This is a genomic window from Achromobacter sp. Marseille-Q4954, assembly GCF_943737025.1.
GTDB lineage: Bacteria > Pseudomonadota > Gammaproteobacteria > Burkholderiales > Burkholderiaceae_B > Achromobacter > Achromobacter bronchisepticus_A.
In genome coordinates this window covers 1-451,856 of record NZ_CALSFQ010000002.1, presented here as the reverse complement: position 1 = coordinate 451,856, position 451,856 = coordinate 1, and the positions used below count along the sequence as shown (strand labels likewise).

At 66.2% G+C, this 451,856-nt stretch carries 417 protein-coding genes and 5 pseudogenes (1 of these 422 running past the window's edge); 192 read left to right on the top strand and 230 right to left on the bottom strand.

All coding sequences use genetic code 11. The features are described 5' to 3' along the window. The 3 genes from NGK62_RS20140 to NGK62_RS20130 form a co-directional block, all read right to left on the bottom strand. A protein-coding gene (locus NGK62_RS20140) for a LysR substrate-binding domain-containing protein (RefSeq protein ID WP_054454135.1) crosses the window boundary here: on the bottom strand, window positions 1-798 show its 5' portion. Its footprint begins 153 nt before the window's first position; 798 of the gene's 951 nt are visible here — the first part of the coding sequence; it begins with the start codon at window positions 796-798; its stop codon lies off the left edge, out of view. 80 nt (window positions 799-878) lie between these two features. Continuing rightward, the gene (gene recG / locus NGK62_RS20135; RefSeq protein WP_059375855.1) at window positions 879-2,969 is read right to left on the bottom strand and encodes an ATP-dependent DNA helicase RecG; all 2,091 of its coding nucleotides are present in this window, start codon (window positions 2,967-2,969) and stop codon (window positions 879-881) included. Between the two features lie 39 nt (window positions 2,970-3,008). Next, window positions 3,009-3,395, bottom strand: coding sequence for a Rid family detoxifying hydrolase (locus NGK62_RS20130; RefSeq protein ID WP_013393965.1), 387 nt, complete (start codon window positions 3,393-3,395; stop codon window positions 3,009-3,011). 210 nt (window positions 3,396-3,605) lie between these two features. Between NGK62_RS20130 and NGK62_RS20125 the strand changes: the two genes are divergently transcribed. Next, on the top strand, window positions 3,606-3,773 hold the full coding sequence (locus tag NGK62_RS20125; RefSeq protein ID WP_251879995.1) for a YhfG family protein: 168 nt from the start codon (window positions 3,606-3,608) through the stop codon (window positions 3,771-3,773). 135 nt (window positions 3,774-3,908) lie between these two features. Here NGK62_RS20125 and NGK62_RS20120 read toward each other — a convergent pair whose 3' ends face one another. Next, a complete protein-coding gene (locus tag NGK62_RS20120) occupies window positions 3,909-4,823 on the bottom strand; it encodes a LysR family transcriptional regulator (RefSeq protein WP_251879993.1) in 915 nt (304 codons plus the stop codon). A 98-nt stretch (window positions 4,824-4,921) separates the two neighbouring features. Between NGK62_RS20120 and NGK62_RS20115 the strand changes: the two genes are divergently transcribed. From NGK62_RS20115 to NGK62_RS20105, 3 genes are read left to right on the top strand one after another with little or no spacing between them, the layout of a single operon-like run. Next, the gene (locus NGK62_RS20115; RefSeq protein ID WP_251879991.1) at window positions 4,922-6,280 is read left to right on the top strand and encodes an acyclic terpene utilization AtuA family protein; all 1,359 of its coding nucleotides are present in this window, start codon (window positions 4,922-4,924) and stop codon (window positions 6,278-6,280) included. Further along, window positions 6,277-6,660: an AtuA-related protein gene (locus NGK62_RS20110; RefSeq protein ID WP_118932475.1), complete on the top strand. Its 384-nt coding sequence runs from the start codon at window positions 6,277-6,279 to the stop codon at window positions 6,658-6,660. Before NGK62_RS20115 ends, NGK62_RS20110 begins: the two co-directional genes overlap by 4 nt. A 34-nt stretch (window positions 6,661-6,694) precedes the next feature. Continuing rightward, complete coding sequence (locus NGK62_RS20105) at window positions 6,695-7,657, top strand: Bug family tripartite tricarboxylate transporter substrate binding protein (protein ID WP_251879989.1); 963 nt, start codon at window positions 6,695-6,697, stop codon at window positions 7,655-7,657. A 134-nt stretch (window positions 7,658-7,791) separates the two neighbouring features. On the opposite strand, the gene NGK62_RS20100 is transcribed toward NGK62_RS20105, so the two are convergent. Both NGK62_RS20100 and NGK62_RS20095 read right to left on the bottom strand, forming a co-directional pair. Further along, window positions 7,792-8,583 carry an SDR family oxidoreductase gene (locus NGK62_RS20100; RefSeq protein WP_251879987.1) on the bottom strand — a complete coding sequence of 264 codons (792 nt, stop codon included), beginning with the start codon at window positions 8,581-8,583 and terminating at the stop codon, window positions 7,792-7,794. 207 nt (window positions 8,584-8,790) lie between these two features. After that, window positions 8,791-9,567 (bottom strand): ferredoxin--NADP reductase, encoded by a 777-nt coding sequence (locus NGK62_RS20095; protein ID WP_059375840.1) that lies wholly within the window; start codon window positions 9,565-9,567, stop codon window positions 8,791-8,793. 336 nt (window positions 9,568-9,903) lie between these two features. Between NGK62_RS20095 and NGK62_RS20090 the strand changes: the two genes are divergently transcribed. The 3 genes from NGK62_RS20090 (at window position 9,904) to NGK62_RS20080 (ending at window position 13,545) form a co-directional block, all read left to right on the top strand. After that, window positions 9,904-10,947: a Fe(3+) ABC transporter substrate-binding protein gene (locus NGK62_RS20090; RefSeq protein WP_059375838.1), complete on the top strand. Its 1,044-nt coding sequence runs from the start codon at window positions 9,904-9,906 to the stop codon at window positions 10,945-10,947. Between the two features lie 145 nt (window positions 10,948-11,092). Then, complete coding sequence (locus NGK62_RS20085; RefSeq protein WP_118932476.1) at window positions 11,093-12,763, top strand: ABC transporter permease; 1,671 nt, start codon at window positions 11,093-11,095, stop codon at window positions 12,761-12,763. Between the two features lie 5 nt (window positions 12,764-12,768). After that, window positions 12,769-13,545, top strand: a complete 777-nt coding sequence (locus NGK62_RS20080) for an ABC transporter ATP-binding protein (RefSeq protein WP_118932485.1) — start codon at window positions 12,769-12,771, stop codon at window positions 13,543-13,545. A 15-nt stretch (window positions 13,546-13,560) separates the two neighbouring features. Here NGK62_RS20080 and NGK62_RS20075 read toward each other — a convergent pair whose 3' ends face one another. The 3 genes from NGK62_RS20075 to NGK62_RS20065 all read right to left on the bottom strand — a co-directional run bounded on the left by NGK62_RS20075 (window position 13,561) and on the right by NGK62_RS20065 (window position 16,336). Beyond that, window positions 13,561-14,538 (bottom strand): Bug family tripartite tricarboxylate transporter substrate binding protein, encoded by a 978-nt coding sequence (locus NGK62_RS20075; RefSeq protein WP_059375831.1) that lies wholly within the window; start codon window positions 14,536-14,538, stop codon window positions 13,561-13,563. Window positions 14,539-14,626: 88 nt separating this feature from the next. After that, window positions 14,627-15,532, bottom strand: a complete 906-nt coding sequence (locus tag NGK62_RS20070; protein WP_059375827.1) for a pirin family protein — start codon at window positions 15,530-15,532, stop codon at window positions 14,627-14,629. 105 nt (window positions 15,533-15,637) lie between these two features. Further along, on the bottom strand, window positions 15,638-16,336 hold the full coding sequence (locus tag NGK62_RS20065; protein WP_059375824.1) for a pirin family protein: 699 nt from the start codon (window positions 16,334-16,336) through the stop codon (window positions 15,638-15,640). 171 nt (window positions 16,337-16,507) lie between these two features. On the opposite strand from NGK62_RS20065, the gene NGK62_RS20060 reads away from it, so the two are divergent. Next, window positions 16,508-17,422: a LysR family transcriptional regulator gene (locus NGK62_RS20060; protein ID WP_251879985.1), complete on the top strand. Its 915-nt coding sequence runs from the start codon at window positions 16,508-16,510 to the stop codon at window positions 17,420-17,422. A gap of 18 nt (window positions 17,423-17,440) precedes the next feature. Here NGK62_RS20060 and ntrC read toward each other — a convergent pair whose 3' ends face one another. The 5 genes from ntrC to rdgB form a co-directional block, all read right to left on the bottom strand. Next, window positions 17,441-18,934: a nitrogen regulation protein NR(I) gene (gene ntrC / locus NGK62_RS20055; protein ID WP_251879983.1), complete on the bottom strand. Its 1,494-nt coding sequence runs from the start codon at window positions 18,932-18,934 to the stop codon at window positions 17,441-17,443. After that, the gene (glnL, locus tag NGK62_RS20050; protein WP_059375818.1) at window positions 18,934-19,998 is read right to left on the bottom strand and encodes a nitrogen regulation protein NR(II); all 1,065 of its coding nucleotides are present in this window, start codon (window positions 19,996-19,998) and stop codon (window positions 18,934-18,936) included. The genes ntrC and glnL overlap by 1 nt, the downstream gene beginning before the upstream one ends. Before the next feature lie 183 nt (window positions 19,999-20,181). Next, window positions 20,182-21,594: a type I glutamate--ammonia ligase gene (glnA, locus tag NGK62_RS20045; RefSeq protein ID WP_059375815.1), complete on the bottom strand. Its 1,413-nt coding sequence runs from the start codon at window positions 21,592-21,594 to the stop codon at window positions 20,182-20,184. 184 nt (window positions 21,595-21,778) lie between these two features. Then, window positions 21,779-22,999, bottom strand: coding sequence for a radical SAM family heme chaperone HemW (gene hemW / locus NGK62_RS20040; protein WP_251879981.1), 1,221 nt, complete (start codon window positions 22,997-22,999; stop codon window positions 21,779-21,781). A 37-nt stretch (window positions 23,000-23,036) separates the two neighbouring features. Further along, entirely contained in the window at window positions 23,037-23,660 is a 624-nt protein-coding gene (gene rdgB / locus NGK62_RS20035; protein WP_251879979.1) for an RdgB/HAM1 family non-canonical purine NTP pyrophosphatase, read from the bottom strand. A gap of 206 nt (window positions 23,661-23,866) precedes the next feature. Here rdgB and NGK62_RS20030 point away from each other — a divergent pair, with 206 nt between their 5' ends. Continuing rightward, complete coding sequence (locus NGK62_RS20030; RefSeq protein WP_251879977.1) at window positions 23,867-25,720, top strand: EAL domain-containing protein; 1,854 nt, start codon at window positions 23,867-23,869, stop codon at window positions 25,718-25,720. A gap of 150 nt (window positions 25,721-25,870) precedes the next feature. On the opposite strand, the pseudogene NGK62_RS20025 reads toward NGK62_RS20030, so the two are convergent. Then, window positions 25,871-27,304: pseudogene (locus tag NGK62_RS20025) on the bottom strand (methyl-accepting chemotaxis protein); the annotation flags it as partial. A gap of 212 nt (window positions 27,305-27,516) precedes the next feature. On the opposite strand from NGK62_RS20025, the gene NGK62_RS20020 reads away from it, so the two are divergent. After that, a complete protein-coding gene (locus NGK62_RS20020) occupies window positions 27,517-28,677 on the top strand; it encodes an acyl-CoA dehydrogenase family protein (protein WP_059375802.1) in 1,161 nt (386 codons plus the stop codon). Window positions 28,678-28,693: 16 nt separating this feature from the next. Continuing rightward, on the top strand, window positions 28,694-30,070 hold the full coding sequence (locus NGK62_RS20015; protein ID WP_251879974.1) for an MmgE/PrpD family protein: 1,377 nt from the start codon (window positions 28,694-28,696) through the stop codon (window positions 30,068-30,070). A gap of 65 nt (window positions 30,071-30,135) precedes the next feature. Here NGK62_RS20015 and rph read toward each other — a convergent pair whose 3' ends face one another. Then, window positions 30,136-30,870 (bottom strand): ribonuclease PH, encoded by a 735-nt coding sequence (rph, locus tag NGK62_RS20010; protein WP_054454085.1) that lies wholly within the window; start codon window positions 30,868-30,870, stop codon window positions 30,136-30,138. A gap of 180 nt (window positions 30,871-31,050) precedes the next feature. Between rph and NGK62_RS20005 the strand changes: the two genes are divergently transcribed. Further along, window positions 31,051-31,983, top strand: a complete 933-nt coding sequence (locus NGK62_RS20005) for a YicC/YloC family endoribonuclease (RefSeq protein WP_059376168.1) — start codon at window positions 31,051-31,053, stop codon at window positions 31,981-31,983. A 149-nt stretch (window positions 31,984-32,132) separates the two neighbouring features. Further along, window positions 32,133-32,369 (top strand): addiction module antidote protein, encoded by a 237-nt coding sequence (locus NGK62_RS20000; RefSeq protein ID WP_205736592.1) that lies wholly within the window; start codon window positions 32,133-32,135, stop codon window positions 32,367-32,369. Window positions 32,370-32,447: 78 nt separating this feature from the next. Here NGK62_RS20000 and NGK62_RS19995 read toward each other — a convergent pair whose 3' ends face one another. Both NGK62_RS19995 and NGK62_RS19990 read right to left on the bottom strand, forming a co-directional pair. Further along, complete coding sequence (locus NGK62_RS19995; RefSeq protein WP_133304578.1) at window positions 32,448-33,962, bottom strand: amino acid permease; 1,515 nt, start codon at window positions 33,960-33,962, stop codon at window positions 32,448-32,450. 182 nt (window positions 33,963-34,144) lie between these two features. Beyond that, window positions 34,145-35,644, bottom strand: a complete 1,500-nt coding sequence (locus NGK62_RS19990; RefSeq protein ID WP_370127645.1) for an AMP nucleosidase — start codon at window positions 35,642-35,644, stop codon at window positions 34,145-34,147. Between the two features lie 309 nt (window positions 35,645-35,953). Between NGK62_RS19990 and NGK62_RS19985 the strand changes: the two genes are divergently transcribed. After that, entirely contained in the window at window positions 35,954-36,553 is a 600-nt protein-coding gene (locus NGK62_RS19985; protein WP_059375793.1) for a C40 family peptidase, read from the top strand. Window positions 36,554-36,655: 102 nt separating this feature from the next. On the opposite strand, the gene NGK62_RS19980 is transcribed toward NGK62_RS19985, so the two are convergent. After that, window positions 36,656-37,426 (bottom strand): SDR family oxidoreductase, encoded by a 771-nt coding sequence (locus tag NGK62_RS19980; RefSeq protein ID WP_059375790.1) that lies wholly within the window; start codon window positions 37,424-37,426, stop codon window positions 36,656-36,658. Window positions 37,427-37,759: 333 nt separating this feature from the next. Here NGK62_RS19980 and NGK62_RS19975 point away from each other — a divergent pair, with 333 nt between their 5' ends. The 5 genes from NGK62_RS19975 (at window position 37,760) to NGK62_RS19955 (ending at window position 42,680) form a co-directional block, all read left to right on the top strand. Next, on the top strand, window positions 37,760-38,464 hold the full coding sequence (locus NGK62_RS19975; RefSeq protein WP_059375787.1) for a c-type cytochrome: 705 nt from the start codon (window positions 37,760-37,762) through the stop codon (window positions 38,462-38,464). Beyond that, window positions 38,461-39,378 (top strand): c-type cytochrome, encoded by a 918-nt coding sequence (locus NGK62_RS19970; RefSeq protein ID WP_059375780.1) that lies wholly within the window; start codon window positions 38,461-38,463, stop codon window positions 39,376-39,378. The genes NGK62_RS19975 and NGK62_RS19970 overlap by 4 nt, the downstream gene beginning before the upstream one ends. A gap of 102 nt (window positions 39,379-39,480) precedes the next feature. Then, the gene (gene gmk, locus NGK62_RS19965) at window positions 39,481-40,113 is read left to right on the top strand and encodes a guanylate kinase (RefSeq protein ID WP_251879972.1); all 633 of its coding nucleotides are present in this window, start codon (window positions 39,481-39,483) and stop codon (window positions 40,111-40,113) included. Window positions 40,114-40,157: 44 nt separating this feature from the next. Next, a complete protein-coding gene (gene rpoZ, locus NGK62_RS19960) occupies window positions 40,158-40,361 on the top strand; it encodes a DNA-directed RNA polymerase subunit omega (protein WP_006219679.1) in 204 nt (67 codons plus the stop codon). A 21-nt stretch (window positions 40,362-40,382) separates the two neighbouring features. Then, on the top strand, window positions 40,383-42,680 hold the full coding sequence (locus NGK62_RS19955) for a RelA/SpoT family protein (RefSeq protein ID WP_054454071.1): 2,298 nt from the start codon (window positions 40,383-40,385) through the stop codon (window positions 42,678-42,680). Between the two features lie 47 nt (window positions 42,681-42,727). Here the strand turns inward: NGK62_RS19955 and glnQ are convergent, their stop codons facing one another. From glnQ to glnH, 3 genes are all read right to left on the bottom strand, one after another. Then, window positions 42,728-43,456: a glutamine ABC transporter ATP-binding protein GlnQ gene (gene glnQ / locus NGK62_RS19950; RefSeq protein WP_059375777.1), complete on the bottom strand. Its 729-nt coding sequence runs from the start codon at window positions 43,454-43,456 to the stop codon at window positions 42,728-42,730. Beyond that, on the bottom strand, window positions 43,453-44,109 hold the full coding sequence (glnP, locus tag NGK62_RS19945) for a glutamine ABC transporter permease GlnP (protein ID WP_054454065.1): 657 nt from the start codon (window positions 44,107-44,109) through the stop codon (window positions 43,453-43,455). Before glnP ends, glnQ begins: the two co-directional genes overlap by 4 nt. Before the next feature lie 143 nt (window positions 44,110-44,252). Beyond that, window positions 44,253-45,005, bottom strand: coding sequence for a glutamine ABC transporter substrate-binding protein GlnH (gene glnH, locus NGK62_RS19940; RefSeq protein WP_054454063.1), 753 nt, complete (start codon window positions 45,003-45,005; stop codon window positions 44,253-44,255). A gap of 167 nt (window positions 45,006-45,172) precedes the next feature. Here glnH and NGK62_RS19935 point away from each other — a divergent pair, with 167 nt between their 5' ends. After that, the gene (locus tag NGK62_RS19935) at window positions 45,173-46,207 is read left to right on the top strand and encodes a C45 family autoproteolytic acyltransferase/hydrolase (protein WP_251879970.1); all 1,035 of its coding nucleotides are present in this window, start codon (window positions 45,173-45,175) and stop codon (window positions 46,205-46,207) included. A 73-nt stretch (window positions 46,208-46,280) separates the two neighbouring features. On the opposite strand, the gene NGK62_RS19930 is transcribed toward NGK62_RS19935, so the two are convergent. From NGK62_RS19930 to nudC, 3 genes are all read right to left on the bottom strand, one after another. Further along, window positions 46,281-49,904 (bottom strand): hydantoinase B/oxoprolinase family protein, encoded by a 3,624-nt coding sequence (locus tag NGK62_RS19930; protein ID WP_251879968.1) that lies wholly within the window; start codon window positions 49,902-49,904, stop codon window positions 46,281-46,283. Between the two features lie 60 nt (window positions 49,905-49,964). Next, window positions 49,965-50,474: a winged helix DNA-binding protein gene (locus NGK62_RS19925; protein WP_059375770.1), complete on the bottom strand. Its 510-nt coding sequence runs from the start codon at window positions 50,472-50,474 to the stop codon at window positions 49,965-49,967. 138 nt (window positions 50,475-50,612) lie between these two features. After that, a complete protein-coding gene (gene nudC / locus NGK62_RS19920; protein ID WP_118932038.1) occupies window positions 50,613-51,383 on the bottom strand; it encodes an NAD(+) diphosphatase in 771 nt (256 codons plus the stop codon). A gap of 270 nt (window positions 51,384-51,653) precedes the next feature. On the opposite strand from nudC, the gene NGK62_RS19915 reads away from it, so the two are divergent. The 4 genes from NGK62_RS19915 to NGK62_RS19900 all read left to right on the top strand — a co-directional run bounded on the left by NGK62_RS19915 (window position 51,654) and on the right by NGK62_RS19900 (window position 55,827). Further along, a complete protein-coding gene (locus NGK62_RS19915) occupies window positions 51,654-52,628 on the top strand; it encodes a TRAP transporter substrate-binding protein (protein ID WP_059375768.1) in 975 nt (324 codons plus the stop codon). A 7-nt stretch (window positions 52,629-52,635) separates the two neighbouring features. Continuing rightward, complete coding sequence (locus tag NGK62_RS19910; protein WP_013394009.1) at window positions 52,636-53,136, top strand: TRAP transporter small permease; 501 nt, start codon at window positions 52,636-52,638, stop codon at window positions 53,134-53,136. Beyond that, window positions 53,129-54,430 carry a TRAP transporter large permease gene (locus NGK62_RS19905; RefSeq protein WP_059375756.1) on the top strand — a complete coding sequence of 434 codons (1,302 nt, stop codon included), beginning with the start codon at window positions 53,129-53,131 and terminating at the stop codon, window positions 54,428-54,430. The genes NGK62_RS19910 and NGK62_RS19905 overlap by 8 nt, the downstream gene beginning before the upstream one ends. A gap of 326 nt (window positions 54,431-54,756) precedes the next feature. Next, window positions 54,757-55,827 (top strand): porin, encoded by a 1,071-nt coding sequence (locus NGK62_RS19900; protein WP_059375752.1) that lies wholly within the window; start codon window positions 54,757-54,759, stop codon window positions 55,825-55,827. A 57-nt stretch (window positions 55,828-55,884) separates the two neighbouring features. Here NGK62_RS19900 and NGK62_RS19895 read toward each other — a convergent pair whose 3' ends face one another. The 13 genes from NGK62_RS19895 to NGK62_RS19835 all read right to left on the bottom strand — a co-directional run bounded on the left by NGK62_RS19895 (window position 55,885) and on the right by NGK62_RS19835 (window position 69,271). Then, entirely contained in the window at window positions 55,885-56,592 is a 708-nt protein-coding gene (locus tag NGK62_RS19895) for an ABC transporter ATP-binding protein (RefSeq protein WP_059375749.1), read from the bottom strand. A gap of 4 nt (window positions 56,593-56,596) precedes the next feature. Beyond that, on the bottom strand, window positions 56,597-57,319 hold the full coding sequence (locus NGK62_RS19890; RefSeq protein ID WP_251879966.1) for an ABC transporter ATP-binding protein: 723 nt from the start codon (window positions 57,317-57,319) through the stop codon (window positions 56,597-56,599). Further along, window positions 57,300-58,289: a branched-chain amino acid ABC transporter permease gene (locus NGK62_RS19885; RefSeq protein ID WP_251879964.1), complete on the bottom strand. Its 990-nt coding sequence runs from the start codon at window positions 58,287-58,289 to the stop codon at window positions 57,300-57,302. Before NGK62_RS19885 ends, NGK62_RS19890 begins: the two co-directional genes overlap by 20 nt. A 1-nt stretch (window position 58,290) precedes the next feature. After that, window positions 58,291-59,142, bottom strand: a complete 852-nt coding sequence (locus NGK62_RS19880; protein WP_054454041.1) for a branched-chain amino acid ABC transporter permease — start codon at window positions 59,140-59,142, stop codon at window positions 58,291-58,293. Window positions 59,143-59,190: 48 nt separating this feature from the next. Then, a complete protein-coding gene (locus NGK62_RS19875) occupies window positions 59,191-60,438 on the bottom strand; it encodes an ABC transporter substrate-binding protein (protein WP_251879962.1) in 1,248 nt (415 codons plus the stop codon). 229 nt (window positions 60,439-60,667) lie between these two features. Beyond that, entirely contained in the window at window positions 60,668-61,474 is an 807-nt protein-coding gene (locus tag NGK62_RS19870; protein WP_059376159.1) for a putative hydro-lyase, read from the bottom strand. Window positions 61,475-61,581: 107 nt separating this feature from the next. Continuing rightward, on the bottom strand, window positions 61,582-62,487 hold the full coding sequence (locus tag NGK62_RS19865) for a LysR family transcriptional regulator (RefSeq protein ID WP_059375739.1): 906 nt from the start codon (window positions 62,485-62,487) through the stop codon (window positions 61,582-61,584). A 78-nt stretch (window positions 62,488-62,565) separates the two neighbouring features. Next, window positions 62,566-63,915 carry an amidase gene (locus NGK62_RS19860; RefSeq protein WP_118932041.1) on the bottom strand — a complete coding sequence of 450 codons (1,350 nt, stop codon included), beginning with the start codon at window positions 63,913-63,915 and terminating at the stop codon, window positions 62,566-62,568. 83 nt (window positions 63,916-63,998) lie between these two features. Beyond that, on the bottom strand, window positions 63,999-64,682 hold the full coding sequence (locus NGK62_RS19855; RefSeq protein ID WP_054454032.1) for a DUF2848 domain-containing protein: 684 nt from the start codon (window positions 64,680-64,682) through the stop codon (window positions 63,999-64,001). A 74-nt stretch (window positions 64,683-64,756) separates the two neighbouring features. Continuing rightward, entirely contained in the window at window positions 64,757-66,040 is a 1,284-nt protein-coding gene (locus tag NGK62_RS19850; protein WP_059375736.1) for a TRAP transporter large permease, read from the bottom strand. Beyond that, a complete protein-coding gene (locus NGK62_RS19845) occupies window positions 66,037-66,657 on the bottom strand; it encodes a TRAP transporter small permease subunit (protein ID WP_059375734.1) in 621 nt (206 codons plus the stop codon). Before NGK62_RS19845 ends, NGK62_RS19850 begins: the two co-directional genes overlap by 4 nt. 239 nt (window positions 66,658-66,896) lie before the next feature. Next, window positions 66,897-67,943 (bottom strand): TRAP transporter substrate-binding protein, encoded by a 1,047-nt coding sequence (locus NGK62_RS19840; RefSeq protein ID WP_059375731.1) that lies wholly within the window; start codon window positions 67,941-67,943, stop codon window positions 66,897-66,899. A gap of 422 nt (window positions 67,944-68,365) precedes the next feature. Continuing rightward, complete coding sequence (locus NGK62_RS19835) at window positions 68,366-69,271, bottom strand: LysR family transcriptional regulator (RefSeq protein WP_059375727.1); 906 nt, start codon at window positions 69,269-69,271, stop codon at window positions 68,366-68,368. An 87-nt stretch (window positions 69,272-69,358) separates the two neighbouring features. Between NGK62_RS19835 and NGK62_RS19830 the strand changes: the two genes are divergently transcribed. Further along, a complete protein-coding gene (locus tag NGK62_RS19830; RefSeq protein WP_059375724.1) occupies window positions 69,359-70,318 on the top strand; it encodes a DMT family transporter in 960 nt (319 codons plus the stop codon). Window positions 70,319-70,415: 97 nt separating this feature from the next. Beyond that, on the top strand, window positions 70,416-71,606 hold the full coding sequence (fabV, locus tag NGK62_RS19825; protein ID WP_059375722.1) for an enoyl-ACP reductase FabV: 1,191 nt from the start codon (window positions 70,416-70,418) through the stop codon (window positions 71,604-71,606). 9 nt (window positions 71,607-71,615) lie between these two features. On the opposite strand, the gene serB is transcribed toward fabV, so the two are convergent. Together serB and NGK62_RS19815 are read right to left on the bottom strand one after the other, a co-directional pair. Beyond that, window positions 71,616-72,329: a phosphoserine phosphatase SerB gene (gene serB, locus NGK62_RS19820; RefSeq protein ID WP_251879959.1), complete on the bottom strand. Its 714-nt coding sequence runs from the start codon at window positions 72,327-72,329 to the stop codon at window positions 71,616-71,618. 14 nt (window positions 72,330-72,343) lie between these two features. Then, complete coding sequence (locus NGK62_RS19815; protein ID WP_059375717.1) at window positions 72,344-73,252, bottom strand: LysR substrate-binding domain-containing protein; 909 nt, start codon at window positions 73,250-73,252, stop codon at window positions 72,344-72,346. Window positions 73,253-73,495: 243 nt separating this feature from the next. Between NGK62_RS19815 and NGK62_RS19810 the strand changes: the two genes are divergently transcribed. Genes NGK62_RS19810 through NGK62_RS19800 form a run of 3 tightly spaced genes read left to right on the top strand, consistent with a single transcriptional unit; the run spans window position 73,496 to window position 77,238 of the window. Further along, window positions 73,496-74,572: an ABC transporter ATP-binding protein gene (locus NGK62_RS19810; protein ID WP_059375714.1), complete on the top strand. Its 1,077-nt coding sequence runs from the start codon at window positions 73,496-73,498 to the stop codon at window positions 74,570-74,572. Window positions 74,573-74,585: 13 nt separating this feature from the next. Then, a complete protein-coding gene (locus NGK62_RS19805; RefSeq protein ID WP_059375712.1) occupies window positions 74,586-76,232 on the top strand; it encodes an ABC transporter permease in 1,647 nt (548 codons plus the stop codon). Between the two features lie 22 nt (window positions 76,233-76,254). Then, window positions 76,255-77,238, top strand: coding sequence for an ABC transporter substrate-binding protein (locus NGK62_RS19800; RefSeq protein WP_059375707.1), 984 nt, complete (start codon window positions 76,255-76,257; stop codon window positions 77,236-77,238). Window positions 77,239-77,327: 89 nt separating this feature from the next. Here the strand turns inward: NGK62_RS19800 and NGK62_RS19795 are convergent, their stop codons facing one another. Beyond that, entirely contained in the window at window positions 77,328-78,005 is a 678-nt protein-coding gene (locus NGK62_RS19795; RefSeq protein ID WP_054454006.1) for an ABC transporter ATP-binding protein, read from the bottom strand. Here NGK62_RS19795 and NGK62_RS19790 point away from each other — a divergent pair. Then, window positions 78,004-78,651 carry an arylesterase gene (locus NGK62_RS19790; RefSeq protein WP_059375705.1) on the top strand — a complete coding sequence of 216 codons (648 nt, stop codon included), beginning with the start codon at window positions 78,004-78,006 and terminating at the stop codon, window positions 78,649-78,651. The genes NGK62_RS19795 and NGK62_RS19790 overlap by 2 nt on opposite strands. Before the next feature lie 24 nt (window positions 78,652-78,675). Here the strand turns inward: NGK62_RS19790 and NGK62_RS19785 are convergent, their stop codons facing one another. Then, window positions 78,676-80,637, bottom strand: coding sequence for a SurA N-terminal domain-containing protein (locus NGK62_RS19785; RefSeq protein ID WP_059375703.1), 1,962 nt, complete (start codon window positions 80,635-80,637; stop codon window positions 78,676-78,678). A gap of 346 nt (window positions 80,638-80,983) precedes the next feature. Between NGK62_RS19785 and NGK62_RS19780 the strand changes: the two genes are divergently transcribed. The 3 genes from NGK62_RS19780 to NGK62_RS19770 all read left to right on the top strand — a co-directional run bounded on the left by NGK62_RS19780 (window position 80,984) and on the right by NGK62_RS19770 (window position 84,037). After that, complete coding sequence (locus tag NGK62_RS19780; protein ID WP_059375699.1) at window positions 80,984-82,276, top strand: M20/M25/M40 family metallo-hydrolase; 1,293 nt, start codon at window positions 80,984-80,986, stop codon at window positions 82,274-82,276. A 108-nt stretch (window positions 82,277-82,384) separates the two neighbouring features. Then, window positions 82,385-83,134, top strand: coding sequence for a glycerophosphodiester phosphodiesterase (ugpQ, locus tag NGK62_RS19775; protein ID WP_118932047.1), 750 nt, complete (start codon window positions 82,385-82,387; stop codon window positions 83,132-83,134). Window positions 83,135-83,146: 12 nt separating this feature from the next. Beyond that, on the top strand, window positions 83,147-84,037 hold the full coding sequence (locus tag NGK62_RS19770) for a 23S rRNA (adenine(2030)-N(6))-methyltransferase RlmJ (RefSeq protein ID WP_059375695.1): 891 nt from the start codon (window positions 83,147-83,149) through the stop codon (window positions 84,035-84,037). Window positions 84,038-84,110: 73 nt separating this feature from the next. Here the strand turns inward: NGK62_RS19770 and NGK62_RS19765 are convergent, their stop codons facing one another. The 3 genes from NGK62_RS19765 to NGK62_RS19755 form a co-directional block, all read right to left on the bottom strand. After that, a complete protein-coding gene (locus NGK62_RS19765; RefSeq protein WP_251879957.1) occupies window positions 84,111-85,547 on the bottom strand; it encodes a dihydrolipoyl dehydrogenase in 1,437 nt (478 codons plus the stop codon). Window positions 85,548-85,763: 216 nt separating this feature from the next. Further along, window positions 85,764-86,492 (bottom strand): glutathione peroxidase, encoded by a 729-nt coding sequence (locus NGK62_RS19760; protein ID WP_054453993.1) that lies wholly within the window; start codon window positions 86,490-86,492, stop codon window positions 85,764-85,766. Window positions 86,493-86,668: 176 nt separating this feature from the next. Beyond that, the gene (locus NGK62_RS19755; RefSeq protein WP_059375690.1) at window positions 86,669-86,869 is read right to left on the bottom strand and encodes a heavy-metal-associated domain-containing protein; all 201 of its coding nucleotides are present in this window, start codon (window positions 86,867-86,869) and stop codon (window positions 86,669-86,671) included. A 124-nt stretch (window positions 86,870-86,993) separates the two neighbouring features. On the opposite strand from NGK62_RS19755, the gene cueR reads away from it, so the two are divergent. Continuing rightward, on the top strand, window positions 86,994-87,386 hold the full coding sequence (gene cueR / locus NGK62_RS19750; protein ID WP_059375687.1) for a Cu(I)-responsive transcriptional regulator: 393 nt from the start codon (window positions 86,994-86,996) through the stop codon (window positions 87,384-87,386). A gap of 22 nt (window positions 87,387-87,408) precedes the next feature. On the opposite strand, the gene rlmD is transcribed toward cueR, so the two are convergent. The 7 genes from rlmD to surE all read right to left on the bottom strand — a co-directional run bounded on the left by rlmD (window position 87,409) and on the right by surE (window position 94,195). Next, window positions 87,409-88,896, bottom strand: coding sequence for a 23S rRNA (uracil(1939)-C(5))-methyltransferase RlmD (rlmD, locus tag NGK62_RS19745; RefSeq protein ID WP_251879954.1), 1,488 nt, complete (start codon window positions 88,894-88,896; stop codon window positions 87,409-87,411). A gap of 185 nt (window positions 88,897-89,081) precedes the next feature. Then, window positions 89,082-89,834 (bottom strand): TorF family putative porin, encoded by a 753-nt coding sequence (locus tag NGK62_RS19740; RefSeq protein ID WP_059375682.1) that lies wholly within the window; start codon window positions 89,832-89,834, stop codon window positions 89,082-89,084. A gap of 358 nt (window positions 89,835-90,192) precedes the next feature. Next, window positions 90,193-90,798, bottom strand: coding sequence for a hypothetical protein (locus tag NGK62_RS19735; protein WP_059380094.1), 606 nt, complete (start codon window positions 90,796-90,798; stop codon window positions 90,193-90,195). Between the two features lie 181 nt (window positions 90,799-90,979). Beyond that, a complete protein-coding gene (locus tag NGK62_RS19730) occupies window positions 90,980-91,759 on the bottom strand; it encodes a 3'-5' exonuclease (protein WP_118932050.1) in 780 nt (259 codons plus the stop codon). Then, window positions 91,756-92,610: a peptidoglycan DD-metalloendopeptidase family protein gene (locus tag NGK62_RS19725; RefSeq protein WP_118932051.1), complete on the bottom strand. Its 855-nt coding sequence runs from the start codon at window positions 92,608-92,610 to the stop codon at window positions 91,756-91,758. Before NGK62_RS19725 ends, NGK62_RS19730 begins: the two co-directional genes overlap by 4 nt. A gap of 17 nt (window positions 92,611-92,627) precedes the next feature. Next, window positions 92,628-93,452, bottom strand: coding sequence for a protein-L-isoaspartate(D-aspartate) O-methyltransferase (locus NGK62_RS19720; protein ID WP_059380091.1), 825 nt, complete (start codon window positions 93,450-93,452; stop codon window positions 92,628-92,630). Beyond that, a complete protein-coding gene (surE, locus tag NGK62_RS19715; RefSeq protein WP_059380090.1) occupies window positions 93,437-94,195 on the bottom strand; it encodes a 5'/3'-nucleotidase SurE in 759 nt (252 codons plus the stop codon). The genes NGK62_RS19720 and surE overlap by 16 nt, the downstream gene beginning before the upstream one ends. A 190-nt stretch (window positions 94,196-94,385) precedes the next feature. Here surE and plsY point away from each other — a divergent pair, with 190 nt between their 5' ends. Further along, a complete protein-coding gene (gene plsY / locus NGK62_RS19710; RefSeq protein WP_059380089.1) occupies window positions 94,386-95,027 on the top strand; it encodes a glycerol-3-phosphate 1-O-acyltransferase PlsY in 642 nt (213 codons plus the stop codon). A gap of 51 nt (window positions 95,028-95,078) precedes the next feature. On the opposite strand, the gene tsaD is transcribed toward plsY, so the two are convergent. Then, window positions 95,079-96,110 carry a tRNA (adenosine(37)-N6)-threonylcarbamoyltransferase complex transferase subunit TsaD gene (gene tsaD / locus NGK62_RS19705; RefSeq protein WP_118932052.1) on the bottom strand — a complete coding sequence of 344 codons (1,032 nt, stop codon included), beginning with the start codon at window positions 96,108-96,110 and terminating at the stop codon, window positions 95,079-95,081. A 110-nt stretch (window positions 96,111-96,220) separates the two neighbouring features. On the opposite strand from tsaD, the gene NGK62_RS19700 reads away from it, so the two are divergent. The 3 genes from NGK62_RS19700 to NGK62_RS19690 all read left to right on the top strand — a co-directional run bounded on the left by NGK62_RS19700 (window position 96,221) and on the right by NGK62_RS19690 (window position 99,281). Further along, on the top strand, window positions 96,221-97,513 hold the full coding sequence (locus NGK62_RS19700; RefSeq protein WP_059380087.1) for an NCS2 family permease: 1,293 nt from the start codon (window positions 96,221-96,223) through the stop codon (window positions 97,511-97,513). A gap of 209 nt (window positions 97,514-97,722) precedes the next feature. Beyond that, window positions 97,723-98,739 carry an LLM class flavin-dependent oxidoreductase gene (locus NGK62_RS19695; protein WP_054453967.1) on the top strand — a complete coding sequence of 339 codons (1,017 nt, stop codon included), beginning with the start codon at window positions 97,723-97,725 and terminating at the stop codon, window positions 98,737-98,739. Between the two features lie 167 nt (window positions 98,740-98,906). Beyond that, the gene (locus tag NGK62_RS19690) at window positions 98,907-99,281 is read left to right on the top strand and encodes a thioredoxin family protein (protein ID WP_013394055.1); all 375 of its coding nucleotides are present in this window, start codon (window positions 98,907-98,909) and stop codon (window positions 99,279-99,281) included. A 30-nt stretch (window positions 99,282-99,311) separates the two neighbouring features. Here the strand turns inward: NGK62_RS19690 and NGK62_RS19685 are convergent, their stop codons facing one another. The 5 genes from NGK62_RS19685 to NGK62_RS19665 form a co-directional block, all read right to left on the bottom strand. After that, complete coding sequence (locus NGK62_RS19685) at window positions 99,312-99,899, bottom strand: IMPACT family protein (RefSeq protein ID WP_251879952.1); 588 nt, start codon at window positions 99,897-99,899, stop codon at window positions 99,312-99,314. A 27-nt stretch (window positions 99,900-99,926) separates the two neighbouring features. After that, the gene (locus NGK62_RS19680; protein ID WP_118932053.1) at window positions 99,927-100,733 is read right to left on the bottom strand and encodes a transporter substrate-binding domain-containing protein; all 807 of its coding nucleotides are present in this window, start codon (window positions 100,731-100,733) and stop codon (window positions 99,927-99,929) included. A gap of 18 nt (window positions 100,734-100,751) precedes the next feature. After that, window positions 100,752-101,525 (bottom strand): ABC transporter permease, encoded by a 774-nt coding sequence (locus NGK62_RS19675; protein WP_054453964.1) that lies wholly within the window; start codon window positions 101,523-101,525, stop codon window positions 100,752-100,754. Beyond that, complete coding sequence (locus tag NGK62_RS19670) at window positions 101,522-102,520, bottom strand: ABC transporter substrate-binding protein (RefSeq protein ID WP_059380084.1); 999 nt, start codon at window positions 102,518-102,520, stop codon at window positions 101,522-101,524. The genes NGK62_RS19675 and NGK62_RS19670 overlap by 4 nt, the downstream gene beginning before the upstream one ends. A 73-nt stretch (window positions 102,521-102,593) precedes the next feature. Beyond that, window positions 102,594-103,364, bottom strand: a complete 771-nt coding sequence (locus NGK62_RS19665) for an ABC transporter ATP-binding protein (protein WP_059380083.1) — start codon at window positions 103,362-103,364, stop codon at window positions 102,594-102,596. A 275-nt stretch (window positions 103,365-103,639) separates the two neighbouring features. On the opposite strand from NGK62_RS19665, the gene NGK62_RS19660 reads away from it, so the two are divergent. The 7 genes from NGK62_RS19660 to NGK62_RS19630 are packed head-to-tail and all read left to right on the top strand — an operon-like array spanning window position 103,640 to window position 109,513. After that, on the top strand, window positions 103,640-104,881 hold the full coding sequence (locus NGK62_RS19660; RefSeq protein WP_251879950.1) for a CaiB/BaiF CoA transferase family protein: 1,242 nt from the start codon (window positions 103,640-103,642) through the stop codon (window positions 104,879-104,881). A gap of 48 nt (window positions 104,882-104,929) precedes the next feature. Continuing rightward, window positions 104,930-105,895: a Bug family tripartite tricarboxylate transporter substrate binding protein gene (locus tag NGK62_RS19655; RefSeq protein WP_251879948.1), complete on the top strand. Its 966-nt coding sequence runs from the start codon at window positions 104,930-104,932 to the stop codon at window positions 105,893-105,895. A 10-nt stretch (window positions 105,896-105,905) separates the two neighbouring features. Then, the gene (locus tag NGK62_RS19650) at window positions 105,906-106,385 is read left to right on the top strand and encodes a MaoC family dehydratase (protein WP_059380080.1); all 480 of its coding nucleotides are present in this window, start codon (window positions 105,906-105,908) and stop codon (window positions 106,383-106,385) included. Beyond that, entirely contained in the window at window positions 106,382-107,164 is a 783-nt protein-coding gene (locus tag NGK62_RS19645; protein ID WP_251879946.1) for an enoyl-CoA hydratase/isomerase family protein, read from the top strand. The genes NGK62_RS19650 and NGK62_RS19645 overlap by 4 nt, the downstream gene beginning before the upstream one ends. Before the next feature lie 5 nt (window positions 107,165-107,169). After that, a complete protein-coding gene (locus NGK62_RS19640; RefSeq protein ID WP_251879944.1) occupies window positions 107,170-107,565 on the top strand; it encodes a Zn-ribbon domain-containing OB-fold protein in 396 nt (131 codons plus the stop codon). Then, window positions 107,562-108,719 (top strand): thiolase family protein, encoded by a 1,158-nt coding sequence (locus NGK62_RS19635; protein WP_251879942.1) that lies wholly within the window; start codon window positions 107,562-107,564, stop codon window positions 108,717-108,719. The genes NGK62_RS19640 and NGK62_RS19635 overlap by 4 nt, the downstream gene beginning before the upstream one ends. A 17-nt stretch (window positions 108,720-108,736) precedes the next feature. Then, complete coding sequence (locus NGK62_RS19630) at window positions 108,737-109,513, top strand: SDR family NAD(P)-dependent oxidoreductase (protein ID WP_059380077.1); 777 nt, start codon at window positions 108,737-108,739, stop codon at window positions 109,511-109,513. 51 nt (window positions 109,514-109,564) lie between these two features. Here NGK62_RS19630 and NGK62_RS19625 read toward each other — a convergent pair whose 3' ends face one another. Continuing rightward, complete coding sequence (locus tag NGK62_RS19625; protein ID WP_059380076.1) at window positions 109,565-111,169, bottom strand: ABC-F family ATPase; 1,605 nt, start codon at window positions 111,167-111,169, stop codon at window positions 109,565-109,567. Between the two features lie 235 nt (window positions 111,170-111,404). On the opposite strand from NGK62_RS19625, the gene NGK62_RS19620 reads away from it, so the two are divergent. The 3 genes from NGK62_RS19620 to NGK62_RS19610 are packed head-to-tail and all read left to right on the top strand — an operon-like array spanning window position 111,405 to window position 114,921. Beyond that, on the top strand, window positions 111,405-112,982 hold the full coding sequence (locus tag NGK62_RS19620) for a CHASE2 domain-containing protein (protein WP_251879940.1): 1,578 nt from the start codon (window positions 111,405-111,407) through the stop codon (window positions 112,980-112,982). A gap of 6 nt (window positions 112,983-112,988) precedes the next feature. Beyond that, entirely contained in the window at window positions 112,989-113,345 is a 357-nt protein-coding gene (locus NGK62_RS19615) for a hypothetical protein (RefSeq protein ID WP_251879938.1), read from the top strand. Window positions 113,346-113,352: 7 nt separating this feature from the next. Next, entirely contained in the window at window positions 113,353-114,921 is a 1,569-nt protein-coding gene (locus NGK62_RS19610) for a M48 family metalloprotease (RefSeq protein ID WP_059380073.1), read from the top strand. 36 nt (window positions 114,922-114,957) lie between these two features. On the opposite strand, the gene NGK62_RS19605 is transcribed toward NGK62_RS19610, so the two are convergent. From NGK62_RS19605 to NGK62_RS19560, 10 genes are all read right to left on the bottom strand, one after another. Further along, window positions 114,958-115,995 (bottom strand): LD-carboxypeptidase, encoded by a 1,038-nt coding sequence (locus NGK62_RS19605; RefSeq protein ID WP_251879936.1) that lies wholly within the window; start codon window positions 115,993-115,995, stop codon window positions 114,958-114,960. Further along, window positions 115,992-116,483 carry a tRNA adenosine(34) deaminase TadA gene (tadA, locus tag NGK62_RS19600; protein ID WP_059380071.1) on the bottom strand — a complete coding sequence of 164 codons (492 nt, stop codon included), beginning with the start codon at window positions 116,481-116,483 and terminating at the stop codon, window positions 115,992-115,994. Before tadA ends, NGK62_RS19605 begins: the two co-directional genes overlap by 4 nt. Window positions 116,484-116,493: 10 nt before the next feature. Next, entirely contained in the window at window positions 116,494-117,342 is an 849-nt protein-coding gene (locus tag NGK62_RS19595) for an HAD family hydrolase (RefSeq protein WP_059380070.1), read from the bottom strand. Between the two features lie 111 nt (window positions 117,343-117,453). Next, window positions 117,454-117,933, bottom strand: a complete 480-nt coding sequence (locus NGK62_RS19590) for a hypothetical protein (RefSeq protein WP_118932060.1) — start codon at window positions 117,931-117,933, stop codon at window positions 117,454-117,456. A gap of 130 nt (window positions 117,934-118,063) precedes the next feature. Next, window positions 118,064-118,405 (bottom strand): monovalent cation/H(+) antiporter subunit G, encoded by a 342-nt coding sequence (mnhG, locus tag NGK62_RS19585; RefSeq protein WP_059380068.1) that lies wholly within the window; start codon window positions 118,403-118,405, stop codon window positions 118,064-118,066. Further along, window positions 118,402-118,683, bottom strand: coding sequence for a K+/H+ antiporter subunit F (locus NGK62_RS19580; protein ID WP_013394078.1), 282 nt, complete (start codon window positions 118,681-118,683; stop codon window positions 118,402-118,404). Before NGK62_RS19580 ends, mnhG begins: the two co-directional genes overlap by 4 nt. Continuing rightward, window positions 118,680-119,162: a Na+/H+ antiporter subunit E gene (locus tag NGK62_RS19575; RefSeq protein WP_059380067.1), complete on the bottom strand. Its 483-nt coding sequence runs from the start codon at window positions 119,160-119,162 to the stop codon at window positions 118,680-118,682. Before NGK62_RS19575 ends, NGK62_RS19580 begins: the two co-directional genes overlap by 4 nt. Further along, window positions 119,162-120,793 (bottom strand): monovalent cation/H+ antiporter subunit D, encoded by a 1,632-nt coding sequence (locus NGK62_RS19570; RefSeq protein ID WP_059380066.1) that lies wholly within the window; start codon window positions 120,791-120,793, stop codon window positions 119,162-119,164. The genes NGK62_RS19575 and NGK62_RS19570 overlap by 1 nt, the downstream gene beginning before the upstream one ends. Continuing rightward, on the bottom strand, window positions 120,790-121,134 hold the full coding sequence (locus NGK62_RS19565) for a Na+/H+ antiporter subunit C (RefSeq protein ID WP_013394081.1): 345 nt from the start codon (window positions 121,132-121,134) through the stop codon (window positions 120,790-120,792). Before NGK62_RS19565 ends, NGK62_RS19570 begins: the two co-directional genes overlap by 4 nt. Further along, window positions 121,134-124,049 (bottom strand): monovalent cation/H+ antiporter subunit A, encoded by a 2,916-nt coding sequence (locus NGK62_RS19560; protein ID WP_251879934.1) that lies wholly within the window; start codon window positions 124,047-124,049, stop codon window positions 121,134-121,136. The genes NGK62_RS19565 and NGK62_RS19560 overlap by 1 nt, the downstream gene beginning before the upstream one ends. 559 nt (window positions 124,050-124,608) lie before the next feature. On the opposite strand from NGK62_RS19560, the gene NGK62_RS19555 reads away from it, so the two are divergent. Together NGK62_RS19555 and NGK62_RS19550 are read left to right on the top strand one after the other, a co-directional pair. Then, window positions 124,609-125,589: a Bug family tripartite tricarboxylate transporter substrate binding protein gene (locus NGK62_RS19555; RefSeq protein WP_059380100.1), complete on the top strand. Its 981-nt coding sequence runs from the start codon at window positions 124,609-124,611 to the stop codon at window positions 125,587-125,589. 457 nt (window positions 125,590-126,046) lie between these two features. Next, the gene (locus tag NGK62_RS19550) at window positions 126,047-126,928 is read left to right on the top strand and encodes a hypothetical protein (RefSeq protein ID WP_059380064.1); all 882 of its coding nucleotides are present in this window, start codon (window positions 126,047-126,049) and stop codon (window positions 126,926-126,928) included. Between the two features lie 34 nt (window positions 126,929-126,962). Here NGK62_RS19550 and NGK62_RS19545 read toward each other — a convergent pair whose 3' ends face one another. From NGK62_RS19545 to NGK62_RS19495, 11 genes are all read right to left on the bottom strand, one after another. Further along, window positions 126,963-127,928, bottom strand: coding sequence for a Bug family tripartite tricarboxylate transporter substrate binding protein (locus NGK62_RS19545; protein WP_251879931.1), 966 nt, complete (start codon window positions 127,926-127,928; stop codon window positions 126,963-126,965). Between the two features lie 41 nt (window positions 127,929-127,969). Then, window positions 127,970-129,112: a CaiB/BaiF CoA transferase family protein gene (locus NGK62_RS19540; protein ID WP_059380062.1), complete on the bottom strand. Its 1,143-nt coding sequence runs from the start codon at window positions 129,110-129,112 to the stop codon at window positions 127,970-127,972. Window positions 129,113-129,136: 24 nt separating this feature from the next. Then, a complete protein-coding gene (locus NGK62_RS19535; RefSeq protein WP_251879929.1) occupies window positions 129,137-130,192 on the bottom strand; it encodes a hypothetical protein in 1,056 nt (351 codons plus the stop codon). Further along, window positions 130,185-130,868 carry a TetR/AcrR family transcriptional regulator gene (locus tag NGK62_RS19530; RefSeq protein ID WP_059380060.1) on the bottom strand — a complete coding sequence of 228 codons (684 nt, stop codon included), beginning with the start codon at window positions 130,866-130,868 and terminating at the stop codon, window positions 130,185-130,187. The genes NGK62_RS19535 and NGK62_RS19530 overlap by 8 nt, the downstream gene beginning before the upstream one ends. Further along, window positions 130,865-132,046 (bottom strand): acyl-CoA dehydrogenase family protein, encoded by a 1,182-nt coding sequence (locus tag NGK62_RS19525; protein ID WP_059380059.1) that lies wholly within the window; start codon window positions 132,044-132,046, stop codon window positions 130,865-130,867. Before NGK62_RS19525 ends, NGK62_RS19530 begins: the two co-directional genes overlap by 4 nt. 159 nt (window positions 132,047-132,205) lie before the next feature. Next, window positions 132,206-133,087, bottom strand: a complete 882-nt coding sequence (locus NGK62_RS19520) for a DMT family transporter (protein WP_059380058.1) — start codon at window positions 133,085-133,087, stop codon at window positions 132,206-132,208. A gap of 373 nt (window positions 133,088-133,460) precedes the next feature. Continuing rightward, on the bottom strand, window positions 133,461-136,085 hold the full coding sequence (locus NGK62_RS19515) for an AAA family ATPase (protein WP_059380057.1): 2,625 nt from the start codon (window positions 136,083-136,085) through the stop codon (window positions 133,461-133,463). Beyond that, window positions 136,082-137,209, bottom strand: a complete 1,128-nt coding sequence (locus NGK62_RS19510; protein WP_251879927.1) for a metallophosphoesterase family protein — start codon at window positions 137,207-137,209, stop codon at window positions 136,082-136,084. The genes NGK62_RS19515 and NGK62_RS19510 overlap by 4 nt, the downstream gene beginning before the upstream one ends. Before the next feature lie 40 nt (window positions 137,210-137,249). After that, on the bottom strand, window positions 137,250-139,043 hold the full coding sequence (locus NGK62_RS19505; RefSeq protein WP_251879925.1) for an acyl-CoA dehydrogenase family protein: 1,794 nt from the start codon (window positions 139,041-139,043) through the stop codon (window positions 137,250-137,252). 72 nt (window positions 139,044-139,115) lie between these two features. Next, window positions 139,116-140,342 (bottom strand): CaiB/BaiF CoA transferase family protein, encoded by a 1,227-nt coding sequence (locus tag NGK62_RS19500; RefSeq protein WP_251879923.1) that lies wholly within the window; start codon window positions 140,340-140,342, stop codon window positions 139,116-139,118. A gap of 31 nt (window positions 140,343-140,373) precedes the next feature. Beyond that, entirely contained in the window at window positions 140,374-141,342 is a 969-nt protein-coding gene (locus NGK62_RS19495) for a Bug family tripartite tricarboxylate transporter substrate binding protein (RefSeq protein WP_059380053.1), read from the bottom strand. A gap of 183 nt (window positions 141,343-141,525) precedes the next feature. On the opposite strand from NGK62_RS19495, the gene NGK62_RS19490 reads away from it, so the two are divergent. Next, complete coding sequence (locus tag NGK62_RS19490) at window positions 141,526-142,410, top strand: LysR substrate-binding domain-containing protein (protein WP_251879921.1); 885 nt, start codon at window positions 141,526-141,528, stop codon at window positions 142,408-142,410. A gap of 84 nt (window positions 142,411-142,494) precedes the next feature. Here the strand turns inward: NGK62_RS19490 and NGK62_RS19485 are convergent, their stop codons facing one another. Beyond that, the gene (locus NGK62_RS19485) at window positions 142,495-143,796 is read right to left on the bottom strand and encodes a D-amino acid dehydrogenase (protein ID WP_251879919.1); all 1,302 of its coding nucleotides are present in this window, start codon (window positions 143,794-143,796) and stop codon (window positions 142,495-142,497) included. A 135-nt stretch (window positions 143,797-143,931) separates the two neighbouring features. Here NGK62_RS19485 and NGK62_RS19480 point away from each other — a divergent pair, with 135 nt between their 5' ends. The 5 genes from NGK62_RS19480 (at window position 143,932) to NGK62_RS19460 (ending at window position 146,460) form a co-directional block, all read left to right on the top strand. Continuing rightward, on the top strand, window positions 143,932-144,399 hold the full coding sequence (locus tag NGK62_RS19480) for an Lrp/AsnC ligand binding domain-containing protein (protein ID WP_013394098.1): 468 nt from the start codon (window positions 143,932-143,934) through the stop codon (window positions 144,397-144,399). Between the two features lie 127 nt (window positions 144,400-144,526). Then, window positions 144,527-145,186: a DUF502 domain-containing protein gene (locus NGK62_RS19475; RefSeq protein WP_251880907.1), complete on the top strand. Its 660-nt coding sequence runs from the start codon at window positions 144,527-144,529 to the stop codon at window positions 145,184-145,186. Window positions 145,187-145,221: 35 nt separating this feature from the next. Then, window positions 145,222-145,467, top strand: coding sequence for an RNA-binding S4 domain-containing protein (locus NGK62_RS19470; RefSeq protein WP_251879917.1), 246 nt, complete (start codon window positions 145,222-145,224; stop codon window positions 145,465-145,467). A gap of 32 nt (window positions 145,468-145,499) precedes the next feature. Further along, window positions 145,500-146,075, top strand: coding sequence for a restriction endonuclease (locus NGK62_RS19465; protein ID WP_059380048.1), 576 nt, complete (start codon window positions 145,500-145,502; stop codon window positions 146,073-146,075). 13 nt (window positions 146,076-146,088) lie between these two features. Further along, window positions 146,089-146,460, top strand: coding sequence for a DUF2784 domain-containing protein (locus NGK62_RS19460; RefSeq protein WP_251879915.1), 372 nt, complete (start codon window positions 146,089-146,091; stop codon window positions 146,458-146,460). Between the two features lie 8 nt (window positions 146,461-146,468). Here the strand turns inward: NGK62_RS19460 and NGK62_RS19455 are convergent, their stop codons facing one another. The 3 genes from NGK62_RS19455 to NGK62_RS19445 all read right to left on the bottom strand — a co-directional run bounded on the left by NGK62_RS19455 (window position 146,469) and on the right by NGK62_RS19445 (window position 150,369). Continuing rightward, entirely contained in the window at window positions 146,469-147,596 is a 1,128-nt protein-coding gene (locus tag NGK62_RS19455) for an acyl-CoA dehydrogenase family protein (protein WP_251879913.1), read from the bottom strand. A gap of 130 nt (window positions 147,597-147,726) precedes the next feature. After that, window positions 147,727-149,544, bottom strand: coding sequence for a glycoside hydrolase family 15 protein (locus NGK62_RS19450; RefSeq protein WP_059380045.1), 1,818 nt, complete (start codon window positions 149,542-149,544; stop codon window positions 147,727-147,729). Window positions 149,545-149,547: 3 nt separating this feature from the next. Beyond that, window positions 149,548-150,369 (bottom strand): glucose 1-dehydrogenase, encoded by an 822-nt coding sequence (locus NGK62_RS19445; protein ID WP_251879911.1) that lies wholly within the window; start codon window positions 150,367-150,369, stop codon window positions 149,548-149,550. 125 nt (window positions 150,370-150,494) lie between these two features. Here NGK62_RS19445 and NGK62_RS19440 point away from each other — a divergent pair, with 125 nt between their 5' ends. After that, on the top strand, window positions 150,495-151,571 hold the full coding sequence (locus tag NGK62_RS19440; RefSeq protein WP_251879909.1) for a sensor domain-containing diguanylate cyclase: 1,077 nt from the start codon (window positions 150,495-150,497) through the stop codon (window positions 151,569-151,571). Between the two features lie 61 nt (window positions 151,572-151,632). On the opposite strand, the gene NGK62_RS19435 is transcribed toward NGK62_RS19440, so the two are convergent. From NGK62_RS19435 to NGK62_RS19410, 6 genes are all read right to left on the bottom strand, one after another. Then, a complete protein-coding gene (locus NGK62_RS19435; RefSeq protein ID WP_054453885.1) occupies window positions 151,633-153,363 on the bottom strand; it encodes an ABC transporter substrate-binding protein in 1,731 nt (576 codons plus the stop codon). Between the two features lie 116 nt (window positions 153,364-153,479). Next, the gene (locus NGK62_RS19430; protein WP_059380042.1) at window positions 153,480-153,788 is read right to left on the bottom strand and encodes a DUF2160 domain-containing protein; all 309 of its coding nucleotides are present in this window, start codon (window positions 153,786-153,788) and stop codon (window positions 153,480-153,482) included. 19 nt (window positions 153,789-153,807) lie between these two features. Then, entirely contained in the window at window positions 153,808-154,620 is an 813-nt protein-coding gene (locus tag NGK62_RS19425; RefSeq protein ID WP_059380041.1) for a carbohydrate ABC transporter permease, read from the bottom strand. Next, a complete protein-coding gene (locus NGK62_RS19420) occupies window positions 154,613-155,503 on the bottom strand; it encodes a carbohydrate ABC transporter permease (protein ID WP_118932070.1) in 891 nt (296 codons plus the stop codon). Before NGK62_RS19420 ends, NGK62_RS19425 begins: the two co-directional genes overlap by 8 nt. Next, complete coding sequence (locus tag NGK62_RS19415; RefSeq protein ID WP_059380039.1) at window positions 155,500-156,588, bottom strand: ABC transporter ATP-binding protein; 1,089 nt, start codon at window positions 156,586-156,588, stop codon at window positions 155,500-155,502. Before NGK62_RS19415 ends, NGK62_RS19420 begins: the two co-directional genes overlap by 4 nt. Next, entirely contained in the window at window positions 156,588-157,673 is a 1,086-nt protein-coding gene (locus NGK62_RS19410) for an ABC transporter ATP-binding protein (protein WP_059380038.1), read from the bottom strand. Before NGK62_RS19410 ends, NGK62_RS19415 begins: the two co-directional genes overlap by 1 nt. 211 nt (window positions 157,674-157,884) lie before the next feature. On the opposite strand from NGK62_RS19410, the gene NGK62_RS19405 reads away from it, so the two are divergent. Further along, window positions 157,885-158,676 carry a DeoR/GlpR family DNA-binding transcription regulator gene (locus NGK62_RS19405; RefSeq protein WP_013394120.1) on the top strand — a complete coding sequence of 264 codons (792 nt, stop codon included), beginning with the start codon at window positions 157,885-157,887 and terminating at the stop codon, window positions 158,674-158,676. Between the two features lie 5 nt (window positions 158,677-158,681). After that, entirely contained in the window at window positions 158,682-160,280 is a 1,599-nt protein-coding gene (locus NGK62_RS19400) for a glycerol-3-phosphate dehydrogenase/oxidase (RefSeq protein WP_118932072.1), read from the top strand. Between the two features lie 49 nt (window positions 160,281-160,329). Here the strand turns inward: NGK62_RS19400 and NGK62_RS19395 are convergent, their stop codons facing one another. The 3 genes from NGK62_RS19395 to curA form a co-directional block, all read right to left on the bottom strand. Further along, window positions 160,330-160,929, bottom strand: coding sequence for an HD-GYP domain-containing protein (locus NGK62_RS19395; protein WP_059380037.1), 600 nt, complete (start codon window positions 160,927-160,929; stop codon window positions 160,330-160,332). A gap of 166 nt (window positions 160,930-161,095) precedes the next feature. Beyond that, entirely contained in the window at window positions 161,096-161,776 is a 681-nt protein-coding gene (locus tag NGK62_RS19390) for a type 1 glutamine amidotransferase domain-containing protein (protein WP_251879907.1), read from the bottom strand. Next, the gene (curA, locus tag NGK62_RS19385) at window positions 161,773-162,822 is read right to left on the bottom strand and encodes an NADPH-dependent curcumin/dihydrocurcumin reductase (protein WP_251879905.1); all 1,050 of its coding nucleotides are present in this window, start codon (window positions 162,820-162,822) and stop codon (window positions 161,773-161,775) included. Before curA ends, NGK62_RS19390 begins: the two co-directional genes overlap by 4 nt. A gap of 165 nt (window positions 162,823-162,987) precedes the next feature. Here curA and NGK62_RS19380 point away from each other — a divergent pair, with 165 nt between their 5' ends. The 10 genes from NGK62_RS19380 to NGK62_RS19335 all read left to right on the top strand — a co-directional run bounded on the left by NGK62_RS19380 (window position 162,988) and on the right by NGK62_RS19335 (window position 173,073). Then, window positions 162,988-163,704 (top strand): TetR/AcrR family transcriptional regulator, encoded by a 717-nt coding sequence (locus tag NGK62_RS19380; RefSeq protein WP_059380098.1) that lies wholly within the window; start codon window positions 162,988-162,990, stop codon window positions 163,702-163,704. Window positions 163,705-163,706: 2 nt separating this feature from the next. After that, entirely contained in the window at window positions 163,707-164,675 is a 969-nt protein-coding gene (locus tag NGK62_RS19375; protein ID WP_059380034.1) for an HlyD family secretion protein, read from the top strand. After that, window positions 164,672-165,637: an ABC transporter ATP-binding protein gene (locus NGK62_RS19370; protein ID WP_251879883.1), complete on the top strand. Its 966-nt coding sequence runs from the start codon at window positions 164,672-164,674 to the stop codon at window positions 165,635-165,637. The genes NGK62_RS19375 and NGK62_RS19370 overlap by 4 nt, the downstream gene beginning before the upstream one ends. Then, window positions 165,634-166,779, top strand: coding sequence for an ABC transporter permease (locus NGK62_RS19365; RefSeq protein WP_059380032.1), 1,146 nt, complete (start codon window positions 165,634-165,636; stop codon window positions 166,777-166,779). The genes NGK62_RS19370 and NGK62_RS19365 overlap by 4 nt, the downstream gene beginning before the upstream one ends. Window positions 166,780-166,785: 6 nt before the next feature. Beyond that, on the top strand, window positions 166,786-168,267 hold the full coding sequence (locus tag NGK62_RS19360) for an efflux transporter outer membrane subunit (RefSeq protein ID WP_251879881.1): 1,482 nt from the start codon (window positions 166,786-166,788) through the stop codon (window positions 168,265-168,267). A gap of 131 nt (window positions 168,268-168,398) precedes the next feature. Continuing rightward, window positions 168,399-169,121, top strand: a complete 723-nt coding sequence (locus tag NGK62_RS19355) for a response regulator transcription factor (RefSeq protein ID WP_251879879.1) — start codon at window positions 168,399-168,401, stop codon at window positions 169,119-169,121. A 118-nt stretch (window positions 169,122-169,239) separates the two neighbouring features. Further along, window positions 169,240-169,722 carry a YbaK/prolyl-tRNA synthetase associated domain-containing protein gene (locus NGK62_RS19350; RefSeq protein WP_059380030.1) on the top strand — a complete coding sequence of 161 codons (483 nt, stop codon included), beginning with the start codon at window positions 169,240-169,242 and terminating at the stop codon, window positions 169,720-169,722. A gap of 25 nt (window positions 169,723-169,747) precedes the next feature. Further along, complete coding sequence (locus NGK62_RS19345; RefSeq protein ID WP_251879878.1) at window positions 169,748-171,727, top strand: FUSC family protein; 1,980 nt, start codon at window positions 169,748-169,750, stop codon at window positions 171,725-171,727. Window positions 171,728-171,730: 3 nt separating this feature from the next. Further along, window positions 171,731-172,519, top strand: coding sequence for an NRDE family protein (locus NGK62_RS19340; RefSeq protein ID WP_059380028.1), 789 nt, complete (start codon window positions 171,731-171,733; stop codon window positions 172,517-172,519). Between the two features lie 119 nt (window positions 172,520-172,638). Continuing rightward, complete coding sequence (locus tag NGK62_RS19335) at window positions 172,639-173,073, top strand: carboxypeptidase-like regulatory domain-containing protein (protein WP_059380027.1); 435 nt, start codon at window positions 172,639-172,641, stop codon at window positions 173,071-173,073. Window positions 173,074-173,079: 6 nt separating this feature from the next. Here the strand turns inward: NGK62_RS19335 and NGK62_RS19330 are convergent, their stop codons facing one another. Further along, the gene (locus NGK62_RS19330; protein ID WP_251879876.1) at window positions 173,080-174,057 is read right to left on the bottom strand and encodes a glycerophosphodiester phosphodiesterase family protein; all 978 of its coding nucleotides are present in this window, start codon (window positions 174,055-174,057) and stop codon (window positions 173,080-173,082) included. A gap of 11 nt (window positions 174,058-174,068) precedes the next feature. Then, on the bottom strand, window positions 174,069-174,443 hold the full coding sequence (locus tag NGK62_RS19325) for an MAPEG family protein (RefSeq protein WP_054453844.1): 375 nt from the start codon (window positions 174,441-174,443) through the stop codon (window positions 174,069-174,071). Window positions 174,444-174,638: 195 nt separating this feature from the next. Between NGK62_RS19325 and NGK62_RS19320 the strand changes: the two genes are divergently transcribed. Continuing rightward, window positions 174,639-175,442, top strand: coding sequence for a CPBP family intramembrane glutamic endopeptidase (locus NGK62_RS19320; protein ID WP_251880905.1), 804 nt, complete (start codon window positions 174,639-174,641; stop codon window positions 175,440-175,442). 16 nt (window positions 175,443-175,458) lie between these two features. On the opposite strand, the gene NGK62_RS19315 is transcribed toward NGK62_RS19320, so the two are convergent. The 4 genes from NGK62_RS19315 to NGK62_RS19300 all read right to left on the bottom strand — a co-directional run bounded on the left by NGK62_RS19315 (window position 175,459) and on the right by NGK62_RS19300 (window position 179,516). Continuing rightward, window positions 175,459-176,511: an alkene reductase gene (locus NGK62_RS19315; protein ID WP_059380023.1), complete on the bottom strand. Its 1,053-nt coding sequence runs from the start codon at window positions 176,509-176,511 to the stop codon at window positions 175,459-175,461. Window positions 176,512-176,560: 49 nt separating this feature from the next. Beyond that, window positions 176,561-176,908: an ArsR/SmtB family transcription factor gene (locus tag NGK62_RS19310; protein WP_059380022.1), complete on the bottom strand. Its 348-nt coding sequence runs from the start codon at window positions 176,906-176,908 to the stop codon at window positions 176,561-176,563. A gap of 158 nt (window positions 176,909-177,066) precedes the next feature. Then, window positions 177,067-178,476: an amidase family protein gene (locus NGK62_RS19305; RefSeq protein WP_251879874.1), complete on the bottom strand. Its 1,410-nt coding sequence runs from the start codon at window positions 178,474-178,476 to the stop codon at window positions 177,067-177,069. Between the two features lie 53 nt (window positions 178,477-178,529). Beyond that, entirely contained in the window at window positions 178,530-179,516 is a 987-nt protein-coding gene (locus NGK62_RS19300; RefSeq protein ID WP_059380020.1) for a Bug family tripartite tricarboxylate transporter substrate binding protein, read from the bottom strand. Between the two features lie 128 nt (window positions 179,517-179,644). On the opposite strand from NGK62_RS19300, the gene NGK62_RS19295 reads away from it, so the two are divergent. Then, window positions 179,645-180,613: a LysR substrate-binding domain-containing protein gene (locus tag NGK62_RS19295; RefSeq protein WP_251879872.1), complete on the top strand. Its 969-nt coding sequence runs from the start codon at window positions 179,645-179,647 to the stop codon at window positions 180,611-180,613. Here NGK62_RS19295 and arfB read toward each other — a convergent pair. After that, window positions 180,579-180,995 carry an alternative ribosome rescue aminoacyl-tRNA hydrolase ArfB gene (gene arfB / locus NGK62_RS19290; protein WP_059380019.1) on the bottom strand — a complete coding sequence of 139 codons (417 nt, stop codon included), beginning with the start codon at window positions 180,993-180,995 and terminating at the stop codon, window positions 180,579-180,581. The genes NGK62_RS19295 and arfB overlap by 35 nt on opposite strands. Before the next feature lie 93 nt (window positions 180,996-181,088). Between arfB and queE the strand changes: the two genes are divergently transcribed. The 7 genes from queE (at window position 181,089) to NGK62_RS19255 (ending at window position 187,504) form a co-directional block, all read left to right on the top strand. Then, the gene (queE, locus tag NGK62_RS19285; protein WP_059380018.1) at window positions 181,089-181,721 is read left to right on the top strand and encodes a 7-carboxy-7-deazaguanine synthase; all 633 of its coding nucleotides are present in this window, start codon (window positions 181,089-181,091) and stop codon (window positions 181,719-181,721) included. Between the two features lie 28 nt (window positions 181,722-181,749). Further along, on the top strand, window positions 181,750-182,193 hold the full coding sequence (queD, locus tag NGK62_RS19280) for a 6-carboxytetrahydropterin synthase QueD (RefSeq protein WP_013394146.1): 444 nt from the start codon (window positions 181,750-181,752) through the stop codon (window positions 182,191-182,193). Between the two features lie 186 nt (window positions 182,194-182,379). Further along, window positions 182,380-182,856 (top strand): MarR family winged helix-turn-helix transcriptional regulator, encoded by a 477-nt coding sequence (locus NGK62_RS19275; RefSeq protein ID WP_059380017.1) that lies wholly within the window; start codon window positions 182,380-182,382, stop codon window positions 182,854-182,856. Continuing rightward, a complete protein-coding gene (locus NGK62_RS19270) occupies window positions 182,853-184,904 on the top strand; it encodes an FUSC family protein (protein ID WP_059380016.1) in 2,052 nt (683 codons plus the stop codon). The genes NGK62_RS19275 and NGK62_RS19270 overlap by 4 nt, the downstream gene beginning before the upstream one ends. After that, window positions 184,901-185,113: a DUF1656 domain-containing protein gene (locus tag NGK62_RS19265; RefSeq protein WP_013394149.1), complete on the top strand. Its 213-nt coding sequence runs from the start codon at window positions 184,901-184,903 to the stop codon at window positions 185,111-185,113. The genes NGK62_RS19270 and NGK62_RS19265 overlap by 4 nt, the downstream gene beginning before the upstream one ends. Window positions 185,114-185,115: 2 nt before the next feature. After that, window positions 185,116-186,030: an efflux RND transporter periplasmic adaptor subunit gene (locus NGK62_RS19260; protein ID WP_118932085.1), complete on the top strand. Its 915-nt coding sequence runs from the start codon at window positions 185,116-185,118 to the stop codon at window positions 186,028-186,030. A gap of 52 nt (window positions 186,031-186,082) precedes the next feature. Next, window positions 186,083-187,504, top strand: coding sequence for an efflux transporter outer membrane subunit (locus NGK62_RS19255; protein ID WP_251879870.1), 1,422 nt, complete (start codon window positions 186,083-186,085; stop codon window positions 187,502-187,504). On the opposite strand, the gene ypfH is transcribed toward NGK62_RS19255, so the two are convergent. Continuing rightward, window positions 187,505-188,209 (bottom strand): esterase, encoded by a 705-nt coding sequence (gene ypfH / locus NGK62_RS19250; protein WP_251879868.1) that lies wholly within the window; start codon window positions 188,207-188,209, stop codon window positions 187,505-187,507. A gap of 185 nt (window positions 188,210-188,394) precedes the next feature. Here ypfH and NGK62_RS19245 point away from each other — a divergent pair, with 185 nt between their 5' ends. The 4 genes from NGK62_RS19245 (at window position 188,395) to NGK62_RS19230 (ending at window position 195,481) form a co-directional block, all read left to right on the top strand. Beyond that, a complete protein-coding gene (locus NGK62_RS19245; protein WP_118932088.1) occupies window positions 188,395-189,930 on the top strand; it encodes an amino acid permease in 1,536 nt (511 codons plus the stop codon). A 216-nt stretch (window positions 189,931-190,146) separates the two neighbouring features. Then, window positions 190,147-190,851 carry a translesion DNA synthesis-associated protein ImuA gene (imuA, locus tag NGK62_RS19240; RefSeq protein WP_251879866.1) on the top strand — a complete coding sequence of 235 codons (705 nt, stop codon included), beginning with the start codon at window positions 190,147-190,149 and terminating at the stop codon, window positions 190,849-190,851. Further along, on the top strand, window positions 190,781-192,250 hold the full coding sequence (locus NGK62_RS19235) for a Y-family DNA polymerase (protein ID WP_187774107.1): 1,470 nt from the start codon (window positions 190,781-190,783) through the stop codon (window positions 192,248-192,250). The genes imuA and NGK62_RS19235 overlap by 71 nt, the downstream gene beginning before the upstream one ends. A 6-nt stretch (window positions 192,251-192,256) precedes the next feature. After that, window positions 192,257-195,481, top strand: a complete 3,225-nt coding sequence (locus NGK62_RS19230) for an error-prone DNA polymerase (RefSeq protein ID WP_251879864.1) — start codon at window positions 192,257-192,259, stop codon at window positions 195,479-195,481. A gap of 16 nt (window positions 195,482-195,497) precedes the next feature. On the opposite strand, the gene NGK62_RS19225 is transcribed toward NGK62_RS19230, so the two are convergent. Beyond that, a complete protein-coding gene (locus NGK62_RS19225) occupies window positions 195,498-196,784 on the bottom strand; it encodes an SGNH/GDSL hydrolase family protein (protein WP_118934285.1) in 1,287 nt (428 codons plus the stop codon). Between the two features lie 101 nt (window positions 196,785-196,885). Between NGK62_RS19225 and NGK62_RS19220 the strand changes: the two genes are divergently transcribed. After that, on the top strand, window positions 196,886-197,791 hold the full coding sequence (locus NGK62_RS19220; protein WP_118934283.1) for a LysR family transcriptional regulator: 906 nt from the start codon (window positions 196,886-196,888) through the stop codon (window positions 197,789-197,791). On the opposite strand, the gene NGK62_RS19215 is transcribed toward NGK62_RS19220, so the two are convergent. From NGK62_RS19215 to NGK62_RS19190, 6 genes are all read right to left on the bottom strand, one after another. Further along, window positions 197,788-198,930, bottom strand: a complete 1,143-nt coding sequence (locus NGK62_RS19215) for a YgeY family selenium metabolism-linked hydrolase (RefSeq protein ID WP_118934281.1) — start codon at window positions 198,928-198,930, stop codon at window positions 197,788-197,790. The genes NGK62_RS19220 and NGK62_RS19215 overlap by 4 nt on opposite strands. Window positions 198,931-198,987: 57 nt before the next feature. Further along, window positions 198,988-200,319: an MFS transporter gene (locus NGK62_RS19210; protein ID WP_088140813.1), complete on the bottom strand. Its 1,332-nt coding sequence runs from the start codon at window positions 200,317-200,319 to the stop codon at window positions 198,988-198,990. 147 nt (window positions 200,320-200,466) lie between these two features. Further along, window positions 200,467-201,420, bottom strand: a complete 954-nt coding sequence (locus NGK62_RS19205) for an N-carbamoyl-D-amino-acid hydrolase (protein ID WP_118934278.1) — start codon at window positions 201,418-201,420, stop codon at window positions 200,467-200,469. Window positions 201,421-201,438: 18 nt separating this feature from the next. Further along, entirely contained in the window at window positions 201,439-202,695 is a 1,257-nt protein-coding gene (locus tag NGK62_RS19200; protein WP_251879861.1) for a M20 family metallo-hydrolase, read from the bottom strand. Continuing rightward, the gene (locus NGK62_RS19195) at window positions 202,692-203,939 is read right to left on the bottom strand and encodes a diaminopropionate ammonia-lyase (protein WP_251879859.1); all 1,248 of its coding nucleotides are present in this window, start codon (window positions 203,937-203,939) and stop codon (window positions 202,692-202,694) included. The genes NGK62_RS19200 and NGK62_RS19195 overlap by 4 nt, the downstream gene beginning before the upstream one ends. A gap of 19 nt (window positions 203,940-203,958) precedes the next feature. Beyond that, on the bottom strand, window positions 203,959-204,807 hold the full coding sequence (locus tag NGK62_RS19190) for a MurR/RpiR family transcriptional regulator (RefSeq protein ID WP_082400960.1): 849 nt from the start codon (window positions 204,805-204,807) through the stop codon (window positions 203,959-203,961). Window positions 204,808-204,995: 188 nt separating this feature from the next. Here NGK62_RS19190 and NGK62_RS19185 point away from each other — a divergent pair, with 188 nt between their 5' ends. Further along, window positions 204,996-205,382: an I78 family peptidase inhibitor gene (locus NGK62_RS19185; protein ID WP_059380390.1), complete on the top strand. Its 387-nt coding sequence runs from the start codon at window positions 204,996-204,998 to the stop codon at window positions 205,380-205,382. Between the two features lie 37 nt (window positions 205,383-205,419). Here the strand turns inward: NGK62_RS19185 and NGK62_RS19180 are convergent, their stop codons facing one another. The 8 genes from NGK62_RS19180 to NGK62_RS19145 all read right to left on the bottom strand — a co-directional run bounded on the left by NGK62_RS19180 (window position 205,420) and on the right by NGK62_RS19145 (window position 212,886). Next, the gene (locus NGK62_RS19180; protein ID WP_118934272.1) at window positions 205,420-206,385 is read right to left on the bottom strand and encodes a LysR family transcriptional regulator; all 966 of its coding nucleotides are present in this window, start codon (window positions 206,383-206,385) and stop codon (window positions 205,420-205,422) included. A gap of 45 nt (window positions 206,386-206,430) precedes the next feature. After that, window positions 206,431-207,165 carry an amino acid ABC transporter ATP-binding protein gene (locus NGK62_RS19175; RefSeq protein ID WP_118934270.1) on the bottom strand — a complete coding sequence of 245 codons (735 nt, stop codon included), beginning with the start codon at window positions 207,163-207,165 and terminating at the stop codon, window positions 206,431-206,433. 11 nt (window positions 207,166-207,176) lie between these two features. After that, entirely contained in the window at window positions 207,177-207,866 is a 690-nt protein-coding gene (locus NGK62_RS19170; RefSeq protein ID WP_013394168.1) for an amino acid ABC transporter permease, read from the bottom strand. Continuing rightward, a complete protein-coding gene (locus NGK62_RS19165) occupies window positions 207,859-208,548 on the bottom strand; it encodes an amino acid ABC transporter permease (protein ID WP_118934268.1) in 690 nt (229 codons plus the stop codon). The genes NGK62_RS19170 and NGK62_RS19165 overlap by 8 nt, the downstream gene beginning before the upstream one ends. 120 nt (window positions 208,549-208,668) lie before the next feature. Next, window positions 208,669-209,490 carry an ABC transporter substrate-binding protein gene (locus NGK62_RS19160; RefSeq protein WP_165867950.1) on the bottom strand — a complete coding sequence of 274 codons (822 nt, stop codon included), beginning with the start codon at window positions 209,488-209,490 and terminating at the stop codon, window positions 208,669-208,671. 51 nt (window positions 209,491-209,541) lie between these two features. Beyond that, window positions 209,542-210,795 (bottom strand): aminotransferase class I/II-fold pyridoxal phosphate-dependent enzyme, encoded by a 1,254-nt coding sequence (locus NGK62_RS19155; RefSeq protein WP_251879857.1) that lies wholly within the window; start codon window positions 210,793-210,795, stop codon window positions 209,542-209,544. Further along, window positions 210,792-211,472, bottom strand: coding sequence for an RraA family protein (locus NGK62_RS19150; protein ID WP_118934265.1), 681 nt, complete (start codon window positions 211,470-211,472; stop codon window positions 210,792-210,794). Before NGK62_RS19150 ends, NGK62_RS19155 begins: the two co-directional genes overlap by 4 nt. 625 nt (window positions 211,473-212,097) lie before the next feature. Beyond that, on the bottom strand, window positions 212,098-212,886 hold the full coding sequence (locus NGK62_RS19145; RefSeq protein WP_251879855.1) for a phytanoyl-CoA dioxygenase family protein: 789 nt from the start codon (window positions 212,884-212,886) through the stop codon (window positions 212,098-212,100). A 61-nt stretch (window positions 212,887-212,947) separates the two neighbouring features. Between NGK62_RS19145 and NGK62_RS19140 the strand changes: the two genes are divergently transcribed. After that, on the top strand, window positions 212,948-213,238 hold the full coding sequence (locus NGK62_RS19140) for a hypothetical protein (protein WP_059380392.1): 291 nt from the start codon (window positions 212,948-212,950) through the stop codon (window positions 213,236-213,238). 165 nt (window positions 213,239-213,403) lie between these two features. On the opposite strand, the gene cysS is transcribed toward NGK62_RS19140, so the two are convergent. Together cysS and NGK62_RS19130 are read right to left on the bottom strand one after the other, a co-directional pair. Next, complete coding sequence (gene cysS / locus NGK62_RS19135; RefSeq protein WP_251879853.1) at window positions 213,404-214,807, bottom strand: cysteine--tRNA ligase; 1,404 nt, start codon at window positions 214,805-214,807, stop codon at window positions 213,404-213,406. Between the two features lie 364 nt (window positions 214,808-215,171). Beyond that, complete coding sequence (locus NGK62_RS19130; RefSeq protein WP_251879851.1) at window positions 215,172-216,374, bottom strand: GGDEF domain-containing protein; 1,203 nt, start codon at window positions 216,372-216,374, stop codon at window positions 215,172-215,174. Between the two features lie 329 nt (window positions 216,375-216,703). On the opposite strand from NGK62_RS19130, the gene NGK62_RS19125 reads away from it, so the two are divergent. Further along, the gene (locus tag NGK62_RS19125) at window positions 216,704-217,759 is read left to right on the top strand and encodes an RNA methyltransferase (protein ID WP_118934257.1); all 1,056 of its coding nucleotides are present in this window, start codon (window positions 216,704-216,706) and stop codon (window positions 217,757-217,759) included. 72 nt (window positions 217,760-217,831) lie between these two features. On the opposite strand, the gene NGK62_RS19120 is transcribed toward NGK62_RS19125, so the two are convergent. The 7 genes from NGK62_RS19120 to NGK62_RS19090 form a co-directional block, all read right to left on the bottom strand. Continuing rightward, a complete protein-coding gene (locus NGK62_RS19120) occupies window positions 217,832-218,605 on the bottom strand; it encodes a M15 family metallopeptidase (RefSeq protein WP_251879850.1) in 774 nt (257 codons plus the stop codon). A gap of 65 nt (window positions 218,606-218,670) precedes the next feature. Beyond that, window positions 218,671-218,850 carry a hypothetical protein gene (locus NGK62_RS19115; RefSeq protein ID WP_251879848.1) on the bottom strand — a complete coding sequence of 60 codons (180 nt, stop codon included), beginning with the start codon at window positions 218,848-218,850 and terminating at the stop codon, window positions 218,671-218,673. Then, the gene (locus tag NGK62_RS19110) at window positions 218,834-219,217 is read right to left on the bottom strand and encodes a cytochrome c (RefSeq protein ID WP_251879846.1); all 384 of its coding nucleotides are present in this window, start codon (window positions 219,215-219,217) and stop codon (window positions 218,834-218,836) included. Before NGK62_RS19110 ends, NGK62_RS19115 begins: the two co-directional genes overlap by 17 nt. Window positions 219,218-219,396: 179 nt before the next feature. Further along, the gene (locus NGK62_RS19105) at window positions 219,397-220,236 is read right to left on the bottom strand and encodes a hypothetical protein (RefSeq protein ID WP_059380397.1); all 840 of its coding nucleotides are present in this window, start codon (window positions 220,234-220,236) and stop codon (window positions 219,397-219,399) included. A 60-nt stretch (window positions 220,237-220,296) separates the two neighbouring features. Further along, a complete protein-coding gene (locus NGK62_RS19100) occupies window positions 220,297-220,908 on the bottom strand; it encodes an LON peptidase substrate-binding domain-containing protein (protein WP_059380398.1) in 612 nt (203 codons plus the stop codon). A gap of 9 nt (window positions 220,909-220,917) precedes the next feature. Beyond that, window positions 220,918-221,325 (bottom strand): carboxymuconolactone decarboxylase family protein, encoded by a 408-nt coding sequence (locus tag NGK62_RS19095; protein ID WP_059380399.1) that lies wholly within the window; start codon window positions 221,323-221,325, stop codon window positions 220,918-220,920. A gap of 105 nt (window positions 221,326-221,430) precedes the next feature. Next, window positions 221,431-221,775, bottom strand: coding sequence for a GFA family protein (locus NGK62_RS19090; RefSeq protein ID WP_118934253.1), 345 nt, complete (start codon window positions 221,773-221,775; stop codon window positions 221,431-221,433). An 89-nt stretch (window positions 221,776-221,864) separates the two neighbouring features. Here NGK62_RS19090 and NGK62_RS19085 point away from each other — a divergent pair, with 89 nt between their 5' ends. Continuing rightward, window positions 221,865-222,293 carry a VOC family protein gene (locus NGK62_RS19085; protein ID WP_059380401.1) on the top strand — a complete coding sequence of 143 codons (429 nt, stop codon included), beginning with the start codon at window positions 221,865-221,867 and terminating at the stop codon, window positions 222,291-222,293. A gap of 54 nt (window positions 222,294-222,347) precedes the next feature. Continuing rightward, complete coding sequence (locus NGK62_RS19080; protein ID WP_059380402.1) at window positions 222,348-223,787, top strand: MFS transporter; 1,440 nt, start codon at window positions 222,348-222,350, stop codon at window positions 223,785-223,787. Window positions 223,788-223,838: 51 nt separating this feature from the next. Here the strand turns inward: NGK62_RS19080 and NGK62_RS19075 are convergent, their stop codons facing one another. Beyond that, window positions 223,839-225,029, bottom strand: a complete 1,191-nt coding sequence (locus NGK62_RS19075) for a M20 aminoacylase family protein (RefSeq protein ID WP_118934251.1) — start codon at window positions 225,027-225,029, stop codon at window positions 223,839-223,841. A 57-nt stretch (window positions 225,030-225,086) separates the two neighbouring features. Continuing rightward, window positions 225,087-226,145, bottom strand: a complete 1,059-nt coding sequence (locus tag NGK62_RS19070) for a Bug family tripartite tricarboxylate transporter substrate binding protein (protein WP_240633411.1) — start codon at window positions 226,143-226,145, stop codon at window positions 225,087-225,089. A 141-nt stretch (window positions 226,146-226,286) separates the two neighbouring features. On the opposite strand from NGK62_RS19070, the gene NGK62_RS19065 reads away from it, so the two are divergent. Then, entirely contained in the window at window positions 226,287-227,000 is a 714-nt protein-coding gene (locus tag NGK62_RS19065) for a GntR family transcriptional regulator (RefSeq protein ID WP_251879844.1), read from the top strand. A 26-nt stretch (window positions 227,001-227,026) separates the two neighbouring features. On the opposite strand, the gene NGK62_RS19060 is transcribed toward NGK62_RS19065, so the two are convergent. Beyond that, on the bottom strand, window positions 227,027-227,860 hold the full coding sequence (locus NGK62_RS19060; RefSeq protein ID WP_373429128.1) for an IclR family transcriptional regulator: 834 nt from the start codon (window positions 227,858-227,860) through the stop codon (window positions 227,027-227,029). Window positions 227,861-228,052: 192 nt separating this feature from the next. Here NGK62_RS19060 and NGK62_RS19055 point away from each other — a divergent pair, with 192 nt between their 5' ends. Both NGK62_RS19055 and NGK62_RS19050 read left to right on the top strand, forming a co-directional pair. Then, window positions 228,053-229,690 carry a GMC family oxidoreductase gene (locus NGK62_RS19055; protein WP_251879842.1) on the top strand — a complete coding sequence of 546 codons (1,638 nt, stop codon included), beginning with the start codon at window positions 228,053-228,055 and terminating at the stop codon, window positions 229,688-229,690. Between the two features lie 86 nt (window positions 229,691-229,776). After that, window positions 229,777-231,117, top strand: coding sequence for an MFS transporter (locus NGK62_RS19050; RefSeq protein ID WP_251879840.1), 1,341 nt, complete (start codon window positions 229,777-229,779; stop codon window positions 231,115-231,117). A 56-nt stretch (window positions 231,118-231,173) separates the two neighbouring features. On the opposite strand, the gene NGK62_RS19045 is transcribed toward NGK62_RS19050, so the two are convergent. The 3 genes from NGK62_RS19045 to NGK62_RS19035 form a co-directional block, all read right to left on the bottom strand. Then, window positions 231,174-232,184 (bottom strand): aldo/keto reductase, encoded by a 1,011-nt coding sequence (locus tag NGK62_RS19045; RefSeq protein ID WP_059380577.1) that lies wholly within the window; start codon window positions 232,182-232,184, stop codon window positions 231,174-231,176. A 683-nt stretch (window positions 232,185-232,867) separates the two neighbouring features. After that, window positions 232,868-233,920 (bottom strand): serine hydrolase domain-containing protein, encoded by a 1,053-nt coding sequence (locus NGK62_RS19040; protein ID WP_251879838.1) that lies wholly within the window; start codon window positions 233,918-233,920, stop codon window positions 232,868-232,870. A 24-nt stretch (window positions 233,921-233,944) separates the two neighbouring features. Then, complete coding sequence (locus tag NGK62_RS19035) at window positions 233,945-235,141, bottom strand: pyridoxal-phosphate-dependent aminotransferase family protein (protein ID WP_251879836.1); 1,197 nt, start codon at window positions 235,139-235,141, stop codon at window positions 233,945-233,947. 222 nt (window positions 235,142-235,363) lie between these two features. On the opposite strand from NGK62_RS19035, the gene NGK62_RS19030 reads away from it, so the two are divergent. From NGK62_RS19030 to NGK62_RS19000, 7 genes are all read left to right on the top strand, one after another. Next, entirely contained in the window at window positions 235,364-236,098 is a 735-nt protein-coding gene (locus NGK62_RS19030; RefSeq protein ID WP_373429148.1) for a GntR family transcriptional regulator, read from the top strand. Between the two features lie 88 nt (window positions 236,099-236,186). Continuing rightward, a complete protein-coding gene (locus NGK62_RS19025) occupies window positions 236,187-237,758 on the top strand; it encodes an ABC transporter substrate-binding protein (RefSeq protein ID WP_059380105.1) in 1,572 nt (523 codons plus the stop codon). Between the two features lie 65 nt (window positions 237,759-237,823). Next, a complete protein-coding gene (locus NGK62_RS19020; protein ID WP_054456461.1) occupies window positions 237,824-238,741 on the top strand; it encodes an ABC transporter permease in 918 nt (305 codons plus the stop codon). Window position 238,742: 1 nt separating this feature from the next. Continuing rightward, window positions 238,743-239,651, top strand: a complete 909-nt coding sequence (locus NGK62_RS19015) for an ABC transporter permease (RefSeq protein ID WP_251879834.1) — start codon at window positions 238,743-238,745, stop codon at window positions 239,649-239,651. Between the two features lie 2 nt (window positions 239,652-239,653). Beyond that, window positions 239,654-240,643, top strand: a complete 990-nt coding sequence (locus NGK62_RS19010) for an ABC transporter ATP-binding protein (protein ID WP_251879831.1) — start codon at window positions 239,654-239,656, stop codon at window positions 240,641-240,643. Then, window positions 240,640-241,611 carry an ABC transporter ATP-binding protein gene (locus NGK62_RS19005; protein ID WP_059380107.1) on the top strand — a complete coding sequence of 324 codons (972 nt, stop codon included), beginning with the start codon at window positions 240,640-240,642 and terminating at the stop codon, window positions 241,609-241,611. The genes NGK62_RS19010 and NGK62_RS19005 overlap by 4 nt, the downstream gene beginning before the upstream one ends. Then, window positions 241,608-243,002, top strand: coding sequence for a M20 family metallopeptidase (locus NGK62_RS19000; protein WP_251879829.1), 1,395 nt, complete (start codon window positions 241,608-241,610; stop codon window positions 243,000-243,002). The genes NGK62_RS19005 and NGK62_RS19000 overlap by 4 nt, the downstream gene beginning before the upstream one ends. Before the next feature lie 47 nt (window positions 243,003-243,049). Here the strand turns inward: NGK62_RS19000 and NGK62_RS18995 are convergent, their stop codons facing one another. Beyond that, a complete protein-coding gene (locus NGK62_RS18995; RefSeq protein WP_251879826.1) occupies window positions 243,050-243,946 on the bottom strand; it encodes a LysR family transcriptional regulator in 897 nt (298 codons plus the stop codon). A gap of 112 nt (window positions 243,947-244,058) precedes the next feature. Between NGK62_RS18995 and NGK62_RS18990 the strand changes: the two genes are divergently transcribed. Beyond that, entirely contained in the window at window positions 244,059-244,454 is a 396-nt protein-coding gene (locus NGK62_RS18990; protein ID WP_118933935.1) for a hypothetical protein, read from the top strand. 70 nt (window positions 244,455-244,524) lie between these two features. Here NGK62_RS18990 and NGK62_RS18985 read toward each other — a convergent pair whose 3' ends face one another. Next, window positions 244,525-245,070: a TetR/AcrR family transcriptional regulator gene (locus NGK62_RS18985; RefSeq protein ID WP_251879824.1), complete on the bottom strand. Its 546-nt coding sequence runs from the start codon at window positions 245,068-245,070 to the stop codon at window positions 244,525-244,527. A 152-nt stretch (window positions 245,071-245,222) separates the two neighbouring features. Here NGK62_RS18985 and NGK62_RS18980 point away from each other — a divergent pair, with 152 nt between their 5' ends. From NGK62_RS18980 to NGK62_RS18970, 3 genes are all read left to right on the top strand, one after another. Next, window positions 245,223-245,681: a hypothetical protein gene (locus NGK62_RS18980; protein WP_059380112.1), complete on the top strand. Its 459-nt coding sequence runs from the start codon at window positions 245,223-245,225 to the stop codon at window positions 245,679-245,681. 119 nt (window positions 245,682-245,800) lie between these two features. Then, complete coding sequence (locus tag NGK62_RS18975) at window positions 245,801-246,376, top strand: hypothetical protein (protein ID WP_059380113.1); 576 nt, start codon at window positions 245,801-245,803, stop codon at window positions 246,374-246,376. Between the two features lie 129 nt (window positions 246,377-246,505). After that, window positions 246,506-247,483, top strand: a complete 978-nt coding sequence (locus NGK62_RS18970) for a tripartite tricarboxylate transporter substrate binding protein (RefSeq protein WP_251879822.1) — start codon at window positions 246,506-246,508, stop codon at window positions 247,481-247,483. Between the two features lie 28 nt (window positions 247,484-247,511). Here NGK62_RS18970 and NGK62_RS18965 read toward each other — a convergent pair whose 3' ends face one another. From NGK62_RS18965 to NGK62_RS18955, 3 genes are all read right to left on the bottom strand, one after another. Continuing rightward, window positions 247,512-247,829: a hypothetical protein gene (locus tag NGK62_RS18965; RefSeq protein WP_251879820.1), complete on the bottom strand. Its 318-nt coding sequence runs from the start codon at window positions 247,827-247,829 to the stop codon at window positions 247,512-247,514. Further along, window positions 247,819-248,337, bottom strand: coding sequence for a 2-thiouracil desulfurase family protein (locus NGK62_RS18960; RefSeq protein ID WP_251879818.1), 519 nt, complete (start codon window positions 248,335-248,337; stop codon window positions 247,819-247,821). The genes NGK62_RS18965 and NGK62_RS18960 overlap by 11 nt, the downstream gene beginning before the upstream one ends. A gap of 103 nt (window positions 248,338-248,440) precedes the next feature. After that, a complete protein-coding gene (locus NGK62_RS18955) occupies window positions 248,441-248,707 on the bottom strand; it encodes a hypothetical protein (RefSeq protein WP_118933939.1) in 267 nt (88 codons plus the stop codon). Between the two features lie 97 nt (window positions 248,708-248,804). On the opposite strand from NGK62_RS18955, the gene NGK62_RS18950 reads away from it, so the two are divergent. Further along, window positions 248,805-249,599 carry an AraC family transcriptional regulator gene (locus tag NGK62_RS18950; protein WP_251879816.1) on the top strand — a complete coding sequence of 265 codons (795 nt, stop codon included), beginning with the start codon at window positions 248,805-248,807 and terminating at the stop codon, window positions 249,597-249,599. A gap of 26 nt (window positions 249,600-249,625) precedes the next feature. Here the strand turns inward: NGK62_RS18950 and NGK62_RS18945 are convergent, their stop codons facing one another. After that, window positions 249,626-251,368 carry an NYN domain-containing protein gene (locus NGK62_RS18945; RefSeq protein ID WP_251879814.1) on the bottom strand — a complete coding sequence of 581 codons (1,743 nt, stop codon included), beginning with the start codon at window positions 251,366-251,368 and terminating at the stop codon, window positions 249,626-249,628. A gap of 101 nt (window positions 251,369-251,469) precedes the next feature. Here NGK62_RS18945 and NGK62_RS18940 point away from each other — a divergent pair, with 101 nt between their 5' ends. The 3 genes from NGK62_RS18940 to NGK62_RS18930 all read left to right on the top strand — a co-directional run bounded on the left by NGK62_RS18940 (window position 251,470) and on the right by NGK62_RS18930 (window position 254,113). Then, window positions 251,470-252,039, top strand: coding sequence for a GNAT family N-acetyltransferase (locus NGK62_RS18940; RefSeq protein ID WP_251879812.1), 570 nt, complete (start codon window positions 251,470-251,472; stop codon window positions 252,037-252,039). A gap of 221 nt (window positions 252,040-252,260) precedes the next feature. Then, on the top strand, window positions 252,261-253,151 hold the full coding sequence (locus NGK62_RS18935; RefSeq protein ID WP_059380121.1) for a motility protein A: 891 nt from the start codon (window positions 252,261-252,263) through the stop codon (window positions 253,149-253,151). After that, complete coding sequence (locus NGK62_RS18930) at window positions 253,148-254,113, top strand: OmpA/MotB family protein (RefSeq protein ID WP_251879810.1); 966 nt, start codon at window positions 253,148-253,150, stop codon at window positions 254,111-254,113. Before NGK62_RS18935 ends, NGK62_RS18930 begins: the two co-directional genes overlap by 4 nt. Before the next feature lie 46 nt (window positions 254,114-254,159). On the opposite strand, the gene NGK62_RS18925 is transcribed toward NGK62_RS18930, so the two are convergent. Further along, window positions 254,160-254,612: an Lrp/AsnC family transcriptional regulator gene (locus NGK62_RS18925; protein WP_059380123.1), complete on the bottom strand. Its 453-nt coding sequence runs from the start codon at window positions 254,610-254,612 to the stop codon at window positions 254,160-254,162. A 100-nt stretch (window positions 254,613-254,712) separates the two neighbouring features. On the opposite strand from NGK62_RS18925, the gene NGK62_RS18920 reads away from it, so the two are divergent. Further along, a complete protein-coding gene (locus tag NGK62_RS18920; RefSeq protein WP_251879808.1) occupies window positions 254,713-255,345 on the top strand; it encodes a LysE family translocator in 633 nt (210 codons plus the stop codon). Window positions 255,346-255,362: 17 nt separating this feature from the next. Here NGK62_RS18920 and NGK62_RS18915 read toward each other — a convergent pair whose 3' ends face one another. Next, window positions 255,363-257,099: a SulP family inorganic anion transporter gene (locus NGK62_RS18915; RefSeq protein ID WP_251879807.1), complete on the bottom strand. Its 1,737-nt coding sequence runs from the start codon at window positions 257,097-257,099 to the stop codon at window positions 255,363-255,365. A 158-nt stretch (window positions 257,100-257,257) separates the two neighbouring features. On the opposite strand from NGK62_RS18915, the gene NGK62_RS18910 reads away from it, so the two are divergent. Both NGK62_RS18910 and NGK62_RS18905 read left to right on the top strand, forming a co-directional pair. Beyond that, complete coding sequence (locus NGK62_RS18910) at window positions 257,258-257,686, top strand: SgcJ/EcaC family oxidoreductase (protein WP_118933946.1); 429 nt, start codon at window positions 257,258-257,260, stop codon at window positions 257,684-257,686. 115 nt (window positions 257,687-257,801) lie between these two features. Next, the gene (locus NGK62_RS18905) at window positions 257,802-258,155 is read left to right on the top strand and encodes a YciI family protein (protein WP_059380126.1); all 354 of its coding nucleotides are present in this window, start codon (window positions 257,802-257,804) and stop codon (window positions 258,153-258,155) included. Window positions 258,156-258,204: 49 nt separating this feature from the next. Here the strand turns inward: NGK62_RS18905 and NGK62_RS18900 are convergent, their stop codons facing one another. Continuing rightward, window positions 258,205-258,357: a hypothetical protein gene (locus NGK62_RS18900; RefSeq protein ID WP_251879804.1), complete on the bottom strand. Its 153-nt coding sequence runs from the start codon at window positions 258,355-258,357 to the stop codon at window positions 258,205-258,207. Between the two features lie 201 nt (window positions 258,358-258,558). Between NGK62_RS18900 and NGK62_RS18895 the strand changes: the two genes are divergently transcribed. The 6 genes from NGK62_RS18895 (at window position 258,559) to NGK62_RS18870 (ending at window position 263,208) form a co-directional block, all read left to right on the top strand. Further along, window positions 258,559-258,969, top strand: coding sequence for a YciI family protein (locus NGK62_RS18895; RefSeq protein WP_059380127.1), 411 nt, complete (start codon window positions 258,559-258,561; stop codon window positions 258,967-258,969). A gap of 37 nt (window positions 258,970-259,006) precedes the next feature. Next, window positions 259,007-259,546, top strand: coding sequence for an SRPBCC family protein (locus tag NGK62_RS18890; protein ID WP_251879802.1), 540 nt, complete (start codon window positions 259,007-259,009; stop codon window positions 259,544-259,546). 18 nt (window positions 259,547-259,564) lie between these two features. Next, window positions 259,565-259,972 (top strand): VOC family protein, encoded by a 408-nt coding sequence (locus tag NGK62_RS18885; protein ID WP_059380129.1) that lies wholly within the window; start codon window positions 259,565-259,567, stop codon window positions 259,970-259,972. Beyond that, on the top strand, window positions 259,969-261,246 hold the full coding sequence (locus tag NGK62_RS18880; RefSeq protein WP_059380130.1) for an RNA polymerase sigma factor: 1,278 nt from the start codon (window positions 259,969-259,971) through the stop codon (window positions 261,244-261,246). The genes NGK62_RS18885 and NGK62_RS18880 overlap by 4 nt, the downstream gene beginning before the upstream one ends. 50 nt (window positions 261,247-261,296) lie before the next feature. Beyond that, window positions 261,297-262,166: an AraC family transcriptional regulator gene (locus tag NGK62_RS18875; RefSeq protein ID WP_251879799.1), complete on the top strand. Its 870-nt coding sequence runs from the start codon at window positions 261,297-261,299 to the stop codon at window positions 262,164-262,166. 82 nt (window positions 262,167-262,248) lie between these two features. Further along, on the top strand, window positions 262,249-263,208 hold the full coding sequence (locus NGK62_RS18870; RefSeq protein ID WP_251879797.1) for a DMT family transporter: 960 nt from the start codon (window positions 262,249-262,251) through the stop codon (window positions 263,206-263,208). 11 nt (window positions 263,209-263,219) lie between these two features. Here NGK62_RS18870 and NGK62_RS18865 read toward each other — a convergent pair whose 3' ends face one another. Then, on the bottom strand, window positions 263,220-263,894 hold the full coding sequence (locus NGK62_RS18865; RefSeq protein ID WP_251879796.1) for an HAD family hydrolase: 675 nt from the start codon (window positions 263,892-263,894) through the stop codon (window positions 263,220-263,222). 70 nt (window positions 263,895-263,964) lie between these two features. Next, window positions 263,965-265,143 carry an MFS transporter gene (locus NGK62_RS18860; protein ID WP_118933948.1) on the bottom strand — a complete coding sequence of 393 codons (1,179 nt, stop codon included), beginning with the start codon at window positions 265,141-265,143 and terminating at the stop codon, window positions 263,965-263,967. A 107-nt stretch (window positions 265,144-265,250) separates the two neighbouring features. On the opposite strand from NGK62_RS18860, the gene NGK62_RS18855 reads away from it, so the two are divergent. Continuing rightward, the gene (locus NGK62_RS18855; protein ID WP_251879794.1) at window positions 265,251-266,189 is read left to right on the top strand and encodes a LysR family transcriptional regulator; all 939 of its coding nucleotides are present in this window, start codon (window positions 265,251-265,253) and stop codon (window positions 266,187-266,189) included. Here NGK62_RS18855 and NGK62_RS18850 read toward each other — a convergent pair. Continuing rightward, window positions 266,156-266,947, bottom strand: coding sequence for a DUF169 domain-containing protein (locus NGK62_RS18850; protein WP_251879792.1), 792 nt, complete (start codon window positions 266,945-266,947; stop codon window positions 266,156-266,158). The genes NGK62_RS18855 and NGK62_RS18850 overlap by 34 nt on opposite strands. A gap of 173 nt (window positions 266,948-267,120) precedes the next feature. Between NGK62_RS18850 and NGK62_RS18845 the strand changes: the two genes are divergently transcribed. After that, window positions 267,121-267,870, top strand: coding sequence for an SDR family oxidoreductase (locus NGK62_RS18845; RefSeq protein ID WP_054456432.1), 750 nt, complete (start codon window positions 267,121-267,123; stop codon window positions 267,868-267,870). 48 nt (window positions 267,871-267,918) lie between these two features. Here NGK62_RS18845 and NGK62_RS18840 read toward each other — a convergent pair whose 3' ends face one another. Together NGK62_RS18840 and NGK62_RS18835 are read right to left on the bottom strand one after the other, a co-directional pair. Beyond that, complete coding sequence (locus tag NGK62_RS18840; RefSeq protein WP_251879790.1) at window positions 267,919-268,698, bottom strand: HEAT repeat domain-containing protein; 780 nt, start codon at window positions 268,696-268,698, stop codon at window positions 267,919-267,921. Next, window positions 268,695-269,225 carry a MarR family winged helix-turn-helix transcriptional regulator gene (locus tag NGK62_RS18835; RefSeq protein ID WP_251879788.1) on the bottom strand — a complete coding sequence of 177 codons (531 nt, stop codon included), beginning with the start codon at window positions 269,223-269,225 and terminating at the stop codon, window positions 268,695-268,697. The genes NGK62_RS18840 and NGK62_RS18835 overlap by 4 nt, the downstream gene beginning before the upstream one ends. Before the next feature lie 126 nt (window positions 269,226-269,351). Between NGK62_RS18835 and NGK62_RS18830 the strand changes: the two genes are divergently transcribed. Then, the gene (locus NGK62_RS18830; protein WP_059380138.1) at window positions 269,352-269,867 is read left to right on the top strand and encodes a GNAT family N-acetyltransferase; all 516 of its coding nucleotides are present in this window, start codon (window positions 269,352-269,354) and stop codon (window positions 269,865-269,867) included. A gap of 39 nt (window positions 269,868-269,906) precedes the next feature. Further along, window positions 269,907-270,365 carry a bleomycin resistance protein gene (locus NGK62_RS18825; RefSeq protein WP_165867927.1) on the top strand — a complete coding sequence of 153 codons (459 nt, stop codon included), beginning with the start codon at window positions 269,907-269,909 and terminating at the stop codon, window positions 270,363-270,365. Between the two features lie 43 nt (window positions 270,366-270,408). On the opposite strand, the gene NGK62_RS18820 is transcribed toward NGK62_RS18825, so the two are convergent. The 3 genes from NGK62_RS18820 to NGK62_RS18810 all read right to left on the bottom strand — a co-directional run bounded on the left by NGK62_RS18820 (window position 270,409) and on the right by NGK62_RS18810 (window position 274,213). Continuing rightward, window positions 270,409-272,388, bottom strand: coding sequence for a TRAP transporter large permease (locus tag NGK62_RS18820; RefSeq protein ID WP_251879786.1), 1,980 nt, complete (start codon window positions 272,386-272,388; stop codon window positions 270,409-270,411). After that, the gene (locus NGK62_RS18815) at window positions 272,385-273,008 is read right to left on the bottom strand and encodes a TRAP transporter small permease subunit (RefSeq protein WP_059380141.1); all 624 of its coding nucleotides are present in this window, start codon (window positions 273,006-273,008) and stop codon (window positions 272,385-272,387) included. The genes NGK62_RS18820 and NGK62_RS18815 overlap by 4 nt, the downstream gene beginning before the upstream one ends. 80 nt (window positions 273,009-273,088) lie before the next feature. Continuing rightward, the gene (locus tag NGK62_RS18810) at window positions 273,089-274,213 is read right to left on the bottom strand and encodes a TRAP transporter substrate-binding protein (protein ID WP_059380142.1); all 1,125 of its coding nucleotides are present in this window, start codon (window positions 274,211-274,213) and stop codon (window positions 273,089-273,091) included. Between the two features lie 264 nt (window positions 274,214-274,477). Here NGK62_RS18810 and NGK62_RS18805 point away from each other — a divergent pair, with 264 nt between their 5' ends. Next, window positions 274,478-275,215 (top strand): hypothetical protein, encoded by a 738-nt coding sequence (locus tag NGK62_RS18805; protein ID WP_251879784.1) that lies wholly within the window; start codon window positions 274,478-274,480, stop codon window positions 275,213-275,215. Here the strand turns inward: NGK62_RS18805 and NGK62_RS18800 are convergent. From NGK62_RS18800 to NGK62_RS18785, 4 genes are all read right to left on the bottom strand, one after another. Next, window positions 275,202-275,867: an NHL repeat-containing protein gene (locus NGK62_RS18800; RefSeq protein WP_251879782.1), complete on the bottom strand. Its 666-nt coding sequence runs from the start codon at window positions 275,865-275,867 to the stop codon at window positions 275,202-275,204. The two genes, NGK62_RS18805 and NGK62_RS18800, sit on opposite strands and share 14 nt — an antisense overlap. 35 nt (window positions 275,868-275,902) lie before the next feature. After that, window positions 275,903-277,132 carry a helix-turn-helix domain-containing protein gene (locus tag NGK62_RS18795; RefSeq protein WP_118933265.1) on the bottom strand — a complete coding sequence of 410 codons (1,230 nt, stop codon included), beginning with the start codon at window positions 277,130-277,132 and terminating at the stop codon, window positions 275,903-275,905. Window positions 277,133-277,243: 111 nt separating this feature from the next. Continuing rightward, complete coding sequence (locus tag NGK62_RS18790; RefSeq protein WP_251879780.1) at window positions 277,244-278,632, bottom strand: ATP-binding protein; 1,389 nt, start codon at window positions 278,630-278,632, stop codon at window positions 277,244-277,246. Continuing rightward, a complete protein-coding gene (locus tag NGK62_RS18785) occupies window positions 278,629-279,291 on the bottom strand; it encodes a response regulator transcription factor (RefSeq protein WP_059379509.1) in 663 nt (220 codons plus the stop codon). The genes NGK62_RS18790 and NGK62_RS18785 overlap by 4 nt, the downstream gene beginning before the upstream one ends. Window positions 279,292-279,430: 139 nt before the next feature. On the opposite strand from NGK62_RS18785, the gene NGK62_RS18780 reads away from it, so the two are divergent. The 10 genes from NGK62_RS18780 (at window position 279,431) to NGK62_RS18735 (ending at window position 289,617) form a co-directional block, all read left to right on the top strand. Further along, on the top strand, window positions 279,431-279,568 hold the full coding sequence (locus NGK62_RS18780; protein ID WP_251879778.1) for a hypothetical protein: 138 nt from the start codon (window positions 279,431-279,433) through the stop codon (window positions 279,566-279,568). Further along, complete coding sequence (locus NGK62_RS18775) at window positions 279,565-280,506, top strand: LysR family transcriptional regulator (protein WP_251879776.1); 942 nt, start codon at window positions 279,565-279,567, stop codon at window positions 280,504-280,506. Before NGK62_RS18780 ends, NGK62_RS18775 begins: the two co-directional genes overlap by 4 nt. A 129-nt stretch (window positions 280,507-280,635) precedes the next feature. Continuing rightward, window positions 280,636-281,469 carry a DUF3348 domain-containing protein gene (locus NGK62_RS18770; protein WP_059379512.1) on the top strand — a complete coding sequence of 278 codons (834 nt, stop codon included), beginning with the start codon at window positions 280,636-280,638 and terminating at the stop codon, window positions 281,467-281,469. A gap of 10 nt (window positions 281,470-281,479) precedes the next feature. Beyond that, complete coding sequence (locus tag NGK62_RS18765; protein ID WP_251879774.1) at window positions 281,480-285,169, top strand: DUF802 domain-containing protein; 3,690 nt, start codon at window positions 281,480-281,482, stop codon at window positions 285,167-285,169. Next, window positions 285,166-285,816 carry an OmpA family protein gene (locus NGK62_RS18760; protein WP_054456414.1) on the top strand — a complete coding sequence of 217 codons (651 nt, stop codon included), beginning with the start codon at window positions 285,166-285,168 and terminating at the stop codon, window positions 285,814-285,816. Before NGK62_RS18765 ends, NGK62_RS18760 begins: the two co-directional genes overlap by 4 nt. Next, window positions 285,806-286,456, top strand: a complete 651-nt coding sequence (locus tag NGK62_RS18755; RefSeq protein ID WP_251879772.1) for a DUF2894 domain-containing protein — start codon at window positions 285,806-285,808, stop codon at window positions 286,454-286,456. Before NGK62_RS18760 ends, NGK62_RS18755 begins: the two co-directional genes overlap by 11 nt. A gap of 80 nt (window positions 286,457-286,536) precedes the next feature. Next, on the top strand, window positions 286,537-286,782 hold the full coding sequence (locus NGK62_RS18750; protein WP_054456412.1) for a ParD-like family protein: 246 nt from the start codon (window positions 286,537-286,539) through the stop codon (window positions 286,780-286,782). Beyond that, window positions 286,783-287,574 carry a type I methionyl aminopeptidase gene (gene map / locus NGK62_RS18745; protein WP_054456411.1) on the top strand — a complete coding sequence of 264 codons (792 nt, stop codon included), beginning with the start codon at window positions 286,783-286,785 and terminating at the stop codon, window positions 287,572-287,574. A gap of 104 nt (window positions 287,575-287,678) precedes the next feature. Next, window positions 287,679-288,899: an MFS transporter gene (locus NGK62_RS18740; RefSeq protein WP_251879770.1), complete on the top strand. Its 1,221-nt coding sequence runs from the start codon at window positions 287,679-287,681 to the stop codon at window positions 288,897-288,899. Between the two features lie 94 nt (window positions 288,900-288,993). Beyond that, window positions 288,994-289,617, top strand: coding sequence for a glutathione S-transferase family protein (locus NGK62_RS18735; RefSeq protein ID WP_251879768.1), 624 nt, complete (start codon window positions 288,994-288,996; stop codon window positions 289,615-289,617). Between the two features lie 12 nt (window positions 289,618-289,629). On the opposite strand, the gene sodC is transcribed toward NGK62_RS18735, so the two are convergent. The 4 genes from sodC to NGK62_RS18715 form a co-directional block, all read right to left on the bottom strand. Then, complete coding sequence (sodC, locus tag NGK62_RS18730) at window positions 289,630-290,154, bottom strand: superoxide dismutase family protein (RefSeq protein WP_054456408.1); 525 nt, start codon at window positions 290,152-290,154, stop codon at window positions 289,630-289,632. A 604-nt stretch (window positions 290,155-290,758) separates the two neighbouring features. Beyond that, window positions 290,759-292,078: a DUF445 domain-containing protein gene (locus tag NGK62_RS18725; protein ID WP_373429127.1), complete on the bottom strand. Its 1,320-nt coding sequence runs from the start codon at window positions 292,076-292,078 to the stop codon at window positions 290,759-290,761. A 52-nt stretch (window positions 292,079-292,130) separates the two neighbouring features. Beyond that, window positions 292,131-293,519 carry a GntP family permease gene (locus NGK62_RS18720; RefSeq protein ID WP_118933272.1) on the bottom strand — a complete coding sequence of 463 codons (1,389 nt, stop codon included), beginning with the start codon at window positions 293,517-293,519 and terminating at the stop codon, window positions 292,131-292,133. 139 nt (window positions 293,520-293,658) lie between these two features. After that, window positions 293,659-294,588, bottom strand: coding sequence for a LysR family transcriptional regulator (locus NGK62_RS18715; RefSeq protein WP_059373077.1), 930 nt, complete (start codon window positions 294,586-294,588; stop codon window positions 293,659-293,661). Between the two features lie 203 nt (window positions 294,589-294,791). Here NGK62_RS18715 and NGK62_RS18710 point away from each other — a divergent pair, with 203 nt between their 5' ends. The 6 genes from NGK62_RS18710 to NGK62_RS18685 are packed head-to-tail and all read left to right on the top strand — an operon-like array spanning window position 294,792 to window position 303,443. Next, the gene (locus tag NGK62_RS18710; protein WP_251879766.1) at window positions 294,792-296,912 is read left to right on the top strand and encodes a 3-hydroxyacyl-CoA dehydrogenase NAD-binding domain-containing protein; all 2,121 of its coding nucleotides are present in this window, start codon (window positions 294,792-294,794) and stop codon (window positions 296,910-296,912) included. A 25-nt stretch (window positions 296,913-296,937) separates the two neighbouring features. Beyond that, window positions 296,938-298,119, top strand: a complete 1,182-nt coding sequence (locus NGK62_RS18705) for an acetyl-CoA C-acyltransferase (protein WP_059373081.1) — start codon at window positions 296,938-296,940, stop codon at window positions 298,117-298,119. Between the two features lie 9 nt (window positions 298,120-298,128). After that, complete coding sequence (locus tag NGK62_RS18700; protein ID WP_251879765.1) at window positions 298,129-299,325, top strand: acyl-CoA dehydrogenase family protein; 1,197 nt, start codon at window positions 298,129-298,131, stop codon at window positions 299,323-299,325. A 9-nt stretch (window positions 299,326-299,334) separates the two neighbouring features. Next, complete coding sequence (locus NGK62_RS18695) at window positions 299,335-300,468, top strand: acyl-CoA dehydrogenase family protein (protein ID WP_251879763.1); 1,134 nt, start codon at window positions 299,335-299,337, stop codon at window positions 300,466-300,468. A gap of 15 nt (window positions 300,469-300,483) precedes the next feature. After that, window positions 300,484-302,415 carry an acyl-CoA synthetase gene (locus NGK62_RS18690; RefSeq protein WP_251879760.1) on the top strand — a complete coding sequence of 644 codons (1,932 nt, stop codon included), beginning with the start codon at window positions 300,484-300,486 and terminating at the stop codon, window positions 302,413-302,415. Window positions 302,416-302,459: 44 nt separating this feature from the next. After that, the gene (locus NGK62_RS18685; protein WP_059373090.1) at window positions 302,460-303,443 is read left to right on the top strand and encodes a tripartite tricarboxylate transporter substrate binding protein; all 984 of its coding nucleotides are present in this window, start codon (window positions 302,460-302,462) and stop codon (window positions 303,441-303,443) included. A 20-nt stretch (window positions 303,444-303,463) separates the two neighbouring features. Here the strand turns inward: NGK62_RS18685 and NGK62_RS18680 are convergent, their stop codons facing one another. After that, window positions 303,464-304,078, bottom strand: coding sequence for an ABC transporter ATP-binding protein (locus tag NGK62_RS18680; RefSeq protein WP_118933278.1), 615 nt, complete (start codon window positions 304,076-304,078; stop codon window positions 303,464-303,466). 312 nt (window positions 304,079-304,390) lie between these two features. Between NGK62_RS18680 and NGK62_RS18675 the strand changes: the two genes are divergently transcribed. Beyond that, window positions 304,391-311,941: an autotransporter-associated beta strand repeat-containing protein gene (locus NGK62_RS18675; protein WP_251879758.1), complete on the top strand. Its 7,551-nt coding sequence runs from the start codon at window positions 304,391-304,393 to the stop codon at window positions 311,939-311,941. 132 nt (window positions 311,942-312,073) lie between these two features. On the opposite strand, the gene NGK62_RS18670 is transcribed toward NGK62_RS18675, so the two are convergent. Next, a complete protein-coding gene (locus NGK62_RS18670; RefSeq protein ID WP_059373096.1) occupies window positions 312,074-312,670 on the bottom strand; it encodes a short chain dehydrogenase in 597 nt (198 codons plus the stop codon). Between the two features lie 130 nt (window positions 312,671-312,800). Between NGK62_RS18670 and NGK62_RS18665 the strand changes: the two genes are divergently transcribed. Next, window positions 312,801-313,691 (top strand): LysR family transcriptional regulator, encoded by an 891-nt coding sequence (locus NGK62_RS18665; protein ID WP_118933280.1) that lies wholly within the window; start codon window positions 312,801-312,803, stop codon window positions 313,689-313,691. Window positions 313,692-313,734: 43 nt separating this feature from the next. Here the strand turns inward: NGK62_RS18665 and gcvA are convergent, their stop codons facing one another. Further along, a complete protein-coding gene (gcvA, locus tag NGK62_RS18660) occupies window positions 313,735-314,652 on the bottom strand; it encodes a transcriptional regulator GcvA (protein ID WP_251879757.1) in 918 nt (305 codons plus the stop codon). 149 nt (window positions 314,653-314,801) lie between these two features. Here gcvA and NGK62_RS18655 point away from each other — a divergent pair, with 149 nt between their 5' ends. The 6 genes from NGK62_RS18655 (at window position 314,802) to NGK62_RS18630 (ending at window position 320,753) form a co-directional block, all read left to right on the top strand. Further along, the gene (locus NGK62_RS18655) at window positions 314,802-315,476 is read left to right on the top strand and encodes a cupin domain-containing protein (protein WP_251879756.1); all 675 of its coding nucleotides are present in this window, start codon (window positions 314,802-314,804) and stop codon (window positions 315,474-315,476) included. Beyond that, window positions 315,473-316,585: a flavin monoamine oxidase family protein gene (locus NGK62_RS18650; RefSeq protein WP_251879755.1), complete on the top strand. Its 1,113-nt coding sequence runs from the start codon at window positions 315,473-315,475 to the stop codon at window positions 316,583-316,585. Before NGK62_RS18655 ends, NGK62_RS18650 begins: the two co-directional genes overlap by 4 nt. Further along, a complete protein-coding gene (locus tag NGK62_RS18645; RefSeq protein WP_251879754.1) occupies window positions 316,582-317,652 on the top strand; it encodes an alcohol dehydrogenase catalytic domain-containing protein in 1,071 nt (356 codons plus the stop codon). The genes NGK62_RS18650 and NGK62_RS18645 overlap by 4 nt, the downstream gene beginning before the upstream one ends. A 25-nt stretch (window positions 317,653-317,677) precedes the next feature. Continuing rightward, window positions 317,678-318,901: an MFS transporter gene (locus NGK62_RS18640; RefSeq protein WP_251879753.1), complete on the top strand. Its 1,224-nt coding sequence runs from the start codon at window positions 317,678-317,680 to the stop codon at window positions 318,899-318,901. A gap of 57 nt (window positions 318,902-318,958) precedes the next feature. After that, on the top strand, window positions 318,959-319,987 hold the full coding sequence (locus NGK62_RS18635) for a MerR family transcriptional regulator (RefSeq protein ID WP_059373637.1): 1,029 nt from the start codon (window positions 318,959-318,961) through the stop codon (window positions 319,985-319,987). Window positions 319,988-320,066: 79 nt separating this feature from the next. Then, entirely contained in the window at window positions 320,067-320,753 is a 687-nt protein-coding gene (locus NGK62_RS18630; RefSeq protein ID WP_059373109.1) for a GntR family transcriptional regulator, read from the top strand. A 16-nt stretch (window positions 320,754-320,769) separates the two neighbouring features. On the opposite strand, the gene NGK62_RS18625 is transcribed toward NGK62_RS18630, so the two are convergent. Next, on the bottom strand, window positions 320,770-321,654 hold the full coding sequence (locus NGK62_RS18625; protein ID WP_251879752.1) for a LysR family transcriptional regulator: 885 nt from the start codon (window positions 321,652-321,654) through the stop codon (window positions 320,770-320,772). A 153-nt stretch (window positions 321,655-321,807) separates the two neighbouring features. Between NGK62_RS18625 and NGK62_RS18620 the strand changes: the two genes are divergently transcribed. Then, the gene (locus NGK62_RS18620; RefSeq protein WP_251879751.1) at window positions 321,808-323,319 is read left to right on the top strand and encodes an MFS transporter; all 1,512 of its coding nucleotides are present in this window, start codon (window positions 321,808-321,810) and stop codon (window positions 323,317-323,319) included. Between the two features lie 26 nt (window positions 323,320-323,345). On the opposite strand, the gene NGK62_RS18615 is transcribed toward NGK62_RS18620, so the two are convergent. The 9 genes from NGK62_RS18615 to NGK62_RS18575 form a co-directional block, all read right to left on the bottom strand. Further along, on the bottom strand, window positions 323,346-324,629 hold the full coding sequence (locus tag NGK62_RS18615) for a cystathionine gamma-synthase family protein (RefSeq protein WP_059373115.1): 1,284 nt from the start codon (window positions 324,627-324,629) through the stop codon (window positions 323,346-323,348). Between the two features lie 290 nt (window positions 324,630-324,919). Further along, window positions 324,920-325,933, bottom strand: a complete 1,014-nt coding sequence (locus NGK62_RS18610; RefSeq protein ID WP_059373117.1) for a response regulator — start codon at window positions 325,931-325,933, stop codon at window positions 324,920-324,922. A gap of 34 nt (window positions 325,934-325,967) precedes the next feature. After that, window positions 325,968-326,978, bottom strand: coding sequence for a chemotaxis response regulator protein-glutamate methylesterase (locus tag NGK62_RS18605; RefSeq protein ID WP_059373119.1), 1,011 nt, complete (start codon window positions 326,976-326,978; stop codon window positions 325,968-325,970). Beyond that, complete coding sequence (locus NGK62_RS18600) at window positions 326,975-329,233, bottom strand: hybrid sensor histidine kinase/response regulator (protein ID WP_118933286.1); 2,259 nt, start codon at window positions 329,231-329,233, stop codon at window positions 326,975-326,977. The genes NGK62_RS18605 and NGK62_RS18600 overlap by 4 nt, the downstream gene beginning before the upstream one ends. Next, a complete protein-coding gene (locus tag NGK62_RS18595; protein ID WP_223283417.1) occupies window positions 329,230-329,883 on the bottom strand; it encodes a chemotaxis protein CheW in 654 nt (217 codons plus the stop codon). Before NGK62_RS18595 ends, NGK62_RS18600 begins: the two co-directional genes overlap by 4 nt. Window position 329,884: 1 nt before the next feature. Continuing rightward, window positions 329,885-331,168 (bottom strand): CheR family methyltransferase, encoded by a 1,284-nt coding sequence (locus NGK62_RS18590; RefSeq protein WP_251879750.1) that lies wholly within the window; start codon window positions 331,166-331,168, stop codon window positions 329,885-329,887. Then, complete coding sequence (locus tag NGK62_RS18585) at window positions 331,165-331,701, bottom strand: chemotaxis protein CheW (RefSeq protein ID WP_118933288.1); 537 nt, start codon at window positions 331,699-331,701, stop codon at window positions 331,165-331,167. Before NGK62_RS18585 ends, NGK62_RS18590 begins: the two co-directional genes overlap by 4 nt. Further along, entirely contained in the window at window positions 331,701-333,320 is a 1,620-nt protein-coding gene (locus NGK62_RS18580; RefSeq protein WP_059373124.1) for a methyl-accepting chemotaxis protein, read from the bottom strand. The genes NGK62_RS18585 and NGK62_RS18580 overlap by 1 nt, the downstream gene beginning before the upstream one ends. 248 nt (window positions 333,321-333,568) lie before the next feature. After that, window positions 333,569-335,050, bottom strand: coding sequence for an amidase (locus NGK62_RS18575; protein ID WP_251879749.1), 1,482 nt, complete (start codon window positions 335,048-335,050; stop codon window positions 333,569-333,571). A gap of 217 nt (window positions 335,051-335,267) precedes the next feature. Between NGK62_RS18575 and NGK62_RS18570 the strand changes: the two genes are divergently transcribed. Further along, complete coding sequence (locus tag NGK62_RS18570) at window positions 335,268-335,675, top strand: group III truncated hemoglobin (RefSeq protein ID WP_059373127.1); 408 nt, start codon at window positions 335,268-335,270, stop codon at window positions 335,673-335,675. Here NGK62_RS18570 and NGK62_RS18565 read toward each other — a convergent pair whose 3' ends face one another. The 9 genes from NGK62_RS18565 to NGK62_RS18525 all read right to left on the bottom strand — a co-directional run bounded on the left by NGK62_RS18565 (window position 335,676) and on the right by NGK62_RS18525 (window position 347,151). Next, the gene (locus tag NGK62_RS18565; protein WP_251879748.1) at window positions 335,676-337,946 is read right to left on the bottom strand and encodes an ATP-dependent DNA helicase; all 2,271 of its coding nucleotides are present in this window, start codon (window positions 337,944-337,946) and stop codon (window positions 335,676-335,678) included. Then, window positions 337,943-339,586 (bottom strand): VRR-NUC domain-containing protein, encoded by a 1,644-nt coding sequence (locus NGK62_RS18560; protein ID WP_251879747.1) that lies wholly within the window; start codon window positions 339,584-339,586, stop codon window positions 337,943-337,945. Before NGK62_RS18560 ends, NGK62_RS18565 begins: the two co-directional genes overlap by 4 nt. 69 nt (window positions 339,587-339,655) lie before the next feature. Beyond that, window positions 339,656-340,168 (bottom strand): P-loop nucleotide/nucleoside kinase family protein, encoded by a 513-nt coding sequence (locus NGK62_RS18555; RefSeq protein ID WP_251879746.1) that lies wholly within the window; start codon window positions 340,166-340,168, stop codon window positions 339,656-339,658. Between the two features lie 256 nt (window positions 340,169-340,424). Then, window positions 340,425-341,738 (bottom strand): cytochrome c, encoded by a 1,314-nt coding sequence (locus NGK62_RS18550; protein ID WP_251879745.1) that lies wholly within the window; start codon window positions 341,736-341,738, stop codon window positions 340,425-340,427. Between the two features lie 12 nt (window positions 341,739-341,750). After that, on the bottom strand, window positions 341,751-343,526 hold the full coding sequence (locus NGK62_RS18545) for a GMC family oxidoreductase (protein WP_059373138.1): 1,776 nt from the start codon (window positions 343,524-343,526) through the stop codon (window positions 341,751-341,753). A 3-nt stretch (window positions 343,527-343,529) separates the two neighbouring features. Continuing rightward, window positions 343,530-344,243 (bottom strand): gluconate 2-dehydrogenase subunit 3 family protein, encoded by a 714-nt coding sequence (locus NGK62_RS18540; RefSeq protein WP_059373140.1) that lies wholly within the window; start codon window positions 344,241-344,243, stop codon window positions 343,530-343,532. A 323-nt stretch (window positions 344,244-344,566) separates the two neighbouring features. Then, window positions 344,567-345,289, bottom strand: coding sequence for an arylmalonate decarboxylase (locus NGK62_RS18535; RefSeq protein ID WP_251879744.1), 723 nt, complete (start codon window positions 345,287-345,289; stop codon window positions 344,567-344,569). 32 nt (window positions 345,290-345,321) lie between these two features. Further along, the gene (locus tag NGK62_RS18530; protein ID WP_251879743.1) at window positions 345,322-346,281 is read right to left on the bottom strand and encodes a Bug family tripartite tricarboxylate transporter substrate binding protein; all 960 of its coding nucleotides are present in this window, start codon (window positions 346,279-346,281) and stop codon (window positions 345,322-345,324) included. A 93-nt stretch (window positions 346,282-346,374) separates the two neighbouring features. Further along, window positions 346,375-347,151 (bottom strand): GntR family transcriptional regulator, encoded by a 777-nt coding sequence (locus NGK62_RS18525; protein ID WP_118933295.1) that lies wholly within the window; start codon window positions 347,149-347,151, stop codon window positions 346,375-346,377. 177 nt (window positions 347,152-347,328) lie between these two features. On the opposite strand from NGK62_RS18525, the gene NGK62_RS18520 reads away from it, so the two are divergent. The 4 genes from NGK62_RS18520 (at window position 347,329) to NGK62_RS18505 (ending at window position 349,787) form a co-directional block, all read left to right on the top strand. Next, the gene (locus NGK62_RS18520) at window positions 347,329-347,895 is read left to right on the top strand and encodes a hypothetical protein (protein ID WP_251879742.1); all 567 of its coding nucleotides are present in this window, start codon (window positions 347,329-347,331) and stop codon (window positions 347,893-347,895) included. Between the two features lie 154 nt (window positions 347,896-348,049). Beyond that, a complete protein-coding gene (locus tag NGK62_RS18515) occupies window positions 348,050-348,646 on the top strand; it encodes a hypothetical protein (protein ID WP_251879741.1) in 597 nt (198 codons plus the stop codon). Beyond that, a complete protein-coding gene (locus tag NGK62_RS18510) occupies window positions 348,643-349,224 on the top strand; it encodes a hypothetical protein (RefSeq protein ID WP_251879740.1) in 582 nt (193 codons plus the stop codon). The genes NGK62_RS18515 and NGK62_RS18510 overlap by 4 nt, the downstream gene beginning before the upstream one ends. Continuing rightward, a complete protein-coding gene (locus tag NGK62_RS18505; protein WP_059373162.1) occupies window positions 349,221-349,787 on the top strand; it encodes a hypothetical protein in 567 nt (188 codons plus the stop codon). The genes NGK62_RS18510 and NGK62_RS18505 overlap by 4 nt, the downstream gene beginning before the upstream one ends. Window position 349,788: 1 nt before the next feature. Here NGK62_RS18505 and NGK62_RS18500 read toward each other — a convergent pair whose 3' ends face one another. Then, on the bottom strand, window positions 349,789-351,063 hold the full coding sequence (locus NGK62_RS18500; RefSeq protein ID WP_251879739.1) for a hypothetical protein: 1,275 nt from the start codon (window positions 351,061-351,063) through the stop codon (window positions 349,789-349,791). Window positions 351,064-351,170: 107 nt separating this feature from the next. On the opposite strand from NGK62_RS18500, the gene NGK62_RS18495 reads away from it, so the two are divergent. After that, window positions 351,171-351,626: a GNAT family N-acetyltransferase gene (locus NGK62_RS18495; RefSeq protein ID WP_251879738.1), complete on the top strand. Its 456-nt coding sequence runs from the start codon at window positions 351,171-351,173 to the stop codon at window positions 351,624-351,626. On the opposite strand, the gene NGK62_RS18490 is transcribed toward NGK62_RS18495, so the two are convergent. The 3 genes from NGK62_RS18490 to NGK62_RS18480 all read right to left on the bottom strand — a co-directional run bounded on the left by NGK62_RS18490 (window position 351,619) and on the right by NGK62_RS18480 (window position 355,501). Next, the gene (locus tag NGK62_RS18490; protein WP_251879737.1) at window positions 351,619-353,232 is read right to left on the bottom strand and encodes an ABC-F family ATP-binding cassette domain-containing protein; all 1,614 of its coding nucleotides are present in this window, start codon (window positions 353,230-353,232) and stop codon (window positions 351,619-351,621) included. The two genes, NGK62_RS18495 and NGK62_RS18490, sit on opposite strands and share 8 nt — an antisense overlap. 162 nt (window positions 353,233-353,394) lie before the next feature. Further along, entirely contained in the window at window positions 353,395-354,522 is a 1,128-nt protein-coding gene (locus NGK62_RS18485; protein WP_118932179.1) for an alpha-hydroxy acid oxidase, read from the bottom strand. 7 nt (window positions 354,523-354,529) lie between these two features. After that, the gene (locus NGK62_RS18480; RefSeq protein ID WP_251879736.1) at window positions 354,530-355,501 is read right to left on the bottom strand and encodes a Bug family tripartite tricarboxylate transporter substrate binding protein; all 972 of its coding nucleotides are present in this window, start codon (window positions 355,499-355,501) and stop codon (window positions 354,530-354,532) included. Between the two features lie 143 nt (window positions 355,502-355,644). Between NGK62_RS18480 and NGK62_RS18475 the strand changes: the two genes are divergently transcribed. Beyond that, complete coding sequence (locus NGK62_RS18475; RefSeq protein ID WP_251879735.1) at window positions 355,645-356,559, top strand: LysR family transcriptional regulator; 915 nt, start codon at window positions 355,645-355,647, stop codon at window positions 356,557-356,559. A gap of 12 nt (window positions 356,560-356,571) precedes the next feature. Here NGK62_RS18475 and NGK62_RS18470 read toward each other — a convergent pair whose 3' ends face one another. From NGK62_RS18470 to NGK62_RS18450, 5 genes are all read right to left on the bottom strand, one after another. After that, the gene (locus NGK62_RS18470; RefSeq protein ID WP_251879734.1) at window positions 356,572-357,093 is read right to left on the bottom strand and encodes a helix-turn-helix transcriptional regulator; all 522 of its coding nucleotides are present in this window, start codon (window positions 357,091-357,093) and stop codon (window positions 356,572-356,574) included. Between the two features lie 4 nt (window positions 357,094-357,097). Then, a complete protein-coding gene (locus tag NGK62_RS18465) occupies window positions 357,098-357,373 on the bottom strand; it encodes a hypothetical protein (RefSeq protein WP_251879733.1) in 276 nt (91 codons plus the stop codon). A 249-nt stretch (window positions 357,374-357,622) separates the two neighbouring features. Continuing rightward, on the bottom strand, window positions 357,623-358,036 hold the full coding sequence (locus NGK62_RS18460; RefSeq protein WP_059373177.1) for a PaaI family thioesterase: 414 nt from the start codon (window positions 358,034-358,036) through the stop codon (window positions 357,623-357,625). 221 nt (window positions 358,037-358,257) lie between these two features. Next, window positions 358,258-359,391, bottom strand: coding sequence for a thiolase family protein (locus tag NGK62_RS18455; protein WP_251879732.1), 1,134 nt, complete (start codon window positions 359,389-359,391; stop codon window positions 358,258-358,260). 24 nt (window positions 359,392-359,415) lie between these two features. Continuing rightward, window positions 359,416-360,216 carry an SDR family NAD(P)-dependent oxidoreductase gene (locus NGK62_RS18450; protein ID WP_251879731.1) on the bottom strand — a complete coding sequence of 267 codons (801 nt, stop codon included), beginning with the start codon at window positions 360,214-360,216 and terminating at the stop codon, window positions 359,416-359,418. A 136-nt stretch (window positions 360,217-360,352) separates the two neighbouring features. Here NGK62_RS18450 and NGK62_RS18445 point away from each other — a divergent pair, with 136 nt between their 5' ends. The 3 genes from NGK62_RS18445 to NGK62_RS18435 all read left to right on the top strand — a co-directional run bounded on the left by NGK62_RS18445 (window position 360,353) and on the right by NGK62_RS18435 (window position 364,091). Beyond that, entirely contained in the window at window positions 360,353-361,306 is a 954-nt protein-coding gene (locus tag NGK62_RS18445) for a GlxA family transcriptional regulator (protein ID WP_251879730.1), read from the top strand. An 89-nt stretch (window positions 361,307-361,395) separates the two neighbouring features. Continuing rightward, window positions 361,396-363,009 carry an NAD(P)/FAD-dependent oxidoreductase gene (locus tag NGK62_RS18440; RefSeq protein ID WP_059373186.1) on the top strand — a complete coding sequence of 538 codons (1,614 nt, stop codon included), beginning with the start codon at window positions 361,396-361,398 and terminating at the stop codon, window positions 363,007-363,009. A gap of 155 nt (window positions 363,010-363,164) precedes the next feature. Next, window positions 363,165-364,091 (top strand): hypothetical protein, encoded by a 927-nt coding sequence (locus NGK62_RS18435; protein ID WP_251879729.1) that lies wholly within the window; start codon window positions 363,165-363,167, stop codon window positions 364,089-364,091. A 66-nt stretch (window positions 364,092-364,157) separates the two neighbouring features. On the opposite strand, the gene NGK62_RS18430 is transcribed toward NGK62_RS18435, so the two are convergent. The 6 genes from NGK62_RS18430 to NGK62_RS18405 form a co-directional block, all read right to left on the bottom strand. After that, on the bottom strand, window positions 364,158-364,394 hold the full coding sequence (locus NGK62_RS18430) for a tautomerase family protein (protein ID WP_047351050.1): 237 nt from the start codon (window positions 364,392-364,394) through the stop codon (window positions 364,158-364,160). A gap of 52 nt (window positions 364,395-364,446) precedes the next feature. Continuing rightward, window positions 364,447-364,794, bottom strand: coding sequence for a hypothetical protein (locus NGK62_RS18425; protein ID WP_052952275.1), 348 nt, complete (start codon window positions 364,792-364,794; stop codon window positions 364,447-364,449). 84 nt (window positions 364,795-364,878) lie between these two features. Further along, entirely contained in the window at window positions 364,879-365,295 is a 417-nt protein-coding gene (locus NGK62_RS18420) for a VOC family protein (RefSeq protein ID WP_251879728.1), read from the bottom strand. Between the two features lie 85 nt (window positions 365,296-365,380). Then, complete coding sequence (locus NGK62_RS18415; RefSeq protein WP_251879727.1) at window positions 365,381-366,589, bottom strand: hypothetical protein; 1,209 nt, start codon at window positions 366,587-366,589, stop codon at window positions 365,381-365,383. 59 nt (window positions 366,590-366,648) lie between these two features. After that, a complete protein-coding gene (locus tag NGK62_RS18410; protein WP_251879726.1) occupies window positions 366,649-367,656 on the bottom strand; it encodes a hypothetical protein in 1,008 nt (335 codons plus the stop codon). 23 nt (window positions 367,657-367,679) lie between these two features. After that, complete coding sequence (locus tag NGK62_RS18405) at window positions 367,680-368,237, bottom strand: hypothetical protein (protein ID WP_251879725.1); 558 nt, start codon at window positions 368,235-368,237, stop codon at window positions 367,680-367,682. A gap of 184 nt (window positions 368,238-368,421) precedes the next feature. On the opposite strand from NGK62_RS18405, the gene NGK62_RS18400 reads away from it, so the two are divergent. Beyond that, window positions 368,422-369,234, top strand: coding sequence for an aminoglycoside adenylyltransferase family protein (locus NGK62_RS18400; RefSeq protein WP_251879724.1), 813 nt, complete (start codon window positions 368,422-368,424; stop codon window positions 369,232-369,234). A gap of 45 nt (window positions 369,235-369,279) precedes the next feature. Here the strand turns inward: NGK62_RS18400 and NGK62_RS18395 are convergent, their stop codons facing one another. The 5 genes from NGK62_RS18395 to NGK62_RS18375 are packed head-to-tail and all read right to left on the bottom strand — an operon-like array spanning window position 369,280 to window position 374,347. Further along, window positions 369,280-369,999, bottom strand: coding sequence for a GntR family transcriptional regulator (locus NGK62_RS18395; RefSeq protein WP_059373200.1), 720 nt, complete (start codon window positions 369,997-369,999; stop codon window positions 369,280-369,282). Next, window positions 369,996-371,663 (bottom strand): GMC family oxidoreductase, encoded by a 1,668-nt coding sequence (locus tag NGK62_RS18390; protein WP_251879723.1) that lies wholly within the window; start codon window positions 371,661-371,663, stop codon window positions 369,996-369,998. The genes NGK62_RS18395 and NGK62_RS18390 overlap by 4 nt, the downstream gene beginning before the upstream one ends. Continuing rightward, the gene (locus NGK62_RS18385) at window positions 371,660-372,658 is read right to left on the bottom strand and encodes an ABC transporter substrate-binding protein (RefSeq protein WP_251879722.1); all 999 of its coding nucleotides are present in this window, start codon (window positions 372,656-372,658) and stop codon (window positions 371,660-371,662) included. Before NGK62_RS18385 ends, NGK62_RS18390 begins: the two co-directional genes overlap by 4 nt. Before the next feature lie 34 nt (window positions 372,659-372,692). Continuing rightward, window positions 372,693-373,550: an ABC transporter ATP-binding protein gene (locus NGK62_RS18380; protein ID WP_251879721.1), complete on the bottom strand. Its 858-nt coding sequence runs from the start codon at window positions 373,548-373,550 to the stop codon at window positions 372,693-372,695. 29 nt (window positions 373,551-373,579) lie between these two features. Next, window positions 373,580-374,347 (bottom strand): ABC transporter permease, encoded by a 768-nt coding sequence (locus NGK62_RS18375; RefSeq protein ID WP_251879720.1) that lies wholly within the window; start codon window positions 374,345-374,347, stop codon window positions 373,580-373,582. Window positions 374,348-374,428: 81 nt separating this feature from the next. On the opposite strand from NGK62_RS18375, the gene NGK62_RS18370 reads away from it, so the two are divergent. Beyond that, complete coding sequence (locus NGK62_RS18370) at window positions 374,429-375,595, top strand: mandelate racemase/muconate lactonizing enzyme family protein (RefSeq protein WP_251879719.1); 1,167 nt, start codon at window positions 374,429-374,431, stop codon at window positions 375,593-375,595. A gap of 57 nt (window positions 375,596-375,652) precedes the next feature. Here NGK62_RS18370 and NGK62_RS18365 read toward each other — a convergent pair whose 3' ends face one another. Next, window positions 375,653-376,567 carry a LysR family transcriptional regulator gene (locus NGK62_RS18365; RefSeq protein ID WP_118932191.1) on the bottom strand — a complete coding sequence of 305 codons (915 nt, stop codon included), beginning with the start codon at window positions 376,565-376,567 and terminating at the stop codon, window positions 375,653-375,655. 226 nt (window positions 376,568-376,793) lie between these two features. Between NGK62_RS18365 and NGK62_RS18360 the strand changes: the two genes are divergently transcribed. Then, window positions 376,794-378,008 carry an MFS transporter gene (locus tag NGK62_RS18360; protein ID WP_502802975.1) on the top strand — a complete coding sequence of 405 codons (1,215 nt, stop codon included), beginning with the start codon at window positions 376,794-376,796 and terminating at the stop codon, window positions 378,006-378,008. Between the two features lie 318 nt (window positions 378,009-378,326). Here NGK62_RS18360 and NGK62_RS18355 read toward each other — a convergent pair whose 3' ends face one another. The 6 genes from NGK62_RS18355 to mads1 all read right to left on the bottom strand — a co-directional run bounded on the left by NGK62_RS18355 (window position 378,327) and on the right by mads1 (window position 391,333). Further along, complete coding sequence (locus NGK62_RS18355) at window positions 378,327-380,297, bottom strand: ATP-binding protein (protein ID WP_251879718.1); 1,971 nt, start codon at window positions 380,295-380,297, stop codon at window positions 378,327-378,329. A 67-nt stretch (window positions 380,298-380,364) separates the two neighbouring features. Then, window positions 380,365-383,451, bottom strand: coding sequence for a TrlF family AAA-like ATPase (locus NGK62_RS18350; protein WP_251879717.1), 3,087 nt, complete (start codon window positions 383,449-383,451; stop codon window positions 380,365-380,367). Window positions 383,452-383,591: 140 nt separating this feature from the next. After that, the gene (locus NGK62_RS18345; RefSeq protein WP_251879716.1) at window positions 383,592-386,276 is read right to left on the bottom strand and encodes a TnsA endonuclease N-terminal domain-containing protein; all 2,685 of its coding nucleotides are present in this window, start codon (window positions 386,274-386,276) and stop codon (window positions 383,592-383,594) included. Further along, window positions 386,266-388,215: a site-specific DNA-methyltransferase gene (locus tag NGK62_RS18340; RefSeq protein WP_251879715.1), complete on the bottom strand. Its 1,950-nt coding sequence runs from the start codon at window positions 388,213-388,215 to the stop codon at window positions 386,266-386,268. Before NGK62_RS18340 ends, NGK62_RS18345 begins: the two co-directional genes overlap by 11 nt. Continuing rightward, a complete protein-coding gene (locus NGK62_RS18335) occupies window positions 388,215-391,124 on the bottom strand; it encodes an ATP-dependent helicase (RefSeq protein WP_251879714.1) in 2,910 nt (969 codons plus the stop codon). The genes NGK62_RS18340 and NGK62_RS18335 overlap by 1 nt, the downstream gene beginning before the upstream one ends. Beyond that, on the bottom strand, window positions 391,121-391,333 hold the full coding sequence (gene mads1, locus NGK62_RS18330; protein ID WP_251879713.1) for a methylation-associated defense system helix-turn-helix domain-containing protein MAD1: 213 nt from the start codon (window positions 391,331-391,333) through the stop codon (window positions 391,121-391,123). Before mads1 ends, NGK62_RS18335 begins: the two co-directional genes overlap by 4 nt. 115 nt (window positions 391,334-391,448) lie before the next feature. Between mads1 and NGK62_RS18325 the strand changes: the two genes are divergently transcribed. Next, a complete protein-coding gene (locus NGK62_RS18325; protein WP_502802974.1) occupies window positions 391,449-394,712 on the top strand; it encodes a sacsin N-terminal ATP-binding-like domain-containing protein in 3,264 nt (1,087 codons plus the stop codon). On the opposite strand, the gene NGK62_RS18320 is transcribed toward NGK62_RS18325, so the two are convergent. The 5 genes and pseudogenes from NGK62_RS18320 to guaB form a co-directional block, all read right to left on the bottom strand. Next, complete coding sequence (locus NGK62_RS18320; protein WP_251879711.1) at window positions 394,669-394,908, bottom strand: DUF2274 domain-containing protein; 240 nt, start codon at window positions 394,906-394,908, stop codon at window positions 394,669-394,671. The two genes, NGK62_RS18325 and NGK62_RS18320, sit on opposite strands and share 44 nt — an antisense overlap. After that, window positions 394,905-396,145: pseudogene (locus tag NGK62_RS18315) on the bottom strand (TraB/TrbI/VirB10 family type IV secretion system protein). Before NGK62_RS18315 ends, NGK62_RS18320 begins: the two are co-directional and overlap by 4 nt. A gap of 2 nt (window positions 396,146-396,147) precedes the next feature. Then, window positions 396,148-396,912, bottom strand: a pseudogene (trbG, locus tag NGK62_RS18310) (P-type conjugative transfer protein TrbG); the annotation flags it as partial. A gap of 90 nt (window positions 396,913-397,002) precedes the next feature. Continuing rightward, window positions 397,003-398,595 carry a glutamine-hydrolyzing GMP synthase gene (guaA, locus tag NGK62_RS18305; RefSeq protein WP_251879710.1) on the bottom strand — a complete coding sequence of 531 codons (1,593 nt, stop codon included), beginning with the start codon at window positions 398,593-398,595 and terminating at the stop codon, window positions 397,003-397,005. Between the two features lie 118 nt (window positions 398,596-398,713). Then, window positions 398,714-400,174 (bottom strand): IMP dehydrogenase, encoded by a 1,461-nt coding sequence (gene guaB / locus NGK62_RS18300; RefSeq protein ID WP_059373216.1) that lies wholly within the window; start codon window positions 400,172-400,174, stop codon window positions 398,714-398,716. Window positions 400,175-400,364: 190 nt separating this feature from the next. On the opposite strand from guaB, the gene NGK62_RS18295 reads away from it, so the two are divergent. Next, the gene (locus NGK62_RS18295; protein WP_251879709.1) at window positions 400,365-401,006 is read left to right on the top strand and encodes a DUF2239 family protein; all 642 of its coding nucleotides are present in this window, start codon (window positions 400,365-400,367) and stop codon (window positions 401,004-401,006) included. A 91-nt stretch (window positions 401,007-401,097) separates the two neighbouring features. On the opposite strand, the gene NGK62_RS18290 is transcribed toward NGK62_RS18295, so the two are convergent. Then, window positions 401,098-401,691 (bottom strand): LysE family translocator, encoded by a 594-nt coding sequence (locus NGK62_RS18290; protein WP_059373220.1) that lies wholly within the window; start codon window positions 401,689-401,691, stop codon window positions 401,098-401,100. Between the two features lie 118 nt (window positions 401,692-401,809). Here NGK62_RS18290 and NGK62_RS18285 point away from each other — a divergent pair, with 118 nt between their 5' ends. Next, entirely contained in the window at window positions 401,810-402,760 is a 951-nt protein-coding gene (locus NGK62_RS18285) for a GlxA family transcriptional regulator (RefSeq protein WP_251879708.1), read from the top strand. Window positions 402,761-402,868: 108 nt separating this feature from the next. Continuing rightward, the gene (locus NGK62_RS18280) at window positions 402,869-403,249 is read left to right on the top strand and encodes a DCC1-like thiol-disulfide oxidoreductase family protein (protein ID WP_059373224.1); all 381 of its coding nucleotides are present in this window, start codon (window positions 402,869-402,871) and stop codon (window positions 403,247-403,249) included. 58 nt (window positions 403,250-403,307) lie between these two features. Here the strand turns inward: NGK62_RS18280 and NGK62_RS18275 are convergent, their stop codons facing one another. Continuing rightward, window positions 403,308-403,577 (bottom strand): hypothetical protein, encoded by a 270-nt coding sequence (locus NGK62_RS18275; protein ID WP_059373226.1) that lies wholly within the window; start codon window positions 403,575-403,577, stop codon window positions 403,308-403,310. Window positions 403,578-403,699: 122 nt separating this feature from the next. Further along, complete coding sequence (locus tag NGK62_RS18270) at window positions 403,700-404,419, bottom strand: carbonic anhydrase (RefSeq protein ID WP_251879707.1); 720 nt, start codon at window positions 404,417-404,419, stop codon at window positions 403,700-403,702. Window positions 404,420-404,612: 193 nt separating this feature from the next. On the opposite strand from NGK62_RS18270, the gene NGK62_RS18265 reads away from it, so the two are divergent. The 15 genes from NGK62_RS18265 (at window position 404,613) to NGK62_RS18195 (ending at window position 418,061) form a co-directional block, all read left to right on the top strand. Next, entirely contained in the window at window positions 404,613-404,798 is a 186-nt protein-coding gene (locus tag NGK62_RS18265) for a hypothetical protein (RefSeq protein WP_251879706.1), read from the top strand. 164 nt (window positions 404,799-404,962) lie between these two features. Next, window positions 404,963-405,454: a hypothetical protein gene (locus tag NGK62_RS18260; protein ID WP_251879705.1), complete on the top strand. Its 492-nt coding sequence runs from the start codon at window positions 404,963-404,965 to the stop codon at window positions 405,452-405,454. 2 nt (window positions 405,455-405,456) lie between these two features. Continuing rightward, window positions 405,457-406,056, top strand: a complete 600-nt coding sequence (locus tag NGK62_RS18255; RefSeq protein WP_059373233.1) for an OmpA family protein — start codon at window positions 405,457-405,459, stop codon at window positions 406,054-406,056. A 130-nt stretch (window positions 406,057-406,186) separates the two neighbouring features. Beyond that, window positions 406,187-406,513 carry a 7(1) septoil knot domain-containing protein gene (locus tag NGK62_RS18250; protein WP_251879704.1) on the top strand — a complete coding sequence of 109 codons (327 nt, stop codon included), beginning with the start codon at window positions 406,187-406,189 and terminating at the stop codon, window positions 406,511-406,513. Between the two features lie 306 nt (window positions 406,514-406,819). Further along, window positions 406,820-407,050 carry a hypothetical protein gene (locus NGK62_RS18245; protein WP_054456318.1) on the top strand — a complete coding sequence of 77 codons (231 nt, stop codon included), beginning with the start codon at window positions 406,820-406,822 and terminating at the stop codon, window positions 407,048-407,050. Window positions 407,051-407,125: 75 nt separating this feature from the next. After that, the gene (locus tag NGK62_RS18240) at window positions 407,126-407,383 is read left to right on the top strand and encodes a hypothetical protein (RefSeq protein WP_059373237.1); all 258 of its coding nucleotides are present in this window, start codon (window positions 407,126-407,128) and stop codon (window positions 407,381-407,383) included. Between the two features lie 217 nt (window positions 407,384-407,600). Further along, window positions 407,601-408,578: a LysR family transcriptional regulator gene (locus tag NGK62_RS18235; RefSeq protein WP_059373239.1), complete on the top strand. Its 978-nt coding sequence runs from the start codon at window positions 407,601-407,603 to the stop codon at window positions 408,576-408,578. Further along, window positions 408,575-410,038, top strand: coding sequence for a SidA/IucD/PvdA family monooxygenase (locus NGK62_RS18230; protein ID WP_251879703.1), 1,464 nt, complete (start codon window positions 408,575-408,577; stop codon window positions 410,036-410,038). Before NGK62_RS18235 ends, NGK62_RS18230 begins: the two co-directional genes overlap by 4 nt. After that, entirely contained in the window at window positions 410,035-411,009 is a 975-nt protein-coding gene (locus NGK62_RS18225; RefSeq protein WP_054456315.1) for an ABC transporter permease, read from the top strand. The genes NGK62_RS18230 and NGK62_RS18225 overlap by 4 nt, the downstream gene beginning before the upstream one ends. Next, entirely contained in the window at window positions 411,006-411,923 is a 918-nt protein-coding gene (locus NGK62_RS18220) for an ABC transporter permease (protein WP_059373243.1), read from the top strand. The genes NGK62_RS18225 and NGK62_RS18220 overlap by 4 nt, the downstream gene beginning before the upstream one ends. Beyond that, window positions 411,920-412,927 (top strand): ABC transporter ATP-binding protein, encoded by a 1,008-nt coding sequence (locus NGK62_RS18215; protein WP_251879702.1) that lies wholly within the window; start codon window positions 411,920-411,922, stop codon window positions 412,925-412,927. The genes NGK62_RS18220 and NGK62_RS18215 overlap by 4 nt, the downstream gene beginning before the upstream one ends. Further along, a complete protein-coding gene (locus tag NGK62_RS18210; protein ID WP_251879701.1) occupies window positions 412,924-413,937 on the top strand; it encodes an ABC transporter ATP-binding protein in 1,014 nt (337 codons plus the stop codon). Before NGK62_RS18215 ends, NGK62_RS18210 begins: the two co-directional genes overlap by 4 nt. Window positions 413,938-414,002: 65 nt before the next feature. Continuing rightward, window positions 414,003-415,574, top strand: a complete 1,572-nt coding sequence (locus NGK62_RS18205) for an ABC transporter substrate-binding protein (protein WP_054456311.1) — start codon at window positions 414,003-414,005, stop codon at window positions 415,572-415,574. A gap of 3 nt (window positions 415,575-415,577) precedes the next feature. Then, the gene (locus NGK62_RS18200) at window positions 415,578-416,873 is read left to right on the top strand and encodes an acyl-CoA thioesterase/bile acid-CoA:amino acid N-acyltransferase family protein (RefSeq protein WP_251879700.1); all 1,296 of its coding nucleotides are present in this window, start codon (window positions 415,578-415,580) and stop codon (window positions 416,871-416,873) included. A gap of 18 nt (window positions 416,874-416,891) precedes the next feature. Further along, a complete protein-coding gene (locus NGK62_RS18195; RefSeq protein WP_251879699.1) occupies window positions 416,892-418,061 on the top strand; it encodes a CMD domain protein in 1,170 nt (389 codons plus the stop codon). An 87-nt stretch (window positions 418,062-418,148) separates the two neighbouring features. On the opposite strand, the gene NGK62_RS18190 is transcribed toward NGK62_RS18195, so the two are convergent. Continuing rightward, complete coding sequence (locus NGK62_RS18190) at window positions 418,149-418,778, bottom strand: LysE family translocator (RefSeq protein WP_251879698.1); 630 nt, start codon at window positions 418,776-418,778, stop codon at window positions 418,149-418,151. Between the two features lie 36 nt (window positions 418,779-418,814). Next, window positions 418,815-419,219 (bottom strand): VOC family protein, encoded by a 405-nt coding sequence (locus NGK62_RS18185; protein WP_251880901.1) that lies wholly within the window; start codon window positions 419,217-419,219, stop codon window positions 418,815-418,817. Between the two features lie 230 nt (window positions 419,220-419,449). On the opposite strand from NGK62_RS18185, the gene NGK62_RS18180 reads away from it, so the two are divergent. Next, window positions 419,450-420,307 (top strand): class I SAM-dependent methyltransferase, encoded by an 858-nt coding sequence (locus NGK62_RS18180; RefSeq protein WP_251879697.1) that lies wholly within the window; start codon window positions 419,450-419,452, stop codon window positions 420,305-420,307. Between the two features lie 47 nt (window positions 420,308-420,354). Here the strand turns inward: NGK62_RS18180 and NGK62_RS18175 are convergent, their stop codons facing one another. Beyond that, window positions 420,355-420,567: a hypothetical protein gene (locus NGK62_RS18175; RefSeq protein WP_251879696.1), complete on the bottom strand. Its 213-nt coding sequence runs from the start codon at window positions 420,565-420,567 to the stop codon at window positions 420,355-420,357. Window positions 420,568-420,863: 296 nt separating this feature from the next. Here NGK62_RS18175 and NGK62_RS18170 point away from each other — a divergent pair, with 296 nt between their 5' ends. Next, window positions 420,864-421,187: a hypothetical protein gene (locus tag NGK62_RS18170; protein ID WP_251879695.1), complete on the top strand. Its 324-nt coding sequence runs from the start codon at window positions 420,864-420,866 to the stop codon at window positions 421,185-421,187. Between the two features lie 188 nt (window positions 421,188-421,375). Here the strand turns inward: NGK62_RS18170 and NGK62_RS18165 are convergent, their stop codons facing one another. The 4 genes from NGK62_RS18165 to NGK62_RS18150 form a co-directional block, all read right to left on the bottom strand. Then, window positions 421,376-422,191 carry a restriction endonuclease gene (locus tag NGK62_RS18165; protein WP_251879694.1) on the bottom strand — a complete coding sequence of 272 codons (816 nt, stop codon included), beginning with the start codon at window positions 422,189-422,191 and terminating at the stop codon, window positions 421,376-421,378. A 129-nt stretch (window positions 422,192-422,320) separates the two neighbouring features. Next, window positions 422,321-423,043: a hypothetical protein gene (locus NGK62_RS18160; RefSeq protein ID WP_251879693.1), complete on the bottom strand. Its 723-nt coding sequence runs from the start codon at window positions 423,041-423,043 to the stop codon at window positions 422,321-422,323. Beyond that, a complete protein-coding gene (locus tag NGK62_RS18155) occupies window positions 423,043-423,969 on the bottom strand; it encodes a hypothetical protein (protein WP_251879692.1) in 927 nt (308 codons plus the stop codon). Before NGK62_RS18155 ends, NGK62_RS18160 begins: the two co-directional genes overlap by 1 nt. After that, the gene (locus tag NGK62_RS18150; protein ID WP_251879691.1) at window positions 423,966-424,277 is read right to left on the bottom strand and encodes a hypothetical protein; all 312 of its coding nucleotides are present in this window, start codon (window positions 424,275-424,277) and stop codon (window positions 423,966-423,968) included. Before NGK62_RS18150 ends, NGK62_RS18155 begins: the two co-directional genes overlap by 4 nt. 102 nt (window positions 424,278-424,379) lie before the next feature. Here NGK62_RS18150 and NGK62_RS18145 point away from each other — a divergent pair, with 102 nt between their 5' ends. Further along, complete coding sequence (locus NGK62_RS18145) at window positions 424,380-425,045, top strand: DUF4145 domain-containing protein (RefSeq protein WP_251879690.1); 666 nt, start codon at window positions 424,380-424,382, stop codon at window positions 425,043-425,045. Window positions 425,046-425,240: 195 nt separating this feature from the next. Then, on the top strand, window positions 425,241-426,158 hold the full coding sequence (locus NGK62_RS18140; protein ID WP_286012431.1) for an HNH endonuclease: 918 nt from the start codon (window positions 425,241-425,243) through the stop codon (window positions 426,156-426,158). 394 nt (window positions 426,159-426,552) lie between these two features. Here NGK62_RS18140 and NGK62_RS18135 read toward each other — a convergent pair whose 3' ends face one another. After that, complete coding sequence (locus tag NGK62_RS18135) at window positions 426,553-428,979, bottom strand: AAA family ATPase (protein WP_251879688.1); 2,427 nt, start codon at window positions 428,977-428,979, stop codon at window positions 426,553-426,555. A 312-nt stretch (window positions 428,980-429,291) separates the two neighbouring features. Here NGK62_RS18135 and NGK62_RS18130 point away from each other — a divergent pair, with 312 nt between their 5' ends. Continuing rightward, window positions 429,292-429,621 (top strand): YciI family protein, encoded by a 330-nt coding sequence (locus NGK62_RS18130; RefSeq protein WP_251879687.1) that lies wholly within the window; start codon window positions 429,292-429,294, stop codon window positions 429,619-429,621. An 83-nt stretch (window positions 429,622-429,704) separates the two neighbouring features. Here NGK62_RS18130 and NGK62_RS18125 read toward each other — a convergent pair whose 3' ends face one another. The 3 genes from NGK62_RS18125 to NGK62_RS18115 all read right to left on the bottom strand — a co-directional run bounded on the left by NGK62_RS18125 (window position 429,705) and on the right by NGK62_RS18115 (window position 432,623). Further along, complete coding sequence (locus NGK62_RS18125) at window positions 429,705-430,505, bottom strand: hypothetical protein (protein ID WP_251879686.1); 801 nt, start codon at window positions 430,503-430,505, stop codon at window positions 429,705-429,707. A gap of 97 nt (window positions 430,506-430,602) precedes the next feature. Continuing rightward, the gene (locus tag NGK62_RS18120) at window positions 430,603-431,583 is read right to left on the bottom strand and encodes a Bug family tripartite tricarboxylate transporter substrate binding protein (RefSeq protein ID WP_251879685.1); all 981 of its coding nucleotides are present in this window, start codon (window positions 431,581-431,583) and stop codon (window positions 430,603-430,605) included. 113 nt (window positions 431,584-431,696) lie between these two features. Next, window positions 431,697-432,623, bottom strand: a complete 927-nt coding sequence (locus NGK62_RS18115; protein WP_119451312.1) for a LysR family transcriptional regulator — start codon at window positions 432,621-432,623, stop codon at window positions 431,697-431,699. A gap of 92 nt (window positions 432,624-432,715) precedes the next feature. On the opposite strand from NGK62_RS18115, the gene NGK62_RS18110 reads away from it, so the two are divergent. Continuing rightward, window positions 432,716-434,983 (top strand): PHP domain-containing protein, encoded by a 2,268-nt coding sequence (locus tag NGK62_RS18110; protein WP_251879684.1) that lies wholly within the window; start codon window positions 432,716-432,718, stop codon window positions 434,981-434,983. A gap of 153 nt (window positions 434,984-435,136) precedes the next feature. Next, complete coding sequence (locus tag NGK62_RS18105; RefSeq protein WP_251879683.1) at window positions 435,137-436,051, top strand: hypothetical protein; 915 nt, start codon at window positions 435,137-435,139, stop codon at window positions 436,049-436,051. 121 nt (window positions 436,052-436,172) lie between these two features. Here NGK62_RS18105 and NGK62_RS18100 read toward each other — a convergent pair whose 3' ends face one another. Next, window positions 436,173-436,790 carry a cysteine hydrolase family protein gene (locus tag NGK62_RS18100; protein ID WP_251879682.1) on the bottom strand — a complete coding sequence of 206 codons (618 nt, stop codon included), beginning with the start codon at window positions 436,788-436,790 and terminating at the stop codon, window positions 436,173-436,175. A gap of 151 nt (window positions 436,791-436,941) precedes the next feature. On the opposite strand from NGK62_RS18100, the gene NGK62_RS18095 reads away from it, so the two are divergent. From NGK62_RS18095 to NGK62_RS18085, 4 genes and pseudogenes are all read left to right on the top strand, one after another. Continuing rightward, entirely contained in the window at window positions 436,942-437,892 is a 951-nt protein-coding gene (locus NGK62_RS18095) for a GlxA family transcriptional regulator (protein ID WP_251879681.1), read from the top strand. Window positions 437,893-438,025: 133 nt separating this feature from the next. After that, a pseudogene (locus NGK62_RS32430) lies at window positions 438,026-438,319 on the top strand (MarR family winged helix-turn-helix transcriptional regulator); the annotation flags it as partial. A gap of 111 nt (window positions 438,320-438,430) precedes the next feature. Then, the gene (locus tag NGK62_RS32425) at window positions 438,431-438,949 is read left to right on the top strand and encodes a GNAT family N-acetyltransferase (RefSeq protein ID WP_502803182.1); all 519 of its coding nucleotides are present in this window, start codon (window positions 438,431-438,433) and stop codon (window positions 438,947-438,949) included. A gap of 60 nt (window positions 438,950-439,009) precedes the next feature. Continuing rightward, on the top strand, window positions 439,010-439,921 hold the full coding sequence (locus tag NGK62_RS18085; protein ID WP_251879679.1) for a DMT family transporter: 912 nt from the start codon (window positions 439,010-439,012) through the stop codon (window positions 439,919-439,921). 24 nt (window positions 439,922-439,945) lie between these two features. Here NGK62_RS18085 and NGK62_RS18080 read toward each other — a convergent pair whose 3' ends face one another. The 3 genes from NGK62_RS18080 to NGK62_RS18070 form a co-directional block, all read right to left on the bottom strand. Next, window positions 439,946-440,518, bottom strand: coding sequence for an HD domain-containing protein (locus NGK62_RS18080; protein ID WP_251879678.1), 573 nt, complete (start codon window positions 440,516-440,518; stop codon window positions 439,946-439,948). A 28-nt stretch (window positions 440,519-440,546) separates the two neighbouring features. After that, window positions 440,547-441,191, bottom strand: a complete 645-nt coding sequence (locus tag NGK62_RS18075) for a hypothetical protein (RefSeq protein WP_059373295.1) — start codon at window positions 441,189-441,191, stop codon at window positions 440,547-440,549. Between the two features lie 245 nt (window positions 441,192-441,436). Next, on the bottom strand, window positions 441,437-441,808 hold the full coding sequence (locus NGK62_RS18070; RefSeq protein ID WP_251879677.1) for a hypothetical protein: 372 nt from the start codon (window positions 441,806-441,808) through the stop codon (window positions 441,437-441,439). A gap of 173 nt (window positions 441,809-441,981) precedes the next feature. On the opposite strand from NGK62_RS18070, the gene NGK62_RS18065 reads away from it, so the two are divergent. Continuing rightward, entirely contained in the window at window positions 441,982-442,488 is a 507-nt protein-coding gene (locus NGK62_RS18065; RefSeq protein WP_059373299.1) for a hypothetical protein, read from the top strand. A 14-nt stretch (window positions 442,489-442,502) separates the two neighbouring features. Here NGK62_RS18065 and NGK62_RS18060 read toward each other — a convergent pair whose 3' ends face one another. Continuing rightward, a complete protein-coding gene (locus tag NGK62_RS18060; protein WP_251879676.1) occupies window positions 442,503-443,228 on the bottom strand; it encodes a hydrogenase maturation nickel metallochaperone HypA in 726 nt (241 codons plus the stop codon). Between the two features lie 96 nt (window positions 443,229-443,324). After that, window positions 443,325-444,317, bottom strand: a complete 993-nt coding sequence (locus NGK62_RS18055; protein WP_118932135.1) for a DUF4917 family protein — start codon at window positions 444,315-444,317, stop codon at window positions 443,325-443,327. A 391-nt stretch (window positions 444,318-444,708) separates the two neighbouring features. Between NGK62_RS18055 and NGK62_RS18050 the strand changes: the two genes are divergently transcribed. The 3 genes and pseudogenes from NGK62_RS18050 to NGK62_RS18040 form a co-directional block, all read left to right on the top strand. Beyond that, a complete protein-coding gene (locus tag NGK62_RS18050; RefSeq protein ID WP_251879674.1) occupies window positions 444,709-446,718 on the top strand; it encodes a DUF4034 domain-containing protein in 2,010 nt (669 codons plus the stop codon). Window positions 446,719-446,720: 2 nt separating this feature from the next. Beyond that, a complete protein-coding gene (locus NGK62_RS18045) occupies window positions 446,721-448,568 on the top strand; it encodes a M48 family metallopeptidase (protein WP_251879672.1) in 1,848 nt (615 codons plus the stop codon). Between the two features lie 657 nt (window positions 448,569-449,225). Beyond that, a pseudogene (locus NGK62_RS18040) lies at window positions 449,226-451,634 on the top strand (autotransporter outer membrane beta-barrel domain-containing protein); the annotation flags it as partial. Window positions 451,635-451,856: the final 222 nt, after the last annotated feature.

Below are 451,856 nucleotides of genomic sequence, written 5' to 3'. Positions count from 1 at the left end.
AAATGGCAGATAGCGCAGCAGGCTGTTGGATGGGGGCTGTTCCGGCACCGCGGTCACGGGCAACACGGTCACGCCAATGCCGGCCGCGACCATGTGGCGGATGGTCTCCAGCGATGAGCCTTCGAAGGTGCGCTGAATGCCATCGCTGGCCGCCGAAAAGCGCGACAGCTCGGGACAGACTTCCAGCACCTGGTCGCGGAAGCAATGGCCGCTGCCCAGCAGCAGCATGGTCTGCTGCTTCAGGTCCTGGGCGTCGATCGCCTGGCGCCGGGCCAGCTCGTGGTCATTGGGCACGGCCACCACAAAGGGCTCGTCGTACAAGGGTTGCATGACCAGGCCGGCCTCGGGCAGCGGCAAAGCCATGATGGCGCAATCGATCTCGCCCTGCCGCAGCAGTTCAACCAGCCGCACCGTGAAATTCTCTTGCAGCAACAGCGGCATCTGCGGCGTGCGGCGGATCTGCTCCGGCACCAGCCGCGGCAACAGGTACGGACCGATGGTGTGAATGACGCCGACGCGCAAGGGGCCGGCCAACGGGTCGTGTCCCTGGCGCGCGATCTCCTTGATGCTGGCGCTTTCTTCCAGCACCTTCTGTGCCTGCGCCACGATGCGCTGGCCGATGGGGGTGACGCCGACCTCGGCGCCGCCGCGCTCGAACAGCGTCACGCCCAATTCGTCTTCCAGCTTGCGTATCGCCACCGAGAGCGTGGGCTGGCTGACGAAACAGGCCTCGGCCGCCCGGCCGAAATGCCGTTCGCGCGCGACGGCGACGATGTACTTGAGTTCGGTGAGAGTCATGGTGGACTACGCCCCCGGGGGTTATGCCCCAGCCTTGTGGCTGGCGCTTGCTAGATTGAGATTGGCGGCTGGCTGCATGGTCAAGTGCGCAGGAAATCCTCGCGTCCGCGCATCCAGCGCGCCAGGTGCGCCTCGACCGCGGCCGGATGCTCGGCGCGCAGCCAGACCGCCGCATCGCGTGCGTCTTCGGCGATGGCCGCGTCCGTTTCCAGGTCGGCGAAGCGCAGCAAGGCCATGCCGGACTGGCGCGTGCCCAGGAACTCTCCGGGGCCGCGTTGTTCCAGGTCGCGGCGGGCGATTTCAAAGCCGTCCGAGGTCTCGAACATGGCCCTCAGGCGTTCGCGCGCCACTTGCGACAGCGGCGTCTGATAGAGCAGCACGCATACCGATTCGGCGGTGCCGCGCCCGACCCGGCCGCGCAGCTGATGCAGCTGCGCCAGGCCGAAACGCTCGGCGTGCTCAATCACCATGAGCGAGGCGTTCGGCACGTCCACGCCCACCTCGATCACGGTGGTGGCGACCAGCAGGTCGACTTCGCCATCTCGGAACGCCTGCATCACGGCGGCCTTTTCGGCTTGCGGCAACCGGCCATGCACCAGTCCGATGCGCAGGTCCGGCAAATCGGCGCGCATGCCTTCGTAGGTGTCCACGGCGGTCTGGAGTTCCAGGGCCTCGCTTTCCTCGACCAGCGGGCAAACCCAGTAGGCCTGCTGCCCGCCGCGCGCGGCCTGGGCAATGTGGGCGATGACTTCCTCGCGCCTTGCGTCCGACACAAGCTTGGTCAGCACGGGGCTGCGCCCAGGCGGCAGCTCGTCGATGACGGACACGTCCAGGTCGGCGAAAAAGGTCATGGCCAACGTGCGCGGAATCGGCGTCGCGCTCATGTTGAGCTGGTGCGGCACATTGCGCCCGCGCACGGTTTCACCCTTGCGGGTCAGCGCCAGGCGCTGCCCGACGCCAAAGCGGTGCTGCTCGTCGACGATGGACAGGCCCAGGCGATGGAATTCGACGTTGTCCTGGATCAGCGCCTGCGTGCCCACGATCAATTGCACGCTGCCGTCAGCCGCGGCCGCCACGGCTTCGCGGCGCGCCTTGGCGGCGAGGCTGCCGCTCAGCCAGGCCACGTTCACGCCCAGCGGCTGCAGCCAGGACACCAGTTTGCGGAAGTGCTGCTCCGCCAGGATTTCGGTGGGCGCCATCAGCGCGACCTGCGCGCCGCTGGCGATGGCCTGGGCGGCGGCGATGGCCGCCACGACCGTCTTGCCGCTGCCCACGTCGCCTTGCAGCAAGCGGTGCATCGGATACGGCTTGGCCAGGTCTGCGGAAATTTCCTGAACCACGCGCTCTTGCGCGCCGGTCAGCTTGAACGGCAAGGCTTCGTACAATCTGGCGACCAGGCCCCCAGCCTCATTGCGCACGGGCAACGATTCCGCTTCCTTGACGCGGCGCGCAGCGCGCGCGGCCGCCAGCGACAGTTGCTGCGCCAGCAGTTCATCGAACTTGATGCGCCGCCAGGCGGGATGGACGCGATCCAGCAAGGCCTGCTCGGACTCGCCCTGCGCTGGCGTATGCAGCGCGCGGATGGCCGGTTCGAACGGCGGCAGGTCGTAACGCGCCCGCGCCTCGTCGGGCAAGGTGTCGGACAGGTCGGCGCGGTCCAGCGCCTGCGCGATGGCACGGCGCAACGTCAGTTGCGGCAGCCCTTCGGTGCTGGGATAGACGGGCGTCAGCGCCGTGGGCAACGGCGCATCGGCATTGGTCATGCGCGGATGCACCATCTCGCGCCCGAACAGGCCGCCACGGACCTCGCCGCGCGCACGCAGGCGCTTGCCCACCGTGACTTGCTTCTGCTGGCTGGGGTAGAAATTCAGCCAGCGCAATTGCAGTTCGCCGCTGTCGTCCGCCAGGGTTGCGGTCAGCTGGCGCCGGGGCCGGTAGAGAACCTCGGACTTGGTGATCTCGCCCTCGACCTGCCCGGCAAAACCGGGCCGCAGGGCGCTGATCGGCATGATGCGGGTTTCGTCCTCGTAGCGCAGCGGCAGGTGCAGCACGAAGTCCTCGGGCAGCACCAAACCCAGGTTACGAAGCTTGCGCTCCGTATCCGTCATCGCTTTGCCGGCGCCTTTGTTGTCGGCGCCGGATCGCTTGGAAGCCGCGGCTGCGGCCGGCATGGAGAAACGAACCCCTGGATTGAAAAGTCCGGACGGGCCTTACAGGACCAGAATGGCTTCGACCTCGAACTGCGCGCCCTTGGGCAGGCTGGCCACGCCGATGGTCGAGCGCGCCGGGAACGGCTGGGGAATGATCTCGGCCATGATGGCGTTGGCGGCCGTGAACTTGCCCAGGTCGGTCAGGAACAGCGTCAGCTTGACCACATTGTCCAGCGTGCCGCCGGCAGCCTTGATGACTTCCTGCATGTTGGCGAAAGCCTGACGCACCTGCGCATCGAAGTTCTCGGAGACCAGATCGCCAGTGCCCGGCTCCAGGCCGATCTGGCCCGAGAGATAGACAGTCTTGGTGCCGCTTACGGCAACCGCTTGCGAGTAAGGGCCTACCGCGGCGGGCGCGGTGTCGGTATGGATGATTTGCTTGCTCATGGGCGGAATCCTTCGAAAGTCGGATAGAAACTACAACTATCGAAGTTTATCCAGCAATAGACTTTTGCGAAAGTGGCTGAATGCCGTAGGGTGGCTGCAAGACGGAACATATATGAAATGCTTCCCGCAAGGCTGGGCCAGCCAAGTCCAATGCGCGCTTCGGCATAATCGTCTGGATACCCCCGCAGCTTCTCAAATGAGGCGTCTCCCTTGAAAAACACCAACCTCCAAGCCAAGCTGGACTATTGGGCAAAGGTGCGCCGCTCCAACTACGCAGCGAGCCTGCGCCTGGAAGGTTACCCAGTCACGCCCGCCCACGCGCAGCGCGAACTGCCTTCCCGCGAAGCCGTGTTGCGCGCCTATCGCAAGCCTGCCTGACATTGGACAAGTACGGCACCGGACAGGATCCGTACTGCTACCCCGGCAGTTTCACGCTACGCAACCGACTGAACATCCGGGACGATTCGTTGCTCGCGCAGGCTGAGCAAGATCTTTCCGAGATCGCCGCCATGACTAGCCAACTCCATGGCATCCCGGGCTATCGATATCCCCCCGATGCTCCCGCAGCAGGTCATACAAGGCCTGCGCCGCCACCGATAGCGTGCGGCCCTTGCGCCGCACCAGGTAGAGCGGCCGGGTCAAGGCCTTGCCGGCCAGCGGCACGATGCGCAGGTCGGCGCCGCCGAAGTGGAACAGCGTCATCGCCGGCACCACCGAGATGCCCAGCCCCGCGCGCACCAGCCCCGTTACCGTGGCCAGGTGTTCGACCTCGAACACCGGCGCGGGCGCGTCGGCGCCCAGGGCGGCGTCCAGATGCTTGCGCACGCTGCTGCCGCGCGCGAGCTGGATCATGGGATAGCGCAGGATGTCGCGCAGCCGGGCGCGGCCCGCGTCCGCCAACGGATGGTCGGCGCGGCATACGAGGAAGTAGCGGTCGGCATGCAGGAACTCGCTGTCCAGATCGTTCATGTCTGGCCGCCGCGAAGCCACGGCGAAGTCGACCTGCCCTGCCTGCACCAGATCCAGGCAGGGATCCAGCAGCGCATCGCGCAGGTCCACCGTGATGCCTGGATAGGCTTCGCGAAAGCGCGCCAACAGCCCCGGCAGCCAACCCGCGGCTAGCGAAGGCAAGGCCGCCAGCGCCACCCGCCCACGGCGCCTGGCGGCATGGTCGCGCAGGTCCTCCATGACCAGGTCCATGTCGGCCAGCAGCCTGCGCGCAGTCGCGTCCAGCACCTGCCCTTCGACCGTCAGTTCCACATGGCGCGTGTTGCGGTCGAACAGGCGCAAGCCCGCGCTGTCCTCCAGTTGGCGGATCAGGGCGCTGAAGGCCGGCTGCGTCAGGTGGCAGCGCTGGGCGGCCCGGGTGAAGTGTTTTTCTTCGGCCAGGGCCACGAACGCGCGCAATTGGCGAGCAGACAGATTCATGGGTTTTCTCTATGAATTGATCCGATCTTTCTATTTTACTGATGAGCCGCGCATGCCTATAGTGGGCTTAGACACCTAGACCCCTGCCCTGATTCCGTATGTCCCTAGCCCCCCTCCACATAGGCTGCGCCTCCGGGTTCTCCGGCGACCGCAGCGACGGCGCCGCCGCCGTGGTGCGCACGCTGATCGCCCGCGGCGGCGGCGTGCTGATTTATGAAACGCTGGCCGAGCGCACACTGGCGCTGGCCCAGTTGGCCCGCAACGAAGATCCGGAGCGCGGCTACGAACCCTTGCTGGACGAGCTGGTCGGCCCGGTGCTGGCCGATTGCCTGCGCCACGGCATCCGCATCGTCGGCAACTTCGGCGCGGCAAACCCGCGCGCCGCGGCGCGGCGCATTGCCGCGCTGGCCCGGCAGCAAGGCCTGCCCGCGCCGCGCATCGCGGTGGTGCACGGCGATGCGCTGTCCGGTGATGCGCAACGCGAACTGCTGCGACTACGCCTTGGCGGCGCGCTGGACGGAATGGACGTGGTCAGCGCCACCGCCTACCTCGGCGCCGCCGAGATCGCAGAGGCGCTGCGGGCCGGCGCGCAGATCGTGGTCGCGGGCCGCGTGTCGGACCCATCGCTCACGCTGGGTCCGGCACTGGCCCATTTCGGCTGGTCCATGGACGATTGGCCGCGGCTGGGCCGCGCCACCATGGCCGGCCACATGCTGGAATGCGGCCTGCAGGTTACCGGCGGCTACTTCTGCGTGCCGGGCCTGAAGGACGTGCCGGACGTGCATGCCGCGGGCTTTCCCATCGCCGAGATCGATGCGGACGGCGAATTCGTGATCGGCAAGGCAGACGGTACTGGCGGCATGGTCGACGCCCGCACGGTCAAGGAACAACTGCTGTACGAGGTGCACGATCCAGCGCGCTACCTGACGCCGGACGTCGTCGCCGACCTGAGCCGCGCCGAGGTGGTCGACCTGGGCGGCGATCGGGTGGCGGTGCGTGGCATCACCGGCCACGCGCGTCCGGCGGAACTCAAGGTCAACGTCTGCTACCGCGGCGGCTGGCTGGCCGAGGCCGAGATCTCCTACGCCGGGGTACAGGCCGAGGCGCGCGCCCGCTTGGCCGCCGATATCGTGCGCAAGCGCCTGGACCCGGCCCTGCGGCTGCGCGCCGACCTCATCGGCGCCATCAGCATCCTGGGCGACGACGCCGGCAGCATGCTGTCGGCCCTGCCCCCCGGCCATGCGCGCGACGTGCGGCTGCGCATCGCGGCCGAACATCTGGACCGCAAGCTGGCTGAAAGCGTGCTGCGCGAAGTGACCGCGCTTTATACCTGCGGCCCGGCCGGCGGCGGCGGCGTGCGCACCGCGCTGCGCCCGCGCCTGAACATGCTGTCCTGCACCCTGCCGCGCGACGCCGTGCCCAGCGGCTGGACCTTCCTGGAAGAAGCCCCGCAATGAATCCGCCGCTGATCTCAGTCCCCCTATATCGCCTGGCGCACAGCCGTTCCGGCGACAAGGGCGACATCTCCAACCTGAGCCTGATCGCCTGGGACCCGGAATGCTACGACGTGCTGGCGGCACAGGCTACCGAAGCCCGCGTCGCCGCCTGGTTCGCCTACCGCCGCCCCAGCCGCGTCACCCGCTACATGCTGCCCACGCTGCACGCCATGAACTTCGTGCTGGAAGGCGTGCTGGACGGCGGCGTCAACGATGCCCTCAACCTGGATACGCACGGCAAGAGCCTGTCATTCAGATTGCTGGACATGACGGTCGAGGTCAGCCCGGCGCTGGCCGCCCGGCTGCCTGACATACCCGGTGACCGCCCCGCGGCCGCCTGATTTCGATTCCTATAAAAATCCACAGGAGACACACATGCGCATTGCTTCCAAAGGCCGGCTGGCCTTGCTGCTGGCCGCCGCCCTGCCCTTGAGCGCCATGGCCCAGTTCCCCGCCAAATCCATCACCTTCATCGTGCCGTTCGCGGCCGGCAGCGCCACCGACCAGATCGGCCGCGCCATCGGCCAGGGCGTCACCGAACAGACCGGCCAGGCCGTGGTGATCGAGAACAAGCCCGGGGCCAGCGCGATGATAGGCGCCGCCGCCGGCGCCCGCGCCGCTCCTGACGGCTACACCGTGCTGATCACCACCAACACCACGCACGCGGCCAATGAACACCTCTACAAGACGCTGACCTACGATCCGGTCAAGGACTACGCGCCGCTGACCCTGCTGGGCAAAGGCGGCCAGATCATGGTGGTCAATCCCAGTTCGCCGGCCAAGACGGTCGGCGACTTCCTGGCCCAGGCCAAGCAAGCGCCCGGCAAGCTGAGCTTCGGCAGCGGCAGCTCCAGCAGCCGCATCGCCGGCGAACTGCTGCAGCAGATGGCGGGCGTGCAGCTGCTGCACGTGCCGTACAAGAGCAACCCGCTGGCGGTCACCGACCTCCTGGGCGGCCAGATCGATATGATGATCACCGACACCGCCACCGGCCTGCCGCAGGTCAAGTCAGGCAAGCTGCGCGCGTTGGGCGTGACCGGCCAGGCGCGCTCGCCGCTGGCGCCGGACGTGCCCACCATCGCCGAAGCCGGTGTCCCGGGCTACGAAATGGGCTACTGGTTCGCCGCGTATGCGCCTGCCGGCACGCCACCGGATGTCGTCAAGCGCCTGAATGAATTGCTGGTCAAGGCCACGGCAAGCGCTCCCGCCAAGCAGTTCTATGCGCAGACGGGCACGGACGCGGCAAGCTCCACGCCGGAAGAACTGGCGCAGTTCCAGCAGGCCGAGTCGAAGAAGTGGGGCGAGATCATCAAGAAGGCAGGCATTCAGCCTGAATAGGCCGGGACGCCTGCGGGCGGCGGTGCGCGCTCGCGCCGCCGCCCGTCGCCAGCTGGGCACGCCGCTGCCGAGGGCCGGTCATTCACACCGTCTAGCCCGCGAACTGATCTGCTCGATACGTCACCGCTGGCCGCTCAGAACGTGCCGGGATAGGCGCCGCCGTCCGCCAGCACATTCTGGCCGGTGATGTAGCCCGCATGGACGCTGCACAGGAAGGCGCAGATGGCGCCGAACTCCTCCGCGTTGCCAAAGCGGCCAGCCGGAATCGCTGCCTGGCGCTGGGCGCGCACGGCTTGCGCATCCTGCCCCGTTTTGGCTGCCGATGCCGCCAGGGCCGAGCTCAAGCGATCGGTGGCGAAAGCGCCCGGCAGCAGATTGTTGATCGTGACGCCGCGGGCCGCGATGTCGCTGCGCGCCACGCCCGCCACGAAACCGGTCAAGCCGCTGCGCGCGCCATTGGACAGGCCCAGGATGTCGATTGGCGCCTTGACCGCGCTGGACGTGATGTTGACGATGCGCCCGAAGCCGCGCTCGGCCATGCCGTCCACCGAGGCCTTGATCAACTCGATCGGCGTGAGCATGTTGGCGTCGACCGCGTTCAGCCACTGCTCCCTGCCCCAATCGCGGAAGTCCCCGGGCGGCGGCCCGCCCGCGTTCGTGACCACGATGTCGTAGTCGCGATGCGCGGCGAACACGGCCTCGCGGCCTTGCGCGGTGGTGATATCGGCAGCCACGGCCTTGACGAAGGTCTTGCCGTCCGGCCGCGCCTGCAGCAGTTGCTGCCGCGCGGCCTCAAGGGCGTCGGCGCCGCGCGCAACGATCACCACGTTGACGCCCTCGCGCACCAAGGCCAGCGCGCAGCCGTAGCCCAGGCCTTTGCTTGCGCCACCCACCAGCGCGGTCCTGCCCGTAATGCCCAGATCCATTTCTCGCTCCTTGTCGTTGTTTGCAATCGATTGGCGCATGGCGGATTCGGCGATCCGCGCCTTGAGCCTTGTATTGTCGCGCCCCATCAGCGCCGCGTGCTTCTCGTTGCGGGGGCTGCACTTGAAAATGACGTCCTACGGCCTCGGAAAACAAAAAACCCATCGCATCGCTGCGATGGGTTTTTGGCTTGGCGCCAGCGGCGGGACTTATTTGTCCACGAATGCGCGCTCGACCACGTAGTCGCCCGGCTGGCCCACGCCCGGCGATACCGTGAAGCCGCGCTTGTCCAGCATGGCGCTGATGTCGGCCAGCATATGGGGGCTGCCGCAGATCATGGCGCGGTCGGTTTCCGGATTGATCTGCGGAATGCCGATGTCGGCGCACAGCTTGCCGTTTTCCATCAGTTCGGTGATGCGGCCTTGGTTGCGGAACGGTTCGCGCGTGACCGTCGGGTAATACACGAGCTTCTCGCGCACCACGTCGCCGAAGAATTCGTTGTTCGGCAATTCCTTTTCGATGAAGTCGGCGTAGGCCAGCTCGCTGACCCAACGCACGCCATGCACCAGGATGACCTTGTCGAAGCGTTCGTAGACGTCCGGATCCTTGATGATGCTCATGAAAGGCGCCAGGCCCGTGCCCGTGCCGAACAGGAACAGGTGCTTGCCCGGCTTCAGGTCGTCCACGACCAGCGTGCCCACGGGCTTGCGGCTGACCAGGATGGTGTCGCCTTCTTTCAGATGCTGCAGGCGCGACGTGAGCGGGCCGTTCTGCACCTTGATGCTGAGGAACTCGAGGTTCTCTTCATAGTTGGCGCTGGCGATGCTGTAGGCCCGCAGCAAGGGCTTGCCTTCAACTTCCAGTCCGATCATCACGAAGTGGCCATTGTGGAACCGCAAGGCCGAGTCACGCGTCGTGGTAAAGGAAAACAGGGTGTCGTTCCAGTGGTGCACGCTTAGTACGCGCTCAGTGTTGAAAGCAGCCATGTCGTATCAAATAAGGGCGGCCGCCCCGGGCTACGCGCCCGGCTTGCGCCGCTGGGTCATTCCGCACCGCACAAAAGACGCGGCCGGCATTAGGGTTGACCCTATTCTACAGGGTCTCGATGATAACTGCTCTCATTATTCCGTAATACCCTTATGCCGTATTGATGGGGATCAAGCTTGCAGCCTGCCTGACTTACGACCAGTTGAACGCCGCTTTGCTTCCTGTTATCGTCGCGTTCTCATTTGATAATCATTTTCGTTAGCAGACAGTTTTGCGCGGCGGGAAGGCCTGAAGCCTCGGGAATCCCTCTGCAGCCCTAGCCGGAGCACCTCGTCATGACCAAGCGTCCCCAATTGAACTCGCTGCTGCGCGCCCTGGCGCTGGCCGGCGCCGCCGCCTTCGCCGTGTCGGCCAACGCCGCCGAGGAAGTCAGCCTCTACACCACCCGGGAACCCAAGCTGATCCAGCCGCTGCTGGACGCCTTCACCAAGGAAAGCGGCATCAAGGTCAACACGGTCTTCGTCAAGGACGGCCTGCTGGAGCGCGTCAAGGCGGAAGGCGCCAAGTCGCCCGCCGACGTGCTGATGACCGTGGACATCGGCAACCTGCTGGACCTGGTCGATGGCGGCGTGACCCAGTCGGTCAAGTCGCAAACCCTGGAATCCGTCATCCCCGCCAACCTGCGCGGCGCCGACGGCAAGTGGTACGCCCTGTCGCTGCGCGACCGCGTGCTGTACGTGGAAAAGGACCTGAAGCTGGAAGCCTTCCGCTACGAAGACCTGGCCGATCCCAAGTGGAAGGGCAAGGTCTGCATCCGTTCGGGCCAGCATCCCTACAACACCGCGCTGGTCGCCTCCATGATCGCGCATGACGGCGCCGAAGCCACCGAAAAATGGCTGCGCGGCGTCAAGGCCAACCTGGCCCGCAAGGCTGCCGGCGGCGACCGCGACGTGGCCCGCGACATCCTGGGCGGCATCTGCGACATCGGCCTGGCCAATGCTTATTACGTCGGCCACATGAAGAATGCCGAGCCCGGCACCGACGCCCGCAAGTGGGGCGATGCCATCAAGGTGATCCGCCCGACCTTCGCCAACGCCAAGAGCGGCGGCACGCACGTGAACGTCAGCGGCGCCGCCGTTGCCGCCCACGCGCCCAACAAGGCCAACGCGGTCAAGCTGCTGGACTTCCTGGTGTCGGAACCCGCCCAGGCCCTGTACGCCCAGGCAAACTATGAATACCCCGTCCGCAAGGGCGTGAAGCTGGACCCCGTGATCGCCAGTTTTGGCGAACTGAAGGTGGACCCGCTGCCGCTGACCGAGATCGCCAAGCATCGCAAGCAAGCCAGCGAATTGGTGGACAAGGTCGGTTTTGACAACTGATAGGCCCATGGAACGCCACGCCCGCCGGCTTGGCGAAACCATGCGGCAGTGACAAACGCGCGGGCTGCGCATAAGCTCACGCGTAGGGCCTGCTCCCTTCTATTGGGGGAGCAGGCCTTGCCATTGATGCAATCGACTTTGAAGCATGCACACAGATTCTTTGCCCCGGCCGCTGCGTCTGCGCTGGACTGAACGCGGGGCCGGCTGGCTGGCCGGCGCCGCCCTGATCGCGCTGGCCGTATTGGCGCCCGTCCTGACGCTGGGCTGGTGGGCGCTGGGCGGCGAACTCTCGCATTGGCAGCATCTCGCCAATTACGTATTGCCGCAGGCGCTGGCCAATACCGCCATCCTGCTGGCCGGCGTGGGCGTGCTGGTGACGCTGCTGGGCACGGGCGCGGCCTGGCTGGTGACCGCGTACGACTTCCCTACCCGCCGCGTGCTGACCTGGGCGCTGCTGCTGCCGCTGGCGGTGCCGACCTACATCATCGCCTTCGCCTATCTGGACCTGCTGCATCCCATCGGCCCGATACAGACCGCGATCCGCGCGCTGCTGGGCTATGACAGCCCGCGCCAGTTCCGCCTGCCCGACCTGCGTTCCATCTATGGCGCAATTTTCGTGCTGGGCTTCGTGCTCTACCCTTATGTTTACCTGAGTACCCGCGTCATGTTCATGACGCAGGCCGCCAGCCTCTTGGAAGCGGCCCGCACGCTGGGCGCCGGCCGCCTCGCCGTGTTCTTCCGCGTCGCCCTGCCGCTGGCCCGGCCCGCCATCGTGGTCGGCGTCAGCCTGGCGCTGCTGGAAACGCTGAATGACATCGGCGCTTCGGAATTCCTGGGCGTGCAGACGCTGACCGTGTCGGTCTACACCACCTGGGTCACGCGTTCGGACCTGGCGGGCGCGGCGCAGATCGCGCTGACCATGCTGGCGATCGTGATCGGGCTGATCCTGCTGGAACGCCATGGCCGCAAGCGCCAGCGCTACGCCAACACGCAGCGCATGCGCCCGATGCAGCCGCGCCGCCTGCGCGGTCCGGCGGCGGCCGTTGCCGCGGCGCTGGGCTGGATACCGGTGCTGATCGGTTTTGTCGCGCCGGCGCTCTATCTGGTCGTGGAGACCTACAAGCGCCTGCATCTGGTGGGCGGCGTTTCCCATCAGTTGTTGAACGGCTTGAGCAATACCCTGATCGTGGCCTTCAGCGCCACCGTCGTCACCCTGCTGTGCGGGCTGGTCGTGGCGTGGGCCGGACGCACGCTGCGCGAAAGCTCGGGCTTCAACCCGGGCCGCGCCTGCGCGCGCATCGCCAGCCTGGGCTATGCCGTGCCCGGCACGGTGCTGGCCATCGGCCTGCTCACGCCGTTCGTCTGGATCGATACCGCGGTCGCCAAGGTCTTCGGCGGCACGGGACTGTTCCTGATGGGCTCGATGGGCGCGCTGGTCTGCGCCTACGCGATCCGTTTCCTCGCAATTTCCACCGGCGCGCTGGAAGCCGGCCTGGCCCGTATTCCGCCGTCACTGGAGCAGGCTTCGCGCCTCTTGGGCGAAAGCTCGGCCGGGACCTTGCGCCGCGTGCATCTGCCGCTCTTGCGTCCCGCGCTCGCGGCCAGCGCCCTGCTGGTGTTCGTGGACGCCATGAAGGAACTGCCCGCGACGCTGTTGCTGCGGCCCATGAATTTCGACACGCTCGCAACCTGGCTCTACGCCGAGGCGGCCCGCGGCACCTATGAAGAAGGCGCCGTCGCCGCGCTGGCCATCGTGCTGGCCGGCCTGTTCCCCGTCATCCTGCTGGCGCGCACCAATCTGAAAATGGGACATTGATCATCGTGCCCGATCTGTTAGAACTCGATCACCTTTCCCTCGCCTACGACACGCCGGCGGGACTCAAGCCCGTGGTGCAGGACCTGACGCTGGGGCTGCCCGTGGGCCATATCGGCTGCCTGCTGGGCGAGTCCGGCTGCGGCAAGACCACGGTGCTGCGCGCCATCGCCGGCTTCGAGCCGGTGCGGGCCGGACGCATCCTGCTGGATGGCACCGTCATTTCCTCGCCCACCGTGCAGGTCGCGCCCGAGCATCGCCGGGTAGGCATGATGTTCCAGGACTACGCGCTCTTCCCTCACCTGACGGTGGCGCTGAACGTGGCCTTCGGTCTGCGCAAGATGGCGCGCCCGGAGCGCGCCCGCCGCGTCGAAGAAATGCTGGAGCTGGTGGGTCTGGCCCATGCCGCCAACAGCTATCCGCACGAGATTTCCGGCGGCCAGCAACAGCGCGTGGCGCTGGCGCGCGCGCTGGCCCCCTCGCCCGACCTGCTGCTGCTGGACGAGCCCTTCTCGAACCTGGACGTGGACACGCGCGAGCGCCTGGCCTTCGAGGTGCGCGACATCCTCAAGACCACCGGCCACACGGCCATCCTGGTCACGCACAACCAGGCCGAAGCCTTCGCCATCGCCGACCGCATCGGCATCATGTCCAAGGGCAGCATCGCGCAGTGGGACACGCCCTATAACCTGCACCATCATCCCGCCAGCGACTTCGTGCGCGATTTCATCCGCCGCGAAGCGCTGGAAGAGCGGCGCGAGCAGGCCTACGCCCGCGGCCGCTGAGGTCATCCCGGCCGCTCAGTCGGCCGACAGCTTCACCTTTTGCGACAAGGCCTTGAAAGCCTCGTGCTGGCTCTGGGTCAGGCGCTCCACTTCCTGCGGCGTGGAACCATAGGGCATGAAGCCGGCCTGTTCCAGCTTGGTCTTCACTTCCGGCAGGGCCAACGCCCATTGGAAGGCTTCGCTGAGCGCCTTGGTCACTTCGGGCGACATCTTCGCCGGCCCATAGACCGCGAACCACGGATCGACCACGGCTGCCTCGTAGCCCAGCTCGGCCAGCGTCGGCACGTCCGGCAAGGCGGGCGCACGCTTGCTGCCCGTCACCGCCAGCGCATGCACCTTGCCCGCCTTGATATGCGGCAGCGACGCCGGCAGATTGTCGAACATCACCGGCAGGTGGCCGCCCAGCAGGTCGTTCAGCCCCTGCGCGCTGCCCTTGTACGGAATGTGCTGCATGCCGGCGCCGGTCAGCTGGTCGAACATCACGCCGGCCAGATGCATGGAGGTGCCGGTGCCCGGCGTGCCGAACGAGGTGCCCGGATGCTGCTTGGCGTAGGCGACCAGATCCTTGACGCTGTCGACCTTCAAGGCCGGGCCGACTTCCAGCACCACGGTGGACGCGCCCAGCATGCTGACGCCCGTGAAATCCTTGGTGGGATCGAAAGGCATCGACGGGTAGACGAAGGGATTCAGCGCATTGGTCGAGATGGCCCCGAAGCCAATGGTGTAGCCGTCGGGCGCGGCCTTGGCCACGGCGTCCATGCCGATGTTGCCGCCCGCGCCGGGCCGGTTTTCGACGATGACGGGTTGGCCCAATTTTTCCGCCACCTTTTGCCCGGCGGTGCGCGCCACCAGGTCGGTGGTGCCGCCGGCGGTGTAAGGCACGATGAAGGTGATGGGCTTGGCCGGATAGCCGGCGGCGAGCGCCGCCGAAGCGCCCTGGATCAGCGCCACCGCGGCCAGGCCGCGCAGCGCGTTGAATGTGTAGCGATGCATGTTGTCTCCATCCCGTGTTGTTGGGTTCGGAGGCGCATCATACCGCCGGCCGCGCGGCGCTTGCGCGCGGCCGGGCTTGAGCGTTGACTCAGGCGCGCGGTTCGGGCAGCGGGATGTACTCAGTCTCGTCGCCCGGCACGACCTGGTCGAAGCGGCTGCGCTGCCAATCCTGCTTGGCCTGTTCGATGCGGTCCTTGCTGCTGGAGACGAAGTTCCACCACACGAAGCGCGGCCCATCGAGAGGTTCGCCGCCGATCACGGCAAAGCGCGCCGCGGTCTTGGCGCGGATCTGCACGGGGCGGCCCGGCGCAAACACGACCAGGCGGCCGCTTTCGAACTCCTGGCCGTCGATCTCGACCGTGCCCTGCGCCAGATAGGCGGCGCGCTCTTCATGCTCGGCCGGCAGCACCGTGGTCGCGCCCGCCTGCAGTTGCAGATCGCCATAGAAGAGCGGCGACAGCGTCTTCACCGAAGACGTCTTGCCGAACAGCGAACCCGCCACCACCTGGGCGCGCACGCCCTCGCCTTCGATGACCGGCTGGGCATCCAGACCATAGTGGGTGAAGCCCGGATCGGTTTCCTCATGTTCCTTGGGCAGCCCCACCCAGATCTGCAGGCCACAGAGGCGCTGCGCCGCCTGGCGGCTTTCGGGCGAGGAGCGTTCCGAGTGCACGATGCCGCGGCCGGCCGTCATCCAGTTGACCTCGCCGGGCAGGATGGTCTGGGTGTGGCCCGCTCCGTCGCGATGCACCATGGAGCCTTCGTACAGATAGGTCACCGTGGACAGGCCGATATGCGGATGCGGGCGCACGTCTATGCCCGTACCGGCGGCAAATTCGACCGGACCCATGTGGTCCAGGAAGACGAACGGCCCGACGGTGCGGCGCTGCGCGGAGGGGATGGCGCGGCGCACGGAAAAGCCGCCCAGGTCGCTGGTGCGCGGCACCACGACGGATTCAATCTGGCTTTCGCCGGCTTCGGACAAGGTGGACATGATCGGACTCTCCGGGTGGTGGGGACTAAGGCCATCTTAAGGCCTGCCGCCTGCATGAAAAAACTGCGGCGGGCGGACTTGGTTCAGTCCGCCCGCCTTGGCGCATTACGCCAGGTCGAACACCAGGACTTCGGCCTGCTTGCCGCCCGACAGCTCGACGCGGGGCTCGCCGGTGATGGCGAGCGCGTCGCCAGCCGACAGTTCAACCCCGTTGACCGTCAGGCTGCCGCGGGCCACGTGCACCCAGGCGCGGCGGCCGGCGGCCAGATCCAGGGCGGCCGATTCGGCGCCGTCGAACAGCCCGCCATAGAGGCGCGCATCCTGATGGATCTTCATCGAGCCATCGGCGCCATCCGGCGACACCAGCGCTTGCAGCCGGCCACGCTTCTGCTCATCGCTGAAACCGCGCTCTTCGTACTCCGGCGCGATGCCGGTGACGTCGGGCTCGATCCAGATCTGCAGCATGTGCGTTTCGCGGTCCGCCAGCGGGTTGAACTCGGAGTGCATGACGCCGCGACCTGCGCTCATGCGCTGCACGTTGCCGGGCTGGATGGTCGAGCCGCTGCCCATGCTGTCCTTGTGGGCGATCGCGCCGTCCAGCACATACGTGATGATTTCCATGTCGCGATGGCCATGCGTGCCGAAGCCGCGGCCGGCCGCGATGCGGTCGTCATTGATCACGCGCAGGGCGCCGAAGCCCATGTGGGCAGGATCGTAGTAATTGGCGAAGGAAAACGTGTGGAACGAGTCCAGCCATCCGTGGTTGGCATGACCCCGTTCAGCGGCGCGGCGAGTGGTAAGCATTGCGGACTCCTGTTTCAATAATGTGAATGGTTGTGCAGCCCTGCCATCATTTCTTGGGAAGCCGCTGCACCACCGGCATGAGTGGTATTGTGCGCGTGCGGACCGGCCTGTTTGGCGCTATATTTTGACGGAATCATTCAAATTTTTTGAATACCTGTGCCGGAAGCGACCATGCAAGCCATCACCCCCGAACTGCTGATCCTGGTGGACGCCATCGCGCGCCACGGCAGCTTTGCCAAGGCCGCCCGCGAACTGGGCAAGGTGCCTTCGGCCGTCACCTATTCCATCCGCAAGCTGGAAGATGGCCTGGACGTGCTGCTGTTCGACCGCTCCGGGCACCGCGCGCTGCTGACGCCGGCGGGCGAAACGCTGCTGAAGGACGGCCGCCACGTGCTGCAATCGCTGGACGATCTGGCCTGCCGCGTCAAGCGCATTGCCACAGGCTGGGAGGTGGAGCTGCGCATCGCCGTCAGCGCGGTGCTGCCGCGGCGGCCGCTGTATGACCTGATCGAAGAGTTCCAGGCGCTGGGCAGCGCCACCACGCTGCGCTTTTCCAGCGAGGTGTTGAGCGGCAACTGGGACGCCCTGACCTCAGGACGGGCCGACCTGGTCATCGGCGCGGGCGCGGCGGGCGAGCCCACCGGCCCCTATCGCTCGCAAGCCATGGGCCAATCCCAATTCGGCTTCTGCGTGGCCGCGCACCATCCGCTGGCGTCACTGCCGCAGCCCTTGAGCCGCGCCGACATCACGCGTTATTGCGCGGTGGTGGTGGCGGACACGTCGCGCAACCTGGCGCCGCAGACGCGCGGCATCCTGGCCGAGCAACCCACCCTGGTCATGCCCACCATGCAGGCCAAGATAGACGCCCAGGTGCGCGGCCTGGGCTGCGGCTACCTGCCGCTGACCCTGGCCGCGCCGTATCTTGCGCAGGGCCTGCTGGTGGTGTGCGAGACAGACGAAGGCATGTCCCTGACGGAACACCTGACCTACGCCTGGCGCTCGGAGCCGCCGGGCGAAGCCTTGAAATGGTGGCTGCAGAAACTGAAGTCGCCGCGCCTGTGCGAGAGCCTCTTGGGGATAGGATAAGGCGCGCGGCCGCGCGCCCTATTCGTCTTCGATGCCCAGTTCGCGCAGCTTGCGCGTGATGGTGTTGCGGCCTATGCCCAGGCGGCTGGCGGCTTCCACGCGCCGGCCGCGGCTGGCGTCCAGCGCGCTTTGCAGCAGGATCTTCTCGAACTGGCGCGTCAGCGTGGCCATGACCGCGGGCTCGCCGCGTTCCAGCCGGTACTGCGCATCGCGCAGCAGCGAATCCTGCCAGTTGCGCGGCGAACCGGCCTCCACGGGCGCCGCGGTCGGAACCACCGTGCCCACGCCGGCCATGGACACGGCCGGACGCGACAAGGCGGGACTCGGGTGCTGCTGGTGTTCCATGGCGCGGATTTCCGGCGGCAGGTCCGCCGGCTCCACGGTCTGGCCAGGCGCCATCACCGTCAGCCAGTGGCAGAAGTTCTCCAGCTGGCGCACGTTGCCCGGGAAGTCGAACTTGGACAGCACGGCTAGCGCTTCCGGCGTCAGGCGCTTGACCGGCACCCCCAGAGCGCGGGCGCTGGCGGTGAGGAAGCGGCCGGCCAGCGCCGGTATGTCCTCCACCCGTTCGCGCAAGGGCGGCAGGCGCAGCCGTATCACGTTCAGGCGGTGGAACAAATCTTCGCGGAACAGGCCCTGCTCCACGCGCTGTTCCAGCGGCTGGTGGGTGGCGGCGACGATGCGCACATCGACACGCACCGGCTGCGCGCCGCCGACGCGGTAGAAGCTGCCCTCGGCCAGCACGCGCAACAGGCGTGTCTGCAACTCGATCGGCATGTCGCCGATTTCGTCCAGGAACAACGTGCCGCCATGCGCTTCCTCGAAGCGGCCGCGGCGCAAATTGTTGGCGCCCGTGAACGCGCCGCGTTCGTGGCCGAACAGCTCGGCCTCCAGCAGGTCGCGCGGAATGGCCGCCGCGTTCAGTGCCACGAAGGGACCGCCGGCGCGCACGCCATGGCCGTGCAAGGCGCGCGCCACCAGCTCCTTGCCAGTGCCGGACTCGCCGGTGATCAGCACGGTGACCTTGGACTGCGCCAGCCGGCCGATCGCGCGGAACACTTCCTGCATGGCGGTGGACGAGGACTGCGTCATCATCCACCGCTCGTTGTTCTGCGCCGACTCGCCTTGCCCTTCGGGGTTTTCAGGCTCGGCGGACTCCTGCATGGCGCGCTGGATCAGCGCCACCGCCTCGTTCACGTCGAACGGCTTGGCCAGGTAGTCGAAAGCGCCGCCCTGGAACGCGGACACGGTGCTGTCCAGGTCGGCAAACGCGGTCATGACGATGACCGGCAGGCCAGGATTGCGTTCCTTCAGCTGGCGCAGCAGCTCCAGGCCGTTGCCGCCAGGCATGCGGATGTCGGACACCAGCGCGGCGGGCGCTTCGCGCGACAGCGCTTCCAGCACGTCGGCCGATTGCGAAAAACTGCGGGTGGGCACCCCGGCGCGCGCCAGGGCTTTTTCCAGGACCCAGCGGATGGCCTGGTCATCATCGACGATCCATACGGGTTTCATCAGTGTGCGGGCTCCATCGGTAGGACCAGGCGGAACTCGGTGCGGCCGGGCCGGGATTCAAATTCGATGATGCCGCCGTGCTGCTGCACGAAATCCTGCGCCAGGCTCAAGCCCAGGCCGGTGCCTCCGGCGCGGGCCGTGACCAGCGGATGGAAGATGCGGTCACGGATCTGGTCCGGCACGCCGGGACCGTTGTCGATGATGGACAGCACCAGCGCCAGACGGTGCTGGCGGTGGGCCAGCATCACCTGCCGCGCCACGCGCGTGCGCAGCGTGACGACGCCAGGTTCGGTCTGCGGCCCGGGCGGCCTGGCGACCAGTTCCTGCGCGGCGTTGCGCGCCACGTTCAGCACGGCCTGCATCAAGCGGGCGGCGTCGCCCTTCAGGTCCGGCACCGAGGCGTCGTAGTCGCGCAGCAGCGTGACGTCATTGCGGAATTCGGCCTGGATCAGCGCGCAGACGCGTTCGCAGATCTCATGGATGTTCACCGGCCGCGCGTTCAGCGGCACACGTTGCGGGCCGCTCAGGCGGTCCACCAGCGCCTGCAGGCGGTCGGCTTCGGAAATGATGACCTGGGTGTACTCGGCCAGGGCCGCGCTTGGCAGTTCGGCTTCGAGCAATTGCGCGGCGCCGCGCAGGCCGCCCAGGGGATTCTTGACTTCATGCGCCAGATTGCGCAGGAGCTCGCGGTGGGCTTCGATCTCGTCAACCAGCCGGTGGTTGCGGTCGGCCAGCACGCGCTGCTCGATCTCGCGGGTTTCTATCAGCACGGGCCAGCGCTGGCCCGTCAGTCCGACGGTCGTCACGGACACTTCCACGGATTCGGCGGCGCGGCGCAGCGAGGCCAGTTGCCTGACGTCAGCATAGCGCCCGGCGGCGGCGCGATCGATGGAGGATTGGATGTTTTCCGGACTGTCGAACAGCGTGGCGGCGGAATGGCCGCTTAGTTGCTTGCGCGAGCGGCCGAACAGATCTTCGGCGGCCGCATTGGCGTATTCGATATGACCGCGTTCGTTGACCAGGAAAACGGACGTGGCTAGCAAATCGAGAGCTTCTACATTCATTTTCTACATACCCGAATGTGAGGGGACGGCGGAACGCGACGGCCGCGCCGGAAGCCGGCGCCCTGCCCGCCAGGCGCAGCGCCTGGCGGACAGCACGTCGAACCGCGATCTGGCGGTGCGCGTGCTGCGGGCCCTGGTTTCTGCCTGCATCATCGCGCCACCTCCAGCTACTGCCTCAGGACATCAGAGGCTGTAGTACATGTCGAACTCGACCGGGTGCGGCGTCATGCGCAGACGGTTCACATCGGCCATCTTCAGGTCGATGTAGGCGCTGAGCATGTCGTTGCTGAACACGCCGCCGCGGGTCAGGAACTCGCGGTCGTTGTCCAGGGCTTCCAGGGCCTGTTCCAGCGAGGCGCAGACGGTCGGGATCTTCGCGTCTTCTTCCGGCGGCAGGTCGTACAGGTTCTTGTCGGCGGGATCGCCGGGGTGAATCTTGTTCTGCACGCCGTCCAGGCCGGCCATCATCAGGGCCGAGAAAGCCAGGTACGGGTTGGCCAGGGGGTCCGGGAAACGCGCTTCGACGCGGCGGCCCTTCGGGTTGCCGACGTACGGAATACGGATCGAGGCCGAACGGTTGCGGGCCGAGTAGGCCAGCTTCACCGGCGCTTCGTAGTGCGGAACCAGGCGCTTGTACGAGTTGGTGCCGGGGTTGGTGATGGCGTTCAGCGCGCGGGCGTGCTTGATGATGCCGCCGATGTAGTACAGCGCGAATTCCGACAGGCCGGCGTAGCCGTTGCCCGCGAACAGGTTCTGGCCGTCCTTCCAGATGGACTGGTGGACGTGCATGCCGGAGCCGTTGTCGCCAACGATGGGCTTGGGCATGAACGTGGCGGTCTTGCCGTAGGCGTGAGCCACGTTGTGAATCACGTACTTGACGATCTGCGTCCAGTCGGCGCGCTGCACCAGCGTGCTGAACTTGGTGCCGATTTCCAGCTGGCCGGCGCCAGCCACTTCATGGTGGTGCACTTCGACCGGCACGCCCATCTGTTCCATCAGCAGGCACATTTCCGAACGCATGTCCTGGAAGGAGTCGACCGGGGGCACGGGGAAGTAGCCGCCCTTGACGGTGGGACGGTGGCCGGTGTTGCCGCCTTCGAACTCCAGGCCCGAGGACCAGGGCGCTTCTTCGGACTTGATCTTGACGAAGGTGCCGGACATGTCGCTGTTCCAGGTCACGCCGTCGAAGACGAAGAATTCGGGTTCCGGACCGAAGTAGGCGGTGTCGCCCAGGCCGGAGGACTTCAGATAGGCTTCGGCGCGCTTGGCCAGCGAACGCGGGTCGCGGTCATAGCCCTTCAGGTCGGACGGTTCGACCACGTCGCACGACAGGATCAGGGTCGGCTCCTCGCGGAACGGATCCAGGTTGCCGGTGGACAGGTCGGGGATGAGCAGCATGTCGGAGGCTTCGATGCCCTTCCAGCCCGGGATCGACGAACCGTCGAAGGCCTGCCCGCTTTCCAGCTTGTCTTCGTCGATCTGGCTGATCGGCACCGAAATGTGATGCTCACGGCCAATCGTATCGGTAAAGCGGAAATCCACGAATTTGACTTCGTTGTCGGCGATCTGTTTCAGGACATCTTTCGGGCTTGCCATGTCATCTCCATTAGATAAAAAGGTCGAGGGCTTTGCCCGTCGACTGGCATAAAAGAGGGAAGCAATAAGCGTGCCAGGTTTCCTCTCCGGGATTCCCCGGGGAAGTTGGCTCGATCATGGGAAAATGTAGCACCATCATGGTGCAAATAGTGGGGCATGAATGCCCCACTATGGTGCAACAACACTACAGGAACATTTCCTGCAGGTCGTTGAGGAATCTCCAGCCCAATGGCGTCGCCCGCAGACGGGTCGGATCGGCGTCCAACAGCCCGCGCTTGGAGGCCGCCTCCAATTGGTGCGCAATGGCGGCCAGCGACAGGCCGGTGCGCTCATTGAAGGCAGTGGCGGCGACGCCATCCTTCAATCGCAGCGCGTTCAGCATGAACTCGAACGGCAATTCGTCCGGGCCGACCTGGCGGCTTTCGGCGATGTGGCTGCCATCCCGAGCCATGGCGGCCTGCATCCAGGAGTCGGGGCCGCGCAGCCGCGCTTCGCGCAGGATGCGGTCATGGAACGACAGCTTGCCGTGCGCGCCGGGACCCAAGCCGACGTAATCGCCGAACTCCCAGTAATTCAGGTTGTGGCGGCAGCGCGCGCCGGGCTTGGCATAGGCCGAGACCTCGTAGCGCGCCAGGCCGGCCGCGGCCAGCTCGGCTTCCACCGCGTCCTGCATGGCGGCGCTGGTGTCGTCGTCGGGCAGATCCTCGGGCGGGAACTTGGCGAAGACGGTGTTGGGTTCCATCGTCAGGTGATAGAGCGACAGGTGCTCGGTGCCGAAGGCCACGGCCTGCCGCAGATCGGCCACACAGGCGTCCAGCGTCTGGCCGGGCAAGGCGAACATCATGTCCAGGTTGACGCGCGAAACCGCCCGCTGCGCCATCTCGATCGCCGCCCTCGCCTGCGCGCTGTCATGGATGCGGCCCAGCTTCTTCAGCTGCGCATCGTCAAAGCTCTGGATCCCCAGCGAGAACCGCGTCACGCCGCTGGCGGCATAGTCGCGGAAACGCCCGGCCTCGGCCGTGCCGGGATTGGCTTCCATGGTGATCTCGGCATCGGGCCACAAGTTCAGACAGGCGCGCAGCATCGCCAGCAGTTCGTCCAGACCTTCAGACGACAGCAGGCTGGGCGTGCCCCCGCCTATGAAGACCGATACCACCTGCCGCCCCCAGATCGAAGGCAGCGCCTGCTCGAGGTCGCTGCGCAGGGCATCCAGATAGGCGCGCTCCGGGATCTCGCCCGGCGCCGCATGGGAATTGAAGTCGCAATAAGGGCATTTGCGCACGCACCAGGGCACGTGCACGTAGACGGACAGCGGCGGCAGGCTGGTCAGCGTGGCGCCGGCCGGCAGTTTCAGGCGCGACGGTTGCGCGCCCATGTCGTTGCGGATGGGAATGATGATGGACATGCGTAATTCCTGAACCGGGCGCCGCGCGGCGCCCTCGTCAAGCCTGGTTCAGCTTGCTCAACAGTTCGCGCAGCGCGCGGGCGCGATGGCTCAGCCGGTTCTTGTCCTCGGGATCCAGCGCCGCGGCGGTCAAGGCCTGGTCGGGCAGGTAGAAATGCGGATCGTAGCCAAAGCCGTTGGCGCCTTCGGGCTGGTCGATGATCTCGCCGTGCCACAGGCCTTCGCCTATCAGGGGCCGCGGATCGTTCTCGGAACGCACCAGCGCCAGCACCGCCACGTACCAGGCGCTGCGGTCGGCCACGCCGGCCAGATTGCGCACCAGCAGTTCGTTATTGGCCTGATCGGATTTTTCGCCGCCGAGCATCTTGGCGTAGCGCGCCGAATACACCCCAGGCGCGCCATCCAGCGCCGCCACGCACAGGCCGGAATCGTCGGCCAGGGCCGGCAGCCCGGTCAGGCGGCTGGCATGGCGCGCCTTGGCCAGCGCGTTCTCGACGAACGTCACGTGCGGTTCTTCGGCTTCGGGTACGCCCAGTTCGCCCTGGGGCACGAGATCCATGCCCAGGGGCGCGAACAGCGCGGAAAACTCGCGCAACTTGCCGGGGTTGTTGGAGGCCAGCACCACGCGGCGCAGGGAATCGGGAATCTTGGGAGCAGTCATGGAGCAAATTGTATAGGGCGCGGGCCCCCTGCGCCGCCTGCCGGCGTCATGCCCGTGCCAGTCGAATGGATATACCTTGCGCCGGGGTTGACAGTGATACTGACCCTAATTGAATATGGCGCGCCTGCCGTCGGCGAAACAACGCGGACATATTTTGTTGTCAACATGATCAAACTTGTCACTGATAGTATCTGAACGCACCGGCGATGGACCCCATTCACGCTTTGCCCCGGCCGGTAGCGGCCCGCGCGCCCTCAGCCTCCCTGGACGGCGCGTCAGCGCACGTGAGCCTGGCTGGCATCCTGCGGGAACGGCTGCTGCGCCCGCGCTTCCAACCCGTGGTCGATCTTTCGCACAGCCGCATCTACGGCCATGAAAGCCTGATCCGCGGCCCGGTCGACACCGCCCTGCACTTTCCCGACGCCTTATTCGCCGAGGCCCGCCGCCAGGGCCTGCATCCGCAGCTGGAGCTGGCCAGCTTCCGCGCGGGCGCGCAGGGCTTTCACCAGCACGACGCCGCCGGAATGCTGTTCCTGAACCTGTCCGGTTCGGCGCTGCTGCACTACTGGACTCTCTGGGGCGAGGAAATGCCCGAGCGCCTGCTCAAGAATTGCTCGCTCGCGCCTTCCAGCATCATCGTCGAACTCACCGAGCAGGATCCGCTGTCCGAACACATGGGCGAGCTGTCCAGCGCATTTGCCTGCCTGCGGGCGCATGGCATGCGTGTCGCGCTGGACGACTATGGGGTGGGCAACTCCAATCTGCAGCTCTGGGCCGAGATGCAGCCGGACCTGGTCAAGATCGACCGCTATTTCTTCGCCGGCATCGGCCAGGACGAACGCAAGCAGAACATGGTGCGCGCCATCCTGAAGGTGGCGCAACATCTGGGCACCACCATCGTCGCCGAAGGCATCGAGACAGCCGAGGACCTGGCCGTGGTGCGCGAGCTGGACATCCGCTACGCGCAAGGCTGGCTGCTGGGCCGGCCGGAAGAAATGCTGCTGACCGAGTTGGCGCCGCCGCTGCGCGATTCGCTGCGCCTGCGCCCGCCCGCCACGGCGCCGGCGCGCGGCGTCGGCGGCACGGCGGCCAGCCTGCGCGTCGAAGCGCCGGCGGTGCGGCTGACCGGACACACCAATGACGACGTGCACCGGCTCTTCATCGAACACAAGGAAATGCACGCGGTGGCGGTGATCGACGACGATAACCGGCCCGTCGGCATCATCAACCGGCGCGACTTTTCGGAACATTACGCACAGCGCTATACCCGCGAGCTGTTTGGACGCGACGCCTGCTCCACCTTCATGAACGCCGAACCGGTGCTGGTCGATCTGGACGTGTCCATCGACCAGTTGAGCCACGTGCTGATCTCCGAAGACCAGCGCTACTTGATGGACGGCCTGATCATTACCCGCGAGGGCCGCTACGACGGCCTGGCCACCGGCGAAACGCTGGTGCGGTCAGTCACCGAAATGCGCATCGAGGCGGCACGCTACGCCAATCCGCTGACGTCCCTGCCCGGCAACATCCCTATCAGCCGGCACATCGCCACCCTTCTTGAAGACGGCGACGATTTCACCATCTGCTATGGCGACCTGAACAATTTCAAGCCCTTCAACGACGTCTACGGCTATTGGCGCGGCGACGACATGATCATGCTGACCGCCGAAGTCATCAAGCGCCACTGCGATCCGCAGCGCGACTTCGTCGGCCATGTGGGCGGCGACGACTTCGTGGTGCTGCTGCGCAGCCCCGACTGGATGGCGCGCGCCCAGCGCATCATCGCGGAGTTCAACGACCGCGCCATGGACCTGTACGACGAAGCAGGCCGCCGCAACGGCGGGATCGAAGCCGAGGACCGCTACGGCGTGCCACGCTTCTTTCCCTTCGTGACGCTGGGCGTGGGAGCCCTCACCGTCACGCCATCGCTATGCGAGCGCATCCGCCCTGAGGACATCGCGTCGGCCGCGGCTCACGTCAAGCACAAGGTCAAGCACGGGAACCTGTCGCTGGTGGCCGAGCGCTACACCGGCGGCATCCTGCCGCAGCTGGACAGCTGAATCCTGTCCGGCCGCGCCGTCGGCCGGCGGGGCGATCTGGAACACCGCCACCGCCCGGCGCAAACCTTGCGCCTGGGCTTCCAGCGCCGCGGCCGCGGCCGCGGTCTGCTCCACCATGGCGGCGTTCTCCTGCGTCGACCGTTCGATATCCGCCACCGCATGGTTCACCGAGGCAATGCCCGCCGCCTGCTCGGCCGTCGCGCTGGAGATCTCGGCCACGATCTGCGTGACCCGGTCCACCGATTGCACCATGTCGCGCATGGTGTCGCCGGCCAGGCTGACCTGACGCACGCCGGCTTGCACGCGCGCCGCGGAATCCTCGATCAGCCCCTTGATTTCCTTGGCGGCCTGCGCGCTGCGCTGGGCGAGCGAACGCACCTCGCCCGCCACCACTGCAAAGCCCTTGCCCTGCTCTCCCGCGCGCGCCGCTTCCACCGCGGCATTGAGCGCCAGGATGTTGGTCTGGAAAGCGATGCTGTCGACCACGCCCACGATCTCGCCGATGCGGCGGGCGCTCTCGGCGATGCCTTGCATGCTCTGCACCACCTCTTCCACCGCCGCGCCGCCACGTTGCGCCAGTTGGGTCGCGCCCAGTGCCTGGCGGCTGGCCAGGTCGGCGTTGCCGGCGGTCAGTTGCACCGTATGCGCCAGCTGCATCATGTTGGCCGAGGCTTCCTGCAGCGAGCCGGCCTGGCGCGCGGTGCGGTCCGACATGTCCGCCCCGCCCGCGGCGATCTCGCCCGAACCGGTATGGATTTCCTCGACGCCGTGGCGCACCGAAGCCACGGCCGCCGACAGGCCCTTCTGCATGCGCCGCATGGCGCTGTACAGGACGCCGATCTCGTTGTCGCCGCGCATGGCGATCGCGCCCGTGAGATCGCCGTCGGCGATGCGGTCGAAATGCGCGCCGGCTTCGTTCAGCGGCCGCAGGATGCTGCGGCGGAACGCCAGCCGGATCAGCACTGCCAGCAACAGCACCAGCGCCAGCACCCCGGCCGCCACGCCGATTACCCGCTGCAGCGTGAGGCTGGCGCTGGCCACCGCGGCCTGGCCCTGATCGCGGGCGTAGGTCTGGTAGGCGTCAGCCTGCTTGACGTAGGCGGCGCCGCTGGCGGGCAGCACCTTGTCCACCAGGCGGTTCACCTCGATGCCGTTCCAGCCCTTGATCGCCGCATGCATGGGCGCCAGCGTCTTGTCCGCGAAGGCGGCGTAGGCCGCCAGTACCGCATCGAACAACGGCGCGCCCTCGGCGCTGATGTCGGGATTGGCGCGCAAGCGTCCCAGGCTGTCCGCGGCCTGCTTGAAGAGCGCCTCGGCGTGCGCCAGCGACTCGTTGCGCGCCTCTTCCAGCCCGCCTTCCATCGCCGTCTTGGCATCCGTTAGCGCGGCCCGCGCCTGGAACAGCCGGCTGGTCATGTCGGCCAGATCGCCGGCCCGTTCGATGCTGCCCCGGCCCAGCGCTTCGATATCCGTCCGGTTTTCCCGCAGCACCGAGATTCCCGCCGCTGCCGCCAGCGCGAACAGCACTACGAACAACGCAAGAATGGCCGACAACGCCGTCGTGACCCTGATGTTTTTCCGCATATCCGTCCATACAAAACCTGCCGCCAGCGGCGGCGTTCGCATGGATTATGGACACCCAGTTTGGCAATTTCTTGACACAACCCGGGCACGGGGATGACAAACTCCCGTCATGAAACCGAACCCCGTATTAAGCAATTGTGAATTGGCAGGGGCGGCCGCTTACGGCACATTCAACGCTGTACCGATCCATCACCCATATAGAAAACAGCATCATGCCCAACGCCTCCCACGCCTATCAGGACATCCGCGAAGCCGTGCGCGACCTCTGCGCCCAGTTCCCCTCCGAATATTTCCGCAAGGTCGATGAAGAACGCGGCTATCCCGAAGCCTTCGTCCGCGCGCTGACCGAAGCGGGCTGGCTGGCCGCGCTGATTCCGCAGGAATACGGCGGCTCCGGCCTGGGCCTGACCGAAGCGTCGGTCATCATGGAAGAAATCAACCGCAGCGGCGGCAACTCCGGCGCCTGCCACGGCCAGATGTACAACATGGGCACGCTGCTGCGCCACGGCTCCGAGGCCCAGAAGCGCGAGTACCTGCCGCGCATCGCCGCCGGCGAACTGCGCCTGCAGTCCATGGGCGTGACCGAACCCACCACCGGCACCGACACCACCAAGATCAAGACCACCGCGGTCAAGCGCGGCGACCGCTACGTCATCAACGGCCAGAAGGTCTGGATCTCGCGCGTGCAGCACTCGGACCTGATGATCCTGCTGGCGCGCACCACGCCGCTGGACCAGGTCACGCGCAAGTCCGAAGGCATGTCCATCTTCCTGGTGGACCTGCATCACGCGGTGAAGCATGGCATGTCGATCCGCCCGATCCCCAACATGGTCAACCACGAGACCAACGAGCTGTTCTTCGACAATCTGGAAATCCCCGAAGAGAACCTGATCGGCGAGGAAGGCAAGGGCTTCAAGTACATCCTGGACGGCCTGAACGCCGAACGCACCCTGATCGCCGCCGAATGCATCGGCGACGGCTACTGGTTCGTGGACAAGGTCACCGCCTACGCCAAGGAGCGCATGGTGTTCGGCCGCCCCATCGGCCAGAACCAGGGCGTGCAGTTCCCCATCGCCCGCGCCCACATCAACGTCGAAGCCGCCAGCCTGATGCGCTACGAGGCCTGCCGCCTGTTCGACGCCCACGAGCCCTGCGGCGCCCAGGCCAACATGGCCAAGCTGCTGGCCGCCGACGCATCCTGGGAAGCCGCCAACGCCTGCCTGCAATTCCATGGCGGCTTCGGCTTCGCCACGGAATACGATGTAGAGCGCAAGTTCCGCGAAACCCGCCTGTATCAGGTCGCGCCGATCTCGACCAACCTGATCCTGTCCTACGTGGCCGAACACATCCTGGGCCTGCCCCGCTCCTTCTGACCGGATCCCGACATCCATGACCGCTGCCAAAGACACCCCGCACCTGAGCGCCGAACTCGCGGCCTTTGCCGCCAATCTGCGCTATGAAGACATTCCAGCCCCGGTGCTGCGCCGCGCCGAGGATCTGCTGCTGGACTGCCTGGCCTCCATTCTGGCGGGCGCTTCGGCCCGCGCGGTGCAGGCCATCGACCGCTATGCCGCCGCCATGGGTCCGGCCGACGGCCCCAGCGAAGTCCTGATCACGCGCCGCCGCACCACGCCGCTGTTCGCCGCCATGGTCAACGCGGCGGCCGCCCACGTGGTCGAGCAGGACGACGTGCATAACGGTTCCGTGTTCCACCCCGCCGCCGTGGTTTTCCCGCCGGCGCTGGCGGTGGCCCAGGCGCTGGGCCGCTCGGGCCGCGACCTGCTGGTCGCCTCCGTTGCGGGCTACGAAGTGGGCATACGCGTCGGTGAATTCCTGGGCCGTTCGCACTACAAGATCTTCCACACCACTGGCACCGCCGGCACGCTGGCCGCGGCCGTCACCACCGGCCGCCTGCTGAACCTGTCGCCCGAGGAAATGCTGCACGCGCTGGGCTCGGCCGGCACGCAGGCCGCGGGCCTCTGGGAGTTCCTGCGCGACGCCGCCGACTCCAAGCAATTGCACACCGCCAAGGCCGCGGCCGACGGCATCACCGCCGCCTATCTGGCGCGCGAAGGTTTCACCGGCGCGCGCCACATCCTGGAAGGCCCTCAGGGCATGGCGGCCGGCATGTCCACCGACGCCGATCCCAGCCGCTTGTGCGACCGCCTGGGCGAGCGCTGGGCGCTGGCCGAGACCTCGTTCAAGTTCCACGCGTCCTGCCGCCACACCCACCCGGCGGCCGACGCGCTGCAGCAAGCGCTGCACGACAACAATCTGACCGAGGCCGACATCGAGCGCGTCGTGGCCCACGTGCACCAGGGCGCCATCGACGTGCTGGGCCCGGTAGTCAATCCGCAGACGGTGCACCAGTCCAAGTTCTCGATGGGCACCGTGCTGGCCCTGATCGCCCGCCAAGGCCGCGCCGGCCTGGCCGAGTTCGACGCCGGCCTGGACGATCCGGGCGTGGCCACGTTCCGCGGCAAGGTCGAAATGGAGCTGGATCCCGAGGTCGATGGCGCCTACCCGCAGCGCTGGATCGGCAAGATCACGGTCTACACGCGCGACGGCCGCAAGCTGCATGGCCGCGTGGACGAACCCAAGGGCGATCCGGGCAACACCCTGAGCCGGGCGGAAATCGAGGACAAGACGCTAAGCCTGGGCCGCTACGCGGACGCCGCCACGGAGCAAGAACTGCGCGGGCTGATCGCGGCGATCTGGAATCTGGAAAAGGCGGAAAAAATGGAGACGCTGCTGGCGCCGAAATAATGCCAGCAGGCGGGGCTGCGGGTTGGCCGCGGAGTGCGCGTCCAACCCGTTTTGTTTGCCGCCGATCAGGCCAGCGCCGCGCGCTGCGCCCGCACCAGGCCGGCGATGCCGCTTTCGGCCAACACCAGCATCGTGTCCAGTTCCGCGCGGGTGAAGGTGGCGCCCTCGCCCGTACCCTGCACTTCCACGAAGGCGCCGCTGCCGGTCATGATCACGTTCACGTCGGCGTCGCAGGCCGAGTCTTCCTCGTAATCCAGGTCCAGCACCGCGCGGCCCTGCACCAGGCCGACGGACACCGCCGCGACCGCATCGCGGATCGGGTTCGCGGCCAGGTCGCCGCGCTGCATCAGCAACGCAACGGCGTCGGCCGCCGCCACCCAGGCGCCGGTAATGCTGGCGCAGCGCGTGCCGCCGTCGGCCTGCAGCACGTCGCAATCCAGGTGCAGCGTGCGCTCGCCCAGCGCCTTCATGTCGAACACGGCCCGCAGGCTGCGGCCGATCAGACGCTGGATTTCCTGCGTGCGGCCGCTCTGCTTGCCGCGCGCGGCCTCGCGGTCGCCGCGCGTGTGGGTGGCGCGCGGCAACATGCCGTATTCAGCCGTTACCCAGCCTTCCCCCTTGCCCTTCAGAAAAGGCGGTACTTTCTCAAGTACGCTGGCCGTGCACAGCACATGGGTGTTGCCGGCCTTCACCAGCACCGAACCTTCGGCGTAGCGCGTGAACCCGCGCTCCAGGCTGAACGGCCGCAATTCGTCGACGGCGCGGCCCGAGGGACGGGCGATGGCGGGGGTAGTGGTCACAGGCAGACTCCAGACGTGGCTTAGATCCGCCGCATTGTACGGGGTGGCGCCGCAGGAAAACGCCGCTTGGAGTATCCTGCCGCGATATAACCGGTACAAATGGAATGGCCCGCGCCGAAAACCGGCTGGCGCGCAGGCCCGCCGGTTCCCAATAAAAAGCATTACCAGGACACGCACATCATGATTCGCAGCATGACCGCTTTCGGCAACGCCCGCGCAGATCTCGAGCAAGGCACGCTTGCGCTCGAATTCCGCAGCGTCAATAGCCGCTTCCTCGACCTCTACTTCCGCCTGCCCGACGAACTGCGCCACGTGGAAACGCCGCTGCGCGAACTGCTGACCGCCAACCTGGCGCGCGGCAAGGTCGAAATCCGCGTCTCCTACACGCGCAACGCCAACACCGACCTGTCCAAGCTGGAACCGGCCTGGCTCGAAAGCCTGGCCGAACAGCTGCAAGCCGCGCGCCGCATCCTCCCCGACATCGCCGCCCCGCGCCTGGTGGAACTGTTCAACTGGCCCGGCCAGCGCGCCAACGACGCGCTCGACCCGCAAGTCTGGGGCGCGGCCTGCATGCAGGCCGCCCAGCAGGCTCTGACCCAACTGCAGGAAGGCCGCGAACGCGAAGGCGAACGCCTGGCCGGCATGATGCGCGAATGCGCCGACGGCGTGGCGCGCATCGTCGAACTGGTGCAGGCGCACCTGCCCCAACTGCTGGCCGACCACCGCGACAAGCTCGCTTCCAAGCTGCGCGAAAGCGTGGAATCCGCCTTCCCCGGCGGCTTCACCCACATTTCCGGCGCGGAACTGTCGGAACGCCTGTCCCAGGAAGCCAACCTGTTCGCGCTGCGCATCGACGTGGCCGAAGAACTGTCGCGCCTGCGCTCGCACCTGGAAGAACTGCGCCACCTGCTGGGCGACGGCGGCGGCAAACCCGCCTCCGGCAAGAAGAATGCAGGCAGCGCAGGCAAGCGCCTGGACTTTCTGTTCCAGGAAATGAACCGCGAAGCCAACACCCTGGGCTCCAAGGCCGGCAGCATGGAAGTCACCCGCGCCGCCATGGACCTGAAGCTGCTGATCGAGCAGATGCGGGAACAGGCGCAGAACATCGAATAGCGGAATACGCGGCGGCGCCTCTGAGTGGGCGCCGGATCCTGGCGTAAAAAAGGCAGCCCTTACCTGCTGGATGGATGATCCAGTGCGTAAGGGCTGCTTTTCGTCTGGTTTTCGAAATGAGAGAGGCCGGACAACCGTCCACATCTGCCGTGCTGTACTTTGAAGCTTGCCTCGCGGAAGACCCAGGTGACGGCAGTCTGATCCGTGCGGCTCTGGGCGACATCGCCCGGGCACGCGGCATGAGCCAGCTTGCCCGCGAGACGGGTCTGTCCCGTGAAGGGCTGTATCAGGCCCTATCGGCCAAAGGAAACCCGGAGTTCAGCACCATCATGAAAGTGATCCGCGCCTTGGGACTCAAACTGCATGCGGAGATTGAACACGCTTGAGAGACTTGCGCAGGCCGCGTCTTTGAGCGCGGCCTGCAACGGGGCAGCGCCACGACGGCCTGCCCATCACCCGCGCGCCTATCCCCTCGCCTCACCCGCCGCGGGTTCCCCCCGCAACGCTGAATCCAAATAGGCGCTACGCGCCCGCGCATCCGGGAAATGCATGTCGCGGTAGTTCACGAAACGCGAGCCGCGCGCCAGCCGGTAGCCGGCCCAGATCAGCAGGAACAGCGGAATCCCGATGTACGTCGCGACCACGCCGCCCCAATCGATCTTGTCCTGCAGGAACGCCTGGTAGTTCTGCCCCAGGGTGATGATCAGGCACAGCACGAAAGCGAAGATCGGTCCGAACGGGAAGAACGGCGACACATAGGGCAGATCGGCCAGATTGTGGCCCTGCTTCACGTAGCCGCGGCGAAAGCGGTAGTGGCTGATAGCGATGCCCAGCCAGGCGATGAAGCCGGTCATTCCGGAAGTGTTCAGCAGCCAGATGTAGACGGCGTTGGGGCTGAAAATAAAGGTAAAGAAGCACAGCGCCGCCACCACCGTGGTCGCCAGCAGCGCCCACAGCGGCACGCCGCTGCGCGAAATGCGGCCGAAGATGCGCGGCGCCTTGCCTTCGCGGGCCAGGCTGTAAAGCATGCGCGTGGCCGCGTACATGCCGGAGTTGCCCGCGGACAATACCGACGTCAGCACCACCGCGTTCATGACCGAAGCCGCCCCCAGAAGACCGGCACGCTCGAATATCAGGGCGAAGGGACTGACGCTGATGTCCTCGACCTCGTTGCGCAGCAGGTGCGGATCGGTATAGGGAATCAAAAGGCCGATGACCAGGATGGCCGCCACGTAGAACAGCAGGATGCGCCAGAACACCTGGCGCACCGCGCGCGGCAGGTTGCGCGCCGGGTCCTTGGATTCGCCAGCGGCGATGCCGATCAGCTCGGTACCCTGGAACGAAAAGCCCACCACCATGGCCACGCCGATCAGCGCGGCGAAGCCGCCCGAGAACGGCGCATCGCCCACCGTCCAGTTGGCCAGGCCGCCGGTTTCTCCGCCGCGGATGATGCCCAGCAGCATCATCACGCCCATGGCCACGAAAGCCAGCACCGCGATCACCTTGATCAGCGCGAACCAGAACTCCGCCTCGCCGAAGCCGCGCGCCGACATGGCGTTCAGGCCAAAGGTGATCGCCAGGAACAAGGCGCTCCAATAGAAGCCTGGCACGTCGGGAAACCAATAGGCCATGACCAGCTGCGCCGCCACCAGGTCCACCGCCACGGTCACGGCCCAGTTGTACCAATAGTTCCAGCCCAGGGCGAAGCCGAAGCCGTCCTCGACGTAACGCGCGCCGTAGGTGGAAAAGGAGCCGGAAACCGGCATGGCGGCGGCCAGTTCGCCCAGGCTGGTCATCAGGAAATAGACCATGATGCCGATGAGCACGTAACCCAGCAGCGCCCCGCCGGGGCCGGCCTTTGCAATGGTCGCGCCGGAAGCCACGAACAGGCCGGTGCCGATGGACCCGCCCACCGCAATCATGGTCAGGTGGCGCGCGGACAGCGTGCGACGCAGTTCCGAAGGCGGGTTCGCCTTCACCTCGCGCGTGCCGCCCGAGCGACGTTCATCGTGTTCCGATGGTGCCAAAATGCATTTCCTTCAGGTCATGAAGGCACCCGCGCGCAGCGCCAGGTGCCTGGGAATTTCCAAGCAACCGGCGAGAATAGCGCAAGAGGCCCCATCCGGTGAAATCGGGCGGCCTCGGGGACAGATCGACGAACCTATTGAAACGCTGTTTCCATGAAGGTGCGCAGCTTGCGCGAATGCAGGCGTTCCGGCGGCATGTCGCGCAACCGCTCCAGGGCGCGGATGCCGATTTCCAGATGCTGATTTACCTGGCGGCGGTAGAAGGCGCTGGCCATGCCGGGCAGCTTCAGCTCACCGTGCAGCGGCTTGTCCGACACGCATAGCAAGGTGCCGTATGGCACGCGGAAACGGAAGCCGTTGGCCGCGATGGTGGCGGACTCCATGTCCAGCGCGATCGCGCGGGACTGCGCAAAGCGCTCCACCAATTCCAGATGATCGCGCAGTTCCCAGTTGCGGTTGTCGATGGTGGCCACCGTGCCCGTGCGCATGATGCGCTTGAGGTCCCAACCCGACAGCCCCGCCACCTCTTCGACCGCCTGCTCCAGCGCCACCTGCACCTCGGCCAGCGCCGGAACCGGCACCCAGGTCGGCAGGTCGGCGTCCAGCACGTGGTCCTCGCGCACATAGCCGTGCGCCAGCACGTAGTCGCCCAGGCGCTGCGAATCGCGCAGGCCGGCGCAGTGGCCCAGCATCAGCCAGGCGTGCGGGCGCAGCACGGCGATGTGGTCGGTAATGGTCTTGGCGTTGGACGGTCCCACGCCGATGTTCACCAGCGTGATGCCGGAATGGTCGCCGCGCACCAGGTGATAGGCCGGCATCTGCGGCAGGCGGACCGCCTGGTCCTCGTCGCCCGGGCCGCTTTCGCCGCGGCGCGTAATGCGGTTGCCTGGCTCCACCAGCATTTCGTAGTCTTCGTTGCCGCTGGCCATGAGCGCGCGGGCGCGGGCGCAGAACTCGTCGACGTAGAACTGGTAGTTGGTGAACAGCACGAAATTCTGGAAATGCGCCGGCGCGGTCGAGGTGTAGTGCTGCAGCCGGTGCAGCGAATAGTCCACGCGCTGGGCCGTGAACGGCGCCAGCGGCTTGGGTTCGCCCTCCTTGCCGCGCCAGGAACCGTTGACGATGGCGTCGTCCGTCACCGCCAGGTCGGGCACGTCGAACAGGTCGCGCAAGGGGCGCTTGAGCGCCTCCAGGTGCTCGCCCTCGACGTAGGCGCCCTCCGGGAAGGCGAAATGCAGCGGAATGGGCGAATCGGACTCGCCGACTTCGACCGCCACGCGGTGGTTCTGCAGCAGCTGGCTGACCTGCTCTATCAGGTAGTCGCGAAACAGCGCGGGCTGGGTGATGGTGGTCTGGTAAATGCCCGGCTCGGCGACGTGGCCGTAGGACAGCCGGGTATCGATCGGGTCGTAGGTTTCCACCACGATGCGGATGGCCGGGTAGTAGGCGCGGGCGCGCTCGCGGCCGTTGGTCGAGCCTTTCAGCACTTCACGGAAGGCGGCGCGCAGGAATGCGGTATTGCGCGCATAGATTTCGATCAGGCGCTCCACTGCCGCCACCGCATCCTGGAACGGCTCGAAAGGCAAGGCTTCCGGCCGGCTCATGGAAGACAAAGGGTGCACTGCGTTCATCATCGAGCTTTACTCCGCTTCTCATCTTATCTGTAACCGCGGCCGCTGCCGGCTTGCCGGGCCGCAGGGCCGATTGCGACGATTATGCCCGAGCCCGCGCAAGATGAAGTGTCATATTCGACGGCCCGGGAAGCTGCGCGCGCCGTAACTTCCGCCGACAAGAATGCTGCATTGCACTACAAATGTAATGAAACATTATTCCATTACAATCACATGGCAGTCCGGGGTTTTACGTCCCGGTGTTGCCCCTTTCCGCCGGCTTGCCTGTCCAGGCAAAGCCATGCCGCCCACTCCGATTCTTGAAGTGACGTAATGACGCCGCCCACGCGAAAAGCCCGAATTGCCCAACTCCGCATTCCCGTATTCCTGTCAGCGCCCATCATCGCCCTGACTCTCTCCTGGATTCCCGACGCCGCCCAGGCGTCCATCCGCTCCGAGCAGGCCCGCCCCTCGCTCACCGGCCTGCGCCTGGCGCAGGAACCCACCGTCCCCACCCTGCGCGACCGCGTCGTGCAAGCCGGCCTGGATGCCATCGGCACCCCCTATAGCTGGGGCGGCGACGATGCCGACGGATTCGATTGCAGCGGACTTGTGCTGCACGTCTTCCGCGAAATCGCCGGCCTGGAGCTGCCCCGCACGGCGCGCGCGCAACGCACCGCCGGCGAATCCGTCGCCAACAAACAGGAATTGCGCCCCGGCGACCTGGTGTTCTTCGCAACGCGCGGCCGCGGCGTGACCTCGCACGTCGGCATCTACATCGGCCAGAACAAGTTTGTCCACGCTCCGCGCCGCGGCACCAAGGTGCGTGTGGATGAAATGAAGAATTCGTACTGGAACAAGCGCTACGTCGGCGCCCGGCGCTATCTGGATATGCAACCGGGCCAGATGCTGGCCCAGGCTTCCGCCCGCTGACGGAAATGATCGGGGCGGCGCTGCCGGCGCGCCCCGGGGGGTGGCACCACAGCCTGCCGCGGCCAGTCCATCCAGGACGCGCCGCCGCAGGCTTGCCGCGTTTCAGCCCCGGCCCACGAAGGGCATATTGGTCGCCATGATGGTCATGAACTGCACGTTGGCCTCCAGCGGCAGGCGTGCCATGGCGGCCACCGCCTGCGCCACGTGCGCCACGTCCATGCGCGGCTCCACCTTGGTGCTGCCGTCGGCCTGCAAGATGCCTGCGGCCATGCGCTCGGTCATGTCGGTGGCGGCATTGCCGATATCGATCTGGCCGCAAGCAATGTTGTAGGGCCGGCAGTCCAGCGAAATCGACTTGGTCAGCCCGGTCACCGCGTGCTTGGTGGCGGTGTAGGCAATGGAGAACGGACGCGGCGCATGCGCCGAGATCGAACCGTTGTTGATGATGCGTCCGCCGCGCGGATTCTGCGCCTTCATCACGCGGATGGCGGCTTGCGCGCACAGGAACATGCCGGTCAGATTGGTGTCGACCACGTCACGCCAGACCGACACGGGCAATTCTTCGATCGGCATCGCCGGCGCGCCGCGGCCGGCATTGTTGAACAGCACATCCAGCCGGCCATACTCACGCTGCGCGCTGTCGAAGAGTTCACGCACGGCCTGCTCGTCGGATACATCAGTGGGCACCACCAGCGCCCTCACGCCGTCCTCGCCGGCCGCGGTGCGGGTGGCTTCCAGCGGTTCGCGGCGGCGGCCGGCCAGCACGACCCGATAACCTTGCGCCAGGAATTCCAGCGCCACCGCGCGGCCTATGCCGGTACCGGCGCCGGTGACCAGCGCCACGCGCGGGTGTTCGATCTCGTTCGCTTGCATCGGATTCTCCTTGTTATCGATCGGCGGAATGCTACCCCAATCATTCTGGCCATGCTGCAAGCGAAGGTTCCAGCCGTGACACATTCGAACGCGTCACACGCAAGCAAAAATTACCCGGCATGGACGAACTGCCGAACGCGCCGGAAGACGCGTTTTTCCTGAAGCGATCCCGACCGGCGGATCCGCGCCCGGGCCGCTTTTTCTCGCAGAAAAAAACCGCGCAACGCATGCCATAGGGTCGACAATTCCGTGTTGATCCGTCACAAGTCTTTATATAATTCCTGGCAATTAGCTTATTACCAGAAATCCAATAACACCCACGGAGCAGGTTCTATGACCCCACGGTCCCTATCCGCCGCACTGATCCTGAGCGCGCTGCACGCCGCCTCGGCCGGTGCGCAAAGCGCGCCCGACGGCAAGCAGATCAGCACCCAGGGCGCCAACGGCGCGCCCGCCTGTATCACCTGCCACGGCGCCCGTGGCGAAGGCAACCCGGCTGCCGGCTTCCCGCAACTCGCCGGCATGGGCAGCGCCTACCTCGAAGAACAGCTCGAAGCCATGGCCAATGGCTCGCGCGTCAGCCCGGTCATGGCCGCCACCGCCAAGGCGCTGGACCCGGCTCAGCGCAAGGCCGTCGCGCAATACTACGCCTCCCTGCCCTCCGCGCAGGACATCGACAAACTGGCCGCGACCGCCATGCATCCGGCCAATCCGGCCGATACCGGCGCCTGGCTGGCTACGCGCGGCGCCTGGGACAAGAACGTGCCGGCCTGCAACCAATGCCACGGGCCGGGCGGTATCGGCGTAGGCGCGAATTTCCCCGCCTTGGCGGGCCAGCCCGCCGCCTACATCGCCGGCCAACTGCGCGCCTGGCAGCAAGGCCAGCGCCCGCCGGGTCCGCTGGGCCTGATGCCGGCCGTGGCCACGCGCCTCTCCAGCGCCGAGATCGACGCCGTGTCCGCCTATTACGCAGGCCTGCCCAAGGCCGCCGACCAGCTTGCCGCGCAAGCCAACACCGCCGCGGGAGCCCAGCAATGACCCCCATCAGCCTGCGCCTGCTGTCCGCCGCCTGTCTGTTCGCATCCGCCGCCGCGTTTGCGGCCGAACCCCGCCCGTCCTTCACGCCGCCGTCGGCCGCGTCCATTCCCGATAACGATTTCGGCAAAGCCGTACGCGAAGGCGAGCAGATCTTCCTGCACACGCCCCAAAAGGCCGCCAAGTTCGTCGGCAACAACCTGAACTGCGTCAGCTGCCACCTGGACGCCGGCCGCCGGCCGGACTCCGCGCCGATGTGGGCGGCCTATGTGCTCTACCCCGCCTATCGCGCCAAGAACGGCCACGTCAACACCCTGGCCGAACGCCTGCAAGGGTGCTTCCGCTTCAGCATGAACGGCAAGGCGCCCGCCGCGGACGATCCCACCCTGACCGCGCTGCAGACCTACATGTTCTGGCTGGCCAGCAAGGCGCCGACCGGCGTGGTGCTGGAAGGCCAGGGCTATCGCAAGCTGCCCGCACCCGCCAAGAAGGCGGACTACCTGCGCGGCAGCGAGGTCTACGCGCAGTATTGCGCGGTCTGTCACGGGGCCGAAGGCCAGGGCCAGAAGAACGGCAAGCACTGGGTGTTCCCCGCCCTGTGGGGCGCGGACTCCTTCAACTGGGGCGCGGGCATGCACCAGATCGGCAATGCCGCCGGCTTCATCAAGGCCAACATGCCGCTCGGACAGGCCGGCATGCTGAGCGACCAGGAAGCCTGGGACGTGGCCTACTTCATGAACGCGCACGAACGTCCGCAGGATCCGCGCTACACGGAGTCTGTGGCCGCGACCCGGGCCAAGTACCACGACTCCGACGATTCGCTATACGGTATCGAGGTCAACGGCCATCTGCTGGGCAGCGACTCGCCGCCAGCCGGCGGCAAGCTGACCCAGGCCGCCGCCAAGGCTGGCGGCTAAGTCCGGCAGGCGCAAATCACGTGGCCGGCTTGCGGGTTCCCCCCTGCCCGGCCGCGTGATTTGTTATTCTTCGTGTCTTAGCATCACACGCCCGCCACATTCATGTCCGCCAATCCCGGAAACGTCTTCATGGTCGTCGCGCCCAGCGGCGCCGGCAAGTCCAGCCTGGTCAAGGCCTTGCTTCAGCAAGACCCCTCCATCCTGCTCTCCATCTCTTGCACCACCCGCGCGCCCCGCCCCGGCGAGGAAGACGGCCGCGAGTACCGCTTCGTGTCCACGGACGAGTTCAAGCTCCTGCGCGAAGGCAACAACCTGCTGGAATGGGCGGAAGTGCACGGCAATTTCTACGGCACGCCGCGAGACCGCATCGACGAAGCCACCCGCGCCGGCCGCGACGTGCTGCTGGAGATCGACTGGCAAGGCGCGCGCCAGGTGAAGCAGCGCTTCCCCGGCGCGATCGGCGTGTTCGTGCTGCCGCCGTCCATTGACGAACTCGAAAGCCGGCTCAAGGCGCGCGGCCAGGACGAACCCCAGGTGATCGCGCGTCGCCTGATGGCGGCGGGCGGCGAAATCGCCCACGCGCCTGAATGCGAATATGTTATTATTAATCAAGAATTTAGCGTGGCCTTGTCGGAATTGACTCAAATAGTCAGCGCCGCCCGGCTGCGCTTTTCGTCTCAGGCCGCCCGCCATAGCCAGTTGTTCTCGCAGTTGGGCATCCCGGCCGAGCACTGAGCCGAACGCATTCTCCCCATCCTCCATCAGCACCAGGTGTCCTAATGGCTCGCATTACCGTCGAAGACTGTCTGAATCAAATCCCCAATCGTTTCAAGCTCACGCTGGCCGCAACGTACCGCGCCCGCGAGTTGGCGCAAGGCCATGCCCCGCGCCTGGACAGCAAAGACAAGCCCACGGTCACTGCCCTGCGCGAAATCGCGGGCGGCCTCACCGGCGTGGAAATGCTGCGTAAAGTACCCACCTGATCGTTTCCGGGGGCGGCAAGCATGGCTTTTCCCGGGCTGAAGTACGCTTCATCAGGTCTGCTTGCCGCACTGCGTGCCGGCTCCCGTCTCGGGCGCCGCACGGGCAAGAAAGACAAGACTCCCCCCACGCCACCGTCCGTCGCCGCGCAAGAAGCGGCGGACGCGACCGCCTCGCCGGTCGCTTCGCTGGCGCCGCTGACCGAAATCATCGGCAGCTATCTCGACAAGAAAGACGTAGAGCGCGTGCGCGAGGCCTATCGCTTCGCGGACCAGGCGCATCTGGGCCAGTTCCGCGCCAGCGGTTCGCCCTACATCTCTCACCCCATCGCCGTCACGGAAATCTGCGCAGGCTGGAAGCTCGACGTCAACGCGTTGTCAGCCGCCCTGCTGCACGACGTGATGGAAGACCAGGGCATCGCCAAGCACGAATTGGCCGAGAAATTCGGCCCTGAAGTCGCCGAACTGGTCGACGGCCTGTCCAAGCTCGACCGCCTGGACTTCGCCACCAAGGCCGAACAGCAGGCCGAGAGCTTCCGCAAGATGCTGCTGGCGATGGCGCGCGACGTGCGCGTCATCCTCATCAAGCTGGCCGACCGCCTGCACAACATGCGCACGCTGGACGCGGTCAATCCGGAAAAGCGCCGCCGCATCGCGCGCGAAACCCTGGACATCTACGCGCCGATCGCCCATCGCCTGGGCCTGAACCTGCTGTTCCGCGAATTGCAGGACCTGTGCTTCGCGGCCATGTACCCGAACCGCTACCAGGTGCTGTACAAGGCGGTGCTGGCCGCGCGCGGCAACCGCCGCGAGGTCATCACCAAGATCGCCGATTCGGTGCGGGCCTCGCTGCCCGCCGCAGGCATCGAAGCCGAGGTCACCGGCCGCGAGAAGACGCTCTACGGCATCTACCGCAAGATGGTCGACCAGAAGAAGTCGTTCTCCGACGTCCTGGACATCTACGGCTTTCGCGTCATCGTGCACACCCTGCCCGAGTGCTACCTGGCACTGGGCACGCTGCACCAGCTCTACCGGCCCGTACCCGGCAAGTTCAAGGACTACATCGCCATCCCCAAGGTGAACGGCTACCAGTCCCTGCACACGACCCTGGTCGGCCCCTACGGCACGCCGGTGGAGTTCCAGTTCCGTACCCGCGACATGCATCATGTGGCGGAAGAAGGCGTGGCCTCGCACTGGCTCTACAAGGGCGCGGACCTCACCCTCAACGACCTGCAGAAGCGCACCCACCAGTGGCTGCAGTCGCTGCTGGACATCCAGAGCCAGACCGGCGATTCCGGCGAATTCCTGGAGCACGTCAAGGTCGATCTGTTCCCCGACGCGGTCTATGTATTCACGCCGCGCGGCAAGATCATCTCGCTGCCCCGCGGCGCCACGCCGGTGGACTTCGCCTACGCGATCCACACCGACATCGGCAACCAGGCGGTGGCCGCCAAGGTCAACGGCGAATTCGTGCCGTTGCGCACCGAACTCAACAGCGGCGACACGGTGGAAATCGTCACCTCCCCCGCTTCCCGTCCGAACGCGCAGTGGCTCAACTATGTACGCACCGGCCGCGCCCGCTCTGAAATCCGCCACTACCTGCGCACCGTCAAGTACGAAGAGTCCGTGGCCTTTGGCGAACGCCTGCTGGGACAGGCGCTGCAGGAGCTGCACATGCCCCTGCCCGCCACCGACGACCCGGCCTGGCAGAAGCTGGCGCGCAGCACCGGCGCCAGCTCGCGCGAGGAAATCCTGGCCGACATCGGCCTGGGCAAGCGCCTGGCCGCCGTGGTGGCGCGCCGCTTCGCGCCCGAACACCAGCTGGTCGCGACCACGGCCGCGGCGGTGGACGAGCTGACCTCGGCGCGCAGCGCCCCCATCCTGATCCAGGGCAATGAAGGCCAGGCGGTGCAATTGGCGCCTTGCTGCGGTCCGCTGCCAGGCGACCCCATCATCGCCGGCATGCGCATGGGACACGGGCTGGTGGTGCATACCGCCGATTGCCCGGTGGCCATGCGCCAGCGCCTGCGCGAGCCGGAACGCTGGATCAACGTCGCCTGGGATCCCAACAACACCGCCAAGCACCTGGCCACGCGCCTGGACATCGTCACGCGAAACGAGCGCGGGGTATTGGGGCGGCTGGCGGCGGAGGTCACGGCGGCCGACGCCAACATCGTGCACGTCACCATGCACGACGACGCGGTCGCTACGGTGTCGCTGCATCTGACGATCCAGGTCGACAGCCGCAAGCACCTGGCGCAAGTCATCCGCGCCATCCGCCACGTGCCGCAAGTGCAGAAGATCGTGCGCGTGAAGGGTTGAGCCGTTCTTCAGTGCAGGGCTGAAACGCCAGCCCTGCACTGCGCACCTCAGGTCACGTGCTGCAGAAAATCCTTGAGCCGCTGGCTGGGCGGATTGCTGAGCAATTCGCCCGGCGGACCGTCATGGGCGATCTTGCCGGCGTCGATGAAAATCAGGCGGCTGCCCACCTTGCGCGCGAACTCCATTTCATGCGTGACCACCACCATGGTCATGCCCTCTTCGGCCAGGTCGCGCATGACCTTGAGCACTTCGTGACGCAGCTCCGGATCCAGCGCCGAGGTCGGCTCGTCGAACAGCATCAGCTTGGGTTTGATGGCCAGCGCCCGCGCGATCGCCACACGCTGCTGCTGGCCGCCTGAAAGCTCGGACGGATAGTGGTTCATGCGCTCGGCCAAACCGACCTTGGCCAGCAGGCTTTCGGCCAGTTCACGCGCCTCGGCGCGGCTCTGGCCGCGCGTGTGGATCGGGCCGAACATGACGTTTTCCAGCGCGGTCATCTGCGGGAACAGATTGAACTGCTGGAACACCATGCCCGCCTCGCGCCGGATCTCGCGCACTTGCGCGGCCCCGCCGTTCACGCTCAGTCCGTCCACCAGCAAGTCGCCGCCATTGATGGTTTCCAGCACGTTGATGCAGCGCAGGAAGGTGGATTTGCCGGAGCCCGACGGGCCGACCACCACCACGACCTCACCCGCGTCGATGTTCAACGAAATGCCGTTGAGCACCATGGACTCGCCGAAGTTCTTGGTGACGTTGTGGAATTCAACCATGCTCATAGTATGCGCATCCTTCTTTCAATCAGATGCAGGCCCAGCGCCATCAGGCCGGTCAGGATCAGGTAGACGATCGCCACCGCCGACCAGATCTCGACGGCGCGGAAGTTGCTGGCCATGATTTCCTGGCCCTGCCGCGTCAGCTCGGCCACGCCGATCACGATGAAGAGCGAGGAATCCTTGAGGCTGATGATGCACTGGTTGCCCAGCGGCGGAATCATGCGGCGGAACGCCACCGGCCCGATGATGTGGAAGAGGATCTTGTGGAACGGCAGCCCCATGGCCTGTCCGGCTTCCTTCAGGCCCTTGTGCACGGACAACAGCGCGCCGCGCACGATCTCGGAAATGTAGGCGCCGGAATTGATGATGAGCGTGACGATCGCCGCCCACTCCGCGTCCACCCGGATGTTCGCCAGCAGCGGCAAGGCGAAATAGATGAACATCACCTGCACAACGATGGGCGTGCCGCGGATGACCGCAACGTAGACCTGTGCGATGGCCGACAGGATGGGATGCCCGTAAGCCCGTGTCACGCCGGACAGCGCGCCCAGCAGAAAGCCGCCGAACAAGCCCCAGAACGTGATCTTGATGGTCATCAGCGTACCCTCGAGCAGATTGGGTAGCGCGTCCCTGATTACAGTCCAGTCAAACTCCACGATATTCCCCCTATGGCGCGGCGCCGCGCCGTAGCGCGGCGGGAGCGGCGCGGGACCCTGCGCCCGACTGCGGCGTAGCGTCCGGCATCAGCCGGTGCAGGCCGATGCCGGGCGGTCCCGGAATGCAATGCGGACCCGGATGCTCAGGGCTTCTTGCCGAACCACTTGGTATAGATGGCGTCGTACTGGCCGTTGGCCTTCAGCGTGGCCAGCGCCTTGTTAACCTGCGGCACCAGATCGCTGCCCTTGGGGAAGGCGATGCCGTAGAAGTCGCCGCTCTTGACCGAGCCGACCACCTTCACGCGTCCCTTGCCTGCGGTATTGGCGTAGTACTGGACATTGGGCGTATCGTGCACCGCGGCGTCCACGCGGCCGGTGGCCAGTTCCAGATAGGCGTTGTCGATGTTGGGGAACAGCTTGAGCTTCGCGTCCGGCACCTGCGCCTTCAGGAAGTCCACGGTGGCGGTGCCGGTCTTGACCGCGACGGTCTTGCCGGCCAGGGACTTGGCGTCCTTGATGTCCGTATTCTTTTCGCCGACCAGGATGGCCAGGCCGCTTTCGTAATAGGGATCGGAGAAGTCGATGACCTTCTTGCGGTCATCGCGGATCGTGATGCCGGCCAGCGCCGCATCGATGTTCTTGGTCTGCAGGCCCGGGATGATGCCCGCGAAGTCCATCGGCTGCAGCTTGTACTTGAGGTTGAGTTCCTTGGCGATGGCCGCCCACAGATCCACGTCGAAGCCCACATAGGTATTACCCTGCTTGAACTCGAACGGCACGAAAGCGGTATCGGTGGCCACCACCAATTCCTTGCCTTGGGCATGCGCGCCTGAGACAGCGCCGAACATGGCCACGGACAGGCCGACCAGTGCGGCGGCGACTTTGCGTTTGATCATGAAACTCTCCTCTTGGGGACCAGTCGGCACCCCGGGGTTGTTGTAGGGGCATGATTCCTGGGCTGCGCCGGGGTCTCCGGCACGGCTTACCGCCGATCTTAACGCATACGTCCCCACCCGGCAGCGGCCGGAAAATTTACAATCCGCATGACACCCGGAGGATTCCCATGGCCTACAAACATGTACGCATTGCCGGAAACCGGCATCAGACCGGCCTCGCGCTGGGCAAGCTGGCGCGGCCCCTGATGGCGACCTACCTGGACCAAAGCCGCACCTGGGACGCGCTGCGGCCATGGCGCGGCCACGCCTTCCTGGACGAGTTGGCGCAGCAGGCGCAAGCCGCGCTGCCGGCGATCTGGGAAGAATTGGAAGGCATGGCCGAGGGCTTGCACATGCCGATCGAGGACGTGCTGCTGTGGAACTGCCGCGGCGACCTGCTGCACAGCACCACCGACGGCTGCACCTCCGTCGCGCTGAAAGCGGCCGACGGCACACGCTGGATCGCGCACAACGAGGACGGCGATCCCTACCTGCGCGGGCGCTGCCATCTGGTCGACGTGGCGCTGGACGACGCGCCCGGCTACCTCAGCTTCTACTATCCCGGCTCCCTGCCCGGCCATACCTTCGGCGCCAATCGCGCCGGACTGGTGCAGACCATCAACAACCTGCGCATCCGGCAGCGCCATCCGGGCGTGCCGCGCATGCTGATGGCGCGCGCCGTGCTCGACTGCACGACGCTGGACCAGGCGCTCGCCCTGATGCGCGACCTGCCGCATTCCGGGGGCTTTCACCACACGCTGGGCGCGGCCGGCGACGCCCGCCTGCTTAGCGCGGAAGTGGCGCCAGGCGAGGTTTCCATCCTGGAAATCGGCACGCGCTACGGCCATGCCAATCACATGGTGCATGCCGACATGGGGGGCATCGCGCAGATCGTCACCGACTCGTCGCGGGCACGGCAAAACCGCATCGAAGGCATCGTGGACGGCTGGTCCAGCGCCACCGCCAGCGCGGATCTGCTCGCCGCCTTGCATAACACCGAAGGCGAGCTGCCGATACTGCGAACCTCGCCGGACGATCCGGATGACGAGAACACGCTGGCGACGGCCGTCTTTGAAATTGGGGAAAGCGAAGTGACCTTGCGGGTATACGACCGGAAGGCCAAGGCGGAGATCGCGCTGGACGTAATGTCGGATGCGGAGTGAGATAGCCGCGTGACCCATCAACAAAACGGCCGCGTCATCACTGACGCGGCCGTTTTGTTTCCGTGCGGACGGATTACGCCGCCCCGTAGCCCCCGCCTCCCGGCGTTTCGACGACGAAGATATCGCCCGGACGCAACTGGGCGCTGTCCTGCGGACCCAGCTCCTGGACCGACCCGTCGGCGCGTTCGACCGAGTTGCGGCCCATGGTGCCGGGCTGCCCGCCCGCCAGGCCGAACGGCGCATACAGGCGGTTGTTCGACAGGATGGCGGCCGTCATGTCCTCCAGGAAACGGATGCGGCGCACGCCGCCGTCACCGCCCGGGTAGCGGCCGGCGCCGCCCGAGCCCTTGCGGATTTCGTAGGACTCCAACCGCACCGGGAACCGGAACTCCAGCACTTCGGGGTCCGTCAGGCGCGAATTGGTCATGTGCGCCTGCACCAGCGAGGTGCCGGCGAAACCTTCGTCGCGGGGACCCGCGGCGTCGATGCGCACCGGACCCGCGCCCGTGCCGCCCGAGATGGTCTCGTAGTACTGATGACGCGCATTGCCGAACGTGAAGTTGTTCATCGTGCCCTGGCTTGCGGCCAGCACGCCCAGCGCGCCGTACAGCGCGTTGACGATGCACATGGAGGTTTCCACGTTGCCCGCCACCACCGAGGCCGGCGGATTCGGGCGCAGCATCGAGCCTTCCGGCAGGATGATGGACAGCGGCACGAGGCAGCCGTCGTTCAGCGGAATATCGTCATTGACCAGCGTGCGGAACACGTACAGCACCGCCGCCACGGCGATGGCGCCCGGCGCGTTGAAGTTGTTGTCCAACTGGTTGGACGTGCCGGTGAAATCCACCACGGCGCTGCGCGCCTCGGTATCCACCTTCACGGCGACGCGGATCACCGCGCCGTTGTCCAGCGGGTACTCGTAGCTGCCGTCCTTCAACACCGAAATCACGCGGCGCACCGCTTCCTCGGCGTTGTCCTGCACGTGTCCCATGTAGGCGCGGACCACGTCCAGGCCGAAGTGGTCGCACATGCGCAGCAACTCCTGCACGCCCTTTTCATTGGCGGCAATCTGCGCGTGCATATCGGCGATGTTCTGGTCCGGATTGCGCGCCGGCCAGCGGCCCGAGCCCAGGATGCCCCGCGCCGCGGCCTCGCGGAATTCGCCGTTCTTGACCAGCTGGAAGTTGGTAAAGAGCACGCCCTCGTCTTCCACCGTCTTGGAATCCGGCGGCATGGAACCCGGCGTGGTGCCGCCAATGTCGGCGTGGTGGCCGCGCGAACCGACGTAGAACAGGATCTCGCGCCCCTCGCGGTCGAACACCGGCGTGATGACCGTGACGTCGGGCAAGTGCGTGCCGCCGTGATATGGATCGTTAACCACATAGGCATCGCCAGGCTGCATGCTGCCGGCGTTGGCGCGCATGACCGTGCGCACCGATTCGCCCATGGAACCCAGGTGCACCGGCATGTGCGGGGCATTGGCGATCAGCCGGGCCTGCGCATCGAAGATCGCGCAGGAGAAGTCCAGGCGTTCCTTGATGTTGACCGAATAAGCCGTGTTCTGCAGGCGGTAGCCCATCTGCTCGGCGATCGACATGAAGAGGTTGTTGAAGACCTCCAGCATGACCGGGTCGGCCTGCGTGCCGATGGCGCGGCGTTCCGGACGCGCTTCCACGCGACGGATCACGAAGTGGTCCTGCGCCGTCAGTTCGGCCTGCCAGCCGGCCTCGACCACCGTGGTCTGGTTGGGTTCGGAAATGATGGCGGGTCCCGCCACCACGTCGCCGCCCGCCATGTCCTCGCGCACGTACAGAGGCGTATCGCGCCAGGCGCCGCCGCTGTACATGCTGACGACGCGGCTGGGAGCCAGCGCGCCGTCGCGCACGCGCGCGCTGGCGGCTTCGCCGACGCGTTCGCCGCCGCCCGTGGCTTCGACCGATATGGTTTCCACCACCAGTTCGCGGTTGGGCATGAGGAAGGAATAGCGCAGGCGGTAGGCCGCTTCGAATTCCTTGCGCGCCTGTTCCAGGTCGGTGTACGCCACTTCCAGCGAGGTATCCGTGCCGCGGTACTTAAGGTGCAGGCGGCGTTGCACGCTGATGTCGCTTTCGGCAACATGCTGGCGGCGCAGTTCGCCCACCGCCTGGCCAGCCAGCTCGTCGAGCTCGCCCTTCAACGCCTGCATCAGTTCGGCATCGAGCACCTTCTCGACCGTCTTCTGGCGCATGTCGGTCTGGTCGGCCAGGCCCATGCCGTAGGCCGACAGCACGCCGCCCAGCGGGTGCGCGAACACCGTGGTCATGCCCAGCGCATCGGCCACCAGGCAGGCGTGCTGTCCACCCGCGCCGCCGAACACGGTCAGCGCGTACTCGGTCACGTCATGGCCGCGCTGCACCGAGATGCGCTTGATGGCTTCGGCCATGTTGCCCACGGCGATTTCCAGGAAGCCTTCGGCCAGCTGTTCGGGACTCATTTCGCGGCCGGTGGCGGCACGCACTTCGTCGGACATGGCCGTAAAGCGCGCCACGACCGCCTCGCGGTCCAGCGGCTCATTGGCTTCGGGACCGAAGACCTTGGGGAAAAAGTCGGGTTGGATCTTGCCCAGAAGGACGTTGCAGTCCGTCACCGCCAGCGGGCCGCCGCGGCGGTAGCAGGCGGGACCCGGGTTGGCCCCGGCCGAATCGGGGCCCACGCGCAGACGCGCGCCGTCGAAATGCAGGATCGAGCCGCCGCCCGCCGCCACGGTGTGGATGCTCATCATGGGCGCGCGCATGCGCACGCCGGCCACCTGGGTCTCGAATTCGCGTTCGAATTCGCCCGCGTAATGCGACACGTCGGTGGAGGTCCCGCCCATGTCGAAGCCGATGACCTTGGGAAAGCCCGCGATCTCGCTGGTGCGCACCATGCCGACGATGCCGCCGGCAGGACCCGACAGGATGGCATCCTTGCCGCGGAAACGGTGCGCGTCGGTCAAGCCGCCGCTGGATTGCATGAACATGAGGCGGATGCCCGGCAGTTCGCCGGCCACCTGGTCGACATAGCGCTTCAGGATGGGCGACAGATAGGCGTCCACCACCGTGGTGTCGCCACGCGACACGAACTTGATCAGCGGGCTGACCTCGTGCGAGGCCGACACCTGCGGGAAGCCCACTTCACGCGCGATGCGGGCCGCGATGCGCTCGTGCTCGGGCGCATGCCAGGCGTGCATGAAGACGATGGCCACGGCGCGGATGCCGCTGTCGTAAGCGGCCTGCATGGCCGCGCGCAGCGCGTCCTGATCCAGCTCGCGGATCACTTCGCCGTCGGCGGCCACGCGCTCGTCCGCTTCCACCACGGACTCGTAGAGCATCTCGGGCAGGACGACGTTGCGGTCGAACAGGCGCGGACGGTTTTGGTAGGCAATGCGCAGGCCGTCGCGGAAACCCCGGGTCGTCACCAGCAAGGTGCGCTCGCCCTTGCGTTCCAGCAAGGCGTTGGTGGCAACGGTAGTACCCATCTTCACGCACTCGACCTGATTGGCGGGCACGGGCTGGCCGGGCGCGATGCCCAGCAGCTTGCGGATGCCGGCCACGGCCGCGTCGCGATACTGCTCGGGGTTCTCCGAGAGCATCTTGGCCGTGGTGGTCGTGCCATCGGGGCGCCGCGCCACGATGTCGGTAAAGGTGCCCCCACGGTCAATCCAGAATTGCCACTTCATAGCTGTCCTTGCAAACAAAGGGTCGCCGCGGCGCCTGCGGCCGCGCACGGGTAAACGGAATCAGAGAGAGGTCGCCGCGCGGGCCGCCTGGTCGTACAGGCCGGACAACGCGCGCAGCGTATGCGCCAGTTGGCGGCTGTAGTCCAGCCCGCCCCCGCCCGGCGCGTCCAGGCCGGCGGTCAGGCATTGTTCGCGGACCTCGGCATAGCGCTTGAGTATGGCCGCGCCTTCCGGGGTCACGCTGTAAAAGACTTCCTTGCTGCTGCGCTCGCCCTTGACCACGCCCAGGCGGTCCAGCTTCTTAAGCGCGTAGCTGACGATGTGCGTGTCCTCGACATTCAGCGTGAAGCAGATGTCGGCCAGCTTTTTGGGGCGCTCACGGTGATAGACATGATGAAAGACCATCACGTCGGTGGGCGTCAGATCGGGCAGCCCGGCCGCCGCCATGCAGCGCACGGTCCAGCGGTCGAAGGCATGGCTGGCGATCATCAGACCGAATTCCACTTCGGAAAGGTCAGGCGCGCTGCCGCCGGCCAAATGGGCCGACGATGCAATCAAAGTGGGGGTCATGGAAGACGCAAGCCGAGTTTATATGAGCGAAATACTAATAATTTATCTATATTTCATCAATAAAAAATACGGACGAGACGCCAAAAATCCCCTCTTTCGAGGGAATACCCCTAGTAGACTGCAAGCGAAACGACGGTTTTAAGGCGCCGACCAGCCCATGGGCAGGTTCGCCCGGATCAACCATCCCGCGATGGAAATCCGCGGCGCGATCTCGGGCATGGGATCGCCCGGACCGAACCAGCGCGCATCGGCGATCTCGTCTTCCTGCACGCGTATGTCGCCGGACACGTAGTCCGCCGTGAACGCGACCATGAGCGAATGCGGAAACGGCCAGGACTGGCTGCCGAAATACTGCAGGTTGCCGACCTTCAGGCCGACCTCCTCATGGACCTCGCGGTGGATGGTCTGTTCGATGCTTTCGCCGGGCTCGACGAAACCGGCCAACGCGGTATAGCGCGAGGTCGCGGTGGTGGTGTGGCGCGCCAGCAGGATGCTGTCGCCCTTGCGGATCAGCACCATCATGGCGGGCGAAATGCGCGGGTAGGCCGAGAAGCCGCAGGACGGGCAACGCAGACAGAATTCGGTGGGCACCCGCTCTGCCGGCGTACCGCAGACGCCGCAGAACCGGTGCGTGCGCGCCCATTCGGCGATCTGGTAGGCGCGTCCGGCCAGCGCCATGCGTTCGTCATCCAGCACGCCAAAGAGCGAACGCAGCTTCCTGAAGGCGTAGCCCTGCGGCGGTTCCACGCCAGGTTCGACATGCACCGTGCGGCAGGGCGAGCCGGGCATGGCCCAGATCGGCTGCAAGGCCGCGGCCGCCACGCCTATCTGCACGCACAAGGCGGTATCCGGCAATACGGCGGACGTCTCTTCAACCAGCAACTCATCACGACGGAAAACGAAATTCACACACGCCTCGGCACCATGCATTCGATACGCAATGTTAGAAGAAAAACGGCTGCCGCAATGCGTTTGCGCAAAGATTGAACCTTCAATGATCGACGCTGCGCACGCCTGTTAGGAATAACCCGTAAAGACGCGATTTCGCGCGCCCCGCCGCCGCATAGCAACATAGAATGGCACGGCTTTTCAGCTGCGCGTCATCGCCGCAGCGCTCTCTTTTTCGCAATGCCTATCGGGCACAACCCGGCTTCACCATTCGCAAAGAAGGACCACCCCATGCACAAGAAGATTTCCCTGTTGGCAGGCAGCATCGTCCTGGCGTTCAGCGCCGGCGCCCAGGCTCAAACGAAATGGGATCTGCCCACCGCCTATCCGGCCAGCAACTTCCACGTTGAAAACCTGACCACCTTCGTCAAGGACGTGGACACGCTGTCCGAAGGCAAGCTGAAGATCACGCTGCACAACAACGCCTCGCTGTACAAAGCGCCCGAGATCAAGCGCGCGGTGCAGGGCAACCAGGCGCAGATCGGCGAGATCCTGCTGACCAACTTTGCGAACGAAGATCCGATCTACGAACTGGACGGCCTGCCCTTCCTGGCCACCGGCTATGACGCGTCGTTCAAACTCTATCAAGCGCAGAAGCCCTTCCTCGAAAAGAAGCTCAACGCGCACGGCATGACGCTGCTGTACGCGGTGGCCTGGCCGCCCCAGGGCATCTTCGCCAACAAGGACATCAAGCAGATCAGCGACATGAAGGGCCTGAAGTGGCGCGCCTACAGCCCGGTGACGGCCAAGATCGCCGAACTGGTCGGCGCGCAGCCCGTTACCGTGCAGCAGGCTGAACTGGCCCAGGCCATGGCCACCGGCGTGATCGATTCCTATATGTCCTCGGCCTCCACCGGCTACGACACCAAGACCTACGAGTACATCAAGAAGTTCTACGACACCCAGGCCTGGCTGCCGAAGAACGCCATCATCGTCAACAAGAAGGCGTTCGACGCGCTTGACCCCGCGACCCAGGCCGCCTTGAAGAAGGCCGGCGCGCAAGCCGAAGAGCGCGGCTGGAAGCTGTCGCAGGAAAAGAACAAGTGGTATCAGGCGGAACTGGCCAAGAACGGCATGGAAACCATCCAGCCCACGGTCGAGCTGAAGGAAGGCCTGTCCGTGATCGGCAAGCGCATGCTGGACGACTGGCTGAAGAAGGCTGGCGCCGATGGCCAGGCCATGATCGACGCCTACAAGAAGCAGTGATATTTCCATGCGCCGCTTTCTAGATGGTCTTTACGGCGCGGCCGGCCTGCTGGCCGGCCTGTGCACGATCGGCGTCCTGGTGTCGGTGCTGGCCGCGATCATCGCGCGCCAGCTCAGCATGAACATACCCGGCACGGACGCCTATGCCGGGTATTTCATGGCCGCCGCCGGGTTCCTCGCCCTTGCCAGTACGTTCAAGCACGGCGAACACATCCGCGTGACGCTGCTGCTCAATTCGCTCAAGCCCGCCGCAGGCCGCAAGCTGGATATCTTCGCCCTGGCGGTCGGCTGCCTGCTCGCGTCCGCCTTCGCGTTCTTCAGCGTCAAGCTGACCTACGACTCCTGGCAGTTCAACGACATCTCCACGTCCAACGACGCGACGCCGCTCTGGATACCGCAACTCAGCATGGCCGTGGGCACGGTGCTGTTCCTGGTCGCCCTGATCGACGAGCTGATCCGACGCTCACGCGGCCTGTCCGCCGCCACTTCGCAGCAAACCCATGAATGAACTACTCGTCATCACCCTATTGGTCGTCTCGATCTTCGCGCTCCTGGGCTGCGGAGTCTGGGTCGGCCTGACCCTGGCGGGGACCGCCTGGATCGGCATGGAGATCTTCTCCAGCCGGCCCGCGGGCGATGCCATGGCCGTCACCATCTGGGGCGCGTCCTCCAGCTGGACGCTGACCGCCCTGCCGCTTTTCCTGTGGATGGGCGAAATCCTGTTCCGCACGCGGCTGTCCGAAGACCTGTTCAAGGGACTCGCCCCCTGGCTCAACCGCCTGCCCGGGCGGCTGCTGCACACCAACGTGATCGGCTGCGCGATCTTCGCGGCGGTCTCGGGCTCGTCCGCGGCGACCTGCGCCACGGTCGGCAAGATGACCATCCCGGAACTGACGCGCCGCGGCTATCCCGAGGACAAGATCCTGGGTACGCTGTCGGGCGCCGGCACGCTGGGCCTGCTGATCCCGCCGTCCATCATCATGATCGTGTACGGCGTGGCGGCGGACGTGTCCATCGCCAAGCTGTTCATCGCGGGCATCGTGCCGGGCATCCTGCTGGCCCTGCTGTTCATGGGCTACATCGCCTGGTGGGCGATCCGCAATCCCGGCCAGGTGCCGGCGGCCGACCCCGGCCTGTCGCTGCTGGAAAAGCTGTCGCGTTCGCGCCATCTGATCCCGGTGATGCTGCTGATCGGCGCGGTGCTGGGTTCCATCTATACCGGCATCGCCACCGCCACGGAAGCGGCGGCGGTCGGCGTGGTGGGCGCGCTGATCCTGTCTGCGCTGCAGGGATCGCTGAACCGCTCCGCCTTCATGCAATCGCTGCTGGGCGCCACCCGGCTGTACTGCATGATCGCGCTGATCCTGGCGGGCGCGCAGTTCCTGACCCTGGCCATGGGCTATATCGGCCTGCCGCGCGCGCTGGCTGAATGGATCGGGGGGCTGGGCCTGTCGCAGTTCGGGCTCATCATGGCGCTGATGGTGTTCTTCATCGTCCTGGGCTGCTTCCTGGACGGCATCTCCATTGTCGTGCTGACCATGGGCGTGCTGTTGCCCACCGTGCAGGCCGCCGGCATCGATCTGATCTGGTTCGGCATCTTCATCGTGTTCGTTGTGGAAATGGCACAAATCACGCCGCCCGTTGGGTTCAACCTGTTCGTTCTGTCCGGCATGAGCGGCAGGGAACTGCCCTACATCGCGCGCGCCTCGCTGCCGATGTTCTTCCTGATGATCCTGGCGGTGCTGCTGCTCTATGCCGTGCCCGGCATAGCGACGTGGCTGCCGCTGCACATGACGCTGTAGCGCGGTGCTGACATGAAAACCCCGTTTCTGAAACGGGGTTTTTTTTGGCCTCCGGTCTCGCCTCCCCCTGTTTTTTCGTGTTGTAAACCAGGGAAAACTCCAAAAAACAACAGGTGCCGCTCACGCCCCAGTTTTTCTAGAATTCCCTGGCGCTGCTACGTTGCAACATTACGGCGTATATGTGCATATGCGGCTATCGCCCGGACCCGCGCTTACCGTAAGCGTCGGTGCGACGGCCCAGCGCCTGACGATCCGCCAGGCGCGAACAGCCGGGCCAAAAGCCCGGCGCCACTAATAAATAGCGCTACCCAGGAGGAGCCCCCAGCATGAAACGCATTCCCCTATCCCTCGCCCTTGCAAGCCTGGGCCTGGCCGCCGGCGCGGCCCACGCCGAAACCAGCGTCACCCTGTACGGCATCGCCGACGTCAGCATCCGCTACCTGAGCACCAGCGCCGGCAGCGTCGGTCAAGACGGCAGCCGCGTGTCGATGGAGAACGGCGCCATATCCAACAGCCGTTGGGGCCTGCGCGGCTCCGAAGACCTGGGCGACGGCAACCGCGCCTTCTTCCGCCTGGAAAACGGCTTCAACATGCAGAACGGCCGCGGCTCGGATCCGTCCAAGACCTTCAGCCGCCTGGCCTACATCGGCCTGGACGGCGGCAACATCGGCGCGCTGACCCTGGGTCTGCAGAACACCCCGATGTTCGACCTGCTGGCCGACTACTTCGACCCGCTGACCGTCGGCAACTACGACCAGAACGCCTGGCTGCCCGCCGCCATGTCGCGCGTGCGCACCAACAACATGACCAAGTACTCCAACACCATTGGAGACCTGGCGTTCGTGCTGTCCTGGGCCAACGGCGACGACTACAAGGACCACAAGGCCGGCCAGCAGTACGGCGCCAGCCTGCGCTACACCGTCGGCAAGCTGGGCCTGGGCGCAGCCTACCAGCAGACCTACGATGGCACGGATTCCGATCTGCGCCAGCGCGTCTGGAACCTGAACGCCTCGTATCAGTTCGACGGCGCCAAGGTCTTCGCCGGCTACTACAACGGCCGCGACGAAACCGGCTGGGTCAACGCCGTGATGGGCGGCAACCAGGCGCCCGGCCTGGACCGCAAGGACAATGGCTACTTCGCCGGCGCCACCTGGCAGGCCACGCCGCGCTGGGCCATCACCGGCGCCGCCTACTACGACCAGAGCAAGAACGTGGTCGAAGACGGCGACAAGGGCAAGCGCTACGCGCTGGTCGCCGTGGCCGAGTACTCGCTGTCCAAGCGCTCGCAGATCTACGGCACCGTCGACTGGAACAAGGTCAACGACGCCGCCAGCGGCGAAATCGCCGGCAAGAGCAGCCAGCTCGGCGCCGCAGTGGGCTTCCGCCACATCTTCTGATGACTGTCCGCGCCGGACGCCTTGCGCGTCCGGCGCAGTTTCGTCACGCTCCCTTCCTTACATCCCCAGATAGGCCTTGCGCACCTCGTCCGAGGCTGCCAGCTCCGCCGCTTCGCCCGACAGCGCCACCCTGCCGCTTTGCATCACGTAGGCGCGCGCCGCGACTTCCAGCGCCTGGGCCATGTTCTGCTCCACCAGCAAGACCGACAGGCCGTCATCGCGGTTCAAGGCCGCCAGCGCGTCGAATACCTGTTCCACCAGCAAGGGCGACAGGCCCAGGCTGGGCTCGTCGATCAAGAGCAGGCGCGGTCCGCTCATCAGCGCCCGGCCGATGGCCAGCATCTGGCGCTCGCCGCCCGACATGGTTCCGGCCAGCTGCGTGCGACGTTCCTTCAGGCGCGGGAACAGGGTGTAGACGCGCTCCAGGCGTTCCCCGTACACGCGCTCATCGCGCACGGTGTACGCGCCCAGGCGCAGATTCTGTTCCACGGGCTGGCGCGCGAACACGCGCGCGCCCTCGGGAATCATCGAGATACCCTGCGTCACCAGCCTGTCCGGCGGCGTGCCGGTGATATCCCGGCCTTCGAAAATCACCCGGCCGCTCTTGGGCTTGACGGAGCCGACGATCGCCATCAGGGTGCTGGACTTGCCCGCGCCGTTGGCGCCCAGCAGCGCAGCGATCTCGCCCGGCCTGACCTCCAGCGACAGGCCGCGCACCGCCTGCACGCCGCCGTAGGCCACGCTCAGGTCTTCCACTTTCAGCATCGCATCAGGCACGGTGCCTTCTCCCCAGATAGGCTTCGATCACGGCCGGATTGCGCACGATTTCCTGCGGCGCCCCCTCGGCGATCATCTGGCCGAAGTTCAACACCAGCACCCGGTGCGCCAGCCGCATGACCACCTCCAGCACATGCTCCACGATGATGAGCGTGACGCCCGACGCGTGGATGCCGCGCAGGATCTCGGCCAGGGCGATGGCCTCGGCCGGGTTCAGTCCGCCCGCCACTTCGTCGAGCAGCAGCATGCGCGGCTCGGTGGCCAGCGCCCGGGCCAGTTCGACCCGCTTCTGTCCCGCCACATTGAGCTCGGCCGCCCTGACGTCGGCGCGTTCGGCCAGGCCCACCAGTTCCAGCACGCGGGCCGATTCGCGGCGCGCGTCCTGCAGGCGCGGATGGCGCAGCAGCGCGCCGACCATGGCGTTCTCCAGCACCGTCATCTGCCCGAAGCTGCGCGGGATCTGGTAAGTGCGCACCAGCCCCATGGCGGCTACCTGTTCGGGCCGCCGGCCTATCATCGACTGGCCGTCGAAAGTCACCGAGCCGGAGGTGGGCTCATGATGCCCGACCAGGCCGTTGAACAAGGTGCTCTTGCCCGCTCCGTTCGGGCCGATGATGGCAACGATCTCGCCCGCCTCGACCGACAGCGAGATGTCCTTGTTCGCGACCAGCCCGCCGAATTGCTTGGTCAGGTTCTTAACGTCCAGCAGAGCCACGGCGCCTCCTCAATGTCACCAGCCCACCCGGCAGGAACAGCGTGACCAGCAAGATGGCCAGGCCGAAAATCAGCAGATCCAGGCCCAGGCCCGAACTGCCCCACAACACGCGCGTGCCCTCGGACAGCGGCAGCAGCACCGCCGCGCCCAGCCACGGGCCGATCAGCGTGCCGACCCCGCCCAGGATGGTCACCAGCACGACCTGCACCGACATCGTCAGGTTGAACATGGATTCCGGGTCGATGAAGCCCACGTACATGGCAAAGAAGCCGCCCCATACGCCGGTCATGCCCGCCGACATCACGAATGCCAGCATCTTGTAGCGGTCCGCGGGCACGCCCAGGCTGCGCGAGGCCGCCTCGTCGCCGTTGATGGCACGCCAGTAGAAGCCGGTCTTGGAATGCACCAGGAAGAAGGTGGCGCAAAAGGTCAGGAAGGCCAGCCCCACCGCGATCCAGTAGTACGGCACCTTGCTGCGGAACAGCAGCATCCAGGCGGCGTCGCCGATGGGCGCCTCCAGGCCGACCGCGCCGCCCGCCCATTCCCAGTTGATCATCAGCAGCAGGCCGATCTGCAGCAGCGCGATGGTGGCCATGGCGAAGTAATGGCCGGACAGCCGCAGGGTGGGTCCGCCCACCAGCCACGCCAGCGCGGCGCTGATCACCCCGCCCAGCGGGATGCCCAAAAGCGGCGTGAGCTTCAGATGGTGCAGCAGCAGCAAGGTGGTGTAGCCCCCTACCCCCACGAACACGCTATGGCCGAAGGAGATCCGCCCGAGGAAGCCGCCCACCAGGTTCCAGCAGGCGCCCAGCGCGCCGAACATGATGGCCAGCAGCAGCACCTGCAGGGTGAAAGCATCCTTCACCACCAGCGGCACCAGGGCCATCAGGATGGCCGCGACGGCAGCGGCCAGGGCCGGCCATTTGGGCACGCCGGCGGACACGGTATCGATCTTGTCTGTCTTGTTCATCTCACCACCGCCCGAACAGGCCGCGCGGCCGATACCAGAGAACCAGGATGAACAGGATGAAGACGCTCACGGTCTTCAACGCTGGGGCGACGAAGTAGCCGGTCATGGCCTCGATGATGCCGATCAGGATCCCCGCGATGAAGGCGCCAGGCAACGACCCGAAGCCGCCCATGCACACCGCCACGAAGGCCAGCAGGCCAAACACCGTGCCCACCGAGGGAAATACATAGAAGAAGGTGGTCAGCAAGGCGCCGGCCAGGCCGACCGCCGCGCTGCCCAGCATCCAGACCTGGGCGTTGACCCGGTCGGGCGAAATGCCCACCAGCGCCGCCACCTGGCGGTCTTCCGCCACCGCCTGCAGAGCATGGCCCCAGCGCGTGCGGTACACCAGGATGAACAGCGCGACCACCACCACCAGCGCGATCAGGCCCGTCACCACTTGGGGTCGGCCCAGCGAGATGCCGGCAACCGTGACGCTGCCCGACACCAGCGTGTCCGGCAGGCTGCGATAGTCGGGGCTGAAGGCGATGAAGGCTATCTGGCGCAGCACCAGCCCAAGGCCGAAGGTGGCCAGGATGACCGCCATCGCCGGCCCCTTTTGCAGGCGGCGGATGATGAGGGCATAAGTCAGGAAGCCGACGAAGGCGAGCAGGACCGCCACCAGCGGCGCCGACAGCGTGGGATCGATGTGGCCCAGCGTGTAGAGCCAATAGGCGGCATACATGCCCAGCATCAGGAACTCGCCATGGGCGAAGTTGATGACGTCGGTGATGCCCCAGATCAGCGCCAGCCCCACCGCCACCGCGGCATAGATCAGGCCGTTGAACAGGCCTGCCGAGAGAGCTTCGAACATGGAGTGCTCCTCGCGGCGGGCCCCGCGGCCCGCCGCGTCAGACTATGTTTACTTCCAGGTGAACGGCAGCGTGGGCAGGTTCTTGTCGGTACGGTATTTTTCCGGCCACACGGTCTGGTAGGCCGCGCCCTTGAGCTCCAGGATCAGGCCCGAACCCTTGGTGTTCTGGCCCTTGGCGTCGAACTGCACCCCGGCCCAGGGCATCGCGACCTGCGCCTCGCCCAGATCGGTGGCGGCCAGCGCCTTGCGGATCGCCTCGGGGTCGGTCGAACCGGCCCGGTTGATCGCGTCGGCCAGCACCAGCACGCCCTGCATCGAACGGGCGTTGTTGCCGTTCAGGTCCTTGCCCGTCTTGGCCTTGTACATGTCGTTGATCTTTTTCAGCCCGGCCTTGGATGCCGCCACGTCATTGCCCCAGACGTCGCGCGTCAGCACGCCCTGGACCTGCGGCCCCACCTCCTGCACGAAGCGCGAATCGATGAAGCCCGCGTCGTTGGCCAGGAACACCGGCGGCGCGTATTTGCTTTCGCGCATGGTGCGCACGAACAGCATGGCGTCCGAGGTATAGCTGGCGAAGATCGCCACATCGGGCTTGGCGCCCGCCAGTTTCTGCACTTCCGCCGTCACCGAGGCCGAGCCGGCGCTGTAGGCGATGTTGGCGACCAATTGGCGGTTGTATTGCTTGGCGAACTTCTCGACCGCCTTGTAGGTGTTCACGCCGAAGTCGGTGTTCTCGTACACCACGGCGATCTTGGCGGTCGGCACCGCCTTGATGCCATCCAGGAACTGCATCATGTTCTCGACGAAGGTATCGTCGTTGGGCGAGGTGCGGAAGAACCACTTATAGCCGCGCTCGGTCAGGTCCGGGCTGCTGGATTCGCCATTGACGTAGGGTATGCCGCGCTGCTCGGCGATGCGGCTGGCGGTCTTGGTCACGGCGGACTGGTAAGCGCCGGTCAGGGCCACTACCTTTTCCTGGTCGATCAGGCGTTGGGCGTCGGCCAGGCCCACTTCGGGCTTGCCCTGGGAATCGCCGAACACCACTTCGATCTTGGCGCCGCCCAGCGCCGGCAAGCCGCTGCCCGCTGCCAGCGGTATGCCTTCCAGCTCGGGATGCGGATTGTTGATGATCTCGACCGCCAGTTCGACGGCCGCCTTGATTTCAGCCCCGGTGGACGCCAAGGCGCCCGATAGCGGATAGATTGCGCCGATGCGCACGGCCTGTTGCGCCTGCGCGGGAACGGCGCACATCAGCGCCAGGCTCGCGGCGACACCCGCGATGAGCTTCATCTTCATAACTGGACTCCTGGATTGGACCGGCTGGGTGTGAAAGCAATGCATGGCCGCGTTGGCGGCGGCACGAGACCCTCCGGCAAGCCGGAAGGCCCCAGATTCAAAGCGGTTGTCGCCATTTCCCCTTGTCCTTTAATGGATCGTTTTGGTGGCACAACTGGTACTGCAGCGCGAGTAGAGACTTCTAACCGCTACCCGCTTACGCGCTACTGAGAAAGCGGATGGTTGGCGGTCAGAACACCGCCATCCGGCTGTTGATGAGGTCCGTGACCAGCATATGGCCCGGCGCGTGGGTAATGCAGAATTCCGGCTTGACCGCTGCGACCACCGACTGCGGCGTTACGCCGCAAGCCCAGAACACGGGCATTTCCCCTTCGCGGATTTCCACCGGATCACCATAGTCCGGGCGGTTGATGTCGGCAATCCCGATCAACGCGGGGTCGCCGATATGCACCGGCGCGCCGTGGACCGAGGGAAAACGCGAGGTGACCTGGATGGCGCGGATGGCGTCCGCCGCCTTCAGGGGACGCATGGACACGACCAACGGACCGCCGAACACGCCCGCGGCATGGGTCGGGACGCTGGTGCGATACATGGGCACGTTGCAGCCCTGCTCGATGTGGCGCACGGGCAAGCCGTTGTCCAGCATTGCTTCCTCGAAGGAGAACGAGCAGCCGATCAGGAACGACACCAGATCGTCGCGCCAAATATCGCGCACATCGGTAGGCTCGGCCACCAGCTCGCCGTTCTTCCATACCCGGTAACGCGGGATGTCGCTGCGGATGTCGATGTCCTGGCCCAGTTCCGGCAAGGCGGGATCGCCGGGCTCGGACATGGCCAGCAAGGGACAGGGCTTGGGATTGCGCTGGCAGAAATGCAGGAAGTCCGCGGCCAGCGCGCGCGGCAGAATGGCGAGGTTGGCCTGGACGTGGCCCGGCGCCAGATTGGCGGTCGGGCCGGTCAGCTTGCCGCTGCGCGCGTCCAGCCGCGCCTGCCGGGCCAATTCGACGCTGGCGCGCGCCGCGGGTTTGGATTGCATGCCTATCCCCTTGATGATGATGCAGGTATTGGGGCATTGCACAGGAACCGCGGGCCAGCGTCCAATCACAAGTTGCGATAGACCCCGATCAAAAATATTTATCAGGGTTATGCCGGATGGCGCAGCGCCTCTTCCCGCGCGATCTGCTGCGCCGCCTCAGCCACCGCGCGCGGAATCTGGCTGTCCGGCCCCTGCATCCAGCAAGCGGTGTAATGCAGCGGCGGCAAGGCCGGCGCCTTCACGTCCAGGATGCGCAATTCGCCCTGCGCCAGCTCCTTGTGCAGGATGACGGGCGCGATGACCGCGGTGCCGATGCCGTCCTGCGCCATCCGCACGATGACGCTGAGCGCCGAACTGCCGTACATGCGCGGCGCCTCGACGCCCGCCTGCTGCAACAGCTGGCGCACGGCGCGGTGCGGATCGGTGGTGGAGGGATAGGTGATCACCGGCCATTCGGCCAGGCGCTTGAGCGCGATCGGCTGGCGCCCGACCTTGAGCTTGGGGCTTGCCACCCAGGACAGCGGGTAATTGCAGAGGTAGAGATTCTCGATGCGGGGCTCTTCCATCGGCCCCAGCAGAAATGCCAGGTCGATCTGGCGTGAGGCGAGCTGCGTCTTCAACACCGTGGTCGTATCCACCTGGATCTCGACCATCAGCGCCGGATAGGCGTCATGCAGATATTCCATCAGGGTTGGCAGCCAGGTATGGACGATGGTTTCCGATACCCCCAGCCGCAGCATGCCGCTCATCACGCTCTTGGCGCGCGCGGCCTCCTGCATGTCGCGCCGCATCTGCAGCATGCGCTCGGCATGCGACAGCAGCTCGCGCCCCTTGCCTGTCAGCTTGATGCCACGCGTGTCGCGGTCGAACAGGCGCACGCCCAGATCGGATTCCAGCGACGCGATGCGCTGGGAAATGGCCGGCTGGGTGGCATTGAGCTTCTCGGCCGCCGCCCGGAAACCGCCCAGGGTGGCGACCCAGAAGAACGTTTCGATATTGCGCAGATCGATCATGGCGGCGGCATCCGGCTATGCAGCCGCCATCTTAGCGCCCAGGACGGACCGGCGGCCGCCGCCCGTCCCGGCTGCGCCTCACTGGCCGGCGTAGAGCGCTTCCACCGCCAGGCCGATGCTCAGGATACGGCGGTCCGCGCCGTTGCTGGCCGCGATCATCAGGCCCACCGGCGCCGTGCCGGCGGCATGGCAAGGCAGCGACAGCGCGCAGCCATCCAGGAAATTGATCAGCGTCGGGTTGCGCAGGATCAGGCCGTTGGCGGCGTAATAGGCATCATCGGAGGCCTGCAGGTCGGCCACCGCCGGCGCCACGATGGGCGTGGTCGGCATGATCAGGGCGTCGTAGCCGGCAATGCGGCGGTCCACCGCCGCGACCCAGGCTTCGCGCGCATCCAGCAAGTCCAGGTAGTCGGCCGCGCTCATGTCCTTGCCGCGCATGATGCGCGACACCACGCGCGGGTCATAGCGCTTGCCGGCGCGGGCGATCAGGTCGCGGTGCCAGGCCCAGGCTTCGGCGGCGGTAAAGCCGCCCTTGGCGTTGATGGCGGCCAGTTCGGCGAATTCCGGAATCGCGATCTCTTCGACCAGGGCGCCGGCGGCCTTCAGCCGGCTCACGGCGGCTGCGAAGCTGTCGGCAACATGCTTGTCCATGGCGTCCAGCGCCAGCGTGGTCGGGATGGCCAGGCGCAACCCGCGCAGCACGGCCGCTTCCGGCGCCGGGCCGCCGTCGCCGGACAGGATGGCGTCCAGTTCGGCGCAGCAGCGCACGCTGGCGGCGATGGGGCCGATGGAGTCCAGGTTGGCCGACAGCGGCAGCACGCCTTCCATGGAGACGCGCCAGGCGCTGGGCTTGAAGCCCGTCAGGCCGCAAAGCGCGGCCGGAATGCGCACGGAACCGCCGGTGTCCGAACCAATGGCCGCGGCCGACATGCCGTCGGCAACCGACACCGCGGCGCCCGAGGACGAGCCGCCCGGGATGCGGCCGGTGGCGCGGTCGTAGGGGTTCAGGGGCGTGCCGTAATGGGGATTGATGCCCAGGCCCGAATAGGCGAATTCGGTCATGTTGGTGCGGCCGATGATGACCGCGCCTGCCGCGATCAGACGGCGCACGACTTCAGCGTCGGCGTCGGCCGCCGGTTCGCCTTCACGGGCCACCGAGCCAGCCATCGTGGTTTCGCCTTCGATGTCGAAGAGATCCTTGATGCTGATCGGCAAGCCCTCGATCGCGGAGCGGACGATGCCGGCGGCGCGCAGCGTGTCGGAAGCTTGCGCCTGCGCCAACGCGGATTCGGCGTACAGGCGGGTGAACGCGCGCGCGCCCTCGCCCGCTTCGTCCTGCGCGCGGGCCAGCGCCGCCTGCGTCAGTTCCACGGAGGTGCTGCGGCCCTCTTGCAGGGCCTGGGTCAGATCGTTCAAAGTCGGAACCATAGTCATCCTAGTGCCGTCTTGCGGCTTGAGTGCAAACGGGCGCGCCCGCGGGCGCGCCTGGCGATCGGCGCCTGGGGCCAGAATCAGGCCACCACGGGCAGCGTCTCGACATGATAGCGGTGGCGCAGGCTGCGCTGGCGCCGCGGATCGTGCAATTCCATGGTGAAGTCGGCCGCAGCGCGGATGCCGCCGATCGCGCCCACCGTGCCGCAGGTCATGCCCGCGCCGGCCGGCAGCACCGTGGCGCCGCCGGTATAGCCCGCGATCAGGTCCTGCGGCGTGCGCAGCGACGCCAGCGGGCCTTCCTGGTACAGCACTTCCACGCCGTTCTCGACGATGTAGGAACGGATGATGAGCTCGTCCCAGTAGTCCGCCACGTCGGCCAGGCGCCAGGCGCTCGTGGCCACGGGCTTGACGCAGACCTGCTTGGACATCGCCACGCTGTAGGTTTCCAGCTTGCGGTCGGTATGGTCGGAGGCGATGCTGACGTACATTTCGCCGTCCACGGAGAATACGAAGGTCTCGACTTCGCCCGAGGAATCCTCGCCCAGGGCCTGCACGGTTTCCTTCTGCGTCAGTTGATTGTCGGCAATGCGGTAGTACAGCGGCACGCTGCTGGGACGCGGCACGCCGATGGCGGCCAGCTCTTCGATGTGATGCTCGATCGCGGCCATGTCGCGGCCGGCCCAGCCGGCGACGATCAGGGTGTTGAACTCCACTTCCACCTGGCGGGGTTGCGAGTCTTCGATCTGGAATACGGCTTTCATGTCTGTCCTGCTGAGAATTAGGGAGTGAAGGACGCGGCGGTTCGCCGCGCCCCGGAACGTCTAGGCAATAAAGGTCAGCCGAATACGCGCGGCAGCCACAGCGCCACGTCCGGCCAGAAGGCCAGCAGCGCCAGCATCACGAACATGGCGGCCACGAACGGCAGGCTGCCGACGATGACCGCGCTCATGGAACCGCTCTTGCGCAGGCTTTGCACCACGAACAGGTTCAGGCCCACCGGAGGCGTGATCAGGGCGGCTTCGACCAGGATGATGATGACGATGCCCAGCCAGATGGGATCGAAACCCAGGCCGATCATGATGGGCGCCACGATGGGGATGGTCGTGATCATCATGGACAGGGTTTCCATGAAGCAGCCCAGCACCAGGTAGAAGATCACCACGATCAGCAGCATCCAGCCGGGCGACAGGCCCAGGCCCGTGATCGACTTGGTCAGCGCATCGGTCAGGCCGGTCGCGGACATGACGAAGTTCAGGAAGCTGGCCGCCACCACGATCAGCATGATCATGGCCGTGGAGCGCATGGTGCCTTCCATGACCTCGCGCAGCATCGACCACGACAGGCGGCGGAACCAGGCCGCCAGGATGAAAGCGCCCAGCACGCCCAGCGCGGCGGCCTCGGTCGGCGTGGCCAGGCCGGCGTAGATGGAACCCACCACCAGGAAGAAGATCCCCATGGGCGGCGCCAGATGCACCAAGCTGGCGAAACGCTGGCCCCAGGTCGCCTGGATCTTCTTGCCGCCCCAGGACGGCTTGGCGACGCAGGCGATGACCACCGTCAGCATGAACAGCGCGGCCATCGCGAAACCCGGGATGATGCCGGCCAGGTACAGCTTGGGCACGGAGGAGTTCGTCAGCACGCCGTAGATGACCAGGTTGATCGAGGGCGGGATCAGGATGCCCAGCGTGCCGCCGGCGGCCAGGCTGCCCAGGAACAACGGCTCGTTGTAGCCGTACTTGCGGATCTGCGGGATCGCCACGGTGCCCACCGTCGCGGCGGTCGCCACGCTGGAGCCGGAGGTGGCCGAGAACAGCGTCGAGGCGCCGATGTTGGCGTGCATCAGCCCGCCCGGCAGCCACGACAGCCACAGGCTCATCGCGCCATACATGCGTTCGGCGAATCCTGCGCGCAGCAGCACCTCGCCCAGCATGATGAACAGCGGAATCGCCACCAGCAGGAATTCGTTGTTGGTGCTCCAGGAAACTTCGCCGATCGCGCGCGTCAGCGGCAGCATGGAGAACAGCGGGTCCAGGATCAGGCCCAGCACGCCCAGCGCCGCGCCCACCGGAATCGACAGGCCGATCAAAACCAGGAGCAGTATCAATGCGGTGGAAATCATGCGGCCTCTCCCTTCACCATGCGCTCGCCGGCGGCGGCTTCCTCGTCGGCCTCTTCCTGCGCCGAACGCACGCCGCAAATGCTCCTGACCAGTTCGATATCACCCGTGACCAGCGCGGCGGAAGCGCGCGCCAGCATCAGCGCGACCGTGACGCACATCCAGGCCAGGCCCAGCGCCCACAGGCCCTGCGGAATCCACAAAGGCGTGGCCAGCGGCGTATTGGCCGCGGACTTCTGCGCCCAGGAGGTCTGCACCACCTCGAACGCGTAATACGTCAGGTACACCATGAAAACCGCCAGGGCCACCATGGAGATCCAGTCCAGCACGGCGGCGACGCGCACCGGCATGTACTGGTAGACCACGTCCACGCGCACGTTGGCGCGCTGCAGCGTGGCGAATGCCAACGCCCAGGAGGTGCTGATGGCGAAGGCATAGCTGGACAACTCGTCCGCGCCGCCAGTCGTGAAGCCCAGGAACTTGCGGGCCAGCACATCGAACGAGATCAGCAGCACGCTGGCCACCGTCAGCGCGCCGCCGGCCCACACGGCCAAGCGCGAAAAGCTCTCGGCGCGCCGCAATAGCCCGCCCAGCAGGCGGAAGTGTTCAGATTGAGTCATGAGTCAAACCTTTGCAGGGCCAGGCACACATCGCCGCCTCTGCGATTAACGAACGATCCCATACGTATGCCACGCAGCCGGCTATGCCGATCTGCAGCAACTCCCCCATCAGGGGGCCACGAAGCCAGCTCAGCCGATCTGCAGCGCCCCTCCCCGATCCGGATGCCGCGGATCCGGCTCCGCCGGTCCGCAGGCATGCCCCCCTGGGGGGGAAGCGCGCAGCGCTTCGGGGGGGGGCCCTACTTCATAGCGGTCAGGCCCAGCGTCTTGCCGACGGTGGCGTTGAAGTCCTTCACGCACTGGGCCGAGCAGCGCGCGGCCCACTTCGGCAGCACGGCCTCTTCGGTGACCTTCTTCAGCAGCGCGCGGTCAGCGTCCGAGGGCTGGACCAGGACCATCTTGCCCTTGACCGGGAACGGGCAAGCGGCGGCGCCCGTGTTGCAGTCATAGCCTTCCTGGGTCTGGCGCGCGGCGGCGTCCCAGATGTTGTCGACCAGCGTCTTCACATTGGTCTGCAGGAAAGTGCGCACGTTGGGGTCCAGCTTGTCCCAGGCCTTCTGGTTGACGGCGTGGATCTGCTGGTTCCAGTTGATCGGCAGCGCGACCAGGTGGGTCGACACTTCGTACCACTTGGCCGAATAGCCGGACAGCGAACCCGTGATGGCGCAATCCACCACCTTATTCTGCAGCGCGGGCACCACTTCGCCGAAGGCCATGGTCACGCTGGAGCCGCCCAGCGCTTCGACGAACTCGGCGGTGGTGCGGCTGCTGGTGCGGACCTTCTTGCCCTTGATGTCGGCCAGGCTCTTGATTTCGGCGTTGCAGAACAGCACCTGCGCGGGATACGTGGAAATGCCCAGCAGCTTGACGTTGCTGCCTTCGCCATAGAGCTTGGCGTAGACCGGTTCGAACGCGTCGGTGACGGCGCGCGCGGTCTTGACGTCGGGCGCCAGGCCGGCCAGGTCGATCGCTTCGTTGATGGGGTTGTCGCTGGCGAAGTAGGCGAGCGTGGCGGTGCCGAATTCGACCACGCCCTGAGACATCAGGCGCAGCAATTCGGGGCCCTTCAAGCCCATTTCGTTGAAGCCCTTGATGTCGGCCGTGACCTGGCCCTTGGACAGCTCGGGGATGGTCTTGGTCCAGAACGGCTTTTCGTAATCGTTGTAAGCAGTCAGGTTGCTCAGGCCGCCCACGACTTTCAACTGGGTCTTGGGGAGGTCCTGTGCCTGGACGGCGCCGGCCAACAGGCTGGCGGCGACGGCGGCGAAAACTAGCGACTTCTTCATGGACAAAACTCCTGGCTGGCGGGATGGTATGCCGCGCGCCGGATCCCGTTATCCTGGCGGCGCGCGGTGGCAATCAATGAGTCTGGAGATCAGCCGCGCAGCGGCGCGCATCGCGCCTGCGCGGCATGGCTTGCCGCCCGGTTCCGGGAATGGGACATACGCTGGTTCATGCTTTCCCCCCGCTCTAGGCATCCAGGCGATCGTTATTGATGTGGCACCATTGCAGCGTCAGGGGCGCGGAGCGTCCAATCGTATGTTGCGATACGGGGGTATAAATTTTTCTTTGGTCTCGTGCGCCACGCCCCCCGCGTTTCGCGCAAACGACGCAATGGCGGGGCTTAGCGGGCAGCCGGGCGCGCCGCAACGCGGCCGCGTCGCAAGGCCGCCACGGCCGGCGGCGCAGCCCCTGCTGGGGTAAACACCTAGAGCGGAGTCCCGTCCGCGGCCTGCTCGGCCACCTTCTGCGCCATCTGCGCGATAACGCGGACCGCGTGGCTATCCGGCCCCTGCACCCAGGTGGCCGTGAAGCTCAGTTCCGGCAAGGGATCGGCCTCCACCCGCAAGATGCGCAATTCGCCGCGCGCCAGCTCCTTGCCCAGGAACACCGGCGCGATGACGCTGGTGCCGATGGCGTCCTGCGTCATCCGCACCACCATCGACATCGACGCGCTGCCGTACATGCGCGGCGAACTCACGCCGGCGCGCGTCAACATATCGCGCACCACGCGGTAAGGCGCGCTGTTGGAGGGATAGGTGATGATGGGCAGCTTGCCTATCCGCTCCAGCGTCAGCGGCTCCGGCCCCAGGTCCAGCACCGGGCTCGCCACCCAGGCCAGCGGATAGGTGCATAGCGGCAGGTTCTCGACCCGCGCTTCCAGCACCGGTCCCATCAGGAAGGCCAGATCGATCTGCCGCGACATCAGATGCGAGCGCAGCACGTGGGTCGTGTCGACCTCGATTTCCAGCACCAGCGCCGGATAGTTGGAATGGATCAGTTCGATCAGCGTGGGCAGCCAGGTCTGCACGATGGTCTCGGCCACGCCGATGCGCACCGTGCCGCTCATGACGTTTTGCTCGCGCGCGGCTTCGAACATGTCGCGCCGCACCTGCAACATGCGCTCCGCGTGCGACAGCAGTTCATGCCCCTTGGCGGTCAGCTTCACGCCGCGCGCTTCGCGCTCGAACAGGAGCACGCCCAGGTCGGCCTCCAGCGAGGCGATGCGCTGCGATACCGCTGGCTGCGTGGTGTTGAGTTTCTCCGACGCGGCGCGAAAACTGCCCAGCGTGGCCACCCAGAAAAAAGTTTCGATGTTGCGTAGTTCTATCATGAGCCTGTTCCCCCGGCGCGATGAGCGTATCATGGCAGCCGCCCGGTACCTGCAAACCGGCGTTTCAGCCACCAAAGGAGTTTGTCGATGACCCCGGCCGATGACGGTCGCACGCGCCGCGCAGCGCCCGCTTCCAGCGGCCCGATGATGGGGGTGCTGTTGCTGGTGCTGTCGATGTGGACGCTGTCGTGCCTGGATGCCAGCGGCAAGTGGGTGATGAATGCGGGCGTGCCGCTGCTGGTGCTGTCGTGGTTCCGCTATGCCGTGCACCTGGCGCTGGTGCTGGCCCTGGTGCTGCCCGCGCGCGGCCTGGGCGTATTCCGCAGCAAGAAGCCGCGCGAACAGATCCTGCGCGGCGGCTCGATGTTCCTGGCCACGCTGATGTTCTTCACCACGCTGAGCTACATCCCGCAGGCCGAGGCCACCGCCATCAACTTCCTGGCGCCGCTGCTGGTGCTGTCGGCAGCGCCCTGGGTCCTGAAGGAACCCGCCCGCCTGTCTCGATTCGTGGCCGCGGGCATCGCCTTCATCGGCGTGATCATCGTGATCCGGCCGGGCGGCGGCCTGGATCCGGTGGGCACGGTGTTCGGCCTGCTCACGGCCTGTTGCTTCGCCGTGCAGTTCATCGCGACGCGGCGCGTGGCAGGCGACGATCCATTCACCTCGCTGATCTGGAGCGGCGCGGTCGGCACGATATGCCTGACCTTGGCCCTGCCCTTCATCCTGCCGCCCGCCCTGCCCGTCCTCAAGGCGCTGGCGCCGCTGGATTGGGTCGTGCTGATCTCCACCGGCATCACCGGCGGGCTGGGCCATCTGTTCCAGATCGCCGCCTACCGCCGCGCGCCCGCTTCCACCCTGGCGCCCTTTGTCTACCTGCAGATCATCAGCGCCACCTCGGTCGGCTGGCTGGTCTGGGGCCACTTCCCCGACCCGTTGACCTGGCTGGGCATCGCCATCATCTGCGCCAGCGGCATCGGCATCGGTTTGATCGAATGGCGCCGCAGTCGCGCCCAGGCCGCGCCGCTGGCCCGGGCCGACGCACGCTGAGCCGGCAGCGCGCCGGCGCCTCCTCCCGTACAATGCGGGTCGCTTTTTGCGCTTTCGCGCATGGGCGATCCAGGCATTTCCCCGAATCGAGGCTCCCATGATCATCAAGCCCCGCGTGCGCGGTTTCATCTGCGTCACCACCCATCCGGCCGGCTGCGCCGCCAACGTCCGCAACCAGATCGCCTACACCCGCGCCCAGGGGCCGATAGCTGGCGGGCCGAAACGCGTGCTGGTGCTGGGCGCATCGACCGGCTATGGCCTCGCGGCGCGGATCAGCGCGGCCTTCGGCTGCGGCGCGCAGACGCTGGGCGTGTTCTTCGAGCGGCCGGGCGACGCGGCCAAGGCCGGCACGCCGGGCTGGTACAACACGGCGGAATTCCACGAGCAGGCCCATGCCGCCGGCCTTTATGCGAAGAGCATCAACGGCGACGCCTTCTCCGACGAGATCAAGCGCAAGACCATAGACCTCATCAAGCAGGACCTGGGCCAGGTCGACCAGGTGATCTATAGCCTGGCCGCCCCGCGCCGCACGCACCCGAAGACCGGGGAAGTGTTCAATTCGACCCTCAAGCCCATCGGCCAGGCGGTCAACCTGCGCGGCCTGGACACCGACCGCGAAGTAGTCAAGGAATCCGTGCTGGAGCCCGCCACCCAGGCCGAGATCGACGCGACCGTCGCCGTCATGGGCGGCGAAGACTGGCAGATGTGGATCGACGCGCTGCTGGAAGCCGGCGTGCTGGCCGAAGGCGCCAGCACCACGGCGTTCACCTATCTGGGCGAGAAGATCACCCACGACATCTACTGGAACGGTTCCATCGGCGCGGCCAAGAAGGATCTGGACCAGAAGGTGCTGGAGATCCGCGCCAAGCTGGCCGCGCGCGGCGGCGACGCCCGCGTGTCGGTGCTGAAGGCGGTGGTGACACAGGCCAGCTCGGCGATCCCCATGATGCCGCTGTACCTGTCGCTGCTGTTCAAGACCATGAAGGAAGCCGGCACGCACGAAGGCTGCATCGAACAGGTCTACGGCCTGTACCGCGACAGCCTCTGCGGCCAGACGCCCATCCTCGACCAGGACGGCCGCCTGCGCGCCGACTACAAGGAGCTGGATCCCGAGGTGCAGGCCCGCGTGCAGGCGCTGTGGGGCCAGGTCACCAACGACAACATCTACCAGCTGACCGATTTCGCGGGCTACAAGCAGGACTTCCTGCGCCTGTTCGGCTTCGAGATCGAAGGCGTCGACTATGAAGCCGACACCGATCCGGCCGTGGCAATCCGCGGCCTGGCCTAAGCCCCGGCGCTAGCGCGCCATCAACTCCAGCAGGCGGTCCAGGCCGCCTGCGTCGATTGCGACATTGACCTCCTCGCGCACGGCCGGCTTGGCGCGGTAGCCCACCGACAGGCCCGCCGCGCGCATCATCGGCAGGTCGTTGGCGCCGTCGCCCACGGCGATGGCGCGTTCCGGCCCCACACCCAGCGCCGCGCACACTTCCAGCAGCTTGCGGCGCTTTTCCTCGCCGTCGCAGATATCGCCCCACGCTTGCGGCAGCAGCCTGCCGGTCAAGCGGCCGTCAACGATTTCCAGCACGTTGGCGCGCACGTCGTCCAGCCCCAGGCGCACCCGCAGCCGGTCGGTGAAGCAGGTGAAGCCGCCGGTCACAAGCAGGCAGGTCAGGCCCGCGTCCTTGCACGCCGCGATCAGCGTTTGCGCGCCTGGATTGATGCGCACACGCTGCTCATAGACCTCGTCCAGCGCCGCTTCCGGCATCCCCGCCAGCAGCGCCACGCGCTCGCGCAGGCTCTGCTTGTAGTCCTTGATCTCGCCGCGCATGGCGGCTTCCGTCAGCGCCGCCACCTCGGCCTTCTTGCCCATCAGGTCCGCCATTTCGTCCAGCGTCTCGATCGAGATCAGCGTGGAATCCATGTCGAAGGCGATGAGCTTGTAGTCCGCGAGCGCAAGGGGAGGCGCAATGCCGCGCCAAAAGAGGCCGGGTATCGTGGAGCTGGAATGCATGAGGAATCCTTGGTCTATGCGGTATGTGAGGGGTCGCGCCTTTGCTCGCGCAACCACTCGATGAACAATAGCGCCGACGCGGCGGCCGGGCCATCCTGGCGGTATAGCGCGTGGATGCCGGCGTTCGGCAGCTGCGGGCCGTCGAACAGCGGGCGCAAGCGATCGGCGCGGATGTCGTCTTCCAGCAGGCACCAGGGCGCCAAGGCGATGCCGAGGTCGTTCATGGCGGCCTGCATGCACAGGAACTGGTGGTCGAACACCGGCCCCGGCAATTGCGCGGGCACGTCCACCTTGGCCAACGCGAACCAACGCGGCCAGTGGTCCATGCCGCCCGCGATCTTCAGCAGCGGATGCCCCAGGCAATCCGCGGGCGCAGCCAGTCGGTTGCGCTCGATGAAGCGCGGCGACGCCACCGGCACGTGGAAATCGTCCAGGCAGTGCACGCAGGCCAGGTCGGAGTGCGCCATGTAGCCATGGCGGATCAGCACGTCGCTGCCGGTGTCGCCGCCGCGGTCCAGGAACGACCGCCCTTGCGTGGTGAGCTGCACGTCCACGCCCGGATGCCGGGCCTGGAACGCCGACAGGCGCGGAATCAGCCACTTCATGGTCAGGGACGGCGTGGCGCAGACACGCAGCACGCCGCCGTAGGCGGGCGATTTCAGCTTGGCGGTCGCGGCCGCGATGCGCTCCAGGCTGGCCTGGATTTCCGGAAAGTAGGCCTGGGCGCATGGCAGCAGCGCCACGCCGCGCGCCTCGCGCGCGAACAGAGGCTGCCCCACGTACTCTTCGAGTATGCGGATCTGCTGGCTGACCGCGCTGTGCGTGATGCTCAGTTCGTCGGCGGCCGCGGTGAAGCTGCGCAGACGCGCCGCGGCTTCGAACACGCGCAAGGCCTTGAGCGGCGGCAGGCTCTGCCCCGCCATTTCAGTTGCGGTCCGCCCGCGCGCCGGCCTGGCGCCGCGTAGTGCTGCTCTTTCCCACGGTTTCCCTTGTCGTCTATTTTTCATTGGCGCGGCTTGCGCGCGCCTGTGTCATCCAGCCGCATTCTAGGTGATAGCCCGCGCGCCGACCTCTTAGAAAAACTAACGACTACCCTTAAAAAACACCGCTGGTCGGGCGCGCAGCGCGTTTCTATGATGCCGGCAACCTCAGGCAGGAAGCGAAACATGGCATCAATCACCGTAGACGGCATCGTCAAGACTTTCGGCGGGCAGCAAGTGCTGCGCAATCTGTCGCTGCACATCCCCGACGGCGCGTTCTACACGCTGCTGGGACCCAGCGGCTGCGGCAAGACCACGCTGCTGCGCTGCATTGCGGGCTTCTATGCCCCCGACGGCGGCCGCCTGTTGTTTGACCAGGACGACGTGACCCACGTGTCCGCGCACCGCCGCGACATCGGCATGGTGTTCCAGGACTATGCGCTGTTCCCGGACAAGACGGCTTTCGACAATGTGGCTTACGGCCTGCGCGCCCGCGGCGTGGCGCGCGCCGAGATCACGCGGCGCGTCAACGAAGCGCTGGACAAGGTCGGCCTGCTGGCACTGGCCGACCGCTATCCCGCGCAGATGAGCGGCGGGCAGCGCCAGCGCGTGGCGCTGGCGCGCGCGCTGGTGATCCGGCCGCGCGTGCTGTTGATGGACGAGCCGCTGTCCAACCTGGACGCCAAGATGCGCCTGCAGATGCGCGACGTGATCCTGGACCTGGTGCGCGAGGCCGGCATCACCACCGTATTCGTGACGCACGATCAGGAAGAAGCGCTGGCGATGTCCGACCGCATCGCCATCATGGACCGCGGCGACATCGCCCAGCTGGGCACCCCGGAAGAACTCTACGGCACGCCGGTAAACGCCTACGTGGCGGACTTCATCGGTTCGGCCAACGTGATCCCGGTGCCGGCCCGCAACGGCCAGGCCGGCGCCCCCGCCGGCCATGTGCGCTACGAGATCTGCGGGCTGGGCTTTGACGGCGTGCAAGGCAGCGACCAGCTGGACGGCAAAGGCGTGCTCATCGCCCGCCCTGAAGAGCTGGCCTTGATGGCGCCCGCCCCTTACGTGCCCAATACCTTGCCTGGCAAGGTGCTGCGCCGGCAATACCTGGGCTTCAAGACCGCCTACCGCATCGCGCTGGACAACGGCTCCGAGATCCGCGTCGAGCTGCATGCCGGCAACATGGTGGCGCAGTTCCAGCCCGGCGAAGCCGTACAGGTGCTGATTCCCGCCGACAGCCGCGTCGTCAACGCCTGAGGACGCGCCGACCATGAAAATCAAATGGTGGCCCTGGGGCATCCTGACGGCAATCAGCCTGGCTCTGCTGCTGTTCTTCGTGCTCTATCCGCTGGCCGTGCTGTTCAGCAACAGCGTCACCGGGCAGGATGGCGGCTTCACGCTGGAAGGCTTCAAGGCCCTGCTGGCCGACTCTCAATACATCGAGGCCTTCGGCAATACGCTGATCCTGGGCCTGGCGGTCACGGCCTGCACCGTGCTGGTGGGCGTGCCCTTCGCCTACATGGTGGCGCGCTTCGACTTTCCGTTGAAGAACCTGGTGGCGATCCTGCCGGTGCTGACCATCGTGATCCCCGAGATCATCGTGGGCCAGTCCTGGCTGCTGATCCTGGGCAACAACGGCATCCTGACCAACCTGCTGGGCGACGCCGGCATTTCGCTGCCCTCGTTCTACGGCTGGACCGGCATGGTGTTCTCCATGACGCTGGTCTACTACACCTACATCTACCTGGGCGTGCTGGCGGCGCTGCGCGGCTTCGACGGCCAGCTCGAAGAAGCGGGCCTGAGCCTGGGTACGCCGCCGCTCCTGACCAAGCTGCGCGTGCTGGTGCCGGTGCTGCTGCCCGCGGTGCTGGTCAACGCGCTGGTGGTGTTCACGCTGGTGGTGGGCAACTTCGCGCTGGCCATGCTGCTGGGCAGCCGCGTGCCGCTGCTGTCGGTCATGACTTACAACACCTTCGTCAGCGAAATGGGCGGCAGCCCAACGCTGCAGAGCGCGATGTCGGTCGTGTCCATCGCCATCGTCGCCATCGTGCTGTTCTTCCAGAAGCGCGTGGTCGAACGCAAGGTCTACACCATGACGCAGGGACGCGCGCCGGCCGCTACCCGCGTGCGCTCGTGGACCGCCCTGCTCTATACCAGCGGCGTGGGCCTGATCATCTTCATTTCGCTACTGCCGCTGATCGTGGTCTTCATCGCCGCCTTCACCAAGACCAGCGGCCCGGTCATGCAATGGGGCCAATGGTCGTTGGCCAGCATGCAGCGCGCGCTGCATGGCGCGCCGGAGCCCATCCTGAACTCGCTCAAGTTCGCCTCGCTGGCCACGGTGCTGGGCGTGGCCTTCGCGGTGCTGGTCAGCTACCTGACGATCAAGAAGCGCAGCGCGTCCACCCAGGTGCTGGACTACATCGTGGTGCTGCCCCTGACCATTTCGGGCACGGTGCTGGGCATCGCGCTGGTGCAGACCTTCAATACCGGCTGGCTGGTGCTGGCGGGTACGTCGGGGATCATGGTGCTGTGCTACACGGTGCGGCGCCTGCCCTTCGCGGTGCGCAACGCCTCGTCGGTGCTGTTCAACATTCCCGAGTCGATCGAGGAAGCCTCGATCAGCCTGGGCGTGTCGCCGCTCATGACCTTCTTCAAGGTGATCCTGCCCGCCATGAAGGCGTCCATCATCTCGGCTGCCATCCTGATGTGGCTCACCACCATTTCCGAGCTATCGGCTTCCATCGTCGCCTACAGCGGCGGCCTGGAGACCATGCCCATCGCCATCTTCCGCCAGGTCGACGGCGGCAGGCTGGGCATGGCGTCGGCCTACGGCGCGGCGCTGGTCACGGTCATCGTGCTGCCCATCATCGTGTCCGTCAAGGCGTTCCGCATCAAGCTGTTCTCCGGTAAATAACCCACTCGCACAGAGGCTAACCATGCAATTCAAGCACCTACTTCAGTACAGCGTCCTGGCCGCCGCCCTGACCGCCGGCGCCGCCCAGGCCCAGAATGTCGTGCTCTATTCGTCCAACAACACGGAGACGATCGAAACCGCCCTGGACGCGGTGAAGCAGAAGTCGCCGAAATTGAACGTGCAGCCCGTCACCGGCGGCACCGGCACGATGATGAAGCGCATCGAGGCCGAAGCGCAGAATCCGCGCGGCGACCTGTTCTGGAGCGGCGGCTTCGGCACGCTGGGCGCTTACCGCCAGCACCTGCAGCCCTACCGTCCGGCCGACCTGGACAAGATCCCCACCGAATTCCGCGGTCCGGACGATCTGTGGGTGGGCACCAACGTGCACGTCATGGTGATGATGGTCAACGAGCGCCAGCTCAAGGGCCTGCCCGCGCCGGCCACCTGGTCCGACTTGATGCAGCCGCAATGGAAGAACAAGTTCGCCATCACCGACCCGTCCAAGAGCGGTACGGCCTACATGCTGGTGTACGGCCTCTTCAAGCAATTCGGCCAGGAAGGGCTGGACAAGATCGCCGCCAACGCGGTGGTCACCGCATCCTCCGGCACCACCTACAAGGGCGTGGCCGCGGGCGAGTATGCCGTGGGCATGACGCTCGAGTACGCCGCCCAGGAATACGTGGCCGGCGGCCAGAAGGAGATCAAGCTGGTCTACCCGACCGAGGGCAGCTACCTGGCGCCGGAAGGCATGTTCATCATCAAGGGCGCGAAGAACATGGATGCCGCCAAGGCACTGTACGACGGCCTCTTGAGCAAGGAGTCGCAGGAAGCCCAGCTGGTGAAGAACTTCCGCCGCCCGACGCGCACGGACGTGGCCGTGGCCAGCCTGACCACCCTGCCCGACCTGAAGACCATCAAGATCTTCCCGGTCAGTCAGGATGCGGCCGCGAAGGAGTATGAAGCGGTGGTGGCGGCCTGGAACCAGGCCGTAGCCAAGGCGAAATAGATAGGCCCCCACGCCGCGCCCCTTCGGGGCTAGCTGCCCCCCGAGGGGGCTGGCCCACCTTGGGGCGGCCCGGCGGTGGGCCGGCGGCATCAGGCGCCGTTGACCATCCGCCCCGCGGCTAACACCAGCTGACGCCCGCAACGGGCGGCCAGCTGCGGATCGTGGGTCACCAGCACCAGCGTGGTGCCGTGCTCGCGATGCAGGTCGAACATCAGATCGATGACCGTCACGCCGGTGGCAGCGTCCAGACTGCCGGTGGGCTCGTCCGCGAACAGCAGGTCCGGCTGCACCACGAAGGCCCGCGCGAGCGATACGCGCTGCTGCTCGCCGCCCGACAAGGTGCGCGGATAGTGATGCAGGCGCTTGCCCAGCCCCACCCGTTCCAGCATGGCCTGCGCCGCGTCTCGGGCGGATTGCCCGGCCAGTTCCAGCGGCAGCATCACGTTTTCCAGCGCCGTCAGGTTGGGCAGCAGCTGGAATGACTGGAACACGAAACCCACATGATTGGCGCGCAGGCGGGCGCGGCCATCCTCGTCCAGCGAGAACAGGTCCTGCCCGGCCAGGCGCACGCTGCCCGCGCTGGGAACATCCAGGCCCGCCAGCAGTCCCAACAGGGTGGACTTGCCCGACCCCGAACTGCCAGTGATGGCCACGGCGCTGCCCGCCTCGACCGTAAAATCGATACCTTCCAGGATGGAGAGCGTGCCGCCGGCATCGGCCACCTGCTTGCCCAGCCCTTTCACCTCGATCGAATTCTTGTTATCCATGCGCCTATTTTCCCGTCTGCTACTCATGACCGCCATGGCGACCGCCGTCGTGGCGCCCGCCCACGCTCAGACCGCCGCCGCGGCCCAGGGTTCCGCGCCCCGCACGGTGTTGGTCCTGGGCGACAGCCTGTCGGCCGAATACGGCATCAAGCGCGGCACCGGCTGGGTGCCGCTGCTTTCCGCCCGCGTAGCGGAACAATACCCCAAGTACCAGGTCGTCAATGCCAGCATCAGCGGCGACACCACCAGCGGCGGCGTGGCCCGCCTGCCTGCGTTGCTGCGCCAGCACGCGCCGGCCGTGGTGGTGCTGGAGCTGGGTTCGAACGACGCGCTGCGGGGCCTGCCCCTGAACATGACCGAGCAGAACCTGCGCACCATGGCCCAGGCCGCCCGCAAGGCCGACGCGCAGGTCCTGATCGTCGGCATGCAGATCCCGCCGAATTACGGCCGGGACTACACCCAGCGCTTCGCGCAGGTCTTCCCCACGGTCGCCAAAGACGAAAACGCCCGGCTCGTGCCCTTCCTGATGGAAGGTATCGCAACGAACCGGGCGATGTTCCAGGCTGACGGCATCCATCCAAACGAGGATGCCCAACCCTTGCTACTGGACAACGTGTGGCCGACGCTGCGGCCACTGTTGAACTGACGCTGTTGAGCCGAGTCTGGCTGATCAGCCGGCTGCCGGCTGATCGCCGCGGATGACCGCGGCAGCGGCGGGCAGCACCTGCACCTTGTACTCTTCGCGCAGCATGCGCAGCATGGCTTCGTTTTCAGCCTGGCCCCAAGCGCCGGACAACTGCTGCGCCAGGCGCTCCTTGTCGGCCGGATCGACCGTGCCGGCCTCGACCTTTTCCAGGCGCGCCAGCGTGTAGTCCGAACCCGATTGCACACCGGCGTAGGCCGGCAGCGTGGCGGCGGGCAGGCGCATGACGGCGTCCAGCACCGGACGCGGCAGATCCTTGGGATCCTGGCGCGACACGACCACCGGCGCGCCGAAACCTTCCGGCGCGGCCGCGGGGTTGGCGCGGTCGGCGGCCAGCGCGGCTTCGCCCGCCTTCTTGGCGGCTTCGGCCGAACGCTCGTCCAGCAGCTTGGCGCGGATGGTGTCCGAGACCTTGTCCAGCGGCGGCACGTGGGCCGGCTCGACGGCGGCCACGCGCAGGGCCAGCATGGTGTCGGGCGAGAGTTCGATCACGCCGGAGTTCTGCTTTTCACGCAGCACGTCGGGCGAGAACAGCACCTGGCGCACGCGCGGGTTGTCCAGCAGCGCGGCGTCGGGGCCGGCTGCGGCCGAGCCCGGGCCGGCCTTGTCGGCGGGCAGCAGGCCTTCGCGGGTCACGCCGGAAGCGGTGCGCAGCTTCAGGCCGACGGTGTCGGCGGCGGGCTGCAGGCTGTCGCGCTGGTCATAGACCTGCTTGTTCAGCTGGCTGGCCATTTCCGAGAAACGCACGGCGGCGAGCTGCTTGCGGACTTCGGCGGTGATCTGGTCCTTGACCTCGGCCAGCGGCTTGATGGCGGCGGGCTGGATTTCGGTGACCTTGACCACGTGCAGGCCGGACGGGGTTTCGATCACGCCAGACACCTGGTCCTTGGCTTGGCCGAAAATTGCCTTTTCCAGCGGACCGGTCAGCATGCCGGGCGCGAGCCAGCCCAGGTCGCCGCCATTGGAAGCCGAGCCCGCGTCCTGCGAGTTCTTGCGCGCGAGTTCGGCGAACTGCGCCGGATCGGCGGCGGCCTGCTTGGCGAGGTCTTCGGCCTTGGCACGGGCAGCCTTGCGGGCGTCTTCGGACGCGCCGGGAGCCAGGTTGATCATGATGTGGCTGGCGCGGCGGCGTTCAGGCTGGCCGAAGCGGTTCTTGTTCTGCTCGTAGTAGGACGCGAGATCCTCGTCCTTGACCTGCACGCCTTGCGTGGCGGCGGCCTCGTCCAGCACCAGGTACTGGACCTGGACCTGTTCGGGAATCTGCAGCTGCTGCTTGTTGGCGTCGTACCAGGCCTGGATATCGGCCGGGCTGACGGTGACTTGCGAGCGGTAGTCGGCGGCGGCGAAGCGGCGCAGTTGCACCGTGCGCTGCTGCGTCAACGCCGTTTCCAGCGCAGCCACGACCTCGCCGGGCGCGCGGGCCGACTGGCCAACGGGCTCCAGCACGCGCGCGACCGCCAGGTCACGGCGCAGGCCGGCTTCGAACGAGGTCGGCGACATGCCTTGCGCAGCTAGCACCTGGCGATAGCGCTCGGGCGAGAAGCGGCCGTTGTCCTGGACTTCCGGAATCGCGGCAATGGTGTTGCGCAGCGTTTCGTCGGACACCGAGAAACGGTTGTCGACCGCGACGTTGGCCAGCAGACGCTGATTGATCAGCTGGTTGAGCAGGCCTTCGCGCAGTGCCGGCGTGTCGATGACGGCCGGATCGAACTGGGCGCCCAGGCGCTGGCGGAACTGCTCCAGCTGGTTGCGGTGCGCTTGATCGAACTCGGCCCGCGACACGGGCTGGCCATTGACCGTGGCCAATTCAGGCTCGGCGCGCATGAAGCTGTCATAGCCTTGAATACCGACCAGGAAGAAGGACGGCACAATCAGAAGCAGCAGGATGAACTGCATCCAGCGCCGATGGCTGCGAATAAATTCGAACATGGAATCCCTGTTGCCGCACCCCAGGCGCACGCCCGAAGCCGCAAGAAAACGCATAAAAAAAGGCGAACCAGATTCGCCCTGTTCCCATACCGGTCAATACCGGATCAGCGGGCGGATTTTACCATTTCTCATTCGCCGCGCAGCCTAGGGATCTTTCGAATGCCATCCGTGGCTGCCCTCCGGGTTCGGCGGCACGAAACCGGGGACCGAGTCAACCCGGGGAAGCACCATTTCCAGCCCCTTGCGTCCCTCGTATCGTGGCCTGTCAGGGTAAGCCCGCATTACCGCTGACGCCGCGTCCCCAAAGGATGTGGCCCCTTCCACGCACGCTCAGAGGTACACACTGATGCCGTACACATCTCCCCGCCTGCAACTCCTGCGCACCTGCATCGCCCTGGCCTTCGTCGGCGCCGCCCCCGCCGCGCTGGCCGCGCCCGTCGCCGCTGTCCACGAAGCCGCCCAAGCCCAGCAGCAAGGCATGCTGGACACCATGCGCGACCTGGTCGGCATCGAGTCGGGCAGCAAGGACGTCGAAGGCGTTGAGCGCATCGCCGTCCTGATCCGCGACCGGCTCAAGGCGCTGGGCGGGACCGTCGAGATCATCCAGCCCGCCGACGTGTTTCGCCTGGACGACACGCCGGAAAAGGTCGGCCCCATGGTCCATGCGGAATTTAAGGGCAAAGGCCAGAAGAAGATCATGCTGATCGCCCACATGGACACCGTCTACCGCAACGGCATGCTCAAGGACCAGCCCTTCCGCATCGACGGCGACAAGGCCTACGGCCTGGGCATCGCCGACGACAAGCATGGCGTGGCCGCCATCATCCATACCCTGACCCTGCTGCAGAAGCTGGGCTTCGAGGACTACGGCACCATTACCGTGCTGATCAACGGCGACGAGGAAATCAGCTCGCCCGGCGCGCGCAGCACCATCACCCGCCTGGGCGCCGACCAGGACGCGGTGTTCTCGTTCGAAGGCGGCGGCGCGGAAGCGCGCCTGACGCTGGCCACCAGCGGCATCGGCGCGGCCTACCTGACCGTACAGGGCAAGACCTCGCATGCCGGCGCGCGCCCCGAAGGCGGCGTCAACGCCCTGTATGAATTGGCCCATCAGCTGCTGCAGCTGGACAAGCTGTCCAAGCCCGAGGAAGGCTTGAAGCTGAACTGGACCGTGGCCCAGGCCGGCACCAACCGCAACGTCATTCCGGGCCAGGCCACCGCCCAGGCCGACGCCCGCGCGCTGCGCGTCTCCGACTTCGACGCGCTGTCGCGCACGTTGGAAGAACGCGCACAGAAGAAGCTGCTGCCCGAATCCAAGGTCAGCGTGAAATTCGAGGTGCGCCGTCCGCCCCTGGAAGCCACGCCCGCCTCGCGCGCCCTGGCCCAGCACGGCGTGCAGATCTATAAGGAAATGGACCTGCCCATGAAGGTCGTGGACCGCGCCAGCGGCGGCGGCACCGACGCCGCCTTTGCAGCGCTGAAGGCGCGCGGCCCGGTGATCGAAGGCATGGGCCTGAGCGGCTTCGGCGCGCATTCCAACGACGCCGAGTACATCCAGATCAACAGCATCGTGCCGCGCCTGTACCTGGCGGCGCGGATGATCATGGACGTGTCGCAGGACAAGGCGCCCATGAAATAGGCCTATGGACCCGCCGCGGCGTTCTCGCGCGCCGCGGCATGGCCGAAACCGGCGTGCAGAAGGAGTATCCTTGCAACCCTGACCAAAAGAACCCGAAGCAACACCCAAATGAGCGCAAAACTCCCCTCCTGGCCCTACTCCCGTTACATCGCGCACCGCGGCGGCGGCCGTCTGGCCCCGGAGAACACCCTGGCCGCCATGCGCGTGGGCGCCGAGCACGGCTTCACGATGTTCGAATACGACGTCAAGCTAAGCAGCGACAACGTGCTGGTGCTGATGCACGACGACGACGTCGACCGCACCTCCAACGGCCGGGGCCCCGCTGCCGCCAAGACCTACGCCGAGCTTGCCCAGCTGGATTTCGGCAGCTGGCATTCAGCCGCCTACGCTGGCGAGCCGCTGCCCACCTTCGCCGCCGTCGCCCGCTACACGGTGGCCAACGGCATCGCCAGCAATGTCGAGATCAAGCCCTGCCCGGGCCGCGAAGCCGAGACCGGCCGCGCCGTGACGCTGGCTGCGCGCCAGCTGTGGCAAGGCGCGGCCGAACCGCCGCTCCTGTCCTCGTTCGCGGAAGAAGCGCTGCAGGCCGCCCTGGAGACCGCGCCCGAATTGCCGCGCGCGCTGCTGGTGGAGAAGGTGCCCGCCGACTGGCGCGAACGCCTGGCCAAGTACGAGTGCGTGGCCCTGAACATCAATCAGAAGGACGCCACCCCTGAGCTGATCGATGCCGTGCATGCCGCCGGCTACCGTATCGCCGCCTGGACCGTCAACGACCCGGAGCGCGCCCGCCTGCTGCTCGACTGGGGCATCGACGGCATTTTCACCGACGAGCTGGCCGCGATCCGGCCCGCCGCCTGAGGCAGAACGCCCGTGTTCAGTTACCGCCACGCCTTTCACGCCGGCAACCACGCCGACGTGCTCAAGCACGCCATCCTGATCCACACCCTGGATTACTTCAATAAAAAGGACGCGCCCTACTGGGTCATCGATACCCACGCCGGCGCCGGGCTCTACAGCCTGGATAGCGATTGGGCCGCCAAGACCTCCGAGTTCGCCGACGGCATCGGCCGCCTCTGGGAAGCCGAAGACCTGCCTCCCATCCTGGCCGAGTACGTCGCCCGGATCCGCGGCTACAACACCAACGGCCGCCTCAGGCGCTATCCCGGCTCGCCCTGGCTGGCGCTGGACGCAATGCGTCCGTCCGACCGCCTGCGCCTGTTCGAGATGCACCCGACCGAGATCGACACGCTGGTCGGCAACCTGGAACACCAGGGGCGCGCCGCGCAGCGCCAGACCACGATCTACGGCGACGACGGTTTCGAAGGCGTCAAGGCGCTGCTGCCGCCGCCCACGCGCCGCGGCATGGTGCTGATCGATCCTTCGTACGAAGACAAGAACGACTACCGCCGCACGTTCGTCACCATCAAGGAATGCATCAAGCGCTTCGCCACCGGCACCTATGCCGTCTGGTACCCGCTGGTGCAACGCCGTGAAGCTGGCGAAATGGCCCGCCACCTGGAAAACCTCAAGGTCAAGAGCTGGCTGCATGCGACGCTGACCGTCAAGAAGGCGACCATCGACGGCTACGGCCTGCATGGCAGCGGCATGTTCCTGATCAATCCGCCCTGGACGCTGCACGACGCATTGAAGCAGGCCATGCCGTATCTGGCCCGCACGCTGGGGCAGGACGAGCGGGCTGGATTCACGCTGCAGTTCCGCGAGAATCCGTTCCCGGTGCCGAAGAAGCAGTCGGACGACTGATCCGGCGCACAAGCAAAAAGGCCACGACGTTTCGTGGCCTTTTTGTTGGGGTCGCGCAGGATGCCTCGGGCGTTCAGGCCGTCTCGCTCTGCGGCTCTTCGCGCTGCAGCGCTTCCTGCGCTCGGGCCAGCTTGGCCGCCGCATCGCGCAGCGCGGTGCGCAGGCCTTCCTCGATCACGGGATGATAGAACGGCATTTCCAGCATGCGCGCCACGGTCAGCTCCTGCTGCACGGCCCAGGCCAGCAGGTGGCCGATGTGCTCGGCGCTGGGACCGACCATTTCGGCGCCCAGGAAGCGACCCGTTTCGATGTCCGCATAGACGCGCAGCATGCCGCGGTTCTTCAGCATGACGCGCGAGCGGCCCTGGTCGCTGAAGTCCACTTCGCCGATCACGAAGGTGCCCGGCACCAGCCGTGCGTGGCCCTGCCCGGCCATGGCGATCTGCGGGTCCGAGAACACCACCGCCAGCGGCGCGCGGCGCAGGCCCTTGCGCACTTCGGGGTAGCGGGCCGCGTTTTCGCCGGCGATGCGGCCTTCGTCGGCGGCTTCGTGCAGCAGCGGCGCGTCGGCGTTGGCGTCGCCCGCGATGAAGATGGGCGCATTGCCCGCCTGCATGGTTTCGCGGTCGAATACCGGCACGCCATGCTTATCCAGTTGCAGCGAGGTGTTTTCCAGGCCCAGTCCGTCGACGTTGGCGCGGCGGCCGGTAGCCACCAGCGCGTAGTCGAAGCGTTCGGTGCGTTCGGTATTGTCCAGCGCCACGTAGCGCACTTCCACTTCGTCGCCGACCCGGGTCGTTTCCAGCACGCGGGCGTCCGGATCCAGATAGAACTCGCGCTGGAAGATCTTGCGCGCCGTATTGCGCACCTGCGGATCGCTGATGCCGGCCAGGCTGCCGCTGACGCCGAACACGCGCACCTCCACGCCCAGGCGCGCCAGCGCCTGGCCCAGCTCCAGACCGATCACGCCGGGACCGAATACGGCGACGCGGCCTGGCAGATCATCCCAGGCGAACACGTCGTCGTTCAGCACCAGCCGGTCGCCCAGCGCACGGAACGGCGGCGGCACCGAGGGCCGCGACCCGGTGGCGATCACCACGCGGGATGCATGCACCTCGGTATGCTCGTCCACCTGCAGCACCGTGTCCGCCACGAAGCGCGCATAGCCGCGCAGCTTGTCTTCGGCGGGAATGCTCTCCACGCCTTCCAGCACAAAGCCGACAAAGCGGTCGCGCTCGCGCTTGACGCGGTCCATCACTTCGGCGCCATCGACCGTAATCTCGCCGCCCACGTGCACGCCGAACGGATCGGTGTGAGCCGCGTTGTGGGCCGCTTCGGCGGCAGCGATCAGCAGCTTGGACGGCATGCAGCCGACGCGGGCGCAGGTCGTGCCGTACGGGCCGCCTTCGATCAGCAGCGCGCGCAGCCCCGCGGCGCGGGCGGCGCGGTAGGCGGCCAGGCCGGCCGTGCCGGCGCCGATGACGGCAATATCGGTATGCAGAGTTTTCATGACTGGGTATCCCCCGATGTGGCGTGGAGCAGGAATTCAAAGGCTGGTTCCGCCTTTTTTCGCACCCTCTGGACGTGGGCAGTCCCGCAGCGCCCGAGGGGCCGCGCGCAAAGGTGCGTAAAAAGGGAAACTTGTGACGGGAGCAGCAGGCGGCGGACCGCCTCTGCGCCCTGCCCGGCCCCAGGGCAGACCCGGGGCCGGTGGCGTTGCAGACGCTTAGGCGAAGTGCGCCTTCAGGTCTTCCAGGCCGCCGATCAGCGCGCCGTTGATGAACACCTGCGGGGCGGTGCCCTTGCCCGAGACGGCGCCGATCACGCGGCCACGGACCTTGTTTTCCAGCGGGATCTCGATCGGGGCGTAACCCTTGGCATCCAGCAGCGCCTTGGCTTCCACGCAGAACGGGCAGCCCGGCTTGGAGAACACGACCACCTGGTCGGGCTTCTTGGCCGACGGGGCGAAGTGCGCCAGCATGGTGTCGGCGTCCGACACTTCAAACGGGTCGCCTTCCTTTTCCGGCTCGATGAACATCTTCTGGACCACGCCGTCCTTGACCAGCATGGAGTAGCGCCAGCTGCGCTTGCCGAAGCCCAGGTCGCTCTTGTCGACCAGCATGCCCATGCCTTCGGTGAACTCGCCGTTGCCGTCGGGCAGCAGCGTGATGTTGGCCGATTCCTGATCCTTGGCCCATTCGTTCATGACGAAGGTGTCGTTGACCGACACGCAGACGATGCTGTCCACGCCGGCGGCGAAGAAGGCGGGAGCCAGCTCGTTGTAGCGCGGCAGGTGGGTCGACGAGCAGGTCGGCGTGAAGGCGCCGGGCAGGGAAAAGACCACGACGGTCTTGTTCTTGAACAGGTCGTCGGACGTGACCTTCTTCCAGGTGTTGTCCTCACGGACCGGGAACGTTACGTTCGGAACACGTTGGCCTTCGCGGTTTTGCAGCATTCAAATCTCTCCTTGGGGTAGCGGGGTTGTTTGATTAACCACCATGGAAAGAATGATAAATCCTTGCTATCAATTATTCAAATTTAATAAATTCAATGAATCAATAGATTTTGGCAATGAACAAATAGCTAGCGCGAGGTCGAACCTATCATAGCCCGGCCTCGCGCCTGGAGGCATTACACCGGCAGCGGCTGGTAGCCGGCGTCGCGGATCGCGTCCTCGATCTTGCCGGCGTCATCGGCCCCGGTCACGGTCACGCGGTGGGTGGGCAAATCGATTGTGACAGTCGCGCCCGGCGCCGCCTGGTTCACCGCCGCCGTGATGGTCTTGGCGCAATGGCCGCAGGTCATGTCAGCCACTTGGAACTCGATGCTCATAGTTATCTCCATAGGATTCAAGGGTGATGGACTGCGTTTCGTCCACCATGGAAAACAGCTTAAACCTTCCTATGATGGCAAGGTCAAGCGTAGAATCGCACTCAGGCCACACAGGAGCAGAGCAATGAATATCGGAGAGGCATCCAAGAGTTCGGGCATTTCCGCCAAGATGATCCGTTACTACGAAAGCATCGGCCTGATCAGCCCTGCCGGACGCACGGATTCCGGCTACCGCGTGTACAGCGAACACGATCTGCATACGCTGCACTTCGTGCGCCGCGCGCGCGACCTGGGTTTCTCGGTGGAACAGATGAACGAGCTGCTGGCGCTGTGGAAGGACCGCAGCCGCGCCAGCGCCGACGTCAAGCGCATCGCGCTGGAACACGTGCAGGAACTGGAGCGCAAGGCCGAGGCGCTGCGCGACATGGCGGCGACCCTGAAGCATCTGGCCGAGCACTGCCAGGGCAATGATCGGCCGGACTGCCCGATACTGGAAGGCCTGGGCTGCAAGCACTGAAGCGGCCCAGGCCTCGCGGCCATCAGTCCTGGGCTTCGGCCGCGACCTTGGCGTGATAGGCGTCGGTGGCCGCCTGCTTGGCGGCCGCCTTCTCGGCGGCGGCCGCGGCCTTGGCCTCTTCCGCGGCGGCCGCTTCCGCCGCCGCCTGGATGGCGCGCTGGCGGGCCCGTTCCCGCACGACCTGGATGCCCTCGGCGTCCAGCGATTCGAACACCGCGATGGACTCCACATGGCCCGTGTGCGGGAACATGTTGATCACGCCCGCGCTCTTCAACACGTAGCCGCCTTCATGCACCATGATGGCCGCGTCGCGCGCCAGCGTGGCCGGGTTACAGGACACGTAGACGATGCGCACGGGGCGTTCGTGCGCCTCCAGCTGCGACAGGGCCTGCGCCACGGCATGCGCGCCTTCGCGCGGCGGATCGATCAGCATGCGGTCGAAATAGCCCAGGCCGCGCAGCCATTCCACGTCCACCTCGAACAGGTTCAGGGTGGCGAAGCTGGTGCGATCGCCCAGGCCATGGCGCGATGCCGCGTCGAAAGCGCGGTCGGTCAGCGCCTTGCTGCCTTCCACGCCCACGGCTTCCCTGCCCTGCGTCGCCAGCGGCAGCGTGAAGTTGCCCAGCCCGCAGAACAGATCCGCCACGCGGTCGGTCGGCTGCACTTCAAGCAGCTTCAGGGCGCGCGACACCATGGCGCGGTTGATGGCGTGGTTGACCTGAGTGAAATCGGTGGGCCGGTACGGCATGCGCAGGCCGAATTCCGGCATGGTGTAGGCCAGCGTGTCGCCGTGCTCGCGCTCCAGCGGGTGCACGGTTTCCGGACCCTTGGACTGCAGCCACCATTGCACGTTGTGCTTGGCGGCGAAGGCGCGCAGGATGGCGATGTCGCCGTCGGTCAACGGCAGCAAATGGCGCAGGACCAGCGCGGTCACGCCCTCGCCCAGCGACACTTCGATCTGCGGCATGCGGTCCGGCGCGGACATGGAACCGATCATTTCGCGCAGGGGGATCAGCAGGTCGCTCACGTGGCGCGGCAGCACATGGCATTCGCGCATGTCGGCCACGTAGCTGCTCTTGCGCTCATGGAAGCCGACCAGCACGCCGCCCTTCTTGGGCACCACGCGCACCGACAGGCGGGCGCGGTAACGGTAGCCCCAGGTCGGGCCTTGCAGCGGCGCCAGGATGCGCGCCGGACGCAATTTGCCGACGTGCCAGAATGTATCTTCCAGCGAACGCTGCTTGATCGCCACCTGCGTGCTGGGCTCCAGATGCTGCATGGCGCAGCCGCCACAGACGCCGAAATGCGGGCAACGCGGCGTCACCCGCTGCGACGAGGGCCGCAGCACCTCGTCCACGCGCGCGATCTCGTAGGACGGCTTGCGGCGCAGCGTAACCGTGGTGACCCGTTCGCCCGGCAAGGCGCCTTCCACGAAGACGACTTTCCCGTCGCGGCGGGCGATACCCCTGGCTTCCAGGTCCAGGGATTCAATACTCAAAACGTCAGACATCTCACGCAGTCCAGAAGAATTACACGCAACCGGCTATTGTAAAAGGACTGCGGCCATTCCTGGAAATGGCCATGCGGGGCCGGAACGGCCTTCCGATGAAAAAAGGGCTTGCCGCGGACGGCGGACACCGCCAATCCTTGGCAAGCCCGAAAGCCGGCGCCGCCAGGCGCCGCCACGGATATCGGTCAGAAGGAACGCGCCACCGAGAAAACCGCGCCCAGGCGGCCCGAGGGATGGCCGTACTTGGTCGGCAGCCAGTTGTCCTTGGTCGCGCCCACCGCGGCCAGGCCCAGGATCCAGCCCTTCAGGTCCTTGGTCACGCCGAGCTTGTAGTCGACGTAATGGCCGATGGAGTCGCCGTCCATATTGGTCTGGTTCTTGAGCTTCTGGTAGCCCAGGTGGCCGACCAGGCCCCAACCGTCGCCCAGATCGAAATTGGCCGTGCCGTCCAGGTACCAGGTGCCCTTGCTGTCCGGCGTGCTGAAGAAGTCGCTGGGCGTGTAGGAGTACTTGAGGCTGTAGTTGCCGTAGGACGCGCCCAGATAGAGGTCGGTGTTGTTGTAGTTTCCGCCCTTCGGCGAGCTGGAACCGGGGTAGTAGTAATGCAGCACGCCCGCGTCCAGCGTGAAGCCGCCGCCCACGTCGCCCTTCCAGCCGCCATAGAAATCCATTTCCAGGTTGCCGTCGGTGAAGACGAAATCGGACACGTTCGAGTTCCAGTTGCCCAGATAGAAGCCGGAACTGTGGGTCAGGTCGAAGCCCAGCTGCACGGCAGGCCGGAAGTCGGTCTGCGAGTAGCCGCGGAAACGGTAGTCGCTGACGATGGCGGCGTTGCCGCTGAGCGAGAATCCGCCGCCCAGATCGGTGGGTTCGGCCTGCGCCGTCGCGGCGAAACAAGCGGCGAGCGCAAAGGGCACGGCTAGCAACGTCTTCTTCATGGTGCGGAGTCCTGATCGGATTTGTCGAGTGGGCGGATGGCCGAGGCGCATCCCAAGGACCGGCGGTGCAGCGTTTGAAACCGGTTCCTACTCCACAAAGCAATGTCCGTGCCAGGTCTGGCGCAGGCCGATACGGCGGCGCATGCGTCGCTGGCGGCACCCGCCCCGCACCAGAACAGTGCGGACGCGAGCGCCGGCGCACGCCCCTATGCGTCAAAACGGGGAACCCGCTCCGGATCGGCTCGCATGGCGGGCCGCCGCTAGCCACCATCCGGGACGCCAAATGAAAAAACCCCGGCACGCGGTCGCGTGTCCGGGGTTGCTGGCGTGGGCCGGCCAGGACGGCCGGCCACACGGCTTAGTTGGCGGCAGGCTTGGCCGGCGCGGCGGCGGCAGGCGCTTCAGCCTTGCCCTTGCCGTGGCGTCCTTCCATGCGGGCATGGCGCTCCTGCATGCGATCCTGGCGTTCCTTGACGAACTTGGTCACCTGGCCTCGCTGGGTGTCATTCAGGCTGTCCCAGACCGCAAGCCATTGGTCGCGCACCTGCTTGGCCTGGGGACCGAAGGCATCACGCGATTTTTCGGACTGCTCGACCAGCGCGCGGGGATCCAGCTTGCCGCTGTCCAGCTGCGCCTTCAGCAGGTCGTGGCGCTTGTCGCCAGAGGCGCGCATGGCTTCGTGCAGGCTGCGTTGGCCGTCCTGCGCGGTCTTGAACAAGGCCTGCTGCTTGTCGTCCAGCTTCAGCTCGGCGACCTGGGCCTTGGTCACGGGACCCAGGCCGGGAATGAAGAGGCCGTCGCGCATGCCTTTGTGGAAGCCGCCGCGCTGGCCATCGTGCATGGCGGCGGGACCGCCGTCAGCGGGAGGAGGAGGCGCAGCCATGACGGAGCCGGCCACCAGGCCGCCCGTCGCGGCGACAAATGCAAGAGCGGCCAAATTGGAGCGGATAGCGAATCGGGACATGTAGGTCTCCTGAAAGTGAAGAAAGCGAGGCCATTGTGCGATTGGCCCGGTTTCATCCAGGTTTCGCTGGCGCAAGCAATGTTTCAGTCGATTGCGCAGGCGCCAGACGCAAGAACGGGGCCGCACGGGCCCCGTTCGATCCTGTCCGCCGGGAGGACGGATCCTCCGGCCAAGACACCGCTCAGTTGGCGTCCCAGGCCGCCATGTATTCCTTCCAGTGCGGCGCATCGCTGGCGCTGAGGGTGTCCCGCACCAAGGCGATTTCCGTTTCGTACGAAGTGCGGTCGAGCTCGCCGCGCAGGAAGCGGAAACGGCAATACACCAGCCAGGTGTTGACCACGTCGGTTTCGCAATAGGCCCGCACCTCGTCGGCGCGGCCCTGGCTCCAGGCTTCCCACACCTTGCTGCCGTCCATGCCCAGCTTGCCCGGAAAACCGCAGAGCTTGGCGAGTTCGTCCAGCGGCGCGTTGGCGCGGCCGTTGTACTTGGCCAGCAGGTCCATCAGGTCCAGGTGCCGGGAGTGATAGCGCGAGATGTAGTTGTTGAACTTGAAGTCGCGGTCTTCCTCGCCCATGTCCCAGTAACGCGGCGCGGGTACGCCCTGGATCAGGCTGCGGTAATGCAGCACCGGCAGGTCGAAGCCCGAACCGTTCCAGCTCACAAGCTTGGGCGTGTAGCGCTCGATGGTCTTGAAGAAACCCGCCAGCAAGGCTGCCTCGGGATCGTCGGGCTGGCCCAGGGTCTTGACGCGAAAGCCCTGGTCGTCGCGGAACACGCAGCCCACCACCGCCACCTTGTGCAGATGCAGCGGCAGGAAATCATGGCCCACGGCCTCGCGGCGCGCGGTCAGGGCGCGTTCGACCACTTCCTGGTCGGGAACGTCAGCCCCCCAGCCGTTGAGCTTGCGCAGCCCCTCGGCGTCGGGGATGGTTTCCAGGTCGAAGACGAGAGTCGGCGTCATCGCGCGGGCAGATACTGCATGGGATCCACCGGCTGGCCTTGGCGGCGGATTTCGAAGTGCAGGCGCGGCGAGGTGGTATCGCTTTGGCCGAGTTCGGCGATCTTGGCGCCGCGCTTGACGTTCTGGCCGGTCTTCACCAGCACCGCGCGGTTGTGCGCGTAGGCGGTGATGAAACCGTTCTGGTGCTCGACGATGATCAGGTTGCCCAGGCCGCGCACACCGTTGCCGCTGTACTTGACCAGGCCGTCCGCGGCGGCGGTGACCGGATCGCCCAGCGCGCCGGCGATGTCGATGCCCTTGCTGCTGTTGTTGAAGCCCTGCACGATCTGGCCGCTGGCAGGCCAGGCCCAATTGATGACGGCCGCGTCGGCCGCGCGCGTGGCGGGCTTGGTTTCGACCGGCGCCGTGGGTGGCGGCGTGGTGGTTTCAGTGGTGGGCGGCGGCAGGGTTTCCGGCTGGTCCAGCGGACGCGGCTGCGGCTTGGTGCCCGCGACCGGCGCGGTCTGCGCCCCGCCGCTGGCGCTGCCGGACATCTTCAGGACCTGGCCGACCGAGATCTGGTTGGGATCGCTGAGGTTGTTCCAACGCTTGACGTTCTCGACATCCACATTGTTGGCGCGGGCGATCTTGTAGAGCGTGTCGCCCGGTTTCACCACATAGGTGCCGCCGGTCTGGGTGGCCGGCGCGGGTTGCCCGCCGGTCATGTCGACCACCGGAGCGCGAGTACCTTTGGAAGCGCAGCCAGCCAGGATGGACAGGCTGAGAGCCCCCGCGATGAAGAGCGGGCGGCGCAGGCGCGTCATGGACGCGCCCAGGGTGATATCGGTCAGTTGCAACTGCCCGTTGAGCATACGTTTCTCCTGTTTGCTCAAGATTGTATTCCGGCCCGTAGCGGCACAAAGCGCACGGCCTCTAATTCAGTGCGTTTCCAGCTGGCCGCGCCTGTGCGTTCGATAAGAACCAGGCGCTGGTTGGCGCCCCCTTCCGGAGCGATCAGGCGGCCACCCGGCGCGAGCTGCGAGAGCAGCGCCTGCGGGATGGCAAGGCCAGCGGCAGCCACAACGATAGCATCGAACGGCGCCACGCCGGGCAGACCCAGCATGCCGTCGCCGTAGATCAAGCGGATCCTGGTGGTGAGCCGCAAGGCGCGCAGATGTTCGCGCGCAAGTTCATACAGTCCGCGGATGCGTTCGATGGAGTGAACCTCGCGCACGAACTGCGCGAGTACCGCCGCCTGGTAGCCGCAACCCGCGCCGACTTCCAGCACGCGGGTGGGCGTGCGGTCGTCGCAGGCGGCGGCGATCATGCGCGCCACCACCCAGGGCTGGGAGATGGTTTGCGAATGGCCGATGGGCAGCGCGGCGTCTTCGTAAGCGCGGCTGGCCAGCGCCTCGTCGACGAACAGATGACGCGGCACCGCGCCCATGGCGTTGAGCACGCGTTCGTCGGTGATGCCCTGCGCGCGCAGGCGCTCGACCATGGCCTGGCGCAGGCGGTCCGAGTTCAGGCCCAGATTGCTGCCCGATGCGGGCGTGGGCGCCTGGGTCTGGCGTTGCAGCGTGGCTGCAGAAATGCGGGTGTTGCTGTTGGCGGGCGTGACGCCGGGACTGAGCCGGCCCGAGTCGTAGCGCACCGGACCGGTACGCCCGGGCACGGGCTGGGTCACGTCCGGCTGGCTTACGCGTTTACGCATAGCGGCTCCGCCCAGGTCCGGATCTCGTCGAGCTGGCTGTGCTGGGTCAGGTCCAGGCGCAGCGGCGTGACCGACACCGTGCCCTGCTCGACGGCATGAAAGTCCGTACCCGGCGTGGCGTCGGCAGCCAGGCCCACGGGTCCGATCCAATAGACGGTATCGCCATATGGCGTGGTGGTGCGCACCACCGGCTGCGAAGGATGGCGCTTGCCCAGGCGCGTGACCGCGAAGCCGTGCATGTCTTCGAAGCGGCGGCTGGGGATATTGACGTTCAGCAGCACCGGCGCGGCCAGCGGCTGGGCCAGGTGGCGCTCGACCACCAGGCGCGCGGCGCGCGCGGCGGAATCGATGTGCGCCCAGCCCTTCTCGGCCAGCGAGAACGCGATGGCCGGGATGCCGAACAGATAGCCTTCGCTGGCGGCCGCCACGGTGCCCGAATACAGGGTGTCGTCGCCCATGTTGGCGCCGTTGTTGATGCCGGACACGACCAGGTCGGGCCGGGTATCCATCAGGCCGGTGAGCGCCACGTGCACGCAGTCGGACGGGGTGCCGTTGACGGCGATGAAGCCGTTGGAGGCGGTGCGCACCGACAGAGGCCGGTTCAGCGTCAGCGAGTTGGACGCGCCGCTATGGTTGGTCTCGGGCGCGACAACGGTGAGATCGCCCAGGCCTTGCAGCGCGTCAACCAGCGCCTCGAGCCCAGGGGCCGAATAACCATCATCGTTCGAAACCAGAATTCGCATTGTGCATCCGAAAGAAAATAAAACGCGGGTGAACGCGTCGGATTGTACCGTCCGCGGCCGGCATCCGTGCGATCGGCTGGCAGACGGGGGCCGCCGCCCCGCTCGATAACCCGTAGCCGGACCCGGCCCCGGGCGCGGTAGAATCCGCAGCCATTACGGCAACAACACAACAACAACGGACCCTCTCTCCATGGCGATAAACGACCCCTCCCTGGTCTTCAGCGCTGCGCTCATCCTGCTGGCCTACCTGATCGGCTCCGTGCCGTTCGCGGTGGTCGTCAGCAAGCTCATGGGCCTGCAAGACCCCCGCAGCTACGGCTCCAAGAACCCGGGCGCCACCAACGTGCTGCGCACCGGGAACAAGACCGCCGCCGCGCTGACGCTGCTGGGCGACGCCGCCAAGGGATGGTTCGCAATCTGGCTGGCCGAAAAGCTGGCTCCCGGGATCTCCCCCGTCGCGCTGGCGCTGGTGGCGCTGGCCGCCTTCCTGGGCCATCTGTACCCGATATTCCTGCGCTTCAAGGGCGGCAAGGGCGTGGCCACCGCGCTGGGTGTGCTGGTGGCGATCCAGCCCTGGCTGGCGGTCGCCACGGCGGCCACCTGGCTCATCGTCGCGGTATTCTTCCGCTATTCGTCCCTGGCTTCGCTGGTGGCGGCCTTCTTCGCCCCTGTCTACTACGTGTTCGGCTCCGGCCTGGCCTGGTATGCGCAGCCGTCCATGGGCGTGGCGCTGGCGGCCATCGGCGTGCTGTTGTTCTACCGCCACCGCGCCAATATCACGCGCCTGGTCCAGGGCACGGAAAGCCGCATCGGCGGCGGCAAGAAGAAATAAGCGCGAAACGAATGCGCTTCGGGGCGGCCGGCAAGGCCGCCCTTTTCATTTTCAGGCGATGTCGGCCAGGTCCCAGCGCGGCTTCACAGTGAAGCTGTGCGCGTCCGGATCCAGGGTCGCCAGGCCCGCCTTGACCCGCTCGGCGGCCGCAAAGGCGATCATGGCGCCGTTATCGGTGCACAGCTCCAGGGGCGGGAAATAGGCGCGCGCCTTGAGCGGCTTGAGCGCCGCGTCCAGCTTGGCGCGCAGCAGCTGGTTGGCGCCCACGCCCCCGGCCACCACCAGGCGCTTCAGGCCGGTCTGCTTCAGCGCCTTGATGGCCTTGGCCGCCAGCACTTCCACGATCGCGGCCTGCGTGGCCGCGGCCAGGTCGGCGCGGGTCTGTTCGTCCAGACCGCCCGCGGCCTCGGCGGCCTTGACGCGGGTCAGCACCGCCGTCTTCAGGCCACTGAAACTGAAATCCAGGTCGCCGCTGTGCAGCATCGGGCGCGGCAGATCGAAACGCGCGGCATCGCCGCTGGCAGCCAGCCGGGACAGCGCCGGACCGCCCGGATAGCCCAGGCCCATCAGCTTGGCGGACTTGTCGAAGGCCTCGCCCGCGGCGTCGTCCAGCGTTTCGCCCAGCAATTCATAGCGCCCCACCCCGTCCACGCGCATCAGCTGCGTGTGTCCGCCGGACACCAGCAAGGCCACGAAGGGAAATTCCGGTCGCGGATCCGCCAGCATCGGCGACAGCAGATGGCCTTCCAGGTGATGGATGCCGATGGCGGGCAGATGGCGCGACCAGGCGAATGACTGCGCGACGCTGGCGCCCACCAGCAAGGCGCCGGCCAGGCCGGGGCCGGCCGTATAGGCCACGGCGCCGACATCCGACATTTGCAGGCCCGCGTCTTCGAGGACCTGGCGGGTCAGCGGCACGACGCGGCGGATATGGTCGCGCGAGGCGAGTTCCGGCACCACGCCCCCGTATTCCTGGTGCATGGCGATCTGGGTATGCAGCGCGTGCGCGAGCAGGCCCCGTTCCGTACAGACGGCTGCGACGCCGGTTTCGTCGCAGGAGCTTTCAAAGCCGAGAATAATCATGGCGGCAGAGTTTACAACTGATGCGAAAATACGCCCTTTCATGAAAAACCGGCGGGCAACCCGGCCCGCCCACAACAACCCGCAATCCTGCAAACACATTGGGGACTCGAATGCTCGAGAAGCTATTCAAGCTGCGTGAACACGGCACGACAGCGCGTACGGAACTGGTCGCCGGCCTGACGACCTTCCTGACGATGTCGTACATCATCTTCGTCAATCCGGACATCCTGTCGTCGACGGGCATGGACCGCGATGCCGTGTTCGTCGCCACCTGCCTGGCCGCCGCGCTGGGCTCGCTGGTGATGGCGCTGATCGCCAACTGGCCGATCGGCATGGCGCCGGGCATGGGCCTGAACGCCTTCTTCGCATTCACCGTGGTCAAGACCATGGGCTACACCTGGGAGCAGGCGCTGGGCGCCGTGTTCATCTCGGGCGTGATCTTCCTGTTCCTGACGTTCTCGGGCATCCGGGTCTGGCTGGTCAAGGGCATTCCGCATTCGCTGCGCAGCGCCATCGCCGCCGGCATCGGGCTGTTCCTTGCCATTATCGCGCTATCCAGCGCCAACATCGTGGTCGCGCATCCCGCCACCAAGGTCACGCTGGGCGACCTGACCCAGCCGGGCCCGCTGTTCGCCATCCTGGGCTTTTTCATCATCGCCGCGCTGGATGCGCTGCGCGTGCGCGGCGCGATCCTGATCGGCATCCTGGTGGTCACGGTGCTGTCGATGGCGCTGGGCTACAACGAATTCAAGGGCATCTTCGCCGCCCCGCCCAGCCTGGCGCCCACGCTGATGAAGCTGGACATCCTGGGCGCGCTGCACAGCGGCTTCGTGCACGTGATCCTGGTGTTCGTGCTGGTCGAAGTGTTCGACGCCACCGGCACGCTGGTGGGCGTGGCCAAGCGCGCGGGCCTGATGCCCGAGAACCGCCCCAACCGCCTGGGCCGCGCGCTCTTTGCCGACAGCAGCGCCATCGTGGCCGGTTCGATGCTGGGCACCAGCAGCACCACCGCCTACGTGGAAAGCGCCTCGGGCGTGCAGGCCGGCGGCCGTACCGGCATGACCGCCCTGGTCGTCGCGGTGCTGTTCCTGGCTGCGCTGTTCATTTCGCCGCTGGCGGGCGCCGTGCCGGCCTACGCCACCGCGCCCGCCCTGCTCTACGTGGCCGGCCTGATGATGCGCGAACTGATCGACATCGACTGGAACGACGTCTGCGAAGCCACGCCGGCAGCGCTGACCGCGCTGGTCATGCCGTTCACGTACTCGATCGCCAACGGCATCGCCTTCGGCTTCATCAGCTACGTGGTGCTGAAGACGGCCACCGGCAAGATCCGCGACGTGCATCCCGCGACCTGGCTGGTCGCCGCGCTGTTCGTGATCCGCTACGCCTTCTTCCCAGGCTAGGCCAGGCCGCCAAAGCCGCCCTACAGAGCGGGCCAATCGCAGGAATAGCGGAAATCAATCAACCCGCCGCACCATAAGGTTGCTGGCGGGTCCGCTTGATTTCACCGATACACTCCCCATGTATAACGGCATATGGAGTCCGCCTTGCGCCTTACCCGCTTTGTTTCCGCCCCGCTGTCCTGTTCCACCGTGTACACGGAGGTTTCCGCATGAGCAGCCTGGCACGCATCCCTTTTTCCGTACTGGACCTGGCCCCGATTGTGCAGGGCCGCGACGCGGCTGACGCCTTCCGCAACACGGTTGCGGTCGCGCAGCACGTGGAACGCCTGGGCTACAAACGCTTCTGGCTGGCCGAACACCACAACATCAACGGCGTGGCCAGCAGCGCCACGGCGGTGCTGATCGGCCACGTGGCCTCGCACACCAGCACCCTGCGCGTGGGCTCGGGCGGCGTCATGCTGCCCAACCATGCTCCGCTGATCATCGCCGAGCAGTTCGGCACGCTGGAAACGCTTTACCCTGGCCGCATCGACCTGGGTCTGGGCCGCGCACCCGGCAGCGACGGCGCCACGCAGCACGCCTTGCGCCGCGGTCCGCGCAGCGGCTTGGAATTCCCTGCGCTGGTCGAAGAATTGCGCGGCTTCCTGGCGCCTTCGCGCCCCGGGCAACCGGTGCGCGCGATTCCCGGCGAAGGCCTGGACATTCCGATCTGGCTGCTGGGTTCCAGCGATTTCAGCGCGCGGCTCGCCGCGGAGCTGGGGCTGCCCTTCTCCTTCGCGGGGCATTTCTCGCCTGAAGGCATGGCCGCCATGCGCCTGTACCGCCATTTGTTCAAGCCGTCGGCAACGCTGGCGCGGCCCTACGCCATGATAGGCGTGCCGGTCGTGGCCGCCGAAACCGATGAGGCCGCCAGGCGCCAGGCCACAACCCAGCAGCTGAAATTCCTGTCGCTGGTGCGCGGCAACCGCCTGCAGCTGCAGCCGCCCGTGGACAGCATGGACGGCCTGTGGAACGAATGGGAGCGCGAGGCGGTCCATCAAAGACTGGGCGCCGCGATCGTGGGCGGCCCGGATACCGTCCGGCGCGAACTGGAAGCGCTGGTCGCCGAGACCGAGGCCGACGAAGTCATGATCGTCTCGGATTTCTACGATATCGCCGACCGCCTGCGGTCCTTCGAGATCGTCGCGTCGTTGAAAAACGGCGCCCCGGCAAGCACCGCGGCCTGAGGGCCGCAGCCCGCGCCCCTGGCGCCAACCATTGCGACGCGGCCATTACCCGCTCTACTATCGTTCTAAAGCACCGAACGCCGCCGCAACGCCCCATCGGGTCCGGGACGGGCATACCCCGGGCCTCTGAGACCGCTTTTTACGCCGCTCGCCGGCAAGGATTCAAAATGAGTATTGTTGAACTCACCAAAGACAGCTTCCAGGAAGCCATCACCCCCGACGGTACGCTGATCGTCGATTTCTGGGCGCCGTGGTGCGGCCCCTGCCGCGGTTTCGCGCCGGTCTTCGAGCAGGCCGCCACCGAGCATCCCGACGTCACCTTCGCCAAGGTCAATACCGACGTGGAACAGGAACTGGCCGGCGCACTGGGCATCCGCTCGATCCCGACCCTGATGGTCTTCCGCGAGAAGGTCCTGCTGTTCTCGCAACCGGGCGCCCTGTCGGGCGGCCAGCTCAATGAGCTGCTCGCCAAGATCAAGGAAGTGGACATGGAAAAGGTCCATCAGGAAATCGCGGCTGCCCAGAACGGACAGGACGCCTGAAAACGCTACGCTGGCCCGTGCCCCCTGGGATCAGGACTCGACTTCCCAGGCCGCACGGCCGCGCGTGATGTTGGCGGCGGTCACTTCCAGGTCCGCCACCGCTGCGCGCGGCACCGTGAACCGTAGCGCCACCCCTTCTTCGTTGAAATCTTCTTGCAGGATGGCCGCGCCTGCCTGAGCCAGGCGCGACTTCAGCAACGCCAGTTCGCCAAAGCCGCAAGCGCAGGCGACGGTTGCAAGATCCACGATCTCGGTCCGGTCCCCAAGCCGCAGGCAGTTGGCCGCGCAGCCCCCGTAGGCGCGCACCAGTCCGCCTGCGCCGAGCTTGATGCCCCCGTACCAGCGCACTACCAGCACCGCCACGCGATCCATGTTCTGGCCTTCAATGGCTTGCAGGATGGGACGGCCAGCCGTGCCTCCCGGTTCGCCGTCGTCATTGAAGCGGTATTCCTGGCCGATGCGGTAGGCCCAGCAGTTGTGGGTCGCTTCCGCGTCGCTGTGCTGGGCAAAGAAGCGCATCGCTTCGTCCACGCCGGACACCGGCGCCGCATACGCGACGAAGCGGCTTTTCTTGATGTCTTCCTGGTAGGTGCAAGGGGCGGTCAGCGTGTGCGTCATGACCGGCATTGTATGTGCCGGCAGCCCCTAGCCGTGGCAGTCAGGGACTTCCTGATCGAGGTACACGTCGAAGGCCACATCGCGCGCCCACTTCGCGGTCATGGCCTTCCAGGCGCCCGCACGATCCCAGGCGCGCATTTCCTGGCTCAGCCAGTTGCGGCTGGCGGAGTCGGCGGCCGGCAGCAGCCACACGCGCTCGCGCCGGGCGCCATCGGCCGCCAGCGTCGAGGAAAATTTCTTCCATTCCGGAAAGCGCACCAGCGGCTCCCAGACCGCGTCGTCGACCAGGCCGATGTCGCAGTTGCCTTCGCGCACGGCGACCAGCGCATCGGACGGCACGCGGTAGGTGCGCACCACGGCGCCCCAGCTTTCGGCCAAGGCGCGGGAAGCGGTTGCGGCCTCGGCCATGCAGACGCTGCGGCCGCGCACGTCGGCGGGCCGGCGCAGGCTGGTATCGCTGCGGATCACGGCCTTGGGACGCGCGGCATAGCCCGTGGCCTGCGTCGCGACGGTGTCCGGTTGGCCCGACTCGCCGTCGGCCAGGGCCAGATCGACCTGTCCCGCCGCCAGCGCGGCAGCGGCCTGCTCCTGCGGCAATTGCACCAGGCGCACCGGCAGTCCGAGGCTCTGCCCCACTCTGTCCGTCATTGCCGCGTCCAGGCCGTCCGGCGTGCGGATCTTGGCGCCGGCCGCAGGCGGCGGCGCCAGGTAAGGCACGCCCACCACCAGCTCGCCGCGCGCCCGAGCCGCCGCGAAGGCGTCGGACTGCGCCTGTGCGAAACCCGATGCAACCAGGCAAGCGCCGAGGACCAACAGACGGATGCGGCCGATCATGCGGGACTCCTGTCGCCCTTAAACGTACTGATAGCGCAGCAGGCGGTGCTTGAGGTTTTCAAGCACGAACTGATCGATCAGCGCGGCCAGCACGGCGATGACCAGGATGTTGGTCATGACGCCGGTCATGTCGGCGATTTCGCCAGAATAGGCCAGCGAACGGCCCAGCCCCTTGCCGAAGCCGATCAGCATTTCCGCCGAGATCAGCGCGCGCCAGGCATTGCCGAAGGCGAGCTGCGCGCCGGTGATGAGCTCGGGCATGACGGCCGGCAGGTAGACCCGCTTGACCAGCCCCCAGCGCGTGGCGCCCATCACGCGCGCCGCCGACACGTGCACGCGCTGCACGGATTCGGTGGCGTTCATGACGCTGAGCGCGGCCGGGAAGAAAGCCGACAGCGCCACCACCACGATGATCGGCGTATTGCCGAAGCCCATCACGATCAGGAACAGCGGCACCCAGGCGATCGACGGAATCGACTGCAGGATGACGATGGCGCTGCGCAGCACTTCGCGAAAGAAGAACAGCACCGCCGCCACCAGGCCGAAGCCGATGCCGGCCGCCAGCGCCAGGCCGTAGCCCGCGCCCAGCCGTCCCAGCGTGCCCAAGAGGCTCTGGTGGAAGGACTGCTTGCCCAGGTCTTCGACCAAGCGCTCGACCACGGCGGGCACGCCCGGCATCAGGAAGTCCGGCAGCGCGAACGCCGCCAGTTGCCACAAGGCCAGGATGAACAACACGCCCAGAACGCCCGCGAAGTGTTTGCGGGCGCCGGTGACTCGGGTAGATGCGCTCAAAGCTTGCGAGCCTCTTGCCAGGACAGGTCGACGATGCTGGAGACGTCATACGGCTTGCCGTCGCGGGTCTTCAGCGAACCCTGGGCCTGCAGGATGTCGGCGATTTCCTGCATGCGGCGGGTGTCCTTGTCGGTCAGCTTGGGCGTGAAGACCTGCGTGCCGATGGCCTCGGCAATGACGGTTTCGCGCGGCAGCTCGCCACGGGTCAAGGTCTTCAAGGTGGGCTCGGCGATGAAGTACGACGCGATCAGCTTGGAAGCCTGCGCGGGTTCCTTCTGCAGCAGCTGGATGGCCTGGTTCTGCGCATCCAGCGCCTTCCAGACGTCGTCCTTGCGCTTGGCCAGCGTTTCGCCGGAGGTGATCACCACCATGCACGGGAACGGCCAGGCCTGACCGACTTCATAGATCTGCTTGACCGGCGCCACCAGCTGCGCAATGCGGTCGTAGGGTTCGAACAGGAAGGCCGCGTCCACGCGCTTGCCCACCAGCGACTGGACCGCCACGGCCGGGCTTACGCCCATGACGTTGACGTCGTCCGCGCCCAGGTTGCCCTGCTTGAGCACCACGCCCTTCAGGACCACGTCGGCGGTGCTGCCTTCGGCCTGGGAAGCCAGGGTCTTGCCCTTCAGCCCCGCGATGTCCTTGATGCCGGAGTCTTCACGCACGATCAGCGAGTGGTAGCCCTGCTGCGCACCGCCCACCACCTTCAGGTCCGCGCCCTTGGAAGCCCAGGCCACCGCGTTGGTGAAGCCCAGCACGCCAATGTCCAGCTGGCCGCCGACAATCGCCTTGATCAGGTCGGTGCCCGACTTGAACTCGATCAGTTCGGAATCCAGGCCGGCCTTTTTGTAATAGCCGCCCTCTTGCGCGACGATGGCTTGCGCATCGTCCATCACGCGCAGATAGCCCACGCGGAATTTCTCGGCCGCCATCGCGGGGGCCGCCGCCAGCAGCGCCGCGGCCAGCGGCAGGGACAGCCATTGCTTCAGTTTCATGGGAAGTGCTCCAAGGTATGCAGAGCCGGCCGGCGCGCACGCGCCGCCAGCAAGAATCCAGAGATCCGGGGGGTCAGGCCGCCAGGGCCAGGTCGGCGTGTTCGCCGGAACCGTCCACCGCGATGCCGAGCAGGCGCAGGATCTCGCGCTTCTCGGCCGCCAGGCCGGACAGGTCATGGGTCTTTTCGCGGTGCGCGAGGTTGAACTCGCGCAGCACGCGGGCCGGGCGCGGGCTGAAGACGATGATGCGGTCGGCCAGGAACAAGGCCTCGTCCACGTCGTGGGTCACCAGCAGCACGGTGGGCTTTTCCTGGGCGATGAGCTGGCGCAGCACATCCTGCAGGCTCAGGCGGGTCAGCGCGTCCAGCGCGCCGAAGGGCTCGTCCATCAGCATGGTCTGCGGCTGCGCGATGAAGGCCCGCGCCAGGGCGGCGCGTTGGCGCATGCCGCCGGACACCTGATGGGGGTAATAGTGTTCGAAGCCGGCCAGGCTGACGCGCGCCAACCACTGGCGCGCGGCTTCGCGGGCGCGGGATTTGGGCGTGTTCTGGAATTCCAGCGCCAGCGCCACGTTGTCCTCCAGCGTCAGCCAGGGGTACAGCGCGTGCTCCTGGAACACCAGGGTACGGCTGGGATGGGGGCCGGCGACCGCCTTGCCGTCGGCCAGGACGCTGCCTTCGGTGGGCTTTTCCAGGCCGGCCGCCAGATGCAGCAAGGTCGACTTGCCGCAGCCCGACGGGCCTACCAGGGCGACCAGTTCACCGGTCTTGATTTCGCTGGTAAAGCCGTCCACCACCGGCAGTTCGCCGAAGTGCTTGTGGACATGGTCGAAGGTCAGATTCATGGAACGTATCGTGGCGGGCCAAAAACGAGCCTCCAATCTAACAATTCGTTATATGAATCCAAACGATCAATATTGAATGTCTTAACTTCTTTTCGTAATAAAGAACCCATCCAGGGCATTCTGCCGCGATTGGCTACAAGCGCTGAATGGCCGCCCTGATTCCGCCGCCGATACTCAAGTCGAATCGATAACGCGCAAAACGATATTGGACCCACGCCCCTCCGGTCATTAAGGTGGATCCCAGACATAACGGGGCCCACCCCGATCGGAGCGACATGGAGCGAGACAACACCGCCGCCGCGCAACCGCGCGGCGCGCTATCCCATCTGAAGATCCTGGACCTGACGCGCGTACTGGCCGGCCCATGGGCGACGCAGACGCTGGCCGACATGGGCGCGGACGTCATCAAGGTGGAGCGCCCCGCGCACGGCGACGACACGCGCGGCTGGGGGCCTCCGTTCCTGACCGGCGCCGACGGCGCGGAGACCCGGGACTCGTCCTACTTCCTGAGCGCCAATCGCGGCAAGCGGTCCATTACCGTGGACATCGCCACGGCCGAAGGCCAGGCGCTCATCGCGGAACTGGCGAAGGACTCCGACGTGCTGGTCGAGAACTACAAGGTCGGCACGCTGGCGCGCTATGGCCTGGACTACGACAGCCTGCGCGCCATCAATCCGCGCCTGATCTATTGCTCGATCACCGGCTTCGGCCAGGACGGACCCTACGCGCCGCTGCCGGGTTACGACTTCGTGTTCCAGGGCATGAGTGGGCTGATGAGCATCACCGGCGACCCCGCCGGCGAGCCGATGAAATCCGGCATCGCCATCACGGATCTGCTGACCGGCGTCTACGCCAGCACGGCGATTCTTGCCGCGGTCGAGCACCGCCACGTCAGCGGCGTCGGGCAGTACATCGACATGTCGCTGCTGGACTGCGTGATCACGATCTCGTCCTACCAGGCCATCAATTATTTCCTGTCCGGGCGGGTGCCCCAGCGCATGGGCAATGCCCATTCCAACATGGTTCCGTACCAGGTGTTCGCCTGCAAGGAAGGCTCGGTCATCGTCGCGGTCGGCAACGACGGCCAGTACCGCGCCCTCTGTGGCGCCATCGGCCGCGCCGACCTGGCCGCCGACGAACGCTACGCCACGGCCGGCGGGCGCAACCGGAACCGCGACACGCTGATACCCCCGATCGCCGAGGCGATGCTGGCGCGCACCATGCAGGAATGGGTGCAGATACTGCAGGCGGCGAACGTGCCCTGCGGGCCCATCTACAACATCGAACAGGTATTCCAGGATCCGCACGTGCGCCATCGCGGCATGCAGCTGTCGCTGCCCCATGCCGCCGGCGTGGACACCCCGGCCGTGGCCAATCCCATCCGCATGCGCGACACGCCCATCCGCTACGGCCGCGCCGCCCCCACCCTGGGCCAGCACACCGACGACGTGCTAAGCGAACGGCTAGGCCTGGACCAGACCCGCATCGCGGAGCTGAAAGGCCGCGGAATCATCTGACCCAGCCGCCGGGCAGGCGGCCACGACAACAACCCAGGAGACACCACCATGCGCATCACCACCGCCGCAGTCTGCGGCGCCTTGACCCTGGCTGCCCTTGTGGCCGCCCCCGCATCGGCCCAGGATGCGCCCGTCCGCTTCATCGTGCCTTACCCGCCGGGCGGCGCCGCCGACCAGATCGCGCGCCTGGTGGCGCAGGAAATGAGCAAGGGCGGCGGCGCGACCATCATCGTGGAGAACAAGCCCGGCGCGGCCGGCATGATCGCCGCCGATTACGTCGCCCGCGCCAAGCCCGACGGCAAGACCTTCTTCGTCGGCTCCAACGCCCCGCTGGTGGTGAACCAGGCGCTCTACGCGAAGATGACCTACGACCCGGCCAAGGACTTCGTCCCGGTCTCGGGCATGGCCAAATCACCGCTCTTGCTGGTGGTCCGCCATGACCTGCCGGCGCGCGACGTCAAGGCCTTGATAGCCCTGGGCAAGCAATCCCCCGGCAAGCTGACCATGGGCTCCGCCGGCACCGGCAATATCACCTATCTTGCCGGCGAATACGCCGTCAGCAAGTTGGGCTTCCAGGTCACGCACGTGCCATACCAGGGCAGCGCGCCCGCCATCGTCGGCCTGATGGGCAGCAGCACCGACATGATGTTCGACGCCCTGCCCTCCAGCATGACGCAGGCGCAGGCTGGCAAGATCCGCCCCTTCGCCGTGCTCGACGACAAGCGCTTCGCCGGCCTGCCCGACGTGCCCACCGCCAGCGAACTGGGCTATCCCGGCATCGATGCCAGCGCCTGGTTCGGCCTGGTTGCGCCCGCCGGCACGCAGGCCGCCGTGGTCGACCAGATGAACCGCGGCGTCAACCAGGCGCTCGCGCAGCCGGAACTGCAGCGCAAGCTCACCAGTATTGGAGCGGTGGCCATGCCGGGCAACGCCCAGGTGTTCGCCGCCTTCGTCCAGGCCGAGCGCGACCGCTGGCTGCCGGTCGCCCGCGACCTGGGCCTGAAGGCCCAGTAAAGAGGCCGCCATGATCACCTTGGACTCCATCGAGGCGCTGCGCGCCTTCTCCGGACAGCCTCCCGCGCTGACTCCCTGGCAGACGGTCGACCAGGACACCATCAACCGCTTCGGCCTGGCCACCGGCGACACGCAGTGGATCCATATGGACCCGCAGCGCGCGCAGGCCGAATCGCCCTACGGCGCGGCCATCGCCCACGGCTTGCTGACGCTCTCGCTGCTGCCCAGCCTGTATGCGTCGGCGATGCGCTTTCCGAACCGCAGGCTGGCGGTGAACTACGGTTTTGACCGCGTGCGCTTCACCCAGGCGGTCAAGGCCGGCGCTCGCGTGCGCGGCGCGTTTGCGCTGACTTCCGTCGACGAACTGCCGGACGGCCAGGCCCGGCTGGCGTGGGACGTGCGCATCGATATCGACGGCGAGCAAAGGCCCGCGCTGGTTGCGCGCTGGCTCACGCAGATCGCCTATCACACAGGCAAGGAGCAGGCATGACACTGAAGATCACCCGCCACGGCGCCACCGCCGTGCTGGCCATGGACCGCCCCGACCAGCGCAACGCGCTCAGCCTGGAAATGCGCGAGGCGTTCGCGCGCGCCCTCCCGGAACTGCGCGAGGATGACGGCATCAAGGCCGTCGTCCTGACGGGATCGGGCGGGCATTTCTGCGCCGGCGGCGACATCAAGTCCATCGCGCAGGCGCACGCCCAGGGCCTGGACGCCTTCGAGGGGCGCGCGCGCATCCGCAAGATCCACCAGTGGTACGACGCGTTGGTGGACCTGGAAAAACCCGTCATCAGCGCGGTGGAGGGCGTGGCTTTCGGCGCCGGCTTGTCGCTGGCGCTGTGCGCGGACTACGCCATCGCGCGGCGCAGCGCCACTTTCTGCGCGGTGTTCGCCCGCCTCGGCTATGTGCCCGACATGCTGGGCATGTATCTGTTGCCGCGCGCCGTCGGCCTGGCGCGCGCCAAGGAGCTGGTGTTCACGGCCCGGGTCTGCGACGCCGAGGAAGCGCTGGAACTGGGACTGGTGCAAGCGCTTTGCGACGGCGATCCGCTGGAACAGGCGCTGGCCATGGCCGAACGCTTTCACAACGCTCCGACGCAGGCGCTGGGCCTGGCCAAGACCATCATGAACCGGACCTTCGAGTCCAGCCGCGAAGACATCTACACGCAGGAAGCCATGGCCCAGGCCATCTGCCGCGACAGCGCCTTCCACCGCGAAGCCGCCCGGCGTTTCGTGGAAAAACTGCCCCCCGCCTACAAATGGGACTGAACGACATGCCCACGCCAACCCAAACCGCCGAACCGGGCCCGCAGGCCCGCTACGAGGCCTATCTGAATGAAGGCCGTTTCATGCTGCAGCGCGACCGCGCCAGCGGCGAATTTTTCTTCTATCCACGCGTGGCCGCGCCGCGCAGCGGCTCGCGCGATCTGGAATGGGCCGCCCCGAGCGGCCTGGGGCGCATCTACGCCGCCACCGTCATCCATCCCCGGCCGCCCGAAACTCCCTACGGCGTGGTGCTGGTAGACCTGGACGAAGGGCCGCGGCTGATGTCGCGGGTGGACGGCATTCCGGCGCAAGAGGTGCGCATCGGCGCCCGGGTGCGCGCCCGCGTCGTCCAGGAGGCCGGATGCGGCGTGCTGGTGTTCGAACCCATGGCGGAGCAAGCATGACCCAAGACCGTTTCCCGCGCGGCAAGTCCGCCATCGTTGCCGCCGCCACCTATGGCATCGGCCAGACCCCGGGCATGAGTTCGATGGACCTGGCGGTCCAGGCCAGTCTTGCGGCCCTGGACCAGGCGGGGCTGCGCCCGGACCAGGTCGATGGCCTCTTCATCGGCCTGCCCGATGACTTCATGTCCGGCCTGGGCTTTGCCGAATACCTGGGCATCTCGCCTCGCCTGACCGAGAACAACCGCACCGGCGGATCGTCTTTCCTGACGCACGCCATGTGGGCCGCGCTGGCCCTGGAAGCGGGACAATGCGACGTGGCGCTGATCGCCTACGGCAGCAATCAGCGCAGCGGCGCGGGCAAGCTGGTGAGCTCCATGCGCCCTGCCCCCAACGAAGCGCCCTACCGGCTGGCGCGTCCGGTGGGCGCGTATGCGCTGGCGGCTTCGCGCTACGCCCACCAATACGGCCTGAAGCGCGAACAGCTGGGCGCGGTGGCCATCGCCGCCCGCCAATGGGCCATGCTCAATCCCGAAGCCTACATGCGCGAACCCCTGGACATGGCGCAGTACCTGTCGGCCCGCATGGTGGCCGAACCCTTGAGCGTGCGCGACTGCTGCCTGGTCACCGACGGCGCCGCCGCCGTGGTGATGACCCGCGCCGACCGGGCCCGCGACCACTGCGCCCGGCCCGCCTACCTGCTGGGCGCGGCCGCGGCCACCGACCACCGCGAGATCACCAACATGCCCGACCTGACGGTAACGGCCGCCACGCGCAGCGGCGCGCGCGCCTTCGCCCAGGCCGGCGTGCGTCCGCAGGACATCGATGTACTGGAGCTGTACGACGCCTTCACCATCAACCCCATCCTGTTCCTCGAGGACCTGGGCTTCTGCGCCAAGGGCGAAGGCGCGGCCTTCGTCGAAGGCGGCCGCATCGCGCCGGGCGGCGAGCTGCCCGTCAATACCAACGGCGGCGGCCTGTCCTGCGTGCATCCCGGCATGTACGGCCTGTTCACCATGGTCGAAGCCTACGTGCAGCTGGCCGGCCTGGGCGGCGCGCGCCAGGTGCCGAGAGCCAGCCTGGCGCTGGCGCACGGCAACGGCGGCGAACTCTCCAGCCAGGCCACGCTGATCCTGGGCACGGCCGAAACGCTTTGAACTCCACAAGGAAAACCATGAACCACACTGCTTTTCTGCTGGACCAGCGCAGCATCATCGTAACGGGCGCCGCCCAGGGCATAGGGCGCGCCATCAGCGAATTGGCCATGCAATTGGGCGCGCGCGTGACCGCCGTCGACATGAACGCCGACGCGCTCGCCGCGTTTGAGCGCGAGGCGCCGCAAGGCCAGCTGCTGACCCTGGCCGGCGACGTGTCGGACCCGGCATTCGCGGCCTTGGCGGTCGAGCGCGCGGCGCAGCATTACGGCGCGGTCGACGGCCTGGTAAACAACGCGGGCGTCACCCGCACTGCAATGATAGAAAAAATGACCCAGGAAGCCTGGCAAAAGGTGATCGACGTGCACCTGACCGGATCCTTCCAGTTCCTGCAGGCCGTCGGCCGCCACATGCTGGCGGCGGCGCGCGAAACGGGCAAGCCGGGCGGCTCCATCGTCAACATCACCTCGGACGCGGGCCGCCGCGGCACCATAGGCCAGATCAACTACGCCGCGGCCAAGTCGGGCGTGCTGGGCCTGACGATGAGCGCAGCGCGCGAATGGGGCAAGTATGGGATACGCGTCAACACCATCGGCTTCGGCGTGGTGGAAACGCCCATGACGGAGACCATACGGGGGGACAAGTTCCGCGACACCTATCTGTCGCAGATCCCGCTAGGCCGCTTTGGCCAGCCTGGAGAGGTGGCGTGGCCGGTGTGCTTCCTGCTGTCGGATGCCGCCTCGTACATGACGGGACAGCACCTCTATGCCAATGGCGGCATGACCATAGGCATGTAAGGCGGATGCGGAACCGCGGCCAGGGTCTTCCGGCCGCGGTCTGCGCCGGCCTCAGCCGTCGATGCCGCGCGAGCTCAGGTAGTCGTCGTAGCCGCCGCGGTAGTCGACGATCTCGCCCGAGGGCAGGATCTCGATCACGCGCGTGGCCAGGCCGGACACGAACTCGCGGTCGTGCGACACGAACACCAGCGTGCCTTCGTACTTTTCCAGCGCGAACTGCAGCGACTCGATCGATTCCATGTCCAGGTGGTTGGTGGGCTCGTCGAGCAGCATGACGTTGTGCCGGCCCAGCATCAGGCGGCCGAAGGTCATGCGGTTCTTTTCGCCGCCGGACAGCACCTTGGGCGCCTTGGGCAGGTCATCCGCCGAAAACAGCAGGCGGCCCAGCACGGAGCGGATCGACTGGTCGTCGTCGCCCGGCTGGCGATGGTCGCCCATCCAGTCCAGCAGGTTGATGTCGGTCTGCAGGAACTGGTCGGAGACGTCCTGCGCCATGTAGCCCAGGTCGGCGTTTTCGGACCACTTCACTTCGCCCGAATCCGGCTGCAGATCGGTTGCCAGCAGGCGCAGCAGGGTCGTCTTACCCACGCCGTTGGCGCCGATGATGGCGATCTTTTCGCCCGCGTCGACCATGGCCGAGAACTTGCGGATGACGGGCGCGTCGTAGGCCTTGGACAGGTTTTCGACGGTGACCGCCAGGCGGTGCATGACCTTGTTCTGCTCGAAGCGGATGTACGGGTTCTGGCGCGACGAGGGCTTGACCACGACCTGGTCGGCCTTGATGCGGTCGATCTGCTTCAGGCGCGAGGTGGCCTGGCGCGACTTGGACTTGTTGGCGGCGAAGCGGCGCACGAAGTCCTGCAATTCGGCGACGCGTTCCTTGGCCTTGGCGTTGTTGGCCACCAGGCGCTCGCGGGCCTGGGTCGAGGCCAGCATGTAGTCGTCGTAGTTGCCCGGATAAATGCGGATCTCGCCGTAGTCCACGTCGGCCATGTGCGTGCACACCTGGTTCAGGAAGTGGCGATCGTGGCTGATGATGATCATCGTGCTCTGGTAGCTGTTGAGCACGTTCTCCAGCCAACGGATGGTATTGATGTCCAGGTTGTTGGTCGGTTCGTCCAGCAGCAGCACGTCCGGGTTCGAGAACAGGGCCTGCGCCAGCAGCACGCGCAGCTTCCAGCCCGGCGCCACTTCGCGCATGGGCAGGTTGTGCTGGTCGACGGCGATTTCCAGGCCCAGCAGCAGTTCGCCGGCGCGGGCTTCGGCGGTGTAGCCGTCGTACTCGGCGAACTTGGCCTCCAGGTCGGCCGCGCGCATGTAGTCGTCTTCGGTCGCTTCCGGATTGGCGTAGATGGCGTCGCGCTCGGACATGGCGGCCCACATCTCGGTGTGGCCCATCATGACCACGTCCAGCACGCGCAGGTCTTCAAACGCGAACTGATCCTGGCGCAGCTTGCCCAGGCGCACGCCCGGCTCCAGCGACACGTTGCCCGCCGAGGGTTCCAGGTCGCCGCCGATGATCTTCATGAAGGTCGACTTGCCGGAACCATTGGCCCCGATCAACCCGTAGCGGTTGCCTTCCCCGAACTTGACGCTGACGTTCTCGAAAAGGGGTTTGGGACCGAACTGGATGGTGAGATTGGCGGTGGAGATCACGGTATGTTTGAGTCTTTTGGCGTCCGGGGACGCATGCGGAGAAACCCGATAGTGTACCAAGCATCCGTGAATCGCATCCAGGCGAGGCAGAGCGCCGCCTGAAGCATCTGGAAATGCAGCATGCCATTTAATGTCATAACGTAAATATTTGTATTAATTGGGGTACTATTGCGTGTGACTCAGCGCCTACGGCCGCCAGGCCCGTCAGGCGGTTGCAACCCAGCTCCCCCGCTACGTGGCAGACGCCAACCACTCCTCCGAGAAAGTCGAACTTTCCTATGGCCGGTCGCTGATCGTGGCGGCCATCGTGGCGATCGTGATGCTGTGGGCGACGCCCCGGCTCACCCCCAGTTCCGACCTGCTCACCTATGCGGCGGCTCGGCTCCAGGCCCGGCTGGTCGGGGGCCATTACGACATTGCGCGCCGCAACGACACCACGGTCGTCCTGATCGACGACGATTCCCTGGACCAGCAGAAAGGCGCCTGGCCCGTGCCTTACCGGACCCATGCGCGCTGGCTGCGCAACATCGGCCTGATCCACAAGCCCAAGGCCATCTTCCTGGACATCACCTTCGGGCGCGAGCGCGACGACCCGACCCTGCCCGAGCTGGCCGCCGCCCTGTGCGAACTGCGCGACGCCAACATCCCGGTGTTTCTGGCCGCGCTGCCCGATGCGCAGGGCGACCTGCGCCTGCGTTCGGGCCTGGAGGCGCCCGCGGGCGAGAAGCCGTGCTTCACCATGGTCGACGTGCGCTACACCCCCAGCAAGGTGGACCGGCTGGTATGGAGCTACCCGCTCTGGTCGGGCGAACATGCGCGCAGCGCGGCGCTGGCCATCGCCCAGGACGCGGCCGGCGTATCCATCACGCCCACCCGCGAAGCCATGGCCTTGACCTGGGGCGTCGACAACCTGGACCAGCGCCGCTTCAGCATGGAATGCCGGCAGGCCCGCGGCGGTTATGTGGAAATGCTGCCGTCCTATGTGCGCAGCCTGCTGGGCGACCCGAACGCCGCCCAGCCCATCTGCCCGTACACGCGCGCGCTGACCCTGTCCGAATTGCGCGCGCCGGATGCCGACGGCGCCCGCCTGGCCGACATGCTCACGGGCCGCTACGTCATGATCGGCGCCGCGCTCAGCGGTTTCAACGACACCGTGCTGTCGCCGGTGCATGACGCCATTCCCGGCGTATTCATGCACGCCATGGCCCTCGACAATCTGCTGACCTATCAGGACGACTACAAGCGCGCCCTCGAATGGGAGATCTGGCCGCCCAATGTCCTGTGGCTGCTGGGCATCCCCGTCGTCATGCTGGCCCATTTCCTGCATTGGCTGGCGCAATGGCTGCGCGGCAATACGCGGCTGGGCGGCCGGCTGCTGGCCCCGCCCGCCGAATGGCGGCTGTTTGCCGACGCGCCCGCCCTGCCGCTGCCGCCCGCCGCGCACGCGGGCGGCGGCTGGAAGGCCAAGGCCGGGCGCCTGTCCGCCCTGCTGCGCGACCGCGCCGCGCGCCTGTGGCTGGCGCGCTGGCTGGCATCCAAGCTCTGCGTCGCGACGTTGCTGCTGCTGCGCAAGGCTGCCGCCATCGTCCTGTCCTCGCTCATCGTGCTGTACATCGTGCTGCTTGCGCAGCGCTGGCTGAACGTGGGCACCTTGCCCATCGTCGACCTGGCGATCATGGCCCTGGCCGCCCACTGGCTCGGCTGGACCAATCGCGCCACCGCCTTTCTTTTTGGCAAACCGGATGCCGCTTCCGCGCCGGCGTCCCCGACACCCGCGCGGGAGCCATCGGCTACCCGCTCGCAACAGGAGTAGAAACGCATGCCCAAGCCCTCCTCCCTGATCACCGCGCTGGCCGTGGCCGCCCTGGCGCTGACTGGCGCAAGCGCCGCGGCGGCCGACGCCATCGTCGGCCTGAACCTCAAGCCCGTGCCGCTGTACGCCAAGTCGGACGGCGGCGCGCCCGCGGCCAAGTCCGACGGCCAGGGCATGCCCTGGCCCGTGCTCGAAGAAGCCAATGAGTTCTACCACGTCAAGATCGACGGCAAGGACTACTGGGTGGACAGCATGCACGTGCGCATCGCGCGCGGTTCCGCCGCGCAATGCGGGCCGGTGATCAAGGGCGTGCCGCCGCCCACCGGCTCGACCGCGGGTGCGGGCGAGAACGTCTGCCGCTGAGCCGCCCATGCGATCCTCCCACATCCTGCGCATGGCCGCCGTCTCTGGCGCGCTGCTGCTGAGCGCCTGCTCCACGCTTCCCGGAGGCAAGGGTTTTTCGGTCACGGCCGGCCAACTGCCCCCGCCCCCCGCCGACCGGCAATGGCCCGACGCCAGCCTGGACGCGCGCAACCAGCGCGCCCAGGGCATGGGCCTGGTCGCCATGCCGGAGATGGAAACCTACCTGAACGGCCTGCTTGGCCGGATCAAGAACGCCGCGGGCGTGCCCGGCTGGCCGGGCGCGGTCCACGTGACCTCGTCATCGGCGCTGGAAGCCTACAGCACCGGCGCGGGCAACATCTACCTGTCCATGGGCTGGCTGGCCTCGGCGGAATCCGAGGACGAGATCGTCGCCATCCTGTCCCATGAATTCGGCCACATCTACCTCGACTACCACCAGATGGAATCGGTCAATGCCGCGGGCGACCAGGTCGCGACGCTGGCGGCCGTGGGCGTGGCGCTGGCTCGCAAGGCCGGCAGCGCCACTGGCTGGAGCCCCGTGGACAGCGTGATCGCTTCGTATACGCTGGGCAAGAACATGCTGGTGCCGGCATGGGGCCGCCAGCAGGAGGAAAACGCCGACCGCTTCGGCGCCACCGTCAGCCTGGAACTGGGCTACTCGTATACCCAAGGCTTCAAGGCGTTCCTGGAACGCCAGGCCACCTGGGAAGCCGAGAACGCCAAGGTCCAGGCCGAAGCGCGCCAGCGCATGCTCGAGCAGATCAAACAGGCGGCGGCCGACAACACCCGCAAGCAAGAGGCGGCCAAGGGCAACAACATCGCCCCCCTGACCGAGATGCAGGCCTCGCTGAATTCCGGGGTGGCCGGGGCCAGCGAAGGTTTGCGCACCGGCCTGGACGACATCTGGAAGAAGCTGACCGTCAGCCATCCCGACACCGGCGCGCGCCTGGCTGCGTTGACCGAACAGGTCATGCCCTTGATGGCGGGCAAGCCTCGGCCCCCGGCGGCAGCGGCGCCTTGGAACAAGGCCCGCGCGCAACGCCGCACGGCCGCGCTGCTGAAGAACTACCAGACCGCGGCCGAGGCGCAGCAGGCCTTGCAGGCCCAGGACTACCCGCGCGCCCGCAAGCTCGCGGCCCAGGCCGCATCCGGCCCCAGCGCCACGCACGCCCTGCCCTTGCTGACCTTGAGCATGGCGCAGGCGGAATCCGGCGCGCGCGGGTCCGCCCTGCTGGACCGCAATCTGGCGTCGGAACAGGACCGCGCCTGGCAGGTGTATGTGTTGCGCGCCAACAATCTGCTGGGCGCGGGCCAATCCGGGCCGGCCGCCAGGATCATGGGCCAGGGCTTCGAGTACTTCCGCGGTTCGGCGCTGGCATGGCCTGAAGCCATCCGCTTCTATGGCCAGACCCAGGGCTGGGACCAGGCGCGCAAGCTGGCGCAGGAATGCGCGTCGCGCTTCGCAAGCTATGCCGGGGAATGCAGCAAGGCGGCCCAGTCGCCCGCCGAGCAGGCCGAGGCCAAGCGACGCAGCGAGCAGAAAGCGCAATCGCTGGTCGACAGGCTGTTCAAGTAGCAATGAGAAAGGGGCGCTCGGCGCCCCTTTTCTTTTTTAGTGCGTGTATTCGTCCAGCACCAGGTGCGCCATGCCCTTTTCGGTGGCCAGGCCCACCTTCTGCCCGATGGGCAGCGTCGCCTTGGTGGCGACATGGCCATACGGCAGCCCCGTCACCACCGGCACCTTGACCGTCTTGCGCAGCCAGGCCACCACTTCGTGCAGGTCGTAGCCGTTGTCGTGCGGCGCCAGCTTGTAGTCCGTGAAGCGGCCCAGCACGATGGCTTTTTGCTTGCCCAGGATGCCGGCCTGCGCCAGCTGGATCAGCATGCGTTCGACGCGGTAAGGATGCTCGGCCACGTCTTCCAGGAACAGGATGCCGCCGCGCACCTTGGGCATGTAGGGCGTGCCCAGCAAGGACGTCAGCATGGCCAGGTTGCCGCCCCACAGGATGCCGCGGCAATCCACCGCATCGGCGTCCTGGGTTTCGAAGCTGAGGATTTCCAGTTCGCCGCGCATGATCTCGCCGAACAGGGCTTCGGTCAGGTCGTCGACCTTCTTGCCGCCGAAGTCGTAGACCGCCGATGCGCCGGTATAGCTGACCGCGCCGGTCTGCGCCAGCAGGCCCAGGTTGAAGGCGGTGAAGTCGCTCATGCCGACGAAACGCTTGCCGCTGTCGGCCATGGCCTTCCAGTCGATGGCAGGCAGCAGCCGGCCCATGCCGTAGCCGCCGCGCGTCACCATGACGATGGGCAACTTCTGCTTGGCGGCGCGCGTCAGGCTGGCCAGGCGCTGCGCGTCGGTGCCGGCAAAGCGCTGGTGCTGCGCGTAGGCGGTACGGTCCACGGCGGTCTTGAAGCCCTGCTGCTGCAGCCTTTCGCGCGCCAGCTCGACGGCGGCCGGATCGCGCACCGCGGAAGACGGCGAGATCAGGTAGATGCCGCGGGCGTCGGGCAGCGCGTGGGCGTGGCTGTGGTCATGGCCGCAGTCTTCATCACATTCGTGGCCTGCATGACCATGATCGTGGTTATGGTCATGGTCGTGCGCGGCGGCCGCTTTCGCGCCGCGCGCCTTGGCGCCTTGGGATTTGCTCATGCTGCGGATTCCTTGCTGCGGCGTTCGCGGAAGAACCGGCGCAGCAGATCGCCGCAAGGTTCCGCCAGCACGCCGCCGGTGACTGAGGTGTGATGATTGAGTTTGGGGACCGAGCCCACGTCCAGCACGCTGCCGCAGGCGCCGGTCTTGGGGTCGTAGGCGCCGAACACGACGCGCGCGAGCCGCGCATGCAGCATGGCGCCGATGCACATGACGCAAGGCTCCAGCGTGACGTACACGGTGATGCCCGGCAGACGGTAGTTTTCCAGCGCGCGCGCGGCGCCGCGCAAGGCGACGATCTCGGCGTGGGCGGTGGGATCGTGGTCGATGATGGTGCGGTTGTAGCCGCGTCCGAGGATGTCTCCCTGTGCCGACACCACCAGCGCGCCCACCGGCACCTCGCCGATGTCATAGGCGGCCTGGGCCTCTTGCAGCGCCAGTTCCATGAAGCTGGCGTCCTGCGCGGTCCAGGGTTGGACCGCCGCCATCGGGATAGCCTCAACCACGGTACACCCGGGACTTCAGTGCGATGCGGCCGGCCAGGCTGGTCACGGCCTCTTCCAGCCATTGGTAGAGTTCGGCGTGCTCGTCGTAGCGGGCCTGGTTCAGGTTGGACACCCGGCCCTCTTCGATGAAGCCCCAGGCCCGGCTGCGCTTGTCGCGATGCTTGGGGTCCCACACGCCGAAGGCGAAGCCGCCGGCGCGGCGGATCAGCGAAAAGCACGGGATGTCGGTGTAGCCGTCGCCGACGAACACCATCTGGTCGAACGGCACCCGCAAGCGGTCCTCGGGCACCTTGCGGTTGACCTCGAAGGGCTTGTTGCGGAAATCGCGGCCGATGATGCCTTTCTGGATGTGGAACAGATAGCGGGTCTTGTCGGTAAAGCTGACGATGCGGCGCGGAAACGCGATGCCGCCATCCGCGCCGTAAATGAATTCGGACGCCCAGATCTCGGTGAACTCGTGCGCGATGGGGGTGGACCGGACCACGTCACCGATGCCGCTGGAAATCAGGTAGAACTCCAGCTGCACTTGCGGCTGTTCGGCCCGCACCGCGGCGCGCAGCCGCTGGAACAGCGTGGGCACGCCGTCGTGCAGTTCCAGCCGGGCGCCCCAATCCTTCAGGCGCTGCTGCGTAATGAGGCCGTGCTTGCCCGATTGCGACAGCTGGATCATCTGGTACAGGTAGGCGGGCACGGGGTCCCAGTCCTGCTGCGAGAGCAGCGGATCGACCTCATCCTTCCAGAAGGATGCCGTGTCCACGCCCATGCTTTCCAGGAAGCCGGACGTGCTGTCCGAGGCCAGCGTGTCGTCGAAGTCGAAAATCAGGGCGATGACGTCGGACATGTATATGCGTGAAAAAGGGGCGACAGCCGCCATTTTGCCTGAATGTGGCGGCGGCTGCGCCCCTGGAGGTCCGAGCAGGGCCGCCCTGGCGGCCCTTGTTCCGGCTGTCGCTTACTGGCGTACCGGCGAGGTCATGGGCGCCCCGGGCGCCGGCGCCATGCCCGGCGCGCCGGCCGCGGGCGGCACGGTGTCGGCCGGCACCTGGATCACGGTTTCACGCAGCACGCCCCCGCCCTGCACGCTGCCGCGCACATTGGTGGGCGAGGTCATCTGCGTCACGCAGTCCTGGCGCGAGGCGGCCGGCAGGCGGTTGCAGCGGTCCAGCATATTCTGCTGCAACTGGTCGTTGCTGCCGTCCTTGAGGTTGTTGCGGCCGCTTTCCTGGCGCGCCGCGCCGGCTTCGCGCATGCAGGCGGCCTGGTCCTGGCCGGTGGCGCCGCTCTTGCATGCCGCCACATCCTGCTGATACTGGGACTGAGCTGAGCCGCGGCCGGTCGCATCAGCCGCGTGGACCGCTCCCGCGGCCAACATCAGGCCAGCGGCACAAAGCGTCGCCGCGAGGCGTTTGACATGCATGGGTCGTGTAGTCATGGTCAGCTCCTTGAAGTTGATTGAACCGTTACCCACTATCCCACGATGACGCTTCCGCTACATGTCCAGCGACGTGAAATCGTAAGACTACGTTTCAATTGCCGCGACGCAACATACCCTGCCTGTCGCCTTAGCTAGCGTCGCGCTCGGCGTCGGCCTTGCTGAGGCGATTGCGGTAGGTTGCGGCGCGCATGAGCAGCATGGCGGTCACGGGCGAAGACACGATCAGCAGCAGCGTGATGATGACTTCATGAAACACAGGCCGCGACGACAGCGCCGAAAACACCAGGATCGACGCCGCCAGCACGCAACCGCAACCCATGGTGTTGCCCAAGGTAGGCGCATGGATGCGGGCATAAAAGGTACGGAAGCGCAGCAGGCCGGCCGAACCGGTCAGGGCAAGCAGGCCGCCGAACACCAGCAGGACACTGGCCGGTATGGCGGCCCACAGCGGGATCTGGGCGTCGATCATGGCTCGATCACCTCGCCGCGCAGCAGGAAGCGCGCCATGGCGGTGGAGCCCACGAAGCCGAACAAGGCGATCAGCAGCGCAATGTCGAAATACACGGAGGTGCCGGAGCGGATGCCGAACACCAGCATGGTCAGCATGCCGTTGATGTACAGCGTGTCCAGGGCCAGCACGCGGTCCTGCGCGGTGGGACCGCGCAGCAGCCGGATGGCGGCGAAGACCATGCCCAGCGCAAAGCAGAGCAAGGCGAAGGACGCCGCCCAATAAAGTATGTTGTTCATTCGAAAATCTCCTTCAGCGGGCGCTCGTAGCGTTCCTGGACCAGCTTGATCCAGTCGCCCTCGTTCTGCAGGTCCAGCACGTGCAGCTTCAGGCAATGGTCGTCGGTCAGGTCCACCCAGACGGTGCCCGGCGTGTACGTGACGATGCAGGCCAGCATCGCCAGGCCGTGCGGGTCGCGCATGGTCAGCGGGATCATGATGAACCCGGGCGAAAAGTCATTGCGGCGCGGATTCAGGATCAGCCGCGCCACGGCGATATTGGATTTGATGATGTCCGCGGTCACATGCAGGAACAGCGGGACCGCCTTCCACAGGCGGCGCGGCTTGGCCTTCAGCGGCCGCAGGCGGGAGGCGGCCCAGGTGAACCAGAGCGCCAGCGCGATGCCCAGCGCGATCTGGCCCGCGGACGCGCTCTGGTTGAGCACCAGCCACAGGACGAACAGGTAGACGGGCAGGAACAGGAAGTAGAGACGGCGCATCAGCTTCCTCCCTTGAGGCCGCGCACGGTCTGCGCGGACATGACGGCGTCGATGTAGGACTTGGGCTGGTCCAGCGACCGCGCCGCATCGTCCAGATAGGCCGACACGGGGCCGGCGCCGGCCGCCAGGCCCACGCACAGCAGCAACAGCACCGCCACGGGCCCGGCTTCGATCAAGCGCAGGCGCGGCGTGCTGCGGTCATCGCTGGCCCAGAACACCCGGATGCCGGTGCGGCCCAGGCCGATGAGGCCGGCCAGCCCCGACAGCAGCACCGCGGCCACCAATATCCATGCGTCCATGGGCACGGCCGACTCGTTGGCGGCCGACACCGCCGCTGACAGCAGCGACAGCTTGGCGACGAAGCCCGACAGCGGCGGCAGGCCGGTCACCAGCAAGGCGCAGGAAATGAAGGCCAGGCCCAGGAAGGCCATGGCCGCGGGAATGGCCACGCCCACCACGTCGTCGGAACGGTTGAGCGAGGCCGGATCGTCCAGGTCGAACGCGTCCAGGGTCACCGCCAGCACGTTGGCGCCGAAGCTGCGGGTGCGCTCGATGAGTTCGGCCAAAAGGAAGAACGCGCCCGTGGTCAGCACGGAGCTGAGCAGGTAGAACAGCGCCGGTCCCGTCAGCGTCACGCCCGGCATGCCCAGCGCGGTCAGCAGCGTGCCAGCCGATACGATCACGCAGTAACCGACCATCTTTTCCAGCTGCTGGGTCGCCAGGAGTCCCAGGGCGCCGAACAGCAGCGTGGCCAGCCCCGCCGCGAACATCCAGTCCAGGCTGAAGGCCGCCGGCGCGCCGGTGGGCAGCAGCAAGGAGCCGATGCGCAGCAGCGCGTAGATGCCGACCTTGGTCATGATGGAGAACATGGCCGCGACCGGTGCGCCGGCCGAGCCGTAGCCCTTGACCAGCCAGAAGTTCAGCGGCCAGGCGCCCGCCTTGACCAGGAAGGCCACGCCCAGGATGGCTGCGCCCGCCTCGAACAGCATGCGGTCCGCGCCCGCCAGGTTGCCGGCGCGCACCGCCAGGTCCGCCATGTTCAGCGTGCCGGTCACGCCGTAGATCAGCGCGATGCTGATCAGCAGCAGGAACGAGGCCACCAGGTTGACCGCGATGTACTGCAGGCCGGCGCTGACGCGCGCCACGCCCGAGCCGTGCAGCAACAGGCCATAGGACGCGGCCAGCAGCACCTCGAAGAATACGAAGAGGTTGAACAGGTCGCCCGTGAGGAACGCGCCGTTCAGGCCCATCAGCAGGAACTGGAACAACGAATGGAAATGCACACCGGCGCGGTCCCAGCGCGCCAGCGCATAGACCAAGGTAGCCAGTCCCAGCACCGCGGTCAGGGTCAGCATCACCGCGGCCAGGCGGTCGACCACCAGCACGATGCCGAAAGGCGCGGGCCAGTCGCCCACCAGATAGACCCCTACCCCATCGGGCCAGACGCCGGGAACGCCGCCGCCCGCCACCACCAGCAGCGCGATGGCGGCGGCCAGCTGGCCCAGGGTCGAAACCAGCGCAATGGCGCCGCGGGTATAGCGGCGGGTATCCGCCAGCAGAAGCATCGCCGCGCCCGCCGCGAGCGGCGTGATGATGGGCAATACGGGCAGGTGTTGCAGCCAAAAATTCAAGATTGGGACTCCCGTCCATCAACGTGGTCGGTACCCGTGAGGCCACGCGAGGCCAGCAGCACAACCAGGAACAGCGCGGTGGTGGCGAAGCCGATCACGATGGCCGTCAGCACCAGCGCCTGCGGCAGCGGATCCGCATACCAGGAAGGATCATGGGCCACCGCCGGATCGACCACGGGCGGACGGCCCGAGGTCAGCCGGCCCATGCCGAAGATGAACAGGTTCACCGCATAGGAAACCAGCGACAGGCCCATGATGAACTGGAAGGTCCGCGGCCGCAGCAGCAGCCAGACGCCCGAACCAGCCAAGACACCAATAGCGATGGCGTATATCAATTCCATCAGGCTTCCCCTGTTTGTGCGGCGGCCGCCTGGATTTCGGCGGCGGCCTTGCGTTGCGCGCGCAGCGATTGGTGAGCCAGCGCCACCAGCACCAGCACGGTGGATCCCACGACCAGCATGTAGACGCCCAGGTCGAACAGCAGCACGCTGGACAGGTGCACGTGGCCGATCAGCGGCAACGCCAGATCCCAGGACAGCGCCGCCAGGAAGGGCTTGTAGGCCAGCCACGCGGTCACCGCCGCGGCGCCGGCGAACAATAGGCCCAGGCCGATCCAATGCTGCGGGTTGAGCCGGCTGCGCGACTCCACCCAGTACACGCCGCCGACCATGTATTGCAGGATGACGGCGGTGGCGAAGATCAATCCGCCGACGAAGCCGCCGCCCGGCTCGTTGTGGCCGCGCAGCAGGAAGTACACGGAAATCAGCGCGGCGGTGGGCAGCAAGAGGCGCACCAGCACGGTGGGCACCATCATGGAACCGGCGGGCACCAGCGACTTGATGTCCGGCGCGTCGGGCACGCCGCCATCCTGGTCGAGCTGCTGGCGCGGCAGGTCCGCGCTTTCGGCGGCCGGACGGAAGCGGCGCAGCAGCGCGTAGACGGTCAGCGCCACGATGCCCAGCACCGTGATCTCGCCGAAGGTATCGAAACCGCGGAAGTCCACCAGGATCACGTTGACCACATTGGTGCCGCCGCCGTCCGGCAGCGCGCGGTCGACGAAGTACGAAGAAATGGTGTCGCCCTGCGGCCGCACCAGCACCGCGTAGGCCAGCGCGGCCATGCCGGTGCCGGCGGCGCCCGCCAGCAGCAGGTCGCGCAGGCGGCGTCCGCGGGCCCGCAGCGTGACCTTCAGGCTTTCGTCTTCATCCTGCGCGATGCGCCGCGGCAGCCAGCGCAGGCCCAGCAGCAACAGCACCAGGGTCACGACTTCGACCGACAGCTGGGTCAGCGCCAGGTCGGGCGCCGAGAACCAGACGAAGGTCAGGCAGGTGATCAGCCCTGCGCCCCCGGCCAGCGCCAGCGACGCCAGGCGGTGGTACTTGGCCTGGAAGGCGGCGGCCAGCGCGCAGCCCGCGCCCACCAGCCACAACAGCGCGAAGGCCGGATCGATCGGCGTCATGCGGCCGGCGCCATCCAGCCAGCCGCCCGCGCGCAGCGGCAGCCAGGCCACGAACAGCGTGCCCAGCACGATCAGCAGCATCTGCACCTGCAGGCGCGACGACGCCAGCCAGCGCAGCAGCCAGGCCGCGGCCACGCTGGAGCCGTCCAGCAGCGCCTCGAAGCTGCGGCGGCCGTCCAGGCGGTAGATGAACGGCACCCGGCCCGGATTGGCGCGCTGGTGGGCGCGCAGGGCCAGATAGAGCAGGACGCCGGCCGTGGTCGCGACCAGGCTCATGACCAGGGGCAGGTTCAGGCCGTGCCAGACGGCCAGGCTGTACTCCGGCATGTCCTGCCCCAGGATGCTCTGGGCCGCGGTCGCCAGGAACGGGCCGACCGTCAGGCCAGGCACCACGCCCACCAGCAGGCAGATCGCCACCAGCAGCGCGCTGGGGAACAGCATCCAGCGCGGCGGCTCGTGCGGGGCGCGCGGCAGGTCGGTGGCCGGCGGGCCGAAGAACACTTGCAGGATGAAGCGCAGCGAATAGGCCACGCTGAACGCACCCGCGATGGTGGCCACCAGCGGCAGGCCGATCTCGGTGATGCGGTCGCCGCTGACGAAGGTGGTCTCGGCGAAGAACATTTCCTTGGACAGGAAGCCATTGAGCAGCGGCACCCCCGCCATCGAGGCGGCCGCCACCATGGCCAGCGTGGCGGTGATCGGCATGGCCTTGTAGAGGCCGGACAAACGGCTCAGGTCGCGCGTGCCGGTCTCGTGATCCACAATGCCCGCCGCCATGAACAGCGAGGCCTTGAAGGTGGCGTGGTTGATCATGTGGAAGATGGCGGCCACCAGCGCCAGCGTGCTGTTCAGGCCCAGCAGCAGCGTGATCAGCCCCAGATGGCTGATGGTGGAGTACGCCAGCACCCCTTTCATGTCCTGCTGGAAGATGGCGGCATAGGCGCCCAGCACCAGCGTGATCAGCCCCGCCCCGCCGATGATCCAGAACCATTCGTCGGTGCCCGACAGCACCGGCCAGAAACGCGCCAGCAGGAACACCCCGGCCTTCACCATGGTGGCCGAGTGCAGGTACGCGGATACCGGCGTGGGCGCCGCCATGGCATTGGGCAGCCAGAAATGGAAGGGAAACTGGGCGCTCTTGGTCAGCGCGCCCAGCGCCACCAGGATCAGGACGGCCGGATACCAGGGGTCGGCCCGCACCAGGTCGCCCGCGGCCAGCACCCGGTCCAGGTCATAGCTGCCGACGATATGGCCCAGGATGAGCACCCCGGCCAGGAGGCACAGCCCGCCCCCGCCCGTGACCGTCAGCGCCATGCGCGCGCCGCGGCGCGCGTCCAGGCGGTGATGCCAGTAGGCGATCAGCATGAAGGACGCCAGGCTGGTCATTTCCCAGAACATGACCAGCTGGATCAGGTTGCCCGACAGCACCACGCCCAGCATGGCGGCCATGAAGGCCTGGAAGAAGGAGAAAAAGCGCGGCACCGGATCTTCCGGCGACATGTAATAGCGCGCATACAGCACCACCAGCGCGCCCATGCCGGAGACGATCAGCGCGAACAGCCAGGCGTAGCCGTCCATGCGCAGGGTGAACTGCAGGCCCAGCGCGGGCGCCCAGGGCATGTCGAAGCGGACCACGCCGCCGTTGGCGACGTCCGGATAGAGGCTGATGACCAGCACCACACAGACCAGTGCGATGAGGCCCGCCAGCCACGCCTCGGCATTGCGGGCGTTGGATGGCAGAAGCGCGGCGCACAGGCTGCCGGCGAACGGCAGAGCGAGGATCAGGATCAGCGACATGGCGTTCCGAGAGTGTCCGGGCCCCCTCCCGCCAGCGCAAGGCAGCGAAAGACGAACAGACCGGGGATTGAAAAACGGACGGAACCCTGGCCCGGTGCGTCGCTGCACTACACGTTGCCCCGCGGGGGACATCAACCAACGCCATTGAACGGCGCAGACAGAAACAAACGCAATAGCTTTCTTGCAAGACCGGCCAAGAATCTCATACGAAAAATATCAGATTCTTGTAAGTTATGCAGAGATTTATGTGTTTACGATGCGGATGACGGCAAGATCGATGCGCAATCCTTGCGCAATTGAAATATTCCCGAAGCTGTTCATATCTTTGTCAGCATTGGATTTTTTGGTCTATTCCCGTCTTCTTCGGGCAACGGCGCCATAAAAAAATAACCCTGGACAAGCCAGGGTCTATCCGGGTTGACCGGCGGAAATTTACTGTGTGGAATGGCGCCCACGAGGCTCCGCCAAGCCAGCATCCCGGCGCGGCAGGCTTCACCGACGCCGGCCCAAGAAGCCGGCCGGGTCGGAAATTCAAATAATCTGGAGAAGACTCTTGACCATGCTGTCCCAAGCCAAGGCCGTCCTGGCCGCCGCCATCGCCGGCCTCTGCCTCACCACCGCCGCGCAAGCAGCCGACCCCTACCCCAACAAGCCCATCCGCCTGATCGTTCCCTTCGCCGCGGGCGGCACTACCGACATCGTGGCGCGCATCGTCGCCGAAGGCCTGACCCGTGAGCTCGGCCAGGCCGTGGTGGTCGAAAACCGCGGCGGCGGCGGCGGCTCGATCGGCGCCGACGCCGTGGCGCGCTCCACGCCTGACGGCTACACCCTGGGCGTGGCCACCGTCAGCACCATGGCCACCAACCCGGCCACCAACCCCAAGAACCCGTACAACCCGTTGAAGGACTTCGTCCCCATCACCAATATGGTGAACGTCCCCAACGTGCTGACGGTGAACCCGGCGGTGCCGGCCAAGACCCTGGCCGAATTCATCGCCCTGCTCAAGGCCAATCCCGGCAAGTACGCTTACGCATCCTCGGGCGCGGGCGGCATCGGCCACTTGGACGGCGAACTCTTCAAGTCGCTGACCAAGACGGATATGGTGCATGTGCCTTACCGCGGTTCGGGCCCGGCCCTCAACGACGTGATCGCCGGCCAGGTCAACGCCCAGTTCGACAACCTGCCCTCGTCCATGCCCCACATCCAGGCCGGCAAGCTGCGCGCCCTGGCCGTGGCCGCGCCCAAGCGCCTGCCGGCGCTTCCGGACGTGCCGACCTTCTCCGAAGGCGGCCTGCCGGAAATGGATAACATGGCCTGGTACGGCCTGGTCGCGCCCGCCGGCACGCCGCAGGCCGTGATCGACCGCATCCATGACGCCACCGTCAAGGCGCTCAAGGATCCGAAGATCGTGCAGCGCCTGGCCGACGGCGGCTCGCTGGTGGACGGCAACACGCCCGCCGAATACGCCGCCCAGATCAAGCGCGAGCTGGAACTGCGCCAGCGCATCGCCAAGGAACGCAACATCCAGTCGACCAACTGATCGTTAGCGCACAACGCGCCGGCCCAGTCCGGCGCCCCGAGGCCGGCCTGTTTCCCAGGCCGGTTTTTTTTCGCTTCTTCCACCACCATCGTTCCAAGGGCCGCGCTTGACTGCAATCGTCCCGGTGGTAGCATGTGCGACCGTGCGATCCCATCTTTCTCCCCCTCCCTGCGCCGCCTGCGCGCTTTGCGCCCTGCGCTCGACCCTGTTGAGCTCGCAGGAAGTCGCCGCGCGCTCCGCCTACGCCCGCTCCAAGCCCGGCTAATCGCCCGCTTTCCCCCTTTCTGATTCCTGCACCGGCCCGCCGCCGGCTGCCTGCGCACATCCGCGCATCCGGCAGCCTTGCTGCCGGCCGGCGGACGCCCTGCCGCGTGGCCGGGCTCCGCGTCTCGTCCCTCTATCCGCAACGCCAACGGAGGCTTGCGGCCAGGCCACGCACCGACCTATTCCAAGCGCCATGCAACTCACCAAGAACTTCGTCAAAGCCAAGAACCCCTGCGCGGGCGGCTACAAATGGTTCATCCGCGACCACAACGGCCAGGGAGACTACCAGGCCGTGCTTGACGCCTTGGTCGCTGACGGCCGCGTCAGCGACGCCTGCTGGCTGCTGGACCAGTTCGGCCCCACCGACGCGGTGCTGCGGCTGGATTCGGTCGATGCCAATGCCATCGTCTTCGCCGGCACGCTGGAAGTGCGCATGGGCATCAACGTGGACAGCGTGGTGCGCGCCGGCCGCAGCATCGTCACCGGCGGCGGCATCCGCGCCGGCGAAACCATCCAGGCGGGCGAAAACATCACCGCCAGCGCCAACATCGCCTGCGGCGGCAATCTGCGCGCGGGCGGCGACGTCAGCGCCGACTGGGGCATCGAAACCGCCACGCGCCTGGATTGCGGCGGCAACGTGCGCGCCAAATGGGACATCTGCGCCGGCCAGGACCTGGCCGTGACCGGCCACCTGCATGCCGGACAGGACATCCAGACGCAAGGCGCCATCAAATGCGGCCAGGGCATCAAGGCCGGCGGCGACGTGCGCGCCGAAAAGGAAATCGACGCCGCCTGCGGCATCCAGGCCGGCGGCTCCATCCAGTGCGGCGAGCACCTTGCTTCCGGCTGGGGCCTGATCGCCGGCGAGGACATCCGCGCCGAAGGCGCGATCCGGGCAGGCGAAGGCGTACAGGCCGAAGGCGTGATCGAAGCCGGCGCGGGCCACGGCATCTACGCCGGCCTGAGCGTCCGCCTGGACGCCTGGGCCGCCTGCGCGCGGGTCGTCGCGCAGAGCCGGCCCGAGCAATTGGTCAGCGGGCATTGGGACGGCCAGGACAGCGCCGTCTACGCATAGCGGCAGCCCCGGCGCAGCCAGGGCGCAATGCCGCCTATTCCGGCTTGATGTTCGCTTCCTGCATGCGGCGGCCCCAGGTGCCCAGCTGCGCCTCGACGAACGCCTGCTGTTGCGCCTGCGTGTTCGGCGCGGCCGTCATGCCCAGGGTGGCGAACTTCTGCTGTACCTCGGGACGCGCCAGCGCCTCGTTCACCGCCTTGTTCAAGCGCTCCAGGATCGGCTGGGGGATGCCGACGGGACCGGCCAGGCCCACCCACACCACCAGGTCGAAATCCTGATATCCCGTTTCGGCAAAGGTCGGCACATCCGGCAGGTCCGGCAGCCGGCGCTCGGTGCTGATGGCCAGCGCCCGCAGCTTGCCGCCGCGCAGCAGCGGCGTCGCGACCGACAGGTCCGCCATCACGTAATCGACCTGCCCGCCCGCCAGGTCCGTCAGCGCCGGGGGCTGACTCTTGTACGGCACGCCTTCCGCCCGCACGCCGGCAATGCGGTTGAACGCCGCCGCGCCGACCTGCCCGCCCGGGGAACCATAGCCGTAGTTCAAGGAGCCCGAGGCCGCTTTCTTCACGAACGTGGCCAAGTCCTTGTACGGGCCATCCGCGCGAACCAGCAGCAGCATGGGCATGGTGGTCAAGCGCGACACGTGGCTGAAGTCCTTCTGCGCATCGTAGGGCAGCTTCTTGAACAGCCCCGGATTGATCGAGTTCAACGAACTGCTGGAGATCGTCAGCGTGTAGCCATCGCCGGGAGAACGCACCGCGTATTCGGTGCCTATCAGGCCTTGGGCGCCGGGCTTGTTCTCGACGATCACGTTGGCGTTCAAATCGCGGCGCAGTTCTTCCGCGATGATGCGGGCGCTGGTGTCGGTGGCACTTCCCGGCGAGAAGGCCGCGACGATCTTGATGGGTTTGTCGCCCGGATAGGGTTCGGCCTGCGCCGCGCCCTGCGCGGACAGGCTCAGCAAGGCGCACGTCAACAGCGCGAATCGAATCGTTTTCATGGGTGTAGTCTCCTGGTTTTATGGGTACTGCCTGGTTTGCCTTACCGCTCTGACGGCGGTGTCGTGGCATTCATTTCGCCCAGGCGCGGCGGGCCTCGGCGTATGGCCGCCGGCGTGCCGGACAGCTTTATCGGTATGCCCGGGCCGTGATAATCGTCGCGCCGGACCACCATCTGGCGATGTTCGGTATGGGCGGCCGCGGCCACCGATGCCATGTCCAGGATCGGCGCAGCGGGCACGTTCTGCGCCAGCAACTGCTTGCCGAACGCCTCGCCATCGACCTGCGCGAACGCCTGGGCCAGCGCCGCATCCACGGCTTCGCGGTTGACGACTCTTTGCCCGTTGGACTTGTAGCGCTCGTCCTGCGCCATGCCGGCAATGCCCAGCTGCGCGCACAGCTTGGTGAAGAGGCGATCGTTGGCGACCGCGATGAACAAGGGGCAGGTCCGGGTCTGGTAGACGTTGTAGGGCACGATGTTGGGATGCCCGTTGCCGCTGGGCCGCGGCGTATTGCCCGACGCCAGGTAATTGGCCAGGAACGGATGCGCCACCGACACGGCGGAATCGTAGAGGCACACGTCCGCCATCTGCCCGCGCCCCGTGCGGTGCCGGGCCTGCAGGGCCAACAGCACGGCAATCGCGGCGTTCATGCCGGTAGTGAGGTCCACCACCGGCACGCCCAGCCTCAGGGGTTCGCCGCCCGCCTCGCCGTTGATGCTGAGCAGGCCGGCCATGGATTGCACGGCGGCGTCGTAGCCTGGCAATTCGCCCAGCGGGCCATCGTCGCCGAAACCCGTGATGCGGCAATGCACCAGCCGCGGAAAGCGCTCCGTGATGGCGGACGGTTCGGCCACGCCCCAACTGCGCAGCGTGCTGGCCTTGAAGTTTTCGATCAGCACGTCGGCCGTTTCGAGCAATTGCCAGAACGTCTCCCGTCCGGCCTCGCTGTTCAAGTCCAGCACCATGCTGCGCTTGTTGCGGTTCACGGCGCGGAAATAGGCCGAACTGCCATCCACGAACGGCGGGCCGAAGCCGCGGCATTCGTCGCCTTCCGGCGACTCGATCTTGATCACGTCGGCGCCGTGGTCGCCCAGCATCTGGCCGCAGAATGGCCCTGCCAGGACGCGCGACGCGTCGATGACGCGCAGGCCGGCGAGCGCGCCGCCGGCATCGCTGCTATGCATAGTCTGTCTCCTTCGAATCCAAGGTCAGGCCGAAGCGCGGGCGATCAGCCAGTTGAATTCCCTGCCCTGCGCGCCCGCTTGCGTGCTCATGCGCAGCGCAAGCCGGTGGTTGTGCGCATCCAGCGCGCCTTCCAGCAGGCCGTTCCAGGCTTGCGCCACGCAAGGGTGCGCATCGGCCACGGCGTCCATCAGGTTCCAGCCTTTTTGCGTCACGCGCACGCCTTCCGGTGTTTCGCTCAACTCGCACGCGTCGCCCTGCGCTTGCGCCAGCGCCGCCATGAAGCGCCCGAACTGCAGCGCGGAGCCATCCTGCTCCACGCCCAGCGCCCGCGCCGTCTCGTGATAGAACTGCATGCCTATCATTCGTCCGGTCAGGTGCAATAGCCCGGTCGCTTCCTCCGGCCCCCACAGGTTCACCGCCACGGGCAAGGCGCTGCGCACGTACTCCATGGCGTAGTTGCGGCTGGCCTTGGCCAGGCGCGTCGCGGGCCAATCCACGGTGGGCAGCGTCGGCGCGGCCGCGGCGTCGAAATCGGGCGCGTCCTCATTGCGGCTAAAGCGCAGGCGTTCGTGCGGCTGCAGGTCGCGGTCGTATTCGTAGTAGTAGCCCTCCAGTCCCGACTGGCCGTCGACCGCCTGCTTGGTGCACACGAAACCCAGCCGCGGATTGTTGAGCGACACGCCGTTCTGCGCATGCCAGCCCGCCAGCATGGCGCGCGACACCTCCGACGGTATCGCGCACAGCGCGGTGCCCGACCAGATCCAGCGCGGCGCGGAATAGCGTATCCAGGCCTTGCGGTCGGACTCGTGCATGTACTGCACCGCCACGCCGCCAATATGGTTGGACAGATAGTGGTACTGAGCCGCCGCGACCGCGGGCGGCAGATGCGCGATGCCCAGCTTCTTCAGGCCTGGCAGGAAGCGCTCGTTGCGCTGGCGGCAGAAGATCTCGTAGACCAGTTCAGCCGCGCGCGCCGTGCCGCGGCGCGTCACGGCCGACAGGACGATGCCGGTGAAGAACGCGTGATACCACTCGGAAACCGCGCGCCAGCCGCGTTCCTCGGATTGCATTTCATGCATGGCCATTCACTCCAGTAGGAACCGCCACGGAACCGGGCAGCAGGGATTGCATGGACGCGACGGCGAAATCCGCAATGTCGCGCGCAATGGCCTCGCGATCCGCGTCGGATTCCCCGGCCCTGGGGCGATACCACATGGTGGTCCAGTTCAAGGCGCCCAGCAGCGGCTTGACCTGCAAGGCCGGCGGGCCTCGCCGGAAGTCTCCGGTCGCCATGCCCGCCTCGACCACACTGCGGAACAGCGACTCGTAGCGGTCGCGCTGCCGCACCAGTTCTTCCAGTTCGGCGCGCTGGCCCGCCGTGGTGCGGCCGGCCAGGTGCAGTTCGACGCCCTGCACGGTGACGCGCTGGTATGGCAGATGCGCCATCATCAGATGCGTGTGGGCATGGGCCATGTTCCAGAGCCGCTGGGGCGGCGACGCGGCGGCGTCCTCCGCCAGCGGCGTCACCGTGTCCAGGTTCAACTGCATCGCGCGCCGGTGCACGGCGAAGAACAGGTCGGTCTTGCTGCGGTAGTAGTAATAGACGCTGCCTTTCGTGACGCCGATCAGGTCGGCGACCGAATCGATCGTGGTCGCCGCGAATCCCATCTCGGTGAAGGCATGCGCGGCAGCGTCCAGCAACTCCACTTGCCGCAGCGGCATCTCGTCATAAGGAATGGCAGTCTTGGCTTTCATGCGAACTCCCGGCGCTGCGCCGCGGCGCCTGCGCTTTTCTTGATGGCGCGGGCCAGGACCACGCGCTGGATTTCGGAGGTGCCTTCGTAGATTTCGGTGATGCGCTGGTCCCGGTAGCAGCGTTCCACCGCGCTCGGCTTCACGTAGCCGCGCCCGGCCAGGATCTGCATCGCGTCGTCCACCACGCTGTGCGAGGTTTCGCTGGCCAGCAGCTTGGCCATCGCGCCCAGCGTGCCGATGTCCTGCCCGGCGTCGTAGGCGCGCGCCGCCTCGTAGGTCATCATCCGCGACGACGACAACGCGGTGGCGGCGTCGGCCAGCTTGAAGCCCACGCCCTGGTGGTCGATGATGCTGCGCCCGAAAGTCTGGCGCCCCACCGCGAAGTCCCGCGCCTCGGCATAGCTGCACAGGGCGATGCCATTGGCCTGGGCAGCCACCACCACGCGGCCGATGCTCAAGGTCGCCAAGGCGAGCTTCAGCCCTTCTCCCAGCGTTCCGACCACGCTCTCCGCGCCGACCCAGGTGTCCAGTTTCAGGTTGGTGGTGGTGGTGCCGCGTATGCCCATCTTGTCTTCGTAGTGGTCCACCACCACGCCACTGGCATCGCGGTCGACCACGAACGCGCTGATATTGTTGCGCGCACCAGGCTCGCCTGTACGGGCGAACACGATGAAATGGCGCGAATGCCCGCCATTGCCCAGCCAGCATTTTTCACCCCGGATGCGCCACCCGTCGCCTTCAGGCACGGCAGTGGTCAACAGGGCTGCCGCATCCGAACCCGCGCCGCGCTCGCTCAGGGCAAAGTTGACCGCGTGGCCGTCCCGCGCCAGGCCGCCCAGCAGCACCATCTTCTGTTCGGCCGAGCCTCCCAGGATGACCGGAAACGCGCCCAGCGACAGCGCCGCCAGGATGGCGGCCGTGGAGGCGCAGCCCTGCGCCACGGCTTCCACCACCGCCACCAGCGAGGTCAGCGATGCCCCTGCGCCACCGTATTCGGCCGGGATGAAGAGTCCCGAGATTCCGCTTTCCCGCAACGGCGCCAGATGCTCCACGGGATAGCGCTGTTCCCGGTCTATGGCGGCGGCGGCCGGCGCAAACGCCTGCGCGGTCAAGTCTGCGGCCTTGTCGCGCCAGGCGCTTGCTTGCGGGTCGAGCGAGGGATTCCAGATCACGGACATCATTGTCTCCAGCAACATACTAACGAGTATTTAATCGACTGGATGAGAACATACTACTTGGTATTTTTCTCCGATACCCAGGGAAAACCCGCAACACAAGGACTTGTCCCGCGGGTGCACCCAAGTCCGCCCGCGGGGTCATGCCTCAATAGGCGACGGTCAGGTCTGCGCCGCTTTCGCCGCCGGCGCCGGACTGCGCAACACCAGCATCAGCCCAAGCAGGATCGCCGCCATCCCGCCCAGACTCAACGCCGACAACCGGTTGCCCAGGATGAGGTAATCCAGCGCCGCCGTGCCGGCCGGAACCAGATAGAACAAGCTGGTGACGTTGACCAGGTTGCCGGCCTGGATCATGCGGTAGAACAGCAGGGTCGCGCCCACCGAAATCACCAGGCCCATCCAGATCAGCGGCAGGATGAAGCCTGTCACCCACTCCACCCGGATGGGCTGGAACGGCACGAACAGCAGGCACAGCGCCAGGCTGACCAGGTACTGCAGCGGCATGACGTCCATGGGCGTCTGGCGCACGCGCTTCTGCAGCATGGCGCCGCTGGTCATGCAGAGCAGCGCGGCCAGCGCGTAAACCATGCCGGCCGCGGAGAAGCGCGCCATGCCTATGCTCTGGTAGACCACCATCACCAGCCCGCACAAGGCTAGGCCGAGGCCCGCCAGGCGCGGCAATGAATAGCGCCTTTCCATCACGGCCAGCGTCAGGATGGGCTGCGCGCCCAGCAGCGTGGCCAGCACGCCGGGCGTGATGCCGTGGTCCAGCGCCAGCAGATAGCAGATGGAATAGCCGCCGATGAGCAGCAGGCCCGTGGCCGCCACCGTCAGGCGCGTGCCCGGCGCTGGCAGCCAACGCCGCCGCCATGCGCACAACAGCAGCAGCACGGCCAACGCCAGGATGAAACGCAACAGCAGGAAGCCGAAGGCGGAGGCATGGGACAGCCCCCATTTGGCGAAAATCGCGCCGCCGCTCCACAGCAGCACGAACAAGGAAGTGGAGCCATAGGAGGTCCACGCGGATCTATCGAAAGACATGAGGTTTCTACCTGTCGGGGTATGAACAGGCTCCAGCCCCGCCCGCGCGAGCGGGCATAGGCATGCGCTAGACGGATGCAATACGCATCAGGACATCTGGCGCAGCTTTTGAAAAGAGGACTGGAGTCGCGTTGCGGACGGCGTCAGCCGACGACGACCGCGCAAGGCGGGTAAGCGCCCGAGACGACGCCGCAAGGCGGCGCGACCGGCGGCGATACCACCGTGGACACGACAGGAGAAAAACCGGGGGAAACTGCGGAGCGCCGGGACAGCACACGCGCACGCGTATCCGCTGCGCAGGCAGCGGATGCGAAATCGGCGAAGGGCGTGTGGTCAGGCATGGGGCGTAGCCTACCGGCTGCGCGCGGCGCGGTCAAGCGATGCGCCGCTGCTCCACGCCCATGTCGCGCCATGCTTCGCCATGGCAGGTGAACATCAGGATCTGATGCCGCGTGGCCGCGTCGAATAGCGCGCGCTTCATGAAGTCGCGCCGCATGTCGTCCGTGTGGACCAGCGCGTCGTCGAGCAGCAGCAGCGTCGGCCGACCTGCTTCGCGCAGCAGGTCGGCATAGGCGAAGCGGGCCAGGATGCCCAGCTGTTCGCGCGTGCCGAAGCTGAGCGCGGACAGCTGGTCCTCGCCACCGGCGCGGCGCAACGCCATGGGCAACAAGGCATCGTCCAGCCGCAGGTCGGCTTCGGGGAACAGCAGCGCCAGGTAGTGGTTCAGCCGGCGCGCCAGCGGCGCCTGCAGGCGTTGCGTGGCCGCGGCGCGCTTGTCCGCCAGCAGCTTTTGCAGGAGTTCCAGCGCAGCGGCGCGGCGGGCGAAGTCGGCGCGCCGCCGTTCCAGGCGTTCGCAGGCGGCCTCGGCCTCGGACAGGCGTTCGCCCAGCCCCTGGGCGCCCGCCTGGTCCAGCTTGCCTTGCAACTGCAGGATTTCGCCGTGGCGCTTGTGCTGCGCCTCGCGCTCGATGGCGGCGGACTTCTCGTACCGCTGCACATCCTGTTCGACCAGTTCGGGGCGGTGGCCAGCCAATGCCGCCTGCGCGTCGCGCACGCGGCGCTCCAGCTCGTCGTGGCTGCTGCGCGCTTCGGCAAGCCGGCCCGCGCGGGCCTGCCGTTGCGCTGCGCGCTCCGGTGATTGAAGTTCGGCATTGCGCGCCGCCGCCTGGTTTTCCAGCAATTGGGCGCGCGCGCCGTCGGTATCCATGGCGCGCTGCGCGGCGGCCAGCGCGGTTTCGGCCTGCGCCGCAACCGCCTCGGCTTCACGCAGGGACTGCAGCGCCGCGGGCAGATCGCCGCCGTCCGCTGCGGGCGCAGCCGGCAGCTTGTCCAGTCGTTCCTGCAATTGCGCGCGGCGCGCCAGCGCGTCATCGCGCTGGCCCCGCAACACGTCCACGCCCTTGGGCGCATGGATGCCCAGCGTCTTGCGCATGCCTTCCAGTTCGCGCAGCAAGGCGCCGTAGCGGGCATGGCGTTGCTCGGCCTGCGCCAGGCTTTCGACGTCCAGGCGTTGCAGCAAGGCCGCGCTGGCCGCCCGGGCCGCGTCGATTTCGCGCTTGAGCGCGGGCAGGTCCTTGCCGCCCGGCTCGATGCGCAAGCGCCCGACGCCCGGCAGTTCCAGTTCGGCGGCGGCCGTCAGCAAGACCTCGTCGGCGCCGCTCAGCATCCGGCCGTCCAACAGCGCCCGGCCGCCCGCTTCCAGCTGATAGGACAGGCGCGTGGCGCTGGCCTGCTGCTGCAATTGCAGATTGGCCAGTTCGCGTTCGCGCTTGCGCAAGGCTTCCATGTCGGCGTCGGCGATTTCGAGACGCATGGTCTCGGCCTTGAGCGCGGAGCCCTGCTCGATCAATGCGGTGACTTCATTCAATGCGCCGTCCAGGCGTTCGATCTCCGCGCCCAGCTGGACCAGTTGATGCTCCAGGTCGCGCCGGTCGGCCACGGCCTGCACCGCGGTGACGCGCTGGCGCGCTGCGTCCATCGCGGCGGCATGCGCCTGGCGCTGCTGTTGGGCTCGCGCCAGCGGTTCGCGCGCGGCCTCGACCCGGGCGCGCGCGGCGCGGGCCTCGTGGACCAGGGCTTGGAGTTCGGCCTCGTCCTGCTGGTCGCGCCGGACCTGGTCCTGCAACAGCGCCAGCGTCTGCGCGGCCTGCGCCTGTTCGCGGCGCAGACCGTCGAAGGCTTCGCGCTCCTTGGCCAGCGCGGCCAGGCGCGCGCGCGCTTCGGCCGCCTTGGCCTCGAAGTCCTTCCAGGGTTCGCCGGCCTGGGCGCGCTCGTGGTCGCGACGCAATTCGGCCAGGCGATCCACGTCGGCGTTCAGTTGCGCCATGGCCTGCGCGCATTCGTCGCGTTCGGCCGCGGCGCGCGCCAGCGCGTCCTCGGCTTCCTTGTAGGCGCCCTTGGGGCGGCCATTGCGCGCGTCCAGCAGCGCGCCGCGCTCAGCGGCCACGCGCTCGTAGAGGCGGTCGCCATCGCCCGAAGCCAGTTCGCCGGACAGTTGCGTCAAGGCTTCGCGCAGATGCGCGCCCGCATGGCCGGCCGCTTCCTGCAGGTTCTGGCCGTCGCCCTGCTGGATCCACAACAGGCCGGGTATGCCCGCCAGGTCCGGCTTGCTCTGGCCGCGTCCCGGCAATTCAAAGCCCAGCAAGGCGGCCAGCGCGTTTTCGGCTTCTTCGCCGTCCAGGCGCTGCGCGCCGCCATCGATCAGCAGTTCGCAGCGGGCGCGCGACAGGAATTGCTTCTTCAGGACGTAGCTGTGCCCGGCATGCGTGAACTCCAGTTCCACGCTGGGCCGCGCGCCGGACTCGCCGTGCGGCGCCAGGTCGGCGACCTTGCTGGTGCTGTAGCGTTCGAGAAAGGCGGAACGGATGGCCGCGGCCACGGTGCTCTTGCCGGCTTCGTTCGGGCCCACGAACAGGTTCAGGCCATCCTGCAGCCCCTCCAGCGCCATGGGCTGGCGGAACTTGCGGAATTCTTCCAGGGCGATGCGCGACAGCTTCATTTGGCGGCTCCCGGCGCGGCGCTTTCGCGTTGGAACCGCAGCAGCAGCCGCAATGCCTCGCCAGCGACCGCGGATTGGTCCGGATCGGCCTGCAGCGCCTGCAATTGCGCCGCTACTTCACCCACGTAGCCGCTGGCGCGCAGTTCAGCCAGGTCGGCTTCGTCCGGTTCCAGCATGAGGCCGGACAGGTCCGGCAACAGCGCGCGCACTTGCGCTGCGGCCTGGTCCACGGCGCGTTGCAGCGCCTCCCAGGTTTCCATGTTGACGTGCCCCTGCGCTTCCAGCCGCAGGACATCTTCCGCACGCAGCGCTGCCATGCGCGCGGCCAGCGCCTGCGCGTCCGAGGGCAGGCTCAGCGTTTCCGTCCAGGCCGACCAGCGGTACTTGCCCGTGGCCAGCCGCTCGACGGCGGGCGTGGCGCCCGGCGCGTCGATGCGCACATGCAGCGCGTACCCGGGCTCGTTGCCGCGAAAGCGGTCCTGCTCCGGCGTGCCGGCATACCAGGTGTGCTCGTCGATGGACAGGCAGCCGTGCCAGTCGCCCAGCGCCAGGTAGTCCAGGCGCGCGCGCGCCGCACGGTCCGGGGCGATGGGATTGGTGGCGTCTATGGTGTCCGGCAGGCGGCCCGCCACGCTGCCGTGCGCCAGGCCCACGCGGATGCGGCCGGCTTCGGTTTCCAGCGCGTCGAAGGCCTGGGTCACGTCGTCGTAGGTATGGCGTTGCGTCAGGGGCGCGGCCAGCACGGCGAGATTGATCGCCGCCAGATCGACCACGCCGGTGCGCAGCGGCACATGCACGTTGGATGGAATGCAGCCCAGCTGCATCGCCCGGCTCCAGACGCTGTCGGCCAGCACGGCGTCATGGTTGCCGGCGATCATGACCCAAGGCCCGGCGTAAGCGGCCATGGCCGCGAACAGCCGGCGTATCGTGCGGTCCGACACGCCCTGCGTGTCGAACACGTCGCCCGCCACCAGCACGGCGTCCACGCCGCGTTCGGCCGCCAGCGCGGCGATGCGGGCCACGACGTCGAAGCGCGCCTCGGCCAGCATGGCGGCGTCGTCGGTTTCAAACTGGCCGTATTGTCGGCCGATCTGCCAGTCGGCGGTGTGCAGGAAATGGGTCATGCGCGGAATTGTAAGAGCAAGACCCCTGCCGCGGCTCCTCTCAGGATGACAAAGCCAGCACCGGCAGAACCTGCGCCAGCGTCAAGGGCTCGGTTTGCAGCATCAGCCTGTCTCCCTGCGTCTCTGCGTCCGCCTCGGCGTCGCGCAGGGGATCGGCGGGCAGCAGATAGTGGCGCAGCACCGCGTCGGCAAGCAGCAGGCGGCGCGCATCCACCCCGGGCTGGCAGCTCTCCCAGGCCATGAACACCGCCGCCGATGCGTAATAGAGTGCGGATGCCGCGCGGCGCACCTGCGCCTCATGCTGTTCGTCCGTCCCGACGGCCTGGGCCAGGCTGACGGCGCGGCGCAGGCAGTCCCGCGCCGTTGCGCGCCAGGCGCGGGGCAAGGCGGACGCCTCCTCCAGCTTGCTCTCCAGCAAGGCCGACAAGGCCTCGTGCGCCCGATCCTTGCGCACGGCGCGCTGGATCGCGTCGAGCGCGTTGATGTTGCTGGTTCCCTCCCATAGCACGCCTATGTGCGCGTCGCGCACCAGCCGGGCATTGACGAAGTCTTCGATGTAGCCGTTGCCGCCGCGTATCTCCATCGCGCCCGTTGCCACGGCGATGTTGTCCCGGCACGTGCGCAGCTTGAGCAGCGGCGTCAGCAGCCGCAGCGCCTGGGCGGCGTGCGCGGCGCCCTCCTGCGCCCGCCGCATGATGTCGGCCGTGGCCATGACCATGGACAACGCCGCTTCCGTCGGCGTCAACAGTTTCAACAACTGGCGGCGCAGCAGCGGATAGCCGATGACATCGCGTCCGAACGCCCGCCGATGGCGCGCGGCCAGCATGGCCTCGTTGAGGCAGCGCCGCATCATTGCCGCCGCGCGCACGCCGTGCGACAGACGCGACAGGTTGACCTGCTCCATCATGTGCTTGAGTCCCTGGTCCGCCTCCCCCACCAGGTACGCCTGGGCGCCTTCCAGGCGAATCTCGCCGCTGGCCATCGAGCGCGTGCCCAGCTTGTCCTTCAGCCGGACGATGCGATAGGCATTGCGGCTGCCGTCTTCCAGGCGCCGCGGCATCGCAAACAGAGCCAAGCCGCGCGTGCCCGCCGGTGCGCCTTCGGGACGGGCCAACAGCAAGGCGATGTCCGCGTCGGTGTGCGAGCAGAACCATTTTTCCCCGTACAGGCGCCAAATCCCGTCAGTCTGGCGGGCCACGGTTTCCAGGGCACCCACGTCGGACCCCCCGGTCTTCTCCGTCATGAATTGCGTTCCCTTCCAGAGCGCGGCTGGGTCGCTGGACAGCATGCGCGGCAGCAGCTTTTCCTTCAGGGCGGGGCTGCCGAATTTCCTGATCAGATGGATCGAGGTATCGGATACGCTGATCGGACACATCTGGCCGAACTCGGCCTGGACAAACAAGTATTGCAGCGCATACTTCGCCACCGGCGGCAGCGGCGCATCGCAGCCCAGCACGCCGGCGCGATGGCTCATGGCATGGAACTGGAAATCCGCGAACGCGATATGTTCCATCTCCTGGTAGGCCGGGTGGTACTCGATCCAGTCTTCGTCCTCGCCCCAGCGCGTGCGCGCGTGCAGCACGGGCGGATACTTGTCCGCCACGGTTGCCAAGGCATTGAGGCGCCCCCCCGCCAATTGCCCCATGCGCTGGAACTGCGGCAGCAGCTGCGCATGCGCGGCAGCGGGCAGGTACAGCCTCAGCAGGTCCTGCAGACCCCGATCCAACGCGTAGAAATCCAGGCCTGCGCAGTCGGGCGCGAGGAAATGGGAGCTCTGCGAAGAGCGCTCCGGACGCGGGCGTACGTATTCATCGTATCTGGCTGAAAATGACATGGACAGCTCCTGAAGGTCGTGGACGGACGCCGCGCCTGAAGCGGCGCGCGGGCATGCGTCGGCAATGGAAAATCAGATGACGCCGGCAGCGCGCAAATGCGTCAGCGCGGCATCCGAGTAGCCAAGACGCTGCGTCAGCACGTCTCTTGTGTGCTCGCCCAACACGGGCGGACCCGCGGCATGGTCCAGCGGCGTCGCCGAAAACCGCATGGGGCTGGCGATGCCCGGGCAGGTGCCGCCCGTCGACAAGGGCAAATCCACGCGCAGGCCGCGGTGCACGACCTGCGGATCGGTGAAGGTCTCGGAGTAGGTGTTGATCGGTCCGCTGGGCACCCCCGCAAGTTCCAGCCGCTGCTGCCACGCCGCGCTGGTATCCGTCTTCATGATTTCAGCCAGCAGGGGCAACAGCGTGTCGCGATGGGTCAGACGCCCGCTGACCTTGGCATAGCGCGGGTCTTGCGCCAGGTCCGGCCGCCGGATCTCCTGGCAATAGGCCGCGAACTGGCTGTCGTTGCCCACGGCCACGATCAAGCGCCCATCCGCTGTGTCGAACACCTGGTATGGCACTGCGTTGGCGTGCGCGTTGCCATAGCGCTTGGGCGCCTTGCCGGACACCAGGTAGTTCACGGCGGGGTTGCTGCCGAACGCCAGCACGCAGTCCAGCAAGGCCATGTCTATGTGCTGCCCCTGCCCGCTGCGTTCGCGCCAGGCCAAGGCGGCCGCAATCGCCAGGCTGGCGTACATGCCCGTGGTGATGTCCGCCACGGCGACCCCTACTTTCTGCGGCCCTGCGCCGGGCAGGCCATCGGCCTCGCCGGTGACGCTCATCAAGCCGCCCATGCCCTGAAAAATGAAGTCGTACCCCGGCCGGTGGCGATACGGCCCGGTCTGCCCGAATCCCGTGATCGAGCAATAGACCAGCGCGGGGTTGTCGGCGCGCAGGTCTTCATAACTCAATCCATAGCGCGCCAGGGTGCCGACCTTGTAGTTTTCCACCAGCACGTCCGAGTCCGCCGCCAGCCGGCGGACGATGTCCTGGCCTTCGGCGGTGGAAATGTCCACCGTCACGGATTTCTTGCCGCGATTGGTCGACGCGTAGTAGCCCGAATCCTCGCGCGGCCGCTCTCCCGCATCAGGCATCCAGGGCGGCCCCCAGCCGCGGGTATCGTCGCCAGCGCCAGGGCGTTCGATCTTGATCACGTCCGCGCCCAGGTCGGCAAGGTTCTGCGTGCACCAGGGCCCTGCCAGCACGCGGGTCAGGTCGAGCACGCGAATATGGGATAACGGTTTGATTGCCATGTGTCTTGAGCCTCGATGCCGATGCGGCGCTTTAATCGATGCGGATGTCCGCGTCCTTGATGACCTGCCCATAGCGCGCGCTTTCCTCGCGCATGTAGGCGCTGAAGGCGTCGCCGAAGTACCCCACCGGCTCTCCCCCGGTGCGCAGCAGGGCTTCGCGCACGTCGGCCTGGGTCATGATCTGTTCGATGGCGCCGCTCAGCGACTTGACGATGGCCGGCGGCGTGCCCGATGGCGCCAGGATGCCGACCCACGCGGACATCCTCATGTCCGGGTAGCCCAGTTCCGCCGTGGTCGGCAATTGCGGCAGCACCGCGGAGCGCTTGTCGCTCATGACGGCCAGCGCGGTCAGCTTGCCGGCCTGGATCTGCGGCAAGCCCGTGAACGCGGGTTCGAACGTGACGGAGACTTCGCCGCCCATCACAGCCGCCTTGGCAGGCGCGCTGCCCTTGTACGGCACATGCAGGAGATTGACGCTGGCCCGGGATCGCAGCATCTCGCCGGCCAGGTGCGCCGTCGAGCCAGCGCCGTACGAGGCATAACTGAACTCGCCCGGCTTGGCCTGGGCCAGGCCCACAAACTGCGCCAGCGTCTGCGCCGGGACCTTCGGGTTGACGACGATGACGCTGGGCGTGCTGGCCACCAGCGCAATCGGCGCAAAGCTCTTGACCGCGTCATACGGCAATTTCGGGTACAGCCAGGGATTGATCGTCAGCGTGGTGTTGGTTGCCGCCAGCAAGGTGTAGCCGTCGGGCTTGGCGTTGGCCACCATCTCCGCGCCGATGATGGTGGCGGCGCCCGCGCGGTTTTCCACGATCACCGGCTGGCCCAGCCGTTCGCCAAGCTTCTGGCCGATGACGCGCGCCACTACGTCGGTCATGCCGCCGGCCGAGTACGGCACGATCAGACGGATGGGCATGCGGGGATAGTCCTGCGCTTTTGCGGCGCTGGCGGCAAGCAATGCGCTGGCGGCCAGCGCGATGAGGCTAGGGATACGCACGAGAGTCTCCTTGGGGGATCGATCGCGGGTCTGTGCCCGGATTCATAGCCGCGTGTCGCCGCGGTGAAACCCATTATTGGCAACGTGATTTTTCTCGTCCAATATATTTTTTTGTGCTATTCATACAGATATTGGATCAATCTTTTCCCGCCTGTCAGAGTCCCCTAGTCCGCGAGCCTCTCCATGGATCTGCGTCAACTCCGCTACTTCGTGGCCGTCGCCGAGGAGCTGCATTTCGGCAGGGCCGCCAAGCGCCTGTCCATCAGCCAGCCTCCCCTCAGCTTCAACATCCGCCAGTTGGAATCCTCGCTAGGCATGGAACTGCTGCGGCGCACCACGCGCGAAGTGGCGCTGACCGAGGCCGGCAAGGTGATCTATCGGGAAGCGTTGAAACTGCTGGCGCTGGCGCGCGACGCCGAGGAACAGGCGCGGCGCGCCGCCAATGGCGAAGCCGGCGCCGTGCATATCGGATTCGTGGGCTCGTCGTTCCTGACACGGCTGGCGTCCGACGTCCGGGCCTTCTGCGTGGCGCGGCCGGACGTCGAGGTAGTGCTGTACGAACTCAGCAGCTACGAACAAATCGACGCGCTGCTGCGCGGCCAGATCGATATCGGGATCGTGCATCCCCGGGTGATGCCCTCCGGCGTCGCGTCACGCGTACTGCACCGCGAGGACTTCGTCTGCCTGCTTCCGGCAACGCATCCCCTGGCCGGACTCCAGACGATCGCCGCGCAGCAGTTGCAACACGACGACTTCGTGCTGTTTCCCCGGGATTTCTCGCCGGGCTACTACGACAAGATACTGGCGCTTTGCCTGCAGGCCGGCTTCACGCCACATATCCGGCACAAGGTCCGCAACATGCTGACGATCGCCACCCTGGTATCGCATGAATTCGGCGTGTCGCTGGTTCCAGCTTCGCTGGGAAAGGTGCAATTGCCGAATCTGGTTTGCCGTCCCCTGACGCATGCGTCGACCCCGTCGGATCTGCGCGGCATCTGGCGTCTCGATGAAACGCAGCCCGCCGTGCTGGCCATGCTGGAGCAATTGGCGCAAGCGCAGCAGCCGTGAAGACAGCGGCCCCGCCGGCGTTCTGCGCTGGCGGGGCCGCTGCAGGCCAGGCTTGCGGCCTGGGCCGAGGGGAGGAAACAGTAATCAGGCGCTCTTGCCGTCCAGCACCAGCGACTGGCTGGACACGGCCTTGCGGTCGTAGCGCGACAGGTCCAGGCCATCGGTGCGGATGGCGGGACGCTGGCCCATGACCTGGTCGGCCACCAGCTTGCCCGAGCCGCAGGCCATGGTCCAGCCCAGCGTGCCGTGGCCGGTGTTCAGGTACAGGTTGCCGTAGCGGGTCGCGCCGACCACCGGGGTGCCGTCCGGCGTCATGGGACGCAGGCCGGTCCAGAACTCGGCCTGGGCCACGTGGCCGCTACCCGGGAACAGGTCGTTGACGACCAGCTCCAGCGTCTTGCGGCGGGCCTCCTTCAGGCGCAGATCGAAGCCCGCGATCTCGGCCATGCCGCCCACGCGGATGCGCTGGTCGAAACGCGTCACGGCGATCTTGTAGGTTTCATCCAGGATGGTCGAAACCGGCGCGGCCGATTCGTCCGCCATGGGGATGGTCAGCGAGTAACCCTTGAGCGGATACACCGGCAGGTCCAGGTCCAGCGGCTTGAGGAAATCGCGCGTGTAGCTGCCGAAGGCGGCGACATAGCGGTCGGCGGTCAGCACTTCATTGCCCACGCGCACGCCGGTGATCTGGCCGCCGGCCGTGTTCAGGCCCGACACCGTCTGGCCGAAACGGAACTCCACGCCCAGACCCTTGGCCAATTCGGCCAGGCGCGTCGTGAACAGCTGGCAGTCGCCGGTTTCGTCATTGGGCAGGCGCAGGCCGCCGCTCAGCTTGTGCAGCGAGCGCGCCAGGGCGGGCTCGGCCGTCACCAGGCGATTGCGGTCCAGCAGTTCGTAGGGCACGCCCACTTCTTCCAGCACCGCGATGTCGCGGCGGGCGGCTTCCAGCTGGGCCTCGGTGCGGAACAGCTGCAGCGTGCCGCGGGTGCGCTCTTCGTAGTGGATGCCGGTGGACTGGCGCAGTTCGCGCAGGCAATCGCGGCTGTACTCGGACAGGCGCAGCATGCGCTCCTTGTTCACCGCGTAGCGTTCGGCCGAACAGTTGGCCAGCATGGACGCCATCCATTTCAGCTGGAACAGGCTGCCGTCCAGGCGGATCGCCAGCGGGGCATGCTTCTGGAACAGCCACTTGATGGCCTTCAGCGGAATGCCGGGCGCGGCCCAGGGCGTGGAATAACCCGGCGAAACCTGTCCGGCGTTGGCGTAGCTGGTCTCCTGCGCCGCCGAAGGCTGGCGGTCCAGCACCGTGACTTTGGCGCCCTGGAGGGCCAGATAATAGGCGGTGGTGGTGCCGATGACGCCGCTGCCGAGGACGATGACGTGCATGATTCTTTCCGGTGATTGGTTTTGTTCAGGAATTTCGGTAGTCTATGGGCCTCTCAGCAGTGAAAAGCACTGAAGATTTTGCTTTGCCAGTGCTTTTTCCCGGCCACCTCCTGTTTTTCGATCGCCAAAAGTGAAATGCGCGAGCTAGACCGTATCGACCTGAAAATCCTGGATATCCTGCAGCGGGAAGGGCGCATTTCCGTGACCGAACTGGCCGACCGGATCAGCCTGTCCGCCACCCCCTGCTCCGACCGCGTCAAGCGCATGGAGCGCGAAGGCGTCATCACGGGTTACCATGCGCGCGTCAATCCGGCGGCGCTGGGCAAGAACCTGCTGGTCTTCCTGGAGATCAAACTGTCGGCCAAGTCCGGCGACGTGTTCGACAAGGTCAAGAAAGAGCTGCTGTACGTGCCCGAAGTCATGGAATGCCATCTGGTATCCGGCGACTTCGACTATCTGGTCAAGGCCCGCCTGACCGAAATGAACGAATACCGCCGTCTCCTCGGCGAAATCCTCAAGCGCCTGCCCGCGTCCGCCGAATCTCGCAGCTACGTGGTCATGGAGGAGATCAAGGAGACGCTGTACCTGCCCGTGGACCGCTAGGCGCGCGCCGCTTCCGCTGGCCGCACGCCGATTGTTACCGGTCGGGTCCGCGCTGGCTGCTATGCTGGCGGCCCCTCGGCGCGTGCCTTTGCCGCGCAATCCGACCCTAATTTATTTGCCTATGTCTATGACCCGTCTCTACAAGTACTTCTTCCGCGGACTGATCACGGTCCTGCCGCTGGCGCTGACGATCTACCTGCTCTACATCTTCCTGGCGTGGACCGAAGCCGTGGCGCTGACCTTCCTGCGCCCCTTCATCGGCGGGTTCTACGTGCCGGGCATGGGCCTGGCGCTGGGCATCCTCGGCATCCTGGCCATCGGCTACCTCGTATCCAAGGAACGCGTGCAGCGCGTGCTGGTGCTGCTGGAAATGCCGTTCACCAACCTGCCGGTGGTCAAGAGCATCTATTCGTCGCTGAAGAGTTTCGCGGACTATTTCTCCCCCAGTTCCAAGAACACCGCCCAGCAGGTCGTGATCCTGCGCGAGCCTGGCCAACAGCTGGAACTGGTCGGCCTGGTCACGCGCCGCAACATGGAAGGCTTGCCCGAAGGCTTCAGCCAGGGCGAGCGCGTGGCCGTGTACCTGCCGATGGGCTACATGATCGGCGGCTATACCGTGTTCGTGCCGCAGGAATGGGTCCAGCCCATCCAGATGTCGGTCGAGGAAGCCATGCGTTCGTCCCTGATCGCCTGGATGGCTCGCGCCGAAACCACCAACAACCGTCCCGCCGCGCAGGAGCCTCCCGCCCCCGCGCAGGACGGCGCCAACGGCGGCGGCCAGGCCTGAGCGCCCCGCCCTCACCTCTCTACCAAACTCTCGCTATGCCCATCATCGAATTCACGCTGGCCGAAGGCAGCCCCTATATTGAAGTAAACCAGCTGCTCAAGGCGACCGGCGTGTGCGACAGCGGCGGCGCGGGCAAGATGCTGGTGGCCGAAGGCCACGTCAGCGTGGGCGGCGTGGTCGAAAGCCGCAAGACGGCCAAGATCCGCGCCGGCCAGATCGTGACCTGCGGCGACGTGCGCATCGTCGTGCGCGGCCCCGACGTTGGCGGCCAGGACGCCTGAAGCCATCACAACCCGCCCGACCGCGAGCCGCCATGAAACTCAAGATGTCCCAGAACTCCATTTTTGCCGTGCTGCTGCGCTCGCCCTGGTGGATGAGCGCCGGCGTGGCCGTGCTGCTGTCGGCCGCCGGCTTTGCCGCGCTGCCGCTGGAGTACGCCGCGATGGGCGTGTTCGCGGCGGTGCCGTTCGCGGTCATCGCCATCATGGCGGCCTACAAGCAATTGCGCGCGCCCTCGGGCGCGCGGGTGCAGGCCGTGGCCGAAGCCGCCGCCGGCATGTCCTGGGCGGATTTTTCCAAAACCGTCGAAGCGGGCTTTCGCCGCGACGGCTGTGAAGTGCAGCGCCTGCAACTGCCCGGCGCCGATTTCGCGCTGACCAAGGACGGCCACGTCGCGCTGGTCAGCGCCAAGCGCTGGAAAGCCGCGCGCGTCGGCGTCGAACCGCTGCGCGAGCTGCAGGCCGCGCGCGAAAAGCGCGGGGCGCGCGAAGCGATATACATCGCGCTTGGCGAGGTCTCGGACAATGCGCTGCAATACGCCAAGTCGCAGGGCGTGTCGCTGATGACGGCGCCCGAACTGGCCAAGCTGCTGCGCGACCTCAAGCCCTGAGCCGGGTGCGGTCATGAGCTACCGCCTGCTTGCAGACCTTGTGCTGGCCGTGCATGGCCTCTTTGTTGCCTTCGTGGTGTTCGGCGGACTGCTGGCGCTGTGGAAGCGCTGGATCGCCTACCTGCACCTGCCGGCGCTGGCCTGGGGCGCGCTGGTGATAGGCATGGGCTGGATCTGCCCGCTGACGCCGCTGGAGATTTCGCTGCGCCAGCAGGCCGGCCAGCAAGGCTATGGCGGCGGCTTCATCGAACACTACGTGCTGGCGCTGATCTACCCCGAAGGCATCACTCGCGGCACGCAGATCGTGCTGGCGGCCTTGCTGATCGTGGGCAACATCATCGTCTACGCGCTGTGGGCGCGGCGCGGCCGGCGCCAGCCGGCCTAGTCTACCGTTTACAAGGCCCGGGCGATCACCAGGCGCTGGATGTCGCTGGTGCCCTCATAGATCTGGCAGACGCGCACGTCGCGATAGATGCGCTCGACCGGAAAATCCTTCAGATAGCCGTAGCCGCCCAGCGTCTGGATGGCGGCGGAGCAGACCTTTTCGGCCATCTCGGAGGCGAACAGCTTGGCCATGGACGCTTCCGTCAGCGCCGGCCTGCCGGCTTCGCGCAAGGCTGCCGCATGCAGCACCATCTGGCGCGCCGCATGGATCTGCGTGGCCATGTCGGCCAGGCGGAACGCGACCGCCTGATGCTCCATGATGGGTTTGCCGAAGGCCTGCCGGTCGCGCGCATAGTCGCGCGCGCACTCGTAGGCCGCGCGCGCCATGCCCACGGATTGGGACGCGATGCCGATGCGCCCGCCCTCCAGGTTGGACAGGGCGATCTTGTAGCCCTCGCCCTCCGCGCCCAGCCGGCAGGCCGCCGGAATGCGCATGTCCTCGAACGCGATCTGGCAGGTGTCGGAAGCATGCTGGCCCAGCTTGTCTTCCACCCTCAGCACCTTGTAGCCCGGAGTATCGGTAGGCACGATGAAGGCCGAGATGCCGCGCTTGCCGGCATCCGGGTCGGTCACGGCGAACACGATCACGACCTGGCCGCTGCGCCCCGACGTGATGAACTGCTTGGCGCCATTCAGGATGTAGTCGTCGCCATCGCGGCGCGCCCGGGTGTGCAGGCTGCTGGCGTCCGAGCCCGCCTGCGGCTCGGTCAGCGCAAATCCGCCGATATGCTCGCCCGTTGCCAGCGGACGCAGGAACCGTTCTTTCTGCGCGTCGGTGCCGAACTTCAGGATGGGCATGCAGGCGACCGAATTGTGCACGCTCATGATGGTGGAGCAGGCGCCATTGCCAGCCGCGATTTCCTCCAGCGCGACGGCGTACGAGATATACCCGCTGTCGTTGCCGTCCCAGGCTTCGGGCACCAGCATGCCGAAAAAGCCCAGCTGCGCCATTTCGGCGATGGCGTCGGCGGGATAGTGATGCTCGCGGTCCCAGCGTTCCGAGTTGGGCGCCAGGCGCTCCTGCGCGAAGCGGCGCGCCATTTCCTGGACGCTGAGCTGTTCTTCGGTCAAAAGCATGCTTGTCTCTCCTGGATGCGGTGGCGGCCGACGCGCGGCCTGCTCTGTTCTGCGGTTCGGCCCGCCTTGGGGCGACCGTTAGATCGCCAGAATACACCGGGCCGGCAAACGCGGGACGCCGCTGCGCGGCCTATTCCCGCGGCGCGTCCTGCTCGGAACGCTGACGCGCCGGACCGCTGGCGCGGCTCAGGTTGTAGGCGGTATTGACCAGCCCGATGTGCGAGAACCCTTGCGGGAAGTTGCCCACCAGGCGGCGCCGGGCCACGTCGTATTCCTCGGCCAGCAGGCCCAGGTCGTTGCGCAGCCCCAGCAGCCGCTCGAACAGGCGTTCGGCGTCATCGATGCGCCCCTGCATGACGTAGGCGTCGGCCAGCCAGAAGCTGCAGGCCAGGAACACCCCTTCGTCGCCCGGCAAGCCGTCGCTGGCATGCTGGTTGGAATAGCGCAGCAGCAGGCCGTCGCGCAGCAGTTCGCGCTCGATAGCGCGCACCGTGCCAGTGACGCGCGGATCGTCCGCGGGCAGGAAACCCACCTGGGGGATGAGCAGCAGGCTGGCATCCAGCTCGTCCGACCCATAGCTCTGCACGAAGCTGCCGCGGGCCTGGTTGTAGCCATGCTTGCAGATGTCCGCCCGGATGCGGTCGGCCAGGCGCTGCCATTCATCGCGCGGCCCGCGCAGGCCGAAGCGATCGCAGGATTGCACCGCGCGGTCGAAGGCCACCCAGCACATCAAGCGCGAATGGGTGAAGGCGCGGCGCTCGCCCCGCACTTCCCAGATGCCGTGGTCCAGATCCTGCCAACGGCGCTTCAACGGCTCCAGCAGCACGTTCTGCAGGCGCCAGGCCTCGGCCAGCGGCGCCAGGTCCGCGGCGCGCGCCGCATACAGGGTTTCGATCAGTTCGCCATAGACGTCCAGCTGGCTCTGGCCGGCGGCGCCGTTGCCGCGGCGCACCGGCAGGCTGCCCTCATAGCCCGGCAGCCAGGGGATTTCAAGTTCGGGCAGCCAGCGTTCGCCGGCGATGCCATACATGATCTGCAACTGGTCGGGATGCCCGGCCACCGCGCGCAACAGCCATTGGCGCCAGGCCTCGGCCTCCTCTCGGTAGCCTGCATTGAGCAAGGCGTACAAGGTCAGCGCCGAATCGCGCAGCCAGCAGTGCCGGTAGTCCCAGTTGCGGCTGCCGCCCAGGGCTTCCGGCAGCGAGGTCGTGGGCGCGGCGATGATGCCGCCGGTCGGGTGAAAGGTCAGCAGCTTCAAGGTAATCAGCGAGCGCACCACGGCGTCGCGCCCTTCCTCGCTGCCCTCCCAGCGGCAGCGCTTGGCCCATTCCTGCCACCAGGAAATGGTGCGGTCCATGCTTTCCACGCGGTCCGGCACGAAATGCGGGGTGCGGTGCGAACGGTGGTAAGACAGCGTGAACGGCACCACCCGGCCCGGATGCACGGTGAAGCGCGCCGTGGTGGTGAGTTCGTGCCCGGCCAGGTCCACCGGCGTGTGCAGCTCGACCGCGTCGGGGCCCGCGATGGCGCTCAGGCCATAGTCACGCCGGCGCACCCAGGGCACGGCCTGCCCATAGTTGAAGCGTAGCTCCATCTCCATGTCCATCTGCACGTGTCCGGATTCGCCGCGCACGATGCGCACCACGTCGGCGCGCTCGTCGTCGTCGCTCAAGGGCATGAAGTCGTACAGCAGCGCCGTGCCCGAGCCGGTTTCGTAGCGCGTTTCCAGCACCGCGGTATCCGGCACGTAGCGGCGCGATACCGTGCAGTTCCGAGCGTGCGGCGCGATGCGCCAGCGTCCATGCCGTTCATCGCCCAGCAGCGCCGCGAAGCAGGCGGGCGAATCGAAATGCGGCAGGCACAGCCAATCGATGGAGCCGTCGCGCGCCACCAGCGCGGCGGACAGCATATTGCCGATCAGGCCATAGTCTTCCAGGGGCTTGGACATGGCCTAGCCCGCGCCACGGAATTCGGGATACAGCGTCATGCCGCCGTCGACGAACAGGGTCGTGCCGGTGACGTAATCGGACGCGTCGCTGGCCAGCCACACGGCGGCCCGCGCCACGTCTTCGGGTTCGCCGATGCGGCCGTAGGGAATCAGCTGCAACAGCCTGGCCAGGCTTTCCGGCGTATCCCAGGCCGGCTGGTTGATGGCTGTGCGTATGGCGCCCGGCGCAATCGAATTGACGCGTATCCGGGCCGGCGCCAGCTCCTGCGCCAGCGATTTCATCAGCATCGACACGCCCCCCTTGGATGCCGCGTAGTTCACCTGGAAGGCCCAGGGTATGGCCTCGTGCACGGAACTGATGAAAACGATGTTGCCCGCCGCCAGCCTCTGCCGCGCCGGGTCGACCGGTTGCGACTGGAACTGCCGCGCAGCGGCGCGCGCACATAGGAACTGCCCCGTCAGGTTCACGTCGATGACGCGCTGCCAGTCGGCCAGCGTCATGTCCGCAATCGGCGCGGGATGTTCTATGCCCGCGTTGTTGACCAGGATGTCCAGCCGCCCGTAATGCTGCAGCGCCTGCGCAAACAGGTGCTCCACCTCGGACTCCTTGCTGATGTCGGCGGCCGCGGTGACGGCCGAACCGCCCTGCCGCTGGATCGCTTCGGCGACGGCCGCGGCCCGCCCCTGCGAATCGCCGCCCGCGCGATGATTCACCACCACCTGCGCGCCAGCCGCCGCCAGCCCGATCGCGATGGCCCGGCCGATGCCGGAGGATGCGCCTGTCACCACGGCCACCCGGCCGCGCAGTTCGCTCGCGTGATGCATGCCTGCCTCCCTGGCGGCCGCTACCCGTCGAGCCCGGCCGCCGCGTGTGGAAAGTCCAGGGTAGTCCTGCGCGACGGTTCCATGCAAGCCGCTGCGCAGCGTGCATAATGCCCACCCATATGCCCATGCTTCCTGGAGACGCCGTGCTGGATCCGATACTTGCAGAACTGTCGACCACCCTGCCCGAGGCCAAGTCGGTCGAACAGCTGACGCGCCCGCTGCTGGACATGCTGGGCGCGGTGACCGGGCTGGAATCCACCTACCTCACGTCCATCGACCTGAAGGCCGATCTCCAGAGCATCCGCTACGCGCGCAACGCTGGAACACTGCAAATCCCCGAAGGCCTTTCCGTGCCCTGGGACGACACGCTGTGCAAACGCGCGCTGGACGAAGGCCGCATGTGCACCAGCGACGTCTCCAGCTGCTGGCCGGATTCCGACGCCGCCCGGCAACTGGGCATCCAAACCTATCTGAGCGCGCCGGTGCGCACGGATGAGGGCGTGCTGTTCGGCACCCTGTGCGCCGCCAGCGCCACGCAGCACCGGATCGAGCCGCAGGCCGAATCGGTGCTGAAACTGTTCTCCAGCGTGATCGCCCGCTTCCTGGAACGCGAAATGCTGATGGAACAGCTCCATGCCGCCAACGTCCAGCTCATGTCGTATGCGCTGACCGACGCGCTGACCGGCCTGCCCAACCGCCGCGCGCTCTACGAGGCGCTGGACCGCCTGCAGGCGCGCGCCATCCGCGAAGGCGGCAGCGTGCTGGTGGGCGTGATCGACCTGGACGGTTTCAAGGGCATCAACGACGTCTATGGCCACCAGCAAGGCGATGTGTTCCTGCAGGAAGTGTCGCGCCGCATCTCCGCGGCGCTGCGCGGTTCGGACATGCTGGGTCGCATGGGCGGCGACGAATTCGTGCTGATCGGCCCCGGCCCGGCCCTGGCTGCGGGCGACGGCCCCCATGGCGTGCACGCGCCGCGCGGCGATGCCGAGGAAGCCGCCCGTTCCCTGGAAGAGCGCGCCACCGCCGCCACCGTGGGCCGCTACCAGCTCGGCGACGCAACCGTCCCGTACGAAGGCGCCAGCGTCGGCGTGGTGGCGCTGGACCCGCGCGGCCTGGACGCCGAAGCCGCCGTGCGCCTGGCCGACACCCACATGTATGAAGTCAAGCGCGCGCGCAAGGCGGCGCGGGTCATACACTGACGGGAAAAAAAAAGGACCCGGCGCATTGCCGGGTCCGGGCCGTCTGCAGCGTTCGGCCGGCTTACCTCACCTTGCCCTGCTTCCACGCATCGAGCAGCTTCTCATAGGCGATCGTCTCGCCCTTGGGCTTTTCGTTGGCCAGTTTCTTCCACGGCGCATGCTGGTCCGACAGCCACTTGCTGGGGTCGCTCTTGGGGTTGAGCTTGGGCGCGCACTGCGCCATGCCGGCCCGCTCCAGCCGCGCCATGACCTGGTCCATTTCATTGGCCAGGTTGTCCATGGCGGCCTGCGGGGTCTTTTCGCCGGTGACCGCGGTGGCGACGTTCTTCCACCACAGCTGCGCCAGCTTGGGATAGTCAGGCACGTTGTTGCCGGTGGGCGTCCACGCCACGCGCGCCGGGCTGCGGTAGAACTCGATCAGGCCGCCGTAGTTCGCCGCGTTCTTGGTGAAGAACTCGCTGTTGATGTCGCTGTCGCGGATGAAGGTCAGGCCGGTGATGGACTTCTTCAGCGACACCGACTTGGACGTGACGAACTGCGCGTACAGCCAGGCCGCCGCCATCTTGTCCGGGTTGGTGGACTTGAAGAAGGTCCACGAGCCCACGTCCTGGTAGCCGTTCTGCATGCCGTCCTTCCAGTACGGGCCGTAGGGCGACGGGGCCATGCGCCACTTCGGCGTGCCATCATCGTTGACCACCGGCAGGCCCTTCTTGGTCATGTCAGCGGTGAAGGCCGTGTACCAGAAGATCTGCTGCGCGATCTGGCCCTGGGCGGGCACCGGGCCGGATTCCGAGAAGGTCATGCCCATGGCCTGCTGCGGCGCGTACTTCTTCATCCAGTCCACGTACTTGGTCAGGGCATAGACCGCGGCCGGACTGTTGGTGGCGCCGCCGCGCGCCACCGACGCGCCGACCGGCGTGCACTTGTCGTCCGCCACGCGGATGCCCCACTCGTCCACCGGCATGCCGTTGGGCAGGCCCTTGTCGGCGGCGCCGGCCATGGACAGCCACGCGTCGGTGAAGCGCCAGCCCAGCGACGGGTCCTTCTTGCCGTAGTCCATGTGGCCATAGACCTTCTTGCCGTCCAGTTCCTTGACGTCGTTGGAGAAGAAGTCGGCGATGTCTTCATAGGCGGACCAGTTGGTGGGCACGCCCAGCTCGTAGCCGTACTTGGCCTTGAACTTGTCCTTCAGGTCCTGCCGCGCGAACCAGTCGGCGCGGAACCAGTAGACGTTGGCGAACTGCTGGTCGGGCAGCTGGTAGAGCTTGCCGTCTGGCGCGGTGGTGAACTTGGTGCCGATGAAGTCCTTCAGGTCCAGGTTGGGATTGGTCCATTCCTTGCCCGCGCCGGCCATATAATCGGACAGCGGCAGGATGGCGCCGTAGCGGTAGTGCGTGCCGATCAGGTCGGAATCCGAAATCCAGCCGTCGTAGATGGATTTGCCGGACTGCATCGAGGTCTGCAGCTTCTCGACCACGTCGCCTTCCTGGATCAGGTCGTGGTTGACCTTGATGCCGGTGATCTCCGAAAAAGCCTTGGCCAGCGTCTTGGACTCGTACTCGTGCGTGGTGATGGTTTCCGACACCACGCTGATCTCGTTCACTCCCTTGGCCTTGAGCTTGGCGGCGGCCTCGATGAACCATTTCATCTCGGCCATCTGCTGGTCCTTGGACAGCGATGAAGGTTGGAACTCCGAATCGACCCACTTCTTCGCTTCCGGTTCGCCAGCCCAGGCCGCCGAAGTCCCGATCAGGGCGATGGCGGCTGCCATGGCGTGCATGCGCAATTTCATGACCTGTCTCCTCGATAAGTCTTCCCCATCGTTTGCTGCGGACCGCTGGCCGGGGAAGACGCTGACCGATAGTCCTTACCAACCGCTTGAATACGCGAAGGGTCTGACGCCCCTCTTCAGCCTTTCCTCATGACGAATGCCAGCAGCAGCATGGACGCGATGAAACTGATCCAAACCGATGGCGGCTCGTCCAGCGAAAACCATTCCGCAGCCTTTTGGCCTAACCCCAGGAACGCAAGATTGAGCCAGGCCGCGGCCATCAGGCCGATGAAAAGCCGGTCGCCGCGCGTGGTGCGCAGGGGCAGGAAGCCCTTGCGCTCGGCCGTGGGCGATTTCAGTTCCCACACCGTCATGCCGACCAGCATCAGCACGATGCAGGAAAAGAACACAGCGACGGGAGTGGTCCATACCATCCAGCTGAACATGAGCGCGCTCTCCTTGCCTCTACACCCGGCCCATCGCGAAGCCCTTCGCGATGTAATGCCGCACGAACCAGATGACGATGCCGCCCGGCACGATGGTCAGCACGCCCGCCGCGGCCAGCACGCCCCAGTCCATGCCGGAAGCCGACACGGTGCGGGTCATGGTGGCGACGATGGGCTTGGCGTTGACCGAGGTCAGCGTGCGCGCCAGCAGCAGCTCCACCCAGCTGAACATGAAGCAGAAAAATGCCGCCACGCCCACGCCCGACTTGATCAGCGGCAGGAAGATCGTCAGGAAAAAGCGCGGGAATGAATAGCCGTCGACATAGGCGGTCTCGTCGATCTCGCGCGGCACGCCGGACATGAAGCCCTCCAGGATCCAGACCGCCAGCGGCACGTTGAACACCAGGTGCGCAAGCGCCACGGCCAGGTGGGTGTCCATCAGGCCGAAGGAGCTATAGAGCTGGAAGAACGGCAGCAGGAACACCGCGGGCGGCGTCATGCGGTTGGTCAGCAGCCAGAAGAACACGTGCTTGTCGCCGATGAAGCGGTAGCGCGAAAAGGCGTAGGCCGCCGGCAGCGCCACGGCCAGGGAAATCACCGTGTTGATGACCACGTAGATCAGCGAATTGATGTAGCCGGAGTACCAGGCCGGGTCGGTGAAGATGGTTCGATAGTGCTCGAAGGTGAAGTCGCGCGGCCACAGCGTCAGGGTGCTGACGATCTCCGTGTTCGTCTTGAACGACATGTTCAGCATCCAGTACAGCGGCAGGATGGCGAAGATCAGGTACAGGGTCAGGAAGACGCCGCGCCAGCGGGAATTTTTCTCACGCATTTGCGCGCTCCTCGTCAAAGCCGCCAGTGGTTCCGGCGCGCTGCATCCAGTTGTAGAGGATGAAGCACAAGAGCAGGATGATCAGGAAATAGATGATGGAGAACGCGGCCGCCGGCCCCAGGTCGAACTGGCCCACCGCCTTCTGCGTCAGGTACTGCGACAGGAAGGTGGTGGCGTTGCCCGGCCCGCCGCCCGTCAGTACGAAGGGCTCGGTGTAGATCATGAAGCTGTCCATGAAGCGCAGCAGCACCGCGATCATGAGTACGCCGCGCATCTTGGGCAGCTGGATGTAGCGGAACACCGCCAGGCGCGAGGCGCCGTCGATGCGGGCAGCCTGGTAATAGGCGTCCGGTATGGCGCGCAAGCCCGCGTAGCACAGCAGCGCCACCAGCGGCGTCCAGTGCCATACGTCCATGATCAGCACCGTGACCCAGGCGTCGAAGTCGTTGCCGGTGTAGTTGTAGTCCACGCCCAACCACGACAGCGTGGCCCCCAGCAGGCCGATGTCGGTGCGCCCGAACACCTGCCAGATGGTGCCCACCACGTTCCAGGGGATCAGCAGCGACAGCGCGATGATCACCAGCACCGCGGAAGCGCGCCAACCGCTGGCGGGCATGGACAGGGCCAGCAGTATGCCCAGCGGGATCTCGATGGCCAGCACGGCCAGAGAAAAGCCGATCTGGCGGAACAGCGCGCCATGCAGTTCTTCATCCTGCAGCACGGCGGCGTACCACTCGGTGCCGACGAAGACGCGGCGCTCGGGCGAGATGATGTCCTGCACCGAATAGTTGACGATGGTCATCAGCGGCAGGATGGCCGAGAACGCCACGCACAGCACCACGGGCAGGACCAGGAACCAGGCCCGGTGATCTATGGGTTTCATCGGATCAGCTCCTCGTCGCGGTAAAAGCAGGTGTGCGGATTCAGTACCGACAGCCAGACCGTGCCGCCGGCCGCGGCCGGGACGATGTTGCTGGCCAGCCGGGCGCGCACCGGCGCGCCCTCGAAGTCCGCCACCAGCAGCGTGTAGGTGCCCACGTCCTGCACCCGCTCCACGCGCATGGCCACGGCGCCGGGCGCGCCCGGCTCGGTGATGCGCAAGTATTCGGGGCGCACGCCCAGCTTCACGGGACCCGCGCCGTCCAGCTTTGCCGCCATCTCCGCCGGCAGCCCGGCGACGCGGCTCTTGCCCACTTCCAACCCGCCGTCGCGCCATTGCGCCGGCAGGAAGTTCATGCCCGGCGAGCCGATGAAATGGCCCACGAAGGTATGCGCCGGCCGCTGGAACAAGTCATCCGCGGTCCCGACCTGCACCGCCCTGCCGCGCGCCATCACCATGACCTCGTCGGCAAAGGTCAGCGCCTCGGTCTGGTCGTGCGTCACGTAGATCAGCGTCAGCTTGAACTCGTGGTGGATTTCCTTGAGCTTGCGCCGCAACTCCCATTTGAGCTGCGGGTCGATCACGGTCAGCGGCTCGTCGAACAGGATGGCCGACACGTCGCTGCGCACCAGCCCGCGCCCCAGCGAAATCTTCTGCTTGGCGTCGGCGGTCAGGCCGCTGGCGCGCCGGTCCAGCACATGCGACATCTCCAGCATCTCGGCGATGCGCCCGACGCGTTCGCCGATGAGCTTGGGCGCCATGCCGCGGTTGCGCAGCGGAAACGCCAGGTTCTCGGCCACGGTCATGGTGTCGTACACCACCGGAAACTGGAATACCTGGGCGATGTTGCGCGCCTGCGGGGTCTTGTCCGTGACGTCCTGGCCGTCGAACAGGATGCGCCCGTGCGACGGCCGCAGCAGGCCCGACACGCAATTGAGCAGCGTGGTCTTGCCGCAACCGGACGGCCCCAGCAAGGCGTAGGCCCCGCCGTCCTTGAAGGTGAAGGAAAGCGGCAGCAGCGCATAGTCCTCGTCGGTCTTGGGGTCTGCAACGTAGGAATGGGACAGGTCCAGCTCGATCTGCGCCATCAGGCCGCCTCCCCCGCGCCCGCCGGCTGCCGCGGCGCCGCCAGCAGCGCGCCGCCCGCGCCGAAGGCGTAGGTCTGCGCCGGGTCGAAATAGAACTGCACGCGGTGGTCCAGCGTATAGCGGTGGACCCCGGGCAATTGCGCCACCACGTCGCCCGCCTCCGTCTGGGCGTGCACGAAGGTGTCGGACCCGGAGATCTCGGCCAGCTTCACCACCCCGGGCAGCACGATGTGGCCAGGCCGCGGCTCGACATCGAGGGCGCCGGCGCGCAGGCCGGCGGTAATCTCCGTATCGGCGCCTTGCGGCAGCGCCCGTTCCACCGCCAGGTCTCCGTGCAGCACGAAGCCGGACGCCGTGCGGCGCGCGGCAAACAGATTCATGGGCGGATCGCTGAAGGCGCGGGCCACGCGGATGGAATTGGGGCGGTGAAAGACCTCGGCCGTGGGACCGTATTGCAGCAGTTCGCCCGCATCCAGCACCGCGGTGTGGCCGCCCAGCAACAGGGCCTCGCCCGGCTCGGTAGTGGCATAGACCACCGTAGAGCGTCCTTCGGCGAACAACTCGGAAAGTTCGTCGCGCAGTTCCTCGCGCAGCTTGTAGTCCAGGTTCACCAGGGGCTCGTCCAGCAGGATGAGCGGCGCGTCCTTGGCCAGCGCCCGGGCCAGCGCCACCCGCTGCTGCTGCCCGCCGGACAGCTCCGAGGGATAGCGTTCCAGCAGATGGTCGATGTGCAGCCGCGCCGCCATGGCGCGGACTTTTTCGCCGATGTCCGCCGCCCCGCGCAGCTTGAGCGGCGAAGCGATGTTGTCGTAGACCGACATGGAGGGGTAATTGATGAACTGCTGGTAGACCATGGCGACATTGCGCTGGCGCACTGGCACGCCGGTCACGTCGGCGCCGTCGACCAGCACGCGGCCTTCGGTGGGCCGGTCCAGCCCGGCCATGATGCGCATCAGCGAGGTCTTGCCCGCCAGGGTGGCCCCCAGCAATACCGTCATGGCGCCCTCGACGGGGGCCAGGCTCATGGGATACAGGTGCGTCTGCGAGCCGGCCCGCAAACCTACCCTGTCCAAGTTCAGCTGCATCTGGTCTCCTCTACCTACTAATACGTCCCTGTTTTTTTACGGCGGACTTCGGTATTCGGTACAGCGGCTCCGCCTGCTTTCAAGCGAACAGCAGGATGAGCATACTCTTTCAGATAGCTTTCGTTTATTGTGCGTTTTACTCAAGAAGCGAACAAAAAACAATCTTGCGGCGCGGCATTATTTTTCGCTTTTGTTGTTTTACTATACGAACATGACACTGAACCCCAGACAGAGCGCCTTGATCGAAATGGTGCGGGCCCAAGGCTCGGCCTCGATCGAGGAGCTCGCCAAACGCTTTGACGTCACGCTGCAGACGGTGCGGCGCGACGTCAATATTCTTTCCGAGGCGGGCCTGCTGTCGCGCTTTCACGGCGGCGTGCGCATCGAAGCGTCCACCATCGAGAACATCGCCTACCGCAAGCGCCAGGGCCTGCACGCCGCCGGCAAGCAGCGCATCGCCGAGGCCGTGGCGCGCGCCGTGCCCGACGGCTGTTCGCTGATCCTGAACATCGGCACCACCACCGAAGCGATTGCGCGCGCCCTGCTGCGCCATCGCGGCCTACGCGTCATCACCAACAACCTGCACGTCGCCGACATCCTCTCGGACAACCCGGATTGCGAAGTCATCGTGGCCGGCGGCGTGGTGCGTTCGCGCGACCGCGGCATCGTCGGCGAAGCCACCATGGACTTCATCCGCCAGTTCAAGGTCGACATCGGCCTGATCGGCATCTCCGGCATCGAGGCCGACGGCACGCTGCGCGATTACGACTTCCGCGAAGTGCGCGTGGCGCGGACCATCATCGAACAGTCCCGCGAAGTCTGGCTTGCCGCCGACAGCAGCAAATTCAAGCGCCAGGCCATGGTGGAACTGGCGCACATCTCGCAAATCGACCGCTTCTTCACCGACGCGCATCCGCAAGAGCCGCTGGCGCAAGTCCTGCTGGACGCGGGCGTGCGCTGCGACGTCGCGGCCGCCCCGAATACCTTGAAGCAAACACCTTGAATCCCATGAACCAACCGCTAGCCTCCGTCGCCCCGCCCGACCGCAACCGCCTCCTGAACACGCTGGACAACACGCACTCCTGGGACGTGATCGTCATTGGCGGCGGCGCCACCGGCCTGGGCACGGCCGTCGATGCCGCCTCGCGCGGCTATCGCACCCTGCTGATCGAAGGCGCGGACTTCGCCAAGGGCACGTCCAGCAAGGCCACCAAGCTGGTGCACGGCGGCGTCCGCTATCTGGCGCAGGGCAACGTCAGCCTGGTGCGCGAAGCGCTGCACGAACGCGGCCTGCTCAACCGCAACGCGCCGCACCTGGTGTGGCCGCTGGGATTCGTGGTGCCGGCCTACAACCTGTTCGACCAGCCCTTCTACGGCATCGGCTTGAAGATGTACGACATGCTGGCCGGCAAGCTGAACCTGGCGCCCAGCCGCTGGCTGTCGCGCCGCGACACGCTGGCCAACGCGCCGACGCTGGCCGAGAACGTGCAGGGCAAGAATCTCAAAGGCGGCGTGCTGTATTACGACGGCCAGTTCGACGATGCGCGCCTGGCGGTGAGCCTGATGCGCACGCTGTTCGACCTGGGCGGCACCGCGGTGAACTACATGCGCGCCACCGGCCTGACCATGACGGGCGGCAAGGTCGACGGCGTTACCGTGCAGGATGCGATCGGCGGCGCCAGCTTCACGCTGCGCGCGCGCTGCGTGGTCAACGCCACCGGCGTATGGGTGGACGCGGTGCGGCGCATGGAAGACAAGAACGCGCAGACCATGGTCGCGCCCAGCCAGGGCGTGCACCTGACCTTGCCGCAGGATTTCCTGCCGGGCAAGCGCGCCATCCTGATTCCCAAGACCGACGACGGCCGCGTGCTGTTCGTGGTGCCATGGAATGGCCACACCATCGTCGGCACCACCGATACGCCGCGCGACGATCTGCCGCTGGATCCGCAAGCGGGCGCGCAGGACGTGGATTTCATCCTGAGCACCGCGGCGCGCTATCTCAGCCGCAAGCCTACGCGCGACGACGTCACCAGCGTCTGGGCCGGACTGCGTCCGCTGGTCAAGGCCACCGGCGAAGCCTCCACCAAGTCCTTGTCGCGCGAGCACACCATCCTGGTGTCCAAGGCCGGGCTGGTAACCGTCACCGGCGGCAAGTGGACCACCTACCGCCGCATGGCGCAGGACGTGGTCGACACGGCCATCCAGCACCAGCTGCTGACGCAGGCCACCTGCCGCACCGAATCGCTGCCGCTGCATGGCGCTGCGGGCCTGGCTCCGTCGCAGGAACATGCCGGCACGCCGGACAGCTACTACGGCAGCGACCTGCCGGCTTTGAAGGCGCTGCCCGGCGCCGACCGCATGCTGGTCAAGAGCAGCGGCTTGTCGGAAGCGCACGTGCGTTTCGCTGCGCGGTACGAACTGGCGCGCAGCGCCGAGGATGTGCTGGCGCGACGCAACCGCGCCTTGTTCCTGGACAGCGAGGCCGCGATGCTGGCGGCGCCCGAAGTGGCGCGCATCCTGGCCGAAGAGCTGGGGCATGATGCCGCGTGGCAGCAGCGCACGCTGCAGGAATTGGCATTGGTGGCGGCGAATTACCGCTTGAAGTGACCCGCCGCCCGACTTGCGCAACCCGCCGGCGGTGCTGGCGGGGTCTGTGCTACGGAACCCTTAGCGGGCTCTTCGCGATCATCGATTCGAATGTGCGCAACAGCGCCGGGTCGCATTTGGCGCCGGCTTCCTGGTGCAGGATGCGCATGATCTCCGCGTGCGTGCGCGCGGGGTGATAGGGACGCGCATCGCCCAGGGCATCGTAGGAATCGGCCAGGGAAATGATGCGCGAATGCAGCGGGATGTTCTCGCCGCGCAGGCCTGCGGGATAGCCTGATCCGTCAAAATGCTCGTGGTGATGGCGCACCGCCCGCGCGATCAGTTCGCGTTGCGGGATGTCGCTGTGCATGATGATGTCGGCGCCCACCGCGGCGTGCGCCTTCATGATTGCCCAATCGTCCGGGTCCAGCCGCTTGGGCGAATACAGCACTCGGTCCGGCGTGCCGATCTTGCCGATGTCATGCAGGCGGGCAGCGACCGCGACCACCTCCTGCTCGGATTCCGGCAGGCCGCAGGCTCGGGCCAGCGCCACGCTCAGCGCAACAACTCTTTCAGAATGGCGGCCGGTGGCCGGGTCGCGCGCCCGCATGGCGGCAAACAAGGCCGCCACGCAGGAGCCTGCGGGATATTCGGGTACGTCTGGAGGCATCGGTCATCGCGCGCAAGTGGGTCGTGCCGCATTGCGCTGTAGCAAAAGGTCGCGATTCTGACACATTGCGCAGCAATCCTTGCCGATCAGATGCCGCGCCCCGGGGCAAAGCAGTGCCGGTCCCGTCCCGCGCATGCCGCGGGATCCGGGTCCGGCACGCCAGGACTCAATCCTTCAACCGGTCCAGCAGCGCCTGCGCCACGCCCACGGAAGACGCCGGATTCTGGCCCGTGACCAGCAGGCCGTCGCCGACCACGTGCGGCTGCCAGTCCGGGCCGCTGGTGTACTGCCCGCCCAACTGCTTCAGTTCATCCTCGACCAGGAAGGGCACCACGTCGCTTAATTGCACAGCCGCCTCTTCGGCATTGGAAAAGCCGGTGACCTGCCTGCCCTGCACCAGCGGCTTGCCGTCGGCCGTCTTGGCGTGGCGCAGCACGCCGGGCGCATGGCAGACGGCCGCGACGGGCTTGCCCGCCGCCAGCATGGTTTCGATCAGCGCAACCGAATTGGAATCTTCCGCCACGTCCCACAAGGGGCCGTGGCCCCCGGGGTAGAACACGGCGTCGTAGTCGGCCGCCTGCACCTGCGCCAGCCGCAAGGTGGCGGCCAGTTGCCGCTGCGCGTCCGCATCCTGGCGAAAGCGCCGCGTGTCGTCGGTCTGGGCGTCGGGGTCGTCGCTCTTGGGGTCCAGCGGCGGCTGGCCGCCCGCGGGCGAAGCCAGCGTGACCTTGGCGCCGGCGTCGACGAAGGCGTAGTACGGCGCAGCGAACTCCTCCAGCCAGAAGCCGGTCTTGCGGCCGGTGTTGCCCAGCGTGTCGTGGGAAGTCAGCACGATCAGGATGTTCATGTGGCGCTCCTTTCGTCCGGGCCGACGCGCACGATGCGCTTGCCGGCGTTTTCACCCCTGAGCAGCCCGATCAGGCCGCGCGGCGCGTTCTCCAGCCCATCGACCACATCCTCGCGGTACTTGATGCGGCCTTGCTTGATCAAGTCTTCCATCGCCTCGCGGAATTCGCCGTAGCGGTGCGCGTATTCGTTGAAGATGATGAAGCCCTGCATCTTGAGGCGCTTGGTGAGGATGGTGCGCATCAGCAGGCCCAGACGGTCCGGCCCTTGCGGCTGGCTGGTGGCGTTGTAGGCCGAAATCAGGCCGCAGACCGGTATCCGCGCGCGCGGGTTCAAGAGCGGCAGCACCGCGTCGAAGACCGCGCCGCCGACGTTCTCGAAATACACGTCGATGCCCTGCGGCACGGCGCGCGCCAGGCGGCCCGGCAGATCGGGCGCCTTGTGGTCCAGGCAGTCGTCAAAGCCCAGTTCCTGGACCACGTAGCGGCACTTGTCCGCGCCGCCCGCGATGCCGATCACCTTGCAGCCATGGATCTTGGCGATCTGGCCGACCACCGCCCCGACCGCGCCGCTGGCCGCGGCCACCACCACGGTTTCGCCCGCCTTGGGCTGGCCGATGTCCAGCAAGCCCATGTAGCCGGTGAACCCAGGCATGCCCAGCACGCCCAGCGAGTAGGACGGATGTTCGGGATTGGGCCCCAGCCGCAGCAGGCCGGCGCCATCCGACAAGGCGTAATCCTGCCAGCCGGATTGCGCCAGCACCCACTCCCCCGGACGGTAGTCGGGATGATTCGAGGCTTCGACCCGCGTGACCGTGCCGCCGACCATGACGGCGCCGACCTGCACCGGTTCGGCATAGGACGGCGCGTCGCTCATGCGGCCGCGCATATAGGGATCGAGCGACAGGTACACGGTGCGCAGCAGCACCTGGCCGGGGCCGGGTTGCGGCACCTCGCCGGTTTCCAGGCGGAAATCGCTGTCCGCCGGCTCGCCCTGCGGGCGTGCGGCGAGCACGATGCGGCGGTTGATGGAAGACGATTGCGGCATGACGGTCCAGCCTCCTGCAAGTAAGCCGCCCGGGCCTGGCGCACACGACCCGGGTGGCGGGATGGGGTACCGATCCATTACACCATCGAAGCCCGCGCATCCGGCGCGTAACCCTGAAGAGCGCCCCTCTTTTAATTAATTAATAATTTAATTAACATACGCCGCATGCGTTCCGCTCCCTCTGCCCCCTCCCGCCGGCCCGGCCGTCCGCCGCGTCCCGACAATGCCGCCGCCCGCGCCAACCTGCTGGACACCGCCACCGGCCTGTTCGCGGCCCAGGGCGTCGCCGCCACCACGCTCACGCACATCGCGCAACGCGCCGGCGTCACCACGGCGATGGTGCACTACTACTTCAAGAGCCGCGACCAGCTGATCGACGCGGTGGTTCAAGAGCGGATCGTGCCGGTCATCGGCTACGTCTGGTCGCCGCTGCCGCAGGCGCAGACACCCGCGTCGGACCCCGCCGCAGCCGCGCGCGCCTTCATCGCAGAGGTCGTGGGCCGGCTGGTGCAGAGCGCGGTCGAACGGCCCTGGCTGCCGGCCCTGTGGCTGCACGAGGTCGTGAATGAAGGCGGTCAGCTGCGCGAACGCGTGCTGCGCCATCTGCCCGCCGAACGCCTGCAGGCCTTCATCGGCCTCATCACCGAATGCCAGCTTGCGGGCGCCATCACCCCCGGCGTGGAGCCGCGGCTGGTCTTTCTTTCCGTCCTGGGACTGACCCTGCTGCCGCTGGCCACCTCCGGCCTGTGGCAGCGCGTCCTGCAGGACGCCGCGCAACCGCAAGCCATAGACACCCGCGCGATCGCGGCCCACGCCATCGCCATGCTCACCGGCGGCCTGTTCTCGCCTTCCGCCCCGACTCCCGCCATTCCAGGACGCTGACCATGCGCATCCCTCCCGTCTTGCGCCGCCCCCTGCCCGCCTCGGCGCTGGCCTTGCTTGCCCTGGGCGGCTGCGGCAAGGACAGCGGCGCCTTCTTCCAGGGCTACGCCGAAGGCGAATATGTCTACGTGGCGTCGTCCGAGGCCGGCCGGCTGGCCGAGCTGCCGGTACGGCGCGGCCAACAGGTGGAAGCCGACGCGCCGCTCTTCGCGCTGGAGGCCACGCGCGAAACCGCGGCGCGCGACCAGGCCAGCGCGCAGCTGGCCGCCGCCGTGGCCCAGGAAGAAGACATCGCCACCGGCAAGCGTCCGCCCGAAGTGGACGTCAGCCGCGCCCAGCTGGCGCAGGCCGAGGCGGCCAGCCGCCGCTCGGCGGCGCAATTGCGGCGCGATACCGACCAGTTCCGCATCGGCGGCATCGCGCGCGCGCAGCTGGACGACAGCCGCGAACAGGCGCAATCGGATGCGGCGCGGGTGCGCGAATTGCAGGCCCAGCTGGAAGTGGCCCGCCTGCCCGGCCGCGACGACCAGCGGCGCGCCCAGGCCGCCCAGGTCGACGCGGCCCGCGCCGCGCTGGCCCAGGCGGAATGGACATTGGCGCAGAAGCGCCTGGCGGCGCCGGCCGCCGGGCTGGTGTTCGACACGCTCTACCGCGTGGGCGAATGGGTGCCTGCTGGCAGTCCGGTGGTGAGCCTGCTGCCGCCGGGCAATATCAAGGTGCGCTTCTTCGTTCCGGAAACGGCGCTGGGCGCGCTGAAGGTGGGGCAACAGGCGACGGTGCGCTGCGACGGCTGCGGCGATCCCATCCCTGTCCGCATCGATTACATATCGGCTCAGGCCGAATACACGCCGCCGGTGATCTACAGCCGCGAAAGCCGCAGCAAACTGGTCTACATGGTACAGGCGCGGCCAGCGCCCGAAGCCGCCACGCGACTGCACCCGGGGCAGCCGGTGGAGGCGGTGCTGCAATGAGCGCGCCCGCCGCCACGCAGGAAGCGTCCGCCGGCCAGTACGTCATCGACGTGCACGGGCTGAACAAACGCTTTGGCAACAAGCACGTCGTCAACGACGTGTCGCTGCAGGTGCGCGAAGGCGAGATCTTCGGCTTCCTCGGCCCCAACGGCAGCGGCAAGACCACCTGCATCCGCCTGATGTGCGGTCTCTTGACGCCGGACTCGGGCAGCGGCACCTGCCTGGGCTACGACATCCTGCGCGACAGCGCGCAGATCAAGCGGCACGTCGGCTACATGACGCAGAAGTTCTCGTACTGGGACGACCTGACCATCCGCGAGAACCTGGACTTCGTGGCGCGCATGTACGGCATGCCCGAGCGCAAGGCAACGGTGGAGCGAGCGCTGGAAGAGCTGGGCCTGCAAAGCCGCGCCAAGCAATTGACGGGTTCCTTGTCCGGCGGCTGGAAGCAGCGCCTGGCATTGGCGGCCTGCCTGCTGCACCAGCCCAAGCTGCTGCTGCTGGACGAACCCACGGCGGGCGTGGACCCGACCGCGCGGCGCGACTTCTGGGAGCAACTGCATGAGCTGGCGGCGCGCGGCATCTCGGTGCTGGTCAGCACGCACTACATGGACGAAGCCGAGCGCTGCCACAAGCTCGCCTACATTTCCTACGGCCGCCTGCTGACGCAGGGCACGGCCGAGGACGTCATCGCCGAGCAGCACCTGACCACCTGGGCCATCCATGGGCACAACCTGGTGCCGCTGGCGCAGCGCCTGCGCGACGCGCCGGGCGTGGACCAGACCGTGGCCTTCGGTTCCGCGCTGCACATCAGCGGCCGCGACGCGGCCTTGCTGGAACGCACGCTCAGGGACGCCATCGCCGGCCAGGACCTGAGCCTGGAGCCCATCGACACCAGCCTGGAGGACGTCTTCATCTATCTGATGAAGCGCTCCACCGACAACTTCGCGAGCCCGCCATGATGCGCCATCTGCAAGGCTTTTCCTGGTCGCGCTGGTGGAGCATGGTGCTCAAGGAGTTCCTGCAGCTGCGCCGCGACCGCATCACCTTCGGCATGATCGTGGGCCTGCCCATCATGCAGCTGGCGCTGTTCGGCTACGCCATCAACACGAACCCGAAGCAGATGCCCACCGCGGTCATCACCGCGGACCACAGTCCGTTCACGCGCAGCTTCGTCGCGGCGATGAAATCGTCGGACTACTTTCACATCATCGAGGAACTGGACAACGAAGAAGCCGGACGCACGGCGCTGGCCCAGGGCCGCGTGCTGTTCGTCCTGACCATCCCGCCGGACTTCAGCCGCAAGCTGCTGCGCGGCGAACGCCCCGCGCTGCTGATCGAGGCCGACGCCACCGATCCCATGGCGACCGGATTGGCCATAGGCGCGGCCACGCAGTTGTCGCAGGCCGTGGCGCAGAAGGACTTGACCGGACCGCTGGCCAGCCTGGCGGGCGGCCAGCCGCCCTTCGACGTGCTGGTGCACCAGCTCTACAACGAAGAGCAGATCTCGCAATACAACACGGTGCCGGGCCTGATGGGCGTGATCCTGACCATGACCCTGGTGATGATGACCGGCCTGGCCATGACGCGCGAACGCGAACGCGGCACGATGGAAAACCTGCTGGCGATGCCGGTACGGCCCCTCGAAGTGATGACGGGCAAGATCGTGCCGTACATCGCGATAGGCCTGATCCAATCCAGCATCATCCTGCTGGCCGCGCACTTTGTTTTCCACGTGCCGTTCCTTGGGTCGCTGCTGGCCGTGTACCTGTCGGCGCTGGTGTTCGTGGCCGCCAACCTGACGGTGGGCATCACCCTGTCGTCGTTGGCGCAGAACCAGTTGCAGGCCATGCAACTGACCATGTTCTATTTCCTGCCCAACATGCTGCTGTCCGGTTTCATGTTCCCGTTCCAGGGCATGCCGATGTGGGCGCAGTACCTGGGCAACCTGCTGCCGCTGACGCATTTCAACCGTTTGATCCGCGGCATCCTGCTCAAGGGCAACGGCTGGTGGGACTTGTGGCCCAGCATCTGGCCGCTGCTGGTGTTTACCGTGGTCGTCATGACCGCCGCCGTGAAGTTCTACCGCCGCACCCTGGATTGAACCGCCATGTCCCGCTCCACGCCTTTGCCCCTCCCGCCCACTGCGCCGCCGCGCCCGGCCGCGCTGGTCCTGTGCGCGCTGCTCGCGGGCTGCGCCGTGGGGCCGGACTTCGAGCGCCCGGCGCCGCCGCAGGTCGACGCCTATGCCGCGCCCCGCGATGCTTCTGCGCCCATCGGCGCGCAACGCCTGCAAGAAGGCGCCGACATCCCTGCGCAATGGTGGCAGCTGTTCCGCTCCGAAGCGCTCGACCAGCTGGTGCGGCAGGCCCTGCAGGCCAGTCCCACGTTGGAGCAGGCGCGCGCCCGCTTGCGTCAGGCAAACGAAGACCTGAACGCCGAAACCGGCGGCCGCATGCTGCCCCAGGTCAATGGCAACCTGTCGGCAACGCGGCAGAAGGTGGACCCCGCGGCCTTCGGCGTGCCGGTGGCCGAACAGCCCCCGCCCTTCACGCTCTACAACGCGTCCATCGACGTGTCCTACACGCTGGACGTATTCGGCGGCAACCGCCGCGCGCTGGAAGGCCTGGGCGCGCAGGCGGACTACCAGGCGCATGAGCTGCAGGCCGCGCGCATGTCGTTGGCCGCCAACGTGGTCACCGCCGCCATCCGCCAGGCCGACCTGAGCGAACGCCTGACCGACACGCGGGCGCTGCTTGCGGCGCAGGAGCGGCAGCAGGACATCATGCGCCAGCGCCAACAGGCGGGCGGCGTGTCCGAGGCCGATCTGCGCAATCAGGAGCTGCTGGTCGCGCAGACCCGGGCCACGCTGCCGCCGCTGGAATACCAGCTGGCGCAGGCCACGCATCAACTGGCCGCTTACCTGGGCCTGGCGCCGGCCGAACTGCGATCCGCGCCCCTGCGGCTGGCCGACCTGACGCTGCCCGCCGACGTGCCCACCGGCGTGCCGTCGGCGCTGACCCGCCAGCGGCCCGACATCCTGGCCGCGGAAGCGCTCTGGCATCAGGCCTCGGCCAATGTCGGCGTGGCCGTCGCCAACCAGTATCCCCAGTTCACCCTGACCGCCAGCTTCGGCTCGCAACGCACCCGCGTGGGCGACCTGTCCAATGGCCTGAACGTCTGGAGCCTGGGCCTGGGACTGGTCCAGCCGCTGTTCCACGGCGGCGAGCTGCGCGCGCGCACGCGCTCGGCCGAGGCCGCCTACGATGCGGCCGCGGCCGGCTACCGTCAAACAGTGTTGGAGGGCTTCCGGCAGGTCGCCGACGCCTTGCGCGCCGTACAGACCGACGGCGACGCCTACCTGGCCAGCGACGAGGCATGGCGCCGCGCCGATGAAGCCGAACGCATCGCGCAAGGCCGCTACCAGGCCGGCGGCATCAGCCACCTGAGCCTGCTGGACAGCCAGCGCCAACTGTTGCAGACACGCATTGCGCGCACCGCGGCGGACGCGGCGCGCCACGCCGACACCGCTGCCTTGCTGCAGGCGCTGGGCGGCGGCTGGTGGAACGAAACGCCCGCCGACGCACCATAACGGTGCTGCGACACGCCTCCCGTAACCATGCCCGAGAATTCGGGTCATAAAGTGGCGTTGTGCGAGGTTTAGGAAATCGCTGTATCCGATGCATCATGCATGCGCCCATGCTGCACAGATCACAACGATTCATGAATGACCTACTAGACCTGATCGTCTTCTCGCCCGATCCCGGCGTGCGCGCGCACCGCGGCGCCGCGCTGACGGAAATGGGTTTCTCGCCCCGGCTGTGCGAAGACTCCAACAGCCTGTTCCGCCTGTTTCAGGCCCGCCGCACCCCTTTGCTGGTGATGGAAACCGAACTTTCCGATCTCTGCATGGCCGTGGCCGGCCTGCGCGCCCTGGACACCACCGCGGGCATCGTCGCCATATCCAACTTCGACTCCCCTGAAAGCCGCATACTCGGGCTGCATTGCGGCGCCGACGTCTGCCTGCCGCCAGACGCGGGCGCAACGGAAATCGCCGCCGCGCTGCAGGCGCTGGTGCGGCGCATACCGGCGGCCGGCCGGCGCGCCGCAGATGCCGAACCGCGCCCGGCGCAACCGGCGCCGGCAGGCGAAGCGATGGCCAAATGGCAATTCCACGACGCGGCCTGGACGCTGGTCAGCCCGCAAGGCAAACGCCTGGCCCTGACGCTGGCCGAGCGCGAATTCCTGCTCAAGCTGACGGCTTCCGCCGACAAGCGCCTGCCGCGCGCCGACGCGGCCATCACGGACTTGCATGGCGGCCACGAATCGATGCGCCGCACCGACGTGCTGGTCAGCCGCCTGCGCCGCAAGGCCCAGGACCTGAACCTGGAGCTCCCGATCCGCACCGTCTGGGGCTGGGGTTACGCCTTTACCGGAGAAATCTGAGGCGGCTGGCCGCGATCGGCGCACGCGCCGCCGCGGCGCTGCGCGGCGGGCGTATCATGCGGCGTACGAGGCCGACTCCCGGCCTGCGCCCGCCACATCCCGATCTACGCGCCCCGACATGGAAGTCTTCGAACGCCTGCAAGCCCTGCTTGCCCAGAACCAGGCCCGCTACCGCCTGATTGAACACGCCGCAGCCGGCCGCTCCGTCGAAGTCGCGGCGATCCGCGGCACCGAGGTCAGCCAGGGCGCCAAGGCGCTGGTCTGCCGCGTCAAGATATCCTCCAACCAGCGCCGCAATGTGCTGGCCGTGTTCCCGGCCGACAAGCAGGCCGACCTGGACGCAATCGCCCGCGCGGCCGGCGGCAAAAAGGCGTCGCTGGCGTCGCAGGACCTGGCGCGCGAACTCACCGGCTGCGAGATCGGCGCCATCCCTCCCTTCACTTTCAATCCCGACCTGCACCTGCTGGTGGATCCCAGCCTGCGCCAGCGCCACGATGAAATCGTGTTCAACGCCGGCCGCCTGGACGCCTCCATCCTCCTGAACACGGAAGATTACTTCCGGCTGGCCGCGCCCGACGAGGCGCCGCTGATCAAGGCCTGACTCCGGGCCGCGCCACGAGGCTGTCGTGTTCCGTTCCTCGCTGAAACATGCCGCGCGCAACGCCAACATGCGTTGGCTGATGAGCCTGGCGCACATGGAGCCTTCGCCCGTCAGCCGCTGGGTGGCGCTGCGTGCCGCCCTGGCCATCGGCTTGCCTTCGGCGGTCGGACTCGCGCTGGACCAGAGCGCGGCGGCGGCCCTGGTCGCGCTGGGCGCGCTGCCCGCCATCACCGGCGACAATGGCGGCCCTTACCGCAACCGCGCACTGTCCATCGGCGCCACCGTGTTCGGCGGCGCGTTTGGGTACTTCCTCGGCACGATGATTGCCGGACACGGGCTATGGACCTCCGCGGCCATGACGCTGCTGGTGCTGGCGGCCAGCCTGGTCGGCACCTTCAACAACATCGCCGCCGTTTCCACGCTGCAATTCGCCACCTACGTCATCGTCGGCGCCAGCCTGACTTCCAACCTGCCGTCCTGGCTGCCTTCCGTGCTGGTGGGAGCCGGCGGCCTGTTCGGGCTGGCGCTGACGCTGACGGGCTGGGTGGTCAACCCGATAGCGCCCGAACGCGCCGCCGTCGCCATGGCCTACCGCAAGCTGGCCGCCATGTTCGCCGCCATCGGCACCTCGCACACCATGAGCGCGCGGCGCGACATGGAAGCGGCCATGACCACCGCCTACGACACCGTGCTGGCTGCCCGCCGCGGCGCGGCCGGCCCCTCCCCCCGGCTGGCGCGGCTGGCGGCGCAGCTGCAAGCCTGTACGCCGCTGACCAATACCGCGCTGGAACTGGCCCGCGCCGGCCGGGTGCTGCCGCACGATTGCGCACGCGTCATGAACCGGTTGGCCGACCGCGTGGAGAACGATGCGACGCCGGACCCGCGCGAGGACATCGCGGCCTTGCGCCAGGCGGACATGGCACCCTTGGCCGACGCGCTGGCCCAGGTGCAGCCCCTGCTGGACGGCGCCACGCTATCCGAGGCCGACGCCTTTGCCGGCCTGCCCCCCGCGCGGCCGCGCACGCCCTGGCGCGTGCTGGCGCGCACCTACCGGCCGGGGCCGACCACCGTGCGCTATCTGGTGCGGCTGGGGCTGTGCCTGATCGCCGCCGAGGCCGTGTCCATGGCGTTCTCGCTGCCGCGCTCCTACTGGGTGCCGCTGATCGTGGTGGTGGTGTTCAAACCCAACTTCGGCTCGGTGTTCGCGCGGGCGCTGCAAAGCTGCGCGGGCAGCGTGGTCGGTGTGGCGATCAGCGCGACCGTGCTGGCGCTGGACCGCAACGGCATCGTCAGCCTGCTCACGGTGGCCGGGCTGGCGTCCCTGCTGCCCTGGTCGGTGCGGCGCAACTACGGCTTGTTCTCGGCCATCCTGCTGCCCATCCTGATGCTGCTGATCGGCGCGCTGCAACCAGGCAGCTGGCCCATCGCGCTGGCGCGCCTGATCGATGTGGCCGTGGCCGCGGGCATCGTGCTGCTGGTGGGCTACCTGCCGTGGATACGGATCGAGCGCAGCAACCTGGACCACACCGTCGCCGCCGCCATGGACACGCTGGCCGCCTACCTGAACACCGTGTTCCAGGCCGATCCCACCAGCCGCCACGACCTGCGCGCCAGCGCCTACGCGCGCCTGTCCGACCTGCGCATCGCCTTGCAGCGCGGGCTGTCGGAACCGCGCCTGGTCAGCCGCCGCGCGCTGGCCTGGTGGCCGGTGGAGGTCGCCCTGGAGCGCGTGGCCAATGCCATTTCCGACACCGCCTGGTCGCTGCCAGCCGACCAGCCAGCGCCCAGCGCCGCGGAGCTGGCGCAACTGGCGGCCAGCCTGCACCAGATGAGCGCCGCTGTTGCGCAAGGCGCGGCCATGCCGGCCGCCGCCATCGCGTCGCCCGCGCCGGCGCTGCGCGACGTGGCCGCCCAGATCGAAGCCTTGCGCGCCGCGCTGGCCGGCCCGGATTTCGCGGCTGCGCCAGGCAAAGCCATTCCCGACAAACCCGCCAACCAGGTCTGAACCATGTGTCTTGCCGTACTGGCCCTGCACGCCCTGCCGGGCATCCCCGTCCTGATCGCCGCCAACCGCGATGAATTCCACCAACGCCCCACCTTGCCCGCCGCGCAATGGCCCGATGCGCCCGAGGTCTACGCCGGCCGCGACGGCCTGGCCGGCGGCAGCTGGATGGGCGCGACGACCGGCGGACGCCATGCGCTGGTCACCAACTTCCGTGAACCGGGCCGGATCATCGAGAACGCGCCTTCGCGCGGCGCGCTGGTCGAAGACTATCTGCGCGGCACGGCCTCCGCGGCCGACTACCTGGCGCAAGTGCATGCCAAGGGCCAGGCCTACAACGGCTTCAACCTGATCGTGGGCGATGCGCGCGAAGCCTGGTATCTCAGCAACCGCGATGGCGGCCCGCGCCGCCTGGCTCCAGGGGTCTACGCCCTGTCCAACCATCTGCTGGACACGCCCTGGCCCAAGCTGGCGCGCACCAAGGCGGCTTTCGAAGCCGTGCTGCGCAGCGGGCCGCAGCCGGACCTGCCCGCGCTGATGGCCGCGCTGGCCGACCGCCAGCCCGCCGACGACGCCGACCTGCCCGCCACCGGTCTGCCGCTGGATCGCGAAAGGCTATTGAGCAGCCCGTTCATCGTCAGTCCGAACTATGGCACCCGCAGTTCCAGCGTACTGGCGCTGCGCGACGGTGGCGCCGGACAGCTGGATGAAAGGCGCTTCGCCCCGGACGGCTCGGTCAGCGGCGAAAGCCGGCTGACATTTTCCTGGCGCGCGGCACGCAGTACGCTTACTTAGGCTGCGGAAACAATCGGTTGATATCGGAGACCCGCCGGCGCGAACTCCGCGCCGGCATGCGGGTCGAAATGTTCATGCGCGTACAAAACCGCGCAGATCGTCCTATCCAGGAGAGTCTCATGAACAAGCGTATAGAACGCTGCACCATGGCCGCCGCGATGGCGCTGGGCAGCATGGCCTTTGCCGGCATCCTGTCCACCGCCCAGGCGGGCATGCCGCCGGTGCAGCAGCAGGGTTCGGTGCAGTATGTCAGCGGCGGCATCGGGCTGGACGAATCCGAAGCCATGAAGGCCGCAGCCAAGGACTATCCGCTGGCGCTGACGTTCGCGGCGCAACGCGACGGCCAGGCGGACTACGTTGCCAATGTCTCCGTCACCATCAGCGATGCGCATGGCAAGTCCGTGCTGCAAACCACTGCCGAAGGCCCGTACATGCTGGTCAAGCTGCCGGCCGGCAACTACAAGATCTCGGCCACCTACAACGGCCAGGCGCAGAACCGCAACGTCGCGGTGCAAAACACCGGTACCGCGCGCGCCGTGTTCGAATGGAAGTAGCGGCTTTCATGGCCCGCGCTTGAACGCGCGCGCCACGGCTTCGATTTCGTTGGTCCAGATCCCGCCCGCGTATCCCGCCGGCACGCGGCGTATGTCCTCGGGCGTGTCGATACCCGTGGAATGGCCATCGCCGGCGTAAGGACCGAGCAGGAACACGCTGCTGCCCGCCGCCTCCATGCGGTCCAGGAAGCGGCCGGGCCAGCCCCACAGCCAGGGTGCGACATTCACCGGCACTGTCAGCGCCCTGCCGCGGCAGACTTGCGGCACATGGCCGGTCCAGCCCGCCGCCGCATAACGCAACAGGCAGGATTTCAGATCCGCGCGCGTCAGCGTGCGCACGCCCGGCGCCAACTCGCGCAGCCGGCCTACCGGCTCTTCGCCTCCGTACACCATGAAATCGGCGCGCCTGGCCGGCGGCAAGCCGTTGAGCACCGCCGCCAACGCCGCGCCTTCCTCCGCGTCGCGGCTCTTGACGTTGATGAGAAAGCGCTGGCGCGGAAACGCCTCCAGCACTTCGGACAGCGTGGGCATCAGGCCCACGCCGCGCCCGCGGAACGGAAAGGTCTTGCCGCCGTCCGCGGTGTAGCCATAGCCAATGTCCAGCGCCTTGAGTTCGGCCATCGTGTGCTCGCGCGTCGCGCCGCGGCCCTCGGTGCGGCAATCGACCGTCCAGTCGTGGAACACGGCGAACTGGCCGTCGGTGGTGGGATGGACGTCGATCTCGACGATGTCCGCGCCGGCCTCGAAGCTGGCGCGCATGGAGGCGATGGTGTTTTCCAGATAGCCGTGCGTGGGTTCGACGATGCGGGTCGCGGTGCAGGTGTCCCGCTCCATGCCCGCCGTGTCGTAGCGTTGCGCGATGCCGCGATGCGCGAGCAGCGTCGCCCGCGCGCCGGGATCGGACACCGACCAGTCAGCGTTGTTGACGTAGATGAAGCCCGGCAGCGCAATGGCCGCCAGCGCCGCGACACGCCGCTTGCGCATGGCGCCGCCCGTTAAACGCCTGCGAACAGGATCGCAATGATGAAGCCCACGCTGATCGCCCACACCAGCGAACGCAGCGCGCCCCAGCCCGCCAGGTACATGGCCAGATAGCCCAGCCGCACGCCCAGCCAGCAGGCCATCAGCGTGGCCACGTGCGCGGGCGGCGCCTGGGTATACAGCGCGAACAGCACCGCCGCGTAGAAGAACGGCAGCGATTCGAAGGTATTGGTCTGCGCCGCGTTGGCGCGCGCCCGCCAGCCCTCCTGCCGCGCCAGCCAGGCGCGCGGATCGTTGTTGTCGAATTTCTTTCCGCCCGCCTTGGCGACGATCGCCGACACGAAAGGCAGCACCGCCGCCGCCAACATCAACCACGCGATCATTTTCATAGTCTGGCTCCCAGGTATCCGGCAGGCGCCAGGATACCTGGGTTCGCCGCGCGGCGTCAGCACACGCGCTCAGCGGCCCGGCGCGCATGCCGTGCGGCTTGCACAGAGCGGCGCGTTTACACTCAGCGCTTTCAACGCCCGTCCACGCCCGTGCCCCTGCTCAGCCCCTGGTCCGCACTGTTCATCGCCGCCGCCATGCTGTGGCCGCCCGCCACGCGCCGCTGGGCGCTGGCGCCGCTTGCCGCCGCCTACGCCTGGGCCTGGACCGATGGCACGATAAACGCCGTGGCGCTGGTCTGGCCGGCGTTGCTGATCGCGGCGGCCGTGCTGGTCCAGCCCGCATCGGGCGCAATGGCGCGCACCGCCGGCCATGCGCTCTTCATCGCACTGGCCGCGCTGCTGTTCCTGCACTGGCTGCCGGGCTTCCACAACCCGCAAGTCATCGCGCCGGCGCCCCTGAGTCCGGACGCCGTGCCTTTCGGCATGTACCTGAACCTGGACAAGCCGCTGGTGGCGTTCTGGGTGGTGCTGGCGCTGGCGCCGCCGATGGCGGGGCCGACCCCGCGCGCCACGCTGTCGGCCGCGTTCCTGGCCTGCGCGGGCGCGGTGGCCCTGTGCCTGGGCTGCGCGCTGGCGCTGGGCGTGGTCGGCTGGACGCCCAAGTGGCCGCAATCGGGCTGGATCTGGCTGATCAACAATGCCTTGCTGGTGACCTTGGCCGAGGAGGCGCTGTTCCGCGGCTACCTGCAGCAGCGGCTGACGGACCTGTGGCGCGGCCGCGCCTGGGGTTCGTGGGCAGCCTTGATCATCGCGGCCGCGCTGTTCGGCCTGGCGCACTACGCAGGCGGCTGGCAATGGATGCTGCTGGCCGGCCTGGCGGGCGCGGCCTACGGCCTCGCCTACAAGTACGGCGGCCTGGCCGCGGCGGTGCTGGCGCACCTGGGCCTGAACGCGGCGCACTTCGGCTTGTTCACCTATCCGATGCGCGCCGTGCTCTGAAGGCCGGACCAGCCGGTCAAGCCAGGGCCGGATAGTCGGTATAGCCGCCCGGGCCAGGCGCATAGAACGTGGCCGGGTTGGGCCGGTTCAGCGGCGCCTTGAGTTCGAAGCGGCGCGCCAGGTCCGGGTTGGCGATGTATTGCACGCCGAAGGCCACGGCATCGGCCCGGCCCGCGGCGATGGCGGCCTCGGCCGACTCGCGGCCGAATCCTTCGTTGGCGATGTAGGTGCCGCCGAACTCGGCCTTGAGCATCGGGCCCAGGCTGTCGGCGGCTTCATACTCGCGCACGCACAGGAAGGCGATGCCGCGCTTGCCCAGTTCACGCGCCACGTAGCCGAAGGTGGCGGCCGGGTTGGAATCGCCCATGGTGTGGATTTCCCCGCGCGGCGACAGATGCACGCCCACGCGGCCCGCGCCCCACACCGACACGCTGGCGTCCACCGCTTCCAGCAGCAGCCGCGCGCGGTTTTCGAGCGAACCGCCATAGGCGTCAGTGCGGTGGTTGGTGCTGTCCTGCAGGAACTGGTCCAGCAGATAGCCGTTGGCGGCATGCACTTCCACGCCGTCGAAACCGGCCTCCATGGCCATCCGCGCGCCGTGGCGGTAAGCCTCGACCACGCCCGGAATCTCGGCGGTTTCCAGCGCGCGCGGCGTGACGTAGGCGCGCTGCGGCCGCACATGGCTGACGTGGCCCTTGGCCGCAATGGCGCTGGGCGCCACGGGCAGTTCGCCGTCCAGGAACATGGGATCGGAGATCCGGCCCACGTGCCAGAGCTGCGCCACGATCAGGCCGCCGGCCCGGTGCACCGCGGACGTGACCTTGCGCCAGCCCTGGACCTGTTCGGGGGTCCACAGGCCCGGCGTATCGGCATAGCCGACGCCTTGCGGGGTGACCGCCGTGGCTTCGGTCAGGATCATGCCGGCGCCGGCGCGCTGGGTGTAGTACTCGACCATCAGGTCGTTGGGCACGCGGCCCGGGCTGGCGTGCATGCGCGTCAAGGGCGCCATCACGATGCGGTTGCGCAGCGTCAGATCGCCTGCGCGCAGGGGTTCGAAAAGTTGGCTCATGCGTAAATCCTTGGCCCCGGATGAAGGGGCCGCTGGCGGCGTAGCGGGGCTACATATCCTGGTTCAATTGCCGCAGGAACGCGGCAATGGCGGCTTCGTTGCGACGGTAAAAAATCCACTGCCCCACCTTGGTCGCCGAGATCAGGCCCGCGCGCTGCAGAACGGCCAGGTGCGAGGACACGGTGGACTGGGACAGTCCGCAGCGTTCATCGATGTGGCCCGCGCATACGCCATGCTCGAAGGTATGGCCCGGGCGTACCTCGAAGTACGCGTGCGGCGTCTTCAGCCAGGCAAGAATGTCGCGCCGCACCGGATTGGCCAGCGCCTTGAGGATGGCGTCGGCGTCGATGGCAGGTAGCGAGGCGGCAGGGTCGGGGCTGGAAGTTGAGACCGTCATATTGAAGTATCGCAATTTATCGAATCTTATATCGGAACTATTCGATATATAGTCATGCCCCTGCGCCGGACAGGGCTTTATGGCCGGGGCGGATAGCCGCGCGCGGCTATCCGCCCCGCCCCCATAGCCGCCCTTCCCCTTCCTTCACCCCGCGCCGCTCAGGCCAAGAGCCTATCCTGCACCGACCACCCCGCGCGCGCCTCGATGGCTTCGCCCGCGGTCAGGCACAAGTCTTCCCGGAACCGCCCCGCCACCAGCTGGACGCCCATCGGCACGCCGTCCGCCAGACCCACAGGGACCGACAGGCCGGGCAAGCCCAGTATCGCGGTCGAGACCAGCGGGCTCTGAGCGCGCAGCATGTCGCCCATGGCTGCGTCGCCTTGCTGATCCTGGTCAATGGCGAATGGAAGCTCGAACGACACCGGCATGAGCACGAGCGGATAGCGGTCGAAGAACCCGCCCCATTCCCGCAGTATCGTGGTGCGCAGCGCCAGCGCCTGGACCAGGCCGTCCTTGTCCAGCGGCGCGGTGTGCGCCAGCATGCTGCGATACGCGCGCTGTATCGCAGCATCGCCGGCGCGCTCGATTTCGCGGCCCATGGAGCCGGACGCTTCGTTCATCAATACGTTGCGCCATAGCTCGGCCGCTTCCTCGAAACGGGGCGGCGCTGCCGTTTCGATGATGTAGCCCGCGTCTTCCAGGTACTTTGCGGCGCGCAGCAAGGCGTCCAGCACGGCGGGATCGGGCTTGAAGGCCGAGGTGCCGCAGAACAGCGCCACCCGCCGGCAGTCCCCGGGCTGGCGCAGGTCCAGCGGCGCAGGCACCCACCACGGATCGCGGGAATCGCCCGCCGACATGGCCTCCAGCCCGAGTCTCAGGTCGGCGATGTTCCGTGCCAAGGGACCCTGGGTCGCGGCCAGTTGGGAAGCCACCGGGCGCTCCGACTTCTGGCTGGCGTTGTAGGCCGGCACCCGGCCTTGCGACGGCCGCAGCCCCGCCACGCCGCAGGCGTAGGCCGGGTAGCGGATCGATCCGCCCTGGTCGCTGCCGTGCGCCAGCGGCCCCATGCCCAGGGCTGCGGCGACGGCCGCGCCGCCGCTGGAGCCGCCCGGCGTGCGCGCGGCGTCGAACGGATTGACGGTGCGGCCATGCAGGTCGTTGTCCGAAAACCAGCGCCAGGAGAATGCCGGAACGTTGCTGCGGCCGATCACCACGGCGCCGGCCTTGAGCCAGTTGTCGACGGCGGGATTGTTCTCGCTTGCGATGAGGTCCCGATACGCGACGACGCCATTGGTGGTGGCCGACCCGGCCAGATCTGCATTGGCCTTGATCGTCACCGGCACGCCGTGCAGGATGCCTAGCGGCGCGCCCGCGCGCACCGCGGCGTCGGCGGCGTCGGCCGCCTTCAGGGCCTGGTCGGCGCAGATCTCGGTGAGCGGGTTGAAGATGGGGTTGAGCCGTTCCGCCCGCTGCAGGCAATTCTGCACCGCTTCCCGGCTGGAAACTTCCCGCTTGCGGATGGCCTGGGCCAGGTCGACGGCGCTCCAGCGCCAGAGTTCGTTCGTCATGATGGCTCCCTATGGTGTTGAACGCAGGTGTTGAACGCGGGTGCTGAACGCGCTCAGTCGGCCGACGCGCCGGAGCGCTTGACCATCTCCCCCCAGCGCGGGATCTCGGTGGCGATGAGGTTGGCGAACTGTTCAGGCGTGGACGGCGTCGCGTCGACGGACAGCGTTTCGTTGAGCTTGAGCACCGCCGGGTCCTGCAGCGCCTTGGCGATGGCGCGATTGAGCTTGTCGATGATGGGCTTGGGCGTACCGGCGGGCGCGACGATGCCGCCCCAGGACACCACTTCGAAGCCCTTCAAGCCGGATTCGTCGAGGGTGGGCACGTCCGAGAGGACAGGCACGCGCGCCAGGCTGGTCGCCCCCAGCACCTTGACCTGGCCGGAGCGGATGAAGGGCAGCACGCCCGCGACGTTGTCGATCATCACGTCAAGCTGCCCGCCCACGATGTCGCCCACCGCCTGTTGGCCGCTCTTGTACGGGACGTGCAGCATGGTCGTGCCCGTCTCGCTCTTGAGCATTTCTCCGGCCAGATGGGCGCTCGATCCCACGCCCAACGAGCCGACGCTGACCTTGCCCGGATGCTGCCTGGCATAGTCGACCAGGCCCTGCACATTGCTTGCCGGGAAGTCGTTGCGGGCGATCAGCACCAGGGCATTGCTGATGGCCAGGCTGATGGGCGCAAGGCTGCGTTGCGGGTCGTAAGGCAGCTTCGAATACATGCTCTTGTTGATCGCCAGCGTGACCAGGTTGCCGAAGCCGATGGTGTAGCCGTCCGGCGCCGCCGCGGCCAGCGCCTGGGTGCCGACGATGCCGCCCGCCCCGCCGCGGTTGTCGACGATCACCGGCTGGCCGAGTTCGCGCCCCAGGGCGTCCGCGATCGGGCGCAGCACCACGTCCGGACCGGACCCCGCCACATACGGCACGATGAGCTTGACCGGCCGTTGGGGCCAATCCGCCTGCGCCGCGCCGGCGCCTGCCGCGCCCAGCAAGGCAAAACACAGTGAAAGGGTCTGGCGTACACGACGGGGAAAGATCTGCATGGCTTGCTCCTGAAGTACGGGACTGCATGGTCTGGTCGTCGTGAAGCTTAGAGATCGCCCGCGCTGCGCATAAGGCTATTTCTTTGTTAAGGTGACAACTAGCAGTTGTCGCCACCGGGGGGAAGCATATGAAAGACCACCATCTGCGGGCCTGGCTGAAGGTCGCCGAATTGCGCAGCATCCGGGCTGCGGCGCGCAGCCTGCACCTGAGCCAGGCCGCCGTGACCAAGGCCATCAAGGAACTGGAAACGGAACTGGAAGCGCCGCTGCTCACGCGCAGTCCCCAGGGCATCGAGGTCACCGAGTGCGGCGTACACCTGACGGTGCGGGCGCAGCTTGCCCAGGCCCAGCTCTCGTTGGCACGCCAGGACATCCGCCAACTGCTCAGCGGCGCCCAGGCGCGGGTGGCGGTGGGCGTGACGCCCATGGTGATGCTGAGCGTGCTGCCCGACGTGCTCAACGATTTCAGGCAGAGCATGCCCGCGGCCAAGCTCAAGGTCTCGGAAGGCCTGCTGGCCGCCGTGCTGCCGGCATTGCGCAACGGCTCATTGGATTTCGCGTTGGCATCCGGCATGGCCGGGAACCATGGCGGGCAGGAATTCGATTTCGAGGAACTGCGGCCGCTGGAATTCATGGTCGCCTGCCGCCGCGGTCATCCGCTGGCGGGCGCCACGCGTTGGCAAGACATCGCGGGCTGCGAATGGCTGCTCAACACCTCGGGCGGCAGCCACACCGACGCTTTTCTGCAAGGCTTGCGCGCAAACGGCCTGCAACCGCCCGAACGCGTCATCGATTGCGATACGTTCGGCGTAATGTGGAACCTGATGGTCCGCAGCGACGCGTTGATCGTCTGCCCCGCGGGCATGCTCGAGATCCCGCCCTACGGCGCCGAAGCCAGCCAGATCCGCACGGAGGCGCCCATGCCGGTCGCCAGCATCGGCATCATGACGCTGCGGGGAACGCCACTGTCGCTGGCGGCGGCCACCATGGCGGACCTGTTCCGGCAGCGCCTGCACAGCCGCGCCCAGGCCGGGCCGCGGGCCGCCCTCACGCGGGCCGCCCTCAATCCCCCTGGACCCGCCCCCGCAAGCGCTTGACCTCGCCGTGCAGCACCTTGCGCTGCACGCGCCGGCGTTGCGAGGCGCGGGTGGGCTTGGTCGGGCGGCGCGGCTTGTCGGTACGCGCCGCCGCGCGCACCATGGCGATCAGGCGCTCGATGGCTTCGGCGCGGTTCTTTTCCTGGCTGCGGAACGTCTGCGACTTGATGACGATGACCCCGTCCTTGGAGACGCGGTGATCGCTAAGGGCGCATAGCGCTTCCTTGATTTCCTCGGGCAGGCTGGAGGCTCGCACGTCGAAACGCAGGTGCACGGCGCTGGACACCTTGTTGACGTTCTGGCCGCCCGCGCCCTGGGCGCGGATCATGGTGAACGCGAGATCGCGTTCATCCAGGTAGATGGAATCTTGGACGTGAAACATAGCCCGCAAGTATAGATGCGCCGCGCAAAGTAAAATAATGCGCTTTTGCCTGATTTATCCGGGGTCCGGCCTTATCCGACCGCCGGCACCACCATGACTTACTCCGCCAAAGAAATCTTCAAGACACTGCAGGGCGAAGGCGCCCACGCAGGCCGTGCGGCGGTCTTCTGCCGCTTTGCCGGCTGCAACCTCTGGACCGGCCGCGAAAGCGACCGCGCCAGCGCCGCCTGCACCTTCTGCGACACCGACTTCATCGGCACCGACGGCGACGGCGGCGGCAAGTTCGCCACGCCCGAACTGCTGGCCGACGCCATCGCCGCGGCCTGGGGCCCCGGCGCCAACGACCGCTACGTGGTCTTCACCGGCGGCGAACCGCTGCTGCAACTGGACGCGCCGCTCTTGACCGCAGTGCACGCGCGCGGCTTCACGGTGGCCATCGAAACCAACGGCACCATCAAGCCGCCGGCCGGCATCGACTGGATCTGCGTCAGCCCCAAGGGCACCGCGCCCGTGGTCCTCGAGCGCGGCGACGAGCTCAAGCTGGTCTATCCGCAAGCCAACGCGCAGCCCGAAGCCTTCGCGCACCTGGACTTCGACCACTTCTTCCTGCAACCCATGGACGGCCCCGCGCGCGCGGCCAACACCGAACAGGCCGTCCAGTACTGTATGCAGCATCCGCAATGGCGGCTCAGCCTGCAGACCCACAAATACATAGGCATTCCATGATTCACCCTAGCCCCCTGCGGAGCGCGCCATGATTTCCGTGACCCGCAGGCTGGAATTCGACGCCGGCCACCGCATTCCCGACCACCGCAGCCAGTGCCGCAACCTGCACGGCCACCGCTACGTGCTGGAGATCACCCTGACCGGCGACGTGGTGCAGGCGCCCGGCGAATCCGACAACGGCATGCTGATGGATTTCTCCGAGATCAAGCACATCGCCAAGACCCACATCGTGGACGTCTGGGACCATGCCTTCCTGGTGTACGAGGGCGACGCCGCCGTGCGCGGCTTCCTGGACAGCCTGCCCGGCCACAAGACCGTGGTGCTGGACCGCATCCCGACGGCCGAAAACCTGGCCGCCATCGTCTTCCAGACCCTGGCCCCGCACTATCACGGCCACTATGGCGCCGAACTGCGCCTGACCCGCGTGCGCCTGTACGAAACGCCCAATTGCTGGGCGGACTGCAACGGCTGAACGCCGGGGCGCGGCCGCCGCCGCCGCGCCCGCGTCGCTCCCCGCGACGCCGAAAATCCCAGAACGCTGTCCCTGGTTTTCCATAGCTGGAACAACCGTCCTCTATTTTCCCGATTGAGAAAATCCATGGAGATAATCGCCATTTTCAATTATTAGTAAGCTAATAGATAGGATACAATCTATTCCATGAACACGCCCACCGACTCCCAGCTCATGGCCACCACCTCCGCCCTGATGGTCCTGTCGCGCGCCTATCGCGGCGCCGCCGACAAGGCCTTGGCCGACTACGGCCTGTCCCAGGCCACCGCCTGGCCCGTGATCCTGGCCGGCCGCCTGGGAGACGGCGTGCGCCAAGGCGCGCTGGCCGAGGCGCTGGGCGTGGAAGGCCCCTCGCTGGTGCGGGTGCTGGACCACCTGGTCGCCGCAGGCCTGATGGAACGCCGCGAAGACCCGCACGACCGCCGCGCCAAGACCCTGCACCTGACCGACGCCGGCCAGGCGCTGCGCGCCAAGGTCGAGGATGTGCTGGTCGATTTGCGCCGCCGCCTGTTCCGGGGCGTGAGCGAAGCCGACCTGCAAGCCTGCCTGCGGGTCTTCGACAGCCTGAAAGTCACCCTGGGCCGCGGCGGCGCCGGCACCCAGCCACAGGACGAACAAGCGTGAAACTCCCCAACGTCCGCGAATCCATCTTCTCGCTCAAGAGCTACCTGAGCGCCATCATGGCGCTCTACCTGGCCTACAGCATGGGATTGCCGCGTCCGTTCTGGGCCATGACCACGGCCTACGTCGTGGCCCAACCCTGGTCGGGCGCGGTGCGCTCCAAGGCGCTGTACCGCCTGGCCGGCACCTTCTTCGGCTCGGCCGCCACCGTCTACCTGGTGCCGCGGCTATCGAATTCCCCGGTGGTCATGACCGCCGCCATGGTGCTGTGGGTGGGCGCCTGCCTGTACCTGTCGGTGCTGGACCGCACGCCGCGTTCGTACCTCTTCATGCTGGCGGGCTATACCGCCGCCATGATCGGCTTTCCCAGCGTGACCGCCCCCGCCCAGGTGTTCGACACCGCCCTCGCCCGCGTCGAGGAAATCAGCCTGGGCATCGTCTGCGCCACCTTGATCCACAGCATCGTGCTGCCGCGCGGCCTGGCCCCGGCCCTGACGCTGATGCTGGACAAGGCCGTGCGCGACGCCCGCAACTGGATGCACGACACGCTCAGCGGCCAGGCCACCGAACAGAAGGACCGCGACCGCCGCGTGCTGGCCAACGACATCACGCAGCTGCGCCTGATGTCCACCCACGTGCCTTTCGACACCAGCAACCTGCGCTGGACCTCGGGCGCGGTGCGCGCCATGCAGGACCAGATCGCGGCATTGACGCCCACCGTGTCCGCCGTGGAAGACCGCATGCGCGCCCTGCAGGCCGGCGGCCAGCCACTGCCGGAAGCCGTCACGGCCTTGCTCGCCGACATCTCCGAATGGATCAACGCCGGCGCCCAGGCCACCCACGAGACAGCGGTCCAACTGCGCGCCGCCGCCACCCGCCTCACGCCCGACATCGACAGCCGCTCCAGCTGGCGCGAGGTGCTGCTGGCCAGCCTGATGACGCGCTTGCGCGAACTGGTCGACACCTATGACGAATGCCTGGCGCTGCGCCGCGAGATCCGAGCAGGCCTGGCGGGCGCGCCGCTGCGCGCGCCGCGCTCCAATCCCGCGCCCAACACCGCGCTGCACCGCGACCGCGGCATGGCGCTGCTGTCGGCCCTGGCCGCCGGCGTGGCCATTTCGGTCTGCTGCGCCTTCTGGATCGGCACGGCCTGGAGCAACGGCGCCACCGCCGCGCTCATGGCCGCCATCTTCAGCTGCTTCTTCGCGTCGCAGGACAATCCGGTCCCCGGCATCATGCAGTTCCTGACCTACACGGTGTATTCGATTCCGCTGTCGGCGCTGTACCTGCTGGGCATCATGCCCGCCCTGCATTCGTTCGAGATGCTGGCCCTGGCCATGCTGCCCACGACCTTCGTGCTGGGCATCTTCATTGCCCGGCCCGCCACCGCCGGCAAGGCCATGGCGATGCTGTTCGGCTTCCTGGGCACCATGGCGCTGCAGGACACCAACACCGCCGACATCGTGTCCTTCATCGACACGCAGGTCGCGCAGTGCATGGGCGTTGCCACGGCGGCCATCATCGCCGCCATCTTCCGCACCGTCAGCGCCGACTGGAGCGCACGCCGCATCCAGGCCGCCAACTGGAAGGAACTGGAAACCCTGGCAAGCTCGCCGCGCGCGCCTTCGCGCCACACCTACGCCGCCCGCATGCTGGACCGCATCGGCCTGTTGCAGCCGCGTCTGGCGCTGGCCCAGCGGCCCGACGACCTGGTCGCCGCCGACGCGTTGAAAGACCTGCGCGTGGGCCGCGACATCACCGAACTGCAGCGCGCCCGGCGTCACCTGCCCATGGCGGAACCCGCCATCCAGCCGGTGCTGGACGGACTGGCGAAATTCTTCCACGCGCGCTCGGCCTGGCAGGTCGGCGAAAAGACGCCCGAGTTCCTGGCGCAGATCGACCGTGCGCTGGCCAGCGTGACGGCCACGCCCCCGGGCGCCGCCGCCCGCGACCGCGCCGTGGTCGCGCTGGTGGGCCTGCGCCGCGCCTTCTTCCCCGACGCGCCCGACTACCAACCCGCCCATCCCACCCTGGAGGGCCAAGCATCATGATCGGCGAATTCAATCTCTACGGCGTCTATTTTCCCTGGCTGCTGGTGCTGGGCGTGGTGACCCTGGGCGTGGCGTGGGCAGTGCGCCGCGTGCTGGCCCGCGCCGGGCTGTACCGCCTGGTGTGGCACCCCGCGCTGTTCGACCTGGCGCTGTTCGTGGTGCTGCTGTACGGCGTATCCCTCATTTCCCCCTATTTACTCCAGAGATAAGCATGAAACTCCCCAACGCCCTGCGCCCCGCAGCCATCGGCAAGTTCGCGGTGACCGCCGTCGTCGTCGCCGCGGCCGCCTACGCCGGCTGGCAGCTCTGGGTGCACTATGAAGTCGAACCCTGGACCCGCGACGGCCGCGTCAAGGCCTATGTGGTGCAGGTCGCGCCCGATGTCTCCGGCCTGGTGACCAGCGTGCCGGTGCACGACAACCAGGACGTCAAGGCCGGCGACGTGCTGTTCGAAATCGACCGCGCGCGCTTCCAGCTGGCCTACGACCAGGCCCAGGCCTCGGTGCGTTCCGCGCAAGTGGCGCGCGACCAGGCCGTGCGCGACGCCAAGCGCAACCGTTCTTTGGGCCAACTGGTGGCCGCCGAGGCGCTGGAACAAAGCCAGACCAAGCTGCAGCAGACCGAAGCCGCGCTGGCCCAGGCCGAAGTGCAGCTCAATACCGCGCGCCTGAACCTGGAACGCAGCCGCGTGCTGGCGGTGAATGACGGCCGCATCACCAACCTGGACCTGCGCGCGGGTTCCTACGCCACCGCCGGCCGCGGCGTGATGGCGCTGGTGGATTCCAGTTCGTTCTACGTCGAAGGCTATTTCGAGGAAACCAAGCTGCCCGGCATCCACGAAGGCGACCCCGTCACCGTGACGCTGATGGGCGACTCGCACCATATCCGCGGCCACGTGGAGAGCATTGCCATGGGCATCGCCGACCGCGACCGCAGCACCGGCGCCAACCTGCTGCCCAACGTCAATCCCACGTTCAACTGGGTCCGCCTGGCGCAGCGCATCCCGGTGCGCGTGAAGATCGACGACGTGCCCGCAGGCGTGCGCCTGGTGGCGGGACAAACCGCCACCGTGTCGGTGGATTCCGGCCCGGCCCACTCGCAGGCCGGGGCGCGCCAGCCGTCCTGATCGTTCCTTTCTTCCACCCCTACTCTCTTATCGACGCACAGCCGTAACCGCCATGAACACCAGATACCTCCTGCCTCTTACGCTGGCCCTTGCGCTGGCCGGATGCGCCGCCGTGGGCCCGGACTACCAGGTGCCCGCCGGATCGGCGGCCGAGCGGCAGAGCGCGCAGGCGCCCTTCACGCAGGCGCGCGAGGTGGCGTTCCGGCAGGATGCGGTGCCTGGCCACTGGTGGCGCCTGTACGACGATCCCGTGCTGGATGGTCTGGTGGAAAAAGCCCTGGCCGCCAACACCGACCTGCGCGTGGCCAGCGCCAACCTGGAACGCGCCCAGGCCGCCGTGCGCGAAGCGCAGGCGCAGCAGCAGCCGTCCATCGGCGTCAATGCCTCGCCCACTTTCGGCCACGTGTCCGGCCTGCAGGAACTGCAGCCCGGCATCGATCCGCCCAACCGCTGGTCCTACTCCATGGGCGCCAGCGTGGCATACCAGCTGGACCTGTTCGGCCAGATCCGCCGCGCCGTGGAAGCGGCCAGCGGCGACGAGCAGGCCGCGCAGGCCGCCTATGACGCCACCCGCGTCACCGTGGCCGCCGAGACCGCCCGGGCCTACGCCAATATGTGCGCGGCCGGCATGCAGCTGGCTTCGGCCCAGCATTCGGTGCAGGTGCAGAAGCAATCGCTGGACGCGGTGGACCGGCTGCAACGCGCCGGCCGCGGCACCACGCTGGACGTGACCCGCGCCCGCAGCCAGCTTGAACAGCTGCAGGCCAACCTGCCGCCGTTCCAGGCCCAGCAGCGCACCGCGCTGTACCGCCTGGCGGCGCTGACCGGCCAGACGCCGGGCGAAATCCCGCCCGCGCTGCTGCAATGCGCCCAGGCTCCGCGCCTGACCGAAACCATCCCCGTGGGCGACGGCGCCGAACTGCTGCGCCGCCGTCCCGACATCCGCCAGGCCGAACGCACCCTGGCCGCAGCCACCGCGCGCATCGGCGTGGCTACCGCGGACCTGTATCCGAAGATCTCGCTGGGCTTGTCGGCGGCCTCGGGCGGCCCAGCCGCCATGTTCGGCGACCGCGGCACCTTCAGCTGGAGCGTCGGTCCGCTGATCTCCTGGACCATACCCAACACCGGCGCCGCGCAGGCCCGCATCGCCGAGGCGCAGGCCAGCACCAAGGCCGCGGCGGCGCGTTTCGACGCCACCGTGCTGAATGCCCTGCGGGAAACGGAGAGCGCGCTGGTGGTCTACGCGCGCCAACTGGATCGCGACACCGCCTTGCGCGCCGCGCGCGACCAGAGCGCCGAGGCCGCCTCTCAGGCAAGCCGCCTGTTCCAGTACGGCAAGACCGACTACCTGACCGTGCTGGACGCCGAGCGCACGCTGGCCAGCAACGAAAGCGCGCTGGCGGCTTCGCAGGCCGACCTCAGCAGCGACCAGATCGCGCTGTTCCTGGCGCTGGGCGGCGGCTGGGAAAAATGATCAATGCACCGGGGTGCCGTCGGGCGGCGTCTGGTTAAGACCCAGCGCGGCCTCCCAGCTGCGCAACGGCACGCAGGTCTTCAAGCGCACGATGGCGCGCTCGATCAGCGCCGGGTGCAATGCGTGCCCCACCTGGGTCGCGATGTCGATGGTCGAGTCGCCGTGCAGCTCGGTCAGGCGCGCCTGGGCGGCCTGGATGAGCTCCACGTTCATGATCGGATCGGCGGCGCCGTGCAGCAGGTGCAGCGTGGTGAACTGCGGCGCGAGCTTGGGCATCTGGGCGTAGCGGCCCGAGAAGGCGATGACGCGGCCGGCGATGCCGTCGTGCGCCTGCACCAGTTCCAGCGCCATGATGGCGCCCTGCGAAAAGCCCGCCAGCGCCGTGTCCGACTGCAGCAGGCCGAAACGCGCCTGCGCCTCGCGCACATAGTTTTCCAGGGGCGGCAAGGCCCCCGCCACGCGTTCCGGGCGGTTTTCCTCGGTCACGCCGCGCACCGAGAACCACTGCCGGCCGTCGCCGCCGCCGTCGTAGGGCTCGAACCCCTGGGGCACCAGCACCGCCGCGCTGGGGAACGCCGCGCGCACGGCTTTTGCCAACGGTTCCATGTCGTCGGGGGTGCCGCCCACGCCGTGCAGCAGGATAAACAGCTGGCGCACGTCGACGCCGGCGTTGGGAAGAAACTCGATAGAAGTGGAAGACGCCATGAAACTGCTCCGTGCTGGCTGGGGCCGCCGAACGGCCCCGGAATAGCCGCATTGTAAAATGCGCGCCTTGAAGCAACCTTTGCCGCACCGCCACGGACCGGCTGGCTTGCGCGGCATTGCCTGGCGGGCAGGCCCGCACGCCCGTGCCTGATGGTCCGCCGCCGCGGCAACTTCCTACCCCAGTAATGCAAACTCCGACAACAGAATCCGGCGCCACGCCTGCCGGCCAGAACCAGCTGCATCGCGTGCTCAAGGCGCGCCACCTCACGATGATAGCGTTGGGCGGGGCCATCGGCACCGGCCTGTTCGTGGCCTCCGGCGCCGCCATCGCCCAGGCCGGCCCGGGCGGCGCGCTGCTGGTCTACCTGGCCATCGGCCTGATGGTCTACTTCATCATGACCAGCCTGGGCGAACTGGCCACCTTCATGCCGGTATCGGGTTCCTTCTGCACCTATGCCTCGCGCTACGTCGACGGCGGCTTCGGCTTCGCGCTGGGCTGGAACTTCTGGATCAGCTGGGCCACGGTGGTGGCGGTGGACGTGGTGGCCGCGCAACTGGTCATGGCCTATTGGTTCCCCGATACGCCCGGCTGGATATGGAGCGTGGCCTTCCTGGCCCTGACCTTCGGGCTGAATGCCTTCTCGGCGCGCAGCTTCGGCGAAGCCGAGTACTGGTTCGCCATCATCAAGGTCGTGGCCGTGCTGTGCTTCATCGGCGTCGGGCTGGCGATGCTGGTGGGCATCATCCACAGCGGCACGCCCGTGGGCCTGGTCAACTGGTCGGTCGGCGACGCGCCCTTCGTGGGCAATGCGGCCACCTGGGTGGGCGTGGCGATGGTGGTGGCCTATTCGTTCCAGGGCACCGAACTGGTGGCCGTGGCCGCCGGCGAATCCGAGAATCCCCGCCGCAACGTGCCGCGCGCGATCAACCACGTGTTCTGGCGCATCCTGCTGTTCTACGTGCTGGCCATCCTGATCATCGGCCTGCTGCTGCCCTATACCGACCCGCAGCTGCTGCGCAACGAAGTGGAAGACATCGCGGTCAGCCCCTTCACGCTGGTGTTCCAGCACGCGGGGCTGCTGTCGGCGGCTACCGTGATGAACGCCGTGATCCTGACCTCGGTGCTGTCGGCCGGCAATTCCGGCATGTACGCGGCGACGCGGATGCTGTTCAACATGGCGGTGGAGGGCCAGGCGCCCGCCCTGTTCCGGCGCGTCACCCGCGGCGGCGTGCCGCTGTACGCGCTGATGGCCACCGCGCTGCTGGCCTGCCTGTGCCTGTTCAGCCTGGTGTACAGCCCCAAGGCCGTCTACATCTGGCTGCTGAACTTCGCCGGCATGACCGAATTCATCGTCTGGCTGAGCATCGCGGTCAGCCATTACCGCTTCCGCCAGGGCTATGTGAAGCACGGCTACGACACCGCCGACCTGCCCTACAAGGCCGGCCTGTTCCCCTTCGGCCCGCTGCTGGCCTTCGTCCTGTGCCTGGCGGTCACGCTGGGCCAGAACTACCAGGCCTTCCTGCAAGACCGCATCGACTGGATCGGCGTGATCTCCACCTACCTGGCGATCCCGCTGTTCCTGGCCTTGTGGATCGGCCACCGGCTGGTGCGCAAGTCGCACTGGATCCGGTACGAGGATATGCGGTTTTATGGGTTGGATCTGGATCGCACGGCGGGTGTGGAGGCCTCGGTATCTACTGCGCAGAACGCCCGCGCTTGATTGCGATCCGCCTGCCTGAAGCGGCTAAAATCGCGTTCAACACGGCCCGCTCCTCTGCATCGAAAGGTGTACGGGCGGGTTTTCTTTTGGGCTGCCGCGTTACCGGCGCAAAACTATTCGCGGCGCGCTCTGCCCCTTTTAAATACTGTATATATATACAGCTATAATGACGCATCGGCCACTACCCCGGGTCCCCGCAAGCCGGAACCGATCACCATGCAGTCCCCAGAACGTATCCATCCCGCGTTGTGGCGCGCCACCCAGTTGGCTCAAGGCGCCGCCCGCACCCTGCCCACCGGGCATGCCGCGCTTTCGCCCGAGCTGCCGGACGGCGGCTGGCCGCTGGGTTCGCTGACCGAACTGCTGGTGCCGCACCCCGGCATCGGCGAAATCCGCCTGCTGCGTCCGGCGCTGGCCCAGCTGGAAACCCGCCGCGCCATCGCGCTGGTGCAGCCGCCGCACGCGCCCCACATCGCCAGCTGGATGAGCTGGCGGCTGGATCCGCGCCAATTGCTCTGGGTGGCGCCGGAAAAACCCGTGGACGCGCTTTGGGCCGCCGAACAGATCCTGAAGAACGGCAGCTGCGGCGCCCTGATCTGCTGGCTGCCCCATGTGCGCCCCGAATCCCTGCGCCGCCTGCACCTGGCCGCCCAGGCCAGCGACCTGCTGTTCATCGCGGTGCGCCCCAGCAGCGCGGCGCAAAACGCCACGCCCGCGCCCTTGCGGCTGGCGCTCGCGCCGGCCGCGGGCGGCTTGTCCGTCCACATCCTGAAGCGCCGCGGGCCCGCCTGCGATACGCCGCTATACGTGGGCCTGGAACCGGGCGTCACCACACCTGTTTCTCCCCGCCATGCGCCTCTGGATCGCCGCCTTCCTGCGCTGCCTGCCGCTGGACGCACTGCGCCCGCACTGGCCGCTTGAGGGGCAGGCGTTCGCGGTCCTGGAACAGGAACGCGTCGCCGCCCTGACGCCCGCCGCCCGCCGCGCCGGGGTCAAGCCGGGCATGCGCCGCGCGGGCGCGGCCGCCATCGCCCCCGAGGTCGAGCTGCTGCCCCGCGATGTCCTGGCCGAGTCCGAAGCCTTGCAGGGCGCGGCGCTGGCGCTGCTGCAATACACACCCGAAATCGCCCTGGCCGACGGCGACACGTTGCTGCTGAACGTAAGCGCCAGCCTGATGCTCTTCCGCGGTCCGAAGGCGCTGCACCGGCGGGTCGCCGCCACCTTGCGCGCCCTGGACCTGCGCGTCTCGCTAGGCATGGCGCCGACCGCCGCCGGCGCCTGGCTGCTGGCGCGCAGCCCCGGCCGGCGCGCACCCCGGCGCACCCTGACGCTGCCCACGCTGACCCGGCGGCTGGACGCACTGCCGCTGGCCCTGCTGCCGCAGGCGCAGGCCCGCCGCGACTGGCTCGACGACATCGGCTGCCATACCCTGGCGGACCTGCGCGCCCTGCCGCGCGCGGGCCTGCAGCGGCGCAGCGCGCCTGAACTGCTGCAGGCCCTGGACGCCGCCTACGGCCTGGCGCCCGAGCTCCACCGCTGGATCGAGCCGCCGCACCAGTTCTCGCGCCGCATCGAACTCACCGACTACGTCGAGCACACCGACGCGGTGCTGGCGGTGGCGCGCCGGCTGGCCGAACAGCTGGGCGGCTGGCTCAGCGCCCGGCAACTGGCGGTGCGCCGCGTGGTGCTCAGCATGGAACACGAACGCGGCCGCCACGCCCGGCCGCCCACCGAACTGGAACTGGCCCTGGCCCAGCCGGTCTGGCAGGCGCCGCAGATCCTCCACCTGCTGCGGGAAAAGCTGGCCCGCTTCACGCTGGAAGCGCCCGTGATCGCCGTGGCGCTGCTGGCGCCCGACACGGTGGAACAGCCCGCCGCCAGCACTACCTTGTTCCCCGAGCCCGGCGGCACGCCCGCCGACCATGCCCGGCTGCTGGACCTGCTGGTGGCGCGGCTGGGCCGCGACCAGGTGCGCCACGCCCACCCGGTTCCCGACCACCGCCCCGAGGCCGCCAACGCCTGGGGCGACGCGCTGTCGCCGCCCCAACGTCCCGCGCCCCTGCCCGCCCTGCTGGACCGCCCCTTCTGGCTGCTGGACCCGCCGCTGCCCTTGAAGCTTTCCGGCCACCGGCCGCATTACGGCGGCCAGGCGCTGCGCCTGATGCGCGGCCCCGAACGCATCGAAAGCGGCTGGTGGGACCCGGCCCTGACGGTGCGCGACTACTTCGTCGCCGAGGACGCCGCCGCCGCGCGCTACTGGATCTACCGCGAGCGCGACGACGAGCACGCCCGCTGGTTCCTGCATGGGCTCTACGCCTGAAGCGTCATGCGCATGGACGACGACGACACCCCCGGCCTCCTGGCGCAGCTGCCCGGCTACGCCGAGCTGCAATGCCAGTCCAATTTCTCTTTCCTGCAGGGCGCTTCGCACCCCGAGGAACTGGTCGAACGCGCCGCCGAACTGGGCTACGCCGCGCTCGCCATCACCGACGAATGCTCGCTGGCGGGCGTGGTCCGCGCCCACGTCGAAGCCAAGACCCGCAAGCTGCCGCTCATCATCGGCGCCACCTTCCAGCTGCGCGCCGCGTCCGACGCCGCGCCGCTGGGCCTGACCCTGCTGGCGCAGACGCGCGAGGGCTACGGCAACCTGTCCGAACTGATCACCCTGGCCCGCACCCGCGCGCCCAAGGGCGAATACCAGCTGGCGCCCGAAGACCTTACCCACCCGCCCGCGGGCCACGCCCATCTGCGCCACCTGCCCGAATGCCTGGCCATCCTGAGCCCCGCCTACGGCACCGACGCCGACCGCATGGCCGAGCAGGCGCGCTGGCTGGCGCGCGTCTTCCCCCACCGCGCCTGGGTCGGACTGACCCTGCTGCACCGCTCGCGCGACGACCTGCACCGCGCCGCGGTCGAACACGCCGCGCAGGCCGCGGAACTGCCCATCGTGGCGCTGGGCCAGGTGCAGATGCACCTGCGCTCGCGCAAACCGCTGCACGACACGCTGACCGGCATTCGCACCCGCCAGCCCGTATCGCAGTGCGGCTACGAACTGTCCGGCAACGCCGAACAGCACCTGCGCACGCGCATGCGCCTGGCCAACCTGTACCCGCCGCAAGCGCTGGCCCAGACGCTGGCCATAGCCCGCCGCTGCGCCTTCTCATTGGACGAGCTGCGCTACGAATACCCGGACGAGATCATTCCGCGCGGCCACACGCCGGCCACCTATCTGCGCCAGGAAACCCTGGCCGGGGCCGCCCGCCGCTTTCCTTCCGGCACGCCGGACAGCGTCACCACGCAGATCGAAAAAGAGCTGGCGCTGATCACCGACCTGCACTACGAAGCCTATTTCCTCACGGTCTACGACATCGTCCAGTACGCCCGCGGCGAAGGCATTCTGTGCCAGGGCCGCGGTTCCGCCGCCAACTCCGCGGTCTGCTACTGCCTGGGCATCACCGAAGTGGACCCGGTGCGCGGCAACAACCTGTTCGAACGCTTCATCAGCAAGGAACGCAACGAGCCGCCCGACATCGACGTGGACTTCGAGCACCAGCGCCGCGAAGAAGTCATCCAGTACATCTACCGCAAATACGGCCGCGAACGCGCCGCGCTCACCGCCGTGGTCATTTCCTACCGGCCGCGCAGCGTGCTGCGCGATACCGGCTGCGCGCTGGGCGTGGACGCGGGCGTCATCGACGCCGTGGCGCGCGCCCACCAATGGTGGGACGGCAAGAAAGAAATGCTGCGCACGCTGGGCGCCTGCGGACTGGACCCCGAATCGCAGGTGGCGCGGCAGTGGGCGGCGCTGGCGCAGACCCTGATGGGCTTTCCGCGCCACCTGTCGCAGCATCCCGGCGGCTTCGTGATTTCACGCGGCAAGCTGTCGCGCCTGGTGCCCATCGAAAACGCCGCCATGGCGGACCGCAGCGTCGTGCAATGGGACAAGGACGACCTGGACGCGCTGGGCCTGCTGAAAGTGGACGTGCTGGCGCTGGGCATGCTGTCGGCACTGCGTCGCACGCTGGAACTGGCCGGCCAGCGCCGCGGCCAGCCCTTGCGGCTGCAGGACATTCCCCCCAGCGACGCGCCCACCTACGACATGATCTGCGACGCCGACACCGTAGGCGTGTTCCAGATCGAATCCCGCGCCCAGATGACCATGCTGCCGCGCCTGCGTCCGCGCGAATACTACGACCTGGTGGTGCAGGTGGCCATCGTGCGCCCAGGCCCGATCCAGGGCGGCATGGTCCATCCCTACCTGCGCCGCCGCCAGGGCAAGGAGCCCGAAACCTATCCCAGCGAAAAAGTGCGCGGCGTGCTCAGCCGCACCATGGGCGTGCCCATCTTCCAGGAACAGGTCATGCAGATCGCCGTGGTGGCCGCGGGCTTCACACCGGGCGAATCCGACCAGTTGCGCCGCTCCATGGCAGCCTGGAAGCGCAAGGGCGGCGTGGACAAGTACCGTACCAAGCTGGTCGGCGGCCTGCTGGCCCACGGCTACAAACTGGATTTCGCCGAGGCGCTGTTCCGCCAGATCGAAGGCTTCGGCGAATACGGTTTCCCCGAAAGCCATGCCGCCAGCTTCGCGCTGCTGGCGTACGCCAGTTCGTGGCTCAAGCGGCACGAGCCCGAAGCCTTCCTGGCCGCCCTGCTCAACTCCCAGCCCATGGGCTTCTACGCCCCCGCGCAACTGGTGCAGGACGCCCGCCGCCACGGCGTTTGCGTGCTGCCGCCGGACGTGACGGTCAGCGGCTGGGACTCGGCCCTGGAAACCCTGCCCGAAGGCCACCCCGGCGCCCGCCGGACCGCGCATCCGCACGCGCCCGCCACCGACGGCTTCCGCCCCGCCGTCAGGCTGGGGCTGAGCCTGATCCAGGGCATGCGCGAGGACGCCGCCCGGCGCATCGAAGACGCGCGCGCCGCCGCGCCCTTTGCCGACACCGGCGACCTGGCCCGCCGCGCCGCGCTCACCCGCCATGACCTCAACGCGCTGGCGGCCGGCGACGCCCTGCGCACCCTGGCCGGCCATCGCCGCCAGGCCAGCTGGGAAGCCGCCGCCAGCGTGCAGAGCCGCGACCTGCTGCGCGACGCCGCCATCCAGGAAACCCAGGCGCCGCAATTGTCCGCCCCTTCCGAAGGCCAGACCGTGGCGGCCGACTACCGCAGCGTGGGCCTGACGCTGCGCAGCCACCCCGTGGCCTTGCTGCGCCCCCAGCTCGCGGCGCGCAACTTCCAGCCCGCCTCGGTGCTCAACAGCTACCCCGACAAGCGCGTCGCGCGCGCCTGCGGCATCGTCACCGTGCGCCAGCGCCCGCAGACTGCCAAGGGGGTGATCTTCGTCACGCTGGAAGACGAGACCGGTCCCGTCAACGTGGTCGTGCGTACGGAACTCATCGAACGCCAGCGCCGCGAATTGCTGGGGGCCTCGCTGCTGGGCGTCTACGGGTCCTGGCAAAGCGTGGACGGCGTGCGCCACCTGATCGCGCAACGGCTGGTGGACCTGTCCGAGCTGCTGGGCGACTTGAACACCCAGAGCCGCAATTTCCACTAACCGTCCCGGACGCTTCTCAATCGCCGAACAGCGTGGCCATATCCAAGGCCTGCGCCATGGCCTGGTAGCCGGCATCGTTGGGATGCAGGTTGTCGCCCGAGTCATACGCGGGCAGCAGCCGCGCCGGATGCGCCGGATCGCGCAGCACCGCGTCAAAATCCACCACCGCGTCGAACACGCCGCTTTCGCGGATCCAGCGGTTCACCTCCCGCCGCACCGCGTCCTTGGCCGGGTTGTAGTGGCCCGACAACGGCGTGCCATGCAGCGAACCTTCATACGGCGCAATGGTGCCGCCCACGATGCGCACGCCGCGCAGGCGGGCGGCCTCCGCCAGTTGCCGGTAGCCCTCGGTCAATCTTGCGGCCGTCATGGGCGCGTCCGCCGGCGCGAAGCCGCTGTCCGGCCAGCCGATGTCATTGATGCCCATCATCATCACCACCGTGCGCACGCCCGGCTGCGACAGTACGTCGGCATCGAAGCGCGCCATCGCGTTCACCCCCATCTTGTCGCCCCAGACCCGCGCGCCCGAAATGCCTGCATTGGCCACGCCCATGCCCTGCGGGGCCAGGCGGCGCGCCAGGAAATCCGGCCAGCGGCGGTTGGCCCCCGGCGTCGAGCCGTTGCCATCGGTCAGGGAATCCCCAAACGCCACCACCACCGGCGCGCGCGACGGGCTTTCGACCCAGATCCCCGCCAGGAAGGCCCGGCCTTGCAGCGCCTGCGCATCAGGCAGCTCCGCCGCCGCCGTGGCATCGCCCCGGACCAGGGCGCCGGTCTGCTGCGCGCCCCAATGGAAGGTGGTCACCGGCGTCGCCTGCGGGAAGTAAAGGCTGACGGCCAGTTCCGCCAGCGCGGATACCGGCAGGTCCACCGGATCGCTGACCACTTGCGCCCCCGGCGCCACCGTCACGCTCGGCCGCCCGCCAAAGGCCAGCCCGCGGCTGGATGCCGGACGGATCTTGGACTGGCCCGAGGCCAGCGCCACGCTGGCCGCCCCGATCTCCAGGGGCTGCGTGCCATAGCGGTTGGACAACACCACCCGCAAGCGCGGTCCGCCCACGCTGAGCATCAAGGTCTGGCGCAGAGTCTGGCCGCGCAATTCGGCCGGCATTTCCGTGGGCAGCACGAAGGAATCCTCCCACAGCGGTTGCGGGCTGGCGAACCAGGAACTGACCCAGTTGGAACGCGCGGCATCGGCTTGAACAGAAGGCCGCGCCGCGATGGCGGCGGACGGGGCCAGGACCGCAAGGCCGCCGGCCAACGCAACGGCCGAAACCAGGGAATGAAGATTGAAGCGATTCATGACGACTCCAGAAAAAGAGAAAGTGACGTCACGATAGGTTCTTCCCAATTCCACCGGTAGAACCCTAAACTGCATACCACTTCTTCCAAAAAGGAATGACCATGGACACCCTGCGCGCCATGCGGGCCTTCGTCCGCGCCGTGGAGCTGGGCACCCTGTCGGCCGTCGCCCGCGAACAAGCGCTGAGCCAGCCTGCCCTGAGCAAGATCGTCGCCGCGCTGGAAAAGGACCTGAACGTGCGGCTGCTGGAACGCAGCACCACGCGCGTCGTGCCCACCGAACAAGGCAAACGCTTCTACGAACGCGCCACCCGCGTGCTGGAGGAATACTCCGAGGCCGTCGCCGACGCCCGCGGCCAGACCGAAAAGCCCTCCGGTTTCCTGCGCATCAACGCGCCCGTGGCGCTGGGCCAGTTCCGCCTGAACGCGCTGGTGCGCGAATTCCTGGAAGAATATCCCGACATCCAGGTGGAACTGATCCTGAACGACCGGTTCGTGGACCTGGTGGAAGAAGGCGTGGACGTGGCGCTGCGCCTGGGCGGCAACCTGCCGCCCAACGCCATCGCCCGCAAGGCGGCCATGTCGCCGCGCTACCTGGTGGCCGCCCCCTCCTACCTGGCGCAGCGCGGCAAGCCCCGCGCGCCCCGCGATCTGGCCGCGCACGAGTACGTGCGCTTTGCCTGGCTGGCTGCCGGCGACACCCTGGAACTGCACCAGGGCGCCACCCTCGCCACGGTCCAGACCCAAGGGCGCTTCCGCGTCAACAACGCCCTGGCCATCCGCGAAAGCCTGGCCATGGGCGCCGGCATCGGACTCTGCCCTGCGTGGCTGGTGCAGGACCTGATCGCCAGCGGTGAACTGCTGCGCGTCCTGCCCAAATGGAGCGCCACGCCGCAGGAGGCTTTCCTCATCTACCCGTCGCGCCGCTACCAGTCGCTGCGGGCACGGCTATTGATCGACTTCCTCAATGACCGGCTGGCGCGCCTGCCCGGCATGCAAACGCCCTAACCGCAGACGGCGCGCACCAGATTCCGGTAGATGTCGCGCGCGCCTTCCAACTGCTCCAGCGCGATGGACTCGTCGATCGTGTGCGCATCTTCCTCGTTGCCCGGCCCCAACCCTATCGTCGGAATGCCGCGGCGTCCCGCCGATTCCGAGCCATTGGTGCAGAACGCCCAACTGCCCACCACCGGATCCCGGCCGCTGGCGCTGACGGCCGCGCGCGCAGCCTGCAATAACCCGGCCTCCGCATCGCAACGCCAACCCGGCAACCAGCGCGGCGGCGTGGCGTGCTGCCCGGTATAGGTCGCCACTTGATCCTCGCTGACCTGCAGGGTGAAATCGGACAAGCCATGGGCCGCCAGATGCGCGCGGATCTGCGCCAGCACATCCTCCAGGCGTTCGCCCGACACGGTGCGCCGGTCAAAGCGTATCGTCGTCGAAATCGGAATCATGGAGATCGATGGATAAGGATGCGACACGATGTCCGTCGGCACCAGCAGCGCCTGGCCCAGCACCTCGTCATGCGGCAGCGACAGGCTCTCCAGCGCGTTCAGCGCCCGGCCCGCCGCATGCAGGGGATTGACACCGATATGCGGCGTCGCCGCGTGCGCCGGCTTGCCGTGGAAAGTCAGCAGCAGTTCCACCCGCCCCTTCTGGCCGGCCTTGATCTGCAGCTTGGAGGGCTCGCAGATGACGACCGCCTGCGGCGTGCAGATGTCCAGCACCGAGGCCAGCGCATGCCCTTCGATGACTTCCTCCAGCACGCTGGCCGACACCGCCACGCGGCGCTTCAAGCCGTCCCGCGCCGCCTCCGCCACGCCGCAGATCGCCGCGGCGATGCCGCCCTTCATGTCGGTGCTGCCGCGCCCATACAGCCGGCCATCCCGGATCTCGGCGCCGAACGGATCGAAGCGCCAGTCGCCCGCCACCGGCACCACGTCCATGTGTCCGTCGAACAGCAAGGCCACGTCCGCGTCCGCGGGGCCGATCAGCCCCAGCACCGAGCCATTGCCATCGGTCGTGACCGAACTGAAACCCGCCTCGCGCATCGTCGCGGCCATTAGCGCCGCCATCTCGCCTTCCTTGCCGGAAAGGCTGGGAATACGCACCATGGCCTGGGTCAACGCAACTACGTCCAGAGTCATCATCATTCCTGTCTGAAAGTGGCGGGCGCGGCGCGCCCGCCGATGTAGAGAAGCCGCCTAGCGGTTGACCAGGCTCTTCGGCACGCGGTACACCAGCACCGCCCCGATCAGCGTGAAGCTGGCCAGGAAGTACATGCCCCAATCCGTCGAGCCGGTCAGGTCCTTGATCCAGCCGATCGCATACGGGCTGACAAAGGCCGCCAAGCCGGCGAAGGAATTGATCCCGGCTATGCCCGCCGCCGCGCTCTTGCCTTCCAGGAACGCCGTCGGCAGGCTCCAGAACAAGGGCGAGCACACCATGCAGCCGGCGGCCGCCACCGACAGCATGGCCACGGCCAGCATCGGGTTATGGCTGAACAGCGTGCTCAGCGCCAGGCCCGTCCCGCCCACCAGAAACGGCACGATCATGTGCCAGCGGCGCTCCCGCACCGCGTCCGAATGGCGGCACACCAGCACCATCGAGATCACCGCGCAGACGTTCGGCACCGCCGTCAACAGGCCGATGTCCAGCAGCGACACCACGCCAGTGGAACGGATCACCGACGGAATCCAGAACGCCAGGCCCGACAAGCTGGACACCGTGCAATAGCAGATCAGCGCCATATGCACGACGCGCCTGTCCTTGAGCAAGGTCAGCATGGACACGTGCTCGGTCTTGGCGGTCTTCTCGCTCTGCAGGTTCTGGCCCAGCCGCGACTTCTCCGCGGGCGACAGCCAGCGCGCGTCGTCGATGCGGTCATCCAGGTACCAGAACACCGCCAGGCCCAGCAGCACCGAGGGAATCGCCTCGATGATGAACATCCACTGCCAGCCGGCCATGCCGTGCGTGTCATGGAACGCCTCCATCACCCAGCCCGACAGCGGCCCGCCCAGGATGCCGGCAAACGGCACCGCCGTCATGAACACCGCCACGATCTGCCCGCGCCGGTTCGACGGAAACCAATAGGTCAGGTACAGGATGATGCCGGGATAGAACCCGGCCTCGGCCGCCCCCAGCAGGAAGCGCAGGATGTAGAACTGCGTCGGCGTCTGCGTCAGGGCCATGGCGGCCGAGATGATGCCCCACAGGATCATGATGCGCGCCAGCGTCTTCTTCGCGCCGATGCGGTGCATCAGCACATTGCTCGGCACCTCGAACAGGAAATAGCCGATGAAGAAAATGCCCGCGCCCAGGCCGTACACCGTTTCGCTGAACTTCAGATCGTCCAGCATCTGCAGCTTGGCAAAGCCGACGTTCACGCGATCCAGGAACGCCGCGATGTAGCACACCATCAAGAACGGCAGCAGCCGCCACGCCACCTTCCGATACAGCGCATCATCCCGCGCCGCCAGGGGATCCTTGTCTGCGGCAACCGGAGGCGCCGCAATGCTCTCGACTGACTGGTCCATATTTTCACCTTGGGGTCTGTGTTTTTTTAGGCCGAACGCTCCCCTGCAGGCGCTCGGGGCGCCCGCATGCTGTTTTTTATGGGAAGGGAACGTCCGGGCCGGTTATGCGGACGGTCTATCGACCGTCCGCGCTGGCCGCGCCGCAGGTCAGGCGGTTACCGCCGCCTCCGGCGCAGGTTCCACCGCGCCTCTGCGTTCCGTGATCAGGCCGTAAGCCTCGGGACGCCGGTGGCGGTCGAAATTGAAAGTCGTGCTCTTGTAGGACAGGCACAGGTCCAGGTCGCAGCGCGCGATCGCCAGCTCATCGCCCTTGGTCGAGCAGGCGGCGACGATCTCGCCCGACGGCGCGATGATGCAGCTGCCGCCTATCATCTCGCAGCCCTCTTCCTTGCCGGCCTTGGCCACGCCCACCACCCAGGTACCGTTCTGATAGGCGCCCGCCTGCATCACCAGATGGTTGTGGAACATGGACAGGTCGTCGTGCTCGGGCGCCGGCGGGTTGTGCACCGGCGTGTTGTAGCCCAGCAGGATCATTTCCGCGCCTTGCAAGCCCATGACCCGATAGGTCTCGGACCAGCGGCGGTCATTGCACAAGGCCATGCCCATCACGCCGCCAAAGCCGCGCCAGACGTCGAACGAGTCGCCCGGCTCGAAGTAGTGCTTTTCCAGGTGCTGGAAAGCGCGCCACGGCTCGTGCTCGGCATGCCCGGGCAAATGCACCTTGCGGTACTTGCCGATGATGTCGCCGTTCTGGTTCACCAGGATCGACGTGTTGAAGCGGCGCTTGACGCCCTGCTCCAACGCCAGCTCCGCATAGCCCAGGTAAAAGCCTATGCCCAGCTTGCGCGCGGTCTCGAACAGCACCCGGGTCTGCGGACCGGGCATCTCGCTTTCATAGAACGCGTCGATCTCGGCCGGATCTTCCATGTACCAGCGCGGAAAGAAAGTCGTCAGCGCCAGCTCCGGGAAAACCACCAGCTGGCAGCCCATGGCATGGGCCTGGCGCAGATGCGCGAGCAGGCGCTCGACGACGTCGCGACGCGTGTCGCTGCGCTGGATCGGCCCCAGCTGCGCGGCCGCGACATTGATGATGCGTGACATGTTCAGTCTCCTACGGTTTCATTGTTCTGCGAGTTCGAGCATCAGTTCCAGCAACACGCCGGCGCCCGCCTCGATATCCTGGTCCTGCGTGAATTCGGCGACGTTGTGCGACAGCCCGCCCACGCTGGGCACGAACACCATGCCCGTCGGGCACATGCGCGCCAGCATCTGGGCATCGTGCCCGGCGCCGCTGGGCAGCCGCCGCACGCGGTGCCCGCGGCTGCGCGCGATGTCCTCGACCCGGCCGACGATGGCCTCGTCGAACGCCACCGGCGCAAAATCGGCCAGCACCCGATGGCTCACCTCCACCCCTTCATCCGCGGCAACCTGCGCCGCATACGTCATGCAGCGTGCAATCGCCTCCTGCAAGGCCGCGCCGTCGGTGTTGCGCAGGTCCAGCGTGAAGGTCGCGCGGTTGGGGATGACGTTGATCAGGTTGGGAAACAGATTCACCTGCCCCACAGTCGCCAACTGGCCCGCCCCCAACTCGACGGTCAGATCCCGCGCAAAGCACGCGATGCGCGCCGCCACGATGCCGGCGTCATGGCGCAACGCCATCGGCGTGGTGCCGGCATGGTTGGACACCCCGCGCACGGTGAACTCGATCCAGTGGATGCCCTGCACGCCCGTCACTGCGCCGATGGTGTAGCCCTCATGTTCCAGCACCGGCCCCTGCTCCACATGCAGTTCAACAAAGGCATGCACCTGGTTATTGCCTACCGGGGCCGTCCCGGCATAGCCGATGCGGGCCAGGTTCTCGCCCACCGAGGTGCCGTCTATGCCGACCGTGGCCAGCGCGTCCTCCAGCGCCAGGTCGCCCTGGAACACCAGGCTGCCCATCATGTCCGGCGCAAAGCGCGCGCCTTCCTCGTTGGTGAAGAACGCCACCGCTATCGGCCTTTCAGTGACCACGCCCGCGTCGTTCAACGCCGCCACCACTTCCAGCCCCGCCAGCACCCCCAGGTTGCCGTCATAGCGGCCGCCGGTGCGCACCGTGTCGATGTGCGACCCCGTCATCACGGGCGGACCGGCCTTGCGCCCGGCCCGCAGGCCCACCACATTGCCGATGCCGTCCACCGTCACGGCCAGGCCCAGTTCGCGCATCCACCGCACCACCAGGTCGCGTCCCTGCCGGTCCGCGTCCGTCAGCGCCAGGCGGCACACGCCGCCGCCCTCGATGGCGCCGACCTGCGCCAGATCGGCAATGCGGCGCAACAGGCGGGCGCCATCGATCCGCACGGCCTCGCGGCCGGCCTCAAGCGTGACGCCAGTCATGCCACGGCCTCGGCTTCGACTTCGGCGGCGCTCCGGCCGACGATGCGTTGATACAGTTCCGGGTCGGTCGCCCCTTCGCTGCCGAACACCAGCACGCGGCTGTCAGCGTCCAGGCCCAGCGCATCGCGCACCGCCGGATCGGCCAGCGCCGCCAGGCAGCCGGTCAGCCCCGCCACGGCCGACTCGCCCGCGACGATGGGCGCGTCGCCATACTTGCCGCTTGCCAGCAAACGCACCGTCTCCAGCGCCGCCTCGTCGTCAACCGTCAGGAAAGCCTGCGCGCCGGGATGCAGCACCTCCCACGCCAGCAGCGACACTTCCCCGCAGGCCAGCCCGGCCATTACGGTATCCAGATCGCCGTGCACCGCCACCGGCTTGCCGGCGCGGGCGCTCTCGTACAGGCAGGCCGCCTTGTCCGGCTCAACCACGATGAAACGCGGACGGCGCTCGCCCAATTGCTCCCAGAAATGCGCGCAGACCGCGGCGGCCAGCCCGCCCACGCCGCCCTGCAGGAACACGTGCGTCGGCAATTCGCCATCGCCCGCCTCGCGCAACTGGCGCAAGGCCTCGTCCGCCATCACGGCGTACCCCTGCATCACGTCCTTGGGCACCTCCATATAGCCGGGATACGACGTATCCGAGACCACATATCGCCCAAGCCGCGCCGCGTCTTGCGCCGCCTGGCGCACCGAGTCGTCGTAGTTCCCCGGCGTACGCACGACCTGCGCGCCGTATTGCTCGATCGCCCGCTTGCGGCCTTCGCTGACCGTCGCGTGGATGTAGATCACGCACTGGCAACCGAAGCGTTGCGCGCCCCAGGCCACCGAACGGCCGTGGTTGCCGTCCGTCGCGCAGGTCACCGTCATGGCCTGCGTCAGCTCCCGGTAGCGGCCGGACAGCAAGTCGTCCACCGACAGATCGTCGCGCCCCAGCTTGACCGCCAATTCCCGCAGCAATTGGCGGCTGACGGCATAGGCGCCGCCCAAGGCCTTGAAGCTGCCCAGCCCGAAGCGGCCGCCCTCGTCCTTGTACCGGATGCCCGCCACGCCCACGGCGCGCGCCAGGCCCGACAGATCGCGCAACGGCGTAGGCTGATAGCCGGGCCAGCGGCGGATCTGCGCCTCGGCCTGCGCATAGGCCTGGCCGCCCAGCACGTCCAGCTGCCGTTGGCCGTAAGGCGCGGCGGGTTCGAAGGCCGGATTGGGCGCGTACTGCAGCCGGACGTTCGGAATGGGATGGTTCAAGTCAGTCTCCTCTTGGAATTCAGCGATGCAAGTCGCCGTAGTGTTCGTGCAGGCGTTCTATGTTCTGCAGACGTTCGCGCGCGGCCGCCCCGAGTTTTCGGGCCAGGGCCGAGCACAGATGATTGATGACGCTGGTGGCCGCGACGTAGGAATCGAACACGGCCGCGCCGCTGTTCACGCATCGCAGCACCAGGTCCGAGCGCGCGGGCAATTCGGTGGCGGTGGGATCGGTCAACACCACGACCTTCGCGCCCACCCGGTTCGCATGTTCGACAATGGGCTTGAGCAGCGTGACGCGACGCCGGAAATCCATCACCAGCAACACGTCGTCAGGGCCCAGATCAGCCAGATCCTCCGCCAGGTTCAAACCCGCGCCCGGCACCAGCGCGACCCCGTCGCGCAGCTGCGTCAGCAAGGCCCAGGCGTACTGCGCCAGCACCCGCCCATTGCGAAAGCCCGCAATGCAGATGCGGCGAGCGCCAGCGAACAGCTCGATGGCCCGCTCCACGTCGCGGCTGTCCAGGCGCTCGAAGGTCTGCGCCAGGTTCTGCAAGTCCGTGGCCAGATGCTCCGCCAACGCATCCCCCGTCGCGTCCGGCGGACGCACGCCCGCCATCTCGTACAGCGGAGACCCGCGGTCGGCCTCGTCGCGCGCCTGCGCCCGCACCTCGTTGAAGTTCTCGTAGCCCAGACGCCGGAAGAACCGCCCCGCCGTCGCCTTGGACACGCCCGCCTTCTGCGCCAGCTCGGCGCCCGAATAGGCCGCGATATTGCCCAGGCACTCCAGGGTCACGCTGGCCAACCGCTGCTCGCTGTCCGTGAAGCTGTCCTGCAGCGCGAGGATGCGCTCCTGCAACACCGAAGTCATGATGATCCCGCCTATGAAACTATGGTTTCAGAAATATATTCTTATGAAACTTTAGTGTCAATGCAAAATTTGGATCATCGAAGCCGCGCTCAGGAACGGCGCTTGCGGCCCTGCCCGGCGTCGGTCACAGCGCGCCCGCGCTGGTCTATCATGGCTTTTTTCAGACGTGTTGTTGTAAGGAGCGTTACATGATCCGAAAGCTGATCCCTTTCCTGCTGGTCGCCAGCCTGACCGCGTGCGCCAACACCGGCGCCCCGCGCTCATCCAGCGCGCCGGCAGCGTCCAGCTCCTCCAGCTCCTCGTCCGCAGCTGACGCCGGAACCAGCTATGGCGGGTCGTCCTACGGTTCTTCGTCGTCCATGGGCGGCGGCAAGACCTGCGACGCATCTTCGCTGCAATCCCAGATCGGCCAGAAAGCCACTGCGTCCGTGATGGAAGACCTGCGTACCCGCAGCGGCAGCAGCACTGCGCGCATGCTGCGCCCAGGGCAATTGGTCACGATGGAGTACAACGCTACGCGCTTGAATTTGATCGTGGATGATAAGGACGTCATGACCGCGATTCGCTGCGGTTGATGACCAAAGGCGGGGCCGGTGCAACGCCGGCACCGCGCTACGCCTGCGGCGGCCTGACCGCCGGCGGCACATGGGGCAGGAATGCCCCCGCCACCTCGAAAGCGCATTCCTCGCGCGCGATATCGATCACCCGGGCCACCACCGGGTTGACGATGTTCTTCTTGTGCACCGCGTAGTAATTGATCGTGGGCAGGTCGGGCTGCACGTCCAGCTGGCATAGCGCGCCGCGCTCCACCAGCGGCGCGAAATACGCACCCGGCAGATAGCTGATGCCCAGGCCCAGCATCGTCAGCTGCGCCATCATCCCCAAACTATTACAGGTCAGCACACGCTTGACCGGCAGGCCCTGTTCCGCGAACCAGGCATCGTACAGATGCGACAAGGCCGAATTGGTGGGTTGCGAAATCACCGGATACGGCGCCAGGTCCTGCGGCGTCAGCTTCGCGGAAAAATCGATGTCCAGGGCCGGGCTGGCCATCCAGACGTTGGTGACCGCGCCCAGGTGCACGCAATCGTATTGGTAGCCCCAGAACGGGCCGGGCATGATGGCCAGGTCCAGTTCATCCTGCTCCAACCTTTCGTACAGCGTGATGCCGCCGTCGATCTCCGGCATCAGTTGCACGCGCGGATAGCGCAGGCTGATCTGGCTGATCAGCCGCGCCAGCCAGGTCATGCCCACCAGTTCCGTCACGCCCAGCCGCACCACGCCTTCGAAGCTGGCCGGATCGGCCATGTTCTGCACGATGCGGCTATTCAGGTCCAGCATCTCGCGCGCCAGCTCGTACAGCTTGCGGCCCTGCGCGGTCATGATCAGCTTCTTGGCGCGGCGCTCGAACAGCGGCGCGCCGGCGAAGGCTTCCAGTTCGCCCACCCGTTTGGCGACCGCCGACTGGGTGGTGTGCAATTTGCGGGAAGACGCGCTGAAGCTGCCCAGCTGGGAACTCCAGTAGAAAGCCTCTAGCTGTTTGAGGGTGTACATCGCGGCGGTCGATGCGAAGCGCATGGAAACCCTCACCTTACCATCATGGCAACGCCCGCCGCCCCCGCCTCAGCCGCGCGGATGCAGGATGTCGGCCAGGAAGCGCTGCGCCCGCGGATGCGAGGGCGCGCTGAAGAAGCGCTCGGGCGTGTCCATCTCCAGGATCTCGCCCGCGTCCATGAAGACCACCCGGTCGCACACGTCGCGCGCAAAGCCCATTTCGTGGGTCACGCACACCATGGTCATGCCGTCCTTGGCCAGGCCCTTCATCACCTGCAGCACCTCGCCCACCATCTCCGGGTCAAGCGCGCTGGTCGGTTCGTCGAACAGCATCACTGGCGGCTGCAAGGCCAGCGCCCGGGCGATCGCCACGCGCTGCTGCTGGCCGCCCGACAGCGAACCCGGATAGGCGTCGATCTTGTGCTCCAGACCCACCCGCGCCAGCAGACCGCGCGCCAATTCGACGGCCGCCTTGCGCGGCTGCTTGCGGATGCTGACCGGCGCAAAAATCACGTTTTCCAGCACGCTCATATGGGGAAACAGATTGAACTGCTGGAACACGAAACCGATCTGCTGGCGCAGCGCGTTCAGGTCCGAACCCTTGGCGTAGATGTCCTTGCCGTCGATCAGGATGCGCCCCTTCTCGATCGGCTCCAGCCGGTTGATGGTGCGGATCATGGTCGACTTGCCCGAGCCCGACGGGCCGCAGACCACCAGCACCTCGCCGCGCGCCACCGAAAGATCCACGTCCTTCAGCACATGATGCGCGCCGTACCACTTGTTCACTTTTTCAAGATTGATCATGTTTTGTTCCTTCAAGCCATGGCGCGCGAGCGGCGGATACGCAGGTCCAGCCAGCTCAGCCCGCGGCTCAGGCTGAAGCACACCAGGAAATAAATGATGGCCAGGATGCCGAAAACCTGCAGCGGCTTGGTCAGCACCAGGTTGTTGACCTGATTGGCCGCGAAGGTCAGCTCGTTGACGCTGATGACATAGCCCAGCGACGTCTCCTTGATGGTGGAGACGAACTGGCTGGTCATGCTGGGCAGCACGTTGAACAGCGCCTGCGGCAGCACTACCCGGCGCATCGTGGTCCAGTAGCCCACGCCCAACGAGCGCGAGGCCTCGATCTGGCCGCGCGGCACCGCCTCGATGCCTGAGCGGATCACTTCCGACAGATAGGCGCTTTCATAGACCACCAGCGCGAAGATCAGCGTCCAGAAGCCGCTGATCACCTGGCCGGTCAGCTTGGGCACCACGAAGTACGCCCAGAAGATCAGCATCAGCAGCGGCATGCCGCGCACCACGTTGACCAGCGCCTTGCTGGCCGTGCGCAGCCAGCCGTAGGGGCTGACCCGCGCCAGCGCAATCAACAGCGCCAGCGGCAGCGACAGGGCCAGGCCGCAAGCGGCCAGGATCAGCGTCAGCGCCAGGCCGCCCAGCGGCCCGTTGGGATATTGGCCGACCAGCAGCGTGGGCCAGTATTGAGACAGTAGATCAAGCACCGTGGCCTCCCCGGTTCAGGCGATAGCGGTCATAGACGCGCGATCCAATCAGCATGATGAGGAACGATCCCAGCAGGTACATGATCGTGGCCGCGCCAAAGGTGGCAAAGGTGCGGTAGGTTTCGTTTTCGATCTCGCGCGCCTGGTAGGTCAGCTCCATCACGCCGATGGCCATGGCCACGCTGGTGTTCTTGAACAGCAGCAGCGCGCGCCCCACTAGCGGGGGAATCGAAATCCGCACCGCCTGCGGCACGATCACGAAACGCATGCATTGCAGATAGCTCGCGCCCAGCGCGCGGGCAGCCTCGAACTGCGTAAAGGGAATGGCGCGCAAACCGCTGCGGATGTCCTCCGCGATATAAGCGGCCGACCCCAGCGCCAGCGCAATCGCCGCCAGCGACATCTCGGCGTTGTGCTGGTACAGCCACATGCGGAAACCTTCCGGCAGCAGCTCGGGCATGCCGAAGTACCAGAACAGCACCTGCACCAGCAACGGCACGTTGCGGTGGTATTCCACATAGGCGTCGACCAGCCAGCGGCAAGGCGCCAGATTGGTCGCGCGCACCACCACCAGCGTCACCGCGATGGCAAAGGCCATGACCCAGGCAACCAGGAACAGCTGTACGGTCACCGCCATGCCGCTCAGCAGCAGCTGGTATTGGGAAGCGTCAAGTAGGCTCATAAAACAATCAATCTCCTGCTATCGCGAGGCTCAGGCCAAACGCCACGGGTTCCGGCCGCCCGCTGCATGCGGCGCCGGAACCCGTGACGTGGGACTCGCGGTGGTACTTCCGGACCCTGCTCAGCCCGCGATCGGGCCGATCTTGAAGCCGCGCTCCAGCTTGTACGGCGTCTCCGGACCAAACCACTTGTCGAACAGCTTGGCGGCCACGCCCGAGGCCTCGGCCTCGTCCAGCGCCTGGTTCACCGTTTCCAGGAAGCGCGGCTCCGTCTTGCGCACGCCCAGGCCCCAAGGCTCGTCGAACACCGACTTGGCGATCACGCTGACGGGCGCCGTGGGCGGACTTTGCAGCACCAGGCGCACCAACACCAATTCGGAAGCGAACTGTGCGTCCACCTTCTTCTGCTGCAGGGCCAGATAAGTGGCCGAGCTGTCGCCATAGCCAATCACCTGCGACTTATCCAGGATGCGCTTGATCTCGCGTTCCGAGCTGGAACCCTTGGTCGCGCCGATGCGGCGGCCGTTCAGCGATTCCACCGTCTCCAGGCCCGAATCCTTGCGCACCAGCAGCTTCTGCGGGCTCACGTAGTAGGCGTGGCTGAAAGCGATCTGCTGCGCGCGGTCGGGCGAAAAACCCAGGTTGGCCGCCAGGATGTCGACCCGACCTTCATTCAATTCCGGCACCCGCGCCGCCACCGACAGCAGCTTGTAGCTGATCTTCACGCCCAGCTTGTCCGCAACCAGCTTGCAGACATCCACGTCGTAGCCCACCAGCTGGCGCGTCGCCGCGTCCTGGAAGCTGAACGGCTGCGACGTGCCCAGCGTGCCGCAAATCAGCTCGCCGCGCGCCTTGATGTCATCCACCTGGTCGGCCTGGGCCGAGGCGCCCAGGACCAGCGTAGCCAGGCCCAGGCAGGCAGCGAAAAGAGTATGGCGTTTCATGCTTGATTCCCCTTGTGTGGTTGTGTGGTGTACGGAATGCCCGCCCTGCCCTCAGGCCAGCTTGGCGCAGGCTTCCCGGATGGCCGAGCAGCCCTGCTTGATATCGTCCAGCGACGCCGCGAACGACAGCCGGAACGTGCCCGGCGCGCCATAGGCATGGCCGTCGATCACGGCCACGCCGGCTTCGCGCAGCAGATAGTGCGTCAGGTCGGTATCGGTCGCGATCACGTCGCCCGCCGGCGTCTTCTTGCCCAACAGGCCCGAGCAGTCCGGGAACACGTAGAACGCGCCCTGCGGCACGACGATCTCCAGGCCCGGCGTACCCGCCAATTCCGCAATCGCCAGATCGCGGCGCTGGCGGAACACCTGGGCAAACTCGGCCACGCAATCCTGCGGACCCGACAAGGCCTCAAGCGCCGCCGCCTGACTCACCGACGACGCGCCCGACGTGCTCTGCGACTGCAGAATCGCCATCGCCTTGATCAACTCGTCAGGACCCGCGCCGTAACCGATGCGCCAGCCCGTCATGGCATAAGCCTTGGACACGCCATTGACCACCAGCGTGCGCGCCGCCAGCTCCGGCGCGACCTGCAGCGGATGCACCGTCGGCTCGTCCGTGAAATTCAGGCGGGCGTAGATATCGTCCGTCATCAGCCAGACATGCGGATGGCGCTTCAGCACCTCGGCCAGGCCGCGCAGCTCGTCCGCAGTGTAGACCGAGCCGGTCGGATTGCTGGGCGCGTTCATCATCAGCCACTTGGTGCGCGGCGTAATCGCGCGCTCCAGCGCCTCGGGCGTGACCTTATAACCCGTCGCCGGCGTAGTCTCCACCGCCACCGGCACGCCGCCATTGACCAGCACCATGTCCGGGTACGACACCCAGAACGGCGCCGGGATCAGCACCTCGTCGCCATCATTCAGCGTCGCCGCCAGACCGTTGAAGATCACCTGCTTGGCGCCCGTGCTGACGATGATGCGCCCCGCCGGATAATCGACGCCCGTCGCTTCCAGCAAATGCTGGGCGGCGGCGCGGCGCAGCGGCACTGTGCCCTGGGCCGGCGGATACTTGGTTTCGCCGCGGTTCATGGCCGCGGTGGCTGCCAGGCGGATGTGCTCCGGTGTGGAGAAGTCCGGCTCGCCGATGGTCAGATCGATGATGCGACGGCCCTGTTCGCGCAGTTCGGCGATGATGGCGCGCGCAGCGACGCTGGGCGAAAGTTTGATGCGCTTGATGCGGTCAGCGACGATGCTGGTGGGCTGCGGGGTTTGGGTTTGGGTTTGGGTTTGGCTCGGGGTCTGGCTCATTTCGCGGCTCCCGTCTTCTCAGCCAAAGTCTTCTCCAGCCAGGGCTTGGTATAGGTGCCGGCGCGCAGCTTTTCCTTCGCCACCGCCTCGTCGGACTCCTTCTTCTGAGCCAAAGCCAGCACGGCCGCCGCATGCTCTGCGGGAATCACCACCACGCCATCCGCGTCACCCACCACCACGTCGCCCGGGTTGACCACCTGGCCACCCACCGATACCGGCACATTGATCTCGCCGGGACCATCCTTGTACGGTCCCTTGTGCGACACGGCCCGCGCATAGCAACCGAACTCGCCCTGCGCGAACACATCCAGATCGCGCACCGCGCCATCGATCACAAAACCTTCAATGCCGCGCGACTGCGCATCCATCATCATCAGCTCGCCCACCAGCGCATTGCTGGTATCGCCCGCGCCATCGACAACAATCACGTCGCCCGCGCCGCCCAGCGAAATCGCCTTGTGGATCATCAGGTTGTCGCCCGGCCGGGTCTTGACGGTCAGCGCCAGGCCCACCGTGCGCTGATTGCAGGCATGCAGCGGACGCAGCCCGCTGACGCCATACAGGCGGTTCATGCAATCGCTGATCTGGGCCGAGCCGATGGCTGCGAAACCGGCCAGCACGTCGGCAGCGACGGCCGGGCCGGTACGGGGAAGAATGCGGTATCCGATGGGATTCATAAGTCTGGGGTAAATGCGTGGACAGCGTTAAGCGAACACGCATTACAAGGCCCCAGGGGGTGTTCCTCAAAACGATATAAATTCCCGGTTATGTAGGAATTTTATTCGTGGATGATGGCGGATAGGGTTATCCCTTATTCGCACTTGGGCGTTTGGTCGCCGCCGTTGGGACTGCGCACCTCCGCCAACACCACTGTCGGAAGGAGAAAGTGATGTCCGCGTCGGCCTCGGCATCAACTGCCCCGCTTGGTATTCCGGTGGCAAGTGGCTGCGATCGCGCGAACGCAATTCCGCCCACCCGGACCAGGGGTCAGATACGGTACCTTTTTTCTGGCGTGGGTCTGCCGGGAGGAGTGGCAAGGGCCCATCGGGCGTATGCCAGAGGCATAGGCGTTTCCCAATGGTCCGGGTCACGGGCTGCACGGCACGCCATCGTCCCTGCCCGTCGCTTGCGATCATTGCGAAATCGCCGGATTTATTTAGCCACGCCGTCAACTCACCGACTTGGTCTTTGGTAATGCAAAAAACCGAACACAGGCATGAACATCGAAATTGTAGTCTGACACCAATTTTTCCCGGCACAAAAGACGAGCGGTTGACGCCGCAACTCCCAGCAGATCCCGCCCTATCTGCTCGTGCGCAGACCAAAACGCGTCGTGGCCATCATCCTGATACGGCTGGACGAATTGACGGATGGGGTGTGCAGCACGCGCATATCCATCAAGAAAACATCGCCAGCCCGTCCCGACATCTCGATGATCTTGGTGTCGGACGTGCTGAGAACAGCTTCGAGATCGCCTGGCGATTTCAACGATCCACGAAGCCTCCCAGCCGCTACACCCGCCACGCGATGAGAACGGGCCAGCGCTAAAGTTGCGCCCCCGTGTTCAACAACGTCGTCGATCAGATAGAACACCTGGATGCCGGGGATCTCAGCCCCGGATTTCGCCGCCAGGTCAACGTGCCAGTTCAGGCTGCCCAGAGACCATGGTCCTTGGTGAGGCAGCGACAGCAAGGGCTGCGTGCCTTGGCCAGATTGCGGAGATCTGCCGGTCAGGTCAGCAATTGCGTTGCGAATTTCCGCCGTGTTCAGTGTTTGATCCAGATCCGCAATCTTCACCATCGAGGATAGCTTTGCGATCTGCTGAAACGGCGACAAATTGTTCAGTGAACTGCCAAGACTTTTTCCGCCGGCCCAGACCTTGAGCCGCGATAGCTCTCGCAGAATGCGCTCCCGAAGCGGCGTCAGACAGCGCTTGGAATGTGCACCGCTCAATCGTAAGTACCCTTCGCCATGGAAGAAGTCGAGCTCTGATTGATTGAGAGTTCTGCCTGTCATGTTCGAGATTTTCGTGTAACGGCTTCTGTCTGGAAAGTCATAAACGTCATTTCCAAACTCGGTTTCGGGAGCCATCGTGGCGACTGACACGGAGCAACGTAAAATGTCAGGTCTCCAGCCTCCACATGCTTCCCTTATGAACCTTGAACGACTGCGCCGCGAATTTCCCGACTTCGACATCGCAACCCTGCCGCCCCTGCCCGAAGGGTATTTCGATACATCGAGCTACATCGACGCTGCTCCCTCATTCGAGAACGAGGAGCGCAGCTTGAAAGTCTATGTCGACTACGCCAACTACGCCGACCGCGAATCCGGCAGAAGCCAGCGCTTCTGCGTTTCGCGCTACGACGAAGAAGCTGGCGACTACGAAGACGTCGCCCTGTCGACGAACGATTGGGCCGAAGTCTTGCGCTTCCTGACCGCCTGAACGCCCTCGCCGGGGGTGATCGGTTTCCGCTCCGATCGTCGGATGATCGCCCCCGCGACCGCTTGCGTTTCCATGGCCTTTCTTGATTTCGGCGGCTGCTGTCGAACCTCGATGAGAATTGTAGTCTGACACCCATTTAAGTACGCGACGCCCATGCTGTTACCACTAGCTTGCGATATCGGTGAGGGGCGTGGCGATTTCAGTCAGGCGTTGCCCGTCGTTGCCATCCTCGACTCTCCAGCCTTGGGTGTTTAACACCTTCCGTATCTCATCGGCTTTTGCCCAGTTCTTTGCCTCTCGGGCTTGAGCGCGTTCACCGAGCAGCGCCAGGATACTTTCCGGAATGTCAGACGCCACTGGCCTCCAGGCGCGTAACCCGAGGCCCAGTACCAAATCAAAGCTGTCCACCGTCGCTTTCAAGGTGGCAGGCGGGAGCTCGCTCTTGACGAGTTCCCATAGCACGGCCAATGCCCTCGGCAGATTCAGGTCATCATTCAATTCGGCGTTGAAGCGCGCGGCGAAATCCGGATCGATGCCGCCACCGTCCGACCAACCGGAATAGAGCTGCCGCAGCCGGTTCAAGGCTGTCTGCGCTGCACCGAGAGACGCCCAACTGAAATGCAGCTTGCTCCGGTAATGCGCTGTCATGCACAGGTAGCGGTAGGCAAGCGGATCTATGTTCCGACTGCGCAAGGTCTGCAAGCGCACAAAATCCCCGCTCGACTTCGACATCTTGCTGTCGGCATTGAGCGTCAGAAAATGTCCGTGTATCCAGAAGTTCGCAAGGCGAGTGCCGTAAGCTGCCTGTGTTTGCGCAATTTCGTTGCTGTGATGCACGGCGATATGGTCTTCTCCGCCACAGTGGATATCGAACCAGATGCCGAGGTGTTTCGCCGACATGGCCGAGCACTCAATATGCCAGCCCGGAAACCCACGCCCCCATGGGCTATCCCATTCCATCTGCCGCGCTACGCCCTCCGGACTGAACTTCCATAGCGCAAAATCCGTGATGTTCCGCTTCGCGCCAAGTGCTACGCGCTTGCCCGCCTGCAGGCCGGCACGGTTGAGCCGCGCCAGAAAGCCGTAGTCATCCTGCTTGCTTGTGTCGAAATAAAGACCGTCGTCGGTCTTATACACGTAACCGGACCGATCCAACTCGCCGATAAACGCGATCTGTTCGGCGATGTGATCGGTCGCGCGGCACCATACCGTCGGCTCCAGCAAGTTGAGGGCATGCCAATCGGCAACGAAGGCCTCGGTGTAGCGCTGAGCAATAGCATAGGCGGACTCCCCGGTCCGCCTGCTACCTTTTTCCATCTTGTCTTCGCCTTCGTCGGCATCCGAAGTCAGATGACCGACGTCGGTGATATTAACGACATGACGGACCTCGTAGCCGTTGCGTATGAGTACCCTGCGCAGAATGTCTTCAAACACATAAGTTCTTAGATTGCCAATATGCGCGTGGTCGTAGACGGTGGGTCCGCAGCAATACATGCCGACGTGGCCAGCGTGGATAGGCGTGAACGGGCGCACGGTACGCGACCAGGTGTCATACAACGCAAGTGGCATCAACTCTCTCCGCATCGAAGGGTGCAGGCAAAAAACAAAAAAGCCGCCGGTTTTGCAACGGGCGGCCAGAGGCGATTGATTCAACGTATAGCTAATTGCTAGGCGCAGTTTCCCCCGGCACGTTCTGACAACATGCACGGACCAGCGAAAAGAGGGATTTGGAGCGAGTAGCCATGTCTGCAATCCTAGCGGCTTTGGATTATGCAGGTCAACACAGGGGAATGACCGGCTTCCGCGATATCTTCCGAATGACCGTTCGTGGCCGAAAACAGACATTTGTAAGCGATCCGACTAAACGCATCGACAATCCATACATGTACATTCTTTCCCACAATTCGGGCTTGCTCAGGCGGTAATCTGTATTTCACGCAATCGCTGTTTCACGGTCGTCAAGCGGAGTATTGGCAAAGACGTCGGCCGATTCGATTCGATTGCGTCCCGCCGTTTTTCCCCTATACAGAGCGACATCCGCCTGCCGAAGCGCATCCTCCAGCTCATGCACACCATGGAACGGCGGCGAAACTCCAATGGTGACCGTGCAGCGCAGCACATCGTCGGAACCCGTCACTTTGATTGCCCGGTTCTCAACGCTGGCACGCAGACGTTCCGCGAAGTGGATTACACGGTCCCCATCAGCTTCCAGGAAAACAGCCACAAACTCTTCCCCGCCTATGCGTCCCGTCAAGTCACCGCTGCGAACCGTGGAACGAAGTATGTCCGCGACTTGGCAGATCACTTCATCGCCAGCTTGATGCCCATAGGTGTCATTGATAAGCTTGAAATGGTCGACGTCCAACAGCAGCAATCGAGCCGCCCCGGCATTCCGAGAATTAAAAGACCGGGTGAGCGCCTCCTGGAGTCCTCGGCGATTGAGGAGATCCGTCATGGGATCGCGCGCCGCCATATTGCGCAGGCTATCCGTCAGCCGCCGCAGTACCAGCCAGACAATGGAAGGTGGGACTATGGTCGCCAGGGTCGACATGTAGATGTAGAAGATCATCTGAAATCGACTATCCATATGCAGCGCATCCAGGCCGCCATCTACGATTTTCAAGAACTTCAGCGCATTCAGAATGCAGATTCCGCCTATCAGGAACGCGAAGAAGAACATCTCCCCGTGCAGATCTTTCGCGAAAGTGCGAACGCCATAGATCACGGTTATGGTCATTGCAAAGAAGAGCACGCTCGCCATCGCCGCAAGCATGGCGTAACGCGCGGTGGGTCCTGCGCCCCATTGCACCAGGCATTGCGCAATGCCATAGACCACGGAAAAAATGATCAACGTGCGCCACAATCGGACCTGACGCCCAAAGAAGCGCATGGCGCCTAGCCAGTAGGCGATCGGGGCAGCCAGCGTGAGGGTGTGATTAACGACGCTCATCACACTCCAGGCGGGTCCGCCTTCAACCAGTTGCAGGATATAGGCCAACGCCAGCAGGAGATTGCCCGCGGCGAAAAAGTCCATTCCCATCCTGTTGCCGGGCAAGCGGCGGCTAATCAGCAAAAACATGCCCGAAAAGCACAATAGATGTGCACACAGCATGGCAACGAGAGTGGATGCAACCATAACCTTGACGTGGAGAAACGGAAATAATCCTGCGCTGGAGCCGCTAAATCATGGGCAGCGACATTAACCAGGGAAACCCGAGCCAGGTCAAGTGCAACGTGCGACTTGATCGAGCGAAAAATCAAACTCAAAGCGGCACGCGCACGTTGAAATGACGCGGATAAATCCTCAGGGTGTGATTCCCTCGTGACGCAATCCGTGGAGGACTGCCACTTGCCGGTAGCAGACCAACCGGCGGTTACCGACCTTCGAAATCTCGGCAGTAGTCACCAACGAGACCATCTACCCTCCGACAGCCCATTCCAGACGCAGGGTAAAATGCGCCCCCCATGCGCTACTCCGACTTCGACCAACGCCTCGCCGCTCTCGGCGCCCTGCCCGTCCACCGTGGCCGCCTCGTGCGCGTCTGGCTGCAAGGGCAAGCGCTCGACACCGGCACGCGACGCCGGAGCGCCGAGCACTTTCTGCCTCTCGCGCTACGTGACGCCGTCCCGGCTTTGACGGCGGAGCTGGACGCCCTCGCCCGCGTCCGCTCCGAACACGCAGGCAACGACGGCTCGCGCTTGCTGGTCGAACTCGCCGACGGGCAGATGGTGGAAAGCGTGCTGTTGCCGCGCGACGGACTCTGCGTCTCCACCCAGGTCGGTTGCGCGGTCGGCTGCCGCTTCTGTATGACCGGCAAGAGCGGCCTGATCCGCCAGGTCACGAGCATGGAAATCCTGGCCCAGGTCGTGCTGGCGCGGCGTCAGCGCGTAGTGAAAAAAGTCGTCTTCATGGGCATGGGTGAACCGGCGCACAACCTCGACAACGTGCTCGAAGCCATCGACCTGCTCGGCACCGAGGGCAATATCGGCCACAAAAATCTCGTGTTCTCAACCGTGGGCGACCTGCGCGTGTTCGAGGCCCTGCCGCAACAACGCGTCAAGCCCGCGCTGGCGCTGTCGCTGCACACAACCAAGGCCGAACTGCGCGCACACCTGCTGCCGCGCGCGCCGAAAATTGCGCCGGAAGAACTGATCGAACTGGGCGAGAGATACGCTCGCGACACCGACTATCCGATCCAGTATCAGTGGACGCTGCTCAAGGGCATCAACGACGGCGACGACGAACTCGATGCGGTCGTGCGTCTGCTGAAAGGCAAATATGGGGTACTCAACGTCATCCCCTTCAATAGCCTTGAAGGGGATGACTACCAGCGCCCCGAAACCGAGCGCATCCACGAGATCGTCCGCTCCCTGCAAAGCCGTGGCGTGCTGACCAAGGTGAGAAATAGCGCTGGGCAGGATGTGGATGGGGGCTGTGGGCAGTTGCGGGCTCGGGCTGTAGGCGCGGAACAGGTGGTTGAGCTGCGACGCAAGCGCACTGCAAAGCTGGAAGCTACCTAGGACGGGACCGCCCGTAGTTTGAACCTTTCTCTGCTTACGGCTTCACGGGCAGTTCCAAAGAGATTCGCCCTGTCAGCCAGTCACAGATGGAATTTTGTAGGTCCCATTTTGAACCGCCTGCTGAGCGCGTATGGGATCGTGTTCCCAATGCCATGGCTCACCGCTGACAGTGCGAACGAACCCAAAGCGAGGCGCGTTTTGTTTTAGCCACTCATAGACCTCGTTGCCGTCCGCGCCCGCGACAGCGATATCGATGGCGATCCCGTTCTGGTGGTTCGAGTTGCCGGGCTTCGCAGCCAAATTGAATCCGGGAAGACGCTTGACATACCCATCCCACAGCATCTTCTGCTCCGGATAGGATCGGAACCCGCTATTGATGGTGAGGTTTACACCTGACAACTTCGCCTTCCCTACCATTTCCAGATATGGCGTAACGGTATCAATAGAAAGACGCTCAATTTCCGTTGTCGAATCGACTATTTCGACGAGGTCAATTTGGCCAATGTAGGCGCCATGCGACCATGCGGCGTTAGGACCGAACTTTCCGCTTCCAGCCCCGGGTTTGAGCAGATCAAGGGTCTCATTGATAAACGAGCCTTCGAAGTTCTTTGTCGAGGTCCAGCCAAGTGGCTCGCCGTTTTCTCGGACGGCATGCGCAAACAGTGCGACCTTCTTTGCTCCCGTCTGCAAGCGCTGAATCGCGTCAACACGTATGACGATCCCTTGCGGTATTTTTTGAATCTCTCCATTGGCCGTTTCGAACGCCATGAGATTGTCTTCTCGCCTCAGCCGCGCGTCCGGATCCGAGACGGTGTAGCGGTTGCTGAGATAGCTACGTTCAAGCATAGACCCTCCCTTTAGACGCTTGCCTAAAATCGGATCTAGGTTATTCGTGATCGCGTGGTAAGTAACTAGCCCGGAAGTAGCAATCCGATCCTGCCAAGCGATACGACGGCGTAGCGGTAGCCTCCATCCCGCTGCAATTCATCCAGTCCGTCGAATCGGATACTGACCGTCTTGTTCGCTTTGATCCGGATCGCGAAGTTGCCGCGCAGCCAGCCGGCCAACGCGCCCTCATCGGCTTTTTGCAATCACATCGCTCATGTATTTGTTCAAATCGCGAAAATCCTGAACGGTCCAGGCGTGCGGTGCCAGCTTCACGCCGTTCTCCCTCAACGTTCTCGGAATCAGGTCTCCGTTCGGACGAAGGATTACCGATGAGACGATGACGCCCGGATAGTCATTGAGCCGCTTCTTGAACGCAGCAGTTGTGAGATCGGGCGTGGGAGGATTGCTTTTCTTGGCCAAAGGCCCCGTACCCTTGATATCTGCGCCGTGGCACATCGCGCATCTCTGCGTGTAGAGATTCTTCCCGTTGATGCTTTGTGCGAAGGATGGCGATGGTTGACTCAACACCAACGCTCCCAGCGTAGCGATGAGCAATTCTCTTGCTTTCATTTGGCCTTGTCGTATCACGCAAATTGGCGGGTGCCGAGTATAGACCCGCAAGCGTGAAATCGCCGCTCTTGGCGGAAAGCAGAAATTTCGCAAGGTTGGAGCAAGTCCATCAACGGCTTACATCGCCAGGTTGCCAGACCACACGAAGCAACGCTCGCGCTTGGCAATTGCTCCTGCCTTCAATCATCCCCTCCCCCTGACGCATTCCTAGCCTCGGCCAGCGCCACCGTCAAATGCATCACCTTCTTCTTCAACTGATCCCTTTCATCCGTCAGCCGAGTCAGCAATTCCCGTAGCCGCGCCACCTCAGCCGGCAAATCCGCAATATTCTCAATAGGAATATCCGGCACAGCCTCCCGCGGCGGCGGCGCCTTGGCCTGGCGGACTTCCCGGGCAGCCTGCTGCAATTCCTTCCTGCCGCCAGCCACGGCCGCAGCCTGCCGCTCGGGCGGCAATGTCGCCACCGCCGCCGCAGCGTTGATGGAGATAGCTCCATCCTTGACCGCCCGCACCAATTCCGGCGCCGCGGCCTTCTGTATCTTCTCGATCTGCCCCAAGGTATTGCTGCTGATCCGCGCAGCTCGTGCCAGGGCCTGCCGGCTCAGCGCCTGCGACACGACTGCGGCAGGCAATGGCGGCGGTTCGCCGGAGTCTTCATCCCAGGGTGGATCGTCAGGCGCGGGCGCCGAGGCGGTGCGCGCCTGCAGGATTTCCTTCTTGCGCAACGCCAGCACCCCACGCTGGAAATCCGACACGCTGCGCCGGCCCAGGTGGTTTTCGATCATCCAGAGGTGCACGTCCTCGATGGATTTGAACGAGGTGTTCTGGCGGGTCTCGAAGGGGATGCCGTGCTTCATGCAAAGGGCATGGCGATTGTGGCCGTCGACCAGCAGGTCGCCCCATAGCACCAGGGCGTCGCGGCAGCCTTCGGCGAGCAGGCTGCGTTCCAGCGCTTCGCGCTCGTCGTCGGTCAAGGGGTCTATGTAGGCGCGCAGGCCCTCGTCTATCCTGATTTCCATGGTGTCCAAATACGGTTACGCCCAGGCCTTGTAAACAACTTGCGGCCCCTGGCATCTGTCCTAAGCCAGCCCCTGCCCCCGCAGCACGTCCTGAATCGCCGCCAGGCGCGCCACGGGATCGGTCATGGCGAGCAAGGCGGCTTTGTCGTCGGGCGGCAGCGGCAGCAGTTCGCACCAGCGGTCGGCGACCCAGCCGCTGTCATCCAGCCGGAACGGCGGGCCCAGGGGCATTCTTTCGGGGGACACGCCATCTTGCTGCCATTGGGCCACCAGGCGTCCCAGCGCGTCGGCGCTGGGCTGCATGGCGGCCGGCACGGGCGCGGGCGGGTCGTCGGGGATGGGCTCGGCCTGGCCCATCCAAAGGCCGTATTTTGCCACCTCGCTGGAAAGCAGCCGGAAGCGGCTGGTGCCGACGCAGCGCAGCTCCAGCAGAGCCGGCATGGGCGCGTCCCAGTCTGCGATGCGCGCCATGGTGCCGACCGGGGCCAGGGTCTCCACGCCTTCGGGGGTGCGGACCTCCTGGCCCGACAACAGGCCGACCACGCCGAATTCGCTGCCGTCCGCGATGCAGCGGCGGATCATGTCCAGGTAGCGCACCTCAAAGATGCGCAGGTGCAGCACGCCTGCCGGGAACAGCGCGTTGGATAGCGGAAACAGCGGGATCAGAGACATGGCGGCCTCCTATTTCACGATGAATGCCTCGTCGACGGGTACCTGCATGGCGGTGACCATGGCGTTGGTTTGCGCGGCCATGCCGATCACGCCCAGCAGTTCGGCATGCTGGCCGTCGGTCATGCCCTTGGCGCGGGCGGCGGCGGTGTGGGAATGGATGCAGTAGGAGCAGCCGTTGGCGGTGGACACGGCGATGTAGATCATTTCGCGCACCAGCGGCGAGAGTTCGCCGTCGGCCATCATGACCTGCTTGAGCTGGCCCCAGACCCGTTCCAGCTGCGGCGGATCGTTGGCCAGGGCGCGCCAGAAGTTGTTGACGAAGTCCGACTTGCGCGTGGCGCGGATGTCTTGGAACACGGCCCAGGCTTGCGGGTTTTGGCGGACTTCCTCGTCGGACAGCAGTTTTACGGTGCTCATGCGGCGCTTCCCTGAAACTAGTTCAAATCGATGAAAAGACATGTCACGCACTCGCCATATCGCGCGGCGCGGCCTTGCCCTATGATGTAGCGCGGTCCGCGGCGCTCAGACGCTGCGGCCGTCGTACGGGATGCGGGGCCAGGCGTTCAGATCCACGTTTTCCAGGCAGCGCACGTTCACCGCTGCTGTCTCTTCGCCCTTGGCGCCCACGCCGAAACCGAATGGCGCGCAGCCGCAATTGGCGCAGAAGTGGTGTGAAATCACGTGCTTGTTGAACCGGTAGGTCGACATGCCGCTGGCGGGCGTGGCAAGGCGCACGCTGGCGCGGGGCACGAACCACAGCAGATAGCCTTTGCGGCTGCAGTGCGAGCAATTGCATTCCAGTACCTGGGACGGTGCGCCATCGACTTCGAACGCGATCTGTCCGCAATGGCAGCTTCCTTTCAGCATGGCCGGGCTCCTTTGTACGTGGGGTCAGGCTTCCATCATAGAGCGGCGCCGCCCTCCTGGCACTGTCCGCCCGTCACCCTGGAGACATCATGCCCCAACTATCCGCCTACCTCAGCTTTGACGGCAATTGCGCCGAGGCCATGCACTTCTACGAGCGCGTGCTGGGCGGACGGATGGAGGCCATGATCCGCTATGCTGACGCCCCGCCCGACGCCGCCATGCCGGTCTTGTCGGACGAGGACGCGGGCCGTATCATGCACGCCCGCCTGGGCCTGGACGAGCAGACCCTGATGGGCAGCGACGCCACCGCCGGGCATCCCTATCCCGGCAAGCAGGGCGTGGCGCTGTCCCTGGCCTATCCCACGGTCTCGGACGCGCAACGCGTCTTCGACCTGCTGGCCGAAGGCGGCAGCATCACCATGCCCTTGCAGAAGACTTTCTGGGTAGAGGCTTATGGCGCGCTGATAGACCGCTATGGCACGCGCTGGATGGTCAGCGGCGGGCGTGTTTCGCACTAAGAACCTGGAACAAGGCGGCGCACCCGACTGCCGCCATTCACGGAGCAAGACTCGATGACGCACGGAATACATGGCAAGCAACGCTGGTGGGCGCTGATGGTGCTTTGCCTGGGCGTGTTGATGATCGTGCTGGACACCACCATCGTGAACGTCGCCCTGCCCTCCATCCGCGAAGACCTGCATTTCACCGAGACCTCGCTGGTCTGGGTGGTGAATGCCTACATGCTGACCTTCGGCGGCTTCCTGCTGCTGGGCGGCAGGCTGGGCGACTTGTTCGGCCACCGCCGCATGTTCCTGGCGGGTCTGGTGGTTTTCACGGTGGCGTCGCTGGCCTGCGGGCTGGCCCAGGGCCAGACCCTGCTGATCGCCGCGCGCGCCGCGCAGGGCCTGGGCGGCGCGGTGGTGTCGGCGGTGTCGCTGTCGCTCATCATGAACCTGTTCACCGAAACCGGCGAACGGGCGCGCGCCATGGGCGTGTATGGCTTTGTCTGCGCGGGCGGCGGCAGCATCGGCGTGCTGTTGGGCGGGCTGCTGACCAGCGCGCTGTCCTGGCACTGGATCTTCCTGGTCAACCTGCCCATCGGCGTGGTGGTCTATGCGCTGTGCCTGCGGCTGATTCCGGCCGCGCCGCCTGCCGCCGCGGGCGCCCGGCTGGACGTGGCCGGCGCGCTGAGCGTCACCGCCTCGCTGATGCTGGCGGTGTATGCGGTGGTCAATGGCAACGAGGCCGGCTGGACGTCGACGCAATCGCTGACCCTGCTGGGCGCGGCGGCCGCGCTGATGGTGCTGTTCCTGACCATCGAGGCGCGCGTCGAATCGCCGCTGATGCCGCTGGGGCTGTTCCGCCTGCGCAATGTGGCCACGGCCAACATCGTTGGCGTGCTATGGGCCGCGGCGATGTTTGCGTGGTTTTTCGTGTCGGCGCTGTACATGCAGCTGGTGCTGGGCTACAGCCCCATGGAAGTCGGCTTGGCCTTCTTGCCGGCCAACCTCATCATGGCGGCGTTCTCGCTGGGACTGTCGGCCAAGCTGGTGATGCGCTTTGGCATCCGCGGGCCGCTGGCCATAGGCCTGTTCATTGCCGCGCTGGGGCTGGCGTTGTTCGCGCGCGCGCCGGCGGACGGCAGCTTTGCTGTCGACGTTCTGCCCGCCATGCTATTGCTGGGACTGGGCGCGGGCGTGGCCTTCAACCCGATGCTGCTGGCCGCGATGAGCGATGTGGAACCCAGCCAGTCCGGCCTGGCCTCGGGCGTAGTGAACACGGCTTTCATGATGGGCGGCGCCCTGGGGCTGGCGGTGCTGGCCAGCCTGGCCGCAGCGCGCAGCGCCGGGTTGGCGGCGGCTGGCGCGGCGCCGACCCTGGCGCTGAATGGCGGCTATCAGCTGACCTTCCTGGCGGGCGCCCTGATCGCGGGGCTGGCCGCTGCGCTCAGCGCGCTGCTGGTGCGCACACGCAACCACGAACTATCGGTCCAGGCCGATTCCGGCCACTGAAGCTGATGGCCGCATGGCCCCGGCGCGACCGCCGCCGGAGCTGTAGCGCCGCTACTTGCGCGGCATCCAGTTCTCAGCCAGCTTCACGAAGGCGCTCGCGCCGATCGGCAGCAGCGCGTCGTTGAAGTCGTAGCTGGTGTTGTGGACCAGGCACGGGCCTTCGCCATGGCCGGGTTCGCGGTGGTCGCCTTCGCCGTTGCCGATGAAGCAATAGCTGCCCGGCACCTCTTCCAGCATGAAAGAGAAGTCCTCGGCCGCCATGATGGGCGCCTGCACCAGCACACGCTCCTGCCCCACCACCTGGGTCAGCGCGTTGCGCATGAAGGCGGTCTCGGCCTCGTGGTTGATGGTCGAGGGATAGTGCCGCGTGAAGACGAATTCGCATTGCGCGCCGAACATGCCGGCCACGTGCTCGGCGATCTCGCCCATGCGGCGCTCGATCAGGTCCAGGGTTTCGCGGGTGTAGGCGCGCACGGTGCCGCGCAGCTCGCAGGTGTCGGGGATGACGTTGACCACGCCGCCCGCCTGCACCGTGGTCACGGAGATGACTGCCGTCTCCAGCGGTTTCTTGTTGCGGCTGATGATGGTCTGGAAGGCCTCGATCATCTGCGCCGCTGCAGGGATGGGATCGATGGACAGGTGCGGCATGGCCGCGTGGCCGCCCTTGCCGCGCACGGTGACGTGGAATTCGCTGTTGGACGCCAGCACCGGCCCCGCGGACGAGGCGAAGCAGCCCACGGGAATACCCGGCATGTTGTGCATGCCGAACACCGCTTCCATGGGGAATTTCTCGAACAAGCCGTCGCGCATCATCTCGCGCGCGCCGCCGCCGCGCTCTTCGGCGGGCTGGAAGATCAGGTAGACGGTGCCGTCGAAGTTGCGATGGTGCGCCAGGTGCTGGGCCGCGCCCAGCAGCATGGCGGTATGGCCATCGTGGCCGCAGGCGTGCATCACGCCAGGATGCTTGCTGGCGTGGCTGAACTGGTTGACCTCGTGCATGGGCAGCGCGTCCATGTCGGCGCGCAGTCCCAGCGTGCGCCCGGAGTCGCCGTTGCGGATCACGCCCACCAGGCCGGTCTTGCCGAAGCCGCGATGCACCGGGATGCCCCAGCTTTCCAGCAGCTGCGCCACCAGGTCGGAGGTGCGGTTCTCTTCGAACGCCAGTTCCGGATGCGCATGGATGTCCCTGCGGATGTCGCGGATGGACGGGGAGTTTTCAACAATCTCTTCGATCAGGTTCATAAGCTGCTGCGGGCCCCGCAAGCGGAGCCCCGAATACCAGGGTTGGAAGTAGGAGGTTCAATCGGGCTTGATGCCCAGCTTGCGCAGCACGGGACCGGAAGTGTCCCGCTCGGCCGCGACGCGCTGGGCGAAGGCCGCCGCCGCCAGATGGTACGGCAAGGAGCCGTGGCTGGCGTACATCTGCTTGAGCGCGCCGTCCTGCTGCGCGCGGCCGATTTCTTCGTTGAGCCGCTGCACGATGGCGTCCGGCGTGCCGGCGCGCGCGGCCACGCCCAGCCACACCGCGCCTTCGAAGCCGCGGAAGTTGCTGGCGGCCAGCGTGGGAGTCTTGCCGAAGGCGGCGTCGGGCACGGTCTCGCTCATCGCCAGCGCGCGCAAGCGGCCGTCCTTGACCATGGGCTCGACCAGCGCGGTGCCGGCGAAATAGATTTCGGTATCGCCCGCCAGCACCGAATTCAGCGCGGCGGTGCCGGTCTTGAACGGGACGTGCAGGATGTCGACGCCGGCCTGTTCACGCAGCATCTCGAACAGCACGTGGGGCGGGCTGCCGTTGCCCGAGGACGCGTAGTTCAGGCGGCCGGGCTTCTGGCGCGCCAGCGCCAGCAGCTGGTCCAGGGACTGGGCTTGCAGCTTGTCGTTGACCGTCAGCGCCATGGGAATGACCGCCAGCGGACTGACGGGCTGCAGGTCGCGCGCCGGATCGTAGGTCAGGGCCGGGAAGATGTAGGGATTCCACACCAGGTGGGCATTGGTGACCAAGGCCAGCGTGTGGCCGTCGGCCGGCGCGGATTTGAGCTGCTGCATTGCCAGCATGCCGCCAGCGCCCGGCTTGTTTTCGACCACGACGGGCTGGCCCAGGGAGCGGTGCAGGCGTTCGGCCAAGGGCCGCGCGAACAGGTCCGGCAGGCTGCCTGGGCCGCCATTGACCAGCAGCGTCACCGGCCGCGCCGGCCAGGTTTCCGCGCTGGCCGCAGGACTCGCGGCCAGTGCGGCCACCGCCGCCACGCAAGCCGCAATATGGCGCAGAACCGGACGCAACAAGGGCCGTCGGGCAGACATTTCGGGCAGGTTGCCGGTGCGCGGGCCGGTACGCCGGACGTCGTGTAGCCGTATCACTGTGCTTGTCTCCTGGGTGCGCCAGCCGCCGGCTCGGTGCCGGTCGTGGTCTCGACGCTTTTTTTCTACGATAAGCAGCATAAATCTCGGCGTCAATAATTTTTATCGAGATTTTTTGAACGCAGTGATAAAGTAGCTCCCATGTCAGACGGCGCCACCCTCCCCCCGCTCGCCCATTCCGCCTCGGCCAACACCCTGGTCGGCGCGGCCTATGTCAACCTGCGCCGCGACATCATCCAGGGCGTGCATCCGCCGGGTTCCCGCCTGCGGGTCGAACATCTGAAGGACGATTACGGCGTGGGCGCAGGCACGCTGCGCGAAGCGTTGGCGCTGCTGGTGTCGGACGCGCTGGTCATCGCGCAAGGACAGCGCGGCTTCCACGTCACGCCGATCTCGCTGGAAGACTTCCGCGACATCACCGAGAACCGCGTGCTGCTTGAAACCCAGGCCCTGCGCCAGTCCATCGCGCTGGGCGACGACGACTGGGAAAGCGCGGTGCTGGCCGCCTTCCACCGGCTGAGCAAGGCCGAACAGCGCCTGGCCGCCGACCCCGACACCCGCTTTGAAGAATGGGAACAGCGCAACCGCGAATTCCACCGCGAACTGATCCGCGCCTGTCCGTCGCGCTGGCTGCACCATTTCCTAGGCATCCTGTACCAGCAGGCCGAGCGCTACCGCCGCCTGACGGTCACGCGCAAACCCATCGCGCGCGACCTGGACGATGAGCACAAGGGCATCCTGGACGCCACGCTGGCGCGCGATGCAGACCGCGCCTGTGAACTGCTGGCCGCCCACATCCGTCTGACCTACGACGCCGTGGCGCGCCTGCCGCCGGACCTGTTCACGCCCGATTGAAAACCCGCAGGCCCGAGGCCGCGCCGTTACGTCGCGCCGGTTCGGTGCTGCGCGAGTACGTCGTGCATGGCCCGCGCGGCGCGTTCCAGCACCGGCACCGCGCGCAGCAGGTCGTCCAGCATCACGCGCGCCGTCGGCGCATGGCAGGCCACCGCCGCCACCACGCGGTCATCGGCGTCGCGCACCGGCACCGCCACGGCGCTCATGCCGCGCACGAATTCCTCGTTATCGATGCCGATGCCGCGCGCGGCCAATCTTTCGAGTTCTTCTTCCAGCCTGGCCGGGTCCGTCAGCGTGCGCGGCGTGTTGCGTGTCAACGGCAGGCGCGCCAGCACCCGCCCGCGCTCCAACCGGTTCATGGACGCCAGGAACAGCTTGCCGCTGGCGGTGCAATGCATGGGTACGTGGCTGCCCACCGCGAAGAACAGGCGTAGCGGCTCGGCGGTTTCCACGCGTTCCATGTAGACCACGCGGTCGCCGTCGGGCGCGGTCAGGTTGCAGGTTTCGCCCAGGGTACCGACCAGCTGGGCCAGGACGGCGCGGCAGGCGCGCGTGAAGGCGGAGGCGCGCAAGGTGGCCAGCGCCAGGGTGGCTGCCTGCGGCCCCGGCACGAAGCCGTTCTCGGTGGGCGTGGCGGCCACGAAGCCGGCGCGCTGCATGGCCGCCAGCAGGCGCATCAAGGTGGTCTTGGGCATGTCCAGCCGCTGCGCCAGTTGCGCCAGCGTGGGCGGATGCTGGGCGCGCGCCAGGTGGTCCAGCACCACCAGCGCCCGCAGCGAACGCGCGGCCTCTTGATGGCTGGCGGCGTCGTCGGCCTGCTGCGCCGATGTTGCACCGCGATTTTGAAACTGAATCTGCATATTCTGTTCCACTTTTCCGCCCCTGCGCCTGTTGTGCTTTGCTCTGCGCGCGCGCTTCCTAGAATCGCCTCAAATGCCGCAGCGCCCAGGCGCCGGCATCGATCCAGTATATAAGTGCGCCCCACAACGACAAGCAGGGTTAACGCGCCATAGGATTGGCACGGCGCCCTGCTGCAGGGAGAGCTTGCGGACATGTCCGATACCGTGGATTACATCGTGGTTGGCGCCGGCTCGGCCGGATGCGTGATGGCCAACCGGCTGAGCGCCAGCGGCGCGCACAGCGTCTGCCTGCTGGAAGCCGGCCCCAAGGACAGCAACCCGTGGATACACATCCCCATCGGCTACGGCAAGACGATGTTCCACAAGGTCTTGAACTGGGGCTATTACACCGACCCCGACCCCGGCATGCTGGACCGGCGCATCTACTGGCCGCGCGGCCGCACGCTGGGCGGCTCCAGCTCCATCAACGGCCTGATCTACATCCGCGGCCAGCGGCAGGACTACGACGCCTGGGCCGCCGCCGGCAATCCGGGCTGGAGCTGGGACGAATGCCTGCCCTATTTCCGCAAGCTGGAGAACAATGATCTCGGTCCCGGCCCCACGCGCGGCACCGAAGGCATGCTCAACGCTACCTCGATCAAGACGGCGCATCCGCTGGTGGAAGCGCTGATCGGCGCCGCGCAAAAGCTGGGCTTGCCGCATGTGCAGGACTTCAATACCGGCGACCAGGAAGGCGTGGGCTACTACCAGCTCACCACGCGCAACGGCCGCCGCTGCTCCACCGCCGTGGCCTACCTGCGCCCGGCGCAGGACCGCAGCAATCTGCGCGTGGAAACCGACGCGCACGCCATGGCCGTGCTGTTCGAGGGCCGCCGCGCCTGCGGCGTGCGCTACCGGCGCGACGGCCAGGTGCACACCGTGCGCGCCCGCCGCGAAGTGGTGCTGTGCGCGGGCGCCCTGCAATCGCCGCAGCTGCTGCAACTGTCCGGCGTCGGCCCCGTGGCCCTGCTGCGCCAGTTCGGCATCGGCGTGGTGCGCGACCTGCCGGGCGTGGGCGAGAACCTGCAGGACCATTTGCAGATCCGGCTGATCTACGAGACCACCCGCCCCATCACCACCAACGACCAGTTGCGCAGCCTGACGGGCCGCGCCCGCATGGGCCTGGAATGGCTGCTGTTCCGCGGCGGGCCGCTGGCGGTGGGCATCAACCAGGGCGGCGTGTTCTGCCGCGTGGATCCTGCCAGCCGCACGCCCGACACGCAGTTCCATTTCGCCACGCTGTCGGCCGACATGGCGGGCGGCAAGGTGCATCCGTTCTCGGGCTGCACCTATTCGGTGTGCCAGCTGCGGCCCACGTCGCGCGGCCGGGTCCAACTGCGCAGCGCGGACCCGTTCGAAGCGCCGTCCATGCAACCCAATTACCTGTCCACCGAACTGGACCGCAAGATGGCGGTCGCAGCCGTGAAATATGCGCGCAGGCTCGCCGCCACCGAACCGCTGGCCGGCCTGATGAAACGCGAGTTCCGCCCCGGGCCGGACGTGCGCACGGACGACGAGATCCTGCACTTCTGCCGCGAATACGGCGCCACGATCTTCCACCCGTCCGGCACCGCCAAGATGGGGCCGTCCAGCGACCCGATGGCCGTGGTGGACGAGCGCCTGCGCGTGCACGGCGTGGCCGGGCTGCGGGTGGTCGACTGCTCCATCATGCCGACGCTGGTGTCGGGCAACACCAACGTGCCGGTGGTGATGCTGGCCGAACGCGCGGCCGAATTCATGTTGCAGGACCTCAGGCAAGCGCAGCCGCAGGCGCTGCGCGTCGCCGCCTGAATTGGAGATGACGGACCCCGGATAGCAGAACCCCAAGGCGCAGGACAACGCAGATTGCCCGACCGCCCCACCAAAGGAGACTAGACATGGCCAAGCAAAACGAAGCCGCGGTGCGCAAAGTCGTCGCCGCGTCGCTGATCGGCGCCACCATCGAGTGGTACGACTTTTTCCTGTATGGCGTCGTCGCGGGCATCGTGTTCAACAAGCTGTACTTCCCCACGGGCGACCCGGTGGTCTCGACCATGCTGGCCTACACCACCTTTGCCGTCGGTTTCGTCACGCGGCCGCTGGGCGGCCTGATCTTCGGTCACTTCGGCGACCGCATCGGCAGAAAGAGCATGCTGGTGATGACGCTGATGATCATGGGCATCGCCACCTTCCTGATCGGGCTGGTGCCGACCTACGACAGCATCGGCATCTGGGCGCCGATCCTGCTGCTTTTGCTGCGCGTGTTCCAGGGCATAGGGCTGGGTGGCGAATGGGGCGGCGCGGTGCTGATGGCCTACGAATACGCGCCGCCGGGCAAGAAAGGCTTTTATGCCTCGCTGCCGCAGATCGGGCTGGCCATCGGGCTGTGCCTGGCCTCGGGCACGGTGGCGCTGCTGTCCACGCTGCTGACGGATGCGCAGTTCATGGCCTGGGGCTGGCGCATCGCCTTCCTGGCGTCGGCCGCCATGGTGCTGGTGGGCATGTACATCCGCCTGAACATCAAGGAGACGCCCGAGTTCGCGGCGGTCAAGGCCAACAACGCCGAGAGCCGCATTCCGTTCTTCGACATGCTCAAGCGCTATCCGGGCAATGTCTTCAAGGGCATGGGCGCGCGCTATATCGACGGCGTGTTCTTCAACGTGTTCGGCGTGTTTTCGATCTCGTTCCTGACGCAGACGGTGCAGATCAGCCGGACCGAAGCGCTGATCGGGGTGATGGCCGCGGCCCTGGTGATGTGCTTCTTCATCCCTTTCTTCGGCCGGCTGTCCGACCGCATCGGCCGCACCCGGGTCTATTTCTGGGGATCGCTCATCACTGCGGCGGCGTCCTTCCCCGGATTCTGGCTGATGCTCAACAGCCAGGGCAGCGTGATGCTGATCTGGCTCGCGATCATCATTCCGTTCGGCATCCTTTACGCAGCGGTGTACGGGCCGGAGGCGGCGCTGTTCTGCGAGCTGTTCGACGCCAAGGTGCGCTACACGGGGATTTCCTTCGTCTATCAGTTCTCGGGGATCTTCGCCTCGGGCATCACGCCCATCATCGCAACGGCGCTGCTGAAGACGGGCGGCGGCCAGCCTTGGCTGATCTGCCTGTACGTGCTGTTCGCGGGGGTGGTATCGGCGATCTGCGCCATGCTGATCGGGCGTGGCGTGCAGCCGGCTGAATTGGAAGCGGCCGCGCCGCCTGCCATGCCGCGCGGGGGATTGGGCAAGGCTTGAACGTGAAAGCGCCGGCCATGCGGGCCGGCGCTTCTTACCCTGGGACTATGCCCGTATCAGGCCGCCGCTACCGGGCGGCCGTAGAACGGGTAGTTTGGGTCGTTGTAGCCGTGGCTCGAAGCATGGCCGGGCGTCACCCAGTCATTGACGACGGCCTCGTCCTCGGCCGTTATCTTCACGTCCAGGGCCGCGTAGTAGTCCTCCATCTGCGCCAGGGTACGCGGGCCGGCGATGACGGCGGTGATGACGGGATTGGCCAGCACCCAGGCAGTGGCGAAATGGCCCGCCTGCGTGCCGCGCGCGGCGGCGTGCGCGACCAGCTTCTGCGCGATTTCCAGGGACTCTTCGCGGAACTCGGTCGCCAGGATGCGGCGGTCGCCGCGTCCGGCGCGGGTATCGGCCGCGGGCGCCTGGCCCGGCAGATACTTGCCGGTAAGCACGCCGCGCGCGATCGGGCTGTAGGGCACGACGCCCAGGCCGTAGTGCTTGCAGGCGGGCAGGATCTCGACTTCGGGGCCGCGGTTGAGCATGTTGTAGTAAGGCTGGCACACCACGGGTTGCGGCACGCCCATTTTTTCGCACAGGCGCATGACCTCGGCGATGCGCCAGCCGCGGAAGTTGGACAGGCCGAAGCTGCGCAGCTTGCCGGCGCGGATCAGGTCGCCCAGCGCCCACAGCGCTTCTTCGAGGTTTTCCTCGTGGTAGTCGCGGTGCAGGTAGAGGATGTCCATGAAGTCGGTGCCCAGGCGCGTGAGGCTTTCCTCGACGCCGCGCATGAGCCACTGGCGCGAATAGTGGGCCTGGTTCGGGCCTACACCGACGGCGTTGCCGATCTTGCTGGCGAGCACCCAGTCGTGGCGCTGGCCTTTCAGCAGTTTGCCAACCACTTCTTCGGAGCGGCCGCCGTTGTAGACGTCGGCGGTGTCGATGAAGTTCAAACCATGGTCACGCGCGGACGCGACGATGCGGGCGGCTTCGTCGTCGGGGGTCTGCTCGCCGAACATCATGGTGCCCAGGCAGAGCGGAGAGACGCGGAGATTGCTGCGGCCGAGGCGGCGGTAGTTCATGGTTGGCTTCCTCTCGTTCACGGAAATGGATTAGGCGGGAGCATGCAACGTTAAGCCCGCGCCAGTCAAATTCGCATCCAGGGCATTCTTGGGTGGATTGTTGACGTTTGGTTTTGTAAGGCTGGGGTTCTTGAGCCGCCGGCGTCCGGACTGCGGGATTCCGATGTTCGCCCCGGTGGGGCTGCGCTTCGGATCCCTCCGCCCGGCCACCGGCTCATGGTGTCTGCCCATGAGCGGGGTCAAAGCCATCGCATCAGGCGACTGTCAGCCGAGGCTGCCCGGAGCCATCCGAAGCGCAGCCCACTGGGGCGAGCATCGGAATGGCGCAGGGTGGCCTGGGCGGCTAAAGAACCCTGGCATCCGCAAGCTCGAAGCCCTGCCGTTTCGGTTTTGCGAGGCTGGGTTCTTGAGCCGCCGGCGCCCGGACTGCGGGATTCCGATGCTCGCCCCGGTGGGGCTGCGCTTCGGATCCCTCCGCCCGGCCACCGGCTCAGGGCATCCGCCCATGAACGGGGAACAACCATCGCATCAGGCGAGAGTCAGCCGAGGCTGCCCGGAGCCATCCGAAGCGCAGCCCCACTGGGGCGAGCATCGGAATGGCGCAGGGTGGCCTCGGCGGTTCAGAACCCCGACATCCGCATGCTCGAAGCCCCTCGATATCCTCAAGCCAAGCCAACAACGATCTAAACCCCAGCGTCCACAGCCTCCAGGATCTTGCCGAACAGCGCGTCGGCGTGGGCCGAGTTCAGCCAGCGCACAATCACCACCATCTGCCGTTCCGGCTCGACCCAGGTAAACGAGCTGCCCGCCCCCACGCCAAAGAAGCTGGAAGCCGGCACGCTGGGGAACACGCGGCCTTCATGGTTCAGCCAGATCAGATAGCCGTAATACGGCGCGATCGCGCATGGCGTGCGCATATCCCGGATCCATTCGCTGGACAGGATGCGGCGACCATTGGCCATGCCGTCGTTCAGCAGCATCTGGCCGATCAGCGCCTGATCGCGGGCGCTGATGGACATGCCGCCGCCCCAGTGCGAACCGCCAGGCACGGACGGCATGCGCTGGCCGTCGATCTCGACCCAGGCGTTGTCGTAGCCCACCCATTGCCAGTCTTCGCTGGCGCCGATGGGCCGCGTGACGGCTTCTCGGAAGACCTCGGGCAAGGGTTTGCGGAACAGGTGCAGCAGCGCATACGACAGCTGGTTGATGCGCACGTCGTTGTATTCCCAGTACGTGCCGGGACGCTGCAGAGGCCGAGCCTCGCCCTTTTTGCCGTCCGGCGGCACGCCGAAGGTGACAGCGCGGTAGCGGTCGGCCTGGTCCGATACGCCGAAGCGTTCGCCTTCCCATTCGCTGGTCTGCTGCAACAGATGGCGCCAGGTGATGTCGGCGTTCTGCCCTTCATCGAAGCCGATGCCCGGCACGCGCTTGCCCACCGGTTCATCCACGTCCGGCAGCAGGCCCCGGTCATGGGCCACGCCGGCCAGGATCGCCAGGTACAGCTTGGCCACGCTGAAGGTCAGGTCGGCGCGTTCGGGCTCGCCCCAGGACGCGAGGGTCTCGCCGCGCACCGTGACCACGCCCGACACGGGACCGCGGTCGTGGATCGGGCCCAGCAGGCGGTTCCAAGGCGGCGGATCGTTCAGGTGTACGCCGAAGTTGCCCTTGACGCTGCGGTCCCAGGCGGATTCGTGGTCGTTGGCGAACTGGATCGCCTGCTGCATGAGTGTGTTCATCGTTTCCCTCGTTATGTGTGTGTCTCAGGCCGGGACGTTTGCACGCGCCCCGGCCAGGAATTCCATTGCCGCCTGCACGCCGCCCGCGCGATGCGGTACGCCTGCCGCGGCCAGGCCCATTTCCACGCCGGCCAGCGTGCCGCACAGCGTCAGGTCGTTGAAGTGGCCCAGGTGGCCGATGCGGAACACGCGGTCGGTGAGCTTGCCCAGGCCCTGTCCCAGCGACATGTCGAAGCGTTCCAGCACCAGCTTGCGGAAGGCGTCGGCCCCATGGCCTTGCGGCATGATCACGGCGGTCAGCGCCGGGCTGTGCGCGGCCGGATCCAGGCTCAGCAGCTCCAGACCCCAACCGGCCAGGGCCAGGCGCGTGGCCTGGGCGTGGCGCTGGTGGCGCGCGAAGACTTGCGGCAAGCCTTCTTCGCGCAGCATGGCCAGGGCTTCATGCAGGCCGTAAAGCAGATTGGTCGACGGCGTGTACGGAAAGTAGCCGCGGGCGTTGGCGGCGAGCATCTCGCGCCAGTCCCAATAAGAACGCGGCAGCCGCGCCTCGTCGGCCGCGGCCAGGGCGCGCGCGCTGACGGCGTTGAAGGCCAGGCCTGGCGGCAGCATCAGCCCTTTCTGCGAGCCGGCCACGGTCACGTCCACGCCCCATTCGTCGTGGCGGTAGTCGATGGAACCCAGCGACGAAATCGTGTCCACCATCAGCAGCGCCGGATGCGCGGCGCCGTCGATCGCGGCGCGCACGGCCGCAATGTCGCTGGTCACGCCGGTGGAGGTTTCGTTGTGCACCACGCACACGGCCTTGATCTTGCGCCCCTGGTCGCCGGCCAGGCGGGCGGCGATGGCGGCCGCGTCCACCGGGTGGCGCCAGTCGCCTTCCAGGAAGTCCACCTCCAGGCCCAGCCGCCCTGCCAGCTTGCGCCACAGGCTGGCGAAATGGCCGGTCTCGACCATCAACACGCGGTCGCCGGGCGACAAGGTGTTGACCAGCGCGGCTTCCCAGGCGCCGGTGCCGGACGACGGAAAGATCACCACCGGCGACTGCGTCTGGAACACCTGCTTGACGCCTTCCAGCACCGCCAGGCCCAACGCCCCGAACTCGGGTCCGCGATGGTCGATGGTGGGCTGGTCGATGGCGCGCAGCACGCGGTCGGGCACGTTGGTCGGCCCCGGAATCTGCAGGAAATGCCGGCCGGACGGATGACTGTTCAGGGTAAGCATGCGTAGTCCCAAAGTGGAATATTTTTGTATACCAATGAAAAGCGCAGGGCAGACAAGCAGGGCTTGCCCAACGCGCGGACTTGCGGCATGCGTCACTCTATCCCATTGTTTTTGCGTTAATAACCTAGGGTATACACCCATCAGGCGATACCGAAAGACGGGTTTATAGTCTCGCAAAACACGGGGAATTTTTGTATACCAATGAGCAGCGTTTCCAGCCTGATGCCTGATTCCGGCGCCGCCAGCGTGGCCGCCGAAACCGCCCCGCCGTCCGCGGCCCGCGGCATGGGCAACGGCCGCACGCTGCCGGCCACGGTGGCCGGGCAACTGCGCGAACGCATTATCCAGGGCGAATTTCCGCCCGGCACGCGGCTGAACGAACGCACCCTGTGCGACCTGCTGGGCGTGTCCCGCACGCCCTTGCGCGAAGCCTTCCGCGTGCTGGCCGCCGAAGGCCTGGTACAGATCGAGCCGAACCGCGGCGCGCAAGTGGTGGCGCTGTCGGAGGCCAACATCCGCGAAGCCTTCGAGGTCATCGGCGGGCTGGAGGCCATGTCCTGCCGGCTGGCCTGCGAACGGGCCACGGCCACCGAGATCGCCGAGATCCGCGCGCTGACCTACGAAATGATGGCCAGCCACGCGCGCCACGACCTGCCCACCTATTTCCGCACCAATCGCGAGATCCACGAACGCATCAGCCTGGCCGCGCACAACAGCCTGCTCAAGCAGCTGTACGACGCGCAGAACGCGCGCATCCAGAACCTGCGTTTCGTCTCGAACGAAAACCGCCAGAAATGGGATCTGGCGATGCGCGAGCACATCGAGATGGCCGAGGCCCTGGACGCGCGCGACGCGGACCGGCTGGCCGGCATCATGCGCCAGCACTTGCAGCGCAAGTGCGAGGCCGCGTTGAAGACCCTTACCCAGCCGCCCGCGGCGGCGGCCGATTCCGGCTGACCCGCCGCAGGCAGCGCAGCGGGCCGCGCCGCCCGCGACAAGATGGCAGATAAGCAGTACGTGCAGTGACTTCCACAGGAGCCTCACCATGACTGATTTCCGCGTCACCCCCGCAGCATCCGCGCCGACCTGGCGCAGCCCTCTCCCCCTCAAGGCCCTGGCTGCCGCCCTGCTGGCCTGCGCCACGCTGGCGGCCCAGCCGGCGCTGGCCGGCAAGAAGGACGACACCTTGCGCATGGCCTACGACCAGGCGCCGGAAAGCGTGGACCCCTACTACAACAACGTGCGGATCGGCGTCATCATCGCCGCCAACGTCTGGGACACCCTGCTCTACCGCGACCCGGTCACCAACGAGTACAAGGGGCAGCTCGCCAAGAGCTGGAAGCAGGTCGACGACAAGACCATGGAATTCGAACTGCGCGAAGGCGTCAAATTCCATAACGGCGAGGAGTTCGATGCGGACTCGGTGGTTTACACGCTGAACTATGTGGCGGATCCGAAGAACAAGGCCGTGACGCAGCAGAACGTGGCCTGGATCGACAAGGTCGAGAAGATCGACAAATACAAGGTGCGCCTGATCACCAAGGAACCCTTCCCCGGCGCCAAGGAATACCTGTCCACCACCGCCGCCATCCATCCGGCCAAGTACTACCAGGAAGTCGGCCCCAAGGGCATGAACGCCAAGCCGGTGGGCTCCGGTCCCTACAAGGTGGTGGATTACCAGCCGGGCAAGTCCATCACGCTGGAACGCAATGCCGATTACTTCAAGGATTCGCCCAAGGCCCAGCCCAAGATCGGCAAGGTGGTGATCCGCTTCATCCCCGACCGCCAGACGCAAATGGCCGAGGTCATCTCGGGCGGCGAGGACCTGATCATGAGCGTACCCAAGGACCAGGCCGAACAGCTGGGCGGCATGCCCTCGCTGCAGATGGTCACCGGCAACACCATGCGCATCGTGTTCATGCAGATGAACATCCAGGAAGGCACGCCGGCCCCGCAGCTCAAGGACGAACGCGTACGCCGCGCCATCATCCACGCCATCGACCGCGAATCCATGTTGAAGAACATCGTGGGCGAAGGCGGCGGCCTCATCAACACCATCTGCACGCCTTCGCAGACGGGCTGCACGCAGGAAGGCGCGCCGGTCTACAAGTACGATCCGGCCCAGGCCAAGAAGCTGCTGGCGGAAGCCGGCTACCCCAATGGCTTCGACATCGACCTGGTGGCCTACCGCGAGCGCAACCAGACCGAAGCCATCATCAACTACCTGCAGGCAGTCGGCATCCGCGCCAAGCTCAACTTCCTGCAGTACGCCGCCATGCGCGACATGATCCGCGCCAACAAGGCCTCGCTCACGCACCAGACCTGGGGCTCCAACCTGGTCAACGACGTGTCCGCGTCCACGCCGGTGTACTTCGCCTTCGGCAACGACGACGTCACCCGCGACGCGCAGGTGCGCGACCTGCTCACCAAGGGCGACCGCACCATCGACAGCGCCGCGCGCAACGCCGCCTACAAGCAGGCGCTGGACCTGATCGCGCAGAAGGCCTACGCGGTGCCGCTGTGGACCCTGCCCGCCTACTACGTGGCCACCAAGGACGTGAACTTCAAGCCCTATTCGGATGAACTGGTGCGCTTCTGGGACATGAGCTGGAAGTAAGGCACGGCCCCGCGCCGGCCCGGCATCGCGCCGGGCCGGCGTGAGTCCAACGAAGAGGAAGCCCTATGCTGTATTTCACGATCAGGCGCCTGGGCCTGGCGGTGCTGGTGGCGCTGACGGTTTCGATCCTGGCGTTCCTGCTGCTGCACCTGTCCGGCGACCCGGCGCTGGCCCTGGCCGGCGAAGGCGCGCGCCAGGCCGACATCGACATGATCCGCAAGACCTACGGCCTGGACCGGCCGCTGGCGGTGCAGTACGCGGACTGGCTCTGGCATATCCTGCAGGGCGACTTCGGCACCTCGGTGTATTTCAAGACCGAGGCCGGGCCGCTGATCCTCTCCAAGCTCAAGACCACCCTGCTGCTGGGCCTGGGCGCGCTGGCCTTCGCGCTCCTGATCTCGATTCCGCTGGGCGTGCTGGCGGCGCTGTACAAGGGCAGCCTGATCGACCGCATCTGCCTGGCCATCGCCGTGCTGGGACAGGCGCTGCCCAACTTCTTCTTCGCGCTGATCCTGATCATGCTGTTCTCGATCTCGCTGCGCATCCTGCCGGTGTCGGGCAGCGGCAGCTGGCAGCATTTCGTGATGCCGGCGATCGCGCTGGGGTACTACGTGGCCCCTGCCTTCATGCGCCTGATCCGCGCCGGCATGATCGAAGTCCTGGCCGCCGACTACATTCGCACCGCCCGCGCCAAGGGTCTGCCGGCGCGCAAGATCGTCTTCAAGCATGCGCTGCGCAACGCCATCGTGCCGGTGGTGGCGCTGGCCGCGGTGCAGCTGGGCTACCTGCTGGGCGGCTCGGTCGTCATCGAGACCATTTTCGCGCTGGACGGGCTGGGCTACCTGGCCTACCAGAGCATCACCTACAAGGACTATCCCGTGATGCAGCTCATCGTGCTGCTGCTGTCGGTGCTGTACGTGCTGCTGACCCTGGCCGCCGATATCGCCAACGCGTGGCTGGACCCGCGCATCCGGGTGTCCTGACATGAACACGCCTACCCTTACCCCCGCTACCGGCGCCCCCGCGCCGCTGGAACTGTCCGCGTCCGCCCTGCGCTGGCGGCGGCTGCGGCGCAACAAGGCGCTGCTGGCCGGCGGCGGCATCCTGCTCGTCATCGTATTGATCGCGTTGTTCGCGCCCTGGATCTCGCCGCACGATCCCTATTATCAGGACCTGGCCTACCGCACCGCGCCGCCGGTCTGGTACGCCAAGGGCACCTGGCTGCATCCGCTGGGCACCGACCAGCTGGGCCGCGACTATATGTCGCGCCTGTTCTACGGCGCCCGCATCTCGCTCTTGATCGGCATCAGCGTGGCGCTGATCTCGGGCCTGATCGGCACGGCCATGGGCATGGCGGCCGGCTACTTCGGCGGCAAGGTCGACATGGCGGTGTCGTTCCTCATCACCACCCGTTTGTCCATGCCCGTGATCCTGGTGGCGCTGGCCACCGTCGCCATCGTCGGCGGCTCGCTCTGGGTGGTGATCCTGGTCCTGGGGCTGCTCAAGTGGGACCGCTACGCGGTGGTGATGCGCAGCGCCACCCAGCAGGTGCGCTCGCTGGAATACGTGGCCGCGGCGCAGGCGGCGGGCGCGTCCACCTGGCGCATCGTCTGGGGCGAAGTGTTGCCCAACGTGGTGCCGCAGCTGATCGTGATCGCCACGCTGGAAGCCGCCAGCGCCATCCTGCTGGAAGCCTCACTGTCCTTCCTGGGCCTGGGCGTGCAGCCGCCGCTGCCGTCATGGGGCCTGATGATCTCGGAGGCCAAGGCCTATATGTTCTTCTCGTTCTGGCTGATCGCCATCCCCGGGTCGGCGCTGGCCTTGCTGATCTTCGCGATCAACCTGGCCGGCGACGGGCTGCATCAACTCCTGACGCCTGAAGAGAGGGCCTGAGCATGAGCGACACCGACATCGTGCTGGATGTGCAGGGCCTGACCGTCGACATCGCCACGCCGCGCGGCCCGCTGCATGCGGTGCGCGACGTGTCCTTCCAGGTCCGGCGCGGCGAAACGCTGTGCCTGGTGGGGGAATCCGGCTGCGGCAAGTCCATGACCTCGCTGGCCATCATGGGGCTCTTGCCCAAGGCTGCCCGCCGCAGCACGCGCCGGCTGGCGGTGCTGGGCGAAGACCTCTCGAACGCACGCGGCGGCCGCATCAACGCCTTGCGCGGCAGCAAGATGGCGATGATCTTCCAGGAACCCATGACGGCGCTGAATCCCGCCTACGCCATCGGCGAGCAGCTGACCGAGCATTACATCCACCACTGCAAGGCCGGCGCGCGCCAGGCGCGCGACCGCGCGGTGGAACTGCTGGAGAAGGTCGGCATCGCCTCGGCGGCGCAGCGCCTGTCGCAGTATCCGCACCAGTTGTCGGGCGGCCTGCGCCAACGCGTGATGATCGCCATGGCGCTGATGTGCGGACCGGAACTGCTGATCGCCGACGAGCCCAGCACCGCGCTGGACGTCACCATCCAGGCGCAGATCCTGCGCCTGCTGGCCGACCTGCAGGCCGAGCTGGGCATCGCCATGGTGCTGATCACCCACGACCTGGGCGTGGTGGCGCGCATCGCGCGCCAGGTGGCGGTGATGTACGCGGGCCAGATCGTGGAAGAAGGACCGGTGGCGGAACTGTTCGCCTCGCCGCGTCATCCCTACACCCAGGGGCTCCTGGGCTGTATCCCCGTACCTGGGCGCACGCCGCCCGGCGAGGCGCTGGGCACCATACCCGGCGTCGTGCCCGCGCTGGTGGGCGAGCTGCAAGGCTGCGCCTTCCGCGACCGCTGCCCGCACGCCCAGCCGCAATGCCGCCATGAGGTGCCCGTGCATGGCGCCGCCTCGGGCCAGCAATGGCGCTGCATCCTCGAATCCGAAGGAGTCCCGGCATGAGCCCCTTGCTGCAAGCCGAGGCCGTCAGCAGGCAATTCTCGATCCGGTCGGGCATGTTCCGGCCGCGCAGCACGCTGCACGCCGTCAACGGCGTGGACCTGGCGGTGGAGCGCGGCGCGGTGCTGGGCATCGTGGGCGAATCCGGCTGCGGCAAATCCACGCTGGCGCGCATGCTGCTGGGGCTGACGCCGCCCACCGAGGGCGCGATCCGGCTCGACGGCCAGGACATCCGCAGCCTGGGCCGGCGCGCGCTCGCCCGCCGCGTCCAGCCTATCTTCCAGGATCCGTATTCTTCGCTCAATCCGCGCCGCTCCATCGCTTCCATTGTGTCGCTGCCGCTGGAAGTGCACGGCATCGCCAATCCGAAGCAACACAAGGCCATCGAAATGCTGGAGCGCGTGGGCCTGCCGCCGCGGCTGGCCCACAACACGCCGGGCCAGTTGTCCGGCGGGCAGCGCCAGCGCGTGGCGATTGCGCGGGCGCTGGTGATGCATCCCGAGATCGTCATCTGCGACGAGCCGACCTCGGCGCTGGACGTGTCGGTGCAGGCGCAGATCATGAACCTGCTGATGGACCTGCGGCGCGAGTTCAATCTGACCTATGTCTTCATCAGCCACAACCTGGCGGTGGTGGAGCACATCGCCACCCAGGTGGCGGTGATGTACCTGGGCCGGGTGGTGGAATCCGCCGCCACCGCGCAGCTGTTCCATGATCCGCGCCATCCCTACACGCAGGCGCTGCTGGCCTCGGTGCTGACGCCCGAACCCGGCCTGGGCATACCCGACATGGGCCTGGGCCTGTCGTTCCCGGACCCGCTGCGTCCGCCCCCGGGCTGCCCGTTCCATCCGCGCTGCCAGCAAGCCATGGCGCAATGCAAGACCGAGCGCCCGGCATTGGTCCGGCGCGAACAATCCGTGGTGGCCTGCCACCTCTATCCCCCTACCTCCAACGGAGCCCAGCCATCATGACCCGCGCACAAGCCATCGCCCAGGCGGAACAGTGTTTTGATTCCGGCGCCTTCCGCGCGCTCTTGGCTCGCCGCCTGGCCCAGCCCACCGAGAGCCAGAACCCCGCGCGCGCGCCCGAACTCGCCGCCTACCTGGAAGCCGAGATCCGGCCCGCCTTCGAGGCCCTGGGCTTCACCTGCCGCACGCTGACGCACCCCAAGGCGCTGGCGCCGTTCCTGTATGCCGAGCGCATCGAGGATCCCGTCCTGCCCACCGTATTGGGCTACGGCCATGGGGACGTCATCCGCGGCCTGGAAAAGGAATGGAAGGAAGGCCTGTCGCCCTGGGCGCTGACCGAGTCCGAGGGCCGCTGGTATGGCCGCGGCATCGCCGACAACAAGGGCCAGCACAGCATCAACATGGAGGCGCTGCGCCTGGTGCTGGAAACGCGCGGCAAGCTGGGCTTCAACGCCAAGTACCTGATCGAGATGGGTGAGGAAACCGGCTCCATGGGCCTGCGCGACCTGTGCGAGGAGCATCGCGCAATGCTGGCGGCGGACCTGCTCATCGCCTCCGACGGCCCGCGGCTGAGCGCCGAACGCCCAACCATCTTCCTCGGCGCGCGCGGCAGCCTGAACTTCGACCTGAGCATCGAGGCCCGCGCGGGCGGACATCATTCGGGCAACTGGGGCGGCCTGATCTCCAACCCGGGCATCCAGCTGGCCCATGCCATCTCCTCCCTGGTTTCGCCCTCCGGCCAGATCCGCATCCCGGAATGGGTGCCGCGTGAACTGCCCGACGCCGTGCGGCGCGCCCTGGCCGATTGCCAGGTGGACGGCGGCGCCGACGGCCCGGAGATCGAGCCCTGGTGGGGCGAGCCGGGCCTGTCGCCGGCCGAACGCGTGTTCGGCTGGTGCTCGTTCGAGGTGCTGGCGTACAAGACCGGCAATCCCGACACGCCCGTCAACGCCATTCCGCCGCGCGCCTGGGCGCGCTGCCAATTGCGCTTCGTGGTGGGCGTGGATCCGGACGACCTGGTCCCCGCCCTACGCCGCCACCTGGACCGCCAGGGCTTTCCCATGGTCCAGATCACGCTGACGCGCGAGAACATGTTCCGCGCCACCCGCATCGACCCCGACGACGCCTGGGTGCGCTGGGCGGTAGATTCGCTGGAGCGCACCTCCGGCGCCAAGACCGCCGTGCTGCCCAACCTGGGCGGTTCCCTGCCCAACGACATCTTCACCGACGTGTTGGGCCTGCGCACGATCTGGGTGCCGCACTCCTATCCAGGCTGTTCCCAGCACGCGCCGAATGAACACTTGCCGCCGGCTTTGCTGCGGCAGGCGTTGAGCCTGATGACGGGACTGTATTGGGACTTGGGCGCGGGCGGCACGCCGGCATTGGAGCGCTGAGACGCGAGGCCACGGCCCGTTCGCATTCAAAGGACCATGCGCCGGCCTTAAGCCTTGCCGGACGGCCCCAGCCGCTCCCGCAGGAAATCGATGAAGCGCCGAACCTTGACGCTGACGTGGCGAGTGTCGGGATAGACCGCGTAGACCTCCAGGCGCGGCAGCGCATACGAAGGCAGCAGGCGTTGCAGCGAGCCGCGCGCCAAAGGCTCTTCCAGCAGCCATTCCGGCAACGCGGCCACGCCGCATCCGGCCTCGGCGAACGCCAGGAGCGCCGAGGCGGTGTCGGCCTGCGCCACGGGCGCCACGCGCAGCTCGTGCTCGCGGCCCTTGCTGTCCGTCAGCCGCCAGCGATCGCTGCGGCCAGGGCGGTTGGCCAGCCAGGGCAACGCTGCCAGCGCCTGCGGCGTGCGCGGCGCGCCGTGCTGCGCCAACAGGTCCGGACTGGCCACGATCCACAGCTTGAACTGGCCGATGCGCGTGGCGCGGTAGCTGGAATCCTCCAACATCCCCACCCGTATGGCCAGGTCCAGACGCTCGGCGATCAGGTCGGCATGCGCCGACCCGGCGCGGTAATCCACCCGCAAGGCGGGATGCGCGCGCGCGAATGCCGCCAGCGCCGGCGCCACCACCCGGTTGCCGTAGTCCACCGACGCCGTCACCCGCAGGCTGCCCGACAAGGCCGTCTGGCCGGAACGCGCCTCGTCCACCGCCGCCTCGGCGTCGCGCAGCAGGCGCGCGCAGTGGCCGTAGAAGCCTTCGCCCGCTTCGGTCAACGCCAGCCGCCGGGTGCTGCGCGTCAGCAACGCCACGCCCAGTTCCTGTTCCAACTGCTTGACGTTGAAGCTGACCACCGCCTTGGTCGTGCCCAGCGCCTCGGCCGCCGCCGTAAAAGAACCGGCCTCGGCTACCGCCGCATACATTGCCAGACGATTCAGATTGATCATGGAAGGCCTGGATAGATTGTCAAAAAAACACGAACAGTATATCCATCGACAGGTCGTTTTTCGGGAACAACACGGCTCCTAGAATGGCGCACCCTTTCCATGGATCCTTCCCATGTCAGATCTTTCTTCCCATTGCCTGCGCCTGACTCTCGACGTCCATTCCCGTATCGAACAGTGGATAGGCTCGCCCGATGCTCCCGACGCGCAGTTGGCCAGCCTGCTCGAGGACTTTGCGCCCGGCTTCAGCATGATCGCGGCCGACGGCCAGCGCCTGCCCGCGGAGGCTTTGCCGGCCTTGTTCGGCAGGTTGCGAGGCGCCCGCCCCGGTCTGAAGATCGACATCGACGAGCTGGCCGTGCTGCACGCCGGCGCGGATTCGGTTTTACTGAGTTACCGTGAACGCCACGCCTGGAGCGCGGGCGCGACCCAGCGGCGGGCGACGGCGCTGTTTGCCGTCCAGCCCGGCGGCCAGCCGCAATGGATGTATCTGCAAGAAACCTGGGCTTGAGAGCCGGACGGGCGCGCCCGCGATTCAGGCCCGGACCGCAACCAGAGTCCGGCCAAAAAAAAGCCTCCGGCTAGGAGGCTTGTCGGAGTGGCTTTCGTATCCCGTCCAGCAGCAGGCTGGTGATGACTTCCGCCAGGGCCTGCTGCCCGGCCGCATCCGGCTCCTGCCGCGTGAACCGTTCAATGATGCCCATCATGGATTGGGCATACCAGTCGGCCGGAATGTCCTCGCGGAGCAGGCCCACCTGCTGCTCGGCCCTCACGTTGTCGGCGATCATCGCCGCCAGCTCGTTCTTGAGCGCCTCGGCCTCGGCGGCCTGGAAGAAGCCGATGCGCGTCAGGTTCGGATCTTCCTGCAGAATGGCGAGCAGGCCGCTCACGCCCAGGCGGACGCGGCTGTCCAATCCGGCGTCCTGCAGGCCGTCCGGCATGCGCGCCTGGCCGATGGCCTGGCGCAGGCGCTGCGCGAACAGGCCCACGAGTTCGTCGTAGGCCGCCTGTTTGCCGGCGAAGTATTGATAGAAGACAGGCTGGGTCACGCCGGCCCGGGCGACGATGTCGCTGATCCGGGTATGCTGAAATCCGCGTTCCGCGAATTCCGCCGCCGCGACCTCCAAAAGTTGAGCCCGTGTACGTTCACCCTTGGTGAGACGCTTGTCTTGCGGTAAAGAAGAGGGTCGTGCCGTAATCATCGCGAGAAAATACTACCCTTCCGCGCTTTTAGCCACTGGTTTTACCCACGGTTCCCACAACGGATACAACCATTGCAATGTCCTTCCCAAAGTGCTTGCCAACTATTGCGATCCTGGCGCTCGCCAGCCTGCTTTCGGGTTGCGTGCCCTACCCCGTGTACAAGACCATGCAGCCCGATGCCCGCGCCACCGTGCTGGACGAAAACTCCCAGCCTCTGGCCGATGCGCGGGTGGTGTTGATCAGCAGCACCTTTCCCTATGGCCGAGAGCAGTTCCGCAATGAAACCCGCAGCGCGTCCGACGGCAGCGCCGCGTTCGAGGCCCTGAAGGAATGGCGCGCCGAATCGATGATGATCCACGGAGCGCAGGTGTACTTCTGGAACTGGTGCGTGGAGAAGACGGGCTACGAAACCTACATGACGCTGGACCGCGACGCGGCGTATTTCAACGACAAACCGCAGATCACGCTGCGCCCCGGCGAGTCGCGTTCCTGCAACAACTGGCCCGACCGTCAGGACCCGTCAGCCTCTCGCTGAAATCAGTTGAAATCTCCGTAGCGCTTGAGACACTTTATGGAAGCGGCCAAGCGGTAAAGTGGCAATATCGGTCCGAGTCCGGCGTTACGTTGGGCCCGAGGCGGATCAGGAGCAAGATCATGAAGCGGTTTTCTGGCCGGATGGCCATCGTCGCGGCGCTGGCATTGGCCGTGGCAAGCGCGCCTGCCATGGCTGGCGGACGTGGCGGCGGCTATTGGGGCGGCGGCCACGGCGGATATCACGGTGGCGGATACCACGGCGGATATCACAATTACCATGGCGGCGGCGGCAGTTCCGATGGCTGGTGGATAGGCGGCGCGTTCGCCCTGGCCACCATAGGCCTGCTGCTGGCGGCCGATTCCGGACCCTCGTACACCCAGGCCGGCGTCTATTCGTCGGGCGTGGGCTACACCAGCCCGCCGGTCTACGCGGCCCCCGTCTACAACGCGCCGGTGTACGAAGCGCAGCCCGTGTACAGCGCGCCCCAGCCCCAGTACGAGCCGGTGCAGTACGAATCCGTGCCGCCCGTCAACAGCGCGCAGGCCAGCGCCACCCTGGACTGCCAGCGCTGGGCCATGAACCAGAGCGGCTACGACCCGGCCACCATCACGCAATGGACCACCCAGGTCATGGTGGACTCCTACAACCGGGCGCTCGATTCCTGCATGACCAGCCGCGGCTATCGCGCGCACTGATACGGCATTCCGGGTATTCCCGCTTGTCCCGCCGCGCCGGCCTGCCCACACTGCATGCCGGCGCGCCTCATTGAAGGACCGTCGCCGCGTCCCGGCGGACAGGCCGCCGGGCATAGACAAGGGGAAAGCATGTTGGATTTCAAGCGGATCGCGGGGCTGTGCGCCATCGGCGCAGCCTGCGCGTTCTCTGCCGCCGCGCACGCGCAGGCCGACGCCCGGACCCAGGCCATGACCATCGTCGTGCCCTATGGCGCGGGCGGCATCGTCGACAACACCGCGCGCGCCTTCGCACAGAAGCTGGCGACGGAACTGGGCCGGCCCGTGGTGGTCGAGAACCGCGGCGGCGCGGGCGGCATGATAGGCATGAACACGGTGGCGCGGGCGCACGACGAGAACACCTTGGCCTTTACCGCCGTCAGCCCCGTCACGCTGTCGCCGCATGTGATGAAGACGCTGTACGACCCCTTGAAGGATCTGGCGCCGGTGGCGTCCGTGATGTATTCGCCGGTCTATCTGGTCGGCGGCCCGAAGTTCACGGGCAAGACCTTCCAGGACATGCTGGCCCAGGCCAAGGCCGATCCCGGCGGCCTGTCGCTGGCGACGGCCGGCGTGGGGTCGCTGGGGCATTTGATGCTGGAGCAGATCAATGGCCAGACGGGCGTACGCATCACGCACGTGCCGTACAAGGGCATGGCGCAGATGGTGCCCGACGCTCTCGGCGGCCAGTTCACGCTGATGCTGGTGAATGCCTCAGGTCCGGTCAATGCGCTGATCGACGAAGGCAAGCTCACGCTGCTGGCGGTGGGTTCGCCCGCCCGGCTGCCGGGACGGCCCGGCACGCCCACGCTGGCCGAACTGGGCTACCCCATGGCCAACATGACATCCACTTTCGGGTTTTTCGCGCCGGCCAGCACCAGTCCGGATTTCCGTCAGCGCATGAACGGCCTGATCAACCGCATCGCCGCCATGCCGGACATCAACAAGCCGCTGACGGACGCGCTGAACATCATGTCGCCCGGCACGGTGGAGCAGTTCACGGCCCAGGTGCAGAAGGAATATGCCGATAACGGCCAGATCGTGAAGCAGGCCAACATCCGCAGCGAATGAGCGCGTGAGACAGGAAGCGGCTGGCGGCTCAGCGGCGCCAGCCGCGCCAGGCGCACAGCAGGCCGATGGCCAGCATGACGCCGGCGGGCAGGATCCAGACGAATCCCGAATCCGTGTAGACCACCTGCTCGACCGGGTCGTAGTAACGGCCCAGCTCGTTGAAATCCCACTTCAGGTATTGCGCATACCAGGCGTAGAAAAAGAGCGCGGACAGGGCCAGGCTTGCGCCGGCGGCCGCACGCAGCAGGCCTTTGCTGCGGCCGGTGCGCACGGCCGCCTTCCAGGCCAGGACCGCGCAGCCTGCCACGGCCAGCAGCACCAGCAGGTCGCCCACGTCAGCGCCCATCCCAACGCCCATCCGCCGCCTCCAGGCCGGCCAGACAGGCCTGGGCCTCATCCCATTGCTTTTCACTGAAGACGCGCAGGCCGGCACGGGCCAGCAGTTCGGCCGTCACGCCCACGCCGGGCTGCTTGCGGCCGGCGAAATGGCCGTCGTACACGTAGCCGCTGCCGCAAGAAGGACTGCCCTCCTTCAGTACCGCGATGCCGATGCCATGCTTGCGCGCGGCTTCCAGCGCCGCTTGCGCGCCGTGCACGAAGGGGGCGGTGACGTCCTCGCCCGACACCGCTATCACCCGGGCGCGGCCAGCCAACACGGCGGCGGCGTCCGAGTCCGGCTCGATCTCGGCGGGCGGGCGCGGAACCGGCATGCCGCCCGCCATTTCCGGACAGACCGCCACCACCCGGCCCTCGTCCCGCCAGCGGGCCAGCACGGCGTTGTCATGGGACACGCCGCGTCCGTCGTAGCGCACGGGGTTGCCCAGCAGACAGGAACTGACCAGAACGTATTGCATGCGTAATCCGAGGCAATGAGCCGCTGCGCAGCGCGCGGCCCGTATCCAAAGCATGCATGATAGAGCACCGGACCTGGCTGCTGGTCGTCCGCATAGCCTGGGCTCAGCTTGCCGCCGCGCCCATTTCAAGCAACCACGCGCGCAGCGCAGGATCGCGCACTTGCAGCACCTCGAACAGTCCCAGCGCATTCAACGCCGGCAAGGCCTCCTGGATGTCCCTGCGCGCATCGGCCACGGCCTGGGCCGGCGCCTGCGGATCGAGGCAGACGCGGGCGTTGGCGAGAAAAGCCCCCACCGTTCCCTTGCGAACGGCCACGCCGTTGAACTGGCCCAGATCCCTGCCGTCGGGCAGGACGTCGCTTGCTTTCATGTTGTGCTCCTGTAGGTGTTCGAGACAGGAGTTACGATAGATGCGCCCGCGTGGCAAGTCTGCGCGGTTTTAGCCATTCAATACGGTGTTTCTGCCAATGGCACTGCCTGCCCCAAACGCTCCCCTGCTCGATCCCGGACGCACCCGCGCCGGCGGCGGCCCCAGGCTGATCGCCGTGCGCAGCCAGGACGGCGCGCTGCGCCATACCGCCATGCATCAGCACGCGCGGGGGCAGCTGTTGGGCGCCTATCAAGGCCTGCTGACGGTCTATGCGGGAGACCATCAATGGGTGGTGGCATCCCGACAGGCGGTCTGGATACCCCCCGACGTGCCGCACGGGCTGTACTCGCATGGTCCGTATGCCGGCTACAGCGCGTACTTGAGCCCGGCGGCGTGCGCGGGGCTGCCCGCCGCGCCCTGTGTGCTGCACGCCTCGGACTTGCTGCGGGCCGCCGTGGACCGCGCCGCATCCTGGAGCGACAGTGCGATCGACCCGGCGCGCAGCCGCGTGATCGAGGTGATCCGGGATGAGATCAGAACCCTGCCGAATGCCGGCCGGCCCCTGCTCCTGCCGCGCGACGCGCGGCTGCAGCGCTTGGCGCTTGCGCTATCGGACCAGCCTTCGGACCCCCGGACACAGGAAGAATGGGCCGCCGCCATCGGCATGTCGCCGCGCACGCTGGCGCGCCGTTACCTGGCGGAAACCGGTCTGACCCTGGGCGCCTGGCGGCAGCGCGCCCGTCTGATGCGGGCGCAGGAGATGCTGGCCGAAGGCGCGGCCGTGACCACAGTGGCCTTGGAGCTGGGCTATGACAACGTCAGCGCCTTCATTGCCATGTTCAAGCGCGAACTGGGCGCCACGCCGGGCCGTTACGGCGGCCCGGGCGGTTAAGCGCTGTCAGCCCTGGGGCCCGGGCTTCAGGATTCCTCGGCCGTCTTGCTGGCCCGGCGCGCGCGGGGAGCCGCCTTGCTGGCGGTCTTGGCGGCGCTCTTGCGGGCAGGCTTGGCGGGCGCTTCGGATGCCGCCGCCGCTGGCTCGGACGCCGCCGCTGGCGCGGTCTTGGCGGAGGTCTTGGCGGCAGTCTTCTTGGCGGCGGGACCGCTGCGGGTCGTGGCCCGCTTCGCAGCGGGCTTGTCGGCTGCGGGTTCTGCCGCCGCAGGCGTATCCGCGACCGGCTTGCCGGCCTTGGCCTCGTCCCTTGCGGCAATCCTGGCCATGCCGCCCTCGAACGGGTCGGACATCTTGGCAGGCGTCTTGCTCGCGGGCTGGCTGCGGTTTTCCGCGGCAGGCTGGGCAAAGGTCCATTCAGCGATGTTCACCGCCGGCAGCGGCTGACGCGCCTGCGGCAAGGGCTTGGGCATGGGCGGCAGGCGCGAGGGTTGGACGGGTTTCGATTCCTGCGCCCGAGCCAGGGCGTCGGCCCGCATGGCATCCAGCTTGGCGGCATCCGCTTGTTCGCCGGGCTGCCGGGCGGCGTCGGCCTGCGCGGCTGCCGGCGCGGTAGCGGACGATTGCGCGGCTGGCACGCTTGGAGCCGGCGCCTTGGCCGGCGCTTCGGCCGAGGGTTGCGCGGAAGACACCACGGGCGAAACTTCGGAGGCTGCGGCAGCGCTCTCACCGCCGGCTTCCTGCTCGGCGACCTGGCCGGTTCCCCTGCCCTCGCCGCCCGACTTGCGCCCGCCACGCGATTTGCGGCCGGAGCGGGAACGGGATTCTTCCTGACCCGCTCCGACTGGCGCGTCGCCGGTCTCAGCCGCCGCCGGCTGACGAGTCGAGGCAGAACGGGATCCGCCATCGACGGGGGCTCGGTTCACTGCCGGCGCGCCGCCTGCGCTGTCGCGGTACACATAGGTGCCGGCGTTTTCCTCGCGCCCGACTTCCAGCAGGCCGCGCGACTGCGCCTCGTCCAGCAGGTTGCCGAAGGCGCGAAAGCCGTAGTAGGACTCGTTGAAATCCGGGCGGCGGCGCTTGAGGGCGTCCTTCAGGGCGGACGCCCAGATCTTGCCGCTGTCGCCGCGTTCGGCCATGAGCGCCTCGAAGGTTTCCGCGACCATTTCCACGGCCTGGGTCTTGCGGGCCTCCAGCTCTTCCTTGCGGCGGCGTTCCTCGTCGGGCGTGCGGCGCTGCTGGCCCGCGGCGGCGCCGCCACGGTTGTCGCGGCGCGCGTCCGCCGCGCGCTGGCCTTCGCGCGCCAGGTCGTCATAGAAGATGAATTCATCGCAGTTGGCGATGAGCAAGTCCGAGGTGGACTGCTTCACGCCCACGCCGATCACTTTCTTGTTGTTCTCGCGCAGTTTGGACACCAGGGGCGAAAAATCGGAATCGCCGCTGATGATCACGAAAGTATTGACGTGCGACTTGGTGTAGCAGAAGTCCAGCGCGTCGACCACCAACCGGATGTCGGCGGAATTCTTGCCCGACTGGCGCACGTGCGGGATCTCGATAAGTTCGAAATTGGCCTCGTGCATGGGGGCCTTGAATTCCTTGTACCGCTCCCAGTCGCAATAGGCCTTCTTGACCACGATGCTGCCCTTGAGCAGCAGCCGTTCCAGCACCGGCCGGATATCGAACTTCTGGTACTTGGTGTCGCGTACGCCCAGCGCCACGTTCTCGAAATCACAGAAAAGCGCCATGCTGACGTTTTCGTTGGGGGTATTCATGTTTTTGCTCCAATGCTGCGGCGGCGCCGGGCGAGACGCCGCCAGATGACGCTCATGATATACATATATGCCGCCGGTACGCGGCGCCCACCCCAGCAGCCATGCCTGAAGCTCCGTTGTTTCCCCCTCTTGCCACCGACCGCCTGGTCCTGCAGCCCTTGGAAATCGGCGACGCCGAGGCCATCCAGCGCCTGTTTCCGCAGTGGGAAGTGGTGCGCTACCTGGTCGACCAGGTGCCATGGCCCTACCCGCCCGACGGCGCTCGCAACTATCTGGAGCAAGTGGCGATCCCTGCGATGCGCCAGGGCAAGGAGTGGCATTGGTCCATCCGCACCCGTGAGAACCCCGGCAACCTGATCGGCATCGTCAGCCTGATGGACGACGATTCCTGGAACAACCGCGGTTTTTGGCTGGACCCCGCCCATCACGGCCAGGGCTACATGACCGAGGCCAGCGAAGCCGCTACCGCCTACTGGTTCGAGGTGCTGGGCAAGCCGCTGCTGCGCGCGCCCAAGGCCTCCGTCAACGCGGCTTCGCGCCGCATCTCGGAGCGCGGCGGCATGCGCCTGGTCGCCACCGAAGAGCGCGGTTACGTCAGCGGACGGCTGCCCACGGAAATCTGGGAGATCACGCGCGAGGAATGGTTCGCCCACAAGCCTCGCCAGGGCTGATGCCGGGCCCGCGGCATGCCGGCGCCAGACGCCGGACGATTCCGCGTCTTATCCGCCCCCATTATTTCCGGGACGACGCGCGCCGCCCGCCCGGTCCAAGCCGCCGCTTACCGCCCTTTTCGCCCCGTTTTCCGGCCGATTGACTCGGACCTGCCCTGGCTAGAATTCCCCGAAATCCGGCATTCCGCGTACGGGATGCCTATGTTTATCGGGCAAGATCCATGAATCCGTCTACCGTCATCGGCGCCGCCGTCGGCCTGCTTACCCTGGTTATCGTCGTGGCCCTGGCCGCCACCGACCCCGGCATGTACATCAACCTGCCGGGCCTGGCCATCGTGCTGGGCGGCACCGCGGCCGCCGTGTTCATCGCCTATCCGCTGCCGGAAGTGCTGCGCGTCTTCAAGCTGGTGCGCACCGTCTTTCGCAACGACCAGCACGACCAGCAGCGCGACATCGAGGAACTGGTGTCCATGGCCCAGCTGTGGATGAACACCGACGTCCGCAAGGTCGAGCAGGAACTCAAGAAGGTCAGCAACCCCTTCCTGCGCACCGGCGTGCAGCTGATCATCGACAACACGCCCGAAGACCAGATCATCGAGCTGCTGCAATGGCGCGTGGCGCGGCTGCGCGCCCGCGAGCAGGCCGAGGCGCAGATGTTCCGCGTCATGGCCACCTTCGCCCCGGCCTTCGGCATGCTGGGAACGCTGGTGGGCCTGATCAACCTGATGTCGGTGCTGGGCGACGGCAGCATGCAGATGATCGGCCAGCAGCTGGCCATCGGCCTGATGACCACCTTCTACGGCATCCTGCTGGCCAACCTGGTCTGCAAGCCCATCGCGCTCAAGCTGGAACGCCGCACCGCAAGGCGCGTCGAATCCATGAACATGGTGCTGCAAGGCATCGCCATGATGTGCGAGAAGCGCGGCCCCGCGGTAGTGCGCGAAACCCTGAACTCCTTCGTCATGCACGTCGAGGACGAGATCTACGACGGCGGCGCGGACGCCAAGCCGCAGGCCGCGCAAGCCAAGGCGGAAGGTCAGATCAAACCCGCGGCCAAACCCGCCGCAGCCCAGCCCGTCTCCATCGCCCGTCCTGCCGCCGCGCGCCAATGAGCCTGATTTCCCCCACCCTGGCGCAGCGGATCGAGCAGGCCCGCCAGGCCCAGCTGCGCGCCGAGAAAGCGGCGGCCAACAGCGGCTGGCGTCCCAGCCAGAGCGACCGCAAGGACCGCTATGCCCGCTGGCACGTCGAGGAAACCGTCGAACAGGATTCCGAGAACTGGCTGCTCAGCTACCTGGACCTGATCACCCTGCTCCTGGCCATGCTGGTCGTGCTGCTGGCGCTCACGCGCCTGCATGGCGGCGCATTCGGCCAATCGGAACAGCCGGTGGAGCTGGTCGGCACGCTGGCGGCCAGCGGCCTGCCCACTTACGACGGCGAGTATTCCGAATTCGACGCCGTCCAGATTCCCGCAAGCTGGGCGCAGGCCGAGACGCCGGCGGCCGCCGCCGCGACCACGCCGGCGCAGCCGGCCCTGGAAGGCGAGATCGTCGCCGACGCCGCCCCGCCGCTGCGCGCGCCCTCCAAGGAATCGCTGGGCCTGGGCGACCTGGGCAAATCGGTGGACGTGATCATCAACGAACAGTCGGTGAGCTTTCGCATCAGCAATGAACTGCTGTTTCCGTCCGGCCAGGCCACCCTCAGCCCCACCGGCCTGGACGTGATCAAGCGCCTGGCCGCCATCCTCAACAAGAACGACTACCAGGTCTCGGTCGAGGGCCACAGCGACCCGGTGCCCATCCAGACTCGGCAATTCGCGTCCAACTGGGAACTGTCCAGCAGCCGCGCCACCAGCGTGCTGCGCGAACTGGTCCGCGACGGCGTATCGGCCCAGCGCCTGCGCGCCGTCGGCTACGCCGAGACCCGTCCCATCGAGTCCAACGACACCCCGGCGGGCCGCGCGGCCAACCGGCGGGTGGAACTCATCATGGACATTGCGCCCGCGCAAAAGGCGGCGCAGGGCGCGGCGCCTGGCGCCGCGGCGGCCGCTCCCGCCTCCGCCACAAAATCCTGATCCGGGTCCAGGCCGCGCAGCCGCGCGGCCTGTCTCTCCGTCCGCCTCAGAGCGGCACAGGCCGGTTCCTCAGCACGTTCTTCATCACCAACGTCGACCTCAACCGCAGCACGCTGGGCAACGCCGACAGCACGCGGTCATAGAGCGCCTGGAACGCCGGCAAGTCCTGGGTGACGACGTGCAGCATGTAGTCCGGGTCGCCGAACAGCCGCTGCGCCTGCACCACCTCGGGAATATCGGCCAGGGCGGCCTCGAACGCCGACACCCGGTCGCTGCTGCCTTCGCGCATGGTGACGAAGACGATGGCCGAAAAATTCAGCCCGACCGCGGCCAGATTGATGTTCGCGCCATAGCCGCTGACGACGCCCGCCTCTTCCAGCGCCCGCAGCCGCCGATGACACGGAGACAGGCTCAAGCCGACCCGTTCCGCCAGGTCCGTGATGGAAATGCGGCCGTCTTCCTGTAGCTGCGCAAGAATTTTTCTATCTAGGTCATCCATGAGGAAGATTCTACCCAGAACTTCAATTCTTGCGGTAAATGGAAGAAGCACTTCCCCCTGCTTCGCCGATAACATTCCCCGCCTGAGATTCATTTGGGGTATGCAGTTGGAAACCGGCAATCTGGTGGCGTTTTGGCTTGTTTCGCTTTCTTTGGTTGTCGTCCCGGGCGCGGATTGGGCCTATGCCATATCCGCCGGCTTGCGGGACAAGGCCGTCCTTCCCGCCGTGGCGGGGATGTTGACCGGCTATCTGATGATCACCATGGTGGTCGCGGCGGGCATAGGCGCCCTGGTGGCGAGCGAACCCGCCATCCTCACCGTCCTGACCCTGGTCGGCGCGGCGTATTTGCTTTGGCTGGGGGCCAACGTGCTGGCGCATCCCGCCGAGCCCAAGGCGGGCGATGTGCAGGCCGCGGGGCATTGGCTGGGCTGGGCCGCAAGAGGTTTCGCCGTCAGCGGCGTGAATCCCAAGGCCATCCTGCTGTTCCTGGCCCTGCTGCCGCAATTCACCAGCCGCGACGGCGCCTGGCCGATATCCACGCAGATCACGGCGTTGGGGATCCTGCAGATCCTCAATTGCGCCGTCATCTATACCCTGGTGGGCCTGGGGTCGAAGGCGGTACTGCAATCGCGCCCGGTCGCCGCGCGCAGGGTCAGCCAGTTTTCGGGCCTGGCCATGATCGTCATTGCGCTGATCCTGTTCGGCGAACAGGTCGCGGTATTGATGGCCTGACCCAAGCGAGGCGGGCCTTAATCTCCGGGATGCCTGCCGCCCGCGCTTTCCAGGTAGCTGTCCACCGCGCTCCCCACCGTGGGATGGAAACGGTCGTCGCCGAACACCTCCGTCAGTTCGAAGCGCTTGAGCTTGTCCCGCACGGGATCCTTCATTTCCGCAAAATGCAGCGCCGCGCCTTGCTGGGCCAGGCTGCGGCTTAGTTCACGCAGCATGTCCGCCGACGTGACATCTACGCTGGTGACCGGCTCTGCAGCCACCACCACCCAGCGCGCCGGCGTGGGCGAGGCCTCCACGGCTTCCATCAGGCGCTGCTGGAAAAGTTCGGCATTGGCGAAGAATAGCGGCGCATCCCAGCGAAACAGCACCAGGCCGTCGATCAGCGCGGCATTGGGATAGCGCTTCATGTCATGGTAGCCGCGCAGATTGGGCACGCGGCCGAGCACCGCGAAGTGCGGCCGCCAGCCGTCCCACAGGAATTCGATCACGGCGATGACCACCGCCAGGCAGATGCCCGGAATGGCGCCGAACACGGCCACGCCCGCAAAGCACGCCATCGACAGCCAGAATTCCCATTGCTGGATGCGGTAAATGCGGCGCAGGTCCTTGAATTCAAAGAGGCCGATGGCCGCCGCGATCACCACGGCCGCCAGCGCGCTGTTCGGCAGATAGCGCAGCAGATTGGGCGCCGCGACCAGCAGTACCGCGACTGCTATCGCCCCCACCACGCCTGTCAGCTGCGTGCGCGAACCCGCCGCCTCGGCCACCGGCGTGCGCGAAGCGCTGCTGCTGATCGGAAAGCCCTGGAAGAAGCCCGCCGCCAGGTTGGCCACGCCCAGGCCCACCATTTCCTGGTTCGGATCGACCCGGGTGTTGGTGCGCGCGGCATAGGTGCGCGACAGCACGCTGGTGTCCGCGAAGGCGATCAGCGCCACCGCGCAACCGCCCAGCGCGATCTTGACCAGGTCCGCATGGCTGAGCCAGGGCAAGACGAACTTGGGCAGACCTTGCGGGATTTCGCCCAGCACCTTCACGCCTTGCGAGTCCAGGTGGAACAGGCTGACGGCCAGCGTCGCCAGGATCACGGCGATCAGGATGCCCGGCACGCGATCGTAGCGCTTGAGCAGCAGGATCAGCGCCAGGGTCGCCCCTCCCACGGCGAAGGTAAACCAGTTGGCCTCGCCCATGAATACCGCCCGCCCCAGCCGCCACAATTCGGTCAAGGGGCCGGCATCGTCTATCGATACCGCGAACAGTTTGGGCAACTGGCTGACCAGCACCGTCAGCGCGATGCCGTTCATGTAGCCGTAGCGGATCGGCTTGGATAGCAGTTCGGTGATGAAGCCCAGCCGCAGCAGGCCCATCACGATGCAGAACACCCCGGCGACCAGGGCCATCAGGCTGGCCGCGGCCACCGCACGCATGGGGTCGCCTTCGGAAACGCTGAGCACCACCGCCAGGATGGGCGCGGCCAGGGCGGAGTCCGGACCCAGCACCAGGATACGGCTGGGGCCGAACAGTGCATAGGCCAATAGTGGAATGATGGTGGCATAAAGGCCGTAGACGCCTGGGACGCCGGACGCTTCGGCATAGGCGATGCCGACCGGCACCAGCATGGCCGTCAGCACCAGGCCGGCGGCCAGGTCCTTGGGCAGCCAGGCGGCCTGGTATGACCTGAGCACCGCCAGCCCGGGCAGCCAGCGCAGCCAGCCGGCGGCGGACACATCCTTGGAGGCGGGAGTATGGGATGCCATGGGACCTTCGCAATGTGAGCAGGCGCCGGCAGCGCGTATCAGGCTGCAAATCCGGTGGCGCCGATTCCATAGTCTGACGCATTATTCATGCTTGCGGCTATGCATGACGGCGCGAGGCACGGCGTCCTCTCTTTATACAGACACTGGCGACAACCCACATGACACAGATGCGGAATCCCGAGGACATTCCAGGCGCGTTCCAGGCGGCCTGGAACGACCACGACATGCAAGCGCTGGGCGCGCTGTTCCATGAGGACGCGACATTTGTGAACCGGTTCGGCCACTATGTGCGCGGCGTCGAGGAAATCGTCAAGATGCATGCCCCCATCCACTCCACCATCTATAGCGATTCCACGCTGGCGAACGAACTCGTCGACGTGACGCCGGTAGGCGGCGATGCGGCGATCGTGCACTTCTGGAGCCGCCTCTCGGCCGGCGCTGCCCATCCGGCGGGCGTGCATGCCGTCGACACGATGATTCTTGCCGTGCTGACGCGGCAGGCCGGCGCCTGGCGCATCCAGGCGCTGGAGAACGTCACGCTGGTGAATCCCCGCACGGGAGCGGCAGTGCTGCGGGACGATGGATAAGCCCCGTCTACCTCTGCTTACAAAGAACGCTGGGGCGTGTATTGCAAGATGGCACCGGCGCAACAAATAGCGGTAATCTGGCGAACCTTATCGGCAGTCCGTACTGGAAGATCCCATGTCCTATCTGCTTTTCATCGTCGAACCGGTGGGCCAGCGCGCCCAGCGCACGCCCGAAGAGGGCCGCGAAGCCTATGCGCAAATGCTGCGCTATGCGGAAGACCTGAGTTCGCGCGGCCTGTTGGCGCGCGCGGAATCCTTGAAGTCCGAGTCGGAAGCCGTGCGCCTGCGCATCCGCGACGGCGAACGTTCCCTGGTGGATGGCCCCTATGCCGAGGCCAAGGAAATGATAGGCGGCTTCTTCCTGCTGAACTGCGATAGCCGGGAAGAAGCGCTGGCGCTGGCGGCCGAGTGCCCGGCCGCGCAATGGGCCACGGTGGAGGTCCGCGAACTGGGCCCGTGCTTCATGTAGGCACAGGGCCCATGCTGGACCGGCGGCTGGCGCGCGCCAGCCGCACGATTCAACAGTTCCCTTTCTTGGCCTGGCCCGGCGGACAGAAACCGCCACGGCCGCCGCCGTCGTGGGGATCGACGATGACCGTGCCGCTCGGGGTATAGACGGCACAGCCCGTCAGCAAGGAAGCCAGCAAGGCAAGACTGCACAGGATCTTCATATCGGTGTTCAAAGTTGTGGACGCTGCGAGTGTATGGAGGCGCGCTGCAACCAGGGCTGTACCTTTGTAACCGTGTGCGGACCCATTTCCTGGTACTTACCCTAGGTTCATCATTTTTCTGTCGATTTCGCGTCTTGCCGTTCGTCGTGCCAGTACAAGCCCCCCTTCGGGCCTTGTTTACCGAATCCAGGAGTCACAGGAATGCGATACATGATCATCGTCCGCGCCACGGCGGACAGTGAAGCCGGCGTGATGCCGCAGGAAAGCCTGCTGGGCGCCATGGCGTCCTATCACGAGGCGCTGGCCAAGGCTGGCGTGCTGTTGGACGCCAATGGCTTGCACCCCTCCTCCAAGGGCTGGCGAGTGCAGTACGACAAGGATCAGCGCACGGTGGTCGACGGCCCGTTCGCCGAGACCAAGGAGCTGATCGCCGGCTACACCATGATCCAGGTGCGCTCGCGCGAGGAAGCCATGCAATGGGCGCTGCGCTTTCCCCAGCCTTTCCCCGGCCAGTCTTGCGCCGTCGAAGTGCGCCAGGTCTTCGAGCTGGACGACTTCGGCCCCAGCGAGGGCGTCGAACGCTTCCGGCAGATACCCGGCAACGGCCAATGAGCGCGATCGCTCCTCCTACCATCAACGGACCTGATTCATGCTGAAAACCTTGTTGCTCATCGTCCTGGCCGCCATCGCGCTGGTGCTGGCCTACGCGGCCACGCGCCCGGACACCTTCCGCGTCGAACGCAGCGCGCGCATCCAGGCGCCGCCGGCGCGCGTGTTCCCGCTGATCAATGACCTGCACGCGTTCAACACCTGGAACCCCTACGAAAAGAAAGATCCGGCGATCAAGGGCACCTATGGCGCCGTGACGGCGGGCCCGGGCGCAACCTACGCCTGGGAAAGCAAGGAAGTGGGCGTGGGTGAAATGCAGATCGAAACGGCCGTGCCGGATTCGTCCGTGGCCTTGCGGCTGACCTTCGTGAAGCCCTTCTCCGCCGTCAACCAGGTCAACTTCACCCTGACGCCGGCCGGCGACGGCACACAAGTCACCTGGGCCATGGAAGGCCGGCTGAACTACGTCGCCAAACTGATGCATCTCTTTTTCAACATGGACAGCATGGGCGGGAAGGACTTCGAAGACGGGCTGGCCAACCTCAAGACCCTGGCAGAAAGGCGCCAGGACTCACACTAAAAAGGAAGCGGGAACATCATGCACAACCAGATCTTCGTCAATCTCCCCATCAACGACATGCAGAAATCGCAGGCTTTCTTCAAGAGCCTGGGCTTCAGCTTCAATCCGCAGTTCACCAACGACCAGGGCGCCTGCATGGTCGTGAGCGACAGCATCTACGTCATGCTGCTGGTGAAGGACTTTTTCCAGACCTTCACCGGCAAGCCGGTGGCCGACGCCACCAAGACCACCGAGGTGCTGATCGCGCTGTCCTGCGACAGCCGCGCCGAAGTTGACGAACAGGTGAAGCGCGCGCTCGCCGCCGGCGGCACCGCTCCGCGCCAGCCGCAGGATCACGGCTTCATGTACGCCCATGGTTTCGAGGACCTGGACGGCCATGTGTGGGAGCTGATTTACATGGTCCCCGGCGAAGTGCCCAACGCATGACGCGGGAGGCCGTGCATCGCGCCATCGAGGCGGTCTGGCGGATCGAGTCCGCCAGCGTCATCGCCGGCGTCGCGCGCCTGGTGCGCGACGTCGGACTGGCTGAAGAGCTGGCGCAGGATGCCTTGGTCGCCGCCCTGGAACGCTGGCCCGAAACCGGCGTGCCGGACAACCCGGGAGCGTGGCTGATGACTACCGCCAAGAATCGCGCGCGCGACCGCCTGCGGCTGGACGCGCTGCATACGCGCAAGCACGAGCAGATCGGGCACGAGCTGGAGGCCCTGCAGGCCGACGTCGAACCTGATTTCGTCGACGCGCTGGACGCCGCGCGCCAGGACGACATCGGCGACGACCTGCTGCGGCTGGTGTTCACCGCCTGCCATCCGCTGCTGTCCACCGAGGCGCGCGTGGCGCTCACCCTGCGCCTCTTGGGCGGGCTGACCACGGCCGAGATCGCGCGCGCCTTCCTGGCATCCGAATCCACCATCGCGCAGCGCATCGTGCGCGCCAAACGCAGCCTGTCCGCGGCCAACGTGCCGTTTGAAGTCCCGCGGGCAGAGGAGCGCGCGCCGCGCCTGGCGTCGGTGCTGGAAGTCATCTACCTGATATTCAACGAGGGCTATTCGGCCACTTCGGGCGATGACTGGATGCGCCCGGCGCTGTGCGACGAAGCGCTGCGCCTGGGCCGCATCCTGACCCAGCTGGCGCCGGGCGAAAGCGAAGTCCATGGACTGGCGGCGCTGATGGAATTGCAGGCCTCTCGCCTGCATGCCCGCACCGACGCGCAAGGCCGCCCCGTCCTGCTGATGGAGCAGGACCGCGGCCGCTGGGATCCCTTGCTGATCCGCCGCGGGCTGGCGGCGTTGGCGCTGTCGGACAGCCTGGGCGCGCCGCGCGGCCCTTACGCCTTGCAGGCCGAGCTGGCCGCCTGCCATGCCCGCGCGCGTACGCCCGAGGACACCGACTGGCCGCGCATCGTGGCCTTGTACGACGCGCTGGCGCAAGCCATGCCCTCGCCGGTGGTGGAGCTGAACCGCGCAGTGGCCGTGGGCATGGCGTTCGGCCCCCAGGCCGGGCTGGACCTGGCCGACCATTTGGCCGAGGAGCCCGCCCTGGCCAATTACCATTGGCTGCCCAGCGTGCGCGCGGACCTGCTGGCCAAGCTGGGGCGCCGCGCCGAAGCGCGCGCCGAGTTCGAACGCGCGGCCGGCATGACGCGCAATGCGCGCGAGCGGGAACTGCTGCTGGCGCGGGCGCGCGACATGTCCGACTCCTAGGCGCGCCGGTCCGGGCGCCGCGGACCCGGCCGGCATGCTTAAATCCCTCCATGCGCCCCGCCGATCATGTCCCGTCCGACCTGGCCGCGCCCGTCATGCCGGGCGTGCCGCAGGCGTTCGAGCATCCCGGCGACCGCGCCGAGTTCCGGCAGGCGGCGCACCTGCCCGGCGTGGAGCTGTATCGCGCGCACATCATCCGCTACGCCTTCGAACCTCACACCCATGAAGCCTACGGGCTGGGCGCGATCGAGTCCGGCGTCGAGCGCTTCCGTTACCGCGGCGCGGAGCATCTGGCGCCCTCGGGCTCGGTGGTGCTGATGAACCCCGATGAATTGCACACCGGCCGCGCCGAAACCGAGGGTGGCTGGCGCTACCGCATGGTCTACCTGGACCCCGACGTGGTGGCCCGCGTCACCGGCGAAAGCGGCTGGTGGTTCGATACGGCCGTCGGCCATGACGCGGCCGGCGCGCAGCGCGTCACCGCGCTGCTGGACACCTTGTGGCAGGCGCGCGAACCGCTGGCTTTCGATAGCGCCTTGTACGCGCTGCTGGCCGAATTCCGCCGCCACGCGCGCGTGCCGCGGGCGGCCCGTGACGAAGGCGCGCCGCGCTTCGCGCCCGTCATCGACTACCTGCGCGCCAATCTGGCCCACCGCCTGACGCTGGATGAACTCGCGGCCGTGGCCGGGCTCAGCCCTTTTCATTTTCTGCGCAGCTTCCAGGCGCAGTACCACGCCACGCCGCAGCAGATGCTGATGGCGCTGCGGCTGTTCGAGGCCAAGCGCCGGCTGGCCGCCGGCGAATCGCCGGCCCAGGTGGCGCTGGCCTCGGGGTTGACCGATCAGGCCCACCTGACCCGCGCCTTCTCGCGCCGCTACGGCGTCACACCCGCCCGTTATCAGAAGCAAGTCCGCGCCTGAACTCCGCACCGCAATCTGGTACAAGACGCGCCGCCCGCCCGCTGGCTAGACTGCCGCCATTCGTGACCTGGAGCGACGTCGTATGTGGGCTGGAACCCTTTATGCCCTGGCCGCCGGCCTGATGTGGGGGCTGGTGTTCGTTGGGCCCCTGTTGCTGCCGGAATACCCTGCCGCGCTGCAATCCGTGGCGCGCTACCTGGCGTTCGGCCTGATCGCCCTGCCGCTGGCCTGGCTGGACCGCCGCGGCCTGCGCCAGTTGCAGCGCGCCGACTGGATCGAGGCGCTGAAGCTCGCCGCCATCGGCAACCTGCTCTACTACCTGTGCCTGGCCAGCGCCATCCAGCGCGCGGGCGGCCCCTTGCCCACCATGATCATCGGTACGCTGCCGGTGGTCATCGCCATCAGCGCCAACCTGCGCAACGCGCGCCGCGACGGCCGGCTGCCCTGGAAGCGGCTGGCGCCCGCGCTGGCCTTGATCGCGCTGGGCATTGCCTGCGTCAATCAGGTCGAATTGCAGGCCTTGCGCCAGGATGCCGACGCCGACATGTCGCGCTACGCCATCGGCGCGCTGCTGGCGCTGGGCGCGGTGGCCTGCTGGACCTGGTATCCGCTGCGCAACGCGGACTGGCTGCGCGCTCATCCCGACCGCAGCCCGCGCACCTGGGCCACCGCCCAGGGCGTGGCGACGTTGCCGCTGGCGCTGGCGGGCTATGCGGTCCTATGGGCAGGCATGGCGGTGTCCGGCAGCGCCTTTCCGATGCCAACCGGCCCCAGGCCCGAGGTCTTCCTGGCCTTGATGGCCATCATCGGCCTGTTCGCGTCCTGGCTGGGCACCTTGTGCTGGAACGAAGCCAGCCAGCGCCTGCCCACCGCGCTGGCGGGGCAATTGATCGTGTTCGAAACGCTGGCGGCGCTGGCCTATGCCTACATCCTGCGCGGGCAGATGCCCCAGCCGCTGACGCTGATCGGCATCGCCTGCCTGATGGTGGGCGTGCTGCGCGCCGTGCGGGTCAAGCCGGAGCCCGTGCCTGCGGCGGCATAGGCGCGCGCACCCTAGTCCAACAGCAATTCCGGCAAGCGCCGCAGATCGTCGATGACGTCCGATGCGCCTTCGTCCAGCAAGCGCTGGCGCTGGTCCGGCCCGTTATGCGTAGCGCCCACGTAGCCGATGGCGCGCATGCGCGCGGCGCGGGCGGCGCGCACGCCGGGGACGCTGTCCTCCACCACCACGCAATCCAGGATTGCGGCGCGCATCTGCCGGGCGGCAAAGAGAAAGACGTCCGGCGCCGGCTTGCCGTGCGCGACCTGCGCGGTGCTGAATATATTGGGCGTGAACTCGTCCCAAAGACCCACCAGCTTCAGGGCCGCCTCCAGCTTGGGCGGCGTGCTGCTGGAGGCCACGCAGACCTGCAGGCTGCGCTCGCGCAGCATGCGAACCGTCTGCAGCGCGCCGGGCAGCGCGCGCAATTCCTGGCGGAAGATGGCTTCCAGCCCGTCCGCGTATTCGCGCGCAAAGCCTTCGGGCAAGCTGCGGGCGTTTTCCTGTTGCAGGGTCCGCCACATGTCCGCGTCGGGAATGCCGGCGAAGCGGCGCGCGGCGTCCTCGGGCGTGATGGCGATGCCATGCTCGGCCAGCGCCCGCGATTGGGCGCGCGCCGCGATGATCTCGCTATCGATCAGGACGCCGTCGCAGTCGAAGATGACCAGGCTGGGGGCAGGCGTATGCATGGTGGCTCCATTTCAGGACAAGTTCCCATGATATGCCTGGCTCGTGACACCACCGCGCGATCCGCGCCGCCTACATCCCCGGACCTTTGAGGCGCCGCAAGCGCCACGCCAGAAACACCCCGCCCAATCCGGCGGCCGCGACGATAAGCGACGCCACCGACCAGCCGTAGCGGTCGATCGCGCCGCCCACCGCCACCGGGCCGATCACCTGCCCCAGGCCGCTGCCCTGCATCACCAGCCCCACCGAAGCCGGCGTCAGCGCCGGCCGCGGCGCCAGCAACGGCGCCGTGCCCAGCAGCGTGGCCGGTATCAGTCCGCCCACGGCCGAGAACAGCACGCACAGCAGGAAGGTGGGCATGGCCGGCAGCACCGAGCGGAAGATCAGCAGCGCCACCGCGCCCATGACCAGGCTGGCGCAGGCGATCAGGGTGGAACGCCGCCAACCGCGCGCCAGCAGCACGCCCGCGCCCAGGTTGCCGACCACGTTGGCGGCGCTGGCGATGGCGCTGTACAGGCCGGCGGTCGCCAGCGGCAGGCCCAGCTGTTCGGTCAGCAGCACGGGCAAGAACGTGAACAGCGCGAAGAACATCAGGCTGTAAAGCGTGAACGACAGCGCCAGCAGGCGCGGACCGGGCGCGCCCATGGTATCGGCCGTGTCCTGCCGCAAGCCCCGCCACGACAGGCTGGCGCCGCCCGGCGTGGCCGGCGCCAGCGCCGCCACGCACACCATGGCCACCAGCACCGCCGCGCCCGCGCACCACCAATAGGCCTGCCAGCCGCTGAAGGCCTGCGAGGCCAGCATCGCAATCGCCATCCCGGCCGGCATGTAACAGCTCCACAGCGCGAAGGCGAAGTCGCGGGTGGCGGCCGACACCATGCGTTGCAGGGCCGCGGGTCCGGCCACGGTAATCATCAGAAAGCCCAGCCCCTCCACCACCCGCGAGACCAGCAGGACGCTGTAGGCGGTCGCCATGGCGCCCATCACGGAGCCTACCGCCGTCGCCGCCAGGCCCGCCAGCAGCATGCGCCGCGCGCCGTAGCGGTTGATGACCCCGCCCGCGGCAATGCCGCCGACCAGGCCCAGGATCGAGAACACCGCGGCCAGCGCCCCGATGGAGGCCAGATCCAGCCCCATGTCCTTGCGCAGCAAGGGCGCGGCGATGATGACCTTGCCCACTTGCAGCGCCGCAACCACCCCAGCCCCCACGATGGCCAGCACCGCCGACCAGCGCGTTCCTTCCTTGCCCATCCTTGTCTCCCTTGTTCTACGACCCAGCCAGGATGCCAGCGCAAACCGATCCTGGTAAGTGATAATCTTTTGATGGAATTGATCGATTGGATAGATCAGCCGGCAGAATGATAGACGCCCTGACCCTGGACCAGTTGCGCGTATTCGCCGCCGTGGCCGACGCCGGCAGTTTCCGCGCGGCCGCGCGCCGCCTGGCGCGCGTGCAATCGGCCGTCAGCCACGCCATCGCCAACATGGAAGCGCAGCTGGGCGTGACCCTGTTCGACCGTAGCGGCCACCGGCCCGTGATGACGCCGCAAGGCGCAGCCCTGCTGGTCAACGCCCGCGACATCCTGCTGCGCGTGGACGCCATGCGCGCCCGCGCCCAGGGCCTGGGCGAAGGCGTGGAGCTGGAGCTGTCGCTGGCGGTGGACACGCTGTTTCCGATCGCTGACGTAGGCGCCGCCCTGAACGCCCTGCGCGCGGCCTACCCGTCCGTCGCCGTCCGCGTTTCCGTGCTGCCCCTGGGCGGCCCGGTGGAAGCCCTGCTGACGCGCAGCCATACGCTGGCCATCGTCGCGGGCGACCATTTCCGCCATCCGCGCGTCGTGATGCAGGCGCTGTCGTCCGTGCAGATGGTGGCGGTGGTCGGCGCCGGGCATGCGCTGGCGCAGCGCGTCGCCGCCGACATGCCGCTGGGCCCGGCCGAACTCGCCGACCATGTGCAGATCGTGCAGATGGACCCTTCCTCCCTGACCCAGGGCCGGGACTTCGCGGTGCTGTCGCCGCAGACTTGCCGCGTCAGCGGCCAGGACACCAAGCATGCGCTGATCCTGGCGGGCGTGGGCTGGGGCCGGCTGCCCCACTGGCAGGTGGAGCGCGACCTGGCCGAAGGCCGGTTGCTGCGCCTGCCGACCGACAGCCTGGGGCGCGGCAGCCAGGTGGTCAGCGAAACCTATCTGGCGCACCGCATCGACCAGCCGCTGGGACCGGCCGCCCGCGTGCTGGCGGGCGCCTTGCGCGCCGCCGTCCATCAGGGCTTGGAGGACGCGGGCACGCGCGCGTAGCTGACGCCCATGCCGGCGCGCACGTCGTTCTGGATGCCGTAGGGCGGAATCGGGTAGCGCAGGCCATTCGCCGACAGCGCCTTCATGCCCTCGATGGCGATGGGCAGGTAGCGCGGCGGCAAGGCCATCAGCATTTCCTCGTCGGGCACGCCGCCGTAGCGGCGCTCGGCGTAACAGGGCAAGGACAGGCTGGGCTCGCCGGTGGCGAGCGCGCGACCCCAGGAGTCGGCACAGGCCGTTTCGCCCACCACGCTCCAGTCGAAGCGCCGGTAGTTCTTCCATTGCAGGCCATTGATGAGGATGATCATCTGGCCCGGCGTGGCGTAGATCAGGCAGATGTCCGGCGGGTCCAGCCGGCCCGCCGCCAGCGGCGACGCCACCAGCCCGCGGTACTTTCCCGCCGGCACACAGGACAGCGCCTCCTGGCGCGCCTGGGCGTCTTCCTGCGTGGCGTGCCAGACGCCCACGTACTCCTCGCCGCGCTTCCAGGCCTCGTCCTGCGGCCCCAGGCCGACCACGGCGCGGCATTGCGCGCCGACCAGGTCGTCACCTGTGATCCCCACCGTCCAGCCCAGCCTGGCGGCCATGCCCACGATCTGGTCGGTGGTGTGCGTGGCTTGCGGGCGCCGCAGGCCCTTGACCGCGGCCATCTCGTCTTCAAGCTCGTAGAGCTTCATGCCGATGACCGTGGTCTTCAGGCGCAGCAATTTGTTCAGGTCATCGACCAGCGATGCCCAGTTCAGTGTCGTCTCTTCCATGCCCGTCCCTTGGACTGTTGTGCGCGGACTTTGCCGCATTGCCGCAGATTGATCGCGGTCAGCGATGACTATAACGAATCGCCCGCCGGGCCCCTGATTGATCTATCGTGGATGGCGGCAAACCCGCCCGCCGCAAACGCGCAGGACACACCCCGGCTTCCAAGGAGCCCGACATGAACCGTTTCGAACAGAAGACCGTCCTGATCACCGGCGGCACCAGCGGCATCGGCCTGGCCGCCGCCCAGGCCTTCGCCGCCGAAGGCGCCCGTGTTGTCGTCACCGGCCGCGACGCCGCGGTGCTCAAGCAGGTGCGCGCCAGCCTGGGCTCGCACGCGCTGGCGCTGCGCAACGACGCCGGCGCCCCCGGCGCGCCCGCTGCGCTGGCGGCTGAACTGCGCCAGGCCGGCATCCGCCTGGACGCCGTCTTCATCAACGCCGGCGTGGCCCGCTTCGCGCCGCTGGCCGAAGCCACCGAAGCGCTCTGGGACCAGACCTTCTCGACCAACGTCAAGGGCGCCTTCTTCCAGTTGCAGGCGCTGGATCCGCTGCTCAACCCGGGCGCGTCCATCGTGCTCAACGGCTCGATCAACGCCCGCATCGGCATGCCCGCCTCGTCGATCTATGCCGCCAGCAAGGCCGCGCTGATTTCGCTGGCCAAGACCTTGTCGGCCGAGCTGCTGCCGCGCGGCATACGCGTCAACGTCATCAGCCCCGGGCCGGTCGCCACGCCGATCTACGACAAGCTGGGTCTGGATGCGGCGGCGCTGGAGAAGACCGCCGCCAGCATCCGCGCCCAGGTGCCGCTGGGACGCTTCGGCACGCCGCAGGAAATCGCCTCCACGGTGCTGCACCTGGCCTCGCCCGAGTCCGCCTTCATCGTGGGCACGGAGATCATCGCGGACGGGGGCATGAGCCAGCTGTAGTCGCTGGCCGGCCGGGCTTGGCGCAAGCGCACCTGCCGATACCCGCGGCTAGGTGCCGATGGAACGCAGCGCGCGCTTGCAAATCCGCTGCGTCGCCTCGGCCGGCCTGCCCTTGGACCAGCGCGCGCAGACCTCCCGCACCCAGTCCGGCTGGTCCTTGCTGGCGTCGTTCAGCCAGTTCGCCACCGAGTCCTGCACATAGACGGCCGGATCGGCCCGCAGCGGCTCCAGCAGCGGCAACGCGCGGCCGGGATCGGCCTTCAAGGCCGCGATATGCGCGCACCAGACCCCACGCGGCCGCAGCGATTCACTGGCGAACCGGCGCACGCGTTCGGACGCATCCGCGGTCCAGGGCCGCAGCAGTTCCACTGCAGCGGCCAGTTCCGCCGCCAGTTGCGGACGCAGCGCCAACCAGGCCCATTCCCTTACGCCGAAATGCGCGTCATCGGCCAGCGGCCGGATCAGCGCCAGCCGCTGCTCCAGGCTCAGGTCCGGCATTGCGCCGACCATGAAGCAGGCCCATCCCCGGATGGTATCCGAGCGGTGATCGCGCAGTTGCTCGAAAGCGTCCGCACCCAGGCCGTCCAGCAGCGTCCGCGCCGCCACGGCCATGCGCTTGGAGATTCCCGTCGCAGCCTGCGCGCGCAGAACGGCGATGGCTTCGGCGCCGACCTGCGGCGCGGCTGCCTGCATCAATTCGGCAAAGTCCACCGCCAGGCATTCGGTCAGGTTGCGCGCCGGCTCGCCCGCGTTCAACTGCGCCAGGCGTTCGGCGCTGATGTCCTTCACGCCCCGGCCCGTCGGCGCAGCAGCTGCTTTCTTGGTCATTGCGTGGTCTCCTGTCCCGCGGCCCGGCCCGCGTCGGTTCCCTGCCAGATCTTGCCCAGCAGCGCGCGCAAGCTGGCCCGGTCCGCTGGGCCCAAGCCCGCGAACAAGGCGCCTATCCAGTCCGTATGCGTCTTGAACAGCTGCGCGGCCTCGGCCCGCCCCTTGGCGCTCAGCTTCACCACGATCTTGCGCCGGTCGTCCTTGCCCGCGCGGCGCGAGACGAAACCATCGCGCTCCAGGCCGTCCAGCAGGCCGGTGACCGTGGCCCGCGTGACACCCGCGCCATCGGCCAGCTCGTGCGGCGACATGCCGTCGGCCTGCTCGTGCAGCAGGAACAGCAGCACGAACTTCCCCTCCGACAACTGGCGCGGCGCCAGCCGGGCAGCGCAATCGCGGTCGATGGCGTTGGCCAGCGACAGCAGCTGAAAGCAAAGGGCTATGCCGTCGGCCGACGCCAGGCCGCGCCTGGCGGCGACGTCGAGCAGCGCGCGGTGCTTGGGTTCAAGCATGTGTTGTGGGTCTTGCATGAGTAATCCAGCCCTGGTGATTCTCGATGCCATTATAGTAAGGCGCCTAACCATATCTGCGCAAGACGGATCGATGGCTTCGAACCGCTATCATCCTGGCTATCTCAGCGATCAGTGACTGAATCCATGCCCTTGCCTTCCCGCGTGACCCTGCGCCGCATGCAGGAAGATGACATCCCCATGCTGCTGGCCATGGAGTCCGATCCCGAGGTCATGCGCTACAGCACCGGCGTCAAACCTGCAGACGAAGCGCGGCGGCAGGAGCTGCTGGCATGGCTGCGCGAACCGCTGACCAGGCTTGGCCACTGGGCAATCACAGTAGACGGCGCCGCCGTGGGCTGGGTGAGTCTGGTCCCTTTGGCTGGCACGGACAGCATCCAGCTTGCCTATCGGCTGCAACGCGCGGCTTGGGGAAAGGGATATGCGAGCCAGGCAGCGAAGCAGTTGTGCGAGTACGCCTGGCGCGAGACGGAAGTTTCCGAACTGGTCGCGGTTGTCTGGCCCGACAACCAAGCCTCCGTACGTGTCCTGGAAAAGCTCGGGTTTGCGTTCCGGTCGCGCGAATGCCACTACGACCGCGAAACCATCGTCTATACACTGCCGCGTCCTGCCGCTGGATCCGACCGATTCCCGCGGCCTTGATCCCCGCCCTCCTGCGCGCCATTCCTGCAGATATACGCCATGACCTATCCCGTCCTTCCCGCCTCCGAATTCTTCGCCGCCCGCGTCGTGCCCGAACTGCTGGTGTCGGACATCCACAAAAGCCTGCATTTCTGGTGCGGGCTTTGCGGGTTCTCGATAGCCTACGACCGCCCGGAAGACCGTTTCGCCTACCTGGACAAGAACGGCTCCCAGGTCATGCTTGAGGAATACGGCCACGGCAGGAACTGGATCACCGGCCCGCTGGAATCGCCCCTGGGACGCGGAATCAATCTGCAGATCGAGGTGCCCGCGATCATGCCGATCGTCGATGCCTTGCGCGTCACCGGCTGGCCGCTGTACATGCAGCCCGAGGAAAAGTGGTATCGCGCCGGAACCACGGAGGTAGGCGTGCACCAGTTCCTGGTGCAGGATCCGGACGGTTATCTCATCCGCTATTCGGCGGGCCTGGGCCGGCGCGACATTCAGGCAGAGGGCTGAAGCAAGGCGGCTCGGGAGGCGGCGCGCCGGCCGCCCCCGCCTTTTACCGGTACAGCACCGTCGGCAGCCACAGGCCGATGCCCGGGAACACGTACAGCAGGAAGATCGCCACCACCTGGATCCCCATGAACGGCATCATGCCCAGGAAGATCTGGTTCAGCGTCACGTGCGGCGGCGACACGCCCTTCAGGTAGAACGCCGACATGGCGACCGGGGGCGACAGGAAGGCCGTCTGCAGGTTCAGCGCGACCAACAGGCCGAAGAACAGCGGGTCGATGCCGAAGGTGTTGAGCAGCGGCACGAAGATGGGCATGAAGATCACGATGATCTCGGTCCACTCCAGCGGCCAGCCCAGCAGGAAGATGATGACCTGCGCCAGCAGCAGGAACTGCAGCTGCGACAATCCCAGCGACAGCACCCATTCCTCGATGATGCGCTGTCCGCCCAGCAGCGCGAACGCCGCCGAGAAGATCGATGAGCCGACGAACAGCCAGCACACCATGGCGCTGGTCTTGGCCGTCAGGTACACCGATTCGCGCAGCACCGGCAGGTTCAGCCGCCGGTACGCCAGCGCCAGCAGCGCGCCGCCCATGGCGCCCATGGCCGCGGCCTCGCTGGGCGTGGCCAGGCCGAAGGCGATGGAGCCCAGCACCGCCGCGATCATCACGGCCAGCGGGAAGAACGAGGCCATCAGCATCTTGAAGATTTCCATGCGCGCCCAGGTCAGCATCGCATAGAACGCCACCAGGATGGCCGCGCATATGGCCGCGAAGATCCAGAAGCCCTGGGGCGCGGCGATCTCGTCGGCGGATGCCGGCGCCTGCGCGGCGGCCGTCCCGGGTGCGGCCGTTGGCGCCGCGGCGGGCGTGCCCGGCGGCTCGGCCAGACCGCCGGCCGCGGGCGGCTCGTTCGAAGGCGGCTCCGCCAACTCGTTCGCAGGCGGTTCGGCCAATTCGTTCGAAGGCGGCTCCGCCAGTCCGTCCGACGGCGGCTCGCTCAGGCCCGAATCGAATCCCCCCGACCCAAGCTGCAATTCGGCGGGGATCTCGTATACCACCGCCGGCCGCGTCGTCGCCTGGTAGACCACGGCCACCAGCAGCACCGTAACCGCCAGCGGCGCAATCGCCAGCGCCATGTTGCGCATCAGGAAGCCCAGTGGCACGTCCTTGTTGCGGCGACCCTTGAACAAGGCCGCCAGCATGCCGGACACGGCGCGCGTGTAGCCTCCGGAGGCCAGCGCCGCGGATTCCGGGGACAACGGCACGCCGCGCTCTTCCTTGGGCAGGGGCGGCGCCATGTCGGGGCGCAGCTTGGCCACGATGATCACGTAGATCATGTACAGCACCGCCAGCATGATGCCCGGGAACAGCGCGCCGGCATACAGCTGCACCACCGACACGCCGGTGGTCGCGCCGTACACGATCAGCATCACGGAAGGCGGCAGCAGGATGCCCAGGCAGCCGCCCGCCGTGATCGACCCGGCTGTCAGGCGCACGCTGTAGCCGGCCTTCAGCATGGCCGGCATCGCCAGCAAGCCCATCAACGTGACCACGGCGCCCACGATGCCCGTGGCGGTGGCGAAGATGGCGCAGGTCGCCAGCGTGGCTACCGCCAGCGCGCCCGGCAGGCGCGCCAGCGCCAGGTGCATGGAGCGGAACAGCTTTTCGATCAGGTTGGCGCGTTCGACCAGATAGCCCATGAACACGAACAGCGGGATCGAAATCAGCGAGTCGTTGGTCATCGTGGCGTAGGTCCGCTGCACCATCAGGTCCAGCGTCTGCCCGACCGAACGCGCCGCGTCCGAACTCTGCATGTAGTACGCCAGGAAGGTGAACAACACCCCCATGCCCATCAGCGTGAACGCCGTCGGAAAGCCCAGCATGATGGCGACCACGATAAGCGCCAGCATCAAGAGGCCGATATGCCCCGTGGTCAGATGGTCCCAGGGCGTCAGGAACACGATCATCAGCAGCACCAGGCCGATGCACGACAGGCCGAACCACAGCGCCTTGTGGATCTTCATGAGCGCGGCTCCCCGGTGGTGACGTAGCGGTCCAGCTTGGCGATGTCTTCGTCCTTCACATGCACCATCTTCTTGAGCTTGTCGACGTCCACTTCCTCGACGTCCTCCTCGCGCGAGGGCCAGGCGCCGCGCTTCAGGCACAGTACGCAGCGCAACACTTCCGCCACGCCCTGCACCAGCAGCACCGCGCCGGCTATCGGGATGAAGGCCTTGAAGGGATAGATGGGCGGCCCGTTGGCCATCAGCGACGAATGCTCGCGGATGGCGATGGAGTAGCCGGCGTAGTACCAGCCCGCCCACACCAGCGCGATCACGCCGGGGAAGAAGAACACGATGTACAGGATCAGGTCCAGCGCCGCCTGCACGCGCGGCGGCAGGAAGCCGTACAGGATGTCTCCGCGTACGTGTCCGTTCTTGGCCAGGGTATAGGCCCCCGCCATCATGAACAGGATGCCGTAATACATCATCTGCATGTCGAACGCCCAGGCGCTGGGCTGGTTCCACAGGTAGCGCGCGGCCACCTCCCAACACACATGCAAGGTCAGGACTACGATCAACCAGGCAAAGGCCTGCCCGACAAACGTGGAGATGCGGTCTATGAAACGTATGATTCGGATCATCTCGCTTCCAGGTCAAGACGCATGGCGTCCCGCCGCGCGCCGGGGTGCGGCGCGCGGCGCGGAATACAGGTAGCGGCCCTTCAAGCCTGTTTGGTGGAGCGCGAGAAGTAGTGGTTGTAGGCCATGCGGAAGTTGACCGAGGTGTCCCCGTGCCAGCGCCCGACGCGCTCGGCGAAGGCCCGCTGCGATTCCAGCACCTTCTTGAACAAGGGGTTTTCGGCCGAACGCTTGGCGATCATCTCGTCCCAGATCTTCAGCTGCTGCTGCAGGATGGCGTCGGGCGTCTTGTAGAACTTGACGTTGTGGTCCTTCTGCAGCTTGACGTAGTCCTGCGAATAGCGGTTTGCCGCCTTCCAGGACATGTCCGCGCTGGAGGCCTGCGCGGCATAGCTGAGGATGTGCTTCAGGTGCTCCGGCAGCGCGTCGTACTTGGCCTTGTTGAACAGGATTTCGAACTGCTCCGCGCTTTGGTGGAAGCTCTGCAGCATGCAGATCTTGGAGACGTCCTGGAAGCCCAGGGCCAGATCCGACGAAGCGTTGTTGAACTCCGCCCCGTCCAGCAGGCCGCGGTCCAGCGCGGGCACGATTTCCCCGCCGGGCAACGCGTTCACGGCGGCACCCATGGCCGTGTACATGTCGATGGCCAGGCCCACGGTGCGGAACTTGAGGCCCTTGACCTCCTCCATCTTTGTGATAGGACGTTTGAACCATCCGAAAGGCTGAGTCGGCATCGGCCCGTACATCAGCGACACCACGTTCACGCCCATGGCTTTCTGGATCTCGACCAGCAGCTCCTTGCCGCCGCCGTACTCGTGCCAGGCCAGCAGCATGTTGGCATCCATGCCGAAGGACGGCCCCGATCCCCACAGCGCCACCGCCGTGTTCTTGCCGTACCAATAGGCGACCACCCCATGCCCGCCGTCCAGCGTGCCGGCGGACACCGCGTCCAGCAGGTCAAAGGCCTTGACCACGGCGCCAGCCGGCAGGATCTCGATCTTCAACTGGCCGCCGGCCATGTCGTTGACCTTCTGCGCATAGTCGCGGGCGAACTCGTGGAAGATGTCGTTGGCGGGCCAGGTGCTCTGGAAGCGCAGGGAAACCGGGGCGTTCTGCGCGCGGGCCACTGCCGGAAATCCTAGTGCGGCGGCCCCGGCGACAGCGGCGCCGGAGATGAACTTGCGGCGGGGCTTGGTAACGTGTTGCATGGCGTCTTGTCTCCTGAATTAGGACTACATGGACCAGCTTGTAGTTACTACTCCTGCGTGGGCGCGGGATGGTGAAGCCTGCTGCGGGATCCCGCCGGCGCGATTGCGGACGATGCGCAAAGCGTGAGCCTGATTAAACCTTTCTGACTAATCGCTGACAATCAGCTTCTTGTCAGGAATTACCCTAGAAATGCGGATTAGGTCTTTTGGATGATGGACAGTGCACGCGTTACCATCGCGGCACTGTCATCAGCAGGGGTAGGAATGAACCAGAAGCAGCGCGCCGTCAACCGCCGCCGGATGCCACGCAAGGCCTGGGCCTTGGGCCTGATCATCGCTGGCGCCGCGGGTTTTTATGCGTGGTGGCAATCGCCGCTGGGCCCGGGCCTGACCGAAGGCAAGATGCGCAAGATCCTGGTCGAGGCCACGGCGCAACCGGAATATGCGCCGGTCGGCGCCTGCGTCAACGTCGTGGGCGTGCGGCCCTTGCCCACCGATGTCTACACCGCGTTCCTGGAAAGCCAGGACAGGATCGTGCAGGGGTTGATCAAGCATCAGCTGGTCACGGTCAAGCGCGTCAGCGCCAGCGGCGACGGCGGGCCGCCGCGAGCGGACGAGGATCCGGAGGACGCGAGCAGCCGCATGGAGCTGACGGATAAAGGCCGGCCCTACTACACCGATGGCGAGGCCCGCCTCAGCTCCAAGCTGGTCTATACCGCGAAGTTCTGCGCCCCCGGCCTGCAGATCGGCAAGATCCTCACCCATACCAAGCCGCTCAAGAATCCATTCGACGACAATCCCAACCTGGTCTCGGCGGTGAAGTTCGAGTGGCGGCTGGACCGCAGCACTGCGGATTGGGCGGCGGATCCCGCCTTCCGTCCGTATCTATCCGGCTTTGCGCCGGAGGACCAGCCGGACGAATGGCAGACCGAGTACATCATGCTGGAACGGAAAGACGGCGTGTGGGAACTGGGAGACAGGCCCTACATCATCCGTTGGTGACCGCCGTATCGTCGGCCTTGGCTGGCGGACGGCGCACCGCCCTCAGCTTGCCGCTGTCGCCGCCGCCGCAGAAAAAGCAGCCGGCGCCATCCGATTCCAGCCCCGACACGCCGATGCCGGCCGGCATCTCCACGCTTTGCAGCACTTCGCCGGTCTTTTCGTCCAGCTGCCGCAGATCGCTGGCGCCGTCCTCCCAGGTGCCGTGCCACAGCTGGCCGTCCACCCAGGTTACGCCGGTGACGTAGCGGTTGGATTCGATGGTGCGCAGCACGCGGCCGGTTTCGGGATCCACCTGGTGGATCTTGCGCTGGCGGTACTCGGCCACCCACAGGCTGCCCTCGGCCCAGGCCATGCCCGAGGCGCCGCCGCCGCCGGGCGCTGGGATGCGGCTCAGCACCCGGCCGCTCCGCGGTTCCAGCTTGACGATGGTGCCGTCGGAGATCTGATAGAGATGCTTGCCGTCAAAGGCCGTGCCCGCGTCGGCGACGATGTCGATCGAGGCTTGGGTGCTGCCGCTATCCGGGTCCATGGCAATCAGCTTTTCGCCGGCGGCGAACCACACCTGCCGGCCGTCATAGGTCACGCCATGCACGGCCTGCACGCCGGGAAATGGGCCGTACTCGCGGATGATCTGGGCTTGCGTTCGTTTCATGTCGATGTCCTTGAACTGGAGTTCGAGCATTCATGCTAGTCGGCGGCCAGCGCGGCCGGGAGTAACAAGGTTGTCGTGAATCCCGGCACCGGCGGCGTCATCCAGCGGCGGGCCCGGCCCTGTCCGCAAGCCTGCACCTTGCCCGCCACGGCCAATGCGTCCAACGTACGCTGCACCGTGCGCTGGCTTGCCCCCAACGCCAGGGCCAGGGCGGAACTGGACCAGGCTTCGCCGTCCGCCAGGCAGGCCAGCACTGCTCCCTGATCCCTGTCGCCTTCACCGCCAGGCTGGGCCAATAGCGCGACCGGCCGGCCGGCCTGCGGTTTGAGGACGAAACCGCCGCGCGCGGCGCTGATACCGGCCACACCGTCCAAGGCCGCGCGCAGGCGCCCTATCTCGACGCGCAGGCGCGCGCGGTGCGTTTCATCGAAATAGGCGGTGCGGAAGGCCTGCTCGATGAGCGTTTCCCTGGGCGCGGGCTGCGGCCAGGCTTCGGCCAGGACACGCGCCAGCGCGAACAGCACCGGCCGGCTCGCCAGCGCAATCTCGCGGCCCGCGCTGCGCACTGCGTGGCGACAGCCGTCCACGACCAGCGTGTCGGATGCCAGCAGCGCCTCCACTTCATCCAGCAGAATGGGCCGCTGCACGCCCTGCCCGATCAGGCGCGCGGCTGGCGTATTCAGGACCAGGGTGGCCTGTTCCACCTCGGCCATCAGCGCGGGGATGCCGGCGACGCGGGCCGCCAGCTCCGCCTGGGTCAGCGCGGCGCGCGCGCGCTCGGTGCGCAGGCGCCGCAAGGCGATACCGGCAGCTATCAATTCATGGATAGCGCGGGAAGCCGGGGCCAGCAAGGCCGGGTCCAGCGTGGTCAGGGCGTCCTCGGCCCGGTCGAGCTGGCCAAGCAGCAGTTCGCGCCGGGCCTGCAGATGACGCGCATGCGCGGCATTGGCCGGGTCGCCGTGGGCTTGCAGCGCAGCGCGCGCGGTCTCCAGGGCCTTTTCCGGCCAGGCCAGATCGCGCGATACCAGGGCGATCTCGGCCTCGGCCACGACGCATCGGGAGCGGGCCAGCACATTCTTGTGATCGAAGTTCCGGGCCGCGCTGCGCAGCAAGGTCCGGGCGCGGCGGAAATCGCCCAGCTGGGCCATGGCGATGCCGCGCAGGGCCAGCGCGGGCGCGTCGTCGCGCAGGGCCACAAGGTTCAGGGCGCCCAGCGGATTGCCGGCGGCCAGCGCGCGCGCGGCCGAGGTGATCAGAACATCCATGGAACTCCCGCCACTGACGCTGCTCCCGCAGTCCGCTTACCGGGAACTAATCTACCATCCGGCGGCGATTCGCAGCGTAGTCGGGGCAGCCGGCTTCACGGCCGGCGGGATTCAGGCGCGCGGCGCCCCTGCCGCGGCAGTTCCCCCGACCGCAGGCGGGAAACTCACTGTCAGCGCCACGCCCGCGCCGCGCAGGCCCTCGCCCAGCGTGACCTCGGCGCCGTGCTGCTGCGCGATCTGCGCCACCAGCGACAGGCCGATGCCGCTGCCGCCCGCGGCGCTGCCCGGGGCGCGATAGAAACGGTCGAACACGCGCGCGCGTTCCTCCGGCGCGATGCCCGGCCCATCGTCCGCCACGCGCAGACAGGCTCCGCCGTCCGCCGACGGTCCGCAGGACACGGCGATCTGGCCGCCGCTCTGCGTATAGCGCACGGCATTGTCCAGCAGATTGCGCACCAGCACGCCCAGCGCGTCCAGCCGCCCCCTGACGACGCAGGCCTGCACGTCCAGCTGGATGCGCAGCTGCTTTCGGGTGGCGTCGGTTTCCCAGTCGCGCACCAGCATGGCGACCAGCGCGTCCAGTTCGACCAGCTCCGGTTCATCGGCGCTGGCGCTGAGCGCATCCATGCGGGCCTGGTCCAGCAATTGTTCCGACAGGCGCGAGGTGCGCTGGGCGACCAGGCGCAGTTTCTCGATGGCGGCCGGGGCGTCTCCCGAACCCGCGCTGCGGGCCACCAGCTCCGCGTGCGCGCTCAGCGCGGCCAGCGGGGTGCGCAGTTCGTGCGCGGCATCTTCCAGAAAGCGCCGTTCACGGTCCATGCCGCCCTTGACCCGCAGCAGCAGCTGGTTGATCGAGCGTATGAAGGGACGCAGTTCGCCCGGCATGCCGGCCATGGGCAGCGGCGCCAGGTCAAACGGACCGCGCCGCGCAATGGCCACGCCGGCACGGTCCACCTTGCGGAAGGCGCGGCCGACCACCATCCAGCTCACCACGGCCAACAGCACGAACAGAATAGACACGATGAGCAGTCCGCGCTTCAGGCTGTACAGCGACTGCGCGCGCAATTCGCTCTGCGGTCGCGCCACCTGCACCTGCACCCGCCCCTGCGCGTCGGAGATCGCGTACACGCGCCAGTCCATGCCGTCGGCGCGCACGTCGAAATAACCGTCCTGGAAGCCGCCGCTCAAGGGCTGCGCGGGCGACTCGGGCGAGCGCAGCAGCAGTCGGCGGTCGGCCAGCGACCACAGGTGGAAACGCACCTTGTCGCCGTCGACACGGCTGGATGCGGGCGGGGTGAAACGCTCGGACGGGGCCTCGTTGCCCAGCAGGCTGACCGGCAGCGACGCCAGCATCTGGCTGGCCGCGTCGTGCAGCCATTGATCGCGCGCGCCGGTCTGCGAGCGCGCGGCTTCGTACTGCTGGAAGGCGAACACCGCGATCCAGGACAGCGCCATCGTCAACAGCAGCGTCAGCGTGAGCTGCTTGCGCAGCGTCTTCATTCGCCGGCCTCGATGCGGTAGCCCAGGCCGTGGACGGTGGCGATGAGCTTGTCGCCCAGCTTGCGGCGCAACTGGTGGATGTAGACGGCCACCGTGTTGCTTTCGATGGCGCCGCTGTCGCCGTAGACGGCGGCCTCCAGCTGTTCGCGGCTGACGGTGTGGCCGACGCGCTCCATCAGCGCCAGCAGCGTGCGGTATTCATGCGCGCTGAGGCTGACCTCGACGCCCGCGCGGGTCACCGCGCGCCTGGCCGGCTCCAGCACCACGTCGCGGCAGCGCAGCGCCGAGACCACGGCGTTGCTGCTGCGCCGGACCACGGCGCGCAGCCGCGCCAGCAGTTCGTCCAGTTGGAATGGCTTGACGATGTAGTCGTCGGCGCCGGCATCCAGGCCCTGTATCCGCTCGCTCAGCCGGTCGCGGGCGGTCAGGATCAGCACCGGCGTGGCATCGTAGCGCGTACGAAGATGCTTCAGGACCGCCAGTCCGCTGCCGTCCGGCAGCCCCAGGTCCAGCAGCACGGCTTGAAAGCCGTGATCCACCAGGGCCAGCCGCGCCTGCGCGACGTCGCGCACCCATTGCACGTCGGCGCCGGACTGCGCCAGGCTGGTATGCACGGCGTCGCCCAGCATGGCGTCGTCTTCAACTAGCAGGACACGCAAGAAAACTCCAGAACCGTCAACGATGCCGCAGCATGCAGGCATCGCTTTAAAAAATTATTAAAACCCCATGCCGACAATGCGCTCCTATGACGGGGAACTGGACCCCGGCCCGCCGAAAAAACGCATGGGAAGCAACGGAATGAAGCAACACATTTTAGCAAGCGGCCCCCTGACGGCCGGCGCGCTGCCCGCCGCGAGCGGCGCGCTGGCCAGCCAGGGCCGTCCGGACTTCATCAGCGCGCCAGCGCGCCTGGCCGCAGGGGAGGCACGCCCATGAAACGCCTGCAAGGCATGGAACTGTTCGCCGAAGTGGCGAAGGCGCATAGCTTCAGCCGGGCCGCCGCGACGCTCGGCATGCCCACCTCCACGGTGTCGCGCCAGGTGGCCGAACTGGAGCGCTCGGTCGGCCTGCGGCTGCTCAGCCGCAACACGCGCCGCGTGGAGCTGACCGACGCCGGGCGGCTGTATTTCGAACGCTGCCGCCGCATCGTGGCCGAGGCCGAGATCGCCCACGAGGAACTGCGCGAACAGCTGGAAATCCCCAGCGGGCCGCTGCGCATCCAGCTGCCCGCGGCCTATGCGCTGGACGCCTTGATGCCCGCCCTGGTGGCGTTCGGCAGCCGCTACCCGGCTATCCAGCTCCAGATGAGCGTGGCCGGACCCGAGTTCGCCGAGCACCCGCCCGAGATCGGCGACGTCGCCATCCGCCTGGGCGAACTGCCCGACTCGTCGCTGGTGGCGCGCCGCCTGGGCGCGGTGCATGCCGGCCTGTATGCCTCGCCCGCCTACCTGGCCGCGCGCGGCACGCCTGTCAGCCCCGCCGACCTGGCGCGCCACGACTGCATCGGGCTGCGCGCCGGCGGCGGGCAGCCCGCGCCCTGGCCGCTGCAGCGCGGGCGTGAACAGTTGCTGGTTCCGGTGGAGCACCGCTACGGCGCCAACGACGCCTGCATGGCCAGGCAGCTTGCCGTGTTGGGCGCCGGCATCGCGGCGCTGGGCGGCGACGAAAGCGGCCGGCTGCGCTCGGGCGAGCTGGCGCGCGTGCTGCCGGCCTGGAGCCTGGGACCGATCGAGGTCCATGCCCTGACTGAAACCCGCTTGCTGCCAGCCCGGACCCGGTACCTCATCGATTTTCTGGCCGAATACCTGGACGCCCGGCAGGACAACCCGGCGCATGGCTTAGCGCCAGAACTCCGGATCCGCCGGGTGGCATAACCCCGTCACAATATTGCATCCGCAGATGATGCGACCCTCTTTTTGCGGGCGGCACGCCCTTGCCGCCCGCCCCCTGCCCCTGACGCCGCCCTCCACCGTGTAAACTCCCCCCTTTTTGACTCTGGTGGTATGTTGCAGGCTCCACAGCGCACAGGTTTAAGCGGCCCGACGCTCATTCGCTTGCTGACTCGCCTGACGGATGTCGACGTTCCGCAATCCAGGCAATCGCTCTCGGACCATCTGAGCCAGTGGCTCGGCTGGACGGACGCGATCGCGCTCTCCGCGGCGCTGAATACCAGCCCGCCGGTGATCGCCCCCGGCGCGCGCATGTTCAGCAGCGCCGAAGAGCGCGAGTGCGAACGCGTGCGGACCACGTTGGCCGACGCCATCGCCAGCGACACCGCGGCCACGGCCGCCAAGCGGCGCACGCCGGGACAAGCGCCGGCCCCCGCCAAACAACTGGCGGCGCTGGCCGAGGCCGACGCCGATTACGCGAATTTTCGCCAGCGCTATCTGTCGTTGCAGCACACGATGGAAACCGCGGTGGGCAATCTGCGCAGCCGGCTGCGCGGCATGGTCGCGGCCAAAAACGGCGAAATGACGCGCCTGGCGGTGGTCGACGCCATCATGGACCGCGCCCTGCTGCCCAAGGAACGCGCGCTGTTCGGCGCGATTCCGAAGTTGCTGCAGGGCCATTTCGAGCGCCTGCGCGACGCGGAGGCCGCGGCCTTGGCCGAGGCTGCCGCATTGGCTGAAGTTCCAGCCGAGGCCGGCGCCGAGACCGAGGCGCAAGGCGATGCCGCGGCCGAGACGGGCGCGGCGCCCGCTGCGGCGCCGGCATCGATAACGCCGGGCGCCTGGCTGGACACGTTCCGCAAAGACATGCGCAGCGTGCTGCTGGCCGAATTGGATGTTCGTTTACAACCGGTCGAAGGGCTGCTTGCCACCCTTCGCGCCAGCTAACCGGGACACTATGTCCAAATATCTGACTAATCTCGTGGTTTTCTTGGCGGGTCTGGCCGTCGTGGGCTGGATCGGCGTGGGCTATGCGGGCACCAACCCGCTGGCGCTGGCCGTGACCTTGCTGATAGGCGTCTGTTACCTGGGCGGCGCGCTGGAACTGCTGCGCTACCAGCAGGCGACCTCCTCGTTGACGCGCGCGCTCTCGGGCCTGTCCGAAGCGCCCGGCAATCTGGGATCCTGGCTGGACCAGTTGCCGCCGGGCCTGCGCAACGCCGCGCGCCTGCGCATCGAAGGTGAGCGCGCGGGCCTGCCTGGCCCGGCGCTGACGCCATACCTGGTCGGCCTGCTGGTGCTGCTGGGCATGCTGGGGACCTTCCTGGGCATGGTCGTGACCCTGCGCGGCACCGGCCTGGCGCTGGAAAGCGCCACCGACCTGGCCGCCATCCGCGCCTCGCTCGCCGCGCCGGTCAAGGGCCTGGGCTTTGCCTTCGGCACCTCGATCGCCGGCGTGGCCAGCTCCGCCATGCTGGGTCTGCTGGCAGCCCTGTGCCGCCGCGACCGCGTGCGCGCGGCGCAACTGCTGGACAGCAAGGCGGCAACCACCCTGCGCGTGTACTCGCAGGGCTATCAACGCGAAGAATCCTTCAAGCTGCTGCAACGCCAGGCTGAAGTGATGCAGCGCCAGGCGGAGGCCATGCCCACCCTGGTCGACAAGCTGCAAGCCATGATGAGCGACATGGCCCGCCAGAACCAGGCCCTGAGCGACCGCCACATGGCCAGCCAGGACGCGTTCCAGGGCAAGGCCGAGGCCGCCTATTCGCGCCTGGCCGCCGTCATGGAACAGTCCATGAAGGAAAGCGTGTCGCAAAGCGCGCGCTCGGCCGGCGCCGCCCTGCAACCCGTGGTGGAAGCGACGATGGCCAGCCTGTCGCGGGAAACCGCGTCCCTGCAGGACACCGTGACGCAAGCCGTGCAGCGCCAGCTGGAAGGCCTGACCTCGGGCTTCCAGGCCACCACCAGCAACGTCGCCGGCATCTGGAACCAGGCCCTGGCCGGCCAGCAGCGCGCCAGCGAGGCCCTGTCCCAGGATCTGCGCGCCTCGCTCGACCACTTCGCCCAGACCTTCGAACAGCGCTCGGCCGCCCTGCTGGACAGCGTGTCCTCGCGCCTGGAGGAATCGTCGGGCAGCATGTCGCAAGCCTGGACCCAGGCGCTGTCGCGCCAGGAGCAGGCCAGCGAAAAGCTGGCTGGCGACAATCTGCAGGCCCTGACCGCGGCCGCGGCCAGCTTCGAGCAGCATTCGGCCTCGCTCTTGCGCACGCTGAACCAATCGCACACCCTACTGCAGTCCGAGCTGGCCTCGCGCGACCAGCAGCGCCTGGCCGCCTGGACCGACACCCTGGGCGCCATGGGCGCCACGCTGCGCCAGGAATGGGAGCAGTCCGGCGCGCAGGCCGCCGAACGCCAGGAAGCCATCAGCGCCACGCTGGCGCAGACCGTGCGCGACATCACCGCGCAGGCGGAAGTCCAGGCGCGGCTGCTGGAAGGCGTGTCCGCCCGCATGGAGGCGGCCGCCAACGGCGTCTCGCAGCAATGGGCCAGCGCCCTGGCGCGCCAGGAACAGGCCGGCGAAAAGCTGGCTGGCGACAACCGCGAGGCCCTGGCCGCCGCGGCCGCCACCTTCGAACAGCATTCCGCGGCCCTGCTGCAGACGCTGGACCAGTCGCACACGCAACTGCAGGCCGCGCTGGCCTCGCGCGACCAGGAACGCCTGGCCGCCTGGACCGGCACGCTCACCGCCATGGCCGCCACGCTGAACCAGGAATGGCAGCAGGCCGGCGCCGACACCGTGGCCCGCCAACAGGCCGCCAGCGACACGCTGGCCCAGACCGCGCGCGACATCGCCGCGCAAACGCAGGCCCAGGCCGGCCTGCTGGAAAGCGTCTCGGCCCGCCTGGAAACGGCGGCCGGCAGCGTCACCCAGGCCTGGACCGAGGCGCAAGCCCGCCAGGAACAGGTCAACGCCAAGCTCGCTGGCGACAACCAGCAAGCGCTGGAAACCGCCGCCGCCACCTTCGAACAACATTCCGCCGCGCTGCTGCAAACGCTGGACCAGTCGCACGCCGAATTGCAAACCGCGCTGGCCTCGCGCGACCAGGAACGCCTGGCCGCCTGGACCGGCACGCTTACCGCCATGGCCGCCAAGCTCGGCCAGGAATGGGAACAGGCCGGCACCCAGGCCGCGCTGCGCCAGCTGGAAGTCAACGACACCCTGGCCCAGACCGCGCGCGACGTTTCGGCGCAAACCCAGGCCCAGGCGGGATTGCTGGAAAGCGTATCGGCCCGCCTGGAAACGGCCGCCACCGGCGTCACCCAGGCCTGGACCGAGGCGCAGGCGCGCCAGGAGCAGGCCAACGCCAAACTGGCCGGCGACACCCAGCAAGCGCTGGAAACCGCCGCCGCCACCTTCGAGCAACATTCCGCCGCCCTGCTGCAAACGCTGGACCAATCGCACGCCGAGTTGCAGGCCGCGCTGGCCTCGCGCGACCAGGAACGCCTGGCCGCCTGGACCGGCACGCTTACCGCCATGGCCGCCAAGCTCGGCCAGGAATGGGAACAGGCCGGCACCCAGGCCGCGCTGCGCCAGCTGGAAGTCAACGACACCCTGGCCCAGACCGCGCGCGACATCACGGCCCAGACCCAGGCCCAGGCCGGCCTGCTGGAAAGCGTATCGGCCCGCCTGGAAACGGCCGCCACCGGCGTCACCCAGGCCTGGACCGAGGCGCAGGCGCGCCAGGAGCAGGCCAACGCCAAGCTGGCCGGCGACAACCAGCAGGCGCTGGAAACCGCCGCCGCGGCATTCGAACAACACTCCGCCGCCCTGCTGCAAACGCTGGAGCAATCGCAGACGGACCTGCAGAACGCGCTCGCCGCCGAGGACCAAGCGCGCCTGGAAGCCTGGACCGGCAAGCTCGGCACGATCGCCGACTCGCTGCGCGCCGAATGGGAACAGACCAGTTCCTACACGGCCAACCAGCAGCAGCAGATCTGCGACACGCTGGCCATCACGGCGCAGGACATCAGCGCGCAGACCCAGGCGTCCGCCAACGACACCATCGCCGAGATCGGCCGCCTGGTGCAGGCCGCGTCCGAAGCGCCGCGCGCCGCCGCCGAAGTCATCGGCGAACTGCGCCAGAAGCTCTCCGACAGCATGGAGCGCGACAACGACATGCTGGAGGAACGCAACCGCCTGCTGGAAACCTTGGGCACCCTGCTGGACGCCGTCAACCACACCGCCGCCGAACAGCGCACGGCCGTGGACGCGCTGGTGTCCTCGTCGGCAGAGCTGCTGGACCGCGTCGGCACGCAGTTCACCGAACAGGCGCAGGCCGAAACCGGCAAGCTGGCCGAGGTGGCCGCGCAGGTCGCCAGCGGCGCGGCCGAAGTGGCCAGCCTGGGCGAGTCCTTCGGCACTGCCGTGCAGCTCTTCGGCGAGTCCAACGACAAGCTGGTGGCGCACCTGCAGCGCATCGAAGCGGCGCTGGACAAGTCCATCGCGCGCGGCGACGAGCAGCTCGCCTACTACGTGGCGCAGGCCCGTGAAGTGGTGGACCTGAGCATGGTGTCGCAGAAGCAGATCATCGAGAACCTGCAGCAGCTGGCCATCCAGCGCGCGACGGCCGGAGCGGAAGCGGCATGAGCGAGGACATCGACGGCGGCGTGGAGCCCACAGTCCCGGCCTGGGCCGTCTTCGGCGACCTGATGTCGGTGCTGCTGGGCGCCTTCGTCCTGATCCTGGTGAGCGTCGTCGCGGTGCAGCTGCAGCTGTCCACCCAGCTGGAGGAAGAGGTCAAGCAGCGCCAGGTCGAAACCCAGCGCCGCGAAACGCTGGAGCAGGCGCTGGCGGGTCCGCTGGCCGCCGGCCGCGTGACCCTGATCGACGGCCGCATCGGCATCAGCGGCAGCGTCCTGTTCGCCCTGAACTCCGACCAGTTGCAGCCCGAGGGCCGTGAAGTCCTGAAAAGCCTGATCGAACCCTTGTCGGCCTATCTGAAGTCGCACAACGAGATCCTGATGGTCAGCGGCTATACCGACGACCAGCAGGTGCGCGAAGGCAACCGGCGCTTTGCCGACAACTGGGACCTGTCCGCGCAGCGCGCCTTGACCGTGACGCGCGCGCTGATCGACGAGGGCGTGCCTTCGTCGGCCGTGTTCGCCGCCGCCTTCGGTTCGGAACAGCCGGTGGCCTCGAACGCGGATGAGGACGGCCGGTCCAAGAACCGCCGGGTCGAAATCGCGCCCATTCCCAAGCCCTCCAGCGACGCCGGGACCTCGCATGGCCAGTGACGGCACCCGCGGCGAGATCATCGACGCCCGCGCCATGCTGGACGCCTGGCGCGAGGCCGGCGCCGACCGCGTGGCTCCCGTCCGCTTCCAGTTCATGGACGCGCTGCAACGGCGCGCAGCCGCCCAAGGCGGCGAAGCCCGCAGGCTGCTGGACGGCAAGCTGGCGGCGCTGATCCAGGCCTACGAGGCCGAGCTGGACGGCGCGCCCGCGGATGCGGCCGAAAACGTCTCCGCGCCTGCTGCCGGCATCCCGGAACCCGGACCGCTGGCGGCGCTGACCGCGTACATCGCCGATCCCGGCCCCGACGCGCGCGGCGCCGCCGACCTGCGCGCTTCCTACCCCGAACTGCAAACGCTGGAATACTTCCGCGGCGTCTGGTCGCGGGTCAGCGCCGACCGCCAGGTGCGGCAGTCCCAGGAGCAGGTGCACAAGAACGCCGGCCCGCTCAACTCCAACCAGCTGGTGCACCGCGCGCTGTCGCTGATGCGCGAGGTGTCGCCCGGCTATCTGCAGCAGTTCCTGTCGTACACCGACGCGCTGATGTGGATGGAGCAGGTACACGCCGCCATCGCGCCCCCGCCCAAGGAAGCCGCGCCCCGCGCCGGCGCCAAGAAGACGGCGCGCGGCAAGGGCCGCTAGCCCACTGCCGATTTGCGCCCTGCCGCCCATCGGCGGTAAGATACGATCCATATACAAACCATATATGGATCATTCACTCCATGGGTATCGTCAAGATCTCCGAGCAGATGCATGAGAACCTCCGCGTCGCCAGCGGCGCGCTCAGCCGCTCCATCAATTCCCAGGCCGAACACTGGATGCGCATCGGCATGCTGTCCGAGCTCTACCCCGAGCTGCGCCACGCCGACATTTGCCAATTGCTGATCCGCATCGAACAGGCCGAGGGCTTCGCCATCGCCTCCTTGTCCCAAGGCTTGCCACAGCCAGCCCAGCAGGAGGCCGCGTAAATGGCGAAGAAGGTTTCCATCAAGTCCGCCGCCGACATCGAAATGGCCCGCAAGGCCGGCGCCATGGCGGCGGAAGTGCTGCACATGATTGCCGAACACGTCCGCCCCGGCGTCACCACCGATGAGCTGGACCGCATCTGCCACGACTACATCGTCAACGTGCAGAAGGCGATACCCGCCAACGTCGGCTACCACGGCTTTCCCAAGACCATCTGCGCCTCGGCCAACCACGTGATCTGCCACGGCATCCCGTCCGCCAAGGTGCTGAAGAACGGCGACATCCTCAACATCGACGTCGCCGTGATCAAGGACGGCTGGTTCGGCGACACCAGCCGCATGTACTACGTGGGCCAGCCCAGCCCGCTGGCGCGGCGCCTGGTCAACACCACCTATGAAGCCATGCGCGCCGGCATCATGGCCGTCAAGCCCGGTGCGACGCTGGGCGACATCGGCCACGCCATCCAGACCGTGGCGCACCGCGAGCACTTCAGCATCGTGCGCGAGTACTGCGGCCACGGCATCGGCCAGATCTACCACGACGATCCGCAGGTGCTGCACTACGGCCGCCCCGGCGAAGGCATGGTGCTGCAGCCTGGCATGATGTTCACCATCGAACCCATGATCAACGCCGGCAAGCCCCAGACCAAGCAGCTGCCCGACGGCTGGACCGTGGTCACCAAGGACCGCTCGCTGTCGGCGCAATGGGAGCACATGGTGGTCGTGACCGAGACCGGCTACGAAGTGCTGACGCCCTGGCCGGACGGCTTCGGCGACTATCCGCCCATCCCTTGATGCGGTGAGCTGAGGCGCCGCCTTGCCCATGGCAAGGAACGGAGTGCCGGCGGACAAGGGCACGATCATGATCGTGCCCTTGTCGTTTCCGCCGTCCGCCCCCCATGTCCGCCCTGCCCTCAGCGTTCCGCCGCCTGGCCGCCTCCAACCTGGCCGCCCAATTCTCCGAACAGATGGCGCTGGCGGCCGCCCCGCTGGTCGCGGTGCTGGCGCTGGGCGCCAGCGCGGCCGAAACCGGCTATCTGCAAACCGCCCAGACCCTGCCCTTCCTGCTGCTGTCCCTGCCCGCCGGCGTGCTGGCCGACCGGATGTCCCGGCGCGCGCTGATGACCGCGGCGGAGTGCGTGCGCGCCGCCAGCCTGCTGGGCCTGCTGGCGCTGCTGGCCACGGGCGGGCTTGACCTGGGCTGGCTGGCCGCGCTGGGATTCCTGGGCGCGGTCGGCACGGTCGCGTATAACGTCGCCGCGCCGGCGCTGGTGCCGCGGCTGGTCGCGCCCGCCGAACTGGCCAGCGCCAACCGCTGGCTGGAACTGGCCCGCAGCACCGCCTTTTCCGCAGGGCCAGCCGCCGGCGGCGCGCTGGTCGGCTGGATGGGCGCGCCCTCGGCCTATGTGCTGGCCACCGTGCTGTCGCTGCTGGCGGCCCTGCTGCTGGCCGGCCTGCCCCACGACACGCCCGGCCTCGCGCCGCGCCGCCGCCTGCTGGAGGAACTGCGCGAAGGCGCGGCGTTCGTCCTCACGCATCCGCTGCTGCGCCCGGTGCTGGTGACCGCCGTGTTCTTCAATACCGCGTGGTTCGTGCTGCAGGCCATCTATGTGGCCTACGCCATCGAACGGCTGGGCCTGTCGGCCGCGGCCGTCGGCCTGACGCTGGGCGTGTACGGCGGCGGCATGGTGGCCGGCGCCTTGCTGGCCCCCTGGCTGGCGCAGCGGCTGAGCTTCGGCGGCATGATCGCCGTGGGCCCGCTGGCCGCGCTGATCGCAAGCGCCATCCTGCTTTCCACGCTGGCGTTTCCGTCCGGCGCATGGGCCGCGGCGGGCTTCTTCCTGTTCGGCGCGGGCCCCATACTCTGGACCATCACCACCACCACGCTGCGCCAGGCGATCACGCCCAACGCCCTGCTGGGCCGCGTGTCCGCCGTGATCCTGACCGCCACCTTCGGCGCCCGGCCGGTCGGCGCGCTGATCGGCGCCGCGCTTGCCGCGCGCGTCGGCGTCGAAGCCTGCCTGTGGGTATCGACCGCCGGCTTCGCAGTGCAGTTCGTGGTGCTGTACACCTCGCCCGTGCTGCGCCTGCGCACCCAGCCCGAGGCCGGCGCCTATTGAGCGCTGTTGCGCACGCAAAACCGGCAATCTGTATCTGTGCGCGCCCGCCGGCGCCCGCTAGACTGCCGCCGTCAATCAACACGGCGGCGGCAAGATGCTGAAAATCCTGGGTAAAGCCTCATCCATCAACGTGCGCAAGGTGCTCTGGACCTGCGTCGAACTGGACCTGCCTTTCGAGCGCGAAGACTGGGGCTCCGGGTTCCAGCCCACCGGCGATCCCGCCTTCCTGGCGCTCAACCCGAACGCGATGGTGCCCGTCATCCAGGACGGCGACTTCGTGCTGTGGGAGTCCAACAGCATCATCCGCTACCTGGCCGCACAATACGGCGGCCAGCGCCTGTATCCCGTCGAACCCAGACTGCGAGCCCGCGTCGACCAATGGATGGACTGGCAGGCCACCGACCTGAACCGCGCCTGGAGCTACGCCTTCATGGCCCTGGTGCGCGAATCCCCCGCCCACCGCGACCGCGCCGCGATCGAGGCGTCCTGCCGCGAATGGGCGCGCTACATGGCGATACTGGACCAGCGCCTGGAACAGGCCGGCGGCTACGTCGCCGGCCCCGCGCTCTCGCTGGCCGACATACCGGTCGGCCTGTCGGTGAACCGCTGGTTCAGCACCCCATTTGAAAAACCACGGTTGCCGGCCGTCGCCGCCTACTACGACCGGCTCGCCGAACGGGCCGGCTACCAGCTGTACGGCCGCAACGGCACGGCCTGACCGCCCAAGCGGCTACTTCACCACGCCGCAAACCAGCCGGCCGCCCCCGCCGCCCAGCGGCGCCGGGGTATCGCTGTAGTTGTCGCCGCCCACGTGCACCATTACCGCACGGCCCTTCACATCGGCCAGCTTCAGATGCGGCGCCACCACCGCCTTCGTCGCCGTGCCGTCGGCAGCGACCACGATGAACGGCAGATCGCCCTGATGCCCGTCGGTCGCCATCGGCCCCTTGTGCGCCTTGGTGCCCTTGGGATCGAAATGCCCGCCCGCAGCGCCGCCAGCCGCCATCTGGTTGTTCACCATGCCAGGCTCGCAAGAACCCTTCTCATGCACATGAAAACCGTGTTCGCCCGGCGGCAAACCCTTCAAATGCGGCGTAAGCTGCAGCCCGCCCTTGGTGTCCTTGAGCGTGATCGTGCCAGCGCTCTTGCCCACGCCGTCCACGCTCAGGAACGACATCGACACGTCTTCCGCCAGCGCCGCGCCAGACGCGCCTGCGAACGCAAGCGCCGCGACCAGCATCGAGATTTTCTTCATGGGGTGCCTCCAGGATACGCGCCCGCAGGCCGCGGACGCCCGTTGCTACATGGCCGGCCCGTTGCCGTCCATTCCGAAAAAAACAATAGCACCGGCTTCCGCGCACCTGCCAGCAATCTTCGTTCCTGATACAAACAAGGGCGATACGGCCAGAGAAAATCTGACTGCTCTGCCTGCCCGCCAAAAATCCCGCGCCCGCCCCGTCCGCGCGTACCCAGCGCCCCCCACCACGTACGCAACCGCGTAAGCCGCCAATGGCCGCCCGCGCGGCCATTGGCGGCGGGCCCCGCAAACCTCGCAACCAAACACCGCTGCAGCAGCGCCTCATACCAAGACATGGATAGCCCGTCGGCGCGGGCGCCTGGGTGGCGAGCAACCTCGATGCGCCCGAGGGAATCGGAAGGAGCCGCCGCAGGCGGTGACGACGATGACGACGGGGCAGTCCGGAGCGAACGCTCCGGACCGCAATCGTGGGCGCTCGCCACCCATGCGCCCGCGACGACGGGCGGCCCACGAAGCACAGGAAACAGCAGTCAAATCCCGGCCTACAAAGCCCCGGGAGGACTAGCAAAGCCTCGAATGAAACAGTCAAAAAGCACCCGCATCACCCTCGAACCAGCAACACCACAGCATGCAGCACCACCCCTATCAACCCGCCCACCAAGGTGCCATTGAACCGGATGTACTGCAGATCCTTCCCCACGCTAAGTTCAAGCTCATCCACCAGATGCCGCTCATCCCAATTCTTCACCGTGCGCGAAATATGCTCCGTGACCCCGCTACGCAAGCGCCCCGTCAGCCTCCGCGCCCCGCCCAGCACGTGATTGTTGATCGCCTCCCGCAACCCCGGATCCTCCCCCAGCTTGCGCCCCAAGGCCAGCAAGGCGCTCTCCAGATGCCGCGCCAGCGCCGAATCCTCCGATGACAGATCGCGCCGCAACGCCGCATGGATATCGTCCCACAGCCCCTGCACATACTCCTGCACCTTCGGATGATCGATCGCCCGCTGCTTCAAGGCCTCCACCTGCGCCGACAACGCCGGATCATCCCTCAGCCGTCGGATGTAATCCTGCACCCAGGCCTCATAATCCCGCCGCACCGGATGCCCAGGCTCGGACAGCACGTCCCGCAGTTCCTCCACCAGCGCTCGCGCCAGCCGGTCCGCCAGATTGTCGGCAATCCCGTCCACCGACTTGACCACGTCCACCGCCGCAATGATGCGCGGCCATTCCTTCTTCGCGAACTTCACCAGCAGGCTCGAGGCCCGCGCCTTCACGTCCTCGTCGCCCAGATAGCCGCCCAGCCGCTCCAGCGCCGCGTCCAGCAGCTCCTGGTGCCGCCCGTCGCGCGTCAGCAGCCCCAGCACCTCGCCCGCCGTGTCCGCCGCGTCCCAGCGCCGCAGATTCTTCACCACGAACTCCTGGATCACCCCGCGCACCGCCCGCTCGTCCAGCAGGTCCAGCGTCTGCAAGGCCACATTGCGCGCCCCCTCGCTCAAGGCCCGCGCCTGCCGCGGACGCCCCAGCCAGCGCGCAAGCCGCGCCGCGGGATCGAACACCCGCAGCTTCTCCATCAGCGTGTCCGGGTCCAGGAAATGGTCGCGCACGAACACCGCCAGGTTGTCGCCGATGCGGTCCTTGTTGCTGGGAATGATGGCCGTGTGCGGGATCGGCAATCCCATCGGCCGGCGGAACAGCGCCACCACCGCGAACCAATCGGCCAGCGCGCCCACCGTGGCCGCTTCGCAGAACGCCCGCACCCAGGCCCAGGCGCCCTGCCCGCCCATGACGTGGCTGGTGATGAAGCCGCAGACCATCGCCACCAGCAGCGCCAGCGCGGCGATCTTCATGCGCCGCAACTGCGTGCGGCGCGCTTCGGAAGCCAGCGCGGAATGCGTGGCGGCGGAACGGGGCATCTCTGTCATGGGGTCTCCGGAAACGACAGACCCAGCATAACAATTGCGGCCCGCAGGCGTGTCAGCCCAGCGGCGGCAGCATGTTGAACAGCAGCACCATGACCAGCCCCACCACCGACACGATGGACTGCACCACCGAGATGGTCTTGGTCGCTTCGCCCATGGTCATGCCGAAGGACTCCTTCACCATCCAGAAGCCCGCGTGATTGGCGTAGTTGAAGAACAGCGAACCGCAGCCGATGGCCAGCGCCAAGAGCGGCAGGTTCAGGCTGGGATCGGCGCCCGCCAGCGGCGCCAGCAGGCCCGCCGCGCCCACGATGCCGACCGTGGCCGACCCCGTGGACACCGACAGCAGCATGGCGATCAGCCAGCCCAGCGCCAGCGGCGGCAGCGAAAACTGATGCGTCAGCTGCACGATGGCATCGCCCACCTTGGCGCTGGTCAACACCTGCTGGAACGCGCCGCCGCCCGCGATGATCAACATGATGCCGGCGATGGGCTTGAGGCTCTTGCCCATGGCATCGCGCAGTTTTTCCGCGTCGCCGCCGCGCATCAGCACCAGGGTGAATGCGGCGAACAGCACGCCCAGCAGCATCGCGACCATCGGGTCGCCCAGGAACGCCGCCACGTGCATGGCGCGGGAATCCTTGGGCAGCAGCATCTCCGCGCCCGCGTGCACCAGCATCAGCAAGGCGGGCAGCAAGGCCGCCAGCACCCCCAGGCCCACGCTCGGCGCATTGGGGCCGGCGGCATCCTGGCGGGTCGTGGTGAACTGTTCCAGCAGCGCCTCGTCCGGACGCGTCGTCATGCGCCGCGAAATGAAAGCGCCATACAAGGGACCGCCGAAGACCATGGCCGGCAGCGCCGCGATGAAGCCGTAAATCATCGTCGGCCCCACCGTGGTCTTGAGCGTGGCGATCGCCGTCAGCGGCCCCGGATGCGGCGGCACCATGCCGTGCATCGCCGCCAGCGCCGATATCACCGGCACGCCCACGTACACGTAGGCCGAGCCCTTGAAGCGCTCCTGGCTTTCCAGCTTGCGCGCCACGCTGAAGATCAGCGGCAGCATCACCACCAGGCCGACTTCGAAGAACATCGGTATGCCGATGACGAAAGCCACCAGGGTCATCGCCCAGGGAATCATGCGAGGCGAGGTATGGTTCAGGATGGCATTGGCCAGGCGTTCGGTCGTGCCCGAATCCGCCAGGATCTTGCCCAGCATCGCGCCCAGCGCGATCACCACGCCCACCGCTCCCAGCGTCTTGCCCGCGCCATTGCTCAGGTTCTTGACGATGGCCACCGGCTCCATGCCGGTGGCGAAACCCACGCCGATGGAAACGATCAATAGCGCCAGCAACGGATGCATGCGGATGCGCGAAACGATCAGCGCAACCAGCACCAGCACGCTTGCCAGCGCGGTAAGAAGCAATTGGACGTCGGAGGAAGACATGGACGGGCCTGGGAAAAAATGGGCGCGGCCCCGCGGCCGTTTGCCGTAAAGAACAGGAATTTTATGCCTGCCAAGCTGAACGCCCAGTCAGGAACGCCGCGCCTCCCGGCCCTGTACAGCCCTCCACGGACCGGCGCCGCTAGCCCGCCGCCTCCAGCAATCCCGGCTTGCCTTCGTGCGCGGCCTGGGCGCGTTCCAGGATGAATTCGATGATCATCGAGATCGCCCGCGGGTGGTGGCGGTTGGGCATGTACAGCATATACATGCCGCGCCCGAAGATGCTCAGCCGCCACTGAGGCAGCGCGGCCACCAGGTCGCCGCGCGCGATGTCGTCGTGCACCACGTAATCCGGCACCACGCCCACGCCCAGCCCCGCCAGGGTCGCATCGCGCAGGAAGGCGTAGTTGCGCGAAATCACGGTCGGCTCCAGCACCACGTGCTGCCGCGGCTGGCCGCCGTAGTAGGCGGAAAGCCGCAAGGGGCGGCCGATGACCGCGGCGCTGATGGTGGGCGTGCGCGCCAGCTCTTCCGGATGCTGCGGCAGGCCCCGGGCGGCGACATAGTCCCGCGAGGCGCAGGCCACGTAGCGGACCTGGCCCAGCTCGCGCGCCACCAGGTTCTGCGGCGGCTCGGACATGATGCGCACCGCGATGTCGACCTCGTCGCGCAGCAGGTCATCGACACTGTTCTCGAACAGCACGTCCAGCACGATGTCCGGATAGGTCCGCTTGAACTCCAGCAGCCAGGGCGTCATCACGAACTGCCCGTAGCCGCTGGGCACGCTCAGCCTGACCTTGCCCTGCGGCGTCTTGCCCAGGGTCTCGACGGATTCACGCGCCGCCGCGAGTTCGTCCTGGATGCTGCGGCCGTGGCGATACAGCTTCAGTCCGATTTCTGTCGGTTCCACATGCCTGGTGGTGCGGCGCACCAACTGCATGCCAACCGAGCGTTCCAGCTGATTCAGGTGGTAGCTGACATTGGCGCGCGTCATCTTCAAACGGCGCGCGGCCTCGCTGAGATTGCCCGCGTCCAGGATTTCCACCAGCAAGGTCAGGGATTTGGTGTCCATTCGGGCCTCCACGCCACCGCAATTCACCCCGGGATTGTCAAGTTTTTTTGACCTCAATGTCAATTATCGATGCCATTGTCAAGACTTCTTTACTGCGAAAGAATGAGCCCATAAAAGACGGGCCGTTCCTGGTCCGCCCGGCCGGGCCCTGGCGGCCGCCCCAAGCGGCGTCGCAGCGGCAGGCCTCATCGGAGACACTGTCCATGACAGACAGCGCAAGCACCGGCGCGGCCAGCGCGCGCCGCTACGACGACATCCTCGTCGTCACCATCGACCATCCCCCCGTCAATGCCCTGAGCGCCGCCGTGCGCCGCAATCTGGCCGCTGCCGTGCGCGACGCCCAGGCCGATCTGCAAGTACGCGCCATCCTGCTGATGGGCGCGGGCAAGAACTTCATCGCCGGCGCCGACATCCGCGAATTCGGCAAGCCGCCGCAGCCGCCCATCCTGCCCGACGTCTGCAACCTGATCGAAGCCAGCGCCAAGCCGGTCGTGGCCGTGCTGCACGGCGCGGCGCTGGGCGGCGGGCTGGAAGTGGCGCTGGCCGCGCATTACCGCGTCGCGCTGGGCGGGGCCAAGCTGGGCCTGCCCGAAGTGAACCTGGGCCTGCTGCCCGGCGCCGGCGGCACCCAGCGCGCGCCGCGCCTCATGGGCGCGCAGGCCGCGCTGGACTTGATGCTGACCGGCAAGCACCTCTCTGCCGGCGCCGCCCTGGAAGCCGGATTGGTGGACGCGCTGTCCAGCGAAACCGATCCCCTGGACGCGGGCCTGGCCTATACCCGGCAATTGCTGGCGATCGGCGCCGGTCCGCGCCGCACCCGCGACGCCGGCGCGCTCGCCGACCGGGCCGCCGCGTTGGCCCAGGTCGAGGCAGCGGCCGAACGCGTGGCCCGGACCACCCGCGGACTGTACTCGCCCGGCAAGATCGTCGAGGCCGTGCGCGCCGCCATCGAGCAGCCTTTCGAGGACGGCCTGCGCACCGAACGCGCGCTGTTCCTGCAATGCCTGGACAGCCCGCAGCGGGCGGGCCTGGTGCATGCCTTCTTCGCCGAACGCGATACGGCCAAGATGCCGGGACAGCAGCCCGCCCGGGCGCGGCGGCTGGAGCGCATCGGCATCGTCGGCGGCGGCACCATGGGCGCTGGCATCGCCGTTTCGGCGCTGGACGCCGGCTTTCCCGTGACCATGGTCGAACAGGACGAGGCCGCGCTGGAACGGGGCCGCGCCCGCGTGGCGCAGGTCTACGAGCTGCTGGTCCAGAAAGGCCGGATCAGCGCCGACGAGCGCGACGCCCGCATGGCGCGCTACACCGGTTCGACCCGCTACGAGGCGCTGGACGACGCCGATCTCATCATCGAAGCCGTGTTCGAGGACATGACGGTCAAGCAGGCCGTGTTCGCGCAGCTGGACCGCGTGGCCAAGCCCGGCGCGGTGCTGGCCACCAATACCTCGTACCTGGACGTCAACCTCATCGCCGCCGCCACGCGCGGCCCCGCCGACGTGCTGGGCCTGCACTTCTTTTCGCCGGCCAACATCATGAAGCTGCTGGAAGTCGTGGTGGGCGAGCACACCGCGCCCGACACCGTGGCCACCGGCTTCGAACTGGCCCGGCGCCTGCGCAAGATCCCGGTGCGCGCGGGCGTGTGCGACGGCTTCATCGGCAACCGCATCCTGGCCGTGCACCGCCAGGCGGCCGACATGATGATGGAGGACGGCGCCTCGCCCTACCAGATCGACGCCGCCGTGCGCGCCTTCGGCTACCCCATGGGCCCCTATCAGATGGCGGACCTGGCCGGCGGCGACATCGGCTGGGCCACGCGCAAGCGCCGCGCGCCCACGCGCGATCCGGCGCTGCGCTACGTGCAGATCCCCGACCGGCTGTGCGAACGCGGCTGGTTCGGCCAGAAGACGGGCCGCGGCTTCTACCTCTACCCCGATGGCGCGCGCCAAGGCGAACAAGACCCCGAAGTCCTCGCCATCATCGACGCCGAACGTACGCGCGCCGGCGTCGCGCCGCGCGCCTACACCCAAGAGGACATCCAGCGCCGCTACCTGGCCGCGATGATCAACGAAGCGGCCAACGTGCTGCACCAGGGCATCGCCCAGCGCCCGTCCGACATCGACGTGGTGTTCCTGTCCGGCTACGGCTTTCCGCGCCATCGCGGCGGCCCCATGCACTACGCCGACAGCGTGGGACTGGAGCGCGTGCTGGCGGATATCCGCGGCTACGCGCAGGAAGACCCCGCCTTCTGGAAGCCCTCGCCCCTGCTGGTGCAGTTGGCTGAATCCGGCCGCAATTTCGCCAGCCTGAACCAGACCGCCTGACCCGCACTCCACACAGGAACACGCCATGCGCGAAGCCGTCATCGTCTCCACCGCCCGCACCCCCATCACCAAGGCGGGGCGCGGCGAATTCAACCTTATCGCCGGCCCCACGCTGGCCGCGCACGCGGTGCGCGCCGCCGTCGACCGGGCCGGCATAGACCCCGCCCTGATCGAAGATGCCTTCATCGGCTGCGGCTATCCGGAAGGCGCCACCGGCCGCAATATCGGCCGCCAGGCCGTGGTCCGCGCCGGCCTGCCGGTCAGCGTGGGCGGCGCCACCGTCAACCGCTATTGCGCCTCCGGCCTGCAGGCCATCGCCTCGGCCGCCAGCCGCATCGTCATGGACGGCGCGCCCGCCATGATCGCGGGCGGCGTGGAACTGGTCTCGCAGATCCGCACCCGCGACGACGGCGTGAGCGGCATGGATCCGTGGATCGTCGCCAACAAGCCCGAGCTCTACCTGCCCATGATCGAAACCGCCGACATCGTGGCGGCCCGCTACGGCATCAGCCGCGAAGCCCAGGACCATTTCGCCGCGCAAAGCCAGGCGCGCACCGAAGCCGCCCAGGCCGCGGGACGGTATCTGGAAGAGATCATCCCCGTCACCACGACCATGTCCGTCACCGATCGCGCCACCGGCGCCGTCAGCGAACGCGAAGTCACCGTGGACCGCGACACCTGCAACCGCCCCGGCACCACCTACGAAGCCCTGGCCTCGCTGGCGCCGGTGCGCGGCGCGGGCCAGTTCGTCACGGCGGGCAATGCCTCGCAGTTGTCCGACGGCGCCGCCGCCTGCGTGCTGATGGAAGCCTCCGAGGCCCAGCGCGCCGGCATCCAGCCGCTGGGCGCGTTCCGCGGACTGGCGATCGCCGGCTGCGAACCCGACGAGATGGGCATAGGCCCGGTCTACGCCGTGCCCAAGCTGCTGGCGCGCCACGGCCTCAAGGTGCAGGACATCGACCTCTGGGAACTGAACGAGGCCTTTGCCTCGCAAGCCCTGTATTGCCAGCAGAAGCTGGGCATCCCGATGGATCGCCTGAACGTGGACGGCGGCGCCATCGCCCTGGGCCACCCCTTCGGCGTCACCGGCGCCCGCCTGGCTGGCCACGTGCTGATCGAAGGCCGCCGCCGCGGCGCCCGCTATGCCGTCGTCACCATGTGCGTGGGCGGCGGCATGGGCGCGGCCGGCCTGTTTGAAATCTACTGAGGATCCCCCATGGACCTGGAATTCACCCCCGAAGAAAACGCCTTCCGCGACGAAGTGCGGGCCTTTCTCGCCAGCAAGCTGCCCGAGCGCCTGTCCGCCAAGGTCGCGCAGGGAAAGCTGCTGACGCGCGCCGACATGGTCGAGTGGCACGCCATCCTCAACCGCCAGGGCTGGCTCGCCAGCCACTGGCCAATGGAATACGGCGGTACCGGCTGGAGCGCCGTGCAGAAGTACATCTTCGAAAACGAATGCGCGCTGGCCGGCGCGCCGCGCATCGTACCCTTCGGCCTGAGCATGCTGGGCCCGGTGCTGATCAAGTACGGCAGCGAGGCACAGCGGCGCCACTGGCTGCCGCGCATCCTGGACGGTTCCGACTGGTGGTGCCAGGGCTACTCCGAACCCGGCGCGGGCTCGGACCTGGCCTCCGTCAAGACCACCGCCGTGCGTGACGGCGACAGCTACGTCGTCAACGGCCAGAAAACCTGGACCACGCTGGGCCAGTACGCCAACATGATCTTCTGCCTGGTGCGCACCTCGCAGGAAGGCCGACGCCAGGAAGGCATCAGCTTCCTGCTGATCGACATGACGAGCCCCGGCGTGGAAGTCCGCCCCATCATCACGCTGGACGGCGAACACGAAGTCAACGAAGTGTTCTTCTCCGACGTGCGGGTGCCTGCGGCCAACCTGGTGGGCGAGGAAAACCGCGGCTGGACCTGCGCCAAATACCTGCTGACCTACGAACGCACCAACATCGCCGGCGTCGGGCAATCCACGGCTGCGCTGGAACGCCTGAAGACGGTAGCCGCAAGACTACGCAAGAACGGACGTCCGCTATCTGAAGACCCGGACTTCGCTGCCCGGCTGGCGCGCGTCGAGATCGAGCTGGCCAATATGCGCACCACCAACCTGCGCGTAGTCGCGGCGGTTGCCGGCGGCGGCGCGCCCGGCGCCGAAAGCTCGATGCTGAAGATCCGCGGCACCCAGATCCGCCAGGAAATCAGCGCGCTGAACCGCCGCGCCATGGGACCTTACGCCCGTCCCTTCGTGCCCGAGGCGCTGCACGACGGCTACGACGCGCCGCCCATCGGGCCCGAGGGCGCCGAGAGCGCGGCCGCGCAGTACTTCAACAACCGCAAGCTGTCGATCTTCGGCGGCTCCAATGAAATCCAGAAGAACATCATCTCCAAGATGATCCTCGGACTGTAAGGGCCGGCCATGAATTTTGAACACACCGAAGACCGGCGCATGCTCTCCGACATGCTGCGCCGCTTTGTCGCCGAACAGAGCGACTTCGCCACGCGCGACCGCAACGCCCGCTCGGAACGGGGCTACAGCCTGGAACTGTGGCAGCGCTACGCCGAACTGGGCGCCATCGGCGCGCTGTTTGCCGAAGCAGATGGCGGGCTGGGCGGAAGCGGCTTCGACATTTCCGTCGTGTTCGAGGCGCTGGGCCGCGGCCTGGCCGTCGAACCGCTGCTGGACGCGCTCATGGTCGGCAGCGCCATCGCCGCCGCCGGCACGCCAGCCCAGCGCGAAGCCCTCGAAGGCCTGATCGCGGGCGCCATCACCGCCGCGCTGGCCCACGCCGAGCCCGGCTCCGACTATGAGCTGGCGCACGTCGAAACCCGCGCCGAACGCAGCGCGGACGGCTGGGTGCTCAACGGCGCCAAGGCCGTGGTCGCGGCGGGCGAACACGCCGACCTGTTCCTGATCCCGGCCCGCAGCGCGGGCGGTCCGGACGACGAAGCCGGCATCAGCCTGTTCCTGGTCAGCGCCGGCACGCCCGGCCTGAAGGTGCGCGGCTATGGCCTGATCGACGGCGGCCGCGCGGCCGAACTGGTGCTCGACGGCGTACAGCTTGCGCCAGATGCCCTGCTGGGCGAGGCCGGCGCAGGCTACCCGCTGCTGGAGCGCGCCGCCGGCCGCGGCACCCTGGCGCTGTGCGCCGAAGCCGTGGGCGCCATGGACTGCGCCCGCGACGCCACCCTGGAATACCTGCGCACGCGCCGCCAGTTCGGCGCGCCCATCGGCAGCTTCCAGGCGCTGCAACACCGCATGGCCGATGTGCTGCTGGAAATCGAACAGGCGCGCTCCGCCGTGATCAACGCCGCGGCCGCGCTGGACCACCCGGACCGCGCCACCCGCGAACGCGCGCTGTCCGCCGCCAAATTCACCATCGGCCGCATCGGCACGCTGGTGGCCGAGGAAAGCATCCAGCTGCACGGCGGCATCGGCATGACCTGGGAGCTGCCGCTGGCGCACTACGCCAAGCGCCTGGTCATGATCGACCACCAGTTGGGCGACGAAGACCATCACCTGCGGCGCTACATCGCGCTGGGGCAGGCCTGAGCGGAGGACCACGCCATGACCCAGGTCCATGCCGCCCCGCCCCTCTCGCCGCCTTTCGCCGCCCCGTTCCCCGTGCGCAGCGCCGCGGACGTACAGCGGCTGCAGGCCCGCCCGCTGACCGAGACGCTCACGGTGCGCAGCACCTACGAGATCTTCCGCAACTCGGCCGCAGCCTTCGGCGACAAGACCGCGCTGACCTTTCTGCGCAGCGCCGACCCCGGCGACGCGCCGGTGCGCTGGAGCTACCGCGAACTGTTGGCCGGCATCCACCAGACCGCCAACCTGCTGCATGAACTGGGCGTGGGCCCGGGCGACGCCGTCGGCATCCTGCTGCCCGGCTGCCTGGAGTACCACCTGGCGCTCTGGGGCGGCGAGGCCGCCGGCATCGTCCAGCCTTTGAACCCCTTGCTGGCCGAGGACAAGCTCGCCTCCCTGATGACCACGGCGCGCGCCAAGGTGCTGATCGCCTATGGCTCCGACGTGGAATGCGGCTCCTGGTCCAAGGCGCTGCGCCTGCGCGAACGCGTGCCCACGTTGCACACGCTGCTGCGCGTGGCGCCCTTGGACGAGCCGCCCTCGGCGCGCCCGGCGCTGCCCGAGCATGCGCTGGATTTCAACGCTGCGCGCACCGCGCAGCCGGCCGACCGCCTGGTCAGCAACCGCGACATCCATGCCGGCGACGTGGCCGCCTATTTCCATACCGGCGGCACCACCGGCGCGCCCAAGCTCGCCATCCACACGCACGCCAACCAGGTCTTCAGCGCCTGGGCCGCGGTGCAGTTGCAGAACGCCGGACCGGACGACGTGGTCATCAACGGCTACCCGCTGTTCCATGTGGCGGGCGTGCTGCCGGCATCCCTGGCCGCCTTGTCGGCGGGGGTCGAGACCGTCATCCCCACCACCCTGCTGCTGCGCAACCGTGACGTGCTGCGCAACTACTGGCGCCTGGTCGAACACCACCGCGCCACCTCGCTGCAAGGCGTGCCGACCATACTCGCGGCGCTGGCCGAGGTGCCGCTGGCCGGCGCCGACATCTCGTCGCTGCGCTATTGCCGCACCGGCGCCGCGCCCTTGCCCGCCGAGCTGGCCGCGCGCTTCAAGCGCCTGTTCGGGCTGCACGTCAACGAAAGCCTGGGCATGACGGAGATGGCGGGCATCTCCACCATTTCGCCGCCAGGCTGCGAGTTTCCGGTGGGTTGCGTCGGCTTTCCGCTGCCCTACGTGCAGGTACGCATCGTCGGGCTGGACGTGCCGGCTGGCGCGCCCGCGCGCGACCTGCCCACCGGCACGCCCGGCATGGTGCTGTTCAAGGCGCCCAACGTGATCCCGGGCTTTCTGGACGCCGAAGACACGGCGCGTGCTTTCACCGACGACGGCTGGCTGATCAGCGGCGACGTCGGCTATCTGGACGAAGCCGGCCGCCTGCATCTGCAGGGCCGCGCCAAGGACCTGATCATCCGCAGCGGCCACAACATCGATCCCAAGACCATCGAGGATGCGCTCGCCTCGCACCCGTCGGTGCAGCTCTGCGCCGCGGTCGGCGCCCCCGACGCCTATGCCGGCGAGCTCCCCATCGCCTTCGTCACGCTGGCCGAGGGCGCGCGAGTCGAGGAAGCCGAACTGCTGGCCTACGCCGCCGAACACGTGGACGAAAGCCCGGCGCGGCCCAAGCGCGTCATCGTGCTGGACAACATGCCCATGACCAACGTGGGCAAGATCTACAAGCCCGATCTGCGCCGCCTGGCCACCGCCGTGTCGGCGCAGGCCGTGGTGGCGCGCACCCTGCAGGACGCTGGCCTGATCGACGACGGCGCGCTGTTCCGGGTCGAGCCCGACGCGCAGCCCGATATCGCAGTCCTGGCCGACGCCCGCGCGCCCGCGGCGCTGAAAGCCAGCCTGGGCGACGCGCTGGCCCGCCTGCCGGTCAAAGTCGTCCTGCGCGACTGAGCAGTCCCCCTCCCACACACAACAACACCCCAGGAGACAAACCCATGACCCACCAGCCCCTGCGGCGCGCCTGCCTCGGCGCCGCACTGCTCTCGATCGCCGGCGCCGCCCTGCCATTCGCCGCCGCGGCGCAAGGCGCCTATCCGTCCAAGCCCATCACGCTGATCGTGCCCTTCCCGGCCGGCGGCTCCACCGATCGCCACATGCGCATCGTGGCGCAGGACGCCTCCAAGTACCTGGGCCAGCCCGTCATCGTCGAAAACCGGCCCGGCGCCGGCGGCACCCTGGGTCCGGCCACCATGGCCAAGACCGCCAAGCCCGACGGCTACACCATTACCCTGTACACCCTGGCCATGCTGCGCATGCCGTACATGCAGAAGAGCAGCTGGGACCCCATCAACGATTTCACCTTCATCCTGGGTCTGTCCGGCTACACCTTCGGCTTCACCGTCCGCTCCGACTCGCCGTACAAGACCTTCAACGAATACATCGAGGCGGCGCGCAAGGCGCCCGGCACCATCGACTACGGCTCCACCGGCATCGGCTCATCGCCGCACCTGCTGATCGAGGAAGTCGCCATCAATGCCAAGGTGAAGCTGAACCACGTGCCGTTCAAGGGCAACGCCGACATGCAGCAGGCGCTGCTGGGCGGCCACGTCATGGCGCAGAGCGACGCCACCGGCTGGGACCAGTTCGTGGATTCCGGCAAGATGCGCCTGCTGGTCACCTTCGGCGAAAAGCGCACCACGCGCTGGCCCGACGTGCCTACCGCCCAGGAGTTGGGCTACAAGGTCGTGTCCACCTCGCCCTACGGCCTGGCGGGCCCCAAGGGCATGGACCCGGCAGTCGTGAAGACCCTGCACGACGCCTTCAAGAAGGCGCTGTTCGATCCGGCCAGCCTGGACGTCATGAAGCAGCTGAACCAGGAACCCGCCTACCGCAACAGCCAGGACTACAAGGAATGGGCGCAGGCCACCTACGTCAAGGAAAAAGGCCTGATCGAATACCTGGGCTTGATGGCGAAGTAGTAATAAGGGCGGCAGCGCCTTCAGCGCAGCGCCGCAACCTCGACTGATCTGGCGCCGCTGGCTTCCACCAGCTCGGGGTCGTGGCTGGCAAACAGCACCACCCGATCCTGCGCCCAGATCTTGAACTGTTCGGCCAGCACGCCGCGCGCCTGCGCATCCAGGCCGTTGCTGGCCCCATCCGCAATGATGACGGCCGGGTCGCCCAGGGCGGCGGCAGTCAGGTAGACCTTGCGCCGCGTGCCCGTGGACATCTGCTCGAAGCGCTTGTCCAGATGCGGCTCCAGCCCCAGCCGGAAGGCCAGGTCCAGCACGCTGTCGGCCAGCGGCACATTTTTCTCCGCCGCAACCTGCTCCAGCAATCCGCGCCCCGTCTGCGCGGGCAGCGCCATGCAATTGTCGGGCACATAGGCCAAGCGGGACCGGGCTTGCGCCGGTGCCTGGGTCAGCGCGTGTCCGTCGATCCAGACCTCTCCCGCATCCGGCGCGATCACGCCCGCAATGATGCCCAGCAGCGTGGACTTGCCGGTGCTGTCTTCTTCGCATAACGCCACGCATCCGGGCGTGAACGTATGGGTCAGCCCCTGGAAGACGAGATGGTCGCCGTAGCGCTTGCCGAGATTGTCGATTCGTAGCATGGCCGGGAGTGTACGCAGGAATGCGGCGCTCGGCCATCGCCGCCTCGGCGTGGCGTCAACGCAGCAAATGTGAACTGAACTCAAATTTTTCCGCATTGACGGTGTGGAAATCTGCATTTTTGCCGTACATTACGCGGCGTAAATAAATGTTAATTTTCAGCAAAACATTTCGAATTCTGTAACGGTTGCCTCGTCCGTTCGTGCTATCGGCCCAGTTGAGCGACCTACCACCAAGACGCATTTAGTTTCATTTACATCAATACAACGTCCAATTTTGCCGGGCTGGCATCGGCTCCGGCATAGAAGAGATCAATGAATCACGTCTATCGAGTAGTCTTCAACGCCGCCGCCGGCGTGTGGCAGGCCGTCAGTGAAATCGCCCGCGGGCCGGCAAAAAGCAGCAGTCCTGCCCGGCGCCTGCGTCGCGGCGGTGCACAACTGGCGGGCGCGCTGGGCATGGCGATGGTCGCCGCCAACGCCTACGCAGTTCCCCCCAGTCTGTATTGGGACGGCAGCCAATCCGTGGCGAACGGTTCGGCGGATGGCGGCTCTGGCATCTGGGATTACTCCGATACCAACTGGACTTCCGATATCGGGACGCCGAATCAATCCTGGAACGGCGGCAACGCGGTATTCTCCGGCCCCCCCGGCACCGCCGGCACCGTGGCGGTCGGCGGCCAGCACAGCATCACGGGCCTGGAGTTCCAGAACGACGGCTACAAGCTGGTGGGCGGAGCCAATGGCCAGCTGAATACCAGCGGCATTGCCAATATTCGGGTCAATCCCAACGTGACCGCAACCCTGGGCGTCGCCATAGGCGGCAGCGGCACCCTGCGCAAACAAGACAGCGGCACGCTGGTACTCAACGGCAACAACAGCTATACCGGCGGCACGATAATCGAGGCCGGCCGTCTGGAGGTCGGCAGCAATACCGCTCTGGGCAGCGGCGCCCTGACGGCGCTCAACAACACGGTTCTCGACGCCAATAACAAGGTGGCCCTCGACAACAATGTGAATCTGATGGGCAGCGTGGGGATAGGCGGAAGCGCCGACCTGACGCTGAACGGCGTCGTTGACGGCCCAGGAGGATCGCTGATCAAGAACGGCGCCGCCAACCTTGCCTTGAACGGGGCCAATGTCTACCAGGGGGGCACCACGCTGAACGCCGGCACGCTGACGGTGGGCAACGATCAGGCTTTGGGTTCCGGCGGCCTGACCGTGGGCGGCGCTTCCACCCTGACGGCAAGCAACACCGTAACGCTAGGCAACGCCATCGCCCTCAATGCGAACCTGACGGTTGCCGGCGACAATGACCTGACCTTGAATTCGCTGATCTCGGGCCCTGGCCAATTGGTCAAGACCGGCACTGGCACGCTCACCCTCAACAACACCAACCCCGGCCACGCCGGCGGCATCGCCCTCAATGGCGGCACATTGGCGTTCGCCAACGCGACTTCCCTGGGGAGCGGCACGCTGGTCGCCAACGGCACGGCCACGCTGAAGAACAACGGGCCCGTGATGCTGCAGAACGCCATCAGCGTCAATGGCGAACTGACCATGCAGACCTCGAATCCGCTGCAATTGGCCGGCCCATTGAGCGGCAGCGGCAAGCTGATCAAGACTGGCGCGGAAGAATTGCTCCTGTTTACCAGCAACACATACTCCGGCGCTATCGACATCGAACAAGGGTACGTCACGACATTCGCCAACAATGCTCTGGGTACCCCCGGCAGCGTGAAGTTGGCCGCAGGCACTGTTCTGACCCTTACTGGCAACGCGCAGATTGGGGCTCTTAGCGGCAGCGGCACCACCAGCACCGGCGTGGCCAGCTTGCTCCAACTGGGCGGCACCAACGCAGACAGCACCTATGCCGGCGCGCTGGTCGGCGGCGGTTCGGTTGAAAAAGTGGGCATTGGCACACTGGAACTCTCGGGCAACAGCTCCCTGAGCGGCCCTGTCACCGTCAAAGCCGGCACCCTGAAAGTCAGCGGCGCCTTGAACAACACCGGTGTCACCGTCCAGAGCGGTGGCACCGTGAGCGGCGGCGGCGCCATCAACGGCCCGCTGACCGTTGCCAACGGCGGCACCCTGACCGGCAGCAGCGGCCAGAAACTGACCGCGGGCGCGATAGACCTCTCGCAGACCTCCAATATCAATGTCGCGCTGGGTGCTCCTAGCACGGGCAATCCCGCGCTCTTCCAGGCCAACAACGGCTTGACCTTGGATGGCGTGTTGAACATCACCGATGCCGGCGGGCTCGGCAATGGCGTCTACCGCCTGTTCGACTACTCCGGCAGCTTCGTGAACAACATCCTCGACTACGGCACCTTGCCTGGCACGATGCCCACGACGGAACTGACGGTGCAAACCGCGGTCACGGGTCAGGTCAACCTGCTCGTCAACTCGCCGAACCGGACCATGCAATTCTGGGATGGCGCCCACTCGGTGCCCGACGGCCTTATCGCCGGCGGCACCGGCTCGTGGAACTCCGTAAACACCAATTGGACCAACTCCGACGGCGTTATCAATCAGTCCTGGATCGGCCAGTTCGCCGTATTCCAAGGCCAGGCCGGCACCGTGACGGTGACAGACGAGCAGACCGTCAACGGCATGCAGTTCATGACCGATGGCTACCAACTGGCGGCAGGCATCGACGGCAAGCTCATAGCGGTCAACCGCGATGGCGGCAATTTCGCCGTGCGGGTCGATCCGGGCGTCACCGCGACGATCAACGTGGACATCGATGGCACCGGCACCCTGCAGAAGCTGGACCAGGGCAAGCTGGTGCTCAATGGCAACAACGGCTACCAGGGCGGTACCCTGCTGGCGGGCGGCACGCTCGTGGTCGGCAATAACAACGCGCTGGGCACGGCGACCCTGACCGCGACAGGCGGCACCACGCTGGACAACAACCAGGCCCTCACGCTGACCAACCAGATCGTTGCCCAAGGCCAGCTGAACCTGGGCGGCAGCAATAACCTGATCCTGAACGGCGACATCGCCGGCAACAGCGGCGGCCTGAACAAGAACGGCAGCGGCACCCTGACCCTGGGCGGCAACAACTCCTTCGGCGGCACGATGGCGCTGAACGGCGGCACGCTGGTGCTGGCCTCCAGCAATCCGCTGGGCAACAGCACCCTGACTGCCGCCTCCGGCATGCAGCTGGACAACAGCGTGGCATTGAGCCTCGCCAACACGGTCAACCTGGCCGGCGACCTGAGCCTCGTCGGCAACCAGGACCTCACTTTGGACGGCCTGGTCAACGGCACAGGCGGCCTGGCCAAGCGCGGCACGGGCAAGCTGACCTTGAACGGCGCCAACACCTTCCAGGGCGGCGTCAACCTGACGGGCGGCAACCTGGCCGTGGGCCACGACGCCGCGCTCGGCGAGGGCACGCTGACCGTGCGCAACGCGGCCACCCTGGAAGCCAGCCGCGCGGTGACCCTGGCCAACAACGTGCAACTGAGCGCTTCCCTGACGCTGGACGGCAGCAATGATTTCACCCTGAACGGCGTGATCAACGGCTCCACCGAGCTGGTCAAGAACGGCGCCGGCCGACTCACCCTCAATGGCGAAAACCGCCATAGCGGCGGCACCACGGTCAATGCCGGCGACTTGAGCCTGGGCAATGCCGCGGCGCTGGGCGACGGCATGCTGACTGTCACTGGCAACACGCAACTGGATACCGCCGGTCCGATGCGCCTGGGCAATACCGTCAATGTCGACGGCGCGCTGACGGTGGCGGGCAACAACAGCCTGATCCTGGATGGACAGCTCAACGGCAACGGCACGCTGCGCAAGACGGGCGCGAACGACCTCTCGCTCACCGGCAGCGCCAACACCTTCAGCGGCATGATCGATCTGCAAGACGGTAGCCTGACCACCGCGGGCAACAACGCGCTGGGCCAGAATGCCACCGCGAACGTGGCAGCCAGCGCCAATCTGTTCATCACCAATCTGGCTCGTCTGGCCAGCCTGAACGGCAACGGCACCGTAACGGTCTCGAACGGGAACAACCTGACCATCGGCGCCAACGGGGCCAACAGCAACTTCGGCGGCCAGCTCAACGGCAAGGGTTGGTTGACCAAGAGCGGCACGGGATCGCTGGTTCTTTCCGGCAACAACACGCTTACCGGCCAGACCTCGGTCAGCGCCGGCAGCCTGCGGGTAGACGGCGCGCTCGCCAGCACCAATGTGCTGGTGTACTCCGGCGCCGCCCTGGGCGGAACCGGCAGCATCGCCGGCGACGTGACGCTCATGAGCAACGCCAGCCTGAACTTGACGGACGGCCACACCCTGTCGGTCGGCAGCATGGGGCTCGGCACCCAGTCGATCGTGAATGCCAGCCTGGGCGCCCCCGCCCTCGGCGGCGGCACTGCCTTGGTGAACGTGGCCGGCAACCTGCTGCTGGGCGGCACGCTCAATATCAGCGACGCCGGCGGCTTCGGCACCGGCGTGTACCGCCTCATGAACTATGGCGGCAGCCTGACCGACAGCGGCATGCGCTTCGGCGATCTGCCCAGCAATGTGCAAGCGGCCGACCTGACGCTGCAGACCGCCGTCGCCAACCAGGTCAACCTGCTGGTCGCCGCGCCCAACGTCACCGTGCAGTTCTGGGATGGCTCGCAAACCGTCGGCAACGGCGCGATCGAGGGCGGCAGCGGCACCTGGGACGGCGCCAACGCCAACTGGACCGGCGTCGACGGCAACGGGAACCGCTCCTGGGCCGGCAACTTCGCGGTGTTCCAGGGCGCCGCAGGGACGGTCACCGTCGCAGGCGCGCAAAGCACGACGGGCATGCAGTTCTTGACCGACGGCTATGTCCTGGAGCCCGGCTCGCTGGGATCGCTCAACCTGGTCAACGGCGGCTCGGGCTACGCCTTCGTGCGCGTCGATCCCGGCGTGACCGCGACCATCAACGCCCCGCTCGTTGGCAGCGGCACGCTGGCCAAGGTCGACCCCGGCACCCTGGTGCTCAACGCGTCCAACGGCTATACCGGCGGCACGGCGCTCAACGGCGGCACGCTGGTGCTGGGCAACGACAAGGCCTTGGGCAACGGCCTGCTGACCGCTGCCAACGGCACCACGCTGGACAGCAACACGGCAGTCACCGTGCGCAACAAGGTCGCGCTGAACGGCGCGCTGACGATCGCCGGTTCCAACACCATGGAGCTGAACGGCACCGTCGGCGGCGCGGGCGGCCTGATCAAGAACGGCGCGGCCAACCTGACCCTCAGCGGCGTCAACAGCTACGTCGGCGGCACCCTCCTGAACGCGGGCGGCCTGATCGTCGGCAACGGCGCCGCGCTCGGTTCCGGCACGCTGACGGTAGGCGGCGCGGCCACGCTGGACAACACCCAGGCGCTGGCGCTGGCGAACAACATCGCCCTGAACGCCGGCCTCACGGTGCAAGGCAGCCAGGACCTGACGCTCAACGGCAACATCTCGGGCGCGGGCAGCCTGACCAAGAACGGCGCCAGCACGCTGACGCTCAACGGCGCCAACAGCTACACCGGCGGCACCTACGTCAACAGCGGCACGGTCGCGTTGGGCGCGGGCAGCAGCCTCGCCGCCACCGGCGTCGTGACCGTCGCCAACGGCGCGACCTTCGACCTGTCGGCAGGCCAAGGCGCCCAGGTGTTCGGCACCCTCGCGGGCGCCGGCAACATCAAGATGGGAACCAACACCCTGCTGGCGGGCGGTTCGGCCGACGGCATCTTCGCCGGTTCGGTCATCGGCACCGGCACCCTGGTCAAGCAGGGCTCGGGCACGCAGACCCTGACCGGCGTAAACAGCTATACCGGCGGCACGCTGGTCGCGGGCGGCACCTTGCGCGCAGGCTCCGCGACGGCATTGGTCCAAGGCACCGGCTATCAGGTATTGACGGGCGCCGTGCTGGACCTCAACGGCAACTCGCTGCTGGCCAGCAGCCTGAGCGGCGGCGGCACCGTGGCGCTGGGCGGCGGGCGCTTGACCGCCGACATCGCGGCGGGCAGCGCGTCCACCTACATGGGCATCTTCGTGGGCGGCGGCGACCTGGTCAAAACCGGCGCTGGCGCACTCGCGCTGACCGGCGGCAGCACCTTCACGGGCGGCGTGCAGCTCAAGCAAGGCAGCATCGCCCTGGGCCATGCGCAAGGCCTGGGTACGGGCACGCTGGCCATGGACGACGGCACCGTCATTAGCCTGATCGCCAACGGCATGACCATCGCCAACGACCTGGCCATGACGGGCACCAACGACCCGGTCATCGACACCGGCGCCAACACGGCCACCTGGGCCGGCGCCATCACCGGCGGCGGCTTCCTCACCAAGCAGGGAACCGGCGTCCTGACGCTGACCAGCGCAGGCAACAGCTACACCGGCGCGACCGATGTCGCGCAAGGCACGCTCAAGGCCGGCGCGGCAAACACCTTCAGCAGCGCCTCTGCCCACACCGTGGCCAGCGGCGCGGTGCTGGACCTGGCAGGCTACAGCCAGACCGTGGCCAGCCTGAACAACAGCGGCGCGGTCAATCTCAGCGGCGCCACGCCGGGGGCCGTGCTCAAGGTCACCGGCCCCTATGTCGGCAACAACGGCAAGTTGGGCGTTTCCACCGCGCTGGGCGCGGACGGCAGCGCCACCGACAAGCTGCTGTTGAGCGGCCCCAGCGCCATCGCCAGCGGCAGCACCACGGTGCAGATCACCAATGCCGGCGGCCTGGGCGCACAGACAGGCAGCCAGGGCATCCAGGTCATCGCCACCGAAAACGGCGCCAGTCTGCAACCCGGCAGCTTCACCCTCGCGGGCAACCATGTCGACGCCGGCGCCTATGAGTACCGCCTGACCCAGACGACGCAGGGAGCCGCGCTGCACTCGACCAACACGCAGAACCCCGGCCCCGGCGTCACGCCGGCGCCCGCCTACCGCGAAGAAGTGCCGCTGCTGTCCTCCCTGCCCGCGCAACTGCGCCAGGCGGACATGGCGATGCTCGGCGACATGCGCAAGCGCATGGGCGACGACGCCGCTCAAGGCGCCATCGATCAGGACCCGAACCACCGCGCCTGGGCCCGGGTGCTGCGCACGGCGCCGACCATCACGCAGCAAGGCACGGTCAATCCCGAGAGCAGCGGCCACCTGACCGGCTTCCAGGCAGGCGTGGACGTGTACGCCGACCGCAACCTCAAGGCCGGCCTGTACGTGGGCCAGCTGGACGGCGACATGGGCGTGCGCGGCTTCTCCAGCGGCATGGAGCGCAAGTACGCGGGCTACAACAACCTGCGCGGCCGCTACGTCGGCCTGTACGGCACCTGGCAGCATGACTCCGGCCTGTACGCCGACGCCGTGATCCAGGGCGCCGACTACCGCAGCAGCCTGCGCACGGCCGACACCGGCGCTGGCGCCACCACCAAGGGCCACGGCTGGCTGGCCTCGCTGGAAGTGGGCAAGCCCTTCGACCTGGGCGGCAGCTGGCAGTTGGAACCGCAAGCGCAAATCATCTACCGCAAGCTCAACCTGGACGACACCACGCTGAGCCTGGCCAAGGTGAAGAACGATGCGGACGATGACTGGACCCTGCGTCTGGGCGCCCGCGTCAAGGGCAGCTACAGCATTGGCGGCACCGTGCTGCAGCCCTTTGCCCGCGTCAATCTGTACAAGGCCAGCAACACCACCGACGTGGCCAGCTTCAGCGCTCCAGCCGGCACCACCGACATCCGCGCCAAGGGCGGCTACACGTCGACCGAGTTCGCGGTGGGCGCCATGCTGCAGCTGACCAAGAACACCAGCCTCTACGGCGACGTGGGCAAGCTCTGGGCCAACAGCGGCGACAGCCGCGTCAAGACCGGCGCGCAGGGCTCTGTCGGGTTGAAGGTGCTCTGGTAAGCCTCGTGACCTGGGCCGGGCAGCCGGTCCCTGGCATGCCCAAGCCCGCAGCGGTCCGTCCGCTGCGGGCTTTGTTTAGGCTGGGTCCCAGGGTGGCGGCATGCCGCTACCGCGCCAGGACCTCCTGAGCAATCACCACACCCGGAACACCCGCCCCGTCTGCGCGCCTTCCACGCTGCGGCTGTAGGCCAGCGCGACGCGGCTGGCCGGCGCGGATTCGAAGCCCTGGAAGTACGGCCCATAGGCATCCAGCGATTCCGTCAGGACCGTGGGGCTGACCGAGTTGATGCGCACGCCCCGCAGTTCCACGGCGGCGCCGCGCACGAAACCGTCGATGGCGGCATTCACCGCGGACGCATTGGCGCCGTAGCGGATCGGTTCATCGGTCAGGATGCCGCTGGTGAGCGTGATGGAACCGCCTTCGTTGACGTAATGCTGGCCGATCAGCGCCAGATCCACCTGCCCCAGCAGCTTGTCGTGCAGGCCGATCTTGAACTGCTCCGCCGTCATTTCGGCCAGCGGTCCGAAGTGCAGGCTGCCGGTGGTGGAGACGATGGCGTCCACCTTCCCCACGCGCTCGAACAGGGCGCGGATGCTGTCGCTCCGGGTCACGTCGACCTGATGCTCGCCGCGCGTCTTGCCGACGGCAATGATGTCGTGGCGCTGGCCCAGCTCTTGGGCGACCGCGCGGCCGATGGTTCCGGTGGCGCCGATCAGGATGATTTTCATGGGAACTCCGATTCGTATGTTGTGGGGTGCGCCCGCGATATCGCCAGCGCTTGTACGCATTCTGGCCAAGGACGCATCCTGGAAAAATCCTAGAATGGTGGGTTCACTTCACACTCAGGGTGCGTAATCCATGGACCGCTTGCTCAGCATGGAAGTCTTTGTGGCGGTCGTTGAGCTGGGCAGCCTGACCGCGGCGGCGGCCCGCCACGAGATGTCGCCCGCCATGGCGGCCAAGCACATCAAGGGCCTGGAAGCGCGGCTGGGCCTGAGGCTGATGAACCGCACCACGCGCCGCCAGAGCCTGACGGAAGCGGGCCAGGCCTACTTCGCCCGCTGCAAGGTGATCCTGTCGGACATCCGCGATGCCGAACAAGGCGCCGAAGCCATGCGCGCGGCGCCGCGCGGCCATCTGCGCATCACCTCCACCGTGACCTTCGGGTCGTTCGCGCTGGCCCCCGCCATCGCCGACTACCTGTCCGAGTACCCCGACGTCAGCGTGGACCTGGCCTTGAGCGACGCCGTCGAAGACGTGGTGGCCTCGCGCTACGACCTGGCGGTGCGCATCGGCGAACCCGCCGATTCCAGCCTGGTCGCGCGCAAGATCGGGCGCTACCAGATGATCATCTGCGCGGCGCCAGCCTATCTGGAACGCCACGGCACGCCCGAAACGGCAAGCGACCTGGCGCGCCATCAATGCCTGGACTTCTCCTACTGGAACCGCCGCACCGGCTGGCGCCTGAACGCGGAGAATGGCGGCGCGGCCTACCCTGCGGGCCGCTTCGTGTCGAACAACGGCCAGGCGCTCAGGCAGGCGGCGCTGGCCGGATTCGGCATCGTGCTGCAGCCGGAGCTGCTGCTGGCCGAAGACGTGCGCGCGGGCCGACTGGTCCCGATCCTTGAATCGGCCTGGCCCGTGGCCCGGCCGATCACGCTGCTCTATCCCAAGGACCGCAAGGCCCTGCCCAAGCTCACGACCTTCGTGGAATTCATGGTGAAGAGATTCACCCGCGCCGCGAAGTAAGCGCGGCGGGTGTCACGCAAGGTCCGCCGGACTCCGAACCCGGCTACCGACAGGCAGCGGCCTCGTCGAACAGCCAGTCGCGGAAGGCGGCCAATCGGGGCAGCTCCCGCCCCTGCGGCCGATAAACAACGTAGTAGGCCAACGCGGAGGGAACCGCCAGCTGCGGAAACAGGCGCACCAGGCGGCCGGCGGCGAGATCATCATGCGCCATCACGCTGCGGGCCAGCGCCACGCCATGGCCATCGATAGCCGCCTGCAGCACCGCGGCGGAATTGTTGATCTTCATGCCTCGGGCCGTGGATACGCCTTGCACGCCGACTTTCTCCAGCCACATGGCCCAGGTCGGAAATCCCGTCTGCGCGTCCATCGACAGATCATGGATCAAGGTCTCGCCCGCCAGCTCGGCCGGACGCTTCGCCGCCTTGCGCCGACGCAGCAGTTCCGGGGAGCAGACCGGGTAGACCTCTTCGTCCATCAGCTTTTCCGCCGCCAGGCCGGGCCAGACGCCAGCGCCATAGCGCACACCGATATCGATCTGCTGGGCCGCGAAATCCACCGGCTTGAGGTTGGTGTCCAGGCGCACGTCGGTATCGGGCCAGGCGTGCTGGAAGCGCTCGATCCGGGGCAGCAGCCACTTGGCGGCGAACGCCGGACTCACGGCCACGGTGAGCATGCCGCTCAAGGAACCTTCCTTCAAGCGCTCCAGGCCGAGTGCCAGCTTGCCGAGCCCCGCCTGTATCTCCGGCAACGCGCGTTCAGCCGCCGCCGTCGGGACCAGCCGCGCCTTGCCGCTGGCGCCGCGATGGAACAGCGGCGCGCCCAGCCATTGCTCCAGCGCGCGCACGAGCTGGCCCACCGCGGCAGGCGTCACGTGCAGCTCGGCCGCGGCTGCCGAAAAGCTTTGATGGCGCGCGCTGGCCTCGAAGGCGCGCAGCGCGTTGAGGTGCGCAAGAGACTTCATGGCGATAAAGTTTTTCTTTCTATTAGAGGTAGTTTATCTGGTTTGTCTGCTGCTGCCGATTGGCCAAGAATACGCTCTATCTCTAGCCTTTTCAGCACATGGCAGCCAAGGGCCAGACGTCATCCTGAAATAGCTTTTCTACCAATATCATGCTTATCAACGCCGACTTCTCACGCAACGTCATCGTTACGCCGGAGCAGTACCAATGGATGCCGTCGCCGCAGCACGGCGTGGAACGCATGATGCTGGACCGCGTGGGCGGCGAACAGGCGCGCGCCACCAGCATCGTGCGCTACGCGCCGGACAGCCGTTTTCCACCGCACGCCCATCCCGGCGGCGAAGAAATACTGGTGTTGTCCGGCACTTTCTCCGACGCCAGCGGCGACTATCCGGCAGGCTGGTATCTGCGCAATCCGCCCGATTCCGCCCATGCCCCCTCCAGCAGGAACGGCGCCACCATCTTCGTCAAATTGCGGCAGATGCCCGCGGATGAACAATCCATCGTGCGCATCGACACGCGTAACCCCGCAGCCTGGACGCGCGAGCGCGGCGGCGAAACCTGCCCGCTTTACTCCGCGTCCTATGAGCAGACTTGCCTGCGGCGCCTGCCCGCCCACGCACCGCTGCCACAGACCGCGGCCGCGGATGCGGAAATACTGGTGCTGGCCGGATCAATTGCCGATGGACAAGCCTCTTACCCGCAAGGCAGCTGGCTGCGCCTTGCCCGTGGCGCGCACGCCGCGCTCGCCGCTGGCGCCCAGGACGCTACCGTCTATCTGAAGACCGGCCATCTGCCGGACCCGAACGGCGGGAGCCAGCCATGACGACACAAGTGGACACCGTCATCGTCGGAGGGGGACTCTCCGGCCTGTACGCGTCCCTGCTGCTGCAGCGGCATGGCGCCGGCGGCCATCTGCTGCTGGAAGCGCGCGACAGGCCCGGCGGCCGCATCCTGGGCGCCGGTTCCTACGATCTGGGCCCCACGTGGTTCTGGCCTGCGATCCAGCCCGGGCTTGGCGCCATCGTCCGCGATTTCGGCTTGTCTATCATCCCTCAACACGAAGCGGGTTCCATGATGGTCGAGCGTTCAGGAACGCCGGTGCGCATGCATGGCTACCCCAGCCATCCGGCGTCCATGCGGCTCGCGACCGGCATGAGCGGCCTGATCGATGCCCTGCGCGCACGCCTGGATCCGGCGCGCATCAAGCTGGGCCAGACCGTGACCCGGCTGCGTGCGACCGGCCCCGCCATCGAAGTGCACGCGCGGGACAGCGAGGGACGGCCCAGCGTCTTTCAGGCCTCGCGAGTGCTGGTGGCAGTGCCTCCGCGCCTGGCGCAATCCCGTATCGATTTCGACCCTCCGCTGCCGAGCGCGCTGGCAACGCAATGGCGCGGCACGCCGACCTGGATGGCTCCCCATGCGAAGTACCTCGCCGTCTACGGCTCGGCATTCTGGCGCGAGCAAGGCATGTCTGGCGCGGCCCGCAGCAGCCGGGGGCCTCTGGCCGAGGTCCACGACGCCAGCACCCCGCAAGGTCCTGCCCTGTTCGGATTCGTAGACGTGCCCGCGGCGGCGCGCCGTTCCGTCGGCCAGGACGTGCTGATGGCCCACAGCCGCGCGCAGCTCGCCCGGCTGTTCGGCCCCCAGGCGCTCAAGCCCGAGCGGGAGTTCTACAAGGACTGGTCGCAAGACCCCGACACCTCCACGGCGGCGGACTGCATGGATGGCGGCGCGCACCCGGCCGCACCCGCGGTTGCGGCCGAGGATGGCGTATGGGCGGGTCGCCTGGCCGGGATAGCCAGCGAATGGTCCGCCGCATTCCCCGGCTATCTGGCTGGCGCCATCGATGCCGCGGACGCCGGCGTGAAGTGGCTGCTGGACCGCGCTGCACCCGCCCCCAACGCGGTCCCGCCCGGAGTCCCCGCCCGATGACGCGCGTCCCTTCCACCTATCGCGCCATTCGGACCACCGCGCCCGGCCGGCTCGAATTCGTTGAATTGCCCACGCCCGAACCCGGCCCCGGAGAAGTACTGCTGCGTGTCGAAGCCTGCGGCGTCTGTGGCGCCGACGCGGCCGATATCGACAATCCGGCGCTGCAACGGCCGCGCATCCCCGGCCACGAAGCCGTCGGGCGCGTCGCCGCGCTCGGCGCGGGCGTCGACGCCCACTGGAACATCGGCCAACGCGTCGGCGTGGGACGCCTGGGCGGTCATTGCAATACCTGCGCGCAATGCCGCCAAGGCCTCTTCAATCTGTGCACGAATCAACCGGTAGTCGGCGTCACCCAGGACGGCGGCTATGCCGAACTGATGCTCGCCCGGACGACCGGACTGGTTGCCATACCCGACGAGCTCGACGCCATACAAGCCGCCCCGATACTCTGCGCCGGCATCGCCACCTTCAACGCGCTCAGGAAATGCGGGGCGCAGGCCGGCGATCTCGTCGCCGTGCTGGGCATAGGCGGCCTGGGCCACATGGCGCTGCAATACGCCCGCCGCATGGGCATGAAGGTTGCGGCCATCGGCCGGGGCTGCGACATAGCCGCTGACGCCTTGCGCCTCGGCGCCCATGTCTACATCGACAGCAACGGGGAAGACGCCGCGCAACGGCTCCTCGGCATGGGCGGCGCACAAGCGCTGATCGCCACCATCACCGACACGCAGGCCGTGTCCGAGGCCATGCGCGGACTGGCTCCGCAAGGCCGCACGATGTTGCTGGGCGTGGGCCGCGTCCCGCTGGCGGTGCCTCCGGGCTTTCTGTTGGGCGGCGAGCGGACCGTTGCCGGGTCCATGACCGGCACGCCCTGGGAAACTGAAAAAGCGCTGAACTTCAGCGTACTTGCAGAGGCGCTGCCCATGGTCGAGACTCTACCCCTGGAACGCGCAGCCGACGCCTTGCTGCGCCTGAAGTCCGGCGATGCGAAGTTCCGCGTAGTCCTGACCATGGACGCCGCGCGGGAACGACGCCGCACATGGCAAACCGCTATCCATACCAACTAAAACCGCAATCCTCGAGGAGACCCACTTGTCCGCATCAACCCCGGCGCCATCGGCCGCGCCCAGCGCTGAACTCTCGCCCCAGGCGCAGCGCGGCAACATCGCCCGGCTGACGATCGCCCAGGCGCTGGCAGGCGCCAACGCCGTCGTGGTCTACGCCACCGGCGCCATCGTCGGCGACATGCTGGCGCCGGACAAGGCGCTGGCGACCCTGCCCATTTCCCTCTTCGTGGTCGGCATGGCCGCCTGCATCCTGCCCATGGGCGCCATCGCGCGGCGTTACGGCCGCCGTGCCGCCTTTCTCGCCGGCACGGCCTGCGGCGTGCTCGTGGGTCTGCTGGCCGCCGCCGCCATCGTGCTGAGCTCATTCTGGCTGTTCTGCCTGGGCACTTTCTTCGGCGGCGCGTACGCCGCCGTCGTGCTGTCGTTCCGCTTCGCGGCGGCCGACGGCGTGTCTCCCGCCCGGCGCGCCCGCGCCCTGTCCTTCGTGATGGGCGGCGGCGTGCTGGCCGGCGTGGTCGGCCCGCAACTGGTCACATATACGATGTACCTGTGGCAGCTCCACATGTTCGCGGCGACCTATCTTGTGCAGGCCGCGGTCGCGGCGATCTCGGCCCTGGTCCTGCTGGGCGTGCACCTGCCCATGCCCAGCGCGGCCGAAGTCGCGGGCGGACGGCCGCTGGGCTTGATCGCGCGCCAACCGCGCTTCATCACGGCCGTGGTCTGCGGCGCCGTCTCCTACTTGCTGATGAATTTCCTGATGACCGCCGCGCCGCTGGCCATGCATCTTTGCGGCCATTCGCAGGAAAGCGCCAACCTGGGCCTGCAATGGCACGTCATCGCCATGTACGGCCCCAGCTTCTTCACCGGACGCCTCATCACGCGTTTCGGCGCCGGACGCATCGTCACGGCGGGCCTGGCGCTCACCGGCCTGTCCGCGGCCATCGGCCTCACGGGGATCGACGTGGCGCATTTCTGGGTCACGTTGATCCTGCTGGGCCTGGGCTGGAACTTCGGCTTCGTGGGCGCGTCGGCGCTGGTGCTGGAATGCCATCGGCCCGAGGAAAGGACCCGGGTGCAGTCGCTCAATGACTTCATCATCTTCGGCACCATGGCGGTCGGCTCCTTCGCATCGGGCGGCCTGCTGGCCGCGTACGACTGGGCCACGGTGCTGTGGGTGTCATTCATTCCCCTGGCGATTGCGGCGGTCGCGCTGCTGGCCGGGTCCGCCAGGAGCCGCCAACAGGCTTGACCCTCACGCAACGTCATGTCCCAGAGTTCGTTCCGCGCCATCAACAGGAGGAATGCCGTGCAACTGAAAGTAGGAGAACTGGCCAAGCGCAGCGGACTGACCGTCCGCACGCTGCACCACTATCACGCGATCGGGCTGCTCACGCCTTCGGCGCGCGCCGACAACGGCTATCGGCTGTATGGCCGCGACGACATTGCCCGGCTGCATCAGATCCAGGCGCTGCGCCGCTTCGGATTGCCGCTGGCTGAAATCGGCGCTTATCTGGACCAGCCCGACACTCCCATGGACGAAATCATCGCCAGGCAGATCGCGATGCTCGACCGCCAGATCCAGCAAGCCTCCCGGCTGCGCGAGCGTCTCGCCCAGCTGCAGGGCCAGTTGGCGCAAGGCAAGGAGCCAGAGCTGGCCGATTGGCTCACCACTCTGGAACTCATGACCATGTACGACAAGTATTTTTCCCCCGATGAACTGGCCCGCCTGCCCATGTACCGCAGCAGCCAGGATGGCGACGCGGACTGGCTCGCGCTGATCAAGGAGGTGCAGGCGCAGATCGATGCCGGCGCCGCACCCGAAGAGGCGCGACCGCGCGAATTGGCGTTGCGCTGGATGACCTTGCTGCTGCGCGACACCAATCGCGACCCGCGCCTGCTGGTCAAGCTGAACCGGATGCACGAACGGGAGCCCGCGATGCAGGCGCACATGGGCGTCTCGCCGGCCTTGCGCGACTACGTGCTGCAGGCCTTCTCGGAAAGCAAGCTGCGGATCTACGAGAAGTACCTCACCGCGGACGAGGCGCGCTACATGCGTGAGCATTACGGCGACCGCATCGGCGAATGGCCCGAGCTGATGGCCGACGTGCGCGACGCGCTCGACGCGGGCGCGGCGCCGGACTCGGCCACGGCGCTGGCGCTGGCCCGGCGCTGGCTGGACCTGTTCCGCAGCTATGCCGGCAACGACCCCGCCACCCAGGCGAAATTCCGCCAGGCGCTGATGAACGAGCCCGAACTCACCGCCGGCACCTGGACCGATGACGCCACCCTGTCGTTCATGCGGCAGGCGATGGGCGCGCTGGCGGCGGCGCGCTAGGCCCGGTCCGGCAGGCCCCGTCACCGCCGGGCCTGCCCATTTGCTAGACTGACCGGCCCTGTCCCTCTCCTGCCCCAACATGTCCCAGGAAGTCCGCCCCGACCCCAGTGCCGACGATATCGCCAAGGAAATCTCGGCGGCCATCGTCGCGCACAAGCTGCCGCCGGGCACACGGCTGCGCGAAGAGGCGCTGGCGGGGGTGTATCAGGTCAGCCGGACCAAGATCCGCGCCGCGCTGCTGATGCTATCCAAGGACAAGCTGATCAACATCGTGCCGGACAAGGGCGCCTTCGTGAGCAAGCCGGACGCGAACGAGGCGCGCGAGGTCTATGCCGTACGGCGTATCCTGGAAGCGGCGCTCGCGCGCGAGTTCGTGGCGCGGGCAACGGCGGCGGACTACCGCCGCATCGACGCCCATCTGGCCGCGGAGCGCCGCGCGCTGGAAGGCGGCGACGTGCAGGAACGCAACCGGTTGCTTGGGCATTTCCACATCCTGCTGGCCGAGGCCGTAGGAAATTCCGTGCTCACGGGGATGCTGCGCGAACTCTCGGCACGCAGCGCCGTCATCACCGTGCTGTACCAAAGCTCGCACGATGCCAGTTGCTCGTCGCAGGAACATCACGCCTTCATCGAGGCCGCCCGCGCGGGCGATGCCGACCGCGCCTGCGCGCTGATGGATGCGCATCTGGAACACGTACAGACGGCGCTGGATTTCAAGAACGGCGGCCGCAGCGGCGGCGATCTGGTCAGCGCGCTGCTCAGTTGAAACCGGGCCGGCCGTGCTACGGCCGCGCCTGCGTCCCCGCCAATAGCTGGCCCATGCGCTGCTGCAGCCAGAGTTCCGTCTCGCTCAGGCTGCCGCCCCTCAGCCACAGCGTGCGCACGGACAGCATGGGCAGGAACAGGTCCGCGCAACGCACGCTGACCAGCGCGTTGCTGAAGCCCTCGTATTCGCCGATATTCAGCGGCAGGATGGCCCAGCCCACGCCATTGGCCGCCATGGCCGCGATGTTGTAGCTGCTGTCGGCCCGCCAGACCGAGGGGCTCAGCACCACCTGGTCTACGCCGTCCATCTGCATGAGCAACTGCCTGTGCCGCGCCAGATCGTTGCGCCCGACCTCGGGCAACGCGGCCAGCGGATGGCCCTGGGCCACGAAGATGCCTTGCGCCACGTTGCCCAGATGGCGGTGGGCGAAGGCGCTGCCGGGATCGCCGCGATCGAACTGGAAGGCCAGGCTGGCGCGGCCCTGCTCCACGTATTCGGCGACCTCCGTCGCGGTGCCGTTGAGCTGGGTCAGCTCCAGCGCCGGATAGCGTTCGGCCAGTTCCTTCAGCAACTGGTCGGCCACCAGATAAGGCAGGCCTTCGTCCAGCGCAAGGCCCAGGCGCGCTTCGCGCCCGGCGGCGAACGACAAGGCGCGCTGCTCCAAGGCGCCCGCTTGCCGCAGCAGCTCCTGGGCCTCCTGCAGCATGACTTCCCCGGTAGCGGTCAGCGTGGCGTTGCGCCGCGACCGGTCGAACAGTTCCACGCCCAGATCCGTTTCCAGCAGGCCCACCGAGGTGCTGACCGCCGATTGCGCCTTGCCCAGGCGCCGCGCAGCCGCCGAGAACGATCCCGATTCCGCGGCGGCGACGAAATGCCGCAGCTGGTCCAGTGTCCATTGCATATCCCAGCCCTCCTTTATCCATCCATTTTATAGATGGTTTCCAACTTTTTTATGGCAAATGGAAGATGGATAATGGCGCGCTCTGGAACCCGGCCATCCCGGCCCCGCCCGTATCCTCGGCGCGGCAGGCGTTTCAGTTTCAGGAGTAGAACCATGCAGCGGACTGAACCGAACGCTGTCGCCACGGCCGCGCCCGGCCGCTGGCTGGTGCTGGCCATCGTGTCCAGCGCCTTGCTGTTGATCGTGGTCGACATGACCGTCCTCTATACCGCCCTGCCCCGGCTCACGCATGAGCTGAACGTCAATGCGTCGGAAAAGCTGTGGATCGTGAACATCTACGCGCTGGTCGTGTCCGGCCTGCTGCTGGGCATGGGTACGCTGGGCGACCGCCTCGGCCACAAGCGCCTGTTCATGGCGGGGCTGATCGTGTTCGGCGCGGCGTCCCTGTGCGCGGCCTACTCGCCCGGCGCGGCCACCCTGATCGCGGCGCGCGCGCTGCTGGCCGTGGGCGCCGCCATGATGATGCCGGCCACGCTGTCCATCCTGCGCCTGACCTTCGCCGACGAGCGCGAACGCGCCATCGCCATCGGCGTCTGGGCCTCGGTGGCCTCGGGCGGCGCCGCGGTCGGTCCGGTGGTGGGCGGCGTGCTGCTGGAGCATTTCTGGTGGGGTTCCGTATTCCTCATCAACGTGCCCATCGTGCTGCTGGCGCTGCCGCTGGCCTGGCGCCTGATCCCGGCCAGCCGTCCGGACGCCTCGCGCCCCTGGGATCTGCTGGGCTCGCTGCAGGTCATGGCCGGCTTGATCCTGTGCGCCTACGCGCTGAAGGAACTGGGCAAGACCGCCCCTTCCTGGCGCGATGCCGGCCTGGCCTGCGCCGCGGGCGCGGCCATGCTCGCCGTATTCGTGCGGCGCCAGCGCGCGCGGCCCTATCCGCTGATCGACTTCGCCATCTTCCGCAACCTCAGCTTCAGTTCGGCGGTGGCGGCCGCGCTGTTCGCCGCCGCCGCGCTGCTGGGCATGGAGCTGGTGTTCAGCCAGCGGCTGCAGTTGGTCATGGGCATGTCGCCGCTCGAAGCCGCGCTCTTCATCCTGCCGCTGTCGCTGGCCGCTTTCATCGCGGGTCCTCTGGCGGGCTGGCTGCTGGGCCGCGTCAACAGCGCCACGATGCTGTTCCTGTCGCTGCTGGTCTCGGGCCTGGGCATGACCGGCTATCTGCTGAGCTATGACGCGGCGCTGCTGCCGCAGATGATCAGCCTGTGCGTGCTGGGCGCCGGCATAGGCGCCACCATGACGGCGGCGTCCAGCACCATCATGCAGAGCGCCACCCCGGAGCGCGCCGGCATGGCGGCCTCGATCGAAGAGGTCTCGTACGAGCTGGGCGGCGCGTTGGGCGTCACCCTGATGGGATCGATCCTGTCCGGCGTCTATGCGCACACGCTCGCCGTGCCGCCGGGCCTGCCCCAGTCCGACCTGGCGCGCGACAGCCTGGACCAGGCCCTGATCGTGGCGGACGGACTGTCGTCGGACCTGGGCATGGCCTTGACGCGCCTGGCCAAGACCGCCTTCGACACCGGCTATGCCGCGGTCATCGCCACCGCGGCGCTGATGCTGCTGGTCACGGCGGGATTCGTGCTGTTCAACCGGCGGCGCATGGCGGCCTGAAACCGGCCGGCCATGCCGGCCCCGGCTCAGCAGTTGCGGAAGGCGTGGTCCATGTCCGCGATCAGGTCTTCCTCGTGCTCCAGTCCGATCGACACACGCACCAGCCCCTCGGACACGCCGGCCGCCTCGCGCTCGGCCGCCGGCACGCCGGAATGCGTGGTGGACGCCGGATGGCAGATCAGCGATTCGGTGCCGCCCAGGCTGACGGCCGACTTGAACAGGTGCAGCGCATTGATGAAGCGAAAGGCCTTGGCGCGCCCGCCCTCCAGCACGAAGGCGAAGGTCGAGCCCGGCCCGGTGCACTGGCGCTTGTAGACGTCCTGGTAGGCCCGGTCGGCAATCATTTCCGGATGGAAGATCTGCACTTTTTCATGTGGATTGCCGGACAGCCATTGGGCCACCTTGGTGGCCGTGCGCGCGGCCTGCTTCATGCGCAGCACCACGGTTTCCATCGAGCGCGTGATCATCCAGCAGGAATGCGGGTCCAGCTGCGAACCGAAGGCGCTGCGGATGGCGCGCACCTTCTTGATCAGCGCCTTGCTGCCGGTGACGGCCCCCGCAACCAGGTCGCTGTGGCCGCCCACGTACTTGGTCAGCGAATACACGCACAGATCCACGCCATGCTCGGCCGGCTTCTGGAAGATCGGGCCCAGCAGCGTGTTGTCGCACACCGACACGGGACGATAGCCGTGCCGCGTTTCGAAGGCGTCCAGCTCATTCTTCATGGCTTCGAAATCGATCAGCGCATTGGTCGGATTGGCGGGCGTTTCAACAAAAAACAGCCGCACCGGCCCCTGGGCCGCCGCGGCCTCCAGCGCGGTGCGCATGCTCTTGGCCGACAGGCCGTCTTCGACCGCATGCGAGCCTATGCCCCACTCCGGGAAGATCTTGGAGATCAAGGTCTCGGTGCCGCCATACAGCGGCACGGACTGCACCAATTGATCGCCCGGCCGCAGAAAGGCCAGGAACACCGCGCTGATCGCCGACATGCCGCTGGAAGTCACCGCGGCATCTTCCGAACCATCCAGCAGCGCCAGGCGGTCTTCGACGATTTCCAGATTGGGATGGTTGAAGCGGCTGTACACCAGCCCCGCCGACTCCCCCTGCGGCAAGGGCTTGCGGCCCGAAACCAGGTCGAAGAACGCCGCGCCGTCCTCGGCCGAGCGGAACGCGAAGGTGGACGTCAGGAACACCGGCGGCTTGACCGCGCCCTCCGACAGGAAGGGGTCGAAGCCGTAGGACATCATCTGGGTTTCGGCATGCAGCGGGCGGCCGAAAATGTCCTTCTTGTGATAGCTGGAGTAACTCATGCTGTGCCTCTCTGTCTGGTTTCCGGATGCCCGGCCGGGCCGCCGGGCAGACGCGTCACGCATGCGGAAACGATAGCGCTGCCGGCCCCGGACTGCATGGAAGAATGACGGTGACCGGCCGCAAGGGCCTTTCCACCTGCATCGTCCGGCAGGGACAGTGAGAAACAATATTTCTCTTCACCAGGATTTCATGAAAGACGCTGCCGGGTTACATCGACTTGGCGCAATCGTTTGGAAAATCATGAGATCCCGCGGAAGATGGCTGGCGCAGCCTGCCCGCGGCCGCGCCCCTACATCACGCCGGGAACGACGCGGTTGCGGCCCTGCCGCTTGGCTTGATAGAGGCCGCGGTCGGCCACCTGGATCAGGTCGGTGCAAGGCTGGTCGCCTTGAGGCACCGCCGTGGCCGTGCCTATGCTGACCGTCAGCCAGGGGCCATCACCCGTGTCCTTCTGCGGAATCTGCATGGCCTCGACGGCGCGGCGCAGCTTCTCCGCGGCCAGCCGCGCGCTGCCGGCCGGCGTGCCCGGCAGCACCAGCGCGAACTCTTCGCCGCCGAATCGCGCCGCCAGGTCGGTGGACCGGTCGCAACTGGCGAAGATGGTGTTGGCCACCCGCTTGAGCGCCTCGTCGCCAGCGATGTGGCCATAGGTGTCGTTGTAGGCCTTGAAGTGGTCCACGTCGATCATGAGCATGCTGATTTCGCGGCCGTCGCGGCGCGCGCGCTGCCATTCCGCATTCAGGTACTCGTCGAAATAACGGCGGTTGCCCAGGCCCGTCAGGCCGTCGGAATTGGTCAGCCGGCGCAGCTCCATATTGCTTTCCAGCAGTTGCTGCTGGCTCTGGCGCAAGGCCTGGTAGGCCTCGTCGCGCTGCACCAGCGCCAGATACGAGCGCGAGTGATAGCGGATGCGCGCCACCAGTTCAATGGAGTCGGGCAGCTTGACCAGGTAGTCGTTGGCGCCGGCGGCAAAGGCCGCGCTCTTGATCGCCGGATCTTCCTTGGTGGACAGCACGATGATGGGGATGTCGCGCGTCACCGGATGGCCACGGTACTCCTGTACCAGGCTCAGTCCGTCCACGCCCGGCAGCACCAGGTCCTGCAGGATGACGGTGGGCCGGGTCTGGATCGCCACGGTCAGCGCTTTTTCCGGGTCCGAGCAATAGTGGAAGTCGATGTTGCCCTCCGTGGCCAGGGCCCGTCTGATGGCCTCGCCGACCATCACCTGGTCGTCGACGAGCAACACCATGGCCGCATGCGAATTCAGGTTCGCCGAAGCCGAGCTGTCAATGGGAGGTTGCATAGTGAGTCCTTGAATGCTGTCGTGGTCCGCGCGCTCAGGCAAAGGCCTGGATCACGCGGGGAGCGATTTGGTCCAATGGGCGGATTTCCACGGCCGCCTGCATGGCGGCCGCGGCCTTGGGCATGCCGTAGACGGCGCTGCTGGCCTGGTCCTGCGCAATCGTCAGGTAACCGCGCTCGCGCAGCGCCTTCAGCCCGCGCGCGCCATCCTGGCCCATGCCCGTCAGCAGCACGCCGACGGCCAGGCCGCGCCAGTGCTGCGCCACGCTATGGAAAAAAACGTCGATGGAAGGCCGGTACAGGCTTTCCTTGGGGGTTTCGGTGTAACGCAGCGTACCGTCGGCCAGCATGTGCAGGTGATCGCCCGTGCCAGCCAGCAGTATCTGGCCGGGCTCGGGCCATTCGCCCTCGCGCACCAGCCTGACGGGCAGCGGCGCCTGTTCATTGAGCCAGTCCGCCATGCCCGCGGCAAACGAGGCGTCCACGTGCTGTACCAGCACGATGCCGGCGGGGAACTCCGGCGGGATTCCCTTCAGCAGTTGCGCCAGCGCCGGCGGGCCGCCAGCCGACGCGCCGATGACCAGGAGCCGCTTGGCGTCCGCCAGCTGCATGGGCCGTGCGACCGGCGTCAGGGCGGGCCGCTTGCCGTAGCGGCCGATCAGCCAGCCCACGTTGCGGATCTTGCGCAGCAGCGGCGCCGCCGCCATGCGCATGTCGCCGCTGCCGATCACTGGCGTGTCCGCCGCGTCCAGCGCCCCGTGGCCCATGGCGTCGAACACGCGCGAGGTATGGCGCGCCACGTCGGCGGTCACCACCACGATCGCGCAGGGCGTTTCGGCCATGATGCGGCGCGTGGCTTCGACGCCGTCCATGATGGGCATGATGAGGTCCATCAGCACCACGTCCGGCCGGTCGCGGGCGCACAGGTCCACGGCCTCCTGGCCGTTGGTCGCGACCCAGGCGAGGTCCAGCCCCGGCTCCAGCGCGATCGCGCGCCGCAGCACTTCCACTGCCATCGGCATGTCGTTGACGATTCCGACTCTCACGTGCGCGCCTTTCCGATCAGGTCTTCCACCGCGTCGAGCAGCGCGTCGTCATGGAAGCTGCCCTTGGCCAGATAATAGTCGGCGCCGGCGTCCAGCCCGCGCCTCCTGTCTTCTTCCCTGTCCTTGTACGACACCACCATCACCGGCAGGCCCTGCAACTTGGGATCGGCCTTGATGCGCGACACCAGTTCGATGCCGTCCATGCGCGGCATGTCCACGTCGGTCACCACCAGGTCGAATGCCTCGCTGCGCAACATGTTCCAGCCGTCCATGCCGTCCACGGCCACGGCCACGTCGAAGCCGCGGTTCAGCAGCAGCTTGCGTTCCAGCTCCCGCACCGTGAGCGAGTCGTCCACCACCAGCACGCGCTTGCGCCGCCGCGCCTGTTCGGCCGCGCCCGCGCCGTCCACCCGGCTCAGCTGTCCGCCTTCCACCAGCTTCTGCACCGACACCAGCATGTCTTCCACGTCCAGGATCAATAGCGGCGTACCGTCGTCCATCAGGGCGCCCGCCATCACGTCCTGCACCTTGCCCAGGCGCGGGTCCAGGGGCTGCACCACCAGCGTGCGTTCGCCCACGTAGCGGTCCACGGCCACGCCGTAAAGCCGGTCGTGGTCGCCCACCAGCACCACGCACACCGTTTCGGCGGCCGGCGCGGCGCCGCCCGTGCGCAGGATCTGGCGCGCGGAAACCAGCCCGATCTGGCGGTCCATGAAACGGAAATGCTGATGCCCTTCGAGCTGTTCGATGTCTTCGGCGCGCACTTGCAGCGCGTGGTTGACGTAGGCCAGCGGGAAAGCGTAGATCTCTTCCTGCACCTCGACCAGCAGGCTGCGCACCACCGACAGCGACAAGGGCATCTCCAGCATGAAACGGGTGCCCTGCCCCGTCACTTGCTGGATGCGCACCGCGCCGCGCAACTGGCGCACCATGGTCTGCACCACGTCCAGCCCCACGCCGCGCCCCGAGATCTCCGTGACTTCGCCGCGCGTGCTGAAACCCGACAGGAACAGGAACTCCAGCAGCTCGGCCTCGGTCAGCCTGGCCGCGGTTTCCGCGCTGGCCAGCTTGCGCTGCACCACTTCCACGCGCAGCCGGTCCAAGGAAATGCCGGCGCCGTCGTCGCTCAGTTCGATCAGCAGCATGCCGGCCGCATGGCGCGCCGACAGCCTGATCCGGCCTTCGGCCGGCTTGCCCGCGGCCAGCCGGTCCTGCGGCATCTCGATGCCGTGGTCCACTGCGTTGCGCAGCAGGTGCATCAGCGGCGCATCCAGCTTTTCCAGGATGTCGCGATCCACCTGGGTGGATTCGCCTTCGATCTCCAGCCGCACCTGCTTGCCCAGCGCGCGGCCTACATCGCGGACCATGCGCGCCATGCCGCCCACCCCGTCGCCGAACGGCCGCATGCGGCAGGCCAACGCGGTGTCGTACAGACGCTGGGCCAGGTGGCCCATGCGCCAGCCAAATTCGTCGACCTCGCTGGTGCGCTGCGACAGCTCCTGCTGGCATTGCTGGACGATGCGCAAGGCATCGTCCAGCGCGGCTTGCGCCTGCGCGTCCAGCGCCTGGCCAGCCAGGGCCGCGCGCACGCCATCCAGCGCCTGGACCGCGCCCGCCTGCATGCGCTTCAGACGCAGCATGGACGCGCCGAAGGGCGCGATCCAGTGCGACTCCACCAGGGTTTCGCTGGACAGGCCCAGCAATTTATTGAGGGTGTCGGCCGTCACGCGCAGCACGCGTTCGCCCTCGCCCAATCCCGCGTCCGAGCTGCGCCGTTGCAGCGCGGTGGCGGGCGGCTCATCCAGGACCGGAATCGGCGGCAGGAAATCCGCGGGCTTGGGGAGCGGCGCGGCAGCCGGCGCTGCCGGCAGCGCATGCGGCGCATTGCTCAGCCGCGCCACCAGTTCGTCGATCTCGCTGCCCAGCTCCGCGCCCGGCGTGGCCACGCGCTGCAACAGGTCCGCGCCCATCAACAGGGCGTCGATGTCCGCGGCCTGCAGCCGCAGCCGGCCTTCGCGCGCCTCGACCAGGCAATCCTCCATGGCGTGCGCGATGCGCACCGCCGGATGCAGATCGACGATGCGGGCCGCGCCCTTGAGCGAATGCGCCGCGCGCATGCAGGCTTCCAGCTGCGGCGCGGACGTGGGGTCGTGTTCCAGCGCCAGCAGGCCCTTGTTCAGCACCTGCACCTGGGTGCGGGTCTCCAGCTGGAACAATTCCAGAAGCGAGGCGTCGCGCATCTGTTCCGGATTCACGCCAGGCTCCGTTCCAAAGCTTGCATCAGCAAGGTCTCGTCCAACACGCCCACCGCGCGTCCGCCGCAGCGGGCCATGCCGCGCGAGTACTTGAGGCTTGCGCCCTCCACGGTCGCGGGCAGGGGCTCCAGCCCGTCCAGGTCCACGGCATGCATGCCTTCGACCTCATCCACCGGCACGACCACCGCGCGGCCCGCGCCGCCCAGGATCAGCATGCGCGCCGTGGCGGGCCGCTCGCGCGCGTCCTCGACCGCGGCCTCCAGGCCCAGCAGGCGCGCCAGCGATACGCACACGGTAAGGGAGCCGCGCACGTTGGTCACGCCCAGCATCGCCGGGTCACGGCGGTGCGGCAGGCTCAGGATGCCGCGGCTGCCGGCGACTTCATCCAGCGCGCGGGTCGGCAGTCCCAGCCATTCGCGGTGCACGCGGAACACCAGCAGCGAAGACAGCCTGCCGCGCTCCTGCGGGGCCGCTTCGGCGCCCTGCTCTTCCATTTGCGGCGGCAGACGGTCAAGTATGCGCTTGGCCGCCGCCGCATAGACCGGACAGTTGCGGCAGTGCACGTGCTCGGCCAATTGCGCGCAACTCTTGTCGCCGCGGATGCCGATGCGGTTCCAGCAGTCGTCCACGTCGGACAGCGCGTGCATCATTTCATCCACGTCGCGCCTCCCCGCGCGCCGCGCGCGCCTGCAGGCGGCTGGCCGCTTCGTGATCGCCGTCCGACGCCACCAGCGCGGCCAGGTGCAGCAGGGCTTCGCGATGGGTCGGATCCAGGTAGAGCGCCTTGCGGTAGGCCGCTTGCGCCTGGCGCGCATCGCCTGCCGCGTCCTGCAGCAGGCCTTGCAGATACAGGGCCTCGGCGCTCGCGCCGTGGGCGCCTATGTGCGCCAGGCACTGCGTCATCGCGTCCTGCACCCGGCCCTGGTCGGCCAGGGTCGCGATATGGCGCAAGGAGGCCTGCGCGTCGGGCAACGCGGCCGAGGCGGCCACGGGCGCCGCGGGTATCGCCGGCATGGGCGCATGCGCCAAAGGCAGGCCTGGCTCCGGCGCCTGGGCCAACGGCCTCCTGGGCGGCGTCCAGCTGTGCACGATGGGCCGCGCAGCCGCCGGCGCGGCAGGCTCCGCGGGCGGCGGCAGCGGCTTGGCCAGAAAGGCGAACGAACGCGCCATCGGCACCGCGGGCAGCCTGCGGCCCGTCAGCAAGGTGGTTTCGGCCGGGCCGACGAAAAGCACGCCGTCCTCGCGCGTGAAGCTGCGCAGCACCTGCACCGCGCGGGCCTGCGTCGCCGCGTCGAAGTAGATGAGCAGGTTGCGGCAGAACACGAAGTCATAAGGCGCCACCCCGGCCAGCAGATCGGGATCGAACAGGTTGCCCGCCTGAAACCGCACCTGCGCCGCCACCTGGGCGGCCAGTTGGTGGCCGTCGGCGGTCTCGAAAAAATAACGATCGCGATAGCCCAGGTCATCGCCGCGGAACGAATTGCGGCCGTACAGGCCGCGCCGCGCGAACTCGACCATGCGCACGCTGATGTCGAAGGCGTCGATCTGGAAGCGTTCGGCGGGCACGCCGGCGTCCAGCAGCGCCATGGCAATGGAGTAAGGCTCCTCGCCGCTGGAACAGGGCACGCTCAGCACGCGCAGCACACGGCCTTCGGCGCCCGCGGCGTACAGGCGCGCCCGCGCCAGCGCGGCCATGGCCGTCTGCGATTCGGGATAACGAAAAAACCAGGTCTCCGGCACGATGACCGCTTCGATCAGCTGCTGCATCTCGGCGGGTGCAGCCTGCACCTGCCACAGATAGTCCTGTTCGTCGGCAATGCCGGCCATGCCCATTCTGCGCCGCACCGCGCGCTCCACGGCGGCCTTGCCGATGGAGCCGCTATCCAGGCCCATGCGCCGCTTGAGCAAGGCGCTGAACTCGTCGATCAGCATCATGGCCGCGCCTCGCGCGCCGCGCCAGCGGCATCGGCATGGGCGGGAAACAGCAGCGCCCGCACCGGGGCGGGCAGCAGGTCGTCCACGTTGACGGCCTGCACCATGCCGCCGGCATCGCCGAGCACCGCGCCCAGATAGCGCGCCTGCGGATTGTCCAGGCCGCCGGACTGGAACGCGGCGGGATCGTAGTGCACGGTTTCGGTCGCCTGCTCCAGGATCAGTCCCAGCAGATGCTCCGGCCCGCCTGCCTGCGCCTGATAGCGCACCAGGGCCAGCCGGGTGCTGGTCACGGCGGCGGCCGCTCCGCCCCCCGCCAGCGCGCTCATGTCGATGACGGGCACTGCCACGCCGCGGCGGTCCATCACGCCGGCCACCCACGCGGGCGCGCCCGGCACCTGCTTGAACTGGCGCAGGCCCAGCACCTCGGCAATGTCTCTTGCGTCCAGCGCATAGCGGTCGCCGCCGATGCGGAACAGCAGGTACAGCCGGCGTCCGGCCGCGGCAGAGGGAGCGTGCTGCGCCATGGCAACCATCACACCTTGAAGCGCGAAACGCCGCTGCGCAGGTCGTTGGCGACCAGCGTCAGTTCCTCGATCGCCAGCGTGGACTGGCGCAGCGATTCCACGGTCTGCTGGGCGGCGTCGCTCAGCTGCTGCAAGGCCTGGTTGATCTGTTCGGCGCCGGTGGCCTGCGCCTGCATGCCTTCGTTGACCATCTGCACGCGCGGCGCCAGCGTCTGCACCTGCTGGATGATCTGCGACAGCTGGTCGCCCACCTGTTGCATGTCGGCCATGCCGCGCCGCACTTCCTCGGAGAACTTGTCCATGCCCATGACGCCGGCCGACACCGAGGACTGGATCTCGCGCACCATCTGCTCGATGTCGTAGGTAGCGACGGCGGTCTGGTCCGCCAGCCGGCGGATCTCGGTCGCCACCACCACGAAGCCGCGGCCGTATTCGCCCGCCTTCTCGGCCTCGATCGCCGCGTTCAGCGACAGCAGGTTGGTCTGGTCCGCCACTTTCGTGATGGTAGTAACCACTTGTGTGATATTGCCGGCCTTCTCGTTCAGGATCGCCAGCTTGGCGTTGACCGAACCGGCCGCGCCGACCACGTTGCGCATGGTGTCTTCCATGCGCGCCAGGCCCACCTGGCCGCTGCCCGCCAGCGCCGCGGTCTGCTCGGCGGCGCCGGAGACTTCGGCCATGGTGCGGACCAGCTCGCGCGAGGTCGCGGAAATTTCGCGCGAGGTCACGCCGATCTCGGTGGTGGTGGCGGCGACTTCGGAAGCCGTCGCCTGCTGCTGCTTGGAGGTGGCCGCGATCTCGGTAACGGAGGTGGCCACCTGCACCGCGGAGCGCTGCGTCTTGCCGACCAGCCCGGTCAGCTCGTCCACCATGCCGTTGAAGCCGGTTTCGATGGCGTTGAATTCGTCCTTGCGCGCCAGCGTCAGGCGCCGCGTCAAATCGCCGCCGCCGGTGGCCTCCAGCGTCTTGACGATGGCGCGCATGGGATTGGCGATGGCGCGCATCAGCAGGATGCCGCAGATGATGGCGGCCACGATCGCCAGGCCCAGCGACAGCAGCATGCGCGTTTCGGCGCTGCTCACCGATTGCTTGATGGCGACGGCCGCTTCATCGGCCTGTTTCTTGTTTTCCAGCACCATCCTGGCGAGGATGTCGCGGCCCTTGTAGAACGCCGGCCGCAGTTCGGCCTTGATCAGCCCCTGCGCCCGCGCCGGGTCCGCCAGCGTGGCGGGCGCAAGAATGTTGGCGCGAATGCGCCTGTACTCCTGCAGTTCTTTCTCGAACTCCTCGAACATCTGCCGGTCATCGTCGCGCGCGATGGTGCGGCGGTACTGTTCAGTGTGTTCCGCCAGCAGCTTATCGGTTTCGGGCAGACCCGCCAGGATGCTGCTGCGTTCCTGCTCCGTCTCCATGTTGAAGGCATCCTGGACCAGCACGAAACCGGCGAACCAGGAGGCGCGGATCGAGGTGCTGTAGTAGATGCCGGGCACGGCATCGTTATTGATCAGCTCGACTTCGGACTCGATGACCAGCAGGCGCCGGTAATCCATCACCACCATCAACGCCATGATGGCCAGAATCGCCAGGAAGCTGGCCAGGATGCGCTGGCGTAGTGTCAGATTCTTCATGCCGGGAGACCTCTATGCAAAATCAACTCGTCGATTGGACCGAAATATTCTGGAACAAAACCAGGGACACAAGGCTGTCCATTTATTACGGGATGTTGTGAGTTGGTCGACAATTATTGCAAAGGCAAACGCCGACAGCCACGTAAAACGCGGAAATTGCCGGAAATATGGCGTTTTGCGTCGGAAAAAAGCAAAGCCCTCTTACAAGGGCTTGTCTTTTCCCGCAACAATGCGTACCGGACCCGTTTTCAGGCGGCGCCGCTCCAGAGCGCCGCGGGCGGGCGGGATTGCACCCAGTCGCGCGCCTGCCCGTAGGCGTGCGCAAGCTGCAGCACGGCCAGGTCGGCCTGCGGCGGCCCGATAAGCTGCATGCCCATGGGCAGCCCGGCGGCGTTGAATCCCACCGGCACGCTGATCACCGGGCAGCCCGCCAGCGTCCAGGGCGTAACGGTCTCCATCCAGCGGTGATAGGTGTCCATGGGACGCCCGGCGATCTCCTTGGGCCAGTCCAGCGCCGCGTCGAAGGGGAACACCTGGGCCGACGGCACCGCCAGATAATCCACGTCGTCAAACATGCGCAGCACGGTCTGATACCAGGCGCTACGCTCTTCCGTGGCCTGGTAAACCTGCCGCGCCGTCATGCCTTCCAGCCCTTCGACCTCCCAGACCACGGCGGGCTTCACCAGCTTGCGGGTTTCGGGATTCTGGACCAGGGGGTGCAGTTGTCCGCCCACCATCAGGTGGCGGTGGGCCAGCCAGATGCGCCAGAGGCGCTCGCCGGCGAATGGCACCCGGTAGTCGACCGCTGCGCAGCCGGTCTGCGCCAGGTCGGCCAGCGCCTGCTCGCACAGTTCCAGAATGCCCGCCTCCATCGGCAGATAGCCATTCCAGTCGCCCAGCCAGCCCACGCGCTTGCCGCGCAGGTCGGTGTCCAGCGGCTGGGCGAACTGCGCCGGGTCGCCGGTCAGGGACAACGGCACGCGGCGATCGGGGCCGGCCATCACGGACAGCAGCATGGCCACGTCGCGCGGCGTGCGGCCCATCGGCCCCTCAAACGCGAGCTGCTTGAGGAACACCTCGGTCGATGGCCCGTAAGGCACCCGGCCGGCGGACGGACGCATGCCGTAGACGTTGCAGAACGCTGCGGGATTGCGCAGCGAGCCGCCGAAATCGCTGCCGTCCGCCACCGGCAACATGCGCGCCGCCAGCGCCGCCGCCGCCCCGCCGCTGCTGCCGCCCGCTGTCCGGGAAGGGTCGTAGGGGTTGCCGGTGGCGCCATACACCTGGTTATAGGTGTGCGAGCCCAAGCCGAACTCCGGCACGTTGCTGCGGCCGATGAAGATGGCGCCGGACGCGCGCATGCGTTCGATGATGATGGAGTCATGCGCCGTGACCTGATCCTTGTAGACCAGCGAGCCCATGGACGTGACCATGCCGCGCACCGCGGTCAGGTCCTTGGGCGCCTGCGGCATGCCATGCAGCCAGCCCAGCCACTGTCCCGCGGCCAGTTGGGCGTCGCGCTCATCGGCTTCGCGCAGCAGTTCGTCGCTGTCACGCCGCGCAACGATGGCGTTGAGCTTGGGATTGACCCGGTCGATGTGCGCCAGATAGGCCGCCATGACCTCGCGGCAAGACACCTGACGCTTGCGGATCGCCTCGGACAGCGCGTGCGCGGGCAGCGCCACGATGTCGTTCAATGGGGCGGCTGCGGCCGGGGCGGCAATGGTCATGCGGGTCTCCTTGCGGCGCGCCTTCGACTCGGGGCGCCTGTTCATATGGGGTCGCGCTTGCCGGACGCCGGCCGCGCAGGCAGACAATACTACGCAAACCGCAGGCGCCGCGCTTGCCGCGCCGGATCCCGCGGCAGGCCGGAAAACTTGCGCCAGATCAAACCGCTGGCGGGCGCACCCGCCCTAAGATCGCCATCCGCCCCCCAAGGAGACGAGCTTGAACTCGACCGCCGACATCTGCACCGAAGCCGAAATCCGCGACCTGGTGCACGCCTTCTACGGCAAGGCGCGCGCCGACGCGCAGCTGGGCCCGGTCTTCAACAGTCAAGTGCACGACTGGGACGAGCATCTGGCGACCCTGTCGGATTTCTGGTCCGCCGTGCTGCTGGGCACACGCCGCTTCACCGGCATGCCCATGCCCAAGCATGCCGCCATGCCGCATCTCAGCGCGGAACTGTTCGAGCGCTGGCTGGCGCTGTGGCAGGAGACCACCGACGCCCTGCCCAACCGCGCCCTGGCCGACGCGGCACAGGAAATGGCCAGGCGCATGGCGCGCAGCCTGTGGTACGGCTACCAGCTCAGCCGCGATCCCAACCAGCCGCTGACCGAGTTGCGCCCGGCCTGATCACTCCACTCGCCACCAGCCGGGCAACAAGCCGCGCACCTTGGCGCGGCGGTAGCGGTCGTCGATCAGGTGCACCGTGCCCACGTCGTGTTCCGTGCGGATGACGCGGCCCGCCGCCTGCACCACCTTTTGCATGCCGGGGTACAGGTAGGTGTAGTCGTAGCCGTTCTCCACGCCATAGCGCAAGTCCATGGCGCGCTTCATGTTCTCGTTCACGGGATTCACCTGCGGCAACCCCAGCGTGGCGATGAACGCGCCGATCAGCCGCTTGCCGGGCAGGTCCACGCCTTCTGAAAAAGCGCCGCCCAGCACCGCGAAACCCACGCCCTGCCCCGTTTCGGTAAAGCGCGCCAGGAACGCGGCGCGGCCCGCCTCGTCCATGCCCGGCGTCTGCAGCCAGATCGGCACCGAAGGATGGCGCTCACGCATCCGGTCCGACACCTGGCGCAGATAGTCGAAGCTGCTGAGAAAGCCCAGGTAGTTCCCCGGCCGCTCGGCGTATTGCCGCGCAATCAGTTCGACGATGGGCGACAGCGAGCGCTCGCGGTCGCGATAGCGCGTGGACACATTGCCTACCACCCTCACCGCCAGCTGCTCGGCCTGGAATGGCGCGGCCACGTCGAGCCAGGGGGTGGCCGCGGGCAGGCCCAGCGTGTCGCGGTAGAACTGCTGCGGGCTCAGCGTGCCCGAGAACAGCACCGTGGCGTGCGCGGCCGCGTAACGCGCCGCGAGGTACGGCGCCGGGATCACGTTGCGCACGCACAGCACGGAGGGCGGCATCTTGGCGCCGGCCGCGCTGGCGTCCGACAAGGTCACGTCGAACAGCGCATGCGAGCCGAATTGCTCGGCCAGACGCATGAACTGCAAGGCCTCGAAATAGAACCCCAGCAGGGGATCATCCTGCGGCAACGGGTTTTCGGCCATGTGCTCCATGATCGCGCCGACCGCCTTCTGCACCGCGGCCAGCACCCCGGCCGCGACTTCGTCATAGGCCTGGTAGCGCTCTGCCTGCTTCTTGTTGAGCGCGTTCCATGAGCGCTGCAAGCCATCCAGGGACTTCTTCAACCCCTTGGGCGCGGCGTAGCGCGCCGCCGCCAGCGAGGCCTGGTCGAGCTCGCCCGTGTACATGCGGCGCGCCCGGTCGACCAGGTTGTGGGCCTCGTCCACCAGCACGGACACCTTCCACTGGTAGGCCTGCGTCATGGCGTACAGCATTGCCGTGGCGTCGTAGTAGTAGTTGTAGTCGCCCACCACCACGTCGCTCCAGCGGATCAGCTCCTGCGACAGGTAGTACGGACAGACCTGGTGTTCGCGCGCGGCCGCGGCCACCGTCGCGGCATCCAGCCGCGCGTGCGCCAGCGCGGCCTCGCGCGCCTGCGGCAAGCGGTCGTAGAAGCCCTGGGCCAGCGGACAGGATTCGCCATGGCAGGCCAGGTCCGGATGCACGCAGGTCTTGTCGCGCGCCTGCAGATCCAGCACCCGCAAGCCGGGCGCGGCGGGCTGCGCGTTGACCGTGTCCAGCGCCTCCAGCGCCAGGCCGCGGCCCGGGCTCTTGGCGGCCAGGAAGAAGATCTTGTCCAGGCCCGCGCCCGGGCTGGCCTTGAGCAGCGGAAAAATCGTCCCCAGCGTCTTGCCTATGCCGGTGGGCGCCTGCGCCATCAGACAGCCGCCGTCGCGGGCCGTGCGGTACGCGGCCACGGCGAGCTCGCGCTGACCCGCGCGGAATTCGCCGTGCGGAAACTTCAGCGCCTCCAACGCCGCGTCGCGCGACTGGCGGTGCGCCAGTTCCGTCGCCGCCCAGGCCAGGAATCGTCCGCATTGCTCGCGGAAGAACGCCTCCAGCGCGGCGGCCTCGTGCGTTTCCACCAGCACCGTCTCTTCCTCGGTGACCACGTTGTAGTACACCAGCGCCACGCGCAGGCTTGCGAGTCCGCGCGCCTGGCAGAGCAGATGCCCATACACCTTGGCCTGCGCCCAATGCACGGCGCGGTGGTTGTCGCGCACGCTATCGAGTTGGCCGCGGTAGGTCTTGATTTCTTCGAGCTGCTTGGCCACGGGGTCGTAGCCGTCGGCGCGGCCGCGCACCAGCAGGTTTTCATGCTGGCCGGACAGCGCCACCTCGGTCTCGTAATCCGGCCCCCGGCGGCCCGTCACGACCGCGTGGCCCGCCATGCCCTCCAGGCCGGTGGGCGCGGGCGTGAAGCGCAGGTCCAGATCCCCTGCCCGCGCCGTGAATTCGCACAGGGCGCGCACCGCCACGGCATAGCTCATGCGTCGTCCTCGCGCCAGCTGACGTGGCACACCCGCACCGGCATGCCATGCGACACGCAATACCGCAGCCAGCGGATCTGGTTGTCCTGCAGCTTGTCGCCCGGCCCCTTGACCTCGATCAGTTCATAGCGGCGCTCGGCCGGCCAGAAGCGGATCAGGTCCGGCAGGCCGGAGCGGTTGGTCTTGACGTCGCGCAGCAGGCGTTCGAAGTAGAGCTTCAAGTGGGCGGCAGGCAGGCAGTCCAGCGCCTGCGTCAGCAGGTCCTCCGACAGCGCGCCCCAGAAAACGAAGGGCGATTGCAGGCCGGATTTTTCGGCATAGCGATGCAGGATCAGGTCGCGGTAGCCCGGCGTGTCCAGCTGCGCCAAGCACTGCGCGAACAGCGCCGAGCGGCGCTCATGGAAATCCGGCGCGTCCAGGTCGGCCGGGCCGCGTTGGAACGGGTGGAAGAAAGCGCCTGGCAAGGGCGCGAACACCGCGGGCCAGCACAGCAGTCCGAACAACGAATTGATCAGCGCATTTTCCACGTAGTGCACGGGCGCATCGTCGCGGTGCAGGTGGTCGCGCGTGACGAACTCCACCGAGGCGGGCTCTGCCGGCCGCGCCAGCGTCAGATCGGTGCGCAGCAAGGCGGGAGCCGGTTCGCGCGCCGGCGCGCCCTGCCCTGCGCCACGGTACAGCCGCGGCAGCATGCGCGCCAGGCGCTGGCTTTCCTCTTCGCTTTCAGGCTGAGCCTGGGCCTGCAGCGCCAGGGCCAATGCGTCGCCGTGCCGCGCCATGCGCTCATACACGCGGATGCGGCGGTGGCGCGCGCCGGGATACGCGCAGGCCTCGTACACGCGTTGCGCGGTGCCCCAGTCCTGCAACCGCTCGCAAGCCTGCCCGATGCGCAGCAGAACCTTGGCCCGGCGCTTTTCCAGCCAGGGGTTGCCGCTGGCGCAGGCCTGGACGGCCAGCATCAGCGCATCGGCATCGGCCCCCTCTTCCAGCGCGACGCGGCAAGCGTGCAGCGCCAGATAGCAGTCCACGTCTTCACGCGTCTGGAAGGCGCGCGACGAGGCGTCGAACGGCACGGTCTCGTACTGAAACACGCCCAGGTCGGCCAGCACGAACTCCGACCAGTCCTGGTGCAGATTGCCGAAAAACATCAGGCGGAATCGCTCGCAGATGTCCGATACGGTGACGCGCCAGACCGGCTCGTCCGCCGCGGGATTCCAGTCCGCATAAGGCCGCGCATCCGCGCCCGCCGCGCGCGCGGCCTCCAGCAGATCGCCCTTGCGCGAGGCGGACTTGGCCGGCAGCTGCGCAAACATGCGGTTCAGCTCCAGCTTGGTATGCAGGCCGAAGAGTTCATCCAGCGTCATCGGCGCCTGCGCGTCCAGCCAGCCCAATTGCAGCAGCGGGCCGGCGGCAGCCTCGGTCGCGCCGATCTCTTCGTAGGTCAGCCGGCTGGCGCGGAACCAGGGGCCGCGCCGCATCAGCATGCGCACCATCAGGGCCTGGGATGCCTGCGGCAAGGCGGGAAATTCCGCCATGAAGCCGCGCTCGGCGTTGTCCAGCAGGTCGGCGTAGCGCTCGCCCACCCAGGTCAGCGCGCGCTGGAAGTTGTGCAGATAGTAGTAACGGTAGGCGGGAAACATCGGCCGGGCCGGAGGACTGGATATTTATCCAGCAATCATAGCAGGCGCGCCCGTCCCGCGTCCCGCGCTTCAGGCCTGCCCGTGGCGCACCAGAACGAAACCTTCGTCTTCTTCCGGCTCGACGAAGTACGCCGTGATCGCGTCGTATTGTTCGTCCGTGGTGGTGTATGGGTGCGTGCCCGAGGCATTGCGCGCGCGCAGCCTGGCCTTGCAGACCTCGTCGGGCAGATCCAGGAAATGCAGCTGATGGGCGCAGCCGGCCTCTTGCGCCACCTGGCGTAGCCATGCGCGGCTGCGCCGCGTGTTGGCCGGGAAGTCCAGCACCACCGACAAACCCGCCCTGACCAGCGCCGCCACATGGCTGCCCATGGCGTTGCGCAGGCGGCTGGCGCAGCGGGCGTAGTCGGTCAGGTCCACGATCTCTCCGGGGTACAGCGTCGCCAGCCAGCTGTCCTCGCTGAGCAGGATGGTGCCGGGCCGCGCCGCCAGCGCCTGCGCCAGCGTGGATTTGCCGGCGCCGATCTTGCCGCACAGGAAGTGCAGCATGGGCGTGGCCGTGGTGGAAGGTTCTGTGGACATCATGAAGTGCTCTCCTGGAAAAAACTGCGGCAGGAGGCGGGCCAACAAAAAACCCGCCTCTGGCGGGTTTATGTAGCGATGTACCGACGCGCGCTAACCCACCATGGACCTGATGGTGGTAATAATCAGCGCGAAGGCGGTTGCGGGGCTATGCATGTGGCGTAGCTTGCGCCCGGCATCGGGGCTTGTCAAATCGCCCATGAAAAACGCGGCGCCGGCAGCCGCAAGGGCTTGCCGGCGCCGCGCGCGCGGTCAGGCGTCAACGCGCCGGCTGCGGCGCCGCCCCCACATCCTTGCGCACCTTGGCCACGTCGGCGGCGGTGACGGCCGCCCCCTGGTTGCCCCAGCTGGACCGCACGAACGTCACCACGTCGGCGACCTCCTTGTCGGTCATGCGCCAGTCAAAGCCCGGCATCGCGTAAGCAGTCGGCGCGGCGGCGGTGGCCGGCATCTGCGCGCCCTTGAGCACGATGTGGATCAGGGACGCGGGGTCCGCCGAGTTCACCGTGGAGCTGAGCGCCAACTGCGGGAAGGTTTCCGCATAGCCCTTGCCCGTGCTGCGGTGGCAGGCCGCGCAGTTGTTGAGGAACGCCATGGCGCCGTCGCCCTTGTCGTGCCCTGTGCGCAGCGCCTGCGCCACGGACTCGTTGTAGGCCAGCGGCTTGGTGGCGTCCTTGTTCACCGGCGGCAGGCTCTTCAGATAGGCCGCGATGGCGTTCAGGTCGGCATCGGACAGATGCTGCGTGCTGTCGCCCACCACCTGAGCCATGCCGCCGAAAGCCGCGGAATGGCCGTTGCGGCCGGACTTCAGGAAGGCCACGATGTCCGCCTGGCTCCAGCTGCCCAGGCCGTCGGTGGTGTCGCCGCGCAGGTTCTTGGCCAGCCAGCCTTCGACCACGCCGCCGGACAGGAAGGCCGAGCCGTCCGCCTCGGTCAACGCCTTTTCCTGCAAGGCGACGCCGCGCGGCGTGTGGCAGGTGCTGCAATGGCCCAGGCCTTCGACCAGGTACTGGCCGCGCAAGAGCGCGGCGCGGTCGGCGCCCTGGGTGTCAGCCGTCACCGGCGCCGTGGCCACGTCAGGCGCAAACATCCAGCGCCACACGCCTAGCGGCCAGCGCATCGACAAAGGCCAGATGATGTCCGTGTCCTTGTTCTCCTGCTTCACCGGCTCGACGCCGTGCATGAAATAGGCGTACAGGGCCTTCACATCCTCGGGCGTGACCTTGGCGTAGGCGGTGTACGGCATCGCCGGATACAGCGAGTGTCCGTCCTTGGCCACGCCGTGGCGCACGGCACGGTCGAAGTCCTCGTAGGAGTAGCCGCCGATGCCGGTGTTCTTGTCGGGCGTGATGTTGGTGGAATAGATCATGCCCAGCGGCGAATCGATGCCCAGGCCGCCCGCGAACGGCTTGCCGTCCTTGGCCGTGTGGCAGGCGATGCAGTCGCCGGCGCGCGACAGGTACTCGCCCTGCTTGATCATCTGGGCGTCGGCGGCGGCCGGCGTGCCGTCCGCGGCGAACGCGGCGCTGGCCGCCAGGGCGGAGATGGCCGCAACAATGGTCTGCTTAATCATTGTGCCGTCTCCTTAAGCCTGGACCAGCGGGCCGGGATTCTTCAGGTACAGGTCGCGGATCGCCTGCGCCGACCAATAGGCCAGCGCCCCGACCAGGCCGGTGGGGTTGTAGCCCATGTTCTGCGGGAACACGCAGGCGCCCATCACGAACAGGTTGGGCACGTCCCAGCTCTGCAGGTACTTGTTGACCACGCTTTCCTTGGGATTGGAGCCCATGATGGCGCCGCCCGTGTTGTGCGTGCTCTGGTAGACCCGTGTGTCGTAGCGCGCGCCCTTCTTGCGCACCCCCACGGCATACTTTTCGGGCTTCATGGCCTTGGCCACTTCTTCCATGCGCTTGCCCATGTAGCCCAGCATGTCGAATTCGTTGTCATGCCAGTCGAAGGTCATGCGCAGCAGAGGCTGGCCGAAGCTGTCCTTGTAGGTGGGGTCCAGCGACAGGTAGGCGTCGCGGTACGACATCACCGAACCGGAAATGCCTATGGTCATGTGGCGCTGGTAGGCGTCCTGCACCCCGGCCTTCCAGCCCGTGCCCCAAGTGGGCGTACCCGGCATGGTGGGCGTCTGCTTGATCGGACGGCCGCCGTAGCGCACGTGGCGGATGCTGGCGCCGCCCAGGAAACCCAGCGGACCGTGGTCGAACTGGTCGCCGTTCAGGTCGTCCATGCCCACGCCGCCCGCGCCCGTGCCCACGAAGGGGTTGAGCTGGGTGCCCTTGGGCAGCAGCACGCTGACGCCGCCGTTCATCTGGTAGGCGTAGTTCTTGCCCACCACGCCTTCATTGGTCTTGGGATCGTAGGGCTTGCCGATGCCGGACAGCAGCAGCAGGCGCACGTTGTGCATCTGGTAGGCCGACAGGATCACCAGGTCCGCCGGCTGCTCCACTTCGCGGCCTTGCGCGTCGATGTAGGTCACGCCCACGGCCTTCTTGCCGCTGGAATCCAGATTGACCTTGATCACGTGCGAATGCGTGCGCAGTTCGAAGTTGGGCTTCTTCAGCAGCACCGGCAGAATGGTGGTCTGCGGCGAGGCCTTCGAATACATGTAGCAGCCGTAGTTCTCGCAGAAACCGCAGAAATTACAGGGCCCCAGGCGCACGCCATATGGGTTGGTGTACGGACCCGAGGCATTGGCCGCGGGCGCCGGATACGGATGGAAGCCGACTTCGCGCGCCGCCTTGTCGAACAGCTGGGCGCCGTAGGTGGTGGTCAGGGGCGGCAGCGGGAATTCCTTGCTGCGCTTGCCTTCCAGCGGGTTGCCGCCTTCGACGATCTGGCCGTTCAGGTTGCCGGCCTTGCCGGAGGTGCCGCAGACGTATTCGAACTTGCTGAAGTACGGCTCCAGCTCGTCATAGGTCACGCCGAAATCCTGGATGGTCATGCCTTCAGGAATGAAGCTCTTGCCGTAGCGCGTTTCGTAACGGGTGCGCAGCTCCAGCTCTTCGGGCAACACGCGGTAGTGCATGCCGTTCCAGTGGAAGCCCGCCCCGCCCACGCCCGTGCCCAGCAGGAACGAACCGTTCTGCCGGTACGGCACGGCCACATCGTCCACGCCATGGCGGATGGTCACGGTTTCCTTGGACAGGTCCTGGAACAGCTTGCCGCGCACGGAATACGCCAACTCGTCCGCAACCTTGGGGTACTCGGCGTCCTTGGGCGTGTCCTGCATCGCGCCGCGCTCCAGCGCCAGCACGTGCAACCCGGCCTCGGTCAGCTCCTGGCCGAGGATCGCGCCGGTCCAGCCGAACCCGACCAGCACCGCATCGACTTTGTCTTTTTTGATCGCCATGGCTTAACCCTTCTCCCCAGAGATCGACACGGGGCCGTAGGGATACTTCGCGTTGGGCTGGTCGGCCCAGTCCATGAAGTCCGCGCGCGCGCCCGGGAAACCCACCATCTTCCAGCCCACCATGTTCTTGTTGCCGCCGTACATCGGATCGGCGAAGAAACCTTCCTTCGTGTTGGAGAGCAGGAAACTGAAGAACGTCCTGGCGGGCACGCTCTCGAATTCGATCTTGCCGCCTTGCAGGTCCTTGAGGATCTGCTCTTGCAGCGCCTTGTCCAGTTCGGCATAGACCTTGCCGTGCGTCTTCACGCACCAGGCGTCACAGGCCTCGATGCCGTGGCGGTAGACCTCGCGGGGATTCTGGTTCAGCTGGTAACCCAGTTCCGGCACCTGGTCGGTGTGGAACGGACCTTGCATGTACCAGAGCTTGCCGTGGCCGAACGGGGTTTCCATCTGGCGGTCGATGAACTCCGGCACGCCGGCCTCGATGGCGCCGGGACCGTACTGGTCTGCGGGAATCAGATGATCCACCGCGGCCACGATGAAGGCCCATTCGGCCTTGGTGAAGTAGGTGGGTTCGTAGGGCTTGGCCGCGCGCGCAGCGGCGCTATCCGGCTCGTTGGTACAGCCGGTGGTCATTGCGCCCACCGCCAGCGTCGACGCCGGCACGATGGCCAACGCCTGCAGGAACCGCCTGCGCGGCTTTGCGTCTTCTGTCATAGACATCTCCGTGAATACTCCAAGTTGTCCTAGCTACCGAACATGAACCTGGGAACACGAACCGCCGAGCTAGTGACAACACGCTCTTCGCTTACAGAAAATCGACCCGATCCCCATGACATGCAGCTTGGGAAAGGGTGCGCACATTATGCGCTTTTTAAGCCATCTGATACGCTCAACAGACCATATCAGATCGATTTTCTTGACATGAAAATAAGTTTTGCATTAAGGACAAAGTAAGAAACCCGCTTGCGCGGGTTTCATGTCACTGCGGTGCGCGGCTAGCGCGCGATTGCGGCCTTGCCGCCGGCGAGCCGCTATCGTCAGGACTCGTCGAACAGCCGGCCGTATCCGGGCCTTGCCTTCGCCCCTCCCCCCGCAAGCCGCACGGCGTCCCAGAACCCCGCCGGCGAACTCGACACCACCGGCACGCCCAGGCGGCGCTCGACTTCGGGTATGGCGTCCAGCGTCAGCAAGCCGCCGCAAGACAGCAGGATGCCGTCGCTATCGGGCGCCGCTTCGAAGGCACGCACGCACAGGTCGACCAGCGTGGCCGTATCCACGCGCGCCATGGCCTCCACGCCCGTGATGCCAAGGCTGCGGCAGCCGGTGGGAACCAGGCTCTCTTCGGCCAGGAATGCCGCCAGGCGCTCGTTCACATCGTCGATATAGGCCGTCGCCAACGCGACGCGGCGCACGCCCAGGGCGCGCAATCCGTTCAGGACCGCCGTGCTCATGGTCGTGCATGGCAGTCCCGTGGCTTCGCGCATCGCTACGGTCAACGCGGCATTGAAGGCCGCGCCCCGGTAGAAGCTGAGCGAGGTGCCCATCAGCGAAACCACCGCCGCGCCCTGCTCTTGCAGGCGGCGCGCATGGTCCACCACCGATTCGATCACGGCGTCATAGCCTTCCGGCGTGACGGAGCCCAGCCCCAGCCCGCTGGCAATGAAGGACAGATCGGGATAGAGCCGCGCCCCATCCGCCGGCACCAGACCCGCGGCGGGCGGCACGATCATGCCGATGGTGGGAGTGCTTGCTTGCTGCATGAAAAGTTCTCCTACTGTGGATACCGAAAATCTCAAGGGGCGAAGGTCAGCTTGGCGCGCGAGATCAGGTCGACCCAGCGCTGCTCCTGCGCGGGCAGCCACGCGGCGAGCGCGTCGGCGGGCTGGTAGCGCACCAGCGAACCCTGCGCGATGAAAGCTTCCCGCAGCTTGGCGTCGGCCAATACCTGCGGCAGCGCCTGCGTGATCCTTGCCAGCGCGGCAGGCGGCGTCTTGGCTGGCGCCAGCAGGAAGATCGCCGGGGTCGCGTCAAAGCCCGGCAGCGTCTCTGCCACGGTCGGCACATCCGGCAAGCCCGGGAACCGCTCTGCGCCCAGCACCGCCAGAATGCGTATGCGCCCCGCGCTTGCCTGCGGAATCACCGCCGGCAGGCTGGAAATGGCGGACGACACCTGATCCGATGCGACCGCCTGGGTGGCCGGGCTGCCGCCCTTGTATGGCACATGCACCAGATCCACGTTGGCCATGGACTTGATCAGTTCGCCACCCAGATGATGCATGGAGCCCACACCCACCGAGGCGTAGGTGTAGCGGCCCGGCTCCTTGCGCGCCATGGCCAGCAGGTCCGGCAGCGTGCGCGCCGGGCTGGCTGCGGGCACCGCCAAGGCCAGCCCGGCGTCGCCCACCATGGCGACCGGCGTGAAGCTCGTGTTCATCCGGTAATTGACCTTCGGATAGATGTGCGGCGCAAGCAGCAGCGAGGTATCCGCCAACAGCAAGGTCGCGCCGTCGGGCTCGGCGCGCGCCACCACGTCGGCGGCGATGGTGCCTCCAGCCCCCGCGCGATTTTCCACCACCATCGGCCGGTCGATCGCCTGCGCCAGCCCCTGGGCCAACAGGCGCGCCAAGGTATCGACGCCGCCGCCCGGCGAGAACCCGACCACGATCTTGACCGGCGTGGTCTGCGCCTGCGCGGCCGGACTGGCGGCGGCGATGAACAAGGCGGCCGCAAGGCCTGCAACTCGATGGAACACGGCTAGTCTCCTGCTTCTGTTTTTGATCGATGGCGCAAAAACGCCGGACAGCATCGCGCCCCGGCCGGCGCCGGTAAACGCGGTGGACAAGGTTCAATTGACCGGCTTGGTATGCCTGCCCGCGGTGCGCGGGCCATACAGCCAGGCAAGCGTGGCCGCGGCCGGCGCGGCCTGCTCCGCGGCGCGCATGCTGCCTACCGCGGCGTACAGCCCCTGCGGAAAGCGCTCGGCGAACTCGCGGAACTGCTGCCCGCCCTCGACGATGTGGCGGGTGGCGGCCTGCGAGGCCGCACGCTCGTCGCCGTCCAGCACCGCCTCCAGCACGCCGGCGTGTTCCCGCCAGGAACAGGCAAGGCGGCCCGGCTGGTCGAAATGCCGCAGCCGGTACGGATGGGTGCGCTTGCGTATCGCCATGATCTGCTGGATCAGGTAGCTGTTGCCGCTGGCGCGATAGAGGATGTCGTGGAACGCGAGATTCGCCGCGGCGTAGCCGCCGGGACGGCTTGCGGCCCGGGCCGGCTCGGCGTCGCGGTGCGCAGCCAGCAGTTCGGCGCGCCCGGCCTGGGTGATGCGCTGGCTGGCCAGCCCCGCGCACAGCCCTTCCAGATAGGCCAGGGTTTCAAACATATTGGCCAGTTCGCCGGGTTCCAGCGCCGCCACGAAGATGCCGACACGCGGCTTGATGTGCACGAAGCCCTGGGCCGAAAGCTGCAGCAAGGCGTCCCGCACGGGCGTGCGCGAAACGCCGCAACGTTGCGCCAGCAACGCCTCGTCCAGCGCCAGGCCCGGAGGCAACTCGGCATTGACGATCTGATCCTCCAGCGTCTGCCGTATCCGATCAGCCGCCGTGGCGGGGTAAGGCTTCTGCATCACGATTCCTAGCGGGCAACAGTGGAAGAATTATCGTCAGGGAGATCTGATATATCAACGCACGCCCGCGCTCCGGCAAGCCGCGCGCCGTTCTGATTTTCTTGACAGGAAAACGCCTTCTGCATTAATGACAAGGCATGCCGCGCTGGACGCGATCCGCACACCTATGGATATCCAATGAACGACAAGACCAAGACTTGGCGCAGCACCACGACGACGCGCAGCTGGAGCGCCGCGCAGGACCTGACGCCCGAACAGCGCGCCAACATCGAAGCACTGCTGGACGGCGGGATGGACGGCGCCACGGTCAACGAGACCTGGAGCTATGCCGGCACCGAAAACGGCGAGTCCTTCAAGGTCGAGATCAAGAACGGCGCGGTCACGGTCAACGGCCACAAGTACGACAGCCTGGACGACGTGCCGCGCGCCGAACGCGAACGCATCGAGGCATTGCGCGCCGGCCAGGGCGACGGCGGCCTGTGGGACATGCTGCGCAATGCCGGCGTGGACGTGGAAAACCTGGCGCCGGGATTGAAGCCGCAGGACGCCAAGCCTGAGTTCGTGATCGAGACCGATGACCCGGCGCCGACCCGCGCCCCGGCGGCATCCGTTCAGTCCGCCCCGAACACGGGCCTGCCGCCGGGCGCCGTGCCGCCCAAGGGCGGCGGCCTGCGCAGGACGCTGCTGATCGGCGTCGCGATCGGCCTGGGCTGGTGGGTGGCGCGGGCGCTGAACCTGTTCTGAGGCATGCTCCCGACGAATTGTTTCAAAACTTGGCCGCCGCACGTGGCAACGCCATGCGCGACATGCATGGAAACATAAGGACAGAACCCGCCAGGAGCAGCGCGCCTACGATCTGGGATTCCCGATGCGCGCCATCTGCGCGCCTGGAGTCCGGATGCGCGTACTGCACTCGCTCAGAGCCCGTATCGCCGCCAGCCTGGCAGGCATAGGCTCTCTGCTCGCCGCGGCCAGCGTCGCGATTTACGGCGCCTACGGCAAGCTCAACCGCGCGTCCGAACCGGTATATGGCCCAGATGTCTCGATCCAGACCGGCCAGTGGCAGGTGGTGCCGCGCCGCGCCTGGACCGCGTCCACCCCCAAGGTCTACGGCGTGCCGGTCAAGCCAGGTGCCACCGCGCTGGTGGTCGAGGCCGACCTCACCAACCGCACGGCCGAATCGAGCGCCGACTATCTCGGACTGCTGCGCTGGAATGCGCCGCTGGGAGCGGCTGCCGGCAAGCCCATGGTGGTCGGCCTGCGCGACTCGCAGCAAATGCCTTATCTGCAGCCCGGCCTGCCCGAGCGCATGGCCTTCGTCTGGATGCTGCCGCCCGCGGCCGCGGCGCCCGTGCGCACCGCGCTTGCCCTGCAGAGCAAGATCTACAAGCCCGTCGACAATCTGTATGGCGCGCCGGGCTGGTTCAATCCCGCGAACGTGGGCCGGATCGAGTTGCCGATAGCCCCGGACGGCGCACCGGAGTCAGCGCCATGAGCGCGCGGCTGGGCACGCTGCTGCTGGTGCTGGCCGCCGCGCTGGCCCTGTACGCCATGCAGCGCAGCACGCCCCGCTACATGGCGCTGACCGGACCCATCACGGCAAGCGGCGCAATGGGACAGACGGTGAGCGCCAGGCAGTTCGACGTCACCGTGGAGCGCGTGCAGTTCGCGCAGCAATTGCGCTACCGCAGCCTGAGCGCTACGCAGACGCGCACGACGGGCGGCGTATGGGCCATCGTCTGGCTGCGCCTGGCGGCCCGGGACACGTCGGCCACTGTCGGCGAAGCCGCCTGGCTCGGACCCGACGGCCTGGCCTACCGCCACACGGACCGTCTCGTGCTCGCGCGCAACCAGCCGCCCCACGCCGTGGAACCGGGCCTGCCGCGCATCGTGCGGCTGGTGTTCGAGATCCGGCCCGATCAGGCGCGCGACGCCACGCTGCTGCTGTCCGCGCGCTATGACCCGCGCCTGGATTCGCAGGTGCGCATTGCGCTGGACGACATCCCGCTGGACGCCTCCGGCCGGCCCGTCAGCGCCACCAGCTACGATCTCGAACAGGAGGCCGCCCCATGAATGATGCGGCCGCGAGCGAACGCCGCTGGCGCCGCCGCAGCCTCTGGTTGCTGCCCATCCTGCTGGCCCTGACGCTGTACTGGAGCGCCCGCGACAGCGTGGCACGCTGGCTCGAGGGCCGCGAACTGCGGCCGCGCGAGATAGCGGCTGGCGCGCAGGCGCCGCTAGGCGGCGCGCAATGGCAGTTGCGGCAATTCGCGGTGCTGGAGCCGCCGGCCGGCAGGGGCTGGCAGCCCGGCTCGCGCGCCGCGCTGGCCGCCTTCTCCGTGCAGGTGCAATCTGCCGATCTGCCCACGCGCTGGCGCGGCTGCCGCATTGCGCTGCATGATGCGCAGGGGCGCACCTGGCTGCCCGCCATCGCCCCGGCCTTGCGCCTGCCGCGCGGCACCGCGCGCGGCTGCGTGGCCGCGGCCCACAGCGGCGCCGCCCCCGGCGCCAGCGTCGAAATCATGGAAGCCTTCATGGTGCCCGCCGACGCAGCCGCGCCCTGGTCGATCACCGTGTCCATCGATGCCGAGCGGCCCGCCTACCTGCGCTTCGCGCCGCCGGATCCTGCCGGCTGACTCATGCCGCGGGCGCGGGCGCCGCGCTGCGCATCTTCCAGGGTGCGTAAGCGCATTCCAGCACGGCGGCAAGAAAGCAGATGCGCAGGGGCTCGATCAGCAGGCCCGTGGAAGAATCGCGGAACGGACTGCCGAACAGCAGCGAAACGCCATGCGCCAGCACCTGCCAGGTATCCAGGTCGTTCGGACCGATCAGGCGCGCCGCGCCGTACCACAGCCACGCGGCGCCCCAGTCGATCAGGCGGTAGCCCACGATGAGCGTGACCAGCAGCAGCGCGCTGCTGTGAAAGGCCAACCGCACGCCGCTGGCCAGCGGCAGATAACGCTTGCGGTAGCCGGCCACGAAATGCTCGATGAAATCGCGCAGAAAACGCGGCACGGCGCGGTAGCGGTCGCCCAGCCGTTGCAGCCGTTGATAGCGCCTGAGATCGGCATCGTCGCGCACGTCATAGCCATAGACCAACGCGGCCATCACCAGCCATATCACCGGCAACAAGGCATAGAAGAACAGGCTGATCAGCGTCGTGCCCAGGCCGGGCCCTTGCGCCTCCACGGGCGTCATGCCCGCCGCCCAGGCATTCGTGACGGGCGTCAGCATGTTCATCAGGGACTGCAGCAACGCCTCCAGGCCGCGCCGGTCGGCCAGCCACTGCCACGCCTGGTCCTTCCAGCGGCTGATGACGTACAAGCCGATCAGCACCCAGTTGGTTTCGCACAGCACCACCAGCCATTGCCAGCGGCCCTTGCCCGTGCGGTCGCGCGCCGTCACCGCCGCCTTGCGCACCAGCCACGAAATCGCCACCGAGACCAGCAGCCAGCGGGAATCCAGCGCGTCCAGCACGTTGCCGTGCTCGCCCAGCGGATCCAGCCCGTAGGCCAGGCGCGAGTATTGCCGCACGATGTCGCCCAGAAAGCCCCAGGCCGCGTAGTAGGCGAAGAACGGCAGCAAGGCCACCGTCAACGCCTGCCCCAGCCGCCCTCTGCTCCCGCCCGTCTCCGCCTGCCCGGCGCGCGCCGCTTCCTGCGCGCCGCGCAAGGCCGGCAGCCCCGGCAGCAGCACGAGAAACATCGCGACGGTGGTCACCAACTGAGCCAGCGCCACCAGCGTAAGCACGGCCAGGCCGGCGAGATGGTTGGCGAAGCCGGTCTGCGCCGCCACCCACAGCAGCACATCGCGGGCCAGCGTGCCTGCCAGCACCAGCGCCATCAATTGCGGCCAGAACCGCAGCCACAGCCGGCCGGTGAGCGCCCATGGCGCGAGTACGGACTCGAGCATGCCTACACCCTGCAGTGCGCGGATTGAAGCGGACGATGTTAATGCCGCCGGGACGCGCGGAGTGTTACCGCTCGCCACGATTGCGCACAGGGTGTCAATATGCGGACATGAGCACATTGACATTCCGCCCCGCCACCGCCGACGACGTCCCTGCCTGCGTGACGATCCGAGGCCTGACCAGAGAGAACGCATTTTCCGTGGAGGAACTGCGCGCATTGGGCATCACCGAGGACAACTGGGCCGCCGGCGTACGCGCGGGCGATCTGCGTGGCTTCGTCGCCTGTGCGGACGGCCGTGTGACAGGCTACTGCTTCGGCGACCGCGAGACCGGTGAAATCGTGGTGCTGGCCCTGCTGCCCGAAAGCGAAAACCAGGGCGCAGGCAAGGCGCTGCTGCGGTTGATGGTCCAGCATCTGGCAAGCCTGGGACACGAACGCCTGTTCCTCGCCTGCGCCAGCGATCCCGCCGTGCGCTCCCATGGCTTCTACCGCCACCTGGGTTGGACGCCCACCGGAGAACGCGATGACGCCGGCGACGACATCCTGGAACTGTCGATCAGATAGTTTCCAGACGCCAGCCGCCGCTGCCCGCGGCCAGCCGGTGCGTCAGGTCCAGGCTGTCCATGAACGCGTCGTCATGGGACACCACGACCAGGGCGCCCCGGTAGGCGCGCAGCATCGCCTCCAATGCCTGCATCGACGGCAGATCCAGGTGATTGCTGGGTTCATCCAGCAACAGCAGCTGCGCGGGCGGGTCCGCGTACAGCGCGCAGGCCAGCGCGGCCTTCAGGCGCTCTCCTCCGCTGAGTTCGCCGCTGGGCGCCGCGATCTTGCGCGCGTCCAGCCCCAGCTGGGCCAGGCGCGTGCGCAAGTCGGCTTGCGTCGCGCCGCGATTGGCCGCTTGCAGCTGCGCCAGCACGGACTGCTGCGGCGCCAGCATGGCTAATCGTTGATCCAGATACACGGCCTTTGCCGCGACTCGGCAGGTTCCGCCCGATGCCTGCAGCTGCCCCGCCAGCACCTTGAGCAAGGTCGACTTGCCGCAACCGTTCGGACCGACCACGCCCACGCGCTGCCGCCCGCCCAGCGCAAGGTCGATGCGGCGCGTGGCGGCCGGGACGAACGGCAGCTCCACCGCGTCCAGCTCGGCGACGCGCCGCTGCGCTGGCATTGCGGCTGGCGGCGCATGCAACACGATGGCGTCCTGCTCGTCGATCTGCCCAGCCGCCTCGCGCACGCGCAAGGCAAGCTGCTCGCTGACGGCCTCATGCTGGCGACGCAGCTTGCCGGCGGAGGTTTCGCTGCGCGCCTTCTGCCGGCCCAGCAGGATCTTGGCCTGATTGGCGTCGCGCGCCTGCCGGTTGCCGCGCGCCTGGCGGCGCTCCTGGCGTTCGCGCTGTTCGCGCAGGGCCTGTTCTTCGCGTTGGCGCTCATGCTTGCGCTGCTCCAGCAGCGACAGCGCGCGGCCCCGTTCCTCTTCCTTGCGCTGCGCGTAAAAGCTGTAGCCGCCGCCATACCCGCGCAACCCAAGCGGCGACAATTCCACGATGCGTTGCATCGCCTCCAGCAATTGCCGGTCGTGGCTGATCACCAGCAAACCGCGCGGCCAGCGTCGCAGCTGTTCGGCCAGGGCCAGCCGGTTCGGCCTGTCCAGGTGGTTGGTGGGTTCGTCCAGGATCAGGAAGTCGGCGTCCGACAGCAAGGCGCCGATCAGGGCGACACGCATGGCCTCGCCGCCGCTGAGCGCGGCGGCCGGCGTCGCGGCATCCAGGTGGCCCAGGCCGCAGCGTTCCAGTTCCTGCTGCAACGCAAGGCGCGCATCCCAGCGCTCGCCCACGATGTCGAAGTCCTCGGCGGCGGCGCTACCCGCTTCGATGCGTCCCAGCGCAGCCAGCGTGGCCTGCATGCCCGCCAGGCCGGCCACGGTTTCCGCCGCGCCAGGCGCCGCCTGCTGGGCCAGGTAATGCACGCTGCCCGAACGCAGGCAGCGGCCGTGGGCCGGCGGCAGTTGTCCGGCAAGAATGCGGGCCAGCACGCTCTTGCCCACGCCATTGCGGCCCACCAGCCCGGCAGGCCGCAGGTCGAACTGTTCGTCGAGACCGGAGAATAATGTTCTGCCGTCCGGCAGAACATAAGACACGCCTTCCAGCGCGATATAGGGATTCGTCATGTGCAATTCCAAGGATGCCAAGAACTCCCCCTGCTCTTTGGGGGTGGGTGGAGACTGGCCGTCGCGAAGACGGCGGCATCAGTGGCGCATGGCGAATGACTCCTGGTGAGGTGATGAATACGGCATTGTAAGAGCGACGGCGGCGCGGGCGCAAAGGTAAGGCTATGCCTGCTCCCGCCGCGCGCCACAAGCGCCTGTCCGTCCCGACAGGATCATGGTGCGCTCGTAGTCTTCCGCCAGCAAACGCATCACATCGGCCACACCCTGCGCGCCGCCGCAAGCCAGGCCATACAGCGCGGGCCGCCCGATGAATACGGCGCGCGCCCCCAGAGACTGGGCACGCACGATGTCCGCGCCGCTGCGCACGCCGCTGTCCAGGAATACCGGGATGCGGTCGGCGACCGCGTCGACGATCCCGGGCAGCACGCTGATCGACGAGGGCGCGGCATCCAGTTGGCGGCCGCCGTGGTTGGACACGATGAGGCCGTCCACGCCATGCCGCGCCGCCAGGACGGCATCCTCGCGATGCAGCACGCCTTTCAACAGCAAGGGGCCATCCCACAGGCTGCGCAGCCAGCGCAGGCTGTCCCAGGTCAATGAACGGTCCATGCTGCGCGCAAGCAGGGAGGCCTGCACCTCCATGGATAGGGATTCGTCGGCGTGTGCAGCCAGGTTCACGAAGCGCGGCGGGCCACCGCGCAGCATGCGCAGCGCCCACCCGGGCCGCCGCGCCACGTCCCAGGCGATCCGAGGCGTGATCCGGAACGGCATGGAAAAGCCGTTGCGCACATCGCGCCAGCGCCTGCCGCCCACCGGCACGTCAGCCGTCAGGACCAGCGCACGGTAGTCCGCCGCGCGCGCCCGCCGCACGAGCTGTTCGGCCAGCCGGCGGTCCTGCATTACATATAGCTGCAGCCATTGTTCGCCGCCGCCAGCGATGGCGCGCACGTCCTCGGCCCGCTGGTTCGAGGCGGTGGACTGGACAAACGGCACGCCCATTTCCGCCGCCGCCCGCGCCAGCATGCCGTCGCCGCCGGGGCGGATCACGCCATTCAGGCCGGTGGGCGCCAGCGCAAACGGTTGCCGCCAGACCGATCCGTACACCTCAACCGAAGCGTCGACTTCTCGGGTATCCCTGAGCACCCGCGGCGTCAGCCGGATCCGCTCGAAGTCTTCCCGGTTGGCCCGCAGGCAGGTTTCGTGCTCCGCGCCCCCGTCCACGAACTCGAACACGAAACGGGGCAGCACCTTGCTGGCCCGGTTTCGGTAATCCTCCATCGTCAACAGCACGCCGCACCTACTGCAGGGTGATGCCGCGTTCGCGGATGATCTTGCCCCAGCGGCTGTTCTCGCCCGCCACGAAGCTTGCCATCTGGTCCGGCGAACTGAACCAGGGTTCGACCGCGATGTTGGCGTAGAAATCGATGACCGCCTGCGTCTTCAGCGCCGCCGCCAGCCCCTGGTTCAACGCGTCCACGGTGGCGCGGGGGGTGCCGGCGGGAACCAGCATGCCCTGCCACGCGAACGCCTCAAAATCCTTCAAGCCCTGTTCATGCAGCGTGGGGATGTCCGGGAAATTCTTCATCCGCTGCGGGCTGGCCACGCCCAGCACCTTGAGCCTGCCCGTCTTCATCTGCGGCACCACCGTGGAAGCGTCCATCAAGGCGAAGGACACCGCGCCTGCCATCAAGTCCGTTACCGCCGGCGCGCCGCCGCGGTAGGCGACGTGCGTCATTTTCAGGCCGGTGCGCTCGCGGAACAGTTCGGCGGCCAGGTGCTGGGGAGAGCCCACGCCGGAACTGGCGAAATTGGCGCTGTCCGGATTGGCGCGCGCCCATTGCAGGAACTCGTCCAGGTTGCTGGCCGGCACCTTGCTGGAGACCACCAGCAGTATCGGATAGCGGGCATACAGGCCGACCGAGACGAAGTCCCGGGCGCTGTCGTAAGGCAGGCTGGCGAACAGATGCGGATTGGCCGCCAGGGTGGCGAAGTCGCCGGTGAAGACGATGTTGCCATTGGCGCGGGCATTGGCCACATAGGCCGCGGCGATGTTGGTGGCCCCGCCCGGCTTGTTGCTGACGAAGAAGCTGCGCCCCATCTGCGCGCCCACGCTTTCGGCCAGCTTGCGCGCAATGGCGTCGGAGCCCCCGCCCACGGGATAGGGATGGACCCATTCAATGGGCTTGTCGCTGGCCTGGGCCCAACAGGCCGCCGCGCCCGAGCCGGCCGCCAATGCAAACAGCGCTTTCAGGAACAAACGTTTCTGCATGTCGCTACTCTCCATGTGTGTATGCCGCGCATGTCCCTGCTCAGTTGCCGACCGCGGGACAGGCCGTATTGGATGGAGAGAGTGTGAGGCCGCTCCTCATTCCTGAAAATTGTTATTTAGCGCATAAGTCATTACATTTCGGTATGGCATACAACCTCAATGAATTGCGCGCGTTCCTTGCGGTGCTGGACGAAGGCTCACTCGGCAAGGCAGCGGACAAAATGAACCTGACGCAACCCGCTCTCAGCCGCATCGTCAAGCGTCTTGAAGCGGCTGTCGGCGAACCGCTATTCGAGCGGCATTCCGGCGGCATGCGCCTGACGGCATACGGCAAGGCCCTGGCGCCGCACGCGCAACTGCTATGCCGCGAAGAAAAGATCGCCCGCGATGAAATGAACCGCATGCGCGGCCTGGCGACAGGCGCGCTGCGCCTGGGCGTCACCGCGGGCGCGTCCGCCCTCTTCATCCCCAAGGCGCTGGAGGCGTTCCTGGCTAAGTGGCCTGGCATCGCCATCGATGTGGTCGAGGGAATCTGGGACGAATTGGCTACGGCGCTGGACAGCTATCAGGTCGACCTGGTGATTGCCCCGGAAGCGCCCGAGACCGCCAGCATCGTGTCTGCCCGCAACTGCGCATGGCAAGAAAGCATGAACGTCGTCGTCGGCGCCGGCCACCCGCGACAAGGCGACGCGGCAGTGAGCATGGAGGCCTTGCTGGAAGAGCGCTGGTGCTTCGTGCCGCAACGCACAGAGCCGCACAACCGGCTCATGTCGCTGTTCAAGGCCCGGGGCCTGCCCGCGCCGGCCATCGCGGTTTCCAGCACGTCGATTCCGCTGATCAAGAGCCTGGTCGCGTACTCCGGCTTCGTCAGTTGGCTGACACGACCCATGTACGGCGCCGAACTCAAGGCCGGCCTGATCCATGAACTGCGGGTGGACGGACTGGACCATGAGCGCAGATTTTCAGCCTACCATCGGCGTGTAGGCATACTGCCGGGGCCGGCCATGCGCTTCCTGGACGAAATCAGGAGGCTGGCGCGGGCAGGCGCGCCAACGTAGGCGCAATGCTCATCACACCAGCGTTTCCAGTTCCTTGGAGGCAGCACGCGAAACGCGCTGCCCTTCCTTTGCGGCGTTGACCTGCAAGGCCACGCGGGCCACGTCCATGACCTGCTCGATCTGCGGATAGCCGCCCTTGGCCTGCAACCACGCCAGCACGTCCGCCAGGTGCCAGATCGAGGTGCTGCCCTCGTGGACCGGCAGCGGAAAGCTGTCCGGATACGCCAGCATCAGCTTGCGCATGTTCTGGCGGGAAACCCCGACGATCTCGGCCACATCGGTCAAGCCCACCAGATCGGGCGCGGCCTCGATCAGCTTCGCGGTTGGAACCGCGCGCCTGACGTCTCCAAGGGCCGAGCGCACCGCGGCTTCCGCGCTTTCAGATTCGCGGGTGAACGCCAGCGCAATGCGCCCCGGCAGCCCGGTGCCAACCAGGGCATCGTCGCAACCGGCCGCACCCAGGCGTTCGACCAGCGCATCGATGTCGTGATCGACGTCCGCAAGCTGGTACTTCAAGGTAAAGGTGTATTCCATCGCACTACTCCCATGCGCCGCCGTCTGCTTCGGGCAACCGGCGGTGCGCACTACAGTTGTTTACGACGCGCCGCAAGGCGCGCGCATGATTGCCGGGGTTCTTCGGGGTGCTCCAGATGCTGGTGATGCAGAATTCGCCACAACGGCAGTCCGCCAGATTGCTGGGGCAATAGATCCGCCCCCAGGCATGGCTGCCGCCAACTTCCACGCGCCAGCCGCATTCTTCGGCAAGGCGCAGCGCTGCCTCTACCTCTTTCTTGGGATGGGACGGACGAGCCATCATTGGTATCCAGTATGAAGACATTCAAACAGGTTGTCAATGGACAACCTGACTACAGCTTCAGGGATGCCAACAGCGCCGGATGTCGTGGATGGACAGCGTCCTCCGTGGCCGCCGGCCCTGAAAGCCGACGTTGCAGCTTATCGAGGGCACTCGCGGGAACCAAGGCTGAATCCGTCTGAGAAACGGACGAAAGGACTGGAATGGCTTGCGGGTTCTACCATTGCGGCCCATCTTCGGGCCGCGCGCTCACCAGAGGATGATCTGCGAACAACGGAACAGCGACAGCTTGCGGCCGCTTGCGTCGACCACGGTCGCCGACCAGATCTGGGTGGTGCGGCCCATGTGTTCCGCCACCGCCTCGACGGTCAGCACGCCTTCCCGCGCGGTGCCCAGGAAGTTCGATTTCAGCTCCAGCGTGGTGAAGCCCTTGGCCCCTGCGGGCAGATGCGCCAGGGTGGCGTAGCCGGCGCAGGTATCGGCCAGCATCACCTGCGAGGCTGCGTGCAGATAACCGTTGGGCGCCATCATCCACGGCGCCACCGTCATTTCCATGGACATGCGTCCTTCCTCGATGGACAGCGGCCGCACGCCGAAGGTGTCCGGCAGCGTGCCGCGCTGGCGTTCGAAGAGACTTTCTATGGTTTCGGGGGAGCGCAGCATTGAATGTGTCCTCTGTACAGGTTGTCGAGAATCAGGAAGGTACTACCGCCGGCGCTTGCCCGCCATCAGCGCGGCGCATCCGAGCGCCATGCACGCGAAGAACAAGCCCAACTGCCCCGCGCTCAGGCCAAGGCCCCCGTTAAGGCAAAGGCCGCATCGCGGCCAAGGGAAATGGAGGCATGCGTGCGCATGGTTCGATGAGGTCCGGCTGTCGATCGGGTTCAGGGCCGTTCCAGCACCGTGGCGATGCCCTGGCCGCCGCCTATGCATTGCGTGGCCAGCGCATAGCGCCCTTGGCTGCGCGCCAGCAACGCCGCAGCCTTGCCGGTGATGCGCGCGCCCGTGGCGCCCAAAGGATGACCGATGGCCAGGCCGCCTCCGTCGATGTTGACCCGGGCCATGTCCAGGCCCAGCTCACGGACGCAGGCCAGGGCCTGCGACGAGAACGCCTCATTTATCTCCACCACGTCCAGGTCTGCCGCCGCAAGCCCCGCGCGAGCCAGCGCCTTGCGCGTGGCAGGTATCGGACCTATGCCCATGACGGCCGGGTCCACGCCCACGGTCGCGAAACTGCGGATGCGCGCCAGCGCCTCCAGGCCGTGACGCGCCGCGAAGCCGTCGCTGGCAACCAGCACCGCCGCCGCGCCGTCGGTCAGCGGCGACGAGGTGCCCGCCGTGACCACGCCATCGGCGCGGAACGCGGGCTTGAGTCCCGCCAATGCGTCCAGCGTGGTACCCGGACGGATGCAGCCGTCGGCATCGACCACCTCGCCGTCCGGCAAGCGGATGGGCACGATCTCGGCCGCCAGCAAGCCCTGCTCGCGCGCCGCGGCGGCCTTGCGGTGGGATTGCAGCGCCAGCAGTTCCTGGTCGGCTCGGCTGACGTTCCAACGCTGCGCCACGTTCTCCGCCGTCTCGCCCATGGAGAGGTAGGCGTCGCTGGTCGCCTGCAGCTCGGGGTTGGGCGAAAAGTTGAAGCCGCCCTGCGGCACCATCGTCATCGATTCCACCCCCACGCAAAGAAAGGCCTCGCCCATGCCGGCCTCGATCTGCGCCGCCGCGATGTGCACCGCCTGCATCGACGAACCGCAGAAGCGGTTCACGGTCATGCCGCCCACCTCCAGGGGCAGGCCGGCCAGCAGGCCGACGATGCGCGCCAGATTGTTGCCTTGCGCGGCTTCCGGATAGGCGCAGCCCAGTATCACGTCCTCCAGCAACGCCGGATCCAGGTCCGTGCGCCGCAGCAGGCCCTGTACCACCTGCGCGGCCAAGGTATCGGGCCGCAAGCCGGCCAACCGGCCCTTGCGGGCAAAGTGGAAAGGCGAGCGCGCATAAGCGGCTATGACTGCTTTCATGGTTTCAGCTTCCCAGGAGCAGGCTCAGACCGCGGCCGCGTAGCGCTGCGCAACGGTACTGCTGGACAGGTGCCCCGCCATGGCCAGGCGCGCGGCTTCATAGGCGTCCCATTCCTCGCCAGCGTGCAGCGAGGGGATGGTGACCTTCTCGCCGCGCGCGAAGCCCAGCAAGGCGGCATCGACCAGGTCTTCGGCGCGCATCACGATGCGCTGGTCCAATGTTTCCACCGGCCGCCCGCCGATGGCCCAGAAGTCCGTGGCCGTGGCGCCGGGCAGCACCGCCTGCACCTGCACGCCGGTCCCGGCCAGCTCGTGTTGCAGCGACTGGCTGAACGCCAGCACGAACGCCTTGCTGCCGCCATAGACGCCGTTCAGGACTTCGGGCGCAAGCGCCACGACGGAAGCGATATTGATGATGGCGCCCCGGCCTCGCGCGACGAAGCCCGGCACCGCCGCATAGGTCAGCCGCATCGGCGCGGTGACGTTCAGATCGACCATGCGCGTCATCTGCTCCACGTCGCTTTGCAGCAGCGGCGTATGCGTGCCGATGCCGGCGTTGTTCACCAGCAAGGCAATGCTGGCGTCCTGGCGCAGCTGGTCTTCGACGCGGGCCAGCGACGCGCGGTCGCCCAGGTCCGCCGCCAATACCTCCACCGCGCGGCCGCTGCGGGTGCTGATGCCGCTGGCCAGCGTGTTCAGACGCTCGCGGTTGCGGGCGACCAGGATCAGGTCGTAGCCCTGCTGCGCCAATTTTTCCGCGTACAGCGCGCCGATGCCGCTGGATGCGCCCGTGACGAGGGCGGTGCCGGGTTGGGTTTGTGCCATGTTGGGACTCACAAAGAGGGGTTGCGATGGGAGCCATGTTGCGGCTTGCAGCGCATGGCGTAAATGACGTATATAGTCGTAAATAAGGACATCAACGCTGGACATATGCGGGGCCAGAACCCGCCAGGACGCCCCCATGCACCGCATCGGTTACATACTTCCCGAAGGCTTCCAAATCATCGGCCTGGGCACGCAGGCCGTATTCGAACTCGCCAACGCGGTGGCGCGCGAGCCCTTCTACGCCGTGGAAAGCTACGCCCTGGACGGCGCGGTGCGCGCCTCGGCGGGCCTGACGGTGCAGGCCCGTCCGCTCACCGCCCGCAGCCAGGCCGACACCTGGCTGGTGGCCGGCGTGCTTTCGCCCCTGTCCAGGCCCGTCTCGCCCGAACTCCCCCGGCTGCTGGAGAAACTCGCGCCACGCTCGCGCCGCGTCGCCGGCCTGTGCACCGGCGCATTCTTGCTGGCCGAAGCGGGCTTGCTGGACGAGCGGCGCGCCACCACGCACTGGTACTGGGCCGACGCCTTGCAGCAGCGCCACCCCCGCGCGCAGGTCGAGGCCGACCGCATCTACATCGCCGACGGGGCGGTCTGGACCTCCGCCGGCATGACGGCGGAAATGGACCTGGCCTTGGCGCTGGTGGAGAAGGACCTGGGCGCGGAACTCGCGCGCGCGGTGGCGCACCGGCTGGTGATGCATCAGCGCCGCTCGGGCGGACAGTCGCAGCATTCGGAAATGCTCAGGCTCGCGCCCAAGTCCGACCGCATCCAGCAGGCGCTGGAACATGCCCGGCGCAACCTCGCCCAGCCGCTGAGCGTGGAGGATCTGGCCCAGGCCGCCAGCCTGAGCCCGCGCCAGTTCAGCCGTGTATTCACGGCCGAAACCGGCCAGTCGCCCGCCAAGGCCATCGAGGGGCTGCGACTGGAAGCCGCCCGGCTGATGATAGAAAGCAGCCGGCATCCGCTGGAAGTGGTGGCCAGGGAAACCGGTTTTCGCGACCGCCGCCACTTGCGCGAGGCTTTTCTGCGCGGCTTCGGCATGCCGCCGCAGGCGGTGCGGCGCGATGCGCGCGCCAGCCCTCCCGGCCCCTGATCGGCGCCGGATACGCCGCGGCCCCGGCCTGCGGTCCAGTACAATTCGCGTTTGGCGACGTTGTGCTCGCCCATTTATCTGGACCAAAGATGTTGCGACTGTCTGAAATCAAGCTGCCGTTGAATCACACGCCCGAAGAATTGCCTGCCGCGATTCTCAAGAAACTGGGTGTGGCGGCCAGCGATCTGCGCGGCTACACCGTTGCCTCCCGCAGCTATGACGCGCGCAAGAAGCACAACATCCTGCTGATCTACACGCTGGACGTCGACGTCGAAAACGAAGCGGCGCTGCTCAAGCGCTATCACGACGACCGCAACGTCAAGCCCACTCCCGACACCGAATACAAGTTCGTCGCCCAGGCGCCCGCCAACCTGAGCAAGCGCCCCATCGTCATCGGCACCGGCCCCTGTGGGCTGTTCGCCGGGCTGGTCCTGGCGCAGATGGGTTTCAAGCCCATCATCCTGGAACGCGGCAAGGCCGTGCGCGAACGGACCAAGGACACCTGGGGCCTGTGGCGCAAGCGCATCCTGAACCCCGATTCGAACGTGCAATTCGGCGAAGGCGGCGCCGGCACCTTCTCCGACGGCAAGCTGTACAGCCAGATCAAAGACCCCAAGCACTACGGCGAAAAAGTGCTCAAGGAATTCGTCCTGGCCGGCGCGCCCGAAGAAATCCTGTACGTAAGCAAGCCGCACATCGGCACGTTCCGTCTGGTCGGCATGGTGGAAGTCATGCGCGACACCATCACCAAGCTGGGCGGCGAAGTCCGCTTCTCCAGCAGGGTCGAAACGCTGCATCGGGAAAACGGCCGCGTCACCGGCGTGACCCTGGCCGGCGGCGAGCACATCGAGGCCGACCACGTCGTGTTGGCCATCGGCCACAGCGCGCGCGACACCTTCCAGATGCTGCACGACCAGGGCGTGTTCATGGAAGCCAAGCCCTTCTCGATCGGCTTCCGGATCGAACATCCGCAGTCGCTGATCGACCGCGCCCGCTTCGGCCCCAACGCCGGCCACCCCATCCTGGGCGCGGCGGATTACAAGCTGGTGCATCATGCCAGCAACGGACGCTCGGTCTACAGCTTCTGCATGTGCCCGGGTGGCACCGTGGTGGCTGCCACGTCCGAACCCGACCGTGTCGTCACCAACGGCATGAGCCAGTACTCGCGCAACGAGCGCAACGCCAACGCGGGCATCGTGGTCGGGATTTCGCCCGAGGTCGATTACCCCGAACATGTGCTGGCGGGCGTGGATTTCCAGCGCAAATGGGAATCCCAGGCGTTCGAGCTGGGCGGCCGCAATTACAGCGCACCAGGCCAACTGGTCGGCGATTTCATCGCCGGCCGGGCCTCGACCGAATTCGGCTCCGTGCAGCCCTCATATACGCCGGGCGTGCACCTGACCGACCTGGCCGCCGCGCTGCCCGAATTCGCGATCAGCGCCATCCGCGAAGCGCTGCCCGTCTTCGACAAGACCATCAAGGGTTTCGGCATGCACGACGCCGTGCTCACCGGCGTCGAAACCCGCACCTCGTCGCCCATCCGCATCAAGCGCGACAACGAGACCCTGCAAAGCCTCAATACCCAAGGCCTGTTCCCGGCTGGCGAAGGCGCGGGCTATGCCGGCGGCATCCTCTCGGCGGGCGTGGACGGCATCAAGATCGCCGAGGCGGTGGCCTTGAGCATCATGAGCCAGCAGGGGTAAGCGTGCCGGGCCCGGCACGGGCCCGCGAAATGCGCCTGCTGAACCCCGCCGCTTGACCTTCCCATCGTGTCAAGCTTGAAACTGACGTCATCGTATTGCCCCGACTGCCTCATGCAGCGCAGCGGGCCAGGCGCATTTTCGAAAAGGGTTCCGCCATGCAGCAAGCAACGCTCACGCCTCGCCAGGCACGCCTGTCGTATTTCTGCGCCTTCGCGTTCATCGCTGCAATGGTCGCGGCCGCCGCCGTCTGGAACGATCGCGAGATCGTGCTGCCCGAGATCGCCGCCATGGCAATCGCCTTGTGGGTCTACCGCGAGCCCGGTTGGATGCGCCATCCCGAGAAGATCTTTCTTTGGCCCACGGCAACGGCCTTGATGGGCTTCGGCATCAACCTGCTGGCCATACCCTATACCGCCAAACTGGCGCTCGTCCTGGCAGCGATGCTGCTGTTCTTCCTGCTGCTGCGCTACAGTCTGGCGCCTGCGCTGGCCACGGGCTTTTTGCCGGTGGTGACCAACGCCACCGAGCCGTCATTCATTGCCGCCATTGTGATCAGCACCCTGCTACTGATGCTGGGCGTGATGCTGGGACGGCTGCGCGCCAGCACGGATCGCATCGCTTCCGTCCAGCCCAGGCTGATGGCTGCCTATGCCGCCATCAGCCTGGCCGGAATCGGCATCGCCGCGCTCGCCGGCAATACGCACCTGGCCGTACTGCCGCCAGTGGCCGTGGTGGTGTACGAGTCCCTGCACATGAAGATGTACTCGTGGCGCATGCTGTTCAAGCAGACTGCGGTGCTGACCCTGTCGGCCGCTGTCGGCGTGGCGCTCTATCTGACGGTCGAGGACTGGATGACGGTGGTCCTGCTGGACCTGGCGCTGATGTGGCTGCTGCTGCGCCTGTTCGAGATGCGCATGCCCGCCGTGTACGCGTTTCCGCTGTTGGCCTATGTCTTCCCGCGGGACGCGCTGCCGCAACTGCCCGCGGCGGCGCTGCTGGTTTCCTTGTTTTCCCTGACCTTGGTTATGGCCTATCGCAAGCTGCAAAAGCCGGCCATGGCGCTGGAGCGTCAGCCCCAATAGCGCCAAAGCCCTTGCGGCTCACAGGTCTGGGGCATGGCCCAGGCCTGGCACGGCGGGTAGTTGTCCCTAGCCGCCACTTTGCGGCTTGGCGCCCGGCGTCGGCACCCTGCCCGCCCGCATCTCGGTCGTCGTCACCCCGCCGAAACCCCAGTTGTCCGTGTCGATTTCCTCGATCACGACGTGCGTCCACTCCGGCGGCTTGTGCAGCACGCGTTCGAGCGTCTCGGTGACTTCGCGGATGACCTGCGCTTTCTGCTCGGCGGTAACGCCATCGCGGGTAATGCGGATACTGACGAACGGCATGACTTTCTCCTGGTTGAAGTGCCTGTGCCCGTCGCCACGCCGGAGGTCGTTCTCAATCCAGCTTGGGATCAGGAAACGGCAGCTTATCCTGGGAAACGCTGGGCTGCGCTTTCCACTTGCCGTCCTGCTTGTAGAAATCCATCTGGTTCTCGCTGACCGCAGCCCCCAGGGTCACCGCGACCGTGCAGGCGACCTGGCCCGGATAGGTGGCGTCCACCGCAGGGATGCAGGTTCCAAGCTTGACCTTGGACGGCCGCGGCATGCCCGTGTCCGCCAGCATGTCGACGATCGCATCCGTGGCTTCGGGAATGGAAGGCAGGACCAGGTCCTGGGCCCGGGCCATGCCGCCCATTCCCAACAATGCAACCATCGACGCCACGGAAATCAAGGGCTTGAACATGCGCCAGCTCCATCAGAATTGAGACTCGCGGAGCTTAAAGGAAGCGGCCCTTTGTCACCGTAACAGAGCGCTACGCGACTATTCCTAAGGCAGCATCTGAGGGTTGTAGACCACTTCCCACAAATGCCCGTCCGGATCCATGAAGTAGCCCGCGTAGCCGCCATAGAAGGTATCGCCTGCGGCTTTGACCACGGTGGCGCCCGCGCCATTAGCCTGCTGCATCACCGCGTCCACCTCGGTTTTGGAACGCACGTTGTGTCCCAAGGTGAATTCAAGAGAGCCGCCCGGCCGCAACGCAATGCCCGTGTCGGCAGCCATGCTCTCGCGCGGCCACACGGCCAGTTTCACGCCATTCTGCAAGTCGAAGAACGCGACCGCGCCGTGTTCGAACTCCTTGCCGATGATGCCCTCGGTCGACAGCCCCAGCCCATCGCGATAGAAAGCCACCGATTTTTCCAGATCATCGACGCCCAGCGTGATGACCGTGATTCTTGGTTCCATGAGCTGCTCCGAAAGTGAGTCCGACTGCCAGAATAGCGCGCGCGGGAATGCGCGGGCCGCAACGCCGGGCGGGAAGCAACGCCTCTCAGTAATCCCTCGCCTCGTCGAACCAGCGCTGCGCCTGCTCTTCGCTTACGCCCAACCGTTCGACCAGGGCAAGCTGGCTGAACTGCCACACCGCCTCGCCGATGTCTTCGCGCTCCATGGTCTCGATGCCCTTCATGCCATTGAAGTGGCTGGCGAAGGCAGAGATTGCGACTTGGACCTCAGCGGGATTGCTGGCGCTTTCCAGCGCCGCCTGCGCCTTGTCATAGGCGGTGTTCGCCGACTTCGCCATGCGGCTGCTCCAGCCCGAGAATGGCCGGCCGTATTCGCTCTGCCACCACTCCTGCTTGCGCAGCTTGGAGACGGAGCTGTAGCCGCCCCAAGCGCGGACCTTCGCCCTCGACGTCATCTGTGCCTTCAATCGCTTGCCCGCCGCTTCGTCGACGTTGAAGGCGATGAACCTGTCCAGCAGAGGCCAACTGGCCAGTTCCGGCAACCCGGCCAGATCGGGCGTGTAGCGGATCTCCAGACTCGTCAGGCGCGACAACCGGGCCAGCGCCCCCCAGTCGCTGAAGCTGCCCCAAAGCGACAGGCTCTCCAACTGCGGAAAGCGCTCGATCCCTTGCAGCGATATGGCTTGTCCCAGCGGCGCGCCGTGCAACGTCAGCGCAGTCACGTTCTGCAGCGGGCCGAGGTCGGGCAAGGCATAGGGAGCTCCGACGGCCCGGCGTCCCAGCGCAGGCTGCAGCGACAGCATGTCGGGCAGCGGCCCCGCCACGGTAATGCGCGTCGGGTCGCCAAACAGCCCCAGGTTGCGGACCTGGGGCAGTCTGGCGGCTAGATGCCCTGACACCGCGTCCAGCCGGATATGCAGCGTCTGGATTCTTGCCGCGCCGGCGTCGATGGCGCGCCTGTCCGAAAATGCCGGCGCCCAGCTGAACTGCTCGATCTCGCGGCCTTGCGACCAGCCGAAGAAGCCGCTGTCGTTGCCGTAATAATCGATGTGGCGCGGCCATGCCGAGCCGGCAGGCGTGGAGAATGGATCGAACACCGCCCAGTTGATGGCGTCTTCGCCAGCCACGCGCAGATCGGCCTTCTTGCCCATGCTGGCCGGACCGATGATCAGGTTGCCGCGGCCTGCTTCCCTTGCGAAGACATGGCTGCCCGGCGCGATCAGACTCACCTGATACTGCCCTGCTTCGCTCACCGAGCCCGCCGGCTCGCCGGACACGTCTGTGGGTACGGACACGCTACTCTCCTTTTGCTCGGCGGGATCCGCTTGTCGCCATCCCGTCCATTCATTGACGTCTACGCAGGTTCGCCATCCACCCGGAAGAACAGCGCAGTCTGCCCGTTCAGGCCCGCATCCAGGAACTCGAACTCGACGCGCCTGCCGGGTTCGACCACGTCGCCCAGGTATTCGACCCGATACATCACGCCGCCGATGCGGTAATTGTGGACCAGCGAGACAATCGAGGAGTTGGGGCTGCGCAGCCGGTAGACCACGGCCTCTTCGACCACGCCCCGCACGCCGTGCTTGTAGAGCCCCCGCTGCAGCTTGCGGCTGCGCATGCCGAACAGCATCCCCAGGATCGCAAAGATCGCCGCGACGAACAGCAGCGGCGGCAAAAACAGCCCTCCCACCAGCGGCACAAGGGCAAAGATCAGCATGAACTTGCGCGCGTCCAACTCTTCCCTGCGCACGGCCGCACGGTCGGCATCGCTGATTTCCTCGACAGCGACCAGGGACTCCGCGCTCATGGGGTACTCCGCCCGCAACAGCACGGGAGGCGAGTCTGGCTGTAGGGTCAGCAGGTGCAGGCGCACGGGCAGATCCGTCAGGCCCACGGCCGTCGCGGGCCCGTGTCCGCTGCGAGTGTCGCTGGCGATCTCGTTCCAGAACGGCAAGGCGGCCTCCACGCGCTGCTCGCCGAATCCGTAGCACACGCCCGGCGTCGAGAAACCCGGACCAAACGACGTCAGCCGGCCTGAAACGATCTGCTTGGCCAGCCGTCCCTTCAGCGCCCGGTCGAGGCTGCGCCAACCTCGCGGAATGCGCAGCAGCTTGCGCCCGAAAAACACCGCCAGCGCTCCCATCACCGCAATGCCCGCCAGCAGTACCGCGCCTCCGCCGACATCCAGCGCGCGCCACTCGGACAGACCGAGCACGACAAAGGTCAACACGGAAAGCACCAGCAGCAGCACCACGAAGACGCCGAACACGGCCATCAACCGTCTGCCGCGGGAGCATCTGCGCAGCAGCAGAATGTCGTCCTCGGTGAGCGGAGCATCTTCTATTTGCAGGGTCTGCTTCATGCGTTGATCGCCGCCTCCCGGACTCAATAGGTTCCGATGGGAACCTCGATCTTCAGCGGCGCGCCGCCCTTGGCCGGACGCAGGCTATACGTGTACACGCCGCCATCGCCATCAGCGAGCGCCGAATCCTTGCGCTCCACGGCATAGCGCTGCCCGTCGATCTCCAGCGTGCGGGCGGCGACGGCGCCGGCATGGTCAGGCACCAGCAGCCCGCCCGCACCGTCTCCCGCATCGGCGAACTCGTAGTCGCGCAACTCCCCATCAACCCGCAGCAACTGCACCCGCGGCCGGTAAGGCGCCGCGTCCAGGTTCCAGCCATTGGTCAGGTCGGTGATCCAGGGGCCCGGAATGTCATAGACGCTGCCCAGTTGCTCTTCCGACACCTCGGACCCTTCCACGACCAGGCAGCACACCACCTTCCCTGCGCGGGAGTCGTACACCGCCCAGTTGCTGCCGATGGCCGCCACGCCGGGCAGCATCGAAAAATGAAATTGCCGGTTGAACTGGCTGTCCGACACCTGGCGCCAGCCTCCAATATTGGGCGCTGGCGCAGGCGATTGCGCCTGGCTGGCCATTGCCATCAGGACGCCTGCGGCCAGGGCGCCGGCTCGGAGCAATAAACGTATCATCTCGGTGCCTGTCGTGGGCTTGTGGGGATCATCGGACTGGAGCCTTGCGCCGGCATAGTACCAGTGCCGGCGTTGCCGCCATGGCATGCGCGCCGCCGGCCTGCCGGCCGCGCGCGAACTTCGCTACTATCGACGCATGGCTCATCTCGTTCCTCCCTCAATCGCCCACCAGGTCGCAGCGGCCAGCAGCCTCATCGAACGACATCTGGGCGCAGGCCTCGTCGCCATCCACCTGTTCGGTTCCGCCGCGGACGGCGGGCTGCAACCCCATAGCGATATCGACCTGCTCGTCACCGTGACCCAGCCGCCGGACGAAACCGTGCTGCGCGCGCTGGCCACGGCGCTATTGGCGATCTCCGCCCCGCCCGGTTCATCGCCCGACTTGCGCGCGCTCGAAGTCACCGTGCTGGCGCTGGAACACGTCGTGCCTTGGCGCCACCCAGCCAGGCGCGAACTCCAGTTCGGCGAATGGCTGCGAACCGATCTGATGGCGGGCGTCGTGGAACCGCCCATGATGGACCACGATCTGGCCATCCTGCTCACCAAGGTCCGTGGCCACAGCACCCCTATCGTCGGCCCGGAGGCCGCCCAGTTGCTCCAGGCCGTCCCCCGCGCAGACCTGAGGCGGGCACTGCTGGACACCGTCGCGCAGTGGAACACGCCCGAGGACTGGGCGGGCGACGAAAAGCACATCATCCTCGCGCTGGCGCGCATCTGGTACACGGCCGTCTCCGGGGGCATCGCCTCCAAGGACCAGGCGGCGGCGTGGCTGCTGGAGAGGTTGGAAGCGCCCTACCGCCCCGTCCTGAGCAAGGCGCGCGCGATCTATCTGGGACAAGAGGAAGACGATCTGGCGCAACGGCACGCTGCCGAAACCGCGGCATTCATTGCCCACGCCCGCGCCGCTATTGAAGGACTGGCCGGCAGCCGACAGCCCTGGAACACATGAACGGCCTGCTTGCCAGCGCGGATGCAGCGGGCAGCCTTTCAGGCATCACGGCTTCAGGTCGATTTCCATGCGCACGAAATCGCCGCGATACGTCACTTCGCCCAGGTAGATGACGCGGCGGTCCGGTCCGGTGAACACGCGCCGGACTTCCGCCACCGGCGCATTCACATTGATGCCCAAATGCCGCGCCACCTCGACATCGGCGGTCGAAATGGTCAGCACCTGGCGGGCAGAGACGATATCCACCGAGGACATCCCCATCAGAATGGGGATGACGGTTTCCTTGCGAAAGCGCGCAGGGTGCTTGGCAAAGATGGCGGCGTCCAGGTAGATGTTGATGACGCAGTACGGCTGCCCATTGCGGGCGTGAATGCGCCGCATGAAGACATACTTTTCCGCCGCGACGCCGTCCGAATCGTTCAGCAATGGCGTGCGCGTGGACTCATCGATATTGAGGATGGTCGGGTGCGTATCCCGATAGACGCTGGACAGGTTCTCGAGCGTGGTCTCGACACGGAACCAGCGGTTGTCCTGGGGCGCGCCCGTCACGAAAGTGCCGCGCCCCCGCTGCGGTGAAAGCAGTCCGTCGCGGGTGAGCCTTTCGATCGCCTGGCGCACCGTGACCTTGGCCACGTGGAACTCCTCGGCCAGCGCGTCCAGCGAGGGCAATTTCTCGCCGTTCTTCCACACACCCTTCAGGATCCGCTGCCGGAACAGATCCGAAAGTTGAACGTAGAGAGGGGCTTGGGCGGTGTCGAGAATCATGGCGTCAAAGTGTCCGCGACTATATCACGCGCCTGCGGCCGGGCCGCGCCGCGCGCGTCTTCCAGGATCAGCGCGGCGCCCTTCTCGCCGATCAGGATCGCGGCGGCGTTTGTGTTTGTCGACACCATGCGGGGCATGACCGAAGCATCGACGACGCGCAAGCGCTCGATCCCGCGCACGCGCAAGCGCGCATCGACCACAGCCCCGTCATCCCCGCCCATGCGGCAGGTGCCGGCGGGATGGAACACCGTGCCTCCCTTGTTGCGCGCGAATTGCTCCAATGCGGCGGCGGTCGTGACATCGTTGCCCGGCAGGTACTCCACGCCGGTCACCAGATCGCGGAACGACGGCTGGGCATAGATGTCGCGCAACATGCGCAAGCCCGCGACCAGGACCTTCGCATCGCGCGGCTCGGTCAGATAGTTCGAGACGATGCGCGGCGATGCCAATGGATCCGTGCCCACGATCTCCACGGTGCCGCGCGAATCGGGCCGGCATTGCGTCGCCGACGCGGAGAAACCGGAAAACCGGTGCAACGGGTCGCCGGGTTTGTCGACCGACAGCGGCATGACATTGAAGAGGATGTCCGCCCGGCCGCCGACCGCGTGCTCGGTCGCCGCCAGTCCCCCCACCTGGCCCGCGCCCACCGTGAGCGGTCCCCTGCCCTGGAACAGCCACTGCGCTCCCATGCCCGCAAGGCTGAGCGGATTGCGCACCGCGTCGTTGAGCGACATGCGCCGCTTCAGCTTGACGATCACGCGCGCCTGGTAATGGTCCTGCAGGTTGCGGCCGACTTCCGGCGCGTGCGCCGCAACCGCGATGCCGTGCCTGGCAAGCAGCGCCGCATCGCCCACGCCCGAAAGCTGCAGCACCTGGGGCGATTGCAGCGCGCCCGCCGCAAGCACCACCTCGGCATCCGCCATCGCACGCTTCAATTGGCCCTCTTGCACCCACTCCACGCCCAGCGCCCGGCCGCCTTCGATCAGGATCCGCGTGACATGGGCGCCGGTTTCGATCACCAGGTTCGGACGCGACCGGACCGGATACAGGAAGGCGGTCGCGGCGTCGCAGCGCCAACGGCTGCCGAGGGTCAACTGGTAAGGTCCCACCCCTTCCGATTCGGCGCCATTGAAATCGTCATTTCGGCGGCAGCCGGCCTCGACTGCCGCTTCCACCCACGCAGCCGTGTAGGGATGTTCATTGCGCAGATTGGAGACGCGGAGTTCGCCGGCCCCCCCGTGGTACTCGGACTCGCCCCCGTCGTAGCGCTCGGATTTCTTGAAATACGGCAGCACGTCCCGATAGGCCCAGCCGGTCGCGCCGAGATCGGCCCAGTCGTCGTAGTCCTCATGTTGCCCGCGGATATACAACAAGCCGTTGATCACGCTAGACCCGCCCAGCGCCTTGCCGCGCGGCCACAGGATGGTGCGATCGCCGGTCTCGGCCTGGGCTTCGACCGGGAACAGCCGGGAGAACCGCGGATCGTAGATGGTCTTGAAGTAGCCCACCGGCAGCTTGAGCCAGAAATTGTGCGCGGCCGCTCCCGCCTCCAGCAGCAGCACGCGCACCACAGGATCGCGGCTGAGCCGATTGGCCAGCACGCATCCGGCGGAGCCGCCGCCAATGACGATGTAGTCAAAGCCCGTCCCAGCCGGAATGCTCATGCCTTGATCGCCTCCAGATAGGCAGAAGGATCGAAGTAGCGCGACGCCGGAACCGGATTCGGAATGTTCCCGGCCTGCGCGAAGAAGTCGGTCACCTGCTGCAGCCAGCGGGTCACTGAACCGTCTTCGTACTTGGTGCGCCATTCGGCCGTGGAGAAATACTTGGCCTGCTTGAACTGCGCCTTGAACTCGGCCAGCGGCACGTCTTTGTACTGTGTCTTCTGCAGCGTCTCCACCGCGGCATCCGGAGTTTTCACGATGGCGTCGTTGGCCTCGCCCCAGGCGGCGATGAGGCTGCGGATGGCCGGCTTCTGGGCCTCGTAGAAATCGTTCCTGGCCGCCCATCCGCCCATGATCGCCGCCTCCGGATAGAACGCGGAAGCGTCGATCAGCATGCGCGCATTGGACACCTTGGACCGGACGATCGTGTCGAACGGCACCCACAGCGCGACCGCGCTGACCGCGCCGGAGACGAACGAAGTCACGGCGTCGGCCATGCGCTGGTTGACGATCTGCACGTCCTTGCCCGGGTCCAGCTTGGCCGCGCGCAAGGCCCGGTCCAGGAACACATGGGCGGTCGTGCCCGTGGTCGTGGAGATCTGCTTGCCCTTCAGGTCGGCCACGGTCTTGATCGACTCGTCGCGGACCCAGAGTTGGGCAGTGCCGTACTCGATGTCGTTCACGAGAAAGACCTTGCCCTGGCCGCGGGCGGGGAAGTTCGACACAACCGCGCCGGTGGCCAGCACATCAAGGCTGCCGCCTATCATGGCCTGGAAGATTTCCAACCCCGTGGTGAAGACGATGGGCTCCAGTTCCAAACCATGCTTGGCGTAGCTGCCCATCTGCAAGCCCAGCCGCAAGTGGCCGTCGACGGCGGGCGTATGCAGGTAGCCTACGCGCAGTTTCTTGCGCGCCTGGCCTATGGCGGGCGCCGCGATCGCTGCGATGGAAGCGGCCATGCCGGCCTTGAGTAAGGTTCTGCGGTCGAGCTTCATGGTGTCTCCTTGTGGTGGGGCTGCCGACGCAGGCTCAATCGGTCGGCCGGACGGATTGGCGGGCCTGGGCTTCGTACTCGAACATGACAAGCTCCCGGATCTCGCGGCTCAGCTCGACGAAGCGCGGGTCCTCGTGGACCCGCTCCGATCGGGGGTAGCCGAAAGGCACGTCTATCACCTTGCGTACCTTGGAAGGCCTCGCTGTGACCACGACGATCTTCGACGACAGGTAGATGGCCTCTTCCACCGAGTGGGTGATCAGCATCACCGTCTTGCCCTCGGTCTGCAGCACTTCGAGCAGCAGGTCCTGCATCGCGGTCCGGGTCTGCGCATCCAGCGCGCCAAAGGGCTCGTCCATCAACAGGAACTGGGGCTTGACGGCGTAGGCTCGCGCGATTGCCAGCCGCTGCCGCATACCGCCGGACAGGTGCTTCGGGAAGTGATCGGCGAAATCGCTCAGGCCCATCAGCTTCATGTAGCGCTGGCAGATCTCGGCGCGCTCCCGCGGGCTCGTCTTGTTGGCCGCGAGCTTCATGCCGAACTCGATGTTGCCGCGCACCGTCAGCCACGGGAAGACGCCATATTCCTGGAAGATCACGCCGCGGTCGGGTCCGGGCGCCGTGACAGGCTGCCCATCCAGCGTCACGGAGCCGGAGGTGGGCTGCACGAAGCCGCCGACGATGTTCATCAAGGTCGTCTTGCCGCAACCCGAGGGGCCGATGATGGACACGAACTCGCCATCCCGGATGTCCAGCGTCACGCCATCCACCACCCTCATGGGGCCTGTGGCCGTGGGAAAGTCCACCGTAACGTTGTCGAACCTGATCCTGACTTCCGGTTCCTGGGAAGGCTTCGGCGTTGCGGTATCCACGCTGCGCAGTTGAGTGCTCATGGTCATGGTCTTGAATGTCCGGGATGGTCTCAGGCGATACGGTCTTGCCACGCGACCAGGCGCCGGCTTGCGGCCCTCAGCGCCAGGTCCATCAGCATGGCGATGAGGCCGATGCAGATGATCCCGACGTAGATCACGTCCAGCTGGAAGAACGAGGAGGCATTCTGGATCAGCGCCCCCAGCCCCTGCTGGGCCGCAATGAGTTCGGACGCCACCAGCGTGGCCCAGGCCACGCCCAGCGCCACCCGGATGGCGGTCAGGATGTGCGGCACGGTCAACGGGACGATGACCTTGATGAAGATCTCCACATCATTGGCGCCCAGCGTCCGTGCGACGCGCACGAAGATCGGGCTGATCTGGGCGATGCCCTCGTACATCACGATGACGCCGGCAAAGAACGAGGCATAGAACAGGATGACGGTCTTGGCCGATTCGCCGATGCCGAAGTAGACGATCACCAGCGGAATCAGCGCGATCGGCGGGAGCGCGCGGAAGAAATTGATGACGGGATCGATGAAGACCCGCAGCCCGCGATACCAGCCCAGGCAAAAACCCACGGGCACTGCCACCAGGATGCCTAGCGCGACTCCGGTGAAAACGCGGCGGGCCGACATCCAGATGTCCAGCCACAGCCGGTCCTTGGAGAGCTCTATGAACTTTTCGACGACCGCGGCGGGCGAAGGCACGAGCGCGGGGCTGACCAGCCCGCTGGCGCGCACCGCCAGCCACAGCAAGAGGATGCATAGCCATGGCGCCGCGACGAGCAGCGGGCGCGAGATAAAGGACGGAAGGCGCATGGTGTGTATAGAGGGTTAGACCTGAGTTGCAATCCGTAAGTGCTAAACATACTATAGACCAGCACTTAATATCTTAATGCCATGACAAACCCTAATACGAATCAAGCCTGGGCCATCGAACCATTCACGCTTGCGCGTATCGAGGCCTACGCCCTGCGATGGCCGGTCAAGCGTCCGGTACAAACCTCGTTCGGCACCATGCATGACCGCCCCGCCCTGCTCGTGCGGGTCGAGGACACGGATGGCGCGGTGGGCTGGGGCGAGGTCTGGTGCAACTTTCCCGGCTGCGGCGCCGAACACCGCGCCCGCCTGCTTGAAACCGTGGTCGCGCCGCTGGTCGTCGGCCAGTCCTACGCCTCGGCCCAAGCCGCGTTTGCCCACATGAGCGCGCGCACCGCGGTGCTCGCCATCCAGTCGGGCGAACCTGGCCCCATCGCGCAGGTAATCGCCGGCATCGACCTGGCCTTGTGGGACATGCTGTCGCGCCGGGCTGGCGCGCCGCTATGGCAATTCCTGGGCGGCGCCTCGGACGTGATCCGCGTCTATGCAAGCGGCATCAACCCTGACCGCCCCGAAGATACGGTGCTCGCAAAACACGCGGAGGGCTATCGCGCCTTCAAGCTCAAGGTGGGCTTTGGCGAGGAGCGGGATCTCGCCAATGTCAGAACGGTGCGCGCCCGGCTGCCCTCGGGCAGCGAGCTCATGCTGGACGCCAATCAGGCCTGGGATCTGGCGGGCGCTCTACACATGAGCAGCCGCTTCAGCGAGTTCACGCCGCGCTGGCTGGAAGAGCCGCTGCGCGCCGATCGCCCGCTATCGGACTGGGCGCAGTTGGCAGAAAAAACGGATATCCCCCTCGCAGCCGGAGAGAACCTCATCGGTTCAGACGCCTTCGAGGCCATGATCAACAGCAGGACGCTCAAGGTCGTGCAGCCGGACCTGGCCAAATGGGGCGGCATATCCGGCTGCTTGCCCGTGATCGACAGGATTCACGAGGCCGGACTGCGCTACTGCCCGCATTTCCTTGGAGCGGGTGTCGGCCAGCTTGCGTCGGCGCACATTCTGGCGGCGCGGGGACGAGCCGGCGGCATGCTTGAAATCGATGCCAACGAGAACCCGCTGCGCGCGGCTCTCAGTCCGGCATTGGGTGCGATCGTTGAAGGAGAGGCCCAGCTCGGAAACGCGGCGGGGCTGGGCGTGCAGCCGGATATCGCGCAATTGCGCGATATCTGCGGTATGCGTTCATAACATCCCGGAAAGAAGGCCCGCAATTGTCCGGGCCGCGGGGTTCAACAGGGCTTGACGTCAGCCGGCCGTGCTCCTCGCAAGACGCATCTGGAGAAAATCGAGGAATACCTGGACCTTCTTGGAGTGCCTGCGATTCGGTAGATACGCCGCATGGACGCACACACTCTGTTCTTGAGGATTGACCTCGTAGTCCTCGAAGAACCGGCGCAGCCGCCCGGCCCGCACGTCCTCCCGGATCAGCCATTCCGCCAGCAACGCGATGCCCTGCCCATCCAGCACAGCTTCGCGCAGCATGTCCGAGTTGTTGGCGGCCAAACGCCCCTGCACCTCCACGTGCCGCACCTCGTCATCGCCGCGAAGGAACGACCAGCGTTGCGGCCCGGCCTGGTGGGCGAATCGCAGACAGTCGTGCTGTGTCAACTCCTCAGGCGCAGTGGGCGTGCCGTGCCGCTCCAGGTATTCATGGCTGGCCACCACATAGCGCCGGTGCTCGGCCAATTTGCGCACGATCAATTGAGGCTGCAAGTCCGGTGTGCCGATGCGGACAGCGACATCGATCCGCTCCGCCACCAGGTCCACATACGCATCGGATAGCACCAGATCCAGTGACACGCGCGGATTCTCGCGCAGGAAACCCGAGATATAGGGTCCCAGGCACAAGCGCGCGAAGGTCACTGGCAAGGAAACCCGCAAGGGTCCGACCGCGACCGCGCCAACATCCGACACGCTGCCGTCGGCCTCCTCCAGATCCGACACAACCCTGGACACCTGCTCCAGGTAAGTCGCTCCTGCGTCGGTCAACGTTACCCGGCGCGTCGACCGGGTCAGCAGCGCGGTACCGAGAGACGCCTCCAGGGTATCGATCAGCCGCGTGACGGAAGACGTGGCGACCCCCAGGCGCCGCGCGGTTTTGGAGAATCCTCCTGACTCGGCCACATCCAGGAAGACGCGCAAGGCTTGCAGTTTATCCATGGTTATCTTTGCGAAATACGCAATCCTACGTTGCAATATAGACCGATTCATTGATTTTTACGCAAAGACTAATCTGGCGTTCCTCTCAACGCAAGGAGCCACGCCGTGAAATCCCTGTGCATCGGCGATTCTCTCGTCAGCGGTGCGCAACCGCCCGCGGCGTTCCTGCAAGCCCTTCAACAGGCCGCCGTGGCGGCCGCCAACTGAGCCCCTGGAACACACCAACATGCCTTCCACGCAAATTACCGCCGCCGCCAAGGATCAGGATCCTGCCGCCTCATCAGGGCTGCCACTACGCTTGACCTTCATGCTGGCCGGCAGCGCCGGCCTGTCGGTCGCATCCCTGTACTACAGCCAGCCCATGCTGGGAGTGCTGGCCCCGGACATCGGCGCCTCTCCCCAGTCGGTCGGACTGCTGCCAACATTGACCCAGTTGGGCTATGCCCTGGGCATCCTCTTCCTGGCGCCGTTGGGTGACCGGCATGACCGGCGCAGGATCATCCTCACCAAGGCCGCCATCCTGTTCGCCGCGCTGCTGCTCGCGGCCCTGTCGCCCTCTTTGCCGACGCTGCTGGCCGCCAGCCTGGCCGTCGGCGTGTCCGCAACGATGGCGCAGGACATCGTTCCGGCAGCCGCAACATTGGCGCCAGCCGCGCATCGCGGCAAAATCGTCGGCACGGTGATGACAGGCCTGCTGCTGGGCATCCTGCTGTCCCGGGTAGTCAGCGGCTTCGTTGCCGAGAACTGGGGTTGGCGCGCCATGTTCGCGGCCGCCGCCGCCAGCATCGCGCTCGTGGGCCTGGCCGCAAAGCGCCAGCTCCCGCGCTTCGAGGCCAGCACGCAACTGCCTTACTTCGCGCTGCTGCGATCGCTGGCCGCGCTATGGCGGCAACATTCCGCACTGCGCCGCGCCACTTGGGCCCAAGGCCTGCTGTCTATCGGCTTCAGCGCCTTCTGGTCCACCCTGGCCATCATGCTGCATGACGAGCCCTTCCACCTGGGCGCGGCCGCCGCCGGCGCCTTCGGACTGGCCGGCGCGGCAGGAGCCATGGCCGCTCCCATCGCCGGACGCATCGCCGACCGCCACGGCGCCCCGCTGGTCACCCATCTGGGTGCAGGCCTGGTCGTCGCGTCCTTCGCCGCCATGGGAGTGGCCCCGTTCATGGCGCCCGGCGCGCAGCTAGGGCTGCTGGTCGCCAGCGCCATCGGATTCGACCTGGGCATACAGGCCGCACTGATCGCGCACCAAACCATCATCTACGGCATCGACGCCAATGCCCGCAGCCGGCTCAACGCGGTACTGTTCACCGGCATGTTCATCGGCATGGCCGTCGGGTCGGCGTTGGCAGCCTTGCTGTATGCACAGTTCGGATGGATGGCGGTGACGGTGCTGGCGACGGTCACGGCGCTGGGAGCATTCTTGGTGCGATTGAGGGGCTGACGGCAACGCTCTCATCTCCCGATTCAAAGCGAAAGAGGCGCCGAAGCGCCTCTTTCATTCACCGCAAGACAACAGCGGGATCACTCCCACTCCATCATCAACAGGCCGTCCAAACCCGCATGGTTAAAGGACTTGGCAGTGATCGATATGAGTCTTTACCGTCGCTTTTACCGTCAGAATCGCACATCTTTTGCTGACGCGGGAGATGGGACGATTTCGCGGGGCAACGACGCCAACGACACCATCATCAATCAGCATCAAGGATACCAATTCGAAGTACAGGACGGGAAGCTCAATCACTGCCTCCTATGACATAGCTCATTGCAGCTTTGGCTCCGGCAGCACGAGCGGAGCCTGGGTTGCAATCTGCATGACCTTCGCCGACAAGTCCGCGCCAGACACGTCTTCGTACCGCGCCGGGATCCGTTCCTTGAGCCGAAAAAGCCTCTGGTGGGCAGTCCGTGTGAGCTGACCATAGGTGGCTGCAACCACCCGGCCTCGAAGGACGCCATCTTCACGGAGTTCCTTCTCCTTTGTGGTCTTCGGTGCGATCTCATGCCCAACAACGAATGCGCGGAACATTGGCGTTCCATCCAGTGCACCACTCGACAAGAAGTCTTGAACGTAGCCGTCTGCCTGGTTCATCTCGGCGCGCCCTATCGCCGACTTACCCTTCTTAAGTTCGATGATCAGGACGTTCTGAATACGGGTGAGAGCAGTGTCTGCAGAATCGAAGCCTTCGGTTCCCACGATCGAACAAGTCGCGTCGGCCAACCCCATGATGTCCGGTCGTTGTTTGTCGTTGACAAAGGCATCGTTTGACACCCGCCTCTTGAAAACCTTCTCTGCCGCCGTCCGCAAACTCACGTTCGAGGCGTATTCGCTGCTGTCGAACTCGGGACCGAAGAGCCACCTCGCCTGCGTCACCAATGGATGAAGGGTATGAAGCTCGTCGGCCGCCTCGTCCCCACAGAGCTTCTCTATTGCAGCAACTATCGCAAGTCGGTGGTCGATCTCGTCAAGAACAGAAAGAGCATCACGCACTGTCCATTGGCCCAACAGGCGATCCAAGCCTTCGATGTCCGACTCATCCAGCTTTGTAAGCTTTTCAAGCAAGGCCGCCCCACCCCTGGCCTTTTCCAGATTGATCACCGCTTGCACCGCAACGGAAAGGACGTCTTGAGATGCCGTAGGCATAGATTTCGCCAACTCGCGGGCAAAGGTAGCGACCTCGGCTCTTCCAAGTTGGGAGAGTTCCTTGAACTGCTCCTTGTTACGAACCAATGCCTCTTCCGAACTCTCTTCCACCAATGTCGATGAGAGGGAGGAAAAGACTCGCTGTGCGTACTGACGCACCGCTTCAAACAGGGCGCTTGTCTTGGGGCCTGCCTTGAAACGGGACCAATCCGGCTCGACCTCGGCCATCCAGCCATCGTCAGTCTTGACCACGATTGAGTAACGCTTGGCAAAGCGCGCGCGGCCATCAATCACTGCCTCGGCTCCCACGATCCACCCCGGGGCCCCTACCAGACGGCCGTTTACCCAGAAGGCAATACCTTGGTAGAGAGTTGACTTAGCCGAGCGCGTTGAGTCCACAACGTAGGCCTCAGCAGGAGGGCAACCCTCAATTGCCAAATCTGCCCTCTCGATCAGTCCGGTCTGATTAGCCAACGACACTGACTGGCCGTTGACGCGCACCACAAACTGTGGGTCGTGTAAGAACCGTGCGGACAGTATTTCGCGAATCTTGTCTGGATCAGGTAAGTGACGCTCAACCACAACCGATAGCTTAGTGCCGTGCCCTTGGCGCAAGAAAGCGGTCTCCTTCTCGATGCGGAATGGGGTCTCCTGGCTCTGGGTTCCGATCTCGAAGCCCGCGCCTTTTCCATCGCGCCAAGTCTCCACCGAATACTGACTCGCGAAGCACAGCAGCCCATGGCGGCCAACACCGTTGCGGCCATAGGCCCTACGGCGCCAATCCTTGCGCCCAGCTGGGAATTCCACGTTAGGCCCTTGGTGCTTGATGCGGTCGTAGCCCAGCCTCATCCAGCGGCCCTTGAACTGCGCGGCACTCATGCCGTGCCCATCGTCCTCCACAGTCAAAGCTAACTCACGGGATGGTGGGATAGTCAGGTCCACCAGCGAGGCACCGGCATCCCAAGCATTGGCCACAAGTTCCGTGAGCGCGACTTCCGGATCATGCGCGATACGCCCAAGCGTACGAACCAAATAGTCTTCTTCAAAGAACGATGCAGTCGCGGTATCCGTCTTTCTTCTTGGCTTTGCCATCAATTCTTCCTATCTTTGTGCTTCACCAGCGCAACGTGCTGCGTCCTTTCGACTACATGAAATGTGATCACTGCAGCCGATACTTCGATTGCCTGTTCTTGAATGCAGGCTCGGTACCTTCCAGAATTTCGACAACTCGGTTCTTGATCTCCGGCTGCTCGATCGCACCAGCCTCATACTCAAATCGAACACCCTCGGTGTTGCGGAAGGCATAGATGATCTGCTCAGCATCGCAAACTACCGCCAAGTTCGGGTTGTGCGTGACCATGATGACCTGGCGCCTCTCCTTTGCCTTCTTGATGCACTTGACCAGAATCTTGTAGATGGTTTGGTTGTCGAGATTTTCTTCCGGTTGATCGATAACGATAGGAATGTCATCTTTGTCAACCAATAGGTAGAAGACCAGCAACAAGAGCCCACGCTCGCCGGGCGAAAGCTGGCCGATGTCCTGGCCATCGTAGGTCAATGAGTAACGGGGAGAAAGGTATTCGAGGCCAAAGATGTAGTCGAGGACCTCTGTTGCTTCCACCCCTTTACGAAGCTGGTCGGTCAAACGTGTCTCACGACCTTCCTGCCCTTCACGCTGATCGAACCGCGTGGCTTGATCAATCTTTTCGGCAAAGACGAAAGCGTCGTCCGGCTCAGCGAAACTCGCCTCCTGCAGCATGCGCCGAAGCAACTGGTTGCTCTCGTCGATGCCGGAGAACGTTCCTCGGACCTGGCGATTGAGCTTTGCAAGGAACAGGTCCAAGAAGCCAGCCTCCTCAATGCGGACATGGAACTCCAGAGGAAGGTTCATGTCCATCTGGCCGGCCGACCTTACAAATGCCTGAACAGGCTGATAGAGCCGCTGAAACTCGTCAACCATGCTTCGAATCAATGCATGAATTTCCTTGGAGAGCCCAGCCCGTTGCGCCTTAAGCTCTTGCAGCCGATCAGGTAGCGAGGCGAGCAATCCAATCTCAGCTTCCAACCAGGCAACAGTTCCCTGCTTATCGCTCGCTCCTATGATCTCGACCTTCGATTTTTCCCACTGAACCAGCGCCTCCTTGTACAGGACGAAGAGGCGTTCACGCTCACCAAGCTTGCTTTTGGCATTCGCGATGGAGGCAGATATCTCCTCGCGCTTCTTCAAAATGCCGCCAGACTCCGTGCTTTGAAGCTCCCCGTCGATTGCTTCGATCTCAGCCTGCATCGCCTTGGCAACCTCATCAACGGGCTTGGCGTCGATCCGGACCTCAAACAGTGCGGTAATGGGAATCTCAACCCCGAGCTCGCCCAATAGCTGCTTCAACTCACCTTCGAATACGTTGCATTGCTTCTTCTGGTTGGCCAAGGCCTGTGCCACGCGCTGCGCGACTGCTTGCTTCTTTGCCGCGGTGGACTTCGCCTCTCTGAGGTCCGCCTCCTCCTTGCCGACAGCCTGAAGTTGCTCTTCGAGGCCATCAATTCTGGCTGCTGCCTGCTTGGACTCCTCCAAGGCCTCAGGTGAAGCGTTCGGGTCTTCGACTTGCTTGGGCTTGGACTCTTCGAGAGACGCAAGCTCTGCCCTCTTTGCCGCCAGCCGTTCCTCCAAGCCCTTCTTGAACTCGGGAAAGAGCCGGGCGTCGGCGCCAACGATCTCGGCGTTGACCAGTGACATTCGATCGCGCAACGCCTTCATGGCCTTGTTGATCTCCGCCACTTTGAAATTCAGCAGCGCGTCCATTGACGGTTGGTCGAGCTGATCTTCGACTGGAACGTGGGAGTAGATGATCTTGCGAAGCTCTGCGTCGAACGTTTCTGAACCACCTGTGCCCAGCTCATTGCACAGCGTATCGAGGTAGCTCTGCGGAAGATACTTCACTCGCTCTACGCTGCTGGATTCCGGATCCTTATCCAGATCTCGCAGAGTTTTTGAACCGTCGTGCCACGCCAACGTACCCACGAAATGCTGCGCAAGCTTCGCGCGAGGCTCTCGGAAGCGTGTTTCGTTCAAGAACGAAAAGCTGCGATGGTTCTTGGTATTGCCAGCCAACGCAATAATGTCAGCGAGCGCACTCTTGCCGCTCCCCTTATTCCCAATGATGGCCACCAAGTCCGAATTAAGCGGAAGCTCCATCTCGAACCATGTGTCTGCGAGTTTTGAGTCCTCCTTCTTTGCGACCTTGACCGAGCGAACGAACTTCGTTCGGTTGAGTTCGACATGCTGGCGTTTAGGTGGGTTGTCGCCAACGAAGATGCGATCCTCAAACTCCTCGATGGACTGCAACAGGCCTCTGAAAGTGCTATCCGCCTTAATCCAAGTGAAACAGTTACCGATGCGGTCTTTGTCGGTCGATGCGCTCAACCAATGGGCATCGGAGCAATCAAGCAAATTGGAGTTGACACCAGATTCACGCAGCTTGGCTCTGGCCTTGGCGTGGTCCTCAGGTGATTCGGCAGCGGTGAAAACAAGGTCGGCACTGTTGATGAGTGTTTTCTTCTCAGCAATTGAGTGATCATCCCATTTCAGGTTCTCCCACTCCGTCTTGCCAACCGCCACAACGAACTTACCCTTAAGGGCATCGTTCGCCAACGCCTTATGCAAGCCATCCGCGCTCACGTTGAGGTTATTGAAGCCCTCAACGAGCGGACTCCCATACTCCGCCCGCTTGTCTGCGGGGGCCGACTCGATAATGGCGGCACCCAAAGCCTCAATGCTTTGCCTTGAGATCACGGAGTTCCATCTGCCTTCGCCGGTCGAACCTGGAAGAAGGCGATAGCTTGGGGCAATTGCCGAGATGAACTGCTGGCGGATGAACTCCGCGTCAACCTGATCGAAGATGATGTGGATGTTGATCCTGCTCCAGCTTGATGGAGCGTTCCCTTTCTTGCCTCCCTGAACCACGCCACCGAATTTGTCCAAACGCAGTTCCACCACCGGCAATATCAAATCGATATTTTGCAACCTCCCCTGCTCCCGCTTTGCCTTCAAAACTCTCTCGTAGCCATCGACCAGCACATAGTCATTGATGCCAATGACCTTGAACTCTTCTGGCAGGTTCTCGATGTCCTTCAGAAATGCCTCCCAAGCCTCCTCACGGGTGCCTGGATAGTTGTGATAGAAGGACTCGGGGGTGTGGACGTGCAGGTCCCATTTTTTCCAAGTCGATCCAGTCAGCGCGAGGGGCATGTTTCTCTCTCCGAGATATTTTTTTGTGAAGATCCAGTTCAGCAGAATAGGTCGGTCTCGGTTCCCTGCATTACGTCTTGCTTTTGCCCAGACCATCCCACTCTTTGCCTCCCATTACTCATAGAGCATTGACCGCGCAGCTACAGCAGCATCCGGAAGTTCCGCTTGTCCGCGTCCGTGGACTTCATGATTCGGTACTCCATGCCACTGGCCACCGCGATCTGTTGGGCGAAGTCCTTCTTGGCCTGCACCACCGCGTCCTCGATCTGGTTGTCGGCCTTCACTTCGACGATCACGTACTTCAAGCTGCCATCCGGTTCCTCGCGCTGGAAGATGAAATCGGGGTAATAGCTGCGCACGGTGCGTGAATCCGGGTCGATGTACTGGATAAAGAAATCGGACTGGCCGTGGGTCAGCATCCCGGTGAAGTAGATTTTCTTCACGCGCTGCTCGCGCAGCAGATCCCAGAACAGCCAGTTTTCCGAGCCGGAGTCGAAGCAGTAGGTGTCGAGGTGGAAGCTCTTGGCGCGCTCGTCGTCCTTGATCTGTGTGTCGCCCATCCGGACGATCTTGTCCTTGGCCGCCGATACCTCGTAGTAACCGTTCGGAGGCAGCTTGATGAGATCGACCTCGTGCTCCTCGGTTTGCTGCGACTCGTCGAGGTCGTAGAGCTGGCGGAACAGACGCGGGATGATCTCGTCGTAGAGCAGCTCGTTGAACTCGTTGGTCATGGCGACCAACTCGGCGGTGCCTTCCTTCGTCGCGTCGAGCAGTTCCTCGATCTCCAGCGGAGTGCGATTGAGGTAGCGCGACACCTCAGCAACCAGCGTCAGCGGCGAGAAGGTGCGCTTCTCGCGGCGGTCGGTCAGGTCGAAGGTGCGGCTGCCCGAGGCGCGGGCCGCGTCAGCGGCGGTCAGGCCGTCCTGCTGCGTTTCGATCAGCCGGTACTTCTCGACCAGCGGCCCCCAGGTTTCCTTGCTGGTGCGGTCGAGGCCCAAGGCTTGGCCGGGCACGAGCGTCTTCTCGCGCATCTGGTACTGCTTGCGCACACGCACCAGCTTGATCTGGACGGGAGGTTCGACCACGCGCACTTCCACGCGCTCTTTGTCCTTGCCGGTCTGTTGCAGCTCGTCGGCGCTGATGCGGAAGTTCTGCTGCAACTCATCGTTCAGGGTTCTGAGGTTGCCGTCCGAGAGGAAGACGTGGCCGGTGTGCTGGGCCCCACCGATGGCGCGCAGGCAGCGCATGGTGGCTTGCAGCACAAACACCTTGGACTTCGGCTCGCGGAATAGGCCCACACCGAACAGCGAACGACAGTTCCAGCCTTCGCGCCCCTTGTTGACCAGCAGGATGAACTGCTTTTCCGAGCCTTCGGTGTCGAGACGGTTGAACTCGCGGATGTCGTCGTTGGTGGTGATCTTGCTGTCGCCCACGTTGACCAGAATGCGCGAGGTGGGGATGCCGTGCTTGAGCAGCGCACGCTCGACAGCAGGCTTCAGCTCTTCGGTCAGTTCCTCCACGGTGGCTGCGAAAAATGCCAGCTTGGGCAGCATTCCTTCCGGGCGCAACTCGCCCGATCCTTTCAGGAAGCTCTCGATGGCGATGTCCACAAACTCGTCGGTGCGGGTGTTGGCATAGCCGTGCAGCGTCACCTTCTTGAGGAAGCCCTTGTCGATGGCTTCCTTCAGTCCGTAGGCGTACACCACTTCCGGCAACACCTCGCGCCCCACGTAAGGCGTGCCGGTGTAGTTGTAGCAGGCCACCACCCGCGTACCCGCCGCGCTCAGGCTGGCGGCGAGGATGTCGATAGTGGTGCGCAGGCTGGTATCGGTTTCCTTCGTGCCCACACCCATGTCTTTAGCCAGCGCCTTGCCGAAGGCATGATGCGCCTCGTCCACGTAAATCCCCAACTGTTCCAGGCGGCGCAGCTTCTCGAACCGCTGGTTGGTGGTCAGTTCGCCTTCTTCTTCCGGCTGGTCGAAGTTGTAGAGGTCGGCGGCGTCGGCATAGACGCCCGTGGCGGCAAGAGTCTCGCCGGTCACGCCGAACAGCTTGTCAACGGAAGTCTTTTCCTTGTGCTGGCGCTTGAGGATGATCTTCTGCGTGTTAGAGACGATGATGTTGAAGCGCGAGCGATCCAGCGTGTCTAGCGAGGTGCCTGCTTCTTCTAGGTAGTGGAAGCGCAAGTGCATGGTCAGGAAGTTGACGTACTCCGGCGGCACCACGCGAGCGAGGTCGAATGCCTCGATCTCCTTCAGCGATTGCAGCACCGTTTTGTCGGGCGCGAACACCAGCGCGTTGTGGCAGTAGCGCGTGTCCTTCTCGAATTTGTTACCCAGTAGGAACTCGTAGAAGATGCAGGTCGCCATCAGGATGGTTTTTCCCGTGCCCATCGTCAGCGCGAAGATGTAGTTCGGGTAGGCGCGCGAGTTCTTGCGCATGGCCGCGAACACGGCCTTGTACTGATCCTGCGTGATCTTGTCGAACAGGCCGACCTGGCCCGCGCTGCCCGACACCACGCCGCCCTCAGCACGGCCCGCGAAGCGGCCTTGCTTCTCGAACCACTGCTGGAAGACTTCCTCGACCTTGGCGTTGCCGAGGAACTCCTTCAGGAAGACGTAGGTTTCCAGCGCCTCGAACTGCGGCTGGCGCAAGAAAGCCTTCGGGTTGCGATCCGGGTTGTTGAAGTCAAGGAACTTGCGCGTCAGCTCCTTGTAGTGCGAGCGGATAGTGCCCCGATTAGCCTGATAGAACTGCCAGAGGAACTGGAAGAAGGCAAAGTCGAGCGACGCGCTCACCGCCTTGGCTGCGCGTTTAGTCGCCATTGGCTACGCTCCCTTCCCACGACTCCGACAGCAGGTCGGTGATCTTCACGCGAACGGTGCCTGCGTCTTCCGGCACCTTGTACGCGCCCTTGACCATCTTGGTCTTGCCGGGAATGTCCACCACTGCCGGTTGCAGCACCGCGCCGTCGTAGTTCCAGTCGATCAGCACCGACTCGGCCAGCTCCTTCCAGTCCTCAACCGCCTCCTTCTGGAGCGAGAGCTTTTGCAGTAGATTCATCGGGTAGAACTTCTCGATGACCAGCTCGCCCTTCTTGATGGACACCTTGGCTTGCGAATCACGCTTGAACTCCAGATCGGCCTTGTCGCGCAGGATGTCTACCACCTCCACGTCGATCTTGAAGGGCTTGGCGGCCAGTTCCAGTTCTGCGCGCAAGGTCGGCTCGTGCCCCATGCAGACGAGGGTGATCTTCTCGACCGGGCGGTTCGGGCTTTCGTTCTGTTTGCGCTCCCACGCCTTGTAGTCGAAGCCTGCGATCAGCTCATTCAGGTCGGCGCGCGTAGCGATACGATTGACCGGCATGATTTTGACCATGCGCCCGTCCTTCTCGCCGTCGAACACGGTGCTGAACTCCAGCTTCTGGATTTCCAGCGCTTCGATCAACAGCTCCTTTGCCTGAATCGGATTGCGGAAAATGTCGTAGTGGTTGACGTTGTAGGCCTCAAACCCAGTGAAGTACTTGGCCTCGGGGTCGAGTGCCCTCTGCCGCAGCTCATCAGCGATAGTGATAAGACGTTTCGTCGTGGTTTGAATGGCACCTAGGTTGATGTCCGCACCGATAAAACGCCGTCCAAGCTTCATGGCAACAGCCTGCGTAGTGCCTGAGCCCATAAAACAGTCGAGCACCAGATCGCCAGGATTCGACGCTGCTCGAACAATCCGATCAACCAGTGCTTCAGGCTTCTGCGTCGGGTATCCAACCGCTTCGACAGCCAAGTTATGCAGCTTGTTGATATCTGTCCAAAGATCCTGGATCACCGTCCCTTCATGCTCGCTCTCGTAGCGTTTGAGACGAGGGACGCCGCCTGACTTTGGGTAATGAATCCGCCCCGATCGGTCGTATGCCTCCATCTTGTCCTTGGTAGTCGCCCATGTCCGCCCAGCGGACGGCCAGACGCCCTTCCATTCATACACAAGGTTTCCCCCATCGCCGTGGCGGGGAGCATCCAATGGAAGCCTGTTGTATCGCTCATTTCGTTCTGGATCGAACGAATCAAAGAATGTTTCGACGTACTCTTTGTCGATCTTCTGAAGTACCTTGTTCCAAGTGCGCTCGGGCGACTTGGAGAAGTAGTAGATAGCGTCATGAATGTTTCCGCAGCGTCCCGGATCGTTGTGCGCGAATGCCTTGCGCCAAATGATCTCGTTGACGAAGCGTTCCTTCCCAAAAATTTCCTCTAATACACAGCGAACAAAATGCGAAACTCCGCTTCCGACGTGAACGAAGATTGCTCCCTTTTCAGAAAGCAGCTCTCGCAACAGGACCAACCTCTCATAGATGAACTGCAAGTACTCGTCGTTGTTCCAAATGTCGGTGTACTGCTTCTCCTCAAAGGAGGACTGATCGCCAACAGCCTTCGCGGACTGCCGCTGAATTGACTTCTTGTAGTCCGCCTTCGAGTCGAACGGCGGGTCGATATAGATCAGATCAACCTTGCCCCTAAACTCCTTCAGCAAGTGACTCATCACCTGAAGGTTGTCGCCCCAGAAAATCTTGTTGCGCCAGCCGTCTACTTCCTCGCCGTGGACTTCCTTCAACTGCGCCGGGTAATACTGCGTCGAGGTGAACGGACGCTTGCCGCGCCAGTTAAGCATCGGATAGCCCTTGATCGGCTCGAACTCGTACTTCTCAACGTTGGTGGTGGCGCCATCGGGCGTGGCCAGTTGCAGGCTGTCCTGCGCGGGGGTGTTCTTGCTCATCAGTTGCTCTTCCTGAATTTCCAGTTCTTGTTGTCGCAGTAGGCACGCATGTCACAGCTCAGGCACAGCTTGGCCGGGCGTGTCGCTATGCCGTAATCCTGCCGCTCGATGCGGGCCACGATGTCGTCGAAGCGCGCGATGGTCTTGCCGATGGCGCGGTCGTCCTTGCTGAAGGAGACGTAGGGGTTTCCGCCGTCTTCGCCGGTGTAGTACAGGTGCATCCGGCTGACCTTCTGGCCGGTGCGCTCCTCGACCAGATGGGCGTACACCTCCAACTGGCTCTGGTACTGGCGCAGCCGCTCCCGATCCTTCTCCATGTCGGGCTTCTTCTCCGACTTGAAGTCGATGATCTCGACCGTGTCGTGCTCGCCGCGAATCAGGTCAACGCTGCCCTTGAGGATGTACTGATCCTTGACCAGCGAAATCTCGACTTCGGCCTCCTTGATGCGATCCCAGTTGCCGTTCTCGCGCTCGTAGTAGCGCAGCACGTGCAGCAGCGCGGCTTGCTGCGAGCTGGGGGCGAGGTACACACGCTCTTTTTTCGACAACAGGGCGTAGTTGGCCGCAAACCAGCTCTTGATGCCGTCGAAGGTGATGGTGGCTTCTTCGCCGCGCAGCACGGTCTTGTGGATGTCCTCGATGGTTTGATGCACCAAGGTACCGAAGAGCATCGGGCTTTCGCGGATGGCGGCGAACTCTAGCTCCTTGAAGAAGCGGTACTGCTCGGCGCAGTTCTCGAACACGGTGATGTCCGAGGTGAACGAGTATTCGCGCTTGAGGTTGATCTGTTTGACCGCCTCGTAGGTCAGCGCCGAGAGATCGACATCGCGCCAGCTCGGCACCTCGTAGAACAGACGCTCGAAATACTTCGACGGCGACTTGCCCCGGCCCTGTTTCTCCTGCGCGGCCAGCACCAGCAGGTTCTGCGCGCGCGAGAAGGCCGTGTAGAACAGCCGCCAGAAGTCGAAGTTCTTGATGTGGTCGAATGGCTCGAAGCGCTCCTTCGAGAGGTAGCCACCATCTTCCAGCAGCACGTCCAGCTCGCCGTACTGCTTGCGCGGCACCGCCTCCAGCGAGCCGCATACCACCACCGGGAACTCCAGCCCCTTCGACTGGTGGACGGTCAGGAACGACACGCAGCCCTTAGGCGCGTACTCGGATTCGTCCTCGTACTCGCCGATGCCGCCATCCTGAAGGAAGCGCAGAAACTGGTTGAACAGGTCGCGGATGTTCTTCTCCAGCCACTGCGGGTTCAACACGCTGACGAAATGCAGGTATTCGAACTTGGTGAGCAGCTTGGAGAAGGTGCCGAGGTTGCGGGCCGCGCGCCCCTTGTCCACGCCTTGCACCGCTTCTTCGGTGAGGAAGCGCGAGAACAGCGGGAACTGAAGCAGTTGGTAGAACAGGCCGGAGAAGGCGTAGTCAGTGTTCTGCGTGAGCACGGCGTGGCGCTTGGCCAGCGGACGCGCCCAATCCAGCAGGGGCTTGTTTTCCGGCTTGCGCAGCTCATTGGTGAAGGGCTTGAAGCAGAGCTGGTCGTAGTAGTCCCAGATGTCCAGATGCACGCCTTCGGCCCACGCGCGCACCTTCGGGAACTGCGGGAACAGAAAGATCAGCGCACCGATCATCAGGCGGATTTCTTCACGCTCGAAGAACATATTCGAGCGGGGCGAGAACACTGGCACGCCCTGCGCTTCGAGGAAACGCGCCAGCGTTACCACCTTGTCGTTCTTCACCGAGCGGAACAGGAAGGCCACCTGATTCCAGTCCGCCAGCTTGCCGGACGCCTTCAGGCCGTTAAGGAAGGACAGCACCTCGGCGTGCCAGTTGGTGGTTTCGCCCTTGTCGTCGCTGGCGGCCAGCCGCACAGCCGTGGGCATGTCGGGGAAGTCGTCCTCGCGCGGCACGATCTGCTTGGCGAAACGGAAGACGCGCGTGCCGTCGTCCCATTGCTGTTCCTTCATCCACTCGTTGTAGAAACGGATGATGTCCGGGTGCGAGCGGTAGTTGACGGTCAGCTTGACCTGCTTGCACTGGCCCTCGTCGAACAGCGCGGGGAACTCCAGAATGTTGCGGATGGTCGCGCCGCGAAAGCGGTACAAGCCCTGGTCGTCGTCGCCCACCACGCAGAGATTCTTCTTCTCGCCCGCCAGCAGCAGCAGGATGCGTTCCTGAATGGTGTTGGTGTCCTGGTACTCGTCCACCATCAGGTAGGACAATTTCTCGCGCACCTGCGCCAGCACTTCGGGGCGCTTCTCCAGCAATTGCAGCGCCTCGTACTGGATGCCGGAGAAGTCGAGCGAGTTGTTCTCGTGCAGCAGTTCCTGGTATTTGGCGAAGCACGCGGCCAGTGCGCGTATTTCCGGCTCCGGGGCGGCGGCTAGCGTGGCGGCGTCGAGCGCTTCTTCGCTGACCTTGTTGAGCCACTTGAGGAGGTTCTCCGACTGCGCCCAGCGGCCCGTCTGGTCGTCGCCCATGACGAGCTGGGCGTCGGGCAGTTCGCGGAACTCCTTGATGCGCTGGTACAGAAAGTATTGCTGGTCGAACTGATCGAACAACGTGAAGCTACGCTTGAGCCGGGTGAACTCGCGGAAGTCCTCCAGCAGCCGCAGGCAGATGGAGTGGAAGGTACCGAGGTACATCTCGTTCAGGTTGAACTTGATGCCCAGATCGGTTAGCCGGTTGGAGATGCGCGTGGTCAGTTCGCGTGCGGCCTTGTCGGTGAAGGTGACGACAAACAGCGACTCCGGCGCGACGCCTTTCTGCGTGATGAGATAGACGATGCGCTCGACCAGCGTGAAGGTTTTGCCGGAGCCAGGGCCCGCGATGATGAGCACCGGGCCATCGGTGGCGAGGATGGCTTCGAGCTGCTGCAGGTTGGCGCTGGATTGAAGGGCGGCGCTGGTCATTCCGCTCCCTCGTCGTCATCGGCCATCGCCTTGCCGATGCGGCTGGCGATCCACTGATCCAGGTCGCCGCGACGGAAGCGCCACGTGCCGCCGAGCTTGAAGGCCGGGAGCTTGCCGCTCGCCGCAAGGCGATAGACCGTGCGCTTGCCTGCCTTCAGGTAGGCGGCAACCTCGTCAATCGTGAGGATTTCGTCCGGCTGGTCGCTCATCGGCTTTCCCATATCGTCTGCGGTGCTTGGTTTACTGCTGTATCTTGTCATAATAGTCCATGAATGTGCAGACTTGAGCAAACATGGCACCGGAATTGGTGCCTGACCTAGAGGGATGGCCGTGGGATCGAACTACGAAGCGATTTGCGAGGAGAACCGGGAGAGTTACGGCACTAAGGGCGCACAGAAGTCCGGCAAGCTGGCCGCTGGCCTGTACGACGACCGCACGCACTTCATCTTCGAACTGCTGCAGAACGCCGAGGACGCCCTCGGGCGGCGCGGCGAGTGGTACGGATCACGCAAGGTTGCGTTCAGCCTGAACCCGGCCTGCCTGACGCTTTCGCATTTCGGCAAGCCGTTCGACGAGGCCGATGTCCGAAGCGTCTGCGACATCGCCGAGAGCACCAAGAACGAGTCGTCCATCGGACGCTTCGGCCTCGGTTTCAAGTCTGTCTACACCGTCACCGATCTTCCGGAGATTCACTCTGGCGACGAGGATTTCGCCATCGAGAACTACGTCTTCCCGAAGCGGATGGCGCGTTCGGCGCGTGCCGCGGACGAGACGCAGATCATCCTGCCGCTGAAACCGGAGGACACGAGCGCAGCGCAGGACATCACGACGGGGTTCCGCCACCTGGGCCCTGGTGCGCTGCTGTTCTTGCGGAACATCGAAGAGATCAACTGGAGTGTCGAAGGTGGCGCGTCGGGGTTCTACCTGCGCAACAGGCCTGAGTCTCTCGGCCCCAACGTCCACCGCATCACCGTGATCGGCCAAGAAACTGGCAAGGCAGAGGTCGATCAAAACTGGTTGGTGTTCCACCGGGACGTGTTTTCTGCCGAGGGGCAGAAGATCGGGCGGGTAGAAGTCGCCTTCTCGCTGCTTGCGGTGAAGGACGTCCCAGACCGCTGGGCGGTGCAGCCGCTGGCCAAGTCGCCGCTGGTGGTGTTCTTCCCGACGGTGGTCGAGAGCCACCTTGGCTTTCTCGTGCAGGGGCCGTACCGCACCACGCCAAGCCGCGACAACATTCCACCCAGCGAGCCGTGGAATCAGCATCTGGTCAAGGAAACGTCCGGCCTGCTGGTGGAGGCGATGCGCTGGATGCGAGACAACGCGATGCTGGACGTCACGACGCTGCGCTGCCTGCCGCTTGACCGCGAGAAGTTCCCAAAGGATTCGCGGTTCGCGCCGATGTTCGATGCCGTCCGTCAGGCGTTTCAGGGCGAGGAGCTGCTTCCAACCTTCGACGACGGACATGTCACTGCCCAACAGGCCAAACTGGCGCGAACGCAAGAGTTGCGCGAACTGTTCAGCCCGGAACAGGTGGCGGCGCTATTCGGTTCGGAGGTCGCTGCTTGGCTTTCTGACGACATCACAGAGGTAAAGACGCCTGAGATTCGCTGGTATCTGATGCGCGAACTCGATGTCGACGAGATCAGGCCTGAGAGGGTGATGCCCAACCTGACCAAGTCGTTCCTTGAGGCGCAGGCCGACGAGTGGGTGTTGCGGCTGTACGAATTCCTGAGTGGCCAGGAGAAGACGCTGCGCCGTCACCTGGACACCGTTCCACTCATCCGCCTCGATGACGGCGCGCACGTCGTCGCCCGCGAAAATGGGAAAGCCAAGGCTTTCCTGCCCAGCACCATTGCCACCAGCTTCCCGACGATGCGCCGCGCGGTGTGTGCAACGCCCGAGGTGCGCTTGTTCCTGCTTTCGCTGGGCATCACCGAACCTGATCCTGTGGACGATGTCATCTGGAACCTCCTGCCGAAGTACCAGCAGCAAGAGGTGGATGTGGACGACGACACCTACGCGGCCGATATCGAGCGCATCCGTGCGGCTTTCAGTACCGACTCATCGGCGCAGAAGGAAAAGCTCCGGACAGCCCTGCGCGATACCACCTTTGTGATGGTGGTCGACACCGGCGATGGCAAAACCTACGTCGCAAAACCCGGGGAGATCTACATCGCCACTGACCGCCTGCAGCAGCTCTTTGCCGGTGTGCCCGACATCTTGATCGTCGACAACGAATACGACTGCCTGCGCGGTGAAGAGATCCGTGACCTGCTGGTGTCGTGCGGCGCAAGCCGCTACCTCATACCGCAAGCAACGCCGTCGGGACTGAGGCATTCCGAGAAGGCGCAGATCCGCAGAGAAGCAGGCCTTGAGCGTGCGAGCTGGGAAAGCCAGCCAGAGGACTTTACCCTTCGGGGGCTGACGCAACTGCTAGAGTTCTTGCCCACGCTGAAGCCCGAAGAGGCCGCAGCCAAAGTAAAGGTGCTGTGGGAGGCGTTGGCTGATCTGGAGGCGCGCGGCACTGCCGCCTTTTACGGTTCCTACAAGTGGGGCTACTCCCACGAGGCAAAGACCGCCCGGTTCGACGCCACCTTCATCCGGACGCTCAATCAGGTCGCGTGGGTGCCGAACGCCGACGGCGAGCTTGTGCCGCCGGGGCTCGTTGTGTTCGACACCCTCGGCTGGAAGCCCAACCCATTCCTGCTGACCAAGATCACCTTCAAGCCGCCGATCATCGATCAGCTCGCCAAAGAGGCAGGTATCGATCCGGCTGCACTCGATCTGCTGCGTAAGCTCGGTATCACCAACGTGGCTGACCTGACTTCCCGATTGGGCATCACCAATCCACCACCTGAGCCCGAGCCATCGCCAGCACCTGAACCGGAGATCGACGAGCCATCCGATGGCAACGTGTACGACGGCGCGAAGGATCTGTACGACGATGACATGCCGGATATTCCGCCCGGCACCCCTGATCCGGATGGTGGTGAGAGCGTGGGCACAGGTGCGGGATCTGGTGGCCAAGGGCGCACCGGCACGGGGACTTCACGCGGTGGTGGCCAGGGTAATGGAGGTGCGCACGGCAGTTCGGGCAAGAGAACACCCGGCAACGCAAGCGGGCGACCATTCATTTCCTACGTCGGAACGCACCCCGATGATGACAGCCCCGATCCCGATGGCCTCGATCAGGCTGCACGGATGCAGATCGAGGGGCGCGCTATCGACCTGATCATTGGTCTTGAGCCATCACTGCGCCGCACTCCGGAAGGCAACCCGGGTTTTGACCTCTTCGAGGCCGACAGTGGTGGCAAGCAGATTCGATGGGTCGAAGTGAAGTCGATGACGGGCACCTTGGCAAATCGCCCCGTGGGACTGTCACACACGCAATTCGACTACGCGCGCGAAAAGGGCGATGCGTACTGGCTGTACGTGGTGGAGCACGCGGCCGATCCAGCGCAAGCCCGCGTGCTCAGAATTCAGAATCCCGTCGGCCACGCCCGGACGTTCACGTTCGACCACGGTTGGAGCGAGATCGCTCAGACTACGCCGCCGACGGAGATCCTCCGCCTCCCCCACTCCGCTTGAACGCTCGATCGTTCATGATGAACGCTTCAAGCATGTGCGGGATCAACTTCTCTGCATCGACTGCTTCGCCATATGCCTGCGCGTGCAGCGCCGCGTAGCGGTCGAGGTCGGCTTTCAGGCTGGCCGGGCAGGCAAAGGTCAGCTTGACGCTCTCGGTCTTGGGTAGCGGCCCGAGCCGCAGTTTCTTCGTGCTCATTGCGAAGCCCCTCGGTTGAAGAACAGCGGCTGGTAGGGCCGCAGCACCAGATCCCGATTCACGATGACGCGAATCGGCAGGCCGGGCCTGATGGTCAGCGTCGGCCGGATGTCCATGTTGCGCCGGGTAATCTCCTGGCCGACTTGGTTGATGCTGTCCTGGGCGCTGTCGCGCCCGACGATGACGATGCGGTTGCCGTCCTGGCGGTTCTCGGGTGCGGCCAGCTCAGCACCGACGCCCAGCAGCGTCGTCAGCACCGCGCCAGCGACGACGCGATCCCAATGCCAGTCCACGTCGTCCTCCAGGCCGGAGTAGCCGGCCGGGTCGGTGCCGATGAGGTTGTCGAGCGTCAGCGAGGACGTGTCGGGCAGGATGACCCGGTTCCACACCACCTGCACGCGGCTCTGTCCGTGGCTGACCCGACTGTTGTAGCGCCCGAGGATGCGCGATCCCCGCGGGATCAGCAGAAACTTGCCCGTGGCCGAGTCATAGACCGGCTCCGTTAGCGTGGCGATCACGTCGCCCGGCAGGTCGGACTTGATGCCCGTCACCAGCGCGCCCGCGATCACCGTTCCGGCCATAACCTGATACGGAGACGCCGGCAGCGCCAGATGGCCGGAATCGCGGGTTTCCGTAGAGCCGCTTTGCAGGAACGCCTCGTTCTGGTCTTGCCGACTCAGCGCAGCGCCTGGGGCGGCAAGCTGGGCTGCCGCCGAGGCCGGCCCAGCCGCGAGCGGATCGAAGGCCGCGAGCGGATCGAAGGCCGCGAGCGTGTTGGCAGCACCAGACACGCCCGGCGCCGTCATGGCCATGACGGCGGCCTGCCCCTCGCCGCCCGAGCGGAAGAACACCGACGAAGCCGCCGCCGCTTCCGCCTCCTTGCGCAAGGCGTCGTTGGGATCATGGCCGGGCCAAGATCGCCCGCCAGTGGCGGCCCCAGCTCGGGCACCTTCTGCGGCAGCTTCGAGTAGTCGGACGGCAGGCCGTCCAGCCCTTGGGACTTCGAGACACGATCGACGTTGTGAAGCTCGGTCTGTTCGCCCGCGCCGCGCCGCTGCGGTTGCAGCGACCAGATCGTGGCCCCGAGCACGGCGACCGACAGGCCGCCGACGAGGGCGGCCAGCGTGCGCCAGTTCAACCGGGTCACGGCACGCGGCTGGGCGCGAAGCGCCACCGCCTCGGGCACGACCTTGCCTGCCTGCGGCGTGGCGAGGTCGGGGGTGTCGTCCTGGCTCATGGTCAGTTCCTCGGTGCCACGCCATCCGTGCGCTCGATCCGCACCACGTCGCCCTTGTCGCCGCCCAGGCGCAGCTCCGCCGCGCCAAAGAGGCGATCCACGATGTAGTACGACGAGCGGAAGCGATAGTTCACCAATTGGCCATCGCCTTCGGCCCCGATCACGAACAGCGGCGGCAGGTCGCCTTGCGCGATGCCTGCGGGAAACTGGATATAGACCTTCGCGCCATCGTCGAAGGCACGCAGCGGCTTCCACGGCGGATTGCTGCCGCTGATCGCGTAGCGGAAACGCAGGTTCTCCAGCGACAGGCCGCTATCGACCGGCGCGGCGGGGCTGGCCGCCTGCGCCTGGCGCTGCAAGGCCAGCATCCGGTCACGCGGGTACTCCCACGAAACTGACGCCATCCACGTCTTGTCCGTGGAAGTCAGCTCCAGCAAATACGTCTTGCGGCTGGTGGCGATGACCAGATTGGTTTTCACGCCCAAGCGGATGGGCTTGACCAGCACGTTGACGCGCAGGTCGGCACCGTTGCCGCTGGACGTGTCGCCCACGATCCAGCGCACGGTATCGTTGGCGGCCACCGTCACCCGTTCCTCGCCAGGCTGGAGCGACACCACGGCCGCATAGACCTGGTACAGCGCGCCATCCGTGAAGGGCCACACCTGAATCGCGTTGACGTAGCCCTCGCGGGTGGGCGCGACGCGGGTCTCGGCATTAGCCCGCGACACGCGCACCTTCTCGTCGGCCGGCTCGGGCGCGGGCTTAGCCACTGATAGATGCCGCGACGTATTTCTTTCTAAATCAACACGTTACGGATGTTTTTCGATAGCTGACGATAGTCCCCGAAGGACCTGATTTCACTCCCACTCGATCGTCGCCGGCGGCTTGCTCGACACGTCGTAAACAACACGATTGATACCGCGCACTTCATTGATGATGCGCGACGACACCCGAGCCAGCAACGGATGCGGCAGCGGCGCCCAATCGGCGGTCATGAAGTCAAACGTCTGCACCGCACGCAGCGCCACGACGTATTCGTAGGTACGCCCATCGCCCATCACGCCCACCGATTTCACCGGCAGGAACACGGCAAACGCTTGCGAGGTCAGCTCGTACCAGGTCAGGCCGCTGGCCTCGTCCTTGGTGTTGCGCAGTTCCTCGATGAAGATCGCGTCGGCGCGGCGCAGCAGTTCGGCGTACTCGTGCTTGACTTCGCCCAGGATGCGCACGCCCAGGCCGGGGCCGGGGAACGGGTGGCGGTAGACCATCTGCGGCGGCAGGCCCAGGGCCACGCCGAGTTCGCGGACTTCGTCCTTGAACAGTTCGCGCAGCGGCTCCAGCAGTTGCAGGTTCAGCGTGTCCGGCAGGCCGCCCACGTTGTGGTGCGACTTGATGGAGGTGGCCTTGCCGGTCTTGGCGCCAGCGGATTCGATGACGTCGGGGTAGATCGTGCCCTGGGCCAGCCACTTGGCGCTCTGCTGCTTGCCGGCTTGTTCCTGGAACACTTCGACGAATTCGCGGCCGATGATCTTGCGCTTGGCTTCGGGGTCGGCCACGCCGGCCAGCTTGCCCATGAACTGGGCGGTGGCGTCGACGTGGATGATCTTCACGCCCATGTTTTCGGCGAAGGTCTGCATGACCTGCTTGCCTTCGTCCAGGCGCAAGAGGCCGTGGTCGACGAATACGCAGGTGAGCTGGTCGCCGATGGCCTTGTGGATCAGCGCCGCGGCCACCGAGGAATCCACGCCGCCGGACAGGCCCAGGATGACTTCGTCCGTGCCGACCTGCTCGCGGATGCGGGCAACGGCTTCGGCCACGTAGTCGGGCATGTTCCAGTCGCCTTCGCAGCCGCAGATCTCGTTGACGAAGCGGGCCAGCATGGCCTTGCCCTGGACGGTGTGCGTGACTTCGGGGTGGAACTGGACGGCGTAGAACCTGCGGTCTTCGTCGGCCATGCCGGCGATGGGGCAGGACGGCGTGGAAGCCATCAGCTTGAAGCCCGGGGGCAGCTCGGTGACCTTGTCGCCGTGGCTCATCCAGACCTTCAGCATGCCGTGGCCTTCGGCGGTGGAAAAGTCTTCCAGGCCTTCCAGCAGCTTGGTGTGGCCGTGGGCGCGGACTTCGGCGTAGCCGAATTCGCGGTGGTCGGAGAAGCTGACCACGCCGCCCAATTGCTGCGCCATGGACTGCATGCCGTAGCAGATGCCCAGGACGGGCACGCCCAGTTCGAACACCGCATGCGGCACGCGCATGGAGCCTTCTTCGTAGGCGGAAGCGTGGCTGCCGGACAGGATGATGCCCTTCAGGCCTTGCGCCATCTGGTCGCGCACGAAGGCGTCGTCGACGTCGCCGGGGTGCACTTCGGAGTAGACGCCGGCTTCGCGGACGCGGCGGGCGATCAGCTGGGTGACTTGCGAACCGTAGTCGAGAATGAGGATGCGCTGGTGCATGGAGACTCTACCGGTAAAGAATAAAACCGCAGTAAATAAAACCGCACCGGCAGAACCGCTGATTCAGGTTGCGGTTCTGCCGGTGCGCGATGCATGACATTGTAGTTGACTGTACGGATCAGTCGGCGCGGTAGTTGGGCGCTTCCTTGGTGATCTGTACGTCGTGCACGTGGGACTCGCGCACGCCCGCGGAGGTGATCTCCACGAATTCGGTCTTGGTGCGCATGTCGTCGATGGTGGCGCAGCCGCAGTAGCCCATCGAGGCGCGGATGCCGCCGACCAGTTGGTAAATGATGGCCAGCACGCTGCCCTTGTAGGGGACGCGGCCTTCGATGCCTTCGGGAACCAGCTTGTCGGCGTTGTTGGACGGATCCTGGAAGTAACGGTCGGCGGAGCCGTCCGTCATGGCGCCCAGGCTGCCCATGCCGCGGTAGGACTTGTACGAACGGCCCTGGAACAGCACGACTTCGCCCGGCGCCTCTTCGGTACCGGCGAACATGCCGCCCATCATGCAGGCGAAAGCGCCAGCCGCCAGGGCCTTGGCGACGTCGCCCGAGTAACGGATGCCGCCGTCGGCGATCAGGGGCACGCCCGTGCCTTCCAGCGCCTTGGCGACTTCGGAGATCGCATGGATCTGCGGCACGCCCACGCCCGCGACGATGCGGGTGGTGCAGATGGAGCCGGGGCCGATGCCGACCTTGACGCCGTCGGCGCCGTACTCGACCAGCGCGCGCGCGGCGGCCGCGGTGGCAATGTTGCCGCCGATGACTTCAACCTTGGGGTAGTTCTGCTTGACCCAGCGCACGCCTTCCAGCACGCCCTTGGAATGGCCGTGGGCGGTGTCGACGATGAGGACGTCGACGCCGGCCGCAACCAGCTTTTCCACGCGTTCTTCAGTGCCGGCGCCCACGCCGACCGCCGCGCCCACGCGCAACTGGCCCTGGGCATCCTTGCTGGCCATCGGGTGTTCGGTGTTCTTGACGATGTCCTTGACGGTGGCCAGGCCACGCAGTTCAAAGCCGTCGTTGACGATCAGCACGCGCTCCAGGCGGTGCTTGTGCATCAGGGACTGCGCCTCTTCCAGCGTGGCGCCTTCCTTCATGGTGACCAGGCGTTCCTGCGGCGTCATGATGTTGCGCAGGGGCTGGTCCAGGTTCTCTTCGAAACGCAGGTCGCGGTTGGTGACGATGCCGACCAGCTTGCGCCCTTCGACCACCGGCAGGCCCGAGATGCCATGCTGGCGCTGCAACGCGATGGCGTCGCGCACCTTCATCTGGGGGGTGACGGTGACCGGATCGATCACGATGCCGAATTCGTGGCGCTTGACGCGGGCGACTTCACGCGCCTGGGCGTCAGCGGACAGATTCTTGTGGATGATCCCGATGCCGCCCTCTTGCGCCATGGCGATGGCCAGGCGCGATTCGGTCACGGTGTCCATGGCGGCGGACACGAGCGGGATATTCAGGGTGATGTTGCGAGTAAGGCGCGTAGCCAGGGAAGTGTCGCGAGGCAGGACCTCGGAATACGCAGGCACCAGCAACACATCGTCGAAGGTGAGCGCTTTTTGTACGAGACGCATGGGTAACTCCGGGCGCAAAGCAAGATTATACGCCGCTTGGGTGTTTTGCCTAGGTGTTGACCCTAGGTTCTCGGGGATATTTCTGTACCTCAGGGTGGTGCTTTTTCCGCATCGCTATTTTTACCCGGGTGTATTGACATCTATTTTTACCCGGATCATAATTTATTCACGACTTTCACCCGGATAAAATATGAGCAACTCAATCACCCCCCTCCCCGCCGATCCGCACACCGCCTTCGCCGGTCATCGCATTCTTGCCGCCGGCGCCCTCTCCGACGTGGCGCTCGCGGTCAGGCTGGCGATGGACGAAGGCCGCGACGCCACCATCCTCGTGTTCGACGACCTATCCGGCAAACAGGTCGATCTGGACCTCAGCGGAAGCCATGCCACCATCGCGGAGCGCCACCGCGTCCGCATTGACCCGGCCGCCCCAGCGCCCGAAGCGCCCGCCGGTGCGGCCGATGACGCGCAACCGCGCGGCCGAGGCCGCCCCAAGCTCGGCGTGGTGGCGCGCGAAGTGACTCTGCTGCCGCGCCATTGGGACTGGCTGGGCGCGCAGCCCGGCGGCGCTTCGGTCGTTTTGCGCAAGCTGGTGGAACAGGCGCGCCGCGACAACGAGGCGCAGGACCGCCTGCGCGAGCGCCAGGAGGCGGCGTACCGGTTCATGTCCAGCATGGCCGGCAACCTGCCCGGTTTCGAGGAAGCCACGCGGGCGCTGTATGCCAGCGACCGCGAGCGTTTTACGCAGCAGATCGCCGCATGGCCCGAGGATGTGCGCGGCTACGCCATGGGTCTGGCATGGGGCGCGCCCGCTGAAGCCGCCGCGGACTGAGCCGTGTCGGGGTGCGGCCTGCGCAGGCCGCCCCCCAAAGCGGCCACGGAATTCCTCGCCGCACTTTCTCCAATGCTGCCGCTGGCTTGCCTCACCGCAGCATCGGCCACAACGTCAGCGCCAGCAGCGATCCCATGCCGATGTTGAACCACTTCAGACGTCCCGGCTGCGCCAGGAATCCGCGCAGCGCCACGCCGAAGCCCGCCCACAGCGAAACGCTGGGCACGTTCACCACCGCGAACACCAGGCACATCCACGCCAGCGACGCCCAGGGCGCCGCGGCATCCACATAAACCGCAACCGCGGCCAGCGCGACGATCCAGGCCTTGGGATTGATCCATTGGAACAAGGCCGACTCCATGAACGTGAGTGGCCTGGCAGACGCCTGCCCCGCACCGATGGAACGCGATAGGGCTATGCGCCATGCCAGGTACAGCAGATAGGCCGCGCCCCCTACCTTCAGGCCTGCCGACAGGGCCGGCCAGGCGTGGAACAGCGCGCCCAGGCCCAGACCTACCCCAAGCAGCAGCGTAGTGAAGCCAACGGTGATGCCTAGCACCTGGGGCAACGTCCGGCCGAAGCCGAAGTTGGCGCCCGAGGTCATCAACATGACGTTGCTGGGTCCCGGCGAAACCGAGGTCACGAAGGCGAATACCGCCAGGGCAAACAGATTTTCAAAAGACAAGATACGGCTCCGGCAAGGCGCGGCGCACGTTTGCGCTCGCGATCAGACAGCCGCATTGTGAGTCCGGGCCAGCCTGATTAATATTGGCGTTTTTGACATCTTTGATAGCGTTCTTGCCATGAAAATCCAGATCCTGGCCCTGGAGGGCGTGTTCGATACCGGCCTGTCGGCCATCCTGGACGTGTTCACCACGGCCAACGAGCTGGCGCCGCTGCTGCCCGAACCGGTCCAACCGTTCGACGCGCGCATCGTCGGCATGCGCCGCAAGGTGCGCAGCGCACAGGGATTCGGCGTGCCCGTCTCGGGCAGCCCGGACCCGTCGGACCCGGACTGGCTCGTGATCCCGGCCATCGCCTGCAAGATGCCCGAAACCCTGCTGCCCGCGCTGGACCGCCCCGACGTGCGCGACGCCGGCCGCATGCTGCGACAGCGCGCGCCCGGCGCGAACACCGCCGCAGCCTGCATCGGCACCTTCGTGCTGGCGGAATCGGGCCTGCTGGACGGCCACAAGGCAACTACCACCTGGTGGCTGGCGCCGCTGTTCAGGCAGCGCTATCCGGCGGTGGACCTGGAGGACCAACGCATGCTGGTGCGCTCGTCGTCGCTGCTGACCGCGGGCGCGGCGCTCAGCCACATGGACATGGCGCTGTGGCTGGTGCGACAGGCCAGTCCGGAACTGGCCGCGTTGGTGGCGCGCTATCTGATCGTGGACCAGCGGCCCTCGCAGTCGGCCTATGTCATCACCGATCACCTGACGCATGCCGAGCCGCTGGTGCAGGCCTTCGAGCGCTGGGCCCGGGCGCATCTTGCGCAGGGATTCTCGCTGGACGCCGCGGCGCAGGCGCTGGGCGCCAGCAAGCGCACGCTGGCGCGCCGCATGCAGGAGGTTCTGGGCAAGAGCCCGCTGTCGTTTTTCCAGGATCTGCGCGTGGAGCGCGCGGCCCATTTGCTGAAGACCAGCAACCAGTCGCTGGAGCAGATCGCGGCGCAAGTCGGCTATGCCGATGGCGTCACGCTGCGCAACCTGCTGCGCCGGCGCCTGGGGCACGGCGTGCGCCAGATGCGCTGATTTCCGCGCCTACGACGCGGGCGGTGGGCGCTTGCCGCGATATGCGTTTTAATCGGAAGCAAGAGGCAGGCGCGCCTTTCGCGCCCGCGCATTTCCACACGGTGCATCATGGCCATCGCAAAGAACTTCCTGCTCTACGACGGAGACTGCCCTTTCTGCTCGAACTACGTGCGGATGCTGCAACTGCAGAAGGCCGTCGGCCCCATCGATCTGCTGAACATGCGCGACCACCCTGACCTGGCGGTGGCCTACAAGGCGCAAGGCTACGATCTGAACCAGGGCATGCTGCTGCACCTGGACGGCCAGGACTACTGGGGCGCCGACTGCATCAACCGGCTGGCGCTGCTCAGCACGGGCAACGACCTGTTCAACAGCGTCAACGCGGCCGTGTTCCGCAATCCCTGCCTGTCGACGGCGCTCTATCCCTTCATGCGCACCGGCCGCAGCCTGGCGCTGACGCTAATGGGCAAGAAGAAGATGCAGATGTAGCCGCGCCGGCCGCTGAGCCGATGCGGGAACGGGATCTGATTAAAGACGGCGCGCCGCGCTACGCGGCGCCGACGGCTCTCGCCAAAGGCGCTGCGGCCGTTTCCGTGTGCACGCCCGCGTCGGAGCGGCGCCACCCCGAAGCCGGATCGCGCTTGTCGTGGAGATAATCCCAATCCGTGCCGCACACCGCACAGGTGTACGCCTCGTGCTGCACGCCGCGTTGCTGCTGCCCCGTCGACCGCACCACGCCCAGGCTGATCAGGTTGTCATGACCGGGCGCATCGCGCCGGTCCGTGACGATAGCCTCGCATTTTTCACACGCCCCCATGCCTCTTCCCCTTTCAGTATCCTTTCATCGGATATTACGAAGGGAAAAACGCTTAAAGCTCAGCAATTCTCACCATTGCGGGGCCGGCCGGCGCTGGAGTTCAGCCGCCCCCTGCGCTGGCGTCAAACCAATGTCACCTTGCCCGTGGCCAGGCTGTACACGCCGCCGACCACTCCCAACTTTTTCTGCTGCACCATCTCCTGCAAGAGAGGCTGCGCCGTTTTCAGGCGTTCGACCGTCAGTCGCACATTGGCCTGGACCGCCGCGGCCACCAGGTCTTTCGCGCCCGACTTGTCCGCAAGCTCGACGGCGGGCTTGAGCGCATTCACCAGCGCGGGTAGATGGCCCGGCAGTTCGGTCTTGTCCCTCCATGCCTTCACCGTCGCGTCCACCGCGCCGCAGTTGTCGTGGCCCAGCACCAGAATCAGCGGTGCGCGCAGGACCAGGGCGCCGTACTCCAGGCTGGCCAGGCCGTCTTCGTTCACGAAGTTGCCGGCCACGCGCACGATGAAGAGGTCGCCCGGTCCTTGGTCGAAAGCCAGTTCCGGCGCCACCCGCGAGTCCGAACAGCCCAGGATGGCGGCGATGGGCTTTTGCTTCACGGCGCGGGCGGCGCGTCCCGCGGAATAGTCCCGCATGTTCGGCTTGTTGGCGGCGTAGCGGGCATTGCCCGCCATCAGGCGCTTCAAGGCCTCGTCGGGGCCGATATCGTTTGACGGCACGGCGGCTTGGGCATCGCCCAGCCAGCCTGAAGCGCCGGCTGCGGCGATCGCTGCGGCGCCGAACAGCAGGCGGCGGCGGTTGAATTGCGGGGAATTGGCGAAAGAAGAACAGTCGCACATGAAGCTCTCCTGAAAGAAGAACATCCGGGAAACCAGCGCAAGACCATTGTGCTGCCGCGGCCTCTTCAAATGCTCAAACATCGCGCCGCCAGGATCAAAAAAAGCGCCGTAACCGCAGCTTGAGAAACACGGATGAGGGGCGTAATGTGGAAAAGCGGCATATGCCGCGTCACCTGCTTAATAGGTACGCACCATGACGCCCAACACTCCCCACCCCAATCCCTCCCACGCCGCGCCAGACGCGCAGGCCGACAAGGAACGCGCCCGCGCGGATCACCAGCATGATGAAGCCCGGCGCAAGGCCCTGGTCGGCTCGCAGCACAAGGAAAACGTCCGCAGCGTCGCCGCGCCGCGCTACCACGGGCACCGCGGCGGATGAGGCTCGCGTCGGCTAGATTCCGTAACGTCTTGGAAAAACATCGAACTGAAATAAGCGCCTGAAAGTTGGACCATCTTGCGTTGGACTTTGGACGGGACCGAAAGGATGAGTCCCGGTCCTGATGCCCTGCCCTGAATGGTTTTCAACGACAAAGGATGCTTATCGTGATTCCGATCAGAAAGACAGCCGCCGCCTGTGCCCTGGGTTTGGGCATGATGGTGGCGGCAGCCGGCCAGACCGTTTTTGCCCAAGCCCAGGCCGATGCTCCCGCGCCGCTGGCCACCGGCCTGACCGACTCCGGCAGCGCCGAGGGCCAGGTCATCGAAGCGGTGCGCAGCGGCGACATCCTGTCCATCAAGGTACGGTTCAAGCCCGTCGTCATGGGCAAGACGGAGATGCTCTATCCGCAGATCAGCAAGAGCGACTATGAAAACAGCTTCTACGTGGTCGCCGGCAACAAGAAGCATCTGCTGCTGAGAGACAGCAACGACAAGCCGCTGACCAATCCCAAACTGATGATCCGGACCGAGAAGGACGCCCCGATCGCCGGCTCCTGGCAGGGGAAGTTCCCCGCCCCGCCCAAAGAGATCAAAGAGGTCTCGTTGACGATACCTGGCGTCGAGACCTTCGACGCCATCAAGATCACCGACCGCTAGCCATGGCCGGCTACCCGGGCACGTCCACTCTGCTGGCCGCGGCGTTGCTCGCCGCCGCCAGCGGCTCCATGGCGCAGGAGCCACCCTACAAGGCCGAGATCCTGGATCTGCAGGCCACCATCCTGGACCTAAAGGGGCTGCCTTCCGATGCCAGCGGCGGCATATCGGACCTGAACGCGCAGATAGACGGACTGGCCGCGCGCCACGACGGCCTGTCGGTGCGGCAGGACAAGAACGCCGTGACCGTCGCCATGCTGGGCGACGTGCTGTTCGATTTCGACAAGACCGCCATACGCCCGGCCGCCGAACCTACGCTGCGGGACATCGCCAGCCTGATCCAATCGAGTTCGGCCGGCACCGTCGGCATCGAAGGCCACACCGACTCCAAAGGCTCGGCCTCCTACAACAAGGATCTGTCATTGCGCCGCGCGCAGGCGGTGGCGCAATGGCTGGCGAATCATGGCGTGGACAAGTCGCGGCTGACCGTCAAGGGATACGGCGATACCCAGCCGATCCAATCGAACAAGCTGGCCAATGGCGCGGACAATCCGCAAGGACGGGCGCAGAACCGGAGGGTGGAGTTCGTGCTGCCCAAGCACTGAGCGCAAGGCGCGAGGATGCCGCATAGGTGGCCGCATCATTGCGCCGCAGACCTCGCACGGCCTGCGGTACTATGCGCGCGTCATTGTCCCCATGTCGCCGACGCGTGCCGGCGTTGCAGGAAGTACTCCCATGCGCCTCATCCACCGAGCCGTCCTTGCTTGCGCCCTGCTGGCTGCTCCATTTGCCGCCGTGGCCGGCGAGCTGAACAAGGCCAACTGCACCTACAAAGGTGTCCCGCTATATGGCAAGGTGAAGATCGTCACCGCGTTCCCCGACATCAAGGTCAAGGTGGTCAGCGCGTTTGCCGACCTGTCGGTGAAGAAGGTCGACGCTTTCGCCGACAGTTGCGGCGAATGGAAAATCGTCGATAGCTTCCCGGACTTCAAGATCCAGTTGGTGGACGCCTTTCCCGACGTGACGATCACCTGGGTGAATGCGTTTCCGGGCGTCCGGTGAACATGATTGCGCGTATCGGCTAGGGCAGCCGGCTTACTCCTCTTCGCCGTAGCCAAAAGGCCAACGGCGCTTGTTCGGCTCGGGCGCGGGTTGCTGACTGTGCATGACGGGCTCCTGAGGTTCGATGGACGAATACTACCGGCATCCGCCAAATCGAACTGCAAAGGTTCGCAAAGATCGCGGCAATCATGCCGCAAGAGCCCCATCCACGTTTCTAACACAAGGCAGGCGCGGCCCGCATCGGGGCTAGAACGTATGCCATTTCCCGGACCGGCGCGTAGGATTGAAGCCGTACGGGAGAGCGCCATGCCAGATTCCAGCTGGATTTGCGGCAGCGAGCCGCCGGGTCGCCAGGGATTCTTCGAGACGGAATTCAATACTGGCCAGACCGAAGTCACGATGTACTCCGTATTGGGCTGGATGCCGCCTGCGCATCGCGGCTACGTGGTCCGGTGGCGCTCGCTGGAACCCGCGGTGGAACAAGCGGAAATCGAACGCTATCTGTACTACCGGCGCGAGGGGCGCGGGCATTCTTGAATTTCTGGTCGTTGGCAGCCGCAAGGGCCTGGTGCTAGCCTTGAAATGGCCTGCCGCCGTCATTGGAGACCTCTCATGCCCGAGTTCATTGAAGCGAACCTTGACACTCTGTTCACGCTTGCCCAGAGCCGTACCGAAAGCTATCTGCGGGCAGCCGAAACCCAGATCGATGCGGTTTTCGGTGGGGGCTACGCCCGAGAGCATCCAGAATTGATCGCGGCGTTCATGAAGACCGCGTCCGATGAATTCACGCGCACGGCCACGGCCAAAGTCCTGCAGAACCTGGGGTACTCCCTGGACTCGGTTGCAGACGCACTGCGCACCCGGGCCTGATCAGGATCTCCGCGCCCGCGGGCTCTCCGCGCGCACCCGCATACCGCCAGCCCGATACCGGGCTGCTGAGCCGCTTGCGCTCTAAATCCTTGAAATAACTAGCAGTTATGAAATTCCCTGATGAAAACCCCATCAGGGAATTTACTTATGCGCTTTAATTATTTGCAAAGCGCATACTTGCCGGGCAAGAATTCGTCCTTGGCATAAATCAATTCAGATGGAACTTCGTCAACTCGAGGCCTTCGCGGCCGTCATGTCCACGGGCAGCGTCACTGCTGCCGGCCGGCTGTTGGGACGCTCCCAGCCGGCGATCAGCCGGTTGTTGCAGGAACTGGAAGCCGAGATCGGCTATCCCTTGTTTGCGCGCAGCGGCCCTCGCGTGACGCCCACCGAGCAGGGCTTCCTGCTGTATGACGATGTCGAGCGCGCGTTGGCGGGCATGCAGCAGATCCGCAGCCGCGCCGATGAAATCGCCCGCGGCCAGGCCCAGCCGCTGCTGATGGCCGCCACCTCCGCCCTGGCGGCGGGCCTGGTGCCCGACGCGCTTAAGCGCATCGAGGACCGGATCGGCGCCGCGCGCATCCAGTTGCGCAGCGCCTCGCCCGAGCGCGTGGTGCATGCCGTGCTGTCGGGCGCCGCGCAACTGGGCGCGACCAGCCTGCCGCTGGAGCATCGCGGCCTGACGGTGCACTGGATCGGGCAAGCGCCCTGTGTGGTCGCGCTGCCGGAAAACGATCCGCTGGCGCAACAAGCCGTGGTGCCCGTCGCCGCGCTGGCTGGACGCCGCATGATCACGATGGCCAATCCCTACCGCCTGCGCCGCCGCCTGGACGCCGCGCTGGCGCAGAACGCCCAGACGCTGGGCACCATGGAAACCAATTCGTCCGTCAACGCCCTGGCCGCCGTGCGCGCCGGACTGGGCGTGTCGGTGCTGGAACCGATCACCGCCTACGGCGCCCCCATGCCGGGCGTGGCGATCCGGCCCATCGACCTGGACATTCCCTTTTTCTTCGGGGTCATCACCCCGCAGTCGCAAACGCCGACGCCAGCCTGCCAGGCCATGGTCGACGCGCTGGCCCAAGCCGCCGCAGCCCTGCTGCCCGGCTTCGCCCTGCACGACGCCGCCGAACATTCGGCGCTGCTGCAGTCGATCTATGGCGACGACGCCCCTCTTACGGAATCCCCTGCTATATGAATCAGCCTGTAGCCACCCCGCCGCAAGGCCTAGCCGCGCTGGAAGCGCGCCTGCGGCAAGACCTGTCCTGGCTGGAAATCCCCGCCAAGAACTGGGTCACGCCGCGCCTCGTCGATGGCCAGCCCGTGCTGGATGTGGCCGTCGTCGGCGGCGGCATGGCCGGCCTGGCCGCGGCCGCCTCGCTCAAGCACCTGGGCATCAACGCCCCGATCTTCGACCAGGCGCCCGAAGGCTATGAAGGTCCCTGGGCCACCACCGCCCGCATGGAAACCCTGCGTTCGCCCAAGCAGCTGACCGGCCCCGCGCTGGGCCTGCCGGCGCTGACCTTCCGCGCCTGGTTCGAAGCCCAGTTCGGTTCCGAGGCCTGGGAAGCGCTGGACAAGATCCCGCGCCTGCAATGGATGGATTACCTGCGCTGGTACCGCCGCGCGCTGGAACTGGATGTGCGCAACGAACACCGCATCCTGGCCGTGCTGCCGCGCGCCGACCAGCTGGTGCAGCTGGACATCGAATCCCCCGCCGGACGCAGCACGGTGTTGGCGCGCCGCGTGGTGCTGGCCACCGGCCGCGACGGCCTGGGCGGCGCCTATGTGCCTGATTTTTCGAAGAAGCTGCCGCGCAACCGCTGGGCGCATTCGTCCGACGTGATGGACTACAACACCCTGGCCGGCAAGCGCGTGGGCGTGGTGGGCGCGGGTGCGTCGGCCATGGACAGCGCGGGCACCGCGCTGGAAGCCGGCGCCGCCAGCGTAGACCTGCTGATCCGCCGCAACGACATTCCGCGCATCAACAAGGGCAAGGGCGCGGGCAACCCCGGCCTGACCCACGGCCACCTGACCCTGCCCGACGAATGGAAGTGGAAGATCCGCCACTACATCAACGCCGCCCAGGTGCCGCCGCCGCGCGGCAGCACGCTGCGCGTCTCGCGCCACCCCAACGCCCGCTTTAATCTGGGCTGCGGCGTGCAGGACCTGGCGCTGGTCGGCGACGAGATCCACGTCACCACGCCCAAGGGCGTGTTCGTGCTGGACTTCCTGATCTTCTCCACGGGTTTCCGCATCGACTGGACCGTGCGTCCGGAGTTCGCCGCGCTGGCGCCGCACGTGCGCGCCTGGGGCGACCGCTACGTGCCGCCGGCCGGCGAAGAAGACCAGGAACTGCATGACTCGCCCGACCTGGGCGCGGTGTTCGAATTGCAGGAAAAGACCCCGGGCGCCTGTCCCGGCCTGGACCGCGTGCATTGCTTCTCCTATCCCGCGGCGCTGACGCAGGGCACGATCTCGGGCGACATCCCGGCCATCAGCGAAGGCGCCAAGCGCCTGGCGCAAGGCATCGCCGGCCTGTTCTATCGCGAGGACGTGGAGACGCACTACGCCAATATGGAAGCGTTCTCCGAACCCGAGGTGTTCGGTGACGAATGGACGCCGGTCCCGGCCCCGCAAGCGGAGACCGCGCAATGACGGGCTGGTTGCTGCGCCGCATCGCACAAGCCGCGGTGGTGGTCTTCCTGATGACGCTGATCGTCTTCGTGGGCCTGCATGCCATCGGCAATCCAGTGGACATCCTGATCGGCCAGGACGTGGACCAGGTGGACCGCGCCCGCATCATCGCCGAACTCGGCCTGGACAAGCCGCTGTGGGAACAGTACCTGGCGTTCCTGAACGGCGCCCTGCACGGCAATCTGGGCAACAGCTTCGTCTACAACATCCCTGCGGTCGAACTGGTGATCCAGCGCCTGCCGGCGACGTTCGAGCTGGCCATCGCCGCAATGATGCTGGCCGTGGTGGTGGGTCTGCCTCTGGGCCTGTACGCCGGTCTGTATCCGGATAGCCGTTTCGCCAAGATGATCATGGCGGGCAGCATCGTCGGCTTCTCGCTGCCGACGTTCTGGATCGCGCTGATGCTGATCATGACCTTCAGCGTGTCGCTGGGCTGGCTGCCGGCCAGCGGCCGCGGCGAAACCGTGGAGTTCCTGGGCTTCCAGTGGTCGTGGCTGACGGCCGACGGCTGGCGCCACCTGATCCTGCCGGCGTTCAACCTGTCGCTGTTCAAGATTTCGCTGGTGATCCGCCTGACCCGCGCCGGCGTGCGCGACGTGCTGCCGCTGGACTTCGTGAAGTTCGCGCGCGCCAAGGGCCTGTCGCCCATGCGCGTGGTCTGTGTGCACGTGCTGCGCAACACCATGATTCCGCTGGTGACGGTGCTGGGCCTGGAGCTGGGCTCCACCATCGCCTTCGCCGTGGTCACGGAAAGCATCTTCGCCTGGCCCGGCGCCGGCAAGCTGATCCTGGACAGCCTGAACGCGCTGGACCGCCCCGTCATCGTGGCCTACCTGATCGTGGTGGTGTGCCTGTTCGTGACCCTGAACCTGATCGTGGACATTCTTTATAAAGTGCTGGACCCGCGGGTGCGGCTGGAGGCCTCGGCATGAGCGCCGTATCTACCCCGAACCCTACCCCCGCGCTGCGCCGCGAATCGCCGTGGCGGCGCAACCTGGCCGAGTTCATGTCGTCCAAGACGGCGGTGCTGGGCCTGGCTGTCGCCACGCTGCTGATCCTGGCCGCCATCCTGGCGCCCTGGATCGCGCCGCAGAATCCGTATGACCTGCTGCAGATCGACGTGCTGGACGCGCGCCTGCCGCCGGGCAGCATGAACGGCCTGGACACCTTCCACTACTGGCTGGGCACCGACGGCCAGGGCCGCGACCTGCTCTCGGGCATTCTGTACGGCCTGCGCATCAGCCTGGTGGTGGGCGTGGGCTCGGCCCTCATCGCCGGCATCGTCGGCACGCTGCTGGGCCTCTTGGCCGCCTACGCCGGCGGCAAGGTCGACGCCCTGATCATGCGCCTGGTGGACCTGATCCTGTCGTTCCCGTCCATCCTGGTCGCCATGATGATCCTGGCCTACCTGGGCAAGGGCGTGGGCAACGTGGTGCTGACGCTGGTGATCCTGGAATGGGCCTACTACGCCCGCACCGCGCGCGGCCAGGCCCTGGTCGAGCGCCGCCGCGAATACGTGGAAGCCGCCCGCTGCCTGGACATCCCCAACTGGCGCATCATGTTGAAGCACATCCTGCCCAACTGCCTGCCGCCGCTGATCGTCATCGGCACTTTGCAGATCGCGCGCGCCATCACGCTGGAAGCGACCTTGAGCTTCCTGGGCCTGGGCGTGCCCGTAACCGAACCGTCGCTGGGGCTGCTGATCTCCAACGGCTTCCAGACCATGCTGTCCGGCGAATACTGGATCAGCTTCTACCCCGGCATCGCGCTCCTGATCACCATCGTGGCGATCAACCTGGTGGGCGACCGCCTGCGCGACGTGCTGAACCCGAGGACCCACAAATGAGCGCCGACCGCCATATTGCCGGCGCGCCGACGCTGGAGGTGCGCAACCTGCGCACCCACTTCCACACCCGCGCGGGCGTACTGCCCGCCGTGGACGACGTTTCCTTCACGCTGGAACGCGGCAAGATCCTGGGCCTGGTCGGCGAGTCCGGCTCGGGCAAGTCCGTCACGGGCTTCTCCATCATGGGCCTGGTCGACGCGCCGGGCCGCATCGTCGGCGGCGAAGTGCTGTTCCAGGGCCGCGACCTGACCAAGCTGGCGCCGCGCGAGCTGCGCAAGCTGCAGGGCAACCGCATCGCCATGATCTTCCAGGATCCGATGATGACGCTGAACCCCGTGCTGCGGGTCGATGCGCAAATGATCGAGACCGTGCGCGCCCACAACAAGATGAGCGTGGCGCAAGCCCGCGCCCTGTCGCGCGACACGCTGGGCATGATGGGCATCCCCAGCCCCGAAGAGCGGCTGCTGGCCTACCCGCATCAGCTGTCCGGCGGCATGCGCCAGCGCGTGGCCATTGCGATTGCCATGCTGCACCGGCCCGACCTGATCATCGCCGACGAGCCGACCACCGCGCTGGACGTCACCATCCAGGCGCAGATCCTGTCCGAAGTGCAGAAGCTTGCGCAGCAGCACGGCACCAGCCTGATCTGGATCACCCACGACCTGTCAGTGGTGGCCGGCCTGGCCGACGACGTGGCGGTGATGTACGCCGGCCGCATCGTCGAGCACGGCACCGTCGACGACGTGCTGGACCGTCCGCAGCACCCCTACACCGTGGGCCTGATCGACAGCCTGCCCAGCAACAACCGGCGCGGCCAACGCCTGCGCCAGATTCCCGGCATGACGCCCAACCTGCTCAACCTGCCCGCGGGCTGTGCCTTCGCGGCGCGCTGCTCGCGCGCCACCGCCGCCTGCGGCCAGCAGCCCGGCATCACCCAGGCCCTGCCTGAACACAAAGTGCGCTGCTTCCACCCCACGATCCAGACCAGCGAGGTAATGGCATGAGCGCGACCGCCCCTACCCCGCTGATTGATCTCAGCCAAGTCAGCAAGCGTTTCGGCGAACGCCCCACGGCCCCCGCGACGCGCGCCATGCAGCGCCTGGGCCTGTCCAAGCCGCCCGCCGTGACCCGCGCCGTCGACAACGTCGACCTGATCGTCAACCCCGGCGAAGTGGTCGGCCTGGTCGGCGAGTCCGGCTGCGGCAAGTCCACGCTGGGCCGCATCGCCGCGGGCCTCCTGACGCCGTCCGGCGGCGAGATCCGCATCAACGGCGTGCGCCCGGCCGACATGAACTCGGCCCAGGCCCATGCCGCGCGCCTGCAAGTGCAGATGATCTTCCAGGACCCCTACGCCAGCCTCAACCCGCGCCTGCGCGTGGACGAGATCGTGGGCGAAGCGGCCCGCATCCACGGCCTGGTCGGCAACGGCGACTTCGACGACTACGTCAGCGCCCAGCTGGAACGCGCCGGCCTGGACCCGGCGCTGCGCCAGCGCTATCCCCACCAGTTCAGCGGCGGCCAGCGCCAGCGCATCGGCATCGCCCGCGCCCTGGCCGTGCAGCCCACCATGCTGGTGTGCGACGAAGCCGTGGCCGCGCTGGACGTGTCGATCCAGGCGCAGATCCTGAACCTGTTCATGGACCTGCGCGAAGACCTGGGCTTGACCTATCTCTTCATCAGCCATGACCTGGGCGTGGTCGAGCACCTGTCCGACCGCGTCGTGATCATGTACCTGGGCCGCGTGGTGGAAACGGCCACGGTGGAAGAAGTCTTTCGCCACTCCAACCACCCGTACACGCAAGCCCTGCTGGCCGAGATTCCCAGCTTGAAGTCGCGCCACAAGACCTTCACCGCGATCAAGGGCGAGATTCCCAGCCCGCTGAATCCGCCCGGCGGCTGCCATTTCCATCCGCGCTGCCCGCATGCGATGCCGCGCTGCAAGACCGAGGTTCCCACCTTGAAGGGAATCGCCATCAACCACCTGAGCGCCTGTCACCTGAACGACATGGCGTGAACCCAGCCGCCGCGCCGCGGCGCCCGAATTAACCGCTAGTTCCCCCTATACCAAGGACCCCGAACATGAAACGCCTGATTCTCACCACCCTGACCGCCGCCATCCTCGGCGCTTCCGCCGCCGCCAGCGCGGACGACCTGTCCATCGGCTTCGCCGACCCGCTGTCGTCCCTGGACCCGCAGCTGAACAACCACGCCGGCGACCGCTCGGTGGCCCTGCACTTCTGGGACCTGCTGATCGAGAACAAGTGGAACAAGCTGCAGCCCGGCCTGGCCGTCAGCTGGAAGCCGCTGGACGACAAGACCTGGGAATTCAAGCTGCGCGAAGGCGTCAAGTGGCAGGACGGCACGCCCTTCACCGCCGACGACCTGATCTACTCCTACACCCGCGCGCGCGCCGTGCCGGGCAGCGTGGCCACCTACGCCGGCTACCTGCGCACCATCGACACGATGACCGCCAAGGATCCGCTGACGCTCATCGTCAAGACCAAGGCCCCCAACCCCGACCTGCCGCTGAACCTGGCCTCGGTGCACGTGGTCAGCAAGCACGTCGGTGAAAAGTCCACCACCGAGGACTACAACTCGGGCAAGGCCATGGTCGGCACCGGCCCCTACAAGTTCGTGTCCTACACCCCCGGCGACCGCGTCATCATGGAACGCAACGACGGCTACTGGGGCGACAAGCAGATCTGGGACAAGGTCAACTACCGCTACATCAACAACGCCGCCGCCCGCACCGCCGCGCTCTTGGCCGGCGACGTGGACGTGATCGACAAGGTCTCGGTGTCGGACCTGGCCAAGCTGCAAAAGGCCGCCAACGTGTCGGTCTACCCCTACGACGGCCTGCGCGTCATGCTGCTGCAGCCCAGCTTCAACCCCGCGCCCAACCAGTACATCACCGACAACAACGGCAAGCCGCTGGACAAGAACCCGCTGCTGGACGTGCGCGTGCGCCAGGCGCTGAACCTGGCCATCAACCGCAAGGCCATCGCCGACCGCATCCTGCAAGGCGCCGCCACCGAAGCCAACCAGTGGATGCCCAAGGGCACCATCGGCTACAACCCCGACGTCAAGGACATCCCCAACGACGTCGCGCAGGCCAAGAAGCTGCTGGCCGAAGCCGGCTACCCGGACGGCTTCAAGCTGACCATGCACGTGCCGAACGACCGCTACCCGCAAGGCCCGGAAACCGCCCAGGCCGTGGCGCAGTTCTGGACCCGCGCCGGCGTCAAGACCCAGGTGGAAGTGGTGCCATGGGCCGTGTACTCGGGCCGCGCCAACAAGAACGAATTCGCGGTCAGCATGCTGGCCTGGGGCAACGGCACCGGCGAAGGCAGCTACGCGCTGGTCAACATCCTGGCCACCGCCGACGCCAAGAAGGGCCTGGGCGCGTCCAACTGGGGCCGCTACAGCAACCCCAAGGTCGACGCCGCGCTGGAGCAATCCACCTCGGAATTCGACGTGGCCAAGCGTGAAGCCATCCTGCGCGACTCCGTCAAGATCGTGTACGACGACGTCGGCATCATCCCGCTGTTCCACTACAAGAACATCTGGGCCACCAAGAAGGGCCTGAAGGTCACCCCCATGACCAGCGACCGCACGGCCGCCATGATGGTGACGAAAGAATCGGGCAAGTAAGCCATGACGCCCACCCTAACCATCACCCCGGCCGTCGACCTGATCGACGTGCCGCGCCAGATCCGGGTCGAACACGTGGCGCCCGGCCAGACGGTGGAGATCACCGCCCTGACCCGCCGCAATGGCGTGCTCTGGCAAAGCCAGGCCGCCTTCGTGGCGGGCGCGGACGGCACGGTCGACCTGGGCCGCGACGCGCCCGTGTCCGGCGACTACGAAGGCGTGGCGCCCATGGGCCTGGTCTGGTCGCAGTCCCCCGTGGACTCGTCCAGCCGCGAGCACTTCAACCTCCCGGTGACCGAAGCCTTGGTCACCGACGTGGTGGCGCGCGCCGCGGGCTCGCAGGCCCAGGCCAGCTTCACCCAGCGCCTGGCGGCTGACGGCGTGACGCGCCAGGACGTGCGCGAGGAAGGCCTGGTCGGCACGCTGTACCTGCCGCCCGGCCCCGGCCCGTTCCCTGCCGTCATGATCCTGAACGGCTCCGGCGGCGGCATCAACGAACCGCGCGCGGCGCTGTATGCGTCGCGCGGCTACGCCGCCTTCGCGCTGGCCTACTTCAAGGCGCCCGGCCTGTCGGACTACATCTCCAACACCCCGCTGGAATACTTCCAGACCGGCCTGCGCTGGCTGCGCAAGACGGTAAGCCCCAAGCACGACTTCGTCGCCATCAGCGGCCAGTCGCGCGGCGGCGAACTGGTGCTGCTGTTGGGCGCCACCTTCCCCGAGGAAGTCTCGGCCGTGGTCGCCTACGTGCCCGGCGCCGTGGTCCACAGCGGCCAGAACGCCTGCGATCCCAAGATCGGCCGCGAAGGCCCCACGTGGCTGCTGGGCGGCAAGCCCATCCCCCACGTCTGGGAAAACAACCGCACCGCCACCTGGGCGCCCTTCGACGAAGGCCCCTCGCCGCACCGCCACGAAAAAGCCATCCTCACCGCCCTGCAAGACCCCGACGCCGTGGCCCGCGCCCGCATCAAGGTCGAAGACATCCAGGGTCCCGTCATGCTGTTGTCCGGCACCGACGACGGCTCCTGGCCGTCCAGCATCTATTCCAAGATGGTGCAGGACAAGCTGGCCGAGGTGAACCATCCCTACCCGGTCGAGTGGCTGGACTACGAGAACGGCGGGCACTCCATCCTGTTCCCCTACGTGCCCACCACCCAACTCGTCTACGCCCACCCCGTGTCCGGCAAGATCAGCACCAGCGGCGGCAACCCCAAGGACAACGCCCGCGCCGACCAGGAATCCTGGGAAGGCGTGAAGCGGTTCCTGGACGCGGCTGTCGCAGCGCGCGCCACCAAGTAAAGAATCAAGGAGATCCGCATGACTGAACCCATCGTCTACAACGTCACGGACGACCTCGTCGACCGCCTGATCGGCCTGGCCCCGGGCGCCAAGACCTACGAAGTGCGCCACTTCCGCGAGAAGGTCGCCGCCGCCACCCAAGGCAGCTACGATGCCCTGTTCGACCCCGCGCTGCCCGGCCTGTCCCTGGCCGAGCGCCTGCTGGTCGCGCTGTACGCCACCCGCATCACCCCGTCGCCGCTGCTGGCCGCTCACTACCGCGCGCGCCTGACCGACGCCGGCGCCACCCCGGCCGACATCGCCGTCGCCGAATCCGGCAAGCCGTCAGACGCCGCCACTCCGCGCCTGGCCGCCATCCTGGAATTCACGCGCAAGCTGATCGAAAAGCCCGTCGAAGGCGACGAAGCCGCGCTCAAGACCCTGCCCGCCGCCGGCGTCTCCACGCCCGCCGTGGTCACGCTGTCCCAGCTCGTTGCCTTCCTGTCCTACCAGGTCCGCCTGGTCGCCGGCCTGGAAGCCATGAAGGCCCTGGAAGCCGGCCCAGCGCGCCCCGCCAGCGTGCCGCCCGCGCCCTTCCCCGCCAACACCGCCGCCACCGCGCCCGGCGCAGTGATCAAGGCCCACGGCTTCACCAACGAATCGCTGGAATGGAAGGCCTGGCTCGACGTCGTCAACGTCGAAACCGCCACGCCCGAACAGGTGGCCGTCCTGGAAGAAAGCCACCCCAAGGCCAAGGTCTCGGACTACTACCTGTTCCTGGTGCATCAGCCGGAAATCCTGCGCCAGCGCTCGACGGCGTTCAACGCCATCATGTATGCGCCGGGCGGACTGTCGCGCGCGGAGCGTGAACTGGGTTCGACCTACGTGTCGCGTGTGAACGGCTGCGTGTATTGCGCGTCCGTGCATGCCCAGCGCTTCGAGCAGCTGGCCAAGCGCAATGAAGTTATTGCGCAGGTGTTCGAGGATCCCGCCACCGCTGGCACCACGGCGCGCGAACTCGCCATCGGCAAGTTCTCGATCCAGATCACCGAAGCGCCTGCCACGGTGAACGCCGACAGCATCCAGGCCCTGAAGGATGCTGGCTTGAACGAAGGGGAGATCCTGGATCTGCTGCATTCGGATGCGATCTTTGCTTGGGCGAATCGCCTGATGCTGAACCTGGGCGAGCCGGTTTTCCCGAAGGCTTGATCCTGCGGCGTCCAGCCGATTGCGTGCCGGACGCTTTGCCTGCGGCTTGTCATCGCCGACCAGTATCGGCGATGACAAGCCGCGATATCAACGCTGCCAGGTCAGCAGCTTGACGCCCGCAACGCCAAACACCACGGCCACCGTCCCTTCGATCCAGCGCCGCAGCCTGGCGTACAGCGCAATCATCGGCGCGGTCGAAAACGCGATGGCATAGCCGCCAAACACCATGACGCCCAGCAACGCGCAACCGCCGATGATCGCCGGCAAGGTGCCGTCAGACGCACTCTCCCCCAGCCCCAAGGACATGATCGCCATCCAGGCCAGCACCGCCTTCGGATTGCCGATGTGCATGAGCACGCCCTGGCGGTAGAGCACCCGATAGCGCGGCGTCGCACGGCCCGTTTTCACATTCACAAAGGCCGCGCCCGGCCTCAGCGCCGACCTGCCGGTGCGGAACGCCAGATAGAGCAGGTAGACGCCGCCCACCATCTTCATGATGTAAAGCGCCTGCGCGGAAGCCGCCAGCACGGCGGAAATGCCCGTCGCCGCCAGCGTCGCCCAGAATAGCGAGCCGGTAATCACGCCCGCCGCCAGCGCAAGCGCCGGCACACGGCCGTCACGCATCGCCGTGGCCATGATCGCCATATTGCTGGGTCCGGGACTGGCGGTGGCAATCAGATAAGTGCCGTACACAAGAGCGAGCTGACTCACGAGCATTTGCGTTTCTCCAGGGATGCCAGGACATGTCCAGCGTTACAGCGGGAGGTCCCCGCGATGGACGATATGGACCTTGTTGCCGTCGGGATCGCGCAGATACGCGCCGAAGTAGCCGTCACCGTAATGAGGACGCGCGCCCGGCGCACCTTCGTCCGTCCCGCCCTGCGCCAGACCGCCCGCATGGGCCATGCTCACGGCTTCCTGCGTAGGAGCCAGAAAAGCGACCATACTGCCATTACCCACCGTCGCCGGCTCGCCGTCGTAGGGCTTGTAGACGTAGAAGCGCGGCAGCAGCGCCTGGCCGGTCACCCAGCAAAGCGCCAAGGGCCCGCCATCCGGCGTGACAACGCGGCGCTTCAGTCCGAGCGGAAGCAGCACCGCGTCATAAAAACGGCCCGCGCGTTCAAGATCACGCGTCCCGACAGTGATGTGGCTGAACATTTGATGACTCTCCACGCGCCCGCCCTGATGGTCAGGCGCTTTCAGAAATGCATGACATGCCTCAATCGCATCGGGCATGTTACTCGCCTGCCAGATAATCTGGATCGCCAGATACCGCACAGTCCGCGGCCGGTTTTCCCGGTTCGCCAGCGTCGGCGGCGTTTTCGTTAAACTGACGCTTTCCGCCTACTCGTGCGCCCCGCCCATCGCGGGGCGCATTGCCTTACCCCATGTCCGACAAAACCCACGACATCCGCCCCGGCCAGTCGATCGAACTGCTCAAGGCCCTGCACATCCTGACCCGCGACGGCAAGATGAACCAGGACAGCCGCCGCAAACTCAAACAGGTCTACCACCTGTTCCAGTTCATCGAACCGCTGCTCAAAGACGTCCAACAACAACGCGGCGCCGTCACCCTCGCCGACCACGGCGCGGGCAAGTCGTACCTGGGCTTCATCCTCTACGACCTGTTCTTCAAGGAACAGCCCGAGGCGCTGAGGAACGGCTCCCACATCTACGGCATCGAAACCCGCGAAGAACTGGTGAAGTCGTCGGAAGAACTGGCCAAGCGGCTGGGTTTTGGCGGCATGTCGTTCCTGAACCTGTCGGTGGCCGATTCCATCACGTCGGACAAACTGCCCGCCACAATCGACGTCGTCACCGCCCTGCACGCCTGCAACACCGCCACCGACGACGCGATCCACTTCGCCTTGGAGAAGAAGGCCAAGTACATCGTCGTCGTCCCCTGCTGCCAGGCGGAAGTGGCTTCGGTGCTGCGCAAGAACAAGGCAAAGGCGCTGGCCGATCCGCTGGCTGAGATCTGGCGGCATCCGCTGCATACGCGGGAGTTTGGTAGCCAGATCACCAATGTGCTGCGGTGCTTGCAGCTGGAAGCGCATGGGTATCAAGTCAGCGTGACTGAGCTGGTGGGATGGGAGCATTCGATGAAGAATGAACTCATCATTGCGCAGTACAAAGATTTGCCGCGCAGGAAGGCGGCTGAGAGGCTGACGGAGATGCTGGATAGGATCGGGTTGCAGGAATTGAAGGATCGGTTTTTCCTGCGGGAGCCGACGACGGCGGCCTGAAAATCGGCCGCCATGTCCTGCTAGCGGGAAAAGCTCGATCCGCTGGATCAATGGCCAGAGCTACGGCGCAAGCGATCGGTTGAATTCTTGTTCAAGCGCTGCGCTTCGGATTCCGCGTAGTCTTCCTCGCCCTGTTCGTACTGCCCTTCATACATGCAGCTGCTGCGGTACCACGCGCACTCGCTGCCTATTGAACAACCCGACGTCAGCGCGGTGAGAAACAGGATGATGCTGCAGCGGCTTAAGGTTTGAATCGACATATCTCTCCCTGGTGATTGATAGCTAGTGTAGGAGATGGAGATGGCGAATTCGGGTGGAGTCGGAAACCGATACGTTTGATCACGAATGAATTGATCATTGGGCGGGAATCACGCTTTCCTCACGAAAGCGTGCTCAATTTGGCACGGGGCGGCCTTGATCCCGATGCCCAAGGCGGCCGATACTGGCCCCGCAATCCCACCAAGATCGCCCGGGTTGACAGCCGGAAAAGACAGGAACCGTGGCCGCTGCAATGGCTGCCGTGTCTCTTTTCATATCGTCAACACTGGAGCGCCTGATGGACAACCATCCCCTCACACACGACCGCTGGGCCACGCCGGATAATCCGGAGTTTGGCTCGGTACGGTTTGCTGATCTTCGGAAGATGGAGCGGGCTTGCCTAGGAATCTGGGCCATTGCCCGGATCGTGGGCAATAGTGCGAATGAACCGGAGAGTACAGGCGCGCAACCGCTAGATCCCTGGGTGGTTTCCAATTTGCTAGGCGGGATTGAGAGCCTCTGCGATCACGTGGTGGATCTTGTAGAAATGGCACTTGATGACGCACCGTTGGGCTTGGGCTCGCAGCTGAGGAAAATCCCGTTCATTAATCTGAACCGTTGACTCGAATTGGCATTGCTCGGATGCCAATTCGTCGTAGTGCTGCCGAAGTACTAGAAATGCGAAGGTCGGCATTCGGCCCGGAACGGTCTTGCGTTAACTACAGACTGAGGGCGGACTCAGCTTTCGATACGAGAACATCCACGGAAGTCCCTACATGTCGACATACGCGGGCAGCTATCTGCGTTCAGTCAGTGGTGAAGGGTATAGTCAATTTCCTTGGTGTTGAAATCTTCCAACACACCTCTGACCAAATCCATAGCATCAAAGCCAAAATTGATGATTCTTCTCGAATGCATATATTGAACATTCAGGTGAAGGATTTTGACTCGTTCCCCTGATGGCAGAACGATGTAGGTGGTTGGAGGGGTCAAAGTGACGATCAAGAGCGTGTCAATTTGCGATTCATCAAAAGGTACGTTTCGATCCAGCCATGTGACCATATCTACCGGAAAATGCGTTCCATCCTGAATCTGGGCTTCTCGAAGGTTCACAGATACTTGACTATCACCGTCCAAGCTGCGGATAGTTTCAGCGTCCTTCCCATCAATCTTGAGTGAGAAATCAAGATAGTCAGTCTTGTGGAACCTACCTTCGATTTCGGCCTTCTGAATGAATCCATCCCAGTCCGAGCCTTGTGGATTGCGCAGTCGCTTCAGGCTTATCCCGTAGAAATTGCACAGCTTCACTACGCCTTTTTGAAAGCCCACTGTGGTGAGCAGTACGCCCTGGCTGTTGGGAATGTCAGTAAGTAACCCCAGGAGGTTGCGAGCGTGGATGAGGTCGATTCTCAAACCATAGTATTTGCACTCCACCAGAACCTGATGCTCTGTGCCGTCTTTGAGGTAACGCCAATAAACGTCGATCTGGTGCGCTACGCCTGAACGCCCGGTGATCTGGACGTTGTGCAGCACTTCAATCGTCTGAACGTCATTTGTAGCCAGGATTGCTTGGTAGACCTTCTGAGCAACCTTCTCGTATTCGGTACTGTTCTGTACGTCGAGCATCTGAATATCCCGTATTGGAATGTGCACATTTTCCCGGAGATCCTGAACGGCGGCTTTGCAAAAAAAGAAAAAAGGTGTCAGACTACAATTCCACTTCTGAAAGTGTAGTCTGACACCATTCTTGTGCAGCTATTCCGGTAGGCCCCAATTCCTATCTGCGTCGTTCCGTCGGTTATCAGCAAACGGCGTGCGCTGTTTATGGACAACTTCGCCGCCATCGGGGCTTTTCCACCGCAACTCGACTGAATACCCACGTTTGGAACCGGAGTTGCTCTTGTACAGCTGCACCGTGCGCGACACCTCGAGACCGCCGATCTCCATCGTCTCATGCCCCATCTTGTTTTTCCCGTGAAAGAAGAAGAAGAAGAAGAAGTCGTTCACGAGCTCAGGCGTCAAAGCATCGGGGGATACGGCGGCCGGATCCGACAGCAGCGCCTGTTTCGCCTCTCGCTTTATCCGCGCGCGGGTGCGCTCGGCCTCATGCAACTCACGGAACCCCCGACCGTCCGCGGCATAGCCAACGAGCGCTTCAGCTGGCTCGCCCGGCGGGCCGCTCATCGGCAACACTCTATCCGCATACAGGCTCAAGAGAAGCTGGGCGCCCTGAGGACTCGTCTTGTAAGCGGAGAAATACTCCTCTTGCTTTACTTCCTCCAGCGCCGTAAGGAGAATCTGTTTGCCGCCGACGTCCACTGCAAGCGGCTCGCCGTCTGGATCGTAGCCGGGCTCACAACAAGGACTCAGCCCATCTTCAATCCACTCCCCAATCAGCTTCATCGCTGAGACCGGCTTGACGCCCGGAAGCATTTTTAGCGCGTCGCGTAGACGCATAATCTTGAACTCGGCTTGCATCACTGTCCTTTTGGCTCAATGTCAATCGACGCGGGGAGCGCTAGCCGGTCTACTTCTTCGGGGAAGCTTAAGGCCACGTATTGTCGGTAGGGATAGCGTTGCACTCGGCCACGGATCACCGTTGTGACGTGGCCAAGATCATGCTCTCCATCGAGTGGAAGCTCATCAACGTCTACCGGTATCGTCATCGACCCAATCCACGTACCAAGAATGCCGACCGTCACCAGCAGCATGCCGTCGTCACCTGGGACCATGATGATGGTGGCTCCCTCCGTGCGTTTGCAAAGCTCCTGGTTCACCGAATCATCAATGTCCCACCACGCCTGCTTCGGAATCAACTCCCAGTTGCCACGCGCCATGCACTGGTCGAGCGCCAACTCCAGGTCCGAAAACGAGCTCACGTTCATGAACCGGCGCGCCGCGTCATGGTCAGCATGGTGGCGAAAACACTCTCCATAAACAGAGTAGCCGGCGGACAGTAGAACCTTCGCCACAAATCGAACACGCACGATCATATTCAGGTGCAACTGGAATCTCAAACTTTGACCCACCGCTTCTTGCTCGCCCAGCACACGTCTCTCTCTGGCGTCCCAAACCTTCAGCGGGTTCTTCCCGTTGAACTGGATCTGCGCAGGCCGTCCATCAACACCATAGCTGGCCACGCGTGCCGTAGGCTGAGGAATCTTCCCGCTGTGGCCCTTGACTGCAAACTCACGCCGACGAATCTGGATACCTAGTTCATTGGCTAATACGCCGTCAACCTTTCGGCCAAGTAAGGTATTCATACTGCGATCTACCGGTATCGTTAGCTCATCGCATCCGCCCAGCGCAAGTGGAATAATGTGTTCTGGGCTGCAATTTCCAATTGGAAGAACGGAGCCGGTGTACGGGCACCAGAGCTGATTGCCTGGCAGAAGGCGGTTCACCGTCGGGGCTCCTCGTCGCTCCCCTCGCCCTTGGGCTTCACTCCTGCAGGAATAGTGGGCCGCCCCTTGTATCCGTTGCGTGCATTCATCGGCACGTGAATCTGTTGTTTGGGCGCGGCACGCTCGCCGTTCAACTCAACGCCACTCCCTTCGGCCTGCATCCGGACATAGCCGCGCAGCATCTTCTCGTTGAACGTGTACCAGCCGGCGCGACCATCCATTGACTTCAAAATGGAGCCAAAGCTGGGCTGCTTGAGCTGACGCAGCCGCTCGCCGAACTTCGGACGAGAAAGGGTCACGGGCTCCATGCGCCTCTGGCAAATCATTTCGTAGGAGACCTCAGTGTCAGACTACAATTTCAGAAGCGAAATTGTAGTCTGACACTTCTATTTTCGTGGAGGAAGAGAACTTTGGCCCAGATTTTTCGGAAGCGCTTTGCTGAACTTGAGCAGCAACTCACACAGATAGAAGCGACAAAGAGAACGCAGCACAGCGAATACTCAGGATACTACGAAGCCGTAGACGATGAGCTGCTGCTCAATTGGTGCGTCAAAACGCGTAATCTTCTGTCCAATACCTGCGGCAGGGAGTCAGAACACTTTCTTTCCTTTGTCGAGGCGGAGAAGCCACAGGCATACCTTCACAACGATTACACAATAAAACGAGTAAAGGCGGTATTTCTGGCGGCCAAAGAGGATTTTGAAGGTGGCTACCTAGCATCAATTCGCCACCTCGTACAAGCGGAACTTTTTGATAGTGAATTAGAGCAAGCAAATGAGCTCTTGTCTTCAGGCTATCACACGGCTGCTGCGGTTGTGGCCGGTGTGGTTCTTGAGACTACGCTCAGAGATCTGTGCACCCAACTGGGGCTTCCCGTTGGAAAAATGGACAAGATGAACGCTGATCTTGCAAAGGCAGGAAAGTACAACTTGCTCGTTCAGAAGCGAATTACGGCATTAGCAGGCGTGCGAAACAGCGCTGCACACGGTAACGCTGATGAGTTCACTAAAGAAGATGTTCATTCAATGATCATGGAGGTTGAGCGATTCATCGCAGGTGCGCTTTCGTACGCTTGAACGTGCTGAGCCTTAGCATCCAGTGACGGGGGCCTCTTGAGAGCTATTTCGTTCAGGTCTTAGCTTTCTTCTCGCTGTGCACGAACCAGTCGGTCGCGCAACCGTGTCGGCCATCCTAAGGCGGGCGTTAGTGAAAAAATGCAGACTTACAACCCTTTTCATACGTAGAGTTTTGAGCATCAACGGAGACGGTCTATGCAGTGCATTTTCTGCGCCTGCGACTCGACAAAATCTCGTAGTGTCGAGCACATCATGCCGGAATCTATCGGAAGCAAGAAGCGAATCTTGCCTCCTGGCGTTGTCTGTGACAAATGCAATAACTATTTTGCGCGAAAGGTCGAACAACCAATCCTGAGCCATTCATGGATGAGAAATGTGCGCGCTTGGCAACAGGTTCCCAACAAAAAAAGAACGTATCCGTCTATGGTCGGGCATATCGCTGGCACAGACATCGCCGTGAATTTTCGTCGCGGCCCAACCGGGCAGTTTCAACTTAATCCTGAGAAAAAAAGTGACGAATTGGCGCTTTCCGAAGTCATAGCCGATGGGTTTGAGAAGCCACTTATTTTTGCAATAGAAGACAATCCTCCCGAAAGGGAGATGTCAAGGTTCCTCTGCAAGATGGCCTACGAATCAGTTGCAGAGATCTTCTGTAAAGACCCACAGGGTGCATCACATCTGTGTAATGAGCCATTCTTCGATAACGTCCGGAAGTACGCTAGATATGGCAATAATTTTCAAAAATGGCCTTACTCACAGCGTCGTGTTTTTCCACACGACACTCTGATGCGGCATCCGGTGACGAACGAGTGGGTTCACGCTGGTTTTGGCTGTGGACTCTTCTCGACCAAGCGATTGGAAACCCTATTCGGCTTCCTCTTTTATGGCATCGAGTTCGTTATTAACGTGGGAGGCCCTTCTATCGTTGGCTACAACGAGTGGCTCAATGATCATGGCGGTATTAGCCCGATGGTCGAGCGCCTTGGATGCCACCTAGAGGTTGGGGCTAATGGTAAGCACTATCTTCATGGGAGTTTTAAAGTAGCAAACGGGATCGAGTTCGATAAAAGACACAGGAATTTTCCTTGCGAAGCGTCAAGCACTGATATTTAATTGTCAGTTCGACGCGGAGGGCCCGCAAAAGGTACCAGACGACATTCTTTCTGAATCAAATGGTGTCATGAATCAAATGGTGTCAGACTACAATTTGACTAGCCAAATTGTAGTCTGACACCATTTGTTTAAATTCCGTGAATGTGCCTCTTGATAATTCGTTGAACATCGTGTCCTTGTCAACAACGTGGAATTCATCAATGTACGCATTGAACAGCAATTCCGTGCGATCAGAGTCTAGGTTGAACATAAGTGGACATCGTGAAATAACGTGAGACTGACCGCCTGCTGAGAGACCACGCTGACTGGCAGTTATCGACCCGTCACGGCCATTCGGCATGGATTCATTTATGTGGCGGCTTCCCTCCAACAATCGGATATTGGGAGCGATCCTTTAGCCTACTCGCTCAGGCTCTCCAATGCTCTTCAACAGAGCGTTATATTGCACCTTGTCTGCAGCATAAATCTTGTCCAAGACATAGTTAGCTACCTTGGCGATCTCAGGAATTTCCACGGGCTTAAAGCCTCGATCTGGGACGGCCTCCAGGTGCGAAAACTCGTTGTTAAGCCGATTGACCAGTGCAACTGCAGTATCTTCCTCTTCCCCAAAAAATTTCTTGATCCGTTCAAAGGCGTCGTTTCTATCATCATGATAGGGATACTTGAAGAACAAAAAGGCTTCTAGAAATTTTCGCAGGTTGTTGCCAAAGCCGAAAAATGGTTCATGGCTATCTGCGGCGGCAGCTTGATCTTTACACTTGTAGATTTGATGGAAGAGGTAGTGAAACTCAGTTATGTAATCTTTGAGATAAGACGGCATGAGCAAGATGTTGCTTGAAGCGCCGTTGCGCTCGATCATGAAATGCTCGTGGTCATCGGCACTTTTCGTCTTGCCTTCACCAGCAGGGATTTTCTTCTTCGGAATGGACAGGCGCTTGAGGTACTTCAGGAAGTCCAGATTATGGGTGGAGATAAAAAGCTGCTTGTAGCGGTAGGCGTTTGAACCGTCAGCATTCTTGATCGGCTTGGCAATCAAGCTCTCAATCAGGCTGAACATGAAGAAGATATGGTTTCCGTCTAGGCTAGAAATTGGATCATCAATGTAGATAATCAGTTCTTTGCCTTTGCTCTCAGGGTCTTCTAGCTTGGCAATGAAATAGCAGAAGGCAATCAGGCTGCACTCGCCTTCGCTGAGGTTGTACGCGGCCTTGCCGTTTCGCGTGATTTCAAACTTGACCGTGGCTTTGTCTGCGCCGTCGCGGGCTTCAAGCTTGATACCGTCATGGCCGAAGAAGTTGTTGAGCAGAGAGTTGACGCGCTCGGCCCCCTTCCGTTCATCCTTTTGCTTGGCTCTCAAATTTTGAACTTCTGCTTCCGCGTCACGGATTTCTTTTTCCGCGTCCGTATGAGCCGTGCCTGCCGTGTCGGCGCCGGTCTTGAGGGTAGCTATGCGGGCAACCTCCTTGTCATAGGTGACAGCATCAGCAAACGCGAGCACGTCAGCCAGGCGAAGTGCATCTATGGCAGCAGTCTTGTCTTTTTCCAGGGTCCTCGTCTTGCCGTTGCTCGTGACGATCAGCGCATTGATGTCCTGAACATGCTTCTCGATCTCCTTGGCGTCATGGGAAGGGGGCTTCAGAAGCACGAGCTGGAACAGGTTGTTCTTGCGAGTCTCAAGCGACTTCTTCAGGAATTCCAAGTCCTTTTTGTAGACACCAAGTGCTTCCGACAGTGCCTTGCTGCTCGCTTCAAACGCGGTACGCTCATCCGCATAAAACTGAGCACCTGTAAAGGTATTGAGTCCAGCAATGGACTTGATCTCGTCCGTGACTGACGCTATGGCAGCATCCAAGGCGGTTTCCAGGTCGCCCGACTCTTTGCTGAAGTGCTGGTCCAGCACCTGCCAAATGTCGTGCGGCAAGTCCTGTCGGCAGAAAGCACAGGTGTCTCGTTTGTCCCGGTGGTGTCCGATACCTTGCTTGACCCAAAGCTGCAAAGCGCTGTCCTTGAGCAACTCTTCAATCGCTTTGGTAGGCGTTATCTCCTTGGATAGAAGAGGTTCAGCAGTGGCCTTCAGCGACTCCAGCTTGAGGGTGATGGCCAGAGTGCCTTCGATGTCAGGTAGGGCTTCCTGCTTGAGCAAGGTGAGTTTGCTTGCTTGTTCCTCAGGAGTCAGGGCGATGAAGCCGGGCTTACTGGTGGAAGCAATGTCGCGTTTGATGTGGTCGATGGTGTAGACGGGCACGCGGTACAGGGGATTCTTCTTGATCTTCTCAGCGGCATGTGAGCGCAGCTTCTGTTCCAAGCCGTTCAAAGCCGTGCTGTGGGCTGTCTTGGTGCGATCGCGCTCTCTCTTCTTGGCCTCCAGGTCAAAGCGCAGTCCAGCCTTGCCCTCCACACTACCAAGCTTGGCCTCGATGGCAGCAATGGCGTCGTCAATCTCCTTGTTCTGCTCACCGACGATGGCGAAGGTCTTGATAACACCTCCGATCTCCTGATTGACCAGGAAGCTCAAGTTGTCGGTCACGAAGTCGCGGTTGTAGACCCGCACGTCATAGTTGTGCGTCAGCAGGTCAGCATCGGTGACCGCACCTTTCTCACCAGTCGCGGTGAAGGACGAGCCAATATAGTTCAGGGGGAGCTTGCGCGTTTCCAGCGCACGAAAAACACGAGAGAGAGTCGTCTTGCCAGAGTAGTTGCGTCCATAGAGGATGTTCAGACGCTGGAAGAGCTTGACGTTTTTGCCGCTGTCCCGAACGGTCTTTTTCCACTCCAGACCTTGGAAGCTACCAAAGCTTGCTATGTCTATCTGATTAATCACCGACTCAGTCCTCCTATAGCGGCCCTCAGGCTGTTCGAAACAGAATGTTGCTTCAGTCTACAAGGCTCCCTTTGTCCAAGACAATTCCTTTCCGACCAAAGAGGGTTTTCCTTCGATAATCGAGTGGCCGGCTACAGATTGGAGCCGACGCCTGGACGTTTCACCGACGACACACCTGAACGGCGGGTTGTGGCCACGAGCCGCCGTTAGTGATGGGCCGCTAGCGACCCTGCGAAAAATGGTGTCAGACTACAATTCTCTCGCCAGATGACAGCCAAACACCATTTCTCCCACGCGCAAAAGGCGGTAACCATGCCAAAGTTCATAACCATCGGATATGGCGATCAAGAGGGCTACGATCGTACGCCCGCAGCCATCCGAAATGCAGCGCATGCGCACGACGCAGAACTGCAAAAAGACGGCGTGTTGATGGGCATTGCAGGCAAGCCAGTGCAAGTGCGTAACCCTGAAGCCACCGGGATCGAAACAACGCCCGGCCCACTCATGAGATCCCCCTTGCCCGTAGCCGGCTTCGCCATCATCGAAGCCGCCGACATGGCCGAAGCTATAGCGATGGTGTCGCAAACGCCCTGCGCCGTCGCGCACGGGGTCGTTGAGGTGTGGCCTCTGGAACAGCCGTAACGGCACCTCTCATTTGCACCGTAGGTTTATGTCTTGCAAGAACAAGAGAATGACAGCCCGGCTGCCTATCCCCTACCCTGCATTCACAAATGCCGATGGCTGCAAACCATAACCACCCCTGTCAGCCCCTCGATCAGCCCGGCCAGCCCCCTCGCGCTGCCGTCATCCAGCCATTCCGTCCGAACCAGCCGAAACCCCATCGCCAAGCTGTACTGCCAATCCAGCTCCAATATCCGGTAATCGCGCCCATTCTCCGCGCAATGCCACTGCGCCGCCGGATCCTCGTAAGCCGCCCCAATAAAATCGACATGCGTGTCAAACGGCGGCAAAGATTCCAGCAGTTCATCTGACCCCGGCAAGCTAGGCTCGGACAGATTCTCCCCCACCGCCACATGCGGCTCAGGACCGTCATAAGCCAGCAGCATCAACGGAAAATTCTTGGGATCTGCATCATAAGAAGCCCGCGTGTCGTCAGTCAGATACGCACGAGCCGCCGGCCCCAGGCAGTACTGCGGGCTGTTCCAGTCGCTGCTCTCGTTATCCGCATACCGATCGCCCGGCGTAATACCGTGCTCAGCCAGCAACGCCCTGGCCTCTTCCATCGTGTCGTTATGGCGTATCGGTATCTCCGCCGGCAGATACCCCGCCCCCACGTACATGGCGATCACATCACCCGTGGTGCGCAGGCCTTCTTGATACTGGTACGAACCTTCGTTCAGGCTCGCCAGATCGAAGCTCAGATTCAACAGGGCGCGATACGGAACACCGTCTCCGCGCGGTTCCATCACATATCCGCCTTCCAGCAGTTTGATTTCCAGCGCCCGCCAATCAGGCGGCGGCAAATGCATGTCGCGGGGGCACAGAAACTGGTGGTGTTCAGACATGGGCGGGACTCACTCTGCTGAGGTGGCTGGGGCCGGCGAATTGTAAGCTGGCGCCCCGCGCATTTCCCCAGGCAGAGGAATCAGGCAACGCGAACACTTAATCCACTTTCGCCCCCGACCGTTGCACCAGCGGCACCCATTTGGCGATATCCGCCTGAATAAATGCCGCCAAGCCGCTGGGCGGTCCGTCGTGGAAGATCTCATACCCCAAGCCCTGCAGCCGCTGGCGCTGTTCGGCGCTATCCATGACCTTGCGCGCTGCGGCGTTGAGTTTCGCCACGACGTCCGGCGGCGTGCCGGCGGGGGCCATCAGGCCGAGGTCGACGGTGATCACGTAGCCCTGCACGCCCTCTTCCATCATGGTCGGTACGTCTGGCAGCAAGGGGGATCGGGCCTCGCCGGTGACCGCGAGGGCGCGCAGCTTGCCTTCCTTCACCAAGCCGGACACGCTGGGCGTGTTGTAGAACGCGAAGGCGACCTCATGCGCCATGACGGCGGCCACGCCTTGCGGGGCGCCACGGTAGGGGATGTGCGCGGCCTGGGTGCCGGTGATCGACAGCAGCAGTTCGGCCGAGAGGTGGTGCGTGGTGCCGTTGCCGCCGGACGAGTACATCAGTTTGCCGGGTTGGGCTTTCAAGGCCGAGACCAGTTCGCGCACGGAGCGGTACGGGCTGTCGGACGGCACGACCAGCACATTGGAGCCGCCGGCCAGATAGGCGACCGGCACGAAGTCCTTGGTCGGGTCGTAGGACAGCTTCGAGAACAGTCCCAGGTTGATGGCCCAGGTATTGTTGGAGCCCAGCACCAGCGTATAGCCGTCGGGCGAGGCCTTGGCGACGTAGCTCATGGCGATCTGGCCGCCGCCGCCGGGTTTGTTCTCGACGACGACCGTTTGCCCCAGTTGCTGGCTCAGGCCGGGCTGGATGGACCGCGCCAGGATATCGGCCGTGCTGCCCGCCGCCAGCGGCACGACCAGCGTGATGGGACGATCCGGAAACGGCGCCGCCTCGGCTGGCGTCGGGACAAGCGGCGCACAGGCCAGTACGGCCCCCAGTAGAACTCCCAATAGTGTTTTCATGATGCCTCCGCGCTGGCGCGAGCTATGGAAACCATGCGGGCTTGCATGATGCCAAGCAGCGTATCGGAGGAGCCAACCCCGAAAAATAGGCGAGGTGCTATAGCGTCATGCCATCACGGCATGGCGGCGTCGCGGCGCAGGCGTTGGGAGACCGAGCGGACCACGGCGACAAAGGCCTGGGCTGCGGGAGACAATGGGTAGTTGGCCAGGCGCGCGATGGAGATCGGCCATTCCAGCGCCGGGTTGCGCAAGGCGATGCCCTTGATGCCGGCGGGCATCTGCCCGCGCGCGATCTGCGGCAGCATGGCCACGCCCATGCCGGCCTGTATCAGGCCGATGGCCGTGGACAGCAGGACGACGCGCTGTTCGACGCGCGGATAGATATTCGCGGCGATCAAGCGGCGGCTGATGTTGAGCCAGGCGGGCGCTTCGGGGTTCAGCTGGATGCAGGGCAATTCGGCCAGCACCTTGGCGTCGACCTCGTCCAGCCTGGCCAGGGGATGATCCATGCGCGCGAAGAGCGCGACGCCGCTGTCGGAAAGCTGTTCCACCATGATGCGGGAGTCGTCGTCCTGCATGACCGCACCCAGGCCGACATCGGCCTCGTGCGAGAGCAGGCGCGTGCGGATCTGCTGCACCATGCAATCGACCACGATCAGGTCCAGTTGGGGGTGGCGCTGGCGGAACTCCATCAGGATGTGCGGCAACAAGGTGGCCGCGCTGACGTGGCCCACGGCGACCATGACTTTGCCGCGCTTCAGGTCGGAGTGTTCGCGGCATTCCTGGATGGAACTGTCGATGGCCAGGATAGCGCGCCGCGCCGCGTCGACCATGGCCTGGCCGTCCCGCGTCAAGGAGACCTCGCGGCCGCGCACCACCAGCGGCTGGCCGACTTCGGCCTCCAATCGGCGGATCAAGTGGCTGACCGAGGGTTGCGACAGGCCCAGGCGTTCGCCGGCGGCCGTGAAGCTGGCCGTTTCACCGATAGCGACCAGCGCGCGCAGCTGGCGCAGGGAGACGGATTCGATCGGCTCGGTCATGTAGCGACGTCATGATGGAATAGTTTGCATACTATAGCTATATGGATGTGCGGTCCCTAAGATGGGATTTCCCTAACCCGCCAGGAACCGCAATGCCCCACTCTTCCTACGCCGCCGACCGCATGGGATCGGCCATCGTCGAACCTACCGGCCGCTTCGAAGCGGGCAGCTTCGCGTCGTTCACGCTGACGTACAGCGCGGGCTATTTCGGCATCGACGACACCGGATCGATCAAGATCGTGCACCGCTTCGCCAGCGACATGGGCAAGCCGCAGTTCGATCAGCCGGACGGCTGGAACTACACCACGGTCGAGGCTTCCAACGGCGCGGTGTTGCAGGTGGAGTACGACGGCAAGCGCAACATCCGGCCTTGGGATAAGACGCTATTCATCCGGGTGGTACGCGGCTACCTGGAGGAAGGCGATCGCATCGTGGTGCGCTTCGGCGATACGCGGCAGGGCTCGCCCGGCATGCGGGTGCAGACGTTCAGCGAGCCTACGTTCGAATTCAAGGTGCTGGTGGACGCCTTCGCGACCTACAACTACACCGAGCTCCAGCACTCGCCCACCATTGCCGTGGTGGCCGGGCCGCCGGTCGCCTACAAGGCCATCCTGCCCAGCCAGGCGGTGGCGGGCGAGCCCTTCAGCCTGGGTTTCAAGGGTGAAGACAAATGGGGCAACCCCAGCGATCAGGTCGCGGGCGAGTTCACCCTGCGCAGCAGCCTGCCGCTACGCGGCCTGCCCGCCACGTTCTCGATGCGCGAGGGCGAGTTTGCCGCGCGGCTTGAGGGATTGGTGGCCGAGGCGCCCGGCGAGCTGCGCATCGAGGTGCTGCGCGATGGCCTGCCCGTGGCGCAAAGCACGCCCTGCCGCATCGTTGCGGCCGGCGGCGGCACACGCGGGCACTACTGGGCCGACCTGCACGGGCAGTCCGAGGAAACCATAGGCACCAATTCCGCCGAGGACCTGATCCTGTTCGCGCGCGACCGCGCCTTTCTGGACGTCATGAGCCATCAGGGCAATGACTTCCAGATCACCACGCCGTTCTGGGAACAGTTGAACCAGCTGACCGCGCAATACAACCAGGATGGATCGTTCATCATCTTTCCCGGCTATGAATGGTCGGGCAACACCGGCCTGGGCGGCGACCGCAACGTGCTGTACCTGAAGGAAGACCGCCCCATTCATCGTTCCTCGCACGCGCTGATCGACGACCTGTCGGACCTGGCGCTGGACGCCAACGATGCCGATGCGCTGTTTGACGCGCTGAAGGACGAGGATGTGGTGGTGTTCGCGCACATCGGCGGCCGCTACGCCGACATTACGCGGTCCCATGACGCGCGGCTGGAGCGCTCCATCGAGATCCACTCCGACTGGGGCACCTTCGAATGGCTGCTGGAGGATGCCTTCCGGCTGGGCTACCGCGTGGGCATCCTGGCCAATAGCGACGGGCACAAGGGCCGGCATGGCGCCAGCCATCCGGGCGCATCGTTGTTTGGCGCATATGGCGGCCTGAGCTGTCTGATTGCCGACCAACTGACGCGCCAGTCGATCGCCGAATGCCTGCGCCAGCGCCGCCACTACGCCACCACCGGATGCCGCGCCTACCTGGACGTGCAAGCGCATTTCGACAGGCCGGCGCAGCGCTATTCCGATGATCCCAAGCTGGGCGCGCCGGTCACGCGCGAGCCCGTCACGCAGGCCGATATGGGCGCCATCCTGTCGTACGACGGCGACTCGCTGGAACTGTCCTTCGAGGTCCTGACCCATGGCGCCATCGAGCGCGTGGAAGTCCGCAACCGCATGGACGTGGTGCAGACGCTGTACCCCTACGACGAAGCCGCGCTGGGCAACCGGATCCGCATCGTCTGGGAAGGATCCGAGTACCGCGGCCGCGGCCGCCAGACGGTCTGGGACGGTAGCGCGACCCTCGAAGGCAACACCTTCGTCGATCCGCTACCGATCAATTTCTGGAACCTGGACAAGACCCTGGCGCAACCTCGCCCCGACATGCTGAGCTGGCGCTCGCTGACCACCGGCGGCTACAGCGGCATCGATGTGCGGCTGAGCAATCCGCGCGCCGGCGTGCTGAAAATCGACACGCCGGTGGTGCGTACCGAGATCCCCGTCGACCAGATCGGACTGGAGCCGGTCGTCGTGGAAAACGGCGGCATCCGGCGCCGGCTTCAAGTCTATCGCCTGCCTGACGAGAATCCGGTGCAACGGATGCAGGCGCGGGTGCGCGTGCCGCTGCACACAGACTCCGACAATGCGGTGTACTTGCGCATCACGACCGAGGACGGCTTCTTCATCTATTCCAGCCCGATCTACGTGGAGCGGACCGGGTCCGGGCCGAAATAAGGTGGCCGGCCGCTAGGCGCCGGGGTGCCTGGATGGGCTCCTCGGACCGCTGGCATCGTGCTTTTGGATGGCTAGCCGCATCGGATCCTCGTTGCTACGCTGGCTACCAGCATTCGCCAGAAACGCTCGGTCCAATTATTTCCACCCAAGAATATGCTCAAGCGCCTGAAGGGTAATACCCCTTTTGTTCGGCTATTGCGGCTGTCGGCGCAAGGGACGGCGAGCCGCCATTGGTTGTCATTATTCTTGGTCTCGGTCCTATTGGCCGGCTGTGCCGCCCGTCCTCCTGGCGCCTATCCGATGTACACGCCCGCGCCACTCAAGCCTTTCGCCACCGTCCCCGAAGGCAATGACCGCCTTGTCGCCGAACGGACGGCGTATCAAGACCGCGCGGACCGGGCGCAGCTCGCCTTGTATGAACAGAGCGACTGGACGTTGGCAGGCGTGGTCGTCGGCGTCACGGGCGGCTTGATTGGAAACGTGGCGACCACGGCTACCGGCGCCGGCATTGCGGCAGGTGCCAGTCAATTGGGTGCGCGGTATCACCTGGAGGCTCAGCGCGGCCTTTTCGATGCGGCGGCAAAGAAGGCGGGCTGTGTGGTCACGGTGACGTACGCCTTGCAGAACGGCGCCCCATCGGAGTTGAGCGACGAGCTCAACAAGCTACCCATCCTGGTGCGATCCATGAATTTCGCGTCGATGGAGATTCAATCGCAGCTGCGCCAGAATCTCAACGCGCTGACACCTGCTCCCATCGATGCCGCTGCCGTACTGGCTGCGTACAACGGCTATTACAAGATGCAGGGTACGCCGCTAAAAGGTTCAGCCGTGACTGTCCTGGGCAAAACCATTCCAGATTACGCAGCAGCTGAACGGCTCGCCAAGGAGGTAAAGCTGGCCCTCCTGGATATCGACTCATGCGTAAAGACGGGGTCTCCGGTAGTCCCTGCTTCAGTGGCAGCCGCCCTGGCTACCGCCGATACCGCAGCGCCGCTGGCGCCAACCGATCCGATCATCGATTCGCTGCTGAATCCCCCCAAACGCGAGGGCTCCCAGCCCAGCCGGTAAGCAAGGCACCGTGAACACCAGAGATGAAGCAGGCCGACGCCATGTGCCCGAACGCGCGCTCACAGGCAAGATGCCGATGGACTCGCACCAGGCCGGCTGACCTGCCCGGCCCCTTATCCTCTCAAGCCAACGGCAGCTCCAGCACCTGCTTCGTCGTCATGATGTCGCCGAAGGTGTCATCGATGCTTCCCAGCGCCGCACGATGCAGCATCGCGTGCGGCAACGCAGCCTGCTCCCCCGCACCCGTATCCAGGTCGCGCGTGGCGCAGGCATCAGCCGCCACGATCACCTGATACCCTAGCGGCACCGCGTCTCGGGCAGCGCCTGCAACGCAGGCGTGGGTCATCAGGCCGGTGATCAGCAGCGTGCGCACGCCCGCCGCCTTCAGGCGCTGGTCGATGTCAGTGCTGGGGAACACGCTGACCGTCGACTTGCGCAGCACCGTATGGCCCGCCGCGGGCTGCAGGTCGGGATGGAACTCGATGCCGGCGCTGCCGTCGGCGAAGACCGGGCTGCCGGCCGGCGTGGCGTGTTGGATATGGAAGACCGGAATGCCATGCCGATCGGCATGGGCGACGAGCTTAGCCGCGTTGCGCAGGGCCGCCGGACCTTCGGGAATGGGCAACCTGCCGCTGAAATATTCATTCTGGAAGTCGATCACCAGCAAGGCGGTGCTGGCCGGGTCGATGGACTGCGGGGTGGTGGCGCCGGCGATGGCGCGGATGGTCGGGTGGTTCATCGTAGGTCCTTGATCTGTAGGCGTTTAGTGTGCTGTTCACGCACGAGGGCGAACGGCGTCAAGGATGCGCCATCGGGTTTGAAACCGAAAGTGGCCCGAATACCAATAAATGATAGGATCGGGCCACATCCGCATTTCAGCCCATTGCGCCATGCATACCATCGCCGTCGTCGCCTTCGCGGGCATCAGTTCCTTTCACCTGTCCGTCCCCTGCATGGTGTTCGGCGACGACCTGGCCCGGCTGGGCGCGCCGCGCTATCGCCTGCTGGTCTGCGGCGAAGCAGTCGGGCCGGTCGCGACCATGTCGGGTTTCGATATCCATGTGCCGCACGATTATTCGGCCCTGGCCGAGGCCGACACGGTGATCGTGCCCGCCTGGCGCGATCCGGACGAGCGCCCGCCGGAAACCATGTTGCAGGCCCTGCGCGATGCGCATGCGCGCGGCGCGCGTGTCATCGGCCTGTGCCTGGGCGCCTTTGTGCTGGCCGAGGCGGGTTTGCTCGACGGCCGACCGGCTTCAACGCACTGGGTCTGGAGTGACGACTTCGCCCGCAAGTACCCGCAGATCCGGCTCGACCGCAAGGCCTTGTACGTGGACGACGGCGACATCCTGACCTCGGCCGGCACCGCTGCCGCCATCGATTGCTGCCTGCATCTGCTGCGTTGCGACCATGGCGCGGAGTTGGCGAACCGGGTGGCCCGCCGCATGGTGATGGCGCCGCATCGCGATGGCGGGCAGGCGCAGTACATCGAACGGCCGCTCACGCGCGAGGACGGCGGCGATCCGATAAGCGTGGCCATGGAATGGGCCATCGAGCATTTACAGGAGCCGCTGGGGCTGGACCGCCTGGCCAACGAGGCCGGGCTGAGCCGCCGCAATTTCACGCGGCGCTTCAAGCTGAAGACGGGCACGACCGTGACGCAGTGGGTGCTGAACCACAGGCTGGCCGCCGCGCAGCGGCTGCTGGAGACGGGCGGGCTGTCGGTGGACCGGGTGGCCGAGGCTACGGGTTTCGGGTCGACGGTGTCGCTGCGGCAGCATTTCACGGCGGCGTTCTCGGTGTCGCCTGCGGGGTATCGGAAGCAGTTCCGGCAGCGGTAATGGCGGCCCTTCCCGTGCCGCGCGCCGGATAGCGCCGGCCTATCGGAATGATCGCCATCGAACAGAAAAAAATCTTCCAATACTTGCCTAAAGCAAATAATAATATGCCTTAAGCAAGTAATTGGAACTTCCCATGACAGAGCAGTCGCTCTACGACCGCGCCGAAGCGGTCCGGTACTTCAACCGCTTCTACACCCGCCAGATCGGGGTGCTGCACGAGCATCTGCTGGCCAGCGAGTTCTCGCTGACCGAAGTCCGCATTCTCTACGAGCTGGCTCACCGGCCGGCGCTCAGCACCTCGGACCTGTGCCGGGAGCTGAATCTGGACGCGGGGTATGTCAGCCGCGTGATCTCGGGCTTCGAAAAGAAAGGTTTGATCGCCAAGACGCGCTCGGCGGCGGACGCGCGCGTGGGTTTGCTGGAACTGACGGACGCGGGCCGGGCGGCGTTTGCGCCGCTCAATGAAGCGTCGCGCAACGAGATCATCGCCATCCTCAAACAGCTATCGGAGCCGGCGCAAGCGCAGCTGGTCAATGCCATGAACGAAATCCAGAACCTGCTCGGCGACAAAGCCCCCCTGCCCTACGTGCTGCGCGATCCGCGGCCGGGCGACATGGGGCTGGTAGTGGCGAACCAGGCGAGGGTCTATGCCCAGGAATTCGGCTGGAACTCGGAGTACGAGGCGCTGGTGGCCGAGATCGTGGCGAAGTTCATCCGGGAATTCGACCGCGAGCGAGAGCGCTGCTGGATCGCCGAGAAGGACGGCAAGATGGTGGGCTCGGTCTTCGTGGTGCGGCAGGACGAAACCACGGCGAAGCTGCGCCTGTTGTACGTGGACGGCGCCGCGCGCGGGCTGGGCATAGGGCATCGGCTGGTGGACGAGTGTCTGCGTTTTGCGCGGCAGGCAGGCTACCAGCGCATGGTGTTGTGGACCAACAGCGTGCTGACGGATGCGCGCCGGATCTATGAAAAGGCCGGTTTCGAGCTGATCGAGGAAGAACAGCATCACAGCTTCGGCAAGGATCTGGTGGGCCAGTATTGGGCGCGGGATCTGTAGGAAGCGCAATGCATCCCAGCAACCAGATGAAATCCGTGCTTGCGGACAGGCGCGGCTCCGATGAGTGAACGCACCCAGGCCATTTGCGCCGCCGCGATCACGGGCGCGCTGGTGGGGGCCGCAATGGTCTCGACACGCGCAGTGTCGAACGACGTGTCGCCGGAGACCTTGGCCTTCCTGCGTTATGCCATCGGGGCGCTCATGCTTGCCGCGCCCATGCTGCGGCGATGGTCGGTACGGTTTACGGCCAAGGATTTCTGCGCGGTGGCGGGCCTGGGCATACTGCAATTCGCGATGCTGATATTGCTGTTGAACTACGCGCTGGCCCGCCTGCCGGCCGCCACGTGCGCGCTGGTGTTTTCCACGCTGCCGCTGGTGACGCTGTGCCTGGCGATTGCCACCGGACGCGAACGGTTCAGCTGGCCGCGGCTGATCGGCGCGGGCGTGGCGGTCTCGGGGATTGCACTATTGCTGCAGCCCTCTGCCGCCGCGGTGGGCAGCGCCGCGGTGGGCAGCGCCGCGGATGGCTGGGCTTGGGCCGCCTTGTTGGGCGCGACGTTTATCGGCGCGGCTTGCAGTCTTTTATATCGTCCGTACCTGCGTCGCTATCCATCCATGTATGTCAGCGTGGTGGCGATGCTTGTCTCGGTCTTGTTCCTGGCAGGCGTCTGCCTGGCGCGAAGCGCGCCATTGCTGCCCAGTCTGTCGGGCTTTCAGTGGGCGAATGTGGTGTTCATCGGACTGTCCAGCGCGGTGGGCTATTTCTGCCTGCTGTGGGCGCTGAGCCGCCTGGAGGCAAGCCGCGTCATGTCGTTTCAGGCGCTGGCGCCGATCACGGCCGTGTTGATCGAGCTATTGAGTGGCTCGTATCCGTTGACCTGGCGCCTGACAGGGGCTTTTGTTCTGGTCCTGTCCGGCGTCTGGTTCGGCACGCATGAACGGCGCGCAAGCGCACCCGCAAACGCCGCTTGAGCGGCCTCCGGGCCGCCAAACCGTTCAGGCCTCTGGATTGATCCGGGCGCGTGTTTTCTCGTCCAGGACGCTGCGCACCAGCGCAAACAAGGGATCCGCGTCGGTATGCTTCTGGCCGTAGGTCAGATTGAACCCATAATCAAAATCCGGCGGATTCAAACCCTGCGAGTGCTGCAAGATGGTCTCCAGCTTGTCCAGGGCCTTGACGGCCTTGGCTTCCGGCGTGGCGGCATCCTCATATTCCTGCCAAAGCGCCATGATTCCTGCGCGCTGCTTCTCGTCCAGGGACCGCGTCAGGTGCAGCAGGTCGACTTTCTCCTGCTCGCTCTTGTCTGGATGTTGGTGTTTCTCGATGGCCGGCACGTCGCCGTGTATGGCCTCGCCCAGATCGTGCAGCACGCACAGCTTCAGGACCTTGAGCATGTCCAGGCCGGCCAACTCGTCCTCAAAGGCCATGGCCATCAGGCACAAGCGCCAGCTGTGTTCAGCAGTGCTTTCCGGGCGGCCCGTGGACGTGAATCCGCTACGCAGCACGCTCTTGAGTTTTTCGGCTTCCTGCAGAAAGGCCAGCCGGCCTTTGATTTTGTCGATGTCCATGCTCAATCTCAACCCATTGCGGCGCAGCCTAGCGGCAAGGCTCCTTCGGCAGATCGAACCCGACCTTGACGCTGGTCGCGGCCACATTCCTGAAGGCGGCCTCGGCCACATCGTTGTAGCGGGCGTCGCAATTGAATTTGTTGTTGAGCAGGTAATCCTGGCCTTCGGCCTTTTCCATCTGCGAGGCCCATCTTTCGGCTGCATCCAGCGCCTCGTCTCCGGCCTGCACAAAGCCCAGCATGACCTCCATGCCGCCGGCTGCGCGCGGCGCGGTCCAGCTTGCGTAGACCCAGGGATCGGCGGCATTGCCGCAGTCCGTCAGGCAATCGGCCGTATAGGTCAGGTCCGGACCAAAGGCGGCGGGGGTGAGTTTCTGCCCTGGCTTGGGCGCATATTCGCCAATGAAACTGGCGAGGTCGGGCTGGCAGGCTTCGGATGCATCCATGCTCAGCGCCGATACCTTGCCCGACTTGATCGTCGCGGTGATCAGGCAGCCCTGCACCTCGAACACCCGATCGTCGCCGTAGGATTCCTGCGGCGCGCCGGTTATCGATTCGAAATGCGCCTGGCTCTTGCCCAGCATTTTTCCGTTGAAGACGTCCTGCACCGTGGCGGCCTGCGCAATGTTGCCGCCGGCCATCAGCAGCCCTATGGCCAAAACTCTGAAATGCATACTGGATCAGGCTCCGTCGAATATGGGTCTTGCGGCTGGCAAACCACGCGCGCAAACGGCGCGTATTCAAACACAAATGGCACGGCACGAATGGGCAAGAAATCGGCAATCCATGGGCATATGCCTGCGGATAATCCGAATTCATTGGAAGCTGTGGATTCAAGCAGTCACAACTGCGCCGACGGGCAACAAATTATCACGTTTACGACACGGCTCCGGCAGATCGCGGTATGACCGGCCTCCGACTAGCTCTTGGGCGCGAATATCACCTTGACCGGCGCGCCCTGCTTGATCGTGCTGGCCCAAGGGCCATTCTTCGGCTCGAACGCGGGATGCCAGGCCCTGAGTTCCGTATCGGAAATCCATTCAAGCTGTAGTTGCTCATCAGGCGTATACGACCGGAACTGCGTCAGCGCCACGATGAACGCATTGCACTTTTCCGATACGCCTGCCTCGACCACGGATACCTGGGTCTGCTCGTCCCAGGTCAGGGACCCGCGCTGCGGACACTTGCGGACCTCAACGTGATATTTCCCGTCAGGCGAAGGCCGATCGGCGATGATTTTGTCGGGACCGCAAGCCGTCAGCAGCATGGACGACAGCAATACCAGTGGCATGCTTTTTTTCATTGAAGAGCCTTCTGACTGTCAAGGAGGTCGAGCCGTGAAAACCAGCGCATGATACCTTGCGACACACCGTTGAAGCCTGAAGAGCTCCAGCACGGAGGACCTACGAACATGCATTTGCAATATTGCAGTCAGAAATTTGCCCTTATGCCCTGGAGGCTCGCATGCCGATAGCCCTGGCCGATCTGGAGCAAGGCGTCATGGAGCGGTTGCGCGCGCAGCCCGCATTCGCGGGCTGGAAGAAAAAGGGCAAGCGTTGCCTGTGGCGAGCCTGCGGCGAATTGCAGCAAGGCGTGGAACTGATCCGCTACAAGGGTTCGTTCGACAACGCGCAGCACGTGTCCTTGGGCGTCTACGTGTCCTTTCCATATGAAAAGGAATGGCCGGTCTACGTGCCGGCCGAGGTATGGAACAAGGGGCGGATGTACCGCCGCGCCTATTTGAAACCGGGAGAGGGGCTGGTCCAGGAACCCACCCTGGGCAGCGGCGCTGTGCTCAAGATCAGCGATGCGCAAGACATGGAAGACTGGCTGTCGACCTTGGCAACGGATGTTGAAAACCATCTTGCGCCCTGGTTTCAGCGGTATCAGACGCTGGAGGAGGCATCGTACGAGTATCGAATTCCATCCTGGCGTCTGATTGCGGCAGGCATCAAACCGGAAGCTGTTTGAACCCAACCCAAAGGTCACCTGCCCCCAAAATCCGCCGCCGGAATCTGTTGGGCATCCTCATATCCGCCGCCCTGCCCGGTGAATTCGAATCCGATGGTGGTGTAGCGCAGCCTGCCAGCATCCACCGACGACGGCCCCTGGGTCAGGGAAAAGTCCTTGGTCCTGTAGAACTTCCTGCTCATCAAGTCCTGGAACGCCAGGTAGTAATCGCCCGGCGCAACATTGACGATCGAAAACTGTTGGTTGGGTCCTACATAGACATGCCTGCTGCTGAACTGGACGCCCCGCGCGCTGCTGACCAGCTTCACAAAGAATGCGTTGCCTGTTTTTTGATTGACCAGGTTGACGACCGAACCACCGAAATCCCGCGACTCATATCCGTTGACGTATCCTGCTCCGGTCGGCCACGTTGCCCCGTTCGGCGCTTTGGGTACGCTGAGCGCCTGCTCCTGCCTCTGAGGGGTACCCATTGCAGCAGGTGCTGGCGACGTTTGCGCAATCGCGGCGTTGACTGCGGGATTGGCCGGCGCCGACGCCTTCGATGTATCCGGTTTGTTGCCGCTCGAAAGAAACAGGAAACCGGCTAGCACTGCGGCTCCCAATATGCCCGGCCCCACGATTTTCACATCCCGATTGCCGCAGTTCGGACACTTCAGCGAACGGCTGTTGCCCCTTGGATACCAGGTGTGGCCGCATTCGCGGCACGCATTCTGAGGTCGCTTGGTCTTTCTTGCCGCCATACGTACTCCTTGGACAGAAACTTGCCGCGCAGGCTCCTGTCGGCTGCCAGCAACGCAATACCGGACCGATCAATGAGAGCCGATCGGGTTGAAGGATTAGGGGTTGTGCCAGGCGCCGTCGCTATCTGAATGGAAGAACCGCACGTCCTTGACGCCTATATCCGTAAGCGCTTTGTGCGCGTGGTCGCAATACGTCTGCATGCCTTCGTGGACAGACACGGCGACGCGATCGGGCGCTGCCGCGGCGATCTGATTGAGGATGTGCCCTTCCTGCTTGGCGATGCCCCAGCCATAGATGACGAGGGACTTTCCGACCTCGCTCAAGGGGCCGTTGTAAACGCTGCGCAAGTAATGCGACTTCTGGATGGCGTCCAACTTCTGGTCGGACGTGCCGTCGCACACGAACAGCGGCACGCGGCCGCCCGAGCGCCACTCTTCGAAGATCAGATCTAGCAAGCCCTGCGGTCCGGCTACGAGCTTGTGTTCTTCGAAGGACGGCGTCACTCCCAGCACGATGTTGCCGTGCGGGTAGCAATAGATCGTTGGATTATCGACAGATCCGTAGGATTGCCGATACATCGCCCAGTTATCCGCGAAGGCGTTCTTGTTGAAGCCGTCCTTGAAGTGATAGCGGCTGCCCAGCGCTTCATTGCCCAATTGCGCTGCCCAGTAGACGATGAGGTCGTAGTTCAATGAAACGACGGTGCGGAACCGCCGCATGAACTTGTAGATCGGTTCCAGGTGGGGTCTGGCCTCCTCGTAGGAAACATGTACTTTCCGGACCGTTTGAATGAGCGCCTTGCGTACCGCGGCATAGGCTTCGTCCACCTCTTTCACGGCGATACCCAGGGCGGCATTCACTTGTTTCGCTTGCCAGAGCCGCCGGAGCACGAATTCAAAATCATCGGTCTCAAAGCGCTCGAATACATCCTGCGCCTTGGCGTCGATAAAGCTGTGCACCTGCGCGGCTTCGAACAAGCCCGTGTATCCGAACTCGCCGCTGACGGCGACGCTCGCTCCATTGCCGACGAGCAAGGTGTCGGAGAAGTCATTTTCGAGGTCCTGCCAATTGAAGATCTTGTGAGCCATGTTGCAGCCTTATCCCTGGTGATTGGGGCGACGCGGGGTATTGGCTGAAGACCACACCGTCCGGCGCCGCCTTGCGCGCCAAACTTGGTCTTGGCTACAAGGCGCTGCGGGCGATGACACGACGCCTGTTCAGCCTCGGCGAAAATACATTTTGAAACCTATATTCGTATACTGTCATTTTTGGCGGGGCGTTCAACTCCGAAACTAAGGCAGCTTTTGCCCCTTCTTTCCCAGGCCCCAGCAGGGCCCGAACGTGAACCCATTGCCCGTTTTCTATTTGTCATATTTTTTGTCATTTTGTCGCATTGGTTTCGCAACCTTGCGCCCAACTCAGGCATCATCTGCCCGCCCCGCCCGCGGGTAAATCACGTCCCTTTCATCAGGTGCCTCCTTGCAATCCCTCTCCTCCATCCGCCGCGACGTCCGCGCCCTGGTTCAATCCCGCGCCTACGCGCAGCTCGACGCCTATTACGCCGACCTGGAACAGCAAGACTGGGCGGACACGGAAAACCCCGGCGCGCCCTATTTCGAGGCGGCCAATTCCGGCACGCTGTTCGACTATTCGACCGTGTCGTACCAGGACGCTTCGGACTTTCTGCAAGCCTGGATCGCCGCCTGCCCGGACTCGTATCACGCGCAGCTGGTGATGGGCAATTTCTGCTATGGCCGCGCGGCCGATATACGCGGTTATGGCTGGGCGGACAGCGTGACCCAGGACCGCTGGCTGGGCGCGGCGCTGGCTTGTGAAAGCTCTGCGGCGGCGCTGCTGCAGGCGATGGCGCTTTCTCCGCGCCCGATTGCAGCCTGCGTGACGATGATGCAGCTGGCCGCGCATTTCAAGGAACCCTACTGGCTGCGCGCGCTGTTCACGGGTAATCCGCCCGCGACCTTGACGCATGACGACATCGAGGAAGACGGCCTGATGGATGCGGCGCTGGCGCATCTGGCGTCTGTGGGCGTGCCGCGACTCGCGCAGGCGCCGCAAGCCTTGCCGGCCTGGCTGGCGCCGCGCGCCGAGCATGAAATGGAGCAGGCCAAGGATTACTGGCTGCTGCGTGCGCTGGAACTGCGGCCCGGGCATCTGGGTGCGCTGACGGCCTACGCGCAGTACCTGCAACCGCGTTGGGGCGGCAGCTACGAGGACATCGACGGCATGGCCGGCGGCCCGCTATGCGCGGCGCTGACGGAGCCGCAGCGCAATGCGATCCGCTGGATCGGGATTTATGACTCGCTGGACAGCTATCCGGAACCGGACGACACCGAGGCGGTCGACGAGTACCGCCGCATTTTCGAGTCGTTCCTGGCGCGCGAGCTTCGGCCGACCGAGCGTGGCATGGCCTTGGGCTACTACGCGCAGTTCGCCAGCTATTCGCTGCAGGACCAGGCGCGCGCCCGCGCACTGCATGGCCAAAGCGTGGCGGCATTCGGGCCGAACGAGTATTTCGCGCAGGTGGACGGGCCGTTCCGCAGCTTCGCGCATGTGAGCATCATCCATCACCAGCCCGACGACGACGGCGCGTTCAAGCGCGTGCTGGAACGCATGTGCGGCTGGGATCAAGTGGCCACGGCGCATGCGCTGGCGGCCGTGGCGCATCAGTTCGGCCGCTGGGGTTTTGCTCAGGATCCCGCGCGTGCGCAGCAGCTGCTGGACCGCGCAGCGGTGCTGGCGGCGGACCAGATGGATGACGATTTCAACGTGCTGGCGGCCGCCGCGATGCTATGGGATGGCGGCGACCATGAGCAGGGCTATTTCCTGTCGCGGCAGTTGGCGGATCGGCGCGTACCGGACGCCGCCTGCAGCATGTACGACATCCACCGTGGGTTCCGCGACAACACGCCCGACAGCTACCTGGACAACGAAGTGCGCGACCAGTGGCTGGCGCGCGCGGTGGAGGATGGTTCGCCGCTGGCGAAGTACAACATGGCCCATCGCAATATCTTCGACGGCGAGATGGACTTTTCGCACCGCGAGAACCTGGACCGGGTGTTGTGGCTGCTGCAAGGCGCACGCGAGGAGCCGCGCGCGGAGGCGCTGGCCCGCCTGCGCATCGGCGTGCTGCTGCGCGACCACGGCACCGAGCAGGAGCAGCAGGAAGGCGTGCGCGCCTACCTGCGCCCGCTGGTCGAGGAAGACGACGACTGGCGCGCCGGGCGCGCCAGCGCCGAGATCGCGCTGGCCTACACGCATGGCCGCGGCGCCAAGAAGAACCGCTTTGCCGCGATCGAATGGGCGCAGCATGCCTGCCGCCTGCAGCCGGACGACGAGGACATCGAAGACATCCAGGCTCAGGTGATGAACTCGCACAGCCTGGTCAAGACCATAGGCACGGTGTTCGGCGCCTATCTGGGCCGCGGCGGCGTGTCGGCCGAAGACCTGCCGCCCAAGCCGGCCGCGCAGTAAGCATGGCGCGCGGCAGCCTGTCGGGATTGAAGCTGTCTGCCCGGCTATGGCTGGGCGATGCCGCCTTGGCGGGCGCCGGCGTGGCGCTATGCACGGCGCCCGCATGGCTGTACGCAGCCTTGCCGGGAGTCCTGGGCATGGCTGCGGCGGCGTTGACGCTGCCCCTGCCGTTCGCGGGCTGGGCGATGCTGCGGCTGCCTTTTGCCGCGCGCCCGCCAGGCGCGGAGGACGGCATACGCCTGCAACCCGAAGACGCTCCCGCGCTGTTCCGCGAGATCGAGCAAGTGCGCGCCCGCCTGGGTGCACCGGCGCTGGATGCCGTCTACCTGAACGGCGAGTTCAACGCCAGCATCCGGCAGCACCGGCGCCTGCTGGGCCGCACGCGCAACGTGCTGTGGCTGGGACAGCCGCTGCTGGAGATGCTCTCGGCCGAGTCCTGCCGCGCCATCCTGGCGCATGAATGCGCGCATATCGCGGGCAGCCACGGGCGCTACGCCAGCCGGGTGTACTTTGCGCGCCTGCAATGGCAAGAAGCCGCAAGGCAGCTGGAACGGCGCAAGGGGCTGTCGACGGGACCGCTGCGCCTCTTCATGAATTGGCACGTGCCGCGCTTTTTGGCGGCGAGCCTGGATTTTGCGCGGGAGTGCGAGTACGAGGCCGATGCGCAGTCTGCGCTAGCCTGTGGCGCCGATGCCGCAGCGAGCGCGCTGCTGGCCGTGTCCTTGCAGGGCCGGGCCTTGCGCGAGTATTGGCCGGACGTCTACGCACAAGCCTCTGACGCACAGCCACCCTCGCCACATGCGCGGCTGGCCGGCGCGGCCGAGCTGCCCTGCCCTCGCGACGAGGCCGAAGCGCAGGCCTGGCTGCATCAGGCGCTGTGCATCCCAACCGCCGATGACGACACGCATCCTTCCCTGTCGGACCGTCTGGCCGCGCTGCATGCAACCAGCGCCAGTCCCCTGCCCTGGCGCCGCGCCGCGCCCAATGCCGCTGAAGCATGGCTGGCCGACCAGCGCCTGCCCCTGGCCCGTGCGCTGGATGAATCGCAGCGCGACGCCATTGAGCAGGCCACCCGCGAGGCGCAAAACGAACGCGACGAAGCCATTGCCGGCCATCACGAGCTGCTGCGCAAGCAGCGCCTGCGCACGCTGTCGGCCGACGAACGGGCGCGCATGGCCTGGTACGCCGACACGCTGACCGGCGACGCGGACGGCGCCGCCGCCATGCTCGAACAGAATTTGCAGGATCATCCCGGCCACCTGCCCACGCTTTGCCAACTGGCCGCGCTACAGCTACGACGGGCTGCCCACCAGACCAACGCCGAGACTTCGCGCCTGGAAGCAGGCGCCGAGGCGCTATGGCAGCAAGCCATCGAGCAACCCGGCCTCCATCGCCAGCCCTGCCTGCGCCAGTTGACGGCAGCGGCGCTACGGCGCGGTGATGCCAGCCAAGCGCAAGCTTGGCGGGTGGAGGCGGACAGGCTGCAGCGGCAGCTCCAGACCGAGGACGGCCACGCGCGCTACCAACCGCATGGTCTCAGTGAATCCGAACTGCGCAAATTCGCCGACACGCTGGATCCGCTACTGCGCGCCGCCACCGGCGTCTGGCTGTTGCGCGAAGCCGGCAACGGCCATCTCGCGCTGCTGGTGCTGGCGCAGGATTCGGCATGGGCGCGCGCCATCGGCAAACTGACGGGCGAACAAAGCTATTTGCGGCGCGATTGCGAGATGCTGCTGGCGCGGCTGCTGCCGCGCCTGCGCCTCCCTGTCGAACCTGTGCTTATGGAGGCCGGCGACCCCTTGCTGAGCCAGTGCACACCGGCCGGCCTGCTGCGCCGGACCGGGGCCTGAGCGGCTCGAACACCGAACGCCGCGCCACGCACTATCGCTGCAATCCGCAACAGTATTGCTATCGGTTGTGGGAACCCGACAGTGCTCTGCGCATAAACAGCTGATTAAGCGCGCGTCGCGCGAGACCATTGATTTGCATCAATCGCGCCTGGATTTTCCAGCACTAATCTGAACCTGACCTCCTTTGCAAAACCCTCGTTCGTGCATTTCCAGACCATGTGCTGAATCCGGAGGTCCAAGCAGCTCTGCCATGGAACAGAACTACTGAGGCTAGGCATTTTTTTGTCGGTTCGATCTGCCATGCGCGTTGCCTGTACGTCCCCTCTCCCCCTCGGCCTCGTCTGCCGTCGCACCGCCTTGCGCGCGCGCCCGGGTTCAGCCTCCGTCCATTTCCCGCCTCTGATCGGAATCGCTTCGGTTCCCTGATCGCCCGGCACTTTCACCGCACCTCCATGGCTGCCGTCTGAGTAGACGGGAAGCCACACATTCCTGCGCGTCGTTATATGACCCTATTTATTGTTGTAACAACAACGATAAACAGGCTTATTCTTGTTGCCTGCCCTCGTCGGTTGTTCACCCACCGGCAAATTCAATTGGCAGGCATTACGCGCAGACGATCACTTCACTGAATTTCTTTTGATTAAGTGAGTAGAGAAGATGCAGCCCTTGTCACCAATTGACGTCCGCTTGTCATTCAGGCTTTCCAGCGCATTCCTGATCGCGTTGGGCGCTTTCCCCGCCTACTCCCAGACCATCGACGGCGGATCGATAGTCACCGTTCCCGGGTCGCAGAGTTCGCCCTGGAACCTGGGAGCCAGTTCCCTCACGGTAGGCAACACTAGTACCGGCACGCTGCAGATTGGCGCGACCGGCGTGGTGTCCAACGGATCCGGCTTCATCGGCCGGCAGGTCGGCAGCACCGGCCATGTGACGGTGAGCGGCACGGGAGCGCAATGGACGAACAGCGCTGGCCTGTCCGTAGGGTTCTCGGGCACGGGCACGCTGGGTGTTTCGAACGGCGGTGTCGTCAGAAGCACGACCAACACTTATGTGGGCGTGGCGGCGGGCGGCACCGGCACCGTTACGGTAAGCGGCCTGGGATCGCAGCTGAACACTACCGGCTTCATGCGCGTGGGCCAGACCGGCAACGGCACGCTGCAGATCAGCGACAGCGCGGTCGTGAGCAATGCGGCCGCCGTTGTCGGCTACGACCCGGGCAGCGTGGGCGTGGTGACGGTCAGCGGCGCTGGCACGCAGTGGAACAGCAGCGCTCAACTCAGCGTGGGCGCTTCGGGCAACGGCGCCGTGACCATTTCGAACGATGCCGTGGTCAGTGCGACCAGCGCCGTGGTTGGCGGAGCGGCCAGTTCACAAGGCGTCATCAATATCGGCGCTGCCGCGCTGGCCGCTGCGGCGGCCCCAGGCACGCTGTCGTTGACGGGCCCCAGTCCCAGCCTGACCCTGGGCGCAACAGGCGGACTGGTGTTCAACCACACCAACACCGCCGGCTATGTGTTTACTCCCGGCATCACCGGCGCGGGCAAGCTCAGCACCTACAACGGCACCACAATACTGACCGCCAACAACAATTACACGGGCGGTACCACGATCGCCGGCGGCACGCTGCAATTGGGCAATGGCGGCACCAGCGGCGCCATCGTGGGCAACGTCGCAAACAACGGCATCCTGAACTTCAACCGCACTGACAGCGTGACGTTCGCAGGCCTGATCTCGGGCAGCGGCGTGGTCAACCAGAATGGCACCGGCGCCACGATACTGACGGCCAACAACACCTATACCGGCGGCACCGCCATCGCGGCTGGAACCTTGCAGTTGGGCAATGGCGGCACCACGGGCGCGATCGTCGGCAACGTAGCGAACAATGGGGCGCTGGTGTTCGATCGCTCCAACACCCTGACGTTCGCAGGCCAGATTTCCGGCAGCGGTTCGGTCAGCCAGATCGGCGCCGGCACCACGGTGCTGACGGCGGACAGCACCTATACCGGCGGCACCACGATCTCGGCCGGCACGCTGCAGCTAGGCAGTGGCGGCACTTCCGGCGCGATCCTGGGCAATGTGGTCGACAACGGCGCGCTGACCTTCAACCGTTCCGACGTCCAGACCTTCGCCGGCCAGATCTCGGGCGGCGGCGTGGTCAACCAGATCGGCACAGGCACCACCATCCTGACGGCAGACAATACCTACACCGGCGGCACCACGATCTCGGCGGGTACATTGCAGCTGGGCAATGGCGGCACCACGGGTGCCATCCCGGGCGACGTGACCAACAACGGCGCGCTGACATTCAACCGATCCGATGTCCAGACATTCCCGGGCCTGATTTCCGGCAGCGGCACGGTCAACCAGATCGGCTCTGGCACCACGACACTGACGGCGGACAACACCTACACCGGCGGCACCACGATTGCGGCAGGCACGCTCCAATTGGGCAATGGCGGCACATCCGGCGCCATCCTGGGCGACGTGGCCAACAGCGGCGCGCTAAGCTTCAATCGCTCCGACGCGGTCACGTTCGCCGGCCTGATTTCCGGCAGCGGCACCGTCAATCAGAACGGCACCGGCACGACGATCCTGACTGCGCAGAACACCTATGGCGGTCCGACCAACGTCAATAACGGCGTGCTGCGCGCGGGCGCGGCCTCCACGCTGAGTCCCAACTCAGCCGTGAACGTGGCGGCAGCGGGTACACTCGATCTGAGCGGCTACAACCAGACTGTGGCCGGCGTGACCAATGCCGGCCTCATCAATATGGGCACCGGCACCGCGCCCGGCACCACGCTGACGACGCCGAACTACGCAGGCCAGGGCGGCAGGATCGCGATGAACACCTTGCTCGGCGACGATAGTTCGCCGTCAGACCGCCTGGTGATCAATGGCGGCACGGCCTCAGGCTCGTCTTCACTGATCGTCACCAACGCCGGCGGCGCGGGCGCCGTGACTACCGGCAACGGCATTCTGCTGGTCGATGCCGTCAATGGCGGCACCACGGCCACCAGCGCGTTCACGCTAGGTAATGCCGGCGGCTACGTCGCCGCGGGCCCGTATGCCTATACGTTGCAACGCTCCAGCGTGGACGGCAGCGGGCTGCAGAACTGGTACCTGCGATCGACGGTGGATTGCGCCGCCGCGCCCAGCAATCCCGCGTGCAAGGACAGTGGCGCCCCGAGGGCAAGACCGCGGCGGGCAGCGTCGACATGCACGGCGTGATGGCGCGCGGCTCCATGTCCGCCATCCATCGCTATCTGCCCCTGGAGGTCAACGCCGATG

Excerpts from the sequence above, each read along its gene's own strand:
- recG (WP_059375855.1), bottom strand. The coding sequence starts at position 2,969 with ATGCCGGCCGCAGCCGCGGCTTCCAAGCGATCCGGCGCCGACAACAAA.
- NGK62_RS20130 (WP_013393965.1), bottom strand. The coding sequence starts at position 3,395 with ATGAGCAAGCAAATCATCCATACCGACACCGCGCCCGCCGCGGTAGGC.
- NGK62_RS20120 (WP_251879993.1), bottom strand. The coding sequence starts at position 4,823 with ATGAATCTGTCTGCTCGCCAATTGCGCGCGTTCGTGGCCCTGGCCGAA.
- NGK62_RS20115 (WP_251879991.1), top strand. The coding sequence starts at position 4,922 with ATGTCCCTAGCCCCCCTCCACATAGGCTGCGCCTCCGGGTTCTCCGGC.
- NGK62_RS20110 (WP_118932475.1), top strand. The coding sequence starts at position 6,277 with ATGAATCCGCCGCTGATCTCAGTCCCCCTATATCGCCTGGCGCACAGC.
- NGK62_RS20105 (WP_251879989.1), top strand. The coding sequence starts at position 6,695 with ATGCGCATTGCTTCCAAAGGCCGGCTGGCCTTGCTGCTGGCCGCCGCC.
- NGK62_RS20100 (WP_251879987.1), bottom strand. The coding sequence starts at position 8,583 with ATGGATCTGGGCATTACGGGCAGGACCGCGCTGGTGGGTGGCGCAAGC.
- NGK62_RS20095 (WP_059375840.1), bottom strand. The coding sequence starts at position 9,567 with ATGGCTGCTTTCAACACTGAGCGCGTACTAAGCGTGCACCACTGGAAC.
- NGK62_RS20090 (WP_059375838.1), top strand. The coding sequence starts at position 9,904 with ATGACCAAGCGTCCCCAATTGAACTCGCTGCTGCGCGCCCTGGCGCTG.
- NGK62_RS20085 (WP_118932476.1), top strand. The coding sequence starts at position 11,093 with ATGCACACAGATTCTTTGCCCCGGCCGCTGCGTCTGCGCTGGACTGAA.
- NGK62_RS20075 (WP_059375831.1), bottom strand. The coding sequence starts at position 14,538 with ATGCATCGCTACACATTCAACGCGCTGCGCGGCCTGGCCGCGGTGGCG.
- NGK62_RS20070 (WP_059375827.1), bottom strand. The coding sequence starts at position 15,532 with ATGTCCACCTTGTCCGAAGCCGGCGAAAGCCAGATTGAATCCGTCGTG.
- NGK62_RS20065 (WP_059375824.1), bottom strand. The coding sequence starts at position 16,336 with ATGCTTACCACTCGCCGCGCCGCTGAACGGGGTCATGCCAACCACGGA.
- NGK62_RS20060 (WP_251879985.1), top strand. The coding sequence starts at position 16,508 with ATGCAAGCCATCACCCCCGAACTGCTGATCCTGGTGGACGCCATCGCG.
- ntrC (WP_251879983.1), bottom strand. The coding sequence starts at position 18,934 with ATGAAACCCGTATGGATCGTCGATGATGACCAGGCCATCCGCTGGGTC.
- glnL (WP_059375818.1), bottom strand. The coding sequence starts at position 19,998 with ATGAATGTAGAAGCTCTCGATTTGCTAGCCACGTCCGTTTTCCTGGTC.
- glnA (WP_059375815.1), bottom strand. The coding sequence starts at position 21,594 with ATGGCAAGCCCGAAAGATGTCCTGAAACAGATCGCCGACAACGAAGTC.
- hemW (WP_251879981.1), bottom strand. The coding sequence starts at position 22,999 with ATGTCCATCATCATTCCCATCCGCAACGACATGGGCGCGCAACCGTCG.
- rdgB (WP_251879979.1), bottom strand. The coding sequence starts at position 23,660 with ATGACTGCTCCCAAGATTCCCGATTCCCTGCGCCGCGTGGTGCTGGCC.
- NGK62_RS20030 (WP_251879977.1), top strand. The coding sequence starts at position 23,867 with ATGGACCCCATTCACGCTTTGCCCCGGCCGGTAGCGGCCCGCGCGCCC.
- NGK62_RS20020 (WP_059375802.1), top strand. The coding sequence starts at position 27,517 with ATGCCCAACGCCTCCCACGCCTATCAGGACATCCGCGAAGCCGTGCGC.
- NGK62_RS20015 (WP_251879974.1), top strand. The coding sequence starts at position 28,694 with ATGACCGCTGCCAAAGACACCCCGCACCTGAGCGCCGAACTCGCGGCC.
- NGK62_RS20005 (WP_059376168.1), top strand. The coding sequence starts at position 31,051 with ATGATTCGCAGCATGACCGCTTTCGGCAACGCCCGCGCAGATCTCGAG.
- NGK62_RS19990 (WP_370127645.1), bottom strand. The coding sequence starts at position 35,644 with ATGATGAACGCAGTGCACCCTTTGTCTTCCATGAGCCGGCCGGAAGCC.
- NGK62_RS19985 (WP_059375793.1), top strand. The coding sequence starts at position 35,954 with ATGACGCCGCCCACGCGAAAAGCCCGAATTGCCCAACTCCGCATTCCC.
- NGK62_RS19980 (WP_059375790.1), bottom strand. The coding sequence starts at position 37,426 with ATGCAAGCGAACGAGATCGAACACCCGCGCGTGGCGCTGGTCACCGGC.
- NGK62_RS19975 (WP_059375787.1), top strand. The coding sequence starts at position 37,760 with ATGACCCCACGGTCCCTATCCGCCGCACTGATCCTGAGCGCGCTGCAC.
- NGK62_RS19970 (WP_059375780.1), top strand. The coding sequence starts at position 38,461 with ATGACCCCCATCAGCCTGCGCCTGCTGTCCGCCGCCTGTCTGTTCGCA.
- gmk (WP_251879972.1), top strand. The coding sequence starts at position 39,481 with ATGTCCGCCAATCCCGGAAACGTCTTCATGGTCGTCGCGCCCAGCGGC.
- rpoZ (WP_006219679.1), top strand. The coding sequence starts at position 40,158 with ATGGCTCGCATTACCGTCGAAGACTGTCTGAATCAAATCCCCAATCGT.
- NGK62_RS19955 (WP_054454071.1), top strand. The coding sequence starts at position 40,383 with ATGGCTTTTCCCGGGCTGAAGTACGCTTCATCAGGTCTGCTTGCCGCA.
- glnQ (WP_059375777.1), bottom strand. The coding sequence starts at position 43,456 with ATGAGCATGGTTGAATTCCACAACGTCACCAAGAACTTCGGCGAGTCC.
- glnH (WP_054454063.1), bottom strand. The coding sequence starts at position 45,005 with ATGATCAAACGCAAAGTCGCCGCCGCACTGGTCGGCCTGTCCGTGGCC.
- NGK62_RS19935 (WP_251879970.1), top strand. The coding sequence starts at position 45,173 with ATGGCCTACAAACATGTACGCATTGCCGGAAACCGGCATCAGACCGGC.
- NGK62_RS19930 (WP_251879968.1), bottom strand. The coding sequence starts at position 49,904 with ATGAAGTGGCAATTCTGGATTGACCGTGGGGGCACCTTTACCGACATC.
- NGK62_RS19925 (WP_059375770.1), bottom strand. The coding sequence starts at position 50,474 with ATGACCCCCACTTTGATTGCATCGTCGGCCCATTTGGCCGGCGGCAGC.
- NGK62_RS19915 (WP_059375768.1), top strand. The coding sequence starts at position 51,654 with ATGCACAAGAAGATTTCCCTGTTGGCAGGCAGCATCGTCCTGGCGTTC.
- NGK62_RS19910 (WP_013394009.1), top strand. The coding sequence starts at position 52,636 with ATGCGCCGCTTTCTAGATGGTCTTTACGGCGCGGCCGGCCTGCTGGCC.
- NGK62_RS19905 (WP_059375756.1), top strand. The coding sequence starts at position 53,129 with ATGAATGAACTACTCGTCATCACCCTATTGGTCGTCTCGATCTTCGCG.
- NGK62_RS19900 (WP_059375752.1), top strand. The coding sequence starts at position 54,757 with ATGAAACGCATTCCCCTATCCCTCGCCCTTGCAAGCCTGGGCCTGGCC.
- NGK62_RS19895 (WP_059375749.1), bottom strand. The coding sequence starts at position 56,592 with ATGCTGAAAGTGGAAGACCTGAGCGTGGCCTACGGCGGCGTGCAGGCG.
- NGK62_RS19885 (WP_251879964.1), bottom strand. The coding sequence starts at position 58,289 with ATGAACAAGACAGACAAGATCGATACCGTGTCCGCCGGCGTGCCCAAA.
- NGK62_RS19880 (WP_054454041.1), bottom strand. The coding sequence starts at position 59,142 with ATGTTCGAAGCTCTCTCGGCAGGCCTGTTCAACGGCCTGATCTATGCC.
- NGK62_RS19875 (WP_251879962.1), bottom strand. The coding sequence starts at position 60,438 with ATGAAGATGAAGCTCATCGCGGGTGTCGCCGCGAGCCTGGCGCTGATG.
- NGK62_RS19870 (WP_059376159.1), bottom strand. The coding sequence starts at position 61,474 with ATGCAATCCAAACCCGCGGCGCGCGCCAGCGTCGAATTGGCCCGGCAG.
- NGK62_RS19865 (WP_059375739.1), bottom strand. The coding sequence starts at position 62,487 with ATGATCGATCTGCGCAATATCGAAACGTTCTTCTGGGTCGCCACCCTG.
- NGK62_RS19860 (WP_118932041.1), bottom strand. The coding sequence starts at position 63,915 with ATGGTTCCGACTTTGAACGATCTGACCCAGGCCCTGCAAGAGGGCCGC.
- NGK62_RS19855 (WP_054454032.1), bottom strand. The coding sequence starts at position 64,682 with ATGAAAGCCGTATTCCAGATCGAAGACTCGCAACCCCGCCAGGTGGAA.
- NGK62_RS19850 (WP_059375736.1), bottom strand. The coding sequence starts at position 66,040 with ATGATTTCCACCGCATTGATACTGCTCCTGGTTTTGATCGGCCTGTCG.
- NGK62_RS19845 (WP_059375734.1), bottom strand. The coding sequence starts at position 66,657 with ATGACTCAATCTGAACACTTCCGCCTGCTGGGCGGGCTATTGCGGCGC.
- NGK62_RS19840 (WP_059375731.1), bottom strand. The coding sequence starts at position 67,943 with ATGAAGAAGTCGCTAGTTTTCGCCGCCGTCGCCGCCAGCCTGTTGGCC.
- NGK62_RS19835 (WP_059375727.1), bottom strand. The coding sequence starts at position 69,271 with ATGATAGAACTACGCAACATCGAAACTTTTTTCTGGGTGGCCACGCTG.
- NGK62_RS19830 (WP_059375724.1), top strand. The coding sequence starts at position 69,359 with ATGACCCCGGCCGATGACGGTCGCACGCGCCGCGCAGCGCCCGCTTCC.
- fabV (WP_059375722.1), top strand. The coding sequence starts at position 70,416 with ATGATCATCAAGCCCCGCGTGCGCGGTTTCATCTGCGTCACCACCCAT.
- serB (WP_251879959.1), bottom strand. The coding sequence starts at position 72,329 with ATGCATTCCAGCTCCACGATACCCGGCCTCTTTTGGCGCGGCATTGCG.
- NGK62_RS19815 (WP_059375717.1), bottom strand. The coding sequence starts at position 73,252 with ATGGCGGGGCAGAGCCTGCCGCCGCTCAAGGCCTTGCGCGTGTTCGAA.
- NGK62_RS19810 (WP_059375714.1), top strand. The coding sequence starts at position 73,496 with ATGGCATCAATCACCGTAGACGGCATCGTCAAGACTTTCGGCGGGCAG.
- NGK62_RS19805 (WP_059375712.1), top strand. The coding sequence starts at position 74,586 with ATGAAAATCAAATGGTGGCCCTGGGGCATCCTGACGGCAATCAGCCTG.
- NGK62_RS19800 (WP_059375707.1), top strand. The coding sequence starts at position 76,255 with ATGCAATTCAAGCACCTACTTCAGTACAGCGTCCTGGCCGCCGCCCTG.
- NGK62_RS19790 (WP_059375705.1), top strand. The coding sequence starts at position 78,004 with ATGCGCCTATTTTCCCGTCTGCTACTCATGACCGCCATGGCGACCGCC.
- NGK62_RS19795 (WP_054454006.1), bottom strand. The coding sequence starts at position 78,005 with ATGGATAACAAGAATTCGATCGAGGTGAAAGGGCTGGGCAAGCAGGTG.
- NGK62_RS19785 (WP_059375703.1), bottom strand. The coding sequence starts at position 80,637 with ATGTTCGAATTTATTCGCAGCCATCGGCGCTGGATGCAGTTCATCCTG.
- NGK62_RS19780 (WP_059375699.1), top strand. The coding sequence starts at position 80,984 with ATGCCGTACACATCTCCCCGCCTGCAACTCCTGCGCACCTGCATCGCC.
- ugpQ (WP_118932047.1), top strand. The coding sequence starts at position 82,385 with ATGAGCGCAAAACTCCCCTCCTGGCCCTACTCCCGTTACATCGCGCAC.
- NGK62_RS19765 (WP_251879957.1), bottom strand. The coding sequence starts at position 85,547 with ATGAAAACTCTGCATACCGATATTGCCGTCATCGGCGCCGGCACGGCC.
- NGK62_RS19760 (WP_054453993.1), bottom strand. The coding sequence starts at position 86,492 with ATGCTGCAAAACCGCGAAGGCCAACGTGTTCCGAACGTAACGTTCCCG.
- NGK62_RS19755 (WP_059375690.1), bottom strand. The coding sequence starts at position 86,869 with ATGAGCATCGAGTTCCAAGTGGCTGACATGACCTGCGGCCATTGCGCC.
- cueR (WP_059375687.1), top strand. The coding sequence starts at position 86,994 with ATGAATATCGGAGAGGCATCCAAGAGTTCGGGCATTTCCGCCAAGATG.
- rlmD (WP_251879954.1), bottom strand. The coding sequence starts at position 88,896 with ATGTCTGACGTTTTGAGTATTGAATCCCTGGACCTGGAAGCCAGGGGT.
- NGK62_RS19740 (WP_059375682.1), bottom strand. The coding sequence starts at position 89,834 with ATGAAGAAGACGTTGCTAGCCGTGCCCTTTGCGCTCGCCGCTTGTTTC.
- NGK62_RS19735 (WP_059380094.1), bottom strand. The coding sequence starts at position 90,798 with ATGTCCCGATTCGCTATCCGCTCCAATTTGGCCGCTCTTGCATTTGTC.
- NGK62_RS19730 (WP_118932050.1), bottom strand. The coding sequence starts at position 91,759 with ATGACGCCGACTCTCGTCTTCGACCTGGAAACCATCCCCGACGCCGAG.
- NGK62_RS19725 (WP_118932051.1), bottom strand. The coding sequence starts at position 92,610 with ATGCTCAACGGGCAGTTGCAACTGACCGATATCACCCTGGGCGCGTCC.
- NGK62_RS19720 (WP_059380091.1), bottom strand. The coding sequence starts at position 93,452 with ATGCGTAAACGCGTAAGCCAGCCGGACGTGACCCAGCCCGTGCCCGGG.
- surE (WP_059380090.1), bottom strand. The coding sequence starts at position 94,195 with ATGCGAATTCTGGTTTCGAACGATGATGGTTATTCGGCCCCTGGGCTC.
- plsY (WP_059380089.1), top strand. The coding sequence starts at position 94,386 with ATGGCGATAAACGACCCCTCCCTGGTCTTCAGCGCTGCGCTCATCCTG.
- tsaD (WP_118932052.1), bottom strand. The coding sequence starts at position 96,110 with ATGATTATTCTCGGCTTTGAAAGCTCCTGCGACGAAACCGGCGTCGCA.
- NGK62_RS19700 (WP_059380087.1), top strand. The coding sequence starts at position 96,221 with ATGCTCGAGAAGCTATTCAAGCTGCGTGAACACGGCACGACAGCGCGT.
- NGK62_RS19695 (WP_054453967.1), top strand. The coding sequence starts at position 97,723 with ATGAGCAGCCTGGCACGCATCCCTTTTTCCGTACTGGACCTGGCCCCG.
- NGK62_RS19690 (WP_013394055.1), top strand. The coding sequence starts at position 98,907 with ATGAGTATTGTTGAACTCACCAAAGACAGCTTCCAGGAAGCCATCACC.
- NGK62_RS19685 (WP_251879952.1), bottom strand. The coding sequence starts at position 99,899 with ATGACGCACACGCTGACCGCCCCTTGCACCTACCAGGAAGACATCAAG.
- NGK62_RS19680 (WP_118932053.1), bottom strand. The coding sequence starts at position 100,733 with ATGATCGGCCGCATCCGTCTGTTGGTCCTCGGCGCTTGCCTGGTTGCA.
- NGK62_RS19670 (WP_059380084.1), bottom strand. The coding sequence starts at position 102,520 with ATGAAACTGAAGCAATGGCTGTCCCTGCCGCTGGCCGCGGCGCTGCTG.
- NGK62_RS19665 (WP_059380083.1), bottom strand. The coding sequence starts at position 103,364 with ATGAATCTGACCTTCGACCATGTCCACAAGCACTTCGGCGAACTGCCG.
- NGK62_RS19660 (WP_251879950.1), top strand. The coding sequence starts at position 103,640 with ATGGAGCGAGACAACACCGCCGCCGCGCAACCGCGCGGCGCGCTATCC.
- NGK62_RS19655 (WP_251879948.1), top strand. The coding sequence starts at position 104,930 with ATGCGCATCACCACCGCCGCAGTCTGCGGCGCCTTGACCCTGGCTGCC.
- NGK62_RS19650 (WP_059380080.1), top strand. The coding sequence starts at position 105,906 with ATGATCACCTTGGACTCCATCGAGGCGCTGCGCGCCTTCTCCGGACAG.
- NGK62_RS19645 (WP_251879946.1), top strand. The coding sequence starts at position 106,382 with ATGACACTGAAGATCACCCGCCACGGCGCCACCGCCGTGCTGGCCATG.
- NGK62_RS19640 (WP_251879944.1), top strand. The coding sequence starts at position 107,170 with ATGCCCACGCCAACCCAAACCGCCGAACCGGGCCCGCAGGCCCGCTAC.
- NGK62_RS19635 (WP_251879942.1), top strand. The coding sequence starts at position 107,562 with ATGACCCAAGACCGTTTCCCGCGCGGCAAGTCCGCCATCGTTGCCGCC.
- NGK62_RS19630 (WP_059380077.1), top strand. The coding sequence starts at position 108,737 with ATGAACCACACTGCTTTTCTGCTGGACCAGCGCAGCATCATCGTAACG.
- NGK62_RS19615 (WP_251879938.1), top strand. The coding sequence starts at position 112,989 with ATGCCCAAGCCCTCCTCCCTGATCACCGCGCTGGCCGTGGCCGCCCTG.
- NGK62_RS19610 (WP_059380073.1), top strand. The coding sequence starts at position 113,353 with ATGCGATCCTCCCACATCCTGCGCATGGCCGCCGTCTCTGGCGCGCTG.
- NGK62_RS19605 (WP_251879936.1), bottom strand. The coding sequence starts at position 115,995 with ATGAGCAAATCCCAAGGCGCCAAGGCGCGCGGCGCGAAAGCGGCCGCC.
- tadA (WP_059380071.1), bottom strand. The coding sequence starts at position 116,483 with ATGGCGGCGGTCCAACCCTGGACCGCGCAGGACGCCAGCTTCATGGAA.
- NGK62_RS19595 (WP_059380070.1), bottom strand. The coding sequence starts at position 117,342 with ATGTCCGACGTCATCGCCCTGATTTTCGACTTCGACGACACGCTGGCC.
- NGK62_RS19590 (WP_118932060.1), bottom strand. The coding sequence starts at position 117,933 with ATGACTACACGACCCATGCATGTCAAACGCCTCGCGGCGACGCTTTGT.
- mnhG (WP_059380068.1), bottom strand. The coding sequence starts at position 118,405 with ATGATCGACGCCCAGATCCCGCTGTGGGCCGCCATACCGGCCAGTGTC.
- NGK62_RS19580 (WP_013394078.1), bottom strand. The coding sequence starts at position 118,683 with ATGAACAACATACTTTATTGGGCGGCGTCCTTCGCCTTGCTCTGCTTT.
- NGK62_RS19575 (WP_059380067.1), bottom strand. The coding sequence starts at position 119,162 with ATGCGCCGTCTCTACTTCCTGTTCCTGCCCGTCTACCTGTTCGTCCTG.
- NGK62_RS19565 (WP_013394081.1), bottom strand. The coding sequence starts at position 121,134 with ATGGAATTGATATACGCCATCGCTATTGGTGTCTTGGCTGGTTCGGGC.
- NGK62_RS19560 (WP_251879934.1), bottom strand. The coding sequence starts at position 124,049 with ATGTCGCTGATCCTGATCCTCGCTCTGCCGTTCGCCGGCAGCCTGTGC.
- NGK62_RS19555 (WP_059380100.1), top strand. The coding sequence starts at position 124,609 with ATGCTGTCCCAAGCCAAGGCCGTCCTGGCCGCCGCCATCGCCGGCCTC.
- NGK62_RS19550 (WP_059380064.1), top strand. The coding sequence starts at position 126,047 with ATGCAACTCACCAAGAACTTCGTCAAAGCCAAGAACCCCTGCGCGGGC.
- NGK62_RS19545 (WP_251879931.1), bottom strand. The coding sequence starts at position 127,928 with ATGAAAACGATTCGATTCGCGCTGTTGACGTGCGCCTTGCTGAGCCTG.
- NGK62_RS19540 (WP_059380062.1), bottom strand. The coding sequence starts at position 129,112 with ATGCATAGCAGCGATGCCGGCGGCGCGCTCGCCGGCCTGCGCGTCATC.
- NGK62_RS19535 (WP_251879929.1), bottom strand. The coding sequence starts at position 130,192 with ATGCATGAAATGCAATCCGAGGAACGCGGCTGGCGCGCGGTTTCCGAG.
- NGK62_RS19530 (WP_059380060.1), bottom strand. The coding sequence starts at position 130,868 with ATGAAAGCCAAGACTGCCATTCCTTATGACGAGATGCCGCTGCGGCAA.
- NGK62_RS19525 (WP_059380059.1), bottom strand. The coding sequence starts at position 132,046 with ATGTCCGTGATCTGGAATCCCTCGCTCGACCCGCAAGCAAGCGCCTGG.
- NGK62_RS19520 (WP_059380058.1), bottom strand. The coding sequence starts at position 133,087 with ATGTCTTTCGATAGATCCGCGTGGACCTCCTATGGCTCCACTTCCTTG.
- NGK62_RS19515 (WP_059380057.1), bottom strand. The coding sequence starts at position 136,085 with ATGAAGCTGTCGCGCATCGCCCTGGAAGAATTCCGCAAGTTCCGCCAG.
- NGK62_RS19510 (WP_251879927.1), bottom strand. The coding sequence starts at position 137,209 with ATGACCCATTTCCTGCACACCGCCGACTGGCAGATCGGCCGACAATAC.
- NGK62_RS19505 (WP_251879925.1), bottom strand. The coding sequence starts at position 139,043 with ATGTCATTTTCAGCCAGATACGATGAATACGTACGCCCGCGTCCGGAG.
- NGK62_RS19500 (WP_251879923.1), bottom strand. The coding sequence starts at position 140,342 with ATGGCAATCAAACCGTTATCCCATATTCGCGTGCTCGACCTGACCCGC.
- NGK62_RS19490 (WP_251879921.1), top strand. The coding sequence starts at position 141,526 with ATGGATCTGCGTCAACTCCGCTACTTCGTGGCCGTCGCCGAGGAGCTG.
- NGK62_RS19485 (WP_251879919.1), bottom strand. The coding sequence starts at position 143,796 with ATGCACGTCATCGTCCTCGGCAGCGGCGTCATCGGCACCACCACCGCC.
- NGK62_RS19480 (WP_013394098.1), top strand. The coding sequence starts at position 143,932 with ATGCGCGAGCTAGACCGTATCGACCTGAAAATCCTGGATATCCTGCAG.
- NGK62_RS19475 (WP_251880907.1), top strand. The coding sequence starts at position 144,527 with ATGACCCGTCTCTACAAGTACTTCTTCCGCGGACTGATCACGGTCCTG.
- NGK62_RS19470 (WP_251879917.1), top strand. The coding sequence starts at position 145,222 with ATGCCCATCATCGAATTCACGCTGGCCGAAGGCAGCCCCTATATTGAA.
- NGK62_RS19465 (WP_059380048.1), top strand. The coding sequence starts at position 145,500 with ATGAAACTCAAGATGTCCCAGAACTCCATTTTTGCCGTGCTGCTGCGC.
- NGK62_RS19460 (WP_251879915.1), top strand. The coding sequence starts at position 146,089 with ATGAGCTACCGCCTGCTTGCAGACCTTGTGCTGGCCGTGCATGGCCTC.
- NGK62_RS19455 (WP_251879913.1), bottom strand. The coding sequence starts at position 147,596 with ATGCTTTTGACCGAAGAACAGCTCAGCGTCCAGGAAATGGCGCGCCGC.
- NGK62_RS19450 (WP_059380045.1), bottom strand. The coding sequence starts at position 149,544 with ATGTCCAAGCCCCTGGAAGACTATGGCCTGATCGGCAATATGCTGTCC.
- NGK62_RS19445 (WP_251879911.1), bottom strand. The coding sequence starts at position 150,369 with ATGCATCACGCGAGCGAACTGCGCGGCCGGGTGGCCGTGGTGACAGGC.
- NGK62_RS19440 (WP_251879909.1), top strand. The coding sequence starts at position 150,495 with ATGCTTCCTGGAGACGCCGTGCTGGATCCGATACTTGCAGAACTGTCG.
- NGK62_RS19435 (WP_054453885.1), bottom strand. The coding sequence starts at position 153,363 with ATGAAATTGCGCATGCACGCCATGGCAGCCGCCATCGCCCTGATCGGG.
- NGK62_RS19430 (WP_059380042.1), bottom strand. The coding sequence starts at position 153,788 with ATGTTCAGCTGGATGGTATGGACCACTCCCGTCGCTGTGTTCTTTTCC.
- NGK62_RS19425 (WP_059380041.1), bottom strand. The coding sequence starts at position 154,620 with ATGCGTGAGAAAAATTCCCGCTGGCGCGGCGTCTTCCTGACCCTGTAC.
- NGK62_RS19420 (WP_118932070.1), bottom strand. The coding sequence starts at position 155,503 with ATGAAACCCATAGATCACCGGGCCTGGTTCCTGGTCCTGCCCGTGGTG.
- NGK62_RS19415 (WP_059380039.1), bottom strand. The coding sequence starts at position 156,588 with ATGGCGCAGATCGAGCTGGACCTGTCCCATTCCTACGTTGCAGACCCC.
- NGK62_RS19410 (WP_059380038.1), bottom strand. The coding sequence starts at position 157,673 with ATGCAGCTGAACTTGGACAGGGTAGGTTTGCGGGCCGGCTCGCAGACG.
- NGK62_RS19405 (WP_013394120.1), top strand. The coding sequence starts at position 157,885 with ATGACACTGAACCCCAGACAGAGCGCCTTGATCGAAATGGTGCGGGCC.
- NGK62_RS19400 (WP_118932072.1), top strand. The coding sequence starts at position 158,682 with ATGAACCAACCGCTAGCCTCCGTCGCCCCGCCCGACCGCAACCGCCTC.
- NGK62_RS19395 (WP_059380037.1), bottom strand. The coding sequence starts at position 160,929 with ATGCCTCCAGACGTACCCGAATATCCCGCAGGCTCCTGCGTGGCGGCC.
- NGK62_RS19390 (WP_251879907.1), bottom strand. The coding sequence starts at position 161,776 with ATGAACATCCTGATCGTGCTGACTTCCCACGACACGCTGGGCAACACC.
- curA (WP_251879905.1), bottom strand. The coding sequence starts at position 162,822 with ATGCCGCAATCGTCTTCCATCAACCGCCGCATCGTGCTCGCCGCACGC.
- NGK62_RS19380 (WP_059380098.1), top strand. The coding sequence starts at position 162,988 with ATGCGTTCCGCTCCCTCTGCCCCCTCCCGCCGGCCCGGCCGTCCGCCG.
- NGK62_RS19375 (WP_059380034.1), top strand. The coding sequence starts at position 163,707 with ATGCGCATCCCTCCCGTCTTGCGCCGCCCCCTGCCCGCCTCGGCGCTG.
- NGK62_RS19370 (WP_251879883.1), top strand. The coding sequence starts at position 164,672 with ATGAGCGCGCCCGCCGCCACGCAGGAAGCGTCCGCCGGCCAGTACGTC.
- NGK62_RS19365 (WP_059380032.1), top strand. The coding sequence starts at position 165,634 with ATGATGCGCCATCTGCAAGGCTTTTCCTGGTCGCGCTGGTGGAGCATG.
- NGK62_RS19360 (WP_251879881.1), top strand. The coding sequence starts at position 166,786 with ATGTCCCGCTCCACGCCTTTGCCCCTCCCGCCCACTGCGCCGCCGCGC.
- NGK62_RS19355 (WP_251879879.1), top strand. The coding sequence starts at position 168,399 with ATGAATGACCTACTAGACCTGATCGTCTTCTCGCCCGATCCCGGCGTG.
- NGK62_RS19350 (WP_059380030.1), top strand. The coding sequence starts at position 169,240 with ATGGAAGTCTTCGAACGCCTGCAAGCCCTGCTTGCCCAGAACCAGGCC.
- NGK62_RS19340 (WP_059380028.1), top strand. The coding sequence starts at position 171,731 with ATGTGTCTTGCCGTACTGGCCCTGCACGCCCTGCCGGGCATCCCCGTC.
- NGK62_RS19335 (WP_059380027.1), top strand. The coding sequence starts at position 172,639 with ATGAACAAGCGTATAGAACGCTGCACCATGGCCGCCGCGATGGCGCTG.
- NGK62_RS19330 (WP_251879876.1), bottom strand. The coding sequence starts at position 174,057 with ATGCGCAAGCGGCGTGTCGCGGCGCTGGCGGCCATTGCGCTGCCGGGC.
- NGK62_RS19325 (WP_054453844.1), bottom strand. The coding sequence starts at position 174,443 with ATGAAAATGATCGCGTGGTTGATGTTGGCGGCGGCGGTGCTGCCTTTC.
- NGK62_RS19320 (WP_251880905.1), top strand. The coding sequence starts at position 174,639 with ATGCTGTGGCCGCCCGCCACGCGCCGCTGGGCGCTGGCGCCGCTTGCC.
- NGK62_RS19315 (WP_059380023.1), bottom strand. The coding sequence starts at position 176,511 with ATGAGCCAACTTTTCGAACCCCTGCGCGCAGGCGATCTGACGCTGCGC.
- NGK62_RS19310 (WP_059380022.1), bottom strand. The coding sequence starts at position 176,908 with ATGACGGTCTCAACTTCCAGCCCCGACCCTGCCGCCTCGCTACCTGCC.
- NGK62_RS19305 (WP_251879874.1), bottom strand. The coding sequence starts at position 178,476 with ATGACGAACGAACTCTGGCGCTGGAGCGCCGTCGACCTGGCCCAGGCC.
- NGK62_RS19300 (WP_059380020.1), bottom strand. The coding sequence starts at position 179,516 with ATGCAGATCTTTCCCCGTCGTGTACGCCAGACCCTTTCACTGTGTTTT.
- NGK62_RS19295 (WP_251879872.1), top strand. The coding sequence starts at position 179,645 with ATGAAAGACCACCATCTGCGGGCCTGGCTGAAGGTCGCCGAATTGCGC.
- arfB (WP_059380019.1), bottom strand. The coding sequence starts at position 180,995 with ATGTTTCACGTCCAAGATTCCATCTACCTGGATGAACGCGATCTCGCG.
- queE (WP_059380018.1), top strand. The coding sequence starts at position 181,089 with ATGACTTACTCCGCCAAAGAAATCTTCAAGACACTGCAGGGCGAAGGC.
- queD (WP_013394146.1), top strand. The coding sequence starts at position 181,750 with ATGATTTCCGTGACCCGCAGGCTGGAATTCGACGCCGGCCACCGCATT.
- NGK62_RS19275 (WP_059380017.1), top strand. The coding sequence starts at position 182,380 with ATGAACACGCCCACCGACTCCCAGCTCATGGCCACCACCTCCGCCCTG.
- NGK62_RS19265 (WP_013394149.1), top strand. The coding sequence starts at position 184,901 with ATGATCGGCGAATTCAATCTCTACGGCGTCTATTTTCCCTGGCTGCTG.
- NGK62_RS19260 (WP_118932085.1), top strand. The coding sequence starts at position 185,116 with ATGAAACTCCCCAACGCCCTGCGCCCCGCAGCCATCGGCAAGTTCGCG.
- NGK62_RS19255 (WP_251879870.1), top strand. The coding sequence starts at position 186,083 with ATGAACACCAGATACCTCCTGCCTCTTACGCTGGCCCTTGCGCTGGCC.
- ypfH (WP_251879868.1), bottom strand. The coding sequence starts at position 188,209 with ATGGCGTCTTCCACTTCTATCGAGTTTCTTCCCAACGCCGGCGTCGAC.
- NGK62_RS19245 (WP_118932088.1), top strand. The coding sequence starts at position 188,395 with ATGCAAACTCCGACAACAGAATCCGGCGCCACGCCTGCCGGCCAGAAC.
- imuA (WP_251879866.1), top strand. The coding sequence starts at position 190,147 with ATGCAGTCCCCAGAACGTATCCATCCCGCGTTGTGGCGCGCCACCCAG.
- NGK62_RS19235 (WP_187774107.1), top strand. The coding sequence starts at position 190,781 with ATGCGCCTCTGGATCGCCGCCTTCCTGCGCTGCCTGCCGCTGGACGCA.
- NGK62_RS19230 (WP_251879864.1), top strand. The coding sequence starts at position 192,257 with ATGCGCATGGACGACGACGACACCCCCGGCCTCCTGGCGCAGCTGCCC.
- NGK62_RS19225 (WP_118934285.1), bottom strand. The coding sequence starts at position 196,784 with ATGAATCGCTTCAATCTTCATTCCCTGGTTTCGGCCGTTGCGTTGGCC.
- NGK62_RS19220 (WP_118934283.1), top strand. The coding sequence starts at position 196,886 with ATGGACACCCTGCGCGCCATGCGGGCCTTCGTCCGCGCCGTGGAGCTG.
- NGK62_RS19215 (WP_118934281.1), bottom strand. The coding sequence starts at position 198,930 with ATGACTCTGGACGTAGTTGCGTTGACCCAGGCCATGGTGCGTATTCCC.
- NGK62_RS19210 (WP_088140813.1), bottom strand. The coding sequence starts at position 200,319 with ATGGACCAGTCAGTCGAGAGCATTGCGGCGCCTCCGGTTGCCGCAGAC.
- NGK62_RS19205 (WP_118934278.1), bottom strand. The coding sequence starts at position 201,420 with ATGTCACGCATCATCAATGTCGCGGCCGCGCAGCTGGGGCCGATCCAG.
- NGK62_RS19200 (WP_251879861.1), bottom strand. The coding sequence starts at position 202,695 with ATGACTGGCGTCACGCTTGAGGCCGGCCGCGAGGCCGTGCGGATCGAT.
- NGK62_RS19190 (WP_082400960.1), bottom strand. The coding sequence starts at position 204,807 with ATGACTTCGGTGTTGCAGGAGCGCATCCTCGCGCTGCAGGACAGCTTC.
- NGK62_RS19185 (WP_059380390.1), top strand. The coding sequence starts at position 204,996 with ATGATCCGAAAGCTGATCCCTTTCCTGCTGGTCGCCAGCCTGACCGCG.
- NGK62_RS19180 (WP_118934272.1), bottom strand. The coding sequence starts at position 206,385 with ATGCGCTTCGCATCGACCGCCGCGATGTACACCCTCAAACAGCTAGAG.
- NGK62_RS19175 (WP_118934270.1), bottom strand. The coding sequence starts at position 207,165 with ATGATCAATCTTGAAAAAGTGAACAAGTGGTACGGCGCGCATCATGTG.
- NGK62_RS19165 (WP_118934268.1), bottom strand. The coding sequence starts at position 208,548 with ATGAGCCTACTTGACGCTTCCCAATACCAGCTGCTGCTGAGCGGCATG.
- NGK62_RS19160 (WP_165867950.1), bottom strand. The coding sequence starts at position 209,490 with ATGAAACGCCATACTCTTTTCGCTGCCTGCCTGGGCCTGGCTACGCTG.
- NGK62_RS19155 (WP_251879857.1), bottom strand. The coding sequence starts at position 210,795 with ATGAGCCAGACCCCGAGCCAAACCCAAACCCAAACCCAAACCCCGCAG.
- NGK62_RS19150 (WP_118934265.1), bottom strand. The coding sequence starts at position 211,472 with ATGAATCCCATCGGATACCGCATTCTTCCCCGTACCGGCCCGGCCGTC.
- NGK62_RS19145 (WP_251879855.1), bottom strand. The coding sequence starts at position 212,886 with ATGGCTCCCGAAACCGAGTTTGGAAATGACGTTTATGACTTTCCAGAC.
- NGK62_RS19140 (WP_059380392.1), top strand. The coding sequence starts at position 212,948 with ATGAACCTTGAACGACTGCGCCGCGAATTTCCCGACTTCGACATCGCA.
- cysS (WP_251879853.1), bottom strand. The coding sequence starts at position 214,807 with ATGCCACTTGCGTTGTATGACACCTGGTCGCGTACCGTGCGCCCGTTC.
- NGK62_RS19130 (WP_251879851.1), bottom strand. The coding sequence starts at position 216,374 with ATGGTTGCATCCACTCTCGTTGCCATGCTGTGTGCACATCTATTGTGC.
- NGK62_RS19125 (WP_118934257.1), top strand. The coding sequence starts at position 216,704 with ATGCGCTACTCCGACTTCGACCAACGCCTCGCCGCTCTCGGCGCCCTG.
- NGK62_RS19120 (WP_251879850.1), bottom strand. The coding sequence starts at position 218,605 with ATGCTTGAACGTAGCTATCTCAGCAACCGCTACACCGTCTCGGATCCG.
- NGK62_RS19110 (WP_251879846.1), bottom strand. The coding sequence starts at position 219,217 with ATGAAAGCAAGAGAATTGCTCATCGCTACGCTGGGAGCGTTGGTGTTG.
- NGK62_RS19105 (WP_059380397.1), bottom strand. The coding sequence starts at position 220,236 with ATGGAAATCAGGATAGACGAGGGCCTGCGCGCCTACATAGACCCCTTG.
- NGK62_RS19100 (WP_059380398.1), bottom strand. The coding sequence starts at position 220,908 with ATGTCTCTGATCCCGCTGTTTCCGCTATCCAACGCGCTGTTCCCGGCA.
- NGK62_RS19095 (WP_059380399.1), bottom strand. The coding sequence starts at position 221,325 with ATGAGCACCGTAAAACTGCTGTCCGACGAGGAAGTCCGCCAAAACCCG.
- NGK62_RS19090 (WP_118934253.1), bottom strand. The coding sequence starts at position 221,775 with ATGCTGAAAGGAAGCTGCCATTGCGGACAGATCGCGTTCGAAGTCGAT.
- NGK62_RS19085 (WP_059380401.1), top strand. The coding sequence starts at position 221,865 with ATGCCCCAACTATCCGCCTACCTCAGCTTTGACGGCAATTGCGCCGAG.
- NGK62_RS19080 (WP_059380402.1), top strand. The coding sequence starts at position 222,348 with ATGACGCACGGAATACATGGCAAGCAACGCTGGTGGGCGCTGATGGTG.
- NGK62_RS19075 (WP_118934251.1), bottom strand. The coding sequence starts at position 225,029 with ATGAACCTGATCGAAGAGATTGTTGAAAACTCCCCGTCCATCCGCGAC.
- NGK62_RS19065 (WP_251879844.1), top strand. The coding sequence starts at position 226,287 with ATGTCAGACGGCGCCACCCTCCCCCCGCTCGCCCATTCCGCCTCGGCC.
- NGK62_RS19060 (WP_373429128.1), bottom strand. The coding sequence starts at position 227,860 with ATGCAGATTCAGTTTCAAAATCGCGGTGCAACATCGGCGCAGCAGGCC.
- NGK62_RS19055 (WP_251879842.1), top strand. The coding sequence starts at position 228,053 with ATGTCCGATACCGTGGATTACATCGTGGTTGGCGCCGGCTCGGCCGGA.
- NGK62_RS19050 (WP_251879840.1), top strand. The coding sequence starts at position 229,777 with ATGGCCAAGCAAAACGAAGCCGCGGTGCGCAAAGTCGTCGCCGCGTCG.
- NGK62_RS19045 (WP_059380577.1), bottom strand. The coding sequence starts at position 232,184 with ATGAACTACCGCCGCCTCGGCCGCAGCAATCTCCGCGTCTCTCCGCTC.
- NGK62_RS19040 (WP_251879838.1), bottom strand. The coding sequence starts at position 233,920 with ATGAACACACTCATGCAGCAGGCGATCCAGTTCGCCAACGACCACGAA.
- NGK62_RS19035 (WP_251879836.1), bottom strand. The coding sequence starts at position 235,141 with ATGCTTACCCTGAACAGTCATCCGTCCGGCCGGCATTTCCTGCAGATT.
- NGK62_RS19030 (WP_373429148.1), top strand. The coding sequence starts at position 235,364 with ATGCCTGATTCCGGCGCCGCCAGCGTGGCCGCCGAAACCGCCCCGCCG.
- NGK62_RS19025 (WP_059380105.1), top strand. The coding sequence starts at position 236,187 with ATGACTGATTTCCGCGTCACCCCCGCAGCATCCGCGCCGACCTGGCGC.
- NGK62_RS19020 (WP_054456461.1), top strand. The coding sequence starts at position 237,824 with ATGCTGTATTTCACGATCAGGCGCCTGGGCCTGGCGGTGCTGGTGGCG.
- NGK62_RS19015 (WP_251879834.1), top strand. The coding sequence starts at position 238,743 with ATGAACACGCCTACCCTTACCCCCGCTACCGGCGCCCCCGCGCCGCTG.
- NGK62_RS19010 (WP_251879831.1), top strand. The coding sequence starts at position 239,654 with ATGAGCGACACCGACATCGTGCTGGATGTGCAGGGCCTGACCGTCGAC.
- NGK62_RS19005 (WP_059380107.1), top strand. The coding sequence starts at position 240,640 with ATGAGCCCCTTGCTGCAAGCCGAGGCCGTCAGCAGGCAATTCTCGATC.
- NGK62_RS19000 (WP_251879829.1), top strand. The coding sequence starts at position 241,608 with ATGACCCGCGCACAAGCCATCGCCCAGGCGGAACAGTGTTTTGATTCC.
- NGK62_RS18995 (WP_251879826.1), bottom strand. The coding sequence starts at position 243,946 with ATGATCAATCTGAATCGTCTGGCAATGTATGCGGCGGTAGCCGAGGCC.
- NGK62_RS18990 (WP_118933935.1), top strand. The coding sequence starts at position 244,059 with ATGTCAGATCTTTCTTCCCATTGCCTGCGCCTGACTCTCGACGTCCAT.
- NGK62_RS18980 (WP_059380112.1), top strand. The coding sequence starts at position 245,223 with ATGTCCTTCCCAAAGTGCTTGCCAACTATTGCGATCCTGGCGCTCGCC.
- NGK62_RS18975 (WP_059380113.1), top strand. The coding sequence starts at position 245,801 with ATGAAGCGGTTTTCTGGCCGGATGGCCATCGTCGCGGCGCTGGCATTG.
- NGK62_RS18970 (WP_251879822.1), top strand. The coding sequence starts at position 246,506 with ATGTTGGATTTCAAGCGGATCGCGGGGCTGTGCGCCATCGGCGCAGCC.
- NGK62_RS18965 (WP_251879820.1), bottom strand. The coding sequence starts at position 247,829 with ATGGGCGCTGACGTGGGCGACCTGCTGGTGCTGCTGGCCGTGGCAGGC.
- NGK62_RS18960 (WP_251879818.1), bottom strand. The coding sequence starts at position 248,337 with ATGCAATACGTTCTGGTCAGTTCCTGTCTGCTGGGCAACCCCGTGCGC.
- NGK62_RS18955 (WP_118933939.1), bottom strand. The coding sequence starts at position 248,707 with ATGAAAGCAAGCGACGTCCTGCCCGACGGCAGGGATCTGGGCCAGTTC.
- NGK62_RS18950 (WP_251879816.1), top strand. The coding sequence starts at position 248,805 with ATGGCACTGCCTGCCCCAAACGCTCCCCTGCTCGATCCCGGACGCACC.
- NGK62_RS18945 (WP_251879814.1), bottom strand. The coding sequence starts at position 251,368 with ATGAATACCCCCAACGAAAACGTCAGCATGGCGCTTTTCTGTGATTTC.
- NGK62_RS18940 (WP_251879812.1), top strand. The coding sequence starts at position 251,470 with ATGCCTGAAGCTCCGTTGTTTCCCCCTCTTGCCACCGACCGCCTGGTC.
- NGK62_RS18935 (WP_059380121.1), top strand. The coding sequence starts at position 252,261 with ATGAATCCGTCTACCGTCATCGGCGCCGCCGTCGGCCTGCTTACCCTG.
- NGK62_RS18930 (WP_251879810.1), top strand. The coding sequence starts at position 253,148 with ATGAGCCTGATTTCCCCCACCCTGGCGCAGCGGATCGAGCAGGCCCGC.
- NGK62_RS18925 (WP_059380123.1), bottom strand. The coding sequence starts at position 254,612 with ATGGATGACCTAGATAGAAAAATTCTTGCGCAGCTACAGGAAGACGGC.
- NGK62_RS18920 (WP_251879808.1), top strand. The coding sequence starts at position 254,713 with ATGCAGTTGGAAACCGGCAATCTGGTGGCGTTTTGGCTTGTTTCGCTT.
- NGK62_RS18915 (WP_251879807.1), bottom strand. The coding sequence starts at position 257,099 with ATGGCATCCCATACTCCCGCCTCCAAGGATGTGTCCGCCGCCGGCTGG.
- NGK62_RS18910 (WP_118933946.1), top strand. The coding sequence starts at position 257,258 with ATGACACAGATGCGGAATCCCGAGGACATTCCAGGCGCGTTCCAGGCG.
- NGK62_RS18905 (WP_059380126.1), top strand. The coding sequence starts at position 257,802 with ATGTCCTATCTGCTTTTCATCGTCGAACCGGTGGGCCAGCGCGCCCAG.
- NGK62_RS18900 (WP_251879804.1), bottom strand. The coding sequence starts at position 258,357 with ATGAAGATCCTGTGCAGTCTTGCCTTGCTGGCTTCCTTGCTGACGGGC.
- NGK62_RS18895 (WP_059380127.1), top strand. The coding sequence starts at position 258,559 with ATGCGATACATGATCATCGTCCGCGCCACGGCGGACAGTGAAGCCGGC.
- NGK62_RS18890 (WP_251879802.1), top strand. The coding sequence starts at position 259,007 with ATGCTGAAAACCTTGTTGCTCATCGTCCTGGCCGCCATCGCGCTGGTG.
- NGK62_RS18885 (WP_059380129.1), top strand. The coding sequence starts at position 259,565 with ATGCACAACCAGATCTTCGTCAATCTCCCCATCAACGACATGCAGAAA.
- NGK62_RS18880 (WP_059380130.1), top strand. The coding sequence starts at position 259,969 with ATGACGCGGGAGGCCGTGCATCGCGCCATCGAGGCGGTCTGGCGGATC.
- NGK62_RS18875 (WP_251879799.1), top strand. The coding sequence starts at position 261,297 with ATGCGCCCCGCCGATCATGTCCCGTCCGACCTGGCCGCGCCCGTCATG.
- NGK62_RS18870 (WP_251879797.1), top strand. The coding sequence starts at position 262,249 with ATGTGGGCTGGAACCCTTTATGCCCTGGCCGCCGGCCTGATGTGGGGG.
- NGK62_RS18865 (WP_251879796.1), bottom strand. The coding sequence starts at position 263,894 with ATGCATACGCCTGCCCCCAGCCTGGTCATCTTCGACTGCGACGGCGTC.
- NGK62_RS18860 (WP_118933948.1), bottom strand. The coding sequence starts at position 265,143 with ATGGGCAAGGAAGGAACGCGCTGGTCGGCGGTGCTGGCCATCGTGGGG.
- NGK62_RS18855 (WP_251879794.1), top strand. The coding sequence starts at position 265,251 with ATGATAGACGCCCTGACCCTGGACCAGTTGCGCGTATTCGCCGCCGTG.
- NGK62_RS18850 (WP_251879792.1), bottom strand. The coding sequence starts at position 266,947 with ATGGAAGAGACGACACTGAACTGGGCATCGCTGGTCGATGACCTGAAC.
- NGK62_RS18845 (WP_054456432.1), top strand. The coding sequence starts at position 267,121 with ATGAACCGTTTCGAACAGAAGACCGTCCTGATCACCGGCGGCACCAGC.
- NGK62_RS18840 (WP_251879790.1), bottom strand. The coding sequence starts at position 268,698 with ATGACCAAGAAAGCAGCTGCTGCGCCGACGGGCCGGGGCGTGAAGGAC.
- NGK62_RS18835 (WP_251879788.1), bottom strand. The coding sequence starts at position 269,225 with ATGCAAGACCCACAACACATGCTTGAACCCAAGCACCGCGCGCTGCTC.
- NGK62_RS18830 (WP_059380138.1), top strand. The coding sequence starts at position 269,352 with ATGCCCTTGCCTTCCCGCGTGACCCTGCGCCGCATGCAGGAAGATGAC.
- NGK62_RS18825 (WP_165867927.1), top strand. The coding sequence starts at position 269,907 with ATGACCTATCCCGTCCTTCCCGCCTCCGAATTCTTCGCCGCCCGCGTC.
- NGK62_RS18820 (WP_251879786.1), bottom strand. The coding sequence starts at position 272,388 with ATGAAGATCCACAAGGCGCTGTGGTTCGGCCTGTCGTGCATCGGCCTG.
- NGK62_RS18815 (WP_059380141.1), bottom strand. The coding sequence starts at position 273,008 with ATGATCCGAATCATACGTTTCATAGACCGCATCTCCACGTTTGTCGGG.
- NGK62_RS18810 (WP_059380142.1), bottom strand. The coding sequence starts at position 274,213 with ATGCAACACGTTACCAAGCCCCGCCGCAAGTTCATCTCCGGCGCCGCT.
- NGK62_RS18805 (WP_251879784.1), top strand. The coding sequence starts at position 274,478 with ATGAACCAGAAGCAGCGCGCCGTCAACCGCCGCCGGATGCCACGCAAG.
- NGK62_RS18800 (WP_251879782.1), bottom strand. The coding sequence starts at position 275,867 with ATGAAACGAACGCAAGCCCAGATCATCCGCGAGTACGGCCCATTTCCC.
- NGK62_RS18795 (WP_118933265.1), bottom strand. The coding sequence starts at position 277,132 with ATGGATGTTCTGATCACCTCGGCCGCGCGCGCGCTGGCCGCCGGCAAT.
- NGK62_RS18790 (WP_251879780.1), bottom strand. The coding sequence starts at position 278,632 with ATGAAGACGCTGCGCAAGCAGCTCACGCTGACGCTGCTGTTGACGATG.
- NGK62_RS18780 (WP_251879778.1), top strand. The coding sequence starts at position 279,431 with ATGAAGCAACACATTTTAGCAAGCGGCCCCCTGACGGCCGGCGCGCTG.
- NGK62_RS18775 (WP_251879776.1), top strand. The coding sequence starts at position 279,565 with ATGAAACGCCTGCAAGGCATGGAACTGTTCGCCGAAGTGGCGAAGGCG.
- NGK62_RS18770 (WP_059379512.1), top strand. The coding sequence starts at position 280,636 with ATGTTGCAGGCTCCACAGCGCACAGGTTTAAGCGGCCCGACGCTCATT.
- NGK62_RS18765 (WP_251879774.1), top strand. The coding sequence starts at position 281,480 with ATGTCCAAATATCTGACTAATCTCGTGGTTTTCTTGGCGGGTCTGGCC.
- NGK62_RS18760 (WP_054456414.1), top strand. The coding sequence starts at position 285,166 with ATGAGCGAGGACATCGACGGCGGCGTGGAGCCCACAGTCCCGGCCTGG.
- NGK62_RS18755 (WP_251879772.1), top strand. The coding sequence starts at position 285,806 with ATGGCCAGTGACGGCACCCGCGGCGAGATCATCGACGCCCGCGCCATG.
- NGK62_RS18750 (WP_054456412.1), top strand. The coding sequence starts at position 286,537 with ATGGGTATCGTCAAGATCTCCGAGCAGATGCATGAGAACCTCCGCGTC.
- map (WP_054456411.1), top strand. The coding sequence starts at position 286,783 with ATGGCGAAGAAGGTTTCCATCAAGTCCGCCGCCGACATCGAAATGGCC.
- NGK62_RS18740 (WP_251879770.1), top strand. The coding sequence starts at position 287,679 with ATGTCCGCCCTGCCCTCAGCGTTCCGCCGCCTGGCCGCCTCCAACCTG.
- NGK62_RS18735 (WP_251879768.1), top strand. The coding sequence starts at position 288,994 with ATGCTGAAAATCCTGGGTAAAGCCTCATCCATCAACGTGCGCAAGGTG.
- sodC (WP_054456408.1), bottom strand. The coding sequence starts at position 290,154 with ATGAAGAAAATCTCGATGCTGGTCGCGGCGCTTGCGTTCGCAGGCGCG.
- NGK62_RS18725 (WP_373429127.1), bottom strand. The coding sequence starts at position 292,078 with ATGACAGAGATGCCCCGTTCCGCCGCCACGCATTCCGCGCTGGCTTCC.
- NGK62_RS18720 (WP_118933272.1), bottom strand. The coding sequence starts at position 293,519 with ATGTCTTCCTCCGACGTCCAATTGCTTCTTACCGCGCTGGCAAGCGTG.
- NGK62_RS18715 (WP_059373077.1), bottom strand. The coding sequence starts at position 294,588 with ATGGACACCAAATCCCTGACCTTGCTGGTGGAAATCCTGGACGCGGGC.
- NGK62_RS18710 (WP_251879766.1), top strand. The coding sequence starts at position 294,792 with ATGACAGACAGCGCAAGCACCGGCGCGGCCAGCGCGCGCCGCTACGAC.
- NGK62_RS18705 (WP_059373081.1), top strand. The coding sequence starts at position 296,938 with ATGCGCGAAGCCGTCATCGTCTCCACCGCCCGCACCCCCATCACCAAG.
- NGK62_RS18700 (WP_251879765.1), top strand. The coding sequence starts at position 298,129 with ATGGACCTGGAATTCACCCCCGAAGAAAACGCCTTCCGCGACGAAGTG.
- NGK62_RS18695 (WP_251879763.1), top strand. The coding sequence starts at position 299,335 with ATGAATTTTGAACACACCGAAGACCGGCGCATGCTCTCCGACATGCTG.
- NGK62_RS18690 (WP_251879760.1), top strand. The coding sequence starts at position 300,484 with ATGACCCAGGTCCATGCCGCCCCGCCCCTCTCGCCGCCTTTCGCCGCC.
- NGK62_RS18685 (WP_059373090.1), top strand. The coding sequence starts at position 302,460 with ATGACCCACCAGCCCCTGCGGCGCGCCTGCCTCGGCGCCGCACTGCTC.
- NGK62_RS18680 (WP_118933278.1), bottom strand. The coding sequence starts at position 304,078 with ATGCTACGAATCGACAATCTCGGCAAGCGCTACGGCGACCATCTCGTC.
- NGK62_RS18675 (WP_251879758.1), top strand. The coding sequence starts at position 304,391 with ATGAATCACGTCTATCGAGTAGTCTTCAACGCCGCCGCCGGCGTGTGG.
- NGK62_RS18670 (WP_059373096.1), bottom strand. The coding sequence starts at position 312,670 with ATGAAAATCATCCTGATCGGCGCCACCGGAACCATCGGCCGCGCGGTC.
- NGK62_RS18665 (WP_118933280.1), top strand. The coding sequence starts at position 312,801 with ATGGACCGCTTGCTCAGCATGGAAGTCTTTGTGGCGGTCGTTGAGCTG.
- gcvA (WP_251879757.1), bottom strand. The coding sequence starts at position 314,652 with ATGAAGTCTCTTGCGCACCTCAACGCGCTGCGCGCCTTCGAGGCCAGC.
- NGK62_RS18655 (WP_251879756.1), top strand. The coding sequence starts at position 314,802 with ATGCTTATCAACGCCGACTTCTCACGCAACGTCATCGTTACGCCGGAG.
- NGK62_RS18650 (WP_251879755.1), top strand. The coding sequence starts at position 315,473 with ATGACGACACAAGTGGACACCGTCATCGTCGGAGGGGGACTCTCCGGC.
- NGK62_RS18645 (WP_251879754.1), top strand. The coding sequence starts at position 316,582 with ATGACGCGCGTCCCTTCCACCTATCGCGCCATTCGGACCACCGCGCCC.
- NGK62_RS18630 (WP_059373109.1), top strand. The coding sequence starts at position 320,067 with ATGTCCCAGGAAGTCCGCCCCGACCCCAGTGCCGACGATATCGCCAAG.
- NGK62_RS18625 (WP_251879752.1), bottom strand. The coding sequence starts at position 321,654 with ATGCAATGGACACTGGACCAGCTGCGGCATTTCGTCGCCGCCGCGGAA.
- NGK62_RS18620 (WP_251879751.1), top strand. The coding sequence starts at position 321,808 with ATGCAGCGGACTGAACCGAACGCTGTCGCCACGGCCGCGCCCGGCCGC.
- NGK62_RS18615 (WP_059373115.1), bottom strand. The coding sequence starts at position 324,629 with ATGAGTTACTCCAGCTATCACAAGAAGGACATTTTCGGCCGCCCGCTG.
- NGK62_RS18610 (WP_059373117.1), bottom strand. The coding sequence starts at position 325,933 with ATGCAACCTCCCATTGACAGCTCGGCTTCGGCGAACCTGAATTCGCAT.
- NGK62_RS18595 (WP_223283417.1), bottom strand. The coding sequence starts at position 329,883 with ATGATGCACGCGCTGTCCGACGTGGACGACTGCTGGAACCGCATCGGC.
- NGK62_RS18590 (WP_251879750.1), bottom strand. The coding sequence starts at position 331,168 with ATGATGCTGATCGACGAGTTCAGCGCCTTGCTCAAGCGGCGCATGGGC.
- NGK62_RS18585 (WP_118933288.1), bottom strand. The coding sequence starts at position 331,701 with ATGGTTGCCATGGCGCAGCACGCTCCCTCTGCCGCGGCCGGACGCCGG.
- NGK62_RS18580 (WP_059373124.1), bottom strand. The coding sequence starts at position 333,320 with ATGAAGAATCTGACACTACGCCAGCGCATCCTGGCCAGCTTCCTGGCG.
- NGK62_RS18575 (WP_251879749.1), bottom strand. The coding sequence starts at position 335,050 with ATGACCATTGCCGCCCCGGCCGCAGCCGCCCCATTGAACGACATCGTG.
- NGK62_RS18565 (WP_251879748.1), bottom strand. The coding sequence starts at position 337,946 with ATGAGCTATGCCGTGGCGGTGCGCGCCCTGTGCGAATTCACGGCGCGG.
- NGK62_RS18560 (WP_251879747.1), bottom strand. The coding sequence starts at position 339,586 with ATGTTTCCCGCCTACCGTTACTACTATCTGCACAACTTCCAGCGCGCG.
- NGK62_RS18555 (WP_251879746.1), bottom strand. The coding sequence starts at position 340,168 with ATGATGTCCACAGAACCTTCCACCACGGCCACGCCCATGCTGCACTTC.
- NGK62_RS18550 (WP_251879745.1), bottom strand. The coding sequence starts at position 341,738 with ATGATTAAGCAGACCATTGTTGCGGCCATCTCCGCCCTGGCGGCCAGC.
- NGK62_RS18545 (WP_059373138.1), bottom strand. The coding sequence starts at position 343,526 with ATGGCGATCAAAAAAGACAAAGTCGATGCGGTGCTGGTCGGGTTCGGC.
- NGK62_RS18540 (WP_059373140.1), bottom strand. The coding sequence starts at position 344,243 with ATGACAGAAGACGCAAAGCCGCGCAGGCGGTTCCTGCAGGCGTTGGCC.
- NGK62_RS18535 (WP_251879744.1), bottom strand. The coding sequence starts at position 345,289 with ATGCAGCAAGCAAGCACTCCCACCATCGGCATGATCGTGCCGCCCGCC.
- NGK62_RS18525 (WP_118933295.1), bottom strand. The coding sequence starts at position 347,151 with ATGCAGAAGCCTTACCCCGCCACGGCGGCTGATCGGATACGGCAGACG.
- NGK62_RS18520 (WP_251879742.1), top strand. The coding sequence starts at position 347,329 with ATGAACGACAAGACCAAGACTTGGCGCAGCACCACGACGACGCGCAGC.
- NGK62_RS18515 (WP_251879741.1), top strand. The coding sequence starts at position 348,050 with ATGCGCGTACTGCACTCGCTCAGAGCCCGTATCGCCGCCAGCCTGGCA.
- NGK62_RS18510 (WP_251879740.1), top strand. The coding sequence starts at position 348,643 with ATGAGCGCGCGGCTGGGCACGCTGCTGCTGGTGCTGGCCGCCGCGCTG.
- NGK62_RS18505 (WP_059373162.1), top strand. The coding sequence starts at position 349,221 with ATGAATGATGCGGCCGCGAGCGAACGCCGCTGGCGCCGCCGCAGCCTC.
- NGK62_RS18500 (WP_251879739.1), bottom strand. The coding sequence starts at position 351,063 with ATGCTCGAGTCCGTACTCGCGCCATGGGCGCTCACCGGCCGGCTGTGG.
- NGK62_RS18495 (WP_251879738.1), top strand. The coding sequence starts at position 351,171 with ATGAGCACATTGACATTCCGCCCCGCCACCGCCGACGACGTCCCTGCC.
- NGK62_RS18490 (WP_251879737.1), bottom strand. The coding sequence starts at position 353,232 with ATGACGAATCCCTATATCGCGCTGGAAGGCGTGTCTTATGTTCTGCCG.
- NGK62_RS18480 (WP_251879736.1), bottom strand. The coding sequence starts at position 355,501 with ATGCAGAAACGTTTGTTCCTGAAAGCGCTGTTTGCATTGGCGGCCGGC.
- NGK62_RS18475 (WP_251879735.1), top strand. The coding sequence starts at position 355,645 with ATGGCATACAACCTCAATGAATTGCGCGCGTTCCTTGCGGTGCTGGAC.
- NGK62_RS18470 (WP_251879734.1), bottom strand. The coding sequence starts at position 357,093 with ATGGAATACACCTTTACCTTGAAGTACCAGCTTGCGGACGTCGATCAC.
- NGK62_RS18465 (WP_251879733.1), bottom strand. The coding sequence starts at position 357,373 with ATGGCTCGTCCGTCCCATCCCAAGAAAGAGGTAGAGGCAGCGCTGCGC.
- NGK62_RS18460 (WP_059373177.1), bottom strand. The coding sequence starts at position 358,036 with ATGCTGCGCTCCCCCGAAACCATAGAAAGTCTCTTCGAACGCCAGCGC.
- NGK62_RS18455 (WP_251879732.1), bottom strand. The coding sequence starts at position 359,391 with ATGAAAGCAGTCATAGCCGCTTATGCGCGCTCGCCTTTCCACTTTGCC.
- NGK62_RS18450 (WP_251879731.1), bottom strand. The coding sequence starts at position 360,216 with ATGGCACAAACCCAACCCGGCACCGCCCTCGTCACGGGCGCATCCAGC.
- NGK62_RS18445 (WP_251879730.1), top strand. The coding sequence starts at position 360,353 with ATGCACCGCATCGGTTACATACTTCCCGAAGGCTTCCAAATCATCGGC.
- NGK62_RS18440 (WP_059373186.1), top strand. The coding sequence starts at position 361,396 with ATGTTGCGACTGTCTGAAATCAAGCTGCCGTTGAATCACACGCCCGAA.
- NGK62_RS18435 (WP_251879729.1), top strand. The coding sequence starts at position 363,165 with ATGCAGCAAGCAACGCTCACGCCTCGCCAGGCACGCCTGTCGTATTTC.
- NGK62_RS18430 (WP_047351050.1), bottom strand. The coding sequence starts at position 364,394 with ATGCCGTTCGTCAGTATCCGCATTACCCGCGATGGCGTTACCGCCGAG.
- NGK62_RS18425 (WP_052952275.1), bottom strand. The coding sequence starts at position 364,794 with ATGTTCAAGCCCTTGATTTCCGTGGCGTCGATGGTTGCATTGTTGGGA.
- NGK62_RS18420 (WP_251879728.1), bottom strand. The coding sequence starts at position 365,295 with ATGGAACCAAGAATCACGGTCATCACGCTGGGCGTCGATGATCTGGAA.
- NGK62_RS18410 (WP_251879726.1), bottom strand. The coding sequence starts at position 367,656 with ATGAAGCAGACCCTGCAAATAGAAGATGCTCCGCTCACCGAGGACGAC.
- NGK62_RS18405 (WP_251879725.1), bottom strand. The coding sequence starts at position 368,237 with ATGGCAATGGCCAGCCAGGCGCAATCGCCTGCGCCAGCGCCCAATATT.
- NGK62_RS18400 (WP_251879724.1), top strand. The coding sequence starts at position 368,422 with ATGGCTCATCTCGTTCCTCCCTCAATCGCCCACCAGGTCGCAGCGGCC.
- NGK62_RS18395 (WP_059373200.1), bottom strand. The coding sequence starts at position 369,999 with ATGATTCTCGACACCGCCCAAGCCCCTCTCTACGTTCAACTTTCGGAT.
- NGK62_RS18390 (WP_251879723.1), bottom strand. The coding sequence starts at position 371,663 with ATGAGCATTCCGGCTGGGACGGGCTTTGACTACATCGTCATTGGCGGC.
- NGK62_RS18385 (WP_251879722.1), bottom strand. The coding sequence starts at position 372,658 with ATGAAGCTCGACCGCAGAACCTTACTCAAGGCCGGCATGGCCGCTTCC.
- NGK62_RS18380 (WP_251879721.1), bottom strand. The coding sequence starts at position 373,550 with ATGAGCACTCAACTGCGCAGCGTGGATACCGCAACGCCGAAGCCTTCC.
- NGK62_RS18375 (WP_251879720.1), bottom strand. The coding sequence starts at position 374,347 with ATGCGCCTTCCGTCCTTTATCTCGCGCCCGCTGCTCGTCGCGGCGCCA.
- NGK62_RS18370 (WP_251879719.1), top strand. The coding sequence starts at position 374,429 with ATGACAAACCCTAATACGAATCAAGCCTGGGCCATCGAACCATTCACG.
- NGK62_RS18365 (WP_118932191.1), bottom strand. The coding sequence starts at position 376,567 with ATGGATAAACTGCAAGCCTTGCGCGTCTTCCTGGATGTGGCCGAGTCA.
- NGK62_RS18360 (WP_502802975.1), top strand. The coding sequence starts at position 376,794 with ATGCCTTCCACGCAAATTACCGCCGCCGCCAAGGATCAGGATCCTGCC.
- NGK62_RS18355 (WP_251879718.1), bottom strand. The coding sequence starts at position 380,297 with ATGGCAAAGCCAAGAAGAAAGACGGATACCGCGACTGCATCGTTCTTT.
- NGK62_RS18350 (WP_251879717.1), bottom strand. The coding sequence starts at position 383,451 with ATGCCCCTCGCGCTGACTGGATCGACTTGGAAAAAATGGGACCTGCAC.
- NGK62_RS18345 (WP_251879716.1), bottom strand. The coding sequence starts at position 386,276 with ATGGCGACTAAACGCGCAGCCAAGGCGGTGAGCGCGTCGCTCGACTTT.
- NGK62_RS18340 (WP_251879715.1), bottom strand. The coding sequence starts at position 388,215 with ATGAGCAAGAACACCCCCGCGCAGGACAGCCTGCAACTGGCCACGCCC.
- NGK62_RS18335 (WP_251879714.1), bottom strand. The coding sequence starts at position 391,124 with ATGACCAGCGCCGCCCTTCAATCCAGCGCCAACCTGCAGCAGCTCGAA.
- mads1 (WP_251879713.1), bottom strand. The coding sequence starts at position 391,333 with ATGAGCGACCAGCCGGACGAAATCCTCACGATTGACGAGGTTGCCGCC.
- NGK62_RS18325 (WP_502802974.1), top strand. The coding sequence starts at position 391,449 with ATGGCCGTGGGATCGAACTACGAAGCGATTTGCGAGGAGAACCGGGAG.
- NGK62_RS18320 (WP_251879711.1), bottom strand. The coding sequence starts at position 394,908 with ATGAGCACGAAGAAACTGCGGCTCGGGCCGCTACCCAAGACCGAGAGC.
- guaA (WP_251879710.1), bottom strand. The coding sequence starts at position 398,595 with ATGCACCAGCGCATCCTCATTCTCGACTACGGTTCGCAAGTCACCCAG.
- guaB (WP_059373216.1), bottom strand. The coding sequence starts at position 400,174 with ATGCGTCTCGTACAAAAAGCGCTCACCTTCGACGATGTGTTGCTGGTG.
- NGK62_RS18295 (WP_251879709.1), top strand. The coding sequence starts at position 400,365 with ATGAGCAACTCAATCACCCCCCTCCCCGCCGATCCGCACACCGCCTTC.
- NGK62_RS18285 (WP_251879708.1), top strand. The coding sequence starts at position 401,810 with ATGAAAATCCAGATCCTGGCCCTGGAGGGCGTGTTCGATACCGGCCTG.
- NGK62_RS18280 (WP_059373224.1), top strand. The coding sequence starts at position 402,869 with ATGGCCATCGCAAAGAACTTCCTGCTCTACGACGGAGACTGCCCTTTC.
- NGK62_RS18275 (WP_059373226.1), bottom strand. The coding sequence starts at position 403,577 with ATGGGGGCGTGTGAAAAATGCGAGGCTATCGTCACGGACCGGCGCGAT.
- NGK62_RS18270 (WP_251879707.1), bottom strand. The coding sequence starts at position 404,419 with ATGTGCGACTGTTCTTCTTTCGCCAATTCCCCGCAATTCAACCGCCGC.
- NGK62_RS18265 (WP_251879706.1), top strand. The coding sequence starts at position 404,613 with ATGACGCCCAACACTCCCCACCCCAATCCCTCCCACGCCGCGCCAGAC.
- NGK62_RS18255 (WP_059373233.1), top strand. The coding sequence starts at position 405,457 with ATGGCCGGCTACCCGGGCACGTCCACTCTGCTGGCCGCGGCGTTGCTC.
- NGK62_RS18250 (WP_251879704.1), top strand. The coding sequence starts at position 406,187 with ATGCGCCTCATCCACCGAGCCGTCCTTGCTTGCGCCCTGCTGGCTGCT.
- NGK62_RS18245 (WP_054456318.1), top strand. The coding sequence starts at position 406,820 with ATGCCAGATTCCAGCTGGATTTGCGGCAGCGAGCCGCCGGGTCGCCAG.
- NGK62_RS18240 (WP_059373237.1), top strand. The coding sequence starts at position 407,126 with ATGCCCGAGTTCATTGAAGCGAACCTTGACACTCTGTTCACGCTTGCC.
- NGK62_RS18235 (WP_059373239.1), top strand. The coding sequence starts at position 407,601 with ATGGAACTTCGTCAACTCGAGGCCTTCGCGGCCGTCATGTCCACGGGC.
- NGK62_RS18230 (WP_251879703.1), top strand. The coding sequence starts at position 408,575 with ATGAATCAGCCTGTAGCCACCCCGCCGCAAGGCCTAGCCGCGCTGGAA.
- NGK62_RS18225 (WP_054456315.1), top strand. The coding sequence starts at position 410,035 with ATGACGGGCTGGTTGCTGCGCCGCATCGCACAAGCCGCGGTGGTGGTC.
- NGK62_RS18220 (WP_059373243.1), top strand. The coding sequence starts at position 411,006 with ATGAGCGCCGTATCTACCCCGAACCCTACCCCCGCGCTGCGCCGCGAA.
- NGK62_RS18215 (WP_251879702.1), top strand. The coding sequence starts at position 411,920 with ATGAGCGCCGACCGCCATATTGCCGGCGCGCCGACGCTGGAGGTGCGC.
- NGK62_RS18210 (WP_251879701.1), top strand. The coding sequence starts at position 412,924 with ATGAGCGCGACCGCCCCTACCCCGCTGATTGATCTCAGCCAAGTCAGC.
- NGK62_RS18205 (WP_054456311.1), top strand. The coding sequence starts at position 414,003 with ATGAAACGCCTGATTCTCACCACCCTGACCGCCGCCATCCTCGGCGCT.
- NGK62_RS18200 (WP_251879700.1), top strand. The coding sequence starts at position 415,578 with ATGACGCCCACCCTAACCATCACCCCGGCCGTCGACCTGATCGACGTG.
- NGK62_RS18195 (WP_251879699.1), top strand. The coding sequence starts at position 416,892 with ATGACTGAACCCATCGTCTACAACGTCACGGACGACCTCGTCGACCGC.
- NGK62_RS18190 (WP_251879698.1), bottom strand. The coding sequence starts at position 418,778 with ATGCTCGTGAGTCAGCTCGCTCTTGTGTACGGCACTTATCTGATTGCC.
- NGK62_RS18185 (WP_251880901.1), bottom strand. The coding sequence starts at position 419,219 with ATGTTCAGCCACATCACTGTCGGGACGCGTGATCTTGAACGCGCGGGC.
- NGK62_RS18180 (WP_251879697.1), top strand. The coding sequence starts at position 419,450 with ATGTCCGACAAAACCCACGACATCCGCCCCGGCCAGTCGATCGAACTG.
- NGK62_RS18175 (WP_251879696.1), bottom strand. The coding sequence starts at position 420,567 with ATGTCGATTCAAACCTTAAGCCGCTGCAGCATCATCCTGTTTCTCACC.
- NGK62_RS18170 (WP_251879695.1), top strand. The coding sequence starts at position 420,864 with ATGGACAACCATCCCCTCACACACGACCGCTGGGCCACGCCGGATAAT.
- NGK62_RS18165 (WP_251879694.1), bottom strand. The coding sequence starts at position 422,191 with ATGCTCGACGTACAGAACAGTACCGAATACGAGAAGGTTGCTCAGAAG.
- NGK62_RS18160 (WP_251879693.1), bottom strand. The coding sequence starts at position 423,043 with ATGCAAGCCGAGTTCAAGATTATGCGTCTACGCGACGCGCTAAAAATG.
- NGK62_RS18150 (WP_251879691.1), bottom strand. The coding sequence starts at position 424,277 with ATGGAGCCCGTGACCCTTTCTCGTCCGAAGTTCGGCGAGCGGCTGCGT.
- NGK62_RS18140 (WP_286012431.1), top strand. The coding sequence starts at position 425,241 with ATGCAGTGCATTTTCTGCGCCTGCGACTCGACAAAATCTCGTAGTGTC.
- NGK62_RS18130 (WP_251879687.1), top strand. The coding sequence starts at position 429,292 with ATGCCAAAGTTCATAACCATCGGATATGGCGATCAAGAGGGCTACGAT.
- NGK62_RS18125 (WP_251879686.1), bottom strand. The coding sequence starts at position 430,505 with ATGTCTGAACACCACCAGTTTCTGTGCCCCCGCGACATGCATTTGCCG.
- NGK62_RS18120 (WP_251879685.1), bottom strand. The coding sequence starts at position 431,583 with ATGAAAACACTATTGGGAGTTCTACTGGGGGCCGTACTGGCCTGTGCG.
- NGK62_RS18115 (WP_119451312.1), bottom strand. The coding sequence starts at position 432,623 with ATGACCGAGCCGATCGAATCCGTCTCCCTGCGCCAGCTGCGCGCGCTG.
- NGK62_RS18110 (WP_251879684.1), top strand. The coding sequence starts at position 432,716 with ATGCCCCACTCTTCCTACGCCGCCGACCGCATGGGATCGGCCATCGTC.
- NGK62_RS18105 (WP_251879683.1), top strand. The coding sequence starts at position 435,137 with ATGCTCAAGCGCCTGAAGGGTAATACCCCTTTTGTTCGGCTATTGCGG.
- NGK62_RS18100 (WP_251879682.1), bottom strand. The coding sequence starts at position 436,790 with ATGAACCACCCGACCATCCGCGCCATCGCCGGCGCCACCACCCCGCAG.
- NGK62_RS18095 (WP_251879681.1), top strand. The coding sequence starts at position 436,942 with ATGCATACCATCGCCGTCGTCGCCTTCGCGGGCATCAGTTCCTTTCAC.
- NGK62_RS32425 (WP_502803182.1), top strand. The coding sequence starts at position 438,431 with ATGAACGAAATCCAGAACCTGCTCGGCGACAAAGCCCCCCTGCCCTAC.
- NGK62_RS18085 (WP_251879679.1), top strand. The coding sequence starts at position 439,010 with ATGAGTGAACGCACCCAGGCCATTTGCGCCGCCGCGATCACGGGCGCG.
- NGK62_RS18080 (WP_251879678.1), bottom strand. The coding sequence starts at position 440,518 with ATGGACATCGACAAAATCAAAGGCCGGCTGGCCTTTCTGCAGGAAGCC.
- NGK62_RS18075 (WP_059373295.1), bottom strand. The coding sequence starts at position 441,191 with ATGCATTTCAGAGTTTTGGCCATAGGGCTGCTGATGGCCGGCGGCAAC.
- NGK62_RS18070 (WP_251879677.1), bottom strand. The coding sequence starts at position 441,808 with ATGCCACTGGTATTGCTGTCGTCCATGCTGCTGACGGCTTGCGGTCCC.
- NGK62_RS18065 (WP_059373299.1), top strand. The coding sequence starts at position 441,982 with ATGCCGATAGCCCTGGCCGATCTGGAGCAAGGCGTCATGGAGCGGTTG.
- NGK62_RS18060 (WP_251879676.1), bottom strand. The coding sequence starts at position 443,228 with ATGGCGGCAAGAAAGACCAAGCGACCTCAGAATGCGTGCCGCGAATGC.
- NGK62_RS18055 (WP_118932135.1), bottom strand. The coding sequence starts at position 444,317 with ATGGCTCACAAGATCTTCAATTGGCAGGACCTCGAAAATGACTTCTCC.
- NGK62_RS18045 (WP_251879672.1), top strand. The coding sequence starts at position 446,721 with ATGGCGCGCGGCAGCCTGTCGGGATTGAAGCTGTCTGCCCGGCTATGG.